Here is a 453,912-nt window from a genome sequence, read left to right as displayed (position 1 = left end):
TTCTGGTGACCATGAAATTGGCTCGTGAGCCTCGTGATTACTGAGGCGTTCTTCATATGCGAGCGGCTATGTTCTGGCTGATTTCCGTGACCTACTGCGGGCTGCTTGACAGCGAGCGTTTGAATCTTGGTCGTCAGTGCGGTGGTCTCGGCCCAGAACTGATTGATCGTACTGGCGGCGAAGGCCGAGGTCTCCGGCCTATGGTCCATCAGCGCCGCCGTGCAACGGCCCTGAAGCTTGCTGTCTAGTGATAGACTCCGGGATCAATCTCGCTGCTCAGAACACCAACAATGTCGTGTTGCCTCTCTATGCTGGGCGGTCCTTGTTGAGCGTAGAGCAGTCGGGAAGGAACGTTGCGTTCGATTCCGGCGAGTCTGTCTTAGTCGAGCAGAGCGTCTCCTCGATCATCCGGGTGGACGTTGGGCGATGCAGCCTCATAAAGGGCGGAAGTTTGGTGGCGTAGCCCGCCGGGTCATCATGGGAATGGAGAATCGCCGCTAGAGAAGCCTGCGCGCGGCCGCAACCAGCGCTCCGCGCGGCGGCTCGGGGCCGAAACGGTTGGTCCGAGGGACGCCACTTAGGACAAGCATTTCGATGCCGCCCTAGACGTAAAACAGGTTGGCGGCGAGGAGAAACAGACCGCGGATCTCGTATACGCCGAGCCGGTTGGAGACGAGGCTGACCACCGCCGGGAGCAGCAAGAACAGCGCCATCCACCAGCCACTCCTCTCGCGGTCATGCAACCGTTTGATGGAGGCGACAAAGTAGATCCACACAAGTATCGGCGTTCCCATGAGATAAACGATGATTGCTGCCAGCTCGCCGACCGGCGCCGAGCGATAGGTTGCGAGATCGCACAAGTAACCCATGACCCGGACCCAATCGGCGGGCGATGCGGCGTGATCAAGCGCGGCGTCGAGCAGCATGAAAATCTCCTCGACGCCGAAGTGGAATGTATCGGGTAATTCCGGGAAAAGGCCCGCGGCTGACAGCCGCCTAACCGCCAGAACCAATATCCAGGCGGTGAAAGCCAACCAGCCGAGGCACGCCAGCATCACGGTCGCATACTCGGCGCGATTGATGCGGCCGCGAAAGCTGAATAGACGCCTGGTGCAGCCCATGTGGGAGCTCTATGAGCCTACGACGATAGAGGCTGAGCTCGCCGGTATCGGGGATCCCGTTCCGATAAGTCTTAGCCGGACGCCTGGCAATCTACGTTTCGCGGTTGCGTCAGCCGAGCAGCGCAGGCTCTTCTCTCTTCTCAGCACCGTTTCCTTCATCGCTTGTGGCCGCGATACTCGATCGTGATCGAGGCGCGCCGCGGTGAATTCCGCCGCGCCGACATTTCGAGCTTTTCATCGTCCCCCGGAGCGCCCATGCGCCAGTTCGCCATCCGCCGATCGTTGTCAGGCGCCTTCTCAATTCGATCGCGAGCATTCAGTGACTTCTCGATGAGACTTGGCAGCGAATCTGCCGACACGCCGGTTGCCGTCACCGAGCAAGTCACGGTCAGGCCACCGGCGGGACCATCAAAGTAGGCGGTCAGGCTGGCGATTTTCTCGCCCCGCTTCTTCAGTTCGGCCATATAGAGGATATCAATCCGGGAGGCGGTCTCCATATCAGCGGAAATCGGGCTGCCATCGCTTACGAAACCCAATCCGGACGCGATCCGTTCCATTTCGCTCGGCAACAGCGGCCGCAGCGCGCAGGTTTTGACGAAGAGATCGACCAGCGCGGGGCCGTTGTCCTCTTCTGCAGGGGCCACCCGCGTGAGCACAAGCAGTGCAAGTACCGCGAACACCAAACGAACCACGTCAAGCTCCACCTGACTGGGGCATCGCGCCGTGCGCATCTTGCCCGCTTCGAAGTAATTACGGCCGTTTCTGTACCGACGTAGGTGACGGCACACTACCCAACCGCCAATACGGCCTGGCCGAGAAGAATTTCGACGCTTAAAAACGAACGACAACACTATCTTCGGGAGCATTTTTCGGCCGACCATTCTTATCATATGAGCAACGTGAACGCACCTTAGGGAATTCGTCGGGCTATCAGCCTGTTCGCGGCACTGGCCAGGAGAGAGCGCGGTCGGCCACCCACGCATCATTGCTGGAAAGTCGGATCAGGAACAGACCCATTCCAGCAGTGAGCGCGATGCCGAATATGGTGTTTGCCGAAGCACGCCTTCTATCGCTCGAGATATGCTGCCCTTCGCCAGTCAGATTATTGAGCGCGAGGCCTCGGAGTTCGATGCCAGCACCTTCAGAGACGAATACGAGGTAGCGCGTCGAGCCGTCGTGAGACGTAAGGCTGCCGGCAGAATCGTGGAACATGTCGCCGGGGCCTCTAAACAGAATGGTGCGGACTTGATGGAGGCTTTGAGCCGAAGCTCCATTTTCCACTTTCCTCAGCGAGGTGCGGAACCATCAGCCCGCGATCGCCTTGTTGTCCGCCCATCGCGCTCAGGAGGCCTAAATGGACCGGAATATCTGGAAGGCGGCTTCGCTCACAGCGGCCGTGACGATTGCTGTTCCAATGTCGGGCTATGCTCAAGGCATCGTCGGCGGAGTTGACGAGGGCGCGCGAGAGGGCGCCCGCTCGGCTGGGCCAGTCGGAGCTGTTGTGGGAGGCGCGATCGGCGGCGTGGTGGGTGGCGTGAATGGGGTGCTGGGAATCGACCAGAGGCCGCGCTTCCGCAGCTACGTTGTCGAGCGTCGTCTGCCGTCTTATGAGTACCATGGCGATTTGAAAGTAGGTGCCGACCTTTCTGGAGATGGCATTGTCTACTACGATGTGCCCGCGGAATATGGCGCTTCCAGCTATCGCTACACCGTTGTCAATGGACGAACTGTTCTGGTGGACCCGCGCTCCCATCGGATCGTCGAGATCATCGAGTGAAAACGGCGGCAAGCCGCCATCCGCGGCAGATGCCGGCAGCGCGTTGAGCCGCTCCCTATCTCCTTGCGGCGCCCAATAGACTTTTCTCGCGGATGGCGTTGCTCGTTGCGATTGATATGCGCGAACGCCAGCCATCGCATTGAGCATTGATACGATTCGAGGAGAATCCCGCCATGGCAAAGTCACCGAAAGCTCCAAAGCGCAAAACCGCCAGTGACGATCTGAAATTGAAGCGCGGCGAGGGCGGCGAACTTCATCAAGTTGCCAGCGGGAATGTGCCGGTGCTGACAACGGCGCAGGGTGGCCCAGTTTCGGACGATCAAAACTCGCTCAAGATCGGGCCGCGCGGGCCGACGCTTCTTGAGGACTTTCATTTCCGGGAAAAGATTTTTCATTTCGATCACGAGAGGATTCCCGAACGAGTGGTACATGCTCGCGGTTACGGCGCGCATGGATTTTTCGAGAACTATAAATCATTGTCGAAATACACACGGGCCGACTTGTTCCAGCGAGCAGGGGAGAGAACGCCGGCTTTCGTGCGGTTTTCGACCGTTGCCGGGAGCAAAGGCTCGCCTGATCTCGCGCGCGACGTACGCGGGTTTGCCGTCAAGCTGTACACGCGGGAGGGCAATTGGGACATCGTTGGCAACAATATTCCCGTCTTTTTCATTCAGGACGCGATCAAGTTTCCCGACCTCATTCACGCGGCCAAGGAAGAACCGGATAGCGCTTTTCCGCAGGCGCAGACCGCGCACGACAATTTCTGGGATTTCATCAGCCTGACTCCCGAAAGCATGCACATGGTCATGTGGATCATGTCCGATCGGGCAATCCCGAGGTCGTTAAGGTTCATGGAAGGGTTCGGCGTGCACACGTTTCGTCTCGTCAACGCCAAGAATGAATCCACTTTCGTCAAATTTCACTGGAAGCCGAAGCTTGGTTTGCAGTCGGTTTTGTGGAACGAGGCTGTGAAGATCAACGGTGCCGATCCGGATTTCCATCGCCGGGATCTCTGGACTGCGATCCAGGAAGGCCACTTCCCGGAATGGGAATTGCAACTGCAGCTGTTCGATCAGAAGTTCGCCGATCGCTTCGAGTTCGACATCCTCGACCCCACAAAGCTCATCCCGGAGGAGTTACTCCCGCCTGTCCCGGTCGGTCGCCTTGTTCTGGACCGGATGCCTGACAACTTCTTTGCCGAGACGGAACAGGTTGCGTTCATGACCCAAAATGTTCCGCCCGGCATCGACTTTTCCAACGATCCCTTGCTGCAGGGGCGTAACTTCTCCTATTTGGACACCCAGTTGAAGCGGCTCGGAAGTGCGAACTTTACGCATTTGCCAATCAACGCGCCGAAATGCCCGTTCCATCATTTCCAGCAGGACGGCCATATGGCGATGCGTAATCCGGTCGGCCGGGCCAACTATCAGCCGAATTCGTTCGGCGAAGGCCCCAGAGAATCGCCTCAGCGCGGTTTCACCTCGTTCGCCGCGGTTGAAGACGGTGCCAAGAAGCGAATCCGCAGCGAGAGTTTTGCCGATCACTATAGCCAGGCAAGGCAATTCTACATTAGCCAGACACCCGGCGAGCAGCACCACATCGCGGCTGCGCTAACGTTCGAGCTCAGCAAGGTGAAAACGCCTGCAATTCGGGAACGCATGGTGTCGCACTTGCGGAACGTGGATGAGGATTTGGCGAAGTCGGTAAGCGACGCCCTCGGTCTCGCGGCATTGCCGAAATCTGCTGAGGCCGCGGTCGTCACGCGTGAAGACCTCGATCCGTCGCCGTCGCTAAGCATCGTTCGGAAGGGCCCCAACAGCTTCGAGGGGCGGAAGGTTGGCATTCTCGTCACGGATGGAGTGAATGCTGCGATCCTCAACGCGCTGAAGAGGGCGCTGACGAAAGAGGGAGCCACATTTGAGGTCATCGCTCCTAAAGTCGGTGGCGTGAAAGCCAGCGACGGAAATGTTGTCCCGGCAGATCAGATGATCGACGGTGGCCCGTCGGTCTTGTACGATGCGGTCGCTTTGCTCCCCGCGGAGGAAGCGGTGGAAGATCTTCTGATGGAGGCGACTGCAAGGGACTTCGTTGCTGACGCGTTCGCGCACTGCAAGTTCATCGGATACGCAGATCCTGTCGTGCCGTTGTTCGCAAAGGCGGGAATTCCCGAGAGCCTCGACGAAGGCTGCATCGCGCTCTCTTCAGCAAAAGACGTTGCCGGTTTCGTGGGTGTTCTCGGCCAACTCCGGTTTTGGGCGCGCGAACCCAGCGTCAAAATGAAATAAGGAATTTCCATTTACCTCGTCATTTCGGTCATGCCTTGGTCGACCAGGAAAGCGTCCTCGCCGAGCGGCGCGAGGACCGTGATCCATTGGTGCAAGCAACAGTCGGAATCGGACTAAGTCTGCGCACTCTGGCGGGTCCGATCGTTAGAGAACGGTTGCGCTTCGTTCCATCTTATTGAGACTATTCGACGAATTTGGATTTGAAGTCAGCGCTGCCCGTGAATGAAATCCCAGATGGAACTCTTGGCTCGTTGGTGGGTTCCATTAAGGGAACGATCCGGGCGAGCGAAGGGGCGTTGAGTGAGCATCCAGGGTAATTCACGGCGACATTCGATTTTGAAATCCAAGCAAGCGCTTAAAATGGCCCGATCGGCCCACGCTTATGTCCGCGGAAGCACGGTAAAGTTCTATGAGTGGCTTCAAGAGCAAAAGCGTGGTGCTTTGCCCGAAGGGCCGGCAGTGTGGATCTGTGGCGATTGCCATGCCGGCAATCTGGGGCCGCTGGCGGATGCTGATGGGAAAGTTCGTGTTCAGATACGCGATCTCGATCAGGCGGTGATAGGCAATCCCTCGCACGACCTCATCCGTCTCGCACTGTCGCTGACGATGGCGTCGCGGGGATCAAATCTGCCGGGTATAACCGCGGCCAAAATGATGGAGTCCATGATCGAGGGCTACACAGAGGCGTTGCGCTGGGAAGAAGATTTGCGCGATATGCCGAATACGATCGGCCTGGTGATGCGTCAATCGACACGCCGGACCTGGAAGCAGCTGGCAAAAGAGCGCATCCGGGACACCAAACCAAAAATCCCGATTGGAAAAAAGTTTTTCGCCATATCGCAGGATGAAAGGAAGGCAATCGAAAGATTGTTCGGTCACGATGCGCTGCGCGGTCTGGCCTCTAAACTCAAGTCGCGCGATAACAACGGCGACATCGAGATAGCCGATGCTGCTTACTGGCTGAAGGGGTGCAGCTCGCTTGGCCTGTTGAGGTACGCGGTGTTGGTTAAGGTCGGTTCGGGCGGTTCGGCAACTTACGCTCTTATGGACATTAAAGAAGCCACAGCTGCATCGGCACCGCGGTACAAAAATGTTCGCATGCCACGATCGAACGGCGAGCGGGTCGTAGAAGGGGCGCAGCATCTTTCGCCAAATCTTGGCGAACGAATGGTCGCCGCTGAACTCGGCGGCAGGTCAATCTTCGTCAGAGAGTTGTTACCCCAGGATTTGAAATTCGACTTCGATTCGATGGCGAGGAATGAAGCCGGAGATGTTGCCAAGTATTTGGCGACGGTTGTCGGGATCGCTCACGGACGTCAAATGGACAAGGCCGAGCGAGCGGCCTGGTTGCGGACACTTGCCTCATCCAGAGCAAAGTCGCTGGACGCCCCAAGCTGGCTTTGGAACAGCGTTGTTTCGCTAGTCGCTTCTCATGAGGCCGCCTATCTTGAACACTGTCGTCGCTACGCGATGGCCGCGTAGCTGGCGCCCGATTCTTGATGACCGTCGCACTGGCATTCGTCGGCGGAACGATCGCCCTGCTATTCCAATCCTCGTTGATGCCACGCATAGTATCGCGCGTGCCCGCGATCGCGGGCCGGGCTCTCGTGAACCGGGCCGCTTCGCGTCTCGGCCTGGCGGCTTCGATCCCTCGCGCGCCTCAGGCTGTCGAAGCACACGTCGACGATGCGCGTGACCTGATTGTCTACTTTGAATCCTAGATACTCAAATGCAGCTGTGGTTCATCGTCCGGTTCGGTCTGCAGGGAGGACAGCGAAACACCCAGGAGGCGCACCGCCTTTGGGAAGGGCATGGCACTATCCAGGAGGCCGATCGTCAGTCGTGAAAGATCGTGGTCGTTCGTGACAGCCGACATCACAGATCGGCTTCGCGTGATCGTCTCAAAGTCGGAGAACTTTACTTTCAGCGTCACGGTGCGGCCCCGCGCGCCGGTGCTCTTGCAATGGCGCCAGACCTTCTCGATGAGTGGCGCCAGTTCCGCGATCATGGCTTCGCGTTCGCTCAGGTCAGACGAAAACGTGTTCTCGGCGCCGATCGATTTGCGGATGCGATTGGCGCGGACGGGGCGTTCGTCGACGCCGCGCGAGATCCAGTAATAGTAGGGGCCAGCCTTGCCAAAATTGGCGCTGAGAAACGCAAGGCTCTGGCCGCGCAGGTGGAGGCCGGTGAAGATGCCCAGCGCATTCATCTTTGCGGTCGTGGCCGGCCCGATGCCATGGAATTTGCCGATCGGCAGCGTTTCCACAAAGGCCGGACCCATCTCCGGCGAAATCACGTACTGTCCATTGGGCTTGCGGTGGTCCGAGGCCAGCTTTGCCAGGAACTTGTTGTAGCTGATCCCTGCCGAGGCATTGAGGCCGGTCTCGGCCTTGATCTTCTCGCGGATGCGGAGCGCGATGTCTCGTCCCAGCGGAATGCCCTGCAGGTTCTCGGTGACGTCGAGGTAGGCTTCGTCCAGCGACAGCGGCTCGATGACGGGCGTGTGCTCGGCGAAGATCTCGCGGATCTGGCGGCTGATCGCCTTGTAGATCTCGAAGCGCGGCCTCACGAAGATCAGGTCGGGACACAGCCGCTTCGCGGTGATCGATGGCATGGCCGATCGAACGCCGAATGCGCGGGCCTCATAGCTTGCGGCAGCGACGACGCCACGCTCAGCCGAGCCGCCGACCGCGACCGGCTTGCCGCGGAGCTCCGGATAATCGCGCTGCTCCACGGAGGCGTAGAATGCATCCATGTCGATATGGATGATCTTGCGATGGGGCGGCGGGACGGGGCTCGGTGGTTCGGATGGGAGCATGCGCGGATTATACAGGGCCTCGCGACAGGCGTCGCGGTGGGGGCGCCGCGCGCAGGGGATGTTTCACGCCGTTGTCATCCCGGCGGCTCCAGCCGTGGCCGAGCCGGCGGGCAGCTTTGCGGCGCCTCTGTCAGACCGGCGGTCTCGGGCGCACCATCGGCTACACCGCGGCGAACCTGCCGGCCAGCGTCACCCTCGGCGCGCGGACGGTCGCATTCAGCTACGATCCGGACGGCGATCGCTTCATGCAGACCGCGCCGGAGGGAACGACGCTGTATGTCGGCGCCTTCGGTGTGCAGGTCGAGCTCGTCGGTGCAAGTCAGTGGAATGAATACCTCGTCGTCGGCGGCACAATGGTCGGCGCGCGGTTCGTGACGCCGGCGAACGGAACGGTCTGGACACGCTATTTCCTGAAGGATCACCTCGGTTCGGTTTCGATCCTGACGGATGAGACAGGTGCGGTCGTCGAACGCGGGTCCTATGACGCCTGGGGCAAGCGGCGCGCGCCCGGCGGGTCCGACGATCCGTCCGGCAGCCTTGTGAGCCAGACCACGCGCGGATTCACGAGCCAGGAGCATCTCGCCGAAGTGGGCCTGATCCACTTCAACGCGCGGCTCTATGATCCGACGGTGGCGCGGTTCACCAGCGCCGACAGCCTGGTGCCGCATCCCGGGGACGCGCAGAGCTTCAATCGCTATTCCTATGTCCGCAACCTGCCGCTGTCGGCGGTGGATCCGAGCGGGCACTCGGATCTGCCGGCAATTGTCGTCCCTGAGCCCTCACGGCTTCCGCCTATCGTTGTTCCGGGATCTGGCTGGGGAAGTGGCGGGGTCTTCATTCCCGGAAGTGGCGGTTCCGGTGTCGACTTCGGCTCGATTACATTCCCTGGTATCAATCTTCCGAACATTCCGGGAATGCCTAGCTTCCCGGCGGGCACGTCTATTCAATATGTTCAGTTCGTCTATGCGATCCGGGGTAACCGTCCGGTTGAGCGGTGGGGGAGCTTTGCTCGCGGCAACGGAATGACTTGGTTTGCTCCGTCGGTTACTGCGCCAGCTCCAGCGAGCCAGCAGCCTGCTTCTCCCCCCGTAGCTGCAGGGTTTGCCCTAGGCTCACCGGCTTATGAATATTCGATGGGAGCGTTGCAAACTCTCGGAAGGTGGGCAGGTGAATGCCTTGAGATGTGTGGTGGCATCTCCTACTTCACCGGTTCAAACGGACTCCGTGCCGGCGTTGCCACGCTTTTGGATCTGTGCGGCAATTTTTGTCAAGCTGATGTCCACGTGGCGGTTGGGGATCCGGCAGGCGCGCTACCTCTCGGGGTAGTTGGTCTCTATGCCCGTTTTGGGCGGAGCGCGGCATTCGCTGGTAACGGGGCAAAACTTGAAAATCTGACGGCTGGCGAGATCATGCGAATACAGAATGCAGCTAATCGAACCCAGACAGAGATTACCGTAGTAGGAAGCCGTGCTAAAGGAACTGCACAGTCTCATTCCGATTGGGATTATGTGCTTCCACCCGGTACGAAGGGCAGAACACAACACAGTCTAAGCAGTTCTCTTCCAGAGGGACCGCGTGCTATAGGTGAGCCGCGTAATCAAGATTTTTTCCGAGGAGAGATCCGTCCAAATGAGTCCTTCATTACCTTTAGACCTGAACCGAGGTAGCTTCAAATGAGCCACGACGTGGAGTTGTTGAGTCGTCCCGTCAATTTTGCGGTCGTTAAGCTTGCGGCTCGCAGCTATCCGGGAGTTGTTTTTCAGGGAGATACTCTTAATGGGCTCGTTCAGCAGTTGATGCTCATGTCCGAGCTGTTGGTGAGGAGAGAACTCGAAGAGCTGTCGGATGAGATAAAGTATATGCATGAACAGTTATCCGAAGCGTTGGTGTACTATGAGGTGGTCTGCGCGCAACACAGTATCGGTCTTCCGTATGCAAAGTCGGGAGAATAAGCCGGTGCGACCGGCCTAGCGCTTCTACTGGCGGCAGCTACGACTGAGTTCGTATTCATGGAAGCGGTGGCAAGAGAGATGCTTGACGAGCCAGACTGAGGTCAAGAACGAGATCGCCACGCAGAACTTCGACGAGCTGGAACTTGTGGAATCGGCAAGCTCACGTCCTCGGAGATTACGGCTGGGCAGGGCGCCGGCTATGAACGTACCCTGACTTATGACGCCCAGACGCGGCCCGTGCGGGTTGCGGAAACCATTGCCGGAGCGGTACACTTTCTCGGAGGGCCACGACGCGACAGGCGGATGAACGCGGTGACGTATCCGTCGCGTGCACCGCGTTCGGCGACGTTAGCGAACTGACCAGAGCGAAGCAGTCTTACTAGGAGGTGACCGCGGCTGACGCCGAAATGCGGATCACCCAGCAGGTAGCCGGAAATCTACGCGGCAACGAGTTGGAAACCGGGCTGTTAGCGTCGGGAATCTTGTGGACTAGAGCTTTTATGGCTGCGCACAGGAGGCCCGGTCGCCCAGCAGCATTTTGAAGATTTTCGGAAGTCACCCGATCTAAGTGCTTTGCTGTTGCGATTACTTGCATTGGCATCAGATCGTCAATCGAAGTACTGCACCGTTGCGATAGACGAGAGTATCAATTTTATCGTCAGGTCGCCGCGTGACCTTTCCATCGATCGTCTCTTATTTTCGATAGTGATGTGCTCGATCCTCGAGCAAGCTGAGGGCATTCACGCCGTCCCTGGCGCTGCAGCTGAGGTTGCGACTCTAGAGGCGCCTCGTGATCGAGGCGAGGTCTCGCTGGTACGGCCTTCTCGGTACCGACGTCGGTGATGGCACACTGCTCAACTGCCAATGCCCAGAAGAATTTCGACACCTAAAACGAACGATAAAATTATCTTCGGGAGCATTTTCCGGCCGGCAGTTTTTATCATATGAGCAACGTGAACGCACCTTAGGGAATTCGTCGGGCTATCAGCCTGTTCGCGGCACTGGCCAGGAGAGCGCGCGGCCGGCCGCCCACGCACATTGCTGGAAAGTCGGATCAGGAACAGACCCATTTCAGCAGTGAGTGTGATGCCGCGGATATCGTCGCGAATGAACGGGGCGTCCATCCGTGCGCCAACGAAGCCGATCAGCAGCAGTGTATCGAGGATCCTATCGAAAACTCGCTCGGACGGTCTCGGATATTCGTGCGCGGGTATGGATGGCAGCAAGGCGCATGAAGGCGCCGAGGTGCAACATTCGTCTGGCGCTCATGGTCGCGCTTCCTTCATCAGGGAAAGGCGGCCGATGGCCGCCTGTTGCAGACGATATGTCGCCCCGCAGGAATACGGACTAGCTAAGCGATATAGTTATATTCTATGCTGGATCGGGATTGATGAAGCGGCACGTGCGCGAGTGACTGGCCCTCGCGGATCGATTGTCGGTAAGCTGTCGGAGCTTTCGGTTGGACGTCGCGCAACTCAAGATATTCTCCCGCGTGGCCCGACTGAGCAGCTTCTCGGGCGCCGCGCGCGAGCTTTCGATTTCGCAGTCCCAAGCGTCACGAGCCGTAGCTGAGCTCGAAGCAGAGCTTGGCGTCGCGCTGCTGGCGCGCACGACCCGGGCCGTGGTCGCCACCGAAGCGGGTGCGGAGTATCTCGCAAGGATCGAGCCCGTCCTGGACCAGCTCGACGAAGCCGAGCAGAGCGTGAGGCAGGGGGAATTGCGAGGGACATTGAGGGTTGGGATGCCGACCAGTGCGGGAGCGCGTGAGATCATCCCGCGCATTCCTGGCTTCGCGGAGCTGCACCCCAGGCTCGAGCTTCAGATCATCATGGGCGACCAACATCAGGACCTGGTGCGCGAAGCGGTAGACGTGGCCATCCGTATCGGGAGCTTGCCGGATTCAAGCGCGACGGCGCGACTGCTTACGGCATATCCCCGCGTCATCGTGGCTGCGCCATCCTATCTCGATCGGTTCGGCCGCCCCACCAGCCCCGCCGAGCTTCGCGACCATCGGATCGTCGCAGGTCCTTCAGGAGGCGTCAGCACGGCCTGGACCTTCCTGCGCGCAGGCCAATCCGAAGTGGCGGAAGTCGCGAAGGCGAGCGCGCTTTTCAGCGACAATGAGGGCACGGTCTCCGCCGCAACGGCGGGCATGGGCATCGCCTCGATCGGATACTGGTCCTGTCGCAGCGAACTGAGCGACGGACGTCTGGTCCGCCTGCTACCCGACTGGGACACCGTTCCGACCAAGGTTTATGCCTATTTCCCGCTCGGCAAAGCCACGCGCTTCGCTGCCCGGGCGTTCATAGACTTTCTGGCCGCCCAACTTGATGCGGAGCGTCATAGTTCCGCTTCGGCATAAGACGGATCCAGTTTACCGCCATACGGCTGCCGAGGGGCGCGATAACCTGCCGATTGGGTGGGCGGCGCTGAGCTCAGCTTGCGGTCCTCCCGCCATTGACGCGGATAATCTGGCCCGTGATGTAGCTCGCTTTGTCGGAGGCTACGAACAGAATGACTTCGGCGATCTCCTCAGGTCGGCCTCCACGCCGCATCGGAATGGTGGAATAGAACGGCGTCTTTCCCTCCGGGGTATCCGTCAGCCGGTCGAGCATGGCCGTTTCCGTCGGCCCCGGCGCGATCGCGTTGACGCGAACGCCGTAGGCCGCGGCCTCGATCGCCGCCGACTTCGTAATCCCCTCCACGGCATGCTTGCTGCCAACATAGAGCGCCATGTTTCCGGCTCCCCGCTCTCCCATCGTCGAGGATATGTTGATGATGCTCCCGGACTTCTGCTGCTGCATGACGCGCAGCTCGTGCTTCATGCTGATGAGAGTCCCGCGGACGTTGGTGTCGAAGACCGACGCGTAGCTTTCGAGCGTCTGTTCGGTCACCGGACCGGGCGTGCCCTCGGTGCCGGCATTGTTCACCGCGACGTCGAGGCGACCGAAGCGTTCGACGGTGCGTTCGACCGCCTGCCGGATCTCGTCTTCGTTCTGCACGTCGGCCTTCGCGAAATCCGCCTCTGCACCAAGTTGATAGAGTTCGTGCACCAAAGCTTCGCCGACAGCGGGCATTCGGCCAGAGACGACGAGATGCGCGCCTTCACGCGCGAACGCCAGGGCCGTGGCACGGCCGATGCCCGCCAGGGCGCCGGTGATCAGGACGACGGGTCTGTCCATTGTCATTCTCCTCATGACGTGGTCGCGGAACGGGCGGCGAAGAGCCGGTGCCCTGCCTGCCGCGCCCTCAACCCGCCGCTCGGAATGCTGAAGTAGTACGCTTCTCCCTTGAAGGGGCAATAGCTGCTGTGGTCGGTCCGCTTGAGCGCTTCGTCGGCCGCGGACCCATAGTGGACGAGAACCTGCGCGCCGGCCTCGGCGAGCGCGATGGCGGTCGCGCGACCAATGCCACGTGATCCGCCGGTGACGAGTGCGGTTTTGCCGTTGCTGGCGAACATGATCGATCTCCCTGGGAATAGCGCTCCCCGTCGCCGTGGCGACGGGGAGGCTGGCTGACGGACTTAGGCGTCGAGGAAGAGCGTCGCGTGGATCACGAACAGCTCGGGATACTGGTTATGCGGCCCGTGGCTGGAGTCCGGATAGACGATGAGCTGGGCGTTCGGCAGGTGCTGCTGGAGCGTGAAGCCGTTGATCGTGGGGATGATCAGGTCGTTGCTGCCATCAACCACGAGCGTCGGCTGCTGGATACCTGCAAGATAGTCCCAGACTCCGTCACTTTTCTCGTTCGAGCTGACGATCGCGGCATACTGCGCCGTCGCCGCGGCCTCGCTGACTTCCGGGACGCGATCCTGACGGCGGTGCTTGCGTTCGAGATACTTCAGGCCAGCTGCATGGCCCGTCGCGTTGGGCAGGAAATGAGCGGCGATCCACAGGTGCTCGGGCGGATCGTAGCTGGCCGAAAAGATCTCCCCGGACTTGCTGGCTGCGGTGTCGGCGCCGCGCGGCCCGGTGCCTACGAGGATCAGTTTGCGCACCAGATCCGGCGCCTGCACGGCGATCTCCTGCGCGACCTTACCGCCGATCGAGTATCCGAGCACGTCGGTCTTGCTAAACCCGAGCGCCTTGATGAAGGCGATAGCGTCCGTTGCCATGCCGGCGATCGTGTTCGGGGTCGTGCCCGAGCTGGCACCGATACCGGCATTGTCGAACAGGATCACTTCGCGGGTTTGGGCCAGACCGTCGGTCATGGCGGGATCCCAATGGTCCATGGTGCCGCGGAAATGGATGGTCATAACGATGGGGACGCCGCCCGTCTTGCCGAAGCGGCGGTAGGCGAAACGGATACCGTTGGCCTCGACATACTGGGTCGGGGCGGTGTCATGCGAGTAAGTCATGATATTCTCCTTCTGTTCGAGTGGTTTGCGATGTTGTCGTTCGGGTTCAGCGCAGCCCGCCGCCTGCGATGATCCGTTCGCCGGTGAGCCAGCGCGCGTCGTCCGATGCGACGAAGGCGACGACATCGGCGATGTCCTGCGGCTGGCCGAGCCGACCGAGCGGCGTCTGGGCGACGATGCCGGCCTCGAAGTCGGTCGCGAGCATGCCCGCGCTGTGCGTGCCGTCCGTCTCGGTAAGGCTCGGGTTCACCGAATTGACGCGGATTTTGCGGGGGCCAAGCTCTTTGGCCAACACGCCGGTAATGACGTCGACCGCGCCCTTGCTGGCCGTGTAGACCGAAGTCGCAGGCGGCGTGATCGCGGTCACACCAGAACCGATGTTGATGATGCTCGCGCCTTCACCCATGTGCTTGGCGGCAGCCTGGGTGACCAGCAGCAAGCCAAGGACGTTGATGTCGAACATCCGGTGGAAGTCAGCCTCGCTGACCGCTTCCAGCGGTGCGAACGAGTAGACGCCCGAATTGTTGACGAGAATGTCGAGCTTGCCATAGGCGTTGATGGCTGCATTGACGATGCCCTGCGCCTCTACCGCTTTCGAGACGTCCCCCTGAACGGCGACGGCCTTGCCGCCGGCTGCAATGATGGCTGCAACCACGGTGTCCGCGTCGGACTTACTCGACGCATAGTTGACGACGACTGACGCGCCCTGGGCCGCCAGTGCCTTGGCCGTGGCGGCGCCGATGCCCTTGGAGGCGCCGGTGACGATCGCGATCTTGCCTGCAAGCTTGGTCATGAGAGATGCTCCTTTGATTTCGATGGCCGTTCGAGGATGGCGCTCATCGCCGCTCCGGCTGCCTCGTTGACGGGGATATGCGCTGGTTCCGGCTCCGGAATTAGTCAGCCAAAACGGCTATCATCTATCCAGATCCGGGATGAATGAGCTGTCGGCGGGGCCGATGGGGACAGCCTTTACGAGGCGCCTCGCAAACCGAGATGTTCAGCCAGGAAGGCAATCGTACGGCCGTTCGCCAGCGCCGCCGCCTGAGCATCGTAGTGGAGCCCGGTGTGGCGGGCGAAGGCGTGGTTCTGACCGGGATAGCTGTAGATGGTCGCGCCGGGCACGTCGGCCAAGGCACCCTTGATCTGCCTCTGCGCCTCCTTGCCGATGAACTCGTCTTCCTCCGCCAAGTGCATCAGGATCGGTGTCGAGATGCCGATCGCCTTGTCGAGGTACTTCTCCGTGTCACCACCGTGATAGGCGACGGTAGCATCCGGGTCGTGATGGGCGGCGGAAAGAAAGGCCATCAGGCCGCCCAGGCAGAAGCCCATCACCCCGACCTTGCCGCTTCCGCCCTCCAGACGCCTCGCGGCGCGGATCGTAGCGACAATGTCCCGGATGCCGGCATCGCGGTCATAGGCCATATAGAGGGCAAGGCCCTTCTTCCATTCGGCTGCCGACCAGCTGTTGAGGTCGACGCCGCGCTCCTGCCGCCAGAACAGGTCGGGGGCGATCGCGACGAAGCCCACCTCCGCTAATTCCCGGCATGTCGTCCTGATGTCCTCGTTGACGCCGAACACCTCGTGCAGGATGATGACGACGGGCGCCGGGATCGCGGCGGGTCTCGCAACATAGGCAGAGAATTCGCCGCCTTCAGTTGCTATGGTGATTGTCTGCTCCATGCTGCGCTCCGTTGCTTCGTTGAGCGCAATTTGAAGCTTTTCTGCCATTCCCACGATGGAGGGATGTGACAAAGATGGGCGTCAAAACTGTCAAAGCAGCACTGCCGCGACTCGAGGTGGCGCTTGCGCACGACGCCGGCACCGCCAAGGGAGGCTTGTTCGGGCTCACCGACCTGTTCACGTACGCCAACGACTTCGCAGCCAAGCGTCAAGGAGCCGGAGAGGTGCCGCCGGTGCGGATCACGCATTGGCTGGGCAATGACCACGACGGGACCGTTTCTTGCAGCTTTGATAGCTGCCCGGGCTCGCCTCATGCTCCTGGCGTCGTCATCGTCGCGAACAATCACCGCAGCATTTTCGAGCCGGAACATGAAAGCCCGCTCCCGGACTGGCTTCGCGCCAGGCACGCCGACGGCGCTGTCCTCGCCGCGGTTTGCGGCGGGGTCTTTATGCTCGCGAGGACCGGCCTTCTGTCGGGACGCCAGGCCACCACCCATTGGTCATTCGCGGATGACTTCAAGGCCAGATTTCCTGATGTTCTGATGGAATCGGAACATATGGTCATCGACTATGGCGATGTCGTCACGGCCGGCGGCGCAATGGCGTGGGCGGATCTCGGGCTGCGCCTCACCGAGCGTTTCTTCGGCGCCGGCGTAATGCACGACACAGCGCATTTCATGAACGTCGATCCGCCCGGTCGGGAACAGCGCTTCTACAGCGGCTTCGAGCCTCGGACGAAGCATGGCGATGCGGCCATACTCAAGGCGCAGCAATGGCTCGCCGCCCATAGGGATCGGGCGGCGAGCGTCGCCGATCTCGCAGGGCATGCGGGACTCGAGCAGCGCACCTTTCTGCGGCGGTTTGTGAAGGCAACGAGCATGAAGCCGACCGAATATCAGCAGCGCCTGCGTATCAGCCGTGCGCGTGAGTTGCTCGAGTTCACGCGATCCCCGGTTGACGCTGTCGCCGAAAGCGTCGGCTATATGGACGTCAGAGGTTTTCGCCGCGTATTTCAGTCAATCATAGGCCTTACGCCCTCCGCATACCGCCAGCGTTTTTCGCCACCCGAACACCGAGCGCTGTAAGGAGCTGTCTCCGGCATCCTCCGGGGTCGACGACTGCTTTCGCCAGAACGGAACATTCCCAGGGATCATGTGAACGACCGGCTCTGGTCGAACCGTCCGAGCCGGTGACTGAAGATCGCCGGCAATGATTTTAGCACAGCCTTGGGGGCTCTCCGCAGAAGGGGCGACCGAGACGTAAAGCTCGGTCGCAGGGGACGGTTTTGCCGCCCACAGGTCTCCGTCGGCGCATGAAGACGAAAGATTCAAAGCGCGTGAGCTGCCTGCCATGGCATTTCCAGTGTCGCGCGACGCGAAACGCCCCTTTGGGGAGCGGCTGCAGGGGATCTGGTTCTGGCCGCTTCAAGTCCAGCCAGGCCATTCGCTCCTCCCGGCGCCAAGCCACTATGTTGATGAATGTGCAATGACTATCGCCTGGCGTGTTGCCGGCGATCTTGACGCTGCGGTCTGGATATCCGGTCCACCTGCGTAACAGCCGCTCGGCGACAATCCCGTTAGCAAAGCTGACAACCACGTCGCTTGCCCAGTGCGCAAACACGAACACGCGCATCATGGAGAGGCCGGCAGCGAGCTGCGGACAGCGCTCCGCGTGACCGGTGGCAGGGCTTGCGGCCGAGGTCAGCGCAGCCATGTGCATGGCATGGCCGGAAGAAAGGCGTCCTTGCGGCGGCCGGCCGGCGAAATCCCATGGAGGTGGCGACGACGGTGAGGCTTGTCTGGCCGAGTCTGGTCGAGGGTGCGCTTGAGGAGATAAGGCGCGAGGGGCGCTGCGGCGGCGCGCCGCGAGAACGTCATCAGCAGGATCCGGCGCGGATCGGCGCCTTTGACAATGAGATGGGCGACGCGGTGGGCGAGGGTGTTGGTCTTGCCCGATCCGGCGCCGGCGATGACCAGAAGAGGTGCTCCCACATGGCCGTCGGATGTGATGCCGTGCTCGACGGCGCGGCGCTGCTCCGGATTGAGCGCCTCGAGATACGATGCGGTCGTTGTCGCTAGCACGGTTGGCCCTCTGTTCAGTACCTTGCTCGACGATTCCCCAGGGAACAGCAATGAGATCTGGCCATGCGGGTGTCGGCTTCGCCGCCTCGGGGCAGCCGGGCCGGGGAGCGCTCTGGAATGCGCGAAATCTCGGCGAGCGCTTTCACACGTGTTATAGCCCCCGCGTTTCGAAAGACATGGCGCGAGCGCTCGGCCGATCAAGGAGTTCAGGTCCTACGCGCTGGCCCAGTCGGATCACCGGGGCTTCCCAGTCCGGGAAGACGGCCGGCATCGGCGGCAGGTTGCCGGCGCTGTCCTTCGTTACGCCGAACAGCCGGCGGATGGCTTCCTGGTTGGTGGTGATGCTGTAGAGGGTGCACATGTTCTGATCTGCCAGACTGATGATCCGATTAAATTCCCATCGATGCCGGCGAGTAGTTTCGCACGGTTACAACCGGTAAAATTCTTGAGCGATTTCAGTTCGCTATTCCTGCCGTTGACTCCAGCTTCGATTTGAATGTTCTATTTTTGTTCTTGTCGAATGACAGGTCATTGAGCCACGCCATGAGCGCCTTTCCATCCGCTTCCCGGACCGAGGCCAGCGCTCCAGGTCTCGCCGCTGCGAAGGACACCACCATCGAGGCCGAGGCCGCGCAGCTGCTGCCAGTCTGGCGCTATCACCCCGAGACCGGCAAGCCGGTCGAGACGCAGATGCGCTGGGGCCTCATCCCGTTTGATGCTGATCGTCGTCCGGACTTTCGGCCGATCCATGCCCGTGCGGAGAGCATCGCCGAGAAGCGCATCTTCGCCGGCGCGTACCGCCGGCGGCGCTGTGTCGTGCCGATGACCAGCTTTTACCTCAAGGACGCACGCGGCAAACGTCACACGATTTCGCTGCTGACCCGCGAGCCATTCGGCGTCGCCGGCATCTGGGACAACTGGAAAGATCCGGAGACTAGCCGGTGGGAGCGGACCTTTGCGATCGTCACGGTGCCGGCCAATGCGTTGCTGGCGACGATCCACGACCGGATGCCGGCGATCCTGAACCCGACCGAATTCCCGCGCTGGATGGGCGGCGAGCCTGATCCGCGTGATCTCCTCAAGCCGTTCACGTCCGAGGAGCTCGACGTGTCGCCGGGCCTCGGCAAGCCGCGGCGACGCTGAGGGGAGGCGTGCGATGGCTACGGCTGCATCCATCCCAACCGCGCTCGAGGCGCTGCGCGAGGACATCGCGCGCCTTGCCGCGCCCGCACGGCGGCGCAGGATCCTGCCGTTCGGGGTTGAGCCGCTCGATGCGGCGTTGCCTGGTGGGGGACTTGCACTCGGGGCTGTCCACGAGATCTGCGAAGGCGGCATTGACGCCTGGCGGGCGCCGCTCGCGGCGCTGTTTGCCGCCGGCATCCTGGCGCGCCTCAAGGGGCCGGTGCTGTGGTGCCTGCACAGCCGCGACCTGTTCGCGCCGGCGCTGGCGAGGGTGGGGCTGCACCCCGACCGGGTGATCTATTGCGAGACTTTTAAGGACGCCGAAGTCCTGCCGGCGATGGAAGAGGGGCTGCGCCACCGCGGCCTTGCCGGGGTTGTCGGCGAGCTCGGCCGGCTGCCGCTGACGCCCTCGCGGCGCCTGCAGCTCGCGGCTGAATCCTCCGGCGTCGTTGCCCTGGTGCTGCGCCGCTCCGGCGCCGAGCGCGACGAGAACAACGCAGCGTTCTCGCGCTGGCGGATCGCGCCGGTCGCCTCTGCCGATGAAGCTGATCCTGGTCTGGGGCGTGCGCGCTGGCAGGTCGAGCTGCTGCGCTGCCGCGGTGCGGAAGCCCGTTCTTTTGTTCTGGAGGCGTGTGATGCGAAGGGTTGTCTCGCTGTATCTGCCAGCGTGGGCGACCGATCGCGTCCGGCGGCAGGATCGCTCCGCGCCAGCGCGTGACGTGCCCCTGGTCACGGTGGCGCAGGAAGGCAATCGCCGCCTGATCGCCGCGGCCGATGAGGCCGCCCGCCGGCAGCGGCTCCATCCCGGCATGACGGTCGCCCATGCCCAATCGTTGGTCCCGGAGCTCGTCGTGATCGATGCGGCGCCGGAGGCGGACGCGGCGGCGCTGACGCGCCTTGCGCTGTGGTGCTCGCGGTACTCGCCGCTGGTGACGCCGGACCCGCCGGACGGGGTCTTCATCGATATCGCGGGCTCAGCCCACCTGTTCAAAGGAGAAGCCGCATTGATAGAGGATCTCGGACGGCGCCTCGATGCCGAGGCCATCGGCAACGGTATTGCGGTCGCCGACACGCCGGCCGGCGCCTGGGCCACGGCCCGCTACGGCCGCGAGCGCATCGTGGCGCCGGGGCGAATGTCCGAGGTGCTGGGCCTGCTGCCGGTGGCCGCGCTGCGGTTGCCGCCGGCGACCATCGAGAGCCTCGCAGATGTCGGGATCGAGCGGATCGCCCAGCTCGCCGGCAAACCGCGCTCCGCCCTACAGGCGCGGTTCGGGGGCGAGCTGCTGCTGCGCTTCGACCAGGCGCTCGGGCGTGCCCCTGAGCCGCTGAGCTCGCTGCAGCCGCCGGAGGTGCCATCCGCGACGCTGGTGTTCGCCGAGCCGATTGGGACACCGGAGGATCTGGAGCGGGTCATCGAGCGGCTCTGCGGGACTTTGATGCACGACCTCGAACGCAAGGGCATTGGCGCCCGCCGCCTCGACCTTGTGTTCCTGCGGGTCGACAACATCGCCCAGGCCATCCGCATTGGCACCGCGCGTCCGAACCGCGACCAGCGGCATCTTGCGCGTCTCCTCAAGGAACGCCTGGTGCTGGTCGACCCTGGCTTTGGCGTCGAGCGGGCCACGTTGACGGCCTCCTGGGTCGAGGCACTGAGCGAGCGCCAGACGGTCGGGCAGCATGTCGCGGATGATGAAGGCAGCGTCGATCTCGGACCGCTGGTCGACACCTTGCGCACACGGCTCGGCGCGAACCGGGTGTTCCGCGTGTCGCCGGTCGAGAGCGATCTGCCGGAGCGGGCGGTGCGCCGGATCTCGCCGGTGGCGCCGGTGGTGGGGTGCTCCTGGCCCGCGGACCTGCCGCGGCCGGCGCGGCTTCTCACCCCGCCGGAGCCGATCAGCGCCATTGCGCAGGTCCCGGATGCGCCGCCGCGGCTGTTCGTCTGGCACAGGCGGCGCTACCGCGTGGCGCGGGCCGATGGCCCTGAACGCATTCTCGGCGAGTGGTGGGTGTCGGACGAGGAGATCGGGCAGAGGCGCGACTACTACCGCGTCGAATGCACGGACGGACAGCGCTTCTGGCTGTTCCGTGATGCGCCGGCCGATGAAGGCGGGCGGTGGTGGCTGCATGGGCTGGGAGAGGCATGAGCTACGCCGAACTCGAAGTCACATCGCATTTCTCGTTCCTGCGTGGCGCCTCCAGCGCCGAGGAGCTGTTCGCGACCGCGGCGCTGCTCGGCATCCCGGCGCTTGGCATCACCGACCGCAACACGCTCGCCGGCATCGTGCGGGCGCATGAGGCGGCCAGGACCACGGGCGTGCGCCTCGTCGTCGGCTGCCGGCTTGATTTGGAGGATTTCCCGTCGCTGCTGGTCTATCCGGTCGACCGGGCCGGTTATGGCCGGCTGAGCAGGCTGCTGACGCTCGGCAAGGCTCGCGCGGGTAAGGGCAAGTGCTCGCTTTCGATCGCGGACGTCGAGGCGTGGTCCGAGGGATCGATCGCGGTGCTGGTCTCGGACCTGCCGGGGGAGGCGCTCGATAGCGAGCTGCGGCGCTTGCGGTCGACCTTCGGCGACCGGGCCTACTGCAGCCTGACGCGGCGCTTCCGGCCCAATGACGCGGCGCGGCTGCGGGGCATTGCCGAGGCTGCTGCACGGGCCGGGGTGCCGACGGTCGTGACCGGCGACGTGCTCTATCACGAGGCCGGCCGGCGCATGCTGCACGACGTGATGACTTGCATTCGCCTCAAGACCACCATCGACAGGGCGGGCTTCCTGAAGGAGCGGCATGCGGATCGTTTTCTGAAATTGCCCCAGGAGGTGGCGCGGCTGTTCCAGCCCTATCCCGAGGCGGTGGCGCGCAGCCTCGAGATCGCGGCGCGCTGCCGCTTCTCGCTCGATGAGCTCGCCTACACCTATCCCCGGGAAGGCCAGGACGGTCTGTCGGCGCAGGAGCTGCTGGAAAAGCTGACCTTCGAGGGCGCCGCCCAGCGCTATCCGGAAAGTGCTCCCGATGCGGTGGTGATGCAGCTGCGCCATGAGCTCAGCCTGATCGAGAAGATGGGCTATGCGCCGTATTTCCTGACGGTGGACTCGATCGTTCGCTTCGCTCGCTCCAGAGGCATCTTGTGCCAGGGGCGGGGATCGGCGGCGAACTCCGCTGTGTGCTTTGTGCTCGGCGTCACGTCGATCGACCCGGTGCGGCAAGGGCTGTTGTTCGAACGTTTTGTGTCCGAGGAGCGCCGCGAGCCGCCCGACATCGATGTCGATTTCGAACACGAGCGGCGCGAAGAGGTCATCCAGTGGATCTATCAGACCTACGGCCGGACGCGCTCGGCGCTGGCGGCGACGGTCGCACGCTACCGCTCGCGCGGCGCGGTGCGCGAGGTCGGCAAGGCGCTCGGCGTGCCCGAGGATATCACCGGCGCGCTGGCGCGCCTGGTGTGGGGCTGGAGCGAGGAGGGCGTCACGGAGGCGGAGCTCCGTGAACTCAATCTCAATCCGAGCGACCGGCGGTTGCGCCTGACCCTCGAGCTCGCTCGCCAGCTGATCGGAACGCCGCGGCACCTGTCGCAGCATCCCGGTGGGTTTGTGCTCACCCACGACAGATTGGATGAAATGGTGCCGATCGAGCCGGCGGCGATGGAGCTGCGCCAGGTCATCGAGTGGGACAAGGATGATCTTGAGGCCGTTGGCCTCATGAAAGTCGACGTGCTGGGACTTGGCATGCTCGGCTGCATGCGGCGGGCCTTTGATCTTCTGAAGGCCCACAAGGGCATCGAGCTCGATCTGGCGACCATTCCGGCCGAGGATCCCGACACCTACGCCATGATCCAGCGCGCCGACACGGTTGGCGTCTTCCAGATCGAGAGCCGGGCGCAGATGTCGATGCTGCCGCGGATGAAGCCCTCGCGGTTTTACGATCTCGTCATCGAGGTTGCGATCGTCCGTCCTGGACCGATCCAGGGCGATATGGTGCATCCCTATCTGCGGCGTCGCGAGGGCAAGGAGGCGGTGGTGTACCCAACGCCCGAGCTTGAAAAGGTCCTGGGCAAGACGCTCGGCGTGCCGCTGTTCCAGGAGCAGGCGATGCAGGTCGCGATGGTCGCGGCCGGGTTCTCGGCGAGCGAGGCCGACCAGCTGCGCCGCGCCATGGCGACCTTCAAGTTCACCGGCGGGGTCAACAAGTTCCGCCATAAGCTCGTGCAGGGGATGATCGACAATGGCTATACCCGCGACTTCGCGGACCGCACCTTCCGTCAGCTCGAAGGTTTCGGCTCCTATGGCTTCCCGGAAAGTCACGCGGCGAGCTTTGCGTTGATCGCGTATGCGTCGAGCTGGATGAAATGCCATCACCCGGACGTGTTCTGCGCCGCGCTGTTGAACGCCCAGCCGATGGGCTTCTACCATCCAGCACAGCTCGTCCGCGACGCCCGGCAGGATGCGGTCAATCATGGCGTGGCGGTGCGACCGATCGATATCAACGCCTCCGAGTGGGACTGCACGCTGGAGCCGCTCGACGGTGGCCGCCATGCCGTGCGGCTGGGCTTGCGCATGGCGCGGGGGCTTGCCGAGAAGGACGGCCGGCGGATGGTCGAGATGAGGGGCGGGGCATACCGCTCTATTCTCGATCTCGCTCGCCGCAGCAGTATCCCGGTCGCTGCCATGGTGCAGCTGGCGCGCGCCGACGCTTACAGCTCGCTTGGCCTCAGCCGGCGCGAGGCGTACTGGGCCATCAAGGCGCTGCGCAACGACAGCTTGCCGTTGTTCGCTGCGGCTGACCGGCGCGAGGGGCATTTTACGCCCGACCATGCGGAGCCAGAGGTTGCTCTCGATCCGATGTCAGGCGGAAGGGAGGTGGTCGAGGACTACCGCTCGGTAGGGCTGTCGCTGCGCGCCCACCCCGTGAGTTTCCTGCGGGAGGAACTCGGCCGGCGCGGAATCTTGCCCTGCAGTGCGCTACGCACTGCGAAGGATGGCTGCCGGATCACTGTCGCAGGGCTGGTGCTTGTCCGGCAGATGCCGGGTTCTGCGAAGGGTGTGATGTTCATCACCCTGGAGGATGAGACCGATATCGCCAACCTCATTGTGTGGCCGTCACTGTTCGACAAGCAGCGCCGGATCATTCTCGGCGCCCAGATGATGGCCTGCCGCGGCAAGGTGCAGAGCGTCAGCGGCGTGATCCATGTGGTCGGTGATTATCTCATCGATCAGTCGGAGTTGCTCAACAGCGTCGGTGGGCGGGATGGTAAGTTCACGCTGCCGGCGGGGCGCGGAGACGAGGCCCGGCACGGGGGAAGTGGAGTGGATAGCCGGGAGCCGAAGACGCCGCCGACGGTGCGGCCGCGAGACATTTATATTCCCGATCTGCACATCGATACGCTGAAAGTGAAGGCGCGGAATTTTCGGTGAGGGGAGCGAAGCGACCGCGGAGCGGTCGGGCCTGTACGACGGTCGCTGAGTTTTTGGAAGGAGCACTTTTTGTGCGCCCGCATTTGCGGGGCGGGCTCTCGTGAACCGGGTCGCTTCGCGTCCCGGCCTTGCGGCTTCGATCCCTCGCATGCCCGACGTCGTCGAAGCATACTCACCGTGACCACTGTGCCCCGGGGAAGCGCCAGCTGGGGCATGACCATGTTCCCTCGAGTTGGCTCGAGCCGATTGCAGGACCATTTCACAAACTGTTCCCAGCATTAGAGAGAGGTGTTTGGCTCGAGAAGTCTCTATTCATCCCTTCGCGAAGTGGTCTCCTCGACCCTTCCTCCGTGACTTGGTGCCCGGCTTCGTCTGGAAGCCGGGCATCTTTTTCGGGCGATGCGACGAAGCCCGGCATTGTCATCCAGCTTTCTCGCTGTGCTGACCGACTAGCAGGGTTGTATCCAAAGCCGGTATTCCTTTTTCAAATTTTCCCTGAAAGTCCTTCCACAAATTTCGGATGAGCCTGCGGCCCGCTGACATGCAACCTTCTTACAAACGCATAATCAGAATGAGGGGGAAATCCATGACAGCCATCACAACGCGTGTCGGCCGGACTAAATCTGGCCTCTCTTCAATTGCGCTAGCGATGTTTAGCCTGATGCTGGCGACGTATGCGATCAATGCCATGGACCGACTGGTCTTTCCGTTGCTCGCATCCGACATCCGCAAGGAATTCGGCTTTACCGTTGCTGACACCGGGCTAATCGGGACGATCTTCACAATCGGACTGGCAATAGCTGGCTGGCCGACCGCCTACTTGCTCTCGCGTCTTCCACGCAAGGCAGTGTTCCAGGTCGGCGCGGGCATATTTTCCGCAGCAACTATTCTTATTGCATTGGCTGCGGGGTTTTTCGACATGCTGACTTACCGCGCACTGACAGGCGTTGGTGAAGTCATGCAGCAGATAGCGTTGACAACGATCGCTACGTCTTACTTTGTTCGTTCGCGGGCATTCGCCATAGCTACCACTCAGATTGCGTTCTCGATAGGCAACTTCGCCGGTCCGCTATTGGCGAGTACCGCAGTCGCAATTTACGGAGAATGGCGTGGCGCATTCTGGGCCTTCGGGCTAGCAGGATTTGCGATGATGGCCTTTGTTGCCGTCTTTGTTCGTCGAGATTTCACAGAAATACAATCGGAGAGCTCGACCGTTAAGCTAGTCGGCGGGGCAGATAAGCTTCTAAATCGCAACACCGTAATTCTTGCGGTCATGACCTTGCTTACTGGTCCAGTTTTGTACGGGTATCTGGGTCTTTATTCAACGTTTCTGCGCGAGCAAATGCACTTTGCGCCACAGGACGTAGCGAAGGTCATGAGTTTTTTTGGTCTCGGAGGATTGTTCGCGCCGGTTGGTGGTTGGATTGGTGACCGCGCGTCGCAGCGAAGTTTGTTGATGGCGGGCTACGCTGCTTTAGCGCTTTTCGGCTACCTGCTTTTCTCCTACGCGCAGAGCGTATCCGCGCATTGCGTGCTCTCATTGTGCTGGGGGTTTGCGCACGCCGCAATAATTTACGTCAACCTTTGGAGTGCGCAAATAAAAACGGTCGACGCAAAACTTAACGCTAAGGCGTCTGGCGTCTTTTTTACGTGTCTTTATACGACATCAGCTTTCAGTGGATACTTGATGGGGTCCTTGGTGACCGCAGGCGGCTGGGCTAATGCGGCTATGATTCAAATTAGTTTGCTTTCCATCATCTGCGTCGTCCTGAGTGGCTTTATAAGCCCGGCCCTTTTTTCAAAGCCATCCACGTTACTCAGTGAGTCGACGTAAAAGACCTGCCGCTCAAAAACATGCGAAGTAAGGATGTTGGTTCGTGAGTGAACAACATGAAGTCAAGGGCTTCTGCTCAATTTGTGTATCGCGTTGCGGCACCATCAATACGGTGTCCAATGACGTTTTTCTGAGCGTGCGCGCAGATCCATCGCATCCCAACGGCAAGGCGGTGTGCATGAAGGGGAGAGCTGCCCCAGAACTCGCACACAATCCGAACCGCCTCGCATACCCGATGCGTCGTACGGCCGAAAAAGGTTCGCAAGATCCGCTTTGGGTGCGGATCAGTTGGGATGATGCTCTGGCAGAGATCGCCGAAAAACTGAATCTGTTCAAAAAGGAGAGTGGAGCAGAATCAATAGTCGTAGGCTCAACTACGCCAAGTGGTTCGTTGTGCGATAGCTTCGAGTGGTTAAAGCGATTTGCTCAGCTATTCGGAACCCCAAACTTTCTAGGCACAACCGAAATCTGCAATTGGCACAAAGACGACGCGAACGTCTTTACGTTTGGCTGCCCTACGCCACCAGGTGATCACCGCAATGCTGACGTCATCCTGCTTTGGGGGAACAACCCAGCCAACACGTGGCTTGCGCAAGCTGACGCGATTGGCCAGGGACGCGCAAAAGGCGCCAAGCTCGTCGTCGTAGACCCGCGCCCAACCGGCTTGGCCCGGCAAGCCGATCTTTGGCTTCGCGTGCGCCCTGGGACCGACGGCGCCTTGGCGCTTGGAATCGCCAACGCAATGGTCACTCACGGCGGAATCGATCATGAATTCGTTCGCAGATGGACGAACGCGCCGCTTCTGGTGCGGGTTGATACGGGGCAATTTCTCCGAGAGCAGCATATCGATCCGAACGCTAAGCAGAACCGTTTTTGTACTTGGAGCATCTCGCAAGGGCGCGTCGATTTTCCAAGCTCTCAAGCTGGTGCCGACCAGACCGATGTCGCTCTGGCCGGGATATACTCTGTTGAAATTCTGGGAAGCGACGGGATCGTCAAAACGGTCGAGTGCAAGCCAGCTTTCGTTTCCTATTGCGAGGCGATCGCTCCGTTCACTCCTGATAAAGTCGAGGAGATTTGCGATGTGCCCGCGGCTCAAGTTCTGCAAGCCGCGGAGTTTCTCAAACCTCGACAGCGCATATCGCATTATGCGTGGTCTGGCGTTGGCCAGCATACAAATGCCACTCAAACAGCGCGAGCAATAGCCACGCTCTATGCGTTAACGGGCTCATTCGACCAAAAAGGTTCGAACTGGGTGTTCGCTACTCACCCCGCAAACAAGATCGAAGACTACTACGCGTTTGTGTCGCCGGAACAGAGGGCAAAGGCTTTGGGATTGTCCGAGCGCCCGCTCGGTCCCGCTGCCAAGGGTACAATAAATATTCCAGATCTCTGCACGGCAATCCTCGAAGAAAAGCCTTACAAGGTACGAGGTTTGCTTACATTTGGATTGGCTCCGCACACTTCAAATGTGGATGCTGGCCGAATGGAAAAAGCCTTTCGAGCCCTGGAATTCCACGTTCATTGCGATCTATTCGAAACGCCGGCGGCGCGACATGCCGATATTCTTCTCCCTTCTTGCAGTTTTCCCGAGCGTGAAGCGCTTCGTACCGGATTCGAGATTAGCGAACAGGCCGTCGAGCATATTCAATTTCGTCCACGGCTGGTTACGCCTCGTGGGGAGAGTCGACCAGATTATCAGATTGCTTTCGACCTAGCGGTGCGTCTCGGCATGGAGGAGGCGTTCTTCGGCGGCAGCGTAGAATCGGGGTGGAATTACGTCCTCGCTCCTCTAGGCCTAGATGTTTCGACATTGCGCAATCACCCGGGTGGACTGAACAAGCCACTTAAACAGCTTGAACGCAAATTTGCGCTTCCGAATCGGGAGGGCGGGCTGCGTGGATTCAATACACCTACGGCTCGAGTTGAACTTTATTCAGAGGCGCTTTTGCGGGCTGGTTATTCCGCCGTGCCTACTTACGTTGCTCCGATAAATGATTTGTCTTTGAAGTCACTGGGAGCAGAGCGATTTCCATTTGTACTGTCATCAGCAAAAAATGGATACTACTGTCACAGTCAGCACCGCAATCTCGCTTCACTACGTAAGCGGGCTCCTTATCCGATCGCCGAGCTAAGTTCAAACGTGGGTAGCCGTAAGGGGATTTCTGAAGGCGATTGGGTGCGCATCACCACCGAAAATGGTTCGGCACGATTTCGTGCGAAATTCATCAATGAAATGGCCGATGATGTCGTCGTCGCAGAGTTCGGCTGGTGGCAGGCCTGCACGGATATTGGTTTGGATGCTTTACCGGTCGAGGGTGAGAGCAATTCCAATTTCAGTAATCTAGTGATCGGCGGCAACCGCGATCCGATCAGTGGATCATCGCCATTGCGTTCATCTCAATGCAATATTGAGCGGGACACTTCAGTAAAAAGCCAGCCTTGGCATGGTTTTCGTGATTTCAGGGTAACGCGAACTCACGAAGAGGCGGAGGGTGTCCGCACTGTGAGGATGGAAGCCGTCGATGGTGGGCCCGTGCCTGACTACCTGCCTGGTCAGCATATCACCGTGCGCATTCCTGAGCTGGGTGACGTGATGCGCTGTTACTCTCTCGTCGGATCCGCTCAAGAGATCGAGCGTCGCGGCTATACCATTTCAGTTCGGCATGTCCGAGCGCAGAAGCCAACCGGCGAAACCGTAGATGGATTAGTGTCGAGCTACATTCATTGCGCTCTTAAGGTTGGACAAGTCGTATCTCTAAAAGCACCCAGCGGTCAGTTTGTTATGCCACTTGCGTCGAAACAGCCGATCGTGCTTTTTGCGGGTGGGATTGGCATCACACCGTTCGTCGCTTATCTGGAGACATTGGCCGACCAAGTAAACGTTCCTGATGTGCTGCTGTTATATGCGAACAGGAGCAGCAGGTCGCACGCGTATGCCAAGCGGATTTTCGAGCTGCGGGAGGATATTCCCTCGCTGACAGTTGTGAATTGCTACGACGTTTCGGACGGAAGTCCAGATGAAGCGCATGTCGCTGTAATAGGGCGTATGAATGGCGACATGGTTGACGCGGATCTAATTCGCCGGCGCGCGAGGTTCTATTTCTGTGGGCCAGAGCCAATGATGAACAGCATTACTGAGCAGTTGGTTGCGCGTGGGGTGCCGCCGTTCGACATATTTCGAGAAGCTTTCAAATCTCCATCCATGCCAAACCTTAATCCGACGCAGAAATTTTCGGTTACATTTGCTCGTTCTGGAAAAATCATGGAATGGTCGCCGGACAAGGGTAGCCTTCTTGCGTTTGGTGAGAGCATGGGAATATCGATGGCCAGTGGATGCCGCGTCGGTCAATGCGAGAGCTGTGCGGTGCGTGTCGTCGCCGGTGTTGTCGAGCACATGAATGGCGGCGGTCCGGATGATCCAAAAATGTGTCTGGCGTGCCAAGCAATTCCCGCGAGTAACGTTACGATTGACGCTTAGGGGCAGCTCCGCTTGGGTTTGGAAGCGATCTGAACCTATCGCTTCGGCAAAATGAAGCGAATCCGCAGAATTTTGCTCAGGCGGTAGTCTTCGAACAGATCGACGATGGTCCCTGGTCAGTGTTACTGCAGTCTTGATGCTGCGGCCCCTCGTAGTCGCGTCAGCCAAGTGGCGGTCGAAAATGGCCCCCGGTTGTGGGAGTGACGTCGTCGAGTTCGTCCTGCGTCGGCCGCCGGTCCCGCCCCGCTCCTTGCTTTTCCCGACGAGCTTCAGGTGGGTGAGGGCGATACGCGCCAGCCGCGCTTCCTCAGGTGATGCCTCGACACCATGCACGGCAGCCGCATGGGACAGGACCGTGCGGATGAACGACAGGTCAATGGCGAGTGTTGCAGGTCCGGCGCCTTCCTTGGCGCGCTTGCGGCCAAACTCGATGAGACGACCGCGGTCGAGCGCCGGCAGTTTGACGCTGCCGAGTTCTATCTTGAGGGCGGCAAGAACGGCGGCCTTGGACCGGCGTGGGGGCCTGCCGATCTCCTTCATGTCCTCCTCATGCAGATCGATGAGGTCCCCGAATGTCCGCAGGTGCAGCCGAGCGCTCGAACGGGGGCCTCTGCCCCGGTCGATGTTGCGCTCGACCTCAAGTGCCCATTCCTCGCCGTCCTTGCGGCGACGGAAGGTCTCGGCCACGTAGCGTCCCTTGCGGCGGATCTGGACGCGCCAGTTTCCTGATGCCATCTGAGTGAACGTTGCCACGCGTGTGCACTCCGGATTTCGTGTGCGCTATGTGTGCACTGAGAGGTCAAAACAGGTACAAACGTGTGCAATTTCGCCCAGTTTGGTGTGCACACGTTCGTGTTTCATCCCGTTGAGAGCATAGGGTAAATCATTGGAATCGCAAGATTATCGCTTCTCTGTGGCACCCATGATGGACTGGACGGACCGGCACTGCCGGGCGTTCCACCGCCGGCTGTCGCGCCGGGCGCGGCTGTATACGGAGATGCTGACGACGGGGGCGATCATCCATGGCGATCGCCAGCGGCTGCTCGGCTTCGATCCGAGCGAGCATGCGGTGGCGCTGCAACTCGGCGGGTCGGATCCCGCAGCGCTCGCCGAGAGCGCGCGGATCGGCGCCGATTTCGGCTATGACGAGATCAATCTCAATGTCGGCTGCCCGTCCGACCGCGTGAAGGACGGCCGCTTCGGCGCTTGTCTGATGGCCGAGCCGGCGCTGGTGGCATCCTGTGTCGCGGCGATGAAGCGCGCGGTCGCGGTGCCGGTCACCGTGAAGTGTCGCATCGGCATCGACGACCAGGATCCTGAGGTCGCCCTCGACACGCTCGCACGCGCGGTGGTCGACGCCGGCGCCGATCTCCTGATCGTGCATGCCCGCAAGGCCTGGCTCAACGGCCTGTCGCCGAAGGAGAACCGCGACATCCCGCCGCTCGATTACGATCGCGTCTATCGCCTCAAGGCAGCGATGCCGCAGGTGCCGATCGTCATCAATGGCGGCGTCGGCAGCATTGCCGAGGCGCGCCGCCATCTCGCCCATGTCGATGGCGTGATGCTGGGCCGCGCCGCCTATCACGATCCCTGGCGGTTGCTCGCGGTGGATTCGGAGTTGTTCGGCGAAGCCGCGCCCCATGCCGACATGAAGGCCGCGCTCGCCGCCTTCGAGCCCTATATCGAGGCGCAGCTCGCGCGCGGGGTGCGGCTGCATGCCATCACCCGCCACATGGTCGGCGCGTTCCAGGCGGTGCCGGGGGCGCGTGCGTTCCGTCGTCATCTCGCTGAGCATGGCGTGCGGCCGGGTGCGGGAATTGATGTGCTGCGGGACGCGGCCGCGCTGGTGCGCGAGGCGCCGCTGGTCGCGGATGCGGCATAGCGACGGCGCGGGCGTCGCTCAGGGATAGCCGCGCAGCATCAGCTTGTCGGCGCGCACTTCCCAGCTTTCGAGGCGGTCGAGAAAGCTCATGCCGAGCAGGTTGCTCTTGAGCTGGCCGCGCGGCACCACCAGCGCCGGCACCGACCGCTCGACCAGCTTGCCGATCGACAGGCGATCCAGCGTCAGCCGCGCGGCGCGGGTGTGGCCGTTGGCGGTCTCGATCTCGACATTGTACTCCAGCAGCTCGAGCGGCAGGCCCGCCGCCTTGGCCGTCTCATAGGTCAGCACCACCGAGCTCGCGCCGGTGTCGACCACCATCGGCGTGACCACGCCATTGATCTTGGCGTGCAGCGAGAACTCGCCGCTGGTGCCGCGCGGCACTTCGGCGACGCGGCTGCTGGCGACCATCGGACGTGCGGCCTGCGCGCTGAACACATGGCTGACGACATGCCGCGCCTTGATCAATTCCGCGGGGTCGCCATAGGCGAGTACGGCGCCGAAGGTCGCGACCAGCAGCACGAGGAGGGCGAGCAGCCGGTTCATGCCGCGGCCCTCAGGACGAGGCGAAGTCTCCGTGCGGCGCGGGCAGCCCGGCGGCGGCGAGGCGGGCGGGCAGGGCGGCCATTACCGTTCGCCGCGCGTCCGGCGACAGGGCGCTCCAGGCGCCGATCTCCGCGAGCGTGCGTCCGCAACCGCGGCACAGTCCGCTGAGCGGATCGATGACGCAAACCTTGATGCAGGGCGTGTCCACACTCATGCGGCTGTTGAGCCACATCCGGCGCCGTGTCGCAATCGCTTTTGTCGGCGCGGATCACGGCAGACCCGTCCCCGCGTTCATGATCGAATGGGCCCGGCGCTGCGCCGCGTCGCCGGACAGGTAGCTGCGCTCGGCGGGCTGCAGCGGCGGCGCGGGCTCGCGCATCGGCGCCAGCGCCGACATCACCCGCTCCGGCGGGAAGGTGACGACCACTTCGGTGCCAATGCGCAGCTTCGACTTCAGCGTGAACGTGCCGCCGTGCATGTCGACGAGGCTCTTGGCGATCGGCAGGCCGAGACCCGCGCCCTGTTCAGCCGACTTGATCGAATTCGAGCCCTGGCCGAACGAGGCCAGCACGATCGGGATCTCGTCCTCGGGAATGCCCGAGCCGGTGTCCTTGACGCTGAGATACTGCCCGCCCGACGCCGTCCAGCCGACCTTGAGCCAGATCTCGCCGCCCTGGGGCGTGAACTTGATGGCGTTGGAGAGGAGGTTCAGCACGATCTGCCGCGCGGCCCGCTCGTCCGCCCACAGCCGCGGCATGTTTTGTTCGAACACCTCGTGGATGGTGATGCCGCGGTTGGAGGCGCGCAGCTTGAGCAGGTGATGGCAGTCCGCCACCACATGGGTCAGCGAGATCGCCTCCTCGTTGAGCTCGTAGCGCCCAGCCTCGATCCGCGACAGGTCGAGGATCTCGTTGATGAGGTTGAGCAGGTGCACGCCGGAATTGTGAATGTCGGCGGAGTAGTCCTTGTACACCGCGACGGCGTGCGGGCCAAAGATCTCGCTCTTCATCACCTCGGAGAAGCCGAGGATGGCATTCAGCGGCGTGCGCAGCTCGTGGCTCATCTGGGCGAGGAAGCGCGACTTGGCGACATTCGCAGCTTCTGCCCGGTAGCGCGCCTCGTCGGAGATCGACTTGGCCTGCTCGAGCTCGCCGATCAGCGCATCCTTTTCGGCGCGCGCCTCCAGCGTCGCCAGCGTGGTCGAGTGCAGGCGATGGGCGAGCAGCGCGAAGTAACCTTCCGCGGTCACCGCGAGAATGGCGAGGATGTAGTCGTCGAGCGTGCCGCGCATCACGAAGTTGAGCGCGATCGCCGAGGTCACCGGCACGGTGGCCGCGAGCGCCGCGATCGGCAGGCTGGCGGCGAGCATGCTGGACACCGCGACGACCAGCAGCATCACGAACAGCATCAGCATGTTCGAGACGACGTCGAGGCCCGACGGGTGCACCAGGATCACGGTCCAGGCAAGGCCATAGATCAGGTCGAGTGCGATGAACCGCAGACGCCATTTGCGCGTCGTGCCCGGCGAAGCGGTCTCGGCGAGGAACTTGCGGCAGTTGTGGATGATGACGCCGTGGATGGCGAGGATGCCGGAGGTCCAGGCGGCGGCGCCGAGCGGGCGCACCCAGAAGCCGGACAACAGTCCGGTGGCGACCACCAGCAGCATCACCACGAACGACGCCGACAGCCGGGTCTGGGCATACTGGCGCAGCAGTTCGTGGTCGAAGGCCGGGCGGGTGCCGCTGGTCGAGGTCAGGCGGTCGCGCGCTTCGCGCACGCGCTGTGCCGCCGCGCGGCGGTTGCGCGCCGGCGAGGCGGCCGGTTCGGCCGGCCCCGGACCGACTGAAGGAAACTCGCCGGACTCACTCATCGACAACCACAATTCCCGCGTGCACGCACGTCTGCATTCCTGCCAACCATCCATGACAAGAAATCGTTAAGACTGACCTTAGAGGGCACGACAATCAGGTTAATGGTGACTTAACGCAGCGCGTCCGAGGCCAGGGCGCCCGGACCTTCTGCCGCGGGAGCGGTGGTTGCGCCGCCATCTCAGCAGGTCACGGTAAAGGGCTTGAAAGAACTTCACAAAAGCAACGAGGCGGCGCTTGTGCGCCGCCTCGGGGTATCACGGGACCGGGCGTCGTCCGGCGACGTGTCAGCGCTGCAGGCGCGCCATCAGGCTGGAGGTGTCCCAGCGGCCGCCGCCCATCTTCTGCACCTCGGCATAGAAGTTGTCGACGAGGGCGGTCACCGGCAGGCTGGCGCCGTTGCGGCGGGCTTCGGCGAGGCAGATCGACAGGTCCTTGCGCATCCAGTCGACGGCAAAGCCGAACTCGTATTTGCCCTCGTCCATGGTCTTGTAGCGATTCTCCATCTGCCAGGACTGCGCCGCGCCCTTGGAGATGGTCTCGACAACGGCGTTGACGTCGAGGCCGGCCTTCTTGGCGAAGTGCAGTCCCTCGGACAGGCCCTGGACGAGGCCTGCGATGCAGATCTGGTTGACCATCTTGGTGAGCTGGCCGGCGCCGGCCGGCCCCAGCAGCTTGCACGCCCGCGCGTAGGCCGCGATCACCGGCTCGGCGCGCTTGTAGGCGGCCTCGTCGCCGCCGCACATCACCGTCAGCACGCCATTTTCGGCGCCGGCCTGGCCGCCGGACACCGGCGCGTCGATGAAGGTGAAGCCGCCGGCCCTGGCGGCGGCATCGAGCTCCCGCGCCACTTCGGCAGAGGCGGTGGTGTGGTCGACGAACACGCTGCCCGCCGTCATGCCGGCGAACGCGCCGTTGGCGCCGGTCGTCACTTCGCGCAGGTCGTTGTCATTGCCGACGCAGGCCATCACGAAATCCTGGCCGACTGCAGCTTCCTTCGGGGTCGCGGCGGTCTTGCCGCCGAACTTGTCGGCCCACGCCTTCGCCTTGGCGGCGGAGCGGTTGTAGACCGTGACCTCGTGCTGGCCCTTGGTGACGAGATGCCCGGCCATGGGGAACCCCATCACGCCGAGCCCGAGAAAAGCGACTTTCGCCATGTGATGAACCTTTGTTCCGGTTTTTTGAGCTCCGCAGGCATCGAGCCGGCGCGGCCGTCGCCGGGGAAGCGACGCGTGCCTGTCCCTGAGGAGCTGTGCGGGCCGGCATCACCTGGAGGTCTGTGCCGCCGCTGCCGGCAACCTGCCAACCACGGCCATCGATTGCAAGAACCCTCTGGAAGCCCCATGTGACCGCGGTGCGAGATCGCGATCCCGGGCGGGCGCCGGACCCGTATCCTGGGACGGCCGCGAAGGGGACCTCCGCCAAGCCGGCAGTTGACCCGCTGGATGGGGCGGGCCAAGACTTCGCCCCAACATGATTTCGCGCCAGCGAAATATTCGGCAGGAGATCTCCGTTTTGACCGTGAGCAAGCAACAGGTTGTCGAGGCGCTCGCCAAGGTGCCGACCCCGCGCGGCGTGCCGCTGCCGCAGGCCGGCGTGTTGTCCGAGATCGCCGTCACAGACGGCAAGGTGTTCTTCTCGATCAGTGTCGACGCCGCCGAGGCGCGCGCCTGGGAAGACGTGCGCGCGCGTGCGGAGGCGGCGGTGAAGGCCATTCCCGGCCTCGTTTCGGTGATGGTGGCGCTGACCGCCGAGCGCAAGCCCGGCGCCGCGCCGGCGCCGCGGCCTGCCGGCGGGGTGCAGCCGGTCTCGGCCCATCGGCCGCACAGCCAGAGCCACGGCCACGGCGCGCCCGCCCAGTCGCCGATGTCCAAGCAGGCGGATATTCCCGGCGTCGCCGCCATCATCGCCGTCGCGTCCGGCAAGGGCGGCGTCGGCAAGTCGACCACCGCACTCAACATCGCGCTCGGCCTGCGCGACCAGGGCCTGCGCGTCGGGCTGCTCGACGCCGACATCTACGGCCCGTCGATCCCGCGCCTGACCGGGCTGCGCGACAAGCCGCAGCTCGACGCCAGCAAGAAGATGATTCCGCTGTCGCGGTTCGGCCTCGCCATCATGTCGATCGGCTTCCTGGTCGAGGAGGAGACCGCGATGATCTGGCGTGGCCCGATGGTGATGTCGGCGATCACCCAGATGCTGCGCGACGTCGCCTGGGGCACGCTCGACGTGCTCGTCGTCGACATGCCGCCGGGCACCGGCGACGCCCAGCTGACGCTGGCGCAGGCCGTGCCGCTGAAGGGCGCGATCATCGTCTCGACGCCGCAGGACCTCGCGCTGATCGACGCGCGGCGGGGCATCGCCATGTTCCGCAAGGTCAATGTGCCGGTACTCGGCATCGTCGAGAACATGAGCTACTTCCAGTGTCCGGAATGCGGCACGCGTTCGGACATTTTCGGCCATGGCGGCGCCCGCCACGAGGCCGAGCGGGTCGGCGTGCCCTTCCTCGGCGAGGTGCCCCTGCACATGGCGATTCGCAGCACCTCCGATGCCGGCACCCCGGTGGTGGAAAGCGAGCCGCAGGGCGTCCATGCCGGCATCTACCGGGCGATCGGCGCCAAGGTCAGGGACGAGCTCAAGCCCTACATTTCGGCGGCCTGAGACCGCCGAATCGCCGTACTGCAGCGCGTCATCCGCGCGCTGCGCCTTGCGTTCGCGCGGCGGGAGGCGGTGGCTTCGACTTTGGTTGAAGCCTGCTTCATTTCGCTTTATGTCGCGTTTTCCGTACCAGCCCTGTGTGTTACAGAGCCTCATTCGTTTTCAAGAAACGTCCCATGGAGGAGATGCTTATGAAGCGTCGTGATTTCCTGAAGGTTTCGGCCGCCGGCGCTGCCGCGACCGCCGTGGCTTCGCCGGCGATTGCGCAGTCGATGCCCGAAGTGAAGTGGCGCCTGGCGTCCAGCTTCCCGAAATCGCTCGACACGATCTACGGCGGCGGCGAGTACCTCGCCAAGCAGGTCGCCGAAATGACCGACAACAAGTTTCAGATCCAGGTGTTCGCAGCGGGCGAACTCGTCCCCGGCCTGCAGGCGCTCGACGCCACCTCGAACGGCACGGTCGAGATGAGCCACACCGTGTCCTACTACTATGTCGGCAAGGATCCGACCTTCGCGGTGTTCGCCTCGGTGCCGTTCGGCCTCAACGCCCGCCAGCAGAACTCCTGGCTGTATCAGGGCGGCGGCAACGAGCTCGCCAACGAGTTTTTCAAGAAGTACAACGTCGTCGGCATTCCCTGCGGCAACACCGGCACCCAGATGGGCGGCTGGTTCCGCAAGGAGATCAAGACCGTCGCCGACCTCCAGGGCCTGAAATTCCGCATCGGCGGCATTGCCGGCCAGGTGCTTCAGAAGCTCGGCGTCGTGCCGCAGCAGCTCGCCGGCGGCGACATCTATCCGTCGCTCGAAAAGGGCACCATCGACGCTGCCGAGTGGGTCGGTCCGTATGACGACGAGAAGCTCGGCTTCCAGAAGGTCGCGCAGTACTACTACTATCCCGGCTTCTGGGAGGGCGGCCCGACCGTGCACGCCTTCGCCAACCAGGACAAGTACAACGCGCTGCCGAAGCACTACCAGTCGATCCTGCTGAACGCCGCCGCCAATACCAATTCCTGGATGGCCGCGCGTTACGACATGCAGAACCCGGCCGCGCTGAAGAAGCTGGTCGCCGGCGGCGTGCAGCTGCGTCCGTTCAGCAACGAAGTGCTCGAGGCCTGCCTCAAGGCCACCAACGAGCTGTGGGCGGAAATCTCGGCCAAGAACGCCGACTTCAAGAAGGCGATCGAGGCGATGCAGGCGTATCGCTCCGACGAATACCTGTGGTGGCAGGTCGCCGAATACACCTTCGACAGCTTCATGATCCGCTCGCGCACGCGCGGCTGATCGGACACCATCGCGACGAAAAGCCCGGCCGCAAGGCCGGGCTTCTTGCATTGCGGGGCATCAATTTTCGCTGCCGATCAGGTCCGGGCAGGGGCCTCAGCCGCCGGTCACGCTCATGTGGCGGCTGACGCTCGGCCGGTTGTGGCGGCGGTCGATGATGAAATCGTGGCCCTTCGGTTTCAGTCCGATGGCGCGGTCGATCGCGGCGTTCAGCAGCGCGTCGTCCGGTGATGCGCGCAGTGGCCGGCGCAGGTCCGAGGCATCCTCGTGGCCGAGACAGGTGTGCAGCGTGCCCGTGCAGGTGATGCGCACGCGGTTGCAGGCTTCGCAGAAATTGTGGGTCATCGGGGTGATGAAGCCAAGCTTGCCGCCGGTTTCCGCCACACGCACATAGCGCGCCGGACCACCGGAGCTCTCGTCGAGGTCCGTGAGGGTGAACTGTTCGGCGAGGCGGCTGCGCAGCACCGACAGCGGCGCGTACTGGTCGATGCGGCCGGCGCCGATGTCGCCCATCGGCATCACCTCGATCAGCGTCAGGTCCATGTCCTTGCCGTGCGCCCAGCGCATCAGGGACGGAATCTCGTCCTCGTTGAGTCCCTTCAGCGCCACCGCGTTGATCTTGACATGCAGGCCCGCCTCGCGCGCCGCTTCGATGCCGGCGAGCACCTTGTCGAGTTCGCCCCAGCGGGTGATGGCGCGGAATTTGTCGGCGTCGAGGGTGTCGAGCGAGACATTGATGCGGCGAACGCCGCACGCGGCGAGTTCGCCGGCATGGCGCGCCAGCTGCGAGCCGTTGGTGGTCAGCGTCAGCTCGTCGAGACCGCCGCTGCGCAGGTGGCGCGACAGCGAACGCACCAGCGACATCACGTTGCGGCGGACCAGCGGCTCGCCGCCGGTGAGGCGCAGCTTGCGCACGCCCTTGGCGACGAAGGCCGAGCAGAGGCGGTCGAGTTCTTCGAGCGTCAGGAGGTCGGCCTTCGGCAGGAAGGTCATGTCCTCGGACATGCAATAAAAGCAGCGCAGGTCACAGCGATCCGTCACCGACACGCGCAGGTAGCTGATCGTCCGGCCGAACGGATCGGTCATGGTTCCGGGAGGCAGGAAAGATCCGTTCATCCGGCAAGCCTGTGAGACTGTGACAACACCTAAAAGTCAGCCCCCGTCCGGGGGCTGACCGTCACAATGTAGGCACGGCCGGGTCGGCGCACAATCGGTTCGTGTGCGCCGGTCGGCAACTTAGCGGCTGGGCGGCGGGAAGGCGCCATCGGCCGGAGCGGCCGCGGGAGCCGCCGCGGCGGGCTTCGGCTTGGCGACACGCTTGCGGTGGTGCACCGGCTTGCGCGGCGGCGGGGCCGCGGGCTGCAGTTCGGCGAACACCGGGTTCGGATCCGTGATAGCGGTCGAGCCGCTGCCGAAGTCGCCCCCTTGCTGAATGACCGACACCGACACGCTCTGCGGCTGGTACTTGTCCAGCGTGTAGCTGACCGTGAACGGTTCCGTGCCCTGCACCGACACGGCGCACGGCGTCTTGCAGCCCGGACCGAGCGAGGTCTTGGCGTCGGCGCCGGGCGGCACCGATTCCAGCCGAACCGTCACGCTCGGCGGCGTCGGCTTGAGAAAGTCCATGGTTGGCATCGAAGTGCCACAGCCGGCAAGCCAAAGGCTTGCACCGGCGATAATAACTACGCGACGCATGATCCACCGTCTCTTGTTGCGGCAAGCCGCCACAGTCCCCGCGCGGACCATAAGAGGGTCAACTGGGGCTTGCAATGTGCGGTTCACCGGAGGTTGCGAAAAGGTTAATGATGGTATTTTAACACCGCCACGGATCTGGCAGTATTTCCGTTCGTTTCAGCCTGCCCGGAGGGCGCCGATCGTCGCGGGCAGGTCGCGGAAGTCCGAGATGACCCGGTCCGGCTTCAACTCGGCGATGGGCACGTCGGTGTAGCCGAAGGTCACGCCGATCACCGGAACCCCGGCGCGCCGCGCCACGCCGATGTCCGGCCCGGCATCGCCGACCATGATGGCGCCGGCCATGCTGCCGCCGGCGCGGGCCACGGTCTGCCGCAGGATCGCCGGGTCCGGCTTGCTGACGCCGAACGTATCGGCGCCGCAGATCGCGGCGAAGCGCGGGCTCAGTCCGAGGTGGTCGAGCAGGCGGCGCGACAGCCATTCCAGCTTGTTGGTGCAGACCGCGAAGCGAAAGCCGCGCACGGCGAGGTCGTCGAGCGCATCGTGAAGGCCTGCGAACGGCCGCGACTGTTCGGCGATGTGATCGGCGTAATAGGCGATGAAATCAGCGGTCAGGCGATCGAGGTCGCTCGTGGTCAGCGGCCGGTCCTCGGCCTCGAATCCGCGCTGGATCAGCTTGCGCGCGCCGGCGCCGATCATCGGGCGGGCGGAGGCCATCGGCAACGCCGGCAGGCCTTCGCGGTCGAGCACGAAGTTCAGCGCGCTGATGAGATCTGGCGCGGTGTCGACCAGCGTGCCGTCAAGGTCGAAAACGACGAGGGGAGAATCGGTCATGCCGGATCGCTAGCCTTCGGCGGGGCGCCACGCAAGCTGCGGCGCGGCATGGGCGGGTCGCGCTGTCGGGCCGCACGCCGGGCATGAGGCGAATTTGGAAGGAAAATCAGTGAGGCGGATCGTCGGCCTGGGTCGTGGAGATTGCTGCTGAGGCCTGTTCCTCGCGCCAAATCGAGGCTAGATATGCCCCCTCGGGACCGTCGGCCGACGTGGGTCCGGCAGGCCCTTTGAAGGATTTTCCATGAGCATGGACGCGTTGAAACGACAGGCGGCGGCCCGTGCGCTCGAGCATGTGCGCGATGGCATGCGGCTTGGCCTCGGCACCGGGTCCACTGCCAAGCATTTCGTCGAGCTGCTCGGCGAGCGGGTGCGCGACGGGCTGCGGGTGATCGGCGTGCCGACGTCGGAGGCAACACGCGCCGACGCGGAGCGTTGCGGCGTGCCGCTCGCAACCCTCGACGAGCTCGATCGCCTCGATCTCACCGTCGATGGCGCCGACGAGGTCGACCCGCAGCTCAACTTGATCAAGGGCGGCGGCGGCGCGCTGCTGCGCGAGAAGATCGTGGCGGCGGCGTCCGACCGCATGATCGTGATCGCTGACGATTCCAAGTGGGTTGAGCGGCTCGGTCGCTTCCCGCTGCCGATCGAGGTCGTTCCCTTCGGGCTTGCCGCGACGCGTCGGGCCATCTCCGATGTGTTCGCCGCCCGCGGCGTCGCCGGTGCGCTCGAGGTCCGCAAGGGCAGGGACGGTCATGCTTTTGTCACCGATGGCGGCCACTGGATTGTCGACGCTCATCTCGGCGCCATCCCGGATGCCGCGGCGCTGGCGACGTCGCTGGTCGCGATCCCCGGGGTGGTGGAGCATGGTCTGTTCATCGGCCTTGCGACCACGACGGTGCTGGCCGGTACGGCAGGAATTCGAACGGTTGAGCGGCCTTGAGCCGCAGCGAAGGAGAAACGGAATGACGAAGTTTGCGAAAACCCTGCTGGCCGTCGGCTTCGGCCTGGCTCTCAGCACCCTGAGCGCCACCGCTCAGGCGCCGAAGGCTGCGGCCAACAACCCGCCGCCGCCGCCCGCGAGCGCAATCGCCGCGGCGAGTGAGCTGCTGGCGCTCAAGAAGGCGAGCACGGTGTACCAGAACATCGTCCCGACGGTGATCCAGCGCACCAAGGACGCGATCCTGCAGAACAACCTGAACTACCAGAAGGATCTCGACGACGTCGCGCTCAAGCTCGCCGGCGAGCTCGCCAGCCGCAAGGACGACATCGGCAAGGCGATGGCGGAGATCTACGCCACCAACTTCACCGAGCAGGAGCTGCGCGACCTCATCGCGTTCTACAAGTCGCCGCTCGGCCAGAAATTCCTCGACCAGGAGCCGAAGTCGATCACCGGCAGTCTCGCCTACATGAACGACTGGGCTGCTGCGTTTTCGAACGAAGTCGCTGCCAAGTTCCGCGCCGAGATGCGCGCCCGCGGCAAAGAGATCTGATCGCGGAGCCGGCCGATGGCTGATTTCGATCTCGACCTGTTCGTCATCGGCGGCGGATCGGGCGGCGTGCGCGCTGCCCGCATCGCCGCCGGCTACGGTGCGAAGGTCATGGTCGCCGAGGAGTATCGCCTCGGCGGCACCTGCGTGATCCGCGGATGCGTGCCCAAGAAGCTCCTGGTGTACGCCTCCCATGTCCATCACGAGATCGAGGACGCAGCCGGTTACGGCTGGACGATCCCGTCGGCGACCTTCGACTGGCCGACGCTGATCGCCAACAAGGACAAGGAGATTGCGCGGCTCGAAGCGGCCTATACCAGCAATCTCGACAAGTCGGGCGCGCGCATCGCCAGGGCGCGCGCCGTGTTCGAGGACCCGCATACGCTGCGGCTGTCGACCGGCGAGACCGTGCGCGCCAGGCACATCCTGATCGCGACGGGCGCGGCGCCGAGCCACGGCGATCCGATCCCCGGCATCGAGCATGTGATCTCGTCCAACGAGGTGTTTCATCTGCCGACGCTGCCGCGCCGCATCCTGATCCAGGGCGGCGGCTATATCGCGCTGGAGTTCGCCTGCATCTTCGCCGGCCTCGGCAGCGAGGTCACGGTGGTCTATCGCGGCGACAACATTCTGCGCGGGTTCGACGACGACGTGCGCAAGCACGTGCGCACGGAAATGGAAAAGGCCGGCATTCGGATCCTGACCGGCTGCACGGTGAGCCGCGTCGATCGCGAGGGCGAAGCCCAAGGAACGTCCTATGCCTCGACGCTGTCGGACGGCACGCGCGTCGCGTCCGACCAGGTGATGTTCGCGATCGGCCGCCATCCCAACGTCGCGGGCCTCGGTCTCGAAGCGGCGGGCGTCGCGCTCAATCCGAAGAACGGCGGCATTGCCGTCGACGGCTATTCGCAGACGTCCATGCCGCACATCTATGCGGTCGGCGACGTCACCCACCGCGTCAACCTCACGCCGGTGGCGATCCGCGAGGGACACGCCTTCGCCGATACCGTGTTCGGCAAGCGTCCGGTCCGGGTCGATCATGCGGACATTCCGACCGCCGTATTCACCCAGCCCGAGGTCGGCACGGTCGGGCTCACCGAAGCCGAGGCGCGGGCGAAGCACTCCCATGTCGATATCTACAAGGCCGATTTCCGCCCGATGAAGGCGACGTTGTCGGGCCGCGATACCCGCGTGCTGATGAAGCTGGTGGTCGACGGGCTCAGCGACCGCGTGCTCGGCTGCCATATTGTCGGTCCCGATGCCGGCGAGATGATCCAGCTGGTCGGCGTCGCGGTGAAGCTGAAAGCGACCAAGGCCGATTTCGACGCGACCATCGCCGTGCATCCGACCGCGGCGGAAGAGCTCGTGACCATGCGCACGCCGTTCGCCCGCCACGTCCGGCAGGCGGCCGAATAGCGCGTCGTTCAGCTCGCCAGCAGCCAGTCGACGGCCGGCGTCCACAGCCTGTCGCGGTGTTCGTCGCGGAAGAAGCCGAAATGGCCGATCGCCTTGGCGCCGACGTCGGCCGGCGCGATCGCGACCACCTCGGGCCGCGTCGCGGTGAACCCGGCGCACAGCAGGTCGACTGCCGGACGCGGCGCCCAGGGATCGTCGCCGATGCACAGCGCCATCAGCGGGTGCCGATAGTTGGCATAGTTGGCGAGCGATGTGAGCGAGGGGTCGTCGAAGTAGTAGCGCTCGCTCATCAGCCACTTGCGCCATTGCAGGAACACGTCCCGCGGCATGTCCTCGCCGAGGCCGATGCGGCCGGGCACATAGCCCATCACGCGTGCGATCGGCCGGCCGGCGAAATTGATCAGCACGAACACCCGGTAGCTTTCCGGGGCTGGAAACAGCTTCCAGAACGGCGCCTGGGCCGAAACCAGCAGCGCCCGGGCGATCTGGTCGTTGTTGGGCAGCAGTCCCAGCGCCTGGCCGCCGAACGAATGGCCGATATAGCCCAGCGGCAGGGTGTTGTAGCGCCCGCGCATCCAGGCCACGGCGGCGGTGGCATCCTTCTCCGCCCAGTCCGCCATGGTGGCACTGAAGCCGGCCAGTGATTTCGGCCGCGAACCGCCGATGCCGCGATAGTCGTAGGTCATCACCACGCAGCCGCGCGCGGCGATGTAGCCGGCGAGGTTCCGGTAGAACCGGCGCGGCACCGCCGCCGCCGAATTGATCAGCACCGCGTGGTGCCGGGGCGCACGCGGCATATACAATGTCGCTGCCAGCGAAAACCCGTCCTGGGCCGGCAGCGTGATGTCGTCGATGAAGACGTTGTCAAGGACAGCCTCGGCCACCATCTCAACCCCCATCGTCCCCGCCGTCAGCTAAGGGCAAATTGCCGGCCCCTGCAAGGCATTGACATCCCAAGCCGAATTGCAACTGGCGGTTCGTGGCGACGCTGTGTATAACCGCCGCCACGCCATCCCCGGCGGGGCGGGCGGTTCTCAGGAGCAGATCGGAGCAGATCAATGTCCGAGCGGTGGACACCCGACAGCTGGCGCAACAAGCCGGTCGTGCAGGTTCCGGAATATCCGGATGCGAAAGCCTTGGCCGACGTCGAGGCGCAGCTGGCCACGTTTCCGCCGCTGGTCTTTGCGGGTGAGGCGCGCAACCTGAAGAAGGCGCTGGGACGTGTCGCGGCCGGAGAAGCCTTCCTGCTCCAGGGCGGCGATTGCGCCGAGAGTTTCGCCGAACACGGCGCCAACAACATCCGCGACTTCTTCCGCGTCTTCCTGCAGATGGCGGTGGTGCTGACCTACGCCGGCTCGCTGCCCGTGGTGAAGGTCGGCCGCATCGCCGGCCAGTTCGCGAAGCCGCGCTCGTCGCCGGTCGAGAAGGCGAACGGCATCGAACTGCCGAGCTATCGCGGCGACATCGTCAACGATATCGCCTTCACCGCCGAGGCGCGCACGCCGGATCCGCAGCGCCAGATGATGGCGTACCGCCAGTCGGCCGCGACGCTCAACCTGCTGCGCGCGTTCGCCAGCGGCGGCTTCGCCAATCTCGCCAGCGTCAACCAGTGGATGCTCGGATTCCTCAAGGATTCGCCGCAGTCGCGCCGCTACACCGAGCTCGCCGATCGCATCACCGACGCGTTGAACTTCATGCGCGCCTGCGGCCTGGAATTCGACAGCCATCCGGAGCTGCGTACCACGGACTTCTACACCAGCCATGAGGCACTGCTGCTCGGCTACGAGCAGGCGCTGACCCGCGTCGATTCCACGACCGGCGACTGGTACGCCACCTCCGGCCATATGATCTGGATCGGCGACCGTACGCGGCAGCTCGACCATGCCCATGTCGAGTACTTCCGCGGCATCAACAACCCGATCGGCCTCAAGTGCGGTCCGTCTCTCAAGCCGGACGAACTGATCAAGCTGATCGATGTCCTCAACCCGCAGGACGAGCCCGGTCGCCTGACGCTGATCGCCCGGTTCGGCTCCGACAAGGTCGGCGACCATCTGCCGGCGCTGATCCGCGCGGTACAGCGCGAGGGGCGCAAGGTGGTGTGGTCGTGCGATCCGATGCATGGCAACACCATCACCGCGACCAGCGGCTACAAGACCCGGCCGTTCGACCGCATCCTGTCCGAGGTGCGCTCGTTCTTTGCGATCCATGCGGCGGAAGGCACGCATGCCGGTGGTGTGCACCTGGAGATGACCGGCAAGGACGTCACCGAATGCATCGGCGGTGCCCGGGCGCTGACCGACGAGGATCTCAACGACCGCTACCACACGGTGTGCGATCCGCGTCTCAACGCCGAGCAGTCGATCGACATGGCCTTCCTGATCGCCGAGCTGCTGAAGCAGGAGCGGGCGGGCAAGATCAAGCCGCTGCCCGCCGCGTCGGGCATGTGAGGCCGGAGCTCTGACTTGCTGCGGTTCTGGCGTGCCAGCATCAACACGTGGAACGGGTTGACTTTCGCAACCCGTTCCGAACAGGCGATCCGGGAAGAACTGGTTGCGCTGGTCATCGCGCTGCCGCTCGCCTTCCTTGTCGGCACGACGGCGGTGCGCCGTGTCGAATTGATCGCCGTGGTACTTCTTCTTCTCACCGTCGAATTGCTGAACACGGCGATCGAGAAGCTCGCCGACCGCCTGACCACGGATCACGATCCGCAGATCGGGCGGGTCAAGGACATGGGCTCGGCCGCCGTCGGCGTTGCCCTGGTGATCGCCGGTCTCGTCTGGCTGGTGGCGATCGCCGAACGCCTCGGTGTGCTGTAACGCGCGTCGCGCATGTCCGGCACGTCAGGATCGGATGAGGCATGACCACCGTGAATTCGTTCGTCGTCGCGCTCGCCCAGCTCAACCCCGTCGTCGGCGACATTGCCGGCAATGCCGCGCGGGCGCGGCAGGCGCGGGCGCGCGCCGCGGCGGATGGCGCCGATCTCGTCGTGTTCTCCGAACTGTTCATCGCCGGCTATCCGCCGGAAGACCTCGTTCTCAAGCCGGCTTTCCAGGCCGCCTGCCGCGCGGCAATCGAGGCGCTGGCCCGCGAGACCGCCGACGGCGGTCCGGCGATGCTGATCGGCACGCCCTGGGTCGACGATGGCAAGCTCTACAACGCCTGTGCGCTGCTCGACGGCGGGCGTATCGCCGCCCTGCGCTTCAAGGCCAACCTGCCGAACTATGGCGTGTTCGACGAGAAGCGGGTGTTCGCCCGCGGTCCCGCCTCGGGTCCGGTGACGGTGCGCGGCGTGCGGATCGGGGTGCCGATCTGCGAAGACACCTGGATGGAGGAGAGCGCCGACTACGAGAACGTGGTCGAGTGTCTGGCCGAGACCGGCGCCGAGATCCTGATCGTGCCGAACGGCTCGCCCTATGCCCGCGGCAAGGCCGATATGCGCCTGTCGATGGCGGTGGCGCGGGTGACCGAGAGCGACCTGCCGCTGGTCTATCTCAACCAGGTCGGCGGTCAGGACGAACTGGTGTTCGACGGCGGCTCGTTCGTGCTGCATGCCGACCGCACGCTCGCGGCGCAGCTGCCGGCATTCGCCGAGAGTTTGGTCACGCTGCGCTGGACGCGTTCGGGCGATACGTGGCGCTGTGCCGGGCCGGTGGCGCCACCGCTCGGCGATGATGAGGCCGATTATGCCGCCTGCGTGCTCGGCTTGCGCGACTACGTCGACAAGAACGGCTTTCCCGGCATCCTGCTCGGCGTTTCCGGCGGCATCGACTCGGCGCTGTGCGCGGCAATCGCGGTCGACGCTCTTGGCGCGGATCGCGTGCGCGGCGTCATGCTGCCGTACCGCTTCACCGCTGCGGTCTCGCGTGACGATGCCGCGGCGCTCGCGGCTGCGCTCGGCTTTCACTGCGACGTGCTGCCGATCGCTGCGGCCGTGGAAGGGTTCGAGCAGGTGCTCGCCGTCCCGTTCGCGGGGCTGGCCCGCGACGTCACCGAGGAAAATCTGCAGGCGCGCACCCGCGGCGTGGTGCTGATGGCGCTGTCCAACAAGACCGGCGCGATGCTGGTGACCACCGGCAACAAGTCGGAGATGTCGGTGGGCTACGCAACGCTCTATGGCGACATGAACGGCGGTTTCAACCCGATCAAGGATCTCTACAAGACGCAGGTCTTTCGCCTGTCGCAGTTGCGCAATCGCTGGACGCCCGAGGGCGCGCGCGGACCCGCCGGGGTGGTGATCCCGGAGCGCATCATCACCCGGCCGCCGACGGCGGAGCTGCGCGAGGATCAGCGCGATCAGGACACGCTGCCGCCCTACGACGTGCTGGATGGCATCCTGGAGCGGCTGATTGAGCGTGAGGAGCCGCTGGCGGCAATCATCACCGCCGGCTTCGATCGCGACACGGTGGTGCGGGTGGAGCGGCTTTTGAATGTCGCCGAGTACAAGCGCCGTCAGGCGGCGCCGGGCGTGAAAGTCACTGCACGGAATTTTGGCCGCGGCCGCCGCTATCCGATTACCAACCGCTTCAGCGACACCGCTGCGCCCCTGCCGGCGCCGGACGACAGTCTCGTCACGCGCGCGAGCCGCGGCTCGGTCACCTACGACGAATAGCGGATAGCCGCCCGCGCCAGCAAGGTGTCAGCGCGCGGGGATGAAGGTCGGGCCGACCGACCGGATCGTCTTGTTGCCGTTGGCATCGGTGGTGGTCGCCGGCGCCGCCGGGCTGGCATTGGCGGGCGTCGGCGCCGTGGCGGCGGCGGCCGGAGCGGGGGCGCCCTTCTTCTGGCCTTGAGCCGACTTCGGCGCCAGCGGCTGCGACATCTTCTTGGCGCGGTCCTCGGTGACGATGATGTCGCCCTGCTGTTCGGCGGCCGCCTTGTCGTCGATGTTCTTCAGCGCATCCGCCCAGCTCTGGCCGGCGGCCTTGCAGCTGCACGTCGCGTCGAATTCCCGGCGGTAGCGGAACGCGTTCGGCGACGACGAATAGGGCTGGCCGTTGATCGACACCGCCTGGTTCATGTCCTCGCCGGGATTGCGGTAGGTGTAGAGGGTGGCGTCGGTCGCCGGGCACAGGCTCTTGCAGGTGCGCTCGTCGTCGGCGAAGCGGCCCGGTACGGTGGCGAACGAGATCGGGAAGTAGAAGCCGTCGCAGCTGCGCACGCAAACGGTGCGATAGGTGCCCGAGGGCGCGGCGGCGTCCGGCGAGGGGGGCGCGATGGTGCCGTCCGGATTATTGTTGTTGCCGCCGCCGAAGATGTTGTCGAAGAAGCCGCCGGGCTGAGCGGCGCGGGCGGCCGCGGCATATTGCGGGCCGCAGTTGTTCTGGGCCAGCGCCAGCAGCACGGAACGGCGCTGCATGTCGCGCTCGGAGCCGCCACCACCGCCACGCAGCTGCTGCAGGCTGCCGGTGATCTGGTCGAGGTTGGCGCGCATCTGCTGGATCTGGTTGTTCACCGGCCCGCACTGCGACGCCTGGCCATTGAACAGCGAGAAGAAGCCGGTGCTGTCGCAGCCCATGCGCTTGGCCTGGGTGGTGACGCGGTCGAGCTCGGCCTGCTGGCGGTTCTGGGCCTCTTCGTAGCGGCGAATCTGGTCGAGCTTGGCCGGATCGGCGCCGCCGCGGTCGATCATCGCGAGCTGGCCCTCGAGCCGCTGGCACATCGGGTTCGCGGCCGGCGGCGCGCCGGGCGGAGGATAGCCCTGGGCGAGCGCGCCCGGGCCGATGGCCGTGGCGCTCAGCAGCGCGGCGCAGACGAGAAGCCGGCGATACGTGGAAAGGATCGGCAAATCAGACAGTTCCGGTTGATGTGGCGATCAGGGCGTTTGCGAGCCACCGGCGACTCGTGCCGCTGCGGATCGTGCCGGCCGAGACCGCACCAGAAACATGGATTTTGAGTGACCTTCACGGCCCGGCCGCACGCCGCTGGCGGCCGCCGGATCTTGCATGAAACTGCTGCAGGGCACCCGCCGGCCGCACCGGCCGACCGGCATCCCATAGCCGCTTCTCGGGGCAACGTCACGTCGTTTCCGCGGCGCCGGTGTGGCGCGGGGCAGACCTGCCGGATCAGCGCTGGCAGGTGATGGCGACGTAGTCGCGGCAGCCGCCGTGGCCGCAGCTGCCGCCGGACGACACCGGCACCGCGCCGGTCACGTCGCTGGCGTCGATTCGGTGGTAGGTGGTCGCTTTGGCGAACTCGCGGGACTGGCAGTAGGACTGGGCAGCGTAGGAGCCGCAGGGCTCGCCATTGGCCAGGCACTGGTCGACGCCGTAGCCGTCGGCCTGGTTGGCGATGACGAACGTGCGCGTGTCGGCATGGGCGAGCGTCGCGGTCAGGAGCAGGAGGCAGGACAGCGCAGAACGGATCAGCATCACGGCACCGGAGCTGGAGAGAACGTGCAAGAGCTATAAACGGGCTGTGTTAAAAATGATTAACCAAGGCGAAACGGTGGCGCCCCGGGGGCATGACGGCGAGCGGGCGCGGTTCGCGGCCGACCGTGGCTTTGGGGCCGCAGCGAGGGGGCAAAAAAGCGGCTCCGGGTGGTTGTGTTCCCTTGACGCGAGCGCCCCCGCTGCCGCATGGTGCCGCTCCATGAACGGCCTTTTCTCCATTTTCGGCATTTGCCGCGAGATTACGAGCTAGCGATTCGCTGGCTGAGGCCGTCTTTTCTCACATGAGATCGACAAGACGCCCGGCCAGCCGGATCGATGACGGCTGCAAACGTGTGGGCGGGACCTATGGAGCTGAAGCTCTACGATACCCTGAGCAAGGACAAGCGCGTGTTCGCGCCGCTCGATCCGGACAATGTCCGGATGTATGTCTGCGGACCGACGGTCTATGACTTCGCCCACATCGGCAACGCGCGGCCGGTGATCGTGTTTGACGTGCTGTTCCGCCTGCTGCGCCACATCCACGGCGCTAATCACGTCACCTATGTGCGGAACATCACCGACGTCGACGACAAGATCAACGTCCGCGCCGCGCGCGACTATCCGGGATTGCCGCTGAACGAGGCGATCCGCAGGGTCACGGAGCAGACCGAGCGCCAGTTCCATGAGGACGTCGACTCACTCGGGTGCTTGCGTCCGACCGTCGAGCCGCGGGCGACCGAACACATCGCCGAGATGGCCGTGATCATCGAGAAGCTGATCGCGGGCGGCCACGCCTATGTCGCCGAGGATCATGTGCTGTTCGCCGTCGCGACCATGCCGAGCTATGGCGAGCTCGCCAAACGCACCCTCGACGAGATGATGGCCGGTGCGCGCGTCGATGTCGCGTCCTACAAGCGCGACGAGATGGATTTCGTGCTGTGGAAGCCGTCCAAGCCCGGCGAGCCGTCGTGGCCGTCGCCTGGCGGCATCGCGGCGCCGGGGCGGCCGGGCTGGCACATCGAGTGCTCGGCGATGGCCTGGAAGCATCTCGGCGAGCAGTTCGACATCCATGGCGGCGGCATCGACCTCGTGTTTCCGCATCACGAGAACGAGCGCGCGCAGTCGTGCTGCGCGTTCCACCACGACCGCATGGCCAATGTCTGGATGCACAATGGCTTCCTGCAGGTCGAAGGCGAGAAGATGTCGAAGTCACTCGGCAACTTCATCACCATCCATGAACTTTTGCGGACCGAAAAATTCGGCGGTGCCTCCTGGGCGGGAGATGTCCTGCGCCTTGCGATGCTGAGGACGCACTATCGATCGCCCATCGACTGGACGGTCAAGGCGCTGGATGAAAGCCATAAAGCTTTGTGGGACTGGAACAGCGACATTGGCGATATCCCGGCATCCGCGACCGTGCCGGCTCACATCGTCGAGGCGCTGTGCGATGATCTCAACGTATCGAAAGCGATCACGGCCATGCACGCGCTCAGAAAGGAAAAGAAGCTCGGCGATCTCCGCGCCGCGATGAATTTCCTTGGCTTTGGCGACGGCAGGGATGTGCTCGCCCGCCGGTCGGTCGGAACCCGAAGCGAATTTATCAACATGGACGTGCTGCCGTCGGTCGCGGGGGGACGGCGTCAGCATGAACGTCTCACCGACGCCGAAATCGGTGAATTGGTGGAAGCCCGAACCGCGGCGCGCGGCCGCAAGGATTTCAGGGAATCCGATCGTATTCGCGACGAGCTCGCGGCGGTGGGGGTGGTGCTGAAGGACGGCAAGGACGCCGACGGCAAGCCGGTGACGACCTGGGAGATCGCGCGATGACCAAGCCCGATACGCCTTTTCCGAAGCACTGGCGCTACTACATCGTCCTGAAATGGGCGGTGATCGCGGTCGCCGCCGTTCTCGCCCTCAAGCTGCTGGGAGCTTTCTGAGATGGGGCAGAGCGTGCCAGCGATCGGGCTGCGGCCCTATCTTCCGGCTGATGCCGCCATCGTCGCGGCGATCTTCGTCGAGAGTATCGAGGGGCTGACCGGCGACGACTATTCCGAGGAGCAGCAGCAGGCCTGGATGGCGGCGGCCGACGACGAGGCCGCTTTCGGCGCACGGCTCGGCCAGCAGCTCACGCTGGTGGCGACGCTGCAATCCTCGCCGGTGGGGTTCGCCTCGCTCAAGGGGGCCGACCACATCGACATGGTCTATGTCCATCCCGGCGCCGCCGGGCAGGGCGTCGCCTCGGCGCTGTGCGAGGCGCTCGAGAAGCTCGCCGCGGCGCGCGGCGCGACCAAGCTCACGGTCGACGCCAGCGACACTGCGCATGATTTCTTTCGCAAGCGTGGCTATGTCGATCAGCAGCGCAGCACCCTTTCGGTGGGCGACGAATGGCTCACCAACACCCGCATGCAGAAGACGCTGGCGGAAACGCCGCCAAGAGGCCCGACCCAATGACACGCGAGCGTCTTTATCTCTTCGATACCACGCTGCGTGACGGCGCCCAGACCAACGGCGTCGACTTCACGGTGCAGGACAAGCGCCAGATCGCCCGCATGCTCGACGATCTCGGCGTCGACTATGTCGAAGGCGGCTATCCCGGCGCGAACCCGACCGATACCGATTTCTTCAGCGCCGATCCCGGTCTTGGCCGCGCCACCTTCACTGCCTTCGGCATGACGCGGAGGCCAGGCCGTTCGGTGTCCAACGATCCGGGCATCGCCACGCTGCTCGACGCCCACGCCGGGGCGATCTGCTTTGTTGCCAAGGCGTCCGACTATCAGGTGCGCGTCGCGCTCGGTACCACCAACGAGGAGAACCTCGCCTCGATCCGCGACAGCGTCGCTGCGGCAAAGGCGAAGGGCCGCGAGGTGCTGGTCGACTGCGAGCATTTCTTCGATGGCTTCAAGTCCAGCTCCAGCTATGCCATCGCCTGTGCGAAAGCGGCCTTCGAGGCCGGCGCGCGCTGGGTGGTGCTGTGCGACACCAATGGCGGCACCATGCCTCACGAGGTCGCGGCCATCGTCGGCGAGGTGGTCAGGCATGTGCCCGGCGATCACATCGGCATCCATGCCCACAACGACACCGAGCAGGCGGTCGCCAACTCGCTGGCGGCGGTGCGCGCCGGCGCGCGCCAGATCCAGGGGACGCTCAATGGTCTCGGCGAGCGCTGCGGCAACGCCAATCTGTGCTCGCTGATCCCGACGCTGAAGCTCAAGAAGGAGTTCGCGGACGCCTTCGACATCAATGTGTCGATGGACAAGCTGGCGTCGCTGGTTCAGGTGTCGCGCACGCTCGACAACATCCTCAACCGTCCGTCCGACCGCCACGCGCCGTATGTCGGCGAGAGCGCCTTCGTCACCAAGGCGGGCATCCATGCTTCGGCGATCCTCAAGGAGCCGGAGACCTACGAGCATGTCGCCCCCGAGCTCGTCGGCAATCATCGCAAGGTGCTGGTGTCCGACCAGGCCGGGCGCTCCAACGTGCTCGCCGAACTCGATCGCTCTGGCATTGTGTTCGACCGCAACGATCCCAGGCTCGGCCGCCTCGTCGACGAGATGAAGGAGCGCGAGGCCGCGGGCTATTCCTATGAGACCGCCAATGCGTCGTTCGAGCTGCTGGCACGGCGCACGCTCGGCCGCGTGCCCGACTACTTCCGCGTCGAGCAGTTCGACGTCAACGTCGAGCAGCGCTACAACGCCAACGGCCAGCGGGTGACGGTCGCGCTCGCGGTGGTCAAGGTCAATGTCGCCGGCGAGATGCTGATCTCGGCGGCGGAGGGCAATGGCCCGGTCAACGCGCTCGACGTCGCGCTGCGCAAGGATCTCGGCAAGTACCAGAAGTATATCGAGGGGCTGAAGCTGATCGACTACCGCGTCCGTATCCTCAATGGCGGCACGGAGGCGGTGACGCGGGTGCTGATCGAGAGCGAGGACGAGAACGGCGAGCGCTGGACCACGGTCGGGGTCTCGCCCAACATCATCGACGCCTCGTTCGAGGCGCTGATGGATTCGGTGGTGCACAAGCTGGTGAAGTCGGGCGCGCCGGCCTGAGGCCGTGGCGCGCCGCGCTCACATCCGTTCGGTGACGCCGGTCTCGACCGCAGGCACGCCCTCGCGGGCCTGCTGAAGCTTCGGCAGGATGTCCTCGACCTTGCTGGCGGTCAGGAGGCGCACGGACAGGCCGGGGCGGATGAACTGCGTCGATCGCATGTGATCGATCAGGCCGAGCAGGGGATCCCAGAAGCCGTCGATGTTGGCCATCAGCACCGGCTTGTTGTGCTGGCCGAGCTGCGCCCAGGTCAGTTGTTCCACCAGTTCCTCGAGCGTGCCGATGCCGCCGGGGAACGCCACGAAGGCGTCCGAGCGATCGAACATCATCTGCTTGCGCTCGTGCATGTTGCGGGTGACGATCATCTCCTGGACGCGCTTGAGCGCGTTTTCCTTGGCCGTCAGGAACTCGGGGATGATGCCGGTGACATGGCCGCCATGGTCGAGCACCGCGCTGGCCACCTGGCCCATCAGGCCGACGGCACCGCCGCCATAGACCAGTCCGATGCCATTCTCAGCCAGCGTGCGTCCGAAGGCGGTCGCCGAAGCCATGAAGTTGGGGTTGGTGCCCGGGCCTGAGCCGCAATAGACGCAGACCGTTCGAATCCGAGAGGAAAGGGTGTCCATACAAGGCGATGTGGCACCCGATGGTGACATCGTCAAGACTGCGGCGGAGGGTGGGTCGGGAACCGAATTTGCCGTGGTCTGCGGGCGCGGCGGAAAAGATTTCCCCATCAAGGGTATGCGAGGCAGGTAAATGCCCTATATGAGGGGTCTATCGCCCCGAGTTCCCACGATGATGCGCGGCCGCGCCCGGCCGCCTGCCAGGCCCGCCTGATGACCGATTCCACCCGCTCGCACCCGCCGTCGGCTCCTGCCGCGACCTCCCATGTCGCCGTCGACCGCGGCTCGCTGTTTGGCACGCTGGTGCGGCTATGGCCCTACATCTGGCCCGGCGACCGCGCCGACCTGAAGATGCGCGCGGTCTGGGCCATGGTGCTGCTGCTGATCGCCAAGGTGGCGACGCTGGCGGTGCCGTTCACGTTCAAGTGGGCGATCGATGCGCTGAGCGGCGAGAATACCTCGCCGCTGCCGTCGGCCGACTGGATGACCTGGCTGATCGCCTCGCCATTGATCCTGACCGCGAGCTACGGGCTGATGCGGGTGGTGATGGCGGTGCTGACCCAGTGGCGCGACGGCATCTTCGCGCAGGTCGCGATGCACGCGGTGCGGCGGCTCGCCTACATGACCTTCGTGCACATGCACGAGCTGTCGCTGCGCTTCCATCTCGAGCGCAAGACCGGCGGCCTGACGCGCGTGCTGGAGCGCGGCCGCACCGGCATCGAGACCATCGTGCGCATGGTGATCCTGCAACTGGTGCCGACCATCATCGAGGTCGGGCTGCTGGTCGGCGTGCTGCTGTGGAAGTTCGACTGGCGCTACGTGATGGCGACGCTCGCGACCGTCGCGGTCTACATGTACTTCACCTACATCGCCACCGAATGGCGGATCGAGATCCGCCGGCGGATGAACGATTCCGACACCCAGGCCAACACCAAGGCGATCGACTCGCTGCTCAACTACGAGACGGTGAAGTATTTCGGCGCCGAACTCCGCGAGGCCGAGCGCTACGACCGCTCGATGCAGCGCTACGAGCGCGCCAGCGTCGACACCTATACGTCGCTCGCCTGGCTCAACACCGGGCAGGCCATCATCTTCACCTGCGGTCTCACCGCCACCATGGCGATGTGCGCGATCGGCGTTCGCCAGGGCCACAACACGGTCGGCGATTTCGTCATGATCAACGCCATGATGATCCAGCTGTACCAGCCGCTGAATTTCATGGGCATGGTCTATCGCGAGATCAAGCAGGCGGTGATCGACATCGAGAAGATGTTCGACGTGCTGGCGCGGCATCCGGAGGTCAAGGACGTCGCCGGGGCGAAGCCGCTCGCGATCACGCGCGGCACGGTGCGCTTCGAGGACGTGCAGTTCGCCTACGATCCGGCGCGGCCGATCCTCAAGGGGCTGTCCTTCGAGGTGCCGGCTGGCAAGACGGTGGCGATCGTCGGGCCGTCGGGCGCGGGCAAGTCGACGATCTCGCGCCTCCTGTTCCGCCTTTACGACGTCAGCGGCGGTCGCATTCTGATCGACGGCCAGGACATCCGCAACGTGACGCAGAGTTCACTGCGCGCCGCCATCGGCATGGTCCCGCAGGACACCGTGCTGTTCAACGACACCATCCGCTACAACATCCGCTATGGGCGCTGGGGCGCGTCCGACGGCGAGGTCGAGGAGGCGGCGGCGCTCGCCCAGATCGACGGTTTCATCCGGATGTCGCCGAAGGGCTACGAGACCGAGGTCGGCGAGCGCGGGCTGAAACTGTCCGGCGGCGAGAAGCAGCGTGTGGCAATCGCCCGTACCATCCTCAAGGCGCCGCCGATCCTGGTGCTGGACGAGGCGACCTCGGCGCTCGACAGCCACACCGAGAAAGAGATCCAGGATTCGCTCGATCGCGTGTCGCGCGACCGAACGTCGCTGGTGATCGCGCACCGCCTGTCCACCATTGTCGGCGCCGACGAGATCATCGTGCTGGAGCACGGCGAGATCGCCGAGCGCGGCCGCCACGCGCAACTTTTGGCCGCAAACGGGCTTTACGCCAGCATGTGGAACAGGCAACGTGAGGCGGAAGAGGCGCGGGAGAAGCTGGCGCAGACCGGCGAGATCGATTCGCCGGAGGACGCCGCTCCGCACCTCGGCGACACGCTGGCGACGCCTGACGCCGCCGAGTAGCCGCCGTTCACGTCATTTCCGCTCAGCCAGGTTGACCCGATGTCCATCGTCAATTCGATTCGCGCGCAAATTCCCCCGATCCACCCGGAGGGCTATCCCTTTATCGGCGGATTTGCGCTCGCCAGCCTGATCCTGTTCTGGATCTGGCCGCCGCTCGGCTGGATCGGCGTGGTGCTCACGGTATGGTGCGCGCTGTTCTTCCGCGACCCGGTGCGGGTCACGCCGGTGCGGGAGGGCATGGTGGTGTCGCCCGCCGACGGCCGGGTGTCGCTGATCGCCCAGGTGGTGCCACCGGCGGAGCTCGGCCTTGGCGACAAGCCGCTGCTGCGCGTCTCGGTGTTCATGAGCGTGTTCAACTGCCACGTGAACCGCAGCCCCGTGGCCGGCCGCATCGAGCGCATCGCCTATCGCCCGGGCAAGTTCATCAACGCCGAACTCGACAAGGCGAGCGAGGACAACGAGCGTAACTCGCTGGTGATCTCGACCCCGGACGGGCGCATCGGCGTGGTCCAGATCGCCGGCCTCGTGGCGCGGCGCATCGTCTCCTTCGTGCGTGAGGGCCAGACGCTCGGCGCCGGCGAGCGGTTCGGTCTGATCCGCTTCGGCTCCCGCCTCGACGTCTACCTGCCCGAAGGCGGCAAGGTGCTGGTCTCGGAGGGGCAGACCGCGATCGCCGGCGAGACCGTGCTCGCCGACTTCCGCGCCGGCGACGCCGGCCGCACCTACCGGGTGGATTAACCGTCAGGCGGCGCGGGCCTCATGTGGCCCGGGCCGGCAATGGCGGAGGCCCCGCGCCGTCGCTATATTGGGTCCATGTCGATGCCCTACGATCCGAAATCCCCCGACCCGAAGCGCCGCCGGTTCCGGCCGATTCCGCTGCGGATGCTGGTGCCGAACGTCATCACGCTGCTGGCGATCTGCGCCGGCCTGACGGCGATCCGCCTGTCGACTGAGGGACGGCTGGAGCTCGCGCTCGCCGCCATCGTGTTCGCGGCGCTGCTCGACGGCATCGACGGCCGCGTGGCGCGGGCGATCAAGGGGCAGTCGCGGTTCGGTGCCGAGCTCGACAGTCTCGCCGATTTCGTCAATTTCGGCGTCACGCCCGGCCTGATCCTGTATTTCTGGCAGCTTCACGAACTCAACAATGTCGGCTGGATCGCCGCGATGATCTTCGCGATCAGCGGTGGCCTGCGGCTGGCGCGCTTCAACGCCAACATCGACGCCCCCAACCAGCCGTCCTATGCGGCGGGCTTCTTCACCGGCGTGCCGGCGCCGGCTGGCGCGCTGCTCGGGTTGCTGCCGATCTACCTGTCGTTCCTCGATCTGCCCAAGCTGCCGACCACACTGGTCGCGCTCTATACCCTGCTGATCGCCTTCCTGATGGTGTCGCGGCTGCCGGTGTTCTCCGGCAAGACCATCAGCACCCGCGTGCCGCCCGAGATGGTGCTGCCGGTGTTCTTCTGCGTCATTCTCGTGATCGCGCTGCTCATCGGCTACCCCTGGCACATGCTGTCCGTAGGGGCGCTGGTCTATCTCGCGACCTTGCCGTTCGGCTGGCTGTCCTACCGCCGCCATGAACGCGCGGCGACGGCCGCGGCTGCCGCTGTGGCGAGAAGCGCCGGCGTCGCCGGCGCGCTCGATGAGCCGTCGTCGACCTTCGAGGCCGCCAAGCCCGAGACCGGCGACCGGCCCGCCCGCCTGAACTGACGCGGCTGCGGCCGGGCTGCCACTTCCCGAATGTTAACAAAATCTTGCGGTGGCGCGGCCGGCGCTGTCGGAAGGCGACATCCATTGGCGCGAAATGGCCGGCCGGAACGGCGCAAGTCGTTGGATCACAAGCCATCGGCGGTTCGTGGTCGCTTTGGTTTTACCCGTCCTTAATGGCGCAGACGCTAGGGTGACGACGCGTGGTCCAGAAGGGCCCGCCGCCCGTCCAGGACCGACGGTCGTGTGAGTGCGCGGACGCGTCGGAGCTTTCCCCATGGATTTCGCCACCAGTATCGGCCTCCTCGTAGGCACGGCCGTCATCGCAGTGATGATGCTCCTGGGTGGCGACCTCGAAATGTTCGTGTCCGAACATGCCGCCATCATCATCTTCGGCGGTTCGTTCGCCGCGACGCTGATCCGTTTTCCGCTGAGCTCGATGCTCCATGGCCTGCCGCTCGGCGCCAAGTTCGCGTTCACCATGCGCCGGACCACCGCGCGTGAGCTCGTCGATCAGCTTGCCAGCCTCGCCGAGATCGCCCGCAAGCAGGGCCCGGTCGGCCTCGAGAAGGTCGAGATCGACGATCCGTTCCTGGCCAAGGGCATCCGCTACGTCGCCGACGGCTACGACGTCGACTTCATCCGCGACAACCTCGAGCGCGATCGCGACAACTTCGTCGCCCATCTCGACGAGGGACAGAAGATCTATCGCGCCATCGGCGACTGCGCGCCGGCGTTCGGCATGGTCGGCACCATCATCGGCATGGTGCAGATGTTCGCCAACATGAGCGATCCCGCCAAGCTCGGCCCGTTCATGGCGACCGCGCTGCTCGCCACGCTCTACGGCGCCGTCGTCGCCAACATCTTCTGTCTGCCGATCGCCGACAAGCTGCAGCTCAAGCTGCACGACGAGGACACCAACCGCACCTTGATCATCGACGGCATCCTGATGATCCGCGACTCCAAGAGCTCGGCGCTGGTGCGCGAGATGCTGCTGGCCTACCTGCCGGAAAAACATCGTCACAGCGCCGACGAGCCCGTTCCGGCGTAACGGCAGCGAGCTGGACCGAGGCCGATGGCGAGGAAGAAAAAGCACGACGGGCATGCCGGCGGCCACGGTTGGTTCGTGACCTTCGCCGACCTGATGGGACTGCTGATGAGCTTCTTCGTGATGCTCTGCGCGTTCTCCACCCAGGATCAGCAGAAGCTCAAGATCGTCGCCGGCTCGATGCGCGAGGCATTCGGCGTGCAGAACGAGGCGCGCTATTCCGGCGTGATCGAGACCGACGGGCTGCCGACGCGCGCCAAGCTGAAGAACGTCGCGCATATCAATCCGGAAGAATCGTCCAACACCCCGACGCCGGACCAGGAGGAAAACAGCCGGGTCACCGGCGCGCGGATGAAGACCGACCGCGAATTCGCGCTGGCGTCGGCCTCGCTGCGCCAGGCGCTGCAGGACATGCCGGAGCTGACCGAGATCTCCAAGCACATCATGTTCGAGGAGACCAAGCAGGGCCTCAACCTCGAGATCATCGATCAGGACGGCCGCTCGATGTTCGCCGACGGCTCCAAGGAGCCCTATGAGCGCACCCGCGTGCTGCTGCAGAAGCTGGCGGCGCCGCTCAAGGCGACGCCGCTGCGAATCACGATCTCCGGCCACACCGCCGCCGGCTTCGTCTCGCCGCGCACCGGCTATGACGCCTTCGATCTGTCCGCGGACAGGGCCAATACGGTGCGTCAGATTCTGGAGCGCGAGGGGTTGCCGCCGGGACACATCTTTGGCGTGACCGGCAAGGCCGACACCCAGCCGCTGTTTCCCGATGATCCCTCGCTGGCGGCCAATCGCCGCGTGACCATCACGCTGATGCGTGAGGATCCGCCGCTGCCGCCTAACCTAAAGCCCTGATTCTACCGGCGTATTTCCCCCGATTGCGAGGGTGGGGCGTGTCGTGACATGATCATGGCATTCGCCGTGACATGCTCTTTTGCATGCCTGAGGCCTGAAAATGCGCTAACCTATGCACTATGCGCGGAACTATAAGCCGCCGCTTGCCATTGTGCGGTGAAGCAATCGAGGTGGGTCTTTCATGCAGTCCGAAGTCACAGTAACCGCCGCGGAATCCCCGGCGGCGAATGGCTATGGCGAGACCCACTCGACAGCCAGTTACAGGGCGCTGCTGCTCGGCAGCATCGGCGTCGTCTACGGCGACATCGGCACCAGCCCGCTGTACGCCTTCCGCGAGGCCGTGACGGCCGCGGCGTCGGCGGACGGGGTGACCCCCCATGCCGTGATCGGGGTGATCTCCCTGATCATCTGGGCGCTGATCGTGGTGGTCACCCTCAAATACGTCCTGATCCTGATGCGGGCGGACAACAACGGCGAGGGCGGCACGCTCGCCCTGATGGCCCTGGCCCAGCGGGCGCTGTCTGGCCGTAGCGGTACGATTGTACTTCTCGGCATTATCAGTGGTGCGTTGTTCTATGGCGACGCCGTTATCACGCCAGCGCTGTCGGTTCTGTCGGCGATCGAGGGCATCAAGATCGCGACCGAAGCTTTCGATCCCTATGTGGTGCCGCTGACCCTCGTGATCCTGCTGGCGCTGTTTGCTGTGCAGTCGCGCGGTACCGCGCGGGTCGCGGCGTTCTTCGGTCCGATCATGGCGGTGTGGTTCGCCATCATCGGGCTCGCGGCGCTGCCGCAGATCGCCAGGCACCCGGAAGTGCTGATGGCGTTCAATCCGTTCAACGCCGTCAGCTTCATGCTGCATCATGGCGTCATCGGTCTGGTGACGCTGGGCGCGGTGTTCCTGGCGGTGACCGGCGCGGAGGCGCTCTATGCCGACCTCGGCCATTTCGGCAAGCGGCCGATCCAGAGCGCCTGGCTGTGTATCGTGCTGCCGTCGCTGGCGCTGAACTACCTTGGGCAGGGCGCGCTGGTGATCGCCAATCCCAAGGCGATCGAGAACCCGTTCTACCTCATGTTCCCGGACTGGGCGCTGCTGCCGATGGTGGCGATGGCGACCGTCGCCACCGTGATCGCCAGCCAGGCGGTGATCACCGGCGCCTATTCGCTCACCCGCCAGGCGATCCAGCTCGGCCTGCTGCCGCGCTTCGAGATCCGCCACACGTCGGAATCCCACGCCGGCCAGATCTACATCCCGCGGGTCAATACGCTGCTGCTGGTCGCGGTGGTCCTGCTGGTCGTGCTGTTCCGCTCGTCGAGCGCGCTGGCCTCGGCGTACGGCATCTCGGTGACCGGCACGATGGTGGTGACCGCGCTGATGGGCTTTGTGGTGATCTGGAAGGTGTGGCGCTGGTCCGCGGTTGCCGCGGCGGCGCTGATCGCGCCATTCCTGCTGCTCGACCTCACGTTCCTCGGCGCCAACCTGCTCAAGGTGTTCGAGGGCGGCTGGGTGCCGCTGGCGCTTGGCGGCGTCGTGATGCTGCTGATGTACACTTGGCGGCGTGGCAGCCGGCTGTTGTTCGAGAAGTCGCGCAAGCTGGAACTGCCGCTCGCCGACCTCGTCGCCATGCTGGAGAAAAAGCCGCCGCAGCGCGTACCGGGAACGGCGGTGTTCCTGACCAGCGACCCGCTCAGTGCTCCGACCGCGCTGATGCATAGTCTGAAGCACTACAAAGTGCTTCACGAGAAGAACGTTATTCTCACCATCGAGACCGCGTCGACGCCGCGCATCGACGTCTCCGAGCGCGTTCGCCTCGAGCAGATCAGCCCGACCTTCTCGCGCGTGGCGCTGCGCTTCGGCTTTATGGAGACGCCGAACGTGCCGAAGGCACTCGCGGTTGCCCGCAAGCTCGGCTGGCAGTTCGACATCATGTCGACGTCGTTCTTCCTGTCCCGCCGGGCGCTGAAGCCGGCGGCCCATTCGGGCATGCCGCGCTGGCAGGACCATCTGTTCATTGCTCTCAGCCGTTCGGCCAACGACGCCACCGACTATTTCCAGATCCCGACCGGCCGTGTTGTCGAGGTCGGCACGCAGGTCAGCATCTAGGATTTCCATCCGGAGTTGCGGCCGCATCCGTGCCGGGCAGGGTTGACCGGCCCGAAGCCCGGCGGTGCTTGATTTTTCAGCCATAAAAAGGGACGTTGGCGCCCGCCCGGCGGCGTCTGTGCCGCTGCGGCTGCCGTTTCGGCGACTGATGGACCATCTGGATCAAGGAGCTCCGCGTGTCGGACCAACCCCATCGCGTGCATGATTTGAAAGCGGCCGACGTCGCGGCCGGAGTCGCCGACGGCCGCTACCTTCTGATCGACGTGCGTGAGCCCAACGAGGTCGAGGTCGAGGCCTACCCGGACGCGGTCGTGCTGCCGCTGTCGTCGTTCGATCCCGGCGACATTCCCGACCCGCAGGGCAAGACCGTCGTGTTCGCCTGCCGCTCGGGCCGTCGCTCCGTCACCGCTTCGCTCGCCGCGCAGGCCGACGGCCTGCCGTATGATTCCCATCTCGAGGGCGGCATCCTCGCCTGGAAGGCCGCGGGCCTGCCCGTGAAGACCGGCGGCTGACACGGCATCATGAATCCGGTCTTCGCCGACCTGCCGGTCACCATCTTCGAGGCGATGTCGCAGCTCGCGCGCGACCACGATGCCATCAATCTCGGCCAGGGCTTTCCTGACGACGCGGGGCCCGAGGACATCCGCCGCAAGGCAGCGGATGCGGTGCTCAACGGCTATAACCAGTACCCGTCGATGATGGGCCTGCCGGAGCTGCGCCAGGCGATCGCCGCGCATTACGGTCACTGGCATGGCGTGACGCTCGATCCGATGAGCGAGGTGCTGGTGACGTCGGGCGCGACCGAAGCGCTCGCAGGCGCGATCCTCGGCCTCGTGCGGCCCGGTGACGAGGTCATCGTGTTTCCGCCGGCGTATGATGCCTACAATCCGCTGATCCGCTGTGCCGGCGGCGTGCCGCGCTTCGTGCGCCTGGAGCCGCCGCACTGGCGCATTCCCGAGGAGGCGTTGCGCGCTGCGATCACGCCGAAGACCAGGTATCTCATCTTCAACAACCCGCTCAATCCGTCGGCGGTCGTCTATCCGCGCGAGGATCTCGAACTGCTGGCGCGCATCTGCAGAGAGTACAACCTGATCGCGATCTGCGACGAGGTGTGGGAGCATGTCATCTTCGACGGTCGCAGTCACATTCCGCTGATCGCCATGCCCGGCATGCGCGAGCGCACGGTGAAGATCGGCTCCGCCGGCAAGATCTTCTCGCTCACCGGCTGGAAGGTCGGCTTCGTCTGTGCGGCGCCGCCGCTGCTGCGGGTGCTGGCGAAGTCGCACCAGTTCCTCACCTTCACCACGCCGCCGAACCTGCAGGTCGCGGTCGCCTACGGCCTCGGCAAGCCCGATGATTATTTCCTCACGATGCGCGACGAACTGGCGCGCAGCAGGGATCGCCTGACGGAAGGTCTCAACAGCCTCGGCTTCCCCGTGCTGCAGTCGCAGGGCACATACTTCCTCAACGTCGATCTGTCGCCGCTCGGCCTCAACGAGACCGACGAGCAGTTCTGCCGCCGTCTTGTCGCCGAGTACAAGGTCGCAGCGATCCCGGTGTCGGCATTCTACGAGGACGACGCGGTGACGTCGGTGATCCGCTTCTGCTTCTCCAAGAAGGATGCGACCATCGACGCGGCGCTGGAGCGGCTGTCGCGCGCGCTGCGTGGCCGTTGAGGGGAGGGACGGATGCGCGCCACACCCCTGCTGTTTGCCGCCGCCACGCTGCTCGCCGCCGTTCAGGCGCGGGCCGACGAGCGCGTCGTCAACTTCTACAACTGGTCGAACTACGTCGCGCCGGGTGTGCTGGACGAGTTCACCAGGGAGACCGGCATCAAGGTCGTCTACGACACATTCGACGCCAACGAGACGCTCGAAACGCGCCTGCTCGCGGGCAAATCGGGCTACGATGTCGTGGTGCCGACGGCTTATTTCCTGCAGCGCCAGATCAAGGCCGGCGTCTTCCAGAAGCTCGACAAGGCGAAGTTGCCGAACCTTGCCAACGCCTGGCCGTTCGTCGCCGACCGTCTTGCGGTGTACGATCCCGGCAACGTCTATGCCGTGAATTACATGTGGGGCACTACCGGCATCGGCTACAACGTCAAGACCGTGCGCGCCATCCTCGGCCCGGATGCCAGGATCGAGTCCTGGGACATCGTCTTCAAGCCCGAGAATCTGGCGAAGTTCAGGGATTGCGGCGTCCACATGCTGGATTCGGCCGATGACATCCTGCCGGCCGCGCTGAACTATCTCGGCCTCGATCCCAATTCGAGCAAGCCCGAAGACCTCGAAAAGGCCGCTGATCTCGTCAGCAAGGTGCGGCCCTCTGTGCGCAAGTTTCATTCCTCGGAGTATCTCAACGGGCTCGCCACCGGCGAGATCTGTCTCGTGGTCGGCTGGTCCGGCGATATCAAGCAGGCCCAGAGCCGCGCGACGGAGGCCAACAACGGCGTCGAGATCGGCTATGCCATTCCGAGGGAAGGCGCGCAGATGTTCTTCGACAATCTCGCCATTCCGGCGGATGCCAAGAACGTTGCCGAGGCATACGCGCTCATCAATTTCCTCTATCGCCCGGAGATTGCGGCGAGGAATTCCGACTTCCTGTCCTATGCCAACGGCAACCTCGCGAGCCAGAAGCTCATCAGCCCCAAGGTGGCCGGCGACACCACGGTCTATCCGGACGAGGCGACGCTGAAGAAGCTGTTCGTCATCACCGCCCGCGAGCCTGCGGCGCAGCGGGTGATCAACCGGCTGTGGACGCGGGTGAAGACGGGGCGTTGAGGCACCACAATCTTTAGCTCGAATGAGCGGGCGACCTCCGGGAGGCGTGCGAGAAACGATCCCGGAGAATTGCTGCGTTCATTCGGACCGCACGCTGTTTGCTGGTCATGCGGTGCTCAGTGAGCGGGGGGTCTTCCCCTCATGGTGAGGAGCGCGGCGAAGCCGCGCGTTGCGAACCATGAGGCCAATGCGTCGCCGCCCGGGTCGAGTGCCACGATGATTGAATGCGCTGGGGCCTCATCCTTCGAGACGCAGGCTGCTCCTGCTCCTCAGGATGAGGTGAGAGGTAGATGCGCGTTAACGAGCTGGATCCGCAGAACGCCGCCATCACCGCCAGCGGCGGTGCAGCCACAGCCATTGCTCGGGATGCTCGCGCACCCAGCCTTCGATCACCGTCGTCACCGCCTGCATGGTGGCGGCGACGTCGATCTTGCCGGCGGCGTCGCGCGCCGGGACGACTTCCGGCGACAGTTCGGCGCGGAAGCGGTAGCCGGGCAGGCGGATGATGCGTACGCCATGGATCGGCACCTCGATTTGGCGCGCGAGGCGCGCCAGCAGCGGGTTGGCCTTGGCCTTGCGGCCGAAGAAGGTGACGTCGACGCCGCGGCCGAAATGCTGGTCGACCAGCATGCCGACATGGACGCCGTCCTCCAGCGCCCGCGCCAGCCGCAGCGGCGCATCCGGCGTCGTCGCGACCATGGTGCCCATGTTCACGGCGCGGATCTTCTGGATGGCACGGTCGGCGGCGGCGATGTTGGGCCGGCGGAACAGCACCGCGGAGTCCAGGCCATAGGCCGGCGCGGCGAGGGCGGGCAGCTCCCAGTTGGCGAGATGCGAGGCGAAGATTAGCGCGCCCTTGCCGTCGTCGTGGAGCTTGCCGAAGATCTCCGCCGTGCCCGGCGCGAGCTCGATGCGGCTGCGCTCGGGATGGGCGGGGTCGAGATCCCAGACATGGTCGAGATGGGCAACCTCAGCGCCGACGCGGCCGAGATTCTCCCACACACCGAGCAGGATGGTCTCGATCTCGGCGTCGCTCTTGTCGGGAAAGGCGGCCTTGAGGTTGGCGCGGCCGATCTTGTGCTCGGGCAGGTACGGCCCGACCGTGCGCGTGATCTTCGCGAACGCGCCTGCTGTGCGCTCGGCGTCGAAGTGCCGGGTCACGCGCAGCAGCACGACCACGAGGCCGCCGACCAGCGCCTCGACCAGGGGCTTGGTGGCGTCGCGCAGGATGGCGCGCGCGCGGAGGACGAGGCGCAGCATCAAAACTGGACGATGATCTTGCCGAACACCTGGCGGCTTTCCATGCGCGCCAGCGCCGAGGCGACGTCGTCGAGCGGCACCGCGGTGTCGATCACCGGTGTCATGCCCCCAGCCATCTTGTCGAGGCTCTCGGCGATGTTGCGCATCGAGGCGCCGAACGAGCCGATGATGCGGTACTGCTGCTGGAACAGCTGCATCAGGTTGAGGGTCGTGGTCGGGCCGGAGGTCGAACCGCAGGTGACGAGACGGCCGCCGCGCTTGAGCGTCAGCAGCGAGCCGTTGAAGGTGTCGGCGCCGACATGTTCGAACACGACGTCGACGCCCTTCTTCTTGGTGATCTTGCGCGTCTCGTGCTCGAAGCGGTCCTTGCGGTAGTTGATGACATGGTCGGCGCCGAGCGCTTTCACGCCCTCGATCTTGGAATCGTCGCCGACGGTCGTGATTACCGTGCAGCCGATCGCCTTGGCCATCTTGATGGCGACGGTGCCGATGCCGGAGCCGCCGGCCTGCACCAGCACGGTCTCGCCGGGCTCGAGTTTCGCATTGTCGAACAGCATGTGCTGCACGGTCGAGAACGCGATCGGCGCGCAGGCGGCATCGTGATGGCCGACGCCTTCGGGCACCGGGATCACCAGCCGCTCGGACAGGTTGAGCAACTCGCGGGCGAAGCCGTCGACATGGAAGCCCATGATGCCGGAGACGTTCTCGCAGAGGTTGTCACGGCCTTCACGGCAGGCCTTGCAGGTGCCGCAGGTCAGCGCGCCGTACATCACCACCGGCTGGCCGACCTTGAAGCGGGTGACGCCCGCACCGATCGCGGCGATCTCGCCGGACGCTTCGGCGCCCACCACCAGCGGCAGCTTGCGCTTGGCGAATGCCATGCCGCGGTAGCCCCAGACGTCGATGTGATTGAGCGCGACGGCCTTGACGCGAATCTGGACCTCGCCATCGCCCGGTGGGGGCGGGGCGGCCGTGTCCGCCACAATGAGCTGGCGGTCGGCAACGAGGGTCAGCGCGCGCATGCGATCGGTCCTGAAAACGGGGCAAAATAGCGATTAGCGGCCTCTGCGGCCGCCCTGCGTATCACCCGTCCGGGCCGGCGCGTCAACCGCCAAGGCCCGGCCTTCGGGCCGCCTGGGGACGCCGTGGCGGGGCTTCCCCAGCGCGGGGGGAGTGGCCAGAGCGACCGCGGCCGTCCCGACGGGCGGCCGGCGCGATTCAGAGGGCGTCTGTGTCAGGCCGGCTCGCCGGTCAGGATCAGCGAGGCGTTCTGGCCGCCGAAGCCGAACGAGTTCGACATCACCGCGGTGACGCGGGCGTCGCGGGCCTTGTTGGGCACGACGTCGAACTGGATCGCCGGATCCGGAACCTCGTAGTTGATGGTCGGCGGAATGCGCTGGTGCACCAGCGTCAGCAGCGAAAACACCGCTTCCACCGCGCCCGCGGCCGACAGCGTATGGCCGATCATCGACTTGTTGGACGACACCGGCACCGTGTGGGTGCGCTCGCCGAACACCGAGGAGATGCCGAGATACTCCATCTTGTCGTTCTCGGGCGTGCCGGTGCCGTGGGCGTTGATGTAATCAATCTGCTCCGGGGTCATGCCGGCGTCGGCGAGCGCGTTGCGCACGCAGCCGATGATCGGTTTGCCGTCCGGCGAGGAGCGGGTGCGGTGGAACGAGTCCGCGAGCTCGCCGCAGCCGGCGACGACGCCGAGAATTTTCGCGCCGCGGGCGGTGGCCGATTCGTAACTCTCCAGCACCAGCGCGCCGGCGCCTTCCGCCATGACGAAGCCGTCGCGATTCTTCGAGAACGGCCGCGCCGCGGCCTGCGGCGGATCGTTCTGGGTCGACAGCGCCGACAGCAGCGAGAAGCGGATCAGCGCTTCGGGATTGACCGAACCGTCGGTCGCGACGCACAGCGCCGCGTCGGCTTCGCCGCGGCGGATGGCCTCGACACCGAGCTGGATCGCGCTGGCGCCGGAAGCGCAGGCGGTCGATAGCGAGATCGGCGATCCCTTGGTGCCGAAACGTTCGGCGAGATGGTCGGCGACCGAGCCGAACAGGAAGCGGCGATGGAAGTCGGTGAAGCGGCCGCCGCCGCACACCTTGAGCATGGTGTCGTAGTTGATGTCGCTGGTGGCGCCGGTGGCGCGCGACAGGATCTGGCGCTGCGGCCACTCGACCTCGACCGGCGCGACCGCGAGAAACAGCGGGCCCGGGAAGTCGCCCTTGCTGCCGATGCCGGCCTCGGCGATTGCTTCCTCGGTGGCGAGATCGGCGAGGCGCTCGGACAGGTCGGTCGAAGAGAAGGGATCGACGGGGACGAAGTCGACGGCGCCGGCCATCGTGGTCTTCATGCCATCGATCGGAAAGCGGGTGATGGTGCGGATGCCGGACTGGCCAGCGACGAGCTTGGACCAGTTCTCCGTTTTGCCGGCGCCGAGCGAGGTCACCACGCCGGTACCGGTGACGACCACGATCGGGCGTCCGAACTTGTCACGCTTTGCCGTCATCGTTCCTCCAGTGGGGCCCGAACGGGCCCGCAGCGTCCGCGCGCGATCAGCGCACGGCCTCGACCAGCGCCATGCCTTCGCCGCGCCAATGGCCGGCGCCGACGACCACTATCTGGTTCGGCGCCTCGGACATTTCAATCTCGAACCCGCTGGGATCGTTGGCCGGGAACAACTTGCCGCGCGAAAGTGCCAGCGCCGCGAGCGCGAGGCCGAGCGGAAACTGCGCCTCGACCGTGTGGCCGAACATGGTGTTGGTGGCGCGCACGGGGAGCGGCTGATGCTTGGCCAGGAACGCACGCTCCTCGGCGGTGGCCGGCTCCGCACCGGTCGCGCCGGTGATCACCGCCACCCTGTCGCCGGCCGGCTTGAGCTGGTCCCACAGCTTGTCGAGCGTCGCGGTGACCTCGCCCGTGGCCTTGCGGCGGCTCTGGTCGGCGACGACGCGGCTGAGACGCGCGAGCGGCTTGGCGCCGCGCGCCTGTGCGTGGGCTTTCGATTCGACGACCAGGAAGACGCCGCCGGAGCCGAGCGCGAAACCCGGCTGGGCGGTGCGCGCCCACACCGATTGATGGCGATCCCTGAGATTGAAGTCGCCGAACTCGTAGAGCATCAGGAGGTCCTTGCGCTCGCCGTTGTGGGCGGCGCCGATCAGCGCGATATCGCTCTGGCCGGCATTGATGCGCGCAAGCGCGATGCGGGCCGCGTCGACGCCGGCCGCTTCCTCGCCCATGAAGGTGCGCGACGACCCGGTGACGCCGTGCACGATGGCGATGTTGCCGGCGAGCAGGTTCGACAGCTGCGCCAGGAACAGGGTGGGGCGCAGGTCGTTGAGCAGCCGTTCGTTGAGAAAGCCGGGCGCCGCGTTGCCCTGTGCCTCGGCATTGAGAATGCCGCTGTCGACGGCGAGATCGCGCTCGCCGCCGCCGGCGGCAACGATCATGTCCATACGCGACAGGATGTCCTGGTTGCCCTTCACGCCGGCCGAATCGAGCGCAAGGCCGGCGGCGTAGGTGCCGATGCGCTGCCAGGCCTCCATCTGGCGCTGGTCGCCCTTCTTCGGAATCTGGGCGTCGAACGACACCGGCACCATCGGGTGCACGACGTACGGCGCAAAGCCGCTCTCGTCGACATTGACGCGGCGCTCGGCGAGCGCGTCCCAATGGGCATCGAGACCGATGCCCAGCGACGACGCGATGCCGATGCCGGTGATCCAGGCTTCCCGGTCGTCGGGTTGGGGGGCGGCCAGCTTGTCAGCCATGAGCGATAACCTGTCTCGGGAAGCCGAGCTTGTCCGCCATCAGATCCATGTGGCGGCGCAGGTCGGGATGGGGAAAGGGAACGTGGCGGAAGGTCAGCGTCGCGTTGCAGCGCAGCTTGCCGTCCACAGAAACGCGAGCTTCGGTCACGGCGAAGCCGGAGCCTTCATGAGCGATGCTGGCGTCGATCGTCAGGCGCTCTCCGGGCGCGATGAAGGTGCGCATCTTGGCTTCCTTCACCGCGGCCAGGAACGGCATGCGTTCGAACTTCATCATCGCGATCAGCAGCCAGCCCGAGGTCTGCGCCATCGCTTCGATCAGCAGCACGCCCGGCATCAGCGGATAGCCGGGGAAGTGGCCTTCGAAAATGGTGCTGGTCTCGGGGACGTTGGCCTCGACCGTGATCGTCCGCGCGCCGACGTCGAGAGCGGCGATGCGGTCGATCAACTGAAAGTATGCAAGATTCATGGCGGCCCGGGCTTACGCGCCCTTGGCGGCGACCAGTTCGTCGATGCGCGCGCTGAGGTTCTTCAGGACGAAGTACTGCTCGGTGGTCGCCTTGCCGTCGTTGACCTCCTGGGTCCACTTTTCGAGCGGCAGCTTGATGCCGAACGCCTTGTCGATCGCAAATGCGATGTCCAGGAAGTCGAGGCTGTCGATACCGAGGTCGTCGATGGCGTGGCTCTCGGGGGTGATCGTGTCGCGAGGGATATCGCAGGTCTCGGCAATGATATTGGCGACCTGATCGAATGTGGCTGTCATTATTAAGCCTTTGATGTATTTGCGAGAATTGCCGTTTTTGGGCAGGTCGCAAGAGTGGTCGTGCCGGGAAGGGCCCATCCTCCGGCATGAAGTCGAATGCCCGTATATCGGAGCGCCGGCTTGAGTTCAATGCCAGCGCGGGCCGGGTGTGGAACCCGCCACCCGCCGTTGCGCACCGCGGCTGATCCGGCCCGCATGGTGGGTGCATGGCCTGGGCGGCGAGCGATTCGCAGCCGGCACGGCACACGGCAATCGTGGATTTCTGGTGGCCGGCGGTCGCACCGACGGATCATATCGGTGGGTGGCGACCGTCATTGTGCTTCAGCGACCGGTCGTGCGATTCGGCAGTCCGACGTCTGCCGCGCGGGTCAGATGGCTTCCGGGTGGGAGGGAGCCATCTCGAACAGCGGGGGCAGCTTGCCGCAATCGCGACGGCCGACCAGGACGCAATCCTGGGTGCGTCGCATGTCCGCGATGGTCGTCGCCAGCCATACGCCGGCCCCGGTGAGCAGCAGCGTGAACATCAGGGCCGCGAGATTGATCAGCATGCGGTGGCGATAGTCGTCCGGGGACGCCGTGGAGGAATCGGCATCCGGTATGCTTTTGACGACATGGAGACGGGCGACGCCGCCATTGTTTGTCGCGCGATGATCCGTTGCACGATTGTCCTGCAGCACCGCTCGCGGGTGCCCGGGCGGTCTGGCGAGGGTCCGCGGTCTGAACGGGATGACGCGATGATCGTCATCGGTCACGACCGGTTGCCGGCTCGACATGAAATTGAAGCCCGCTGATGAAATGTCGATGTGCGAGCCTAGCACGATCGCCGCGCACCGGAACGGGGTAAATGCATGGCGTCCGGGGATCGCAGGGTTTTGATCAGCGCATGGCAGCGGCTTGCGAAGCGGGAGCGCGGCGATCTAACCTTGCGAATCCCGGCGCTTCGCGCGCGCCTTGTCAGGGCGCGCGGAGACGGGCGGGATGGGCATGTCCGGGCAGGCGCTTCGGGGTGGGACTGGGATCACGGATGCCACGTCGCGCATCGCAGTCGCGGTGCATTTGACGCAATCGATTGAAAACGAGTCATTGAGGAGTTTTCTGAATGAGTAACAAGCGTGAACCGATCCTGCAGCCCGTTCCGATCCTGTCGCTGAAGCCGACCCAGCTCACGGTCGGCATGCGCGAGGTCAAGGAGAAGCGCAAGCGCTGGCGCGACCACAAGCCGAAGAAGCGCGCCCAGATGCTCGGCAGCCACATGATCCCGGTGGTGCTGGGCCCCGGACGCAAGCATTACGTGATCGATCACCACCATCTGTCGCGCGCGCTGCACGAGGAAGGCGTCAAGGATATCCTGGTGACGGTGGTCGCGGACCTCACCATGGTCGATCCCAAGCTGTTCTGGAACGTGATGGAAGCCCGCCGCTGGGTCTACCCCTACGATTCCAAGGGCACCCGCATGAGCTACAGCAAGCTGCCGAAGACGGTGTCCCAACTGAAGGACGATCCGTTCCGCAGCCTTGCCGGCGAGCTGCGCCGGATCGGCGGCTTCGCCAAGGATACGACGCCGTTCAGCGAGTTCGTGTGGGCGGATTTCCTGCGCAACCGGATGTCGCGCAAGTCTGTCGAGGCCGACTTCGACAAGGCGGTGGAGAAGGCGCTGACGCTCGCCAAGAGCCAGGACGCAATCTACCTGCCGGGCTGGTGCGGACCGGCTGCGGAAGACTGAAAGCAGCGCGGGGCGCGAGCGGCATCCGGCCGCTTCGCGTCCCGCAGTTTCTGGCGGCTCAGGCCTTCGGCAGCCGTCCCATCAGGTAGAACTCGTCGTTCGGCAGCGTGTTCGTGAAGTTGGCGATCCGGTTCGACATGCCGAAGAACGCCGCGATCGCGGCGATGTCCCAGATCTCCTCATCATTGAAGCCGTGCGCGGCCAGCGCGGCGTAGTCGCTCTCGCCGAGCGTATGCGAGGCGGTCGTTACCTTGACCGCGAAATCCAGCATGGCGCGCTGGCGTTCGGTGATGTCCGCCTTGCGGTAGTTGACCGCGATCTGGTCGGCGACGAGCGGCTTCCTGGCGCGAATGCGCAGCACCGCACCGTGGGCGATCACGCAATACAGGCACTGGTTGATGGCGCTGGTGGCGACCACGATCATCTCGCGTTCGGCCTTGGAGAGGCCGCCGTCCTTGTCCATCAGCGTGTCGTGATAGGCGAAGAAGGCGCGGAATTCGTCCGGTCGCCGCGCCAGCGTCATGAACACGTTGGGCACGAAGCCCGACTTTTCCTGCACGCCGAGGATGCGGGTGCGGATGTCCTCTGGCAGCTCGGCGAGCGAAGGCAGCGGAAAGCGTTGGGGCTGGGTCATGCGATGATCTCTGCGGACAGAACGCGACGGTGCGTGACGGCAGCATGCTGAAAGAACGGCCGAGCGTCCAGACCGCAGATCCGCCGGACTCCTCAGGAGCCGGCGTGGGCGCAGGCGCGAAAACCCCGCCGTTCGTTGTCAGCGCAACGGCTTCTTGAGGAGCTGGAAGCGGTCGGGATCGAGCCCCATCGACGGCTGCAGCAGCGGCGAGTCCAGCGTCCGCGGCGGCAGCTTGTCGATGAACGAGGGATCGTTGGGCACGTCGCGGGCGGTCGTGGCGCCGCGCCAGCGCTCCAGCACCGAGGCGACGAAATGCATGTCCTGGCCGCGGCCGGTGGTCGCCACGGTGGCGACGGTGGCCTCGCCGCGCGGCAATTGCTGCGGCGGAACTTCCTTGAAGCGCAGGCGCGTCGGCAGCGCCACGCCTTCGCCAAACGCCAGCACCTCGCGGGTGCCGAGCGAGGGGACGAACGACAACAGGTTCGCGGCGGCGTCGGATACGGCCGAGCGCAACAGCGCCTGGTCGCGGTCGTTGGCGAGGCGCATCGCGAACAGCGTGCTGCACTGGGAAATGATGGTGGGATCGAGCTCGGCGGGGCGCTGGGTGATCAGCGCGAGATAGACGCCGTACTTGCGGCCTTCCTTGGCGATGCGCGACACCGCCTTGCGAGTCGGGCCGAAGCCGATGCTGCGGTCGGCGGAGGCGTAGCGATGGGCTTCCTCGCACACGAACAGCATCGGTGAGGCGCCGTCGCTCCACAGCCCGAAGTCGAACGCCATGCGGCACAGCACCGACACCACAGCGTCGACCACCTCGGCCGGGAAGCCGGCGAGCTGCATGATGGTCATCGGCCTGCCGTTCGCCGGCATGCGGAACAGGTGGCTGATGACCTCCGCCATGGTGTCGCCGCCGACATTGGCGTTGTCGAACATGAAGGTGTAGCGCGGGTCGTTCTTGACCGTCTCGATGCGCGACAGCAACTTGTGGTAGACGATGCGCGAGGAGCGGTTTTCCAGCTTGCCCATGCGCTCGTCGATCAGCGACGTCAGGTCGACGAGGCGATAGGGCACCGGGGTGTCGGCGGTGAAGCCGGTGGTCCTCGGCTCGATCCGCTTGACGCCGAGCCGGTCCGAATTCTGGTACTGGGTGTACATCGCCTTGGCGAGCGGGATCGTCTCCGCCAGCACCTCGACCTCTTCGGGCACGCCGGGGCGGCCGCCGAAGAACACGTCGACGATTTCCTCGAAGTTGAACAGCCAGAACGGCAGCTTGAGGTTGCGCGGGTTGAGCACCAGCGCGCGGTTGCCGAAGCAGCGGCCGTACTCGTTGTGCACGTCGAGCAGGAAGATGCGCAGGTTCGGCCGCGCCTGCAGGATTTCGTTGAGCAGCAGCGACACGCCCGTCGACTTGCCGACGCCGGTCGAACCGAGCACAGCGAAATGCTTGTTCAGCATCTCCTCGACGTCGATGTAGGCCTGCACGCTCGAATCCTGCTGCAGCGTGCCGACATGGATGTGGTCGGCGCGCGCCGGCGTGTAGATGGTGCGCAGTTCCTGGTTGGTCGTGAGGTTGGCGATGTCGCCGATCGCCGGATAACCGGTGACGCCGCGCTGGAAGCGGGGTGCCGCATCCCCCTGGATCTCGCCGAGCAGGTCGACCGAGGCAACCGCGATGAACTCGCGCCCCGTCGGCAGGTGCTCGCAGGTCACTTCGGTGATGATGGCGATGATCGCGGCATTGCCGGAGCGGATGCTGACGAAGCGGCCGACGGTGGCGCGCGCCTCGGCCTGCCCGATCTGGCCCGAGCCGAGCACGCCCAGGCGGGCTTGCGACCCGCGGACCACGATGACGCGCCCAAACGGGGCGAGGGGGGCCGAACTCAACATGAACGGGACTGACGCGCCTGTAATCTGTGCTTATCCGGACACCGACTATGGAGGGGGTGTTTGGAGAAATTGTTAAGCTTTGCCAGTGGGCGGTCGTGATCGCGGTCATGCCTGTGCAAGGTTTCTCCGGTGGAACCGAAATCCCCTGCGGTAACATATTGGGCGGTAAAGAGGATTTCCGGTCGCGGAGCTTCAGGGCGGTGCCGGGTCCCGAATCCCGTTTACTGCCTGTTGACCATGATGGGCATCCGGGTCCATCCGGCAGGCAGCGAGGCTCCACGGCCAGCGCGATAATCACAAAAATCCGTCCCCCGGTCGCAAATTTGGCAGTGCGATGGGGTAGACCGCGGCAGCGGAGCACTCTATATCGAGCGCCAGACGCTTCGTCGTGCCGCTGCGGACTTCGTTCCGCCCGCTGCTTCAGCAGCTCGGCCGGCACCTGGTGGGGAATCGTCTAATGGTAGGACTGCAGACTCTGACTCTGCCTGTCTAGGTTCGAATCCTAGTTCCCCAGCCAACTCGCACGACGATTGTGCTCAAGCCCCAATCTGCTCTGTTACTGCGATGGATCCGCGATCCGGATTGATGTCACGCGTCCGGCGTTGACCTCGAACGAGAACGGCCACGGACGATAGGACCAGACCACGGTATCCTTGTCGCTGCTCGCGTTGGTCTGCCTGGCGGGGCCGAACTGCTGCGACAATGTCTCGGTGCTGTCGCCGAGGTTGATGTTGTTGAAGCTGTAGTCCTTGGCCGGTGTCGGGCCTGTGACCTGAAGTGCGACGATGGTCTCATTCAGCACGGTGACGACAAGGTAGGGGTGCCGCTCCGACTGCTCCAGAAAATAGATGAGCGAATTTGCATTCTTCGGCTGGGGCACGACGCGGTGTGGTGCGCCGAGCGCAGATGTGACCTTGCGTGCGTCGCTGCCGATCATGAACGGGCCGATGTGGAGACAGGCTTTCTCGAGCACGTCTGGCTTGAGTTCACTCGGTGAGAGTTTCTGCGGACTTGCCACCACGCATGCGAAGGCGGCGCCCGTGCGGCGCCATTCGCCGCGAATCCCGTCGCCGGCGGATGGCGGTTTGAATGCGTGCGGCGTGTCGTTTGGCGCGAAGGAGCCGGCCTTGAATTCGTTCACCACCATGCCGGGACCGTCGGCGCTCGCGAAGGTCTGCAGCACGAACAGGGTAATCGGGCCGCCGAGGGGTATTTCCTGAGGCAAGAAGCCCGCGACCACGTCCTGAATGGCGAGGGAGACGGTGTGCCCCTTGGCCGTTCGCAGCTTGATGCAGCGCGTGACCGGCACCGCGTCGATGCGGGCCTGCTCGATGCCTGCCGCCGCCATCGAGATCTTGATCTGTGAGGTGTCGCAGGGCTCGCCATAGGTGGCGAGAGTGCCGGCGATCTTCAGTCGCGCAGGCGGGCGGTTCTCGACGCCTGTCGGGCGTGGCCGGTCAAGCAACGCATCGATGTCGACGGCCTGGTATCCGGCGAAGTCGAAGGCCTGGGCCGAAGCGGTCGACCACGGCGCGAGCGCTATGGCCATGGATGCGATCCGGATGGCCGAAAAGGCGGCCTTGTAAATCATCATGTGTCCTGATCCTGCCCCGAAACGGGGAAAGCGTACGCGATCGAAAATCAAATGCGTGCAACGATGGAGCTCTGCGGCTCGAAGATGATGATGGTGTGACAGTCCGCGATGTGTGCCGTAACTCTGCGCTTGTCGATGTGCGGCTGCGTGGCTGACATGTATCTGTGATCTCGTTTGCCTATAAGCCCGCGGTTTGGCAGCAGCGCGGCAAGGGGGGCGGAGTGTCGGCGACGGCCGGGGAGACGCAGGGACGGCGTTCGGGATGGTACGTGCGATGGCTGGTGATCGTTGTCGCGTGGTTCGGTGCCCATGCCTACGCCCAGGAGGCCGCGAATACGTTCGACATTGCAGCGCAGCCGCTGGCGTCGGCGCTCGAGCAGTATAGCGCGCTGACAGGCAAGGATCTGCTCTACAACAGCAATCTGGCGTCGGGGCGGATGTCGAAGGGCGTGCGCGGGGCGATGTCGGCCGATGCCGCGCTCGCCGTTCTCCTGCACGACACGGGTCTCGCCGCCTTTCGCCATGCAAGCGGCTCCATCCTTCTGTCGCCGACTCCGGTCGCGCTGGAGACGTCGGCGTCGCCGCTCGTCGCCAGTTACTATGGGCGTATCCAGGCCGCCCTTCGCGCGGCGCTGTGCCGGGATAACCTCGCGCGTCCCGGCCGTTACCGGATCGCGATGCGGCTATCGATCGATGGCGGCGGCCATTTGACGCGGTACGAGCAGTTCGGCTCCGGCGGAAGCGCGGAGGTTGACGAAGCCATTCAGCGCGCCGTAAGTCAGCTCGGTTTCGGAGCTGCGCCGCCGGAGGGCCTGAGGCAACCGATCGTGATTGTCATCTTGCCACAGGCGCCCGGCGTCACGATGGGATGCGACGAGGCCACGACGGTCCCGGCACGGACCGTGCGATGAAGGACGCGTCACTGGCCCTCGTGCGACGACATCTGGTCGATCGCTACGACGATCTCAAGCGGCGCCTGACCAGGCGCCTCGGGTCGCCCGACCTTGCCCACGACGCGCTGCAGGACGCCTGGCTCCGGATCGAGCGGGTCGATGCCATCGGTGATGTCCGCAATCCGACCAACTACATTTTCGGGATCGCGATGAATGCCGCACGCGATCGGATGCGCGATGCGAATTCCCGGTATCTGAGTGCGGCGGAGGTCGATGGCCTGCTGGAGATCGCCGACGACGCTCCGGTGCCGTCCAACGTCGTCGAGATGCGCTCGGATCTCAAGCTGCTGGAAGCCATTCTTCTCGAGCTTCCCGCCCGGCAGCGCGATATTCTGCTTGCGGCCCGCCTCGACCGCATGCCTCGCGCCGACATTGCGAAGAAGTTCGGGATCTCGGTCAGCCTCGTCGAGAAGGAGTTGCAGCGGGCGCAGGAATATTGCCTCGCCCGTCGCGACAAATTTGGCGAATGACGATGCGGAAACGATCGCTGAAAGATGTCTCTTCATTGAGGGCGTTTGTCGGGCCCGGTGGCGGAGTTTTGTCGTGGAGAGGGCAGACGGGCAATCATGCTGCAGCGGGGATTGACCATGGCTGCCGGTGATCACGACGATCTGGAGCTCGATCCTCTCAGGAAAGAGGCGGTCGGCTGGGTCCGGCGGCTGACGTCCGGCGCAGCCACCATGGCCGATGCCGACGAGCTCAGGCAATGGCGGGACAAAAGCCCCGAACACGCCGCCGCTTTCGCCGCGGCGAGCCTGTTGTGGCGCGACCTCGGCAAGGCCGGCGAGACACTGCGCCGCCGCGATACGGGCAGCCGGCTGCAGGACAATGCGGCGCGCCGGATCGGCCCGATGAGCCGGCGTGCCTTCGTCGGCGGGGGATTGGTGGCCGCTTCGGTGGCCGCCGGCGTCTATGTCGCGGCCCGGCCACCGCTCGAGCTGTGGCCGTCCCTGACCGAGCTGTCGGCGGACTATCGGACCGGCGCCGGCGAGCAGCGCAATGTAGCCGTCTCCGACAATGTGTCGATCCGGCTGAACACGCGCACCAGCATCGCGCGTCAATCGTCTGACGAGGGGGGCGAGCGCCTCAAGCTGATTGCCGGCGAGGCATCGTTCGCGACGGCGCGGCAGGGGCGGACGCTGATCGTTGAGGCGGCCGACAGCGAGATGACCGCGACCGCGGCCCGCTTCGATGTCCGATACCTGCAGCATGACGACGGAGCGTCGGTCTGCGCCACCTGCCTGCGCGGCGAACTGCGTGTCGCGCGTGGCGGCGACAGGGCCACGGTCATGGCGGGGCAGCAACTGCGTTATGACGCCCAGGGCGAGATGCAGGTCAGGTCGGTCGACATCGACGTCATGTCGGCCTGGCACGACGGGGTGCTGATCTTCAGGGCGACGCCGCTGAGCGAAGTGGTGACCGAGGTCAACCGCTATCGCGCCGGGCGCATCATCGTGACCAGCGCCGCGCTGGGCCGTGCGCCGGTCAGTGGGCGCTTCCGCATCAGCCGGCTCGATGACATCCTCACCCAGATCGAACAGGCCTTTGGCGCCAGGATGCGTGCGCTGCCGGGCGGCATTGTTCTGCTGAGTTGACGAAGGCTGCGGCATCAGGGCGCCGCGCCACGCGGCGTCGCCTGACACGAAAGTTTCACAAAAAACCCGTGGGGGTTCGGGCCCGTACTCCCGTCACCCAGGTATGAACGCCTGGTTTCCGGATGGCCGTTTGCCGATGGGCGGATGGCTTCGGATGCCTGGGGCTGCTTCGTGGCTGGAGTGTCTTTCGTCTCCTGCATCGTGTGCCGAGCACCTCGGCACACGTCGCGCGAGCCGGATCCATGCGCGCGGGACCGCCAGGCCCGGTCGGCGAGCCGGCGTTCGATGATCCCGTCAGGCGGGACCCGCTGTGCGTCCTGCATGCGCCTGTTGCCGTAAGGAGCTCCCATGTTTCGTCCGACCACCGTCCGCACGCATCGTTCGGTGCGCTACGCGTTGCTGGCGGGCACGAGCCTTGTCGCGCTCCTGACGGCGGGGGGCGGCGCGCTGGCCGCGACGCTGGGCGGCGTGGGCGGCGGCGGTGGCGCCGGGCCTGTTCCAGCGGCGGCCTCGGAAGCGGCGGCGCAGGCCGCGCGGCAATCGACCGCGGCGGCGCAGCAGTCGATGGTGCGCGCGATCCGCGCCGTGCAGGAGATGTCGAATGCCCAGGCGGCGGCGCGCGCGGCCGCCGCTGCGGCGCAGGTATCGACCACGGCGCCCGTCGCGGTGCGCAACGGCCTCGGCGCCGGCGGCCTGTTGCCGAATGCACCGGCGGGCTGGACCGGCGCCGACGCGCCGACCCAGAGCGTCGACGCCGGCGGCCAGACCCAGGTCGGCATTCGCCAGACCGCGCAGCAGGCGATCCTCAACTGGAAGACCTTCAATGTCGGAGCGCAGACCACGCTGACGTTCGACCAGCGTGGCAACGGCAACTGGGTGGCGCTCAACCGCGTCGACGCGACGACCGGTCCGGGCCAGATCCTCGGCAACATCAAGGCCGACGGTCAGGTCTATGTCATCAACCAGAACGGCATCATCTTCGGCGGCAACAGCCAGATCAATGTTGGTTCGCTGATCGCATCCACCGCCGGCATCACCGACCGTCAGTTCCTCGACAATGGCATCTATTCGAAACTGACCGGCTCCACCTATACGCCGAGCTTCACCGCCGCGGGCGGCAAGGTGGTCGTCGAGGCGGGCGCCTCGATTTCCACCGCCGCGCCATCCTCGGTGACCGCGGGCGGCGGCTACGTGCTGATGATCGGCTCGCAGGTCGAGAATGCCGGCAGCATCTCCACCCTGAAGGGGCAGGCCATTCTCGCGGCGGGCGACGACTTCGTCCTGCGTCGCGGCTACGCCACCGACGTCAACCAGTTCTCGACCACCCGCGGCAGCGAGATCGCGCCGCTGATCGGCATCGGCAGCGCCAGCGGCCGCGTGACCAATACGGGCCTCGTCCTGTCGCAGCAGGGCGACATCACCCTGGCGGGGCGCGCGGTGACGCAGGACGGCATCCTGCTGTCGACGACATCGGTCAATCAGCGCGGCACCATCCATCTGCTGAACGCCCTGAGCGACGGCAACGGCAGCGTCACGCTGACCGGGCGCAGCGTCAGCGCGATCCTGCCCGAACTCGCGTCGAGGGATACGGCTCTCAACTCGCAACGCGACGCGCTGATCGCCGCCTCGGGGATGAATCCGGGCGCGCTCGGACAGTTCGACAATCTGGCCAAGCTTGCCGACCGCCTCGATCAGTCGCGCGTCGAGATCGTCACCGGCGGCGTGGCGAATTTCCAGAACGGCTCGCTCACGATGGCTCAGGGTGGCCAGATCGCGGTGAGCGCGGGCAAGCGCGTCTTCGTTGAAAACGGCGCATTCCTCGACGTATCGGGCGTGCAGGGCGTGGTCCTGCCGATGTCGGCCAACCAGGTGCGGGTCAACGTTCAGGGCAACGAGCTCAGGGATTCGCCGGTCAATCGTGACAGCGGCGTGCTGCTCAGCCGGAACGTCTGGATCGACGTGCGCGATCTCGTCTATGTGCCCGCCGGCACCGGCGGCTATGCCGGCGACCGCTACTACACCAGGGGGGGTCTGCTCGAAGTCGGCGGCTATCTCGCCAACGCGGCCCATACCATCGGCGAGTGGACGGCCGTGGGCGGCAGCATCACCCTGGCGGCGCCGGAAGTCGTCGCCCAGCGGGGCGCGACCTTCAACATTTCCGGTGGCTCGGTAAGTTATGACGGCGGCTGGATCTTTTCCACCTCGCTGCTCGGAGCCGATGGCCGCATCTACCGCGTCGAGGATGCACCGGCCGATATGAAGTTCATCGCGCCTGCCGGCGGCTTCGTGCGGACGCATATGGTCCAGGGCAAGGTCATCGACCGTCTTACCGAGATCTGGACCTCTCCACTCGATCGTTCGACCACGGGGCGCTATGAGGCCGGCTATACGGTCGGCCGCGACGCTGGCCGCCTCAACCTGTCGACGCCGACAGCGGTGTTCGAGGCGGAGATCCTCGCCGACGTCGTCACCGGCGAACGGCAGTCGAGTGCGCGCGCCGCCAATGTCGCCGACGGATTCAAGCAGGTGCAGAACGCCGCGCCGCAGGCGGGCACGCTCGGCCTCGGCCGTTTCGATGTGACGAAAACGACCGAGAGCGCATTCTACGCCTCGCAGGTTCGTTTCGGCGATGTCGCAGCGATCACCGCGGGCATGTCCGCGGCCGATGCGTTGCCGTTGGCGCGCACCGGGACGGCGTGGTTCGATGCCGGCCGCCTCAACGCGATGCGTCTCGGTGGACTTGCGGTCGGTTCGGCCGACACCATCACGATTGATCGCGCCCTGGCGCTCGCCGATGGCGGCAGCGTCACGCTCAACGCGCCGGTGGTCGACATCAAGGCGGATGTCACCGCGCGGGGCGGCTCGCTGACGGTCGACAACTATTTCAAGGGCAATATCGCCGGCGGTCGCGGTTTTGGTGAGGTGCTGCTCAAGAACGGCACGGCATCGTTCACGGTCCATGACGGTGCGACGCTCGACCTGCGCGGCATCTGGGTCAACGCGCAAGGGCGCTCGTCTGCCGATGCCGGGCAGGCGTTGATCAACGGCGGCTCGGTCACCCTGCGATCGACCCACGATATCACCGTGGAGAGGGGCAGCGCGATCGACGTGTCCTCGGGAGGTGCGGTGCTCTCCGATGGCAAGTTCAGGGGAGGCCGCGGCGGCGACGTTACGCTGATCGCCGGTCAGACCAATCCGCTCAATCCCCAGGCCGACGGCCTGCTGACGCTCGACGGCGACATCCGCGCCTATGGCGTCAGCGGCGGCGGCACGCTCAGGGTCGAATCCGGCTCGGCGATCGCCATCGGCGGCAGGATCCTGAAGACCGACGGTGTGCTCGGGGCGGGCGAGAAGGCGCCAGTCGATCTCGTGCTGCTTCGGGAGTATCAGGTCAAGGCCGGCGAGGTGCTGCCGGCGGACTACTCCTATCCGACCACCGTATTCCTGCCGGGCGATCGCATCACCGCGGCCGCGAATTTCACGAACGTCAGGCTGGCCGCGGACTGGACGCCGCCCTATCCGACCGCCGGCGCGAGCTACTTCGTCAAGACCGGCAGCGGGCAGCAATTCCAGTACTGGCCGCGCGCGACCAACTACCCGCGGCCGGTCATTCCGGCGGGCACGGTGATCACGATTCCCCAATACCAGGTGGCCGCGATCGCGGGCTATATCCTGCCGGGCGATGTCTTCCCGGACGGTCTGGGTTCCCTGACACCAGTCACCCGGACGATTCCGGTCGGCACGCTGGCGCCGACCGACGTGACGTTCGCGGCCGGAACGCGCATCGCGGCCGGGGCGGTGTTGCAGCGTGACGCCAGCATCAAGCCGATCCTGCAGATCGGCACGCCGCTGTTCCAGACGGGATTCTCGACTTACGACATCAATGGCCGTCGCGGTCTCGTGGTCGCGGACGGGGCGCGGATCGATGGCGCGATGCCGGTCTATCGGCTCAAGGACGGCGCTTTCGACGTCGCGACCGGCGCGGATCCCACGCGTGCGCTCGACGTCTGGACGCCGCCGGCGTGGATCGAGGACGCGCGTAATGCGCGCCTGACCCAGCGGGCAGGCGCGAGCGTCACGCTTCGTGCGGCAACCGGAGAAGGGGCAACTGAGCTCGCCAGCGGGCTGATCGATGTTCGCGCAGGCGCGGCGATCGTGGTCGACGCCGGCCAGTCGATAAATCTGCGGGGCGTCGATTTCACGGTCGATGGCATGCTGGTGGCGCCGAACGGCACCATCAGCCTCACCCAGCCGACTAGCTCCCTCGTTCCGGAAATTGGCGGCAAGGCGGGCCTGATCTGGATCGGCGAACATGCCGTTCTCGACGTGGCGGCGCGTGCGGTGACGGCCACCGACATGCGCGGCCGGACCTACGGCGTGGTCGCCGATGGCGGCTCGATCCAGATCGGTGGCGCGCTGGACTGGGACCAGAACGGCCAGACCCTCACGCCGACATCGTTCGTCGTCATTCGCCCCGGCGCGCTGCTGGACGCATCCGGCACCAGCGCAGTTCTTGGTACGCCTGTCGTGGGGTTCCAGGCCAGCGTGCCGCTCGCGGTCGCCAGCAACGGCGGCAGCATCGTCGTCAAGTCGGGCCACGGCCTCTATCTCGATGGAACGCTGCGGGCGACGGCTGGCGGTTCGAACGCCGCCGGCGGCACGCTGGCGCTCGCGCTCGAAACGCCCAACTATCCGTCGCAGACTCTCAGCGGCGATGTGCTGCGGCATCGCGAAATCGTCATCGCCAACATCCAGGGCGACAGCGCCATCGCCGGTGCGGCCTCGAAGGCTGATGCGAGGGCAAGCCTTGTCACCGGCACGGCGCGCGTCGGGGCCGACCGCATCAGGGCCGGCGGCTTCGACAACCTGTCGGTGCTGGTCGACGGTATCCTGTCGTTCGATGGCGACGTCGCGCTGGGGATGCGACAGAGCCTGCGTCTCTATGCCGGCGCGTACGCCGTGACGGATGCCGCCGACGCCGCCGCGCGCGTGTCGCTTTCGGCTCCCTATGTGAGGCTGGCGGGCGCGACCCGCGGCGGCCGCGAGCACTTCACCTTGCCCGCGGTGAGGTGGGAGAGCGGTTATGGCAAACCGACGGACACGCCGAGCAACGCCGTGTTCGGGGTGACCGCGGACCTGATCGACGTGCGCGATTTCGTCGCGTTCGGCGTCCGCCAGGTCATGGACATCGAGACACGGGAGTACACGGTCGACCGCCGCGGCTTCGCGCTGGTCGATCTGTTGAGCCGCGGCGATATCCGCATGCTCGGCGCGATCCGGACGGACATCAGTACCCGCCTGCAGTCTTCGGCCAACATCGCCCTGACCGCGCAGCAGATCTATCCGGCGACCGGCGCGTTCGGCATCATCACGGCCGGCTATATCGGTGAAGAGGGCAAGATCCGCGCTGGCAGCGTGCTGGATATCCGCCGCTATGGCGCGGTGACACCCGAGATGCCGAACTCCGTGTTCGGCTCACTGTCGCTCGCTGCGGGCACCATCAATCAGGGCGGCGTGGTGCGTGCGCCTCTGGGCACGCTCCAGTTCGCAACGAACAGCAACGACGCCCAGATCGATGTCATTCATTTTCTGCCGGGCAGCATCACGTCGGTCAGCAGCGCCGGGTTGACGATGCCCTATGGCGGCACCCGCGACGGCCTCACCTACACCTACAACGGCGCAGCAGCGAAGCTGTTCGGCGCTGGAAAAATGGGGACGATCAGCCTGCGCGTTCTGCATGTCGACGCGCCGGCCGGCGCCATCCTGGACCTCTCGGGCGGCGGCGAGCTGACCGGCGCGGGATTCGTCTCCGGTCGCGGCGGCTCCGTGGATGTTCTCACCACACCGTTCATCAATTCCAATCCCGCCTACAAGTACAGTGCCAGCGGCAACGAGGTCTATGCCATCGTGCCCGGCCGCGCCGGTCTCTATGCGCCGACGGGGCAGGAGGCGGGCTATGGCGAGCCCGGGATCGGCCGGCAGATCACCATTCCCGACGGCGTGCCGGGCCTTGCGGCCGGCACCTATACGCTGATGCCGTCGACTTATGCGCTCCTCCCGGGAGCCTATCGCGTCGAGATCGGCGGCCGCGTCCTCCCGGGCGGCAGCGTTGCGGCGACCGGCAACGGTTCGTATGTCGCGAGTGCCTCTCTCAGCATCGCCAACACGACGATCCGTTCGTCGTTGCCGAGCCTCGTCACCGTGACACCGGGCAATATCGTCAGGACCCATTCGTCGTACAATGAGATGGGCTACAATGCGTTCGTGCTCGCGGATGCGGTGCGTGTCGGCGTGCCGCGTGCGGCCATGACCATCGACGCACGCCTGCTGAATCTCGAATTGCAGAAGCCGCGCACGGCCGACAGCCGTGCGCAACTGATCTTCGACGGCGACCTGCGCATCCGTGCTGCGGTCGACAGCAATGGTTTTGACGGCATCGTGCAGCTCCTCGGCGTCAATGAAATACTGGCAACCGGCCAGAACGCGACGCCGGGCATGTCGGGGTCGTCCGTCAGCGCCGACGAGATCAACAAGCTCAATGCGCCGCGTCTGGTGCTGAACGGCGCCATCGGCGTGGACTATGGCCAGAACGGGCGCGTGGTGACCATCGAAACCAGCCCCATGGATACCATCGTGCGCAGCGGTGCGCGACTTGTGGCGGGCGAGATCTTTCTCGCGAGCCGTGGGCGGCCATGGCGCGAGGAGATCGGCCGGGTGACGATCGAGGAGGGCGCGTCGCTCAGCACCATCGGTCGCGGTCGCGGCAGCTTCAACTCGCGAGACGGCTATGTCTTCGTGGCCAATGGCGTGCTCATGCTGTCCAACGGCGCGATCAATCTGATGCAGGCCGAGACGAGGCCGAACTCCGGTGACGAGGTCGAAATCTCGATCGGCGCCTGTGTCACCGCCGGCTGCGGCGGGGTGACCACGCTGGTTTCGGAAGGCACGATCGCCGCGGCGACGATCGGCTCGTTCGCCATGGCGGGGAACGTCTCCTACGGTACCCGCAATCTCGTGCTGGGCCTGTCGGCGATCAATCTCGGCGACGATGCGGCTCTTTCGGCCGCCGCGGCGGCAGGCCGTCTGCCGGCTGGCCTCGCGCTCAACCAGAATGTCCTGTCACATCTGCTGGCGGGCAATACCGCGACGGGCGCACCGGCGCTCGAGACGCTGGCACTGAATGCACGCAATTCGGTGAATGTGTTCGGCAACGTCACGCTCGATGCGTCGCGGATCGGTCGCCTCGTCCTCGGGACCCCGGCGATCTACGGCTACGGCGGCAGCAGCGATGTTGCGACGATCCGCGCCGGAGAGTTCGTCTGGACGGGCCTGGCCGTGGCGCCGGGGGCGGCGATGCCAGACACGCTCGGCGACGGCCGGTTGAATATCGCGGCCAACCGGATCGTGTTCGGCTACGGCCCCAACACCCAGCCGGGCAACCAGGTTGTCGACAATCGCATCGCGCTCGGCTTCACCGATGTGACTTTCACGGCCAGCGAATACGTCACATCGACCAACAAGAGCACGCTCAGCGTCTATCACCGGCAGGGCGAATACGTCGCGGGTGCAGGCTATCAGTACAGCGGCGGCAATCTGACCGTCGCGACGCCGCTTCTGACCGGCGCGGCCGGGTCCGGCAACACCATCACCGCCGGCGGCGATATCCGCATCATCGGCTCGGGTGGCGCGGCCGTGCCGGCCACGGCCCTCGGTGCGCAGCTCAAGCTTGCTGGCGCCAATATCCTCATCGACAGCAGCGTGGTGCTGCCGTCGGGGCATTTCACCGTGAACGCCAGCGGCGACATCGTCCTCGGCGGCAACGCACGCCTCGATCTCGCCGGGCGCGCGGTGCCGATGTTCGACATCACCAAGTACAGCTGGGGCGGTGATCTCATCCTGAGCAGCAGCGCCGGCAATATCCGCCAGGAGGCGGGCTCCACCATTGACGTCTCCGCCGAGCGCAATCGCGCCGGCACCATCACCGTGACGGCCCTCGGCAACGGCGCGGGACGCGTCGAGCTCGCCGGCGCCTTGCGCGGGACCGCATCCGGGCGATACGACGCTGGCGGCACGCTGGTGCCGTATGACGCAGCCGACGTCACCGTGCAGGCCCAGGTGCTGCCCGACTTCGCCGGGCTTAATGCGCGACTCAACGACGGCGGCGTGTTCGGCGCGCGGCGCTTCCAGATCAAGCAGGGCGACGTCGTCGTCGGCAACGAGGTCAGGGCGCGCAATGTCGAGATCGTCGCCGACGGCGGCAGTCTCACGGTCAACGGTACGATCGATGCCAGCGGCGTCCAGGTCGGCAGCATTCGCCTCGTGGCGATGGGCGATCTGACGGTCAACGGCCTGCTGGACGCCCACGGCACCGGCATGCGGTTCGACAGCTATGGCAAGATCATCGATGCACCAAACCGCGCGAGCGTCGATCTGACGACGCGTCAGGGCACATTGACATTGACGAGCAATGCCGCCGTCGACTTGCGCGTCGGGACGGAGGTTGCTTCCGGCACGGGGCCGCGCCAGAACGATGGCGCCGCGCGCGGCACGCTGACGCTGAATGCGCCGCGTCTCGGCGGCAGCGGCGTGCCGGCGGGGACCCGCGGGGTCGACGGCGCCAATGACGTTGCCGTCAACGTCCAGGGGACGCCGCCGGTCCGCGGCGCCAGGACCGTCGCGGTCAACGCGTTCCGCGTCTATGACGACGCGCCGCTCGCCACCGCGCCCGAGGTGACCGGCAACCGGCCGCAGGAGATCACGCAGGGCTATCTCGACGCCATCGATACCGACAGCGCGGCCTTCATCGATGCGGCGCTGGCCAATGGGGCACTGAGCGCGCGGCTCGGCGGCCTCGGCAACTATCGTCTTCGTCCGGGCGTCGAGGTCGTCAGCAAGGTCAGCGCGGCGAACCCGAACGGCGATCTCACGGTCGCCGGCGATCTCGACCTGTCGGGCTATCGCTATGGCCCGAACGCAAACCGGCTCGATGCCGGCTTGCGCGGTTTCGGCGAGCCCGGTGCGATCGCCATCCGCGCCGTCGGCAATCTCAACATCCGCGGCTCGATCAACGACGGCTTCACGCCGCCGCCGGCGACCACCGGTGACAACGGCTGGGTGCTCGATCCGGGTATTCTGCCGTATGGCGGCGACCTGACGCTTCCCATCGCCGTCACGCTGGATGCCGGCACGGTGTTCAGGAAGGGCGTGACACTCAACTACGATCTGCCGGTCGGTGCCGCTAACGGCCTGCCGGCAGGCACGGTGCTGCCGGTCCGCGCCACCCTGACGAGCACGCTGCTGCTGTCCGCAGGGACTGTCGTCGATGCCACCATCTATGACGCGAGCGGCGCGGTGGCGTTCGCCAAGGGCACGGTGCTGACCGGTGTGGTGACGCTGTCGGCCGGCATGCAGCTCGATGCCGGTACAGTGTTGCGCGGCGCCGCGAGCTTCGGGGCGCTGACCTGGCCGAAGGGCGTTCCGCTGCCTGCGGATCTGACCGCCGCGGTGCCGCTGGCGCTGGCGGCGGGATCGCTGATCCCGTCCATGACCGATGTGAAGCTCGTGGGAAGCCAGCGGGTCGAGCTGCGTCCGCGGACGGGCGATCGCCAGTCACAGAACTGGGCCATCGCGCCGATGCTCGGCGCCGGCGCGACCTCTTGGGACATGCAGTTCACGGCGGGCGCCGATCTCGGCTCGGCGGACGTCCGTGCGCGCAATCCGCTGGGCAAGGGCGATATCATTCTTGCCGATACGCACTATGCCTCGCGGACGGCCTCCGGCGGCATCGTCATGAACCTCAACATGGCGGGCGCGCTCGCGATCCTCGCCAAATGGGGCGCCGACTATCCCAATCTTTCCGTCAACGATCTCGTCGGCAAATCGGAGAGCCAGCTGATCGCGCTGCTCGGGGCGTCGAGCTGGGACGATCTGGAACTACCCGGCTTCTGGGATCCCGCCGCCGGTCATTTCGATCTCGGCCTGACCATGCAGGGCGTCAACGCGGTCGTCGATCTCAACGGCCTGCCACCCGGCATCACCAGCAGGTCGGACCTGCTGTTCAAGACCCGGCTCGAACTCGCCACCCTGTACGGCGATCCCAAGTACACCTGGAATGATTTCGGCCTGCCGCCGGACTTCGGGGATTACGGGCAGGGCAACCTCTCCACCATCAATATGCCGCCCACGACCACATATGCTTCGCCGTCGTTCAGTGTGATCCGCACCGGCACCGGCAACCTGTCGCTGGCAGCGGCCGGCAATATCCGGATGGATTCGCTCTACGGCGTCTACACCGCCGGCACGGCGACGGCGGTCGATGCGGCCTACAACCGCGCCCGTGGCCTTCTCCCTGATGGCACGCTGCTGGGCGCTGCGAGCGCCGACTACGCCTCGGCGACTGCGATCTATCAGGCGTGGTACCCGGACCAGGGTGGCAACGTTCTGATCGCGGCCGGGGGCAATCTCACCGGCAACATCTACGGTCAGTCGTGGCGCCAGACGCCTTCCACTGTCGTCACCGGCAACTGGCTGTGGCGCCAGGGCACGGGTACGACCGCCGTGGATACCCCGATCCCGACCTCCTGGTGGATTAATTTCGGCACCTATGTGCCGAACACGGCGATCGCGGACGGAAATCAGGCGCGTCTGCCGGATGTCGCCGGCTTCACGGGCATCGGCGCGCTTGGCGGCGGCAACATCGCGATCCGGGTGGGCGGCGACGCCGGCGCGATCGATCTGCGCGGCGGCCAGGGTTCGCTACGGACCGGTCAGGAGCGCAGCCAGGGCCTGATGGTCGCGGTCGGCAGCACCGGCCGCGTCGGGGCGGACGGATCGTTGTCACTGACCGGAGGCGGCGACATCGACATCCGCATTGCCGGCGCCCTCAATCCGAACCTGACACTGTCCGATGTCGGCGAGAAACATGCGTTGGCGGGAGCGCTGGTCGACCTGCGCGGTGCGCTGCATGTCACCACGCAGTCGGTCGGCGGGATCAAGCTGGCCTACGGCGCCTATGTCGACAAGTTCGATCCGCGCGGGCTCGATCCGTTCACCGCGACGGCGTCGGACGCGCATTCGGGCTTCACACTGGTGCCCGGCGACGCGGTGATGACCATCGATACGCGGGGTGACCTCGTCCTCGGCGGCGCCGGCGATCCCGGCCGCACACTGTCGCCGAACAATGGAAGTTATGCCGCGGGCGGCGTCTCGTATGGCGGCGGCGGCGAAAGCTGGTTCTCGCTGTGGACCGAGCATACCGCGATCAACCTGATGTCGGCCGGCGGCAACCTGACACCGACGACATCCTTGATGGAGCGGGACAGCATTCGCGCCGCGAGCCTGAACACCGACCAGAACATGGTCGACGGCACCGTCGTCTATCCGGCGATCCTGCGGGCGGCGGCGCTGAATGGCAGCATCTTCTACGGCGCCAGTGCCGCGCCGTCCCTGCGCTATGACAACCAGCCCTATCCCTTCGTCACCCTCGCGCCTTCGCGGTATGGCACGCTGGAAATGCTGGCCGGCAACTCGATCTATGGTGGCCAGTACGGCTTCAGCCTGTCCGGCACCGGCGTGCCGATGCCGACCCCGTTCAATCCGGCTTTTGCCGGCCGCGACGTCGACGTCTTCGGCCGGTCGCTGGTGACCAACGCGTCGTTCACCGGCTCGATCGATCAGGTCGGCAATGTCATGCCGTTGTCGCTGTTCGTGTTCGGTCCGAACACCTCCGTGACCCCCATCGGCCGGGCGGCCGATGCCGATCCCGTGCGCTTCTACGCGAGGAGCGGCGACATTTCCGGCCTGTACACCGGCGAGGTCCTGTCGTTCTCCGGTGGACTGAGCATCTGGTACAGCGCGTCGGCGCCGCTCATGGTGCGCGCCGGCCGCGATATCGTCGGCGCCGGGCTGGCCCCCGGGGCGACGCGCGACAGCTATTACGGTGGCACGTCACGTGGCAATCTGATCGTGCACAGCAACCCCAATGATGTCTCGGTCATCTCCGCCGGACGGGACATCGTCAACGCCAACTTCGACATCGCCGGTCCCGGTGCGATCGAAATCTCCGCCGGCCGCAATCTCTATCAGGCCGACAAGGGCGCGATCACCAGCATCGGCCCGCTCGCCACCGGCGACACCCGTCGCGGCGCCAGTGTTGCCATGCTCGCCGGCGTCGGTGCGTCCGGGCCGAACTACGACGGCTTCGCGGCGCGCTATCTCGATCCCGCGAACCTGTCGAGCAGCGGCGTGCCGCTCGCCGACCAGCCGGGCAAGGTTGCCAAAACATATGAGCGTGAGCTCGCGGTCTGGCTCGGCGAGCGCTACGGCTTCGCCGGGACCGATGTGGAGGCACGCGCTTACTTCGCAGGCCTGCCCCCTGAGCAGCGGCAGATCTTCCTGCGGAGCGTCTATTTTGCCGAGCTCACCGCGGGCGGCCGCGAGCACAACGACGAGGGTGGTCAGCGCCATGGCAGCTATCTGCGCGGGCGACAGGCGATTGCCGTGCTGTTCCCGGAGATGGCGGCCTATGGCGGCGATCTCACGATGTTCGGTGGCTCGGGCATCCGGACGCTGTCGGGGGGCGACATCCAGATCCTAGCGCCGGGCGGCCGCGCCGTCATCGGCATCGAAGGGCTGGTGCCGCCGGCGTCGTCCGGCCTGATCACGCAGGGCGCGGGCAATATCCAGATCTACGGGCAGGACAGCATCCTGCTCGGCCTGTCGCGCATCATGACCACGTTCGGCGGCAATATCATCGCGTGGTCGGCGACCGGCGATATCAATGCGGGCCGCGGCTCGAAGACGACGACGGTCTATACGCCGCCGAAACGCGTCTACGACAAGTATGGCCGGGCGATGCTGTCGCCGCAGGTGCCGTCATCCGGCGCGGGCATCGCGACCCTCAACCCGATCCCGGAAGTGCCGCCCGGCGACATCGATCTCATCGCTCCGCTCGGCACCATCGATGCGGGCGAGGCGGGCATCCGTGTCTCCGGCAACGTGACCCTGGCAGCGCTGCAGATTCTCAATGCCGCGAATATCCAGGTGCAGGGCAACTCGTCGGGTATTCCGACCGTCCAGGCGCCTAATCTCAGCATGGCCCTGTCGGCCTCGAACGCGACGGCAGCGACCCAGCAGACGCAGGCGCCGAGCCAGAGCGGCGGCAACACGCAGGCTTCGATCATCATGGTCGAAGTGCTCGGCTATGGCGGCGGTGGCGATCAGACTGCGCCGGAGCAATCGGAGAAGGACAAGAAGCGCACGCTCGACCAGCGCCAGAGCTATGATCCGAACAGCATGTTCCAGATCGTCGGCGGCGGCACGCTGAGCGAGGAGCAGAAAAACAAGCTCACCGACAGCGAGCGGAGCATGATGTCGGTCGCGCGATGATGCGCGCAGAACGGTTGGTGCGGGCGGCCCTGGAGCGCTGTCGCGGAATGGAGTTGCCGGAGCCGCCGTCGGTGGTCCGGCGCGCTGCCGCTCAGGACTGCCCGCTCATCCGCACGTCGACCTCGTCCAGTCCCTGCACCTTGTAGATGATGTAGGACAGCGCCCAGGCGCCGATGAACAGGCCGATGATGACGAAGCCGAGGTTGTTGAAGTTTTCGTTGAGGGCGGCAACGAATTCCCAGAACGCGCCTTCGAGGCCGAGCCGGCCGCCGATCAGGCCGAGGGCCTCGATGCCGCCGATCAGCAGCGCGACGATCACCGACACCAGCGTGATCGACATGTTGTAGTAGAGCTTGCGCATCGGCTTGACGAACGCCCACTCATAGGCGCCGAGCATCATCACGCCATCGGTGGTATCGACCAGCGACATGCCTGCGGCGAACAGCACGGGATAGACCATGATGGCGGTGAACGGCACGCCCTTGGCGGCCTGCGCCGCGGAGACGCCGAACATCGCGACCTCTGTCGCAGTGTCGAAGCCGAGGCCGAACAGAAAACCGAGCGGGAACATGTGCCAGCTCTTGGTGACCAGCCGGAACACCGGGCGGAACAGGCGTGCGAGAAAGCCGCGATTGGCGAGCAGCAGGTCGAGATCCTCCTCGACATAGGGGCCGCCGGCCCGGACGCGGCGATAGCTGCGGTAGATCGAGACGAAGATCACGATGTTCATCGCGGCGATCGCCAGCAGGAACAGCGCCGAGACGCTGGTGCCGATGATGCCGGAGATATTCTGGAATGCGCCGAAGCTGCCGAGCAGCGTGGCGGCGACCGCGACCGCGCCGCTGGCGATGATCACCACGGTCGAATGGCCAATGGCGAAGAAGAAGCCGACCGCGACCGGGCGCTGGCGCATCTGCATCAGCTTGCGCGTGACATTGTCGATGGCCGCGATGTGATCGGCGTCGACTGCGTGGCGCAGCCCGAGGCCGTAGATCACAAGAGCGACGCCGAGCATGGTCGGGCTGTGGCGGAAGGCGATGAACGCCCAGACCCAGGCGCCGATGTTGAGGAGGCCGACGACCGCGTAGATCGCGATCAGGCGGGCCTTGAAATCGGGCGAACTCTCGTCGAACAGATGCTTCACGGCCCTGAACATCGGAACTCCTGCGGCATTGCCCTGGCCGGGACCCGGGAGCCGGTACCAAGCCGCGCCGAACGCCGGCGGGGAAAACGGTCGTGGGGAGACACCGCGCTGGCATGGCCCGCGCGGTGTTCCGATGCCGTCGCCTCAGCGGGCGGCGATGATCGCGATCTCGACGTTGTAGGACGGCGCGGCGAGCTTCGACTCGACGCAGGCCCGCGCCGGCTGGCCGCCGGGGGCGACCCAGGCGTCCCAAATCTCGTTCATCTCGGCGAAGCGGCTCATGTCGGTCAGCCAGATGGTCGCCGACAGGATCTTGGTCTTGTCCGAGCCGGTCTCCGCCAGCAGTTCGTCGATGCGGGCGAGAATGTCGCGGGTCTGCTCGGCCACCGAGCCGCCGCCGGCGCGCTGGGCGACCTGGCCGGCGAGATACACGGTGTCGCCGTGAACCACGGCCTGGCTCATGCGGGCGTTGGAATGCAGGCGGCGGATGTCGGCCATCTTGGTCTCCTTGAGGTGGGTGGTCGAAATTCAGACCGTCGCACTGCTATACAACCGCGGTGATGTCAATCGCGCGGTGCGCGTCCGCGCAGTTCCCGGGAAGCGGTTGACAGCGCCCCTGCCATCCGCGGGCGCGTCTTGCCGGCATCGGTGCGACACAGCTACGCTGCGCCCAACCGGCATGCGCTCGCGTGAGGCTGGACAAGATCGCGCCCGTCGAGGCTGCGACCACATATGGGGATGGACATGCACAAGAGCCTGACACGGGCCGTTCGTTCGTCGTTTTGCGTTGCGGGGATTACCGCTTCTCTCATCACGGTCTCGGGCCTGCCCGCCGTCGCCCGCGAGGCGAAGGAGACGCTGCCGCCGGCAGCGCGGGTCTCGTCCGCGACCGTCGCCGGCCTGCAGGCCCCGGCGCGGATCCTGGTCGATGTCTGGGGCATCCCGCACATCTATGCCGGCAATGAGCATGACGTCTTCTTCCTGCAGGGCTTCAACGCCGCGCGCGACCGGCTGTGGCAGATCGATCTCTGGCGCAAGCGCGGGCTCGGGCTGCTGGCGAAGGATTTCGGGCCGTCCTATGTCGAGCAGGATCGCGCGCTGCGCCTGTTTCTTTACCGTGGCGACATGACGGCGGAGTGGGCCGCCTACGGTCCCAAGGCGAAGACCTATGCCGAGGCGTTCGTCGCCGGCATCAACGCTTATGTCGCCGATGTGCGCGAGGGAGGGCGGCCGCTGCCGATGGAATTCCGCCTTGCCGGAACGCAGCCGGACCTGTGGTCGGCCGAGGACGTCGTGCGGGTCCGCAGCCATGGGCTGACACGCAATGTCGCCTCCGAGGTGCGCCGGGCCGAAGTCGCCTGCGCCGCGGGCCTGGAGGCCGATCGCCTGCGGGTCAAGCTCGAGCCGCCATGGACCACGAAAGTGCCGGATGGCCTCGATCCCTGCAGCGTGCCCAAGGGCGTGCTTGCGCTCTACGACCTCGCGACTCGTCCCGTGGCCTTCGCCGCGCCGGGGCAGAAGGCGGCGATGCTGCACGATCCCGACACCTTCCTCACCGAGGCGGCCGCGCAGCGTGACACCATCGGCTCCAACAACTGGGTGGTGGCGGCGTCACGCACCGCGACCGGCCGGCCGATCCTCGCCAATGACCCGCATCGCGAGCACAGCGTGCCGTCGCTGCGCTACATCGTCGGTCTCAATGCGCCCGGGCTGTCGGTGATCGGCGCCGGCGAACCGGCACTGCCCGGCATCTCGATCGGTCACAACGGCACCATCGCCTTCGGGCTCACCATCTTCAATGTCGACCAGGAGGACCTCTACGTCTACGAGCTCAATCCGGCCGATCCCAACCAGTACCGCTACAACGGCGGCTGGGAGAGCATGCGCGTGGTGCACGAGAAGGAGGACGTGAAGGGCGAGGGGGCGCGCGACCTCGAACTCAAGTTCACCCGCCATGGCCCGGTGCTGTTCGTCGACGAGGCCAGCCACCGCGCCTTCGCCATCCGTTCGGTCTGGTTCGAGCCGGGCACCTCGGCCTATTTTGGCTCGTCCGACTACATGACTGCCAGGGACTGGAACGGCTTCCTCACCGCCATGCGGCGCTGGGGCGCGCCGTCGGAGAACCAGGTCTATGCCGATGTGAAGGGCAACATCGGCTGGGTGCCCGGCGGCAAGACGCCCCGCCGCGTCAGCTATGACGGCCTGATGCCTGTGCCAGGCGATGGCCGCTATGAGTGGAAGGGTTTTCTGACCCTCGACGAGCTGCCGCGGGTCTATCGTCCGGAGCAGGGCTGGTTCGCCAGCGCCAACCAGATGAACCTGCCGCCGGATTATCCGGTGGCGGAGCGCAAGGTCGGCTTCGAGTGGTCGGACGCGGCGCGCTGGCAGCGGATCGCCGAGGTGCTCGGCGCCAACACCAAGATGACGCTGGCGGATGCGATGGATCTGCAGAACGACGACACCACCATGCTCGGCCGTCGTCTGGTGGCGCTGCTCAAGCCGTTGTCGTCGGACGATGCCAATGTGCGGCGGGGTCTCGATCTGCTCAAGGGCTGGGACGCCCGCGACACCGCCGACAGCGCGGCGGCGGCCGTGTTCGAGGTGTGGATCGCCAATCATCTGGGTGCGACGGTCGCGAAGGCCGTCGCGCCGAAGGCGGCTGATGTCATCGCGCTCGACCCCGCGAGCATTCCGGCCATCGTGCCGCTGCTGGAAAAGCCGGATGAGGGATTTGGCAGTGACCCGGCGGCCGCCCGCGACCGGCTGCTGCTGACGAGCCTTGGCGAGGCCGTCGCCGAGGTGACCGCAAAGCTCGGCGACGATCCGTCGCGCTGGGCCTGGGGCAAGCTGCACCGCGCGCTGTTCACCCACGCGCTGGCGCCGCTCGCCGACAAGGCCACGGCCGCGCAGCTGACGGTCGGGCCGCTCGCCTTCGCCGGCGCGGCCAACGTGCCGCGCGCGGCGACCTACCGGCGCACCGACTACCAGCTCACGGCCGGCGCCTCGTTCCGTATGGTGCTCGATGTCGGCAACTGGGATGCGAGCCGCGTCATCAACACGCCGGGACAGTCGGGCGATCCCTACAGCCCGCACTATCGCGATCTCGCGCCGCTGTGGGCTGCGGGCTCCTACGTGCCGCTGCTCTACAGCCGCGCGGCGGTCGAGGCGGCGACGGCGGAAGCGATCGTGCTGACACCGCGGTGAGAAGTCACCCTGCAGGCCGCGGTCGATCCGCGGGCCTGCAGGGTTTTGAGCGCATCGGCCGTTCGCTTCCCCCAAAGCGTCGGGCCGACACGCTGCAACGGATGGTTCAGACCAGCTCGACGCCGGCGGGGTAGTTTGCGCCCTGCAGCATTTCGATGAAGGCGCCCGCGGGCGCATTGCGCATCTGCGGCGGCACGCCGAGCAGGCCCCAGGCCTTGCCGGTGGTGCGCATCGCCTTCATGTCATAGACGAACACCACGGCGATATCGATCAGGATCTCGCGCCAGGTGACGACATAGAGGTCATCCCGCATCTTGTAATAGCTGACGGGATCGCAGCCGCAGTCGCCGCGCCGCGCGCCGTTGACGCACTGATAGGCGTACCATTTCGTGTTGATGTAGATGTGCTCGTAGGTCGTCTCGGGGCTGTAGTGATAGAGCGCGCGGTGGTTGACGAGATCGCGGGTCGGCGCCGCGGCCGTGCCGGTCACCGCGCCGCCGTCGATGGTTGCGGTGGTGAACTGCTGCGACAGGCGGGTGTCGCGCACGACCGGCGGGTTCATCCGGGTGCCGACGATCAGCGCGCGGTGTGTGGTGGTGTCGGCGATGACATTGACCGTCTCCGGTGCATCGGGCGACAGCAGCAGGTCGATGAAGTACACGCCCGGTGCCGCTTCGACCACATCGGTGGTGGCCTGGCCGGACGTGGCCGTGAAGCCGGGCAGGCCGCTCCACGTGCAGCCATGGTCGCGGTCGAAGGCGATGGTCGCCTGGCCGCCGTCTTCCAGTGTCAGCGCCAGCGTCGTGCCGGCGAGGGCGTCGCTGCTCGGCAGGCGATTGAAGCCGAGGGTGCCGGCGATGTTCTGGGCGAGCTGCGGCCGTTGTTGTGGCTCGTTCATGTCGAACTCCGTGGGATCAGGGGCGGGGAAAGGTTTCGCCGACGAGGCGCTCGGACAGAGTCCAGACCTTGTCGGCGAGGTCGTGGTCGCGCACCCAGGGGATGACGCCGTTGGGCAGCCGCGGATCCGGATTGACCTGCGAGAAGCCGCAGTCCTCGAGAAAATCCCCGCCATGTCCATCGAGGTCGGGATGCACCAGCCCCCACACCATGGTGGCGGCGCCGGCGGCGAGGCTCTTGCGCGGCAGGTCGACGACGCCCGGCTGGCGGGCGCGCAGCGGCACGAACATCTCCTCGGTCAGGTGATGATGCAGGTTGGTCTCGGTGATGATACCCGGCGCCACGGTGAAAGCGCGCACGTTCTGTCCGGCATGGCGGTCGTCATAGGCCAGCGCAAACAGCGCATTGGCTGATTTCGACTGGCCGTAGGCGTCCCAGCGGTCGTAGGGCTTGTTCCTGAAGTTGGGATCGTGGAGGTCGACGCTGTGCAGGCGGTGCGCGCCCGAGCTCATCATCACGATGCGTGACGGCGCGCCCTTCACCAGCAGTGGGGTCAGACGGTTCACCAGCAGGAAGTGGCCGAGATGGTTGGTGCCGAACTGCAGCTCGAAGCCGTCGCTGGTGCGTCCTTCGTCGGTCGCCATCACGCCGGCATTGCCGATCAGTCCGTGCAGCGCCGGATGGGCCAGCGCGATTTCATCGGTGAAGCGGTGAATGCTGGCGAGCGAGCCCATGTCGACGAGGCGGACTTCGAGCGAAGCGTCGGGATGGCGGGCACGGATCGCGTCGGCGGCCGCGTTGCCGCGGCCGGTGGAGCGCACCGCGAGGATGACATGCGCGCCTTGTGCGGCGAGCCCGCGCGCGGCTTCCTGGCCGAGGCCGGACGATGCGCCGGTCACCAGCATGGTCTTGCCATGCAGGTCGAGGCCGCGGAGGACCTCGTCGATGGTGGTGGTGCGGTCGAAGGACGTGGCCATGCTGTCGTTGCCTCCTTGTTGCTGGCTGGTCAGCGCCGCCGCCAGGCGAGCAGGCGCCGCTCGGCGAATTCGAGCAGGGTGTTGTTGAGGTAGCCGACGAGGCCGAGCAGGATGACGCCGGCATAGAGGTCGGTGCTGCGGAAGGTGCGTCCGGCCATCAGGATGGTGGTGCCGAGCCCGGTCTGGGCCGTCAGCATTTCGCCGACCACGGTGACGATCAGCGACGCGGTGAGCGACAGCCGCATGCCGGAGAGAATGTCGGGCAGGGCGTTGGGCAGGCCGAGCTTGATGATGAAGGCGGTGCGTGACAGCCGCAGCACCTGCGCCACCTCATGGAGGCGGCGGTCCATCGCGGTGAAGCCGTGCACTGTGGCAAGCAGCGTCGGCCAGATCGCGCCGAATGCCACCGTGATCAGCAGCATGCCGGGAGTCAGCCCGAACAGGGCGATGCCGACCGGCAGCAGGCTCGACGCCGGCAACGGGCGCAGGAACTCCAGTGTCGGCATCAGGAAGGCACGGCCGTGGCGCGACAGCCCGACCAGCGTGCCCAGCGCGACGCCGGCCACCGAGGCGAGAATCCAGCCGACGATCATGCGGCGGATGGTGGCGAGCGTCAGCGCCAGCAGATCGCCATGGACGAGCCCGTCGGTGAGCGCGGCGACCGTCGCGCCGGGGCTCGGCAGGAACACCCGCGGCACGGCGCCGGCCGCGACCACGGCGCCCCACAGCGCGACGAGGACGAGCACGATGCCGGCCGAGCCGGCGCGCGACAGGCCGGTCATCGGGCAGCCTCCGCGCGGCCGGCTGCGAACAGGCGGCGTTCGAGCAGCACGAGGCCGCCGTTGAGCGCCCAGCCGAGCAGGGCGAGCCAGCCGACATAGACATACATGATGTCCGGCCGCAGTTCCTGCTGCGCCGACACCAGTGCATAGCCGATGCCCGAGGGATTGGCCGCGATCTCGGTGGTGACCGCGACGATCAGCGCGATGCCGAGGGTGAGGCGGGCGGCGACGAACACCCGCGGCAGGCTCGCCGGCAGCACGATCTTCCAGATCCGCGCGGCGGCGGGCAGGCCGAGGACATCAGCGACGTCGAGCAGTTCGCGGTCGATCGCCCGTGTCGCGGCGCGGGTCAGCAGCAGCATCGGCCAGAAGCAGGTGAAGGCGACGATCAGCGCCTCCATGGTGAAGCCGAAGCCGAACACCAGCAGCGCCAGCGGGATCAGCGCCACCGGCGGGATCGGCCGCAGCAATTCGACGGTGAGCGCCGACAGATCGTCGGCGAGCGCCGACAGGCCGAGCCACAGTCCGAACAGCAGGCCGAGGCCGCCGCCGACCACCGCGCCGCCGAAGGCCGGCACCAGCGTGTCGCCGGTCGCCTGCAGCACGGTGCCGTCGCGCAGGCCGGCGACGGCGGCGATGGCGACATCGCTCGGCAGCGCGAGGCCGTCGCTGCGGATGCCGCTCGCGCGCATCGCGATCTCGGCGAGCAGCAGCGCGCCGACTGGCAGAACGAGGCCCTGCACGGTGGAGCGCGCGCGCATCAGTGGTGCCTGAAAAAGTCGTAGAGACCGTGGCGTAGCCGCAGGAAGTCCGGATGCTCCCGTGTCAGCAACTGGTCGCGCGGCCGCGCCAGCGGCACGTCGGTGATGTCAGCGAGACGGCCGGGATTGGCTTCCAGCGTCACGATGCGGTCGCCGAGATAGATCGCCTCCTCGAGGTCGTGGGTGACGAAGATCACGGTGGCGCCGGCGTCGCGAACGAGGCTCGCCAGTTCGTCCTGCAGGCCCTGGCGGGTCATGGCGTCGAGCGCGCCGAACGGCTCGTCCATCAGCAGGATGGTCGGCTGCTGGGCGAGGCAGCGCGCGATCTGCAGGCGCTGCTGCATGCCGCCGGAGAGCTGCGCCGGATACTTGTCGGCATGGGCGCCGAGGCCGACCTTGTGGAGCAGCGCCGCGATGCGGCTGGCACGCTCCGCCTTTGGCACGTGCGCGGCCTCCAGTGCGAGGCTGACATTGCCGGCGACGGTGCGCCAGGGCAGCAGGGCCCGGCCGTAGTCCTGGAAGACGATGGCGACGTCGGGCGAGGGGCCTTCGATCGGGCGGCCCTCGCGCAGCACGGTGCCGCCGGTCGGCTTCAGCAGGCCCGAGACCAGCCGCAGCAACGTCGTCTTGCCGCAGCCGGATGCACCGACGATGCAGACGAACTCACCGCGGGCGACATCGAACGACAGGCCGTCGATGATGCGGCGGCCGCCGAGATCGAGGACGATGGACGAAAAACGCAGGATCGGTGGCACGTCGTGCGGGGGAAGGCTCACGGCAGAAAATGCTCACGCTCGAAGAGGTCGCTCGGGGCGTTGTCGAAGGCCCTCTTGGGAAGAAGGATCACCTGGGAGCCAAGGCTCACTTGGGAAACAGCGAGGCCGCGTCGATCTGCGTCTTGAGCATTTTCTGCCGCTGCATCATTTCGATCCACAGCTGGATCTGGTCCGGACGGACGTCGGCGCTCATCTTGTTCCACTGCACGGTGGCGAGCGCGTCCGGCGGCAGCTTGACGTATTTGCCGTAGTCGGCGCGCGAGGCCTCGACATGGGTCTCGGCAATGGTGATGGCCTCGGCGATCGACTGCCTGAACGCCTTCACCACGGCCGGGTTGGCCTCGGCCCATTTGCGCGTCGCGACATAGACGAACGGCGGCAGGCCGTCGGGCAGCTCATGGGCGATGTGGAACACCTTGGCGCCGGCGCCGCTCGATACCGCGCGGCCGAGGAACGGCTGGGTGGTGACGATGGCGTCCACCGTGCCGGCCTTGAGAATGTCGCCAAGGGCGGGGAAATTGCCCTCGATGAAGGTGACGGTCGACGTGTCGACGCCCGACTTGGTCAGCCACTCGCGCGCCAGCACGTGGAAGAAGCCCTCGAGGCCGGGCAGCGCGATCTTCTTGCCGGCGAGGTCCTTCGGCGTCTCGATGCCGGAGCCGGCCTTGGCCACGATGCCGTAGTTCTCGTCGGTCTTCGACGCCACGGCGCCGCCCGCGACCACAACGAAGTCGAGGCCGCTGTCGTTGGCCTGCAGCAGGTTGGGCGTGCCGAACACGCCGATCTGGATGCCGCCGGAGGCGAGCGCGACGGGGATCGCCGCGCCGCCCTGGATCACCCGCACTTCGGCATCGAGGCCGTTCTTCTTGAACAGGCCCTGTTCCTTGGCGATGAACGCCGCCACCATCTCGGGAGCGGGCGCGACGGCGATGACGACCTTGGTCTGCGCCGTTGCCAGCGATGCCGTCGCCGTCAGGGTCAGAGCGGTGAACAGGGCGGTCAAACCCGCGCGCTTTCGAACACTCATGGGATTACCTTCCGGGATGGCTGCGGCGGCATGGTGCGCCGGTGACGACGATCATCGTGTGATGCGCGTGGCGGGGCGCTGCACGGTGTGCGAAGCAAGCTACTGCGCGCGCCGAAAGCCGTCTTGCTTGGTCGCGCAGGATTGATTGACCGATCGGGACGCCTGTCATGATGCGCTGCAAGGCGCGCAGGGATCCGCAGGCGTCGCTGCAGTGGCGCGAGCGGTGGAGCTCGCGTTCCCGGTTAGCCGACGCGATGCCATCGACATCGTCCGGTGCGGCCGGCATCCGCGCGTATCGGCGCGCAGATCGGACGTATGCTTACCTCTTGACTTGCCGGGGGACAGCGCGTTGATAACGCAAAAGTCCAGCACGTCATGCGCCTGCGGCGCATCATGCGAGAGGTCGGGATGGAACGGTCGGCGCGGGGAGACATGGTCATTCAGCAGTTGCGGGCCGCGCTCGGCCCCAACAGCGTGCTGGAGGGCGACGCGGTGCGCGAGCGGCCGGTGTCTCGTCTGATCCAGGAGGGCTGTGCGGCGATGGCGCTGGTGCGGCCGCGTTCGACCGAGGAGGTCGCCACCGTGCTGCGGATCTGTCATGCCGCCGGCCAGCCGGTGGTGCCGCGCGCGGGCATGACCGGCCTTGTCGGCGGCACCATGGTCGGCCCCGACGAGATCGCGCTGTCGCTGGAACTGATGAGCCGCATCGAGGAGCTCGATCCGGTGGCGCAGACCATCACCGTCGAGGCCGGCGTGCCGCTGGAGGCGGTCCAGACCTATGCCGCGGACCGCGGCTTCCTGTTCCCGCTGGACATCGGCGCGCGCGGCAGCGCCACCATCGGCGGCAACATTGCGACCAATGCCGGCGGCAACAAGGTGCTGCGCTACGGCATGACCCGCGACATGGTGCTGGGGCTGGAGGCGGTGCTGCCGGACGGCACCGTCGTGTCGTCGATGTTCAAGATCCTCAAGAATAACACCGGCCTCGATCTCAAGCAGCTGTTCATCGGCACGGAAGGCACGCTTGGCGTGGTGACGCGCGCGGTGCTGCGCCTGCGCAGCCAGCCATCGTCACAGCAGACCGTGCTGGCCGCGTTCCCGGATTTCGCCTCGGTGGCGCAGACGCTGGTCGAGATGCAGGAGAAGTCGGCGGGCACGCTGAGCTCCTACGAGATCATGTGGCAGGACTACTACCACCTGATCACCGAGCCCGGCCGGCGGCCGCCGCCGCTGTCGCGCGGCTATCCATTCTATGCGCTGATCGAGTGGGAGGGGGCCGACGCCGAGGGAGACCGCCAGCGCTTCGAGGCTGCGCTTGAACACAATCTCGAGCAGGGCCGGATCATTGATGCCGTGATCGCCCAGTCGGTGGCCGAGCGCCAGAACCTGTGGCGCATCCGTGACGACGTGCACTATCTCAAGACTCTCGATCCGCTGTTCGTGTTCGACGTCTCGCTGGCGATCCCGGCTATGGAAGGCTATGTCGAGAGCCTGCGCAACGAACTGACGCGGCGCTTCGGCACGGCGACGCTGATTGCCTATGGCCATCTCGGCGACGGCAACCTGCATATCGCCGCTTCGTGCGGCACGGTGGCGGACAAGGCCGTGGTCGAGCAACTGGTCTACGCACCGCTCGCCGCCATGCGCGGCTCGATCTCCGCCGAGCACGGCATCGGTCTCGACAAGCGCAAGCACCTGCCGATGACCCGCGCGCCGGAAGAGGTGGCACTGATGCGCACGATCAAGCGTGCGATCGACCCCGGCAATATCCTCAATCCCGGGAAGATCTATGGCTAGTGCGGCTGCCTCTCGTGCTTCGAGGCATGTTACACCCACCACGTCATGGCTCGACTGGATCCTCGACTGTTTGGTTGATTTGAGGCGTCAGCCACGCCCAAGACGTCATTGCCGGGCTTGACCCGGCAATCCAGCTTGTCCAGTGCTTGACGCTCATTTTAAAGCTGGATCACCGGGGCTCGGCGTGGAGCCTGTCATTAGGCCGCGCGTCGCGCGAACCTGTTGGGGTGGGCCCGGTGATAACGAGAGATGGGTTCACCGCGAGGCGACCTTCGCGTAGCTGCCATTGAGATACAGCAGCGGCGCGCCATCGCTCGCGGCGGCGCTGTCGATGACGTCGCCGACAAAGATGACGTGGGTTCCGACCGCGGTGGTTTCGCGCAGACGGCAGGTGATGCGGGCCTGGGCGCCTGTGAGCTGCGGCGGCGTGCGGCTGTCGCGTTGCCAGGCGCCGGTTTCGAAGCGGCTCTGACCGCTCGGCTTGCTGGCGAAGCGCTGCGCGACCACACTCTGGTCCTCGTCGAGGATATTGACACAGAACTGGCCGCTGGCGTGCAGTGGGCCGTGCAGCGACGTGTCCCTGTTGACGACGATGAGGAGGCTCGGCGGGTCCATCGACACCGAAGCGAATGCGGTCGCGGTCATGCCGTGGTCGACGCCGTCATGGGTCGTGGTGATCACGGCGACGCCGCTGGCGGCGCGGCGCATCGCCGCACGAAAGCCGTCGGCCTGCAACTCCGCGCGGGGCGGCGGGGCGCCGTCCTGCGCGGTTGCCGTCGCCCATCCGCCGTCGCCACCATCGAACGTCATGCCATGCTCTCCACGCGGCCGAGAGGGCCGGATGGCTAGATAGTACGTATGATTACTATCTGGCGCAAGATGGATCGCGCGGGAGGGGTGGGCGATTGTGTTTAACCACCGGGCTCGATATGGGTAGCGTATTGCAACAGAGGTCATCACCGTGCGGCGCCCTTCACATCTCGAAATTGCGGATCTGCTGGAAAAACCGGGCCATCTGATTCGTCGCGCCCACCAGGTCTCGGTCGCGCTGTTCGAGGCGCGCTCCGGCGCCTACAACATCACCGCGCCGCAGCATGTAGTGATGACCGCGCTGTTCAAGCATGCCCATGTCGATCAGGTCAGCCTCGCGGCGATGATCGGCCTCGACAAGGTCACCACCGGCAACATCGTGTCGCGGCTGCAGAAGCGCGGCCTCATCGTGCGTCGCCGTTCGCCGTCGGACGGCCGCGCGCACGAACTGATGCTGTCTGAAGCGGGGACGCGCATGCTGATGGAGATGCAGCATCTCGTGAAGGACTATCACGAAGAGATGCTCGGCAATCTCACCAAGGCGGAGCGCGCCAAGCTGGTGAAGTTGCTGCGGCGCATGATCGGCGTCGAACCGCCGCAGCGCGCGGCCGAGGCGAAGACGGGCACGAAGCGCAAAAAGTAAGCCTGGCGGATTGACAAACGATCGGCGTCTGCATCATCATAAAGTAAGAATACTAACTAATTGGGGAGCGGCGGCGGGAGGAGAGGCCCGCGGCCGACGACTTGCAGGCATGACCACGACATCATTGACCGCGCCGGAGCGCGAGTTTCGGACCCTCGAAGGATGCAGGATCGCGCTGCAGAGCGCCGGGCGCGGCCGACCGCTGCTGTACCTGCATGGCGCGGGCGGCGGCGGCTGGCATCCGTTCCTGTCGGTGCTGGCCGAGCGTTATCACGTGATCGCGCCGGAGCATCCTGGGTTCGGTCAGTCGCAGACGCCCGAATGGCTCGACAACATCCACGACGTTGCATTCTTCTATCGCCAGTTGCTGCGCGACCTCGATCTCGGCGCGGTGCATGTCGTCGGCAGTTCGCTCGGCGGCTGGATGGCGCTGGAGATCGCCGTCAAGGACACCCGGCATATTGCCTCGCTGTCGCTGGTGGCGCCGGCCGGCATTCACGCGAAAGGCGTGGCTCGGCCGGATACGTTCCTGTGGTCGCGCGAGCAGCAGCTGCGCCATCTCTACCACGACAAGGCGATCGGCGAGCGCATCCTGGCGCTGCCGCAGACCCCCGAGCAGGAAGAGGCCGACATGAAGAACCGCTTCATGACGGCGCGGCTCGCCTGGCAGCCGCGGTTCTACGATCCGCATCTCGCCAAGTGGCTGCACCAGATCGACCGTCCCATCCAGTTCCTGTGGGGAGCCGACGACGAACTGATCCCTGTCGCCTATGTCGAGGCCTTCCGCGGCCTGCTGCCGCAGGCCGAGTACACCGTCATTCCGAACTGCGGGCATCTGCCGCAGATCGAGCAGGCCGACACCTTTGTCCAGCATATCGACCGCTTCGTTGCGGGAGTGAAGTCATGAAGTTCGTTTTCTTCCACCTGATGCCCTATGCCGATCTCGACCTCGACTACGATCGCGATCACGGCTCCGCCTGGGTGACGCTGCCCAACAGCTACTATGATCCGGTCAAGGGCCATGAGCTCTACAACCGCTATCTCGACGAGCTCGAATATGCCGACCAGCTCGGCTTCGATGGCGTCTGCGTCAACGAGCATCACCAGACCGCCTATGGCCTGATGCCGGCGCCGAACGTGCTCGCGGGCGCGCTGGCGCGGCGCACCAGGAATGCCAAGATCTGCATTCTCGGCCGGGCGCTGCCGCTGGTCAGCAACCCGCTGACCATCGCCGAGGAATTCGCGCTGCTGGACAACCTCACGGGTGGCCGCATCGTCACCGGGTTCGTGCGCGGCATCGGCGCCGAATACCACACCATGGGCGTCAACCCGACCGAGAGCCACGACCGCTTCCACGAGGCGCATGACCTGATCGTGCGCGCCTGGACGGAAAAGGGGCCGTTCTCGTTCGAGGGCAAGTACTATCACTACAACTACGTCAACCTGTGGCCGCGGCCGTTCCAGAACCCGCATCCGCCGATCTGGATTCCGTCGCAGGGGTCGAGCGAGACCATTCGCTGGGCGTCGGCCAAGGAGCGGCGCTACACCTATCTGCAGACCCAGACGCCGCTGCCGATGCTTTACAAGTACATGAACATGTACCGCGAGGAGGCGCGCAAGGCGGGGTACGAGCCGTCGCCGGACCAGCTCGGCTGGTCGATCAAGATCTATGTCGGCGAGACCGACGAGATCGCGGTGCGCGAGGCGCAGCCCCACGTCGAGGCCTTCGTCAACAAGTTCCTGCGGATGCCGATGGAAATGCTGCTGCCGCCGGGCTATCTGTCGCTGGCGTCGATGAAGGGCGTGATGCAGGCCAAGAAGGGCATCACCTCCGGCGCGCGCACCATCCACGACCTGATGGAGCAGGGCACCTTCATCTGCGGCAGCCCGGCGACGGTGCGCGAGCGGCTGCTCGAAATCCAGAGCAAGGCCGGCTTCAACACCGTGTTGCCGGGCCTGCAGTTCGGCACCCTGCCGGAGCATCTGACGCGCAAGAATACCGAGCTTTTCGCCCGCGAGGTGATGCCTTATCTTCGCGACGCGGTGCCGGACTTCGCCAGGATGCCGACGCCGGCGTGAGGCCGGCAGGCAGCGGCAAGGACAAACAGATATAGCCCGTCAAGGGCATCAAGGCCGGCAAGCGGCCAGGGGAGGGGAACGATCGTGTCGGGGATTACAAAGCGTCAGTTTATGGCCGGCGCCGCAGCTGTGGGGTCCGCGGGCCTGGTCGGCGTGCGCGGCAGCGCGGCGGCGGATGCGCCGCAGGTGCTCAAGCCGCAGATCACCGCCCTCAACAGCATCGATCCGGCGCATGAAATCTCGGCCGGCGACGAGGGCCGGATCTCGATCCTCGTCAACAACGCGCTGCTGCGCTACGCGCCAGGGACGAAGTTCGATCTGATCCCCGACCTCGCGACGAGGTACGAGGTCAGCGAGGACGGCAAGGTCTACACGTTCTTCCTGCGCAAGGACGTGAAGTGGCACCGCAATTTCGGTCCGTTCACGGCGCGGGACGTCAAATGGTCGATCGAGCGCGTGCTCAATCCCGAGACCAAGTCGCGCAACGCCGGCCAGTTCCGCGATATCGCCAGCGTCGACGTGGTCGACGATCACACCGTCCGCTTCAACCTCAAGGCGCCGTCGGCGGTGTTTCCCCATGCGGTTGCGACCTTCCGCGCCGGCTTCCTGATGAGCGAGGCGGCGGCCAAGGCGCAGGGGGCGGAGTACGGCACCAAGATCGTCGGCACCGGACCCTTCTACATCGAGAAGGCCGATCTCGGCCGCGAGATCGTGCTGCGCCGGAACGACGAGTATTTCGGCGACAAGCCCAGGCTCGACACCATCTCCTTCCAGGTGATGCGCGAGGAGAGTACCTCGATGCTGGCATTCGATCGCGGCCAGATCGACGTCGTCGACATCAACGACAAGAACACCATCGATCGCTATCTCAGGAATCCCGATGTCCACTTTCTGGTGTCCGACGTCACCACCGGCTTCTATCTGCTGACGTTCAACACCCGCAAAGCGCCGTTCGATCGCAAGGAAGTCCGCCAGGCCTTCCAGTACGCCATCGACAAGAAGGCGATCGTCGATACCGTCTATGGCGTGCGCGGCCAGGTGCTGGACACCGTGGTGCCGCCGGGTGTCGAGGGCTACACCACCGATCTCAAGCGTTATGCCTATGATCCGGACAAGGCGGCGAAGATGCTCGCCGATGCCGGCGTACGCGATCTGAACGTGACGCTGACCGTCCCCGTCACCTACCAGCGCGAGGCTGTGCTGCTGCAGGCGCAGCTCAAGAAGGTCGGCGTCACGCTGAACATCAAGCAGATCGACCGGCCGACCTGGTTCCGCATGCTTGGCCAGACCGACCACGAAATCCTTTGGAACGCGGCGTTCCGCGCGCCGGCGGCCGACGCCTTCCTCTATCCGAGCTATCATTCCTCGAACATCGCGCCCAACGGCATCAACTGCGCGATGTATGGCGGCGTCGACGATCTCCTCGACAAGGCCCGCGTGACCTTCGACGCGCAGCAGCGCGCCGCTCTCTACACCGAAGCGCTGCGCCGTATCGCCGAGGACAGCCCGGCGATCCCGCTGACGCTGGAGAAGAACACTTACGTGGCGCAGAAGTGGATCAAGGGGCTCGACGCCTATCGCGTCCCCGAGAACACGCCGACGCTCGAGCGTGCCTTCATCCAGAAATGACGCGGGTGTGCGGGTGTCGTTGTCGCGGACCGGCCGGCCGGGGTGAGACGTGAGAAGCGTCGGCCGCCTCCTGCTGCAGGCCGTCCCCACGCTGCTCGGCGTGATGACGGTGCTTTTCCTGCTGATCCGCATGATCCCGGGCGATCCCGCCCAGGTCATGCTCGGCACCGACGCGACCGCGGCGGACCTCGCGCGGCTGCGCCACGACCTCGGCCTCGACCGCTCGCTGCTCACCCAGTACGTCATCTTCCTCAGGGATTTCGTCACCGGCAACTGGGGGCTGTCGCTCGCCACTCATGAACCCGTGGTCGGACGCATCCTCGAGGTTCTGCCGTCGACGCTGCTGCTGTGCGCGGCATCCATCGTGGTGATCATCGCCATCAGCATTCCGGCAGGGGTCATCAGCGCCGTGAAGCGCAACACCGCGCTCGACTACGGCGTTTCCGTCACCGTGTTCCTGCTGATGTCGATGCCGCAGTTCTGGCTCGGCCTGATCCTGCTGCTGGTGTTCTCCTACTGGCTGGGCTGGCTGCCGATCTATGGCAATGGCGAGCCCGGCGATATGCTCGACCAGGCCGTCCATCTGATCCTGCCGGCGGTGACACTGGCTGCCGGCTTTCTCGGGCTGACCACGCGCCTGACGCGCTCCAGCATGCTGGAGGTGCTGAGTCGCGACTATATCCGCACCGCGCGCGCCAAGGGCTTGAGCGAAAGTGTCGTGATCGTCCGCCACGCCCTGCGCAACGCGCTGCTTTCGGTCGTCACCGTGCTCGGCCTCACCGTGGGCCAGTTGCTCGGCGGCGCGGTGATCGTCGAGGTGGTGTTCGGCCGCACCGGTGCGGGCACCATGGTGTGGGACGCCATCCTGCAGCGCGACTATCCCCAGGTGCAGGCATCGGTGGCGGTGTTCGCCGGCCTGTTCATTCTCACGACCCTGCTGACCGACATGCTCTACACCGTTCTCAATCCGCGGATCCGTCTGTAATGCCCGCCCGTCTGCTCTCGAACGGCAAGGCCGTGACCGGCGGCTGCATCGTGCTGGCGATGGTGCTGGTGGCGCTGCTGGCGCCCTGGATCGCGCCCTATGATCCGCTGGCAATCGGGGCGGGCGGCGGCAGCGAGGCGCCGTCGCTCGCCAATTGGATGGGCACGGACTTCTTCGGCCGGGACGTGCTGTCGCGGGTGATCTGGGGCGCGCGGCCGTCGCTGCTGATTGCGCTCTCCAGCGTTGCGACCGGCTGCGTCATCGGCTCTGCCATCGGAGTGATGGCCGGCTATTTCCGCGGCTGGATCGATACGCTGCTGATGCGTCCGATGGACATTCTCCTGAGCTTTCCCATCGTGGTGCTGGCGCTCGCCATGGTCGCGGCGCTCGGCAGCAGCCTTGTCAACCTGGTGCTGACCATCAGCCTGCTGTTCATTCCGCGCTTTGCCCGGGTCGTGCGCGGCGAGACGCTGGGGCTGCGCGAACTCGACTACATCGAGGCGGCGCGGGCGTCCGGCCAGCGCGATGTCGCCATTATCTGGCGCCACATCCTGCCCAACGCGTCGGCGCAGATCATCGTCACCTGCACGGTGTTCACCGCCAACGCCATCCTGGTCGAGGCCGGGCTGTCGTTCCTCGGCGTCGGCGTCAATCCGCCGGATCCGTCGTGGGGTAACATGCTGGCGGAGGGCCGCACCAATATCATCGGCGCGCCGTGGCTGACGACCTTTCCCGGCTTGATGCTGACGCTGACCCTTGTCGGCTTCAACCTGCTCGGCGATGCGCTGCGGGACATCCTCGATCCGCGCCTGCGCGGCGTCGGCATGTGAGGTTGCGGCCATGAGCATTCTCACCGTCGAAAACCTTGTCACCGAGTTCAGGACCCCGGCCGGGCCGCGGCGCGCCGTGGACGACGTCAGCTTTTCCCTCGACCGCGGCGAGACCCTCGGCCTCGTCGGCGAATCCGGCTCGGGCAAGAGCGTGACCGCGCTGTCGCTGCTGCGTCTGATCGATCCGCAGGCGGGCAGGGTGACCTCGGGGCGGGTGCTGTTCGACGGCCAGGACCTCCTGACGCTGTCCGACCGGGCGATGCGCGGCCTGCGCGGCAGGCGCATGTCGATGATCTTCCAGGAGCCGCTGTCGGCGCTCAATCCCTGCTACACGGTGGCCGACCAGATCACCGAGGTGTTCGTCGCTCACGGGGACGGCCGTGGTGCCGCCTCGCGCCGGCGCTGCCTCGAACTGCTCAAGCTGGTTCATATTCCCGATCCCGAGGGGATCATGCGGCGCTTCCCGCACGAGATCAGCGGCGGCATGCGCCAGCGTGTCATGATCGCCATGGCGCTGGCCTATACGCCGGACGTGCTGATCGCCGACGAGCCGACGACGGCCCTCGACGTCACCATCCAGGCGCAGGTGCTGCATCTGCTCGACCGCCTGCGCCGCGAACTCAATCTGGCCGTCATCCTGATCACCCATGACATGGGCATCGTCGCCCAGCACGCTGACCGCCTTGCGGTGATGTATGGCGGGCGCATTGTCGAGACCGGACCGGTTGCCGAGGTGTTCGCGTCCCCCAGCCATCCCTATACCAAGGGGCTGCTCGCCTCGGTGCCCACGCTTGGCGACCGCTGGCGGCATGGCCATCAGCGTCTCAACGAAATTCCGGGATCGGTGCCGACCATCATGGAGGACGTGCCGGGCTGCCGCTTCGCGCCGCGCTGTGCGCAGCGTTTCGCTGTTTGCACCGAACGCCCGCCCTTGTTCGCGCGTGATGACGGTCGCACGGTCGCCTGCTGGCTGGAGAGGAACGCGTCATGACCTCCGCCGACAACGTTCTCGAGGTCCGCGATCTCGTGGTGCGCTACCCGGTACGCCGGCGCTCGCTGTTCGCGCCCCAGCACTGGGTGCATGCGGTCAACGGCATCTCCTTTTCGCTGGCGAAGGGCGAAACGCTGGGTATCGTCGGCGAGAGCGGCTGCGGCAAGACCACGCTGGCGCGCACCGTGATGCGGCTCGCCGAACCGCATGCCGGCAGCATCACGCTGAACGGCCGCGACATCACCCATCTGCACGGCGAGGCGCTGCGCCGCATCCGCAAGGACATTCAGATCGTCTTCCAGGATCCGTATGCCTCGCTCGATCCGCGCGAGCGCGTCCGCGACCTGGTGCGCGAGCCGCTCGACGCGTTGTCGCCGCTCGGCCGCAAGGAGGCGGAGGAGCGGGTCGACTGGCTGCTCGCCAAGGTCGGGCTGTCGGCGGCGCAGGGCGACAACTATCCGCACCAGTTCTCCGGCGGCCAGCGCCAGCGCATCGGCATCGCCCGGGCGCTCGCGCTCAATCCCAGCGTGGTGCTCGCCGACGAGCCGGTCAGCGCGCTCGACGTCTCGGTGCGGGCCCAGATCCTCAACCTGCTCGGCGACCTGCGTGATGAGATGGGCCTGAGCTATATCCTGATCTCGCACGATCTCGCGGTGATCGAGCATGTCTGCGATCGCGTCGCCGTGGTCTATCTCGGCCGCATCGTCGAGATCGGGCCGGTGGAGCGCATTTTCCGCGCGCCGTCCCATCCCTATACGCGGGCGTTGCTCGAGGCCATTCCGGTCGCCGACCCCACGGCGCCGCGCCGCGCCGACGATATCTATGGCGAATTGCCGAGCCCGGTGTCGCCGCCGCCCGGCTGCACCTTCCATCCACGCTGTCCGCTGGCCATCGACCTCTGCCGCCAGACACGTCCTGAGCCGACCGATCGCGGCGACGGCCACTTCGCCGCCTGTCACCGCGCACAGGAACTGGTTGCGCAGGCGGGGTAGCGGCGCCAACTTCGCGAGGTGGGCCTCATCCTTCGAGACGCGGCGGAGCCGCTCCTCAGGATGAGGAGAAAAGTCGTTCAGCGGAAAAGTCTGCCGAATAGGTGGGAGTCGACCGCTTCTCCTCATGGTGAGGAGCTCAGCGGAGCTGCGCGTCTCGAACCATGAGGCCGATGCGTTGCGGCTCGGGCTTACGTCGCCCCGCCATCGACCACGAGGCTCTGGCCGGTGATCAGGCGGCTGTCGTCGGCGGCGAGGAACAGCGCCATGCGCGCGACGTCCGGCGGATAGAGCTTTTCCGGAATGCACTGGTTCTGCATCAGCCGGGCTTCGCCCTCCGGGGTCAGCCACAGCCGCACCTGGCGCTCGGTCATGATCCAGCCGGGCAGGATGACATTGACGCGGATGCCGTCGGGGCCGAGTTCGCGGGCCATCGCCCGCGTCAGGCCGACGACCGCGGCTTTTGAGGCGACATAGACCGGCAGGCCCGGCGTGCCCTTGAGCCAGGTCACCGAGCTGAAATTGATGATCGAGCCGTGGCGGCGGCGGCGCATGCCCTCGCTCACGGCCTGGATGGCGAACAGCTGGTGGCGAACGTTGACATCGGTGATGCGTGTCCAGTCGTCCGGCGTCAGTTCGGCGAGCTTGTGGCGCTGGTCGTTGGCGGCGTTGTTGACGAGCACGTCGATGCCGCCATGGGCGGCTTCGGCCTGCACGATCGCGGCGCGCAGGGCATCGATGTCGGTGACGTCGCAGTTGATGAAGACCGGCGCCGGATGGCCGGCGCGGCCGATGGTCTCGACCAGGGCCTGCGACGCCTCCTCGGCGACGTCGATGAACGCGACGCGGGCGCCCTGGGCGCAGAATTGAGTGACCAGCTCGGCGCCGATGCCGCTGCCGCCGCCGCTGATGAACACGCTGCGCCCCTTGAGGCTCGGGTAGCTGGCAAAGTCGCTCATGAAAGGTGTCCTGTGGCGGCGGGCGGAAGGTCGATACGGTAGGCCCGGGCCGCCGTGCGCCAGAACAGCGCGTCGCGCGCTGCCGCGCTGAAGCCGGCGGTCAGGCTCCGATAAACCTCCATATACCGCGAATACGGCGCGTAAAGGCGATCGATCGGAAAGTTCGAGCCGAACATGCAGCGCTCGACGCCGAATGCCGCGATGACGGTCTCGACGATCGGCCGCAGGCTCTGTTCCGTCCACTGCGGGTCGGTCATGCCGAGGCCGGAGATCTTGGCGTCGACATTCGGGCAGGCGGCGAGGGCGGCGATGCCGTCGCGCCAGCGCGCGAGGCCCTCGGTGCTGCGGTCTATCGGGAGCCCGGCGTGGTTGAGAATGATCCGGGTGTCTGGATAGGCGCGGGCGAGTGCCGCGGCGTCCGCGAGCTGCCAGGCGTTGACCTGGAGGTCGAACGACAGGCCATGGCGGGCGAGGGCGTCGAAGCCGCGCCGCCACGACGGGTTGGCCATGAGGTCGCTGCGCTCGCACAGGCGGTACTGCTGGTCCTCGCCCCAGTTGAGCATGTGACGGACGCCGCGGAAGGCAGGAAAAGCCGAATGCCGCGCCAGGATATCGGCGGCGGCCGGGTCGGCGAGGTCGCAGAAGCCGACGATGGCGATCGGGAAGCCGGCCCGCTGCGCCTGGGCCGCCACCCATGCCGTCTCCGCCACCGGATCGCCCGGCTGGCGGCCGCACTGCAGGTGCACCGATCCGATCAGGTCGACGGCAGATGCTTCCTGCCGGAAGTCCGCGAGCAGATAGCGCCCGCACACCGGCGTGGTATCGCCCATGAACTTGCGGGCTCCGCTGCCCATCCACGGGTAGGGCGCGGTGTCCGGGTCCCAGAGATGATGATGCGCGTCGATGAAGCGGATGCGGGCCGCCGGCGACGCCGGCTCAATGGATCTGGCGGGCGTTGCCAACGGCATTCCTGAGCATCTCAACGTTGAAGCCGGGGGTCCTGGCGGCGGCGATGATCGCGGCCTCGCGTTTGGCGAGCAGCGCCGCGGTCTTCGGGATCTCGGCGGCGATCGCTTCGGGGATCACGACGGCGCCGTGGCGGTCGGCATGGATCAGGTCGCCATGCTCGGCATACATGCCGGCGACGTTCACCGGCTGGCCGAAATCGACGATGTGGTAGTGCGCGTGAGACGGCACCACCTTGCTGCACAGCATCTGGAAGCCCGGCGCGTTGCCGTCGACGTCGCGGACGCTGCCGTCGGTAACGACGCCGAGGCAGCCGAAGCCCTGATGAATGTGGGTGTTGACCTCGCCCCACAGCGCGCCGAAGCCGGCACGGAAGCCGTCGAGATCCTGGATGATGCACACCGACGGCGTCGGGCCGCCCTCCGCGATATAAGTGTAGTAGGCCATGTTGCGCGCGCTCTTCTCGGCCTGCGGCACGGCGAGCGGTTGCATCGAGCGAAAGGTCGCGGTGCGGGCATAGCCGACCATCGGCTTGAGGCTCGGGTAGAGGCACTGCAGCGCTTCGGTGGTGAAGCCGAGGCCCGTGCGGGCGGGATCGAGCAGCTCGATAGCATTGCAGACCGTGGGGGTGTCGAGCGTGGCGAGCTCGGCGAGCAGGTCGGCGGAGAAGACGGGCATGGAGTCCGGGGTCCTTATTCAGGGGCCGCGGCTCGCAGGGACGGCCGCCGAAACAGGTGCGTATACGTACTAAATTGACCCGCCTGTTCCACGCTGTCAACCATCCGTTCCCCGCAGCCGCCTCGCGGCGGCCACGGGGATGCGCTGGTTCAGTTCGTGCCGGAAGCGGCGTTGAAGCTGCGGTCGAGCGCCGGGCCGACGTCGACCTGCCGGCCGATCAGGCCATAGCGCGTGGCACGGTCGGCAGCCTGCTGGAATTCCCGCTGCACGGTGTCGTCGATGGCGATCGGACTGGTGCGCTGGGCGGCGTAGGCGCGGGCCAGCACGTCCTCCGGCAGCTTGGTCAGTTCGGCGGTGCTGCGGGCGTATTCGGCGTTGTGGTCGAGCGACCACAGGCGGGCCTTGTTGAGCCGCTGCAGGAAGTCGGCGACCGCGGCGCGCTTGGTGGCGATCGCGGCATCGGTTGCGACCACGAAGGTGATGGTCGGCGTCAGGCCTTCGCCGTCGGCGACGACGCGCGCGTTGTCCTTGAGTTCGGCATAGGAGATGTAGGGCTCCCAGACCGCCCAGGCGTCGACCGACCCGGCGAGCAGCGCGGTCTTGGCGTCGACCGGGCCGAGCGCCACGAAGGTGGCGTCGTCGAGCTTGTAGCCCGCCTTCTCCAGCGTCGCGGAGATCAGGAACTGGCCCCAGCCGCCGCGGGTGCCGGCCAGCTTCCTGCCCTTGAGGTCGGCAGCGGAGCGGATCGGCGAATCCTTGCGTACCACAATCGCCTGGGTGTGGGCGTCGGAACGCGTGCCGCCGATCGCCTTGATCGGAGCGCCGGCCGCGAACACCGTCAGGAAGGAGAGGTCGCCGGTATAGCCGACGTCGAGCGCGCCGGCGTTGAGGGCTTCCAGGATCGGTGCGGCGGCCGGAAACTCCGACCATTCGATCTTGTAGGGGAGGTCCTTCGCAAGGCCTGCAATCTCCAGCAGCGAGCGGTTGCCACCCTTCTGGTCGCCGACGCGCAGCGTGACCTGCGACTGCGCGAACGCTGATGTCGCGACGACGCAGGCTGTCGCCGCCACCGCGATCGATCGCAGGCGGCGCAAGGCCTTCAGCAGGGAAGCGGAGATCGTTTCGGTCGTCGTCATGCAGATGCAGCCTTTCGTGAATGCAGGATCGGGAACATATGCTCGGCGCAGCAAATGCCGCTCGTCAATAAAATGGCCGTGCGAAGAATGCAGCGCGCCGGGAAGGTTCGTCTCGAAAACGCGCCATGTATGGAACGTTGCGTGCGTCGTGAAATCGCAGCCGCTTCGATCCATGCGGAGAGGGAGAGAATGTCTCCGGGATCTGCGAACTTCAAAATTCCATTTCATTGACGCTCGTGCGCGTCCGGCACCATCATGCCTGCATGTTTCGACCGTCGCGCCGGCAGGCTGCGGCGGACACCTGAATCCATTTTGAAAGCCGATGTCGGATCGCTCCGACGCGCAGCGTGGGTGCGCTGCGCGGGCGGGATTCTGTGTCTTGCGGGGAGAGTAATTGATGACGATGGGTCACGGGCGGTTCAATCGCCGCACGCTGCTGCAAGGCGCGGGCGCAGCCGCTATCGCTGCGCCCCTTGGCGTGTTCGGCGCACAGGCGTTTCCAGCCCGATCTGGTGGAACGGCGTTCGACGCGCAGGACGGTATCTGCAGAACTGCATCCGACGCCGCGCCGCTCAGCGGTGCGCCGCGCAAGCTGAAACTGTCATGGAATGCCGGCGCCGTCTGTCTCGCGCCGCTTCCGGTGGCGATCGATCAGGGCTTCTTTCAGAAGCACAATCTCGACGTCGAACTCGTCAACTACAGCGGCTCCACCGATCAGTTGCTGGAAGCGATCGCAACCGGCAAGAGCGATGCGGGGCTCGGTATGGCGCTGCGCTGGCTGAAGCCGCTGGAGCAGGGCTTCGACGTCAAGATCGCCGCCGGCACCCATGGCGGCTGCATGCGCGTGCTGACGCGCGCCGATTCCGCGCTCAAGGGCCTCGCCGATCTGAAGGGGCGGCCCGTCGGCGTCGGCGATCTCGCCGGTCCCGACAAGAACTTCTTCTCGATCCAGCTGTCCAAGCTCGGCATCGACCCCAACACCGAGGTCGACTGGCGGCCGTATCCGTCCAATCTGCTGCAACTCGCGGTCGAGAAGGGCGAGGTGCAGGCCGTGCTGGTGGCCGATCCGGTGGCTTATCTCTGGCTCAAGGATGGCACCTACAAGGAAATCGCCTCCAATCTCGACGGCGACTACAAGGACAGGACCTGCTGCATCGTCGGCCTGCGCGGCAGCCTGGTGCGCGAGGAGCCGCAGGTTGCCCGCGCCGTCACCCAGGCGCTGCTCGATGCGGCCGCCTTCACGTCGCACCATCCGGAGCAGGCGGCGAAGTCGTTCCTGCCCTATGCGCCGAAGGCGGCAACCCTTGCCGATCTCGAGGGCATGGTGCGCTACCACACCCATCACCATCATCCGGTCGGCGCGGAGCTGAAGCAGGAGCTGAAGGCCTACGCCGACGATCTCAAGCGTGTCGCGGTGTTCAAGCCCTCGACTGACACGGCCAGGTTTGCGGAGAAGATCTATGTCGACGTTTTCGGCGTCTGACGACGTCCCTTACCACGCGCCGTCCGGCGCGGCCGCGACGGCCACCCGGGCGCATGGCTGGCGTCACGTGCCGGTGGCCGGCGCCGGCGTGGCCGCGGCGCTCGCCTGGGGCGCGTTCGGCTGGTCGTGCCTGTGGCGCGATGATGTCGGCGACTGGTCGCGCACGCATGATCTGGCGGTTGCGGCTTTCGTGATCGCGGCGCTGCTCGGCGTCGCCACGGTCGCCGCCGTGTGGTTCGAGCGGACCGACGGCCTGCGCCAGCGTGCGCCTTGGTTCATCGTGCTCGGCCTGTTTCTGACCCTCTGGGAAGTCGCCACCGCCAAGCTCGCCTGGCTGCCGCTGCCGTTCTTTCCGCCGCCGCAGGCGATCATCGAGGTCTATACCGACGATCTGCCGAAGCTCGCCGCCAGCGTCTGGGCCTCGGTCAAGCTGCAGCTCGGCGGCTATGTCATCGGCGCCGTGGCCGGTTTCGTCACGGGCGTGGCGATTGGCTGGTCGCGCAGCGTCGGCTACTGGGTCCATCCGATCCTGCGTTTCATCGGACCGCTTCCGGCAACCGCGTGGCTGCCGATCGCGTTCTTCAGCTTTCCCTCCAGCTGGAGCGCCAGCACCTTTCTGATCGCGCTCGCGACCGGCTTTCCGGTCACGGTGCTGACCTGGTCGGGGGTCGCGAGCGTCAGCACGGCCTATTATGACGTCGCGCGCACGCTGGGGGCGAAGCCCTCGTTCCTCGTCCTCAAGGTCGCGATCCCCGCGGCGCTGCCTTATGTCTTCGTCGGCCTGTTCATGGGGCTCGGCGCTTCGTTCGCGGTGCTGGTGGTCGCGGAGATGATGGGCGTCAAGGCGGGGCTTGGCTGGTACCTGCAATGGGCGCAGGGCTGGGCCGCCTACGCCAACATGTATGCGGCGCTGCTGGTGATGTCGCTGCTGTGCTCCGGTGCGATCACACTGCTGTTCAAGGCGCGCGATCGCCTGCTGGTCTGGCAGAAGGGAGTCGTCAAATGGTAGCGCTGGCCACGAAATCCCAACTCCCCGGTGCGGCACTCGACATCGACGGCGTCAGCCATCAGTTCGACATCGACGGCAAGGCGCTGCCGGTGCTCGACGACATCAGCTTCAGCGTGCGTCCGGGCGAGTTCGTGGCGCTGCTCGGGCCCTCGGGCTGCGGCAAGTCGACCCTGCTGCGTCTCGTCGCCGGCCTCGAGCCGCCGCGCGCGGGAACGCTCCACGAGGATGGCGAGCCGATCACCGGTCCGTGGCCGTCGCGGGTCGTCGTGTTCCAGGATCCGACGCTGTTTCCCTGGCGCACGGTGTGGAACAACGTCGCCCTCGGCCTCGAGGCCCAGGGCATCCTGCGCAGCGAGCGCCGGCGGGTCGATGCCGCGCTCGATCTCGTCGGGCTGTCGGCGTTCCGCAGCGCCTATCCGCACCAGCTGTCCGGCGGCATGGCGCAGCGCGTGGCGCTGGCGCGCGCGCTGGTCAACGATCCGCGCATCCTGGTGCTGGACGAGCCGCTCGGCAAACTGGATTCGCTGACCCGCATTACCATGCAGTCCGAACTGGTGTCGCTGTGGCAACGCTCCGGCTTCACGGCGTTGCTGGTCACCCACGATGTCGAGGAGGCGTTGTTCCTCGCCAATCGGGTGATCGTGTTCAGCGACCGTCCTGCGACAATCAAGGCAGATATCCCCGTCGATCTGTCGTATCCGCGCCATCGCGGCGATCCACGTCTCGCCGACCTGCGGCGGCAGATCCTTGGTCTGCTCGGCCTTGACGCCACCTGGTGATGGGGCGCTGACAATGGACGCCGCCACCACCATCTTCGACAAGGCGAGCCTGCTGGCTGCAGGCTTCGCCGGCCGCGCGGCCGGACACGATCGCGATCGCAGCTTTCCGTTCGAGAACTTTCGCGAGCTCGCCGACGCCGGCCTGCTGGCGCTGACCGTGCCGGCCGTGCGCGGCGGCCTCGGCGGCGGCGTGCAGGATGCCGCGCGGGTGCTCGGCATCATCGGCCGCGCCGATCCGTCGACGGCGCTGGTGCTGTCGATGCACTACATCCAGCACCTGACCATCGCGGTGAGCCCGGCATGGCCGTCCCATCTGGCGCATCGTCTGGCGCGGGAAACGCTCGACGGCGTCGCGCTTGTCAACGCGTTGCGCGTCGAGCCGGAGCTGGGATCGCCGGCGCGGGGCGGTCTGCCGGCGACGGTGGCGCGGCGTGCTGGTGACGGCTGGCGCATCACCGGCCACAAGATCTATTCGACGGGCGCGCCGATCCTGAAGTGGTATGTGGTGTGGGCGCGCACCGACGAAGCCGAGCCGCGTGTCGGCGCTTTCCTCGTGCCCGCGGGCGAGCCGGGGATCCGCATTGACGAGACCTGGGACCATCTCGGGCTGCGCGCCAGCGGCAGCCACGACGTGCTGTTCGACGATGTCGCGATTCCTGCCGATCATGCGGTCGATATCCGCACTCCCGCGCAATGGCGGGCGGTGGAGGGCGCTCAGGTGCCGCTGCATGCGGTGCTCATTCCCGCGATCTATGACGGCGTTGCCCGTGCGGCGCGCGACTGGCTGATCGGATTTCTCAAGACACGGACGCCGTCCGGCCTCGGCGCACCGCTGGCGACGCTGCCGCGGGCCCAGGATGTCGTCGGCGACATCGAGACGCGCCTTGCGGTCAACGCGCGCTTGATCCGCAGCTTCGCCGAGGATTGCGACAGCGGCCACGACATCGCGGTCGGCGAAGCCAACATCCTCAAGCTCACCGTGACCAACAACGCGATCGCGGTGGTCGAGGCGGCGCTGTCGCTCACCGGCAATCACGGCCTGACGCGCGCCAATCCGCTGGAGCGGCACTATCGCGACGTGCTGTGCGCGCGGGTGCACACGCCCCAGGACGACTCCACCCGCGCGGCAGCCGGGCGGCTCGCGCTCGGGATCTGATCAGGCGACCTCAGCGAGGAAACACCATGTCCGTGGAATTCATCGGCTACATCAGCAACAACAACGCCTCCGAAACCATCGTGCGCGCCGGCCCGGTGCTCGACCGCCATCACATCGAGACGGTGGCGAAGGCGCATGAGAACGCCGGCTTCGACCGCGTGCTCCTCGCCTTCCACTCGTCCATTCCGGACGGCCTTCAGGTTGGCCAGCATGTCCTCGGCGTCACCGAAAACCTCAACGTCCTGATCGCCCAGCGCCCGGGCTTTACGGCGCCAACGCTGCTGGCGCGTCAGCTCGCCACCGTCGACCAGCTCTGGCGTGGCCGTGTCGCTGTGCATATCATCACCGGCGGCAATGCGGCCGAGCTGCGCCAGGACGGCAACATCCTCGACGACAAGGACGAGCGCTACGCCCGCACCGACGAGTTCCTCGACGTCGTGCGCGCCGAGTGGCACAGCGCCAAGCCATTCGACTATCGCGGCAAGTACTATCAGGTCGAGCAGGGCTTCTCACTCGTCAAGCCCTATCGCGCCGAGGGCATTCCGATCTTTGTCGGCGGCGCGTCGGATGCGGCGATCGAGGTCGCCGGCAAGCATGCCGACACCTTCGCGCTGTGGGGGGAATCCTATGCCCAGGTGCGTGACGTCACCGCGCGGGTGCGGCTTGCCGCCGCCCGGCATGGACGCCCGGCCCCGCGCTTCAGCCTGTCGGTGCGGCCGATCATCGCCGAGACCGAGGAGAAGGCGTGGGCCAAGGCGGAGGCGATCCTGGAGCGTGCCACGGCGCTGCAGGATCAGACCGGCTATCGCCGTCCGGCCGATGGTCGTGCCAGCGCCGGTGCGAAGCGTCTGCTGGCGCTGGCGGAGCAGGGCACCCGCATCGACAAGCGGCTGTGGACGGAGATCGCCAAACTCACCGGCGCCAACAGCAACACCACGGCGCTGGTCGGCACGCCCCAGCAGGTCGCCGAGGTGTTCGGCGACTATTACGATCTCGGCATCAGCCATTTCCTGATCCGCGGCTTCGATCCGCTGATCGACGCCATTGACTATGGCCGCGAGCTGATCCCGCTGACGCGGGCGCTGATCGCCGAGCGGCAGGCCGGGCGGGGCGTGGCTGCAGAATGATCCGCGTCCTCGTCGCCGCCGGTGCATTGCTGCTCGCGCTCGCCGGCAGCGCTGCCGCGCAGGTCACGCTGCGGGTCGGCGACCAGAAGGGCAACGCCCAGGCGGTGATGGACGCCGCCGGCGTTCTCAGGGACGTGCCGTACCGGATCGAGTGGAAGGAGTTTCCCGCCGCGGCGCCGCTGCTGGAGGCGCTGGGCGCCGGTGCCATCGACGCGGGCCTCGTCGGCGATGCGCCGTTCACCTTTGCCGTTGCGGCGGGGACGCCGGTGCGCGCGGTCGCCGCCATCCGTCAGTCCCAGGAAGGACTGGCGATCCTGGTGCCGAAGGACTCGCCGATCCGCAGCTTCGCGGATCTCAAGGGCAAGACCATCGCCACCGGCCGCGGCTCGATCGGCCATCAGCTCATCCTCGCCGCGCTGGAGGCTCATGGCTTGGCGGTCGCCGACGTGCGGCTCGCCTTCCTCGCGCCATCCGACGCCAAGGTCGCCTATACCCGCGGCTCGGTCGATGCCTGGTCGACATGGGAGCCTTATGTCAGCCAGGAGGAGGTGCTGTTCGGCGCGCGTCGCATCCAGACGGCGGAGGGGCTGACGCCTGGCCTGAGCTTCATTATCGCGCGGCCGGACGCGATCCGCGACCAGCGTGCAGCACTCGACGATTTCGTGCGCCGGCAGACCGCGGCGCGCGCCTGGTCGCGATCCCATGTCGCCGACTACGCCGCGAGCTGGGGACGTCTGATGGGCATCCCGGCCGAGGTGGCGCAGCACTGGCTGCAGCGGGCGCGCATCGAGGTGACGCCGATCGACGACAGCGTCGTTGCCGGCGAGCAGCAGACCATCGATCTCTACCACCGCGCCGGGCTGATCGGGCGGCGGCTCGTGGCCGACGAGGTCCTCGACCGCTCGTTCGCCGATGCGATCACACGGGCGAGGGGCGACTGAAACGATCTAGCCCGGCAGGGCGCCGTCGGCATACTGGGCGGCGAATTCGGCGCTCGGCGGGATCGGCGTGATGACGTCGATCAGCACACCGTTGGGGTCGGACGTGATGAAATGGCGCTGGCCGAAGGCCTCGTCGCGCAACGCCTGCAGGATCGGCAGGCCTGCCGCCCGGGCTGTCGCATAGACGGCGTCGGCGTCCTCGACCTCGAAGTTCAGCAGCAGGCCGCTGGCGCGGCCACGGCCGCTCTGCGGAATTGTCTCGTGGGCGCCGTCGAGGACCGCGAGATTGACGTCGGCGTTGCCGGCGAACTGCAGGTGGACGTACCAGTCGCTGCTGAACATCTCCGTGAAGCCGAAGTACGTCTTGTAGAAGTCGGCGGTCGCTCCGACGTCGCCGGTCATGATGACCGGATAGAAACTCGTGATCTGCATGGCGATGCTCCTTGCGACAGGATGGTCAGTCCCGCGACTCTGACATACAGTCTGTATGTTTTTCGCAATTAACATACAGGCTGTATGTATGCAAGAGGCTGCCCGCACCAACCGTGACCGCACCGAGAGGACCCGCGCCGCGCTGCTGCAGGCGGCGCGCGCGCTGTTCGTCGCGAAGGGCTACGCCGACACCTCGACGCCGGAAATCGTTGCCGCTGCGGGCATTACCCGTGGCGCGCTCTACCACCACTTCGACGACAAGAAGGCGCTGTTCCGCGCGGTGGTGGCGGCCGAGGCGGAAGCGGTCGCCCATGACATCGAGCAGCGCGCCGCGCCGGTGAAGGCGTCGCCGGTCAATGCGCTGCTGGCCGGTGGCGTCGCCTATCTCGATGCGATGGCCGTGCCCGGCCGCACCCGGCTGCTGCTGATCGAAGGGCCGTCGGTGCTCGGCGTTGCCGAGATCAGGGCGCTCGACGACGACACGGCGGCGCGGACGCTGCGCGAGGGATTGCAGGCCGCCATCGGCTCGTCCGCACAACTGCCGGCGCTCGCCGACCTGCTGTCGGCGGCGTTCGACCGCGCGGCGCTCGCCATCGAGGCCGGCGCCGACGCCAAACCCTACCATGCGGCCATCGCGCTTGTGATCAAGCGCCTGGTCCAGTCGGCCTGAAGGAAACGACACGTGACATCGGACACCGCGCAAGCGCCGCAGCACTGGTCGTCGCGGCTGCCATTCTATTACGGCTGGCTGATCGTCGGCATCGCCTTCGTCACCATGGGCGTCGGCGTCACCGCGCGCACGGCATTCTCGCTGCTGCTGCCGCCGCTCATCGACGAGTTCAGGTGGGACCGCGGTGTCGCGGCGGGCGCGTTCTCGTTCGGCTTTCTGGTGTCGGCGATCGTCAGCCCGCTGGTCGGCCGGGTCGTCGATGCGCGTGGACCGCGGATCGTGATCCAGACGGGAACGGCGCTGATGGCGGCCGGCCTGCTGCTGGCACCGTGGGTGACGACGCCCTGGCAGCTCTACGCCACCCTCGGCGTCGCCGTCGGTGGCGGCGCCAACATGATGACCTACACGGTGCACTCCCAGTTCCTGCCATACTGGTTCGTGCGCCGGCGCGGCCTCGCCATCAGCATCGCGTTCGCCGGCGCCGGGGTCGGCGCCATCGTGCTGCTGCCCTGGTTGCAGCGGATCATTCTGGCCGATGGCTGGCGGGCTTCGTGCACCGCAATGGGCCTTGTCGTGCTGCTGGTCATCACGCCGCTCACCATCTTCATCCGCAAGCGGCCGGCCGATGTCGGTCAGCAGCCGGATGGCGGCGTGGCCGGCGGAACGACGGCGACGCGGCATGTTGCGACGGTCGTGGACCCGGCCTGGGCGGCGGTCGAATGGACGCTCTCCCGCGCCATGCGCACGGCGCGGTTCTGGTGGATCGCGTTCGGCTACAGTCTGGCGCTGGTCGCCTGGTACGCCATCCAGGTGCACCAGACCAAGTATCTGCTTGAGATTGGCTTTTCGCCGATCATGGCGGCGTGGGCGCTGGGTGCCGTCAGCATTGTCGCGATTCCCGGCCAGATCCTGCTCGGCGCACTGTCGGACCGTATCGGCCGCGAATGGGTGTGGACGGCGGGCTGCCTCGGCTTTGCGGCGTCCTATGCCGCGCTGCTCGCCCTCGGGCACGTGCAGTCGGTGATTCTGCTCTATGCCATGGTCTTTGCGCAGGGCTTCTTCGGTTATGCCCTGCCGTCGGTGATGGGGCCGATCGTCGCCGAGATTTTCGAGGGGCCGCACTACGGCACGATCTTCGGCACCCTCGGCATTGCGCTGATCGGCAGTGGCGCCATCGGCCCGTGGATGGCCGGGGCGATCCAGGACCGGACCGGCAGCTATGACCTTGCATTCCTGGTGATCATCGGCTGCTGTGTCGTCGCCGCGCTGGCGATCTGGATGGCCGCGCCGCGCCGGGTGCGCCGCGTGCCGGGGCAGGCGGCGCGGTCCTAGCCGTGGCCGGGCGGCGGACCGACTCAGTGGTGGTTGCGGCCGTCCGCTCGACGCCGGGCCAATGGACTGCGCACCATTCGGGGCGGCGGTGACGATCCCCCGCCGTCAGTCATATCGCTGTCATCTTCGTCCTCAAATGTCGCACCAGCCTCCCACCCCAGGACCCGTGGCGGACCCATGAACTTCTTCCAACGCTTCACTTTTCTTTTCTCGGCGCCGGTGTTCGACGCGGACGATCTCGAGGGGCTGCGGCTCCAGCAGATCATGGCCGCGATCGAGCACATGGGTTTCCAGGTGGTCAAGGCACGGCGCATCGAGGACGCCGAGATCGCGGTGCAGACCGACGCCGCCATCGGCTGCATGGTGGTCGACTGGGGCAAGAAGGGCCTGGAAGGCAAGGCGGCGTCCCTGATCGCCCTGATGCGTCGCCGGGGCCTCGAGATGCCGATCGTCCTGCTGGTACGCCGCAAGCGCTTCGAGGACATCCCGGTCGAGGTGCTGGACTTCATCGACGGTTACATCTTCCTGGCGGAGGAAACTCCGGAATTCATCGCCAAGAACCTGGTCAGCCGGCTCAAGCAGTATGCCGAGACCCTCAAGACGCCGTTCTTCGGCGCGCTGTCGGACTTCGCCGAGGAGGGCAACCAGCTCTGGACCTGTCCCGGCCACAACGGCGGCATCTTCTATAGCCGCAGCCCGATCGGGCGCATCTTCATGGAGCACCTCGGCGAAGCGGTGTTTCGCGACGACCTCGACAACTCGGTGCTGGAGCTCGGCGACCTCCTGACCCATGAAGGGCCGGCGCTGCAGGCGCAGAAGGAGGCCGCCACCATTTTCGGCGCCGAGAAGACGTACTTCGTCCTCAACGGCACCTCGGCGTCCAACAAGATCGTGCTGTCGGCGCTGGTCGCCGAGGGTGACCTCGTGCTGTTCGACCGCAACAACCACAAGGCGGCCCATCACGGCGCGCTGCTGCTCGGGGGCGGCACGCCGGTCTACCTGCCGACCGAGCGCAATTCCTACGGCCTGATCGGCCCGATTACGCCCGCTTCGCTCGACGAGGCCACCATTCGCGCGGCGATCGCGGCGAGCCCGCTGGTCAAGGATCCGGAGGCGGCGACCCGCCGCCGGCCGTTCCGTGTCGCGGTGATCGAGCAGTGCACCTATGACGGCACCATCTACAATGCCCAGAAGCTGCTGGAGAAGATCGGCCCGCTCTGCGACTATATCCTGTTCGACGAGGCCTGGGCCGGCTTCATGAAATTCCATCCGATCTATGCCGAGCGCTTCGCGATGGGGCTGCGCGAGCTCGGACCGGACGCGCCCGGCATCATCGCCACCCAGTCGACCCACAAGCAGCTCGCGAGCTTCTCGCAGGCGTCGCAGATCCATGTCAGGGATCGCCACATCAAGGGCCAGCGCCGCCGCGTCGAGCACCGCCGCTTCAACGAGAGCTTCCTGCAGCACGCCTCGACGTCGCCGTTCTATCCGCTGTTCGCCTCGCTCGACGTCGGCGCGCAGATGATGAAGGGCCGCTCCGGCGAAGTGCTGTGGGACGATACCATTCGTCTCGGCATCGAGCTACGCAAGAAGCTGCGCGCCGTCCGCCGTGAGTTCGACGAGAAGGAGAGCGATCCGGTCCGCCGCTGGTTTTTCGATCCGTTCGTGCCCGACCGGGTGTCGATCCCCGACGTCGCGCGCGAGGGCGGGACGCATGACGTGCCGTGGGAAAGCCTGTCCACCGATCAGCTCGCCAGCAAGGCGACCTATTGGGAGTTCAAGCCCGGAGCGGCCTGGCATGGCTTTGCGAACCTCGCGCCGGGGCTCGCCATCACCGATCCGAACAAGCTGACCCTGCTGACACCGGGGCTCGACCGCACCACCGGACAGTACGAGGCGCACGGCATTCCGGCGCCGGTGGTGGCGCAGTATCTTCGCGAGAACCGCGTCGTGCCGGAGAAGAACGACCTCAACTCGCTGCTGTTCCTGCTGACGCCGGGTGTGGAGTCCAGCAAGGCCGGCACGCTGGTCAGCGCGCTCGTCGCTTTCAAGCGCCTGCACGACGACAACGCGCTGCTCGACGATGTGATGCCGGAGTTCGTGGCGCGGCGGCCGGCACGCTATCGCGGCGTGCGCCTGCGCAACCTCTGCGGCGAGATGCACGCGTTCTACCGCTCCGCCAACATCAGCGAGCTGCAGAAGGCCCAGTTCCGCGCCGAGCATCTGCCGGAGCCGGCGATGACGCCATATCAGGCTTCGCGCTATCTCGTGCGCAACGATGTCGACTATCTGCCGATCGACGAGATCGACGGGCGCATCGCCACGACGCTGTTCGTGGTCTATCCGCCGGGCATCGCCACCATCGTGCCGGGCGAGCGCATCACCGAGCGTGCGAAGCCGATGATCGCCTACCTAAAGGCGTTCGAGCGGGCGGAAAACCTGTTTCCGGGCTTCGGCGCCGAAATCCAGGGGCTCTATCGCGAGGTCGATGCCAGCGGCGTCATCCGCTTCCACACCTATGTCGTGCGGGAGTGATCGCGATGGCTGAACCCGGTCTCGACGTGTCGGCCGTCGCGGGGCCGGCGCCGATCGTCACCATCCGCGCCTCGCGTGACGAGGATGTCGACGCGATGCTGGCGATCTACCGCTATCATGTGCGTCATGGCGTCGAGCCCGGCGCGGTGCAGGCGTCCGAGCCGCTCGATCCCGACGACCTCAAGCAGCGGCGCAAGAACATGCGCAGCCGTCGCCTGCCGCACATCGTCGCCGAGATCGACGGCGTCATCGTCGGCTACGCCTATGCCGTGCTGTTCCGCAAGCGGCCGGCCTATCGCTACACCGCCAAGCACTCGATCTATGTCCACCACGACCACCTGCGCGCCGGCGTCGGGCGGGTGCTGCTGCCGGCGCTGGTCGATGCCTGCGCGGCGGCCGGCTATCGCCAGCTCATCGGCTATATCGACGCCGCCAACGCGGCCTCGATCCGCCTGCACGAGAGCTGCGGTTTCCGCCAGGTCGGCTACCTGCCGGCGATCGGCTACAAGTTTGGCCACTGGGCGGCCACCGTGATGATGCAGCGCTCTCTCGGCGCCGGCGACACCACGCCGCCGGACTCGGTGCTGACCCATCCGGCGGCGGGTGGGCATGAGGGACACGGCTGACGCGCTGGACGCCGGATGCGGGGCGGCGCCTTCGGACGGGCCACGTCCGTCCGCACGTGCAGGACGCAGACCGGATGAACGCTTTACTCCTCATGGTGAGGAGCGCAGCGTAGCTGCACGTCTCGAACCATGAGGCCGCAGTGCCTGCGAAACGCGCCGTGGCCTCGTCCTTCGAGATGGCGCTACGCGCCTCCTCAGGATGAGGGGAGAGCGCGTCTGTGTTGCGAGAGAGAGTAGAGAATAGAGCGACGTAGAGCGGAGCAGTCGAACGCCGCCCCTCACACCGGCGGCGTGCCGTGGGTATGGAAGGATTCGATGGTCTTCAATCCCCACGCCTGGCCCTTCTTGCGTTCCTCCTCGGTCCACACGATCGGCTTCCAGTCCGGCGCCAGGATCAGCCGTGCGCCGGCGTTCGCCACTTCGACGCGGTTGCCGCCTGGTTCGTAGACATAGAGGAAGAACGTCTGCTGCACGGCGTGCTTGTGCGGGCCGGTCTCGATGTGGATGCCGTTCTCCAGGAAGATATCGGCGGCGCGTAAAATCTCCTCGCGGCTGTCGAGTGCGTAGGTGACATGGTGGAAGCGGCCCCTCGTGCCGGAGTGGTCGCGGGTGTAGGCGAAGTCGTAGGTCTTGTTGGACACCGTCAGCCACATGCCGGCCTCCGTGCCGTCGTTCAGCACGATCTGCTCGGTGAGGCGGCAGCCGAGATAGTTTTCAAAGAACAGGCGGTTGGCCTTGATGTCGACAGCGAGGCAGTTGAGATGGTCGAGGCGACGGACATTGACGCCGCGGGCAGGGAAGCGCTGCGCCTGGTTCTTCAGCGCCGGCTTCAACTCCGGCGGGGCCTGATACCACTCAGTCTCGTAATAGAGTTCGACCACGTGGCCGTCGGGATCATGGCAGCGGAACGCCGGCCCGTGGCCGAGATCGCCTTCGATCCAGCCGATGTCATGGCCTGATCCCTTCAACGCGGCGACGCGGCGCTCGAGCGCCTGCGGGCTGCGCGCTCGGAACGCCATGTGACCCATGCCCGAGGTTTTCGATGCCGTCAGCTTTAGCGTCGCGCGCTCGTAGTCGTCCCAGCCGCGCAGGTAGACGGAGTCGCCCTGCCGTCCGCTGATGGTCATGCCCATCACGTCGACGAAGAACTTCAGGCTCTCGTCCGGCTTGGGGGTGAGCATCTCCATGTGGCCGAGATGGGCAAGATCGAGGATCGGTTCCGGCGTCATGGCTGCTCCTGAGGGCGACGGACGTGTCTTATTGACAAGACCATATCTTTTGTACAGATGTACAAAAGAACGCGGGCGACGGCAACCGGGCCGTCCGCTGTTTCATGAACCTCTGGATGTGGAGCGAGGGCGAGGGGATGGCGCGGAACCCGAACATGCGGGAAGCGATCCTGAGCGCGGCGGAGCAGCTGTTCTCGACCCATGGCTACGATGCGGTCTCGATCCGCGACATCGCCCAGGCCGCGGGCGCCAATCCCGGCAGCGTCACCTATCACTTCAAGAGCAAGGACGGCCTGCTGCTCGAGATCTACCGCCGTCACTGCGGGCCGATGAACCAGCGCCGCATCGAGCTGCTGGTTGCGGCCAGGCGGATCAACGACCAGCAGCAGCGCCTCGAGGCGATCGTGCGCGCCTATGTGCTGCCGGCGTTCTCCTCCAGCAGCGATCTTGCCGGAGGCGGTGCGCGCTTCACGCGGCTGCGCGCGGTGATGTCGGCGGAGGGCAATGCGGTGGTCGGGCGGATCATCGCCGAGATTTTCGACGATACGACCCAGACCTTCATCGCGGCGATCCGCGAGAGCCTGCCGCACCTGCCGCTCACCACGGTGGTGTGGCGCTGCCAGTTCCTGCTCGGCGCCCTCTACTACACGCTGATCACGCCGGAGCGGGTGACGCGGCTGTCGCGGGGCGAGGCAGACGGGTCCGATGTCGCCCATGCGATCGAGGAACTGGTCGCCTCGACGGTGGCGTCACTGCAGGCGCCCGGCGTGGGCGATGTTCCGGTCGCGGCGAGTGCCGGCCGGCCGGCGGCGCGCGCGGCCAAGCGCGTGGCGACTGCCAAATAGGGCCGGCGAACAACAAGAATACGGGAGAAAACGGCATGCGCAGGCGTGATCTGCTGGCGGGAAGTGCAGGGCTCGGCGTTGCAGCTTGGGCCGGAGGTCTGCCGCCGGCGCCTGCCGCGGATGGCGAGGCGCGGGCGATTCCCACGATTCCCGCGATTCCTGGGCCCGATCCCGACACGCGGACGCCGAAGTTCAGGTTGCCCGCCGGCAGTGTCGACACCCACACCCACATCTTCGGTCCCGCCGCGACCTATCCGTTCTCGCCGAAGCGGCCGTATTCGCCGCCGGACGCGCCGCTTGCGATGTTTCGCAGCCTGCACGACAGGATCGGTGTCGAACGGGCGGTCATCGTCAACGCCACGGTTCACGGTTTCGACAACCGCGTGGTCACCGACGCAATTGCACAGAGTGAGGGCCGTTATCTCGGCATCGCCAACATCAATGACGCCATGTCCGACGCCGAGCTGCGCGCCCTCGACAAGGCCGGCATCCGCGGCTGCCGCTTCGCCTTCCTGAAGCGGCTCGGTGGTGTCGGCGACATGAAGGTGTTCCGTCGCCTCGTCGATCGCGTCGCGGCGATCGGCTGGCATGTCGACATCTACCTGGAGCAGGGCACCGTACGCGAATTTGCCCCGATCCTGCAGGCGCTGCCGGTGACTTATGTGATCGACCACATGGGCACCATTGATGCCGGCAAGGGCCTCGACGATCCGGAGTTCAAGGCGTTGCTGGCGCTGCAGCGCGCGGACGAGAAGTGCTGGATCAAGATCACCGGCCTGGAGCGTGCCTCCGCCACTGGCGCGCCGTTTCATGACGCGGTGCCGTTCGCCAGGGCCCTGATCGACAATGCGCCCGATCGCGTGATCTGGGGCACCGACTGGCCGCATCCCAACGTCAAGGTGATGCCCAACGATGGCGATCTCGTCGATCTCGTTCCGCTCTACGCGCCCGAGGCTGACACGCAGCGCAAGCTGCTGGTCGCCAATCCGAATCGGCTGTTCTGGCGCCGGCGCAAATGACCACGCGGCGCGCGGCTGTCCCGCGCGCCGGATGACAACGACCACACAGGGATCGCCATGCTCAAGCCGACCATTCCCGGACCCGACCCCGACACCCGCACGCCGGCATTCAAGCTGCCGCCGCTCGCCTGCGACGCCCACACCCACATCTTCGGGCCGCATGACACCTATCCCTATGCGCCGAACCGGCCCTACACGCCGCCGGACGCGCCGCTCGCCGACTTCCGCGCGCTGCACAAGAAGCTCGGCATCGGCCGTGCCGTGATCGTCAATGCCAGCGTGCATGGCACCGACAACCGCGTCGCGCTCGATGCCATCGCCGCCAGCGGCGGCACTTACCGCGCCGTTGCCAACATCGACGGCACCATTACCGAGCGGGGCTTGCGTGAGCTGCACGAGGGCGGCTTCCGCGGCTGCCGCTTCAACTTCGTGCGCCATCTCGGCGGCGTGCCGGATATGGCCGTGTTTCACCGCATCGTCGCGATGATCGCGCCGCTCGGCTGGCACGTCGACCTGCATTTCGATGCCATCGACCTGCCGGAATATGCCGATCTCCTGGCTAAGCTGCCGGTGCGTTACACCATCGACCACATGGGCCGGGTGAAAGCGTCCGACGGACTCGACCAGTTGCCGTTCCGCACCCTGATCGACCTGATGCAGCGCGACGACAAGTGCTGGGTCAAGGTCTGCGGCTGCGAGCGGGTATCGTCAAGCGGCCCGCCGTTCCATGACGCGGTGCCGTTTGCGCGCAAGATTGTCGAGACAGCGCCGGACCGGGTGATCTGGGGCACCGACTGGCCGCATCCCAATGTCAAGGTGATGCCGAACGACGGCGATCTCGTCGACCTGATCCCGCTGTTCCTGCCCGAGCCGGAGTGGCAGCAGCTGGTGCTGGTCGATAATCCGGCGCGGCTGTTCGAGTTCTGATCCGCGCCAACGCGCCAAAACAACAAAGACAGGGGAAACGATAGGTGAGCATCTCGATGACGCAGGCGACTGCCGCTCGACGACCGACGAAGGCATGGTGGAAGGAGTTGTGGGTCCAGGTCATGGTCGCCATGGCGCTCGGCATCGTGCTCGGCGTCTGGCGGCCGGATCTGGCGACCCAGATGCAGCCGTTCGGCGACGCCTTCATCAAGGCAATCCGCATGCTGATCGCGCCGATCATCTTCTGCACGGTGGTCAACGGCATCGCCCACATGGCCGACATGGCCAAGGTGGGGCGGGTGGCGATCAAGGCGATCGTCTACTTCGAGGTGGTCACGACGTTCGCGCTGATCATCGGCCTCGTCGCGGTCAACCTTTGGCAGCCCGGCGCTGGGATGAACGTCGACGTCTCCACGATCAATCCCAGCGTCATCGAACCCTACGTCAAGCAGACGTCGGCGGTCGGCTTCGTGCCGTTCCTGATGAACATCATTCCCAACACCTTCGTCGGCGCCTTTGCGGAGGGGCATATCCTGCAGGTGCTGTTCCTGTCGGTGATGTGCGGTTTCGCCCTGATCTGGCTCGGCGACAAGGCAAAGCCCATGACCGATGTGCTGGAGGTCGCCGCCAGGATGGTGTTCGGGCTCGTGCGCATCGTGATGTGGGCGGCGCCGCTCGGCGCGTTCGGCGCCATCGCGTTCACGGTCGGCAAGTTCGGCGTCGGCTCGCTGTCCTCGCTCGGCAAGCTGATCGGCGGCTTCTACGTCACCTGCATCATTTTCATCGCCATCGTGCTGGGACCGATCGCGGCGCTGTGCGGCGCCAATCTCCTCAAGCTGATCCGCTACATCTGGGAAGAGCTGTTAGTTTGCATCGCGACGACCTCGTCGGAGACAGTGCTGCCGCGCATGATCAGCAAGCTCGAGGCACTGGGGTGCGAAAAGAGCATTGTCGGTCTCGTGATTCCAACCGGCTATTCGTTCAACCTCGACGGCACCTGTCTCTATCTGGCAACCGCTGCCGTGTTCCTGGCGCAGGCCACCAACACTCACTTCGACGTCAGCCATCAGATCGGCCTGTTGCTGATCCTGCTGGTCACCTCGAAGGGCGCGGCGGGAATCGCCGGCGCGGCGTTTGTCGTGCTGGCGGCGACGCTGGCGGCGGGCGGCACCATTCCGGTGGCGAGCGTCGCGCTGGTGCTTGGCGTGCATCGCCTGATGTCGCAGGCGCTGACGCCGACCAACCTCGTCGGCAATGCGGTCGCGACCATCGTCATCGCCAGGTGGGAAAACGCGCTCGACATGACGCAGATGCGCAGGGTTCTCGACGGAGAGCCGGCGCCCACCGCCTGATCATCTTCCAACCTGTTCAATACGGAAAGGACACAACATGGCCACCACCAAGACCGGCCTCGTGGTCACCGCCCATCCCGGCGATTTCGTCTGGCGCGCCGGCGGGGCGATCGCGCTGCATGCTAAAAAGGGCTATCGCGTCAAGATCGTCTGCCTGTCCTATGGCGAACGCGGCGAAAGCCAGTTCGCCTGGAAGGAGGCGGGGGCGACGCTGGAGAAGGTCAAGGCCGGCCGGCGCGACGAGGCCGAGCGCGCCGCCGCGGTGCTCGGCGCCGAGATCGAGTTCTTCGACGTCGGCGACTATCCGCTGCGCCTCAAGGAGGAGCATTTCGACCGCATGGTCGACGTCTACCGCCAGCTCAACCCGTCCTTCGTGCTGACCCACGCGTTGGAGGACCCCTACAATTTCGACCATCCGACCGCCGCGCACTTTGCCCAGGAGACCCGCGTGGTCGCGCAGGCGATGGGCCACAAGCCCGGCGCCAAGTACACTTATGCGGCGCCACCGGTATTCCTGTTCGAGCCGCACCAGCCGGAGCAATGCAACTTCAAGCCCCAGGTGATCCTCAACATCGACGAGGTCTGGGAGCAGAAGCGCCGGGCGTTCGAGGTCCTCGCCGCGCAGAAGCATCTCTGGGAGTACTACACCCGCGTCGCGCTCAACCGCGGCGTCCAGGGCGGCCGCAACGCCGGCACGCCGATGACCTATGGCGAGGCGTATCAGCGGCTGTTCCCGGCCGTGGTGGGAGAGCTGGCATGAAGACCGTCGTCGTCAGGAATATTGCGCGGGCGGACGAAGCCTCCGTCAGGACGCTCGCCGGCCTCGGCGTCTCCACCGCCCACGAGGCCTACGGCCGCTTCGGCCTGATGCAGCCCTATATGCGTCCGATCTGGCCGGGCGCGGAAGTGGCCGGCACGGCCGTCACCGTGCTGGCGCAGCCTGGCGACAACTGGATGCTGCATGTCGCGGTCGAGCAGTGCCGCAAGGGTGACATCCTCGTGGTGGGCACGACCACCGAAAACCATGACGGCATGTTCGGCGAGTTGCTCGCGACCTCGCTGGTGGCGCGTGGCGTCGTCGGTCTGGTCATCGATGCCGGCTGCCGTGACATCAAGGCGCTCACCAGGATGGGCTTTCCAGTGTGGTCGCGCGCCATCTCCGCCAAGGGCACGGTCAAGGCGACGCTCGGCGCCGTCAACGTGCCTGTGGTGTGTGCCGGCGCGCTGGTGACGCCGGGCGACGTGGTGGTGGCCGATGACGATGGTGTCGTGGTGGTCCCGCGCGCGCAGGCCGCCGAGGTTGCCACAAAAGGCCTCAAGCGCCAGTCCGAGGAGGAGGGCAAGCGGGCGCGGCTGGCGTCCGGCGAACTCGGCCTCGACATGTACAGGATGCGCGAGACGCTGCAGAAGGCGGGGCTCGTCTATGTCGACCGGCCGGAAGACGTTTAGAGCCTGGGGATGGGCACCGCTGCCTTAGGCAGGCAAAGCTCCAGAGCATCCAATCCGTCCCCCTGAGGTGGCCGCGCAAGGCGCGGCCCTCGAAGGGCGACGGCCACTGATGCAGTAAACACGTATGGGAGTGCGGATCATGTCGTCTGAAGCGAAACGCCTGCGCATCCTGCTGGGCGATCATCCCGGAACAAAGGCGCTCAAGAGCGGGGAGGTGGCCTCCAGCCGCGTGGCGTTCGATTTCGCCGACTACACGCCCACCAACAAAGGCTTCAAGCCGATGGTGCGGCAGCAGGCGTTCGACGTCTCTGAAATGGCGCTGGTCACCTATCTGATGGCGCGCGACCACGGCAAGCCGATGGTGCTGTTGCCGGCGACCGTGATGGGGCGCTTTGCCCATGCGTCCGCGCTGTACAACGCCGAGCGGCGGCGGCTGACGGTTGCGGATCTCGCCGGCAAGCGTGTCGGCATCCGCTCCTTCACCACCACCTCCGGCGCCTGGCTGCGTGGCATTCTGGCCAATGACCATGGTGTCGATCTCGATGGCATCGAATGGATCACCTACGAGGATCCTCATGTCGCCGAGTACCGGGACACGACGACCCGGGCGCCGGCGGGCAAGACCATCCTGCAGATGCTGCTCGATGGCGAGATCGACGCGGCGCTCGGCGAGACCTCGGCCGATCCGCGCCTCAAGCCGCTGTTCGGCGATCCCGAGGCCGAGGCAAGGGCGTGGTACGCCAGACACGGCGTGATGCCGATCAACCATGTGGTGGTGGTCAGCCAGACGCTCAACGACGGCGATCCGGACACGGTGCGCGAGGTCTATCGCCTGCTGAAGGAAGCGAGGGCACGTGCCCCCGCGACGGTGCCGGACGGAACACCGTTCGGCCTTGCCGCCATGCGCCCGGCGTTGGAGCTGATCATCGCCTACGCCGCGCAGCAGAAGCTGATCTCGCGGCGTTTTACCGTGGAAGAGGTGTTCAGCGATCTGACACGCGGGTTGGCGTAAGCGGTGTTGCCGTAGCCCGGATGAGCGCAGCGACATCCGTGGGGCCTGCATTCGGAGCCCCGCATGTCGCAGCGCTCATGCGGGCTACAGTGCTGCGGTGCGTTCGCTGGCTTTTGATCATCAATCCGTCACCCTGAGCAGGCCATGCAACGCATGGCCCTAGAAGGGCGACGGCCCGGAAAGCAGCTCAGCGGCCGTTCATCCTTCGAGGCGCGCAAGAGCGCGCACCTCAGGATGACGGGTTACAGGCGGGGTGCGGTCGTCTTGCTCACTCCCCAAGCCCCGTGCCGCCATACAGCCACGCGAGGTGGTTGTAGTAATCCTCCGACGACTTCGCGCGCATGATTTCATTGCGCAGCACGGCATGGGCGCCGGCGGGGTGGTAGATGTGCTCGCCGATGGCGCGCGACTGTAATTGCACGCGGGCGGTGCGCACCATGCGCTGCTTGCGGTAGACCTCGAGCGCGGTGGCGTGATCGTCCGGATACTTGTCGAGCATGTGCGACAGGCAGACTGCATCTTCCAGCGCCATGCACGCGCCCTGCGCGAAGTATTGCATCATCGGATGGGCGGCGTCGCCGAGCAGGGCGACGCGGCCGTCGATCCAGGTCTCGACGGGCTCGCGGTCGCACAGCACCCACAGCTTCCAGTCCTTGCCGTGGCGGATGATGTTCTGCGCGCGCGGGTGGACGTGATGAAAACCCTTCATCACCTCTTCTTCCGACACCGGCTTGCCGGCGACCGGCTCGGGGGCGTCGTTGTGGTAGGTCACGACGAGGTTGAACACCTTCCAGCCGGACAGGGGATAGTGCACGATGTGGCACTTCGGGCCGGCCCACAGCGTCGCTGCATTCCAGCGCAGGTCTTCCGGCATCTGCTCGGTCGGGATCACCGAGCGGTAGGTGGTGTGGCCGGACACCCGCGGCGCGCCGTCGTTGACCACCTTCTTGCGGATGTTCGACCACAGGCCGTCGGCGCCGATCAGCAGCGAGCCGGTGACGGTGTCGCCGGAGGCGAGGCGCGCGGTGACCGACGAGCCGTCCTGGTCGTAGCCGACGACCTCGCTGCTGACGCGCAGCTCGATCCGCGGATCGGCCTGGCAGGTCTTCAGGAACACGCCATGAAGGTCGCCGCGGTGCACGACCGCATAAGGGTTCTTGAAGCGCGAGCGAAAGGCTTCGCGCAGGTCGATATGGGTGATTTCCTCGGCGGTGAGCGCATCCATCAGGCGGAGCTGGTCGACATACACCGCCATGCCACGCGCGGCCTCGCCGACGCCGAGATAATCGAAGGCATGGAAGGCGTTCGGCCCGAGCTGGATGCCGGCGCCGATCTCGCCGAGCGCCGGCGCCTTTTCCAGCACGATGCTGCGGATGCCCTTGCGCGCGAGGCCCACGGCGGCGGCGAGGCCGCCTATGCCGCCACCTGCGATCAATACGGGACGTGCGCCGGCGTTGGTGGTCAAGGATGCCTCCGTCAGGTTGTTTTCTTGAGATGTTCGACGGCGTCCTCCGCCCGCAGCGGGACGCGGGACACCTCGTTGTTGAGATCGACGAGCTGGATCAAAAGCCCCAGCAGGGTCTTGCGGTCGGCCGGCTTCAACGGCTCGAGCATGCGCGCCTGGGCGCGATCGACCGAGGCCATCACCTCGCGCAGCAGCGCAGCGCCGCTCGGGGTGAGATGCAGCAGCTTGACGCGCTTGTCGTCGGCGCCGGGCTTGCGCTGGACGTAGCCCTTGGTTTCCAGCCGTTCCAGCACGCTGCCGAGGGTCGAGCGGTCGAACGCGATCACGGCGGACAGCCGCGTCGCGTCGATGCCGGGATGACTGCGGATGGCCACCAGTGCGGCGTACTGCACCGGCGTCAGGTCGAACGTCTTGCACTCTTCCATGAAGATGGAGACGGCGATCTGCTGCATCCGCCGGAACAGGTAGCCCGGCTTGGTGTAGACGTCGTCCATCGACGGATGGTCGTCCTTATTCGGCATCGGGTTGACGATCGGGTGCGGCGTCCGCGAACGCCTTGAGGGAGCGGGCGGCGGCTTCCGCCGTCATCAGCCGCGGGAACTTGTCGACGGCGACGCCGAAGCGCCGGGCGTTGGCGAGCTGCGGCACGAGGCAGAGATCGGCGAGGGTGGGGGCGTTGCCGAAGCAGAACGGCCCGTCCTCCCCGGCGAGCAGCGCCTCGCAGGCCTCGAGGCCGTCCTGGTTGGCCCAGCCGGCCCAGGCGGTGACCTGCTCTTCGGGAAGGCCGAGCTGACGCAGCCGTGCCAGCACCTTGAGATTCTGCACCGGGTGAGTGTCGCAGGCGATCGCCATGGCGAACGCACGCACACGGGCGCGCGTGAGCGGGTCGCGCGGCAACAATGGCGGGATCGGATGGGTCTCGTCGAGCCATTCGATGATGGCGAGCGACTGTGTCAGCACGTCGCCCTGATCGTCGATCAGGGTGGGAACGAGGCCCTGCGGGTTGAGCTTGAGGTAATCCGGCGCGCGCTGCTCGCCCTTGCGCAGGTGATGGGGGAGATGCTCGACCGTCAGCCCCTTGAGATTGAGGGCGATCCGCACCCGGTACGACGCGCTGCTGCGGAAGTAGCCATGCAATTTCATCAAATCTCTCCCTGGGGCCTTCGGGCTTTTTGTCGCGCGCGCCGCTTGTTTGATGATTGACAGTACACATTCGATCAGTATGCTGTCAATCAATCACGATCAAGAAACCCGGGAGGCTGATCATGGATCACGCCATTCAGAAGACACCTGAGCGCGAAGCTTTTTACCGCAAGATCGACGGCGAAAACCTGTCGGCCCTGTGGAACGTGATGGGCGATCTCATTACGCCGCAGCCGAAGAGCCCGTGCCGTCCGCACCTCTGGAGCTTCGATGCGATCCGCGCCTACATGATCGAGGCAGGCGGTCTGATCACCGCCAAGGAAGCCGAACGGCGCGTGCTGATCCTCGAGAACCCGGGCCTGCGCGGCCAGTCCAAGATCACGACGTCGCTCTATGCCGGTGTGCAGCTGGTGATGCCGGGGGAAGTCGCGCCGGCGCATCGGCACACCCAGTCGGCGCTGCGGTTCATCCTCGAAGGCAAGGGGGCCTACACCGCGGTGGATGGCGAGCGCACCACGATGGAGCCCGGCGATTTCGTCATCACCCCGTCGATGACCTGGCATGATCACGGCAACCAGACCAGCGAGCCGATGTTCTGGCTCGACGGTCTCGATATTCCGGTGGTGCAGTTCTTCGATGCCTCGTTCGCCGAAGGCCTGGCCGAGGACGAGCAGCCGATCACCCGTCCCGCCGGCGACAGCTTCGCCCGCTACGGCCACAACCTGCTGCCGGTCGATCTCAAGCGGACGTCGAAGACGTCGCCGGTGTTCAACTATCCCTATGCCCACACCCGCGAGGCGCTGGAGACGGCCAGAAACAACAGCGAGTGGGATCCCTGTCACGGCCTCAAGCTGCGCTACACCAATCCGGTGACCGGCGAGTTCGCCATGCCGACCATCGGCACCTTCATCCAGCTGCTGCCCAAGGGCTTCTCCACGGCGCGCTATCGCTCCACCGATGCCACCGTGTTCGCGCCCATCGAGGGCCGCGGCCGCTCGCGCATCGGCGACCAGGTGTTCGAATGGGGGCCCCGCGACGTCTTCGTGGTGCCGAGCTGGCACTGGGTGACCCACGAGGCCGACGAGGACGCCGTGCTGTTCAGCTTCTCCGACCGACCCGTGCAGCAGAAGCTCGACCTGTTCCGCGAAGACCGCGGCAACGCCTGAGGACCACGAATGACTGACTACGTTTTCAATCCGCCCGTGCCGCCGACGGTCGCCGTCGCCGGCGAGACGGCGCGGTTTCCGGTGCGCCGCGTGTTCTGCGTCGGCCGCAACTACGCCGCGCACGCCCGCGAGATGGGCAAGGATCCGGATCGCGAGCCGCCGTTCTTCTTCACCAAGCCGGCGGACGCGGTGGTGGACAGTGGCGTCACCGTGCCGTACCCGCCGGAAACCAGCAACTTCCACTACGAGATCGAGCTGATCGTCGCGATCGGCCGCGAGGCGTTCGACATCAGCCGCGAGGCGGCGCTCGACCTCGTGTACGGCTATGGCGTCGGCATCGATCTCACACGCCGCGACCTGCAGTTCGAGGCGCGCGACAAGGGCCGCCCGTGGGACTGGGGCAAGGCGTTCGACCAGTCGGCGCCGATCGCGCCGCTGCATCGCGTTCGGGATGGCCAGCATCCGGCCAAGGGCCGCATCTGGCTCGCCGTCAACGGCGCCGTGAAGCAGGACGCGGACCTCACCGAGCTGATCTGGCCGGTGCCGGACATCATCTCGATCCTGTCGCGCTCCATGGTGCTCAAGCCCGGCGACCTGATCATGACCGGCACGCCCGCGGGCGTCGGCGCCATCGTCAGGGGTGACAAGGTCACCGGCGGTATCGACGGCCTCGGCGAGATCGCCATCACCATCGGCTGATGCGGCGGGCGGCGCATGGCGCCGCCCGTTCGTTCCGACCACGACACACCAAGCAACGAGGGCTCCGCGCCAAGGGGCCCCTCACTCACGGAGGAGGGTATAGTGATGAAGACGACCGTATTCGCCGCGGCTGCCGCCGCACTGCTGCTGGGCACCGCTGGCGCCATGGCGGCGGACCCGATCAAGATCGGGTTCATCTCGACGTTCTCGGGGCCGTCCGGCCAGCTCGGCCAGGAGCTGCTCGACGGCTTCAAGCTCGGCATCAAGAGCACCGGCAGCACGCTCGGCGGCCGTCCCGTCGAGGTCGTGCAGGGCGACGATCAGGCCAAGCCGGACGTCGGCCGCCAGCTTTCCGACAAGATGATCGAGAGCGATCGCGTCGAGATCATCACCGGCATCAACTTTTCCAACGTGATGCTGGCGGTGGCCAAGCCCGTGCTGGATTCCGGTGCGTTCGTGTTCAGCGTCAACGCCGGGCCTTCGCAGTATGCCGGCAAGCTGTGCAACCCGCACTATTTCAACGCCTCGTTCCAGAACGACACGCTGCCCGAAGCGATGGGCATCTATCTTCGTGAGAACAACGTCAAGCGCGTCTACCTGATGGCGCCGAACTATCCGGCGGGCAAGGACTTCCTCGCCGGCTTCAAGCGCACCTTCAAGGGCGAGATCGCCGGCGAGGTCTACACCGCGTTCGGCCAGCTCGACTACGCCGCCGAAATCGCGCAGCTGCGCGCGGCCAAGCCCGACGCCGTGTTCTTCTTCTATCCCGGCGGCATGGGCATCAACTTCGTCAAGCAGTACGCCCAGGCTGGCCTGAAGGACCAGATCAAGCTGTATGGCCCGTCGTTCTCGCTCGACCAGACCGTGCTGCCCGGCATGGGCGATGCCGCCATCGGCGCATTCGCGTCCACGTTCTGGACCGAGGACTTCGACAACGCTACCAGCAAGAAGTTCGTCGCCGACTTCGAGGCCGCCTACGGCCGCGTGCCGTCGCCAAACGCCGCCAACGCCTATGACGGCGCCCGCCTGCTCGACGCCGCGCTCAAGACGATCGGCGGCAAGATCGAGGACAAGGCCGCGTTCCAGAAGGCGCTGGAGACCGTCAAGTTCGACAGCGTGCGCGGCAACTTCAAGTTCAACACCAACCATCACCCGATCCAGGACTCCTACCTGGCCGAGATCGTCAAGGACGCCAAGGGCCGCCCCGGCATGAAGCGACTGGAGCTGATCAAGGCGGACCAGGCTGACTCCTATGTCGGCGAGTGCGCGATGAAGTAAGGTCCTGCGAGGCAGGATTAGCGTAATCCGTTACCCTGAGGTGGACAGCAACTCGGCTTGCCGAGTTGCGTTCCTGGTCAAGACGCAAGTCGGGTAAACCCAACTTTGCGTTGCGCAGCGGGACCCTCGAAGGGCGACGGCCCCTGCCGCAGCTCAGCGGCCGTTCATCCTTCGAGGCGCGCAAGAGCGCGCACCTCAGGATGACGGGGAGGGTGTCCTGTTCGCCCGGGAAAGCCTCGAAGAGATGCGACGCTGACAATGATCCGGGCAATCGCCCGGCTCAAGACATTAAAAAGACTGCGCGGCCGCAAATGGCCTTTTGGAGGTTATGATGGGTGCTGCGCTGTTCATCGAACAGTCGCTCAATGGACTGCAACTCGGGGTGCAGCTGTTCCTGATGGCGGCCGGCCTGACGCTGGTGTTCGGCATCATGAACATGATCAACCTGACCCACGGGTCGCTGTTCATGATCGGTGCGTTCCTCGCGGCCGCCGTGCTCGCGCGCACCGGCAGCTTCATGGTGGCGCTGGTGGTCGCCGTGCCGGCCACCGCGCTTGCCGGCGCGCTGCTGGAAGCCGCGGTGCTCAGGCGTTTCTACCACCGCGGCCATCTCGACCAGGTGCTGGTGACCTTCGGCCTGATCATGGTGCTCAACGAGGTCGTGCGCATGGTGTGGGGCGCGGTGCCGGTGCCGATGGCGCTGCCGTCGCTGCTGTCCGGCGCGGTCACGGTGGCGCCCGGCGTTGTCTATCCGAGCTTCCGCCTTGCCATTCTCGGCGTCGGCATCATCGTCGCGATCGCGCTCTATTTCATTGTCGTCCACACCCGCATCGGTATGTGGGTGAGGGCAGGGGCCAGCAACCGCGACATCGCCTCCGCCATGGGCGTCAATGTCGAACTGATCTTCCTGCTGGTGTTCGCCGCCGGCGCTGCGCTTGCGGGGCTCGCCGGCATCATGGCCGGTCCGATCAGCGCGGTGCAGGTTGGCATGGGCGAGCCGGTGCTGATCCTCGCCCTCGTCGTCACCGTGATCGGAGGTATCGGCTCGATCAAGGGCGCGTTCATCGCGGCCATCCTCATTGGCGTCGTCGATACCTTTGGCCGTGTGCTGCTGCCGCCGGCGCTCGGCAGTATGCTGATTTTCATGATGATGGCCGCGATCCTGGCGTGGCGGCCGCGCGGCTTGTTCCCGGTCCATAGCTGATGAGACATGGTTGAGCCGATGTCCGAACAGACCCTTGTCGCGGCGCTCCCTGCCGCTCCCCGCCGGCCGTTCGCCGATCTCGCCGCCATCGCGGTGCTGATCGTGCTCTTGGCCCTCGTGCCGCTGGCCGCGTCCTGGCTCGGCAACCCGTTCCTGATCAAGATCGGCACCCGGATCGTGGTGTTTTCGATCGCCGCTGTCGCGCTCAACCTGGTGCTCGGTTTCGGCGGTCTGGTCAGCCTGCTGCATGCCGGCCTGTTCGGCATCGGCGGCTATGTCGTCGGCATCATGGCGTTCCATGCCGATGCCGGCGATCTGTTCCTCGGCGTGTTGCCTGGCTCCGGCGAACTCGCGCTGGTGCTGCCGCTGGCGATGCTGGTGTCGGCGGGCGCGGCCGCGCTGATGGGGGTGATCTCGCTGCGCACCAGCGGCTCCTACTTCATCATGATTACGCTCGCCTTCAACCAGATGCTGTTCTACTTCTTCATCGCGCTGCAGCAGTACGGCGGCGAGGACGGCCTGCAGATCACCACGGACCTGACGCTGTTCGGCCGCGCGGCGACGGGCCGAGTGCCGTTCTACTATGGCTGTCTCGTGGTGCTTGCGATCGTGCTGGTCGTGCTGCAGCGCCTGATCGACAGCCGCTTTGGCATCGTGCTGCGCGCAGCCGCCCAGAACGAGCGACGGCTGACCGCGCTCGGCATTCCGCCGCTGCGTTACAAGCTCGCCGCCTTCGCGCTGTCCGGCGCCATCGCCGGGCTTGCCGGCGCGCTGCTCGCCTCCGGCCAGCAGTTCATCAGCCCCGCCGATATGTCGTGGGTGCGCTCCGGCGACCTCGTCGTGATGTGCGTGCTCGGCGGCATGGCGGTGGTCTGGGGACCCGTGATCGGCGCCGCTGCGTTCCTGGTTCTGGAGATCGTGCTGTCAGGCTGGTCGGTGCATTGGCAGCTCGCCTTCGGCTTGTTCATCATCGCGGTGGTGGTGACGCTGCGCGGCGGTCTCGTCGATCTGCTGCGGCTCGTGACCGGACAGAGGAGCGCACGATGACTGAGCCGCTGCTGCAGGTGAAGGGGCTCGTCAAGCGCTTTGGCGGGCTCGTTGCCACCAACAACCTTGATCTCGACGTTCAGCCGGGTGAAACCCTGGCGCTGATCGGACCGAACGGCGCCGGCAAGACCTCGCTGATCTCCCAGCTCCAGGGCGACCTGACGCCGGACGAAGGCACGATCCGTTTCGGCGGCCGCGACATCACCGCCGAGCCGGCGCATCGCCGCGCCCGTATCGGTCTCGCGCGCTCGTTCCAGATCACGTCGGTGTTCCCGGAGTTCTCTCTGCTCGGCAATGTCGCTGTGGCCATCCAGGCCCGCATCGGCCACAGCTTCCGCTTCTGGCGCAGCGTCCACCACGATCCGGCGCTGACCGCGCCTGCGCGCGCGGCGCTCGACGTCGTCGGTCTGTCGCAGCCCGAGCGCCGCGCCGCCGATGTCTCCCATGGCGAACGCCGCCAGCTCGAGCTCGCCATGGCGCTGGCGATGCAGCCGCGCCTGCTGCTGCTCGACGAGCCGATGGCAGGCATGGGCCGCGAGGATAGCGCGCGCATGACCCGCCTGCTGTCGAACCTCAAGCGCGACTACGCGATCCTCTTGGTCGAGCACGACATGAACGCGGTGTTTGCGCTTGCCGACCGTGTCACCGTGCTGGTCGCGGGACAGGCGATCGCCAGCGGCAGCGCCGACACCGTGCGGGCGGACCCGCGGGTGCGGGCCGCCTATCTCGGCAAGAAGTAGAGCGTCTTCGAGTGAAACGGGCACCGGTCCACGTCACGTGAAGACAACGCGTCAAGACAAGAAGGTAGAGCGCGCCAATGCTGCTTGAGGTTTCCAATCTCACCGCCGCCTACGGTTCGAGCCAGGTGCTGTTCGGCATGTCCTTTGCCATCGGTCCGGGCGAGGTCGTGACGCTGCTCGGCCGCAACGGCATGGGCAAGACCACGACCGTGCGCACGCTGTCCGGCCTGCTGCCGATCCGCTCCGGCGACATTCGTCTCGCCGGCGAGGCCATCGGCCGGCTGCCGCCGCATCGCATCGCGCGGCTTGGTCTTGGCCTTGTGCCCGAGGGGCGGCACATCTTCCCGAACCTCACGGTGCGCGAGAACCTGCTGATGGCGGCCGCCAACCCGCTGCGGGCCGCCGATCCCTGGACCATGGACAAGGTGATCGAGTTCTTCCCGCGGCTCGGCGCGCGGCTGACCAACGGCGGCAACCAGCTGTCGGGCGGCGAGCAGCAGATGCTGGCGATCGGCCGGGCGCTGATGACCAATCCGAACCTTCTGGTGCTCGACGAGGCGACCGAAGGGCTCGCGCCGGTGATCCGCGAGGAGATCTGGGCCCGCCTCAAGGCGCTCAAGGGACAGGGCCTTGCGATGCTGATCATCGACAAGGAGGTCGATGCCCTCGGCGAGTTCGCCGACCGCCACTACGCCATCGAGAAGGGCGAGGTGATCTGGAGCGGCGACAATGCCGCGCTGCTCGCCGACGACAGCATTCGCGCCAAGTTCTTGGGGATTTGACGAGGGCTCTGCGCCAGGCAGGTGATGCGCATCCTGACATTCTGCGTCATCACCGCCCTACGACAGCTCCCCGTAGCGCGTCGCTCGGATGAGCGAAGCGATATCCGGGATGTGCGGTGCTCGGTCGCCCGGGTGTCGCAGCGCTCACCCGGGTGACGTTCCAAGGATTGTTTCAGGTCTTGCAGTATCCCATCCCCTCATGGTGAGGAGGCGCGCTAGCGCCGTCTCGAACGATGAGGCCCGTGCGTTACGGGCCTCGGCCTCATCCTTCGAGACGCCCGCTACGCGGGCTCCTCAGGACGAGGAGAGAGGGAGGATCGCTGCGCGACGTTCGCGACGACTGGACGCCGGCATCTCCATCTGGCACATTCTCCCCATGACCTTCGTCGTTCACCACGCAGGGACCGCGCTCCGCGGTCGAATTAACCACCCGGCCTGATCCGTCGGGCCGGGTCCGTTCGCCCCTGTGTGTTCACGGCGCCGCGTGCGCCTCATAAGGTCTGTTCCATGTTTCCCCATGATACGGTGCTGCACCTGCTGTGCGGCAAGATCGCTGCCGGCAAATCGACGCTGGCTGTCGAACTCGGGGCTCAGCCCCATACGGTGACTGTCGCCGAAGACGACTGGCTGTCCGGCCTCTATCCCGGCGAGATTCGCACCGTTGCTGACTACGGCCGCTGTTCGGCGCGGCTGCGCGGCGTGATGGCGCCGCATCTCGCGGCGCTGCTGCGGGCGGGGCTGTCAGTGGTGCTCGACTTCCCGGCGAACACGCCGGCGAACCGCGCATGGATGCGCGGGATCGTCGAAGAGGCCGGTGTCGGGCATCGACTGCACTATCTCGATGTGCCGGACGAGGTCTGCCGGGCGCGGCTGCGCGAGCGGAATGCGAGAGGCGACCATGCTTACACCGTGACCGATGCGGAGTTCGATATCATCACCAGCCATTTCGTCGCGCCGTCGCATGATGAGGGCTTCACTATCATGATCCACCGCCCGTAGCGGTCCGTAGCCCGGATGCGCGCAGCGATATCCGCGATATGCAGTGCCCGGTCACCGGCGACAGGTCGACGAGGTGCCGACGACATCGTCTTCGCCGCGCCGTATCCCATCCCCTCATGGTGAGGAGGCGCGCCAGCGCCGTCTCGAACCATGAGGCCCGTGTGTTACAGGCCTCGGCCTCATCCTTCGAGATGCACGCTACGCGGGCTCCTCAGGATGAGGAGAAGGGTCTTGCTCGCGCTATAGCCCATCCACGAACGCCGCCATCTGCTTGCGTTGCGCCGTATCGGGCAGCGGCCCACGCATCGCGCCGGCGTTGTCGGTCATGTGGGCGGCGTCGCCGGTGCCGGGAATGACCGCGGTGACGCGCGGATCGCCGATGAGATATTTCAGGAAGAACTGTGCCCAGCTTGCCGCGAACGGTTTCGCCCAGTCGGGCAGTTCCTTGCCATGGACGGCGCGGAACAGGCGGCCGCGGCCGAACGGCAGCGCGGTAAGCACGCCTGCGCCAGTCTCGGCGGCGATCGGCAGCACCCGGCTTTCGGCCTCGCGATTGTCGATGGAGTAATCGACCTGCACGAACTCCGGCTTCTCGCGCCGGAGTACCGCCTCGATCGCCGGCAGGTCGCCGCGGAAGGTCGAGGTGATGCCGATATGACGGCACAATCCCTGGGCTTTCCATTCCCTGAACTGCGCCAGCGACTGCAGCGGGTCGTGGACATTGTGGAGCTGCAGCAGGTCGAGCTGGCTGACCTTCAGGCGGGTCAGCGAGCGTTTGAGCTCGTCGGCGTCCGGCGCTTCGACCTTGCTGGCGATGAACAGCTTGTTGCGGAGTCCGGCGGCCGCGATGATCTCGCCGAACACCGTCTCGGCAAGGCCGTAGGTCGAAGCCGTGTCGATCAGGCGGCCGCCGGCGGCGACCAGCGCCCGTGTCACAGCATCGGCTTTCTGCCGCGTTGCCTCGTCGTTGCTGTTGAAGAGGACGGCGGTGCCGAGGCCGACAGCGGGCAGCTGCCTGCTGTCGCCGGGGACGGCCCGGGTGATCAGGGGCGCGGCATCCTGCGCCCGCGCCGATGCGGCGATTGGCAGGGCGGCAGCGGCGGCGATGAAGTCGCGGCGAGTGAAGCCGGGCATGTCAGCCTCCTTCGGTGACGGCAACGGGGACATCGGCGCGCTTCTCCTGGGTGCGGCCGAGCGCCAGCGACAGCCACATCCAGATGGCGACCACCGGCAGCGCACACAACGCGATGGCGCCGAGCTTGAGCCCGAGGCCCTGCAGCACGTCGTAAACCCAGCCGTAGAGGGCGTCCGAGCCGCGGTAGACCACGACGTCGATCAGGTTCTTGGCCTTGTACTTCTCGGCGCGGCCGACGACGGTGAAGAACACCTGCCGCGCGGGATTGGCGACGGCGAAGTTCATCCAGCGCTGCACCACCTGCAGCGTGATCACGGCCGGCAGGCTCGGCGCCACGGCGATCACGGCGAAGCCGACGACATACACCGCCGGCAAGGCCGCGGCGGCGATGCCGGTGCCGAACCGTCTGAGCACAGCGCCGGTGGCGAACAGCTGCGTCGCGAGACTGAGCAGGCCGACCGCGAGATCGATGGTCGCGAACAACTGGGTCTGGGCGTTGCGGTCGTGGATCGTGGCGGCGACGATGTTGGCCTGGGCGAAGTAGGCGATGGTGGCGCCGAACGACAGCAGGCTGACCCAGGCGCCGACGCCGAGCAGGTAGGGCGAGCGGATCAGCTCTGGAAGTGCCGCAAAAGCGCTGCCGCCGATGCGTTCGGTGGCGACCGCGCTGGCGTCCAATGTTGCCGTCGCGGCCTGCTCCAGCCGGGTGACGCAGAACACTGCAATCTCCAGGAACAGCGCGGCGGCGAGCAGCAGGTTGACGGCGCCGAGCGGCCTGGCCAGCGCGATGGTAATCGCCGGGCCGAGCAGCGCGCCCGCGGTGCCGCCAGCGCCAATGAAGCCGAACAGCCGCTTGCCCTGTTCGGCGGTGAACAGGTCGGCCATGAACGACCAGAACACCGCCACTGCGAACAGGTTGAATACGCTGACCCAGACGAAGAACACCCGCGCCACGATCACTTCGGCGACGCCGAAGGCGAGCAGCGCCCAGAAGATCAGCAGGTTCGCGACGAAGACGTGGTAGACGATCGGGATGAAGCGACGGCGCGGCAGCCGCGCCACCAGCCAGCCATAGAGCGGCTGCGCCACCAGGAGGGTGACAAAGGTCGCGGTGAACAGCCATGGCAGGTTCCGCACGCCGCCGGCGATACCCATCTGGTCGCGCAATGGCCGCAGCACGTAATAGCCGGCGAGCAGCGCGAAGAAATAGGCGAACGACCACAGCGCCGCGGCGCGTTCCTGCGGCGTCGCGGGCATAGCGCGCCACAGCCGGTCCTGCACAGAACTCATGGAGCGAGCGACAGCTTCTGCCGCAGTTCGGCGGCGCTGACGCTCTGGCCGTATCCCGGGCCGCCACGCTGGAAGCGGCGGGCATCGGCAAGCTTGCCGACCACCACCGGGTCGAATCCGGCGTCGCGCACGAGGCCGGCCGTGGTTTCGACCGCCGCGGTGTCGTCGCCGGCGATCGGGATCGCAAGCCGTGGATCGGCGCGATGCGCCTCGCGCGCGAAGATCGTGTAGGACATGGTGTTGAAGGCACGCACCACCCGAACGCCCGGGAAATACTTCTGGGTCGTCGCACCGATGCCGTCGCGCTCGACTTCCTCGGCGATCGCGCCGTCGCGGCTCGCCACCGCATTGTCGGCGTCGATCAGCACCTTGCCGGCGAGCGCCTGGCTGGTGTCACGGCCGATCTGCGGCACGGCGCCGTAAGGCACCGCGATGAAGGCGACGTCGCCGAACGCCACCGCCTGATCGACGCTGCCGGCCTCAGCCAGCGCGCCAAGGCCGGCAACGAGATCCTTGAGCTCTTCGGGATGGCGCGATGAGAACATCACCGGGTGGCCGGCCTTGACCCACAACCCGCCGATGGTGCTGCCGATATGGCCTGAGCCGATCACGCCGATCTTGAGCGGCGCATTCTGCGCGACCGTGGCGAAGGGCCGCAGCGCGGACGCTGCGGTGAGACTGGCGCCGGCCGCGAGCAAGATGCGCCGGCTGAAGCGGGCTGGAGGCAACATGTCATTGGACATTGGCGTCGGCCTGGTGAGGGGATGGATGGGGTCGCCGCAACACGGATGACGCCAGACTGTCACACATTGGTGGCACAGACCCGCGGCTCGCACAGAGTTGATGGTCTGTGTCGGGATATGTCGCCATGACGGAAGGGCGTTGTTGCGATGCGATGGATGGCGTCCGGAATAAGCGCTCGCGTAACGTGAGCATCCGCACTGGCTGCCGGGATCGTTTTTTTTGCGGTGCAGCGAGAGTGGAACGGGTGGGGGACGCGGCCCGCAACCAACTTCCGGACCGGACGTTTCCGTTATAAGCTGATGGCGCGGCCGGTCGGCCGCCTCGTCCGGAAGACCTTCATCGCAAGCTCTGGAGACTGCAATGGCCTGGAAAAAACCAACAATCGTCGAAGTGCCCGTCGGCCTTGAGATCAACATGTACGCGTGTGCCGTGCGCAAGTAGGCGCTTCGCAGGCAATCGTTTCCCGTTCGCGGGATCTTCTGGAGAGGTGGACGCAGGTCCGCGCAGGCGTGGCCCGTCGATTCGGCGGCGACGCGGCGTGAGGCAGGCGACACCTCTTTCGGCTTTGTGGGTTTCCCGTTTTGTGGGCTGTGTCGTGATCCGCTAATTCCGTGAGGCGGGCGGCGTGGCTTGTTCTCTTGGCGAGTGCCAGATCGCACCATGCTTCGTGTCATTGTTCTCGGTGCGGCGGCGGGCGGCGGGGTGCCGCAGTGGAATTGCGGCTGTGCGGTTTGCCGCGCCGCGCGCGTTGACCGTTCGCTTCAGGCGACGCAGACGTCCATCGCCGTCAGCGTCGATGACCACAACTGGTTTCTGGTCAACGCGGCGCCGGACCTGCGCCAGCAAGTCACGTCGACGCCACGGCTGCATCCGCGGGCCGGCCAGCTGCGCCATAGCCCGATCGCCGGTGTCGTCCTGACCAACGGCGAGGTCGATGCCGTCGCGGGTCTGTTGTCGTTGCGCGAGGGGGCGCCGTTCACGCTCTACGCCCATGAGCGGGTGCTGGCGATCCTGCGTGCCAACAGCATCTTCAATGTGCTGAACGCCGAACGGGTGCCGCGCGTGCCGATGGTGCTCGACGTCCCGTTCGAGCCCGTCTTGCCGGACGGCACGCCGTCGGGGCTCGAGATTCTGCCCTTTGTCGTTGCCGGCAAGGAGGCCTGGTATCTCGAAGGGCAGGTGCATCCGGCCGGTGACGACGGCGACGGTGACACCATCGGCCTGCGCATCGCCGACCGTCGCGGTGGCGGTGCGCTGTTTCTGATCGCGGCCTGTGCCCGCATCACGCCGGAACTGACCCGGCGGCTTGCAGGAGCGGCGGTGGTGTTCTTTGATGGCACGCTGTGGCGTGACGACGAGATGATCACGCAGGGACTGAGCACCAAGACGGGAGCGGGCATGGGCCATGTCGCGATGTCGGGAGACGCCGGTGCGATCGCCGGACTTGCCGACGTCGCCATCGGCCGGCGTATCTTCCTGCATGTCAACAATTCGAACCCGGCGTTGCTGCCGGCATCGTCCGAACGTGCGGCGACGCTGAAGGCGGGCTGGGAGTTCGCCCATGATGGAATGGAGATCGTGCTGTGAGCATTGCCACCGCGTCCGCGCTCAGGAGCGGCGTTTCGCTGCGCTCGGCCGACGAGCTTGAACAGCGGCTGCGCGAGATCGGCGCGACGCGCTATCACAGCCTGCATCCGTTTCATGGCCTGCTGCACGGCGGCAAGCTCAACAAGGGTCAGGTACAGGCCTGGGCGCTGAACCGCTACTACTATCAGAGCAGCATACCCATCAAGGATGCGGTGGTGATCTCGCGCTTCCGCGACCGCGACATCCGCGTCGAATGGCGCCATCGCCTGCAGGATCACGACGGCGATGTCGGCAGCGAGGGCGGCATCGAGCGCTGGCTGAAGCTCACCGAGGGGCTTGGCCTCGACAGCGCGTATGTCGAGTCCGGGCAGGGCATTTTGCCGGCGACGCGCTTTGCGGTCGATGCCTATGTCCACTTCGTCCGCGACCGCAGCCCGCTCGAGGCGATCGCGTCGTCGCTGACCGAGCTGTTCGCGCCCAACCTGCATGAAGAGCGCATCTCCGGCATGCTGTCGCACTACGACTTCGTCAATCCCGAGATCATGAGCTACTTCCGCCGCCGGCTCGAACAGGCGCCGCGCGACGCCAATTTCGCGCTCGATTACGTCAAGACCCATGCCGCTACGGAGGCCGAGCGCGTGGCGGTGTGCAACGCGCTGATCTTCAAGACCAACGTGCTGTGGGCGCAGCTCGATGCGCTGTACCACGCCTATGTCAACGGCCACATTCCGCCGGGCGCGTTCGTGCCGGAGGTGCACTGATGGCGCCGCGGCAACGCATGACGGTGGCGGAGGATAGCCGGCCGGTGCTGCCGCGCCACACCCGCCTGAAGTTCGACGAGACCCGCCAGCGCTGGGTCATCCTGGCGCCGGAGCGGGTGCTCGCTCCCGACGATATCGCGGTCGAGATCCTGCAATTGTGCGACGGCGAGCGCACCGTGGCCGGGATGGTCGATCTGCTCGCCGCCAGGTACGCCGCCGATCGTGCCGAGATCGCGGCCGACGTCATCGCCATGCTGGCCGACCTCGCCGAGAAGGGCTTTCTGGTCGAGGCGCGGAGTGCGCCGCCATGACCGGGCCGGCCGACACCGCGGGACGTGCGCCGCTCGTTGATCCCGGCGATGCGCTCGCCATCATGGAGACGGGCGCGTCGCCGGCACAGGCATTCGGTATCCCGCTCGCGGTGCTGGCCGAACTGACCCATCGCTGCCCGCTGCAATGTCCGTACTGCTCCAATCCCGTGGCGCTCGACCGCGGCGGCAGCGAGCTGACCACTGCGGAGTGGATGAAGGTGTTCGACGAGCTCGCCGCCATCGGCGTGCTGCAGGTGCATCTCTCCGGCGGCGAGCCGACCGCGCGGAGGGACCTGGTCGAGCTGGTACAGCATGCGACCGCGGTCGGGCTCTACACCAACCTGATCACCTCGGCGGTGCTGCTGACCAGGGACAAGCTCGCGGCGCTGGCCGACGCCGGGCTGTGCCATGTCCAGATCAGCTTCCAGGGCAGCGAGCCCCACGCCGCCGATCGCGTCGCCGGGCTGAAGAACGCGCATGCCCGCAAGCTGGAGGTCGCCGCCTGGGCGCGCGACCTCGATCTGCCGCTGACCGTCAACGCGGTGATGCACCGCCAGAATCTCGCCGATCTCCCCGATATCATCGCCATGGCGGTTGAACTCGGCGCCGACCGGCTCGAGGTCGCCAATGTCCAGTACTATGGCTGGGCGCTGAAGAACCGGGCCGCGCTGATGCCGACGCTGGAGCAGATCGAGACCGCGACGGCAGTGGTCGAGGAGGCTCAGGCACGGCTCAAGGGCGTCCTCGCCATCGACTATGTCGTGCCGGATTACTATGCGCTGCGACCGAAGAAGTGCATGGGCGGCTGGGGGCGGCAGTTCTTCAATATCTCGCCGGCCGGCAAGGTGCTGCCGTGCCATGCAGCGGAATCCATTACCGGGCTCGACTTCCTGTCGGTGCGCAGCAACCATTCGATCGCCTGGATCTGGCAGAACTCCGAAGCGTTCAACCGCTTCCGCGGCACGGCCTGGATGCCGGAGCCGTGCAGGAGCTGTAATTATCGCGAGATCGATTTTGGTGGCTGCCGCTGCCAGGCCTTCGCGCTGACCGGGGATGCCGGCGCCACCGATCCGGCGTGCGCGCTGTCGCCGCGTCATGAGGAGATTTTCAAGCTTGCGACGACCGAATCCGCAGGCGGCACCGACCGCTTCATCTACCGCAATTTCGCCGGCGGCACGCCGGAGCCGGTGGACGAGGCGGGCGGGTGAGCAAGCGCGAAGACGCGTTGACGCCTGACCGGCGATAGCGGATCACGTCGTGTTGCGTTTGCTGCAGACGATGGCGCTACCCACTTTCTCCGTCATGGCCGGGCTTGTCCCGGCCATCCACGTATTCCTTGTCGTGATGCAGTAAAGACGTGGATGCCCGCGACAAGCGCGGGCATGACGCGTTCTATTGGCAGATGTCGCGGGCCGACGCTGTATGGAGCCGTTCACGCCGCCGTATCCCACACCGGCGCGAAGGCCGGCCGGACGAAGCGCTGGTCCTTGGGCAGGCGTGCGATCACCTGGCGATCATGGTCATCGAGGGTGAGCTTCAGCGCGTCGAGGTTGGCCTGCTGGCTCTGCGGGCGTTGGGCCTTGGGAATGGCGGCGACGCCGTTCTGGTCGAGCAGCCATTTCAGCGCCACCTGCGCCGGCGTCGCGCCGTGCTTGTCGGCGATGGCTTGCAACTCGGGATAGTCGGCCAGGCGCCCCTGTGCCAGCGGCGCATAGGCGACGAGAGGGATCGACTTGCTCTGCAGATACGCCAGCACCGGCCCCTGATCGAGCAGCACATGGTACTCGATCTGGTTGCAGGCGATCGGCGCGCCGATCTCCTCGACGCTCTGGCGCAGCAGCGTCAGGTTGAAGTTGCAGACGCCGATGGCGCGCACGCGGCCGTCGTCGCGCAGCCTCTGCAGCGTCTCGAAGATCGCCGGCAGGTTCATGTCCCGCGCCGGCCAGTGCACGAGGTAGAGGTCGACATGATCGAGCCGCAGCTTGTGCAGACTGGCATCGAGCGCACTGCGGATGGCATCGGGCGTGAGGTGGTCATGCCACACCTTGGTGGTGACATGGAGATCGTCGCGCGGCACGCCGGATGTGGCGATGGCGGCGCCGACGGCGTCCTCGTTGCCATACATTTCCGCGGTGTCGATGTGGCGATAGCCGAGGGCGAGGCCGCTTTCAACGGCGGCGCGGCAGGTGTCGCCCTGCATGCGGAAGGTGCCGAGGCCGAGCCGCGGCAGGCGGATGCCCTGGGTGAGCAGATGGGTCATTCGGGGAGGCTCCGTGATTGGTCTTTCGCCGGATGAGGGGCATCCGGGCGACAGCAGGCACGACAGCCTGCCGCCGGAGAACGTTGGTCTTATGGCACCGGATGAACTTTGACTAAAGTGAGCTTATGTCACATCATTGATGATCAAATCGCATGAATTGGGGTCGAGGAATTCCGCGATGGCGTTCGACGGACGGCTGCTGAGCGGCGTCAGCGTGCTGACGGCGGTGGTGGAGGGCGGCAGCTTCGTGCAGGCTGCGGAAATCCTCGGCCTGTCCGCATCGGGGGTGAGCCGCGCGGTGGCGCGGCTCGAGGCGCGCATGGGCGTGCGGCTGCTCGACCGTACCACCCGCTCGATGCAGCTCACCGACGAAGGGCGACGGTTCTACGAGCAGGTCGGGCCGATGCTGGCCAACATCGAGGAGGCGGCGACGCTGGCCTCGGGCGCGGCCAGCGCGGTGCGCGGCCGGCTGCGCGTCGACATCGATCCGTTCTTCGCGCAGTTGCTGCTGACCGAGCGGATGGCGTCGTTCCTGGCGCGCTATCCGGAGCTGTCGCTGGAGCTCGTCACCCGCGAGCATGTCGGCGACCTGATCGCCGACGGCATTGATGTCGCCATACGGTTCGGCGAGCCATGGCGGTCGTCGGCGATCGCGCGCAAGCTGCTGGCGACACGGGTGCTGACGGTGGCCTCGCCCGGCTATCTGCGCCGATACGGCCGTCCGAAGCATCCGTCCGAATTGTCGCGGCACACCTGCATCCTGTTCCGCGATCCCGCCACCGGCCGTCCCTTCGCCTGGGAGTTTCACAAGGGGCGGAAGATCCTTCCGGTGACGACGCCGGTGCGCCTCGTGCTCAGCGATGTCGGCAGCATGCTCAGCGCCTGCGTCGCCGGCGTCGGCGTGGCGCAGGTGCTGGCGCTGTCGGCCCAACCGCTGCTCGACCGGCGCCAACTGGTCGAGCTGTTTCCGGAGTGGCGTGACGAGACGTTTCCGCTCTACGCGCTCTATCCCTCGCGCCACCAGCCGGCGGCGAAGGTGCGGGCTTTCATCGATTTCGCGCTGGAGGCCGTGCGCTGAGCCGGCGCGGAAGGGGCCGCGCCGCGCCCGGGCGTGGCGGGTTCAGCGCAGCGTCGGCGGCAGGCGGTCGCCGTGCTGGCGGTCGAGCATCCACTGCGGATACTCGCGGGCGAGGGCGCTCGCCTGGTCGAGTGTGGCGAGTTCCTCGGCCGACAGGGTGATGTCGGTGGCGGCGAGGTTGTCCTCGAGCTGCGGGATGGTCTTGGCGCCGATGATCACGCTCATCACCGCCTTCTGGTGCAGCAGCCACGCCAGGGCGATACGCGCCACGGACACGCCATGGGCGTCGGCGATTGGCCGCATCACGTCGACGATGTCGAAAGCGCGCTCCTTGTTGACCGGCGGGAAATCGAAGGTCAGGCGGCGGGCGTCGTTCGGCGTCGCCGATTGCCGGCCGAACTTGCCGGACAGCAGGCCGCCCGCCAGCGGGCTCCAGACCATCAGGCCGAGTTGCTGGTCCTGCAGCATCGGGATGATCTCGCGTTCGAGGTCGCGGCCGGCGATGGTGTAGTAGGCCTGCACGGTTTCGAAGCGGGCGTAGTTGTACTGCCGCGACAGGCCCAGCGCCTTCATGATCTGCCAGGCGGCCATGTTGGAGCAGCCGATGTAACGTACGAGGCCGCGCGACACCAGGTTGTCGAGCGCGCGCATCGTCTCCTCGATCGGCGTCACGAGGTCGGCGCCGTGCACCTGGTAGAGGTCGATATAGTCGAGGCCGAGGCGCTTCAGGCTGGCTTCGACGCCGTCCATGATGTGGCCGCGCGACAGGCCGACGGCGTTGGCGCCCGGGCCGGTGCGGCCACGCACCTTGGTGGCGATGATGACGTCCTCGCGCTTGACCTTGAGGTCGCGCAGGGCCTGGCCGACGATGCGCTCGGAATGCCCTTCGGAGTAGACGTCGGCGGTGTCGATGAAGTTGACGCCGGCGGCGAGCGCGCGCTCCACCAGTGCGTTGGCGCTGCCCTGGTCGACCTCGCCCATGGCTTTCCACCAGCCCTGGCCGCCAAAGGTCATGGTGCCGAAACACAGTTCGGAGACGTAGAGGCCGGTACGGCCGAGCGGGCGGTGCTTCATCGTTCTCTCCCTGGACATGCCGGCCATGGCGGCGCGGCGGTTTTGAAAAGACGATCGTCCGGAAGGCGGCCGTGGATGGGAGCGGCCGTCACCACCGGTGGCGGAGCAGTTCGTCGACCATTTGGGCGGTCTTCTCGAAATGCTCCTGGAGGAGGGCGGTTGCGGTGTCGGCGTCGCGGTCGATCGTCGCCTCGAAGATCAGGCGATGCTCGCTGCGAACGTCGCGCGGCATGTCGGGAACGCTGATCGACAGGCGGCGGTAACGGTTGGCGCGTGCCGACAGCTGGCTGCAGAATCCCAGCAGCACCCTCGACTGGCAGGCGGCGATCAGCGCCTCGTGAAAGGCTTCGTGGCGGCGCTCCCATTCCTCGTCGACTGCGGTCGGCAGGTCGGCGCGCTCGCGGTCCATGCGTGTCAGCAGGTGATGGGCGCCGACCAACTGGGCTTCCCAGTGTTCGTCGCCATGGGTGATCGACAGCCGCAGTGCTTCGGCTTCCAGGCGCTGGCGGTTGCGCAGGATGTCCCAGAGGTCGGCCTGTGACACCGGCGCGACGCGATAGCCGCGATGGCCCTCGAGTTCGGTGAAGCCCTCGGCGGTGAGGCGCGCGAGCGCCTCGCGCACGGGCGTGACGCTGGTGTCGGTCAGCTCCTGGAGATCGCTGAAACGCAGCTTCTGCCCCGGCTTCAGCTGGCCATTGTGCATCGCCTCGCGAATGCGGGCGTAGGCCTCGTCGGCCAGGGTGCGAGATACATCTCCGATTGCGATCATGAGGTAAATCTCGCAATATTTTGCCTCGAAAGCAATAGTTTCGAAAATCCTTGACGGAAACTCCGTCCTGCGTCTACGTTTCGGCAAAAGAAAATCGGAGGAAACGGTGCTGGCTTTCCGCCCATTCGCCTCGCTCGCTGCCGTGCCGGCTGTTGCGGCCCCACGCTGCTTGCGTGCTGCCGGCTTGCGCAGGTGCTGACGTGATGTCCGCCGCCCGCCGACCCAAGGCCTTGATCGCCGGCGGTTCGGTGGGCGGACTTTTCATTGGCAACATGCTGGTCCGGCAGGGCTGGGACGTCGACATCGTCGAGCGGGCCGCCGCCGGGCTTGCGGCACGCGGCGCCGGCATTGCGGGGCACGCCGAACTGACCGCCGTCCTTGATGCGATCGGCATCGATACGGCGCGTCCCGTCGGCATCGAGGTCAGCGGCCGCGTCGCCTTCGATCGCCATGGCAACGAGCGCGCGCGGTTCGACTATCCGCAATACCTGACGTCCTGGAGCCTGATCTTCAATCTGTTGCGCGCCGCGTTCCCGCCGGAGCGCTACCGCGTTGGCGTCGAGGTCCTCGACGTGGTGCCCGACGGCGCGCGCGCGGTGGCGCGGCTGTCGACCGGCGAGACCGTGACGGCGGATCTGGTCGTTGCTGCGGACGGCATGCGCTCGCGCATCCGTGGCGCGCTCGCGCCGGCCATCCAGCCGGTCTATGCGGGCTATGTCGCGTGGCGCGGCGTCATCGACGAGATGAAGTTGTCGCCGCGCTTTCTGGCCGAGACGTTCGAGCGCTACAGCTTCTGCTTCCCGCCCGGCGGGCAGTTCATCGGCTATCCGCTCGCCGGCGCGGACGGTTCGGTCGCGCGCGGCCGTCGTCGCTACAATTTCCTGTGGTACCGCCATGTTCCGGAAGGTGCCGCGCTGGACCGCCTGCTGACCGACGACAGCGGCCACCGGCACGACCACGGCATTCCGCCGCCGCTGATCCGCAGCACCGAGATCGCGCAGTTGCGCCGGGATGCCGGGCGCGATCTGCCGCCGTCCTTCGTCGAGGTGGTGCTGCGCGCCGACCAGTCGCTGCTCCAGCCGATCTACGATCTGGAGTCGCGGCAGATGGCGTTCGGCACCGTCGCGCTGGTGGGCGATGCCGCTTTCGTGTGCCGCCCTCATGTCGGCATCGGCGTTCTCAAGGCGGCGCAGGATGCGGCAGCGCTGGCGGCGGCGCTGCGTGAGGCCGGCTCCGTGACCGATGCGCTCCGCCAGTATGACGCAGCGCGCCGGCCGCCATGTGTCGAGGCGGTGGCGTTCGGCCGCCATCTCGGCGACTTTATCACCCGTGGTCTGCCTGACCCGGGGGCGGTCGGCCTGTCCTACGACGACATCATCCGCGACAGTGCGCGGCTGCCACGGGCCGAAGCGCTCCGCCGCCGCGTCATGGAGGAGGGGATCGCATCATGACCATGTCGCCCGTCGTCGCCCGCGCGCCCATTCCCTTCGATACCGCCCGGCTCGATGCGCTGCTCGATGCGGCTGATATCGACGTGCTCATCGCGACGTCTAAGCACAACGTGCAGTATCTCCTCGGCGGCTACCGCTTTTTCTTCTTCGACTACATGGATGCCATCGGCCTGAGCCGCTACCTGCCGGTGCTGGTCTATCCAAAGGGGCGGCCGGACGCCGCTGCCTATGTCGGCTACGGCCTCGAAAAGTACGAGAAGGAGCTCGGCCGGTTCTGGACGCCGGTGGCCGAGACCACCAGCCGCACCAGTGCCGGCGCGATGCAGGCCGCCGTTGCGCATCTGCGCGAGACGGGCCTGCCGGCGGGAGCGATCGGGATCGAGGCGCCGTTCCTGCCGCTCGATGCCGCGGACGTGCTGCGCGGGGCCTTCGGCGGCAGCCGCCTCGTCGAGGCCACCGTGCCGCTCGAACGGCTGCGCGCCCGCAAGACGGCCGCCGAGCTGACGCTGCTGCGCGAGGCCTCCGAGCGCGTCGTCGCATCGATGCAGGCGACCTTCGCCGCGGTGCGGCCGGGCATGACCAAGCATGAGATCGTGCGGCGCCTGCGCGAGGAGGAGGTTGGCCGCGGCCTTGTGTTCGAGTACTGCCTGATCACGGCGGGGCGCAGCCTCAACCGGGCGCCGTCGGACGTCAGGCTTGCGGCCGGCGACATCCTGTCGCTCGACTCCGGCGGCAATTACGGCGGCTACATCGGTGATCTCTGCCGCATGGGCATTCTCGGCCGTCCCGACGCCGAGCTCAGGGATCTGCTCGGCGAGGTCGACGCCATCCAGCAGGCGGCGCGCCGGCCGATCCGGGCGGGCGGCCGCGGCGGCGATGTCTTCGCCGCGGCGCAGGCCGCGCTCGATCGCGCATCGCATTGTGGCCATATCGATTTTCTCGCCCATGGCATGGGCCTCGTGAGCCACGAGGCGCCGCGTCTCACCAGCACCGGGCCGGTGCCGTATCCCGGATACGACGTGGACCGGCCGCTGGAGACCGGCATGGTGATCTCGATCGAGACGACGCTGCAGCATCCCGTGCGCGGCTTCATCAAGCTGGAGGACACGGTCGCCGTGACCGCCGACGGGTGCGAGGGATTTGGCGACACCGCGCGAGGCTGGAACGTGATCGCAGACTGACGACGACCGCTATCCTGACGAAGAGCAGGCAGCACAACGGGAGGAATGGACCATGACGACATCGGATGTCCGTGGATCAGGGGGAGCGTCGCGCCGCGACGTGGTGCGTTGCATCGGCGCCGCGGGGCTCGGGCTCGCGACGGGCATGCCGCTGCCGCGGGCCTTTGCCCAGTCGAAGAAGCCGGTGAGCCTCAGCTTCTGGACCTTCGACAATCCGCAGCAGCGGCCGTGGGTTCACAAGCGGGTCAAGCTGTTCATGGAGCAGAACCCGCACGTCAAGATCGACTTCCAGTGGTTCTCCTTCGCCGATCTCGGCAAGAAAATCAGCGTCGGTTTTGCCACCGGCACCGCGCCCGACGGCTTCGTCAGCCAGGACTGGTTCATGCCGACCTGGCTCGACAAGGGCCTGCTGGCGCCGCTCGATATCGGCAAGCTCGGCTACGACACCTACGACCACTTCACCGGCGATTTCGCCAAGGCCTTCGTCGACGGCGCGACCAAAGAGGGCAAGGTCTACGGCTATCCGATGTGGTTCTACGGCTACTGCAACTACCTCAACACCAAACAGTTCAAGGAGGTCGGGCTCGACGCCGACAAGGACTGGCCGCAGAACTGGGAGCAACTCGGCGAGGTGGCGAAGCGCCTGACGGTCAAGGACGGCGACAAGTTCGTGCGCCAGGGCCTCAAGTTCGCGATGCACTCGTCGCAATGGACCATGATCCAGTTCAACCCGATCCTGATCGAGGCGGGCGGACAGTGGTTCGATGCCGCCGGCAAGTGCACGGTCAACAACGATGCCGGCGTCCGCGCCATGACCATCCGCGCCTCGATCGCCCGGAAATACGGTGCGGAGGATCCCGCCGATTCCATCGCGACCAATCCGATCCCGGGCATGGACTTCCTCAAGGAACGGTCGGCGATGTTCTTCTGCCATCCGCTGCCGCTCGATCTCGTCAAGGCGCAGAACCCGGAGATGGCCGACAAGGGCTACTTCCGGCCGGTGCAGTATCCGGGCGTGGAGACCGGCAAGGGCTTTTCGACCACCTATGGCTTCAACCTCGTGGTCAACGCCAGGACGTCGCCCGAGAAGCAGGAGGTTCTTCACGACCTCTACAAGTTCATGATGAGCGACCTCGTCGACGGCTGGAAGGACACCGCGCCGTTCACGCTCGCCAAGAAGACGGGATGGGCGGACAATCCCGAAGTCCAGAAGTTTCCGTATGTCAACGAGATCATCCGCGCCAAGGACCAGGGCGTGTTCTTGCCGCGGACGCTGGTGTTCAACGAGCTTGCCGACGCCATGCACCGCGGCGTGCAGAAGATCATGCTCAGCAAGGCCGACATCAAGACGACGCTGGACGAGGTCGCCGCCGAGGTCGACCGCGCCAACGCCGCCTACCGCAAGGCCTGAGAGAATAAGGTTTGGGACAACAAGGCTTGGGACAACAAGGCTGGGACGACAAGCCTGCGACAATCATACCGGCGCCGGTGACAGACCCCGCGTCGGCCTGTGATGCCGATCGGAGACGACATGACGTCTGGACCGCGCCGATGACCGAACTGACTTCGCTGAGCGCCTGCGGCACCGAGCCGCTGGCACGGCCGAAGGCCCGCCGCTTCTGGCAGCTGCGTTACCATCAGCGCACGCGGCTGTGGGGCTTTGCCTTCGTGCTGCCGACGCTGATTTTCTTCGCCGTCTTCAAGTACGGTCCGATGCTGTGGGCGATCGAGCTGAGTTTTCATGCCTACGACATGGTCTCGGCGCCGCAGTTCGTCGGCCTCGACAACTACCGCGCCATCGCCGCCGATCCGGTCTTCCGCGATACGCTTCTCAACACCTTCGTCTACATCGCTGGCTCGACCGTCCTGCTGACGGTCACCGGGCTGGCGCTGGCGCTCGCCATCAACACCGGCATCCCAGGTGCGCGCCACTGCATGACCGTGATGTTCCTGACCAACCTGATGCCGATCATCGCCGTCTGCCTGGTGTGGCGACTGCTGCTGCACCCCTATGGCCTTGTCAACCAGTTGCTGCAGCCCCTTGGCTTTGGCCGCATCGACTGGCTGACCAATTCCGCCACCGCGATGCCCGCGATCATCATGGTCACGGTGTGGCGGTTCGCGCCGTATTTCATGGTCGTATTCCTGGCGGCGCTGCTGGCGCTGCCCGACGATTACTATGAGGCGGCGCAGCTCGACGGCGCCGGCCCTATCCGTCGCTTCTTTCACATCACGCTGCCGCTGCTGATGCCGACCATCTTCTTCGTCGTCGTGGTTTCGGCGTTGCTGTCGGCGCGCATCTTCCTGATGCCGTTCCTGATCACCGGTGGCGGCCCGGGCAATGCGACGCGCGTGCTGTCGATGCTGATCTACGAAACCGGCTTCTCCTATCTCAAGATGGGGCAGGCGGCGGCGATCTCGGTGGTGCTGTTCGCCATCATGCTGGTGTTCACCACCGGTCAGATCCGCCTGTTCTCCCGCAGCGAACGGATTTATGGGCCATGACCATGCTGTCTTCGTCCCCGGCGCCGACCGCCGCCCGTCCGCTGGTGCGGCATCTGCCGGCGCTGCGCCGGACCCTCGGCCTCGTGCTGCTGGCCGCGCTCGCCTTCGCGTTCATCATCCCGATCCTGTGGATGGTCGTGATGTCGTTCCAGTCCGGCGACAAGATGTTCCAGCTGCGCACCGAGTGGATTCCGTCGGTGTGGCATCCGGAGAACTATCCCAACGCCTGGTCGCGCGCGCCGTTCGGCCAGTATTTCTTCAACAGCGGCGTGGTGTCGCTGGCGGTGATGGTGGGCAATGTCGTGTTCTGCACGCTCGCCGGCTATGGCCTTGCCAAATTCCACTTTCGCGGCGCCGGACTGGTGCTGCTGCTGATCCTCTCGACGCTGATGTTGCCGCTGGAGGTGACCCTGGTGCCGACCTTCCTGGTCGTCCACAAGTTCGAATGGGTCAACACCTACCAGGGCATCGTCGCGCCGCTGCTGATCGATGCGTTCGGCGTGTTCCTGATGCGTCAGTCGATCATCTCGATCCCGACCGACTACATCGAGGCGGCGCGCATCGACGGCGCCGGCGAGATCCGCATCCTCCTGCAGATCATCGTGCCGCAGTGCCTGCCGGCGCTGGCGGTGCTGGCGATCTTCTCGTTCCGCGACAGCTGGGACCAGTACCTGTGGCCGCTCACCGTGGTGTCGCTCGACAATCTTCGCACGTTTCCGCTCGGCCTCGTGCAGTTCGGCGAGGACTACGGCAATCCACCGACCGAGCAGATGGTGATCGCGGTGCTGGCGACGTTGCCGGTGTTCCTGTTGTTCGCCGTGCTGCAGCGGGCGATCAATCGCGGCTTCGGCCTCAGCGGACTGAAATAACAACCGACCGGCGCCGCGCGCCGGATCAACGGCCACACCATCAATGTCGACACCGGTGTTTCAACGCGACCTGACGAGGGGGATTTCACGTGGACAAGATCAAGATCGCGATGCCGCATCGCGGCGCCGGAGTGGCGCCGGTGTTCGCGGCGCTCGAAGGCGGCTACTACCGCGAGCAGGGGCTTGAACCGGAACTGGTGCCGTATCAGGGGCACAGCAATTCGCTCAAGGCGCTGATCACCGGCGAGGCGCATTTCACCAACGCGGTCGGCGCGGAGCTGCTGCTTGCCAACCAGCGGCTCCAGGGCGACGCCGTGGTGATCGCCTCGGCGATCGCCTGCAGCGCCCAGCAGGTGGCGGCGCGGCGCGGCATCACCAGCCGCGACGAGCTGCGCGGCAAGCGCTGGGGCGTGCTCGCCCGCAACGATGCCGATGAGTGCGCGATCATCATGGCGTTCGACCGCTGGGGCTGGAGCATCGGCAGGGACGCCGAGATTGTCGTCGTCGGCACCGACGGCGCGCGGCTCGACCTGCTGCTCGACGACAGCCGGGTCGATGCGGCGATCATGCATGCGCCGGAAACCTTCCAGGCGCCGAAGCGCGGCTATCATGTCGTCGCTGACTTCGGCCAGCTCGACGTCTCCTTCCAGAACAGCTGCGCCGCCAGCACCCGCGGCTTCCTCGCCGCCCATCCCGACATCGGCCTGCGCTATGTCCGTGCCTTCTGCAGCGCTGTGCATCGTTTCCGCAGCGATGCGGCGTTCGGCATCCATGTGCTGCGCAAGTACAGTGGCGAGACCGACATGGATGTGCTCAGGCCGACCTGGGTGATGTTCGCCCGCTACATGAGCGACATGATGTTCCCGAGCGTCGAGGGCGTCCGCAACGCGTCGGCGATCCTGCACCGCGTCGGCGCGCTGCCGCGCCTGGTGCCGCCGGAGGAGGCGGTCGATCTCGGTCCGGTCGCGGCGCTGGAGCGGGAGGGCTTCTTCGATCGGCTGATGGGCGCGGCAGACGCCGCCCGTCAGCTGGCCTGAGCGGCGGGAGCGCATCGAGATGGCGGAGGTCGCCCTGCGCAACGTGATCAAGCGCTACGGCAACTACGATGCCGTGCGCGGCATCAGTCTCGAAATTCCCGACAGCAAGTTCGTCGCGCTGGTCGGTCCGTCCGGTTGCGGCAAGACCACGACGCTGCGGATGATCGCCGGCCTCGAACATATCTCCGAGGGCGAGATCAGCATCGGCGGGCGGGTGGTCAACGATGTCGCGCCGAAGAACCGCGACATCGCCATGGTGTTCCAGAGCTATGCGCTCTATCCGCACATGACCGTGTTCCAGAACATGGCCTTCGGCCTGAAGCTGCGCGGGCTCGGCAGGGCCGAGGTGCGGCGCAGTGTCGAGGAGGCGGCGCGCATCCTCGACATCGCCGAGCTGCTCGACCGCCGGCCGCGCGCGCTCTCGGGCGGCCAGCGCCAGCGTGTCGCCATGGGGCGCGCCATCGTGCGCAATCCCAAGGTGTTCCTGTTCGACGAGCCGTTGAGCAACCTCGATGCCAAGCTGCGGGTGCAGATGCGCACCGAGATCAAGCGCGTGCACCAGCAGGTCCAGACCACGACCATCTATGTCACCCACGACCAGATCGAGGCGATGACGCTCGCCGACTATGTGGTGGTGATGAACCGCGGCCGGATCGAGCAGGTCGGCACGCCGCATGAGCTCTATCACACGCCGAAGACGCGCTTCGTCGCCGGCTTCATGGGATCGCCGGCGATGAACTTCATGCCGTGCACGCTGGTGCAGGACGGCGATGGCCTTGTCGTGCGTCTCGCCGACGGGATGACCTTCGCCGTCCCCGAGAGCCGGCGCGAGCGCTACCGGCCGGTGGTCGGCCGGTCGCTGCTGTTCGGGCTGCGTCCGGAACACATCACCGAGCCGCGTGGCGGCGAAGGGCCTGACAGGGCGGTTTTCGACGCGCGGCTCGACGTCGTCGAGCCGATGGGGACCGAGACCATGGTGTTTTTCAGGCTCGGTGGCGAGGCGGTGTCCGGGCGCATCGATGGCGGTGCGGCGGTGCCGAGGGCGAGTACGACGGTGCAGCTGTCGGCCCATCTCGCCCATATGCATCTGATCGATCCGGAAACGGATGCGGTGATCTGAAGCGGCCGCTTGCGGCCTGAAACGATAACGGGAGCGTTGCATGAAAGTCGGAGTTGCCGGGCTTGGCCGCATGGGAGCCGCCATCGCCGCGCGGTTGATGGAGGTCGGCCACGAGGTCACCGTGTGGAACAGAAGCGCCGACAAGACGACGCCGCTGGCGTCCGCCGGTGCGGCGGTGGCGGCGAGCCCGGCCGAGCTGGCGTCGACGGTCGAGGCGGTGCTCACCATCCTGACGGACGCGGACGCCATCGCCGCGGTGTATGACGGCCCGTCCGGGATTCTCGCAGGATCCGTTGCCGGCAAGCTGGTCGTCGACATGAGCACGGTGCAATCGGCGACCGCGGTCGCGCTCGCCGCGCGCGTCCGGGCACAGGACGCGGTCTTCGTCGAGTGTCCGGTCGGCGGCACGGTCGGGCCGGCGAAGACCGGCAAGCTGCTCGGGCTCGCCGGCGCCGCGCCGGACGACTTCGCCCGCGCGCAGCCGCTGCTCGCCCAGCTCTGCCGCCGGGTCGACCGGGTCGGTCCGGTCGGCGCGGGGGCGAGCATGAAGCTTGCCATCAACCTGCCGCTCGGCATTTTCTGGCAGGCGTTCGGGGAAGCCTATGCGCTGTGCCGGCATCTCGATCTCGATCCGGCGTGGCTGGTCGAATTGTTCGCCGATACCTCCGGCGGCCCGAACGTGCTGAAGGCGCGGGGCGGCGCTGTCGCCGAGGCCTTCAAGGCGCATGCCGCCGGCGCCGTGACGTTCGACTGCGATTCCATCCGCAAGGATTTTCGCACCATGGTTGCCGAGGCGCAGGCGCTGGGCTTTGATCTGCCGCTCGCCGAGAGGACGCTCGCGGTCTATGACCAGGCCAGCCGGGAAGGCTGGGGCGGCCGCGACTGCACCGAGCTGCCGGCGTTCTGGGCGAGCCGGCATGCGGATTGATGGCGCCATTGGAGTGTGGATGTGACTGATCAATTGAACCGGACCGTCGGCATCATTGGCCTCGGAATCATGGGCTCGGCCATGGGCCGCAACCTGGTCGAGGCCGGGTTCACGGTGATCGGCCACGATGTGCAGCCCGAAGCGGTCGCGCGGCTGGTCGCCAATGGCGGCCGCGCTGCGGCGTCGGCGAGAGATGTTGGCGCCGCGGCCGACATCCTGCTCACGTCGCTGCCGTCGGCGGCGGCGCTGTTCGATGTCGTCAGGGAACTGGCGACGCTGCCGCGCGCGGATCGCGTCGTCGCCGAGACCAGCACCTTCACCCTCGAGGACAAGGAGAGCGCGCGGGCGCAGCTCGCCGCCGCCGGCATGGTCATGCTCGACTGTCCGCTGTCGGGGTCCGGCAGCCAGGCGGAGGTGCGCGACGTGCTGATCTATGGCAGCGGTCCGCGCGAGGCCTATGACCGCTGTCTGCCGGCGTTCGAGGGATTCTCCCGTGCGCCGCACTATCTCGGTGCGTTCGGCAACGGCTCGAAGATGAAGTATGTCGCCAACCTGATGGTCGCGGTGCACACCGCCGTCGCGGGCGAGGCGTTCGCGCTGGCGCGCAAGGCCGGGCTCGATCCGGCGCAGGTGTTCGAGGTCGTCCGCGATGGCGCTGCCGGCTCGCGGGTGCTCGACGTGCGCGGACCGATGCTGGTCGCCGACACCTACCTGCCGATCCGCACCATGCCGCTCGAGCTGTGGCGCAAGGACATGCGGGTGATCGCCGACTTCGCCAACACGCTGGCCTGTCCGACCCCGATGTTCTCGGCGGCGGTGCCGCTGTTCAACGCCGCGGTGGCGTCCGGCTTCGGCGCGCAGGACACCGCGGCCGTGGCCACCGTGATCGAGACCATGGCCGGGCTTCCCGTGCCGAAGCCCTGACCGACTGATACGACAAGCAACAGGAAAGAACGACGTGCAGGCCATTCCCACCATCGACGCGCATCATCACATCTGGCGGCTGAAGGATCTGACATGGCTGTCCGGGCCGCAGGTGCCGCGCATCTTCGGTCCCTACGAGGCGATCCGCCGCGACTATCCGATCGACGAGTTTCGTGCCGATCTCGCAGGCTGCGACGTCGTCAAGTCGGTGTATGTGCAGACCAACTGGCCGCCCGGCGGCAGTTATGACGAGGCTGCCTGGGTGCAGTCGGTTCACGACGCCACGGGCTGGCCGCAGGCCTGCGTCGCCCATGCCGATCTGGCCGATCCCGATTGCGCGGCGCTGCTCGATCGCCTCGCGCAGTTGCCGACGGTGCGCGGCATCCGCCAGCAACTGCACTGGCACGCCAATCCGCAATACCGCTTTGCGCCGCATCCGGGGGTGATGAATGATCCGGCATGGCGGCGCGGGCTCGCCCATCTCGCGCGGCATGGCTTTCTGTTCGAGCTGCAGGTGTTCACCAGCCAGATGGCCGATGGTGCGGCGCTTGCCAGGGCGTTTCCCGACATCACCTTCGTGCTGCTGCATGCCGGCATGCGCGAGGACGTGTCGGCCGAGGGCGTGAGACGGTGGCGCGAAGGCATGGAAGCGCTGGCGGCGCAGCCCAACGTCTGCGTCAAGCTGTCCGGCCTTGGCACCTTCGTCCATGCCTGCCGCGCCGATGTGATGGAGCCGGTCATCCGCGACACCGTCGGGATATTTGGCGCCGACCGCTGCCTCTATGGCAGCAATTTTCCGATTGAGAAGCTGTGGACCGACTACCGCACGCTGTACCGCACCTTCCGTGCGGCGATCGCCGGCTTCAGCGAAGGCGAGCAGCGTGCCATCCTCCACGACACCGCGGCACGGCTCTACCGGCTGTGATGCCCGCGGCCGCGCTGCAATGGCGGCGCGGCCTCAACGACCATAACAGGGAGGCGCAACATGAAGCTCGTTCGACACGGCCAGCCGGGAGCCGAGAAGCCCGGCATCCTCGATCGCGACGGCCAGATCCGGGATCTGTCGTCGGTGGTGCCGGACATCGCCGGCGCCTCGCTCGGCCGTGCGACCATGGCGAGACTGCGCGGCGTCAAGGTGGAGACCTTGCCGGTCGTGGCCGCGGGAGTTCGTCTCGGCGCCTGCGTCGGCCATGTCCGCAACTTCGTCGCGGTCGGGCTCAACTACGCCGACCATGCCGCCGAGACCGGCGCCGCGATCCCGCCGGAGCCGATCCTGTTCAACAAGGCGCCGTCCTGCATCGTCGGGCCGAACGACGATGTGCAGATTCCCCGTGGCTCGACCAAGCTCGACTGGGAGGTCGAGCTCGCGGTCGTGATCGGCGACACCTGCTCCTATGTCGAGGAGAAGGATGCGCTGTCCTATGTCGCGGGGCTGTGCGTCTGCAACGACGTGTCCGAGCGCGCGTTCCAGATCGAGCGCGGCGGCACCTGGACCAAGGGCAAGGGCTGCCCGACCTTCGGCCCGCTCGGCCCGTGGCTGGTGACGCTGGACGAAATCCCGGACATCCAGAATCTCGACATGTGGCTCGACGTCAACGGCGCGCACATGCAGCGCGGTTCGACCCGGACCATGATCTTCGGCGTCGCGCACCTCGTGCACTACATCTCGCAGTTCATGATCCTGGAGCCGGGGGACGTCATCACCACCGGCACGCCGCCCGGCGTTGGCATGGGAATGCGGCCGCCGCAATATCTCAAGGCCGGCGACCGCATCAGTCTCGGCATCGCAGGCCTCGGCGACCAGCACCAGACGGTGGTGCCGGCGCCGAAGTAGGGCATCAGCGGCCCTGGAAGACGGGCTTGCGCTTTTCGAGGAAGGCCTTGCGGCCTTCCTCATAGTCGCGGCTGGCGAAGCAGGTGGCGACGGCCTTAGTGCACGCCTTCATGTCGCGCTGGCTCTCGTCCTTGAGCGCCTCGCCGACGATCAGCTTGATCGAGTCGACCGTCAGCGGCGCATTGGCCGAGATCGTCTCGGCATAGGTGCGCACATAGTCCTCGAGCTGGTCGGCGGCGACCACGCGGTTGACGAGACCCATCTCGCGGGCCTCAACGGCGTCGAACTGGCGCGCGGTGTAGAAGATCTCCTTGGTGAACGACGGTCCGACGATGTCCATCAGCCGCTTGACGCCGGGATAGGCATAGCCGAGGCCGAGCTTGGCCGCCGGCACGCCGAAGCGCGAATTGTCCGAGCAGATCCGCAGGTCGCAGCAGCTCGCCAGCCCCATGCCGCCGCCGATGCAATAGCCCCTGATCATGGCGATGGTCGGCTTGGGGAATTCATGGACCGAGGCGTAGCCGCGTTCCACGGTGTCGTTGTAGACCTTGACCGCGTCCTCGGAGGCGCGCTCGTCGCCGAACTTCGAGATGTCGGCGCCCGACACGAACGCCTTGCCGCCGGCGCCGGTCAGCACCACGACGCGCACCTCCGGATCGGTCGCGAAGGCGGCCATGAAGTCCGCGCACGCCCGCCACATCTCCAGCGACACCGCGTTGTGGCGCTCCGGATTGTTGAAGATGACGTAGCCGACGCCGTTCTCCTTGCGCGAGAGCATCTTGTCCGTTTGCGTCATACCAGGTTCCCAGGTTTCTCGAATGCGTCGGTCGGCGAGGCGCCGCCTGATGGTCGGGTCTCTCTATACGATCTTGGCGGCCCTGAGCTCTGCAATCTCGCCGGGGCTGAAGCCGAATTCGCCGAGCACCGCATCGGTATGCTCGCCGACCTCGGGCGGCCGGGCGGCGAGGCGGCTCGGCGTGCGGGACAGCGTCACCGGCTGACCGACCAGGCGGATCGGCCGTGCCTCCGGATTGGGCACATCCTGGGCGATGCCGAGATGGCGCACCTGGGCGTCGTCGAACATCTGGTCGACTGTGTAGATCGGCCCGCACGGCACGCTCGCGGCGTTGAGGACCTCGACCCAGTCGGTGCTCGGACGGCTCCGTGTCTTCTGCTCGATGGCGGCATTGAGGGCGTCGCGGTTGGCCGAGCGGCCGGCGCTGGTCTTGAAGCGATCGTCCTCCAGCAGTTCGGGCGCGCCGATGGCCTGCGCCAGGCGTTCCCACATGTTGTGGCCGGTGGCAGCGATGTTGATGTAGCCGTCCGACGTCCTGAACACCCCGGTCGGGATCGAGGTCGGGTGGTTGTTGCCGGCTTGCCGGGGCACGTCGCCATGCATCAGCCAGCGCGCCGCCTGGAAGTCGAGCATGAAGATCTGGGCCTGCAGCAGCGAGGTCTGGACCCACTGGCCCTGGCCGGATTGCTCGCGCTCCAGCAGCGCGGTCAGGATGCCCATGGCGCAGAACAGTCCGGCGGTGAGGTCGGCGATCGGGATGCCGACCCGCATCGGGCCTTCGCCCGGCGCGCCGGTGATCGACATCAGCCCGCCCATGCCCTGCGCGATCTGATCGAAGCCTGGCCGCTTGTGATAGGGGCCGTCCTGGCCGAAGCCGGAGATGCTGGCATAGACGATGCGCGGATTGATCGCGCGCAGCGCCTCGTAGTCGATGCCGAGCTTGGCCTTGACGTCCGGACGGTAGTTCTCGACCACGACGTCGGCCCTGGCTGCAAGGCGCAGGAAGGCGTCTCGCCCCCGCGGATCCTTCAGGTTCAGCGTCATCGCCCGCTTGTTGCGATGCAGGTTCTGGAAATCAGCGCCATGGCGCGGGCCGCCAGGCTGCTCGGCATCGGCGATGTCGGTCGGGGCCTCGATCTTGATGACGTCGGCGCCCCAGTCGGCGAGCTGCCGCACCGCCGTCGGGCCGGAGCGGATACGCGTGAGGTCGAGCACGGTGAAACGCGACAGGGCTTGTGAGGCGCGAGGAAGGCTCATGCGCGGCGCTCCGGCGGCACGGGGATGAGGCGAGGCCGGTGGTCAGCCGGTGACGGCGGTGAGCCCGGCGGCGGCGATGCCGGCCACCGCGCAGGCTTCATCGTTGTCCGAGGTGTCGCCGCTGATGCCGATAGCGCCGACGAGGGCGCCACTCGCGTCCTTGATCAGCACGCCGCCTGGGACCGGCACGATCGCGCCGCGCGCCAGCGTGTTCACGGCGTCGACAAAATAAGGCTGCTCGTTGGCGCGCTTGAAGATCGCGCGCGAGCCGATGCCGAGCGCCAGCGCGCCATAGGCCTTGCCGTGGGCGATGTCGTTGCGCAGCAGGCTGGTGCCGTCCTGGGCGACGGCGGCCTTGATGCAGCCGCGGGCGTCGAGCACCGCGACGGCCAGCGGGTTGAGCTTCTTGTCGGCAGCCGTCGACAGCGCGGTGTTGAGAATGATGAGTGCGGTATCGAGTTTGAGCTCGGACATGGGAAGCCTCGTTGACGTCGTGGAAGGGCGATCTTGCAGAACGGTGGACCGGGTTTCAATGGGGCGGGGACATGGTGCCCCTGTCGAGGCTGCGGGCCAGCACCCGGGCGACATGCAGCGCCTCGCGCCCGCTGCCGTCCTTGATCTGGTGGCGGCAGGACGTGCCGTCGGCGACGATCAGTGTGTCGGGTGCGGCCTTGCGCGCCGCGGGCAGCAGGGCGGCCTCCGCCATCTCGATCGAGGTGTCGTAGGTTTCGGCGCCATAGCCGAACGCGCCGGCCATGCCGCAGCAGCTCGATTCGATGGTCTCGACATCGAGCTGGGGGATCAGCCGCAGCACCTGCTCGACGGGCTTGAACGCATCGAATGCCTTCTGGTGGCAGTGGCCGTGCACCAGCGCCTTGTCCGCGATCGCGCCGAGCGACAATTGCAGGCGGCCGCCCCTGGCTTCGCGGGCGAGGTATTCCTCGAACGTCAGCGCGTGCTCGGCGATGCGCCGGGCGTCGTCGTCCCGCCGCAGCGACAGCAGTTCGTCGCGCAGTGTCAGCAGACAGCTCGGTTCGAGCCCGACCACCGGCACGCCGCGGGTGACGAACGGCATCAGCGTCGTGACGACGCGGTCGAGCTCAGCGCGGGCCTCGTCGACAAGACCGGCAGAGAGATAGGTGCGGCCGCAGCACAGCGGCCGGGCGCTGGTGTCCCGCGGCCGCGCCAGGTGGACGCGGCGGCCGGCGGCGACCAGCACCTGCAGCGCGGCGTCGAGGTTCTCGCGCTCGTAGATGCGGTTGAACGTATCGGCGAACAGCACCACCTCGGGGCCGTCAGTTGGGCCGAGCGCATCGGCCGGCGGCGCGAACACGTCGCGGCGCCAGCGCGGCAGGTCGCGTCGGGCGCTGAAACCGGTGATGGTCTCGCCGAGCCGGCGCAGCAGGGCGCTGTCGTTGCGCAGGTTGAGCAGCGGTGCGAGCCGCGCGGCCCATGGCGCGTAGCGCGGCAGATGGCCGACCAGCCGGTCGCGCAGCGACAGGCCGCGGCTTTTCGCCCGTGCCGCCAGCACCTCGATCTTCATCTTCGCCATGTCGACGCCGGTCGGGCACTCGCGCCGGCACGCCTTGCAGGAGACGCACAGCTTCATCGTCTCCGCCATGGCGTCGGACGCCAGCGCATCGGGCCCGAGCTGGCCGGAGATCGCGAGCCGCAGCGTGTTGGCGCGGCCACGGGTGACGTCGCGCTCGTTGCGTGTCGCCCGATAGGACGGGCACATCACGCCGCCCTCGAGCTTGCGGCAGGCGCCGTTGTTGTTGCACATCTCGACGGCGCCCTGGAAGCCGCCGGCGGCGCCGGGATAGGCCGACCAGTCGAGCGCCGTCCTGAAATCGTCGACATGGTAGCCCGGCGGGTAGCGGAACAGGCTGCGGTCGTCCATCCGCGGTGCGTCGACGATCTTGCCGGGGTTGAGGGTGTCGCCGGGATCGAAGCGGTGCTTGACCTCGCCGAACGCCGCGACCAGCCGCGCGCCGAACATCGCCTCATGGAATTCCGAACGCACGATGCCGTCGCCGTGCTCGCCGGAGTGCGAGCCCTTGAACTCCCGCACCATCGCGAACGCTTCCTCGGCGATCGCGCGCATCGCCTTGACATCGGTGTCGAGCTTGAGATTGAGCACCGGCCGGACATGCAGGCAGCCCTCGGACGCATGTGCGTACATCGTCGGACGGGTGCCGTGCCTGGCGAAGATGGTGTTGAGGCGGTCGGTGTACTCGGCGAGATGGGGCAGCGGCACCGCGCAGTCCTCGACGAAGGACACCGGCTTGCCTTCCTGCTTCATCGACATCATGACGTTGAGCCCGGCGGCGCGGAAATCGGCGATGCTGGCCTGCAGCGCCGGTTCGACCACCTCGACCACGCCGCCCCAGCGCCGCGGCGCCTCGTTCCAGCCGAAGCCGAGATCGGCCATCAGTTCGGACAGCTGCTTCAGGCGCCGCAGGTTCTCGTCCTGGTTTTCCTCCGCGAACTCGACCACCAGCAGCGCATCGGGATCGCCGCGCACCGCGGCTTCGATGGTCGGGCGGAACATGGCGATGTCGCGGCCGAGCCCGATCATGGTGCGGTCGACCAGCTCGACCGCGATCGGCTTGAGCTTGACGAGGTGCTGGGTGGCGTCCATCGCCTCATAGAAGCTGCCGAAATGGCAGACGCCGAGCACCTTGTTGCGGATCAGCGGCCACAGCCTGAGCTCGGCCTTGGTGGTGAAGGCGAGGGTGCCTTCGGAGCCGACCAGCAGGTGCGCCATGTTGTTGGGAGCGGCCGACGGCGTCAGCGCGTCGAGGTTGTAGCCGCCGACGCGGCGTTGCACGCCGGGAAACCGTGCCGCGATCTCGGGGGCCTCGCGCGCGCCGAGCGCCAGCATGTCGCGTGTCAGCGCCACGCCCGGTTCGTCGCTGTTGCGTGTGGCGGCATCGCGCGACACCGGCCCGAATGGCAGCACGGTGCCGTCGGCGAGGGCGGCCTCCAGCGACAGCGTGTTGTCGCGCATGGTGCCGTAACGCAGCGAGCGGCCGCCGCAGGAATTGTTGCCGGCCATGCCGCCGATGGTGGCCCGCGACGCCGTGGACACGTCGATCGGAAACCACAGGCCATGGCGCCTGAGCTGGCGGTTGAGGTCGTCGAGCACGATGCCGGGCTCGACCACGCAACGGCGGTTCTCGACGTCGAGCGACAGGATGCGGTTGAGGTGTCGGGAGACGTCGATGACGACGCCGGTGTTGACGGTCTGGCCGCATTGCGAGGTGCCGCCGCCGCGCGGGGTGACGCTGACGCCTTCGTCGCGGGCGATCGCCAGCGCCTGCAGCGCGTCGTCCGTGGTGCGCGGCACCACCACGGCGGCCGGCATCATCTGGTAGAACGAGGCGTCGGTGGCATAGCGGCCGCGGTCGAAGGCGCTGGTGTACACCTCACCGCTGATGTCGCGCTGGAGGCGGCGCATCAGGGGCGGGGCGCCGTGATCGTCCGCGCGTGGGGTGTCCTGCTGTTTGGCCATCCGGAACCTCGATCCGCCCTGATATCCGCATGCAGGTATGCTGCAGCGCGGAATTATTTTTGAATTCAAAATTAATCGACGGATGCCGGTTTATCTTCAATATTGAATTCGTCAAGGGCTGGATTGTCGGTGAGGCGTTCGCAGGCCGCGTCGCACTTGCGCCGCATGTGCTCGAACATCAGCAGGCTGAGTTCGTCGCCAGCGCGGCGGCGCAGGGCGTCGACGATGCCCTCGTGTTCGCGCATGGCGTCGCCGAGGCGGTCGCGGTGCACGAGATTGGCCGAATAGCGCAGCCGCCGCACGATGGCGTTGAGGTTGGCATAATTGGCGCTGAGAAGCGGGTTGCCGGCGGCGTCGACGATCGCCTGGTGGATCTGCTGGTTGAGGCGGAAATAGTCGGCGAGTTCGCGGCGCAGGTAGTGGCCGTACATTTCCATGTGCAGGCGCTCGATCTCGGCGATTCCGCTGTCGCTGATGCGCTCGCAGGCGAGGCGGCCGGCGACGAAGTCGAGGCCCGAGATCATCTCGAACAGGCTGCGGATGTCGCTTTCCGTGAACTGGCGGACCCGCGCGCCACGGTTCGGCAGCAGCTCGATCAGTCCCTCGGCGGCCAGCACCTTGAGCGCCTCGCGCAGCGGCGTGCGGGAGATGCTGAAGCGCTCGCACAGTTCGCGCTCGGGGATGCGCGCGCCCGGCGCGAGCTGGCCCTCGACAATGAAGTCGCGGAGCTGGCCGAGGATGTCCTCGTGCAGCGATGCGGGCGGGCTTTCGACCACTTTCAGGCTGGCGGCCGACAGGCGGTTGCTCACGTCTTTCTCCCTGGTGCGCAGCGCGCTCCCGGCATTTTCAGTGTGGGAGAGGGCGCTGTGAACAAATAAAACGCACCTTACCTGACATTCGGCTTGTCATGAAGCGAGAAGTGTATACGATTATTTCCAAGTTTCTGGCGTCGTAAAAATTCGTGAATTCAAAAAATACCAGGGAGCGACCGATGCCCACCAATGCCCCCGTCCACACCGGGCGCCACTTCCTGCAGATTCCCGGGCCAACCAACGTTCCGGACCGCGTCCTGCGGGCGATGGACATGCCGACCATCGATCATCGCGGACCCGAGTTCGCGCAGCTCGGCCGTGAGGTGCTGGAGGGCTGCAAGACGGTGTTTCGCACCGAAAAGCCCGTCATCATCTATCCGTCGTCCGGGACCGGGGCGTGGGAGGCGGCGATCGTCAACACGCTGTCGCCAGGCGACAAGGTGCTGATGGCGGAGACCGGCCACTTCGCCACGCTGTGGTGCACGCTCGCCCGCCGTTTCCGGATCGAGGTCGAATTCCTGCCCGGCGACTGGCGCCATGGCGCGAGCCCGGAGGCGATCGAGGCGCGCCTGCGCGAGGACCGTGACCATGTCATCAAGGCGGTGATGGTGGTGCACAACGAGACCTCGACCGGGGTCACCAGCCGCATTGCCAAGATCCGCAAGGCGATCGACCGTGCATCGCATCCGGCGCTGTTCATGGTCGACACCATCTCGTCGCTGGGCTCGATCGCCTATGAGCACGACGGCTGGGGCGTCGACGTCACCGTGTCATGCTCGCAGAAGGGCCTGATGCTGCCGCCCGGCCTCGGCTTCAACGCCGTTTCCGACAAGGCGCTGGCGGCGGCGAAGGCCAACGCCATGCCGCGCTCGTATTGGGACTGGAACGAGATCATCGCCAGCAATGTCAGCGGCGGCTGGCCCTACACGCCGGCGACCAACCTGCTGTACGGCCTGAAGGAGGCCGTCGCCATGCTGCAGGAGGAGGGGCTCGACAATGTCTTCGCCCGTCATCTGCGCCACGCCGCGGCCGCCCGCGCCGCGGTGCGCGCCTGGGGGCTCGAGATCCTCTGCCTCAACGAGGACGAGCATTCACCGATCCTCACGGCGGTCTTGATGCCCGAGGGGCATGACGCCGATCACTTCCGCCAGGTCACGCTCGATCATTTCGACATGTCGCTCGGCGCAGGCCTGTCGAAAGTGAAGGGCAGGGTATTCCGTATCGGCCATCTCGGCCATTTCAACGACCTGATGCTGATGGGCACGCTCGCCGGCGTCGAGATGGGGCTGGCGCGCGCCCGCGTGCCGCATCGTCCCGGCGGCGTTACCGCGGCTATGGCCTCGCTGCTCGACGGCGCGACCTGACGCGCCGTCCCGACCATTCCGATCGACCATGAAGGAGAGACGACGTCCCACGGGACGTTCTGCGACCTGACGTATCTTGCCGACCAAGACCGGATAACCGGCTGACAAGACAATGGGAGAGAAACGATGCAAGCTTTCGTGAAGGCGATCGCCGCGGGGGCGATTCTGCTGGCAGGCATGCCGGCGGCGCGGGCGTGGGAGCCGACCAAGCCCGTCGAGATCGTGGTGGCGGCGGGCGCCGGCGGCGCCTCCGACCAGATGGCGCGGATGATGCAGGCCGCGATCCAGAAGAACAACCTGATGAAGCAGCCGACGGTGGTGTCGCTCAAGGGCGGCGCCTCCGGCGCGGAAGCGCTCATCTACATGAAATCGAGCGAGGGCGATCCCAACAAGCTGCTGATCGCCTATTCGCTGATCTACATGTTGCCACTGTCGGCCAAGATCCCGTTCAACTGGCGCGAGCTGACGCCGGTGTCGATCATCGCCCTCGACCAGTTTGTGCTGTGGTCGAGTGCCTCAAAACCCTACAAGTCGGTCAAGGACTTCGTCGAGGCGGCGAAGGCGGCGCCCGCGCCGTTCAAGATGGGCGGCACCGGCTCCAAGCGCGAAGATCATGTGCTGACCGCCTTCATCGAGAAGCAGACCGGGGCGAAATTCGCCTATCTGCCCTACAAGTCCGGCGGCGAGGCGGCGACGCAGCTCGTCGGCAACCACACCGAGTCCAACGTCAACAACCCCTCCGAAAATCTCGAAGTGTGGCGCGCCGGGCAGGTGCGGGCTCTCTGCGTGTTCGACAAGGAGCGCATCTCCTACAAGGCCAGGGTCGCCGGTGATCAGTCCTGGAACGACGTGCCGACCTGCAAGGAGGAGGGCCTCGACGTCCAGTACCTGATGCTGCGCGCGATCTTCCTGCCGGGCAAGGTCACCCCGGATCAGAAGGACTTCTATGTCGAGCTGCTCGAGAAGGTGACGCAGACGCCGGAATACAAGGACTACATGGAGAAGCAGGCGTTCAAGCCGATCTTCCTCACCGGCAAGGACATGGTGCGCTTTCTCGAGGATGACGACGCCCTCAACAAGAAGCTGATGACCGAGGCAGGCTTCGTCGCCAACTGATGCCGGACGCCGAGCTCACGAAACGTCGTCATCGATTGAGCCAGGTCACTGCCAACCTTAACCCTCATCCTGAGAAGCCCGCATGGCGGGCGTCTCGAAGGATGAGGCCCGGACGTGGAAGCTCATTGGCCTCATGGTTCGAGACGCGCGGCGTTGCCGCGCTCCTCACCATGAGGAGATCGACCGCCGCCCGCGGGCCGGGTGGCTTTCCTGATCACGCGAGAGGAGGACAGCCGCCATGTCGCAGTCCGATATCGAAATCGTCGTCGAGGATCCCGATGCTCCATCGGAGGACTCGCCCGCGATTGCCAGCAAGCGCACCATCGAACTCGTCGCCATGGCGTGCATCATGGCGCTCGCGCTGGTGATGGCGTTCGACAACTGGCGGACCGGCATTGCCTGGGCCGCCGACGGGCCGCAGGCCGGTTACTTTCCGTTCTACCTGTCGTTGATCCTGTTTGGCGCCGGCGCCTTCGGTGTCGCCGCGGCGCTGCGCGACCGCGCCGCCGCCGGCGTCACCTTCGTCACCCGCGACCAGCTCCGCCGGGTGCTGCAGGTGTTCGTGCCGACATTCGCGTTCTGCCTGCTGACCCAGTGGCTCGGGCTCTATGTCGCGAGCTTCCTGCTGATCGCCGGCTTCATGCGCCTCATCGGCAGGATTGCGTGGTGGGTATCGATCGTCACCGGCCTTGCGTTCTCGCTGATCATGTTCGTCACCTTCCAGATCGCATTCGACGTGATCATGCCGAAGGGTCCGCTCGAAGCGCTGCTGGGGTATTAGCGTGATCAAGACGAGCAGCTGATTCAATACCGTCACCCTGAGGTGGCCACGCGTAGCGGGGCCCTCGAAGGGCGACGGGCACTGCGTGGGCCGTTCATCCTTCGAGGCTCGCTTTGCTCGCACCTCAGGATGACGGGTTTTAAGCCTTCAATTTGAATTTCGCTCTGGGAGCGCATCATGGAAGCTCTGTCGCTGCTGGTTCACGGCTTTGCCGTTCTCCTGACCTGGAAGATCCTCGCCTTGATGCTGCTCGGCCTCGTGCTCGGCATCTTCGTCGGCGTGCTGCCGGGGCTTGGCGGCCCCAACGGGGTCGCGATCCTGTTGCCGCTGACATTCTCGATGGATCCGACCTCGGCCATCGTGATGCTGTCGAGCATCTACTGGGGCGCGCTGTTCGGCGGCGCCATCACGTCGATACTGTTCAATATCCCGGGCGAGGCGTGGTCGGTCGCGACCACCTTCGACGGCTACCCGATGGCGCAGCAGGGCCGTGCGGCGGAGGCGCTGACGGCGGCGTTCACCTCGTCGTTCATCGGCTCGCTGGTGGCGGTGATGCTGATCACGTTTCTCGCCCCCAGCATCGCCTCGTTCGCGCTGCGGTTCGGTCCGCCGGAATTCTTCGCGGTCTACCTGCTGACGTTCTGTTCGTTCGTCGGCCTGGGACGCGAGGACAAGCACAAGACGGTCATCTCCATGGCGCTTGGCCTGCTGATCTCCGGCATCGGCATGGACACCGTGTCGGGTACGCTACGCATGACCTTCGGCTCCGGCGATCTGCTGCGCGGCATCAACTTCCTGGTCGCGGTGATCGGCCTGTTCGGCATCAGCGAGATCCTGCTGACCATGGAGGAGCGCCTGGCGCTGCGCGGCCATGCCGCCGCCATCAGCCTGCGCGTCGTGTTCCGGGTGTGGCGCGACCTGCCGAAATACTGGGCGACGCTGCTGCGCTCGTCCGCCATCGGCTGCTGGCTCGGCATCACCCCAGGCGGAGCGATCGCTGCGTCGTTCATGGGTTACAATCTCGCCAAGCGTTTCTCCAGGGACAAGGACAGCTTCGGCAAGGGCCGCATCGAGGGCGTGTTCGCGCCGGAGACCGCCGCGCATGCCTCGGGCACCGCGGCGCTGCTGCCGATGCTGGCGCTCGGCATTCCCGGCTCCGGCACCGCCGCGATCCTGCTCGGCGGCCTGATGGTGTGGGGCCTCAATCCCGGGCCGCTCTTGTTCGTCGAGCAGAAGGATTTCGTCTGGGGCCTGATCGCCTCGATGTATCTCGGCAATGTCGTCGGCCTCGTGCTGGTGCTGAGCACCGTGCCGGTCTTCGCCGCCATCCTGCGGGTGCCGTTCGCCGCGGTCGCGCCGATGATCGTGGTGTCCTGCGCCATCGGCGCCTACGCCATCCAGAACGCGATGTTCGATATCTGGCTGATGCTGGGCTTCGGCGTCGTCGGCTATGTCTTCAAGAAGATCGGCATCCCGCTGGCGCCGCTGACGCTCGCGCTGGTGCTCGGCAGCCGCGCCGAGGACGCCTTCCGCCTGTCGATGATCGGCTCGGGCGGAAGCGTCGGCGTATTCTGGTCGAATGGCCTCGTCGGCAGCATCACCACGCTGGCGATCGTCCTGCTGTTCTGGTCGCCGATCGAAAAGGCGGTGTCGCGCATCGGGGGGATGCTGCGGCGGCAGCAGCCGGAGCGGGCGTGAGGGGGGGGCAAGTCAGCATTGGCCCCGGGCCGACGCCAACGGGTCCGCGCGAAGCGCGGCCCGATGACAGGCTCCGCGTCAAGTCGGATGCCAAGTCGGATGTTTCCGACTTGGGTCATTGAAGAAACGCAACTCGGCGTAGCCGAGTTGCTATGGATCGAGCTTAACGGACTCTCTACGGTGAGGAAGCTGGATTGCCGGGTCAAGCCCGGCAACGACCCATTGGGTGTGGTTGGTGTCTTGCCTGACCACCTCACGCTCAGGCCCGCGGTGCATAGCGCATGGCCTCAGAGCTGGCGATGGTGCTGGCTACCTGGATCTGCCATAGGCCGCGTGCGCCTGAGCTTCAGCGACGAAACGCGGGTTCTGCTGGCAGCTCGCACCAAGTCCGGAACTGGTTGCCATGCACTGCTGGCGTGTCGCGTAGTCGCAGCGCAGATCGATGTCATCCGCCATGCACCATGGATTTTCCCCGGCGCGTGCCGCAGAACCAAGCGGGGCTACGCCCGACATGATGGCGACAACCAGCGGCAGTGCGATTTTGCGAAGGCTCTGGGACATCTTTCTCTCCATTCCGGCGCGCCGGAAAGGCGCGGCGCTGAAGGGAAAGACGGCTCGCGGTGATTTTTTATTCCGCCTGTCGCAGGGCGCGCGGGAGGAGCGCTGTCACGATGACGTGTGCGCGACCGGGGCTTTCAGTCATCCCATGATTGCGGCCTGGTCGCAGCAATGGTGCATTTGGCCTAGGCGCCATCCGCAAACCGGTACAGCAGCGTCGCCGAACCGCAATGTGTCTCGCGGGCATCGACGAGATCGATCTCGCTCCAGAAATACTGCGCCGAGTGATCGCGGATGCGGGCGCGGGCAAAGACGCTCGATGCCGGGCGATGGCCGGTGAAGTGCGCCGACAGCGACAGCGTAGCGCCGTGGGATTTCGGCCGGCGCACGGTATAGGGGATGGTCGAGCCGGCCGCGTCGATCAGGGCGAGCATCGCCGCCTCGTGCATCGCGCCATCGCTGTCGAGGTTGCGCGCGACCGGCTCGAACGCCATTTCCAAACGCCCGACGGCGACGCCGGGAACGCTGAGGCCGCGATCCCTGAGGAACGGCAGCGCGCAGCCGGCGGCGGCGTACTCGGCGCCGTCGCCGGGCGGCGTCGTCCAGGGATCGGCGCTGCGCAGGTCGGTGCGCCGGGCCGACAGCGCGGTATGGGCACTGGCGATGACCTGGTCGTCGGCGTCGCGGATGCTGAGATCGAAGAAGCCAAGCTCCTTCACCTGCCGCGCCGACGTCGTGTGGGCGTTGAACAGCGCGCCGCGGCCGGCGCGCAGGAAATTGATATGAAAGCTCGCGGCGGAGGGGATCGCGCTGGCGTCGTCGCAGCAGCCGCGCCGTGCGGCGAGCAAAGCGAAGGCGGCGATCGCGCCGCCATGCAGCGCGCCGACGCCCGTGAGTTGCGCTTCGGCATGAAGCTGCGTCGCATCGTTCGGGCCGCACACGGCAAAATCTTCCGCGAACAGCCGGACTGAGTCCTGCTCCTGCATGCATCGACACCGCCGGATGGTGCGCGGTGCTCCCAATCAAATGGCGAACGGACCGATGGCCGCGGTCGCTGAATATCGATGGATCGAAATAACGTGCCGTCTAATGGAGCGAGCGTCGCGTCATGATGGACTCGACGCCGCGCAGGGCGAAGTGTGGCCCGAGTGACGCGACGTGACAAGGCGGCATCGTTGCATTTGCCTCATGCCTGGATGTGCAAGCAGGTAGGCTGCAACCGTTGCAACGATTGTCGCAGGTCATGTTGATGGCAGCAGTGCAATGCGGCATGGGTTGGACGCTTGTCCAACCCGCATCGTGAGCCGTTTCGCAGTGTGTCAGTCCGTCACAGGTACGGTCGGTTGTCGCGCGGCAGATGCCGGCGCGATGCGATCACGCAGGTGGAACGTCACGCCGGTGAAGTCGTCATGACCGGCAGGGATCATGACCTGCGCTTCCGCATCGCTGATCGTGCGCGCGCCGTCCGAGATGCAGAACTCTTCCGCGTCGCTCATGGTTGCGAAACCCAGCAGGCTGACGACATCGAAGGGCGCGGTCGCCGCATGGAAGAACGGCTCGCCTTCGGCCTGCGGGCCGATGTTGTGCAGCTGGACGTAGCTGCGCAGCAGGCGGCGGGTATCGGGTTGGGCCAGCACGAGGTCGGCGTGGGCGCCGCGCCAGTGATCCTGGACGGCATGGCGGTCGACGCCGGCGCGGCGTGTGTGGGTCCGGATCATCGTGACTGCATCGCGGCCATCGGGGCCTGGCAGCACGACATGCTGGCGCGCAAGCAGCGGCGCGATCTCGCGGAACATGACGCGATCCTCGGGCATGATGGCGCGGCGCACGCGCGCGCTGCCGAGCACGGCGGCGACATCATCGCGTTCGGCGAACACCAGATACGCCGCGCCATCCCAGGCCGGGCGCCGATAGGGCGGCAACTGGCCGATCACGCTCGTGTGCAGCCGGCCATCGGCGTCAAGCGGCGGATGGTAGGGCGGCGGCGTGAGCCCTGACGGGGCGGCCGCGACGCGGTGGATCTGGTCGTAGCGCAGCAGCCTGTCGAGAATGGCGTCGTCGCCTTCGGCGTGGAGAAAGCGCACGCCATGCACCTTGCGCCAGTAGTCACCCCAGGTCTCGAAATTGAGATTGGGATCGCTGCCGAAGGCATGGCGCGCGGGATCGGCGGCCGGGTCGACGAGAATCGCGCCGTCGTGGTCGAGCAGATGGCCGGCCGAGCGGCGCCGTGCGGGAAATGGCGTGGCATCCGCGCGGGACAGGAACGACAGCACGGCGATCTGATGCGGGTGTGACGACATATTCGGCCTCATGTGCGGGAGCGGTCGGCGAGACTGCGGGCGAGGGCGCTGGCGCCGGCGAGCACGCCGACGGTGCACACGCCGCGCCATCCGAACTGTGCGAAGCTCCAGGTGCCAAGCGCCGTGCCGCAGGCGACGCCGACCATGGCGGCGGTGACGATGAGGCCGTTGAGGCGGCTGCGCGCGGCGGCGTCGAGGCCGTGGATCAGGGTCTGATGCGAGATCATGCTCGCCATCACCCCGAGGTCGAACAGCGCCGCGCCGCAGCCGATCGCGATCAGCGACGTCGGGGCCGCGAGCATCAGCGCGAACGCTGCGATCACCAGCGCGCACCCGGTGCGGATGGCGAGACGCGGTCCGCTGCGATCGGCGAACTGGCCGAACAGCGGCGCGGCCAGCGCACCCGCGGCGCCCGCGAGGCCGAACAGGCCGGCGGGACCGGCACCGAGGTCGAACGGCGGCGCGGCAAGCGCCAGGGCCAGCGTCGACCAGAACGCGCCGAGGGAGCTTGCCAGCAACGCCTGCGTCGTCATCGCGACGCGCAGCGTGTGATGCTGCCGCATCAGTTGTCCGAGGCCGCGCAGCAGCTCCGTGTAGCGACCGGTGACGGCGGGCGGCACGCGCGGCAGTCCGCGCCATGCCGCCAGCGAGGTCAGCGCCATCAGTGCTGCGGCGAGCGCGAACACCGCGCGCCAGCCCAGCCATTGCGCGACGAGGCCGCCGAGGGTGCGCGAGCACAGGATGCCGATGAGGAAGCCGGCCATCACCGTGCCGACGACGCGGCCGCGCCGCGCCTCGGGCGCGAGCTGCACCGCGAGCGGCACGAAGTCCTGGCCGACGCTGCCCAACAGGCCGACGACGATGCCGGCTGCGATCAGGGCCGGCAGGCCGGGCGCGAGCGCGGACGCGACAAGGGCCAGCGCCAGCAGCAGCGCCTTGGCCGCGATCAGGCGGCGGCGATCGATGATGTCGCCAAGCGGCGCCAGCAGCAGCAGGCCCGCGACATAGCCGAGCTGCGTGCCTGTCGGCAGCCAGCCCGCGATCTCCGGGCGGACATCGAAGGCCTGCTGCACCAGATGCAGCACGGGCTGGCTGTAATAGACATTGGCGACGCCGAGGCCGGCGCCGATGGCGAGCGGCAGTGCGGCGACGCTGCGGGCGCCGTCGCGGGCAGGCGGGGCGGACGAATGGGCGGCGCGGTCGATCGTCGACATCAGGACTCCGGCAGGCGTGGACGAACGTCTGGCCGACAGCGATATTGACGAATTCTGTCACGATAAATATGCGATAGTTCGGATCAGTGTTGACTAAAAGTCGCCAATAAGGGTTCCATGATTTCTCCGGACCAACTCAAGGGCATTACCGCCTTCGTCCAGGCCGTCGACGCCGGCAGCTTCACGCTGGCCGGCGAACGCATGGGGTTGACGCGCTCGGGCGTCGCCAAGAGCGTCGCGCGCCTCGAGGAGCGGCTTGGCGTGCGGTTGATCGCACGCACCACGCGGCACTTCGGTCTCACCGATGAAGGCCAGGCGTTCTACGACAGCTGCACGCGGGCGCTCGCCGAACTCGAGGGCGCGGAGGCCGCGGTGTCGTCACGGCGCGCCGCGCCGTCGGGGCGGCTGCGCATCGATCTGCCCCATGTCTTCGGCCGGCGCTGGGTGCTGCCGGCGCTGCTCGACATCGGCGCGGTCTATCCCGATCTGCGCATGGACGTGTCATTCTCCGATCGCCTGGTCGATCCGATCGAGGAGGGCATCGACCTCGTCATTCGCATCGGCGACCTCCGCGACAGCGCTGTGCTGGTGGCCCGCCGGCTCGGTGTGCAGGCCTCGGTGGTGTGCGCGAGCCCGGCCTACCTTGCCGCACACGGTGGGCCGGCATCGATCGCCGACCTCGATGGTCATGCCTGCATCGCGTTCGGCCGTGATGGCCGGGCCAATCCCTGGCTGTTCACGACGGCCGACGGCAAGGTGGTGTCTGCCGCCGTGCGCGGCCGCTACACGTTCAATCACAGCGACGCGATCCGCGCCGCGGCGTGCGCCGGGCAGGGCCTCGCGTTGCTCGCGACCTGGCTGTGCGCCGAGGATCTGCGCGCGGGCCGGCTGGTCGCGGTGATGGCGGACATCCCGACGCTCGGCTTTCCGATCCACGCGGTATGGCCGCGCACCCGCCATCTCGCGCCGAAGGTGCGTGTCGTGGTCGACGAACTGGTCAAGCGGTTCTCGCCACGGCCGCCGTGGGAGCCTGCGCAGGCGGCGCCTACTTCCTGAACATCTGCTTCGAGGCCGCTTCGAACCGCACGACCGGGCGATCCATCTGCCACAACTCGACGTCGTGGCTGTCGACGAGGCGGCTGGCGGACTCGATCGCCTTGTCGTCATCGTCGCAGTCCATCCGCACCATGCCGATGGAGCGGCTGTGCATCCCGACGATGTAGGCTTGATAGGCGGCCATGGTGATCTCCTGCTGGTCCGAAGGTTCGTGCGCGCATCGTGTGATGCGCCGGAGGCTCGCGTCGATCTCGCGGTGAGTCCGACGGCATGCTGCGAAGGTGAGCGGACAGGCATAGGAATGCGAGAGGGGGCGCCGCTGCATTTTCTAGGCGTGACATAAGTGCCGCTCTTCATGTGCTGCGCATAAGCAGCCGATCCCGCGCGGCGACGATTGCCGCGCCGGGAAATGGAGGCGGTCTCGGCAGACGACGGCCGGGCGCGTTGTCCGTTCCTTCGAGGAAATCATGGGGCGTCGGTCGGCCTTCTCCGGCAGAGAAGGAGCGGGCTGGACCTGCCAACCCGCGCTCTGTGTCAGGCCGCCTCGGCCGCATGGACGACCGGGAAGTCGATGTCGGTCTGTGCAACCACATTGAGCAGGTTGGTGAAGATATTCTCGGCGGTGACGGCGATGATCTCGACGATCTGACCATCCGAGAAACCGGCGTCGCGCACCGCCTTGATATCGCCGTCGCTGACATGGCCGCGGTCGCGAACGACCTTGGCGGCGAAGCGCACCGCAGCATCCGCCTTGGCGTCACCGGATTGGCCCCGGCGATTCAGGGTGATTTCGTCCGGCGTGATCTTCGCCAGGTTCAGGCCGAGATAGCTGTGTGCCGACAGACAGTAGTCGCAACGGTTGACCTGAGCGACGGCGAGCGCGATCCGCTCGCGCGTCTTGACGTCGAGTGCCCTGGCCAGCGCGCCATTGTTTCCGGTGAACCCCTGCAGCGCGGCCGGGCTGGCGGCGATCAGACGAAACATGTTGGGGACGACGCCAAGCTGTTTGTGCACAGCGTCCAGGATCGGTTTGGAGGCTTCCGGGACATCATCTCGGGCGGGGATGGTCAGGCGGGACATGGCTTTCTCCTCTGCGGGCGCGAAACCGGAGCGGTTCGTGCGCCGCCAGAACTAGTCGGTTCCGTCGAGAGAGATAATCCAGTAGATTTTGAAATCGTATTCTCAAAATATGGAACAATCGTGGACCGCTTCGAGGCTATGACCATCTTGCTGCGGGTGGTCGACACGGGCAGCTTTTCAGCCGCGAGCCGGAACCTGGGCGTGCCATTGGCAACCGTCAGCCGGAAGGTGGCTGAGCTGGAGGCCCATCTCGGCGCCAAGCTGCTGACCCGCACGACCCGCAGGCTTGCATTGACCGATGCAGGCTCCGCCTACGTGAACTCGGCCAGGCGTATCCTCGACGAGCTGGACGAGACGGAGCGCTTTGCTGCCGGGGAATTCCATGCGCCGCGCGGCGAGTTGGTCGTGACGGCGCCAGTCATGTTCGGCCGCCTGTACGTTCTCCCGGTCGTTACCGCGTTTCTGACTGCCTATCCGGACATCAACGTCCGGCTCGTGCTGGCTGATCGTAACCTTCACCTGCTCGACGATCACGTCGACATGGCGGTACGCATTGGCGACCTGCCGGACAGCAACATGGTGGCCACACGCGTCGGTTCGATGCGGACGGTTGTGTGTGCCAGTCCGAAACTGCTCGCCGCGCACGGCAATCCCAATGACCCCAAGGATCTGGCCGGTCTGCCGACCGTCAATTTCGATTTCCTGTCACCAGCCTCGACGTGGTCGTTCCGCCGAAAGGACGCGCAAGGAAGCGTCGACGTGCCAATTCGGCCGCGTCTCTCTGTCTCGACCGCAGAGGCCGCGGTGTGGGCTGCCGCGCAAGACGTTGGCCTGGTTCGGGTCCTTCACTACCAGTGCGCCGACGCCGTGCGCGACGGGGCGCTGCGCGTCGTTCTGGAAGATTTTGAGGTTGAGCGGCTCCCGATTCATCTGATGCACGCGGGCCGTGGTGCGCTCCCATTCAAGATGCGGGTCTTTCTCGACTTCACTGCCGGTCGGCTGAGGGAAAGGCTGACTTTGCTCTGACGCCCGGACCGCCGCCTGAAGCGGCTCGCCGATGCGGCCTGATCGCGTCGGCGCAAGCAGCGGCCGAGGAAAGCGGTGAACGTCATTCTCGTTTGGCGTGCAATTTTCTTGATCTTCGCATGAAATTGCTTCCACTCTCTAACAGACGGTCGCTTGACATTTTGCAATCGATTGCATAAATCGGTTCATCGAATGCAAACGATTGCAGATTGGTCGCCAACGGACGCTAGAACCGAACGCCAAGGGAGGTTGCCATGACGTCACCCCAGCCGAAACCGACGGACGTGCCGGAAGGGCGGATCATCGAGGGCGTCGACGATGTCACGCCCACCGTGATCGCGGCGATGTCGCGCGCCCCGGATGCGCGGCTGCGCCAGATCGCGGAAGCCTTCGTGCGCCACATGCACGCCTTCGCCCGCGAGGTGAAGCTGACCGAGGCCGAGTACGACATCGGCATTGATTTCCTCAACCGCATCGGCCAGGCGACCAACGATCATCACAACGAAGGCATCCTGTTCGCCGACGCCATCGGCTTCTCGACGCTGGTGTGTCTGCAGAACAACGGCGACAATGGCGCGACCGAGACGGCGGCGGCACTGCTCGGGCCGTTCTGGCGCATGCATTCGCCGCGGACGGAGAACGGCGCTTCGATCGTGCGCTCGGCGACGCCGGGGCCGGAGCTGTTCGTGTCGTGCGTGCTCAAGGACGCCAGTGGCATGCCGATCGCCGGGGCTGACGTCGATGTCTGGCACTCCTCGCCGGTCGGGCTCTACGAAAACCAGGACGATGCCCAGGCCGACATGAACCTGCGCGGCAAGTTCACCACCGATGCGCAGGGGCGCTTCTCGTTCCGCTCGGTCAAGCCCGCCGGCTATCCCGTGCCGACCGACGGTCCGGTCGGCGACATGCTGCGGGCGCAGCGCCGTCATCCGTACCGGCCGGCGCATATCCATTTCCTCGCCCACAAGGCTGGCTTCAAGACGCTGATCACCCAGGTGTTCGTCGACGACGACAAGTATCTGGCGACCGATGCGGTGTTCGGCGTCACGCGCCACCTCGTCGGCGACTATCGCCGCCATGACGGCGGCACGCCGCCGGCCGCGGGCATGACCGCGCCCTGGTACACGCTCGACTACACCTTCGTCATGGAAGCAGGCGAGTCCAAGCTTCCCGTTCCCCCGATCAAGTGAGGCTCTCGATGTCGTTTCCCGTTTCGGTCAAGGACAAGGTGGTGCTGGTCGTCGGCGGTGCCGGCGGCATCGGGGCGGCCACCGCGCGCCAGTTCGCCGGGCTCGGCGCCCGCGTCGTCGTCACCCATCGCCCCGGCGCCGACAAGGCGGCGGAGGCGGCGGTGCTGGTCACCTCGCTCGCGGGCGAGGGGCATGCCGCGTTGCCGGCGGACGTGGTCGATACCGCATCGCTGCTGGCGCTGCGCGAGGCCATCACGGCGCGCTACGGCCGGCTCGACGTGCTCGTCAATTCCGCGGGCTTCACCAAGGCGGTGCCCCATGCCGACCTCGATGCGCTCGACGACGACCTCATCGACCGCATGTTCCAGGTCAACTGGCGCGGCCAGTTCGCCGTGATCAGGACGTTTGCGCCGCTGCTGAAGGCGTCCGGCGACGGCCTGATCGTGTCGGTGTCGTCGATCGCCGGCATCACCGGCAACGGCTCCTCGATCGCCTACTGCGCCACCAAGGCCGGCATCGATGTCATGACCAAGTCGCTGGCGCGGGCGCTGGCGCCGCAGGTGCGGGTGCTCGGCGTCTCGCCGGGCGTCGTCGACACCGAATTCGTGCCGGGGCGCGGCGCCGACTTCAACGCCAAGGCGTCGGCGACCATTCCGCTGAAGCGCATCGCCACCGCTGACGACGTCGCCGCGGCGATCGTGTCCTGCGCCACCCATCTGACGTTCTCGACCGGCACGACCATCCTGGTCGATGGCGGCCGGGCCCTGTGACGGAGGAGAGACGATGCGCGCCCCCCGCGACAAGGTTTTCATCACCTGTGCCGTCACCGGCAACCTGACCACGCCCGAGCAGACGCCGCACCTGCCGATCACGCCGGAGCAGATCGCCGACGCCTGCCTCGGCGCGGCGGAAGCGGGGGCTGCGGTCGTCCACATCCATGTCCGCGATCCGTCGACCGGCAAGCCGTCGATGGAGCTCGGCTACTACCGCGACGTCGTCGAGCGCATCCGGGCGAACAACACCCAGCTCATCCTCAACATCACCACCGGCCCGGGCGGCCGCTTCGTGCCGTCGCCGGACGAGCCGCGCGTCGCGGCTCCCGGCACCACCCTGATGGTGCCGGAGAAGCGCGTCGAGCACATTGCCGTCCTCAAGCCGGAGATCTGCACCATCGACCTCAACACCATGAACTCGGGCAAGGAGGTGGTGATCAACACCCCCGGCAATGTCCGCCGCATGGCCAAGGTAATGCGCGAGGCCGGCGTCAAGCCGGAGGTCGAGCTGTTCGATTCCGGCGACATCGCCCTGATGCACGACCTTCTCAAGGACGGCTCGCTCGAGGGGCCGGTGCTGTGCTCGTTCGTGATGGGCGTGCGCTACGGCTTCCAGCCGTCGCCGGAGACCGTGGTCTATGCCCGCAACCTGCTGCCGCAGGATGCGCAGTTCACCGCCATCGGCATCGGCCGCTCCGCTTTCCATGCGGTGGCGCAATCCTATCTCGCCGGCGGCCATGTCCGCGTCGGCTTGGAGGATGCGGTGTACCTCGACCGCGGCGAACTCGCGCCGTCCAACGCCGCGATGGTCGAGAAGGCGCGCCGCATGGTCGAGGACCTTGGCGGCCAGATCGCCACGCCGCGCGAAGCCCGCGAGATCATCGGTCTGCCGACCCGTCTCGCCGACGCGCATCGCGCTTGAGATATGGCGCCCCGGATCGTGGCGCCTGAAAGGATCATGATGACGTCTCTCTCTGCAAAAGCTTCCACCGCGCCGCACTCTGTCACCGCGACCTGCGTGCGCCTCAACGCCAAGGCGGCGGACGCGTCCGTGATCGCGCCGGCGATCGAGCGCCACGATCTCGTGCCCGGTGCGGACGATGTGCTCGTCGAGATCCGCGCCGCGGCGGTCAATCCGTCGGACGTCAAGGCGGCCACCGGCCTGATGCCCTATGCCGTGTTCCCGAGGACGCCGGGCCGCGACTTCGCCGGCGTCGTCATCGACGGCCCGGCGGCGCTGGTCGGGCGCGAGGTGTTCGGCTCGTCGGGCGATCTCGGCATTCGCCGCGACGGCACCCACGCCAGTCATCTGGTGGTGGAGGCGAATGCGGTGGTCGAGAAGCCGGCGACCATGTCGATGGAGGAGGCCGCCGGCATCGGCGTTCCCTTCGTCACCGCCATCGAGGGTTTTCGCCGCACCGGCCAGCCCAAGCCCGGCGAGACCGTGCTGATCATGGGCGTCAACGGCAAGGTAGGGCAGGCGGCGGCGCAGCTCGCCAGTTGGCGCGGCGCGCGGGTGATCGGCGTGGCGCGGCGGGGCGAGCCCTATCAGGGCCATGCCAACGGCCCGGTCGAGATGATCGATGCCTCGCGCGAGGATGTCGCTGCACGGGTGCGGGAGATGACCGGCGGTAAGGGCGCCGACATCGTCTTCAACACCGTCGGCGATCCCTACTTTCAGGCGGCGCACAAGGCGCTGGCGCTCGCCGGCCGCCAGATCCTGATCGCCGCGGTCGACAAGATCGTGCAGTTCAACATTCTCGAGTTCTACCGCGGCCGGCACACCTATGTCGGCGTCGACACGCTGGCGTTCTCCTCGATCGTCAGCGGCGAGGTGCTGCGCGAGGCGGTCGCCGGCTTCGCCAGCGGCCATCTCAAGCCGTATCCGATCCGGCCCGAAGCGATCTACCCGCTCGCCGACGCCAGGGCGGCCTATCTCGCCGTCATCGGCTCGGCCCGCGACCGCATCGTGCTCAAGCCGTGAGGAGCACAACGACGATGTCACTGTGATCCGTCATCCTGAGGTGCGAGCGCAAGCGAGCCTCGAAGGATGAACGGCCGACGACTTTACGACATGGGCCGTCGCCCTTCGAGGGTCCCGCTTCGCGGGACCACCTCAGGGTGACGGATTGAGGACTGACGAGTTCCGAACCGCTCGATCTCTCAACGCTCCGACGAACAGGATCCTGCTGTGCATATCACCCGCTTCAATGAGGCACCGGCCTACCATCCGCCCGAGCACTACGACATGCGCTGCCTGCGGCTGCAGGGGCGTGAGGCGGGACCATCTGACACCTTGTGGCTCGGCATGTCCCAGATCCTGCCGGGCGGGCACACCTCGCTCGACGCGTCGCCGATCGAAAAGATCTACTTCGTGGTCGAGGGCGAGCTGACCATCGAGACGGCGGAGGGCGACACGGTGCTCAGGCCCTTCGATTCCTGCCGCATTGCGCCGGACGAAGCGCGGGCGCTGAAGAATACCACCAACCGGCCGGTCATCGTGCTGCTGGCGATGCCGCTCGCACCGGCCGGCAAATAACCAGACGACAAAACGACAACAACAATTTGGAGGGACACTGAATGCGGCGCTCGCTCGCGAAAAGACTGCTGGCCTTCGTTCTCGCGGCCACCGTCACCACGCCTGTCCTGGCCCAAACGCCAGTCAAGATCGGCATCGGGTTCGGCATCGGCTTCCTGCCGATGTTCATCATGCGCGATCTCAATCTCGTCGAGAAGCACGCCAGGGCCGCGGGCCTCGACGTCAAGACGGAGTATCAGCGCATCTCCGGCTCGGCGGCGATGCAGGACGCGGTGCTGTCCGGCTCGGTCGACATGGGCGCCTACGGCGTCGCCGCGATGCTGTTCGCCTGGGACAAGGCGAAGGGCACGCCGCAGCAGATCTTCGGCATCGCCGGCGTCAACTCCAGCCCGCTGGTGCTCGTCACCAACAAGCCCGACGTCAAGACGCTCGCCGAGCTGGCGACGACCGACAAGATCGCCATGCCGGCGCTGGTGTCGCCGCAGATGTATGCCCTGCAGATGCTGTCGGAGAAGACCTTCGGCGCCGGCCAGCAGGACAAGCTGAAGCCGCAGGTGGTGGCGCTGCCGCACCCGGAATCGCTCAACGCCATGCTGTCCGGCGGCACCGAGGTGAAGGCGTACTTCGCCTCGCCGCCGTTCACCCAGATCGCGATCGACAGCGGCAAGGCCCATGCCATCGCGTCCACGGAAGACGCGTTCGGCGGCCGCTCCTCGTTCCTGGTGCTGGGGGCGACCAGGCGCTACCTCGACGCCAATCCCAAGATGGCTGATGTCATGATCGGCGCGATCGCCGAGGCGAGCGACCTGATCCGCAACGATCCCGCCATGGCGGCGAGCATCTATCTCAAGAGCGAGCCGTCGAAACTGCTCGATGAGGCGCGGGTCGCCGCGATCCTCAAGGCCAATCCTGACGACTTCGGCGTCGCGGTGTACGGCGTCAAGCAGACCGCCGACTTCATGGTGCGGCTCAAGCTGATCAAGACGGTGCCGGCGAGCTTCAAGGATGTGTTCGCCGCGCCAATCCACCAGACCAAGAGCAACTGATCGGCCGCTGCCGGCCGGTCGGCGACGACACGGCCGGCGGCAAGGCCGGGACCGGCGCGGCGCGCGCCGTTTTGGAGGGAAACATGCAGATGGCCCAGCGACGGATCGATGACGTCTCCGAGACCATGGCGCAAGCGCCGGCGGCTGCGCCGGTGCTGGCGGTCGACGGCGTGACGCTGCAGTACAAGACGCCGGATCACCTGGTGACCGCGACCTATCGTGTCGGCTTCGACATTTACGCCGGCGATCGCCTCGTGCTGCTGGGGCCGTCCGGCTGCGGCAAGTCGACCCTGCTCAAATCCATCGCCGGCTTCCACAAGCCGGTCGCGGGGGCGATCCGTCTCAAGGGCAAGCCGGTCACGGGGCCCGGGCCGGACCGCATGATGGTGTTCCAGGAATTCGACCAGCTGTTTCCCTGGAAGACGGTGCTGGCCAACGTCGCGTTTCCGATGCTGGAGAACGGCGTGGCGCGCAAGGAAGCCGACGCGCGCGCGCGCGATGCCATCGCCAAGGTCAACCTCACCAAGTTCACCGACGTCTACCCGCACATGCTGTCGGGCGGCATGAAGCAGCGCGTCGCCATCGCCCGCGCCATGGCGATGCGTCCGGACGTGCTGCTGATGGACGAGCCCTATGCCGCGCTTGACGCGCTGACCCGCCGCAAGATGCAGGAAGAGCTGCTGCAGCTGTGGGACGACGTGCGCTTCACGCTGGTGTTCGTCACCCATTCCATCGAGGAGGCGGTCATCGTCGGCTCGCGCATCGTGGTGCTGTCGCCCCATCCGGGGCAGGTGCGGGCCGAGCTCAACTGCGATCATCTCGGCGTTGCCGAGCAGGACGGCGCCGAATTCCAGATGCTGACGCGGCGCATCGCCGCGATGCTGTTCGAAGACAAGAGCGTCGGACACTAGAACCGGATGGGTTCAGGTCAAGGCACACCCCGTCATCCTGAGGTGCGAGCAACGCGAGCCTCGAAGGATGAACGGCCGAGGTCTTGATGCTCGGGCCGTCGCTCTTCGAGGGGTCCCGCTCCGCGGGGCCACCTCAGGGTGACGGATCCCGGTGATCGAACTTCAAATCATTCCGCATGAGGAAGCAGCCATGAGCGAACTGATCCTGAAGCTGACGCCGCCGGTGCGGCCGGAGCGTGATTGCAAGGTCTCGGCCCCCGAGGGGCTCGGCGATGTCGAGAAGCCGTTGTCGGCGCTGGAGCGCCTCGCCAACAACACGATGGCGCGCCGGGGACTGATCCTCGTCCTGCTCGCGGCGGTGTGGGAGCTTTACGGCCGCTGGCTCGGCTCGCCGCTGACCTTTCCGACCTTCCTCGATACGCTCGAGGCATTGAAGAACGGCATCGTCTCCGGCGTCATTCCTGATCGTCTGTTCGTGACGCTGCAGACGCTGGTGCTGGGCTATGCCATCGGCCTGGTTATCGCCGCGTTGTTCACCAGCCTTGCCGTGACGACGCGGATCGGCACCGATCTGCTGTCGACCCTGACCGCGATGTTCAATCCGCTGCCGGCGATCGCGCTGCTGCCGCTGGCGCTGCTGTGGTTCGGGCTGGGACGGCCGTCGCTGGTGTTCGTCATCGTGCACTCGGTGCTGTGGGCCGTGGCGCTCAACATGCACAGCGGCTTTCTCTCGGTGTCGGAGACCCAGCGCATGGCCGGGCGTACCTTCGGCCTCGGCGGACTGCGCCTCGTGCTCAAGGTGCTGATCCCCGCAGCGTTTCCCGCGATCCTCGCCGGCCTCAAGATCGGCTGGGCGTTCGCCTGGCGCACACTCATTGCAGCCGAGCTGGTGTTCGGCGTGTCGTCCGGGCAGGGCGGTCTCGGCTGGTACATCTTCGAGAACCGCAACACGCTTGACACGGCCTCCGTGTTCGCAGGTCTCCTGACCGTGATGGCGGTTGGCCTGTTCGTCGAAGGCGTCATCTTCCGCGCCATCGAAGCCCGCACCGTCCGCCGCTGGGGCATGCAGCGCGGGTGAGGGGGCGCGTGGATTGCGGAGCCATAATCCGTCATCCTGAGAGTCTGACCGAAAATGCAGCCCGCATTTTCACGCCGTTATTGGGGCACGCAGATCGTCAGCTTTTCTCCGTCATGCCCGGGCTTGTCCCGGGCATCCACGTCTTTGCAGCGCTTCAACGAGGAAGACGTGGATGGCCGGGACAAGCCCGGCCATGACGAGTTAAACAATAAACGCCCTACACCGGCAGCGCGATCGAGTACTTCACCTGGCTCAGCGCAAAGCTCGACTCGATCGAGGCGATGCCGTCGAGGCGGGTCAGCTTGGTCTTGAGAAACGTCTCGTAGGACGCAAGATCGGCGGCGACGACGCGCAGGAGGTAGTCGCGGCTGCCGGTCATCAGGTAACACTCCAGCACCTCGTCCCAGCGGGAGATCGCTTTTGCGAAGCGCTCGAGGTCTTCTTCCTTCTGCCGCGCCAGCTTGATCGAGATGAACACGCTGACCGGCAGGCCCAGCGCCTTCTGGTTCACGGTGGCGATGTAGCCGGTGATGATGCCGCGCTCCTCCAGCAGCTTGACGCGGCGATGGCAGGGCGAAACCGACAGGCCGACCTTGTCGGCCAGCTCCTGCATGGTGACGCGGCTGTCGCCCTGGAGCACGGCGAGAATCTTGCGGTCGATGGCATCGAGGGCAGTCATTGGAATGAAATGCCGGATTTGTCGTCCATTCCGGCATGATATACCAATAATGGGCCTTCTGGCGACTGTCTTCGGGATCTAACGTGGCGGTGCCGCTGTTAGCCTTGCGTCATCGTCCCGCCGAGTGACCGCCATGCCGCAATCGCCGTCCCGCATCGAAATCCTGTCCGCCCTGACCCGCAAGGCGCTGTGGCTGTCGTCCTGGACGATCCACAACGCCAACCATCTCCGTCCCAATCTCGACGGCCTCAAGGTCGGCGGCCACCAGGCCTCGTCCGCTTCGCTCGCCGCGATCCTGTCGGCGCTGTACTTCGCGGTGCTCAAGCCGCAGGACCGCGTCGCGGTGAAGCCGCATGCCAGCCCGGTGTTTCATGCCATCCAGTATCTGCTCGGGCAGCAGACCCGCGACAAGCTGGAGAACTTCCGCGGCTTCAAGGGCGCGCAGTCCTATCCGTCGCGCACCAAGGACACCGACGACGTCGACTTCTCCACCGGCTCGGTCGGGCTCGGCGTGGCGCAGACGCTGTTCTCCTCGGTGGTGCAGTCCTACGTCACCGCCCATGGCTGGATGAAGGGCCGTCCCGAAGGGCGGATGATCGCGCTCGTCGGCGATGCCGAAATGGACGAGGGCAACATCTTCGAGGCGCTGGCCGAGGGCTGGAAGCAGGGCCTGCGCAACACCTGGTGGGTGGTCGACTACAACCGACAGAGCCTCGATGCCGTGGTGCGCGAGGGGCTGTGGGAAAAGTTCGAGGTCATGTTCCGCAATTTCGGCTGGGACGTGGTGATCATCAAATACGGCCGGCTGATGCGCGAGGCCTTTGCCGAGCCCGGCGGCGAGGCGCTGCGGCGCTGGATCGACGGCTGTCCGAACCAGATCTATGCGGCGCTGTCGTTCCAGGGCGGGGCGGCGTTCCGCAAGCGGCTGCTCGACGACATCGGCGACCAGGGCGACGTCACGCGGCTGATCGAGAAGCGTTCGGACGCCGAGCTGCTGGCGCTGATGTCCAACCTCGGCGGCCACGATGTCGAAACCCTGATCGAGGCGTTCGAGGCGATCGACCACGATCGTCCTGTCTGCTTCATCGCCTACACCATCAAGGGAATCGGCCTGCCGTTCCAGGGCCACAAGGACAATCATGCCGGCCTGATGACGGTGGCTCAGATGGAGGCCTGGCGCACGGCGCAGGGCATTCGTCCGGGCCACGAGTGGGATCGCTTCGAGGGCCTCGACCTCGCGCCGGAGGTGCTGGAGAGGTTTCTGGCTGATGTGCCGTTCGCACGCGACGGGCGTCGTCGTCTCTCGGCGCCGGTGATCGACGTGCCGGAGCGGCTGCCGTTCAAGCCCGCGCCGCGCATGTCGACCCAGCAGGGCTTCGGACTGATCCTCGCCGAACTCGGCAAAAGTGACGGCATGCTTGCGGAGCGGCTGGTCACGACGTCGCCGGACGTCACCGTGTCGACCAATCTCGGCGGCTGGGTCAACCGCCGCGGCCTGTTCGCCAGCGCCGAACAGGTCGACCAGTTCCGGAAAGAAAAGATCCCCTCGACCTTCACCTGGGATTTCTCGCCCAGGGGACAGCACATTGAACTCGGCATCGCCGAGATGAACCTGTTCATCCTGCTGTCGGCGCTCGGGTTGTCGCACAGCATCAACGGCGAGCGGCTGCTGCCGGTCGGTACGCTGTACGATCCTTTCATCTGCCGCGGCCTCGATGCGCTCAATTATGCCTGCTACCAGGATGCGCGCTTCATGGTCGCGGCGACGCCGTCGGGCATCACGCTGGCGCCTGAAGGTGGTGCGCACCAGTCGATCGGCACGCCGCTGATCGGTCTTTCGCAGGACGGCCTGTCGTCGTTCGAGCCGGCGTTCGTCGACGAACTCGCCGCGATCATGCGCTGGGGGTTCGTCCATATGCAGAAGGAGGCCGCGGCCGCCGCGCATCCCGGGCAGGAGGGCGGCGGCTCGGTGTATCTGCGGCTCTCCACGCGCACCATCGACCAGCCCCAGCGCGAGCTTTCCCCCGAACTCGAGGCGAACATCGCCGACGGCGCCTACTGGATGCGCAGGCCCGGACCGAACGCCGAGCTGGTGATCGCCTACACCGGCACTGTCGCGCCGGAGGCTATCGAGGCCACCGGACTGCTCGGCGACGGCCGCCGCGATATCGGCCTGTTGGCCGTGACGTCGGCCGACCGGCTGTACAGCGGCTGGACGGCGTCGCGCCGCCGTCAGCGCGAGGGCGCGATCGCCAGCACCAGCCATATCGAGCGGCTGCTGGCGCCGCTGCCGCGCCACTGTGGCCTCGTCACGGTCATCGACGGTCACCCCGCGACGCTCGCCTGGCTCGGGGGCGTCCATGGCCACCGCGTCGAGGCGCTCGGCGTCGATCATTTTGGCCAGACCGGCACCATCGACGACCTCTATGCCGAATACGGCATCGACACCAACGCCATCATCGAGGCCGCCGAGCGGCTGACGCTGGGCGGCCCGATCCGCCATCGCAAGGTCGCGGTTTAGGTCACTGCACGTCGTTTGAACGCGGCGTGCTCTCATTTTCTCGGCGTTGTCACAGGGGCGAAGCCGCCGGGTCTGCGTTGCGCAGCCCGCGATCGGCCAGGACGGGCTGGGCGGGCTCTCGCTCGGAACAGCTGTGACGGCTGCCTTTGCATGATGGCGTTTCGACGCGTTGCGATGAGGCCACCGGATGCCTAAAAGACCGACTCATGATGCGAATTCGAAACGCGACGTCGCAGGACGGCGCACGCGTCGTCGAGATCTGGCGCGATGCTGTCGACGCGACCCATGATTTCCTGAGCGCAGGTGATCGCGCGGCGATTGAAGCCGAGGTGCGCGCATTCTTACCTGCGGCGCCGCTGTGGCTCGCGGTCGACGGCCATGACCGCGCCGTGGGTTTCATGCTGCTCGACAACGGCCACATGGAGGCGTTGTTCATCGACCCGGCGCATCGCGGAACGGGCGTCGGCCGTCTGCTGGTCGCCCACGCCCTGCGTCTGCAGCCGGGTCTCACCACCGATGTCAACGAGCAGAACGGTCAGGCGATCGGCTTCTACGAGCGGATGGGTTTTGCGCGCATCGGACGATCGGCGTTGGACGGGCAGGGGCGCGCCTATCCGCTGATCCACCTGCGCCATGGTGGCGTCGAACGCCCGTGAGTGGCGGTGACAGGCGAGCGGCGCGGCCGCGACGCGGTCGCGAATGTCGAAGCCACCAGTGACAGTCTGAAGATCGCCCGGCGTGGGGCGTCAGAACGGATCGGGCTGCCAGGTCACGGTCACGCTGGCCTGCACGGTGTCGCCGGCCTGTCGGGTCGCGTTGGAGGCGGTGAGTGTGCAGCTGTTACCCGACAGCTCCAGGGTCTGGCCTTCGGTGGCCTCGTTCTGGTCGCCGGCGCCGCCGACCTTGCTGGTCACGACATTGACGACAGGCGCGCCGCCGATGTGCGGCGTCGCATCGCGGTCGACCCGGATGTAGTAGTTTTGCGGCAGTCCCGTGAACAGGGTGTTCGACTTGAAGTCCGGATCCGCATCGGAGAACGACGGCGTCCATGTCTTCTGGATGGTCATGGCGGTTTCAATATCCCTGTCGCAATCACAAACGAATGAAAATGGCTTGGTTATGCAGACGGATTGTCGTCACGGCCGATGGCGGCGTCAAGACGGCGTGCTGGCGCGTCGATCAAGGCATGGCGTGAAGCGCGGCACGACGGCAACCTGCCGGTGTATGTCGTGGCGATGACGGCGCGATGCTCGGCGCGCGCAAGGCCTGCGGAGGCTGTGCATGGCGGACCTTCGCCACGCGATCGCGCGGGGTCCGCGCCGTGCCTCAATAGTGCGGCGGCGGCGGCTCGGGCGCCGCCGAGGTGGCGGAGCGGTTCTCGGCTTCGCGGACGCGGTCGGTGAGGCGCGTGATTTCGCGCGTCAGCGCCTCGATCCGCATCCACTGTTCGGTGACGGCCTTGTTCAGGGTTTCAATGATCTCGTCCTGGTAGGCAATGCGGATTTCCAGGGAATCCAGCCGCTCGGTGGTCTCGGTCATGGGGTCGGCTCGCCGGCCTCGGCGTCGTTGCGCTGCTCGACGAGGCCGTGGCCGAGCGCGACACGTTCGTCGAACACGAAGCAGCCGCCTTGCCAGCGGCTCTCGTTCGCGGGGACGTCCTCGAGATATTGCAGGATGCCGCCCTTGAGGTGATAGACCTCGGCGAAGCCCTGGGCGAGCATGTAGGCCGAGGCCTTCTCGCAGCGGATGCCGCCGGTGCAGAACATCGCGATTTTCTTGTGCCGTCCCGGGTCGAGCTCGGTGCGGACATAGTCCCGAAAATCGCTGAAGCGCGCGATGCGCGGATCGCGGGCGCCGGCGAACGTCCCCATCGCCACCTCGAAGGCGTTGCGGGTATCGATCAGCACCACGTCGGGCTCTGCGATCAGCGCATTCCAGTCCGCGGCATGGACATAGGTGCCGACCTGCCGGGTCGGATCGGCACTGGCGTCACCGAAGGTCACGATCTCCTTCTTGAGCCGCACCTTGAGCCGTCCGAACGGCATCTGCGCCGCGGTCGAGAATTTCAGTTCGAGATTGTCGAGCCGGCCACCGAACAGTGGTCCCCGGGTCAGGGCCTCGATCAGGGCCTCGATGGCCTCCGGAGTGCCGCAAACCGTGCCGTTCAGGCCTTCCGCGGCCAGCAGCAGCGTGCCGCGGATCTGCAGGCTCTCACCCAGCGCAAGCAGCGGTTCCCGCAATGCACCAAAATCGGGCAGCGGCAGGAACTGATAGAGGGCGGCCACGCGGTAGCTCATGGGCGGGGATGTAGCACCGTCGTGCAGTTGCGGAAACATCTCTTTGCGGTTGCGGTATCTGCTTTGGCAGCCTTCACTTTTACGAGACGACGTTGCCCGCTGCGCGGCCCGTTGGTATGTTTTGTCGCAGCAGGGGATTCCCCCGGGGCAGCATCACCCCATCATCACCATCAAGACCCGCGGTTCGCGGATCGAGGAAGTTCAATCGATGATCGGCCTTGTCCGCATTGCGCTGACGCGCCCGTACACCTTTGTCGTGCTCGCGCTTCTGATCCTGATCGTCGGCCCGCTGGCGGCGCTGCGCACGCCGACCGACATCTTCCCCGAGATCCGCATCCCGGTGATCGGCGTGGTCTGGCAGTACACCGGGCTGCCGCCCGACCAGATGTCCGGCCGCATCACCACGCCGTTCCAGAAGGCGCTGACCACCACGGTCAACGACATCGAGCACATCGAGGCCAACTCCTATAACGGCTTCGGCATCATCAAGATCTTCTTCCAGCCCAACGTCGACATCCGCACCGCCAACGCCCAGGTTACGGCGATCTCGCAGACGCTGATCAAGCAGATGCCGCCGGGCGCAACACCGCCGCTGATCCTGAACTACAGCGCCGCCACCGTGCCGATCCTGCAGATCGCGCTCGCCGGCGAGGGCCTCAGCGAGCAGAACCTCGGCGATCTCGCCATCAACGTCGTGCGCACGCCGCTGGTCACCATTCCCGGCGCGGCGATTCCCTATCCGTTCGGCGGCAAGCAGCGCCAGGTCCAGATCGACCTCAATTCCGCGGCGATGCAGGCCCGTGGCCTGTCCGGCCAGGACGTCGCCAACACGCTGGCGGCGCAGAACCTGATCACCCCGGTCGGCACCCAGAAGATCGGCGCGTTCGAGTACACCATCCAGCTCAACAACGCGGCGACGCGGCTCGAGGACCTCGGCAGCCTGCCGATCAAGGCGGTCAACGGCGCCATGGTCTACCTGCGCGACGTCGCAGAGGTGCGCGACGGCAACCCGCCGCAGACCAACATCGTCCATGTCGACGGCAATCGCTCGGCGCTGCTCCAGGTGCTCAAGAACGGCTCGGCGTCGACGCTCGCCATCATCGCCGGCATCAAGCAGATGCTGGTGGAGATGCGCGGCACCCTGCCGGAGCAGCTCAAGGTGTCGCTGCTCGCCGACCAGTCGGTGTTCGTGCGCGGCGCCATCACCGGGGTCGCGACCGAAGGCGCCATCGCCGCGGCGCTGACCAGCCTGATGATCCTCCTGTTCCTCGGCAGCTGGCGCTCGACCGTCATCATCGCCACCTCGATCCCGCTCGCCATCCTCGGCTCGATCATCGCGCTGTCGGCGATCGGCGAGACGCTCAACATCATGACGCTGGGCGGCCTCGCGCTCGCCGTCGGCATCCTGGTCGACGACGCCACGGTGACCATCGAGAACATCAACTGGCATCTCGAGCACGGCAAGGACGTCGAGACCTCGATCATGGATGGCGCGGCGCAGATCGTGACGCCGGCCTTCGTCTCGCTGCTGTGCATCTGCATCGTGTTCGTGCCGATGTTCTTCCTCGAGGGTGTCGCGCGGTTCCTGTTCGTGCCGATGGCCGAAGCCGTCATCTTCGCCATGATCTGTTCGTTCATCCTGTCGCGCACCCTGGTGCCGACCATGGCGAACTACCTGCTGCGTGCCCATGACGTGCACGGTCATGGGGAAGGCGAGGGTGCGCCGCGCTCGCGCAATCCCCTGGTGCGCTTCCAGCGCGGCTTCGAAGCCGGCTTCGAGCGGCTGCGCGCGGGCTATCGCGACCTGCTCGATCTCGCGCTCCACCATCGCGGCGTGTTCGTCGGCGGCTTCCTGCTGGTCGTCGCGGCCTCGTTCCTGCTGACGCCGTTCCTCGGGCGCAACTTCTTCCCCGCGGTCGACACCGGCCAGATCCTGATGCATGTCCGCACCCAGGTCGGCACCCGCGTCGAGGAGACGGCCGGCCAGTTCGCCGACATCCAGAAGGCCGTGCGCCGCCTGATCCCGCCCGATCAGCTCGACACCATGGTCGACAACATCGGCATGCCGATCAGCGGCATCAACATGACCTACAACAACACCGGCGTGATCGGCACCCAGGATGGCGACATCCAGATCAAGCTCAAGGAAGATCATCGTCCGACCGCCGAATACGTCCAGCTGCTGCGCGAGGAGCTGCCGCGCGCCTTCCCGGGCGTGACCTTCGCCTTGCTGCCAGCCGACATCGTCAGCCAGATCCTCAACTTCGGCGCTCCGGCGCCCATTGACCTGCAGGTTCGCGGCGCCAACCTGCCAGCCAACTTCGCCTACGCCAACCTGCTGCTGGGCAGGATCCGGCATATCCCCGGCATCGCCGACGCCCGCATCCAGCAGTCGCAGAGCAATCCGACCTTCAATGTCGACGTCGACCGCACCCGCGCGCAGTATATCGGCCTGACCGAGCGCGACGTCACCAACAGCCTCGTGGTCAATCTCGCCGGCAGCTCCCAGGTCGCGCCGACCTACTGGCTCAACCCGGACAACGGCGTGTCGTATCCGATCGTGATGCAGACGCCGCAGTACCAGATCGACTCGTTGAGCGCGCTGCAGACCCTGCCGATCACCGCGGCCGGCATCGGCTCGCTGCCGATCCTCGGCGGCATCGCCAACATCAACCGCACCACCTCCAACGCCGTGGTGTCCCAGTACAACATCCAGTCGATGGTGCAGATCTACGCGACGCCGCAGGGCCGCGATCTCGGCGCGGTCGCCGCGGACGTGCAGAAGGTGATCGCCGAGACCGCCAGGGACGTGCCGAAAGGCAGCAACGTCGTGCTGCTCGGGCAGGTCAAGACCATGAACAGCGCCTTCGGCGGCCTGCTGTTCGGCCTGCTCGGCGCGGTGGTGCTGATCTATCTCCTGATCGTCGTCAACTTCCAGTCGTGGTCCGATCCGTTCGTCATCATCACCGCGCTGCCGGCGGCGCTCGCCGGCATCGTCTGGATGCTGTTCGCCACCCAGACCACGCTGTCGGTGCCGGCGCTGACCGGCGCCATCATGTGCATGGGCGTCGCCACCGCCAACAGCGTGCTGGTGATCAGCTTCGCCCGCGAGCGCCTCGATGCGCTGGGCGATGCGGTTGCCGCCGCCCGCGAGGCCGGCTTCGTCCGCTTCCGCCCGGTGCTGATGACGGCGCTCGCCATGATCATCGGCATGGCGCCGATGGCGCTCGGCCTCGGCGAGGGCGGCGAACAGAACGCTCCTCTCGGGCGCGCCGTGATCGGCGGGCTCATTTTCGCAACAATCGCAACTCTGATGTTCGTTCCCGTGGTATTCAGTCTGGTCCATGGACGACGGCACGCGCCAACGGAGACGCACCATGCCGCATGATACGACCCCACCTTCGATCAGCCGCCGCAAGCTCGGCGTGGCCGGCGTGCTCGCCGGCGTCGTGGTCATCGTGGTGGTGGTGACGGGGATCGTCGCCCGCGAGAAGGGCGATGCCCACTTGCGGGAATGGACAGAAGCCCAGGCCGTCCCGACCGTCGCCGTGGCGCTGCCCGACAGCAAGACCCTCAACCCGGTGCTCAATCTGCCGGGCCGCCTCGAGGCCTACTTCCGGGCGCCGATCTTCGCCCGCGTCAGCGGCTATGTGAAGGACTGGAAGGTCGACATCGGCGCCCGCGTCAAATCCGGCGACCTGCTCGCCGAGATCGAGGCGCCGGACCTCGACCAGCAATTGCTGCAGGCGCGGGCCGACCTGCTCAACGCCGAGGCCGCCGCCAAGCTGTCGGAGGCGACCCTCAAGCGTCGCCAGACCCTGCTGACGCAGAGCTTTGCGTCCCAGCAGGACGTCGACGAGCGCACCGCCGATCTCAACAGCAAGAACGCGCTGGTCAAGTCAGGGCAGGCCAATGTCGATCGCCTCGAGGCGCTCGCCGGCTACAAGCGCCTGGTCGCGCCGTTCGACGGCATCGTCACGGCGCGCGATACCGACGTCGGCGCCCTGATCAATGCCGGCAGCGGCGGGGCGGCGATGTTCGTGATCTCCAGCACCCAAAAGCTGCGGGTTTACGTCAACGTTCCCCAGACCTACGTGCCTCTGATCAAGGTCGGCACCAGGGCGATGGTGTCGGTGCCGGAATATCCCGACCGCGCCTTCCCGGCGGTGGTGGAATCGTCGGCCCAGTCGGTCGACGTTAGCTCGGGCACGACGCGCATGCAGCTCGGCGTCGCCAACGACAAGGGCGAACTGCTGCCGGGCAGCTACAGCAATGTCCGCCTCGACCTGTCGCGGGAGGTGCAGCCGCTGCACATTCCGGCCAGTGCGCTGATCTTCGACCAGAACGGCCTGCGGGTGGCGACGGTCGGTGCGAATGACCGCGTGGCCTTCAAGAAGGTGACGATCGCGCGCGATCTCGGCCGTGAAATCGAGATCGCGGCCGGCCTCTCGCCCGACGACCGCATCATCGTCACGCCGCCGGATGGTCTCGCCGAGAACGACCAGGTGCGGATCGCAGGCCCGGCCCAGCGCAAGACCGGGCCGACCGCATCGGCGAACCCTGACGGCAAGAGCTGACGGCCGGTCGGGCCGGTTGCATCAAATTTTATCGAAAATCCCGATAAGGCATTCAGAATACTCGTTAATCTCCGGGAACTCTTTTTCCTGTAAGTCCTCCACGACGCATGGGGCATCGTTGAGGTTTGAGTATGTCGTTAGTGGATGGTTCTCTCGGCCGGAGGTACTTGCTTCTGGCCTCCGATCGGGGCGATCGCAGCACCGAGCTGGCGCAGATCATGTCGGTCCTCGGCAATGTCGATGTGGTTTCGACCGCCGACATGCCGGAGAAGCCGCTCAAGAGCCTGTCGGGGATCGTCGTCGACATCGACCTGCGTTCGACCGAGAGCGTGCAGCGGGTGCGCCGCAAGCTGGTCGGCAAGGCCTATCAGGCGATGCCGCGCCTGTTCGTGCTGGCCGACACCCTGCATCACGGCACCACCCAGGCCTGGGCGCTCGGCGCCACCGACACCATCCAGCGGCCGTTCAGTGCCGACGCGGTGCTGCGCCGCCTGACGGCCTCGTTCGCCGAAACCAGCGACAAGGAAGAGACCAGCGCCAGCCGCGAAGCGCTGTCGCGCGGTGTCGCGGCGGCTCATGCGGTGCTGGTGCGGGTGTTCGAGAAGCTGCGCGCAGGTGTGCCGCTGACCCCCGATGACGTCATGCAGGAGGAGACCCGCATCCTCAAGGCGCTCAAGCGCTCGTCGCTTAAGGAATGGGTGCTTGCAGTCCGCCGTCACCACAACCGCAGCTACCGTCACAGTCTTCTGGTCACCGGTTTCGCGGTGGCGTTCGGCCAGCACCTCGGCATGCGCGAGGAGGATCAGCGCCGTCTCGCCCGCGCCGGCCTCATCCATGATGTCGGCAAGGCGTTCATTCCGCTGACCATCCTCAACAAGGCGGAGGCGCTGACGGACGAGGAGGAGACGGTGATGCGCGAGCACACCCGCCGCGGCTATGACGCGCTCTCCGCCCAGGCGAGCTTCCCGCGCGAGATGCTCGACGTCGTGCTGCACCATCACGAGCTGCTTGACGGCACCGGCTATCCTGACCAGCTGCGCGACGGCGAAATTTCCGACATCGTGCGCATCATCACCATCGTCGACATGTTCGCAGGTCTCGTCGAGCGCAGTGGCCAGGACGTCTCGCTTACCCGCGAAGCGGCGTTCGGCACCCTCGAGCACATGGGCGGCAAGCTCGACCAGCAGTTGGTGCAGGCGTTCCGTCCGGTCGCATTCGGGTCCTGATCGCCATCCTGCGCCGCGTGCGTCGACGTGGCGCGGCCCGTCGTGATGTCAATGCTGCTGGCGCGGCCTGATGTTCAAGTCCGTGTGAACTTACCGCCGTCATCGTATGTGATGCCGACGCTCGGCTTGCTTTGAGGTCAGGAACCCGACGACACGCGGCGCGTGTGGTTGCACCGTCAAAAATCCCCGCTATCATCGGCCTGTCAATTCGGGTCGAGCTCCTCCTTCGAACGTAACTCCGGCTCGCTCGCATCACGCTGTCGCCGTCCGATCCAGCCTCTGGAGCGAACTGGAATGCGCCGTGCCAAGAGCCGTACCGAGAGCCGTACCGAGAGCCTTGCCAACAGCCTTGCCAACAGCCTTGCCGAGACATGCCCTGCGGGATCGAGCGTCGCGGAGCGATGCGCAGGTTTGCTGATCGCAGGCCTGCGGATCACAGGCCTGTTGATCGCCATCGTTGTCTTGACCGGGTCCGGGCGGCCGGCGTCCGCGCAACCCGCTCCGCAGGGGCCGCCCGCAGTGGGCGTGATCGCGGCGATGCCGCGGCCGATCACCGAATCCAGCGAATTTCTCGGCCGCATCGAGGCGACGAACCGCGTCAATGTCGTCGCGCGCGTCACCGCGTTCATGGACAAGCGCCTCTACGAGGAAGGCGCCGAGGTCAGGACCGGCGACCGGCTGTACCTGCTCGAACGCGGCCCGTTCGAGGCGGATCTCGCGGCCAAGAAGGCCAACGTCGCGCAATTGCAGGCCAACCTCGATCTCGCCAAGCTGACCACCGAGCGCCAGAAGACGCTGCTCGCCGGTCCGGCTGGCCAGCAGTCGAGCTATGACGCGGCGGTCGCCAACCAGCGCGCGCTCGAGGCCCAGGTGCAGGCCGCCGAGGCACAGGTGCAGACCTCGCAGATCAATCTCGATTACACCGACATCCACGCGCCGATCGACGGCCGCATCGGCCGCACCGCGGTGACCATTGGCAACGTCGTCAGCCCCAGTTCGGGCGTGCTCACCACCATCGTCAGCCAGGATCCGATGTATGTGACGTTTCCGGTGGCGGTGCGTCAGGCGCTCGACCTGCGCGACCAGTATGCCGGGCAGGGCGGCTTCAATGCCGTCGTGATCCGTGTCCGGCTGCCGAACGGGCGGATGTATACGCAGACCGGCAAGCTCAATTTCGCCGAGAACACCATCGCCACCAGCACCGACACCATCCTGCTGCGCGGCACGATTCCCAATCCGCCGCTGCTCACCGCGCAGAACGGCGAGGCGGTGCGCGAGCTGATCGACGGCGAATTCGTCACCGTCGTGCTGGAGGGGGTGCAGCCGGTACAGGTGCTGGCGGTACCGCGTGCCGCGGTGCTGTCCGATCAGCAGGGCGACTATGTGTATGTGGTCGGCGCCGACAACAAGGCCGAGCAGCGCCGCATCAAGCTCGGGCAGTCGACCGCGACCATTGCCGCCGTGCTCAGCGGTCTGTCGGAGGGCGACAAGGTCGTCGTCGAAGGCTTGCAGCGGGTGCGGCCGGGACAGCCGGTGGCGCCGGGACCGCCAAGTCCGCAACTGCAGCAGACGCTGAACGCGGATCTGTCGAGCAAGACCGGCGCCGCGCCGTCCGACAAGGCGCCGTCAGCCGACAAGGCGCCGCCAGCCGACAAGACTGCGCCAGTTGACAAGGCTGCGCCGCCCGCCGGTGGTGGCGGCGCCCAGCCCGCGGGCGGCGGCAAATGATCTCCTCCGTCTTCGTCGATCGTCCGCGCCTCGCCATCGTGATCGCGCTGGTCATGACGATCGCCGGCGTGCTGGCGCTGACCCGCATTCCGGTCGCCCAGTTTCCGGACATCGTGCCGCCGCAGGTCACCGTGTCCGGCGTGTTCCCCGGCGCCTCCGCGGAGGTGGTCGAGGCCAGCGTCGCCCAGCCGCTCGAAGCGCAGGTCGTCGGCGTCGACAAGATGCTGTACATGAAGTCAACCAGCGGCAACGACGGCACCTACACCCTGACCGTGTCGTTCGCGCTCGGCACCGACCCCGACATCAACACCGTCAACGTCAACAACCGCGTGCAGACGGCGCTTTCGCAACTGCCGTCCGAGGTGCAGCTGCAGGGCCTGTCCGTCGCCAAGAAGTCGTCCGCGGTGCTGCAGTTCATCACGCTGTACAGCGAGAACGGCCAGCAGGATCCGCTGTTCATCACCAACTACACCATCATCAACGTGCTCGACGCCATCTCGCGCACGCCCGGCGTCGGCCAGGCCAGCCTGTTCGCCAAGATGAATTACTCGATGCGGATCTGGTTCGATACGCAGCGCCTCACCAGCCTCAGCCTCGCGCCGTCGGATGTCGTCAATGCCATCCGGGCGCAGAGCGTGCAGGCCCCGGTCGGCCGGATCGGCGCCCGGCCGATCAGCGACCAGCAGCAGTTCCAGTTCAACGTGCAGACGCAGGGGCGCCTCACCACCGCGACGCAGTTCGGCGACATCGTGCTGCGCGCCAACCCCGACGGTTCGGTGTTGCGGGTGAAGGACGTCGCGCGGGTGGAGATCGGCGCGCAGAATCTCGACAGCGAGTCGCGCATCGATGGCCGTCCGTCGGTGCCGATCGGCATCTATCTCGCGCCGGGCGCCAACGCGGTGAAGACCGCCGCCGCGGTGCAGGCGACGCTGCAGAAGCTGTCGGCCCGGTTTCCGACCGGGTTGAAGTACATGGTGATGTACGATTCCACCGACTTCGTGCGCGACACCATCCGCGAGGTCATGAAGACGCTGTTCGAGGCGTTCATCCTGGTGGTGATCGTCGTGTTCCTGTTCCTCGGCAACCTGCGCGCCACCATCATCCCGGCGGTCGCGGTGCCGGTCAGCCTGGTCGGCACCTTCGTGGTGCTGCTGGCGCTCGGCTATTCCGCCAACACCGTGTCATTGCTGGCCATGGTGCTGGCGATCGGCATTGTCGTCGACGACGCCATCGTCGTCGTCGAGAACGTCGAGCGGGTGATGGAGGAGGAGCCGGAGCTGTCGCCGGCGGACGCCACCAAGAAGGCGATGGCCCAGATCACCGCGCCGGTGATCGCCATCACGCTGGTGCTGCTGTCGGTGTTCGTGCCGATCGCGTTCATTCCCGGCATTTCGGGCGAACTGTTCCGCCAGTTCGCGGTGACGATCTCGGCGGCGATGGTGATCTCGGCGATCAACGCGCTGTCGCTGTCGCCGGCGCTGTGCGCCGTGTTCCTGCGCCACACCGGGCCGCGCCACGGCATCATGGGCCGCGTCAGCAACAGCATCGACTGGGTGCGCGACCGCTATGCCGGCGGCGTCCAGCGGCTGGTGCGCATGGCGATGCTGTCGCTGGTCGCGGTGCTGGTGTTCGCCGGCAGCATTTTCGGCATGTCGCTGATCACGCCGACCGGCTTCCTGCCGGAGGAAGACCAGGGCGCGTTCTTCGTCATGGTGCAGTTGCCGGATGGCCGCGTCGGTGGCGCGCTCCAGCGCCGTCACCGAACAGGTCGAGGCGCTGCTGAAGCCGCTGCCTGGTGTCGATCACGTCCTGTCGATCGTCGGCTTCTCGCTGCTCGACGGCGCCTCGGAGCCGAACGCCACCTTCATGGTGGTGCGCCTCAAGCCGTTCGCCGACCGCACCGCAACGACCGAAAGCGCACAGGCGCTGATCGGCCGCACGTTCGGCGCCGGCAGCCAGGTTCGCCAGGCCAGCGTCCTGCCGTTCAACTTGCCGCCGATCATCGGCCTGTCCACCAGCGGCGGCTTCGAGTATCAGCTCGAGGCGCTGGAAGGCCAGGATCCGGCGGCGATGGGCAGCGTCATGGGCGGGCTGATCGGCGCGGCCAACCGCGATGCGCGGCTGGCGCGGGTGTTCTCGACCTTCACCGCCACCAACCCCTCGCTCTATCTCGATATCGACCGCGCCAAGGCGCAGGCGCTCGGCCTGAACATGAGCGATGTGTTCAGCGCGCTGCAGGCGACGCTGGGCGGCATCTATGTCAACAACTTCAACCTCTATGGCCGCACCTGGCAGGTCAATGTCGAGGGCGAGGCGGCCGACCGCGGCGACATCCCGGCGATCTGGCAGATCTACGTCCGCAACAAGAACGGCGACATGGTGCCGATGCGCTCGATCGCCAGCCTGAAGGTGGTGCAGGGACCTCAGGTCATCAGCCGCTACAACAACTACCGCTCGATCACCGTCAACGGCGGCCCGGCGCCCGGCGTGTCGTCGGGGGCTGCGATCACCGCCATGGCCGAGGTGTCCGAGCGCACCCTGCCGGCGGGCTACACCTACGAGTGGACGGGCACCGCCTATCAGGAGCAGCAGGCGTCAGGCCAGACCGGCGCCATTCTCGCGCTCGCGGTGCTGTTCGCCTACCTGTTCCTGGTGGCGCTGTATGAGAGCTGGACCATTCCCGTGCCGGTGCTGCTGTCCGTCGTGGTCGGCGTGCTCGGCTCGTTCGTCGGAATCAAGCTCGCCGGGCTCAGCCTCGATCTCTATGGCCAGATCGGCCTTGTCGTGCTGATCGCGCTGGCCGCGAAGAACGGCATCCTGATTGTCGAGTTCGCCAAGGAGCGCCGCGAGGAGGGCGAGAGCATTCTGGATGCCGCCGTGCTCGGCGCCAAGACGCGCTTCCGAGCGGTGATGATGACCTCGATCGCCTTCATCCTCGGTCTCGTGCCGCTGGTGATCGCCACCGGCGCCGCCCAGATTAGCCGCCGCGGCGTCGGCACCGCGGTGTTCGGCGGCATGCTGGCGGCAAGCTCGATCGGCATCTTCCTGATCCCGATGCTCTATGTCGTCTTCCAGAACATGCGCGAGTGGACCAAGGCGCGCTTCGGCGGCAAGGCCAAGGCGACGCCCCACGCGCCGCCGGCGGGCGGGGCGGGCTGAGACCTTCCGTAATTGCCGGCGTATTGAGCGGTCTCAAAGGCGCACGTGCGGGGCGTACGATTGGCATTGCCCAAACCCGCAAGACGAATTTCAAAATAAATCGATTGATCGGCGCGAGGCGGTACGTAGATTCAACCTCCGGTCGTTGAGGCTGTGGCTTGGGGGCAAGCGTGAAGAAATGGGCGTTCAGATTGGCTGCGACGATGCTCGTGGTCGGTCTTTCGATTGAAGGGGCGCATGGCGAAACCGATGCGGTTACCAGTGCGCGGTTTGTCTACGCGGCCATGGCCCATCGCCACTGGTTGTTGGCCGAGTGCAGCAAGGTCGATCCAGCCCGCAAGGGCGCCTATGACGATGTACGTCGCAGCTATGACCGCGGTACCAAGGTGCTGGCCGAAAGGGTGCGGTTGGTCATCACGGCCGATCAGCGGCGAAGCCAACCCGGCATCAGCGATGCGGCGGCGCTGGCGGGTCTCGACCAATGGATCGAGACCGTGCAGAACAAGACCAATCATGCCATGCAGTCCGCGCAGCCCGGGCAGTTTCGCGAGCAATGCGATTTTATCGCCAATCCCGCCGGTCGCGCCCGGTACGGTGTGACGCGAAAGCGGGAGCTTGGCCTCATCGGTCTGCCGACCGACGAATACCCGGAGCACATCAAAGCCATTCAGCAATGGCGGGAATGAGGCCGATTGGCTTGCCTCAGTGTTTTGAGCAGCGCGTAATCGCGTGCGGAAAGGTGTTGCTGGTCGTTGTCAAAGCGGCCTCGACATGCGGACGATCGTCCATGACACTGCACACCGCGGGCCCAGGACAGCGCCCGCTCGCGCGTCACCTCGGCGAAGCGGGGCGTTTGAATCTGCCAGGACCGTCTTCGGCGCGACTTTTCCACACTGATCATATGATCTGCCGGATCGATCATTTCCGCGTGTCCGCGTGTGAGGAGACCGCGGCGCGGCGACAAGAACTTCTGGGCGAGAATGACGTTGGGTGAGATCAAGCGACCTTTCGCTGCATGCGTATGAACTGGCTCGCTGCAGCTGTGATCTTTACGTGCGTGTGCAATGTGCTGTCGGTCGCGGGGATCAACTATGAGCAGTATCTGTTTGCGACAAAAATTCTGCAACACGAGATCGTATCACGACGTGATTTCAGTAGCGCGACATCCGATGGAATTGGTCTTTGTCCGATCCTTGTGGTTCTTCTTGCCCGGCGGATTGCTCCCATTGTTTTGTCGTATGCGTCGGTGCTGTTCATCATTCTGATCGGACGCATCTACTATTTGCTGCCGTCATCATTGACGGGAGCTGACGGATTTTCCTTGAAATATGACTGGTCCGATCTGGGGCAGGCGTGTGTTGGTCTTTTGTCGGCGCTGCTTCTGCTTGTGTGGGCGCTCTTTCGCTTCCTGATGTGGGCCGATGAAGCGCTTCAATCTCTCCGGGAGCGAAGGTAGCCAGACGGCTGTTCGATTGCGGTGAAGGCAGTTTGTCGCGTCGTGACGTAATCCTCGCCGTCTGAACGTCTTATCTGCGTTTAAGGGTTGCAGCGCTTCGCTTCGGTCTCGCCGCCGCTGTCGATCCGTGCGGCACGAATTCCTTGAGCAGGCGCCTCGCATTGTCGGCGCAGTCGAGGCCGGCGGGCTTGTCCTCGATCTGACGGATCAGGGCCTGAAGCTGCTTCCTGCCCTGGCGCAGCCGCTTCTCCATGTCCTCGATGTCGGTCATCTTGCGGCGCAGGACGTCGAGCAGATCGCTTTGTGGCCAGTTGCCGGGAGATGCCGGCAGGATCTGGCGGATCTCGTCCAGGGTGAATCCGGTGCGCTGGGCGCTGGCGATGATGTCGAGGATGACCAGCGCATCGGCCGGATAGGCGCGGTAGCCGTTCGCGGTGCGGTCGACGGCCTTGAGCAGTCCCTCGGCCTCGTAGAAGCGGATGCGCGATGCCGACAGCCCGCTGCGCTGCGCCAGTTCGCCGATCCTCATCATCGCCGCTCTCCTGTTGACCTTCAACCTAGCTTGAACGTTAAGGTCGGGCCGATCAACAGCGGAATTTTCACGGAGCGGAGAGGCCGATGCGCGCCTATGTTCTCGAGCGGTATGGCGGCCCGGACGGGGCGCGGTTGACGGATATGCCGGCGCCCGTGCCGGGGCCACGGGATCTGCTCGTGGAGGTGCGCGCCGCCGGCCTCAATCCGGTCGACTTCAAGTTCCGGGAGGGCAAGCTGCGCGCCATTCTGCGGCCCAGGCTGCCGTTCGTGCTCGGCAACGAACTGGCGGGCGAGGTGATCGCGGTCGGCCGCGATGTCACCCGGTTCCGCGTCGGCGATCGCATCTTCGCCCGCGTCGCCAAGGATCGTGCCGGGGCGTTCGCGCAGCAGGCCTGCGTCGACGAGGCGCACGCCGCGGCGATGCCGGGCAACCTCGATTTCGCGACCGCCGCGGCGGTGCCGCTCGCCGCCCTGACGGCGTTGCAGGCCCTGCGCGACGAACTCGGCATCCGTGCCGGGCAGAGCGTGTTCATTTCGGGCGGCGCCGGCGGCGTCGGCACCTTTGCCATCCAGATCGCCAAATGGCTGGGCGCGCGCGTCACGACGACGGCGTCGAAGCGTGGCGAAATCCTGGTGCGCTCGCTCGGCTGCGACGAGGTCATCGACTATACCACGCAAGACATCACACGCCTTGGACGCTCGTTCGACGCCGGGTTCGATCTCGTCGGTGGCGCCACGCTGACGCAGATGTTCGACATCATGAAGCCAGGCGCGAAGATCGTCTCGGTGGCGGCAATGCCCGAGCCGCAGACGGCGATCAAGGATCTCGGCGGCCGCCGCGGGCTGGCCGCGCTGTTCTGGGCGATCAGCCTTGGCATCCGCGCGCGCGCGCGGCGCGCCGGGGTGACCTACCGCTATCTGTTCATGCATCCGAGCGGCCGCGATCTCGATCAGCTCTCCGGGCTGATCGCCGACGGCAAGCTGAAGGTCATTGTCGACAAGACCTACCCGTTCGAGGCCATCGCCGAGGCGATGGCGTATGTCGAAAGCGGCCGTGCGAAGGGTAAGGTCGTCGTCACGATGCAATGACGGCATTCGAAAGAGGGATCGGGTGGCCGCGTCACAGTGCTTCCCGATCCCGGTCGGCGCCGACCTGCGACCTGATCGCGCAAGATGTCATCGCTGCGCCGTCGCCGACTGGACAAACATCACAACTGTTGTGTAAATCGCTCCGCAGTCATGCGGAGGGATGTTGGACATGCGGGTGGTGGTGTTGGGCGGCGCGGGCGGCATGGGGCGGACCGCGGTGAAAATTGCCGCGGAGCTCGGCTTCGTGCGCGAGGTCGTGGTGGCCGATCGTCATCTGGCGGGCGCCGAACAGGTCGCGGCGCGGCATCGGGCGAGGGCGCGAGCGGCTCAGGTCGATGTGCGCGACGCGCAGGCGCTGGCCGGCCTGCTCGGCGGCGCCGACGTGGTGATGAACGCCGCGGGGCCGTTCTTCGAGCTGGGCGTGCCGGTGCTGCAGGCGGTGATCGCCGCAGGCGCCCACTATCTCGACATCTGCGACGACTGGGAGCCGACGCTGGAGATGCTGGCGCTCGATGGCGAGGCCAGGACGCGCGGCGTCACCGCGATCGTCGGCATGGGCGCGAGTCCCGGGCTGACCAATCTGCTCGCGGTGGTCGCGGCGCGCGCGATGGCGCATCCGCTGGAGATCCTGACCGGCTGGTCGATCGACGGCGCCGAGGCCGAGCAGGCAAAGCCGCGGTCCGACGAGCCGAGCGCCGCCGTCGTGCACTGGATGCAGCAATTGTCCGGCAAGATCCGCGTGCACAGCGGTGGCGCGTCAGTGCTGGTCAAGCCGCTGCAGCGCCGTGAAATCGACTTTCCCGGCCGTGGTCCGCTCGCGGTGTGGAGTGTCGGCCATCCCGAGGCGGTGACGCTGCCGCGCGTGTTTGGCGGTCTGCGGTCCTGCGCCAATGTCATGGTCAGCGCCGACGAGCGCACGTTCGCCGGCCTTCGCGTGCTGCAAACGCTGGTCGATCGCAAGGTCCTGTCCGTGAAGGAAGCGGCGCGCGAGATCGAGAAGCCCAACCGGGAAGCGGGGGCGAGGCGGGCGCACGCCGTCGAGATGCCGTCGCTGTTCGGTTGGGCGCGCGGCGAAACGGCGGGACGACCGGTGATTTCTGCGGCGTGGCTGCGTGGCCTGCCTGCAGGCGGCATGAGCGGGGCCACCGGCGTGCCACTCGGCCTCGCGCTGCATCTGTTCGCGCAAGCCAAGCGGCCGCCCGTTGGCGTCCTGACACCGGAGGAGGTGATCGACCCCGCCTGGTTCTTCGACCTGTTCGCGCCGTATTGCGGCTTCGCCTCCGGCGCCGATCTCCTCGCCATGGACGAACTTTCGCCAGGCGTCGGAGCCTAGCGCGACGGCTTGCGTCCGAGCGGGTCGTCCATCGCGTGGCGGCGACGGCCCGTCGCGGATGCGAAAGACATCCAACACATCATAAACACCCCATCGAGGTGCTCGCATGCACGATCTCCAGCCCGCTTCCAGTCGCCCGCGGCTCGCCTGGCAGAGCGACGGCAAGTCTTCCGATGTCCCGGTGCTGCTGATCCACGGCCTCGGTCAGACGCTGCATGATTGGCCTGTTGCATTCGTGGACGGGCTGACCGGCGCCGGCTGCCGGGTGATCCGGTTCGACAACCGCGACGTCGGCCGTTCGCCGCGCTTCGATCACCTCGGGGCGCCGCCGCTGCTGCGCCTGTGGCTCTGCAGCACCCTGCGGCTGCCGCAATGGGTGAGGCCGCCTTACAGCGTCGCGGAGATGGCGGCGGACGCGGTCGCCCTGCTGGATGCGCTCGATATTCCCGCCGCGCATCTCGTCGGCGCGTCGATGGGCGGCATGATCGCGCAGCACATCGCGCTCGCCCATCCCAGGCGCGTGCAGTCGCTGACGCTGATCATGTCGTCGTCGGGCGCGCCCGGATTGCCATCGCCGCGCAGCGATGTGCAGAAGGCGCTGAGCGGCGGCGAGCCGGCCAGCCTGCCGGCCGCGATCGCCGCCGCCACTGCATTCCGCCGTCTGATCGCCGGGCCGCTCGCGGCGGACGATCTTGCCGAACTGGAGCAGCGCGTTGCCCGGTCGACGGCCTATGGCTGGCCGGGCGGCGCCGGTGTCGCGCGTCAGTACGCAGCGATCCTGGCGGACCGCGCGCGCTGGCGGCAGCTCGCGCGCATCGCCGTGCGTTGTCTTGTCGTCCATGGCGAGCGCGATCCGCTGCTGCCCCTGGCGCATGGGCAGGACGCGGCGGGGCGAATCCCGGGCAGTCGTTTTTTGCCGCTCGCGGCCATGGGGCATGAGATCACCCCGTCGCACGCCAGCGCCATGGTGCCGGAGATCCTGCGCCTGCTGCGGGAGACGTGAATCGAAACGCCCATGCGCTTGCCGCGCATGGGCGTCGGTGCCGTTCAGGCCCGGCCGCGGGGCAGGGGATGTCGCATGTTCGAGAGGGTGATCAGCGGCAGCGCTGGCTGGGCTGCGATGTCTTCGGCCAGGTCTCGCCCTCGCTGCCGCCGAGCACGAGTCTTGAGGCATCGCCTGTCACGGCGAAGCCGCGCTCGGTCTTGCCGGTCGCCGGATCGTAGGCGGAGGCGTTGTCGCCGGAGCGGGCGAACGTCAGCACCGCCATGCCGCAGATCGGGCGCGAGCGCCGCGCGGGATTCGGATTGGCCTGGTCGGTCTCGCCATCCTTGAGGCCCTCGCCCCACACCAGCACGCCGCAGATGTTGCTGCCGCAGGGCTCGAGCTTGACGATCCCGGACTTGTCCTGGGTGATGAAGTAGCCGCTGTCGGGGAGCGCCGCCGCCGAGGCCGCGCTCCCGAAGGACAGGGTGGCGAGTGCCGCCAGCGCGAGATCAGTCCATCGCATGTCAGTTTCTCCTGGTTTGCCGTGAGAGATCGGCGGGCACGCTGCTGTCCGGTCGCCGATGGGGATGTCCGTATCCCGGTCGCAAATAAATTACAACAGTTGTTGTGTAGCAAATATCGATGTGGTAGTCCGATCCGACATAACAGTCGTTATGTAAAACGAATGCCGGCAACGGCATCGATCAGGGGAAATGCTCAGATGTGGGGTGGTGGTTCCTTGAGGACGCTTGTCCTCTGTTCCATGGCGGCCGTGGCGTGCAGCGCTGCGGATGTCGAGGCCGGCATGGTGCGGCCGTCGACGGGGGCGCAGGCGGTGACGGACGTCGAAGCGACGACAGATGCGGACCGGTCGGGGGCGGCGGCGGCCGGGCGCAAGCACGACAACGAAGCGAAAGAGAAGGGTGCCAACGGGCGTTCGCGGACGAAGTCGCGCGATGGTGCGAAGACGGCGTCCGAGGGCGCCCCGGCGCCGATGACGATGACCGCGGCCAGCGACGCGGCGGTCGATGCCGCAAGCCCGGCGACCGGGGTCTTGCCGGTGGACGAGCCGGCGGTCAAGGTCGAAGGCCATATCGGCGTCCGCCTCAGCAACCAGAGCGACTACGAAGGCGCGAAAACGCGCAAGACCTTTGCCGCGCCGAATGTCGAGATCACCTTCAACGACCGCTTCTTCTTCAGCATCACCGACAGCATGGGGCTGGACATCGGCGCCGACGCCAAGCCGCAGGTCGGCGTCTATCTCGTCAGCACGCAGGCGCTGAAGGTCGGCCTCGCGCTCACCTATGAGAGCGCGTTCGACAAGAAGGGCGAACAGTCGATCTACGCCGCCGACACGGCGGTCGCGCCGGACCTGCGGCTGTTCGCAACCTATACGTTCGGCAACAATCAGGTGGCCGCGCGCTATTCCCGCGTGCTGGGCGGCTCGCAGAGCGAGAAGCTGTCGGTCGGCGCCTTTCATCTGTTCGAGCTGCGGCCCGACCTGACGCTGACCATGGGCGGTTCGGTGACCTGGGCCAACCAGAAGGCGGTCAACGCGCTGTTCGATCCGATGACGACGGTGTCCGACGGCTTCGGGGGCACCATCACGGCACGCGCATCCGACCTGATCGAGCTGGATGGCGGCATCGCCAGGCGCCCGTCCGCCGGCATCAAGAGCGTCGATGCCGTCGTCGCTCTCGAATACTGGTTCTCCAGGTCGCTGTCGGTCGAGATGATCGGCGCCGTGGTCTACCTCACCGACAATGTGCGGGGGGCGCCGGCGGTCGACACGCCCTGGGTGTCCGGCGTGTCCACCATCATCAAGCATCACTTCTAGCGCGCCCGTGCGGAGAGAGACGACCATGAGCCAGGACAACAAGCTGCTGGTGCTCGGCGGCGCGGGCGCGATGGGGCGCGTTGCCGTCAAGACGATCTTGGGCACGACGACCTTCTCCTCGATCACCATCGCCGACCGGGCGTTCGAGGCGGCGAGGAAATTCGCCTATGAGCTCGGGGACCCCCGCGTCAAGGCGATCGGGCTGGACGTCAACGATGCCAATGATCTGCATGCGGCGCTCGGCGGCGCTGACGTGGTGATCTCCACCGTCGGCCCGTATTACCGATTCGGGACGACAGTGCTGCGCGCGGCGATTGACAGCCGCACGCACTACCTCGACATCTGCGACGACTGGCAGCCGACCATCGAGATGCTGGCGCTGGACGACGAAGCGAAGGCCGCGGGAATGTCCGCGATCATCGGCGGCGGCGCGAGCCCGGGAATTTCGAACCTGCTGGCCGTGAAGGCGGCCGCCGTGCTCGATCGTGTCGACACCCTGCACACGGTCTGGGGCACCGGCAAGCGCGCGGCCGACGACGATGTCGTCGAGAACAGTGCGGTGCTGCACCACTTTCTGGCGATGGTGATCGGCCAGATCCGGGTGCAGCGCGAGGGCGCGCAGGTCGACGTGCGTCCGTTGCAGCGCCTGGTGATCGATTTCCCGGGGATCGGGCGGGTGCCGGTCCACACCATCGGGCATCCCGAGCCGATCTCGCTGCCGCGGCGATTTCCATCGCTGCGCCACAGCGTCAACGCGATGGATATGCCACGCGGGATCATTTCGGTGCTGAAGTCGGTCGGCCGGCAGGTCGAAACCCGGCGCATCGGCTTCGACGATGCGGTCGGCTATGTCGGCAAGGTGTTCGCGCAGAGCGACACGCTGGGGCTGAGCGCTGCGCTGCGCGAGGCCGCCCGTTTCACCTGGGGCGCGGCGGTCGAGATCGCGACTCGCAAGAAATACCTGCCGATGCTGTCGGCCTATGCGGAAGGCCTGCGGCAAGGCCGGCCGGTGCGGGTCGGCGTGTCGATGCGCGGCGAGGTCCCCGGTGGCATGGCCGCGATGACCTGTGTGCCGACCGCGATCATGGCGGAGATGCTGATGGCCGGGGAGGTGGAGCGGCGCGGTGCCTTCGCCCCGGAAGCCGGTGTCGATCCCGACCGCTTCTTTGTCCGGCTCGCGCCGTTCACCACGACGCCGACGCCGGAAGGATCATTGCTGCGAACCGTCCAGGAGGAGGCTGCCTGACATGACCCTCGTGACCAGTGAACCGGTGAAGGCCATTCGCAAGCGCGGCGTCGGCCGATGGTGCCTGCGCCAGATCAACCAGCAGAACTACCCGGCGGCGATGTCGGCGCTGGTGGACGCCGTCATCGTCGTGCCGATCGTGTGCGTGCTTGCGCTGATCGACTACTGGGACGCTTCGACCGTTCTGCTCTACGTTCCGACGCCGGATTTGTCCGGCAAGTCGTTCGGTGAGATCGTCAGGATTCTGGTGATCTCGAACGAGGAGAACGTCTTCGACCAGGTCTATGGCGGCCTGATCGTGTCCTGGCTGTATTCGTTCTTTGCCTATGGCTGGATGATCCGGCAGCGCAAGGCCGGCCGGTTCGCGCCGGAGTTGCCGCAGAGCGCCACATGGGTCTGGCCGGGGTTCTGGCGGCTGACCGCCACGCTCGTGGTCTGGATCGCCGCGACGATCGTGGCGCAGGACCAGGTCGAGAGCTATTGCGAGGCCGCCGGGCTCGACACCGCCATCACCGTGGCACGGTCGATGGTGATCATTGCTGCAACCTCCAGCCTGATCCAGTATACGTTCAGCTATGTGCTCGTATCGACGGCCTTCAGGATCGGAAGGGCGTGATCGGGTGGGCGCGATGGGACGGGTTGAAATGAGGCAGTTGTCGGACAATCAGCGGGCGCGGCGGGCGGACGTGGTGGAGTGCGCCTGGCGCGTGATCATCCGGGACGGCGTCGACCGCGCCAGCATCCGCTCGATCGCCCAGGAGCTCGGCGGCACCACCGGCATCGTCACCCACTATTTTCGCGACAAGGACGAGCTGCTGCTGTTCGCGCTCGATCGCGTCATCAAGGCGATTCAGGCGGTCGAATTCCCGGAGAAGAAGTCCGAGCTGACCATCAAGGCGATCGTCGGCAGCTGGCTCAAGATCCTGCCGACGTCCGATGAGAGCAAGGATAACTGGCGGGTCTGGACGGCGTTCACCGGCTATGCCGTGGGGCGCGAGCACCTGATGGCCGAGTACCGCAAGAGCCACAACGAACAGGTCGCCGACGTCGCCAAGGGCTTCGCCTCGTTGCGCGCGGCGGGGCTGCTGCATGCCAGGGGCAGCGATCGCGACGACGCGATCGCCTGTCTTGCACTGATCGATGGTCTGGGCATTGCCTGGGTGATCAATCCCGACCGTTATCCCCCCAAGGTCTTTCGCACCGTCCTGAGCGATTTCTTCGACGCCCGCGCGCCCTAGGCGGCGGTCCGCCGGCGTTTCGTCGCCACGCCGGAAGATGTTGCAGCTGACGCCGTTGCCTTCGCGGCCGCGGCGCCGCGCGGCCGTTGCCGCGGTTCGATCACGGGCAGGGCCGTTGCGGCCTGCGCAAGGCGCGGATCACAGCGATCCATGCCCAAAATAAATAACAACAGTTGTTATAATGATGGAGAGTCAGATGCAGGTGGACGGAACCGCGATCGAGCGCGAGGTGATCATTGTCGGGACCGGATTTTCCGGGCTCGCGATGGCGATCGCGCTGCTGCGGACCGGGGTCAGGAATTTCCTGGTGCTGGAGCGCGCCCATGAGGTCGGCGGCACCTGGCGCGACAATCACTATCCGGGAGCTGCCTGCGACATTCCTTCGCATCTCTACTCCTACTCGTTCGAGGGCAAGCCGGACTGGTCGCGCAAATATCCGCGCCAGCCGGAAATCAAGGCCTACATGCAGCACACCGCGCGCAAGTACCGGGTGCTCGACCACATCCGTTTCGGCACCACGTTTCGCGGCGCGCGGTTCGATGCGGCGGCGGGCAAATGGCATGTCGACTGCGGCGAGCGCCAGTTTCGCTGCCGCTTCCTGGTGCTGGGCACTGGCGGCCTCAGCGAGCCGGCGATCCCGACACTGCCCGGCGCCGCGACGTTCGCTGGCCCGGCCTTTCACTCGGCAGCGTGGGACCATACGGTGGCGCTGGACGGCAAGCGGGTGGCGGTGATCGGCACCGGCGCGAGCGCAATCCAGTTCGTGCCGCAGATCGCGCCACGGGTGAAGCAGCTCGACGTCTATCAGCGCACGCCGCCCTGGATCGTGCCGCGCGACGATCGGCCGTTCACGGCGCTGGAAAAGTTCACCTTCGCGGCGCTGCCGTTCGTGCGCAAGCTCTACCGCGAGCTGATCTTCTGGCACAACGAGTATCAGGGCATCGGCATTTTCAAGCCGCATCTGATGAAGAGTGCGGAAGCGCTGGCGCGCCGCCATATCGAAAGCCAGATATCTGATCCGGCGCTGCGCGAGCAGGTCACGCCGCGTTATGCCATGGGCTGCAAGCGTATCCTGATTTCTAACGACTGGTATCCGGCGCTCGCCCGGCCGAACGTGTCGGTGGTCAGCAGCGCGATCGGCAGCGTCGGCGCCAATGCCATCACGACCGCCGACGGTGTCGCGCGGCCGGCCGATGTCATCATCTGTGGCACCGGCTTCCAGGCGACGGCGCTGCTGCAGAACGCCGACATCGTCGGCCCCGGCGGCGTCGCGCTCAAGGAGCGCTGGGCGGCCGGCGGCGAGGCGTATCTCGGCACCAGCATCAAGGGCTTTCCCAACCTCTTCACCATCACCGGGCCGAACACCGGGCTCGGCCACAACTCGATGATCTACATGATCGAGACCAATGTGAACCAGATCCTCGAGACCATTCTGGTGGCGCGCCGCCGCAACGCGCGGCGGGTCGAGGTCAAGCCCGAGGTCCACGACCGCTACAACAGCGAGCTGCAGCGCGATCTCACTGGCACGGTGTGGCAGTCCGGCTGCCGCAGCTGGTACCAGACCGACAGCGGCAAGATCACCACCATGTGGCCGGGCTACTGCTTCCAGTTTGGCCGCCGCGCCCGCCATTTCCGCAGCGGTGATTATATCGTGGAGTAGGGGGCTGGAGTGAAAGGCGTCCCCTATTTGCGCGACGCCTTCACCGCCATCGCCGCCGCCGCCGTGCGGTTTTCGACGCCGAGCTTGGCGTAGATCTGCTCGAGGTGCTTGTCGACGGTGCGGGGGCTTAAGCCCAAAATCTGGGCGATGTCCCGGTTGGCCTTGCCTTTGCTGAGCCAGGCCAGCACCTCGCCCTCGCGCGCCGTGAGGCCCAGCTCCTTGCTGAACTGCGCTGGCGTGTCGGGGCTGGAATCGCGGGCGATGCGCAGCAGGAATTCATCGGCGCCGAGCTTGCCCATGAACTGCAGCCGCAACTGCTCACCGGCAAGGAAGGGGATTTGTGCGGGTCTGGCGTCGGCGCGGCCGGCGTCGATTTCCGTCAGCCACGCCTGCAGCGGCGCGGCGAGGGCGGCCGGCTCGGCCGCCGCGGGAGCGAGCAGCTTCTGCGCCTGCGGCGTCGCCCACACCACGCGGCCGGCGCGGTCGGCGGCGAACAGGTAGCGGCCGGAGACGTCGAGCGCCATGCGCGCGCTCTGCGCGAGGCGGGCGTTGGCGAGGTGGACGCGGATGCGCGCCAGCATCACCTCGATGACGATCGGCTTGGTGACATAGTCGACTCCGCCGGCCTCCAGCCCCCTGACGATGTGTTCGGTCTCCGCCAGACCCGTCATGAAGATCACCGGCACATGGCTGAGGCTGGCGTCGTGCTTGAGCCGGCGGCAGGTTTCGAAGCCGTCGATCCCCGGCATCACCGCGTCCAGCAGGATGATATCGGGCGTGATCTGCTCGGTGATGCGCATCGCGGCGGCGCCGTCCAGCGCCACCATCACGGTCATGCCCGCGGCGTCCAGCGCGTCGGTCAGCAGGCGCAGGGTATCGGGCGAATCGTCGATGACGAGCGCGACGTCGCGCCGCCTGGGGGCGTGGTTCGGGTCATGGGCCATCGGGATGGTGGTCGGGAGCCTGAGCGTCATGGGAATGCAACATCTTGAGCACGGCGGCGTACTGATGGAAATCGAATTCGTCGACCAGGCCGCGCATGCGCGCGACGAATGCGGCATGTTCGGGGGTGTCGGCGGCGAGGCGCTCCAGCTTGCCGCGGATCGCGCTGACATGGCCGATCTCGCCGAGCTCGATCAGTTCCTCGACATCCTGCACGGATGGCAGCGGCCCCACGCCGGGCGTCCACACCGGCGCCGGCTTGTCGTGGCCGGCATGCTGCCACTCGATCTTCAGGAGCTGGCCGATCTGTTCGAGCACGCGCGCGACATCGATCGGCTTCATCAGGTAGCCGTCGTGGAAGGGCTGCGCGAGCGGCCGGCCGTGAGCCTCCAGCGCGCTCGCCGAGATCATCAGGATGCGGGCCTGATGGTGGCCGGCGGCGCGCAGGGCCTCGGCGACGCTCCAGCCGTCCATGCCGGGCATGGAAATGTCGAGCAGGAACAGGTCCGGCTGGCAGTGGGCGGCGAGCGCAAGGCAGGACGGGCCGTCCTGGGCGCTGAGGATAATGAAGCCGAGCGGCGCCAGCACCTGGCGCAGCAGTTCGCGGTGGGAGGGATCGTCGTCGGTGATCAGCACGGTCTTGCGCGGGCCAAGATAGCCGAACACGGGTTTGGCGATCGGCGCCTGCCGCGTCGGATTGGTGACCTCCGACAGCAACAGCTTGACGCGAAACGTGCTGCCGGCACCGACCGTGCTGGCGACGCGGATGTCGCCGCCCATGACGCCGGCGAGCAGGCGGCTGATGGTGAGACCAAGCCCTGTGCCGGTGTGCGGCTGGGCGCTGCCGAGCGCGCCGCGCTCGAACGGCGCGAAGATGCGTTCGAGATCGTCGGGCTGGATGCCGGGCCCGGTGTCGGTGATCTCGAACTCGGCCACCGGGCTGCGGTAGTGCATGACGAACTGCACGCTGCCGTCGGTCGTGAACTTGATGGCGTTGGACAGGAGGTTGATCAGGATCTGGCGCAGCCGCTTCTCGTCGGCGTAGACGACCGGCGGCAGATAGTCGGGCCGGCGGAAGACGAAGTCGATGCCCTTGGCGGCGGCCTGCAGGCGAAACATGCCGACCATCTGGTCGAGGAATTCGGACAGCCGGACCTCGTCGCGGGACAAATATAGCCGGCCGGCCTCGATCTTGGAGATGTCGAGGATGCCGTCGATCAGCCCGGAGAGATGGTCGGCACTGCGGCGGACGACGCGGACCTGCTCGCGCGGCTTGGCCTGCAGCGTGGCGTCCTGTTCCAGCAGCTGGGCATAGCCGCTGATGGCGTTGAGCGGCGAGCGCAGTTCGTGGCTCAGGCCCACCACATAGCGGCTCTTGGCGAGGTTGGCTGATTCAGCCACTTCCTTGGCGCGCTGCAGCTCGGCGTCGGTGCGCTTGTGGGCGTCGATCTCCTGGATCAGCAGCGCCGTCTGGCGGCGGGTTTCCTCCTCGGCGGCGCGGCGGCTCTGTTGCGCCAGCACGAACAGCCAGGCGATGACGCCGATGATGATGACCAGCGCGAAGAACACCTTCCACAGCACATCGGCGAGCGGCATCGCCTGACCCGGAATCTCCGCGGCCGACTGCAGGTAGATCAGCCCGAGCGTCAGGCCGACGAGGCTCGACGAGATCAGGAACACCCGCAGGTAGTGACCGAGCGGCGAGTTGAGCACCGTCTCGACGCCCTCGGGCAGGATATGTCCGAGCGTCCGAGCGATCTGCTGCTGCACCCGTCCGTGCGGCTTGCACAGGTCGTGGCAGCGCGCGTCGAGCGAGCAGCACAGCGAGCAGATCGGCCCGCTATAGGCCGGGCACGACGCCATGTCCTCGGGCTCGAAACTGTGCTCGCAGATGCAGCAGGTGATCGTCGACAGGTTCTGCCAGCTGCGCTTGGGCTTGCGGGCGAGATAGTACTTGCCGCCGGTCGCGAAGGCGATGGCGGGGGCGGCGACGAACGCGGTCAGCAGCGCGACGAACGGCGACAGCGCCTTGGCCATCGGTCCGAACAGGCCATAGAACGCGCTAATCGACACGATGGTGGCGATCGCCATGGCGCCGACGCCAACCGGATTGATGTCGTAGAGATGGGCGCGCTTGAAGTCCATCACCGGCGGCCGCAACCCCAGCGGCTTGTTGACCACGAGGTCGGCGACCAGCGCGCCGACCCAGGCGATGGCGACGTTGGAATAGAGCGCGAGCGTGTGCTCCAGCGCCTTGTAGACCCCGATCTCCATGAGCAGCACGGCGACGACGACATTGAACACCAGCCAGACCACGCGGCCGGGATGGCTGTGGGTCAGGCGGGAGAAGAAGTTCGACCAGGCGATCGAGCCGGCATAGGCGTTGGTAACGTTGATCTTGAGCTGCGACAGGATCACGAAGGTGCCGGTCAGCGCCAGCGCGAGGTCCGGCTGGTCGAGCACATAGCGGAACGCGGCGAGGTACATCTGGGTCGGCTCGGCGGCGTGCTCGCCGGCGATGCCATGGCTCAGCGCGAAGAAGGCGAGGAACGAGCCCGCCAGCAGCTTGATGGCGCCGATCACGATCCAGCCCGGGCCGGCGCTCAGCAGCGACAGCCACCACGCGGTGCGGGAGGTGCTACGGTCGCGCGGCAGGAAGCGCAGGAAGTCGACCTGCTCGCCGATCTGCGCGACCAGCGAGAACACCACCGAGGCGGCGGTGCCGAACAGCAGCAGGTCGAGATGCCCGGCGGCGTTGCCATGCTCGCCCGGAAACTGCGTCCAGGCGACGAAGGATTCACGGTTCTTGAACGCGATCGCGGCGAACGGCAGCACGTGCAGCACGACCCACAGCGGCTGGGTCCAGAGCTGGAAGCGGCTGATCAGCGTGATGCCGTGGGTCACCAGCGGAATGATCACCACGGCGCTGACGAGATAGCCGATCGGGCGGGGGATGCCGAAGCACAGCTCCAGGGCCATCGCCAGGATCACCGCCTCGATGGCGAAGAAGATGAAGGTGAAGGTGGCGTAGATCAGCGAGGTGATGGTCGAGCCGATATAGCCGAAGCCAGCGCCGCGGGTCAGCAGGTCGATGTCGACGCCGCAGCGCGCCGCATAGTAGGCGATCGGCAGGCCGCAGGCGAAGATGATGACGCTGACCACCACGATGGCGGCCACCGCATTGGTGGCGCCGTAGTTCAGCGTGATGGTGCCGCCGATCGCCTCCAGCGCCAGGAACGAGATCGCCCCCAGCGCGGTGTTGGCGACGCGGGCCGCGGACCAGCGCCGCGCGCTCTTGGCGGTGAAGCGCAGCGCGTAGTCTTCCAGCGTCTGGTTGGCGACCCACTGATTATACTGGCGCCTGACGCGGTCTATCCGCTGCCGCCCGTGCACTCCACCGCTCCCGTCACCCTCGATCCGTTACCCACATTCGTCGTGCGCTGAACTCAGCGCGACAGAACCAAAACCAGGTCTCCAGTCTTCCTCCGTCATCCTGAGGTGCGCGCTCTTGCGCGCCTCGAAGGATGAACGGCCGAGGCGTCTCACGCTTGGGCCGTCGCCCTTCGAGGGTCCCGCGACGCGGGACCACCTCAGGGTGACGGATCACGTCGATCCGTTGACAACCTCATCCGCAATCTACGTCGCAGTTTTGCGGTGCAGTATACGCGATCCTGCGTATCTGTGCAGCGCACAAATTCAGCAATCCTCGCCCCATCGCCGCGTTGTCACAACCAGAAGGGGTCGTCATGTCTGAGGAACGGGATAGAGGGTTGCAATCGGCATTCCGCCGAAAGCTGCTGATGGGAATGGCGGCGTTGCCGGCGCTGTCGCTGCTGCCAAAAACGGCATTGGCCGACGTTCCTGCCACTTCGGTGGTCAACACCACCGGGCTCGCGGTGACCGACACCGAGGTGACGGTCGGCATCCTGCACTCGGTCACCGGCACCATGGCGATCAGCGAGACCGGCTCGGTCGAGGCGGAAAAGCTCGCCATCGAGCAGATCAACGCCGCCGGCGGCGTGCTCGGCCGCAAGATCAAGTTCATCCAGGAAGACGGCGCCAGCGACTGGCCGACCTTCGCCGAGAAGGCCAAGAAGCTGCTGGTCAACGACAAGTGCGCGGCCGTGATGGGCTGCTGGACGTCGGCCTCGCGCAAGGCGGTGCTGCCGGTGTTCGAGCAGTACAACGGCATGCTGTACTACCCGACCTTCTATGAAGGCCTCGAGCAGTCCAAGAACGTCATCTATACCGGCCAGGAGGCGACGCAGCAGATCATCGCCGGCCTCGACTGGGTCAACAAGACCAAGGGAGCCAAGAGCTTCTACCTGCTGGGATCTGACTACATCTGGCCGCGCACCTCCAACAAGATCGCGCGCAAGCACATCGAGGGCCACCTGCAGGGCTGCAAGGTGGTGGGCGAAGAGTACTTCCCGCTCGGCCACACCCAGTTCAACTCGGTGATCAACAAGATCAAGCTGACCAAGCCGGACGTCATCTACGCCATCATCGTCGGCGGCTCGAACGTCGCGTTCTACAAGCAGCTGAAGGCGGCAGGCATCGATCTGTCGAAGCAGACGCTGCTGACCATCTCGGTCACCGAGGACGAGATCGACGGCATCGGTGGCGAGAACATCGCCGGCGCCTACGCCTGCATGAAGTACTTCCAGTCGCTCGACAATGCCAACAACAAGGCGTTCGTCGCCGCGTTCAAGAAGATGTGGGGCGAGAAGACGGTGATCGGAGACGTCACCCAGGCTGCCTATCTCGGCCCGTGGCTGTGGAAGTTGACGGTCGAGAAGGCCGGCAGCTTCGACATCGACAAGGTCGCGGCGGCGTCACCGGGCGTGGAGTTCAAGGGCGCGCCGGAAGGCTATGTCCGCATCCACGAGAACCATCACCTGTGGTCGAAGACCCGCGTCGGCCGCGCCCGCGCCGACGGCCAGTACGACCTGATCTACGAGACCGCCGATCTCGTCGAGCCCGATCCGTTCCCGAAGGGCTACCAGTGACGAGGGTGGCGTAGCGGAGACGGAGACGACGCAACACCGGCTTCTCTCCGTCATCCTGAGGTGCGCGCCCTTGCGCGCCTCGAAGGATGGAAGGCCAAGGCGGTGCACAGGCCGCCGCTGTGCGGTCCGGCCTTCACGATCTCCCTGGCGCGGACGGCGGTCCGCGTCACATCCCTCGCGCCGCGGGTCACATCCCGCGGCGCGAGCCTTTCCCTCGAAATGCGGCAGGAGCATGTGATGTTCGGCGACTATTCGCTCGGTGATCTCTCCTCGATCTTCGTGATGCAGGGTTTTGCCGGGCTGATCCTGTTCTCGGTGTTCCTGCTGATGGCGCTGGGGCTCGCCATCATCTTCGGCCAGATGGGCGTCATCAACATGGCCCATGGCGAGTTCATGATCCTCGGCGCCTACGTCACCTGGATGACGTCGGGCTTCTTCCAGGCGCATCTGCCGGCGCTGTTTCCCGGCTACTTCTTCGTCGCCATGGCGCTGGCGTTCTGTGCCTCGGGGGCGCTGGGCATGCTGGTGGAATGGGCGCTGATCCGCCATCTTTACAAGCGGCCGCTCGATACGCTGCTCGCCACCTGGGGGCTCAGCCTGATCCTGCAGCAGGCCTACCGCTCGATCTTCGGCGCGCGCGAGGTCGGCGTCGAGCTGCCGGAATGGATGATGGGCTCCAAGCAGGTCACGGATTCCATCGAGATCCCGATCAACGGCATGTTCGTGATGGCTCTCACCGTGCTGATCACGCTCGCCGTCGCCTACATCATGTTCCGCTCGCGCTGGGGCCGCCAGGTGCGCGCCGTGGTGCAGAACCGCGTCATGGCCGGCGCGGTCGGCATCAACACCGAAAAGGTCGACCGCTACACCTTCGGGCTCGGCTGCGGCATCGCCGGGATCGCCGGCAGCGCCTTCACCATGATCGGCTCGACCGGGCCGACCTCGGGCCAGCTCTACATCGTCGACACCTTCCTGGTCGTCGTGTTCGGCGGCGCCGCCAGTCTGCTCGGCACCATCGCGTCCGCCTTCACCATCTCCCAGGCGCGCTCGACGCTGGAGTTCTTCACCTCCGGCTCGATGGCCCAGGTGATCACGCTGCTGGCGATCGTCGGCATTCTGATGCTGCGGCCGCAGGGGCTGTTCGCCCTCAAGGTGCGCAAGTGACGCCGCAAGCGACAGGCCGGGAAGGGGGCTTCGCCATGATCGATACGCCACGTGTCTTCAATCGCTCCGAATGGATCGGGCTCGCCGTGCTGGCCGTGCTGCTGGTGGTGGTGTTCCCGCTTTGCCTCGACATCTTCCGTCTCAACCTGGTCGCCAAGTACCTGACCTACGCTTTCGTCGCCATCGGTCTCGTGCTGTGCTGGGGCTATGGCGGCATTCTCAGCCTGGGGCAGGGCGTGTTCTTTGGTCTCGGCGGCTACTGCATGGCGATGTTCCTCAAGCTCGAGGCGTCGAGCGTCGCCAACACCAAAATCCAGTCGACGCCGGGCATTCCCGACTTCATGGACTGGAACCAGCTCACCCAGTTGCCGTTCTTCTGGAAGCCCTTTCACAGCCTGACCTTCACCATCGTCGCGATCCTGGTGGTGCCGGCGGTGTTTGCCTTCATCGTCGGCGCGGCGATGTTCAAGCGGCGGGTCGGCGGCGTCTACTTCGCCATCATCACCCAGGCGATCGCCGCCATCCTGACCATCCTGATCGTCGGCCAGCAGGGCTACACCGGCGGCATCAACGGCATCACCGACCTGCGCACCCTCAACGGCTGGGACATCCGCACCGACCACGCCAAGTTCATCCTCTACTTCGTCGAGGTCGCCTGCCTGTTCGGCTGCATCGGCGTCGCCCAGTTCATCCGCCACTCCAAGCTCGGCCGTATCCTCGTCGCCATGCGCGACAAGGAGGACCGGGTGCGGTTCTCCGGCTACAGCGTCGCGAATTTCAAGATCTTTGCGTTCTGCGCCGCAGCCGTGTTCGCCGCGATCGGCGGCGCGCTGTTCACCCTCGAGGTCGGCTTCATGTCGCCGTCCTTCGTAGGCATCGTGCCGTCGATCGAAATGGTGATCTACACCGCGGTCGGCGGCCGGCTGTCGATCTTCGGCGCCATCTACGGCACGCTGCTGGTCAACTTCGCCAAGACCGGGCTGTCGGAATCCTTCCCGCAGCTGTGGCTGTTCGGTCTCGGTGCGCTGTTCATCGCCGTCGTGCTGGCATTCCCCGATGGCCTCGCCGGCATCTGGCGCGACCATGTCCAGCCGCGGATCGATGCGGTCTTCAAAATGCGCAAGGCCAAGAGCGACATCGGCAACGGTAGCGGCGGCTGGGGCAAGAGCTCCGTGGCCGATGGCGCGCCGGCGGAGTGAGGAGGGCGACATGCTGATCGGTCATCAACCCAAGGATTTCCTGCTCGCCGTCGAGGGGCTGACGGTGTCGTTCGACGGCTTCAAGGCGGTCAATGATCTCTCTTTCTATGTCGACGAGAACGAGATCCGGGTCATCATCGGCCCGAACGGCGCCGGCAAGACCACCGTCCTCGACCTGATCTGCGGCAAGACACGGGCGACCGCCGGATCGATCCAGTTCCGCGGCCAGGAATTGACACGGATGAAGGAGAACGAGATCGTCCAGGCCGGCGTTGGCCGCAAGTTCCAGACGCCGTCGATCTATGACGATCTGACGGTGTTCGAGAACCTTGAAATCTCCTACCCTCGCGGCCGCACCGTGTTCGGCGCCCTGGCGTTCAAGCGTGACGCCGCGGTCCGCGAGCGGGTGGAAGAGGTCGCCGAGATGATCTTCCTCAGGGACCGGCTCGAGATGCGCGCGGACCTGCTCAGCCACGGCCAGAAGCAGTGGCTGGAGATCGGCATGCTGCTGATCCAGGACCCGGAGCTGCTGATGCTCGACGAGCCGGTCGCCGGCATGAGCGTCAGCGAGCGCGTCAAGACCGCCGAACTGCTCAACCGCATCATCAAGGATCGCTCGGTGCTGGTGATCGAGCACGACATGAAGTTCGTCGAGGACATCGCCCACAAGGTCACGGTGCTGCACCAGGGCCAGATCCTGTCGGAAGGATCGATGGACAAGGTCAAGACCGATCCCAAGGTCATCGAAGTCTATCTCGGGCATTGAACATGGCTCGTTTCGGCACCGTTGCATTTCTCCGTCATCCTGAGGTGCACAGCAACTCGGCTTCGCCGAGTTGCCTACTTGCCTCAGACGCAAATCGGGTAAACCCGACTTGCGTTGCGCAGCGAGCCTCGGAGGATGCGCGGCCGAGGTGTCGAATGCACGGGCCGTCGCCCTTCGAGGGCCGCGCGTCGCGCGGCCACCTCAGGGTGACGGATCACGTAATCAACTGAGGAGCACGCGCATGCTTGCCATTTCCGATCTTCATGTCGCCTACGGCCAGAGCGAGGTGCTGCACGGCCTCAATGTGGCGGTCGCGCCCAACGAGATCGTCGCCATCATGGGCCGCAACGGCATGGGCAAGACCACGCTGATGAAGGCGCTGATGGGCATCGTGCCGACGAAGAGCGGCTCGGTCAGCATGAACGGCGTCGAAGTGTCACGCCTCAAGAGTTATGAGCGCGTCGCACAGGGCCTTGCCTATGTGCCGCAAGGGCGCATGATCTTCTCGACCATGACGGTGCAGGACAACATCGAGACCGGTCTTGTCGCGTCCGGTGAAAGCCGGGTGCCCGACGACATTTACGAGCTGTTTCCCGTGCTGCTGGAGATGAAGGGCCGCCGCGGCGGCAATCTGTCTGGCGGCCAGCAGCAGCAGCTCGCGATCGCCCGGGCGCTCGCCACCAGGCCCAAGGTGCTGCTGCTGGACGAGCCGACCGAAGGCATCCAGCCCTCGATCATCCGCGAGATGGCGCGCACCCTGAAGCGCATCCGCGACCAGCGCGGCCTGTCGATCGTCGTGTCCGAACAGGTTCTGAGCTTCGCCCTCGATATCGCCGACCGCGTGCTGGTGATCGAGAACGGCGAGATCGTCCGCGACGACCCGCGCGCTGCAGTCGACGAGGCGCAGGTCGCAAAATTTCTGTCCGTGTAACCAAGGTGAACTTGAAGGAAGGGGAGCATACATGCCCGAGACGCTGATCAAGGTCGATCTGACGCAGTCGGCTTACGAGAACGACAAGGTCCACAACCGCTGGCACCCGGACATTCCGATGGTGGAATGGGTCAATCCGGGCGACGACTTCATCATCGAGACCTACGACTGGACTGGCGGCTTCATCAAGAACAACGATTCCGCCGACGATGTCCGCGACATCGATCTGTCGATCGTGCACTTCCTGTCAGGCCCGATCGGCGTCAAGGGCGCCGAGCCCGGCGATCTCCTGGTGGTCGACCTGCTCGACGTCGGCCCGATGAAGGAGAGCCTGTGGGGTTTCAACGGCTTCTTCTCCAAGCAGAACGGCGGCGGCTTCCTCACCGATCACTTCCCGCAGGCGCAGAAGTCGATCTGGGATTTCAAGGGGATGTACACCTCGTCGCGCCACATCCCCGGGGTCAACTTCGCCGGTCTGATCCATCCCGGCCTGATCGGCTGTCTGCCGGATCCGAAGCTGCTGGCGACCTGGAACGAGCGCGAGACCGCGCTGATCGCCACCAACCCGACCCGCGTTCCCGGCCTCGCCAACCCGCCGTTCGGCCCGACCGCCCACATGGGCCGTCTCAAGGGCGACGCCAAACAGAAGGCGGCGGCGGAGGGCGCCCGCACGGTGCCGCCGCGCGAGCACGGCGGCAACTGCGACATCAAGGATTTGTCGCGCGGCTCAAAGATCTACTTCCCGGTCTATGTCCCGGGCGGCGGCCTCTCCATGGGCGACCTGCACTTCAGCCAGGGTGACGGCGAGATCACCTTCTGCGGCGCGATCGAGATGGCCGGCTGGCTGCACATCAAGGTCGACATCATCAAGGACGGCGTTGCCAAGTACGGCATCAAGAACCCGGTGTTCAAGCCGTCGCCGGTGACCCCGAACTACAAGGACTTCTTGATTTTCGAAGGCATCTCGGTCGACGAGGCCGGCAAGCAGCACTACCTCGACGTCCACATCGCCTACCGCCAGGCCTGCCTCAACGCCATCGAGTACCTCAAGAAGTTCGGCTACTCCGGCGCCCAGGCCTATTCGATCCTCGGCACGGCGCCGTGCCAGGGCCACATCTCCGGCGTCGTCGACGTCCCCAACGCCTGCGCCACGCTGTGGCTGCCGACGGAGATCTTCGACTTTGACATCATGCCGTCGTCGGCGGGGCCGATCAAACACATCAAGGGCGGCATCGACCTGCCGCTGTCGCCCGACAAGACATGATCGCCGGGCGTCATTGATCGATGCATGAGGCGGGGCGGGCGGTGAGCCGTTCGCCCCGCCATCAGCGCTTTTTCCGGATTCAGAGGTGATCCATGCCGGTGTACGAATATCTCTGCGACGATTGCGGTCCCTTCACCAACATGCGGCCGATGGCCGAGTGCGACGAGCCGGACGACTGTCCGGCGTGCGGGTCGCGGGCGCCGCGCGTGATTCTGACCGCGCCGCACTTTTCCTGCATGCCGGCGGCGGCGCGCAAGGCTCACGCCACCAACGAGCGCAGCGCCCACGCGCCGAAGACTGTTGGGGAGTACAAAGCCTCCCATGGCCCGGGCTGCGGCTGCTGCTCCGGCAAATCATCCCGCCTCATGACCAAAAGCCGCAGCGGCGCCAAGGGCTTTCCGTCCGCGCGGCCCTGGATGATCAGCCATTGATGGCTGCCGCGTTCTTGCGGCAGGCCAATGACATGGGGCGGCGACCTCGTGGTCGCCCTGCTGGGGGCTCGTCGACCTTCGGCAGGGAGCTGATATCGGTCCGACCGCCTTATGGGGGGGATTAGTAGTTCTAATTTGCCAACGGGGATCCTCACTCCTAGCGTTCGTCAAGTGCACGAAGCACTGCGACAACGACAGGACGGGAGGGGATACATGCGAGACTATGAAATCTTTGAGCTGGGGAATGTGGTTCTGCAGAGTGGTGCCACGCTCAGAGACGCCAAGCTCGCCTACAAGACCTTCGGTACGCTCAATTCAAAGCGCGACAACGCGATTGTCTATCCCACCTGGTATTCGGGCCAGCACTACGACAATGAATGGCTGGTTGGCGAAGGGATGGCGCTCGACCCGCGAAAATACTTCATTATCATTCCCAACATGCTCGGCAACGGGCTTTCATCGTCGCCCAGCAACACGCCATCGCCGTGGAATCAGGCGCGTTTCCCCCACGTCACGCCCTATGACAACGTCAGGGTTCAGCATCGCCTGGTGACCGAGAAATTCGGCATCGAAACCTTGCCGCTCGTGACCGGCTGGTCGATGGGCGCCGGCCAGACCTATCATTGGGGCTGCATGTATCCCGATATGGTCCAGCGCATCCTGCCTTTTCAGGGGGCGGCACGCTGTTCGCGGCACAACTTCGTTTTTCTGGAGGGCGTCAAGGCCGCGCTCACCGCCGACGATGCCTTCAAGGGGGGATGGTACGACACCCAGCCGACGAAGGGGCTTCGCGCCATGGCGCGCGTCTATGCGGGATGGGGGTTCAGCCAGTCATTCTATCGCGAGAAGCTCGATCTCAACGCGATGGGATATGCCTCGCTCGAAGACTTTCTGGTCGGCTTCTGGGAGGGCATATTCCTTCCGCGCGATGCCAACAATCTCCTCGCGATGCTGTGGTCGTGGCAGCACGGCGACATCAGCAAGAACGATACCTTCGCCGGCGATTTCGAGAAAGCCCTGGGGGCAATCAAGGCCAAGGCATTCGTCGTGCCCGCGTCCACTGATCTGTATTTCCCTCCTGAAGACAACATTTATGAAGTCCGGCACATGCCGAATGCCCAACTGCGTCAGATCGACACGGTCTGGGGGCATTTCGCCGGAGGACCAGGGACTAGCCCGGCCGACGTGAAGACTCTCGACAATCTGCTCAAAGAGCTTCTCGCGAGCTGATCGCGTCAACGGGAGCTTTTGGCATGCTCGTCGGATTGGTTCTGCTCTATGTCGGCATCGTTCTCTTTCAGAATGGCCTTTGGCTGCACGGCCGGATCAGCGACCGCGAGGTCGCTCTTCCGAATTTCTTCTCCGGCGGGGTTCTTGCGATCGTCAGCCTTGTGCTGATCGCTGTTCCCGGTGTGGCATTGGAGGCTGTGAAGGCTGCGGCGTTGATCCTGCTGTTCGGCCTTACGTTCCTCTGGGTCGCGCTGAATCAGTTCAATGGTAACGATGGTCGAGGATTGGGGTGGTACTGCGCTGTTGTTGCGGTCATCCTGCTGCCCGTCGCTGCGGAAAATCTCCACAGTGCCGTGACGCTCTGGAATTACTGGTTCGCGCTCTGCTGGATCTTGTGGGCGATCCTTTACGTGATGTTCTTCCTGCTGCTGGTTCGCGGCGCGAAGATCGGGCGGCAGACCGGATGGATGGCGCTCCTCAACAGCGTCGTGACAGGACTGGCGCCTGGATATCTACTCCTCGGAGGGCATATGGCGTAGAGTTCTCAGCTCCATGCTGAGAACGAGGCCTCATGCCGCCGACTTATCTCGATATCCGATCGCTGCGTGCGTTTCTTCTGACCGTCGATACCGGAAGCGTCACTGAAGCTTCCCGACGGATGGGACGCACGCAGTCTGCCATCACCCAGCAGATCCAGAAGCTGGAGGAAATCCTCGATGCGAAGCTGTTCGATGACACACGGAGGACGCTGGAGCTGACGGAGACGGGGACCATTCTTCTGTCGCACGCCCGGCAGATCCTGCGTCAGCACGACGCCTGTGTGGCGCAGTTGGTGACGCGCAAGGCAGATGAGACCGTGGTTCTCGGTGTTCCCGACCTGTATGCGGCCTTCATCCTGCCGCCGGTGCTCAGTGCATTCCGCCGGATTCATCCGGAGATCCGGATCGAATTGTACTGCGCACTGTCGAGGCCGCTTGTCGCTCGTGTCCGGGAAGGCAGCGTTGACATTGCGCTTGTCACGCGGATGGATGGCTTCACTGGAGGGCAGGTTGTGGGACATGAGCAACTGGTCTGGCTCACGGGAGCGACCTCGTCGGCTCACCTGGAGAGGCCTCTGCCGGTGGCGTTGCTGCCTCCCGGCAATGTCTATCGTGACTATGCGATCGACGCGCTCGACAGGGCTGGTCTCGATTGGCGCATCTCCTGTGTCAGTGACAGTGTGAGCGGCCTTCAAACGGCGGTGTTGTCCGGCCTCGCGACAACGGTGTTGATCGAAAGTGCATTGGTGCCGGGTCTGCGCTGTCCGCCGCCCAGTGCGGGACTGCCGCCCTTGCCGAGTGTTGATCTTCTCCTCTACCGGGCGGCTTCCGAACGTCGCTCATCGGCGGTCGATGAATTGTATGAATATCTGCTCAATTATCTGACGCTGTCGAGCAGGGGCGGCCGCCCCGCCGACCGTCACGGGTTGAGTGTCGTGCCATCAACCGAGGTCTCACTCTGAACGTCCAATGAAAACAAACTGGAGGAGAACGCCATGCCCGAGACGCTGATCAAGGTCGATCTGACGCAGTCGGCTTATGAGAACGACAAGGTCCACAACCGCTGGCACCCGGACATTCCGATGGTGGAATGGGTCAGTCCGGGTGACGACTTCATCATCGAGACCTACGACTGGACCGGCGGCTTCATCAAGAACAACGATTCCGCCGACGATGTCCGCGACATCGATCTGTCGATCGTGCACTTCCTGTCCGGCCCGATCGGCGTCAAGGGCGCCGAGCCCGGCGACCTCCTGGTGGTCGACCTGCTCGACGTTGGCCCGATGAAGGAGAGCCTGTGGGGTTTCAACGGCTTCTTCTCCAAGCAGAACGGCGGCGGCTTCCTCACCGATCACTTCCCGCAGGCGCAGAAGTCGATCTGGGACTTCAAGGGGATGTTCACCTCGTCGCGCCACATTCCGGGCGTGAATTTCGCCGGCCTGATCCATCCCGGCCTGATCGGCTGTCTGCCCGATCCGAAGCTGCTGTCGACCTGGAACGAGCGCGAGACCGCGCTGATCGCCACCAACCCGACCCGCGTTCCCGGCCTCGCCAACCCGCCGTTTGGCCCCACCGCCCACATGGGCCGTCTCAAGGGCGATGCCAAGCAGAAGGCCGCGGCGGAGGGCGCCCGCACAGTGCCGCCGCGCGAGCACGGCGGCAACTGCGACATCAAGGATTTGTCGCGCGGCTCAAAGATCTACTTCCCGGTCTATGTGCGGGGCGGCGGCCTGTCGATGGGCGACCTGCACTTCAGCCAGGGCGATGGCGAGATCACCTTCTGCGGCGCGATCGAGATGGCCGGCTGGCTGCACATCAAGGTCGACATCATCAAGGATGGCGTCGCCAAGTACGGCATCAAGAACCCGGTGTTCAAGCCGTCGCCGGTGACGCCGAACTACAAGGACTTCCTGATCTTCGAAGGCATCTCGGTCGACGAGGCCGGCAAGCAGCACTACCTCGACGTCCACATCGCCTACCGCCAGGCCTGCCTCAACGCCATCGAGTATCTCAAGAAGTTCGGCTACTCCGGCGCCCAGGCCTATTCAATCCTCGGCACCGCGCCGTGCCAGGGCCATATCTCCGGGGTCGTCGACGTCCCCAACGCCTGCGCGACGCTGTGGCTGCCGACCGAGATCTTCGACTTCGACATCATGCCGTCGTCGGCGGGGCCGATCAAACACATCAAGGGCGGCATCGACCTGCCGCTGTCGCCCGACAAGACGTGATCGCCGGGCGGGGCGGGCGGTTGTCCGCCCGTCCCGCAGTCCTCCGATCTCCCGACCATTCAGAGGTGATCCATGCCGGTGTACGAATATCTCTGCGACGATTGCGGACCCTTCACCAACATGCGGCCGATGGCCGAATGCGACGAGCCGGACGACTGTCCGGCGTGCGGGTCGCAGGCGCCGCGCGCCATCCTGACCGCGCCGCACTTTTCCAGCATGCCGGCGTCGGCACGCAAGGCCCACGCCACCAACGAGCGCAGCGCCCACGCGCCGAAGACCGTCGGTGAATACAAGGCCTCGCACGGTCCGGGCTGCGGCTGCTGCTCCGGCAAATCATCCCGCCTGATGACCAAGAGCCGCAGCGGCGCCAAGGGCTTTCCGTCCGCACGGCCCTGGATGATCAGTCATTAGACGGAGTGCTTTCCGAGCCCGCTAATCGCGGTATTTGCTCTGGTCGATGCCGTGGCGGTGCAGCTTGTCGTAGAAGGTCTTGCGCGGGATGCCGAGCGCCTCGACCGTGGCCTGGACATCGCCGTGGTTGAGCGCCAGCGCCTCGCGAATCTGCTCGGCCTCGAAGGCCTCGACCCGCTTCGGCAGCGGCGGCCGCTCCGGCGTCGCCGGGGCCGGCGCGGGATCGAGCGTCAATCCCAGCGCGACACGCTCGGCGAAGTGGGTGAGTTCGCGGACATTGCCGGGCCAGGAATGGCTCTGCAGATACTGCAGCTCGCGGTGGCCGACGGCAGGCTGGGCGCGGCCGAGCCGCTTGGCGGCGCGGGCGAGAAAGTGCCCGAACAGCAGCGGCACGTCGGCGCGGCGGTCGCGCAGCGGCGGCACCTTCACCGCGACGACATGCAGGCGGTAGTAGAGATCCTCGCGAAAGCTGCCGGCGCGCACCAGCGTCAGGAGGTCGGTCTTGGTGGCGGCGACGACGCGGACGTCGACGCCGCGCACCTCGTTGGTGCCGAGCGGGGCGATCTGGCGGCTCTCCAGCACGCGCAGCAGCTTGACCTGCAACGCCGGCGACATTGCCTCGATCTCGTCGAGGAACAGCGTGCCGCCATGGGCGTGCTCGATGCGGCCGACGCGCTTCTTGAGCGCGCCGGTGAAGGCGCCGGCCTCGTGGCCGAACAATTCGCTTTCGATCATGGTCTCGGGCAGGGCGCCGCAGTTGACGGCGACGAACGGGCGCGACGCCCGGCGGCTCCAGCGATGCAGCGCATTGGCGGCGACATCCTTGCCGCTGCCGGTCTCGCCCTCGATCAGCACGTCGATGTCGGCGTCGGCGATCTGGCGCAGGGTCTGGCGCAGCCGTTCGATCGCCGGATCCTCGCCGATCAGCGGCAGGTCGTCGCTGGCGGCTTCCGCGGCGCGGCGCAGCGCGCGGTTCTCCAGCACGAGACGCCGCTGGTCGAGCGCATGGCGGATGCTGCCGAGCAGCCGGTCGGAGCCGTAGGGCTTGGTGAGAAAGTCGTAGGCGCCTTCGCGCATGGCGTCGACGGCCATGGAGATGTCGCCATGGCCGGTGATCAGGATCACCGGGATCTCGGCGTCGATCCGGCGCAGCCGCCGGAACAGCTCGAGCCCGTCGACATGGGGCATGCGCACGTCGGTGACGACGACGCCGGGAAAGTCCGCGTCGATCGTCTCCAGCGCCTCGAGGGCGGAGGCGTAGGGCGCGGTGGTGAAGCCGGCGAGCAGCAGCGCCTGGACATTGGCGGCGCGCAGGCTGTCGTCGTCGTCGATGAAGGCTACGTCGGTCATGACAGTCTCGGAAGGGTGAGCGACAGCACGGCGCCGCCGTCTGTGCCGTTGTGGGCGGAGAAGCTGCCGCCGAACTCGGTGAGGATGTCCTTGGAGATCACCAGCCCGAGGCCGAGCCCGGTGGGCTTGGTCGAGGTGAACGGCACGAACAGCGACTGCAGCACGCGTTCGGGCAGTCCGGGGCCGTTGTCGGAGATCGTGACATGGACCTCGCCGTCGGTCGCGATCGCGGCGATGCGGATATGCGGAGCGGGGCGGCCGTCGAGCGCTTCGATCGCGTTCTGCAGCAGGTTGACGAACACCTGTTCGAGCCGCACCGGATCGGCGGCGACGGTGACGTGGGTGCTGCCGAGCGCGAGTTCGAGACGGATCGCCTGCTGGCGCAGGCGGTGACCGACCAGCAGCAGCGCGCCGTCGACGGCGCCGCGCAGCGACACCGGCCCGATCGCCGCCGGCGACTTGCGGGCGAAGGCGCGCAGCTCGCCGGTGATGGTGCCGATGCGGTCGGTGAGCGCGGCGATGATCGCAAGGTTGCCGCGGACCTGCGGCACGTCGTTGCGGTCGAGCAGGGCGGCGCCATTGTCGGCGAAGGTGCGGATCGCCGCCACCGGCTGGTTGATCTCATGGGCGACGCTGGCGGCGATCTGGCCGAGGATCGCGAGCTTGTTGGCCTGCACCAGGTCGTCCTGCAGCTCGTTGAGTTCTTCTTCGGCGCGGCGGCGCTCGTCCATCTCGGCCTGCAGGCGGCCGTTGGCCTGCTGCAGCTCGGTGGTGCGATCGTGCACCCGCTGCTCGAGATCGCGCCGCGTCGTTTCGGCCTGCGCGCGCTGGCGCTGCAGGTTGCGCCGGCGCGTCCACCAGATCGCGACGGTGCCGAAGCCGACCACGCCGGCCAGCACCGCGAGGGAGCGCGCCGCGGTGGTGGCGATGGTCAGTGTCGCGCGCGTCGGTGCGAGGAGATGCAGCGTCCATGGCGTGCCCGGCACCGGGGCCGCGGCGGCGATGTACTCGATCGGCGGGCGCCCGGGCACGGTGCGCATCACCCGTTGCGGATCGTCTTCCGGCGTCAGCGGCAGCGGGTCGAGCGGGGCTTCGCCGAACTGCAGGCTGGCGCGAATGTCGACCTGCTGTTGCGGTGACAGCGGCGCCGTGGCCTTGAAGCGCCAGGACGGCTCGCTCGTCACCAGCACAATGCCGCGGTCGTCGGTGACGAAGATCGGCTGGGCGAAGCGATGCCACTGGGTCTCGATGGCGTCGAACTCGACCTTGACCACGATCACGCCGATCGGCTGGCTGCCGCTCTCGATTCGCCGTGACAGGTAGAGGCCTTGGCGGTGGCTGATGGTGCCGTAGGCGAAGTGCTCGGCATGTCCCTGGTCCATCGCCACCCGGTAGTACGGGCGGAAAGCATAGTTGTTGCCGACAAAGGAGATGTCGGTGTCGTGGTTGCTGGCCGCGATGGTCAGGCCCTCGACATTGAGCAGATAGATCACCGCGGCGCGGGTGCCGGTGCTCAGCGAGGCGAGCTTCTGGTTCAGCGCGTCCAGCAGCTCCGGGGTCGGCGTGGTCAATGCATGCTGGACGTCGGGATCCTGGGCAAGGACGAAGGGCAGGGTGCGCTGCTTCTCGATCTCGCTCTGCAGCACCGCGACGCGCTGCGAGGCGGTCGCCTCCGCTTCGCTGCGGATGCCGCCGAGCGCGCGGTGCTCGGCCCACAGCCGTGCGGCCTGGTCGATGCCGAGCAGCAGCAGGACGGCTGCTGCGAGCGGCGCGATCTGGCGCAGCCAGGAGGGCGTCCTGTCCTGGGATGACGACGGCATCGGCGGCTCTGACCTCGGCGAGCGCTGGGCGGAAATACGCACAGGTCGCTTTCGGCTTGTGCGGAATTTCGCACAAAATGTCCAGCCCCGTCTCCCGGCTACGAAATTTTATCTAGCGAGATCAAACGGTTGTCATTTCGTCGCAGCTGGCACGCCTCCTGCTAAGGCGGCTTCAGCTCGCGGTGCAATTCGGCGCTGTGGGCATGAACCCTAAGAAGACGTCGCCGACCTCGAGGAGGACACCATGGTGCAGGCCATTGCGGCCGCAGAGGGGCATACCGCCCCGAAGCGCTTTCATCATCATCTTTATGTGCAGGTGCTCGGCGCCATTTTCGCCGGCATCCTGCTTGGTCATTTCTATCCCCAGCTCGGCACGGCGCTGCAGCCGCTCGGCGACGCCTTCATCAAGCTGGTGAAGATGATCATCGCCCCGGTGATCTTCCTGACCGTGACCACCGGCATCGCCGGCATGGGCGACCTCAAGAAGGTCGGCCGCGTCGCCGGCAAGGCGATGCTGTACTTCCTGGTGTTCTCGACGCTGGCGCTGATCGTCGGCCTGATCGTCGGCAACGTCATCCAGCCGGGCGCGGGACTGCACATCGATCCGGCGAGCCTCGATCCCAAGGCGACCGCGTCCTATGCGGCCAAGGCGCACGACTCCACCGTCGTCGGCTTCCTGATGAACATCATCCCGGCGACGCCGGTCGCGGCGCTCGCGTCCGGCGATATCCTGCAGGTGCTGTTCTTCGCCGTGCTGTTCGGCATCGCGCTGGTGCTGATCGGCGACAAGGCTCAGCCGGTGATGACCGTGCTGGGGTCGCTGTCGCAGGCCATGTTCCGCCTTGTCGCCATGCTCATGAAGCTGGCGCCGATCGGCGCCTTCGGCGCCATGGCTTTCACCATCGGCAAGTACGGCATCGGCTCGATCGCGAGCCTCGCGATGCTGGTCGCGACCTTCTACATCACCTCGGCGCTGTTCGTGTTCATCGTGCTCGGCGCGGTCGCCCGCTACAACGGCTTCTCGATCCTGGCGCTGCTGCGCTACATCAAGGAAGAGCTGCTGCTCGTGCTGGGCACCTCCAGCTCCGAGGCGGCGCTGCCGAGCCTGATGGCCAAGATGGAGCGCGCCGGCTGCAAACGCTCGGTGGTCGGTCTCGTCATTCCGACCGGCTACTCCTTCAACCTCGACGGCACCAACATCTACATGACGCTGGCGTCGCTGTTCATCGCCCAGGCGACCGGCATCCATCTCAGCCTCGCCGACCAGGTGCTGCTGCTGCTGGTCGCGATGCTCAGCTCGAAGGGCGCGGCGGGCATCACCGGCGCCGGCTTCATCACCCTGGCGGCGACGCTGTCGGTCGTGCCGTCGATCCCGGTGGCCGGCATGGCGCTGATCCTCGGCATCGATCGCTTCATGTCGGAGTGCCGCGCCATCACCAACTTCATCGGCAACGCGGTCGCCACCATCGTGATCGCGCGCTGGGAAGGCGAGCTCGACACCGCGACCCTGCATGCGACGCTGAGCGGTCAGGCCCTGCCGGCCGCGGCCGAGCCGACCGCGGAACTGTCGCCGGCGCAGTAATCGCCGGTCGCGTCAGGCTCCCGCCGCGCGACAGGCGTCGCCGGCGGGGGCTTTTTCGTATCCGGAGGGCGCCGACAAAGTCTGGTCGTGGCTTGCAGCGGCGGACAGGCATTCCCAAATCTGATGGCTGGCACGATCAGCCATCAGGTATCCTTCTGTCATGATGAATTTGATGCACTGGCGCATGCTGGTCGCTGTCGCGGACTGCGGCAGCATCACGGGCGCCGCCGAGCGCGTCGGGATGACCCAGTCCGGCGCGAGCCAGGCCATTGCGCAGCTCGAAGACACGCTCGGCGTGGCGCTGTTCACGCGCGAGCGGCGTCAGACCGTGCCGACCGCCGTCGGCCTGCGGGTCGTCGATCACGCCCGCACCATGTTGTCCTCGCTCGACGCGATCCGCTCGGTCGCGGATGCGTCGCGCGGCCTGTCGCGGGGATCGATCCGGCTCGGCAGCTTTCCCATGGTGCTGCAGTCGGTGCTGCCGCCGCTGCTGCGCCGGTTCAGGCAGCGGCATCCCGGCATCGATGTCGTGACGCTCGAGGCGAGCGACGAGGAGGTCGAGGCGCTGCTCGCCGCCGGCACCATCGACATCGGCACGGTGCTCAACCCGGCGCCGCAGCGTGACGCCCGTCTGCTGGGGTGTGATCCCTGGCTGGCGGTGGTGCCGGCCGGCCATCGTCTGGCGCGGCCGGGCCGCCATGGCGTCGTGCCGTTGCGGGAGCTCGTCGGCGAGCCGTTCATCCACGCCACCGGCGGCTGCACCGCGACGGCGCAGGGCGTCGTCGCCGACGCCGGCCTTGCGCTGGCCGATGTCCGTGCCAGCGTGCGCGACTGGACCAGCGCGTTCGCGCTGGTGCGCGAAGGTGTCGGCGTGACGCTGGTGCCGGAACTGGCGCTGCCGGCGGACCGCCGCGGACTGCAGGTGCTGCAGCTCGCCGATCCCGTCCATCGCGCGTTCGGCCTGGTCGCGTCCAGCGCCGGGGCGCGGTCGCGGGCCGTGCAGGCGCTGTTCGACATGCTCGGCGAGGCTGCCTGACATTAGTTCGGCTGATGGCAGCTTTCTGGCCGGCTTGTTTTACGGGATCGTACGGCCAGCCTATCTCTCGCATGCCGCGCAAACGCATGTGGCGTTGGCGCGGGCCGCGAGAGGATCGTCGATGAAGCTGTATTCCGCCCCCAACACCTGTTCGCTGTCGCCGCACATCGTGCTGCGCGAACTCGGCCTGCCGTTCGAGCTGGTGATGGTCAACAACCGCACCAAAGTCACCGCCGACGGCGCCGACTTCCTGGCCATCAATCCGAAAGGCTATGTCGCAGCGCTGCAGCTCGACAATGGCGAGGTGCTGACCGAGGGGCCCGCGATCGTGCAGTATCTCGCTGATCTCAGGCCCGAGGCTGCGCTTGCGCCGCCGCCGGGCAGCTGGCCGCGCGTACGCCTGCAGGAGATGCTCAACTACATCGGCACCGAGATCCATGCCGGAGCGAGCCCGCTGTTCAACGCGGCGATCCCCGATACGGTCAAGGTGATCTTCCGCGAGCGTCTGGTCCGACGTTTCGACAACATCGCCGGAACGCTGGCGACGCAGGACCATCTGCTCGACGACCGGTTCGGCGTCGCCGACGCCTATCTCTATGCCGTGTTGCTGTGGATGCCGGTGCTCGGCATCGCTCTCGATCGCTGGCCGGCGATCACCGCGTACATCGCACGCATCGCGGCGCGCCCCGCCGTGCAGGCGGCGCAGCACGCGGAGCAGGCCGCGGCGATCGGCTAGCGCTTCCTTGCGCGATCAGTCCGAGAACCCGAACGGCACGCTCTGGCGCCTGAAGTCGTCGGGCAGCAGTTCGCGGCCGATCGGCAGCGACGATCGCGCGGCGCATTTGGGGCGATGGCAGACGCGGCAGGCGACGCCGACCTGGGTCGGCGTTTCCGCGGCCGGGCCGGCGCCGTTCTGGGTGTAGATCAACTGGCCGGCATGTTCGGCGGCGCAGCCGATGGCGATGGCGCGCTCGACGCGCATGGCGCCGAAGGCGCCGCCGCCGGCCGTCACGGTGCGGGCGATCGAGAAGAAGCGCTGGCCGTCGGGCAGCTCCAGCCATTGCGTGACGATCTGGCGCGGCGTGCGGAAGACGCTGTGCACCGACCACAGCGGGCAGGCGCCGCCATGCTTGGCGAACGGAAAGCCGGCGCCGTCCAGCAGTTTCGAGATATTGCCGGCGGGATCGACGCGGATCAGGAAGAACGGCACCTTCTCCTGCCCCGGGCGCTGCAGCGTCGTGATGCGATGGGCGGTCTGCTCGAAGCTGGTGCCGAACTGGCGCGCCAGCGCTTCCAGGTCGTAGCGACGCGTTTCCGCGGCCTTGGCGAACGCGGAGTAGGGCATGATCAGCGCCGCCGCGGCATAGCCGCCGAGCGCGCGCCGCGCCAGTTGCTCGGCGTTCTTGGTGGTGAAGTGGCCCGCGGCGAGCGCGGCCGACATCTCGGCTTCCATCTCGAGATAGGCGAGCTGCTGGGCGAGTTGGAAGTGCAGGCTGGCGGTGTCGAGGGAATCCTCGAGCAGCAATTGCCGGCGATGAAGGTCGAGCCGCCGCACCGAGCCAAGCATGACGTCCGGCGGCAGGTGGCGAACCCTGAGGTTGTGGCGCGCCTTGAGGCGCTCGACGAACCCGCCCGGGCCATCGGTGGTCTGGGCAAGGCGTTCGGCGGCGTCGTCGAGGTCGACGAAATTGTTGCGGCGGGCGGCGAGAAAGCGCCGGACCTCGGCCACCGGGTCGCTGGCATCGAAACCGTCGGCGTCCGAGTGAGAGGCGGTGCCGGCAAGGGTGGGCGCCTTGCGGTCGGCGAGCGCCAGCTGTTCCTCGCGGTAGGCAGTGTAGAGGCGCAGGAACGCCTCCGTCATGCCGGGGAAGCTGGTCGCGATGTCGCTGATTTCGAGCGGCGGGATGTCGATGTCCGAAAACATCGGCTCCTTGAGGATGGACTGCATCCGCGCGGTGTGATCGGCGCCGCCGTCGCCGGCGAGGTCGGTCAGGTCGATCTTGTAGGTGCGGGCGAGGCGCAGCAGCATGTCCGCCGTCACCGGGCGCTGGTTGCGCTCCAGCAGGGCGACATAGGGCGCCGAAATCTCGAGATCGGCCGCCATGTCGGCCTGGGTCAGCCCGAGGTCGCGCCGCAGGCGGCGCAGGCGCGGCCCCATGAAAACGGAACGGGCGGTCGAGGTCGACATATCAGGTTCCCGCGGTCGTGTAAGATAATTACAGCATTACACGAGAAGTTTGTAAAGTATGACAAGTTATCCGCGGAGCGGCTGGTCTCCGGCACCGCAGGGCTTAAAAACGAGGGCAGGAGCTTTGCCAGCCCCAGGACAATCGAGGGAACACAGTCATGAATTATCAGCCACGCGGAATGAGCGACCTGGCCATTCAGGGTCCGGCTTCCTACCAGAGCGAGATCGACGCGGCCCGCGCGCTGCTCGAGACCAAGCCCACCTGGAGCGGCGTCAGCGCCGAGGCGGTTGCCCGCATGCGGCTGCAGAACCGTTTCAAGACCGGCCTCGACATCGCCCGTTACACCGCCGCGCTGATGCGCCGCGACATGGCGGCGTATGATGCGGATCCGACCAAGTACACCCAGTCGCTGGGATGCTGGCACGGCTTCATCGCCCAGCAGAAGCTGATCTCCATCAAGAAGCACTTCGGCGCGACCGATCGCCGTTACCTGTATCTCTCCGGCTGGATGATCGCGGCGCTGCGCTCCGAGTTCGGCCCGCTGCCCGACCAGTCGATGCACGAGAAGACCTCGGTGCCGGCACTGATCGAAGAACTCTACACCTTCCTGCGCCAGGCCGATTCCCGCGAGCTCAACGACATCTTCCGCGAGCTCGACAAGGCGCGCGCGGCTGGCGACAAGGCGAAGGAAAAGGCGCTGATCGAGAAGATCGACACCTTCCAGACGCACGTCGTGCCGATCATCGCCGACATCGATGCCGGCTTCGGCAATGCGGAAGCGACCTACCTGCTGGCGAAGAAGATGATCGAGGCGGGCGCCTGCGCGCTGCAGATCGAGAACCAGGTGTCCGACGAGAAGCAGTGCGGTCACCAGGACGGCAAGGTGACGGTGCCGCACGAGGTGTTCCTGGCCAAGATCCGCGCCTGCCGCCATGCCTTCCTCGAACTCGGCGTGGAAGATGGCGTGGTCGTGACCCGCACCGACTCGCTCGGCGCCGGCCTCACCCAGCAGATCGCCGTGAGCCACAAGCCGGGCGACCTTGGCGACCAGTACAACAGTTTCCTCGACTGCGAGGAAGTGACGGCGGCGACCGTGAAGAACGGCGATGTCATCATCACCCAGAACGGCAAGCTGATGCGTCCGAAGCGTCTGCCGAGCAACCTCTACCAGTTCCGACCCGGCACCGGCGCGGACCGTTGCGTGCTCGACTGCATCACTTCGCTGCAGAACGGCGCGGACCTGCTGTGGATCGAGACCGAGAAGCCGCATATCGAGCAGATCGGCCAGATGGTCGACCGCATCCGTGAAGTCGTGCCGAACGCCAAGCTCGCCTACAACAACTCGCCGTCGTTCAACTGGACGCTGAACTTCCGCTGGCAGGTGTATGATGCCATGAAGGAAGCCGGCAAGGACGTCAGCCAGTACAATCGCGCCGAACTGATGAAGGCGGAATACGACAACACTCCGCTGGCGATCGAGGCCGACGAGCGCATCCGCACCTTCCAGGCGGACTCGGCGAAGCGCGCCGGCATCTTCCACCACCTGATCACGCTGCCGACCTACCACACGGCCGCGCTGTCGACCGACAACCTCGCCCGCGAGTACTTCGGCGAGCAGGGCATGCTCGGCTATGTGAAGAACGTGCAGCGCCAGGAGATCCGTCAGGGCATCGCCTGCGTCAAGCACCAGAACATGGCCGGCTCCGACATCGGCGACGACCACAAGGAATACTTTGCCGGCGAGGCGGCCCTCAAGGCCGGTGGCGCCCACAACACGATGAACCAGTTCGGCTGATCGTCGAACGGCCAAGTCGGAAAGTTGCAAGTCGGGAGCCCGCTCGGGCTCCCGATTTCGTTTTTGCGGTCTATCCATAACTCTTGCGCGTAGACTTCATCCCTCGCGACGCGGACCTCGCTCGCTCTTCAGAGGCTGTCTGGAGAGCAACCAGGGGCCACGACAGAGAAAAACGGACAGCTCGATCTTCGCGGCGTCATCGGATGAGAGAAAAGTCGGCGCGCCGCCGATTCGTCTTCCTCATGGTGAGGAGGCGCAGTTGCGCCGTCTCGAACCATGAGGCCGGGGCGCTTCCGCGCAGGCCTCATCCTTCGAGACGCCCGCTGCGCGGGCTCCTCAGGATGAGGCGATAGTCGGTCGAACGTCACATCATCGCGCCGCTAATACAGCGCCGCGCGGTTCAGTGCCTCGTCGAAATGACGGGTCATCATCTTGCGCGCCTTGACGGCGTCGCGGTCGCGGATCGCCTCGACGATGCCTTCGTGGGTCTTGAGGATCTGCTTCCACTCTGCCAGTGACGTGATCGAGCACAGGCCATCATAGATCATGCCCTTGATGGTCATGGTCAGCGCTTCGGTGGTGATGGCGTAGAGTGGATTGCCCGAGGCCTGTGCGATCACCGCATGCAATTCGAAATCGGTGGCGAGGAAACGCTTGGGGTCCTGCAGGCTCTGGCGCAGGTCCTTGATCGCGGCGTCGAGCCGGACGAGATGCTCGTCGGTGCGCTCTTGCGCAGCGAGCACCGCGGCCTCGCATTCGACGGTGCGGCGAAAGGTGCCGATGTTGCGGAACGAGACCTGGCGTGTCGCGAGGCCATGATCGAACGCCTGCGCCATCGCGTTGGGCTCGAGGCGATGCACCATCGGCCGCCGGCCGTTGGCGATGTCGATGATGCCGACGGCCTCCAGTTGTGTCAGCGCCTCGCGTACGACGCCGCGGCTGACACCGAAGATCGTGCCGAGTTCCTGCGCGCTCGGCAGGAAGTCACCTGCGCCGAGGCCTTGCTCCACTATGTGGGTTCGCACGCGCTCCACGACCTGATCGACGAGGCTCACGGCCTTGATCGGTTCCACCGGGCGTTTCCCCTGAATTTTTCCTTGGGCTCTTTGTCTCGACAATCATACTATCCACCTGTATGACAGGCGGCAAGCAACAACGGCGGCAAGCCGGCACCCACAAGGGATCGGGAGGAACGGTCGTGACGACAGCGACAGCCATAGCTCCAGCCATTTGGCGCCAACCGCGCCTGCGCTCTTGAAGCGGCGCGCGAGCGCGCGCACGATCACGGCAACCAACAGCAATAACCTTGGAGAGGAGACGAGGATGGGGAGGCAAGCGATGAAGGCCATGCTGGCGGCGACAGCCGCGGCGCTGATGATGTCGGCGGTCGCGCCGGCGTCGGCCGAGACGCTCACGGTGTGGTGGGTGAAGGGCTTCTACAAGGCCGAGGACGAGGCGCTGCTCAAGGCCATCAAGGCGTTCGAGACCAAGACCGGCAACAAGGTCGAGCTGTCGCAGTATCCCGTGCAGGACATGATTCCGAAGACGGTGGCCGCGCTCGATTCCAACACGCCGCCGGACGTCGCCTATGCCGACGTCTATGATTTCCAGGTCACCGGCAAGTGGGCCTTCGACGGCAAGCTCGAAGACATCTCCGACGTCATGACGCCGCTGAAGGACAAGTTCGCCCCCAATACGCTGGAGACGACCCATCTCCTGAACGGCAAGACCAACGCGCGCGCCTACTACGCGTTTCCGCTCAAGCAGCAGACCATGCACATCAACTACTGGCGCGACATGCTGGAGAAGGCGGGCATCAAGGAAAGCGAGATCCCGACCGGCTGGGACGATTACTGGAATTTCTGGTGCGACAAGGTGCAGCCCGCCGTGCGCAAGGCCACTGGCCAGCGCGTCTACGGCGTCGGCGCGCCGATGGGCGTCGATTCCAGCGACAGTTTCTACTCGTTCCTGACCTTCATGGATGCCTATAACGTCAAGCTGGTCGATGACAACGGCAAGCTCCTGGTCGACGATCCGAAGGTGCGCGAAGGCCTGATCAAGGCGATGACCAGCTATGTGATGCCGGCACAGAAGAGCTGCGCGCCGCCGTCGGCGACGAGCTGGAAGGACCCGGACAACAATGTCGCCTTCCACAACCGCTCGATCGTGCTGACCCACAACGCCACCATCTCGCTTCCGGCCAAGTGGCTCGACGACAGCAACAACGAGTCGCTGACACCGGAGCAGCGGGCCCAGGCCAAGAAGAACTATGAGGAACTGATCGCGACCTCCGGCTTCCCCAACAAGCCGGATGGCTCGAAGATGGTCTACCGCGCGGCGGTGAAGACCGGCGTGGTGTTCTCTGGCGCCAGGAACAAGGCACTGGCCAAGCAGTTCGTGAGCTTCCTGCTGCAGGACGAGAACCTCACGCCGTATGTGGAAGGCTCGCTCGGCCGCTGGTTTCCGGTGACCAGGAGCGGGCAGGAGCAGCCGTTCTGGCAGGCCGATCCGCATCGCCGTTCGGTCTATAACCAGTTCAAGGCCGGCACCGTGACGTTCGAGTTCACGAAGAACTACAAGTTCACGGTGGTCAACAACGAGAACGTCTGGGCGGTGGCCATGAACCGCATCGTCAACGAGAAGGTGCCGGTCGACAAGGCCGTCGATGAAATGATCGCCCGCATCAAGACGATCGCCAACTGAACGCGTGGGGGCGGGGCGGCGTTGTCGCCGCTCCGCCCTGATGTCGTGGTGCACGGCACGGCGCCCGCTCGCTCTGCTGCAGCACAGGCGAAGGCATTCGAAAGGTCTGTTCCATGACCGTACTGGCATCGACCGTTCAATCCGACGCGCCCGGCGCTGGCTTTCGCCTGTCGCGCATGACACCGGCGGAGCGGCTCGGGCTCCTGATGCTCGTGCCCTATGTCATCCTGTTCCTGGTGTTCGTGCTCTATCCGGTCGGCTACGGCCTGTGGCTGGCGCGCAATCCGGACAGCTACGTCAAGCTCGCGGCCGATCCGATCTTCTTTCGCACCGTCATCAACACGCTGATCTTCCTCGGCGTCGGCATCACGCTGAAGATGATCATCGCGCTGTTCCTGTCCGACTTCTTCGTGCAGGACCGCTGGTGGATCAGAATTCTGGCGCTGATCTTCATCCTGCCGTGGGCGGTGCCGTCGATCACCACCATCCTGTCGGTGCGCTTCATGCTCAATCCGGAGTGGGGCATCATCAATCATGCGATCTTTGCGCTGACCGGTGACGACGGCCCCAACTGGCTCAACAATCCGACGCTGGCGCTGTCGCTCGCGATGGCCGTGCACATCTGGAAATCGCTGCCGTTCTGGACGCTGATCCTGGTCGCCGGCCGGCTCGCGATCCCCTCGGACCTCTATGAGGCCGCCTCCGTCGACGGCGCCACCACTTTCCAGAAATTCCGCTTCGTCACCTGGCCTTCGCTGCGCACGCTGTGGCTGACCTGCCTGATCCTGTCGACGCTGTGGTCGCTCGGCGATTTCAACAGCGTCTACCTGCTCACCGGCGGCGGACCGGCCGATCTCACCCATGTGCTGGCGACGCTCGGCCTGCGCTACCTGCGCCTCGACCAGGTCGACATGTCGGTCGCCGCTGTGGTCTGCGCGATGCCGCTGGTCGTTCCGCTGATCTACTTCATGATGAAACGGCTTGCCAAATGAGCACGATCGCACAACAGGCGTGGTGGCAGAAGGTCTCGACCGAGGCCAAGCTCCTGCTGGTCGGCATTCCGGTGCTGCTGTGGACCATGGCGCCGATCTACCACATGATGCTGTTCGCGTTCTCGGCGAAGGACAGCGCCATGTCGGGGGCGCTGTGGCCGGCGCAGCCGACGCTCAATAACTTCGCCATCGTGTTCGGGCAGAAGCATTTCTACCTGCATCACTTCTGGCAGCAGTTCGGCAACTCGCTGATCATCGCGGTGGCGACTGGCGCGCTGACGCTGTTCATCGCGACCTGCGCCGCGTTCGCCATCAGCCGGCTCAAGGTGCGGGGCGGGGGGCTCGTCATGAACCTCGCGCTGTTCACCTACTTCATTCCGGCGGCGTTTCTCGCCGTGCCGATGTACCGCACCATGGGCAACTACGGCCTGCTCAACACTCATGCGGCGATGATCTTCGCCATGGTGACCCTGGCCTCGCCCTATGCCATCTGGGTGCTCAAGCAGGCGTCGGACAAATTGCCTTACGAGCTGGACGAAGCCGCGGTGATGGACGGCGCCTCGCCCTGGCAGCTGTTTCGCCTGGTCTACCTGCCGCTGATGGTGCCCTCGCTGGTCGCGGTCGGCACCTATGCGCTGCTGCTGGCGTGGAACGAGTATCTCTACGCCTTCCTGCTGCTGTCGCGCGACACCGACGTCACGCTCGGCGTCGCGCTCGGCAACTTCCTGGCGGCGGACGATTCGCCGTGGGAGCTGCTGATGGCGACCGGGCTCATCTACTCGCTGCCGCCGGTCGTGATCTACTACGTCTTCAAGCGCTACATGGTCTCGGGCCTCACCGCTGGCGCGGTCAAGAGCTGATGGGATAGTCAGCAAGCCGTGAATTTGTGCATTGCGCTGGTCCTGCAAGGCTTGCGGGAAGCGCATGCAGGGCCGCGTGTTGACCTGACGTCTTGCCCATCTACTGTCCGACTCTGATCTTGCGGAGACGGATGGCAATGACGCTGGCGATGAGTTGGGACGAGTGGGCGCGGCACGATGGCACGGCGCTCGCCACGCGGGTGCGGAAGGGGGAGGTGACCCCGGCCGAACTCGCCGCCCAGGCCGCCGCGGGCGCTACCAGGGTCGACCCGCAGATCTCCGCCGTGGTCGAGCTGTTCGACGATGTCATCGCCGATCCGGCAAAGGACGGTGCCAACCTCGATGGCCCCTTCGCCGGTCTGCCGTTCCTGATGAAGGACCTCGGCCCGACACTCAAGGGCCGGCTGCAGGAGATGGGCTCGCTGCTGATGCGCGGCAACCGCGCCGAGGCCGACACCTTTCTCACCACGCAGATGCGCAAGGCCGGCCTCAACCTCATCGGCCGCACCACCACGCCGGAATTCGGTGTCTGCAGCTCGGCCGAAAACCCCGCCGTCTACGTCACCCGCAATCCCTGGAACACCGATTACACCACCTGCGGCTCGTCCGCCGGCAGCGCCGCAGCGGTGGCGGCGGGCGTGGTGCCGCTGGCCCATGCCACCGACGGCGGCGGCTCGATCCGTATCCCGGCCGGGGTCAACGGCAACATCGGCCTGAAGGTGTCGCGCGGCGTGTTCTCGATCGCGCCGCATCTGTCGGATCTGTCGGGCCTCGTGTCGATCCAGGGCTGCCAGTCGCGCAGTGTGCGCGACACCGCGGCCTTCGTCGATGCCTGCCGCGGCGGCGCGCCCGGCGAGTTCATGCCGTACTGGACGGCGCCCGAGCCCTACACGAAGACGATCACGCGCGATCCGCCGCGGCTCAGGATCGCGCTGTCGCATCAGTGGGGCGACTACCGCGCCACGCCGCACATCGCGGCGGAACTCGCGCGGGTCGGGCGCTTCCTTGAAAGCCTCGGCCACCATGTCGAGGAGGCGCTGCCTGCGGTCGACCTGCGCGCGGCGTTCGCGGCGCAGACCACCTGCTACATCTCCAACTTCGCGGTGGTGATCGGCAACATGCTCGCCGCGCGCGGCCTCGAGCGGCCGCCGGAAGATCTCGTCGAACCCGTCAACATCCGCATCTGGGAGCACGGCCGCGACATCAGCTTTGCCGAGCGTGCGCGCATGCAGGCGGTGTTCAATACGACGTCGCGCGGTTTCGGCGCGTTCTTCGAGGATTTTGACATCATCCTGACGCCGGTCACCGCGCTGCCGACCCCCAAGGTCGGCACCACCGAATATCTGACCATCAGCGACAATCCCTCGGTGCTCGACTGGTTCGAGAACCTGTGGCGCAATTTCGCCTTCACGCCGCTGGCCAATCTCTGCGGCATCCCCGCGATCTCGCTGCCGCTCGCCACCAACGAACTGGGCTTGCCGCTCGGCATCCAGGCCCAGGCGAAGCAGGCCAATGACGGCCTTCTGCTGCAACTGGCCGCACAGATCGAACGCGCGATCGATGGAAAGTGGAACGATGGCCGCCGGCCGGGCGTGCATGTGACGGCGGGGTGAGGAGCGAGCCCATCAACAATTCCAGCGCATAACACCCGATGAGCGGAGCGATATCCGGAGCTGATCTTCACACATCCCGGGTGCAGCCTCTCTCACTCCTTTCAATGCGCTGCTCCGGAAAATGCATGGCCGCCCAGGCTTTGCCGGTTGCAGGGGAATGGCCGTGAGCCATGCCGCGCGCCGCACTCTATCGCGCGCGATGACCGGCGCTTCAGGGGGCGGATATCACCAGCTAGCTCGCTGCGCTGCGCGCCAACCGTTGCAGCATCGCTGTGATCTGCTGGTTGTCCTGCGCGGTTTGATCCGGATCATCACCTGCAGTCTCACGGGGGGAGACCGGCATCTCGACGCGGCGCGGCGGCGCCTGTGACAGACGCAGCGGACTGTTGTGGCTGACGGGCGTGGGGAGCGCCGGTTCGGTGTGGATCGAATCCCAGGGCGCACGCCGCTCGTTGTTGACCTGGTAAGTCGGCGCGCGTGTGCGAGGCAGCCGCAAGACCACCGCGCTGACGAGGCCGGCCAGGGCCAGGGCGCTGACCATCGCGATCAGCAGCATCTGGGTCGAGGGCGAAGATTGCTCGGCGGACGCCTCGGTTACGGCGGCAGGTGCTGGCGCCTCCGCTTGCGGCGGCGTTGCATTGGCCGGCGCGGCCGCGGTCAGCTGGTTTGCAGCGTGCCGGGTCCCGTTGGTTCCGGCCATGCTCGATGCATCGAGCCATCTGGCGTTCACGTCAGAAGACAGGGCGTTCGCGCGGTCGGGTGCGGTTGGTGGCGACGGATCGCTGGCCTGACCGGCGCCCGCGCTCAAGACTGGCAATGTTGATGCCGGCGACGGAGGCCACTCGGCATGCGCGTCGGCCGCTGATTGGCGCATCGCCGGCGCGGGGGCCGGCGGGGTCTGGGGCGGCGTCGCATCGGTCGCCGCTGTGTCGGCCGCGGCCGCTGCGGGCCGTTGCTGCGTGGTCGCCGTCCTGGCAGTCTTGGTCGTGGTCTTGGTCTTGGCCTCGCCGAGATACCAGCACTGCTTCTTTGTGCCGCGCTCGACGTGGTAGAACCAGTGGCTTCCCGCAGGCGCGGTTCCCTTCGGGGCGGACAGGCAGGTGTCCGCCGGCTGGCTGCTCGCCCCTGTGGCGGCGCTCTGTGCCATGGCGGTGAAGTTGGCCCCGGCCAGGATGCTGGCGGCAAGCGCCGCAGCACATCTCGCTGAATGATGTGACATACGTCCCCGGTATCTTGTCGTTAGCGCAAACGCTGGTGATCCCAATGTCGGCAAGGAGTCGGGTCGCAATACGCCGCAAATCTGGAATGGGCAGGGCTGAATTGGGCTCGCAGCGGGGCGGTAATTGCGGCGTGCCCGTGGCCGAAACATGGACTGAACGAATGTTTCTTTCGCCCGTCAGCTTCGACGGCGTCCTGCTGCCGGTGGCCGCGCAGATCGCGTGCGTGGTGAGACAGATCCCCAGCGCCAATCGTAGCCGGTCTCATCGATAGAAATTTGCCCCGCAGCATCGATTGTACGCCCTCCTGAGGCGACAACCACCTTCGAGAATGCCGCGCTGTGCAGAAGCCCCTCCGGGTGCGGATGTTCTCGTATACTCATGTCGCGTGCTCCGTCAGACGCGTGGCCGGAATGAACGAAGCGATATCGGGGAGCTGATCATCGCATGTTCTTCGCCCAGCCCCGATGCATGTCGCTGTGTGTCGGGCCCAGCAGATCCTCTGCGTGTTGCGTCAGCATGTCGAGCAGGGCGCGCGTTTTCAGCGGCACGTGCGGGCTTGCCGGATGGAGCGCGTGCACGTCGAGCGGCACGAAGCGATAGTCCGCCAGCACCGGTACCAGCCGCCCGTCGGCGATCTCCGCCGCGCACACGGTGCGATGCAGCGCGCCGATCCCGGCACCGGCGAGCAGGGCGTCGCGCAGCGGCCGCCAGTGATTGGCTTGCCACGCGGTGCGGATCGGAGTCTCGATCACCGCGCCGTTGGGGGCGGTCAGCCGCAGGCGGTTGTGCGGGGCAAGACCTGAGATACGGATGAATGGATGGGCAATCAAATCCTCTGGCGTCTGCGGCGCCGCGTAGCGCGTCAGATAAGCGGGGGCCGCCAGCATCACCCGCTCGATCGCGCCGAGCCGGCGCGCGACGAAATGGCCGTCGCTGACGGTCCCGATCCGCAGCGACAGGTCGACGCCTTCCACCACCGGCTCGACGAAGCGGTCGTTCAGCGTGAGATCAATGGCCAGCTGCGGATGCTGTGCCTGGAAGCGGATCAGCAGCGGCGGCAGCGTCACTTCGCCAAGGCCGTGGGGCGCGGCGACGCGCAGCGTCCCGCTTAGCGAACCCTCGCGCGCACTCGCGGCGGCGAGTGCGTCATCGGCGGCTTCGACGGCGCCTTTCGCCCGCTCGTAGAAGCGCTCGCCGGCCTCGGTGGTCGTCACCGCGCGGGTGGTGCGCTCCAGCAGCCGCACGCCGAGCTGCCGTTCCAGCCGCTCGATCCGTTCGCTGACGGTGGGCTGGCCGAGATGCAGGTCTCGGGCGGCGGCCGACAGGCTGCCGCGCTCGACGACCCGGACGAAGATGCGCATGGCGGACAGGAGATCCATCCTTCCGATATATCGCTAAAGACGATGAATGGCATCGCATTTCGCTATCTACCTCGCAGCGAAGCGATCAAATAAGCCTCCGGCCGACCTGATTTGCAGCAAGGAGGCCATCATGCCGTCGGACATTCACACCCCTTCATCGCTCGAAGGGCAGACCATCGCCCTAATCGGCGGCTCCTCGGGGCTGGGCCTCGCTATCGCCGCCGAGGCGCGCCGGTCGGGGGCCGATCTTGTGCTGGTGGCTCGCGATGCGACACGGCTGCGCCATGCCGCGACGGCACTGGGCGGCGCCACGACGATCACCGCCGACATCGCCGATGCGGAGGCGATGTCGGCGCTGTTCGGCGACATTCCCCATCTCGATCATCTCGTCATCACCGCCGGCACCGCGCGGCTGCTGCCGCTCGCCGCGCACAGCGCGCACGATCTCACCGCCGTGCTGGCCGAGCGGCTGGTCGGCCCGCTGCTGGCCATCAAGGCGGCGGTGCCGCGGTTGCGCGAGGGTGGTTCGATCACGCTGACCTCGGCGCAGTTGAGTGCGCGTCCGATTGCCGCCGGCGCGGTGTTCGCTGCGGCCGTCGCCGGCGTCGAGGCGATGGCCCGCGCGCTCGCCCTCGAACTCGCCCCGGTCCGCGTGAACGCGCTGGCGCCCGGGCTGATCGACACGCCGCTGCTCGATCGCATTTTGGGCGACGCCAAGCCTCAGGTGCTGGAGGCCTCGGCCGCAAGTGTCCCCGTCCGCCGTGTCGGCCGTCCGCAGGACGTCGCGCAGGCCGCGCTGCTGTTGATGACCAACAGCTTCATCACCGGCGAGGTGCTGCATGTCGACGGTGGTGGCCGGTGGGTGTGAGAGCGCAGGCGGAGTGCTGCCGCGCGTCGTTGCGCATCCTGATCGGCGGCCGCTGCGCCACCCGCATCGGCGCAGCGAATCCGGGGCGCGGATCATCGTGGGCTCGCCGCCCGATGTTGACCATTTGCCGGCCCGGAGGGTGAGTGCAGCAACACGTGGTGATGCGGCCAACTGGACAAAGCTCCGGGCATTCCGTACGGTCAGGCGGTATTTCAGACTTGTTTCGCCATTTGATCTGGCCGGCCCGCGTCGTCAGTCGTCCGTGACTCGACATCATATCGTTGCCTTTGCCGTCGTCGGTCGACGAGGGTGAAAATCCCTGTCGTGCGGCCTGGATGTCGCATCGGGAGGCGGGCCGTGGCGCGCGATGGCTGGTTGCCAAACCCTGTGCTGAGTTTCGTGCCGGCGATGTCGAGGGAGAGCAGCGATGCGAAGGATCCTGGCTTTGATCGTCCTGATCGCGTGGTTTGGTGGCCCGGCGCGCGCCGACGACATCCAGACATGCGGCAATCAGGGCACGGACAACCGGCCGAACTGGTGCGCGCGGCCCAACGGTGCGGGAGGGCTCGTGCAGGGCAAATCGCAGTGTCGGAAGATCAGCGATACGCAATACGAATACACGCACTGCTCCGGATCGACGACGGTCTACACGGGCAACTCCCAATGCTGCACGCAGAGCACGGAGTGTCCGGGCGCGTTTTACGTGGCGGATTGCGTTCGCTAGCCGGGTTGCGGGTGTCGCGCGATATCAGGCGTCCATTCTCCACGCCAGCAGTCCATCCTCAGCCGTCGTGATCGTCCCGGTCAGTCCGATCGGTGAGCGGTCGAGATCGGTCAGCCGCGCGATCGTTGAGGTGTTGCTGGCCGGCACGCGCGCCAGCGTGCGGGCGCCGTCCTTCGTGCGCAGGATGACGACGCCGTGCTCCGGCGCACCGGTGCGGTCGTAGATCACCGTGAAGGTCTCCACCGTGCCCGTGCCTGTCGCCTCCGTGACGACGGCGGGCACCGGCCCGCGGCGGCGGTCGGCTTCGGCCTGCACGCTCGTGTCCTGCTGAAGCGGCGCGGGCGCGGGACGTGACGACAGCACCAGCGCATGGTGCTTGGTGACGTATTCGCCCTGGCCGTAGAGAAGCCCCGTGCCGCCGCGGCGCAGCCGCCGCACCATCGCGCAGGCGGCGTGGGTCATGTAGTCGTTGAGCGGCGCACCGAAGAACGTCAGGCCGCCGGTGACCGTTGGCTCGACATCCGCCCCGAGCCTGAGCGTGCGCCGCGCCATCTTCGGCACGCAGGGAAAGCAACTGTAGAGTTCGAGCGCGTCGAAGGCACGGCCATCGCCGCCGGCGAGTGCCATTGCCGCCTCCAGCACCGCGTCCTGGCAGTCGCTGCGGTGGTACTGGTCGCGGTTGAGGAAATCGCGCGGCTCGATCGCGAAGGCGCCGCCCCACACATGCACCATGCGATTGTCGGCGATGCCGGCGGCGCGCGCCGCGGCAAGGCTGGTGACGATGAGGGCCGCGCCCTGGTTCACCGTGGGGTTGGCGACCATCAGCTTGGTGTAGGGCCAGGCGATCGGCCGGTTGTCGGCCGAGGGCGTCGCGATCTCCGCAGGCCCGACCTTGCGGCGCAGCCAGGCGCTGGGATTGTCGGCGGCGACGTCGGCATAGCGCGCCCACAATTCGGCGGACTCGGCGATCGCTTCGCGCGGCGTCTGGCCCCAGTGGGCGGCGGAGGCGTTGTCGTAGAACGGATAGGCGGTCATCGGCCTGGCGACGCCGAGCTTCACCGACATCGGGTGCTGGTAGCTCGCCCCGCGCACCGGCGCCGGTGCGTCGTGGGCATAGGGCGTCCACGGCAGCTCGATGCCGGCCTTTTCGGCACGGGCGACGCTGCTGGCGGCTTCCGCGCCGCAGATCGCCGCCACCGTGCTGTCGCCACGGGCGATGCGCAGCGCCGCCTCGTGCAGGTAGCGCACCGGGCTCTCGCCGCCGACCGGGCCATAGACGGCGCGCGCCGGCGCGATACCGAGCCGCTTGCACAGCACCTGCTCGGGCGCGTGGTAGCGCCAGCTGATGAAGTTGACGACGTCGAGGCTGTCGATGCTGGATAGCAGATGGGCGCCGGCGTCGTATTCGGCGCGCTTCAGTGCCACCGCCATCAGTGCGAGCGGTTCGAGGCCTTGCGTGGGCTCGGTCGGGCGATCGACCACTTCGCCGATACCGACGATGACGGGAATGCGGCTGTCCGGAATTACACTGCTCATGCGGGCACGTCACCTGTAAGAAGGGAAGGTCGTGGCGGCGGGCGCGGTGCGGCCCGTCGGTCGGCGCCGGGCGGTGGCTCAGGTCGCGGCTCTCTTGCGCTGCAGCGCCTCGCGGATCAGCGGCAGGCGGTCGTTGCCGAAATACATGTCGGTGCCGCCGAGATAGATGGTCGGCGAGCCGAACGCGCCGCGGGCGATGGCGTCGTCGGTGTTCTCCTTCAGTGCGGCCTTGACCGCCGGCGTCGCGATGCCGGCGAAGAACGCCTCGCTGTCGACGCCGATCTTGTCGCAGATCTCCGCCAGCACGGCATCCTGCGAGATGTCCTTGTCATCGCCCCAGTAGGCCTCGAACGCGGCGGTCGCAAACGGCACCAGCTTGCCTTCGGCGGACAGATAGATGCAGCCACGCATCGCCTTGACGCTGTTCACGGGAAACACCGTCGGCGGCATCTTGATGCGCAGGCCCGCGGAGCGCGCCCAGTCGGCGAGGTCCTTTTGCATATAGCGCTGCTTGGCCGGCACGGGCGTTTCGCGCGAGGCGTAGACGCTGGGATTGACGCTATTGAAGATGCCGCCGACCAGGATCGGCCGCCACACGATCGGCTCGTTGAATTCCGCCGCCAGCGGCTGGATGTTGTGGAAGGCGAGATAGGTCCACGGGCTCGAGCAATCGAAGAAGACTTCCATCGGCGTATCCTCTGAGGTCGCTTGTCGTTGGGCCGTTTGCGGCCATCGTTGTCCTAGATCGTTGTCTTCGGATCGTCGTCGTCAGGTCGCGGCGATCAGCTCGTTGTGATCAGGTCGTTGGCGCGCCCTGAGGTGGTGCGCCGCCCTGGCCGAACAGCACGCGCCTGGCCTCGTCGTCCATCTTGGGCGCACGCCATTCCTTGCCGACGGCGAGCCCGCGCTGCAGCGCCTCGCGCTCGCGCAACTGCGCGTACCAGCGCTTGATGTGGGGATAGTCGTCGAGGCTGATGCCCTGCGCCTTATGGGTCATGATCCAGGGAAACGTCGCCATGTCGGCGATGGAGTAGGCGCCGGCGATGCCGTCGCCGGTGCGGCCGAGTTCGCCGTCGAGCACCGCATAGAGCCGCCGCGCCTCGCGGCCATAGCGCTCGATGGCGTAGGGGATCTTTTCCGACGCATAGAGCGCAAAGTGGCCGTTCTGGCCCAGCATCGGCCCGAGCCCGCCCATCTGCCACATCAGCCATTGGGTCACGCGGTAGCGTCCGCCGACATCCGCCGGCATGAACCGTCCGCTCTTCTCGGCGAGATACAGCAGGATGGCGCCGCTTTCGAAGATCGACAGCGGCTGACCGCCGCCGAGCGGCGCGTGGTCGACGATGGCCGGCATCCGGCCGTTGGGGCTCAGCGCCTGAAACGCCGGCGTGAATTGCTCGCTGCGGCCGATGTTCACGGGCACCACGCGGTAGGGCAGGCCGCACTCCTCCAGCATGATGGTGATTTTCCATCCATTGGGAGTCGGCCAGTAGTGCAGATCGATCATGGAAGCGCCCGGTCGCAGGAACAGTCTGTCGTTGATGCTATTGCGCCACGATTGCCGGGTCGAGAGCAATGGGCAATCGCCGGATTCAGCATGTCACCGTTGCTGTTTCCGGCGCGCGGAATGCGGGTGCGCATCACGCGTGTTGCATTGCCGCCCGTCGCCGCTCAACATCGCGGCATCAACGATATGACTCCGGACCGATCCGGAGCAGGAGGAAAGCCGATGCTGTTCACTGCCGAGCACGACGAGGCGCGCCGGATTCTCAACCGCCTGATCGAGACTGAGATCAATCCGCATGTCGACGCCTGGGAGGAGGCGGGGATCTATCCCGCCCACGAGGTGTTCAAGAAGCTCGGCGATCTCGGCTTCCTCGGCCTCACCAAGCCGGTGGAATACGGCGGGCAGGGCCTCGACATCAGCTGGGGCGTGATGATGGCCGAGGAGCTCGGGACCATCCGCGCAGGCGGCATCCCGATGTCGATCGGCGTGCAGACCGACATGGCGACGCCGGCGCTGGCGCGGTTCGGCTCGGATGCGCTGCGCCGCGAGTTTCTCGCCCCCGCGATCGCCGGCGACATGGTCGCGTGCATCGGCGTGTCGGAAGCCGGCGCCGGCTCGGACGTCGCCTCCATCAAGACCACCGCGCGCTCCGACGGCGACGACTATGTCATCAACGGCGGCAAGATGTGGATCACCAACGGTACCCAGGCCGACTGGATCTGCCTCCTGACCAACACCAGTGACGGCCAGCCCCACCGCAACAAGTCGCTGATCGTCGTGCCGATGAAGAGCAAGGGCGTCACCATCGCCCGCAAGCTCGACAAGCTCGGCATGCACGCCTCCGACACCGCCCAGATCCATTTCGACGACGTCCGCGTGCCCAAGCGCAACCGCATCGGCGAGGAGGGCCGTGGCTTCACCTACCAGATGCTCCAGTTCCAGGAGGAGCGGCTGTGGGCCGCCGCGGCGTGCCTCAAGGCGCACGAGCGCACCATCAACGAGACCATTGACTATACCCGCGGCCGCAAGGCGTTCGGCCAGAGCATCCTCGACAACCAGACCGTTCACTTCAAGCTCGCCGAGATGCAGACCGAGATCGAGCTGTTGCGCTCGCTGGTCTACCGCGCCGCCGAAGCGCTGATCGCCGGCGAGGATGTCACGCGCCTTGCGTCGATGGCCAAGCTCAAGGCCGGGCGCATCGGCCGTCTCGTGCCCGACGCCTGCCTGCAGTACTGGGGCGGCATGGGTTTCATGAACGAAACCCCGGTCAGCCGCGCCTACCGCGACCGCCGCCTGACCTCGATCGGCGGCGGCGCCGACGAGGTGATGCTGACCATCATCAGCAAGCTGATGGGCATCCTGCCGGGCATGGCACAGAAGTAGGCGCGAGCTGCCGGCCGGTGCGCCGATGCCGGACCCGGCCCGGACAGGCCGTCAGCCGACCGGTCGCCGGAAAGCCGGAATAAAGCCGTCGGGATTCTGAGTCTTCCTGTCATCATGCCCGGGCATGCAGCCGGGCAGGACCGCCGGGCCGGCGCGGCCGGCGGACGGCGCAGCCGGACCGGTCGGCTGCCGCGGGAGGGCTTGCCTGTGATCACGGCGGCGTTCCGCAAGATGTGTGGCGGGCGGGGGATGGGACGGGGTATAATACCGCCTGCCGTCGGCAGGGGAGCGGGCTCGCGCGGCGAGCCGGCATCGCTGCCGGCGGATTGCTTTCTCGCGTTCCAACATCGGGTTGGCCACCATGGACTCCGCCCATCATGCCATAGGCCTGTTCACGTCGATCTTCGTCGTGGCGACCTACACCATGCGCACGATGATCCCGCTGCGCATCTTCGGCATCCTCACCAATGTGCTGCTGATCGCATACTCGCTGCCGACCCACGCCTACGCCACCGCGCTGCTGCACGGCATCCTGCTGCCGCTCAACGTCTACCGGCTGCACCAGATGCTGCAGCTGGTGCGCGACGTGAAGAAGTCGGTTAACACCAGCGACCTGTCGATGAGCTGGCTGAAGCCGTTCATGACCGAGCGGCCGTGCAAGGCCGGCGAGGTGCTGTTCTACAAGGACGAGAAGGCCGAGGAGATGTACTACATCGTCAGCGGCCGTTTCCGCCTCGTGGAGATGGGCGTCGACCTGCCGACCGGCATCATCACGGGCGAAATGGGTATGCTGTCGCCGTCCAACACCCGCACCCAGACGCTGGAATGCCTGGAAAGCGGGGTGGTGCTCAGCGTCAGTTACCGCCAGGTCGAAGAGCTTTATGTGCAGAACCCGGCGTTCGGTTTCTATTTCCTTCGCCTTGTCAGCGCGCGCCTGTTCGAAAACCTCGACCGGATGGAAGCGCAGCTCGCCGAACAGCGGGCGATCGCGCCTCCGGTCGCCGCGGCGCAGGCCTGACGACGGGTCCCCGCGCGATGAAATGGCCGCGTTTCCTTCGCCTGCTGGCAGCCTGGTGTCTCGGCGACGACGACCGCCGCGTCCCACCGGTGCCGGCCGACCTGCCGGCAGAAGTCAAGCCGCTGGTGGCATCGGCGTTGCGGCTGCTGACCACCTACCAGGATGCCGAATACGCGCGGCTCTATCTCAGCCGTCTCGGCCGGTTTTCCAGCCGCCGCGCCGTCGATGGCCGCATGCTGCTGGAGATCGCGCGGCTGCTCGCCATGCGCATGGCCTACCAGGATCTCGTCTGGCACGCCCAACTCGCGCTGGCCGGCGGGCCTGATGCGGAATGGGTCGATTTCGGCATGGTGCTGGCCGCCGAGGCGCTGCCCGATCCGGTGCGGCCGACGGTGCGCGAGATCATGGCGCTGTTTCCGGTGGCGCTGGCGCGCCTCGTCGTCGACCTGCATGTGCGGCTCGGCGGGGCGGACGCGGCCATGACGCTGTCGCTGACCGGGCGGACCTGGCGCGGCCGGCTCGCTGCCAGCTGCGTCGCGTCGCTGCGGCGGCTGCGGCCGCAGTCGGTGCGCTATCTCCACGAGCGGCCGCTGGTCGAACGCTGGCTGCACATGATCGACCGGGCGCTGACCAAGCAGCCGGCCGCCGCCCTCGAGGTGGTGGAGACGGCGATGCTGCTGCACGGGCTCGGCCGGCCATACCGGCGGGCGCTGGTGAACTGGTCGCTGATCATCGACACGCTGGCCAAGCCGACCTTCGATGGTAGCCTGCCGTGCGAGGATCTCGCCGGCTGCCTTGCGCGGCTGCGGGCGATCGCGGCCGCCGACCCGTCCGGCGAGGACGTGCACCGGGAAATCATGCGAATCAAGGCGGGGCTCGCCCATGCGGCCTAGGATATGGCAGATAGGGGCGGCAGAAGTCGGCGTGCCGGACGCCGGCGGGGGGACGCGGTCCGCGCTCTCCGCTCCGGCGCGCCCTGGGGCAACAGCCATGCGGACGGAGACACGATGACGCTCCCTCAATGGTCGACCACGGTGGCCGTCGGCCCGCTGGTCGTTTGGATGCTGCTGCTGACCGTCAAGCATGTCATCGGCGACTTCCTGCTGCAGACCACCTGGATGGCCAAGGGCAAGGACAGCGCCGGCGCCTGGCTGGTGCCGCTGACGGCGCACTGTCTCATCCATGGCGCGCTGGCGACGCTGCTGTTCGCGGTGCTGGCGCCGAAGCTGTGGTTTCTCGGCATCGCCGATTTCGTCGTCCACCTCATCATCGACCGCACCAAGGGATACCTGGTCGCGAAATTCCAGATCGCTCCAGGCCACCAGTGGTTCTGGTGGCTGATCGGCATCGACCAGGCGCTGCACCATGTCACCGACTTCGCCTGGTCGCTGCTGGTGGTGACCAACGGCTACGGGTAGGGCGACGCCACGGATCATCTTTGGTGCGTGAGCTTGCCCGTATGACCTGCGTGTCATGATCTGTTTGGCTTGTCGTCGCCGGGCTTGTCCCGGCGACCCCGATCAGGAGGGCACTGTGTCTGTCACACGCGAAATCACGCGCCCGATGATGTTGGAATTCTGCCTGGACCGACCCTGGACTTGCCTCCAGCTAGGCTGATTGGTCATGATTCATGGCGATGGCCTACTATGTTTACATCCTCGCCAGCCGTCCGGGAGGTGCGCTCTACGTCGGCGTCACCAATGATCTCGTCCGCCGTGTGTACGAGCACCGTGAAGGAAGCGTCGCGGGGCACACCCGGACCTATAACATCAAGACGCTGGTTTATTTCGAGACGTTCTCGGCGATCCACGACGCGATCCAGCGCGAGAAGAATATCAAGCATTGGCCGCGCGCATACAAGGCGCGCCTGATCACCCAAGCCAATGCGACGTGGCGCGACCTCTATGATGAGATCACGCAATAAAGCCACTGATGGGCCTTTCGCGCCTGCTGCGTGGCATCGCCTGTCAACAGGGGCAGGATAGGCATTCCGTCCCTGAGCGAGGTGGCCGGGACGAGCCCGGCCACGACAACGTTGGGGTGTAGGCGGGTATGGTTCTCCCCGGTTGCCGGACGGGCGCCTAAAACCCGCGGAACACGACGCTGGCGTTGACGCCGCCGAAGCCGAAGCCGTTCGACAGCACATGTTCGATGTGCATCTTGCGCGCTTCGCCGCGCACGAGGTCGATGCCGGCGGCGGCTTCGTCGGGGTTGTCGAGATTGAGCGTCGCCGGCGCGATCTGGTCGCGCAGCGCCAGCACGGAGAACACCGCCTCGAGTCCGCCGGCCGCGCCGAGCAGATGTCCGGTCGCCGACTTGGTGGAGGCCACCGCCACCTTGCCGTCGGTGCCGAATAGCGCCTTGATCGCGGCGATCTCGCCGAGGTCGCCGACCGGGGTCGAGGTGGCGTGGGCGTTGAGATGCTGGACGTCGATCGGCGAGATCGCCGCCTGGCGCAGCGCGATCTCCATCGCGCGCCGCGCGCCCGAGCCGTCCTCCGGGCCCGCGGTCATGTGATAGGCGTCGGCGGTGGTGCCATAGCCGACCAGCTCGGCGATCGGCGTGGCGTTGCGTGCCAGCGCATGGTCGAGGGTCTCGATCACCAGCACGCCGGCGCCTTCGCCCATCACGAAGCCGTCGCGATCGCGGTCGAACGGCCGCGACGCGCGCGCCGGCGTGTCGTTGAAGCCCGTCGACAGTGCCCGTGCGGCCGCGAAGCCGCCGAGGCTGACACGGTCGATGCAGGCTTCCGCGCCGCCGCAGACGGCGACGTCGGCTTCGCCGGCGAGGATCATCCGCGCGCCGTCGCCGATCGCCTGCACGCCGGCGGCGCAAGCCGTCACCGGCGCGCCGAGCGGGCCCTGGAAGCGATGCCTGATCGAAACCTGGCCGGCGGCGAGATTGACCAGGAAGGCGGGCACGGTGAACGGGGAGAGGCGGCGCACGCCGCGGGTGTCCGCGGTGCGCACCGCATCGACGATCGCGGGAAAGCCGCCGACGCCGGATGCGATGATGGTGGCGGTGCGCTCGCGGCCGCGCACGTCGTCCGGCGCCCACTTCGCCTGGGCGATCGCTTCGTCCGCCGCCAGCATCGCGAACTGGATGAAGCGGTCCATCTTGCGCTGGTCCTTGCGCGGCACGGCGCGGTCGGGATCGAAACCGGCCTCCGGATCGTCGGCGAGATCGGGTACGCTGCCGACCACCTTGGCGTTGAGGTCGGCGGCGAGCTCCTCGGATGCTGCCCGCAGGCCCGAGCGGCCGGCGAGGAGGCGCGTCCACGACGCCTCCACGCCGCAGCCGAGCGGGGACACCGCTCCCAGGCCGGTGACGACAATGCGCCGGAGATTGGAACTTCGCTGCATGCAAGCCTCGTTGGTTCGGGCCGTGGGCCCGTCGTTCAAATGATGGCTATCATATGATCGGTTGCCGCGGTGTTTGCAATGCACCATGCGGGCGGGAGCAAAATGGTGTGAATGGCAGGGCCGCGCAGGGCAGGGCCATACCGGGATGGGCGGTCATGTCGCCGTCCGCTTGCGATCGATGAACGCCTGCATGTGCTGCTGCGGTTCGCCGGTCAGGAAGGCGCGGCCGAAGATCGCGACGCTGTTCTGGATGCTCTCGTGCAGGGGCAGTTCGTCCCATTGCCGGCACAGCTCCTTTTGCGCCCGCAGCGCCTGCTGGCCGCAGCCCAGCAGTTCGTCGGCGAGGTCGGCGATCGCCCCGTCGAGGCCGTCGGGCGTGGTCACGACGTCGAGAAAACCCCAGTCCCTCGCCATCGTCGCGTCGATGGTCGCCCCGGTCATCACCAGCCAGCGCGCCCGGCCGCTGCCGATCAAACGCGGCAGCAATGCGGCATGGATCACCGAGGGGATGCCGACCTTGACCTCCGGCATCGCGAATCTCGCAGTGGCGGTTGCGACGCGGAAGTCGCAGGCCGCCGCCACCTCGAGGCCGCCGCCCAGGCACCAGCCGGGAATCCGGGCGATCACCGGCGCGGGAAATTGTCGCACCGTCTCGCAGAGCTGGCCGAGGCCGGTGATGAATGTTTCGGCAGAGGCCTGATCGAGGCGCGCCATTTCCTTGATGTCGGCGCCGCCGATAAAGGCCCGTTCGCTTTCGGTGCGGAACACCAGCACGCGAATTGCATCGTTTTTTGCAAGGGTTTCGAGCCCCATGCGCAGGCCGGTGATCGCCGGGGTATCGAGGATGTTGAGGCGCCCGGCGTTGCGCATGGTCAGGGTGGTGACGCCCCGGCCATCGATCTCGACGCCGCAAAATTCATTTATGATGTCCATTGTGGTATTCCAATCCAGCCTTTCCTGCCGCCCGCCTGTTGGTATCGCCCCCCGATCGTATTATATGATTACGATCATCCTCAGGATCGCCCATGCGCTACTCCAAGGACCACAAAGCCGAAACCCACGAGCGGATCGTTCGCCATGCGTCCGCCCAGCTGCGGGAGAAGGGAACCCGCGGCGTCGGCGTGGCCGACCTCATGAAGGAGGCTGGCCTGACCCATGGCGGATTTTACGCTCATTTCGATTCCCGGGAAGATCTGGTGATCGAGGCGATCGCCCATGCGATGGACCAGACCACCGAACGCTGGGGCAAGCAGGTCAAGGACAAGGCGGTCGCGGACCGGCTGGCCCTGCTGGTCGACAGCTATCTGACGCCGCAGCACCGTGATCATCCCGAAAAGGGCTGCGCGATCCCGGCGCTCGCCGGGGACGTGGTGCGCGAGTCGCCGAAAACGCGGCGCATGTTCCTCAACAAGCTGGAGCAGATGATCTCGGTCTTCACCGGGCAGGTGTCGGACGCCGACAGCGCCGAGGCGCGCCAGCAGGCGATCGGCACCATCGCGACGCTGATGGGAACGGTGGTCCTGGCGCGTGTCGCCGGCGGCAGCGCTTTCTCCCAGGAGGTGCTCGACGCCGGCCGCGCCATGGCGCTAGGCAGGTCGGCGCTAGGCAGGTCGGCGCCAGGTAAGTCGACACCGGGCAAATCGGAGCCGGGCGTTTCGGCCAAGGCGAAGCCGCGCAAGAAGGAGGCGCCTCGCACACGTGCCGCCAAGGCTCACGCCTGAACCGCAAGCGTTTGCGATCCTGATCAACGCGCTGCGATCTCCCCCTCACGCCGGATTGAACAGCCCGCGCTCGCGTTCCACCGTGGCATGAATGTAATCGGCCGCGGCGCGGATGCGGGCGAGGTCCTTGCTGTCGGCATGCATCAGCAGCCAGAAGCTGCGCACGATCGAAACGCTGTCGGGCAGGATCGGCCGCAGCCGCGGCTCGTTCCGCGCCATGAAGTGCGGCAGCACGGCGATGCCGAAGCCGGCGACCGTGGCATTGAACTGGGCGATCAGGTTGGCGCTGCGGAAGCGGGCTGAGATTTTCGGCGACACCTGCGGCAGGTAGTCGAGTTCGGTGGTGTACAGCAACTCCTCGATGTAGCCGACGAAGCGGTGGCCGGGCAGGTCGTCGCGGTCACGGATCTGCGGCTGGCAGTCGAGATAGGCGGGGGCCGCGTAGAGCCCGAGGCCGTAGTCCACCAGCTTGCGGCCGACGATGTGGCCTTCCTTGGGCAGCGACAGGCTGATGGCGATGTCGGCCTCGCGCTTCGAGAGGCTGAACAGCCGTGCGGTGGCGACCAGTTGCAGGTCGAGGTCGGGGTAGCGTTCACTGAACTGCACGAGGCGCGGCGCCAGAAAATGCGTGCCGAAGCCGTCAGGGGCGCCGATCCGCACCGTGCCGGTGAGATGCGCCTTCGAGCCGCCGATCTCGTCCTGGTTGGCGGCGATGGTCGATTCCATCACCTCGGCGCTGCTGGCGACGCGATGGCCGGCCTCGGTGAGCTGGTAGCCGGTCTTGCGGCGGTCGAACAGCTTGGCCGAGAGCTGCCGCTCCAGGCGGTCGACGCGCCGGATCACGGTGGTATGGTCGACGCCGAGCTGCTTGGCGGCAGCCGAGACCGTCCCGCCACGGGTGATGGCCAGCACGAAGCGGAAGTCGTCCCAGTCGATCTCGGTGGCCTGATCTGGCATTTTCGCACATCTATCCTGCAATATAACGCAGTTGAATGTTATAAAATGCAGGTCAAAAAGTCTCCTAAAGACTTTTATTCCTCAGGAGGACACGCATGCGCGCGATCGGTCATTTTGTCGGCGGCAAGGAGATCAAGGGGCAGTCGGGCAAGTTCGCCGACGTGTTCGAGCCCATGACCGGTGAGGTCCAGGCGCAGGTGGCCTTGGCCTCGAAGGCTGAGGTGCGTGAAGCGGTGCTGAACGCCAAGGCGGCGCAGCCGGCCTGGGCGGCCACCAACCCGCAGCGCCGCGCCCGCGTGCTGATGAAATTCCTCGAACTGGTGCAGCGCGACTACGACAAGCTCGCCGACCGCCTCGCCCGCGAGCATGGCAAGACCGTTCCCGACGCCAAGGGCGACATCCAGCGCGGCCTCGAAGTCGTCGAATTCGCCTGCGGCATTCCACACCTGATGAAGGGCGAGTACACCGAGGGCGCCGGCCCCGGCATCGACATCTATTCGATGCGCCAGGCGCTCGGCGTCGTCGCCGGCATCACCCCGTTCAACTTCCCGGCGATGATCCCGATGTGGAAGTTCGCTCCGGCGATCGCCTGCGGCAACGCCTTCATCCTCAAGCCCTCCGAGCGCGATCCCGGCGTGCCGATGATGCTCGCCGAGCTGATGCTGGAAGCGGGCCTGCCGCCGGGCATCCTCAATGTCGTCAACGGCGACAAGGAAGCTGTCGACGCCATTCTCGACGATCCGGACATCCGCGCCGTCGGCTTTGTCGGCTCATCGCCGATCGCCCAGTACATCTATGAGCGCGCCGCGGCCACCGGCAAGCGCGCGCAGTGCTTCGGCGGCGCCAAGAACCACGCCATCATCATGCCGGACGCCGACATGGACCAGACGGTCGACGCGCTGATCGGCGCCGGCTACGGCTCCGCCGGCGAGCGCTGCATGGCGATCTCGGTCGCGGTGCCGGTCGGGCAGGCGACCGCCGACAAGCTAATGGAAAAGCTGATCCCGCGCGTCGAGAAGCTCAAGATCGGCCCCTCGACCGATCCGACCGCCGACTACGGTCCGCTGGTGACCCGCGCCGCGCTGGAGCGCGTCAAGGGCTATGTCGAGACCGGCATCCAGGAAGGCGCCAAGCTCGTCGTCGACGGCCGCGGCTTCAAGATGCAGGGCTATGAGAACGGCTTCTATCTCGGCGGCTGCCTGTTCGATCACGTGACCGCGGACATGCGGATCTACAAGGAGGAGATCTTCGGCCCGGTGCTGTCGGTGGTGCGCGCCAAGGACTATGCCGAGGCGCTGCGGCTGCCGACCGAGCACGAGTATGGCAACGGCGTCGCCATCTTCACCCGTGACGGCGACGCGGCGCGCGACTTCGCCGCCAAGGTTGATGTCGGCATGGTCGGCGTCAACGTGCCGATCCCGGTGCCGATCGCTTATTACACCTTCGGCGGCTGGAAGCGCTCGGGCTTCGGCGACCTCAACCAGCACGGCCCGGACTCGATCCGCTTCTACACCAAGACCAAGACCGTCACCTCGCGCTGGCCCTCCGGCGTCAAGGACGGCGCCGAGTTCGTCATTCCGACGATGAACTGATCGCAGATGTCATTCCGGGGCGCGCGCAAAGCGCGCGAACCCGGAATCGCTGCGTCGCGGCGATGGCCGGGATTCCGGATCGGCCCGCGGCGCGGGCTTCTCGGATGAGGCCCATGAGATGTCATCCGTCACCCTGAGGTGGCCGCGCAGCGCGCGGCCCTCGAAGGGCGACGGCCCGGGTGGCGGCTCAGCGGCCGTTCATCCTTCGAGGCTCGCGGAGCCTGTCATCGGGCCGCGGTTCGCGCGGACCCGTTGGCTCGCACCTCAGGATGACGGTTGGGCTGACGTTGTCGTTCATTGGCCTCATGGCTCGAGACGTGCAGTCTTGCTGCACTGCTCGCCATGAGGAGATAGGGAGGCGGGATGCAGTTCGCTCTGACGGAGGACCAGCTCGCGGTCCGCGACATGGCCAGCAGTTTTGCGGCGGAGAAGATCGCGCCGCATGCGCTGGAGTGGGACGAGCGCAAGCATTTTCCGCTCGACGTGATGCGCGAGGCCGCGGCGCTCGGCATCGGCGGCATCTATATCCGTGACGATGTCGGCGGCTCGGCGCTGACGCGCTTCGACGCCGCGCTGATCTTCGAGGCGCTCTCCACCGCCTGCCCGACAACGGCGGCGTTCATCTCCATCCACAACATGGCGTCGTGGATGATCGACGCCTATGGCTCGGATGAGCAGCGCCGCAAGTGGCTGCCAAAACTCTGCACCATGGAGCTCGCCGCAAGCTACTGCCTGACCGAGCCCGGCTCGGGCTCCGACGCCGCCGCGCTCCGCACCCGCGCCGTGCGCGATGGCGACCATTACATCCTCAACGGCCAGAAGCAGTTCATCTCCGGCGCCGGCGCCAGCGGGCTCTATGTGGTGATGGTGCGCACCGGCGGCGACGGCCCGTCCGGCATCTCGACGCTGGTGGTCGAGGCGGACACGCCGGGCCTGTCGTTCGGCGCCAATGAGCGCAAGATGGGCTGGAATGCGCAGCCGACCCGCACCGTGATCTTCGAGAACGCTCGCGTGCCCGTCGCCAACCGGCTCGGCGAGGAGGGCATCGGCTTCAAGATCGCCATGGCAGGCCTCGATGGCGGCCGTCTCAACATCGCGGCCTGTTCGCTTGGCGGCGCGCAAGCCGCGCTCGACAAGACGCTCGCCTACATGAAGGAGCGCAAGGCGTTCGGCAAACGGCTCGACGAATTCCAGGCGCTCCAGTTCCGCCTTGCCGACATGGCGACGGAGCTGGAGGCGGCGCGCACCTTCCTGTGGCGTGCGGCGGCGGCGCTCGATCGCAAGGATCCGGATGCCACCATGCTCTGCGCCATGGCCAAGCGCTTCGGCACCGATGTCGGTTTCGACGTCGCCAACGAGGCGTTGCAACTGCACGGCGGTTACGGCTACCTGTCGGAGTACGGCATCGAAAAGATCGTGCGCGACCTGCGTGTGCACCAGATCCTGGAAGGGACCAACGAGATCATGCGCCTGATCGTGGCCCGCAAGCTGGTCGAGGGCGGCCGATGAACGACGCAGCTCCTGTCGCCGAGGGCGAACTCATCGTTCGCCGCGAAGGCACCGCCGGCGTGCTCAGGCTGAACCGGCCGAAGGCGCTCAACGCCATCACTCTCGACATGGTGCGCGGCATCGATGCCGCGCTCGACAGCTTCGAGCTCGATCCGGCGATCGGTCTCGTGCTGCTCGAAGGCGCTGGTGAGCGCGGCCTGTGCGCCGGCGGCGACATCCGCGGCCTCTATGACAGCGCCAGGGTCGGCGGCGACCTCGGCAAGGTGTTCTGGAGCGAGGAGTACATCGTCAACGCCCGCATCGAGGCCTATCCCAAACCCTATGTCGCCTACATGGACGGCATCGTGATGGGCGGCGGCGTCGGGCTCGCCTGCCATTCCAGCCATCGCGTGGTGACGGAAAAGACCCGTATCGGCATGCCGGAAGTCAGCCTCGGCTTCTTTCCGGATGTCGGCGGCACCTGGCTCTTGTCCCATGCGCCGGGCGAAGTCGGCACGTATCTTGCGCTCACTGGCCAGACCGCCGGGGGCGCCGACGCGGTGGCTGCCGGGCTTGCCGACGCCTTCGTGACGACGGCGCAGTGGCCGGCGTTGCGCGCCGCGCTCACCGCGGCGCCAGCCGGGGCGAGCCATGCCGACATCCATGCCATCATCGCCCGCTTCGCCACGCCGACGACCGGCGGGCCGGTGGCTGAGAACCGCGCAGAGATTGACCGCCTGTTCGCCCATGACACCGTGGAGGCGATCGTCGCGGCGCTGGAGGTGGACGGTTCCGAATTCGCGCTCGCCACGCTCAAGACCATGCGCGAGAAATCGCCGCGCGGCCTGAAGGTGACACTGCGGCTGCTGCGCGAGGCGCGCACGCTGAAGTCGCTGAAGGAAGCGCTGGTGCATGAATTCCGCGCGTCGCTCGAGGTGTTCGCCAGCGCCGATTTCGTCGAGGGCGTGCGTGCCGTCATCGTCGACAAGGACCGAAACCCCAGCTGGAATCCATCGCGCCTCGAAGACGTCACGCCGCAGATCGTGGACGCCTATTTCACGCCGCGCCGCGACGAGTTGGTGTTCCCGGATTAGGGCAAGTGGGGATGGGTTCCTATCGCCTATGTTTGGCAGCGCTAAACTGAAGGGCAGCGCTTTGATTTTCCTTCTGTCGTGGCCGGGCTCGTCCAGGCCACCCCGATCAGGGACGCAGTGCCTTCCTTATCGGGATCGCCGGGACAAGCCCGGCGACGACAAAACAGATTGAGCCAGCTCTTCGGATGATCCTGATTTGGCATCATCTTGAGTTTGGAGATGAGGGTAAGCTCGTTCGATTCCGCTTCCGTACGAACGATTGAAACACACGCAGAGGAAACGTCATGGCCACCATCGCATTCATCGGTCTCGGCAACATGGGCGGCCCGATGGCCGGTAACCTGGTCAAGGCCGGGCACAAGGTCACCGGCTTCGATCTCGTGCCGGCATCGCGCGACGCCGCGAAGGCGGGGGGCGTCGCCATTGCCGCCTCCGCGGCCGACAGCGTCAAGGGCGCCGATGTCGTCATCACGATGCTGCCGGCGGGCAAGCATGTCGTCGCCGTGTGGGGCGAGGTGCTGCCGCATGTCGCTGCGGGGACGTTGATGATCGACTGTTCGACCGTCGACGTCGACAGCGCCCGTCAGGCTCATGCGCTGGCCGCAAAGTCTTCGCTGCCGTCCGTCGATGCGCCGGTGTCCGGCGGCGTCGGTGGTGCCAAGGCGGCGACGTTGACCTTCATGGCTGGCGGCGACGCCAAGGCATTCGCGGCGGCGAAGCCGATCCTCGAGGCGATGGGCAAGAAGATCGTCCACTGCGGCGACGCCGGCGCCGGGCAGGCGGCCAAGATCTGCAACAACATGATCCTCGGCATCTCCATGATCGGCGTGTCCGAGGCGTTCGCGCTCGCCGAGAAGCTGGGGCTGTCGCACCAGGCGCTGTTCGATGTCGCCTCGACCTCGTCGGGACAGTGCTGGTCGCTGACCAGCTATTGCCCGGTGCCGGGGCCGGTGCCGGCATCGCCCGCCAACAATGATTACAAGCCGGGTTTCGCCGCAGCGCTGATGCTCAAGGACCTGCGGCTGTCGCAGGACGCGGCGACGGCGAGCGGAGCGGCGACGCCGCTCGGCGCCCATGCGGCGGAGCTCTATGAAGCGTTCGACAAGGCCGGTCACGGCGGCGTCGATTTCTCCGGCATCATCCGCTATCTTCGGGCGCTCGCACACTGAGAGACAAAACAGGGAGGCTCGCCATGACCTCATTCCGCGACGCGCGCGCCTTTCTCCTCCAGCACCGCACCGACTACGCCACCGCGGTCGCCGGCTTCAAATGGCCTGATGCGGTGGATTTCAACTGGGCGCTCGACTGGTTCGACGCGGGTCTGGCGTCGGATCCCGCCAGCCGTGACCGGCCCGCGCTGTGGATCGTCGATGCGGCGACCGGCGCCGAGAGCCGGCACAGCTTTTCAGAGTTGTCGCGCCGCTCCAACCAGGTCGCCAACTTCCTGCGTGCGCGCGGGCTGAAGCGCGGCGATCACCTGCTGCTGCTGCTCGGCAATGTCGTGCCGCTGTGGGAGACCATGCTGGCGGCGATGAAGCTCGGCCTCGTCATCATCCCGGCGACGACGCTGCTGACGCCGGAGGAATTGCAGGACCGCCTCGACCGCGGTCGCGCCAGGGCAGTGGTCGCTTCCCTCGATCAGGTCGCCAAGTTCGACGGCCTGTCCAGCGCGGGGCTGACGCGGATCGTGGTCGGCGCGCCGCAGGGGCAGGGCGCGTGGGAGGCTTACGAGACCGCGGCGGGCTTCCCGGACAGCTTCACGCCCGACGGCGTCACCCGCGCCGACGATCCGATGCTGCTCTATTTCACCTCCGGCACCACGGCGAAGCCCAAGCTCGTGCTGCACACCCAGCGCAGCTATCCGGTGGGCGCGCTGTCCACCATGTATTGGATCGGGCTGCAGCCGGGGGACGTTCATCTCAACATCTCCTCGCCGGGCTGGGCGAAGCACGCCTGGAGCTGCTTCTTCGCGCCATGGAACGCCGGCGCCACGGTGTTCGTGGTCAACCAGCCGCGGTTCGATGCCAAGGCGCTGCTCGCGGTGGTGGCACGCTGTCGCGTCACCACGCTGTGCGCGCCGCCCACGGTGTGGCGCATGCTGATCCAGGAGCCGCTGGCGTCCTACAAGGTGGCGTTGCGCGAAGTCTGCGGCGCCGGCGAGCCGCTCAATCCCGAGATCATCGACCAGGTCAAGGCGGCCTGGGGCCTGACCATCCGTGACGGCTATGGCCAGACCGAGACCACCGCGCTCGCCGGCAATTCGCCGGGCCAGGTCGTCAAGGTCGGCTCGATGGGACGGCCGCTGCCGGGCTACCGGGTGCGCGTCACCGACATCGACGGCCAGCCCGCGACCGAGGGCGAGGCGAGCCTCGTGCTCGGCGCCGATCGTCCCGCGGGGCTGATGACCGGCTATCTGGCGGAAGATGGCACGCCGCGCGGCGCCGATGGCGAGGTCTACCGCACCGGCGATGTCGTCTTCCTCGACGACGATGGCTATCTCACCTTCGTCGGCCGTTCCGACGACGTCTTCAAGTCGTCGGACTACCGCATCAGCCCGTTCGAGCTGGAGAGCGTCCTGCTGGAACACGAGGCCGTGGCCGAGGCTGCCGTGGTGCCGTCGCCGGACCCGGTGCGCCTTGCGGTGCCCAAGGCTTATGTGCTGCTGGTCGGACAGGCAGAGCCGTCGCGGGAGACCGCGCTGTCGATCTTCAAATACCTGCAGTCGCGCCTTGCGCCGTTCAAGCGGGTCCGTCGCCTCGAAATCGTCAGCGAGCTGCCCAAGACCATCTCGGGCAAGATCCGCCGGGTGCAGCTGCGCCGCCTCGAGCACGACGACAACCGCAGCGACCGGCTGCGCGGCCACGAGTTCCGCGAAGAGGATTTTCCCGAGCTGCAGGCGGGCCGGCCCACCGGCGGGGCGGGGGCCTGACCGCCTCCGTCGCGGCTGCGGCGAAACCCCACAGCCATGGCGACGCCACCTTGCGGCGCCGCCCAAAAAGGCTTCCTATCGGGCGCAATTGTCCCGATAAAGCTCTCCATGATCGACAAGCTCGAATTCCTGCTGGCGCTTGCCCGCGAACAGCATTTCGGCCGGGCGGCCGAGTTCTGCGGCGTCAGCCAGCCGACCCTGTCGGCGGGCATCAAGCAGCTCGAGGAATCGCTCGGCCTGCTGCTGGTGAACCGCGGCTCCCGGTTCCAGGGCTTCACGCCCGAGGGCGACCGCGTGCTCGACTGGGCGCGGCGCATCGTCGGCGATGCCCGCGCCATGCGCCAGGACATCGACGCGATGAAGCATGGCCTCGTCGGCCATATCAGGATCGCGGCCATTCCGACCGCGCTCGCCATGACCGCGACGCTGACCACGCCGTTCCGCGCCAAGCATCCCGGGGTGAAGTTCACCATCCTGTCGTCGACGTCGATCGAGGCCCTGCGCCTTCTTGAAAATCTCGAGGTCGACGCCGGGCTGACCTATCTCGACAACGAGCCGCTCGGCAACGTCAACACCGTGCCGCTCTATCTCGAACAGTATCGCCTGCTGACCGCGCCCGATGGCGACTTCGGCGATCGCGAGACCGTGACCTGGGCCGAGGTCGGTACCATTCCGCTCTGCCTGCTGACGCCCAACATGCAGAACCGCAGGATCATCGACCAGTTGCTGCAGCGGGCCGGCGCGACTGCGTCGCCGACGCTGGAATCCAACTCGATGATCGTGCTCTATGCCCATGTCCGCACCGGGCGCTGGGCGAGCGTGATGCCGGCGCGCCTCGCCGAGACGCTCGGGCTCACCGACAAGGTGCGCTCGATTCCGATCGTCGAGCCGAGCAGCGTCCATTCCATCGGTCTCGTGGTGCCTCACCGCGAGCCGATGACGCCGCTGGTGGCAGCCCTGACCGAAGAGGCGCGGTTGCTGGCCCGGACCATGACGATTGCCGTCTGACGGGATTTTCCGGTGTGGGCCACGCTTCCATCTTTCCCTGTCGTGGCCGGGCAGCGCGATCCGTCTTTAACGGATCGCCAGGACCAAGGTCTCCCGGCCACCTCGCTTGGGGACGCAGTGCCCTCCTTGCCGGGGTCGCCGGGACAAGCCCGGCGACGACAAACACAAGGGTCGGAGGCTTTTCCAGTGATGAGTTTTGACGCCCATGATTGTGCATGGACAGCGCCCGCCAATCTGTGGAAGCTGCCGCCGCAACTTTGGAAGGAACGAACAGCTTCATGACCAGGACAATCAGCCGCGACGCCTACATGGCGCTTGTCGGCACCGAGATCGGCACGTCGCCATGGCACCTCGTCGACCAGGCGCGCATCGATGCGTTTGCCGAGGTGACAGAGGACCATCAGTTCATCCATGTCGATCCCGCGCGCGCGGCGCGCGAGACGCCGTTCGGCGGCACGATCGCGCATGGCTTTCTCAGCCTGTCGCTGATGAGCGTGTTCGCCTACGAAGTGCTGCCGGCGATCGAGGGCACGCGCATGAGCGTGAACTACGGCTTCGACAAGCTGCGTTTCGTCTCGCCGGTGCGCGCCGGCGCGCGCGTGCGCGGCCGCTTCACGCTGGCGGAAGCGACGCTGCGCGGGCCGAACGAGTTGCTGTCGCGCACCCAGGTCACCGTCGAGATCGAGGGTGGCGACAAGCCGGCGCTGGTCGCCGACTGGCTTGGTCTCCTGTTCTTTGCTTGAGGAAAGACATCCATGACAATCAGGTTTGATGGCAAGGTCGCGATCGTCACCGGCGCGGGCAACGGTCTCGGCAAGGCGCATGCGCTTGGCCTTGCCGCGCGCGGCGCCCGCGTGGTGGTGAATGACTTCGGCGGTGCGCGCGACGGCAGCGGTGGCTCGCTCGGACCGGCGGACGCCGTGGTCGAGGAGATCCGCAAGGCCGGCGGCGAGGCCATGGCTGACGGTGCTGACGTCTCCAACCGCGAGCAGGTCGAGGCCATGGTCGCGAAGGCGACAGAAAAGTGGGGGCAGGTCGACCTGCTGGTCGCCAATGCCGGCATCCTGCGCGACAAGTCGTTCGGCAAGATGGAAGAGGACGATTTCCGGAAAGTGCTCGACGTGCATCTCGTCGGCACCTTCAACTGCTGCAAGGCGGTGTGGAACGGGATGCGCGAGCGCAATTACGGACGCATCGTGCTGACGACGTCGAGCTCGGGCCTGTTCGGCAATTTCGGCCAGGCCAACTACGGCGCGGCGAAGGCGGCGATGGCCGGCCTGATGAACGTGCTGGCGGAGGAGGGGCGCAAGACCGATATCCGCGTCAATACCATCTCGCCGACGGCGGCGACGCGCATGACCGAAGAGCTGCTGCCGCCGCAGGCGCTCGAATTGCTCAAGCCGGAATCGATCACGCCCGCGGTGCTGTATCTTCTCGGCGCGGACGCGCCGACCCGTACCATCATGGGCGCCGGCGCGGGATCGTTCGCGGTCATCAGGATCGTCGAAACCGAAGGCGTCAATCTGCCGCCGGAGGAATGGACGCCGGACGCGATTGCGGCGCATTTTGCCGAGATCAGCGACATGTCGAGGGCGCGCGATCTCGGCGGCGCGTTCCACCAGACCCAGAAGTACGTCACTCAGGCGGCGACGCGGCTCGGCCTCAAGCTCTGAGGCCGCGGCGCCACGGCCGGCCGTGGCATCTCGCTCGATATCACCGGGGCGATGCGCAGCATCGTGACCCGGTGATGTCGTGTGAGCGGCGGGCCGCTCAGCGCGATGTCCCGCTTGTCGGTCGCAGGCCGGGATCATCCGCCGTCACGGGTTCGCCGAACCATCGCAAGGCGGCGCGGGCTGCGCCGTCCTCGTCGGCGGTCGTCTCGCTGGCCCAGGCGACCATCCCGTCGGGGCGTACCAGCATGGCGCTCATGCGCACCGCGTTCGTCGCGCGTTCGCTCGAATTCGACCCCGATGCGGGGCCGGACATCACGCCGGAGAGCGGGTTCGATTGCCAAGTCGACAGCTTCACCGCTCTTGCCGACGAAGGGGAAGCCGTTTGAGCCGGTCCGTTCTCGTGCAGGGCGTGCAAGCTCGCTGACGGGGCGAGGTGTGAGTGCTGCGGGACCGGAGTGCCGCGGCGCGTCTGTTACGCCGCGGCGTTGCCATGTGCTGCCCGATCCGGGGGCTGAACAGCGCCGACGCCCGTGAGGGGATCCAGTCCCTCATCGCGCGCCGGTCCACTGTCTTCCAGGGGCGGGGAGTGCCTTTCCCTCACTTGTCGAGCGCCGCGCCGGAGCGCATTGCGATCTGCTGCTGGGAGCGTCGGGCTTTCCACGCGCCGAGGCGACGCTCGATGGCTTCCAGTGATTGCCCTTTCGTCTCGATGCCGAGCCCAGCCCAGATCAGGCCGCCGAGCAGATAGAATGCCGCGAAGTAGATGAAGCTCGGCATCAGGGCCGCCAGCGACACCTCCGGCTTGATGACATTCGACGAACCGACGACGAGCGCCAGTCCGCCCGGTCCCAGGATCTTGCCGAGGCCACCGAACCCGTAAGCGGACCCCATGCCGGTTGCGCGCAGGCGCGAGGGCCAGATTTCGGCCACATACGGACCTGCCACGGCGAGCGCGCCGTCGCCGATGAACGACCAGACCAGAAGCATGAGGTAGAAGACCGAGAGGCCGCCGAGGGTGGCATCGTGAAAATAGGCTGCTGCGACCAGCGCCATCGATGCGCCGCAGCCCCAGACGATCCCGCACAGCCTGCGCCCCCATCGGTCCGCGAGCCATGAGAACAGGAACCGCGACAGGACGCCGACAACCCCGACGCCGATCCACAGCGCGGCTGCGTGTTGCGGCGTCACATGCATGACCAGAATGAGCAGCGTGGGGGCCCACAGCGTCACGCCGTAAATGGCCGTCTGCGAGCACAGCGACAGTCCCCAGGTCACGGCGACGCTGCGGGGGTAGCCGAAGATCTCACGGAAGCGCGGCGCGTTGTCCGGCGTCGCGGTGGCCGGATTGAGACTCTCGATGGGCACCTCGAGGACAGATGCGACTGCGCGGCGGGCGTCCTGAGGCCGTCCTTGCGACAGCAGCCAGCGCGGGGATTCAGGGACCCACGACCGCAGCAGGAAAGAACCCAACGCGGGGACCAGGCCGAGCGCGAACAGGCCGCGCCACCCGATCATGGGTGTCAACGTGCTGGCCGCGAGCGCCCCCAGCAGGACGCCGCCGCCGACCGCGGTCGTGACAATGCCTGTGACCAGCGCGCGCCTGGAGGAAGGGATGAATTCGAGGACGAACGGGATGTCGACCGAGTACAGGCCACCCGCACCGAACCCGACGATGAACCGAAACACGATCAGGTAGATCCAGCCGTGATCGGGCGTCAGCGCGAGTGCGCCGGTCGCCAGTGAAAACGTCAGGATGGTGCCGAGAAATACCGGGCGTCGTCCGATCCGGTCGGCGGCAAATCCCCAGAAGAAACCTCCCAGCATCGCGCCGGCGCCGGACGACAGCAGCACCAGGCTGGACTGGCCAAAGGTCAGCCCCCACGGGCCGATGATGAACGCGAGCACGAAGCCGATGATGAAGTAGTCGAAGAAGTCCATCAGATTGCCGAGCATCGCGGCCGCGATGATCTTGCGCTGGCTGATGGTCAGCCGGGTCTGACGGTCGAGCGCTTCAAGCATGTCCATTTCCTCCAGTCGCCGTGTCGGTGACGGCGTTTTGTGTGTGGTTCGGGCCCCGTGTCGGGACCAGCCGTCGCCGGCCCGATAGCGCCGGCTCGTTTTTCTGATTGATTACTCAGTTGAGTCATGACTTAATTGCGCGATCTGCCGCCGCCGTCAAGGGCGCAGCCTGTTGGCGGCAGCATCAGGGGAGGAGATGCGAGTGAGTGATATCTACGTCGTTGGCGTGGGCATGACGCCGTTCGGCCGTTTCGCGGACGAAACCGTCAAGAGCCTGACAAGGCAGGCTGTTGCTGCCGCGCTGCTGGATGCCGACGTGTCGCGCGACGATGTCGACGCAGCCTTCTTCGCCAACACGTCGCAGGCGCCGCTGGAAGGGCAATTCATGATTGCCGGCCAGATCGCGCTGCGCGATGCCGGGTTTTCGGAAATCCCCATCACCAACGTCGAGAACGCCTGCGCCAGTGCCAGCACGGCCTTTCATCTCGCCTGTGCCCACCTGAAGGCAGGGCTCGGTGAGGTCGCGATCGCGGTCGGCGCCGAGAAGATGAACGGCCCGGATAAGACGAGGAATCTCGCGATCTTCGATGGCGCCTGGGATGTTCATGCGGTCGAGGCCTCCGCGGCGCGACTGCTTCGGCTGGGGGAGGGCATGGCGCCGCCGCGGGGGCGCGCGGGCGATCCCGGCATGCGCAGCGTTTTCATGGATGTCTATGCGGCGATGGCGAAATTTCACATGAAGACGTTCGGCACGACGGAACGGCAGCTGGCCGCGGTCGCGGCCAAGAACCATCGCCATTCAACGCTCAATCCGCTGGCGCACTACCGCGCTGACATGTCGATCGACGAGGTGCTCGCCGCGCGCATGATTTCCTGGCCGCTGACCCTGCCGATGTGTGCGCCGATCACCGACGGCGCCGCGGCAGCGATCCTCGTTCGCGAGGAGGCGCTGGATCGCTTCGATCGCACGCGCGCGATCAAGGTGCATGCCAGCGTGCTCGGTTCCGGCAGCGATCGCGAGCCGGAAGAGGTCGACAGGCATATTTGTCGGCGCCTCGCGCTGAAAGCCTATGAACAGGCGGGCATCGGACCTGAAGATATCTCCGTCGCGGAAGTCCATGACGCCTCGGCGTTCGGCGAGATCGTCCAGGTCGAAAATCTCGGATTCTGCGCGTTCGGCGAGGGCGGCAGGCTGGCCGAGCGCGGTGACACCGTGCTGGGGGGCCGCATTCCCGTCAATCCATCCGGGGGCCTGGAGTCGCGTGGGCATCCCATTGGCGCCACGGGGCTTGCTCAAATCCATGAACTCGTCCTGCAGCTGAGAGGCGAAGCTGGCGGCCGCCAGGTGAGCGGCGCGCGCTTTGCGATCGCCGAGAACGGCGGTGGCTTCCACGGTTGTGAAGAAGCCGTCGCGTGTCTGACCATTCTGGGACGATGAGGTTCATCTCATGAATGTCGGCTATTTTCTCGCGTCCGCTGCGCGTTCTTTCCCCGAGTGCCCGGCGATTTCCGTCGGAACCGAATGCCGCGCGTCATACGCGCAGTTCATGCTCCGCGTCTCGCGACTCGCGGCCGCCTTGCGCGGGCGGTTGAACCTGCAGCCCGGCGACCGTGTCGGTCTCGCGATGAAGAACTGCCCGCAATATCTCGAGGCGCTGTATGCGATCTGGCATGCCGGGCTCTGCGCCGTGCCGATGAATGCCAGGCTGCACGCGCGGGAGTTCGGCCATATCCTGCAGGATACCGCGGCACGCGTATGCTTCGTGACCGCGGATCTGGCGCAGCCACTGGCGTCGCTTGTCGGCGAACTGCCTGATCTGCGGCAGGTCGTCTGTGTCGAGGATCGCGACTACGAACGGCTGTTCGACACCCATGCGCTGGACCTCCAGAACGTCGCGGACGAAAGCCCGGCGTGGCTGTTCTACACCAGCGGCACCACCGGCAGGCCCAAGGGGGCGATGCTGTCGCATCGCGCCCTGCGCGGCATGGCGCTGCGCTATTACGCGGATGTCGATCAGGTCAGCGAAGCCGACTGCATGCTGCATGTCGCGCCGCTGTCGCACGCCGGCGGCCTGTTCGCGTTGCCCCATATGGCGCGGGCGTCCCATCAGGTCATCCCGGCGAGCCATGGCTTCGATCCGGCCGAGATTTCGGAGCTGACGCGCCGCCATGACAACATGGCGTTCTTCGCCGCGCCGACCATGTTGATGCGCCTCGTCGATCATCCATCGATCGGGCGCGCGCGGCTCGATGCCATCCGCACCATCGTCTATGGCGGGGCGCCGATGTATGTCGAGGACATCAAGCGCGCACTGCAGACCATCGGGCCGAGGCTGCTTGGTGGTTACGGGCAGGGCGAAATGCCCAACACCATCACGGCGCTGCCGAAGCGCATGCACGCCGATGTCGGCCATCCCCACTACGAGCAGCGGCTGGCGTCGGTGGGCATGGCGCGAACCGGCGTCGAGGTTCGGGTCGTGGATGACAGCGGTCGCGATCTTGCGCCCGGTGAAGTCGGGGAGGTGATCGCCCGGAGCGACGTCTGCATGACCGGCTACTGGCGCAACCCCGAGGCGACGGCTCAGGCGTTGCGCGACGGCTGGCTCTACACCGGAGACCTCGGATGTCTGTCGACCGACGGATTTCTGACGCTGAAAGATCGCTCCAAGGATCTCATCATTTCCGGCGGCAGCAACATCTACCCGCGCGAGGTCGAGGAGGTGCTGCTGCTGCACCCGGACGTGCTGGAGGTGTCGGTGGTTGGACGTCAGCATGCGGATTGGGGCGAGGAAGTCGTCGCCTTCGTGGTCCCGCGTGCGGGCAAGGTCGTCACCGCCGAGGCGCTCGACAGCGTCTGCCTTGCCCATATTGCCCGCTTCAAGCGCCCGAAACCCTATCGGTTTCTCGCGGCGCTGCCCAAGAGCAACTACGGCAAGGTTCTCAAGACCGAGCTGCGCTCACGCCTGTCCCTGCCGGACGAACAGGCCTGACGCCGGACGTTATCCATCGAACATCAACGACTCTGAATTGAGGGAAGGCCTGCATGCGACTGTACACGATCGTTCGAACGTCGGGGGAACACGCGGTTTGCGCGGAGTTCGGCGAAGGGCTGCTGCTGGATCTCAGCCGCGCCGATGAGATCAGCACCGGCGCCGCGCGGCCCCAATTGCGCACCATGCAGGCCCTGATCGAAGCCGGGGACGCGGGGCTCGATGCCGCAAGGGCGCTTCTCCAGGACGTCGCTGAGGAAGCCGTCGTCAGGCTCGACGGCGCCCGGCTGCTCGCGCCTCTGCCGGTACCGGCGCGGCTGCGCGATTCCGGCATGTTCATCGAGCATCTCGAGCCGGCGCGCCGGGCGATGATGCGGCTCGCGTTTCGTCGTCATCCGGATCCCGACGCGGCCGTGGCTGCAGCACTCCACAACGATCCTGGCCTGCCCGAAATCATTTCCCGGCGCGTGCTCTACTACAACGGCAACCATCATGCGGTGATTGGTCCGGACGCCGTCGTCGGCTGGCCGGCAGATTCCGAGGTGCTCGATTATGAGCTTGAAATGGCTGTTGTCGTTGGCCGCGCCGCGTCGAATATCGATCTGCAGCAGGCGAAGGCCTGCGTGTTCGGCTACACGCTCATGAACGACTGGTCGGCTCGCGATATCCAGGTGGATACCTCGCGGGGCGGCGTCGGCCCCTGCATGGGCAAGGACTTTGCGACCAGTCTCGGTCCATGCATCGTGACCGCTGACGAGATCGGCGATCCGCACGACATCGCGCTGAGCGCCTGGATCGATGGCGAGCGCTGGTCGAGTGGCTCGACACGCAACATGCAGCACAGCTTTCCCGAAGCGTTGAGTCAGCTCAGCCGGGTCTCGCCGCTGGTGCCGGGTGAGGTGATCGGCACCGGCACGTGTCTTGGCGGGTCTGCCGTCGAGCAGCATCGCCAACTGGCGCGCGGACAAACCGTCGAACTGCGGGCGGACGGCATCGGAACGCTTCGCAACCGGATTCAGGACTGAAGCAGGGATCCGGCCTCTAAGACATTCGATCCCGACCAATTCCCTCAGACGATATCAGGAGACGCATTGTGCGCCTTGTCGATTTGACCGCCACCCTCGATCCGGCCAACCGCGAGAGGCTGCCATCGTTCTTTCCCCCCGATATCAAGGGCGTCATCGCGCCGTCGATCGAGTATCTCCATCCGGCAGAGCTCGGAGGAAAGAACCAGTTCTGCGCCGGCCTTGGGTGTCGGCACGAGGATCTGCCCGACGGCGAGGGGTGGGGCGCGGAGCGGCTCACCGACATGTCGTCCCATTGCGGCACGCATGTCGATGCGCCGTTGCACAGCGGATCGCGAAGCGGCGGTGCGCCGGCGCGAACGATTACCGATATCGATCTCGGCGAGTTGTTTCGGCCGGGCATGGTGCTTGATGTGCGGGCCTTCGCCAAAGGCGGAGAACCGATCACGATCGAGATGCTCGATCGAGCGATCGCGGCGGTCGGTCGGCCCATCGCTCCGGGCGATGCGGTCCTGATCCGGACAGGGCAGGAGCGCTACGGCATCACGGATCCCGAATATTTCAATCAGCCGGGCATGTCGCGGGAAAGCACGCTGCATCTGACGTCGCTCGGTGCGACCATCCTGGGGACCGATGCGGTCGGCTGGGATCTGCCTTTCCCGGTCATGGCGTCGCGCTTCCGGGCCACGGGGGTGAAGGAGGATCTCTGGGATGGCCACAAGGCGATCACGCAGCGGGAGGCCTTCATCGTTCAGCAGCTTACCAACCTGAAGGCGCTGCCGCCGACCGGATTCGACGTCGGCTTCTTTCCGATCAAGCTGGCGAACTGCAGCGCCGCGCCGGCGCGTGTCGTCGCGTTCGTTCCGGACGGTGTTGGATAGCGCTGTGGAAGACGAGGTGTGATCACCGGGGTGTGGCGGCCGTGCGGGCCGCCGCACCCTTTGGCGCGCGCTGGCGCAGATCGTCGATGATGAGCTGCGCGTTCTTGAGGAGCATCGCGCTGTAGTCGGTGCGGCTGAACAGCTCGGACTCGATGGTGTAGGACCCGTGCACGCCCATCAGCATGCACAGGATCGACCCGGCGGCCTGCAACGCGTCCTTGGCAGAGGCCGCGGTTTCACGCACGATTTCGTCGCGGATCATGTTGCGGATATGGGCGTGATAGGAGGCGTAAATCGGCCGGAATGTGCTGCTCGTGCGGTTCTCGATCATCAGCTTCGAGAAGAAGGCGGCGATCACCGGATCCTCGAAACGGTCGTCCAGTCGCTTGACGAGATCGAGCACGCCGAGGTGGGCGGTGTCGGGCAGGGAGCCCCAGGCCCTGGTGCGGGCTTCCTCGAGGCACGCCTTGAGAAGGCCTGCCTTGGTCTTGAAGTGAAAGAAGATGGTGGCCTGGCTATAGCCGGCGCGCTCAGCGATCTGCTCGGTCGACGCGGAGCTGTAGCCGTGCTTGCCGAACGCCTTGAGGGCCGAGTCGATGATCTTCTGGCGCGCCTGCTCGGGGTTCTTCGAGACGCCTTTGACCCTGGCCATGGCCGGACACCTTCACATGATTCCCGTACGTCATGTCATCGCAGCTTGGTGGTGAAACTGCAAATTCTGATTGAGTAATCAATTGATTGGGCTCGCAGGTCGGCTTTGAGCCCCTGGCGACGTTGGCGTCATGGTATGGGGGCGAGCGTGCGAGCGCGCCTGGCGGGCAGGGACGACAGGGGCATGGCGCAGGCACCGATCCACGAACACATCCCGCGCTTTGCAGAACTGCTTGCGATCGAAGCCGATGCTGGGACCGACATGTCGGCGCACCTGCGCGCCGCTGGGAGCATGGCGCGGCCGTTGGGAGACGACGGGTTTCCGTCATACATCAAGCTTGCGGAAGAGCAGATCTTCGGGAGTTTGAAGGAGCATCAGGCTCCCGTTCGCTCAGCAAAATCCGCGCAGGATACGGTCGATATAGGTCTGGCTGCTTGCCCAGCGATATTCCGGCATCCCGACGAGCAGGTGGGTGACGCCGATGAGCGCGCAGAACAGGGCTTCACCGTCCGCGGCGGGGTCCGCGGCCGTGTCGTCTTGGAGCGCGGCCAACAGGCGGGAAAACCGTCGGAGTTCGGGCACGACGTCGGTTTCTTCGATGAACCAGCGGTCTTCCTCTGACTCCCGGCGGTCCTCGATCAGGAAGACGACCTTGTAGCGGGCGGGAAATCTCAGCCAGTAGTCGACGAAGGTCTGGGCGACCCTGCGCAGGCGCGCCCTTGGCTCCGTCTCTGCGGCCTCCGCTGCGTCCAGCTCGACAAACAAAGGTGCGAAGGCCTCCGACCAGAGGGCGCGAACAATCGCCGTCTTGTGGGGAAAATAGCGGTAGAGGGTCATGGCCGGCATGCCGGCGCGCTTGGCGATCAGCCGGATGCTGAGTCCGGCCACGCCATCGGTTTCAAAAAGCTGCCGCGCCGCCTCCAGGATCCGGGCTTGCCCCTCCTTTCGACGGCGTTCCCTCAGGCCCACCCCGTGATCTGGTCCGCTCATCGAATCCTCCGGACGCGCACAACCTCCTGGGAGGCCACTTGACGATGCGTACGCGTACGCATATCGATTTGCGTACAAGTACCCGTTTGTAGTGATTAGCGGCTCGAATCTCTCGGGTCCAGTCGAAGCGAGGCAGACAGATGAGCGATCCAACAGGCCGCGAGGCAGCACAGATGTCCCGCAGGAGCGCAATAGGTATTGGGGTGGGGGCTGTGGGGTTGAGTGCCATGCGGGGGGCTGCGCATGCGGAAGCGCCGGGCGGTGATTCTGCTTCCGTCGCCTCGGTGGACGTCGTGGTCGTCGGGGCGGGGTTTGCGGGCCTGACCGCGGCGCGGGCGCTTCGTGCCGCCGGCCACAGCGTCGTGGTGCTGGAGGCGGATGACCGCGTGGGCGGGCGCACCAAGCCCGGAAGCATCGCCGGCGAAACCGTCGACCTCGGCGGCCAGTGGGTCGGCCCGGCGCAGGACAGGCTGCTGGCGCTCGCCAGGGAATACGGGGTCGCCGTCTATCCTCAATTCACCTCGGGAAATAATATCGTCGACCTCGCCGGACATCGCGCGACCTACGAGGGCGAGACGCCAGCCCTCGGCCCGATGGCCCTGGCCGAGTTCGCCCTGGTGATCGGCAAGTTCGAGGCGCTTGCCCGCCAGGTTCCGGTCCTGCGTCCCTGGGAGGCGCCCGGCGTCGAAGCGATCGACGCGCAGACCATGGAGACCTGGATTCTCGCCAATGCGCGGTCGTCCGCCGTGCGGTCGGCGATGCGGCTCCTCATCCGCACCCTGGCCTGCGCCGAAGCAGGCGAGGTCTCGCTTCTTGCTATGCTGGCCATGGCGTCTTCCGCGGGTGGATTCAACGAGATGGTTTCCACGCGGGGCGGCGCGCAGGATGCAATGCTGGAGGGCGGGGTCTGGCAGCTCGCGGCCAGGATGGCGAGGGAGCTCGATCCTGCGGTGGTTCTGGAGGCGCCCGTGACCGCGATCGCCCAGGACGAGACCGGTGTCTCTGTCTGGGCAGGCCGGCGCAAATGGCGCGGAAAATATGTCATCGTCACCGCGCCGCCTTCGCTCGCGGCGCGGATCGCGTATCGGCCGGCCTTGCCGGCGTTGCGGGACGGACTCATGCAGCGCATGCCAATGGGCTGCGTGATCAAGGCGCACATCGCTTATGCCCGGCCGTTCTGGCGCACGCAGGGCCTGACAGGCATGGTGCTCTCCGACAGCACGGAGTTCGGGCCATGGTTCGATCACTCACCCGTGCGAGGCGCGACGGGCGGTCTGGTCGGTCTTTTTACAGGGAAGAGCGCCCGGCGCTGGGCGGAACGGTCGCCGCAGGCCCGACGTGATCAGGTCCTCAAGGATGTCGCCGCCTATCTTGGCGACGAGGCCTTGAAGCCCATCGACTACATCGAGGAAGTCTGGGCCGCGACGACATGGCAGCGCGGGGGCTATAGCTCGGCGCCGGGGCCTGGGGTGCTCAGCGCATTCGGTCCGGCGCTGCGGGAGCCGGTCGGCCGCCTCCACTGGGCGGGGACGGAGACCGCCGAGGCTTTCTCTGGCTATATCGAGGGGGCCATCCGGTCCGGCGAGAATAGCGCCCAGGAGGTTGCTCGACGTCTGTGAGCGATCGTCACGTGGAATGGCTCGCATCTGCGAGGCCGGAGCCTGCAGGCCTCGTCGCGCAAGGGAGGCCAAAGCGGTCGAGAGCCCACGTTGATCGGAGATGGGGCTCCGATACCCGGGATCTGCCGAAGGCCTCAAATGGGGGCCATTGCGACAGTCAATCTGCCGGCTCAATCATCGGATATGCTCGCCTTCGTTTCGCCGACAGCCATGCCGCTCGAGGCTTTTCGCAGAGCGGCGACATTGTCCGCGCCGTTCAACTGCTGGAATTGTCGTTGGGCCTCATGCCAAAGAGGGGCCGCGTCGGCGTGTAGACGGCGGCCTGCTTCGGCGAGTTCGATAAGGCGGCTACGGCCATCGGTGGGGGAGGGCCGGATTCTGACCAGGCCGTCCCGTTCCAGAAAGCCGACCATCTTGCCCATCGCCGTCCGTTCGATGTCGAGCCGTTCGGCAAGGGGATTGATGGCGGCGCTCCTCACCTCGTTGAGAGCCGCCAGGGTGAGGAATTGCGTGATACGCAGCCCCACCGGCTCAAGATGCGCGTCGTAGAAGCGAGAGATCTGCCGGTTCGCCTTCCTCATGGCGAAGCAGTTGCATTGATCAATTTCGAGAGTCTGATTCACCGGCAACATCGCGAAGCCACGGATGTCACGTGCGGCGTCGGCGGCCCCGCGTTCGCCGTCAGGAACGACTTCGTGGTCGAAATGCACGAGCTTCTCGATCAGCCAGATATCCTGCAGGAGCGCCGGGCCGCGCCGGCCTGCGGAGAGAATGTTCAGATTGTCACCGACGGGCGCACCGGTCGCGTGCGTCAGGTAGCTTGGTTCGCTTTCTTTCGACATGACCTACCTCAGCAGAGACAAAAAATGCAGCGCTGGCGGCAGGGAAGGGCGTTTGAGGTGCCATTGGAGGATACCCCGACCCCCGTTGCGGGTGCGGATGCTTTCGTTTGTCAGAGTTAGCTCGTGACGCCATGGGATCTGGTAGGAGGGCGCACAGGTTGGTATCATCGAGCCGACATCGTCTACGGTGTGGTGAAGTCTTGCATTTTGGCTGCATGGCGTGACCAGAATAGGCGAGCGGTCCGGAAGGAGATTTTACCCTCAGGAGATGCGCATGCTGGCTGAACGGGTTTCCGCCGCATTAGCCAAGGGATACAGGATACCGCCGCCTCCAACGATCGCCGCACGCATTGGCGGCACGGCGGAAATGTCATTTTCGCATTTCAAGAGCCGGGAGCCAAAGTCGGGCCTGTCCATACCCTCTCCTCGCGAGGAGGCCTTCGTCTTCAACATCCCCTTCATACCCGCGCGCTATCCGATTGTGTCCATCGATGGCAGGCAGCAATCCGTCGTCCAAGAGCCGGGCAAGGCTTATCTGTTCGACTTGACATCCAGAAACGAAGTCAGTCTTGGCACAGTCCATGACAGCATTCGTATTCATCTGCCGCAGACCACGATCGACTTCATGGCATATGAAAAAGGTCTGCCTCGGATCGGTGGTCTTCAAGCTGCCTGTCTCGGGTAGGACGACATCGTGCTTTATCACCTCGCTCTCACAATAGGTCCGGCTATTCTCAACGAGGTTCAGGTCACCACAGCATTTATGGAGTACATTGCTTTAGCTGTGCATGATCACGTCATCTATACGTACGGCAACTTCCAAAGAGGGGCCCGCGCAACGGGTGGACTGGCGCCGTGGCAAGCCCGTCGTGCCTGCGATTTCATCGAGGCAAAGCTAGCCGACGATCCTTCGATTTCCGAGCTCAGCCGGGAGTGTGGTATCTCGGCGAGCTATTTTGCGCGGGCGTTTCGCGCGACTCTCGGTATGACGCCTCACCAATGGATTACGAGAAGGCGGATCGAGCGGGCAAAATCATTGATGGCCCAGTCCGTGGAAAGCCTTGCAGAGATTGCCGTCATGTGCGGTTTCGTCGACCAGAGTCATCTCGGGCGGCATTTTCTCAGGCTGGAGGGCGTCAGTCCGGCTCAATGGCGCCGGCGGCGCGCTGAGTAGCGTTTCAACCCTGAACAAACCTGAACATCCGGGCCGCACAAGCCCGGTCAAAATCCCCCCCGTCCATATCGGCGAGCCGGTGCAGGTCTTGCGCGGACGACGCGATGAACACTGTCGGATCGTCCCAAAGTGGATGGTCCAATACCAGAGCGGAATCCCTGGTGTGAGTAGGTTGCAAAAAACCCGGGGTGAGCTTCGGGATTCACGCGCCGGACACGCACCGAGGGACATGTGACCTCAGAAGCGACCATAAAGTCTCCGAGGCCTGGTCACATGACCGGAGGGTGCATGTCTGGCGCCGTCCGCTACACGATCAAGTCGGGGCCCGTTGGTACCGGCCTGTGCCACTGCGACCGGCGTCGTCCCCGGTCGGGAAGCGCGTTCTCGACGGCGATGTATGTGCCTCGTCCGTCGATTGAGGTGGAAGGCGAGACCGCCCATTTTGCCGATATTGTACCAACGGTCTCGCAGTGAGGCGCATCTACTGCCCACAATGCGGCTCGCCGATCACCTCGGAGCAGGTCTCGGCGGCGACCATGATGCAGCGCGGCGTCGTCAACAGGGGTGTGGCCGACGACCAGGTGGATCAGGGCGCACGCGACTTCGCAGAACGCGCCACGACCGGTCCTGGGCTTTGAGGGCCGCTGAGCCCTGCCAATTCGCGTCGAGGGTGGATGGCCGTGAGTACTATCGACGACTCTCTGCACTGATCCAGGTTTTGCCGGCGCGTTCGCATTCGTTCAGGCCATCCCTGCCGTCTATTGGAAAGGAAAGACCAATGATGACCCTCGATCAAATGAAGACAGCCCTCCTCGGGCAATGGGTGAGTATCGCGCCGGAGGTGCGTCCATCTGCCTCGAAGAACCCCGACGGATCGTTGAAGCCCTTCTATCTGACGCGCGATTTCGTTGCTTTGCCGGACGACCGTTTTGAACTTACAATTGTGAACACGGTCGATCCCTATGGCAAAGTGCCCTTGGCAGAAATCTATATCCGGGGACACATGTTCTGGCGCGGCGATCACCCCGTCGCCGTTGGGGCGCACAAGGTCGATTTCGTGGCTGATGAAGCCTACGATGTCACGCCACTTTTGCCTCCGTTCGCAGATCTCCTGAACAAGATCGCCGCGCAGGGCCGTGCGAAATGGGTCGTCGGTCAGGCCCAAAGCGTGTTTGAGAAGAGCTTCGCGCCGTTCGGCCTGACGGAAGGGACTCACTTTATGGAATACGACCTGGTTTATTTAAACTATGGCATGCTGTTTTGGGGCGCCAGAAATGTTGATGGTCGTGGTTTCGACACTGATGAAAACCGGCCGACCAATCTTCAAATCCCGCTGGTCCGCAAGCAATAGGGCTCTATTGCAGAAATTGTGAAGTGGTCCAAACGGGTGTCGTCTTGCCCGTACGATGCCTTATGGCGGTTGCCTTGGGTGGGCAGGCCGATGCCGCAGGGCGTGTGCCCCGCCGGGACACCGCCCGCGACGCGTTTACTGAGCGTGTCGTGTCGCTGCGTTCGGTATCGGCGCCGCCGGGGCTCCCTCTGATGGGGCGCCACGGCAGATGAAGATAGGCACTGCTGCTTCGCCGAGCGCGATGACTGAGCGGCCGACAACGGGGCGGCCATCTCCGGGTCTGCGGCGCCGAGCCGACACCGTCGCTAACGACGCTCATGCCCGCAGAGATCCAGGCCGCTCTTAGTCTCTCTTGGCTCGCTCCTGCGCCTTCGCATGTACTGGCGACGATTGTCGCGCGCCAGGTCCCGGATGCACATGGACGGCCTTCGCCGTCAGCGGCTCGCCGCATTCCGAGCAAACCATGACGGGATCGAACATCTTCTTGCAGGTCTTGTGTTCATGCAGCATCGGCCGTCCGCGCGAGTCGACCATGTGGACGTTGCCCCACTGCACGATCGACATGACGATCGGATACAAATCGAGGCCCCTTTGCGTCAGGATGTATTCGTCGCGCCTCGGCGCCTCCTGATACGGAATCTTGCGCAGCACACCGAAGCGCACCAGCTTCTTCAGCCGGTCCGCCAGCACGTGGCGCGTGATCCCGAGTGAAGCCTCGAAATCATCGAACCTGCGGACGCGAAGGAAGCACTCGCGCAGGACCAGCAGGGTCCAGCGGTCGCCGATCACGGCGACGGTGCGGGCCAGCGAGCACGGCTCGTCCTCGAGCGAATCCCATTTCATTGCCGTCTCCAGGCGATCCAATTCGACAGAATTCTAAATCAGAACTGAAATCTTATCAATAAGATGCCGTGCAGGGTAGCATTGGATGATAAATATCATATTGACAGTTCCAAATTAGAACTTATGGTCGCGGCAACAATCAACGCGACGGCCGCCGGCCGCCGATCATCAAAACGGGAAGGGCGTTCCATGGCTGCTCCGCTCAAGGTCGAATTCCACTTCGATTTCGGGAGCCCCAACGCCTATCTCGCCGAGCTCGCGCTGCCGCAGATCGAGCAGCGCACCGGCGTCCGCTTCGAGTACGTTCCCGTGCTGCTCGGCGGCATCTACAAGGCGACCGGCAACATGTCGCCGGGCGACTCGCTGCGCGGGGTCAAGAACAAGCCCGAATACAATGCGCTGGAAACCGAGCGCTTCATGCAGCGGCACGGCATCACCGCCTTCACGCCGAACCCTTTCTTCCCGGTGAACACGCTGGCGCTGATGCGCGGCGCCGTGGCGGCGCAGTTCGAAGGCCTGTTCGAGCCGTATTTCCGCGCCGCCTATCACCACATGTGGGTCGCGCCGAAGAAGATGGACGACCCGCAGGTCTTCCGCGCGGCGTTCCTGTCCTCCGGCCTCGACATCGACCGCATCTCCGCGCGCGCCCAGCAGGACGACGTCAAGAAGAAGCTGATCGAGAACACCAGCGACGCGGTGGCGCGCGGCTCGTTCGGATCGCCGACCTTCTACGTCGGCGACGAGATCTTCTTCGGCAAGGACAAGTTGCGCGAGGTCGAGGAAGAGATCGTCGCGCAGCTCGGCAGGGGGCGGCGCAAGACCGCCTGACGGAGCGAACGAACAGGCCCCAGGGGCTAACACAGGGAGGTTTGGGTGCTGGAAGCCACGCAGGTCATGGAAGGAAGCCTCGAGGGGTTGCCGAACCGGATCCACGAGGTGATCGACCCGCATGTTGCGGCGACGCCGGATCATCTCGCGCTGATGGACGATCGCGTCACGCTGACCTACCGCGAGCTCGACCAGGCCGTGAGCGGCGCGGCCGATGCGCTGCGCGCGCTCGGTATTCGCCCCGGCGACCGCATGATGATCGTCAGCGAGAATTCGGTTCCGCTCGCCTGCCTGCTGCTGGCGGCGAGCCGGCTCGACGCCTGGGCGATCGTGGTCAATCCCCGCCTTTCGGCGCGCGAACTCGACCAGATCAGGGATCACAGCGGCGCCCGCCGCGTGTTTCTCACCGCCGATGTCTCGCCGGAGGCCGCCGCACATGCCGCACGCTATGAGGCGGCGGCGCAGGATCTCGGCCCGCTCGCCGGCATCGCAGTCACCGCTCTGAATGCCTCGACCGTGGCCGAGCCTGTCGAGGCCGACGGCGCGGACCAGGTGGCGGTTCTCATCTACACCTCCGGCACCACGGGCACGCCGAAGGGCGTGATGCTGACCCATCGCAACCTTCTGTTCAGCGCCCGCGGCACCGCAGGCTTCCGCAGGATGGACGCCGACGACGTGCAGTATTGCGTACTGCCGATCTCGCACATTGTCGGCATCTCGCTGCTGACCATGACACTGATGGTCGGCGCCGCCGTGCGCCTGGTCCCCAAGTATGATCCGGCCGCGCTGGTCAAGGCGATGGCTGAAGAAGGCATCACGATCCTGAACGGCGTGCCCGCGACCTATCAGCGTCTGCTCGAATACCGGCGCAATGCCGGCCTGCCGAAGCTCGCGCGCGGGCGGCTGCGGCTGATCTCGGTCGCCGGCGCGCCTCTCGACCTCGATCTGAAGTCCCGCGTCGAGACGGAGCTCGGCCTGCCGCTGCTCAACGGCTACGGCATCACGGAGTGCTCGCCGGGCATTTCCGGCGTGCGGCCCGACAGCCCGCGCGCGGACCATGCCGTCGGCACCGTGATGCCTGGGATCGAAGCCAGGCTGGTCGGTCGTGACCTCAAGCCGGTTGCGGCAGGCGAGGTCGGCGAGCTTCACGTCCGGGGCCCGAACGTCATGCGCGGCTATTACCGCGCGCCCGATCAGACGGCGAAGGCGATCGATGCCGACGGCTGGTTCAATACCGGCGATCTGGCGCGCTTCGAGAACGATGCGCTCTACATCGTCGGACGGACCAAGGAGATGATCATCCGCTCCGGGTTCAACGTCTATCCGGCGGAGATCGAGGCAGTGCTGAGCACGCATGACGCCGTCGTGCAGTGCGCGGTGGTCGGCCGGCCGGTCGAGGGCAATGAGGAAATCGTCGCCTTCGTGCAGCTGATCAGGGGCTCGGCCGCCACCGCCGAAGACCTGATGGCCCATATTGCTCCGCAACTCACCTCCTATAAGCGGCCGTCGGAGATCATCCTGATGGACGCCCTGCCGGCGACATCGACGGGCAAGCTGCTCAAGCACAAGCTGGCGGAATTCTTGCGCGGTCGCAGCTGACACCCGTCGCACGACAGTTCACTCGACAGAACCGGAGACCACGATGCAGAAGAGAAACAAGACGGTTGCCGTCATTGGTGCCGGTGATTTCATCGGCGGCGAGATCGCCAAGAGGTTCGCCGCCGAAGGCTTCACGATCTTCGCTGGCCGCCGCAATGGCGACAAGCTCGCCCCGCTGGTCAGGGAGATCGAGGCCGCTGGCGGCGAAATCCACGCGCGCTCGCTCGATGCGCGCAAGGAGGACGAGATCGTTTCCTTCCTCAATGATGCCGACAGGCATGCGCCGCTGGACGTCTGCATCTTCAACATCGGGGCCAACGTCAATTATCCGATCCTGGAAACCACCGAGCGGGTGTTTCGCAAGGTGTGGGAGATGGCGTGCTATTCCGGCTTCCTCGCCGGCCGCGAGGCGGCGCGGCTGATGCTGCCGCGCGGACAGGGCAACATCTTCTTCACCGGCGCCACGGCCTCGCTGCGCGGCGGCAGCGGCTATGCCGCCTTCGCCAGCGCCAAGTTTGGCCTGCGCGCGGTGGCCCAGGCGATGGCCCGCGAGCTCGGGCCGAATAACATCCATGTCGCGCATCTCATCATCGATTCCGGCGTCGACACCGAATGGGTGCGCCAGCGCCGCCTCGAGGCGCTCGGCCCCAATGCGCTCGACAATCCCGACCTCCTGATGCCGCCGGCCTCCGTCGCGGGCGCGTACTGGCAGCTCTACCAGCAGCCCAGGAGCGCCTGGACGTTCGAGCTGGAAATCCGGCCCTTCGGCGAGAAGTGGTAGGAGGCTCCGCAGATGGAACTCGCGCTCTCACCCGACGACGCGGCCTTTCGCGACGAGGTTCGCGCCTTCATCAAGGACAACTATCCGGCGGAGATGCGCGTCCCCAACCCGGAAACCGATCTTTCCAAGGAACAGATGCTGCTGTGGCACCGCATCCTGCACAACAAGGGCTGGGTTGCGCCGCTGTGGCCGAAGGAATATGGCGGACCCGGCTGGTCGATCACCCGCCGCTTCATCTTCGAGCAGGAGACGACGCGCGCCGGGACGCTGCCGCCGTTGGCGTTCAGCGTCACCATGGTCGGCCCGGTCATCTACACCTTCGGCAACGCGGCGCAGAAGGAGCGCTTCCTGCCGCGTATTCTGTCCGGCGAGGACTGGTGGTGCCAGGGCTATTCGGAGCCCGGCTCGGGCTCCGACCTCGCCACCGTTCGCACCAAGGCGGTGCGCGACGGTGACCACTACATCGTCAACGGCCACAAGACATGGACCACGCTGGCGCAGCATGCCGACTGGATCTTCTGCCTGGTGCGCACCGATCCCGCCGCCAAGCCGCAGTCCGGCATCTCCTTCCTCCTGATCGACATGAAATCGCCCGGCGTCACGGTGCGGCCGATCATCACCATTGATGGCTCGCACGAGGTCAACGACGTCTTCCTGGAGGACGTCCGTGTGCCCGTCGAGAACCTGATCGGCGAGGAGAACAAGGGCTGGACCTACGCCAAATTCCTGCTCGGCAACGAGCGCACCAGCATGGCCGGCATCGGCCGCGCGACGCGCTATATCGAGCGGTTGAAGAAAATCGTGAAGGCCGAGATTCCCGAGGATGACCCGGCGTATCTGGAATTCATCCGCGATATCGCCCGCGTCGAGCTTGACGTGCTCGCGCTGGAGGCGACCGAGCTGCGTGTCGTCGCCCAGATGGCCCGCGGCATCGATCCGGGACCTGCGGCGTCGCTGTTCAAGATCCGCGGCACCGAGATCTTCCAGGCGATCACGGAGCTGACCCATCGCGCGATCGGCAATGACGGCCTTGCGATCCGCGAGCAGCCCGCCAGCGCTAATCGCTTCATGCCCGGGCCGGAATACGGCCACACGGCCTCCGAGAAATATCTCAACGCGCGCAAGCTCTCGATCTACGGCGGATCGAACGAGATCCAGCGCAACATCATCGCCAAGGCCGTGCTCGGTCTCTAGCTCCAGCGCCATGAGAGGATCGAATGGATATTCAGTTCACCGAAGAGCAGGCCTTGTTGCGATCCAGCGTCCAGCGGCTGCTGCGTGAGCAGTACGATTTCGACGCCAGGCGCAAAATCCTCGCCAGCGAGGACGGCTTCAGCCGCGCCGGGTGGGCAGCCTTCGCCGAGCTTGGCCTGCTGGCCGCGCCGTTCTCCGAGGAGGCCGGCGGCCTCGGCGGCGGGCCGCTGTCAACCATGATCATCATGCAGGAGTTCGGACGGCATCTCGTGGTCGAGCCGTTCGTCGAGACGATCGTGGTGGCGGGCGGCCTGATCGAGCAGGTCGGCTCCGGCGACCAGAAGCAGGAGCTGCTGCCGGACATCATCGCGGGACACAAGATCTGGACGCTGGCATCGACCGAAAGAGGCTCTCGCTTCGATCTCGCCACCGTCACCACCACCGCGCGGCGGGATGGTGACGGCTACCTTCTCACCGGCGAGAAGACGGCGGTGATCGCAGCGCCGTGGGCGGACCATCTCATCGTCTCCGCGCGCACCGTGGGCCATCGCCATGACCGCAGCGGCGTCAGCCTGTTCGTGGTCGATCGCCGCGCCGCCAACCTCGATCTCAGGAGCTTCAGGACCATCGACGGTCGCCGCGCCGCGGAGATCAGCCTGCGCGGGGTGCGCGGGCAACTGCTCGGGACTGAGGGCGACGGCGTCGCCGCGCTCGAAGCCTGCCGCGACCGTGCGATCGCCGCCTTGTGCGCTGAACTCGTCGGGGCGATCGGCGAGCTGAACGCCGCGACGCTCGACTATTCGAAGACGCGCAAGCAGTTCGGCGCCACGATCGGCTCCTTCCAGGTGCTGCAGCACCGCATGGTGGACATGTTCATCGCGCATCAGGAGGCGCTGTCGCTGATGCAGCACCTCAACCTCGGTCTCGACGCGGATGACGCCGGCCTGTCGCGGCTGGCCTCGGGCGCGAAATCGAAGATCGGCTATGCCGGCAGGTTCGTCGCCGACCAGGCGGTGCAGCTGCATGGCGGCATGGGCATGACCGACGAACTCAATGTCGGCCACTACTTCAAGCGCATCTCGTCCATCAACATCCAGTTCGGCGATCCCGCCTATCACGTGCTGCGTTACGCGCAGCTCGACCCGGCCGCCTAGGAGGCACCCATGTCGTCACCCCAAGCCGTCATCGTTTCCACCGCGCGCACGGGGGTCGGCAAGGCCTATCGCGGCGCCCTCAACAACACCGACGGCCCGACCATGGCCGGCCACGTGATCGCGGAGGCGGTGAAGCGCGCCGGTCTCGCGCCCGGCGAGATCGAGGACGTGGTGATGGGTTGCGCGATGCAGCAGGGCACGATGGTGATGAACGTCGCGCGCAAGGGCGCGATCCGTGCCGGCCTGCCGGTGACGGTGGCCGGCACCACGATCGATCGCCAATGCGCCTCCGGCCTGCAGGCGATCGCGGTCGCCGCGCGCTCGGTGATGCTCGACGGCGTTCAGATCGCGATCGGCGGCGGCATCGAATCGATCAGCCTGGTGCAGAACGAGCACATGAACCGCTTTCACGCCGTCGACGAGGACCTGATGGCGATGAAGCCGGAGATGTACATGTCGATGCTGGAGACGGCTGAGGTCGTCGCCGAGCGCTACGGCATCGGCCGCGACAAGCAGGACGAGTACAGCCTCGAGTGCCAGCGCCGCGTCGGCGCCGCACTGCAGGCGGGCCGCTTCAATGACGAGATCGTGCCGCTCACCACCACGATGGCGGTCGTCGACAAGGACACCAGGGACGTCTCCTACCGCCAGGTGACGCTGTCGAACGACGAGGGGCCGCGCCCCGACACCACCGCGGAAGGGCTCGCCAGGATCAGGCCGGTGTTCGAAGGCAAGACCATCAGCGCCGGCAATGCCAGCCAGCTCTCGGACGGCGCAGCGGCCTGCGTGATCATGAGCGACAGGATCGCCGCCCAAAAAGGCCTCAAGCCGCTCGGCATTTTCCGCGGCTTCGTCGCCGCCGGCGTCGAGCCGGACGAGATGGGCGTCGGCCCGGTCGTCGCGATCCCGCGATTGCTGCAGCGGCACGACCTGAAGATCGACGACATCGACCTTTGGGAGCTCAACGAAGCCTATGCGGTGCAGGTGATCTACTGCCGCGACAAGCTCGGCATCGATCCCGAAAAGCTCAATGTCAACGGCGGATCGATCGCCATCGGCCATCCCTACGGCATGACCGGCGCGCGGCTCACCGGCCACCTCCTGATCGAGGGCCGGCGGCGCAAGGCGAAATACGGCGTCGTGACCATGTGCATCGGCGGCGGCATGGGCGCGGCGGGCCTGTTCGAAATCATCCACTGACCCGGGAAACGCGAGGAGATCTTCGTGAAGACAGCAATCACCGAACTGTTCGGCATCCAGCATCCGATCATCCAGGGCGGCATGCACTATGTCGGCTTCGCCGAGATGGCGGCCGCGGTGTCCAACGCCGGGGGCCTCGGCATCATCACCGGCCTGACGCAACGGACGCCGGAGCTTCTCGCCAGGGAGATCGCGCGCTGCCGCGACATGACCGACAAACCGTTCGGCGTGAACCTCACCTTCCTGCCGAGCTTCACGGCGCCGCCCTATCCGGAATACATCGCCGCGATCAGGGAAGGCGGCGTGAAGGCGGTGGAGACCGCCGGGCGCAGCCCGGAGCAGTACATGCCGGCGCTCAAGGCCGCTGGCATCAAGGTGATCCACAAATGCACGTCGGTGCGGCATTCGCTGAAGGCCGAGAAGATCGGTTGCGACGCGGTCAGCGTCGACGGCTTCGAGTGCGGTGGCCATCCCGGCGAGGACGATATTCCGAATATGATCCTGCTGCCGCGCGCGGCGGAGGAGCTGACGATCCCGTTCGTCGCCTCGGGCGGCATGGCGGACGCGCGCAGCCTCGTCGCCGCGCTGGCGATGGGCGCGGCGGGCATGAACATGGGTACGCGCTTCGTCGCCACGGTGGAAGCGCCGGTTCATCCCAACGTCAAGAAGGCCCTGGTCGAGGCCAATGAGCTCGATACGCGCCTCGTCATGCGCGCGCTGCGCAACACCGAGCGCGTCCTGAAGAACAAGGGCGTCGACGAACTGCTGGAGATCGAACGCGACAGGGGCGCTGCGCTGAAGATCGAGGATATCCACGACAAGGTCGCGGGCGTCTATCCCAAGGTGATGATCGACGGCGACATGGACGCCGGCGCCTGGAGCTGCGGCATGGTGGTCGGCCTGATCCACGACATCCCCACGGTCAAGGAGCTGATCGACCGCATCATGGCCGAGGCCGAGCAGATCATCCGCCAGCGGTTGACCGGCTTCCTCGACGGCACGCTCGAGACGCGACCGGCCCGCGCGGTCGCCTGACGGAGACACCGACGTCTCCAAGCCGCCGGCGTGACGGCCGAATTGTTCACGAATGGATCGAGGGAGCGAAAAGCATGGGCGTCATCGGCAGCCATCAATACCCCACCATGGAATCCGTGATCTACGGCCGGCCGGCGGCCGAAGCCTTGTGCGAGGAGGCCGAACGACTCGGCGCAACGCGCGTCTACCTGATTGCCAGCCGCACGCTGAACACGACGACCGACGAGATCGAAAAGATCCGCAAGGCGCTCGGCGATCGCCATGCCGCGACGTTCGACGGCGTTCCGCAACACACGACTCGCGACGTGGTGGTGCAAATCGCGCGACAGGCCAGCGAGGCGAAGACCGATCTCGTGGTCGCCATTGGCGGCGGCTCGGTGGTCGACGCGGCGAAGATCGTGCTGATGTGCATGGAGCACGAGATCTTCGCCCCGGAAGGGCTCGACGGCTTCGAAACCACGCCGGAACGACGCTTCGGCGCCTTCCGCAACCCGAAGGTGCGGATGATCGCTATTCCCAGCACGCTGTCGGGCGGCGAATACAACTCGGGTGCGCTGGTCACCGACACCAGGCGCAAATTGAAGCAGATCTTCAATCACCCGCTGATGATGCCGCGCAGCATCATCCTCGATCCCGCGATCACGCGCCATACACCGGAGAAGCTCTGGCTCGGCTCCGGAACGCGGGCGATGGATCACGGCATCGAGGCGATCTGCTCGAGCCGCCCCAACGTGCTGGTCGACGCCGTGTGTCAGCAGGGACTGCGCTATCTCCACGACGGCCTGCTGCGCACGCGTACGAATCCGGACGACGAGGACGCGCGGCTGAGCTGCCAGCTGGGCTCGTGGCTGTCGGCATTCGGTCTGCAGTCGCGCGTCCCGATGGGGGCAAGCCACGCCATCGGCCATGTTCTCGGCGGCACCTGCGACGTCCCGCACTATTTCTGCACGGCGGTGATGATGCCGAGCGTCCTGCATTACAACCGCCCCGCGACACCGGCGGCTCAGACCGCGATCGCCGCGGCGCTCGGCGCGCCGGGGCAAGATGCCGGCGACGCGTTCGCGGCGTTCGTCGCGGAGCTCGGTCTGCCCGGGAGTCTCGCCGACGTCGGCGTGACCGAGGACCGCTTCGAGCTGATCAGCCGCAACGCCATGTTGTCGATCTTCACGCGGGCCAACCCGCAGCCGATCCGCGAGCCCGGCGACATCGTCAAGATCCTGGAAATGGCGCGCTGACGCGCCGGGGATTCCGCCTGACATCGAGGCCGGACTCGCGCCCGACTTCGCACAAGAAACAACGGAGGAACAGATGGATTTTCGGCGCATGGGATTGGCCGGCGCACTGCTGGCTGCGATGTCAGGGCCCTGCTGGGCGGGCGATATGCCCGGCGTCACGGCGACGAGCGTCAAGATCGGTGGCATTTTCCCCCTGAGTGGACCGGCCTCCGCGATCGGCCAGGTCGGGCAGGGCGTGCGTGCCTACGTGCAGTCGATCAACGATCACGGCGGCATCAACGGCCGCAAGATCGATTATGTCATGCTGGACGACGGGTATAACCCGACCAAGAGCTTCGAGCATGCGCGCAAGCTGGTGGAGAGCGACGAGGTCGCCTTCCTGTTCAGCCAGCTCGGCACCGCGGGAAACTCGGCCGTGGCGAAATATCTCGCGGCGAAACGTGTGCCGACGATCGCGGTCGTGACCGGTGCGAGCAAGTTCACCAACGTCAGGGATTATCCCCTCACGACCACGGGACTTGTCAGTTACGACACGGAGGGAAGGATCTACGCCAAATACCTGATGCGGGCGCTGCCGGCGGCGAAATACGCCATTCTGTTCCAGAACGACGATCTCGGCCGCGACTACGTCAACGCGTTCAAGGCGGTGCTGGGCGCCGACTTCGACAAGCGCGTGGTCACCGCGAGTTACGAGGTGACGGAACCGACCGTCGATTCGCAGGTGCTCACGCTGAAGAGCTCAGGCGCGCAGGCGCTGTTCATCGCGGGTACGCCGAAGTTCGCCGCGCAGGCGATCCGGCGCGCGGCCGAGAGTGGGTGGAAGCCGACGGTCCTGATCAACTTCCCCTCGTCGACGATCGCCGGCACGCTGAGCCCCGCGGGCCTGGAAAACTCTGTCGGCGTGATCGTCGGCACCTCGAACAAGGATCCGATCGACCAGAAATGGCTGGGCGACGAGGGAATAAGGGCCTATCGCGCCTTCTTCGACAAGTATTTGGCCGGCTCCGATATCACCAATACGAGCTATCTCACCGGATACCAGCAGGGCATGGTGCTGGAGCAGATCCTCAAGCAATGCGGCGATGACCTCTCGCGCGATAACATTATCAAGCAGGCGAAATCGCTGAAGAGCCTTGCGCTCCCGACGGCGCTGCCCGGTGTCCGGATCAACACCAGCCCGACCAACAACATGATCTGGACCCAGCTGCAGCTTCAGCGCTGGACGGGTACGGGCTGGGAGCAGTTCGGTGAAATCCTCGACGCGAGCTCGGAATAGTGCAGCCGCAATTGCGGCGACAGTGCATCAATTGACGTTGCCTGCCATGGAGCGCGATGGGTCCATGTCCATCGGCGCTGGCCTCCCACCGCGGAAGGGGTGCCTTACCGCAGTTCGTTAACGCAAAAAGCCTCTCAATCCGCGCAGATTGATCGGGTTTTGCTATCGCAGCATAAGACCCGCGCCCTTGATCGATTCCAGGTTTTTATTCAGCGTCCGTCCCAACTTGATCAAGCCGGGTGGATGCGCGGATGGGACTTCAGCAGTCGTTTGGCGGCAGGGCGGAACCTTTAAGCGAGCCTTGGAACGAGCCCTGGAGCGAGGAGCGCGCGCGTGAGATCATCGCCGGGCACCGGCATCTCGACGGGCCGACCCTGCCCATCCTCCATGCCCTGCAGGAGGCGTTCGGTCACGTGCCCGAGGCGGCTATCCCGCTGGTCGCGGAGGCGCTCAACCTGTCCCGCGCCGAGGTCCATGGCGTCGCCACCTTTTACCATGATTTCCGCCGCGCTCCGGCCGGCCGCCATGTCGTCAAACTGTGCGGCGCGGAGGCCTGTCAGGCCATGGGCGCCGATCATCTCGCCGCCTGCGCCGAGAAGAAGCTCGGCGTGAAGATGGGCGAAACCACGGGCGACCGCCGCGTGACGCTGGAGCATATCTACTGCCTCGGCCTGTGCGCGGTGGCGCCGTCGGCGATGATCGACGGCCGCCTCATTGGCCGGCTGGACGAAGCGCGCCTCGATGCGCTGCTGGCGGAGACGCGGTCATGAGCCTCAGGATTTTCCTGTCCCGCGATGCGGCCTCCGTGGCCGTCGGCGCCGACGGCGTCGCGGACGCCCTTGTCCGTGCGGCTGAAAGTCGCGGCCTTGCCCTCGATCTCGTCCGCACCGGCTCGCGCGGCCTGTGCTGGCTGGAGCCGCTGGTCGAGGTGGCGACGCCGGCCGGGCGGGTCGCCTACGGGCCGGTGATCGCCGCCGATGTGCCGGCGTTGGTCGACGCGCTCGCCGCCGATGGCGCCCATCCGCTGCGCCAGGGGCTGACCGACGACATTCCCTGGCTCAAGCGCCAGACCCGCCTGACCTTCGCGCGCTGCGGCGTCGTCGATCCGCGCTCGCTCGACGATTATCGTGCCCATGGTGGTTACAAGGGGCTCACGAAAGCCCTGGCGCTCGATGGCGCCGGCATCGTCGCCGAGGTCTTGGCGTCCGGCCTGCGCGGCCGCGGCGGCGCAGGCTTCCCCACCGGGATCAAGTGGCGGACCGTGGCGGAAGCGGCCGGGCCGCAGAAGTACGTCGTCTGCAATGCCGACGAGGGCGACTCCGGCACGTTCGCCGACCGCATGATCATGGAAGGCGATCCCTTCCTGCTCATTGAAGGCATGACCATCGCCGGCATCGCTGTCGGCGCCACCAAGGGCTTCATCTACATCCGCTCCGAATACCCGCACGCGATCGCGGCGATGGAGGCGGCGATCGTCGCCGCGCGCCAGGGCGGCATGCTCGGCGATTCCGTCGCCGGCTCGGCCCATGCTTTCGACATCGAGGTGCGCACGGGCGCTGGCGCCTATGTCTGCGGCGAGGAGACCTCGCTGCTGGAGAGCCTCGAGGGCAAGCGCGGCCTCGTGCGCGCCAAGCCGCCGCTGCCGGCCCACAAGGGCCTGTTCGGCAAGCCGACGGTGATCAACAACGTGCTGTCGTTCACAGCGGTGCCGTTCGTTCTGGCCGAAGGCGCCAAGGCCTATGCCGACTACGGCATGGGCCGCTCGCGCGGCACCATGCCGATCCAGCTCGCCGGCAACATCCGCCATGGCGGCCTGTTCGAGACCGCGTTCGGCGTCACGCTCGGCGAGTTGATCGACGACATCGGCGGCGGCACCGCCACGGGACGGCCGGTGCGTGCGGTCCAGGTCGGTGGCCCGCTTGGCGCTTACTTTCCGCGCGCGCTGTTCGATACGCCGTTCGACTACGAGGCGTTCGCCGCCCGCGACGGCCTCATCGGTCATGGCGGTATCGTGGTGTTCGATGACAGCGTCGACATGGCGAAGCAGGCGCGCTTTGCCATGGAATTCTGCGCCATCGAGTCCTGCGGCAAGTGCACGCCCTGCCGCATCGGCTCGACCAGGGGCGTCGAGACCGTCGACAAGATCCGCGCCGGTCACAACGTCGCCGCCAACCTGACGGTGCTGACCGACCTCTGCAACACCATGAAATTCGGCTCGCTGTGCGCGCTCGGCGGCTTCACGCCGTATCCGGTGATGAGCGCGCTCAAGCATTTCCCCGAGGACTTTGGCCCCGCGGTTCAGCCGCTGCAGGCCGCGGAATGAGGAAGGCACGTCATGTCGCTGGTGCATGAGATCGATTACGGCACGCCGCGGTCCAAAGCCGAGAAGACCTTGACCCTGACCATCGATGGCCGCCAGGTCACGGTGCCCGAGGGCACCTCGATCATGCGGGCGGCGATGGAGTCGGGCACGCAGATTCCCAAGCTCTGCGCCACCGACATGGTCGATGCCTTCGGTTCCTGCCGCCTGTGCCTGGTGGAGATCGAGGGCCGCGCCGGCACGCCGGCGTCCTGCACCACGCCGGCCACCGAGGGCCTCGTGGTCAAGACCCAGACCGAGCGGCTCAAGCAGCTGCGCAAGGGGGTGATGGAGCTCTACATCTCCGACCATCCGCTCGACTGCCTGACCTGCGCCGCCAACGGCGATTGCGAACTGCAGGACATGGCGGGCGCGGTCGGCCTGCGCGATGTGCGCTATGGCTATGACGGCGAGAACCACGTGTCCGCCACTTGTCATGGCGAGGACAACGCCAACTGGTTGCCCAAGGACGAGTCCAACCCGTACTTCACCTACGATCCGTCGAAGTGCATCGTGTGCTCGCGCTGCGTGCGGGCCTGTGAAGAAGTGCAGGGCACCTTCGCGCTGACCATCGCCGGCCGCGGCTTCGACAGCCGCGTGTCGCCGGGCATGAGCGAGAGCTTCCTCGGCTCCGAGTGCGTGTCGTGCGGCGCCTGCGTCCAGGCATGCCCGACCGCGACGCTGACCGAGAAGTCGGTGATCGAGATCGGCCAGCCCGAGCATTCCGAAGTCACCACCTGCGCCTATTGCGGCGTCGGCTGTACCTTCAAGGCCGAGATGCGCGGCGAGGAAGTGGTGCGCATGGTGCCCTACAAGGACGGCAAGGCCAACCGTGGCCACTCCTGCGTCAAGGGGCGCTTCGCCTGGGGCTATGCCACGCATCGCGAGCGCATCCTGAAACCCATGATCCGCAAGGCCATCAGCGATCCCTGGCAGGAGGTGAGCTGGGAGGAGGCGTTCAGCTACGCCGCGTCCGAGTTCGCCCGCATCCAGAAGACCTACGGCCGGGACTCGGTCGGCGGCATCACCTCGTCGCGCTGCACCAACGAAGAGACCTATCTGGTGCAGAAGCTGATCCGCGCCGGCTTCGGCAACAACAATGTCGACACCTGTGCCCGCGTCTGCCATTCGCCCACCGGCTATGGCCTGTCGCAGGCGTTCGGCACCTCGGCCGGCACCCAGGACTTCGACTCCGTCGAGCAGACCGACGTGGTCATCGTGATCGGCGCCAACCCGACCGACGGCCATCCGGTGTTCGGCTCACGGCTCAAGAAGCGGCTGCGCCAGGGCGCGAAACTGATCGTGATCGATCCGCGCCGCACCGATCTCGTGCGCTCGCCCCATATCGAAGCGGCTTATCATTTGCCGCTGATGCCCGGCACCAACGTTGCCGTGCTCACCGCGCTGGCCCATGTCATCGTCACCGAGGGCCTCGTCGACGAGCCTTTCGTGCGCGAGCGCTGCGACTGGAGTGAGTTCGAGGACTGGGCGGCATTCGTGTCGCTGCCGCAGAACAGCCCGGAGGCCACCGCGCTCGCGACCGGCGTCGATCCCATCGCGCTGCGCGGCGCCGCGCGGCTGTTCGCCACCGGCGGCAACGGCGCGATCTACTATGGTCTCGGCGTCACCGAGCACAGCCAGGGCTCGACCACGGTGATGGCGATCGCCAATCTGGCGATGGCGACCGGCAACATTGGCCGTCCGGGCGTCGGCGTCAATCCGCTGCGCGGCCAGAACAATGTGCAGGGCTCCTGCGACATGGGTTCGTTCCCGCACGAACTGCCGGGCTACCGCCACATCTCCACGGATGCCGTGCGTGAGACCTTTGAATCGCTGTGGGGCGTCAAGCTCAATAACGAGCCGGGCCTGCGCATCCCGAACATGCTGGATGCCGCCGTCGACGGCAGCTTCAAGGCGCTCTACGTGCAGGGCGAGGACATCCTGCAGTCCGATCCCAACACCAAACATGTCGCCGCCGGCCTTGCCGCCATGGAGTGCGTCATCGTTCACGACCTCTTCCTGAACGAGACGGCGAATTACGCACACGTGTTCCTGCCGGGCTCGACCTTCCTGGAAAAGAACGGTACCTTTACCAATGCGGAACGCCGGATCCAGCGGGTGCGAAAGGTGATGTCGCCACGCAACGGCATGGAGGACTGGGAAGTCACGATCGCTCTGGCCAAGGCGATGGGTTACGAGATGCACTATGAGCATCCTTCGCAGATCATGGACGAGATCGCGGCGCTGACGCCGACCTTCACCGGCGTGTCCTATGCCAAGCTCGACGAGCTGGGATCGGTGCAGTGGCCCTGCAACGAGAAAGCCCCCGAAGGCACGCCCGTGATGCACATCGGCGGTTTCGTGCGCGGCAAGGGCAAGTTCGTCATCACCGAATATATTCCCACCGACGAGCGGACGGGGCCGCGCTTCCCGCTGCTGCTGACCACTGGCCGCATTCTCAGCCAGTACAATGTCGGGGCCCAGACCCGCCGCACCGCCAACGTGGTCTGGCATGAGGAGGATCGTCTCGAGATCCATCCCCACGACGCCGAGCAGCGCGGCGTTCGCGATGGCGACTGGGTGACGCTGACCAGCCGCGCCGGCGAGACGACGCTGCGTGCGCTGATCACCGAGCGGGTCGCGCCGGGCGTCGTCTACACCACGTTCCACCACCCGGACACGCAGGCCAACGTCGTCACCACCGAGTTCTCGGACTGGGCAACCAACTGTCCGGAATACAAGGTCACCGCGGTGCAAATCAGGCCGTCCAACGGCCCCAGCGACTGGCAGAAGACCTATGACGAGCAGGCGCGGCAGTCGCGCCGCATCGCCCCGATGGAAGCAGCGGAGTAGAGCTTGCCGGATCCTGTTCATATCGCACATCGACGGATTTGGCGGGACAATGGCGGCTTCAGCGCGGGCGATCGCGCGATCCCGGAGGAGACCGCGATCGCGCTGTCCTATGATGGCGGCACCTATGCCGTCATGATGGGGACCCCGACCGACCTCGAAGACTTCGCGGTCGGCTTCAGTCTCTCCGAAGGGATCATCGACGCCAGGGACGACATCACCTCGCTGGAGGTCGTCGAACTCGACGACGGCATTGATGTCCGGATGTGGCTGGAGACCTCACGGGCGACGCGGCTCGGCGAGCGGCGGCGGCATATCGCCGGGCCCACCGGCTGCGGGTTGTGCGGCATCGACTCGATTGCCGAGGCGGTGCGCCCTGCGGCCGTCGTCGGTCATGGCATTCGGGTCTCGCCGCCACAGATCATGGCCGCGATGCAGGCCCTGGCGCCGCTGCAGAAGCTCAACATGGAAACGCGCGCCGTGCATGCGGCGGCGTTCTGGCATCCCGATCGTGGCATTGTTGCGCTGCGGGAGGATGTCGGTCGGCACAATGCCCTGGACAAGCTCGCCGGAACGATCGCGCGCCAGTCACTCGCCGCGATCGAGGGGATCGTGCTGCTGACCAGTCGCGTCTCGGTCGAGATGGTGCAGAAGTCAGCGGCGCTGGGAACCTCGATGATCGTCTCGGTGTCGGCGCCGACCGCGCTGGCGGTGCGGATGGCGGAGGCGGCGAATATAACCCTTTGTGCAATTGCCCGGGCCGACGGCTTCGAGGTATTCACCCATTCGCATCGCGTATCGACAGGAGTCTCGATCGATGTCGCCTGACAGATTGGTCCACATGGCCAACCAGATCGGCAGCTTTTTCAGGAGTCAGGGCGAGGCCAGGGCTGTGCCGGGCATCGCCGAGCACATCAACAAATTCTGGGATCCCCGCATGCGCTCCGCGATCCTGGCGCATTGGGAGGCTGGCGGCGAGGGGCTCGATCCCCTCGTGCGCAGTGCGATGGTGGGGCTGAGGAGGCCAGGGTCGTAGTCAAGCGTCGGGACGACAGACCGCCTCGCCAATGAAGGCGGCTGCCACGGGGAGAAAACAACATGGCTACTCTGGACAATGCGGGGACGATGTCCGGCAGCACTGCCGGCATCCTTGATCGCGAACGCATTATTGCCGCTGCCGGATTCAATCGCTGGCTGGTGCCGCCGGCGGCGCTCTGCATCCATCTCTGCATCGGCATGGCCTATGGCTTCAGCGTGTTCTGGCTGCCGCTGTCGCGCGCCGTCGGCCTCACCGCGCCGAAGGTCTGCCAGGACATGTCGATCGTGCAGGAGTTGTTCACCACCACCTGCGACTGGCGCGTCGCCAGCCTCGGCTGGATGTACACGCTGTTCTTCGTCGTGCTCGGCGTGTCGGCTGCGTTGTGGGGCGGCTGGCTGGAACGGGCAGGGCCGCGCAAGGCTGGCGTGGTCGCCGCGTTCTGCTGGGCGGGCGGCCTTCTGCTCGGCGCCATCGGCGTCTACACCCACCAGCTCTGGATCCTGTGGCTCGGCTCCGGCGTGATCGGCGGTGTCGGTCTCGGCCTCGGCTATATCTCTCCGGTGTCGACGCTGGTGAAATGGTTCCCCGACCGCCGCGGCATGGCCACCGGCATGGCGATCATGGGCTTCGGCGGTGGTGCCATGATCGGCGCACCGCTCGCCGACCTGTTGATGAACACTTTCAAGACGCCGACGTCGGTCGGGGTGTGGGAAACGTTCCTCGCCATGGGCGTCATCTACTTCGTGTTCATGATGATCGGGGCGTTCCGCTACCGCCTGCCGCCGTCCGGCTGGCGTCCGGACGGCTGGGCGCCGCCGGCCGAGAACAAGTCGATGATCACCCAGCACCATGTCCATCTCGACAACGCGCACAAGACGCCGCAGTTCTGGCTGATCTGGTGGGTGCTGTGTTTGAACGTGTCGGCCGGTATCGGCGTCATCGGCATGGCCTCGCCGATGCTGCAGGAGATCTTCGCCGGTTCGTTGATCGGTCTGCCGGACCTCAAGTTCAACGCGCTCAGCGCCGAGCAGAAGGTGGCGATCGCCGCCATCGCGGCGGGATTCACCGGCCTGCTGTCGCTGTTCAACATCGGCGGCCGGTTCTTCTGGGCGTCGCTGTCCGACCACATCGGCCGCAAGAGCACCTACTACACGTTCTTCCTGCTCGGCATCGTGCTCTACGCTTCTGCGCCATGGTTCGCGGCGATCGGCAGCAAGGCACTGTTCGTGCTGGCGTTCGGCATCATCCTGTCGATGTATGGCGGCGGCTTCGCCACGGTGCCGGCGTACCTCGCCGACATGTTCGGCACGCAGTTCGTCGGCGCCATCCATGGCCGGCTGCTGACGGCGTGGTCGACGGCGGGGATCATCGGCCCGGTGGTCGTGAACTACATCCGCGAGGCGCAGCTCGCCGCCGGCGTGCCGCGTGACCAGCTCTACAACACCACCATGTACATTCTCTGCGCGATGCTGATCGCGGGCCTGATCTGCAACTACCTGATCAAGCCGGTCGATCCCAAGTGGTACATGAGCCAGGAAGAGGTCTCCAAGCTGCAGGCCGCGACCAAGGGCGCGGCGTCGGGGCCGAGCGGTTCGTTCGGCATCGGCAAGGGCGGTCTCGACGGTCCGGCGCTGCTGTTCTGGGCCTTCGTCGGCATTCCGCTGGCGTGGGGCGTGTGGATCACGCTCAAGAACGCGGTCAAGATCTTCTGATCGCCTGAGAGGGATGGGAACGGGGCGGCAGGGACACTTGCCGCCCCGTACCCATGTTCGGGATCTGCGTGTGTTTGGGGGCCATGGCACGCCGGGAGGTGCTTTCGGACTTGGCTTCGGGGCCGGCGCGGCCGATAAGGCGGCGATCATGTCCTGTGACCTCCGCCCGTGACCGTGTCTCCATCTCCTGATATTTCCGGTCGAACCATCGCTGTGATCGGCGCGGGGCCGGCCGGCCTGATCGCCGCGGAGACCATTGCCGCGGGCGGGGCGCGCGTCACCGTCTATGACCGCATGCCGTCGGCCGGCCGCAAGTTCCTGATGGCCGGCCGCGGCGGCCTCAACATTACCCACAGCGAGCCGCTTGCCGCCTTCATGGCGCGCTACGGCGCCGCCGAACCGGCGCTGCGCGACGCGGTCGAAAAATTCTCGTCCGCTGACCTGCAGGCGTGGTGCGCTGCGCTCGGGCAGCCGACCTTTGTCGGCAGCAGCGGCCGGGTGTTTCCGCAGGCGCTCAAGGCGTCGCCGCTGCTGCGCGCCTGGTTGCGCCGCCTCGAAGGGCAGGGCGTGACGCTGGCGCTGCGTCACCAGTGGACGGGGTGGGCGGATGATGGCCGCCTGCGGTTCGAAGCGCCCCATGGCCTGGTGCAGACCGCGGCGGATATCACCGTGCTTGCGCTCGGCGGCGCGAGCTGGCCGCGGCTCGGCTCCGATGGCGGCTGGCAGTCCATCCTCGCCGCGCGCGGCATTGCGATTGCGCCATTGCGGCCGGCGAACAGCGGCTTTCGCGTGGCATGGTCGGCACTGTTCCGCGACCGCTTCGAAGGCACGCCGCTGAAGGGAATTGCACTGTCGGCCGGTGCGGCGACGAGCCGGGCCGAACTGGTGGTCACGCGCGACGGCCTCGAAGGTGGCGGCGTCTACGCGCTGTCATCGGTGCTGCGCGAGGCGATCGCCCGGGACGGTTTTGCCGACTTGACGGTTGCGCTGCGCCCGGACGCCTCCGCGACCGATCTGGCGACTCGGCTCGCGGTGCCACGCCGCAAGCAGTCGCTGTCGACTTTTCTTCGGAAGGCGATCGGCCTGTCGCCGGTGGCGATGGCGCTGCTGCAGGAGAGCGCGATCGCGCGCGGTGTGAACCTCGGTGCGCTTTCGTCCGATGCCCTGGCGGAGGCGGTCAACGCGGTCACGGTGCGGCTGAGCGGTACGGCGTCGATCGATCGCGCGATCTCGACGGCGGGCGGCATCGCCTTCGACGAGGTCGACGCCTCCTTCATGCTGCGCCGGCTGCCGGGGGTGTTCGTTGCCGGCGAGATGCTGGACTGGGAAGCGCCGACCGGCGGCTATCTGCTGCAGGCGACGTTCGCGACCGGCGCGGCAGCCGGACGCGGCGTGCTCGCCCGGCTGCGCGCGGAAGGTACGCTATGACGAGGCGCGGTCATGCCGTTCCGGTGCGGGTGGCGAGATCGGTGATCAGCGCCAGCAGCCCGAACAGCGCGGTGACCGCGCACACTGCCGTCCAGCCGCCGAGCGGCCAGGCGAAGGCGACGGCCGCGGAGCCGATCGCGCCACCGATGAAGAACAGCCCGACGAACAGCCCGTTGAGGCGGCCGCGCGCTTCCGGGCGCAGCAGGTTGACCGCGCGGCGGCCGAGTGTCTGGTCGCTGGTGATGCCGATGTCGAGGAGCACGGCGGCGGCGGCGAGCAGCCCCAGCGACCACGCCGGGTCGGTCAGCGTCGCGGCGTACGCCGCTGCCAGTGATGACAGCACGATCATCAGATGCGAGGCGATCAGCAGCACGCGCACATGGCCGCCGTCGCCGATCCGGCCCGCGATCGGCGCGGCCGTCGCGCCGGCAGCGCCGACCAGCGCGAACACGGCGATGCCGCGGGCGTCGAGGTGGAACGGCGCCGTGGTCAGGCGCAGTGCCACGGCGGCCCAGAACGCGCTGAAAGCCGCCATCACCAGCGCCGCCGTCCACGAGCGGACGCGCAGCACCGGCTCCTCCCGCAGCAGCGTCCAGAACGAGCCGAGCAGGCGCGGGTAGCTGACATGGGCGAGCGGGCGCAGGGTCGGCAGGCGCACGCCGAGCGCGACGGCAAGAACGGCGACGGCAGTTGCCGACAGCACATAGTAGCCGCGCCAGTCCCAGAGGTCTGCGACGAAGCTCGCCAGCGGCCGCGACAGCAGGATGCCGACCATCAGTCCGCTCATGACCTCGCCGATGACCCGGCCGCGGTCGGCCGGCGGCGCCATCGCCGCGATCAGCGGCACCAGCATCTGGATCGCGGCACAGGAGCCGCCGAGCACGAACACGGCAAGGAGCAGCAGCCCCGGCGTCGGCGCCAGCGCGGTGCACAGCGCGGCAGCCACCGTGCCGCACAGCGTCGTCAGGATGAGCCGTTTGTTTTCCAGGCGGTCGGCGAGCGGCACCAGCAGGAACAGGCCGAGCGCATAGCCGAGCAGGGTGAGGGTGCTGATCAGGCCCGCCTGCGTGGCGCTCATGTGCAGCGCCGGCCCCATCTCGCCGACCAGGATCTGCGGCGCGAACAGGTTGGTGACGATCGTGCCGGTGGCGATGGCGCCAAGCCAGATGAAGGACCGGGTAATCGTCGCGGTGCCCGGCACGGGAGTGGAAGAGGTGGTGTCGCTGGCGCTCATGGAGCCCTCAAGTCGTTGCGGAAGGGCCTTTAAGCAGTTGCGAGATTATGCGACAATTGAAATGAACTGATATTCAATATGCGAGTTCCGCATGAATACAAATGACCTCATGGCCTTCGTCGCGGTGGTCGAAACCGGCTCGATCGTGGCTGCATCGGCGCGGCTCAATCTGACCCAGCCCGGCGTGACGCGGCGGGTGCAGAGCCTGGAAGACCTGCTCGGTGCCGAGCTGCTTGACCGGCAGTCCAAGCCCCTGCGCCCGACCCAGGCCGGCCGCGAGGCCTATGAGCATGGCCGGCGGGTGCTGCGCTCGCTGGAGGATCTCAAATCCGGCGTCGCACAGGATGGTGCGGTGCGCGGCGAGTTCCGGCTCGGTATCACGCCCTATCTGTCGGAGAGCGGCCTGACCGGGCCGCTCGATGCGCTGCGCAGCGCTTTCCCGACGCTGGCCGTGCGGGTGATCTCGGGCTGGTCGCCGGAGCACCTCGCGCGCGTGGTGCGCAACGAACTCGACGCGGCGGCGGTCTGCCTGCCAGACGGTATGGCGCCGCCGACGGAACTCGCCGCCGACGATCTCGGCGCCCAGCCGGTGCTGTTCGTGGTCGCGCGCGACATGAAGATCGGCAAGACGGCCGACCTCGCGACGTTGTCGGCCCTGACCTGGGTGATCAACCAGGATGGCTGCGGCTTTCGCCATACTCTCAAGCGCCACTTCGATGCCGCGCATCTGCCGTTCACCGTCGCCGTCGAGGCGCTGGATTCGGAACTGCGGCTGTCGCTGGTGGCGCGCGGGCTGGGCGTCGGCATCGCAACCCCGGTGGCGCTGCGGCGCAGCGCCTACCGCAAAAAGCTGAAGATGGTCACCGTGCCGGGATTCACGCCGGCGGTGCGGGCTTGGGTGGTGCATCGGCCGCCGGCCGGGCGGCTGGAGCGCCCGATCGCGGTGTTTCGCGAAGCGCTCGATCGTGAATTCCAGGCGCTCGCCGGCCGTTGAACGGAGGCTGCGACGTGAGCTGGCTCGTTCGCTGTTGTCGCAGTGGCGGGGCATCCTTACCCTGTCGCCATGCCCGACCGCCGCAAGATCCTGAAAACAACCGCTGCATGGGGCCTGTTGCTGATGACCACTGATGCGTCGTCCGCCGCGCCGCCCGGCAACAGCCAGAGCGACGGCTCCGCGCGCAGCCTCGGCTTCCGCATGCCGCTGGAATCCGAGCCGCATGCGCGCACGTTCATGCAATGGCCCGCGCGTGCGGCGATCCATGGCGGGAGCGCGGAACTGGAGGCCGTCCGCGGCCGCATCGTATCGATCGCGCAGGCGATCGTGCGCTTCGAGCCGATGGTCATGCTGGCCCGACCCACGCAGGTCGCGGCGGTCCAGCAACGGCTCGGCGCGCAGATCGAAGTCTGGCCGATCGCCACGGACGACCTCTGGTGTCGCGACGCCGGGCCGACCTTCGTGCGTTCCGCCAATGGCGCATTGGCGATCTCGGAGCTGAATTTCAACGGCTGGGGCAACAAGCAGCCTCACGCTGCCGATGGACAGATCGCCGGGCGGGTCGCTCAGAGGCTCGGGCTTCGCGTGTTCAACAATGGCCTGGTCGGCGAAGGCGGCGGCGTCGAAACCGATGGCGCGGGGACGCTGCTCGCCCATGAGAGCTCCTGGATCAATCCCAACCGCAATCGGGGCACGAAGGCCGAGATCGAGCGGCTGCTGCTGGATGCCTTGGGCGCCGAGCGCATGATCTGGGCGCCGGGCGTGAAGGGCGCCGATATCACCGACTATCACATCGATGCGCTGGCGCGGTTCGTGAAGCCGGGGCAGGTCGTGATCCAGCTGCCGGCGAAGAAGGACAGCGGTGATCCCTGGAGCGTGGCGGCGTTCGAGACCTACGAAATTCTCAAGCAGGCCACAGACGCAGCCGGCCGCCGCCTCGATATCGTGGTGATGTCAGAACCCGATCCCGAACGGATCCGGTCTGTGTCGGACGACTTCGTTTCGAGCTACGTCAACTATTACCTCTGCAATGGCGCGGTCATCGGAGCGGAGTTCGGCGACGACAAGGCCGATGCTGCCGCCAGCGACTTGCTGCGCCAGCTCTATCCGGGCCGTGAAGTCGTCAATCTCGATATCGACCCGATTGGCGAAGCGGGAGGCGGCATTCATTGCGCCACCCAGCAGCAGCCAGTCGGATCGATCTAGCGGGAGACGAGCGCGCGTTCTCCGGGCAAGCCGCGTTCAGCCCTGCTCGATTTCCTCGCGCAGGATCTCGAGTTCCAGCCACTTCTCCTCGGCCTCCTGCAGCTTGGCGTGGGCTGCGGCGAGTGCGGCCGAGCTGTCGTCGAACGCCTTGCGGTCGCGCGCGTACAGTGCCGGATCGTCGAGCTTTTTCTGGTGCACGGCGATGTCCGCCTGCAGCTTGGCCATGGTCTTGGGCAGCGTCTCCAGGGCGTGCTTCTCGTTGAAGCTGAGGCGGCGCTTGGCGGCGGCCGGGCTCGCCTTCGGTTCTGTCGGCTCTTTCGCCGCCCTGGTTGCGGCCGTCTTCGGCGCATCGCGCCGCAAATCCTCACCGCGCTGCGTGAGCATGTCGCTGTAGCCGCCGGCGTATTCGAGCCAGCGGCCCTGGCCGTCAGGCGCGATCACCGATGTCACGACGCGGTCGAGGAAGTCACGGTCGTGGCTGATCAGGATCACCGTGCCTTCGTAGTCGCCGAGCAGGTCCTCCAGCACGTCGAGGGTCTCGAGATCGAGGTCGTTGGTCGGCTCGTCGAGCACCAGAAGGTTCGAGGGCTTGGCGAGGGCACGGGCCAGCATCAGGCGGCCACGCTCACCGCCCGACAGCACCTCCAGCGGCGTGCGCGCCTGCTCCTGGGCGAACAGGAAGTCCTTCATGTAGCTGATAACGTGCTTGGGCTTGTCGCCGACCATGACATGGTCGCCGCGGCCGCCGGTCAGTGCCTCCGACAGCGTCGTTTTGGGATCGAGGCTTTCGCGATGCTGGTCGAGCGTCGCCATCTCGATGTTGGCGCCGAGGCGGATACTGCCGCTGTCAGGGGCGAGAGCGCCGGTCAGGATGTTGATGAGCGTGGTCTTGCCGGCGCCGTTCGGCCCGACGATGCCGAGGCGGTCGCCGCGCTGCATGCGGATCGAGAAGTCGTTGACCACGATGCGCTCGCCCCAGGCCTTGGTGACGTTCCTGGCCTCGATCACCAGGGTGCCGGAGGTCTCTCCGGTGGCGGCGGTCAGCGCCGCCTTGCCGGCGGCGCCACGATAATCACGGCGCTGGTCGCGCAGCGAATGCAGGTTGGCGAGGCGCTTGACGTTGCGCTTGCGTCGGCCGGACACGCCGTAGCGCAGCCAGTGTTCCTCGGCGACGATCTTGCGGTCGAGCTTGTGCTGGTCGCGCTCTTCCTCGGCGAGCACTTCGTCGCGCCATTCCTCGAAGGCACCGAAGCCGCGCTCGATGCGCCGGGTCTGGCCGCGGTCGAGCCACACCGTGCTGCGCGACAGGTTGGTGAGGAAGCGACGGTCGTGGCTGATCAGCACCAGCGCGCAGCGCCGGCTCGACAGCTCGCCCTCCAGCCATTCGATGGTCGGCAGGTCGAGATGGTTGGTCGGCTCGTCGAGCAGCAGGATGTCGGGCGAGGGCGCGAGCACACGCGCGAGCGCCGCGCGGCGGGCTTCGCCGCCGGACAGGTTGGCCGGATCTTCCTCCCCGGTGAGGCCGAGCTGCTCCAGCAGGTAATGGGCCGGATGGACGTCGTCGCCCGGGCCGAGGCCGGCCTCGACATAGGCGAGCGTCGAGGCGACGCCGGAGAAATCCGGCTCCTGCGGCAGGTAGCGGATGGTGGCGCCGGGCTGCACGAAGCGCTCGCCGCGGTCGGGCTCGACAAGCCCGGCGGCGATTTTGAGCAGCGTCGACTTGCCCGAGCCGTTGCGGCCGATCAGGCAGACGCGCTCGCCCGCCGAGACGCTGAGCTCGGCGGTGCGCAGCAGCGGCGTGCCGCCGAACGTCAGTGCGATATCCTTCATCTGGATCAGGGGAGGAGCCATGGTGGTCGATCTTCAGCTCTGTTGGGCGCGTTGCAGGCGCCGGATGGTCTGGTCGAGCGCGGACAGGAACGTCGAGCGGTCGCGCGGCGAAAACGCGCGCGGGCCGCCGGTGACGTCACCCGCCGAGCGCAGGTCGGTCATCAGGTTGCGCACGGCGAGGGCCATGCCGATCGAATCCTGGGTGAAGGCCTTGCCGCTCGGCGCCAGCACCGCGGCGCCGGTCTTCACACAGCGGCTGGCGAGCGGGATATCGGCGGTGACGACGATGTCGCCCGGACCGGTCCGCTCGGCGATCCAGTCGTCGGCGGCGTCCATGCCGTCGCCCGCCGCCACCCGCTCGATCAGCGGATGCTGGGGCACCCGCAGGAAGCCGCCGGCGACCATCGTCACCGGCAGGCCGTGGCGCTCCGCGACCCGGTAGATCTCGTCCTTCACCGGGCAGGCATCGGCATCGACATAGATGCGGCCGGTTGGTCGGGGCGTGGTCATGGGATGGCTTGCGGAATGCCCTTGGGGTCGGTCGCGACGGGGTAGCTTAGCTGTGACCGGATTGCGAGCAAAAACCGCGCCTTAGACGGGGTTGCGGATGAGGTCTGTTGGCGTACCATCGCGCCTGTCAACGAACAGCGGGCCTGCACCCGCGGGAGGAACCATGGAACTGACGCCGTACCGGGTCGTGGCCTGCAATCTCGCCAAAAGCTCCGAAAACAAGATGCACGACGACACGGTGGCGCGACAGTTCGGGTTCGTCGGCGGCCTGGTGCCCGGCGTCGATGTGTTCGCGTACATGAGCCGCGTGCCGGCGACGGCGTGGGGACGGGCTTTTCTCGAACGTGGCTGGATGGAGGGGAGGTTCCTCAAGCCGGTGTACGATGGCGAGACGGTCGAGGTCTCCGCGCGCGAGGCGGAAGGTGGTCTTGCGATCGAACTGCGCAGCCGTGGCGAGCTCTGCGGCACGGCCATCGCGACGCTGCCGGATGCGGCACCGCCGCTGCGGCTCGACGATTTCGTGGCCACGGGCCCCGTGGTCCGGCGCCCGCCGGTGGGCGAAGACACCTACCGGACGGGGTCGTGGCTTGGCATTGCGGCGTATCGCCAGGATGCGGTCGAACGGCGCGACTATCTCCGCAACATCCACGAGGCGGCGCCGGTCTACGCCACCGAGGCGATTCTTCACCCGGGCACGCTGCTGCGTACGCTGAATTCGGCGCTGAAGGAGAATGTCGTCCTCGGCCCCTGGATCCATGTCAGCAGCGCGCTGCAGCACCTTGCGCCGGCCTTCGCCGGCGACGAACTGACGGTGCGGGCTCAGGTCGCCGACAACTATGAGCGCAAAGGGCACCGGTTCGTCGAGCTTGACGGCGTCGTCGTCGCCAATGGCGGCCGCGCGGTTGCCCGCTGCCGCCATGTCGCGATCTACCAGCCCCGTGAGGCCGCCGTCGCCTGACTGGCTGACTTTAAAGGGTAATCACCTGTTTCCCTATTTGTCGTCGCCGGGCTTGTCCCGGCGACCCCGGCGAGGAAGGCACTGCGGCCCTAGCGGGTTGGCCGGGACAAGCTCGGCCACGACAGAGAAAGACCGACAGCTCCGTCGATCGGCTGCCGATCTCCGGTTAGACTCCGAGCGATGCGAGCCTCTAGGGGCTGTTAGATCTTGCCGAGCAGGTCGAGTGCGGTGACCGGGAGCCGTGAGGTCCGGCGCGCGGTCCGCACGATGGCGTCGGCGATGCGCGGCTCGACCGCGGCCGGCAGGTCATGGCCCATGCCGTCGATCACCATGAACTCCGCTCCGGAGATCGCGGCGGCGGTATCCGCACCGCAGGCCGGGGGAATGAGTGGATCGTCGGCGCCGTGGATCACCAGCGTCGGTGCGGTGATCGTCGACAGCGCGGTGCGACGGTCCCCGGTGACGGCGATGGCTGCGATCTGGCGAGCGAAGCCGGCCGGATCATAAGCGCGCCGCACTTCCTCACGGACGAGCGCGCGGTATGCCGCGACATCAATGGGATAGTCCGGTCCGGTGATGCGTTGCGCGAACGTCTGCGCGCGGTCGAGATAGCCCTCGATGTCCGCGGACGGATCGGGCATCGGCCGCGTCAGCATCGCCATCACGTCCGGCGCCGCCTGCGGCAACTGCGGATTGCCGGTGCTCGACATGATCGAGGTCAGCGACAGCACGCGGTCGGGATGGGCGCTCGCCACGACCTGGGCGATCATGCCGCCCATCGAGCGGCCGACGAGATGGGCGCGCGGGAGCGCCAGCGCATCCATCAGGCCGACGGTATCGCCTGCCATGTCATGCAGTGAGTAGGGCACGTCCGGTCGGCCGCCGGCCATCAGCGTGGCGGCGAGAGTGCCGAAGTCGGGCGGCGGGTGAGTGCTGAAATGCGTCGAGCCGCCGGCGTCGCGGTTGTCGAACCGGATCACGCGATAGCCGCGCGCGGCGAGGGCGTCGCAGAACGGCGACGTCCAGCGGATCATCTGGGTGCCGAGACCGGCGATCAGCAGGATGGCGTCGGCCGTCGCGTCGCCGAAGTCGTCATAGGCGAGGTTGATGCCGTTGGCGGTCAGCGTCTTCATGGTGGCGTCCGACGGTTGTTGACTGGCTCGCGCGATGCCGGCCTGTCGGACGATTTTATACCCGGGGGATATTGATGGGTCAATATCACCCGGATAATATTAAGCCAAGGCGAGCCGGACGTCTCAGGCGGCCGCGGTTGCTGCTTTCGCTGCCTTGGCGTCCTGGATGGCCCGCCACACCCGTTCAGGGGTCAGCGGCATGTCGATATGGCTGACGCCGTACTCCGACAGCGCGTCCACCACCGCGTTGACGATGGTGGCGAGGCTGCCGGCGCAGCCGGCTTCGCCACAGCCCTTGGTGCCGAGCGGATTGGAGGTCGCCGGTGCGGGGTGGTCGCCAAGGGTAATCGGCGGAATGTCGCCGGCGCGCGGCAGGGCGTAGTCCATGAACGAGCCGGTCACCGGCTGGCCGTTGTCGTCGTAGCGCACACACTCCATCAGCGCCTGGCCGATTCCCTGAGCGACGCCGCCATGGACCTGGCCGGCGACGATCATCGGGTTGACCACGGTGCCGAAATCGTTGACGCCGCTGTAGCCGACAATCTCGACCACGCCGGTGTCCGGGTCGACCTCGACCTCGGCGACATGGCAGCCATTGGGGAAGGTCGACGGCACTTCGGAGGACGTGTGATCGACGTCGAGCGAGGTCGGCGCACCCTCGGGCAGGCCGCCTGCGCGCAGCCGCTGCGCAAGGTCCATGATGCTGATGCTGCGGTCGGTGCCGGTGATGGTGAAGCGTCCAGCGCTGAACTCGATATCGCCGGGCGCGGCTTCCAGCACATAGGACGCCGCCGACTTGCCCTTCTCGATGACCAGATCGGCGGCCTCGACGATCGCCTGGCCGCTCGCCGTGATCGAGCGCGAGCCGCCGGTGCCGTTGCCGGTGTGGACGATGTCGCTGTCGCCCTGCAGCAGGGTGACGGCGTCGAACGGCACGCCGAGCCGGTCGCACAGCACCTGGGCATAAGGCGTGGCATGGCCCTGGCCGTAGTCGAGAGTGCCGGTGGCGAGTTGCACGCTGCCGTCAGGCTTGAACGCGATCTTGCCGAGTTCGACGCTCGGCGGCGCGGTGATCTCGAGATAGGAGCCCACCGCGATGCCGCGCAGCTTGCCGCGCTTGCGGCTGTCACGCTTGCGCTTGGCGAAGCCGGCATGGTCGGCGAGCTTCAGCGCGTCGTTGAACACGCCCTGGAAGTCACCGCTGTCGTAGGTCATGCCGTTGGCGGCGGCGTAGGGGATCTGCGCCGGCTTGACGAAGTTGCGCCGGCGCAGCGCCAGGCGGTCGATGCCCATCTGGTCGGCGGCGAGATCGATCAGCCGCTCCAGGAAGTAGTTGGCCTCGGGCCGGCCGGCGCCGCGATAGGCGCCCATCAGCGTGGTGTTGGTGACGACGCATTTGATCGCCACCTCGATCAGCGGCGTGCGATAGACGCTGGCGATGTTCTTGGCGATGTTGATCGACAGCGGCACCGGTGCGACGCCGGTGATGTAGGCGCCGAGGTTGCCGTAGCCCGACACGCGCACCGCGAGGAAGGCGCCATCGGCGGCGAGCGCCAGCTCGGCGACGATGTCCTGGGCGCGGCCATGGCTGTCGGACAGGAAGCTGGTCGAGCGCTCGTCGGTCCACTTCACGGGCCGGTCGAGCTCACGCGCCGCATGCAGGATGCACATGTACTCGGGGTAGTTGATGTTCTTCATGCCGAACGAGCCGCCGACATTGTGGGTCAGCAGGCGGACCTTGTCCTTCGGCACGTTGAGGTTCTTCGCCAGCATGGTGCGGTTGCCGGCGACGCCCTGGGTCGGCGCATGAATGGTGAAGTGGCCGTTGGCCTTGTCGTAGACGGCAAGGCCCGAGCGCGGCTCCATCGGCACCACCGCGAGGCGGGTGTTGGCGATGCCGAGCCTCGCGACATGCGCCGCGGCGGCGAATGCCTTGTCCACCGCGGCGGTGTCGCCGGAGTGGAAGTCGAGCGCGACGTTGTGGGGAATATGGTCATAGAGTTGCGGCGCGCCCGGCATCGTCGCGGCCTCGGCATCGGTGACGGCGGGCAGGACGTCGATGTCGACGCCGACGGCTTCCGCGGCGTCGCGCGCCTGCGCCAGCGTTTCTGCCACCACGAAGGCGACGGGGTCGCCGACGAAGCGCACGCGGTCGAGCGCCAGCGCCGGACGGTTGGTCTGGTGGATCGGCGAGCCGTCGCGGTTCTTGAGCGGCACACCGGTGCCGAACGTGCCGTAGCCGGCGGCGGCGAGGTCCGCCCCGGTCCAAGCCCCGAGCACACCCGGCATGGCGCGGGCGGCGGCGAGGTCGATGCCGCGGATGACGCCGTGGGCGTGGGAACTGCGGACGATCCAGGCATAGGCCTGGCCCGGCACGCGCAGGTCGTCGGTATAGGTTCCGCGGCCGCGCACCAGGGTGTCGTCCTCCTTGCGGCGGACCGGCTGCCCGACTCCGAATTTTTGCGTTGCAATAGCGTTATCGAAGGTGCTGCCGAGAGGGCGGTCCTGCATGGAAATATCCGGTCTTTGGGGGCGGTTCGAAGACATGTCGAGAGCGGCGTCCAGGCGCGCGAACCGCGTTTGACAGGGCCGCTGCATCAAAAATAGTGCAGCTTTCGCGCCTGCACAACGCCGCCTGGAACATGCCGTATCTGCACGATGGTTGCACCAGATTGTCTGGCTGATACACTTCGGGCGAGCAGAAATTTGACCCGTCGCTGCTGGCCGGCGGCGGAGAACGGACTTGTATGATGGAAGAGACACGGCTTCGTGACAGCCGTGAGCTGCGCGGAGAGCCGGGGATCTCGGACGTCGCCATCGGCGGGGCGGCACCCCCCCACGACGTCGGCACCAACGGCGTGCCGGCGGCCGTCTACGCGGCGCTTGACCTCGGCACCAACAACTGCCGCCTGCTGATCGCGCGGCCGGCGGGCGAGAGCTTTCGCGTCGTCGATTCCTTTTCGCGGATCATCCGGCTCGGCGAGGGCGTCTCCACCACCGGCCAGATCAGCGAGGCCGCGATCGAGCGCGCCATGGCGGCGCTCGCGGTGTGCCGCGACAAGATCGTCGCCCGCAATGCGCGGCGGCTCCGCCTGATCGCGACCGAGGCCTGCCGCGCCGCGGCCAATGGCGACGCTTTTCGCAACCGTGTCGCCGACGAGCTCGGCATCCGTCTCGAGGTGATCGACCGCGAGACCGAAGCGGGACTGGCGGTGACCGGCTGTTTGCCGCTGGTCGACGCCGCAGCCTCCGGTGCGATCCTGTTCGATATCGGCGGTGGCTCGACCGAACTGGTGCGGCTGGAGCGGCGCGGCGACCCGCGCCAGGGCGTGCCCGAAATGGCGGGCTGGGCGTCGATCCCGCTCGGCGTGGTGACGCTGGCGGAACGGTTCGGCGGCAAGTCGGTGACGCGGCAATCCTACGACGCCATGGTCGCGGAGGTCGCGCGCCATCTCGCCGCGTTTGCCGCCGCCCATGGCGGCCGGCTCGACGGTATGCATCTGCTCGGCACGTCCGGCACGGTTACCACCATCGCCGGCGTCTATCAGAACCTGACGCGCTACGACCGCCGCCGCATCGACGGCATCTGGATGAACGACGTCGACGTCACCCATGTCATCGACAGTCTGCTGGCGACGAGCTACAGCGACCGCGCCGGCAACGCCTGCATCGGGCCGGACCGCGCCGATCTCGTGCTCGCCGGCTGCGCGATCCTCGACGCCATCCGCAACGCCTTCCCGATGCCGCGGCTGCGGGTGGCCGACCGCGGCCTGCGCGAGGGCATGCTGATCGAGATGATGCGCGAGGACCACGCCATCGCCGCGGCGTGAGCTTGACAGTTACCTGTTCGGGGTGAGCCGCAATCCGTCATCCCAAGGTGCGAGCCAACGGGTCCGCGCGAGCGCGGCCCGATGACAGGCTCCGCGAGCCTCGAGGGATGAGCGGCCCCTGAGCCGCTGCCCGGGCCGCCGCCCTTCGAGGGCCACGCTGCGCATGGCCACCTCAGGGTGACGGATGACGTCGATTGAATTTGAAGTCACGGTGCCCCGGTTCTGGCGCTCGTACCGCTGATGCGACCGGTGGATGCACGACGCCGGCCCGCCGCTCTGGCCACCGGGGCGCGGCTCTGTTAGAGGCATCCCATGGCCAAGGATGACACCGGACGGCTGCACGTCACCGTCAAGACCGGCGGCAAGCGCAAGCTGTCCTCCAAGCTCTGGCTCGAACGCCAGCTCAACGATCCGTACGTCGCGCAAGCCAAGCGCGACGGCTATCGGTCGCGCGCGGCGTACAAGCTCAAGGAGATGGACGACAAGTACAAGCTGCTGAAGAGCGGCCAGTCCGTCATCGATCTCGGCGCTGCGCCCGGCGGCTGGAGCCAGATTGCCGCGCGCAAGGTCGGCTCGGTCGAGGGCCGCGGCAAGGTGGTGGCGATCGACCTGCTGGAGATGCCGGAGATCCCCGGCGTCGACTTCGCGCAGCTCGACTTCATGGCGGATGAAGCGCCGGCGCGGCTGCGCGAGATGCTCGGCGGCGGTGCTGACGTCGTGATGTCGGACATGGCGCCCAACACCACCGGACACCGCAAGACCGACCAGTTGCGCATTCTCGGCATCGTCGAAAGCGCCGCGGCGTTTGCGCTCGAGGTGCTCAATCCCGGCGGCACGTTCGTGGCGAAGGTGTTCCAGAGCGGCGCGGACGCGGCGCTGCTGGCGGAACTCAAACGCGATTTCGCTGTGATCCGCCACGTCAAGCCGGCGGCGAGCCGGCAGGATTCCTCCGAGCGCTACCTGCTGGCGACGGGCTTTCGCGGGCGAGGGTAGGATCGTATCGCGCTCGAGGGGAGCTACAACCCGTCATCCTGAGGTGCGAGCCAACGGGTCCGCGCGAAGCGCGGCCCGATGACAGGCTCCGCGAGCCTCGAAGGATCAACGGCCTCGGCGGCACGGCTCGGGCCGTCGCCCTTCGAGGGCCACGCGTTGGGTGGCCACCTCAGGGTGACGGATCACGTCTGGCCGCCTCACAGCTTGTGATCGCGCGCGTCCGCCGTGCCTTCGCTTGCTTTCTTCTCGACGCCCTTGGTCGCGCCCTTGCGGCTGGAGATCTCGGCGGCCTTGCGGCCGGAGATCTCGTGGCCAGCGTCGGGGGGCAGGCGGTAGAAGATGAGCGACGACAGCGCGGTGATGGCGGCGACCACAAGGAACGCCGGCCAGAAGTCTTCCGCCGACAGCGATGTGGCATGGCGCAGCATCATGGTGGTCTCGACCGAGAACGCGCCGATGGCGACGCCGGCGGAAATCGCGAGCTGCTGGTTGACGCTGACGATGGTGGTGGCGCGGCTGAGCTGGGCCTGTTCGATCTCGGCGTAGGCGATGGTGTTGATGGCTGTGAACTGCAGCGAGCGGAAGAAGCCGCCGACGATCAGGATGATCAGGATCAGCAGCAGCGGCGTCGCCGGCGTGAAGATGGCGCAGGCGGCGAGGAAGGCGGCGCTGACCACCGCGTTCACGGTCATGATGTTGCGGAAGCCGAAGGTGCGGATGATCCGCGCCGCCAGCGTCTTCATGCCCATGGCGCCGACCGCCGAGCCGAACGTCACCATGCCCGACTTGAACGGCGACAGGCCGAATCCGATCTGCATCAGGAGCGGCAGCAGGAACGGCAGGGCGCCGATGCCGACGCGGAACATGAAGCCGCCGACGAGGCTTGCGCGCATGGTCGCCAGCCGCAGCAGCGAGAAGTCGAGCACCGGCGAGGATGTCTCGCGCGCGTGCCGCACATAGAGCGTCATCGAGATCGCGCCGCACACGATCAGCAGCACGACGACTTGCCACGGCAGCAGGTTGAGGCCGGCGACCGACAGGCCGAAAGCGAGGCCGGCGAGGCCGATGCCGGCGAGCACGAGGCCCTTGAGGTCGAAGCGCTCGGGATTGTCGCTGCGGATCGGGTCGATGTAGCGCTGCGCCATGAAGATGCCGAGCAGCCCGATCGGGATGTTGATCAGGAAGATCCAGTGCCACGAGAAGTAGGTGGTGATGAAGCCGCCGAGCGGCGGCCCGATCACCGGGCCGATCAGCGCCGGCGTCGTCAGCCATGCCATGGCGTTGACGAGGGCACTCTTGTCGATCGAGCGCACCAGCACGAGGCGGCCGACCGGGGTCATCATCGCGCCGCCGATGCCCTGCAGGATGCGCGCGAACACGAACTGGGTGACGGAGGAGGCGAGCGCGCAGCCGATCGAGCCGACCATGAAGACCGCGATCGCCGTGCTGAACACGGTGCGGGCACCGAAGCGGTCGGCGGTCCAGCCGCTCGCCGGGATGAACACCGCCAGCGACAAAAGGTAGGAGGTGATCGCGAGCTTGAGTGTCAGCGGGCTGGTGCCGATGTCGGCGGCGATCGCCGGCAGCGAGGTGGCGATCACCGTGGAGTCCATGTTCTCCATGAACAGCGCAGTGGCCACGATGAGCGGGATGAGACGTTCCTTCTGCATGCGTCGCTCGAAACCCGTGTTGGCTGCTGGGAAGGGGCCTGAAACGGCAAGAACTCTGACGTCCGTCTGATAGGCCACCCCCGGGATTGGTCAATGAAATCCTTGGACGGAAATCCCTGGGCAGGCGGCGGGCGGCGCCCCGCGGGGCGCGGACCTCTGGCCGCCCGGGCCCCGCCGCCGCAGTCAGCCGACCGGCGAAGTCCTTGGAATCAGGGCGGTTTACCGAGGCCGGGGACGGGGCGCAGGCCGCCGGGTGCGGCGCAGACGAGGCATGCCCAAAAAGCGCCTGTGAACTGTGGAACGGGCTCTTTGAATCGTCATCCTCCCATGCTATCGACCAGCGCCAACCCCAAAGAAGGGCGACGATTCGAGCGCGGTGCCAGGTGCCGGCGAGCGATCCGCCTTTCCCGAAGGATTTTTGCGGCGTACGCCGCCAGAGGAGTTGGCCATGGCTGTCATTCAAAGACCGGGTTTCCAGGAAGCATTCACGTTCGACGACGTGCTGCTCAAGCCCGGCCTGTCGGAAATCCTGCCGTCCGAGGCCGACGTCCGCACCTTCCTGACCAAGGCCGTTCCCCTCAACATCCCGGTGATGGCATCCGCCATGGACACGGTGACCGAGGCCCGCATGGCCATCGCCATGGCCCAGGCCGGCGGCATCGGCGTCATCCACCGCAACTTCGACATCGATGGTCAGGCCGCGCAGGTCCGTCAGGTCAAGAAGTTCGAGTCCGGCATGGTGGTCAACCCGCTGACTATCGGCCCTGACGAGACGCTCGCCGACGCCCTGACGCTGATGAAGGACAACGGCATCTCCGGCATTCCGGTGGTCATCGGCGGCGGCCCGGGCCGTCCCGGCAAGCTGGTCGGCATTCTCACCAACCGCGATGTGCGCTTTGCCACCGACCCGCGCCAGAAGGTGTCGGAACTGATGACCCATCAGAACCTCGTCACCGTGCGCGAGGGCGTCGGCCAGGCGGAAGCCAAGAAGATGCTGCACCAGCATCGCATAGAGAAGCTGCTGGTGGTCGACGAGCAGTACCGCTGCGTCGGCCTGATCACGGTGAAGGACATCGAGAAGGCGGTGGCCTATCCGCTGGCGTCCAAGGACGAGCAGGGCCGCCTGCGCGTCGCCGCCGCCACCACCGTCGGCGAGAGCGGCTTCGAGCGCACCGAGAAGCTGATCGAGGCCGGCGTCGACGTCGTCGTCGTCGACACCGCCCATGGCCATTCAGCCCATGTGCTCGCCGCGGTCAGCCGCATCAAGAAGCTGTCCAACGCCGTGCAGGTCGTCGCCGGCAATGTCGCGACCACGGAAGCGGCGCAGGCGCTGATCGATTCCGGCGCGGACTCGATCAAGGTCGGCATCGGCCCGGGGTCGATCTGCACCACCCGCATCGTCGCCGGCGTCGGCGTGCCGCAGCTCACCGCGATCATGGATGCGGTCGAGGCTGCCCACAAGGCCGGTATCCCGGTGATCGCCGACGGCGGCATCAAGTTTTCCGGCGACATGGCCAAGGCGCTCGCCGCCGGCGCCAGCGTCGTCATGATCGGCTCGCTGCTCGCCGGCACCGACGAGACTCCCGGCGAAGTGTTCCTGTGGCAGGGCCGGTCGTACAAGGCCTATCGCGGCATGGGCTCGGTGGGCGCCATGGCCCGCGGCTCCGCCGACCGCTACTTCCAGCAGGACATCAAGGACACGCTCAAGCTGGTGCCGGAAGGCATCGAGGGCCAGGTGCCGTACAAGGGCCCGGCCGGCAATGTCGTCCACCAGCTCGTCGGCGGCCTGCGCGCCGCGATGGGCTATGTCGGCGCCAAGACCATTCCGGACTTCCACGGCAAGGCCCAGTTCGTCCGCATCACCGGCGCCGGCCTGCGCGAGAGCCACGTCCACGACGTCACCATCACCCGCGAGGCGCCGAACTATCCGGGTGGTGCGTAAGGGCGGCGGGTGGCGGTTCGCCGCCGCCATCGACCGATCGAACGCAGCGACCGAACGAAGACATTGCTGTTTTCTCCGTCATGCCCGGACTTGCTCCGGGCATGCTCGTTTTCAGGCGACCTCGGGCTCGACCCGCGCATCCAGCTTGCCGCGCGTTGCCTTTCTCCTCACCCTGAGGAGCCCGCATTCGCTGGCGTTTCGAAGGGCGAGGCCACGGCGTCTCAACGTGTAACGGACCAGCGTGGCCTGGGCTGAGGCGATGGCCTCTTGGTTCGAGACGCACGGCGTTGCCGTGCTCCTCACCATGAGGGATGGTGTGGCGTTGCCGCAAGACCTGGCTGGTCGGGAGACCCTCGTCCTGGCGATCCGTCGAAGACGGATCGCGCTGCCCGGCCATGACGAGCGATGGTGACAAAAGCGGCTCGACAATTTGATGCGTCATGCGCGGGCTTGACCCGCGCATCCAGCTTCGGGCGCGTTCCTCCCGGATGGCTTTCAAGGTGGATCACCGGGTCACGGCGCTGCGCGCCGGCCCGGTGATGACGCTGAAAATTTGGCGAGAGCAAAGCATCCCCGCTCGTGATGCCGGAACATCGCGAACAGGTCCGTGCAAGGCGCGGCTCTATGACAGGCGCCGCGGGCGTCTCGAAGGGCAAGGCCACCGCGCTTCAACGCGCGACGATCAGCATGGCCAGGGCTGTGGCTTCATGGTTCGCGACACGGCGTTGCCGTGCTCCTCACCGTAAGGCGGAAGATGTCGGTGGTGAACGCTTCTGTCGTGTTCGTCGTCGCGCATCCGCTCTATTCCCATCGCAGCCTTACCCCGTCATCCTGAGGTGCGAGCGAAGCGAGCCTCGAAGGATGGACGGCTCAAGCGCTCGGGCCGTCGCCCTTCGAGGGCCATGCTGCGCATGGCCACCTCAGGGTGACGGATGATACGTGCATGCGGAGGGCTATCGTTGCGTCTGCCTCACTCCGTCCCCTGATCCTTCGGCTTGTACCGCAGCCCGGCGGCCGGCGTGCAGCCGCAGTCGTCGCCGCAGGTGAAATGGCGGCCCTCGCGCGGCAGGTCGGCGGCGGACATCACGCGCCAAGTGGATTGTCGAGGGGATTGGCGCTTGGGCTCCTGCTGCGCTTGCGGCGTGTAGTCGGGCGCGCGCAACAAGGCGGCGAGAAGTTCGCCGAGCAGATTGTTGGTCATGCGTCCCCCATCATGCGTCCTCGATTGCCGCAGCGTATGCTGACGATAGCACAGTGAGCGGATGAAAGCGGCGAATGCGCGGCGCCGGCGCCCCGATGCGATCGTGGCCCGGTGCCCGCCAGTTCATCCGGCATTCGCAGCCATGTGATCATGGCAGCTCCAACAGGTTGTCAGGGACGGCCAAGCGGCGGGCCGCATGACCGGTGCGCGACGTCTGTGCAGGTGTGTCGAGGTGAGTGGAGGTCCCACGATCACGCCGCGCTGGCGCCGCGACGCCAGCCGGGGAAGGGGTCGCGCAGGCCCGTCCAGCGCCTGGGGCCGAGCGCCATCTCGGCGCCGGTGAGGAGGCAGGCGTCGAGGGCGGCGATGGTCTCGTCCTTCTCCATCTGCGGCGTGCCGATGAACACCAGCTCCTGGCGGCGGTCGCCGTAGGGTTCGGTCCAGTTGGCGAGCACGCCGGCCCGCCAGTCGGGGTCCGTGGGCCAGCGCTCGCGCGGTGTCGCCGACCACCACACGCCGGCGGGCTCGTGGCGCACGATCTGGCCGGCGCGCGACATCGAGCCGGCGAAGTCCATGCGCGAGGCCAGCCAGAAGAAGCCCTTGGCGCGGATCACGCCCTGCCACTGCGCGGTGAGGAAGCGGTGGAAGCGCTCGGGGTGGAACGGGCGGCGGCTGCGGTAGACAAAACTCCAGAAGCCGTAGTCCTCGGTCTCCGGCGTGTGGCCTTGTCCCTGCAACTCCTTGAGCCAGCCGGCGGACTGGCTTGCCTTGTCATAGGAGAAGCGGTGGGTGTTGAGGATGCGGTCGAGCGGCGCCTTGCCGAACTCCGTGAACACCAGCTCGGCCTCTGGATTGAGCCGCGTCAGCACGTTGACCAGGAACTCGCGCTCGACCGAGGTGACGAGATCGGTCTTGTTGACCACGATGACGTCGGCGAACTCGACCTGCTCGGCGAGCAGCTCGGCCACGGCGCGGGTGTCGCTGTCGCCGGCGACCTCGTTGCGGTCGGCGAGCATGTCGGCCGAGATGTAGTCGCGGGTGAAGTTGAGGGCGTCGACCACAGTCACCATGGTATCGAGGCGGGCGAGGGTGGACAGCATCTTGCCGCTTTCGTCCTCGAACGCAAAGGTCGCTGCCACCGGCATCGGCTCGGAGATTCCCGTGGACTCGATCAGCAGGTAGTCGAAGCGGTCCTCGCGCGCGAGACGCTCGACCTCGACCAGGAGATCGTCGCGCAGGGTGCAGCAGATGCAGCCGTTCGACATCTCGACCAGCCGCTCCTCCTGGTGCCTGAGCTCGGCGCCGCCGTCGCGCACCAGCGCAGCGTCGATGTTGACCTCGCTCATGTCGTTGACGATGACGGCGACGCGCAGGCCCTCGCGGTTGAGCAGGACATGGTTGAGCAGGCTGGTCTTGCCGGCGCCGAGAAAGCCGGAGAGCACCGTGACGGGCAGACGCTTCATGAGATGGCCTCAATATGTTATGTTATAACATAACAATATCCGATTGGGGCCGCAACATGGCCGGGCCGCAAAATGGTTCGGGATGTCCCCGCACATTCCGGCGTGCGGCAGGCCGGGCGTCGCCACGGCATCGGAACGGCCCGCATGGGTCGCATGACCTGTTTGGCCTCTTGCCCCACCGCTGGGCGCGCCCCTAATCAGGGAACGAGCCGGCATCCCCGCCGCAGGCGCCCAACGCGCGCACACCCAGGAGGAAGACGTCCGATGTCCAGCGAAGCCCAGCGCATCGTCCTAGCCGCCCGTCCCGTCGGAGAACCGAAGGTCACGGACTTCCGCCTCGAAACCGCGCCGGTGCCGACCCCGGGCGAGGGGCAAGTGCTGCTGCGCACGATCTGGCTGTCGCTCGATCCCTACATGCGCGGGCGCATGAGCGAGGGGCCCTCCTATGCCGCGCCGGTCGAGATCGGCGGCGTGATGGAGGGCGGTACGGTGGCGGAGGTCATCGCCTCCAACAGCGACAAGTTCAGCAAGGGCGACATCGTGCTGGCGCACAGCGGCTGGCAGACCCACGCCGCCGTCGATGCCAAGGGGCTGCGCAAGATCGATCCGGCGCTGGCGCCGATCTCGACCGCCGTCGGCGTGCTCGGCATGCCCGGCATGACCGCCTACACGGGCCTGCACGAGATCGGCAAGCCGCAGCCCGGCGAGACCGTCGTGGTGGCCGCGGCGTCCGGCGCCGTCGGCTCGGCGGTCGGCCAGATCGCGCGCATCAAGGGCGCGCGGGCGATCGGCATCGCCGGCGGCGCCGACAAGTGCCGCTATGTCACCGAGGAGCTCGGATTCGATGCCTGCCTCGATCACCGAGATCCCGATCTTGCGGCGAAGCTCAAGGAAGCCTGTCCGAAGGGCATCGACGTCTATTTCGAGAACGTCGGCGGCAAGGTGTGGGACGCGGTGCTGCCGCGCCTCAATCCGTTCGCGCGCGTGCCGGTGTGCGGCCTGATCGCCGACTACAACGCATTGACGGGCGACGCGCCGGGGCCGAACCGTGCACCGGCCTTGATGCGCGCCGTGCTGGTGAAGCGGTTGACGCTGCGCGGCTTCATCGTCCGCGACTTCGCAGCGCTCCATGGCGATTTCCTGCGCGACATGTCGCAGTGGGTGCGCGAGGGCAAGATCAAGTATCGCGAGTTCGTCACCGAAGGCCTCGCCAGCGCGCCGGACGCCTTCATCGGCCTGCTCAAGGGCGCCAACTTCGGCAAGCAACTGGTGCGCGTCGGGCCGGACAAGGCGTGACGATTACGACGCAAAAGCGGGGCGAGTTCAGGTTGAACTATCATCCGTTATCTTTGAGCGTCTGACTCGAAAAGCAACGACAGACCTCAGTGGTTGTCGTCACCGGGCAACGCGATCCGTCTTTGACGGATCGCTAGGACCAAGGTCTCCCGGCGACCCCGATAAGGAGGGCAGTGCGTCCCTGAGCGGGGTGGCCGGGACAAGCCCGGCCACGACAGAGAAAGCCGTGATGGATGACATAACTCTCAATCATCATGCGCTGGCTTGCGTAGCGGAGAGGTCGACTGTGGCCAGATCAATATCGACCTGGCCCGCCGCGCGCAGGTGCCGCACTTCGACGTCGTCGGGCGTGAAGGCGTATTCGACGAGGCCGACTTCCTTGACGCCGATCGGCTCCTGCCTGTCATCGGAGCGGATGATGAAGGCGGCCGATGGCGCCCAGATGTGGCGCGCGCCTGCGCGCATGACGTCGCGGCGCTGGTGGACATGGCCGCAGGCGACAAGCCGCAGGTCGATATCGGCCAGCATGGCGACGAGATCGGCGCGCGCCGGCATCGGCACATAGCGGAACGAGGTTGCCGCCAGTTCCGGATCGTCCGGAGTATCGCGAAACAGCGGCTTGTGCAGGAACAGCGCCAGCGGCCGGCCGCGCACGCCGGCCAGTTCGCGCATCAGCCAGTCGCGCTGCGCGGCCTCGCTGGCAAGCCCCGTGTTCATGATCAGCGTGTTCAGGCCGATGAAGCTCCAGCCGGCGGCGTCGAAGCGCCAGTGATCCGCGCCGCAGGTTGCGACGAAGCGCTGTCGCGCGTCCTCCGACGCCGGCTGCAGCAGCGGCGCACCGACGGCGGTGGGATTATCGCCGATGTCATGATTGCCCGGCAGCACGCGCACCTCGACCGGCAGCGCGTCATGGCGGGCGCGGGCGAACGCGAGATCGTCGGGATGGCCGGGACCGTCGAAGGCCAGGTCGCCGGTGTTGATGACGAGGTCCGGGCGTGTGGCGTCGATATGCCCTGCGACCCGGTCGAAGTTGTCGGTGAACGCCGGAAAGCGCGGGCTGAGATGCGTGTCGGTGATCTGCGTCAGGCGGAAGACGGACATGGTGGGCTCCCGTTGGAGACGATGCCAGCGAGAACTGCTGGTGTTCAGGCCGGCGCGGAGTGCTCGCGGGATGACGTGCCTCCGTCATCCGGAGGAGCGAGCCAACGGGTTCGCGCGAAACGCGGCCCGATGACAGGCTCCGACAAGTCGGGCTTGCCCGGCTTATGAATTTTGAGGAACGCCCCGGCGAAAGCCGGGGCTATGACCACCTAGGGTGACGGATTGCGCTCTGTGAGGCAGATATCTAGCGCCGCCGCATGTCAGTGCGATGGCGCGCGTCTGGACGAACGGCCGCTTGAAACAGGCTTCAGTTCGCCGTCGGCGTGGCGCATGCAACGCTTGTCCGCGTCTGCCGAGACGGTAGCCGCGTCGCTGTGCCGGTCAGGGGAGCGCTGCGTGTCAGAACCAGCCTTCGGGATCGTCGATCGGGCGGTTGTCGAGGGCGCGGATCACACCGCGAATGGTGCGGAAGAGTTGCCACAGCGCGGCGGCGCCGAGGATGAAGACGCCGATGCCGATCAGCAGCAGGACCACACCGATGACACTCGCGATGAGGCTGATCCAGAAGGTGCGGATCGCCGACGTCATGTGCGAGGCGAACGGCGTGCCGACGAGGTCGCCGCGCTTTACATAGGCGATGATGACGGCGACGATCAGCGTCGCCGCGAAGGTGAAGTAGGACGCGATGAACAGGCCCCAGACGATGAGGGCCCAGGTGCGTGGCGATGTGGCGTTGTCAGTGGTCTGCAGCGACATGTGTGGTCCCCCTTGCGCGTCCATGCGCGCCGTCCCTGAAGGCAAGGCTATCCGGCAGGGCCCGGAGCTGTCCAGCGCGCCGCCGGTCATCGGGGCGGGCCGTCGCCCTTCGAGGGCCGCGCCTTGCGCCTCAAGTCGGGCTTGCCCGACTTGAGGAATTTAAAGAATGCCCCGGCGGAAGCCGGGGCTATGCACCTCAGGTGACGGACGGGGGCAGGGCGTTCGGTTCGAGGTTGCGTTCGCCGTTGTGAGGGGATCGCCTCGCGACGCCGATGTACGTTCTGCCTTGTGTCTTCTTTCGGCCGGCTGTCTGTTGTCCTGGCCTTGAGCTCTCCTCCGTCATGCTGAGGCGCGAGCGTCAGCGAGACTCGCAGGATGCACGGCCGAGGCTTCGCCCGGGCCGTCCGCCCTCGCGCCCGATGGAACCGATGTCCGGGCCGGGTATTGCTTCCTGCGAGAACCGGGCGGCGGGCCGATCGTGGCTGCGCCGACCGACGCAAGGGGCTGACATTCCGATGATGATTCAGGGCATCCTGCTGCCGGTGTTCGTGCTGGTGGCGATCACGCTGGCGCAATTCTTCCTGCTCAACACCCGCTCGCGCGTCTCCGCCGGCGGGGCAGTGACGGCGGTCGACGAGCCGCTGGTGCTGTCGCTGCTGTTCTATGCGGTGGTCGCGGTGGCGCTGCCGCTGCGCCAGGCCGACCTCGTGATGGTGCTGCTCGCCTGGGTGTTCGTCGTCACGCGGCTGCTGCGCGCCGGCCTCCTGCTGTCGGGGCCGGAGGGCCGCGGCGGCCTGCTGGACGTCGCCAGCGCCCTTGTGCTGCTGGCCATGTGGGTCTATTTCGCCCTCAGGATTCTCACGGTGCTCTAGTGCGGAGGGTCTGACGTTCGCCGCGACAGGCGCGGCGTCAGAACCTCGACACCGGGCTGCCAGACAAGGTTTTCACCCCGCCATGACGCCTGCCGCCCGGCTGTCCGCCGCCATCGAGGTCTTGAGCGCGATCGACGCGCAACGCATCCCCGCCGCCAGCGCGCTCAAGGACTGGGGCACGGCGCACCGCTTCGCCGGCTCCGGCGACCGCGCGGCGATCGCGGGCCTCGTCTTCGACGTGCTGCGCCGCCGCGCCTCCAGCGCCTACCTGCTCGACGCCGACACGCCGCGCGGTCGCGCGCTCGGCATGCTGCGGCTCGAGCGCGGTCTCGACGATGCCGCCATCGCGGCGTTGTGCGACGGCTCGCGCTTCGCGCCCGAGCCGCTGACCGACGCCGAGCGCACGGCGCTGGCGACGCGCACGCTCGACGGTGCGCCGGCGCATATTGCCGGCGACTATCCGGAATGGCTGGAGGCGTCTCTGACGCGCGTGTTCGGAGATGCGCGGGCCGAGGAGGCCGCCGCGATGGCACGGCGTGCGCCGCTGGACCTGCGCGTCAACACGCTGAAGTCGACGCCGGACAAGGCGCTCGCGGCACTGAAGCATCTCGGCGCGACGCCGACGTCCTGGTCGTCGCTCGGCCTGCGCATCGCGCTCGGGGCGGATGCGCGCAATCCCGGCGTGCAGGCCGAGGAAATCTTCATCAAGGGCGGCGTCGAGGTTCAGGACGAGGGCTCGCAGATCGCGGCGCTGCTGACGGCGGCGAAGCCCGGCGAGCAGGTCATCGATCTGTGCGCCGGCGCCGGCGGCAAGACGCTGGCGCTGGCGGCGATGATGCAGGGGCGGGGACGGCTGATTGCCACGGACCATGACAAGCGTCAGCTCGCGCCGATCCACGAGCGGCTGTCGCGCGCCGGCGTACATAATGCCGAAGTGCGCGCGCCCAAGGGCGCCGCCGATCCGCTCGCCGACATCCGCGCGTCGGCCGATCTCGTGGTGATCGATGCGCCCTGCACCGGCACCGGCACCTGGCGCCGCAACCCCGACGCCAAGTGGCGGATGCGGCCGGGCGCCCTTGAAGTGCGGCTCAAGGGCCAGGCCGAAGTGCTGGACCGCGCCGCCGACCTGGTGCGGCCCGGCGGCCGGATCGTCTACATCACCTGTTCGGTGCTGGCGGAAGAGAACGGCGACCAGGTGCGCGCCTTCCTCGCGCGCCAGCCGTCGTTCACCGTGATTTCGCCGACACAGGTCGCGGCCGCGCTTGGCGACCGCGCTGATGCTTTCCTGGCCGCGACGCAGGTCTCCGCCGAAGGCCTGCTGATGACCCCGCGCGGCACGGGGACCGACGGGTTTTTCGTGTCGGTGCTGCGCGCGGCGTAAGGGGCGGCATCATTGTCTAGCTGTGTAAGGATGCTGAGCGTCTATCTCGTCGTCGCCGGGCAGAGCGATCCGTCTTTAACGGATCGCCAAGACTAAGGTCTCCCGGCGACCCCGACAAGGAAGGCACTGCGCCCCTAAGCGAGGTGGCCGGGACAAGCCCGGCCACGACAGAGTTAGACCTCCCGCCTTTCCCTGCGTCATGCGCGGGCAGCGCGATCCGTCTTCGACGGATCGCCAGCACTGAGGTCACTCGCGCATCCAGCTTGCTCGCCATACGACGTGCGTTTGTGAAGCTGGGTCACGGCGCTGCGCGCCGGCCCGGTGATGACGCAGAGGTGGGGGAGACGCTTTTCTTTCCTGCGCTGCCAGCGACTGGCCGTTTCCTCAGCCCTCATGGTGAGGAGGCGCGCAGCGCCGTCTCTAACCATGAGGCCCGGGGGCGCTGGTCTCGCGCTCGTCTTTGTAAAGTCGCAGGTGGAAGCGCCCGGGCCCCGTCCTTCGAGACGCTCGCTTCGCGAGCTCCTCAGGACGAGGGGAGAGACTGCGCCGATGCTACGCTCCCTCAATGCCCCAGATGGTTCGCCGAGCCCTGCACGATTAAGCCGGCCGCATTGAGCCGCAGGTATTCGCAGATCTTGTGGCCGCGCTCGTTGCTATAGAACACGACGAGGCTGTCCGGGCTGACGAAGATGTCGATGAGCGTGAAATGCAGCCCGGTGATCAGGGACAGCGCATGGGCCCAGTAGCGCCGCAGCGCGTCCTTGCCGCGGACGATGCCGTCAGGGGAGGCGCCGAGGCGCAGCGCGACGGCGGAGCTCATCTCGCAGTCGTCGGCGTAGAGGGCCAGCACGCGCTCGAGATCGCCGGCGTTCCAGGCGGCGACCCAGTCGCGGCCGAGGGCTTCGAGGTCGGCGGCGGGGAAGGGCAATGGCATGGGGTTTTTCCCGAAAGTTTCTAATTAGGTCAGTATTGCTTACCTATATGCTTCTGTCCATCGCGCTTCCGCAAGTATCCACGTCCAGGCTCCCAGTGCCGTCCGCATCGTTCTAGCGGTCTGCATCCGCAAGTCTCTGCCGAAACAGGAAAATTATCCATTTTCTCGGTCATGCCCGGCTTTATGCCGGGCATCCACGTCTTAAAGCCGCTCGGCCAAGAAGACGTGGATGGCCGGGCCAAGCCCGGCCATGACGGGGTCAACAACATAGGCTCCACGTCATCGTCTTCCTGTCGAGCCGGCTGCTCAGCGGGCGGGCGGAGTCCCGGTACGCCCGGCCCGACATGAATGGGCGTCGAGGCCCCCAAAGAGTGTGGGGCACCGCATTTGCCCGGTTGCCGGATCGCCGCGGGTCGCGTATTTGCTGGCCATGACAGCCCACACCGAGACCTCCCGCCCGGCCGCGTTCACGGCGCCGGAGCATGACAAGATTCTGATTGTCGATTTCGGCAGCCAGGTGACGCAGCTCATCGCGCGGCGTGTCCGCGAGGAGGGCGTGTATTCGGAGATCGTGCCGTTCCAGAAGGCGGAAGCCGCCTTCCAGGAGATGAAGCCCAAGGCCGTGATCCTGTCCGGCGGGCCTGAATCCGTGCACGAGACCGGTTCCCCCCGGGCCCCCCAGGTCATTTTCGATTCCGGCGTGCCGGTGCTCGGCATCTGCTATGGCCAGATGACCCTCGCGGCGCAGCTTGGCGGCACGGTGGAAGGCGGTCATCACCGCGAGTTCGGCCGCGCAGACGTCGAGGTCAAGACCAAGAGCGCACTGTTCGACGACACCTGGGCGGTTGGCGAGCGCCACCCGGTGTGGATGAGCCATGGCGACCGTATCACGGAGCTGCCGCCCGGCTTTGAAGTGGCCGGCGTGTCGCCCAATGCGCCGTGCGCGATCATTCAGGATGAGAGCCGCAAATACTATGGCCTGATGTTCCACCCGGAAGTGGTGCACACGCCGGATGGCGCCAAGCTGCTGCGCAACTTCGTGCGCAAGGTCGCTGGCCTGACCGGCGACTGGACCATGCGCGCCTTCCGCGAGGAAGCGATCGAGAAGATCCGTGCGCAGGTCGGCAAGGGCCGGGTGATCTGCGGCCTGTCCGGCGGCGTCGATTCCGCGGTGGCGGCGGTGCTGATCCACGAGGCGATCGGCGACCAGCTCACCTGCGTGTTTGTCGACCATGGCCTGCTGCGCCTTGCGGAAGCCGAGACAGTGGTGGACATGTTCCGCGACCACTACAACATCCCGCTGGTGCATGTGGATGCGTCGAAGCAGTTCCTTGGCGAGCTTGAAGGCGTCACCGATCCCGAGGTGAAGCGCAAGACCATCGGCAAGCTGTTCATCGACGTGTTCGAGGCGGAAGCCAAGAAGATCGGCGGCGCCGACTTCCTGGCGCAGGGCACCCTCTATCCCGACGTCATCGAGAGCGTGTCGTTCACCGGCGGCCCGTCGGTGACCATCAAGTCGCACCACAATGTCGGCGGCCTGCCGGCGCGCATGAACATGAAGCTGGTGGAGCCGCTGCGCGAGCTGTTCAAGGACGAGGTGCGCGCGCTGGGCCGCGAGCTCGGCCTGCCGGACGTGTTCGTCGGCCGCCACCCGTTCCCGGGCCCGGGCCTCGCCATCCGCTGCCCCGGCGAGATCACCCGCGACAAGCTCGACATTCTGCGCAAGGCGGATGCGATCTACATCGAGGAGATCCGCCGCGCCGGGCTCTACGACACCATCTGGCAGGCCTTCGCGGTGCTGCTGCCGGTCAAGACCGTGGGCGTGATGGGCGACGGCCGCACCTATGACTACGTGGTCGGCCTGCGCGCCGTGACCTCGACCGACGGCATGACCGCCGATTTCTATCCCTTCGACATGCGCTTCCTCGGCGCCACCGCGACGCGCATCATCAACGAGGTGAAGGGCGTCAACCGTGTGGTCTACGACGTGACGAGCAAGCCGCCGGGGACGATTGAGTGGGAGTGATTTTCGCCGCCCCGGACTGAGCGGCCTCGGCATGATCGGAGGATGAATCCGTTGCGGCTTGAACTAAAGATCGAACAACGCGGCATCAACCCCTACGTGTTCGTCGGAGCCGAGTACGCATCACAGCTCAAGCCGGGATGGCGACAGCCGATGCCGGTGCGCGTGCAAGTCAACGGCAAACCCGATGAACCCTGGCGGGTCAACATGATGCCTAAAGGGGACGGGGGATATTTCCTTTATCTTGCTGGCCCCGTTCGTCGTTCCTCCCGAACGCAGGTCGGCGATACAGCGGTTTTCAGCATTGAATTCGACGACGAATACCAGCCTGGCCCCATACATTCGATGCCTGCCTGGTTCAGCGTCGGGCTTAACGAAACGCCTCTTGCCAAGGCGGGCTGGGACCGCCTGCCACCCAGCCGCAAGAAGGAACTTCTGCGTTACTTCTCGAGATTGAAGTCTGACGAGGCGATCGCACGGAATCTGCAACAATCGCTCGCTGTTCTTTCTGGCAAGCCGGGGCGCTTCATGGCCAGAGACTGGAACAATGGCTTTCAGGGAGCTGTAGAGGAAACGTGAACGAAAAAGTCCCATCAGGGACGTTGCCATGGTGGGGCGGTCCACTCGATGCGTCGGGTGAGCTCTTTCTTCAAGCCCGTAACCATTGCGTAGAACCGCTAACCCAGGCAGTGCAGTCGGTGAGGCGGGCCGTGCGCGGGTTGGTGTCGGGGTCGGAATGAGGGGCGGTGGTCGCCGCTGTTCGGCTTATCTCAGCGAAGCGTCCAATTCGCGAATGAGTTCTCCGACTCGCCCACCGCCAGGCGGGGCGGTTGGGTCGCGTCTCAGCACGTCCACCACGACCGGATGCGCAAGCCTCCGCAACCCGGCAATGCAGTCGCTGCCAACATCCGCCTTGTCGCTGGCAGAGAGTTCAAGCGCGCGTGCCGCATGGCCGGCCGATCCAAGAATGTGTTTGACCTGTGTTGATTGCGCGAGCGGATGAAGGAATGCCGCACCGGCTGCCGCAAGCCACTGCGTAAGCGGCGACGGCCCGCAGTTCGGCTGGTGTCAGTTCGATCCTGGCGGCGTCATTCGTCATGCAGTTCGTCTTACTCCGGCGCAGGATGGTGCGCAGCATCGTACCATCGCGGGGCACAGTGCATTCCGGGTTGGTCACTCCTGCGCGCTATGGCTGACGCGATGTCTCGGATTCAACGCGGCCAAGCCCGTGACCCTCACGTAGAACCGCCAACCCAGGCAGTCAGCTAGGGAGGTGGACCATGTGCGGGTCGGGACCGGGATGTGAAGCGAGAGGGCGGTGGAACCAGCCGCTGTTCGACGTGTCGTCGTTGCCACGCCAGCGACCAGAGCGCGGCGATGACCGCTTGCATCGAATGCTCCCGTCTGGTTGTGGCCCTCACGGACCGACAGGATGATCAAGCCAAAGTCGCAGGCCAACTGACGCGTGAGAAGGATGCTGACCTTTCGTGTCTCTCACCGGTCGATGAGATGGGCGCCATGGCAGTGGCGAAGGCGGCAATCTGGCAGCGAGATCCCGGCGATCGCATAGAGATGGCTTCACAGGAAACGATCAGGGGAGCGCAAGGACCGCGTCCTCTGGCGTCGCTCGTGAGGGCTCCAGCGCGGCGATTGAACGCTGCCGTTCAACCATGCCTCTGTATCCGAAAGCGCCCTCAGGGCAGATGCCACCCGACGCAACTCGTTCCGCTCCGCGCCAATTGGGTGGGCGCGTGCGCGACAGGCGCATCGCGCAGCTTGAGCCCGCAGCTCGATCGCGCGCGAAAAATATACCTGATTGATTTCGTTCGACATCGCTACCTCCCTTTTCTGCTGAGCCAACTGTAGGCCTGGGTGGTTCGCGAGAACACCTCAAAGGGCCCTAGGAACGGGCTGGCACTCATGGACACCGCGTGCTGCCGGCAGCTTTGTGATGGTGGTTACGCTTTAAATTCAGCTCCTTGGGTTGGGAACGGTGACGATCTGATGCCGAGCGCGCAGGTCTGACCTGCAGGAGGCGGGAGGCCTTTCGCAAGGCGCGAGTGGTTCGGCGGGCGTGAAAAACAGCGGAAATCGGGAACGAGGCGCGCTGCGGCGGTTTGAGCAAAGACTTCGTTTTTTAGCCAGGAGACGCCCACAGCCGATCAGCGAACCAGCGTAAAGCGTGCGAGATGCATGTGAGATGCTTCGCACATATCGTTATGCGACCGCGAGCAGTTGTCTCGTCGTGATGGCGCGAGTTGTGACAGGTTCGTTGTCGAGCCGCCTGAATGGGAGGCCGAGATGAATCCGAGAAAACAGAATGGAGCCCAGCAGCAAGACCAAGGGATTGTCCGTGATGACATGGGACAAGAACAGCCCAAGGACAAGGAACGCGCACGTAATGTGAGCCGCCAGGCTTCAAAAGATGATCCGCCCGGGCATAAACCGGCTGGCGAGCGGCGTGATCCCTAACGGGGCGTACTGACGATGCGGAAGCCGCTACTTCGCACCATCGGGCGGCAGGCCGCCCGATGGTAAGCAGGCAAAGTGTTCGGAGGCGTCAGGTCAGGCGGCTGCCTTGTTGATCGCCGAACCGGCGAGCTTGGTCAGCAGTGCATCGGTTTCCTTTTCTTCTTTCAGCGTCTGGTCGAGCAGTTTGACGGCCTCTTGCAGTCCGAGTTCGCCCGCCCATGACTTCAACGTCCCATAGCGGGAGATCTCGTAGTGTTCGACAGCCTGGGCGCCGGACAGCAGGCCGGCATCAAGCGCGTTCGAATCCCCGAACTCGTCCATCACTTCCTTGCCTTCTTCGATGATGCCGAGGATGGCGTCGCACGTCTTGCCTCGTGCGGGTCTCTCGATGAGCTCGAAGATGGTCTCGAGCCGCTCGACGTGCCCTTCCGTCTGTTCGCGGTGCGTTTCGAACGCTTCCTTGAGTTCGCTTGTGTTCGCCGCCTTCGCCATCTTGGGCAAGGCCTTCAGGATCTGCTTCTCGGCAAAATAGATATCCTTGAGGGTTTCGTAGAAGAGGTCGTCGAGGGTCTTTTGCTTGGTTTGTCGCGTTGCCATGGGCCGCTCCTGATGGTTGTCAGCGAGCGGTGAACGGATGGCATGACCACGATGTTCCAGACGTGGCCGACTTTTTACGGAACGAACGCCAATGCATCTGAGAAGTTGTATGCATGGAGGCGGCGATCGCGCGGGAACGAATCCCGCGCGTTCCGGTTCGTCTGGCGCGCGCTGGTTGGAGAACAGGGGCGGGTTTATTTCTGCCTCTGAAGCGATGCGGACGAGATGCGGACGAGATGAATGGATGAGGGGGCTTGGCGCCCATGACTGATGCTGCCATGGGGCTGATGGCCAAACGATGGAAAGCAATCCGCCTGAGGCGGATCCTGCGCTGGCTTGGGCCAGGCCTGATCACCGGCGCGTCCGACGACGATCCTTCGGGTATCGGTACTTACAGCCAGGCAGGAGCGCAACTCGGATTCGGTATCGGCTGGAGCATGATCCTGACCTATCCGTTGATGACGGCAATCCAGGAGATTTCCGCGCGGATCGGCCGCGTGACCGGTCACGGCATCGCCGGCAATGTATCCCGGCATCTGCCATTGGCACTCATTTGGCCGTTGCTGGGGCTGATCTTCGTTGCCAACACCATCAACATCGCCGCCGACCTCGGCGCCATGGCTGATGCTTTGGCGACGCTGGTTCATGGTCCGCGCATTCTTTATGTGGTCGTTTTCGGGATGGTATCCGTCGCTGCTCAGATTCTGTTCGACTACAAGTTTTACGTTTCCATGCTGAAGTGGCTGACTCTGACGCTGTTCGCGTACGTCATTGCGCTGGCGACGGTGCATGTCCCATGGACCAAGGCGCTTTCGGGTCTCTTTATCCCGCGGATCGAATGGTCTGCCAGTTTCCTGACGACGCTGGTGGCGATCCTCGGCACGACGATCTCACCGTATCTGTTCATTTGGCAGTCGTCGCAGGAGGCCGAGGAGCAGCGTATCGACAGGCGCAAGGAGCCGTTGGCGCATGATGATGAGGAAGCGCGCCGCGAGTTCCGCCGCATCCGGGTCGATACCCTGGCTGGCATGGCATTTTCGAATGTCATCGGTCTTTCGATTATCCTGACGACCGCCGCGACACTGCATGCGCACGGCATCACAGCGATCGAGACGTCGGCGCAGGCGGCGGAAGCGCTGCGACCGATCGCCGGTGACTTTGCAGGGATCGTGTTCGCGCTGGGCATCATCGGCACGGGAATGCTGGCGATCCCGGCGCTGGCCGGGGCGACGGCCTATGCCGTGGGAGAAGGGCGCAGATGGCCGGTAGGACTTTCGCGCAAGCCTCGCGAGGCGGCTGCCTTCTATGGCGTGCTGGCTGTTTCGGCATGTTTAGGGATTGCGCTCAACTTCACGGCGATCGATCCCATCAAGGCGCTCTACTGGAGCGCTGTGGCCAACGGCGTCGCCGCGGCGCCCGTGATGGCGATTCTCATGGTTCTGGTACGGCAGCCATTGGTCATGGGCCCGCTGGTGGTCCGCGGTCCACTCTATTGGCTGGGTTGGGTGTCGACCGCAGCCATGGGCCTGTGCACGCTCGGCATGGTGGCAAGCCTCTTCTCGACCTACTGAACGAAGAGGCGAGGAGCGAGGTTGAGGGCATTGCGAAGGGCGGATGCCAGTGTCATGACACGATTGGCAACCCAACAGGCGCGATGTGGGTTGCTGCGATGAATTAAGGAGACGAGATGGAAAAAAAGCAAAAAAAGCAATCTGGGCTCGTCGATGGCGAGATGAAATTTCGTCTTCTGGTTCAGGGCGTTACAGACTACGCCATTTATATGCTTGATCCCGAAGGGCGTGTCAGCAACTGGAATCTCGGCGGCCAGCGCATCAAGGGGTACCTGCCTGACGAGATCGTCGGCGAGCATTTCTCGCGTTTTTACACCCCTGCCGATCGGGAAGCAGGAAAGCCGGCCCGGGCCCTGCAGATCGCGCGCGAGAAGGGGCGCTACGAGGAAGAGGGGCTGAGAGTTCGCAAGGACGGGTCGTTCTTCTGGGCGAGCGTGATTATCGATCCGATCAGGGACGACACGGGAGAGCTGATCGGCTTCGCAAAGATCACACGGGACATTACCGAGCGACGTGAAGCGCAGCAGAAGCTGGAGAGGGTTCAGAAGCAGCTCGCCGAATCCCAGAAAATGGATGCCCTCGGTCAGCTCACCGGGGGCGTGGCCCACGACTTCAATAATCTTTTGATGGCCGTGACTGGCGGCACGCGCATGATTAAACGCTTCGCGTCGGATCCTCGCATTCTGGAAGCAGCACAGGCCATCGAGGCTACCGTACAGCGGGGGGCCGCTCTGACGCGCCAGCTTTTGACATTCGCACGCCGCCAGCAGATCAATCCGGTGAAGATCGATGTGGTGGAGGCGATCGCTTCGATCGAAGAAGTGTTGCGGGCGGGCGTTGGTCGCTCCATCGATCTCATAGTGAACGCGGTGGAAGATGTTTGGCCTGTGGTTGCCGACGCCAGCGAACTCGAAACGGCGCTGATGAACCTGGTCTTTAACGCTCGTGATGCGATGCCGCAGGGCGGCAGGATTACGATCGACGTGAAGAACGTGCACGACGGCGAACGCTCCGGAGATCACGTATGCATCGCCGTCATCGATACGGGGCAGGGCATTCCGGATGATGTCCTGACAAAGGTGTTCGATCCGTTCTTCACGACCAAGCCTGTGGGCAAGGGGACCGGCCTGGGTCTATCCCAGGTGCACGGCTTCGCCAACCAGGCGGGGGGCTCGGTTCAGATCTCAACACAACTCGGCAAGGGGACCGAGGTATCGTTGCTTCTCCCGCGACACCGTGTCGCGGAAATGAACAATGCGTCCTTGTCGCGCGAGGTCCGGACAGTGCTGGTCGTCGAGGACAATCCCGACGTCGCGACCGCTCATGCTGGTTTGCTGGAGGAACTCGGCTATCGAGTGAAATGGGTGCGTGACGCGCCGAGCGCGCTTCAATCGCTTGACCGCGACGACATTGACCTCGTGTTCAGCGACGTCGTCATGCCCGGCGAGATGGATGGGCTTGGTCTGGCGCGCTATCTCCGGGACCACCAACCCGATATGCCGGTCATTCTGGCGACGGGCTACAGCGAAGCGGCGCGAAAGTCCGGCATCGAGTTTCCGATTCTGCGAAAGCCTTACGAGCTTCACGAGCTCAGCCGCGCGCTGGAGGCTGCTATTGATCTCCGGACAAGAGATGCTTCGACTGTCTCTGCAGCTCGGTCTCCCCGGGCCGGCACGTCGTGCTCTGGATGAAGCTGTCGCGAGGCTGACCTGCAGCGCGATCCTTCAGGATGTTGCGCGGAGGTGTGGCCACCACCCTCGTGGCCCGTGTCCTGGCGTCATCTGCCGATATACGCGGCGAGTTCGTCCGGGGCGCCGGTCGGGAACGCCTGCCTGAGATAGTCGAGAAAGGCCGAGACGCGGGCGCTGAGCAGCCGCCGCGACGGATAGAGCGCCCACAGCGCGATCTCCGGTCCATCGATATCGCCCCAGTGGACCAGCGTGCCGTCGGCGAGATCGTGGCTCACGAGCGAGATCGGCAGGCGGCCGGCGCCGACACCGGCGCGCACCGCGTCCCTCACCATGACAAGCGACGACAGCGCCAGCACCGGCTCGATCGCGATGGTCACGACGCCCGCCGCCGTCCGCACCTGCCAGTCCCGCCGATCACCCGCCGAGCGCACGACGGCCGGAGTCCTGTGCCCATCGGCCGGCAGGGCGAGGGCAGGACTTGCCACCGCCGCCAGGCGGTCACGCAGGAACGCGCGTCCCACCAGGCTGTCATCCGGATCAGGGTTGACGCGGATCACGAGATCAAAACCCTCCTCGATCATGTCGACGGGGCGGTCCTCCGTCGTGACCTCGAGCCTCACCTGAGGATATTTCAGGGCGAAGCCGGCGGCGATCTTGCCCATCGCGGTCTGTGAGAACAGCAGGGGCGCGCTGATCCGCAACGTGCCGCGCGGCCGTTCGCCCCCCGAGGCGATCGCCGCGGCCGTCTCCTCGAGTTCAGTCAGCAGCAGGCCCGCGCGCTCGAACAGCGCGCGGCCTTCCTCCGTGAGCTTGAGAATGCGCGCGCCGCGTTCGAACAGGCGCAGGCCCAGCGCGGCCTCGAGCTCTGCGACCCGGCGGGACAGCGTGGCCTTGGGCCGTCCGGAAGCCCGCGCGGCCCGCCCGAAACCGCCGTGGCGGGCGACCAGAGTGAAGTCGGCGAGGGCCAGCAGGTCCATTTGTTCCACCAGTGAGACGGTACGTCCAATTGTAGCGACTATCGGCTCGAATGTGGATCACTAATCTCCAGGATGTCTTTTGACCCCAAACCCAGGAGAAACCCCCATGACCATCCTCGTGACCAGTGCCACCGGCCGTGTCGGCCGCCATGTCGTCGATCAGCTCGTCCAGCGCGGCGCCGACGTGCGCGTCTTCGTCCGCGATCCCGCCAAGGCCAGCTTGCCCGCCAGCGTAAGTGTTGCGCAGGGCGACCTGCTGGATCTCGACGCGCTGCGAGCCGCGTTCCGCGGTGTCCGCACGCTGTTTCTGCTCAACGCGGTGGCGGGAGACGAATTCACCCAGGCGCTGATCGCGCTGAACGTCGCCCGTGAGGCCGGCGTCGAGCGGGTCGTCTACCTCTCGGTGATCCACGCCGATCGCTTCGTGAATGTGCCGCACTTCGCGGTGAAGTCCGGCGCCGAGCGGATGATCGAACAGATGGGCTTCAGCGCCACGATCCTGCGCCCGTCCTACTTCATCGACAACGAACTCATGATCAAGGACATCATCGTTAATCACGGCGTCTATCCGATGCCGATCGGCAGCAAGGGCGTTGCGATGGTCGATGCCCGCGACATCGCCGAGGTCGCCGCGATCGAGCTGATCCGCCGCGACGAGGCGCCGGGCAAGCTGCCGCTCGCCACCATCAATCTCGTCGGCCCCGACACGCTGACCGGGCCGGACGCGGCGGCGATCTGGTCGGACGTTCTTGGCCGCCCGGTCGTCTATGGCGGCGATGATCCCACCGCCTTCGAGCAGAATCTTGCGACCTTCATGCCGAAGTGGATGGCTTATGAGATGCGCCTGATGGCCGAGCGCTATGTCAGCGATGGCATGATCCCGCAGGCTGGCGATGTCGAGCGCCTCACCACGATCCTCGGCCGCCCGCTGCACTCCTACCGCAGCTTCGCGACGAAGCTGGCGACGTCGAGCTGACGAGCATCGCGCCCACCGCGAGGAGCCACCTGCCGCAGGGCCAGCCGGCTCCCGCTCTCTCTACTCTACATATGGTTGCCATCCCCCTTGCTTCAATCCCGTGACCCTCGCGTAGAACCGCGGCCCAGGCAGTCTGCGAGGGAGGTCGGCGATGCGCGGGGCGGGATCGGGGTGTGAAGCGAGGGCGGCGGAACCCGCGGTGGTGATTGCCGGCGGGGGCCCGACGGGGCTGATGCTGGCGGGCGAGCTGGCGCTGGCGGGCGTCGATGTCGCCGTGGTCGAGCGGCGCGCGAGCCAGGAGCTTGTGGGCTCGCGGGCCGGCGGGCTGCATGCGCGGACCCTCGAGGTGTTCGACCAGCGCGGCATCGTCGCGCGCTTCCTGGCCGAGGGACAGAAGGCGCAGACAGCTTATTTCGGCGGGGTGTCGCTCGATCTCGGCGATTGTCCGACACGGCATCCCTACGGGCTCGGGCTGTGGCAAAACCACATCGAGCGCATCCTCGCCGGCTGGGTCGGCGAATTGCCGGTGACGATGCTGTGCGGCCGCGAGGTCACAGGCTTCGTCCAGGATGCGGATGGCGTCGATGTCGCGCTGTCCGACGGTGGCGCCTTGCGGACGCAATACCTTGTCGGCTGCGATGGCGGGCGCAGCCTCGTCCGCAAGGTCGCCGGCATCGATTTCCCTGGCTGGGACCCGACGACCAGCGCGCTGCTCGCGGAGGCCGAACTGGCGCAGCCGCGGGAGCTGGGCGTCCATCGCAACGCCCACGGTGTCCATGCCTTCGGCCGCGAAAAGTACGAGATCCGCGACGGCAAGGTCGTGTTCGCCGCCGACGGGCCGATCCGCATCATGGTGACGGAGGCCGAGGTCGGCGCCAAGACCGGCGCCAAGATCGGAGCCAGGACGGAGCCGACGCTCGCCGATCTCAGCGCCGCGCTGGTCGCCGCCTGCGGCACCGACTATGGCGTCCACAGTCCGGCGTGGATCTCGCGCTTCACCGATACCACGCGGCAGGCGGCCGCCTATCGCGACCGGCGGGTGCTGCTCGCCGGCGATGCCGCCCATGTGCATGCGCCCGACGGCGGCCAGGGCCTCAACACCGGCGTGCAGGATGCGGTGAACCTCGGCTGGAAGCTCGCGCAGGTGGTGAAGGGCATCTCGTCCGACAGCCTGCTCGACAGCTACCACACCGAGCGCCATGGCGTCGGCGCGCGGGTGCTGCGCACCACCATGGCGCTGGTCGCGCTGCGCCGGTCCGATCCGCGCACCGACGCGCTGCGCGACATCGTCGCCGACCTCGCTGGCATGGACGGGCCGCGCCGGCGTCTCGCGGCGCAGATGTCCGGCCTCGACATCCGCTACGATCTCGGCGAGGGGCATCCGTTGCTGGGGCGCCGCATGCCCGATCTCGATCTGATGACGGAATATGGCCCGCTGCGGCTGTTCAGCCTGTTGCACGCCGCGCGGCCGCTGCTGCTCGGGTTCGGGGCGGGCTGTGACGTCGATATCACGCCGTGGGCGGATCGGGTGAGGTCGGTGGTGGCCCGTTATGACGGCGCGTGGGAGCTCCCGGTCATCGGCACAGTGCCGGCGCCTGCAGCCGTGCTGATCCGGCCCGATGGTTACGTCGCCTGGGTGGGCGAGGGCACGGACGCGGGCCTGACAGATGCGCTGACGAAGTGGTTCGGGCCGGCCGTGAGGTGACGCCCCCTCGCGCCATGCACAACGGGATCACGCTGGACCCGTGCGATCCACCGGCTCATGCGATGGCGCTGCGACCGGCCGGTTGCGCACCCGGCCAAAATGGCGCGACAGATGGATGCCGAGCGCAAGGGCACCGGCGCCGATGGCGAGGCAGTCGAGATTGGCGCCGAGGGGCACCGGATGGACGCTGAGGATGGTGACGGCGGCTGCGAGATTGAACGCGCCCCACAGGACGTTGACCAGCGGCGACGATGGCCCGATCCCTCTCGGCTTGGCGAACGGCGTTGGAAAGGGCTCCCCCTGCAGCCCCGCCGTGAGGTGTGGAACGCAGTTGCACAGCAGGGCACCGGCGAAAACGAGAAGCGGGTAGATCATCGGTGGTCCTTGTCCGGTTGTGATCCCGGCGCCATGGTGTCGAGCGCGGCGAGAAAGGCGTCGATCAGCCAGGTGAAACTCTCGTCCCGGCTGACAGGATTCTTCAGCGCGCCGGTCGCTTCGAGCGACGCAAATCCATGGGCGAGGCTGCGCAGGCCACGCAGCGCATGGACGACGTCCTGTCCGCCGAAGCCATAGCCCTGGAGCGCCGCCCTGCAGGTTTGGTTGATGCGGTCGGCCGCCGCCCGCCACTCCTTGTCGCCGCGCGGCGGCGTCGGGATGGTCGCGGCATATACCCCGGGGTTCTTTGCGGCGAATGCGCGATAGCCGATCAGCAGCGCGCGGACCGCGTCCCGGCCTGACTTGCCGATGGTGACGCGGGTCGCGGTGCGATCGAGGTCTTCCAATCCCTGAATGGCCAGAAGGCGCTTCACCTCGCCGATTCCCGAGACATGCGCGTACAGCGAGGGCGTGCGGATGCTCAGCGCCTCCGCGAGCGCGTTCATCGACAGGCCGTCGATGCCGAAGCGATTGGCGAGACCGGAGGCTTCCTGGCGGATCCTGGCAAGGTCGACTCTTGCAGATGCTGATTGTCGCACGCCGGCAGCTCCCGCGGGCCGTCGCGGCCCGCCGATGTCGAATAATGAGATTATGATTTTGCCTAATTGAATTAGGAAATCAAGCGTTCGTGACCGGCCGTCTCCAGGGCCCGCCGTGACGGCGGCGGCGTGCCGCGGCAGGTCTGCGTCGCCGCCCGTCAGGACATCCGCTCGACCCATTGCGCGCGCGAGGCGCCCGGCGCGAACGGATCGCCGAAATACTGGGTCTCGCGGGCGACCTTGCCGCCGACGAACTCCATGATGCTCACGGTGAAGGACGGCCGCCCGTCATAGGTCAGGACGTATTCGGTGATCCAGATGTCGCCTGCGCCGACGATCCGCCGCACCTCGAAGCGCTTGCTGTTCGGCTGCGCGGTGCGCGACAGCTGGATGTGCGCCCGCCCGCGGATGCGCTCGCCGGACTGGGGATATTCGAGCACCGCATCCTCATGGTAGATCGCGTGTTCGGCGTCGAAGTCGTTGGCGTCGGAGGCGGCCCAGTGCTGATCCAGAGCCGCGCGGATCGTACGATCGTCCATCTCGGGCCTCCTCGAGGCGTGGCGGTGTTTCTGCGAGGTCGGGCAGGCTGCTTCTCAAGGCGTTGCCGCGACAGCGTGAATCTTGCGCGGCGAAGTCAGTTTGTTACATTCGATCGGGTCATCCGCGGCTGGAGTCGGCAGGCTGTCGGGCCGATGACGAAGGGGCGGGCCGATCTCGCTTTGGGCGAGAGCTGGCCGAGAACAAGCAAGCTTGGCGGAAAGGCCGCGTCGGAAAGCCATGGGGTTTGGCGTCTTCATTCATCGCTCGGACTCGATCTACGAGGACAGCCCTGCCGAACAGTATCAGTTTCCGGCGCAGTACCTGCGCCGTGTCGAAGCCTGTGTTGGCGACTGGATCATCTACTATGAGCCGCGCAAGATTGTGGAGACGCGCGGCTATTTTGCGATCGCGCGGGTCGGGCAGGTCATTCCCGATCCCGGTGCCGAGGGGATGTACCTGGCGTTGATCGAGCCGGGGAGCTATCTCGACTTTGCCAATCCCGTTCCGTTCAACGGGCCGACGGGGCCGGTCGAGACCGGGGTCCTGAACGATCAGGGGCGGATTTCGGGGCGGGCGCAGTCGGCGGTGCGGCCGATCTCTCCTGCCGATTTCCGGCGGATCATCGAACTGGGTTTCGAGGACAAGGCCCCGCTGCTGCCACGCCTCGACCACGACGCGTCATTGCCGGGCTTCGACGAACAGCAAGCTCCGTTCCTGTTTGATCAGGAGCGTGATCGCGTCAGTGTCACCATGTCGAGGATCCAGCGCGATCGTGTCTTCCGACGTGTGGTGCTGCGGGCCTATGACGAGCGCTGCGTGATCACCGGGCTCAAGCTCATCAATGGCGGCGGCCGAGCGGAGGTTGCCGCGGCTCACATTCGGCCGGTGGAGGCCAATGGTCCGGATATCGTGAGCAACGGCATCGCGCTTTCCGGCACAGCGCACTGGATGTTCGATCGCGGGCTGATCAGCCTCTCGGACGATCTCGAGATTCTGGTGTCGCGGCAAACCAACAATCCCGACGAGATCCGGTCGATCATCAACAAGTCCGGTCAGGCGCTGCCGCCGCGACGCGGGTCAGATCGGCCGCATCCGCATTTCCTTCGCTGGCATCGCGAGCATTGCTTCAAGCAATGATGGGGACGGTCGAGGGAGCCGCTGCCGGGCAGGGCTCCCTCGAGCAGCGTGAAACGCGCGGGTTACGCCAGCGTCGTCGTCACCTCGACGTTGCCGTGCACCGCCTTGGAGTAGGGGCAGATGCCGTGCGCCGCATCGACCAGGGCCTGGGCCGTGTCGCGGTCGACGCCCGGAAGGCTGACGTTGAGCCGCGCCGTCAGAAAGAACGCGCCGCCGGCCTGGTTGAGATCGATCTCGGCGTTGACCGCGGGAACGGCCGGCAGCGTCACCTTGCGCTGGGCGGCGGCGAGCTGGATCGCGCCGAGATAGCAGGCGGACCAGGCGGCGCCGAACAGCTGCTCGGCGGCAGGATGGGGCTGCGGCAGCTTGACGTCGAGGAAGCCGTCGCTGCTGCGGGCGGCGCCATCGGCGCCGGCGGTGATGTGGGTCTTGCCGGTGAAGAGAACCTTGGCGGTGGCGGTCATGGGAAGCGTCCTTCTGCTGGGGTGAATTCAATCGCATGCGATTGATTGGTGTGTCTGATTTAGGCTGGCTCCCTTGTCTCGTCAAGCGTATTCGATTTAATCGTATGCGATATTAATAGGAAAGTGAACGCGGCAGCGGATGTCCGCAAATTCAGGAGGTTAGGTCAGGGCGAGGGGTGGCATCCGCCGCCGCGGATGCGGTTTTCGGCTCCGGCGGACCAACACGATGCCGTGATCGGTCCGCGCCGCGACGCTGGGCCGCCGCCGGCGATGGCAGCGGCGGAGACGGCGCGATCGCCTGTCGCGATGCGCCGGTTCAGCGCGTCGGTACAGCCGTCGGCGTGCGCATGACGCTGACGAGGCCGGAGGCGAGCGCCAGCACGGCGGCAACGCCGAGGCCGATGCGCGGCGCAAGGTCGAGGCCTATCACGCTGAACAGCAGCGTCATGATCACCGCGCCGGCGGTCTGGCCGGTCAGCCGCGCCGTGCCCTGCATGCCGCCGGCCGCGCCGCTGCGCTCATGCGGGGCGGACAGGTACATGTTGTGGTTGTTGGGCACGTTGAACAGCCCGAAGCCGGCGCCGCACAGCACGGCGCACAGCGCGATCGGCCAGGCCTCGTCATGCAGCGGCAGGATCGCCGCGACGAACAGCCCGGCGGCCAGCAGCGTGCCGCCGATGACGCACAGCCACGCGCCGGGCACGCGGCCGACGAGACGGCCGGCGAGGGGGCCGGCGAACGCCACCGTCAGCGGCCACGGCGTCAGGTAGAGGCCGGTGGTCAGCGTGTCCTTGCCGAGGGTGTGCTGCAGGTAGAACGGCAGCGCGACGAACGCGCAGACCTGGGCGGAGAAGCTCAGCACCGAGGCGATCACCGAGACGCGGAACGAGGGCGCGCGCAGCAGGTCGAGCGGAAACAGCGGCGCGGCCTTCGGCGCCTCGCGGCGCACCAGCATCACCATCGCCAGCGCGCCGCCGCCGAGCAGCGCGACGGCCGCGATCGGCTCGCGCGGCAGGATCTCGGTGCCGATCACGACCAGTGCGAAGGCGGCGACGTTCAGCACCACGCTGAGGCCATCGAGGCGGCGGCCGGTGCCGACATGCCGCGGCAGCGCGCGGGCGGCGGCGAGCGCCGCGATGCCGAGCGGCAGGTTGACGGCGAACAGCCACGGCCAGTGCGCGACCGACAGGATCGCGGCGCCGAGGCTGGGGCCCGTCGCGGACGTCAGCGCGACCACCAGCGCGTTCCAGCCGATGGCGGCGGGCAGCCGGCGCGGCGGCACGACAAGGCGCAGCATCGCGATGCCGAGCGCCATGATGCCGGCGCCGCCGAGCCCCTGCAGCGCGCGGGCGGCGACGAGCCATGGCAGCGACGGCGCCGCGGCGCACAGCGCGGAGGCCGCGGTGAACAGCGCGACGCCGCCAAGATAGACGCGGCGGAAGCCATAGCTCTCGCCGAGCGCGGCGCAGGGCAGCAGCGCCATCACCAGGGCGGTCTGATAGGCGGTGATCACCAGCACGGATTCCGCCGGCGTCACGTCCAGCGCGTGGGCGATGGTCGGCAGCGCGACATTGGCGATGGCGGAATCGAGCACCACCAGCGCCAGCGTGGTGAGGAGGGCGGCGATGGCGAGCCGCGGCTGCGCCACGCCATGATCGCCGCCGGCCATGCCCGCCGCGGGCGGCGGCGGAACGGGCTGCGCGGGCGCGCCGTGGTCGGCGGGGCGGACGTGACGCGTCATGCATGTGCTCCGGCGGTCCAGGCGCCGTCGCGGGCGACACAGCGGGTCATGCGATGGCCGTCGCGATCGTCCGGCGTTTTGTCCGTCATGTCGGTCTCCTGCGGTCGGCGCGAGCCGTTCGGCCCGGATGCTGGCCGAACTCTAGCGCAGCCGGTGGCATGGCGGAACGCGCAGCATTTGCACTCTACTCGTGCGTTTGACGCCACATGTCGCCGCGCGACGTGCTATAGGGTGCGCCATGGCGATCCCCGATCTCAACCTTCTCGTGACCCTCGACGTGCTGCTGGCGGAAGGCAGCGTCGCGCGTGCGGCGCGCCGGCTGCGGCTCAGCCCCTCGGCGATGAGCCGCTCGCTCGCCCGGCTGCGCGACACCATGGGCGATCCGCTGCTGGTGCGCGCCGGGCGTGGCCTCGTGCCGACGCCGCGCGCGCTCGAACTGCGCCAGCGCATCGGCCCGCTGGTGCAGGAGGCGGCGGGCGTGCTGCGGCCGGGCGAGGCGCTCGACCCGGCGCGGTTGGCGCGGACCTTCACGCTGCGCACCAGCGACGGCTTTGTCGAGAGTTTCGGCCCCGACCTCATGGTGCGGGTCGGCGCGGAGGCGCCGGGGGTGCGGCTGCGCTTCCTCGCCAAGGCCAACAAGGACAGCACCCTGCTGCGCGACGGCACGGTCGATCTCGAGACCGGCGTCGTCGACGACCGCATCGGGCCCGAGATCCGCACGCTGGCGCTGTTCGACGATCGCTATGTCGGCGTCGTGCGCGCCGGCCATCCGCTGAGCCGTGGCAAGATCACGCCGGCGCGCTATGCCGCGCCGCGTCACGTGGTGTTCTCGCATTCCGGCGACGCGCGCGGCCTCGTCGACGAACGGCTGGCCGCGCTCGGCCTGCAGCGCGAGATCGCAGCGATTGTCGGCGGCTTCACCACGGCGCTGGCGCTCGCGCGCCGGTCCGATCTCGTCGCCACAGTGCCGTCGCGGCACACCGAGACGCTGCGCGAGGACATGTTCAGCTTCGCGTTGCCATTCCAGCCGCCGGAGATCACGGTGTCGATGCTGTGGCATCCGCGGATGGACGCCGATGCCGGCCATCGCTGGCTGCGCGGCTGCGTGCGCGATGTCTGTGCCGACAAGGGCAGGGCGGCGGCAAGGCGATCGCGCAGCGGCGTTTGATCGCCGCGCGCGGGCTGGAACCTGTGTGTCAGGACGCGTCGGCGCTAGCCCGCGGCGGGGTGGTCTCGGCGACGTCGTAGCGCGCGCAGAACGCCTCGATATCGTCGGCCTGGAAATCATTGAGGCGGGCGAAGATCACATCGTCCGGCCAGGTCCACCAGGCGATGCGCTGCAGCCGCTCGGCGACATGCTCCGGAAAGCGCCGGCGCAGCGGGCGGGCGGGCACGCCGCCGACAATGGTGTAGGCCGGCACGTTGCGGCTGACGACCGCGCCGGCCGCGATCACTGCGCCGTCACCGACGATGACGCCGGGCAGGATGATGGCGGCATGGCCGATCCAGCAGTCGTTGCCGATCTCGACCCGCGCATCGCGGCGGTCGGCGAAGAAATGATGGTCCCGTGTCGCAGACGCCTCGTAATATTCGGGGCAGTAGGTGAAGCGGTGCTGCGAGGCGCGTTCCATCGGATGGTTGGGCGCGCCGATGCGCACGGAGTTGGCGATCGCGGTGAATTTGCCGATGACCGCATCCGCCACCTCGCAATTCTCGCCAAGGTAAGAGTAGTCGCCGAGCGAAGCGTACTCGATGCGGGTGTTGCGCAGGATCTCGCAGCGCCGTCCGATCGTGGCCTCGCGCATCCGCACGGTGTCGTGGATGACGGTGTCGGCGATCTTCGGGCGGGTGACGGCGTCCATCGGCATGCTCCGGCAGGGGATTCACGCTCGATAGACGAGCCCTGTGACACTTCGGTGAAGGTGCGCGACGTCGCCTGTGATCGCGCCCGCGCGAATCGCATCGGCGGTTTCGTGCGAAGATCGCAAATTTGAATCGCAAGTCGCTCCGGCACGGGAAGGTGGCTGTCACACATGTGACAAAGTGCGTCAGTGATCGCCGCCGCTTCGCTGTTTGCCGCCAGCCGGCCCGATCATAAGCAGAAGGTGGAATGAGTCCGGGGATTCGGTGGGGATCGGCGCCTCGGAAAGCTGGGGCGCATTGTGAATCGACGTGACGTGGGTGGCCGCATGCGCGGCATCGGGCAGCTGTTGGGTTCGACAGCTGTGGGGGCAGGACTTTTCATCATCGGCGGGGCGCTCGCGGGGCCCGCCCATTCCGGCGAACTGTCGCTGGTGTCGGGCGCAGGTTCGTCACCGGGCACGCCAGTGCCGATGGCCTACGCGCCGCCCAACATGCCGGCGGCGGCGAGCCAGACGTGGCATCTCGACATGATCGGCGCGACCATCGCCTATGGCCGTGGCTACACCGGCGCGGGTGTGACGGTCGCCGTCGCCGACAGCGGCTTCGACATCACCCATCCGGCGCTGGCCGGAAAGCTCGACCTCGCGCGCGCCTACTCGACGCTCTACGTCGCCGGCGAGACCTACGATCCGAAGTGGGTCGACATCCAACTGGCGGGCGATGTCCATGGCACCCATGTTTCCGGGATCATCGCCGGCAGGAAGGACCCCTCGCTGTGGGATTCGCACGGCGTCGCCTACGACGCCACGATCGTGCCGATCCGAACGATCTTCGACAACGACGTGCTGGACAAGGATCTCGGGACCTATGTGACCAGCGGTCCGCCGGATGCGATCGATTACTTCACATCGCTCGCGAACGTGAAGGTGATGAACGCCAGCTTCGGACCCGGCGTCGATCGTGATAGCCCGCCGCTTCTGCAGTGGAATGTGTCGCCGGGAACGATGGACGAGGCGATGGCGGTGTGGCGCGCTCTGGCGGCCGACAAGATCATCGTCGCGGCGACAGGCAACGACCGCAAGAAAAATCCGGTCGCCGGACACAATCCGTCCGGGATCGCGCTCTATCCCTTCATCCGTCCCGAGCATGCCGGCCTCGGCGTCTACAACGACTATGGGACGAACCTGAACTATTCCGGACTGCTGTATCAGCCGGGACAGGTGATCGGCGTGATGTCGGTCGGACCGAACAAGCAGGCGGCCTACTATTCGAACCTGTGCGGCGTCACCGCGAGCTGGTGCGTCGCTGCGCCCGGCGGCGATCAGACCGCCGGGGCGAGCGATGGCGTGTTCTCCACGGTGCCGCGCGGCGAGTACAACTATCTGCAGGGCACCTCGATGGCGACGCCGGTCGTGACCGGCGCGCTCGCGGTGCTGATCAGCGCCTATCCCGACTATTCGGCGCGCGACCTCGCGCAGGTGCTGTTCTCGACCACCGAGAACATCGGCAAGCCGGGCATCAATGCGATGTACGGCCAGGGACTGATCCGGCTCGATCGCGCCACCGACGGGCCCACGACGCTGCAGGCGAACGAGACGGTCGCCCTTGCGGGCGGCACGACCTACTGGAGCCAGCCGTTGACCACGTCGGGCGCCTTCACCAAGACCGGCGACGGCATCCTGACCATCGCGGGCCGCACCACGGTGCCGGGCGAGGTGCGGGTGTCCGGCGGCACGCTCGCGGTGGACGGCACGCTGAGCGTCGTCGGCGACGGCCACGCGCTGATCGTCGACCAGACCGGCACGCTCGCCGGCATGGGCGTGATCAACGCCAACACCACGATCGCCGGCCTGCTGTCGCCGGGCAAGATGGCGAACGTCCAGGACCTGCTGAACTTCGGCAGCATCACCAGCGCCGCCGAGGTCGTCGGCAACTCCGCCGGCCAGCTCAATTTCACCGGCAACGTCACGCTCGCCGCGACGGCCACGACGCGCATCGACATCGACGGCGGCAATCTCGTGCCCGGCGGTCCCGGCACCCATGACCGGATTTTCGTCGGCGGTGCCGGCAACATCTTCACTGTCGGCGGTGCGCTGACGCCGGTGCTGCGCGGCAGCGTCGGCACCCCCAGCAACTACACGCCCTCTATCGGCGAGCAGTTCCGGTTCGTCGAAGCTTATGGCGGCGCGCATATCGCAGGATCGTTCTCGTCGATGGTCCAGCCCACGAGCGGGCTGCCGGCGCAGGGACGGTTCGACCTGATCTATGGTCCGACGTCGCTCATGCTCTCGGTCACGCCACAGACCTTCGCCGGACTCAATGGCGGCGGCCTGACGACCAGCCAGCGCGACATCGCCGGCATTCTCGACAGCCGCCGGCCCGACGCCGGCGTCCTGCCGGATCCGACGGTCAAGGCGCTGTACGATGCGCTGTACGCCATGACCTCGCCAGCGTCGTACGGCACGGCGATGACCCAGCTCAGCGCGCCGGGGCAGCCGGCGGCGACCAGCGCCGGCATGACTGCCTTTACCGGCTTCATGGGCTCCATCGCCGACCGTCAGAATGCGCTGCAGAGCGGTGCGGCGGTCGTCCAGAGCGCGACGGCGCAGTCGTTCGCGTTCGCTTCCATCGGTCGCTCGATCAGCAGCGAGGCGCGCCAGGCGACCGACGCGTTCGCCAGCCTCGATCGCGAGCCCGTGGTCGCCGATGGCCGCAGCGTGTGGGGGCAGGCGTTCGGACGCTGGAGCTCGGTCGGAGAAGCCGGCGGCCTTGCGGGATCGTCGACCCGCAGCGGCGGCTTCGCACTGGGCGTCGATCAATGGCTCGCCGACGACCTGACCGGCGGCGTCGCGGTCGGCTTCGCCCGCACCACCACGGGCAGCGGCGATCTGACGGCGACGTCGGACACCTACACCGGCGCAATCTATGGCAGCTGGACGCCGGGCCGCGCCGTCATCGACCTGCGCGCATCCGCCGGGCCCAGCCAGACGCAGACGACGCGCATGACCATGCTGTCGCCGGCGACCATCGACGGCCGCGCCAACGGGGTCGGCGGCAGTGTCGGCATCGAGGCGGGGTACATCATTCCCTTCGGTCCGTTCGCGGCCAAACCGTTCGCCGGCGTGACCTGGCAGGGTTTCCACCGCAACGGCTACGCGGAGACGCAGCAGCCGATCGGCCTCGTCTATCCGGCGCAGTCGTTCGACAAGCTGACGACCACGTTCGGGGTCGCGCTGAGCGGCCAGTTTCGCTCGACGGCCGGCCTGACGTTCGCGCCTGAGCTCAAGCTCGGCTGGGGCCACGACTGGCGCGACACCACGCTGGTGAGCCAGGCGGCGCTGCTCGACAGCGCGTTCACGGTGACGGCCGCAAGTCCCGGCCGCGAGGCGGCGCTGGTCGGCGTCAAGCTCGCCGGCTGGCAGCGCGAGAACCTGCGGCTGTTCGCGGCCTACAACGGCGAATTCCGCAGCAACGCCGTCAGCCACCAGTTCACCGGCGGCGTGCGCGTCGCCTGGTGAGCGAGGGCGGCGCGATAGCGCCGTTCGCTTCATCGCGTCAGTACATCATCGATGGCGATACAGGCGTCCGGGCTGTCGCGGGTCTTGTCACGGTCTTGGGCCTGGCGCGCGGCACGGTCCGGATCGGGCCGACAGCCGGCATGGGAGCGCCGGCGGGATCGCGGGGCGCCGGTGGGGCGTTGGCCGGGCATCGGAAAATCACGTCACACTTGTCACTCCCGTGATCCGACGCTCCGGCGCCAAGGTGGTGCATGGCCAATGACGGGCGGTCGGGGATGATCTTCAGCCGGACACTCCCGCGCTCGTCCAACCCGGAGGTTGAGATCATCATGAGCCCATCTCGCGAAGTCATTTCTGTCGACAGCCAGCCCGTCATGCAGACGCCGCCCGTCGTCTCGCCGCAGGCCTGGGAGGCGGCGCGCAAGGAGATGCTGGTGAAGGAGAAGCTGCACACGCGCGCCCGCGACGCGCTCGCGGCTGAACGCCGCCGCATGCCGTGGATGGCGGTCGAGACGACCTACGCCTTCGACGGGCCGAACGGCAGGCTCAGCCTGCTCGACATGTTCGAGGGGCGGCGGCAACTGATCGTCTACCGCGCGTTCTTCGAGCCCGGCGTGTTCGGCTGGCCCGAGCATGCCTGCCGCGGCTGCTCGCTCGGCGCCGATCAGGTCGGCCATCTCGCGCATCTCAACGCCCGCGACACCACGCTCGCCTATGTGTCGCGCGCGCCGCAGGCCGATATCGCGCGGCTCAAGGCACGGATGGGCTGGACGATGCCGTGGTACACCATCACTGACCACTTCGATGCCGACTTCGGCGTCGACGAGTGGCATGGCCACAACGTGTTCTTCCGCGATGGCTCGCGCATCTTTCGCACCTACTTCATCAACAACCGCGGCGACGAGGCGATGGGCACGGTGTGGAGCTATCTCGATCTGTCGCCGCTCGGCCGCCAGGAGGTCTGGGAGAAGTCGCCGGAAGGCTATCCCCAGGGGCCGACCTACAAGTGGTGGAACTGGCACGACAGCTACGAAGCCGAGGCCAGGCCTGATCAGCGCTGGATCGAGATCTCCGATGCGGGCGAGGCCGCGTTCCGCAAGGCGAGCGCGGACGACAAGGCCGGGTAGTCGGCGGCAGGTCGATGACAATGGCTGCACTCGCCCGCGCACGGGCGAGTGCACCCAGGTACGCCATCCAGGTACGCCATCCAGGTCCGCGATCCAGGTACGCCATCAGGGCCGCCATGTCGACCGCAGCGCCGGCGGCGTCGTGATCCGGACATCGGCCGCGCGTGTGACGCCAGTAGGCTGGCGGCGCTTGGCCACCTGCGGCAGCAGGTCGTTGAGTTGCGGCGCATCGCGCCGAGTCCGGGCGAGATGCGCCGCGGAAGACTGTTCCAGCAGTTGGCGGCGTTGTCGGTCAACGTCACGAACACGCGGCGGCGATCGGTGTCGTCGCGCGCGGCGCGGCTTTCGCATCCGCGGCTACTTGCGCCGCGTCGGACGGCGCACCGCGCGGATCTTGGCGCTGCGGCCGCCGCCGCAGAAGAAGCGGTCGCCGCCGTCGGATTCGAGGCCGGAGATGCCGGTGCCCTGAGGCATGTCGAGAACTTCGAGCACTTCGCCGGATACAGGATCGATCCGCCGCAGGTCGCTGTCGTCGTCCCAGGTCGCATGCCACAGTTCGCCGTCGACCCAGGTGACGCCGGTGACGAAGCGGTTGGACACGATGGTGCGCAGCACCGCGCCGCTCTCCGGATCGATCTGGTGGATCTTGCAGGCGCGATACTCCCCGACCCACAGAGAGCCTTCGGCCCAGGCGAGGCCGGAATCGCCGCCGCCGCCGGGGGCCGGGATCGTCGACAGCACCTGTCCGGTGTTCGGGTCGATCTTCTGGATGCGCGCCTCGGCGATCTGAAACAGGTGACGCCCGTCGAACGCGGTGCCGGCATGAGCGGGGGCGGCGATGCTGCGGCCGGTCTCGCCGCTGTCGGGATCGAGCGTGGCAATGTGATCGCCCGCCGCGAACCAGACGTTGTGCCCGTCGAAGCTGACGCCGCCGATCTGCTCGACGCCGGGGAAGGGGCCGTATTCGCGGATGATCTCGGCGGGCGTTTTCTTCATAACGATATCCTCATGAATGACGCGGTGATGCTAGTTCGCCGGCAGCGGTGCCGGGAGTAACAAGGTTGACGTGAAACCGGGGCCCGGCGGCGTCATCCAGCGGCGGGCGCGGCCGCGGCCGATCGCCTGCACCTTGCCGGCGGCGGCGAGGGCATCGAGCGCGCGCTGCACCGTGCGCTGGCCGGCCCCGAGCGCCAGCGCCAGCGCCGAGCTCGACCAGGCTTCGCCGTCGGCGAGCAGTGCCAGCACCGCCGCATGCGCCTCGTCGATGGGACGCGCCAGCACCACCACCTCGCGGGCGCGCCGTGGTGCGAGCGCAAAGCCGTCTCTGGTGGCGTGCAGATCGGCGCGGCCTTTCAACAGCGCACGCAGGCGGCCGATCTCGACCCGCAACCGGGCGCGGTGGGATTCGTCGGCGCGTTTGCCACGGAAGGCACGGGCGACGAGGACGTCGCGCGGCACATCGCCGGGCCATGCCTCGCCGAGCGCGCGGGCCAGCGCGAACAGCACGGGGCGGCGCGCCAGTTGCACGGCTCCACGGGGATCGCGCACGACATGGCGGCTGGCGTCGATGACCAGAGCGCTGGAGGCCAGCAGCGCCTCGACCTCGTCGAGCCGCAGCACGCGCTCGCGCCCCTGTTGCAGGAGGCGGGCAGCGGGGGCGGCCAGCGCCTCCGCGACACTTTCGACCTCGGCGCGCAGGGCCGCAATGCCGGCCCGCGCGCCGGCCTCGCGCGCCCGCTTGAGCGCGGCGCGCGCGTCGGCGGTGCGGATGTGGCGGATCGCAAGTCCCGCGACCACCATCTCATGGACGGCCCGCAGCGCCGGCGGCAGCGGCGCGGGATCAAGCGTCGCCAGCAGTCGCTCGGCCTCGTCGATGCGTCCGATCAGCAGGAGATGGCGAACCGCCAGACCGTGGGCATGGGCGGCATTGATCCGGTCGCCATGGGCTGCGAGCGTGGCACGTGCGGCGTCGAGCGCTTGTCCCGGCCAGGCGAGGTCACGGGAGACCAGCGCGACCTCGGCCTCGGCGACGATGCAGCGCGCATGCGCCACCGCTTCGCGTGGGCCGAACGCACGCGCTGCGCGGCGCAGCAACGCCTTGGCCCGCACGAGGTCGCCGAGCCGCGCCATGGCGATGCCGCGCAGGGCCAGCGCCGCGGCGTCGTCGCGCAGCGCGACCCGGTTGAGCGCGCCGAGCGGGTCGCCCGCCGCCAGCGCCCGCGCTGCTGCCGTGATCAGCGAGTCCATGCAAATCCCGCCACACTTGTCACTCCCGTCCGTCCGGAACGCGGTCCTAGTCTATCGCGCATCGATCCACCAGTCGCCGTGGCATGTCGGCGACGTCGCACCCCGGTCGACCGGTCGGCGGAGGGAGGGAACCAGGATGTCCGAACGCGTCGCCCGGCGCACTTTTCTCGGCCTGTCGGCCGGGCTGTTCGCCGCGAGCCTGGCGGTGAGCGTCGTGTGGTGCCGCGCCATGGCCGCCACCAGCGAGCCGCCATGCGGCTGGACTGCGATGATGGGTTGGGCGCCGATGCCCGGCCAGTCCGTCCAGGCGCTGGCCGCGTCGTTTCTCGGCATGTGGACGGTGATGATGGTGGCGATGATGCTGCCGTCGCTGCTGCCGGTGTTATGGCGCTATCGCCTGCGGATCAGCCGGTCCGGAACGGGGCAGGCGGGGTTGCTGGCGGCGCTGGTCGGCCTCGGCTATTTCCTGGCGTGGAGCACGCTCGGCCTGATCGTGCTGCCGCTGACGCTCGCCCTCGGCGCGGTCGCGACTCGCCTGCCGATGCCGGGGCGCGACATTCCGGTCGTGCTCGGCGCGGTGGTCGTCGCCGCCGGTGCTCTGCAGTTCACGCCATGGAAAGTTCGCCATCTGTCGCACTGCCGTGCAGTCTCCGCACGTGACTGCGTGCCGTCCGCACACACGGTCGATGCGCTTGGTGCAGGGCTGCATCTTGGCCGTCACTGCATTGCGAGCTGTGCAGGCGCTGCCGCCATCGTCGTGGCGACGGGCGCGATGGATCTTGCGGTGATGGCTGTGGTGACGTCGGCGATCACGCTCGAGCGGTGGGTGCCAAATGGCGCGCGCACCGTGCAGTGTCTCGGAGCGTTCGCGATCGCCACGGGCGGATGGCTGATGGCGTCGGGGATGTGACGTCGGCGCGGGGCTGCCGCGCCGACATCGGGTCTAGTTGTTGGCGAGCCGTCCAGTGTCAGGACGATCGAGATCGAGGTGGCGGGTTTCGGGAATGGCGATGGCGGTAATCAGCGTGATCGCGGCGACGGCCATCAGGTAGTACAGAAACCAGCGATGATATCCCTGCTGCGCCAATGCGGTGTTCACGTAGGGCGCCGTGCCGCCGAAGATCGCAGTGGCGAGTGACAACGGTCCACTGACGCCGGTGGCACGAACGCTGGTAGGGAACACCTCGGCCCAAACCGCGGTGTTGACGCCGAACAGACAGGCCAGCAGCATCAGGGCGATGGTCATCGATGTCAGGAGACCGGCAAAGGTGTTGTCGATCAGGCCATCGAGATGGAGCGTCAGCGCTAGGAAACCGATGCCGAAGAATACAATGAAGATGCGACGGCCATAGCGGTCGGCGAGCCAGCCGACGGCCGGGATCGCGATCAGGAAAATACATTGTGCGATCAGGCTGGCGGAGAACGCTGATTTGGCATCGAGGCCGCGGCTGACCTGGGCGAATGTCGGGCTGAAGATCAGCCAGGTGTAGAAGATAATCGATCCGCCGGCCGACAGGCCGAACACCACCGCGACGCCACGCCAGTTATGCAGCAACGAGGCGATGGCCGAGCGTTCGTTCGGATGGCGGCGGCTGTTTTCGAACGAGGCGGTCTCGGTCAGCTTCCGCCGCAGGTAGAGGCCATAGAAGCCGAGAAGAGCGCCGAGGGCGAATGGGATGCGCCAGCCCCAGCTCTCAAGCTGGGCCCGGTCGAGTACGCTGCTGAGCAGCAGGCCGACGAGAGTTGCGATGATGGTTCCGAGGACGACGCTGACCCACGATGTGCTGCCATAGAGAGCGCGGCGATGGCGCGGTGCGCGCTCGACCAGATAGGTGATGGACGTTCCCATTTCACCACCATGGGCGATGCCTTGCGCGAGGCGAGCGACCAGCAGGATGACGGAAGCGAGGATGCCTACCGATGCGAATGTCGGGGCGCACGCGATGGCGAGGCTGCCGCCGGCGGTAACGAAGATCGCCAGCGTCAGACTGGTCTTGCGACCCACGCGATCCGCGTAGACGCCGAAGATGAAGCCGCCCAGCGGACGCGTCAGGAATCCCGCGGCAAAAATGGCGAGTGCGGAGAGCAGGGCTGCGGTTTTGTCCGCGGATGGAAAGAATTGCAGGGCAAAGTACGGCGCGAAGATCGTGTAGATTGTCCAGTCGAACCATTCCAGCGTATTGCCGAAATTGACGGCCACGAGATCGCCGAGCTTGCGCGAGGACGAGATGGTTGTCCCGTCTGCGGATTGGACGCTGCGCATCGCGGCTTCTGATACGGTCATGACGTTTCCCCTGTTTGTTTTGAATATTGTCGTAGCTCTGCTGTTGTCGTGCCGCAGGCTCAGTCGACGTCCGGACGACCTTCGAGACCTGCCTGGGCGCCAGCATCCGAATTCGGCACGCGCATCTCGAAGGTTCGATCGATGACCGCGTAGTCGAAATAGCCCATACGCGCGATCGGCCGGATCGACGCGATATCGAGGCGACCATCGGCAGTGATGACGTGATCTGCGATGTGGATCTTCTCGACCTGGGCGAACACGATGTCGATGGTGCCGACCGCGGAGCGCCCCTTCAGGCGGTGGGTCGACAGATAACGGCATTCGAATTTGCAGGGGCTCTCCCGCACCATCGGGACTGGCGCGTTGTCGGCGTATTCGCGTGTAACCTTGATGCGGTCAAACTCACTCTCGTTCGATGGAAGCGCCATCGCGCTGAGATTGACTGCATCGCGCAGATCGTAGGTCGCCATGTTCCAGACGAACCAGCCAGTCTGTTCGGCGTTGATCACTGTGTCCTTGCGACGACCGTCGGGATACTGGTTCGCCGAAAACATGACCATCGGCGGATCGAAGGTCAGGTTCTGCCATTGGCTGTAGGGCGCGATGTTCTCGACGCCATCGACGCTGACGCTGGACAGCCAGCCGATCGGACGCGGCACCGTGCAGCTCTTGAAAGGGGAAAACGGCAGCGGACACGGCTGCAGGTGGGGGGCGTACTTCATTGGTCCTCGATCGCTGAATGTAATCTATTGGAAATATGTAACCGATATATCGATGGCATGGCAATGGACTTTCGCGCTATGCACAGCGCGGTTGTCACGTGTCGGGCAGGAGAGGCCTCACCCTGGAATGAATAAGTCGGAACAGGCGCTTAGCGTATTGCAGGGGGTCATCGAGCGCGGCGAACTGACGCCCGGAGCGATGGTGTCCGAAAGCCAGTTGATGGAGATGACCGGGCTCGGCCGGACACCGGTGCGCGAGGCCATCCAGCGGCTGGCGCTGAGCTACATGGTGCGCATCCACCCCAACAAGGGTATCGAGATTCCGGCCATCTCCGTCGAGGACCAGCTCAGCGGCCTGGAGGTGCGCCGCGCTGTGGAAGTGCTGGCCGTCGGGCTCGCCTGCGAGCGGGGGGCCGCGGCTGAACTGGACGCGATGCGGAAGCTGGCGGGGCAATTGACCGGCGACTTCACGTTGCGGCGCTATACCGAGACCGTGCGGGAGACGCACCGGCTGATTATCGAGGCTGCGCACAATCCATATCTGGGGGTGCTCATGACGCCGCTGCAGGCGTTGTCCAGGCGCTTCTGGATCATGCATGTCCGCGACGAGCAGCGCGAGATCCGGCATGGCGGCCGCCTTCACGCCGACATGCTGAATGCGATCGCCGATCGCAAGGTCGAGCGCGCCAGCGCGGCCTCGCTGGCGCTGAACGACTACCTCGTGCAGTTCACGCTGGCGGTCGTGGCGAAGATGGCGAGTCGGCCGCATTCGCCGAAGTCCAAATGACGGCCGCAGGATGCGGCGCTGCGCGATGCAGACGTCGGGACGCGCGCATCCCTCATGATACTCAGCTGCCGGCACGGGCCGTGTGCACCCGGCGGTAGGCCGAGGGCGTGACGCCGACGCGGCGCTGGAACGCGCGGCGGAAGGTGTCGATGTCGGTGAAACCGCAACATCCGGTGACGAGCATGGGCGCGGCAACGTCTTCCAGAACGCGGCGCGCCGCCGAGATCCGGCTGGCGTCCACCCGCGCCGCATTTCAAGGACAACATCATCCAGGTGGTCGACGATGGCATCCGGCATAAGCCCGACACGACCTTCGGCAACGTCTAGGCCGACGTCATCGCCGACAAGGAGCGCCATTTTCACCGCGGCAACTTCTGTGTGGTGATCAGCCAGTCGCCGTGGCGGTGACGGCATCCGGGCCGGGACGCGGTCCTCGCCTACGACGCTCGCGCCGCGCGGGCGTAGCGCTTCAGCAGCCGGTCGCGTTTGAGGCGCGACAGGCGCTGGATCCAGAAGATGCCGTCGAGCTGGTCGATCTCGTGCTGATGGCAGACCGCGCGGAAGCCATCGGCTTCCTCGGTGTGTTCGGCGCCGTCGAGATCGCGGTAGCTGATCCGGACACGGGCATGACGCTCGACATCCTCGACGACGCCGGGCATGGACACGCTGCCCTCGGTGTGGCGCAGCCGCTCGTCCGAGGCCCAGACGATCATGGGATTGATGTAGACCCGCGGCGTCTCGGTCGGGGCGAGCTGCAGCAGCACCACGCGCTGCAGCACGCCGACATGGGGCGCAGTGATGCCGATCGCCGGCGCCTCCCGCATGGTGTCGGCGAGATCGGCCGCAAGGGCCCGCAAGGCGGCATCGAAGGCAGCGACCGGAGCGGCGACCGTACCGAGACGGGGATCAGGATAACGGACGATCGGCCGGGCCGGCATGAAGGAGCGCTCTGCGTTGCTGGACTCTGTATGACAGTGTCCTAGCAGACCGGTGCAGCCGCAGCCAACCGGGCCGCGCCGCGTCTACGCCTCGAAGATCAGGCAGGTCGTGGTGCCGTGGGCGAGCAGGCGGCCGTCGGCATCGGTGATCCGCCCTTCGGCGGTGCCGACCCGGCGGCCGCGATTGAGCACGCTGCCTTCCGCACGGACGAGGCCGGTCCCGGTCGTGATCGGCCGCAGCAGCGAAATCTTGAACTCGAGCGTGGTCTGGCCGAAGCCGGCGTCGAGCGTCGACCAGACCGCGAGGCCCATGCAGCTGTCGAGCAGCGTCGCGGCGACACCGCCATGCACGGTGCCAGCCGGGTTGAGGTGGCGCTCGTCTGGCATCAGGGTGACGACGACCTGGCCGCGCGAGGCTTCGGTCACATCATAGCCGAGGGTGCGCGCCAGCGTGTTGAGCGGCTGTGTGCCAGCGACAAGGCCGTCCACGAACGCCTGTCCCGTGAGGGAGCTGCGGGCATGGGCGGCAACAGTGCCATAGGTCCTGGCCGGTGAGTGTGTCATCGCGGGCTCCCGCCGAATGCAGATGGCGTGCAGCTTAACGATCGGCGGGCGCGGCGCTGGCCGGTTTCGGACGCCATCACCCTGGGTGTGGGTGGCGGCGCACTGCCACCGCCGCGACGCGTGTGGCGGATCGCGGTTGCGCGCTCATCGCATCCTAGACGATGGCGCGCAGCAGCGGCGTGCGGCGCAGCAGGAGCGCGATCGCGAAGCTTGCGATGGCGGTCAAGAGCGTCAGCAGTGCGGCCTTCAGCAGAGCCGGTGCCGCAACGGCGCGCAACGCGAGGGTGAGCGCGATCACCACGGGCGGGTGAATCCAGTAGATGCCGAAGGCGGTGTTCGACAGCGCGCGCGCCAGCGGACCACGGGTGTTGAAGCTGTTTCGGTAGATGGCCAGCAGCGCGAGGCTCATCCCGACACACACCAGCGCCTCCCACAGACACTTGCCGGCGCTGACGGGATTCAAGCCGCCGGAATAGTCGGCGGTGTGTCCCTGCAGCGCGCCGCCGAGCGCGATCAGCACCGCGTATAGCGGGATCGCGGGAATGAGCGTCCAGGCGGCCCAGCGCCGGCAGAAGCTGTCCGGCAGCATCTCGATCCAGCGCCGCCGCGCGGCGAGCAGACCGACGGCGAACATCAGGATGTAGGACGGGAAGTCGCCGAGCTGCATGTTGAGGATGGCGCGGCCTTCGGGCAGCGGGATGCGCACCAGGAATGTCGCAACTGCCATGGCTGCGATGAAGACGAGGACGGCGCCGTCACCGGGTGGCGGTGCGTCGTGATATGGTGTTGTCGCAGCGGCAGGTTGGACCAGACGGAACACGGCATAGGCCACGGAGAACGCCAGCAGTGCGGCGCAGAACCACATCGGGCCGGTCTCGGACAGCCATTCACCGCTGCGCAGGTGACGCAGCCACTGGTGGCCGAAGCCGCCGCGGCCCCAACTGCCGGCAAGAAAATACTGTGTCAGCGGGCCGATCAGCAGCATGTAGAGCAGCGTCGGCACGCCGAGCCGGAGCGCACGGTCGCGCAGGAAGGCGCAGCATCTCTTGCGATCATGGCTCGGCACCGTGAAGCAGCCGGCGACGAAGAATAGCAACGCCATAAAGAACGCCTGCAGCGTGCTCTGGTAGGTCGCGAAGGTCAGCGCCGTACCAAAGCCAACCGGCCGCGCCTCGCGGTAGTACCAGCTGCCGAACGGCCCATAGGTGTCGCAGGCGTGCATGCTGAGCACCAGCAGCACCATGGTCCAGCGGATGTTGTCGATGAAGGCGAGGCGCTCGCCGCGGTCGGCGCCCATGGTGGCCGCCGGCGGCGACGCGACGTCGGGGGGAGCCGAGATGGACCGCGACATCCACGCCTCCGTGTGCGGCGAGCCGTGATCGGGCCTTCATGGCCGCGACGGCGCCTGTTTATCGGCGGTTGACCCGCGCCTTGGCAAGGGACATCGCATCGGGGTGCAGGCTCACGTCTCCAGCCATTTCAGCCCGATCACGCCGGCGAGGATCAGCGCCAGCAATGCGAGCCGTGCCGGCGCGACGCTCTCGCCGAACACGACGATGCCGGCGATCGCGACGCCGAGCGCGCCGATGCCGACCCACACCGCATAGGCGGTGCCGACGGGAAGGGTCTTGAGCGCCAGCGACAGCATCACGAAGCTGACCACCGCCGCGGTGATGCCGATCACGCTCGGCAACAGGCGGGTAAAGCCGCCGGTCTGCTTGAGCGCGATCGCCCAGATCACTTCGAGCAGCCCGGCGCCGAACAGCAGCAGCCATGCCATGGTCGTCTCTCCTCAGTTGTCAGGGGAAGGCAGCGCACGCGCCGCCTGCTTGTCGCGCTCAGAAGCCGCGGATCAGCACCACGCCGCCGAGCAGCAGCACGACGCCGGCATAGCGCAGCGCGGACAGCTCGCGCTGCGGCAGGCGGAACCAGCCGAAGCGGTCGACGAACAGTGAGGCGATCTGCTGGCCGGCGACGGTGAGGCCAACCGCGGCGGCGGTGCCGATCACCGGGATGGCGGTGAACACGGTGGTGACGTAGGTCGCGCCGCATGCCGCACCGATCCAGCCCCACCACGGCATCGTCGCAAGGCCGTTGAACTGTGGCTTCGGCGTGTCGGTGAACACCAGCGTGGCCGCGAGCACCAGCAGCATCGACAGGGTCGCGACGGCGAAGCTGATGGCGCCGACGACGAACGGCGCACCGAGGTCATGCCGCAGCAGGCCGTTGATCGCGCCCTGGACCGGCAGCACCGCGCCGGCGATCAGGGCGAGCCCGATCCAGCCGATTCTGGAGAGGGCAAGGCTGGCGGTTGCGCCAGTCTGGCCGAAGATGATCGCAAGGACTCCGGCGAGCACGGCGGCAAGACCGGCAAGTGTCGTCGCACGGGGCGGCTGCTGCGGCACGCCGAGCACGCCCAGGGTGTCGAGGCCGAACGAAGCCAGCATCTGGCCGGTGATGAACAGTCCGACGGTCACCACGGCACCGAGTCGCGGAAACAGCAGGATGGTGGAGGCGACATAGATCGCGGTCGCGATACCCCCGGTCGCATGCCACCAGGTGACGTTGCCGAGACCGCCAAGCGCCGTCACGGTGCCCGTGGCGGTGGCGATGATCAGCAGCAGCAGGCCGGCGATCAGCACCTGGATGACGGTTGCGGCGAACGGGCTGCCGGTGGCTTTCGAGAGCTGGGTGTTGGCGCCGGCCTGCACGGCGAGCAGGCCGCCGGCGACCAGCGAGATCGGAATGAACAGGATGTCCATGGGGATACGCCCTTGCAATGGCTCCGCATGGCGCGAAGCGTCGGGCGACAGATAGCGGCCGTGGCTGCTGCCGCCGACTGGGCAGCGGTGCAGTCGGCGACTGCGCCAACGCACAGGGGGATCAGACCGCGCGGCCCTCGAGCAGGTCGCGGTGGCGGCCGAGCGCCGTGGCCGCGAATTCGGTGAAGGCACGGATGCGGGCGGTGTTGCGCAGGTCCTCGTGGGTCAGCACCCACAGTGCGGTTTCCATTGCCGGGATCGGCGGCCGCACCCGGATGAGGCCGGGCGACGTGTCGCCGAGATAGCAGGGCAGCGCCGCGAGGCCGAGGCCGGCCTCGGCGCTCTGGCGCAGCGCCAGCAGGGAATCGGCGCGCAGCACGACGTCGCTTTCGGGCAGCTCGGAGCGCATCCACTGCGCCGCGGTGGTGCCGGTGAGATTGTCATCGGGCGCCACCCAGCGATGGCCGGCGAGATCGCCGGCCGCGGCATGCCCCGAGAGATAGGCGGGGCTGCCGTAGATCGCGAAGGCGATCGCAGCGACGCGGCGGCCGACCAGGGTCTCGGGGGGATTGGGCGACGGGCGGATGGCGACGTCGGCATCGCGCCGGCTGAGATTGGCGATGGCATTGGCCACCGCCAGCTCGAGGACGATGCCCGGCTGTTCGGCGCGGAAGTCCGCGAGCACGCCGGGCAGGAGGGTGGCCATCAGGGTGTCGGTGGTGGTGACACGCAGGGTGCCCGACAGTCGCAGGTCCTGGCCGAGCAGCCGGCGTTCGAGGCTGGTCACGGTGTCGCGGACCCCCCGGGCCGCGGTGGCCAGTTCCTCGCCGCCGGCGGTCAGCACGTAGCCGGTCGGCAGGCGCTCGAACAGACGCAGACCGATCGTGGCCTCGAAGGCGGTGATCCGGCGCAGCACGGTGGTGTGGTTGACCCCGAGCGCGCGCGCCGCGCCGGCGAGCGAGCCGGCCTCCGCGACCGCGAGGACATAGCGAAGATCGTCCCATTCCATCGAACTGTCTCCCAGCTGCCGTCGCAGCTGCGCCGGCACTTGAAGTGATTTGTTAATCTATGAAATCAAAAGGCATCTCAGATGCTTACGAGATGGAGCTGCCATTCTGTGAGACCGCTTGATGACGCTCCGTTCTCGCATTGAAAACCTGCTCCAGCCAATTGGACCATCGAAAAAATTGCGGCTGGCCTCGATGGCATGTCACACGGGCGAATGCCGTCTCGTCAGGACATCGAACGCCCTGTCCCGACGATGGAGATGGTCATGAGCGACGTGCCGACCCCAGAGCCGAGAACTACGCCGTGCTGCCGGCGCGCGGCAGCCGGTGCGTGCTGAGATGACTGGTCAGGACGCCGTCGCGACCTTCGCCCCGCTGCGGCCGCGGCTGGTGCGGATCGCCTACCGCATGCTGGGGTCCGTCGCGGATGCCGAGGACGTGGTGCAGGAAGCGTTCCTGCGCTGGCTCGATGTCGACCGCGCTGCCGTCAAGGAGCCCGGCGCCTTCCTCCGGCAGGTGGTGACCCGGCTCTGTCTCGACCATCTGAAGTCGGCCCGGGTCCGGCGCGAGACCTATGTCGGGCCATGGCTGCCGGAACCGGTGGTCGAGAGCACCGAGGATGCGGTCGAGGACGTCACCCTGCCGCTGATGCTGGCGCTGGAACGGCTGTCGCCGCTCGAGCGCGCCGCGTTCCTGCTCCACGACGTGTTCGGGGTGCCTTTCGAAGAGATCGCCGAGACGGTCGGGCGGGAGCCGGCCGCGTGCCGCCAGCTCGCCAGCCGCGCCCGTAGCCATGTCCGGGCGGCGCGGCCGCGCTACGACGTTTCGAAGGAGCAGGGGCTGGCGATCGCCTCGGCGTTCTTCGCGGCGTCCCGCAGCGGCGACATGGTCGCGCTGCGGCAGCTGCTCGCGGACGATGTTGCCGTCTACGCCGATGGTGGCGGCAAGACCACGGCGCCGCGCCACCCGGTGATCGGGATCGCGGAGGCGCTGCGGCTGCATGCGTCGCTCACCACGATCTACGCGGCGACGATGTCGCACCTGCTGCGCTATGGTTTCGTCAACGGCCTGCCGGGCTTCGTCAGCATAGAGCAGGGCGACACGCTGCAGACCACCGCGCTCGCCATCGCCGACGGCCGCATCACGGCCGTCTATGTGACCCGCAATCCCGACAAGCTGCGCCATCTCGGCGGTCACGCACTCCACTGATCACGGCCGGCGCGATGCGCCGGTCCACATCACACGATCAGCCGCGGCGTCTGCATGCCGCGGGCCGACCTGCCACGTCATCACGCCCGTCCCACCCCTGGCGCGGTCACGACCCGCCGCGTCCCTCACCGCAAGGAGAACTGCCATGAGCACGATCATGAATCCCACCATGACCGACATTCGCGTCGCCGTCGTCTATCACAGTGCCTATGGCCACACCGCGCGCCAGGCCGAAGCGGTCCGTGCCGGCGCGGGCGAGGTCGATGGCGTCGAGGCGTTCGCGCTGACCGTGGAGGACGCGCCGGCGCGCTGGGACGATCTCGCCGCCGCCGACGCCATCATCTTCGGCACGCCGACCCTGATGGCCAACGTCTCGGCCGCCTTCAAGGCGTTCCAGGATTCGACCTCGAATGCCGTGATGGCGAAGGGATTTCGGTGGAAGGACAAGATCGCCGCCGGGTTTACCAATTCGGGCGCCCATGCCGGCGACAAGCTGGCGACGCTGATCCAGCTCGCGCTGTTCGCCGCCCAGCACGGCATGCACTGGATCAATCTCGACCTGCCGCCCGGCAACAACGCCAGCACCGGATCGGATGTCGCGCTCAACCGCCTCGGCTTCTGGCTCGGCGCCGGCGCCCAGTCGAATGTCGACCAGGCGCCGGACATCGTGCCGCCGCCATCGGATCTCGCGACCGCCCGCCATCTCGGCCGGCGCGTGGCGGAGGCGACGCGGCAGTTCGTGCTTGGCCGCATGGTTATTGCAGACGGGCAGGGTGCGGCGCGGCGGCGCGCCGCCGTGCCGGTCTGACGGCGCCGTCAGCTCTCGGCGAGGCGTGACAGCGCGGCGCGAAACGCCCGCGCCGCGGGGCCGATCGGTGCGTCGAGCCGGTGGGCGAGATAGGCTTCCGTCACGACCGTCGCGTTGCGGCCGAGCGCGCGGGTGTCGACGCGGACAAGACGCCCCTCGGCCAGGTCGCGCACGATAAGCCATGCGGGCAGCCGGCCCCAGCCGAGGCCGGCGAGGATCATGGCGTGCTTGGTGTCCTGGCTGCCCACGCGGCAGGTCTGCGGCGACAGCACGCCGAAATCACGCCCCTCCGACAGCGGCGTCGGATCGGACTGCACGATCTGCAGGTGGTCGGCGAGGTCGGGGATGCTGGTGTCCTCGCCGTTGCGCCGGGTCGCCAGCGGATGGCGCGCGGCGACCACTGCGACCATGGCAATGGCGCCGAGCGCGTCGAGGACGATGCGCGGATCGCGGAAGTTCTCGCCGGCGGTGATCGCCAGCGTGCTGCGCTTGTCGAGCAGCGCCGCGATCGGGCCGCCAAGCGGCTCAACCGTGAGGCGGATCGCCACCGACGGGTAGCTGCTTCGCATCTCCGTCAATGCCGCGCCGACCGTGGCGATCGGGAACAGGGTATCGACCGTCAGCGACAGCTCGAGCTCGACGCCTTCGCCGAGGCCGTGGGCGCGCGCCCGCATCGCGTCGATGCGCAGCAGGATGTCGCGGGCATTGGCGAGCAGGGCGTGCCCCTGCGGCGTCAGCTTTGGGCGATGGCCCGCGCGGTCGAACAGCATGACCCCGAGCTCGGCCTCGAGGTTGGCGATGGCATGGCTGACCGCGGACTGGACCCGCGACAGCCGAATGGCGGCGGCGCGAAAACTGCCGCTGTCGGCGACGGTCACGAAGGTGCGGATCTGGTCGAGGGTGAGAGCGTCCAGCATGATCTATTCGATAGATCGTTCTGATGCCAATTATGCCACTTCCATCGATTGATTGAAACTGGCATCTGGACCCGGAGACAACGCGAGGGCGAGCCGACAGCCATGACGACCAGATGCCAGAACCTCAGCAAGGCTGCCCGCCGTCGCGAGGTCATGTGATGCTGCAGATGAACGAGGCCTTGCGTACCGAAGGTGCGATGCGCTGGACGGCAGTGGCGGCGGTCGTCGGCTCCGGCATCGTCTCGTCGCTGCAGATCGGCAAGGCGATGATCGCGGTGCCGATGCTGCAGGCCGACCTGGGCCTCGATTTCGGCCAGCTCGGCTGGGTGACCGGCATCTTCGCGCTGCTCGGACTGTTCGGCGGCATCCCGGCCGGCGCGGTCGTCGCCGCCGTCGGCGATCGCCGCATGCTGCTGCTGGGCCTTGCCGCGCTTGCCGTCGGCGCCGCGGCCGGAGCCTGCGCCACGACATTCGCCGTGCTGCTCGGCGCCCGCCTGATCGAGGGATTCGGCTTCCTGCTGATCACGGTGGCGGGACCATCGATCCTGCAGCGCATCGCCGATCCGGCACGGCGCGACATCGTGTTCGCGTTGTGGAGCTGCTTCATGGCCACGGGGATGTCCATCGCCATGGTGGCGGGACCGATGCTTGGCGGCTGGCGCGTGATCTGGGCCAGCGGCGCGGTTCTCGCCGTCCTGGCGATGGTCGCGGCCGCCATGGTCATTCCCGTCGCAATGCGGACCGTGGCGCCGTCCTGGCGGCGCCTGCCGGGCGATGTGTTGACGATCCTGCGCACGCCGGGACCGGTGCTGCTGGCCGTGTGCTTTGCCCTCTATGCGCTGATGTTCTTCGCTTTGTTCAGCTTCCTGCCAGTGCTGCTGATGCAGCGGATGCAGGTCGGCTATGGCACCGCCGGCCTGCTCAGCGCGCTCGCCACCGCCGTGAACATCGTCGGCAACCTCACGGCCGGCGTTCTGCTGTCCCGCGGCGTTCCGCGCGCGGCGCTCATCGTCACCGCATGCGGCATCATGGGCGTGAGCGCGCTCGGCATCTTCCTGCCGGTGCTGCCGGACACCGCCGCGTTCCTGCTGTGCGTGCTGTTCTCGATGATCGGCGGCGCGATCCCGGCGACGTTGCTGTCGACGGCGCCGCTGCTCGCGCCGGCGGCGGCGCTGGTGCCGGTCTCGGTCGGGCTGCTGATGCAGGGCAGCAATCTCGGCCAGGCCGCTGGTCCCGTGGCGGTCGGCGGGCTGATCGGCAGCCATGGCTGGCCAGCCGCAGCACTGCTCGTAGCGACAGCGGCCGTGCTGGCGGTGATCACCGCGCTCTGGCTCGGCGGTCTCTTCAGGCGGCGGGGCGTCGCTGGACGGGCGATGTGAGCGGACTCACCGCGCGGTTTGCCGCTCCCATGCGCATGGCGACGTCCAGACGCGCATGAACATGTGAACGGCCGGGGTTTTCCTGCCCCGCGATCCCTTCGATACTCGCGGCCAACGCGCGGCGGGCGTGCGGAGGTGTTCCGATGAGACGGCACTATGGATGGGTCATCGTCGCAGCCGGCGCGCTGATCAGCTGTGTCGGCATCGGCGCGCTGTTCTCGCTGGCCGTCTTCCTGCAGCCGATCGCCGAGACGACGGGCTGGTCGCGCGCCGGGATCTCCGCCGCGATGACCCTCGATTTTCTCACCATGGGGGTGGCCGCGTTCGGCTGGGGCGTGGTCAGTGACCGCTACGGCACCCGTATCGTGGTGCTCTGCGGTTCGGTGCTGCTCGGGCTCGGCCTCGTGATGGCGAGCCGCGCCACCACGTTGATCGAATTCCAGCTCGCCTATGGCGTGCTGCTCGGCATTGCCGCGGGCAGCCTGTTCGCACCGATGATCGCGCTGACGACGGCCTGGTTCGAAACCCATCGCAGCCTTGCGGTGTCGCTGGTGTCGGCGGGGATGGGCGTCGCGCCGATGACCGTCTCGCCGTTCGCGAGCTGGCTGGTGTCGGCGACCGACTGGCGTACGGCGCTACTGATCATCGGCGTCGCGGCCTGGGGGCTGCTGGTGCCGGCGACGCTGCTGGTGCGCCAGCCGCCGGCCGCCGCGCCGGCCTCCGATGCAGCCGCGGCGGCGGCGTCCACCGGGCCGCGCGCGCTCGCCGCGCTGCGCTCGCCGCAATTCATCGTGCTGGCGGCGACTTTCTTCGCCTGCTGCGCCACCCATTCGGGGCCGATCTTCCACACCGTCAGCTACGCCATGACGTGCGGCCTGCCGCCGCTGGCAGCGGTCACGATCTACAGCGTCGAGGGTCTCGCGGGGCTCGGCGGGCGGCTGGTGTTCGGCCTGCTCGGCGACCGCTTCGGCGCCAAGCCCGTGCTGGTCGGTGGCCTGCTGGTGCAGGCGTTCGCGGCCGGGGCCTACCTGTTCGCCGGCCATCTCGCCGATTTCTATGCGGTGGCGATCGTGTTCGGCATGGCCTATGGCGGCGTCATGCCGCTCTATGCGGTGCTGGCGCGCGACGCCTTCAGCCCGGCGATCATGGGCACCGTGTTCGGTGCGGCCGCGATGGTGTCCAGTCTCGGAATGGCACTGGGGCCGGCGGTCGGCGGCTGGATCTTCGACCATTACGGCAGCTACAACTGGCTCTACATCGGCTCGTTCGCGGTCGGGCTCGGGGCGGTGGCGATCGCGCTGATGTTCCCGACCGGGCCGGTGCGCCGGCCGGAGCGGCTGCAGCCGGCCTGAGGCGCTCGCGCCTCAACTGCCGAGATAGGTGCGGCGGACGGAATCGTCCTGGCGCAGCGTCTCGGCGGCGCCCTCGAGCACGATCTCGCCGTTCTCCAGGATGTAGGCGTATTGCGAGGCGGCAAGCGCCACGGCCGCGTTCTGCTCCACCAGCAGGATGCTGAGGCCGTCGGCGTGCAGCCGCGCGACGATGTCGAAGATCTTCTGCACGAGCACCGGCGACAAGCCCAGTGACGGCTCGTCGAGCAGCAAGAGGCGCGGCCGCGCCATCAGGGCGCGGGCGATCAGCAGCATCTGCTGCTCGCCGCCGGACAGCGTGCCGGCCTTCTGCTTCAGCCGCTGCTTCAGCACCGGGAAATAGTCGAAGGCACGGTCGAGATCGGCGCGCACGCCGGCCGCATCGCCGCGGCCATAGGCGCCCATGTCGAGGTTTTCGCGAACGCTCATGTCGCGAAACACCTCGCGGCCCTCGGGCACCTGGGAGATGCCGGCCTTGACCACCTGATGCGAGGCGAGGTGGTCGATCGGCTGGCCCTCGAAGCGGATGGCGCCGGCGGTCAGCGGCACGAGGCGCGAGATGGTGTTGAGCGTCGTGGTCTTGCCGGCGCCATTGCCGCCGAGCAGGGCGACGATCGACCCCGGTGCCATCTTGAGGCTGACATGGGACAGCGCCTGGATGCGGCCATAGGCGGCGGAGACGCCGTCGAGTTCGAGCAGGAGGTCAGGCATGAGCGGCCTCCTTGCCGAGATAGGCCTCGATCACGGCCGGATCGTTGCGGATCTGGTCGGGCGTGCCGTCGGCAATCCTGGTGCCGAAGTTCAGTACGGTGACGCGGTCGGAGATCGACATCACCAGTTGCATGACATGCTCGACGATCAGGATGGTCAGGCCATCGTTCCTGACGAGGTCGGTGAGCAGGCGGTCGAGGGTCGAGATCTCGCGGTTGCGCAGGCCCGCAGCCGGCTCGTCGAGCAGCAGCAGGCGCGGCCGGATCGCCAGCGCCCGCGCCAGTTCCAGCAGCTTCTGGTGGCCGAAGTCGAGGTTGCGCGCCTTGTGGCCGCGATACGGGGCGAGCCCGGTGCGCTCGATGATGGCGTCGATGTCGGCCATCACCGCCTTCGGCCTCGCCTGCAGCCAGCCGCGCAGCGATCCGCCACTGTGGACGCCATCACCATGGACATGGGCGCCGATCAGGATGTTCTCCTCGACGGTCAGTTCGTTGAACAGTTCGAGGTTCTGGAACGAGCGGGCGATGCCGCGCCGCGCCATGGTCGAGGCCGCCGCGCGCGTAATGTCCTCGCCGTCGAACACGATGCGCCCGGAGGTCGGCTGGTAGAACCGCGAGATGCAGTTGAAGGTGGTCGACTTGCCGGCGCCGTTCGGGCCGATCAGCGCATGGATGGTGCCGGGGGCGACCGACAGGCTGAAGTCGTTGACGGCGACGAGGCCGCCGAAGCGGACGGTGACGTTCTCGACCCGGAGCAGGGGATCAGGCACGGGCGAACCTCTTGAAGCTATCGCCGACAAACGCGAACAGCCCGCGCGGCGCGAACATCATGAACACGATCAGGATCAGCCCGTAGATGATCTCCTGGTAGGACGGCGCCTGGCGCAGCAGCTCCGACATCAGGCCGAACACGATGGCGCCGCCGACCGCGCCACCGAGCGAGCCGAGCCCGCCGACCACCACCATGGTCAGCACCAGGATCGTGGTCTGGAAGCCGAGGCTGTCGGGGTGGATGTAGGTCGAATAGAGGGCGAACATCGCTCCCGCGACGCCGGCGAAGAACGCCGACAGCGCGAACGCCGCAAGCTTCATCGCTTTCACCGGCACGCCCATGGCGAGGGCTGCGATCTCCGACTCGCGCACCGCGCGGAAGGCGCGTCCGAGCCGCGAGCGCGAGATTACGATCGTTACGCCGATCATCAGCACGGCGATGGCGAGCACGACCGGATAAGCCTGCTTGTCGGAGACGATCTCGAAGCCGAACAGCGTGGCGGGGGGAATGCGCAAGCCGTTGGGGCCGCCGGTCACCGGCGTCCATGACAGGAACACCCACTGCATGGCCTCGCCGAACGCGAAGGTGGCGAGCGCCAGATAAATGTCGCGCATGCGCAGTGCGATGGTGCCGATGCACAACCCGACGAGGCCGGCGACGAGGCCGGAGGCGAGGATCGACAGCGGGAACGGCCAGCCGAAAATCTGTCCGGCGAGGCCGCTGGTGTAGATGCCGATGCCGTAGAATGCGGCTTGGGCCAGCGAGAACTGGCCGGCCTCGCCGATCACGATGTGCATGCCAAGGCACAGCACGGTGAAGGTCAGCAGCAGGTTGGCGAGATAGATGACATAGCCGGTGGCGACGAACGGCAGGACGACGAGGGCGATCGCAGCGGCGATCAGGCCGAGGACGCGCATGTCAGACCTTCTTGATGGTGACGCGGCCGCCGAACAGGCCCTGCGGGCGCAGGATCAGCACCAGCATGATGGCCACGAACGGCGCGACCACGATGGCGCGCGAGGAGATGAAGAGACCGACGAGATTTTCGGCGATGCCGATCAGGAAGCCGCCGACCACGGCGCCGGGCAGGCTGGCGAAGCCGCCGACGATGGCCGCCGCGAAGCCGAGGGTGACGATCGAGCCCATGTCGGCGGTCATCAGCAGCTTGGGGGCGATCAGCAGGGCGGCGATCGCCGAGATCGCGCCTGACAGGCCCCAGACGATGACATGGATGCGGTTGAGGTTGACGCCGACGAGTTGCGCCGCCTTCGGGTTCATGCCGACCGCGCGCATGGCGCGGCCGAGTTTGGTGTAGCCGAACATCCAGAAGAACGCCGCCATCACCACGATGGCGGTGCCGAGGATGGCAAGGTCGAGGCGGGTGACGCTGGCCTGGCCGATCATCAGCGAGTCCGTCGACACCAGTGCGGGGAACGAGCGCGGCGTGTCGCCGAAGCCGGTCTGCCGGACGAGGCCCTTGAGCACATAGGACAGGCCGAGGGTCGCGATCACCAGGTTGATCGGGCTGCCGCTGGCGCCGGCGACCTTCGTCAGCACGACGCGGCGGAACAGCGCCGCGCCGACGAACGCCAGCACGATGGTCATGGGAATGGCGACAACAGCCGGCAGCGCGCGGAACACGAACAGGTAGAGCGCCACGTAGCCGGCGGCCATCAGCATCTCGCCCTGCGCGAAGTTCGGCACTTCCGAGGTCTTGAAGATGATGACGATGGCCAGCGCCAGCAGCGCATAGACGCTGCCGACGACGAGGCCGGACGCCACGCCCTGTTGCAGGAAGAGAAGGACGAGGTCGACATCCATGGCTGGTGCTTTCGACGACGGACAGAAAAAGCCGCGGGGCGAGGGCGCCCCGCGGCGGGCGGTGTCAGCCCTTGTACTGCCAGCGTGTGGTGAAGACGCCGGGCTGCAGCACCTGGCTGGTGCCGTCGAACTTGATGAAGATGGTCGACTTGTTGGCGGCGCGCTCGTTGGGACCGAAGGCGATCGGACCGGCCATGACCCCGGTGTCGAGGTGCTGGCTCTTGAGCGCTGCGAGCACCTTTTCGCGGGTCGGCTGCGGGCCTGCGTCCTGCAGCGCCTTGACGATGCTCATCGCAGGCGGGATGCCGTAGGGCATGTAGGCCTGCGGATGGTCGGGCTTGGCGGCGAGGTCGGGATAGGCCGCCTTGTACATGTCGTAGACCCACTTGATCTTCGGGCCGCCGGGCAGGTCGGCGAGCACGTCCTGGACGTAGAGGTTCTTCAGCGCGTCCTTGCCGCCGACGTTTTCGGCGAGCTGGGTGAGGTTCGCAGTGCCGTTGACAGAGAGGATGATCGGCTTGTTGAAGCCGAGCTCGTAGGCCTTCTTGATCAGCAGCGCCGCCGGGCGGGCGTAGGCGACGATGGCGAGCACGTCCGGATTGCTGGCCCGCAGCTTGATGAACGGCGCGGTCACGTCAGTGATCGTCGGGCTGATCGATTCCACCGCAAGATCAACCTTGCTGGCGGTGGCGTCGACCTTCGAGCCTTCCAGGTTCCAGGCGCCATAGGCGTCGTCGTGGTTGATGTAGGCGATCTTCTTCGCGCCGAACGTCTTGGCCGCGAAGTCGACGATCGAACCGCCGACCGCATATTGCGAGATCGAGTAGGCGCCGAAGATGTAGTCGGTCGGCGGATAGAGGGCGCCGTCGCCGGAGGCGTTGAGCATCACCAGCGGCACCTTGGCGCGCACCACATAGTCCTTGGCGGCGACGACCGCGGCGGAGCACGAGCCGCCGTTGAGCAGGAACACCTGGTCCTGCTCGACCAGCTTCTTGACCGCGGCGACGAGGTCGTTGGCGTTGCAGCGATCGTCCTCCAGCACCACCTCGATCTTGCGGCCGTGGATGCCACCTTCCTTGTTGATCTTGTCGTAGTACATGCGCGCGGCGTTGGCGACGTCGAAGCCATAGGCCATGTTCGAGCCCGACAGCGGCGCGAACATGCCGATCCTGATGGTGGTGTCGGTGAGGCCGACCTCCTGGGCGTGGCCGATCGCCGGCCAGCCGAGCAGGGCGAGAACTCCTGCGGCGGCCCATCCCCTGAGTCCGTCGCGCCTTGCGCTTGTCATGATCAATCCTCCCGTTTGTGTCGTTGTTGTTGTCGTTATTGTTGTTTTGCGGTGTCGCTATTGCATCCGATAGCCGCCGTTGACGTCAATGGTGGCGCCGGTGATGTAGGACGCGTCCGCCGACACCAGGAAACGCACGGCGGCGGCCACGTCGTCGGGCGTGCCGAGCCGGCCGAGCGGAATCTGCGCGGCAGCGTTGGCGTCATCGGCGGGATCGAGCGACAGCCGCAGCATCGGCGCATCGATCAATCCCGGCGCGACTGCGTTCACGGTCACCGCACGCGGCGCCAGCTCGCGCGCCAGCACCTTGGTGAAGCCGAGCACGGCGGACTTGCTGGCGATGTAGGCCGCGCTCGAGCGGTAGCCACCGAGCTGCGCGGCGACCGACGACAGCGTGACGATGCGGCCGCCGTCGAGCCGCTGCGGCAGGCGGCTTGCGAATTCGCGGCAGCACAGGAAGGTGCCGGTGGCGTTGACGTCCTGCGTGGTCTGCCACTCGGAGGTCGGCGTGTCGGCGACGAGATGGCGCGAGCCGTCGGGCTGCAGCATCAGCACGCCGGCCGCGGTGACCAGCACGGCGATCTCGCCGAGCGCGGCCTGCGCCTGGTCGAAGGCGTCGCGGACGTCCTGTTCGCGGGAGATGTCGGCGGCGAGGGCGAGATGACCGCGGCCGGGCAACTGGCTGACCAGCGATTCGACCGGTGCGTGGTGACGGTCGAGCACCGCGAGGCGCAGTCCGGCGGCCGCCAGCGCCCTGCAGATTGCAGCCCCAATGCCTCCGCTGCCGCCCGTCACCACGGCGGCGCGCCGTTCCGTCCCGTCCACGTTTCTGCTCCCGAATTCCAGAATTGGATAAAATCAAACGGTCAAAGCGACGGGAAGTCAATATTATTGCATTGTCGCACCCAATATTTTATCCAATCTATGGGAATTGGCAGGGAGTGCAGGGACACGTGACCAGCGCGTCGGACGTTGCCGAACTGTTGCGCGAGCGCATCCTGTCCGGGGAGGTGCCATCGGGGGTGCGCCTGCAGCAGACACCGCTGTCGGAATCGCTCGGCGTGTCGCGCACGCCGTTGCGCGAGGCGCTGGCGCAGCTCGCCAAGGAAGGGCTGCTGGTCTACGAGCCCAACCGTGGCTACGCGGTGCGCGGCTTCTCCGCCGACGAGATCGGCGCCGCGTTCAAGGTGCGGGCGCGGCTGGAGGCGCTGGCCTGCGGCCTTGTCGCGACGATGGGGCCGCCGGCGGACGTCGTGGTGCGGCTGCGCGACTGCGTCGCGGAGGGCGACCGCATCCTGTCGAAGCGGACGCTCGATCCCGACGATCTCGCGCCATACCGGCGCATGAACGTCGACTTTCACGAAACCATCATCGCCACCTGCGGCAACCGCTTCGTCGGCGATTTCGTGCGCCAGTGCCACAACGTGCCGATGGCCTCCGATCGCGTCTTCATCTGGGAGGACTATCAGGTGATCGCGCGGTCCCACGACGATCACCACCGCATTCTCGACGCCATCGTCCGCCGCGACGCCCAGCGCGCCGAGGACCTGATGCAGGAGCACATCTATTTCGCCTGGCTGGTGCTGCTGAAAAAGCTGGAAGCGGCGCCGGGCGCCGCGATCGAGCCGGCGCAACTGATGTCGCGCGTCTAGCGGGGAACGCCGCCGTCCCGTGATCGCGGCTCCTTCGGGAACCCGGCTCCTTGAGGAATCCGGCGTTCATGGCGTACGGGAGCGGACGGCGCGAACTTGCGCAGCGGGACACGCCCTCGGCTTGTCTCGCCATGGGGGCCGCGCTAGCCTTCCCGCGGGTGGACGACATGGAGATCGTCCATGGGACGAGACCGCGACATCACCATCGGCCTCAACAATCTGAGGCTGAAGCTGCGCGCCGCCGGCCTTGCGCTCGAAGGGCTGCGGTGGCGGATCATCGAGCCATTCTGGAATCCGGAAGGATTCGATTTCCAGTGCGACGACCATGACAAGCTGCTGAACATGGCGATGCGCAATCGCCGGTTCGCACCGAACGATGTCGGCTTGCCCAACTATGATCCCTGGCGGGAGGCCGGTGTCAAAAGCGTCGGCTTCAGCGAGCGCGGTGTCTACAACTACCTGCATCTCGATATCGCCACCGATCCCGCCGAGCGGCGGGGCCTCTGCCGTGTCTATGTCGCGCCCGAAGACTGGGGCAAATGGCGCAGCGCCATCGACGGGCCGCCGAGCTACCTGCACAACGAGGTCTATATCGTGATCGCCAGGCGGCTCGCGGCGCTGGGCATCAATATCGCCGATCACATCGAGACCATGTTCGATGTCGGCGGAACGACACTCGATGGCATCACCTTCAGCCCGCGCGCCTATCGCCGGCTGGCCGACGCCGTGGCGGAGGCGCGGCGCGCCAACGGCAAGACCTTCATCGAGGGCAAGAGCACCTCGTCGCCCGATGCCATCGACCTGTCGTTCCTCGCGACCAGCGGCCGCGGTTTCCGCGAGATCGCCTGGCGCGATGGCGCGTCGGCGCGCCTCGATTTCAACGCGCTGCATCTGGCGCTCTCGCCACTGCGCTGCAACGTGCACATCGACGAGTTCGGCGTCGTGATTGGCGGTCCCGACGGCCAGATGTCGCTGTCGCCCAATGCGCTGCATCACATTGCCAACGAACTGCTGCTGAAGACCATCGTCAAGGAATTCCTCAGCGACAAGTTCGGCATCTCGCCGTGGTACATCGACCATCTGTTCGTCGAGCTGCCGAACGCGTCGAACGGCTTTCTGCGCTACGGCTTCGGCATCGAGGCGCAGCCGTGGCGCTCGGTGAAGATCACCGCGTCCTACACCTGCGGCATCGGCGACGAGCATGATTGCCGCAAGATGTTTTCGCTGGTCAAACACTTCTGATGCCGCTGCCGCGCGATCCGCGAGCGCCTGCGCCGGGCGGGGCGGTTCATCGAACTGTCATGCGATCATCGTATACGGCGCGCCGCGTTGCGTGAACGGGGCTGCCGCTGCGGACGATGGATGGGGCGTGGGATCAGCAGGTCAGCCGACGTCGGCCGGAGCGCGGGGTTCGTGCGCGGCTCCACCGACTGCTGTGTCCGCTGCTGGCAAGCCAGCTGCTGATCGCTGCGGCCGGGGCGTCTGCGGTCGCGCAGGACCGCAGGCCCGCGCTGGCGGAACGCGCGGAGTTCGATATCCCCTCGCAGCCGCTCGTCGCCGCCCTCGAAACCTACAGCGTCGTCACCGGCCGGCAGGTGGTCTACAGCGGCAGCCTCGCGGAAGGCCGCCGCTCGATGGCGGTCCGCGGCCGGCTGACGTCCGGGCAGGCGCTGGAAGGCCTGCTTCAAGGCACGGGGTTGTCGCCGCGCTATGTCGCCGCCGATGCTTTCATGCTCGATCCCAGCCCGCTCGGCGAGGGAACGAGCATCAACACCGCGCCGCCGTCGACGGTGGAGCAGTATTACGGCCGGCTGCAGGCGGGCCTCAAGCGCGCGTTCTGCGCCGACCGGCTGCTGCAGCCCGGCGGCTACCGGGTTGCGGTCAGCTTCTGGATCGGCGCTGCGGGCGGCATCAGCCGCGTGGACCTGCTGGGATCGACCGGTGATGCGGCGCGCGACGATGCGATCGGGCAGGCGATCTATGGCCTGTCCGCCGGCGCGCCGCCGCCGGCCGGCTTTGCCCAGCCGGTCGTCCTGGTGATCGAGCGTCAGGCGATCGAGCGCGACTGCATCGGCAGCCGGCCAGGAGCCGTGGCGCGATGACGGAATCGCCACTCGCCGCCCTGCAGCGCCAGTTGCTGCTGCGCTACGACGATCTCAAGGCCCGGCTGACCCGCCGGCTGGGATCGGCGGATGCCGCCGGCGATGCCCTGCAGGACACCTGGCTGCGGCTGCAGCGCGGCGACAGCCTGGCGTCCGTGCGCAACCAGGATGCCTTCCTGTTCCGCGTTGCCATCAACATCGCGCGCGACCATCTGCGCGCCGACCGGCGGCGTCTGACGACCTCCGAGATCGACGTGCTGCTGAACATCGCCGACGACACGCCCGATGCGGCGCGCGCGCTCGAAGCCCGCTCCGACATCGCCGTGCTCCGGGACATCATGGCGGCCTTGCCGCCGCGGCAGCGCGAGATTTTGCTGGCGGCGCGTCTCGACGGCCTGTCACGGATCGAGATCGCCGCGCGTTTCGCCATTTCGGTCCGGCTGGTGCAGCGGGAATTGCAGGCGGCGCAGGACTATTGCGCCGCGCGGTTGCGGCACGCCAGGATCGGGTTCACGTCGGGCCGGCGGGAATCGTCTGGAGAAGGGGATGGGTCTGCTGCCACGACGACACCCGCGGCGCGGCCGGATGACGAGACATGACCAACGACGCGAGCATCGATAGCGAACGGCTGGAGCGCGAGGCCCATCGCTGGGTGACCCAGCTCGTCTCGGGCGAGGCGACGGCCGCCGATGCGCAGGCATTGCGGCGCTGGATTGCCCAGAGCCCGCGGCATGCCGATGCCTATGCTGCGGCGACCGCGCGCTGGAACGCATTCGGCGCTGCCGGCAAGGCTCTGCGTGTCGAACAGGCGAGGGATGTGCGTCGGCCGGTGCGGCCGATGAGCCGGCGTCTCGTCCTCGGCGGCGGCGGCGCCATGGCCGCGACGCTGGCCGTGGCCTATGCCGGCGTGCGGCCGCCGCTCGCGCTATGGCCCTCGATCGATGAACTGACGGCGGACTATCGCACGGCGACAGGCGAACAGCGGCACATCGCGCTTGCGGGCCTCGCATCGGTACAGATGAACACCCGCACCAGCCTGTCGCTGGTCGCGGCGACGGCGGATGCCGACAGCCAGGTGCGGCTGCTCGCCGGCGAGGCATCGTTCACGACCGCGCCGCAGGCGGCGCGCTCGCTGGTGGTGCTGGCAGGGGAGGGGCGCACCATCGCCAGCCGCGCCCGCTTCGATGTGCGCAGCGCCGACAATGCGGTCTGCGTCAGCTGTCTGGACGGCGACGTTCGGGTCGAGCATGGCGCGCAGGCGGCAACCGTCCGGGCCGGACAGCAGATCCGCTATGACGCCGGCGGTCTCGGCGGCGCGATGGCGATCGATCCGGCGGACGCATCCGCCTGGCAGAGCGGCGTGCTGATCTTCCGCTTCACGCCGCTGGCTGATGTCGTCGCCGAGATTAATCGCTATCGCCAGGGCCGGGTCATCCTGCTCAACGCGGCGCTCGCGGCCAAGCCGGTCAACGGCCGCTTCCAGATCAGCCGTATCGACGAGGCGCTGGGCTGGATCGGGCAAGCGGTTGGCGCGCGGTCGCGCACTTTGCCCGGCGGGGTGGTGCTGCTGAGCTGACCCGCGCGGCCGGGTGACGCAGAACTTTCACAAAAATCTTGTTCAGATTGCCGCCGTGGCGGTCGTCTGGGGATGAGCGCTGCGTGTCCATGCCGGATGCGGTCGGCGCTCAGGCGCGTTCCGATACCGAGATCCCCATGCCGTCCCAGATGATTTTCCGTCTGCCTCGCTCCGCCGATTTCGTCTCCCGCGCCGCGCTGCTCGCCGGCGTCAGCGCGATGGCGCTGCTGGTGGCGCGGCCGGCCTCGGCCGCGCAGCTCGGCGGCGCGCCGCCCATCGCGGCGCCGGCCTATGCGGCCGATGCCACGGTGGCGGCATCCCGGCAGGCGGCGACGACGGCTGCCCAGGGGGCGAGCGCGCTCGCTCGCGCGGCGCAGGCGATCCAGGCCACCCAGGCCGCCGCGCGCAGCGCGGCGCAGACCAGCGGTGCGTCGCGGACGCTGCCACAACTTCAGGTGCCCAACGGCCTCGCGCCGGGCGGGCTGCAGGTGGCGCCCGGCGCCACGCCGGGATCGGGCCTGTGGAGCGGCGCCGACCTGCCGACCCAGGCGGTCGTCAATGGACGCACCAGCGTCGGCATCAACCAGACGGCGCCGCAGGCGATCCTCAACTGGAAGTCATTCAACGTCGGCGCGCAGACCGACGTCGTGTTCAATCAGCAGGGCAACGGCAACTGGGTTGCACTCAATCGGGTGATCGGCGATGCCAACCCGAGCCAGATCCTCGGCCGCATCAAGGCCGACGGACAGGTGCTGCTGATCAACCAGAACGGCATCATTTTCGGCGGCGCGAGCCAGATCAGTGTCGGCTCGCTGATCGCGTCGACGCTCAACGTCACCGACCAGCAATTCAAGAACGGCCTTCTCAACCGGGCCGCGATCGACAACACCGGCAATCTGTTTGCGCCGGTGTTCACCAATGGCGGCCGGGCCGGCGGCGACGTCGTGGTCGAAGCCGGCGCGGTGATCGTCACCACGCCGCCGGCGTCCGTCACCCAGGGCGGCGGCAACGCCGTGCTGGTCGGTGCCAATGTCCTGAACAACGGCAGCATCGTCACGCCCGGCGGGCAGGCAGTGCTCGCGGCCGGTTCGGCGCTCTATGTCACGACCAGCGGCAACACCAGTCAGCAGGGGTTGCTGTTCAACGTTCTCGACGGCGGGACGGTCAGCAACACCGGACTTGTTGCGGCACCGACGGGCAGCATTACGCTGGTCGGCATGAACCTGCAGCAGTCCGGCGTGGTGGTGGCGACGACCTCGGTCAACCAGGCGGGATCGATCCTGCTGTCGGCGCGGCAGGGCCTGCAGGCCGTGCGCGGCTCGGACTACGCATTCTATGCGGTGCCCAGCCAGACCGGTTCGGTGAGCCTGACAGGAGGCAGCATCACCGCCGTGCTTCCCGAGGAGAACGGCCTGACCGCGATGGACACCCAGCCGCAGGTGCAGTCGCGGATCACGCTCGAGGGCGCCTTCGTCAACGTGCAGTCGCAGGCGGCGATCGTCGCACCTAGCGGGCGCGTGGCGTTGCAGGCGTCGGCCCGCGGCGATCAGATCTATCGCTGGGATACGCCCGGCACGACGCTGACCGCGAACGGCAACAGCGACAGCTCGCGCGTGCTCGTCGATAGCGGCGCCGTCATCGATGTCTCCGGGCTTCGCGACATTCCGGTCGCGGCGGCGAACGATGTCGTACAGGTCAACGTCCGCGCCAACGAACTGCGGGATTCGCCGCTGCAGCGCGGCGGCGTGCTGACGAGCAAGAATGTCTGGGTCAACATTCACGATCTCGTCACGGTCGCGCCCGACCGGATCTACACGACCGGCGGTCTTCTGGAGGTGTCAGGGTGGCTCGGCCAGGTACCGCGAACGATCGATCAACGCCTGACGACAGGCGGCAGCGTCAACATCTATGCGTCGGGCGACGCTGTCCTGCGCCCGGGGGCTTCGATCAACATTTCCGGCGGCTCGCTGGCGCATCAGGCCGGCTACGTGCCGACGACCTGGCTGACGGGATCGGACGGCCGCATCTATAACATCAACGAGGCGCCGGCAGATCTCGTCTACGCATCGATCGGGGTCGGATTCACCGTCAATCATCCCCGGTGGAACGTCAGCGAGTTCTACGCCAGTCCGCTGTTTTCGGGGGCGCGCTACCAGCAGGCCTATACCGAGGGGCGCGCGGCGGGCAGCCTCGTCGTCGCGGCGAATGCCGCCGAGATCGACGCCTCCGTCGAGGCGGCCACGATCAACGGCATCTATCAGCGCACGGCCGGCACGCTGCCGGCCGGCGGTTCGCTCGTCATCGGTTCGTCCGACGTCGGCTTCGCGCCGCGCAGCGTCGTGATCGCGCCGACCGTCACGCCGCCGGATCTTGCGGGCGCGACATCGCCGTTGCCGGCGCCCTGGCTGCAGACGCTCTATCTGTCGTCCGACCTTCTGAACAGGGCGGGCTACGGCACGATCACCATCAACGCCGGCGGCGGTCTGGTCGATCCCGTCACCGGGGCTGGATCTGCCGGCGTCAGCGTCGTCGGCGGCGCGCGGGTCGAAGTCGCGGCCGGCGGTTCAATCACGTTGAATTCCTATGCGCCGGTTTCCGGCGGCGGCATCTCGATCGATGGCCAGCTCGTCGCCCGGGCCGGCTCCGTCACCGTCAATGCCGCGCAGGGCGGCAACGCATCCTTCAGCGGCGACATCGATCTGCGCGCCGGCGGCGTCATCGATACGCGCGGCCTCTGGGTCAACGACCTCGTCAGCGCCAACACCAACACGCCGACACTCACGGACGGCGGCAATATCTCTCTGTCGGCCTATGGCAATGTGCGCATTGCGCGCGGCGCGGTGATCGACGCCTCCAGCGGCGGCTGGATTCGGGGCAATGGCCAGTACAAGACCAGCAACGGTCTGCCCGTCGGCAGCGGCGGCGACATCGCGCTGATCAGCAACGGCTTTGGCGGCACGCTGCGCAACTCGGCGACCATCGCCCAGTCCTATCCCGGGCGGGTGACCCTCGACGGCACGGTTCGATCCTACGGCCTGACGCGCGGCGGCGCGCTCAGCATCGCGACGCCGGTGATCCAGGTCGGCGGCGATGCTCTCGTTCCGGTCCGCCAGATCGCCAGCCTCAATGCCGACGGCAGCAGCAATGTCACGGATGTCGCGCCGTCGAGCATCATGTGGCTGCAGCCGGACTTCTTTGCCACAGGCGGGTTCAGCCAGTACGGCCTCTACAGCTATCAGCAACTGACCGTCGCCGGCGGTACGACGGTCGCGCTGCATCCGACCAATCTGGTGCCGACGGCCCAGGCCACCCAGGCGGCAACCGGGACCGACATCGCCGCGATCACCACGCCGCGGATGCTGCCGTCCTATCTGAGACCGGCGCCGGTCAACCTCGTGCTCAGTGCGCTGGATGCCTTCAACGGCAATCTTCTCGTCCAGCGCGGTGCCGTCATCGCGGCGGATCCGCAGGCCTCGATTTCGCTGCACGCCCATCACCAGCTCACGATCGACGGCACGATCAGCGCCCCGGCCGGGACGATCAATCTCGATCTGACCGGAACGGTCGGGCCCTGGGTTCCGGTCGGAGTGCCGGCCGGCACTCCGCCGTACAACGGACCCTATCCGACCGCAGCGCAGACCTTGTGGATCGGCGCCGATGCGCGGTTGCTGGCGCGGGGCGTGGTCAGCAGCGAGCTGGACAGCATGGGGCGTCCGGTAAACACGGTGCTCGGCGGCGGCCAGATCAACATCAACCAGCTGATACAGCCGTCGCTGTATTATCCCTACCAGGGCGTGCAGCCTTATGGCGAGCAGCCGATCGGCATCGTGGCGACCAGGGCGGGAGCCGTGCTCGACGTGTCCGGCGCGCGCGGCACGATCCTGCAAGCGATCGACCGGTCCGGCCTGACGCCGACGACCATCGCGAGCGCCGGCGGCGGCATTGCGATCCGCGCGTCGCTCGGCGCGCTGCTCGACGGCACGATGATGGCGCAGGCGGGAGGACCCGGTGTCGCCGGCGGCAGCCTGTCGATCGATCAGATGATCGGTGGCTATGTCATCGACACCAGCGGCAGCTGGAGCTTCGTGCCGCCAATCTTCCGCACCGTCGTCAGCCAGGCCGCGCCGATGACGGCGGCCGGCCTGTCGCGCGGGCAGGCGGTGCCGGACAAGCTGCTCGGCGGCATCTATATCGGGGCCGACCAGATCACGGCCGGCGGTTTCGCATCGGTGTCGCTCGGCGCCGTCGATGCGCTGATGTTCAGCGGTGACGTCAGTCTCGCGACATCGCGCAGCCTGACGCTCAACGCGACCAATATCAGTGCGACGCCGGGGGCACGTGTCAGTCTCAGTTCGGCCTATGTCGATATCGGCGGCGGCCAGCGCAACGCAAACGAATACGTCAGCTATGTTCAGCTCGGCAGCCGCAGCGCGAAGCCGGCGTCCGGCACCGCGAACCTCAGCGTGACCGCAGACCTCATCGATATCGAGGGAGCGCTGCTCAGCGGAGCCAGCTACAACTACACCGTCCGTTATCAGAACTTTATGCCCGTCATGCAGGCGGTTTCGCTGCCCGGCTTTGCCGCCATGTCGTTCGCAAGCCGCGGCGATATTCGTCTTGCGCCGGTGTCGCCGGTGTCGCCGTTCTACGGCCGCGGGAGTCAGTTGGCGACAGCGGGCGATGTCCGCTTCACGGGGACGGAAATCTACCCCATCAGCACCGGGCCGATCACCACGGGCTCGACCAGCGTCTCCAGCGGCCTGTTCGTCATCCGCGCAAGCAGCAGCACCGGCACGGTCACGTTCGCGAGCAACGGGCAGGCGCCGTACACGCCGCTGTCCGCAGGCGGCGCGGTCCAGATTATCGCGCCGACCATCAATCAGGGTGGCGTGCTGCTGGCGCCGCTCGGACAGATCACCTTCGGCGATTCCTCCAATGTTGTCGGCACTCGGGCGGTGAACCTGCTGCCTGGCAGCATCACGTCGGTCTCGGCCAGCGGGATGCTGATTCCCTATGGCGCGCCGCTCGGCAACACCGACTGGATCTATGGCTACGCCGGAACCACGCCGAACACCATGACCGCGCCGCCGGCCAAGGCGATTGCGTTCTACAGCCAGTCGCTGACGGTCGCGAGCGCGGCGGGCGGAGCGGCAACGGCCCGCATCGACGAGTCCGGTGGCGGCGATATCTATGGCGCGCAGTTCGTCAGCGGCGCTGGCGGTTCGGTCGACGTCCTCAATGGCACCCAGACCTTCGCGATCCTGCCGAGTCTCGGCAGCCGCTACGCGCCACGCGATCCACAGATGCAGCTCAGCAACGCGGTGCAGCCGTCGTCGGCGCCGGTGGTGCTGCAGGTCGGGCAGCAGGTCCATCTCAGCGGCATCCCGGGCCTCCCGGCGGGCGACTATACGTTGTTGCCGGGCCACTATGCGCTGCTGCCGGGAGGCTACAAGCTGACGGTCGCCGCCAACCAGACCACCGCGACAGGGCTGACCGGCGTCGCCCAGCGCGACGGTTCATATCGCGTCGTCGGCTATGGTGAGGTCGCCAACACCGGCATTCGCGATCCGTTGCCGTCGGTCTACGTCGTGACGCCCGGCGCCGTGGTCCGGCAACAGTCGCAGTACGCCGAGACGACGGCGACGCGGTTCTATGCGGCGAAGGCTGCGGCCGCCAACCTCGCTGCGCCGTACCTGCCCATCGACGCCGGCCGGCTCGTCATCAATGTGACGCGCGACCTGTCGTTTCCCGCCGGCGGCGGCTTTGGCGATTTCTCGACACCGGCCGGCGGCCGCGGCGGGCAGGTCGACCTGGTCGCGGCAAATCTCGAAATCCTCGCGCCGGGCGGTACCGCATCGGCGGGCTCGACAGGCGTTGCGGCGAGCGCCATCAATGCGATCGGCGCGCAGAGCATCCTGATTGGGGGACTGCGAAGCCTCAATGGCAACGTGCTGAGCATCGCACCGGTGTCCCAGACAGTGGTCGTGGATCGCGGTGCGGTTCTCAGCGCGCCGGAGATCATGCTGACCGCGGGCAACGCCATCAACATCGCGGACGGCGCGCGGATCGATACCACGCCGTTCGGCCTGATCGCAGCCCAGTTCCCGACCGATCCGAACACCGGCAAGACGCTGGGATCGATCGCGCTGAAAGGCGTCGGCGCCAGTGGTCCGGGAGCATTCGTGATGGCATCGAATGCGGCGGCGCTGCCGGTGACCTTGCCGCCCGGCACAACGGGCAGCAGTTCACTGACCATCGGCGCAGACGCGGCAATCTTCGCCAGCCAGATGCTGGCGCTCAGCGCCGCGAACCGCATCAATGTCGATGTGCGGACGCACTTCGCCGCGCCGACTGTCGTCGTCAGTGTTCCGACGATCAATGTCGGCGCGGCCGTCGCCTCGGCATTCAATCTGACCGGCAGCCTGCTGGTTCAGCTGTCCCAGGGCGATCCGTCGCAGGGCTTGCCAGCGACGACCGATCTCGTGCTGTCCGCATCGCGGGCGATCAATGTCTATGGTTCGGTCGATCTCGGCGACCACGATCCCGCGACGGGACACGCCGTGCTCGCAGGGCTGACGCTGACTGCGCCGGTCATCAATGGTTATGGCGGGGCGGCCGACAGCGTACGCCTGAGCGCCGACCACATTACGCTCGGCGGCGGCGCGACGGTGGCTGCGCCGTTCGGCAGCGGGCAGGGAACATTCACGCTCGACGCGCGGCAACTGACGCTGGCCGGCGGCGGCAGTCTTGCTTTCGGTGGCTTTGGCACCGTACGGCTGGAGGCGGCCGAGAAGCTGGTCGGCGGCGTCACCTACGGACGGGCCGCCTATTGGGCGAGTGCGCTGCAGACGGTGGGCGGCGTAACCTACGCGCCGGGGCAGGTGGTGCCGGGCATGTTCAGCGTCGACGGCAATCTGCAGATCGCGACACCGCTGGTCACGGCCGAGGCCGGTGCGGTGACCCAGATCACGGCTAAGGCTGGCACGGTCTCCTTCATCGCGCTGCCGGGCGCACCGGCCGCGCCGGGACGCTCGGGCGGGGCGACGCTGTCGGTGACGGCGCAGGCCATCGTCCAGGGGACGACAATTAACCTTCCGTCGGGCGCGGTGACGTTCTCGGCGCAGAACGGCGTCACGCTGCAAGGCGGCTCGGTCACCAGTGTCGCGGGCGCCGTGACACCGTTCTTCGACGTGGTGCGGATCGCGCCAGCCGGCAGCCTGACCCTGCAGACGGCCAATGGTGACGTCGCGATCGCGGCCGGCGCCGTGGTCGACCTGCGCGGCGGCCGGCTCGGCGCCGCGACCGTGCCGGGGCTCAACACGGTGGACTCCGATCAGGGCGGCAATGCCGGAACGCTGATGGTGGTCGCACCCCATGGCACCGCACGTCTCGACGGCGGCCTGCTCGCGGACGCCGACGGGCGCTACACCGGAGGCCGGGCGATCCTGAATCTCGGCTCCGGTGACGCCGCGACACTGCTCGCCAGCATCGCCGGCTTCTCGGACAAGCAATCGCTGACGCTGGCGACCGGCGATATCCAGGCCGGCAATATCACGGCGCGCGAGATCGAGTTGGCGGCGACCAGCGGCAGCGTCGTGGTCACGGGCCTGCTCGATGCGAGCGGTGGCAGCAGCGCCAGCATCCGCCTCGTCGCTGGCAACAATCTCGAACTGGGCGCTCATGCGGTGCTTAACGCCACGACCACCGGCGCCCGCGGCGGTTCGGTCTTCCTCGGCCTGTCCGGCACCAGCGCAGGTATGCTGACATTCGACAGCGACGGCAGCCGCGCGCCCGTGATCAACGTCGCCGGCACCGACCCGGATATTGCCTCCAATGGCGGTCGGCTCTGGCTGCGCGCGCCGCGCATGACCAACGGCGACGGCAGCACCGGCGTGCGGATCAGCAATGGCGGCGTGCGTGTCGCCGGTGCCCGCGAGATCGACGTCGAGGCGGTGAAGGTCTACGACATTTCCGGCGCGCCCTATGTCGATGCAGCCTTACCGGCCGCCGATGCCGATGCGAAGGCCTATATGGCCGCGGCGAGCATCCGGGCGGGGATCGGAACCCTGACCAGCACTGCCGCCACGGCCTTCCACCTGATGCCTGGGATCGAACTGATCAGCACCGGCGACATGCAGTTGCTGCAGAGCCCGTCAACGACGAATTCCGGTGTCGACCTGCACACCGACCGCTACAACGGCGAGCCGATGGTGCTGACGCTGCGCGCGGCGGGCAATCTCGTCGTCAACGGCAGTCTCAGCGACGGCTTCGCGACACCGGTCAATTCGCCGGACGGCAGCATCTTCGCGATTGCGGCCCCGCTGCCACAGGGAACGCGGTCCGCGACGCTGCGTCTCGTCGCCGGCGCCGACCTCGCGGGCGCGGATCCGCTGGCGATCGTTCCGACTGTCCTGCGGCCAACCGCCACCGCAGCCAATCCGGAGCCGGGATCGATCATCTTCTCGGCGCCTTACATGATCGATGCGAACGTGCTGGACAGCGGAATCGTGGTGCAGATCCCGGGTGTGGTGCGCACCGGCACCGGCGATCTCGCGCTCGCTGCGGCCGGCAATATCGACATTAAGACGGCGTTCGGTATCTACACCGCGGGCGAGCCGGCGTCGCCGAACTTCACGGTACCGTCGCGCACGCTGATCCTGTCTGCCATGAGCTACGCCATCGATACCTATCTTGGAAATACATACGACGAATTCTTCAATCCGGTTCCATTCGATCTGACCTATCCGGCGCAGGCGTTCCATCCGGGCTACCAGACGAACGGCGGCAATCTCGTCGTCAAGGTTCAGGGGAGCCTGATTGGCGCCGGCACCAGCAACAATGGCAACACGAGCTATGCCGCGACGGCGCTCGACACCTATTGGTTGTGGACCGAGCCGGCCGCGTCCAGCCCGACCTGGTTCATCAATTTCGGCACTTACTATCAGTCGTATCTCGACTACGGTTACGACTCCGCTCCATCCGTGGCCGCATTCAGGGGTCTTGGCGTACTGGGTGGCGGGACCGCGAAGGTGGACGTCGGCGGCGACCTCCGCAATGTCGATATCAGCCTGCCGACCAGCGGCGGCCTGTCATCGTCAGGCAGTCTTTCCGTGTATGGCGGCGGCAATCTCGTCCTCACCGTCGGGGGTGGCATCAGCAACGCCAACCTGCTGGTGGCGCGGGGCACGGCAGCGATCCAGGCCGGCGAGATCGGCATGGCGCTGATGCCTCCGGCGTATAACGGTGCTCCAATCGTGTCGGCGCGGGTCGATCTGCTGATCGGGGACGCCCAGTTCGATGTCGTATCGCGTCGCGGCATCAATGCCATTATCGGCGATCCGACACGGGCGGCGCTGCAGCCAGATCCCCTCGTGTACCACGTCAACGTCCCGCCGGGTCTGGAAGGCTGGGTGCCGATGACAACGAATTTCCAGGAATTGTCGCCGCCGTTCGGTTTCTTCACCAGCATGACGGCCAACAGCGCGATGAGCCAGATGGCGCTCGGTGGCGACATCACGCTGCATGGTGACTACGTTCCGCCGATCATGGATATTGCTGCCGCCGACGGGTCGATCAGGGGCGGCAAGGGCAAGGGATCGTTCGGCTTCGTCACCTTCACGGCATTGCCCGCTGCGACCGCCCGGGTCGACCTTCTCGCCGGGCAGAGCATTGCGAGTTTCGGCATCAGCATGACGGCGATCGATGTCCAGAGTCAGATCAACGGCGCTGCGGCGCCGTTGGGCAGCCGCTTTGCCCCGACTCTCACCAGCCCGGCGGAAGCCTACGGCCCTCTGATCTTGCCATCCAATCTCGTGCAGTCCGACGATCCCCACACCGTTCACATGTATGCGGTCGAAGGCAGCCTTTCGATGGTGACGCTCGCGACATCCGAACGGGCGCAGGTGCGCGCGGGCCTCGACATCGCCAAGGCGATCCTCGACATCCAGAACGCAGGGCCGGGCGATGTCTCGCTGGTGCAGGCCGGCCGTGATATCGTGAGCTGTCAGCCGTGCAGCTACAATGACGTCGACTTCCTCAACATCCGCGTCAGTGGTCCCGGCCATCTTGCCGTGCTCGCCGGCCGCGATATCCTCGCCCAGGCCGGCGCGTTCGGTTCGCTGGGGCAGGGCATTGCGTCGGTCGGCAACGCGGACAATCCGCTGCTGCCTGCGACCGGGGCCTCGGTCAGCGTCGCGGTCGGCGTCGGCGCCCGCGGTCCCAATACTGCGGCGTTTGTCGGTGCCTATCTCGATCCCAGCAACGCCGACGCGACGACCCAAGGCTACCTCGCGCAACTGACCGACTATGTGAGCCGCATCGAGGGCACGCCGCTCGATCGCGACCGCGCGCTCGCCGACTTCCGCGCGCTCACGCCGGTCGCGCAACTGCCGTTCGTCGAGCAGGTCTATTTCGCTGAACTCAGGGCGGGCGGCCAGGCCGCAGCCAACGGCAATGGCGCCGGCGGCAAGGGGTATGACCGCGCCTACCGCGCGATCCAGACCTTGTTCCCTGGCAGTGTGATCGGCAGTCCGACCACCGCCTATGCTGGCAATCTGTCGCTGTACCAGTTGGCGCGCATTCGGACCGAGCATGGTGGCGACATCAACATTCTCGCGCCGGGCGGCGGCGTGGCGCTCGGGATCGAGAACCAGACGCCCGACCTGACCGGGCAGGTCGACACCGCTCGACCCGGCTTGCTGACTCTCGAGGGCGGCGACGTCAACATCTATACCGACCGGAGCGTCGTCGTGGCGCAGTCGCGTGTCTTCACCGAGCTCGGCGGCAACATCCTGATGTTCTCCAACAACGGCGACCTCAACGCCGGCAAGGGCAAGCAGACGTCGATCGTGACTTCGCCGCCGCAGGTCATCTATGATCGTTATGGCCACGCGACCAAGACGCCGAACACGCCGCAGACCGGTGCGGGCATCGCGACCCTGATCGGCGTGCCCGGCGTGCCGCCGGGCAACGTCGACCTGTTCGCGCCACATGGCACGATCGACGCGGGCGAGGCGGGCATCCGCGTCTCGGGCAACCTCACCATCGCCGCCCTGCAGGTGCTCAACATCGCCAACATCCAGGTGCAGGGCGCGTCGGTCGGCGTGCCGGTGGTACAGGGGCCGCCGGTCGGCGCGTTGACCACCGCCAGCAACACCGCCGGCGCGGCCCAGCAGGCGACCGCCGCGCCGCCGCCGTCCAACACGGATCGGCCGTCGATCATCATGGTCGAGGTGATGGGATATGGCGGCGGCGACGGCGCATCGCAGCCGGATGTGGACACTCCGCGCCGCCGCAACGGGAGTGAGCAGCAGAGCTACGATCCCGGCAGTGCATTCCAGCTGATCGGCAATGGCCGTCTCAGCGAGGCACAACAGGGCCGGCTCACCGACGAGGAGCGTGCGCGCCTGCAGGCGCAGACCGAGCGACGCGGCGCGCTTTAGCCGCTCCTTGATTGCACAGGCATGATCGCGGATCGCTGCGAGCCGGCGATCCGCGGCATGATGAAGCGCCGCGCGCTGCAGCGACGTTGACGTCGTCTTGTTCGAAGCGTTTTACCGTCGGCTCGACTTCGTTCCGACGGCGGCCACTCCGACGACGAGGTCGAAGCCGTGCTTCAGTTCGCGAGGTGATTGCCCGGCGTCACCGATGCTGTGCTTCGGGCGCGGCCGTTCGGAGGCGATGCGCCGCCAGCAAGCGCTGCCACCATTCGCCGAGCCGGCGCATGAGGACGGCGTCCGGCATGGTGTGGCGGGCGACATGGCCCGCCGGCACGCCGTCCCAACCGCGGTGCTCGACGGTGACACGGGTCTGGTCGCCGGCCAGTTCGAAGCGCACCTCGACCTCGGTCGTCTGGTCGCGTGCGAATGTCGCCTGACGCCAGCCGAATACGAGGCGGCTGCCGGGCTCCCACACCGAGATGCGGCCAATCTCGAAGACCTTGCCGTCGGGCAAGGTCTCGGTGAAGCGTCCACCGACGCGCGGCTCGAAGGCGAGCGTGCCGGGGGAGCGCGGGGTCAACTGAAACAACGGGCTCGGTTGCCACCACAGCGCAATGTCGTTCGTGAACACCGCGAACGCACGTTCTGGCGTGGCGGCGACGCGCAGCGAGACGATGACGCGCGACGCCATCGCGCCGCTGGCCGTCGCGCCCGGCGTCATGGCGAGCGCTCGAGATGGGCCTTGAAGGCACCGAGCTGTGCGGTCCACAGTTGCTCGGTTTCTTCCAGCCAGTGCTTCAACTCGGTCATCGGTTGGGGGCGCAGGCTGTAGATGCGCACGCGTGCATCGAAGGCCGGGTGACTTTCCTCGATCAGGCCGGTGGCCTTCAGTGTGCGAAGATGGCGGCTGAGGGCCGGTGGATTGAGGCCGACTGCGTCCGCGATTTCGCCGGCACGATGTGGCCGCTCCCTGAGCAGGTCAATCACCCGCCGCCGTGCCGGGTCGGCGAGGGCAGCGAGCGTGCGGTCGACAGCGGCAGCGCTCAATGCCAGCCCTCGATCTTCAGGCCGCTCGCTGCCTCGGCATCTTCGCGGGATACGGTTCGGACGGGCGCCGCGAAGATCCAGACATGGCCTTCGGGGTCCCGTGCGCGGTAGGTCCGGTCGCCGTAAAACTGTTCGGCCGGCTCCTGCAGGATGGTGGCGCCGGCCGCCTGCGCCCGCGCGCAATGGGCGTCGACACTGTCGAGGTCGGAAACCATCACATGAAGGGTCTGCGAATTGCGCCCGCCAAGGTTGGCCGGACTTGCGACGAATTCGGCCCATTCGGAACCGACATAGATGAGGCCGTCGCCATAGCGCATCTCGGCGTGGGCGAGGCTACCGTCGGCGGCCGTAATGATCATGCTGCGCTCGAAGCCGAAGGCCGCTTCCAGCCACGCGAGCGCGGCCGTCGCATCCTTGTAGATGACCGCAGGAACAAGTGTCGGACGCCGAAACGGATCGGACATGATCATTTCCTTGTCGTTATCTGAAATATTTAACGCTCAAGAGAAATAATTGTCAAGGTGCCGGGAAACAAGCGGTTGCGCGCCGTAACACCTTCCAGGGCTCGTTCCAGGGCTCGCGCCGCCTTCGGTTCGGCCGGACAGCCGTGTCCTGACGGCACCGCTGCCGCCGGACGTTGCCGCGGATGCGTTCCGGCGGGCGCATCTGACCGTTCTCGATGACCGGCGGCTGCTTGCGCCGCGGGCGGTCATGCCGGTGTGCTGGGTGGTGCGGCATGTCGTTCTCGTCCAGCGTCTCGTTCTCGTCCAGCGTCTCGTGGGGATGGGCTGCCACAAGCATCTCGACCGCTGCCGGCTGCGCGGCTAGAGCAGTTTGCGCACATTCGCATCCACCCGACGAGGCCGGCCTTGGCGATCACGATCTATGGCATCAAGAACTGCGACACCATGAAGAAGGCCCGCACCTGGCTCGACAGCCATGGTGTTGCCTATGACTTCCATGACTACAAGGCGTCCGGCATCGACCGCCAGCGGCTCGCGAGCTGGAGCAAGGAGGTGGGCTGGGAAACCCTGCTCAACCGCGCCGGCACCACGTTCCGTGCGCTGCCGGATGCCGACAAGGCGGACCTGACCGAGAAGAAGGCGATCGCGCTGATGCTTGCCCAGCCGTCAATGATCAAGCGGCCGGTGCTCGATCTCGGCAAGCGCCTGGTCGTCGGCTTCAAGCCGGACGTCTACGCCGAGGCGGTGCCGGCCAGGCGCTGAGGCGCGCGCTCAAGGCTCACGACAACGGCGGGGCGACGTAGGTCTGAAAGCCGCTGCGAGGCGTCAGCCTGTCATACCAGCGCTGCAGATGCGGCAGCGTCGGCTTGTGGGTGCCTTCGACGCCGAACCAGCGCCGGACGTAGGCCCCGATGGTGATGTCGGCGAGGGTGAACTGTTCGCCCTCGAGATAGGTCCGGTCAGCGAGGTGGGCATCGACGATGCGCCAGAGCTGGGCGACTGCATCGGTCGCGGCCTGCAGCGCCACCATGTCGCGCTTGTCCGGCGCGGTGCGCACGAGGCCCCAGAAGACCGGCCGTTCCGCCGGCTGCAGCGTCGACAGCGACCAGTCGAGCCAGCGCTCGAGGCCGCCGCGCACCCGCGGCTCCGCGGGATAGAGCGGCGAGGCTGGCGCGAACTGCAGCACCAGATAGCGCATGATGGAATTGGATTCCCACAGCACGAAGTCGCCATGGACCAGCGTCGGCACCCGCGCGTTGGGGTTCATGGCGAGATAGCCGTCTTCCTGGGTACGGCCATACTGCATGCCGGCGTCGATGCGCTCGACGCTCAGGCCAAGCTCCTGGCAGCACCACATCACTTTCTGGACGTTGACGGAGTTGGCGCGGCCCCAGATCCGGGGTGTTTCGCTCGCGGGGGTGGTCATGTCGCAGGCCTGTCGCTGTGGAGGGAAATGCCGACGATCTGCTTACGGAAGATTCGCTGCTTCGTCATGGCGACGGAGGCATGGCTGACGCGCTTGTGCGTCGTGCGCGGGGGGGCGCCTGTTCTGCCAGCCGGTACGTTGCGTCCGGCGGAAAAAATGAAGTTGTGGAACACGTTTGGCGGCGCGCAAGTGCCGGGGGGCGGCGTGCTCACGGGAAATAATGACAAACGCGGCCGGGATCATGCGTGCCCGGGGTGGAGGAGGCTGAGGTTCTGCGGCAGACCCAGTATTTAGTCGAATATCGCCGCGGCGAGACGTGGCGATGGTGCCTCGCTTTACGGCTTGCAGAAGGCAAGGACTTGGCGGCATAGTCGCGCCCAAGCCGGCACCGGGGCGGGCGGACCAAGCCCCCGCCATGGACGAACGGCATGACACGAAAACCCGGTCACGGCGACGACACATCGCATGAAGGCTGGAGGGGGAGAGTTAGTTGGCCGATGACTTCATTCTCGAAACAAAAGGTCTGACCAAGGAGTTTGCAGGGTTTGTCGCCGTCAACGACGTCAACCTGCAGATCAAGCGGGGAAGCATCCACGCCCTGATCGGGCCCAACGGGGCCGGCAAGACCACCTGTTTCAACCTGCTGACCAAGTTTCTGACGCCGTCGCGCGGGCAGATTCTCTACAAGGGCCAGGACATCACGGCGACCAAGCCGGCCGATGTCGCGCGCCTCGGGCTGGTGCGCTCGTTCCAGATCTCGGCGGTGTTTCCCCACCTCACGTCGCTGGAGAACGTGCGGGTCGCGCTGCAGCGGCAGCACGGCGACTCCTTCGATTTCTGGCGGTCCAAGACGGTGCTCAACCGTTTCAACGATCGGGCCCGCGAACTGCTCGACGACGTCGGCCTCAGCGCGTTCGCCGATACGCAGGCGGTTGAGATGCCTTACGGCCGCAAGCGCGCGCTGGAGATCGCCACGACGCTGGCGCTCGATCCGGAAATGATGCTGCTGGACGAGCCGATGGCCGGCATGGGCCACGAGGACATCGACAAGATCGCCGCACTGATCAAGCGCATCTCGGCCAAATACACCATCGTCATGGTCGAACATAACCTGTCGGTGGTCGCCAATCTCTCCGACAAGATCACCGTGCTGACCCGCGGCCGCGTCCTCGCCGAGGGCAATTACTCGGACCTGACCAAGGACGAGCGGGTGAAGGAAGCCTATCTGGGAGCGGGTCATGCTTGATGTTTCGTCATCCGTTCCTCGCGAGCCTGCGACCGGCAGCGCGGCCGATGTCGTGCTGTCGGTGGACAACCTCGAGGCGTGGTACGGCGAGTCCCACGTCCTGCACGGCATCAATTTCAATGTCCGCGAAGGCGAGGTGGTGACGCTGCTCGGCCGTAACGGCGCCGGCAAGACCACGACGCTGAAGTCTGTGATGGGCATCATCGGCAAGCGCGCCGGCTCGGTGCGCTTCCAGGGCAAGGAGATCATCCGCGCCTCGTCCGACAAGATCGCGCGCCAGGGCATTGCGATCTGTCCGGAGGAGCGCGGCATCTTCTCCAGCCTCGACGTCCGCGAGAACCTGCTGCTGCCGCCGACGGTGCGGCCGGGCGGGCTGCCGCTCGACCAGATCTTCACGCTGTTCCCGAACCTCAAGGAGCGCCTCAACAGCCAGGGCACCAAGCTGTCGGGTGGCGAGCAGCAGATGCTGGCCATCGCCCGGATCCTGCGCACGGGCGCGCGTTTCCTGATGCTGGACGAGCCGACCGAGGGCCTCGCGCCGGTTATCATCCAGCAGATCGGCAACACGATCGCCCGGCTCAAGTCGCAGGGCTTCACCATCCTGCTCGTCGAGCAGAACTTCCGCTGGGCCTCGACCGTCGCGGACCGCTTCTACATCGTCGAGCACGGCAAGGTCATCGACGGCTTCGCCAGTGCCGAGCTGTCGGCCAACATGGACAAGCTGCACACCTATCTCGGTGTCTGAGATATCTCGGCGTCTAAACACGAAGCATTCCCCAGAAGGGGTTCAGGAGGAAACATGAAAAGGTCTCTTTCGGCCTTGCTGCTCGGCTCCGCGATGATTCTGGTCGCCGGAGCGGCGCAGGCGCAGGACAAGACGGTCAAGATCGGCGCGCTCAGCGATCAGTCGGGGCTCTATGCCGATCTCGGCGGTCCGGGCTCGACGCTCGCCGCGCAGATGGCGATCGAGGATTCCGGGCTGCTGAACAAGGGCTGGAAGATCGACGTGATCTCCGGCGATCACCAGAACAAGCCCGACATCGGCAGCAACATCGCCCGCCAGTGGTTCGACGTCGAGAAGGTCGACGCCATCGTCGACGTGCCGAACTCGGGTGTCGCGCTCGCAGTCAATAACGTCGTCAAGGAAAAGAACGGCGTCTACATCAACTCCGGCGCGGCGACCTCGGACCTCACCAACGCGCAGTGCTCTCCCAACACCGTGCACTGGACCTACGACACCTACATGCTCGCGCACAGCACCGGCGGCGCGCTGGTGAAGGCCGGCGGCGACAGCTGGTTCTTCCTGACGGCGGACTATGCCTTCGGCGCCGCGCTCGAGCGTGACACGACCGCGGTGATCAACGGCGCGGGCGGCAAGGTGGTCGGCGGCGTCAAGCATCCGCTCAACACCTCGGACTTCTCCTCGTTCCTGCTGCAGGCGCAGGCCTCCAAGGCCAAGATCGTCGGCCTTGCCAACGCCGGCGGCGACACCACCAATGCCATCAAGCAGGCGGCCGAATTCGGCATCGTCAGCGGGGGCCAGAAGCTCGCCGCGCTGCTGCTGTTCCTCACCGACGTGCACTCGCTCGGCCTGCCGGTGGCCCAGGGCCTGAACTTCACCGAGACGTTCTACTGGGACCTGAACGACCAGACCCGGGCGTTCTCCAAGCGCTTCCAGGAGCGCATGAAGAACAAGCAGATGCCGACCATGGTGCATGCCGGCGTCTATGCCGGCACGCTGCACTATCTCAAGGTGCTCGCGGCGATGGGTGGCAATCCGCACGACGGCGCCAAGGTCGTGGCCCAGATGAAGGCGACCCCGACCGACGATCCGCTGTTCGGTAAGGGCACCATCCGCGAAGACGGCCGCAAGATGCACCCGGGGTACCTTTTCGAGGTCAAGAAGCCGTCCGAATCCAAGGGGCCGTGGGACTACTACAAGCTGGTCGCCACCGTTCCGGCGGACCAGGCCTTCACGCCGCTGTCCGAGAGCAAGTGCCCGCTCGTCAAGAAATGAGATACCGCCCGGCGGCGCCCAGCCGCGCCGCCGGGCTCTCCATCCTGCGATCCGTGAGAGCCTGACCACGAAAGTTCGATCGATATGCAAGCCCTTTACGCCCAACTTCTGGTTGGTCTGATCAACGGCTCGTTCTACGCGCTGCTCAGCCTCGGCCTTGCCGTCATCTTCGGCATGCTGAACATCATCAATTTCGCCCACGGCGCGCTCTACATGATGGGTGCGTTCGTGGCGTACTTCCTGCTCGAATACGCCGGCATCGGCTACTGGTGGGCGCTGATCCTGGCGCCGCTGGCCGTCGCCGCGTTCGGTGTCGTGCTCGAGCGCACCATGCTGCAGTGGCTCGCCGGCCTCGATCACCTCTATGGCCTGCTGCTGACGTTCGGCATGGCGCTGATCATCCAGGGCGTTTTCCAGAACTATTTCGGATCCTCCGGCCTGCCATATGCGATCCCCGACGCGCTGAAGGGCGGCGTCAATCTCGGCTTCATGTTCCTGCCGATCTATCGCGGCTGGGTGGTGATCTTCTCGCTGATCGTCTGCATCCTGACCTGGTACCTGATCGAGCGGACCCGGCTCGGCGCCTACCTGCGCGCGGCGACGGAGAACCCCACCCTGGTGCGGGCCTTCGGCATCAATGTGCCGCGCATGATCACGCTGACCTATGCTCTCGGCGTCGGTCTCGCCGCGCTCGCCGGCGTGCTGTCGGCGCCGATCAACCAGGTGCGGCCGCTGATGGGCGCCGACCTCATCATCGTGGTGTTCGCGGTGGTGGTGATCGGCGGCATGGGCTCGATCATGGGCTCGATCATCACGGGGTTTGCCCTCGGCATCGTCGAGGGCCTGACCAAGTATTTCTATCCGGAAGCCTCCAACACCGTGGTGTTCGTGCTGATGGTGCTGGTGCTGCTTGTGAAACCGACGGGTCTGACGGGACGGGCCAACTGACATGACATCGATCACCGACAACGCCGCGCCCGCGCACCGTTCGAGCCGCGACGAGATCGTCGCCTTCGTCATCATGGCGGTGGCGCTCGCGATCGTGCCGTTCACCGGCATCTATCCGTATTTCGTCATGCAGGCACTGTGCTTCGCGCTGTTCGCCTGCGCCTTCAACCTGCTGATCGGCTATGGCGGCCTGCTGTCGTTCGGCCACGCGATGTTCCTCGGCACCGCCGGCTATGTGACCGCCCATGCGCTGAAGGTGTGGTCGTTCGAGCCCGAATTCGGCATTCTGCTCGGCGTCGCCGCGTCGGCGGTGCTGGCCATCATCACCGGTCTCATCGCCATCCGCCGCCAGGGCATCTACTTCTCGATGATCACCCTGGCGCTGTCGCAACTGCTGTACTTCGTCTACCTGCAGACGCCGTTCACCCATGGCGAGGACGGCATCCAGGGCGTGCCGCAGGGCAAGCTGTTCTGGCTGCTCAACCTGGCCCAGCCGATGACGCTGTACTACACGATCCTCGTCATTTTCCTGCTCGCGTTCCTGCTGATCTTCCGCATCGTCAACTCGCCGTTCGGCGAGGTGTTGAAGGCGATCCGCGAGAACGAGCCGCGGGCGGTCTCGCTGGGCTACAAGACTGACCAGTACAAGCTGATGGCCTACATCCTGTCCGGAAGCCTTGCGGGCCTCGCCGGGTCGCTCAAGATCTTCGTGGCGCAGAACGCCTCGCTGACCGACGTACACTGGTCGATGTCGGGCGAGGTGGTGCTGATGACCCTGGTCGGCGGCCTCGGCACCATCTTCGGACCGGTGGTCGGCGCTTTCGTGATCATCGCCATGCAGCAGTACCTGGCGCAGTTCGGGCAGTGGGTCACGGTGATCCAGGGCGTGATCTTCGTGGTCTGCGTGCTGACCTTCCGCCGCGGCGTCATCGGCGAGATCGCGCACCTGTTCAAGCGCTCGCTCTGATCTCACCCCGTCGGGATCGATCCGAACGCGCCCCGGCGGCTTCGCCGGGGCGCGTTCACGTTTCACGAATCGGGCTTATCCACAGGTTGTGGATGGCAGGCGGGGCTGCGGATTGAGCCGTTCCCCGCCGGGATGTTTTGTGACAATCACGTGACGCTGTGTCGCTGGCGAGTCCCCGCGGGGAGGCGCCGCGTCGGGATTCCGGCACAGCTGAGGTGAGCAGGGGGATCGGCCCATGCGCCGCGAGCCCGCGGCCGGCCGATCCAGGCAGGGGAATACGATGCTGAGCTGGTTCAAGGCCTTGCTGCCGCATGAGGCGCGCTTCTTCGTCCTGTTCGCGCAGCATTCCCAGACCATCGTCAGCGGCGCCGAGGCGCTGCAGGGCGTGCTGCGTGGCGGTGACGAGGTCCCGGCCTACTGCCAGAAGGTCAGCCAGTTCGAGCAGCAGGCCGACGAGGTCACCCGCCAGGTGCTGACCGCCGTGCGGCGGACCTTCATCACCCCGTTCGACCGTGTCGACATCAAGGACCTGATCACCTCGATGGACGATGCCATCGACCAGATGCACCAGACCGCCAAGGCGGTCACGCTGTTCGAGGTCCGGCAGTTCGAGCCGCCGATGCGCGAGATCGGCGCCATCATCGTCGAGTGCTCCAAGCTGGTCGTGCGGGCGCTGCCGCTGCTGCAGGCGATCGGCGATAACGTCACGACGCTGACGGCGATCACCGAGGAACTGACCAAGCTGGAGGGGCGGGTCGACGACCTCCACGACATCGGCATCAAGGAACTCTATCTCAAGCACCGCAACGCCAACACGATGGACTACATCGTCGGTGCCAAGATCTACGAGCATCTCGAGAAGGTCGCCGATCGTTTTGACGACGTCGCCAACGAGATCAACAGCATCGTCATCGAACAGGTCTGAGCCAAGGGCACGCCGTGGACGCCAGCCTCAGCCTTCCGCTCCTCGTCGGCCTGATCGCCGTCGCGCTGCTGTTCGACTTCCTCAACGGACTGCACGACGCCGCCAACTCGATCGCCACCATCGTCTCGACGCGGGTGCTGCGGCCGCAATACGCCGTGTTCTGGGCGGCGTTCTTCAACTTCATCGCCTTCCTGTTCTTCGGCCTGCATGTCGCCCAGACGCTCGGCACCGGCATCATCGATCCCGGCATTGTCGATCCCTGCGTGATCTTCGCCGCGCTGGTCGGCGCCATCGTCTGGAACCTGGTCACCTGGGGGCTCGGCATCCCGTCGTCGAGTTCGCATGCGCTGATCGGCGGCCTTGTCGGCGCCGGTTTTGCCAAGGCCGGGTTGGCGGCGATGGAATGGAGCGGGTTGACCAAGACCATTCTCGCCATCGTGGCGTCGCCGCTGCTCGGCTTCTTCCTGGCGCTGGTGCTGGTGGCGGTCGTGTCCTGGCTGTCGGTGCGCTCGACGCCGTTCGCGGTCGACCGCGCCTTCCGCACCCTGCAGTTCGCGTCCGCCTCGCTGTATTCGCTGGGGCATGGCGGCAACGACGCGCAGAAGACCATGGGCATCATTGCCGTACTCCTGTACTCGCAAGGCTATCTCGGCGGCGACTTCCACGTGCCGCTCTGGGTGGTGCTGTCCTGCCAGACCGCCATGGCGGTCGGCACCCTGATGGGCGGCTGGCGCATCGTGCGCACCATGGGCAACCGCATTACCCGTCTGACGCCGATGCAGGGGTTCTGTGCCGAGACCGGCGGCGCGGCAACGCTGTTCCTCGCCACGTGGTTCGGGGTGCCGGTCTCGACCACCCACACCATCACCGGCGCCATTGTCGGTGTCGGCGCCGCGCGGCGGACCTCGGCCGTGCGCTGGAATGTGGCGAGCTCAATCGTGGTCGCCTGGGTGATCACGATCCCGGCGTCGGCAATCGTGGCCGCCGCCAGCTACTGGATCGTGCAGGCGCTGCGCTGAGCCGCCGGTCCGGACCCGCAACCCGGATTGTTGAAGCGATATCCGGGGCAGGCCGCGGGCCGATCGCCCGGGTGCCGCTACGCTCACCCGGGCTGCCGCTGGGTAGCCGCCGTCAGGTCGCGAGCTTCAATCCGAAAATGCCGGCGACGATCAGGCCGATGCAGGCGAGGCGCATGGCGGTCGCCGGCTCGCCGAACAGGGCGATGCCGAGGAGGGCGGTCCCGACCGTGCCGATGCCGGTCCAGACCGCGTAACCGGTGCCGACCGGCAGCGATTTGAGCGCCCAGCCCAGCAGCAGCACGCTCGCCACCATGCAGGCGAGGGTCAGTACCGACGGCACCAGGCGGGTGAAGCCCTCGGTGTATTTGAGGCCGATCGCCCAGCCGATCTCCATCAAGCCGGCGATGAACAGAATGATCCAGGCCATGACAGCCACGTCCTTTCATGGGGCGCCCGCCGGGCGGGAACCGAAGGGTCCGCCGGGGGGCCGTTCCGATGACAGGGCCGTCCCTGCCGGGTGTCGGGGAAGCGGGAGGCCGTCCTCGCCGCTTTCGGTGATATGGGAGCGACCATGCGGGCCGTCAAAGAAAGATGCAATTGCATCCAATGTCGCACTTGACAGGGCTGCCTTTGGTCGCGCCCGGCCGCTTCTCCCTTGATCCCGCCGCGTTTCTTTGTCACACGCTCGGCCCATGTCCGACATCGCTCTTTCCGCCGACGCGCCGTCCTCGCCGCTCGCCACCGAAGTGGCGCGCCGGCGCACCTTCGCCATCATTTCCCATCCTGACGCCGGCAAGACTACGCTGACCGAGAAGCTGCTGCTGTTCGGCGGCGCCATCAATCTCGCCGGCCAGGTCAAGGCCAAGGGCGAGCGGCGCAACACCCGTTCGGACTGGATGAAGATCGAGCGCGACCGCGGCATCTCGGTCGTCACCTCGGTGATGACCTTCGAGTTCGATGGCCTCGTCTTCAACCTGCTGGACACCCCGGGCCACGAGGACTTCTCGGAGGACACCTACCGCACGCTGACCGCGGTCGACTCGGCGGTGATGGTGATCGACGCCGCCAAGGGCATCGAGGCGCGCACCCGCAAGCTGTTCGAGGTCTGCCGCCTGCGCGACATTCCGATCATCACCTTCATCAACAAGATGGACCGCGAGACCCGCGATCCGTTCGAGCTGCTTGACGAGATCGAGAAGACGCTGGCGCTCGACACCACGCCGATCACCTGGCCGGTGGGACGCGGCCGCGACTTCATCGGCACCTACGACATTCTCACCGGCGGCGTGCGCCTGCTCGAGGGCGGCGGCGCCAAGACCGGCTCGGCCGAGCAGATCGCCATCAGCGAGCTTGCCGCGCGTAATTCCAACCTCGACGCCGCTGCGATCGAGGAAGAACTGGCGCTGGTCACCGAGGCCTGCAAGCCGTTCGATCTCGCCGCGTTCCGCGAGGGCCATCTGACGCCGGTGTTCTTCGGCAGCGCGCTGCGCAACTTCGGCGTCGGCGACCTGCTGGAAGGGCTTGGGCGCTACGCACCGCCGCCGCGCGCCCAGGAGAGCAACCTGCGCAAGGTCGAGGCCGATGAGCCGCGGATGTCGGCGTTCGTGTTCAAGATCCAGGCCAACATGGATCCCAACCACCGCGACCGCATCGCCTTCGCGCGGTTGTGCTCGGGCAAGCTGCAGCGGGGCATGAAGGCCAAGTTGACCCGCACCGGCAAGCCGATGAGCCTGTCGTCGCCGCAGTTCTTCTTCGCCCAGGACCGCGCGCTCGCCGACGAGGCGTTCGCCGGCGACGTCGTCGGCATTCCCAACCACGGCACGCTGCGCATCGGCGATACCCTGACCGAGGGCGAGGACATCACCTTCGTCGGCGTTCCCAGCTTCGCGCCGGAAATCCTGCGCCGCGTGCGCCTGACCGACGCCATGAAGGCCAAGAAGCTCAAGGAAGCGCTGCAGCAGATGTCGGAGGAGGGCGTCGTGCAGGTGTTCCGGCCGCGCGACGGCTCGCCGGCGCTGGTCGGCGTCGTCGGCCAGCTCCAGCTCGACGTGCTGAAAGCCCGGCTCGACGCCGAATACGGCCTGCCGGTGGATTTCGAAATCAGCGAGTTCTCGCTGGCGCGCTGGTTCTCGGCGGACGACCGCAAGGTGTACGACGCCTTCGTCAACGCCAACGGATCGGGCATCGCCGAGGACGTCGACGGCGACCTGGTTTTTTTAGCCAAGAACCAGTTCTACCTCGACTACACCCGCGAGCGCTCCGAGGGCATCCGCTTCGCCAACGTCAAGGACGTCAAGAAAGCGTCCTGAGCGCGAAGATGTGAAGCGCGGCCGGCCACTGTCGGTCGCGATCAGCGCTATGCTGGCCGGATCGGTTCCGGGAGCAGGCCATGCGCGCCGTGATCGTTCTTCTGATCGTGATGGCGGGGGTGGCCATGGGCCGGTCCGCCGTGGCGCAGGAGCGTCGCCCGGCCGATCCGTCGCCCTTTGCCCATGTCCCCTGCAGCGTGTTCGACAACCGGCCGTGCACGCCGTCGGTGTGCAGCGCGCTCGAAAGCGGCCCATGCTTTCCGGACATCGACTATCCGATCGGCGAGAACCTGCAGGTGACCGTCGAGAGCAATCCGCCGGACAAGGATGCGGCACGCTACCGCATTCCCGATCACGACCTCGATACCATCGGTGATCTGTTCCAGGCGCTGCGCGCGTGCTGGACGCCGCCGCAGCAGGAGGTGGCGCGCGAAGGGATGCAGATGGCGGTGAAGTTCAGCTTCAGGCGCGACGGGGCGCTGATCGCGCCGCCGCAACTGACCTATGCCACGCCCGGCGCGACATCGCAGACACGCGACGCCTACCGCCAGGCGATCGTCGTGTCGCTGTCGCATTGCGTGCCGCTGGCGTTCAGCAAGGGCCTCGGCGGCGCCATCGCCGGCCGGCCGATCCTGGTGCGTTATGTCGACAACCGCATGTTCGAACGGCCATCGCCGTGACGATCGAAGGTCGGCCATGAGAAAAGACAGCGCCCAAGACGTCCCCCCCGGGAGCTTCGATGTCGTGGCAAGTGGCCAACTTATCATGCTAGATTTTGGGCGGATAACTGGTAGACGAGTGGCTATGACAGTCGTTTATGATCTTTGGTTCGAACGCGAGTATCCGGATCGTGAGGATACAGAGCTGCACATCGGCATCTATGCGACTGAAGCCGATGCCGCGAAAGCGATCGGCCGTTTGCGCGATCAGCCAGGATTTCGAGACTTCCCTGAAGGCTTTAATACTTACCCTGTTACGCTTGGAGTGACTGGGTGGCAGGAAGGTTTTGTAACTGAGTTCGTGCCGGCAAAAGAGATCGATGCGACCGATCGGCCCGCCTAAACGCCCGAGCTGGTAACTGGCGGCTTTCGCTGATCGCATCTGCGAACTGATCTAGAACCAGGGTGCCACGCCCAGCATCTGGCTCAAAAGCAACCGGCGCTGGCAACCGTGTTTCAGCAAGCGCCTTTATCGCGAGCGCAACCTCATCGAGCGGTTCTTCTTCAAGTTGAAGCGCTTCCGTTGCGTCGCCACACATTACGACAAGCTCGCCGCCAACTTCCGCGTTGTGGTCCAGCTCGCCTCAATGCGGCTGTGCCTCCGAACTTATGAGTCTACGGACTCGTATTTTCTTTCTCTTGCTTTCGCCGGCTGGCAAGATGCTCCCGGAGTCATTCCGGGAGCGTTTCTTAGTCGGAGCCTGTTTACTTCGCCTTGAGCAGATCGGCGACGTCGAGCAGCACCATCTCGTTGTCGTCGGCCTTGTTGGGATCGCGGCTCGACGAGAACGGCAGGTTGTTGTCATTGCCGACGATGATGTGGGTGGCATCCACGAGGTCGACGTTCTCGATGGTGAAGAACGGGAAGGTCAGCACGCCGTCGTTGAGCGGCTTGCGGGCCTTCTTGTCCGGGTCCTGGATCTTCATCAGGTCGATGTGGCCGATCTTGCGCACCGGCTTGCCGACATTGGCGTCGCTCAGCTCGATCTTGTAGACGCGCTTGAATTTGGCCAAATCAGGGAAGCAGTCGGTGCCGCGGACGCCGACGGCACAGGCCTTGTCGGCGGTGCCTTCGCCGTTGTCGCGCTCGATGACGAGGCCGGTCGCGCCGTCGATCATGTTGAAATCGCCGATGGCATTGCCGGTGTTCTCGAAGCGGTAGTACCAGAACCGCCCGGTGAATTTCTCCGCCGCGACATCGAACTCGAGAATGCGCGAGGCCTCGTTGCCGTCGACCTTCTCCCAGTCCTTCTTGTCGGCATCCCACAGCGGGCCTTCGAGCAGGCCGTAGAGGAACTTGCCATCCTTGCTGGCGGCGAAGCCCTCAAAACCCTTGGAGCGGCGCAGGTTGACGTTGGTGTAGGTCGCGCCCGGCGCGCCAGGCGAGACGGCGGCGTAGTGGTCGGGCGAGCGCACCGGCTTGCCGTCGGCGATCGTCTCGATCACGCCGAGCACCTTGCCGGTCATGTCGGCCTTGATGATGTAGGGGCCGAACTCGTCGCCGATCCACAGCGTGTCGCCGACGATCTGGAAGCCCTCGGTGTCGAAGTCCGCGCCGGTCAGGTAGCGCTTCTCGGTGCCCTCGTGGACGATGCGGAACGGCACCTTCTTGTCAGGATCGTGCAGGAAGATGGTCTGCAGGTTCTTCCACTCGCCCTTGGCCCAGTCGATGGACCAGCGGTTGAGGTAGAGCATGGAGTCCGGCGAGTTGGCTTTCGCGCCCATGCCGTTGTCGGTCAGGATCCAGAAACTTCCGTCCGGCATCACCTTGATGCCCGAGTGGCCCTGGATCGGCTGGCCCTTGAACGGCAGCTTGACGCCGGTGTCGCGCTCGTAGGACTTGCCCATCACCGAGCCGACCTGCTCGACGCGCTTGCCGGTGGTGTACTTGCCGGAGGTCTGGAGATCGACCGGCGCATCCGCCGGCGCGGCAATGAACGTCTCGGCCGGCAGCACGGCATGGCCGGCGAGCCTGGCGGGAAATTCCTGCTGCGCGAGCGCAGGCGCGGCGGCGGCGGCGAGACACAGTGCGGCGCTCGCCAGAAGGGTGGTGCGGATCATGTTGGCCCCGTTGGTCGTTAAACAGGGCCAGTTCTGCGCAGCGATCGTGATGGCCGGATTACAGGCGCATTGCGGCGGGATGACAGGGGTGGATGGCGCGGTGAAACGCGTTCGCGCGCGACCTCATGCCACAGACGCCGGTCGCGCTACTTGTCGCTGACGAACGGATCGAGCCCGGCCTTCTTCAGCGCCGGCGCCGCCGCAGGCGAGGCGAGGAAGGCGATCAGTGCCTTGCCGCCGTCAGGCTCCTTCGCGCCGGTGGCAATGCCGGCGGAGAAGATCGTGATCTTCTGCACCGCGCCCGGCAGCGGACCGACGAGGTCGGCGCCGGGGACCGGCAGCAGTTCGCTGATCTGCTGGAAGCCAAGCTCCGATTCGCCGCGGGCGACGCCGGCCGCGACCGGCTCCGCCGGGATCATCTTCGCCTTGCCCTTCATCTGCTCGGCGATGCCGAGCTTCTCGAACAGTTCGCCGCCGACATAGACGCCGCTGGCGCTGTCGGAGTAGGCAACCGACTTGGCGTTCAGCAGGGCCTGCTTCAGCGCGTCGGGGGTGCTGATGTCGGGCTTGGGACTGCCGGCGCACACCACCATGCCGATCGGCGAGCGCACGAGATCGACCCGCGTGCCTTCCATCGCCTTGCCTTCATCGATCATCTTGCCGAGCGCATCGCCGACCATGATCAGCACGTCGGCGGGCTCGCCGCGCGCAAGCCGCACGGGGATGGCGTTCTCCGTGGTGCCCATCGACGGGCCGTAGGATGTCACGACGGTGTGGCCGCTCGCCTTCTCGAACTGCGGCACCAGTTCCTTATAGGCGGCGGTGAGGCCACCCGAGATCATCACTTTGATTTCCGCGGCATGGGCAGCGCCGTGCAGAAGGAGCGCGGCGAACGCGCCGGCGACAAGGCGGGGCAGGGTTGCGTGAGCGTGCACCAGATGTCCTCCCGTTTTCGTTGTCCGGCACCGGCGATGCCGGCCGGGGAGCCATGCGTGTCGCCTGATCGACGCGACGATGCGCGGCGGAGCGGCGGCATTGCGCGCCGCCCCGGAAAGATGATACGCGGGGCTCGTCGCCGCGGCTAGAGCAAGACCGCCACGACACGAAATTGCACCGCGCGATTTCACGCCGGCCTCGTCGTCGGCGATCACGGAGGGACGGCTCATGGGTCTCGTGCTGCTCGTTCTCGGGCTGGTTCTGTTTCTCGGCGTTCATGTGCTGACCACGCGGCGCGACGCGCGCGCGGCGATCATCGCCCAGACCGGCGAGGGGATCTACAAGCTCGGCTACTCGCTGGCCTCGCTGGCCGGCCTCGCGCTGATCGTCTGGGGATTCTCGCTGTACCGCGCCAGCGGCTGGATCAACGTCTGGCATCCGCCGGTGGCGATGAAGCACATCACCATCGCGCTGATGCTGCCCGCCGCGATCCTGGTGGCGGCGTCGTACCTGCGGGGCCGGATCTACACCAAGCTCAAGCATCCGATGCTCGCAGGCGTGAAGCTGTGGGCGTTCGCCCATCTGCTTGCCAATGGCGACCTCGGCGGCATCATCCTGTTCGGCTCGTTTCTGGCGTGGGCGGTTTATGATCGCATCTCGCTGAAGCGGCGCAGCGATGCCGGCGCCCCGCCGATCCCGGTCGGTGGCGTGCTCAACGACGTCCTCGCGGTGGGGGTCGGCATCATCGTCTATCTCGCGCTCGCATTTGCCTTCCATCCCGTCGTTATCGGCGTTCCCGTCTTTGGAGCCTGACCATGTCCGTTCAAACCGCCGTCAAGCGCAAGACCGCGCCGCAGATCCGTGCCCGCAAGGGTGGTGATCCCATCGTGATGCTGACGTCGTACCACGCGCATACCGCGGCGCTGGTCGATCGCTTCTGCGATGTCATTCTGGTCGGCGACTCCCTCGGCAATGTCATGCACGGTTTCGAGACCACCTTGCCGGTGACGCTGGAGATGATGATCCTGCAGGGGCGGGCGGTGATGCGCGGCTCGCAGCAGTCGCTGGTCGTCGTCGACATGCCGTTCGGCTCCTATGAGGCGTCGAAGGAGGAGGCGTTCCGCTCCGCCGCGCGCATCCTCAAGGAGACCCACTGCGGCGCGGTCAAGCTCGAGGGCGGCGCGCGCATGGCCGAGACCATCGCTTTCCTGACCGAGCGCGGCATTCCGGTGATGGCCCATGTCGGGCTGACGCCGCAGTCCATCAACACCCTGGGTTCGTTCCGCGCCCAGGGGCGTGACGAGGCCGATGGCGCGCGCATCGAGAACGATGCCCGCGCGGTCGCCGAGGCCGGCGCGTTCTCCGTGGTGATCGAGGCGGTGGCCGAACCGGTCGCCCGCCGCATCACCGAGACCATCGCGATCCCGACCATCGGCATCGGCGCCAGCGCCGCCTGCGACGGCCAGGTGCTGGTGCTCGAGGACATGCTGGGTCTGTCGGCGCGGGTGCCGAAATTCGTGAAGCGTTACGGCAATCTCGGCCCGGCGATCGCCGAGGCGATCGAGGCCTATGCGGCCGACGTCCGCAGCCGCGCCTTCCCGGGGCCCGAGCATACCTACGCGCTGACGCCGCCGAAGGGCTGAGCGCGCGTTCCGATTCCTTCCATCCGCTGATCTGACGTGGCCGCCGTTTCGGCGGCCGCGTCGTCATGGCTGCGGATGCGAGGAAAGTTTTCTTGCAATTCCAGAGATTTAACGCGGCCCGCAGCGATCCGGGGGACGACTGACTTCGCCGCTTGCAAAATCAGGCCAGTCCTATTTATGATTATAATATGGATAATATGCAGAATGACGATCTGGTCGATCCGTCCCAGAAGGCGGCCATCAAGCGCAAGCGGTCCGACGCGGTCGCCGACCGGATCCGTCGGCATATCTTCCAGGCAGGCCTGAAGCCGAGCGACCGGCTGCCCCAGGAGCCGCAACTCATCGACATGTTCGGGTGCAGCCGCTCGACCATTCGCGAGGCGCTAAAATCGCTGGAAGTGCAGGGGCTGGTGCAGAACTCGACCGGCCCCGCAGGCGGGGCGCGGGTCGCATCGGTGTCGCCGGCGCGCACCATCGGGCTGCTCAGCAACTACTTCTACTTCCACCCGATCAATATCGTGCAGATCTACCAGATCCGGCGGCTGACCGAGCCGGAGCTCGCGGCGAGCGTCGTCGGCCATCTCCGCGACAGCCACTTTGCCGCGCTCGAGCGCACCATCGAGGAGCAGCACGAGCATCCGACCGATGCCGCCGGCTGGGCACATCACCGCAAGGTCGAGGTCGAATTCCACGAGATCCTGATCGAGGCCTGCCCCAATCCGCTGCTCGGGCTGATGTGCCGGTTTGTCAACGAAGCCATCAACTGGACGATCGGCACCGTCGGCGACAACGAGCTGTCGTGGGCCTTCTCCTGCGCCAACATCGACTATCACCGCCGCCTGATCGACGCGTTCCGCTCGGGCGACGCGGAGCGGGCGCGCGAGGTGATGCACGAGCACGTGCTCAGCGCCGAGAGCTTCCTGCTGCGTCCGAACGAGCCGCAGCAACCGGTCTTTGCCGAACCGCTGCAGCTCGATTGAGCTGCGGCGGTGCGACCACAACCAACAATCATAAAACACACCAGGGGAGACAATCATGATTACACGACGCACCTTCACGTCTGCACTTGCGGGGGCTGCCCTTGCACCGGCCGTGCTGCGGCATGCAATGGCGGCCGAGCAGGTCAGGCTGTGCACCGCGCTGTCGCTGTCCGGGCCGTTCGCGATGGCCGGCCAGCCGGCGGAGACCGGCGCGCGGCTCGCGGTCAGCGCGCTTGCCGCAGACTACGGCCTCGACGCGGCGCTGCAGGTGATCGACGACGAGGGCAATCCCGGCCGCGCCATGCCCAAGATCATCGCGGCTTTGCAGCAGGGCGTGCGCTTCTTTTCCGGTGCGGTGCTGTCGAATGTCGGCCTGCCGATGTCGGCGGAGATCGCCAACGGCGGCGGCGTCTACATGTCCGCCGTCGGCGCTGACGAGATCACCGGCGCCGACTGCCGCCGCAGCACCTTCCGCTGGCCGGTGTCGAGCTACGGCGCCGTGCACCAGACCATCGGCGCGCTGATCGACGCCGATCCCAAGGCAAAGCGCTGGTACACGATTACGCCGAAATACGTGTTCGGCGAGGCGATGCTGCGCGAGGCACAGGCGATCTTCAAGCAGAAGAACGTCGAGCATGTCGGCAACAGCTTCCACGCCATGGCCGATACCGAATTCTCCGGCTATCTCGCGAGCGTCGCGGCGGCAAAACCCGACGTGCTGGCGATCCTAAATTTCGGGCCGCAGAGCACCAACACCCTGCGTCAGGCTGCGGATTTCGGCCTCAAGCAGAACATGAAGATCGTTCTGGTTTGGGGCGCGGGGGCTGAGCAGTACGCCGAGATCGGCAGCGACGTGCTCGAGGACGTCTATGTCGGCGCGCAGTACGACGACCAGATCGACAGCGCCGGCAACCGCCGGCTGGTCGAACTGTTCGAGAAGCGCCTCAAGGTTCGGCCGAGCTATGCCATGGTCAACGGCTTCGTCACCACGGAACTGCTGATGCGCGGCATCAAGGCCGCGGGCAGCGCCGAGCCGGCACGGGTGATTAAGGCGCTGGAGGGGCTGACCTACGAAGGGCCGACGGGCGAGGAACAGATCCGCGCGTTCGATCATCAGGTCATCAAGAACTACTACCTGCTGCGCGGCAAGGCGCCGGCGAAGAAGAAGGGCAAGGACGACTATGTCGAGATCGTCAGCTTCGGCAAGTCGTTCGTCGAGCCCGCGCGCTCCGACTGCAAGATGACCTGAGCGCCGCTCTGGAGAGGGCAACCGTCATGAGCCTCAACCTGCTCCTCACCCAGGTCGTCAACGGCCTGGGTGTCGGGATGATCTACTTCATGATCGCGATCGGTCTGTCGATCATCTTCGGCATCATGCACTTCATCAACATCGCCCACGGCGCGTTCTATCTCGTGGGCGCCTATCTCTGCTACGTCCTGGTGGGCGCGACGGGCAACTTCTGGCTCGCGCTGGCGCTGGCGCCGCTGATGGTCGGCGCCATGGCGTGGCTCGCGGAGCCCGGCGTGCGGCGGCTGTACGACCTGCCGGCGAGCTTCCAGATCCTGGCGACGCTCGGCCTCGCGCTGATCATCCAGGAGGTCGTGATCCTGATCTTCGATCCGGTCGGCAAGAACGTCGCGGCGCCGGCGCTGCTGCGCGGCGCGGTGATGTTCGGCGATTTCATCTATCCCAAGTACCGCCTGTTCGTGATCGCGCTGACGGCGGCGATCACCGCGGTGCTGTGGTTCGTGCTCGAACGCACCAACTATGGGGCGGTGCTGCGCGCCGGCACCGAGTCGATGCCGACCGTGGAACTGCTCGGCATCGATATCAGCCGGACGTTCTCGCTGACCTTCGCGATCGGCGCCGCGCTCACGGCGCTGGCCGGCGTGCTGATCGCGCCGATCCGCGGCGTCGAGCCGTTCATGGGCGTCGAGGCGCTGTCGATCGCGTTCGTGGTGATCGTCATCGGCGGGATCGGCAGCTTCACCGGCGCACTGGTCGGCGGGCTTCTGATCGGCGTCGTGCAGAGCGTGATGACGGTGTTCTGGGCCGCCGGCGCCAGCATCATGATCTATGTCGCCATGGCGCTGATCATCCTGCTGCGTCCACGCGGCCTGCTGGGGCGGGCCTGAGCGATGCGCAACCCTTTCTCATCGATGCCGACCCCCGTGGGGCTTGCGCTCGCGGTCGCCGCCGTGGCCGTGGTGCTGCCGCTGGCGTTGCCGTCCGCGGCCTTGGCCACCGAATGCCTGATCTTCGCCATGGCCGCGCTCGGCTGCAACCTGCTGCTGGGGCGGGTGGGGCTGCTGTCGTTCGGCCAGGCCATCTTCTTCGGCGCGGGCTCTTATTGCGCCGGCATCCTGCTGATCCGCTACGATGTCGGCCTGATTGCTGCGCTCGCCGCGGCGGTGGTGTTGGCCGGCCTGCTGGGCGCGGCGATCGACGTCATCGCAACCCAGCGTCACGGCATCTACTTCATCATGTTGACGCTGGCTCTGACGCAGATGGCGTTCTTCCTGTGCTATGCGGCCTCCGATCTCACCGGTGGCGACAACGGCCTGTTGAACGTGCCGCGGCCGGACCTGTCCGTGCTCGGCCATCCCCTGGTGTCCTTCGCCCAGCCGCTGCAGTTCTACGCTTTCGTCGCGGTCGTCTGCGTCGGCGTGTTCTTCCTGTTCGCACGCCTGGTCGACTCGCCGTTCGGCGCGACGCTGGTGGCGATCCGCGACAACGAGGATCGTGCGATCGCCATCGGCTACGACGTGCGTCGCTACAAGATCCTCAGCCTCGTGCTGTCCGCCGCGGTCACAGGGCTGGCGGGCGCGCTGTATGCCATGGCGCTCAAGTTCGTGCCGCTCGCCAATGTCGATCTCGCCATGAGCGAGCGCATCATCGTGATGACCATTCTCGGCGGCACCGGCACGCTGTTTGGCCCCATGCTCGGCAGCGTCGCGGTCGTGGTGCTCTCCTACGTGCTGTCGGACATCTGGGCACGCTGGCAGATCGTGCTCGGCGCTCTGCTGGTGCTGGTCGCGTTCGGGCTGCGCGGCGGCCTGTCGTCGCTGCTCGATCCGCTCTTCCGCAAACGCAGCGGCGAGGGCGAGGCACAGCCGGCGGCACTGGCCGGCTCGCGGGGAGGGGCACAGCAATGACAGGTTCTCAGGCAGTGGCGCCCGCGCTCGCGGTCGCCGGGATCGAGAAACGCTTCGACGGGTTTCGGGCGCTGGGGCCGGTGTCGTTCACCGTGGCCGATGCCGGCGTGCACGCCTTCATCGGGCCGAACGGCGCCGGCAAGACGACGCTGTTCAATTGCCTGACCGGGCGGCTGCGGCCGACCGCCGGCGCGGTGCGTCTCGGCGGGCGCGACATCACCGCCATGGCGCCGCACCGCCGCGTGCATCATGGCCTTGCGCGTTCGTTCCAGATCACCAACCTGTTTCCGAACCTGACCGTGCACGAGAACGCGCGCCTCGCCGCGCAGGCACTGTCGCCGCGGGCCTTCGATCTGTGGCGCGACCGTGCGCGGCTGGCGCAGGTGACGGCCCGGGCGGACGAGCTGCTGGAGCGGCTCGCGCTGACCGCGAGGGCGCAGACGGTCGCCGGATTGCTGTCCCACGGCGAGCAGCGGCGGCTGGAGATCGCGATGGCGCTCGCCGGGCAGCCGCAGGTGCTGCTGCTCGACGAGCCGACGTCCGGCATGGGCATCGACGATATCGACACCATGACCCGGCTGATCGAGGCGCTCGGCCGCACCATGGCGGTGGTGCTGATCGAGCACAACATCCGTCTGGTGATGCGCATCAGCCGCTCGATCACGGTTCTGTATCGCGGCGCCATCCTGCGCCAGGGCCTGCCGGCGGAGATCGCCGCAGATCCGCAGGTCAAGGCGGCCTATCTGGGGACGGCGGCATGATGCTCAGCGTGACCGATCTCAATGCCTGGTATGGCAAGAGCCATGTGCTGCAGGACGTCAGCCTCGACGTCGACGCGGGCGAAGTGGTCTGCCTGCTGGGGCGCAACGGCGCCGGCAAGACGACCACGCTCAAGAGCCTCGTCGGCGCGGTGCCGGCGCGGCGCGGCGACGTGCGTTTCCGTGGCGAGGCCATCGTCGCGCTGCGCACCTACCAGATCGCGCGCTGCGGTGTCGCGCTCGTGCCCGAGCATCGCGGTATCTTCGGCCTGCTGTCGGTCGAGGAGAACCTCGCGATCGCGGCCCGCAAGGGAACGCCCTGGCCGCTCGACGCGATCTATCGGCTGTTTCCGCGGCTGCAGGAGCGCCGGCGCAACCGTGGCACGGCGCTGTCGGGCGGCGAGCAGCAGATGCTGGCGATCGCCCGCGCGCTGATCGGCGGACCGCGCCTGCTGCTGCTCGACGAGCCGACGGAAGGCCTCGCGCCGGTCATCGTCGACGAACTCGCGGATATCGTGCGCGCCGTGCGCGAGGCCGGCGTCGGCGTGCTGCTGGTCGAGCAGAACCTCGCGTTCTGCGAGGCGCTGGCCGATCGCCACTACATTCTCGATCAGGGGCGGATCGTGTTCGCCGCCGATCGGACGACGTTCGCGGGCGCGGCCCGCGAGCGCGAACGCTATCTCGCCGTCACGGCGGATTGAACCAAAACCATCAGGGGAGACGACATGCAGAACGAGCTTTGGCGATGGACCGCGACGGATCTGGGGCGCGCGATCGGGGAGCGGCGGATATCGAGCCGCGAGGCGGTGCAGTCGGTGCTGGGCCGCATCGCCGCGGTCAATCCGGCGGTCAACGCGGTGGTGGATGTGCTGGCCGACGAGGCGCTGGCGGCCGCCGATCAGGCCGACGCGGTGGTCCGTTCCGGCGTGGCGCTGAGCCCGCTGCATGGGGTGCCGGTGACGATCAAGGTCAATGTCGACCAGCGCGGCTGCGCCACCACCAACGGCGTCGTTGCCTTCCGCGACATCATCGCCACGGAGGATTGTCCGACGGTCGCGAACCTGCGCAAGGCCGGCGCGGTGATCGTCGGCCGCACCAACACGCCGGCGTTCTCGCACCGCTGGTTCACCGGCAACGCGCTGCATGGCGACACGCGTAATCCCTGGGGCACGCAGTGGACGCCGGGCGGGTCGAGCGGCGGCGCTGGTGCGGCGGTCGCCGCGGGCATGGGCCCGATCGGCCATGGCAACGACTTCGGAGGCTCGATCCGCTATCCGGCCTACGCTTGCGGTGTCGCCGGCCTGCGTCCGACGCCGGGGCGTATCGCTCATTTCAATCCGTCGGCGAGCACGGAGCGTCCGATCACCGCGCAGATGATGTCGGTGCAGGGGCCGCTGGCGCGCTCGGTCGCCGACCTGCGCGCGGCGCTGGCGGCGATGGCCGCGCCCGATCCGCGCGATGCCGGCTGGGTGCCGGCGCCGCTGGAAGGACCGCGCGTCGCCCGCCGGGTGGCGCTTGCGGTGGATCCGGCCGGCGACGTCGCGCCGGAGATCGCGGCGGCGATCCGCACCGCCGGCCGCTGGCTCGCCGATGCCGGCTACGAGGTCGAGGAGGTCGCGCCGCCGCGGCTCGTCGAGGCCGCCGACCTCTGGCATGCCCTTGTCGTCAACGAGGAGCGGCGCTTCCTCGAGCCGCTGATCCGCAAGCATGGCGACGCCAAGAGCCTGCGCAACATCGATGGCCATGTCGCCTACGCGCCGCATCTGACCGGCGACGAGATCCTCGCCGGCTTCGAGCGGCGGCTGTCGATCCAGCGCGACTGGCAGCTGTTCCTGGCGCGCTATCCGGTGCTGGTGACGCCGGTGTCGCACCAGTTGCCCTTCGAGGACGATCTCGACCAGCGCGACGACGACACAGTACGGCGGATGATGGATGCGCAGCGCTCGCTGCTTGCCGTTCCCGTGCTCGGTTTCCCGGCGCTGTCGGTGCCGACGGGTCTCGTTGGCGGCCGGCCGGTCGGGGTGCAGATTGTCGCACCGCGCTATCGCGAGGACGTGGCTTTTGCCGCGGCCGAGGTCATCGAGCGCCATGCGGCGATGCCGACGCCGATCGATCCGCGGCCCTGAGCGGCCTCTCCGGCGACCGCTCGAGGACCCAATCCTTCGCGGTCGGCCGCGCCTGTCCACACCCGCCGCGTCATCGCGGCGGGTAACTCTTTGAACAGGCTTGCTTTGCCTTGCCTCCGCCATATCGATAGGGTATCGCCGCCATCGCATTGGGGCTGGCACTGGCTGGGCCGGAACGCGCCGCGGCCGTGGGTGGGATATCTTAAGTGTCTGAATTATTTGATGAAGTCGACGAAGAACTGCGTCGCGAACAGCTCAAGAAGCTGTGGGACCGCTATTCCATTTTCATTATCGGCGTCGCCGTCCTGATCGTCGCGGCTGTCGCCGGCTGGCGCGGCTACACGTACTGGGAAGGCAAGCGGTCGGCGGAAGCCGGCGCAGCCTTCGAGGCCGCGGTCGCGCTGGCCGATCAGAACAAGCATGCCGAAGCCGAAGCGGCGTTCACCAAGCTGGCCGCCGAGGCGCCGCGCGGATATCGCACGCTGGCACGCCTGCGCGCGGCCGCTGAAGCCGCCACGCATGATCCGCAGTCCGCGGTGAAGCTGTTCGACGCCATCGGCAGCGATGCCAGCGTGAGCCAGAGCGAGCAGGATCTTGCCAAGACACGGGCGGCGGCGCTTGTGGTCGATACCGCGCCCTATGACGAGATTCGCCAGCGGCTCGAGCCGATCACCGGCACCGGCCGCGCCTTCCGCCACACCGCGCGCGATCTCCTGGCGGTATCCGCCTGGCGTTCGAACGATCTCGCCGCGACACGGCAGTGGGTCGACCTGATCATGAACGACGCGGAGACGCCGTCCAGCATCCGCACCCGGACCGAAGCGTTGCAGGCGTTGCTGCCGCCAGCCGCCAAGAGCTGACGGCGACCGAAATCATCGATGGACCGTGGCGCGTCGTGACCGCGCCGCAGCGTGAACCCGAAGCCGAGTGAAGACCTGATGCGCCGTTCCCAACGATTGATTGCCTCCGGTGTCCTTTTGGCGCTCTGCAGCGTGCTGGCCGGCTGCGGCGGCGGCGGGCTGAGCAGTTTCGACCCGATGGACATGCTCGACTTCCTCGACACCAAAAAGAAGCTGCCGGGCAACCGCCAGCCGGTGTTCCCGGAGGGCGTGCCCGGGCTCGAGCAGGGCGTGCCGAAGGACCTCTACAAGGGCTCGCCGGAAATGCAGAGCCAGGAGCAGCAGTTCAAGGACGCCGGGTCGCAGCAGACCGCCGCGGCCGCCGCCGCTGCGACCGAGGCGCCGAAGCCCGAGGCCGCTGCCGAGCAGCCGAAGGCCAAGCCCCGGAAGCCGCGCCATCGCTCTACCACCGCCCCCCAGGCCGCCGCGCCTGCGGACGGCGCCGCCGCCGAGGAGGCACCGCCCAAGCCCGCCCGCCGGGCCCCGCGGGCAGCCCCGGCCGCCGCGTCCCAGGATTCGCAGCCGGCACAGCAGCCTGCCCAGGCCCCGGCGCAGTCCTCGTTCCCCGCGCCGCTGCCGAGCGGCAGTTTCTCCCGGTAACAGCCGTCCCGCGGGGACGGCCTCGATGGCATCGCCGTCGTTCCCGCTGTTGACATGAGGTCCGGGACGGGCGAACGGATCGGACATGTCATTCACTTTCGCCATCATCGGCCGTCCCAACGTCGGCAAGTCGACCCTGTTCAACCGCCTGGTCGGGCAGAAGCTCGCGCTCGTCGACGACCAGCCCGGCGTGACGCGCGACCGCCGCGAGGGCGAGGGCCGTCTCGGCGACCTCCGCTTCACCATCATCGATACCGCCGGTCTCGACCACGGTCCGCGCGGCTCGCTCGCTGCCCGCATGCAGGAGCAGACCGAGGCGGCGATCGCCGGCGCCGATGCCCTGCTGTTCGTTATCGACGCGCGGGTCGGGCTGACGCCAGCCGACCGCGGCTTCGCCGATCTCGTCCGCAAGGCCGGCAAGCCCGTGGTGCTGCTCGCCAACAAGAGCGAAGGCAAGCATGGCGAGGTCGGCGCCATGGAATCCTATGCGCTCGGCCTTGGTGATCCCGTGCCGATCTCGGCAGAGCATGGCGAGGGTCTCAGCGACCTCTACGACGCGCTGCGCGAGGTGATGCCCGAGGACGAGATCGACGACGACGAGGAAGAGGACGACACCGAGGACGAGGCCGCCGGCACCGAAAACCGTCGCCCCATCCGCGTCGCCATCGTCGGCCGGCCGAACGCCGGCAAGTCGACGCTGATCAACCATCTGCTCGGCGAAGAGCGTCTGCTGACCAGCGACGAGGCCGGCACCACGCGCGACTCCATCGCGGTCGACGTCGACTGGCAGGGGCGTGCGTTCCGCGTGTTCGATACGGCCGGCCTGCGCCGCCGCTCGCGCATCGAGGAAAAGCTGGAGAAGCTTTCGGTCGCCGACTCGCTGCGCGCCGTCCGCTTCGCCGAGGTGGTGGTGCTGATGATGGATGCCCAGCATCGCTTCGAGGAACAGGACCTGCGCATCGCTGATCTCGTCGAACGCGAAGGCCGGGCGCTGGTCATCGCGGTCAGCAAGTCCGACCTGATCGGCCGCCAGGCCAACCTGATGTCGTCGCTGCGTCAGGATGCCGATCACTGGCTGCCGCAGATCAGGGGCGTGCCGGTGGTTGCTGTGTCCGGCGTGACGGGCGAGGGGGTCGACCACCTGATGACCGCGATCGAGGACGCCTACGCGGTCTGGAATAAGCGGACGTCGACCAGCATGTTGAACCGGTGGTTCGAGCAGGCGATCGCCGCCAACCCGCCGCCGGCGGTGTCCGGCCGCCGTCTCAAGCTAAACTACGTGACCCAGCCCAAGGCGCGGCCGCCGAGCTTCGTTGTGTTCTGCTCGCGCGCCGACGCGGTGCCGGATTCCTATCTGCGCTATCTCACCAACAGCATGCGCACGGCATTCGATATGCCGGGCACGCCGATCCGCATCACCTTGCGAGAGAAATCCAACCCCTTCGCCCACAAGGCCAAGCGCAAGTCGTGATCCCGTGCACCCGGGTGGCCCGTGGAGCGGGCCTCTCCCGTGTCGATAAAGCCGTTGCTGGCTAGAGAAAGGCGACGCCGATCTGCGTGCCCCGTCGCCAGGTGACACGGCAGCGGCGGCCCGGATCGGTGCGGGACAGGCGCAGCTCGAACTGCGTGCGCGTGAAGCGGGGATCGTCGATCTGCAGTTTGGCACCGCTGTCGGAGATGTCGATCACGATGCAGCGGCGGGCGGCGAAATCGCCGGGCATCGTGATCCAGCCCTCGCGGTCGATACGGCGGCGCGGCGCGCGCTGCTTTCTTCCGAACAAGCGCATGATGCGGATCTCCTCGCCGGCAACGCCGCCGTCCGCCGTTGGTTTCTGCTTCCAGCGATTCGAGACGAGTTTGAGTCGATCTCGAATGATCGAAGGTCAGTTGACCCGCGTCCAGGTGGTGGATTTGCAGATCATGCCCCCCATGACGCAGCCGGAGGTGGTCAGGATATTCCCTGACAGCGACATCTTGCCGGTATAGGTCTTGCCGTCGTCCGGGTTGAACGCGCTGCCGCTCCAGCTGTCGGGGCCGCTCGGCTTCATGTCGAAGAACACCTTCTGGCCGACCTTGGCGGGCGTTTCGGTGCCGGGCTTGATCCAGGAGATGTGGCCGCACACGGCCCCGCCGCCACAGGGGGCGAACTTGACCTGGGAGGCGCCGGTGTCACGCAGCCAGGTCCCGCCGATTTCGGCGGCCATGGCGGGCAGGGCCCACGATGCCGCGGTCACGGCGATGGCAATGCCCGCGATGCGGCTCGTGAACAGCTTCGACAGCGTCTGCGACATCTTTCCGAATCTCCCTGATAGGCCCGTTCTGGCGCCGGACTGCGGCCAGTCAAGCAAGCGCGCCCGGAACAAGTCAACACGATCACCCCTGCACAAAAGCGCGCAGGCGGCAGCTGGTGTTGACGGCGGGATACGGCGAGGTCAGGGCGTCGGCGCGGCAAAATCCAGAACGGCGCGGCTGCGGTAGTCGAACATCTTGCCCGTGTCCGTCCACGACGGCGCACACAGCGGCACGATGAATTCGGCGACCTGCTCCGGCGTGTCGAGCGTTTCCGGGTCCTCGCCCGGCATCAGCGTCGCGCGCATCCGGGTGCGGATCGGGCCGGGGTTGAACAGGTTGACGCGCACCGCCGTGCTCGCGGTCTCGTTGGCCCAGACCCGCGCCAGCGTCTCCACCGCGGCCTTCGAGGCGGCGTAGGGGCCGACATAGGCGGTGGCCTTGCGCGCCGCGCCGGAGGTGACGAACACCGCGCGGCCGGCGTCGGAGGCCCGGAGTAGCGGCTCCATGCAGCGCACCAGCTGGAAGTTGGCGGTGACGTTGACGGCGAACACGTCCGTCCAGCCCTTGAGATCGATGTGGCCGAGCGGCGAGGACGGGCCGAGCACGCCGGCGTTACCGACCATGATGTCGAGTTTGCCATGCCGCTCATTGAGCGCCGCGCCGAGCCGCGCGATGCCGTCGCTGTCGGTCAGGTTGAGCGGCACGAGCGTGGCGCTGCCACCGTCCTTGCGGATCTCGTCGTCGAGCTCCTCGAGGCCGCCGACAGTCCGCGCCACGGCGATGATGTGGGCGCCGGCGCGCGCCAGCGCCCGCGCAGTGGCGTAACCGATGCCGCGCGAGGCGCCGGTCACCAGGGCGATTCGGGAGGAGAGATCGACAGCCATGGGAGGATCCTGCAGTCCAAGTCTTGAGGGCCGGTGAGCTCCGGCGGTGGCGGCCCGTTGCCGGGCGGTCATAAGGTACCGGCACTCGCAAGCCGATGCCGGCGGGGTTTATCGCGATTTGCGGCGGATCGAAAGGCCTGCGGCCGATGCACGGCCGGCCGCGCCGGTTGGCTTTTCATGGTAGAGCGGGCGCATGTCGAGCTTATTCGAAGGGTTGGCGTCGCAGTGGCGCCCGATGACGGCCGCCGACCTGCCGGCCGTGGCGGCGGTCGCCGCCCGCGTGCACCCGGACTATCCGGAGGACGATGCGGTGTTCGCCGAGCGGCTGCGCCTCTATCCCGCGGGCTGCCTCGTTGTGGCCGGCGCGCAGGAACTCCTGGCCTACGCCGTCAGCCATCCCTGGCACCGCCTGCGGCCGCCGGCGCTCAACAGCCTGCTTGGCGCGCTGCCAGCGGCGCCATCGACCTACTACATCCACGACGTCGCGCTGCTGGCACAGGTGCGCGGCGGCGGCACGGGCGCGGCGCTGGTCGCGCGGCTGGTGGCGCAGGCCCGCTCGGCGGGACTGGCCGAGCTGTCATTGGTCGCGGTCAACGGTTCGGATGGGTTCTGGCGGCGCCAGGGCTTCGCCGACGTCGACGAGCCTGCGCTTGCGGACAAGCTGGCAAGCTATGACGCCGCGGCGCGCCTGATGGCGCGCCGGCTCGGCTGAAGCCCGCAGCCGGGCGAGGCGGACGTGCTCAGCTCGCCTCGGCCAGCAGCGAAAGCTGGCGCGGGGTCGGCTCGGCCTGGTTCTGGTCGGTCAACGGCGTCGGATAGTCGCCGGTAAAATAGTGGTCAGTGAACTTCGGATGCGCCGGATCGCGGCCCGGCTCGCCCATTGCGCGGTACAGGCCGTCGACGGTGAGGAACGCGAGGCTGTCGCAGCCGATCAGCTCGCGCATCTCTTCGAGGTTGTGCGTTGCCGCCAGCAGATGCGCGCGGTCCGGCATGTCGATGCCGTAGTAGTCGGGATGGGTGATCGGCGGCGAGGCGATGCGGAAATGCACCTCGCGGGCGCCGGCGTCCCGCATCATCTTCACGATCTTCTTCGACGTAGTGCCGCGCACCAGCGAGTCGTCGATCAGGATGATGCGCTTGCCTTCGATCGCGGTGCGGTTCGCCGAGTGCTTCATGCGCACGCCGAGCTCGCGGATGCTCTGGGTCGGCTGGATGAAGGTGCGCCCGACATAGTGATTGCGGATGATGCCGAGCTCGAACGGAATGCCCGAATACTGGCTGTAGCCGATCGCTGCGGGCACGCCGGAGTCCGGCACCGGCACCACCACGTCGGAGGGCACATGGCTCTCCTTGGCGAGTTCGGCGCCGATCGCCTTGCGCACGTCGTAGACCGAGCGGCCGCCGAGCACCGAATCCGGGCGGGCGAAATAGATATACTCGAACATGCAGGGCCGCGCCGCCTGCGGCGGGAACGGCTTGTGGCTCTGCGTTCCGTTCTCGTCGAACACGATGACTTCGCCGTTCTCGATGTCACGGATGTACTTGGCGCCGATGATGTCGAGCGCGCAGGTTTCCGAGGCGAGGATCGGGCAGCCGTCGAGTTCGCCCAGCACCAGCGGGCGGATGCCGAGCGGATCGCGCGCGCCAACCAGCTTCTTGTTGGTCAGCGACACCAGCGAGTAGGCGCCCTCGATGGCGCGCAGCGCTTCGATGAAACGGTCGATGAAATGGTTGCGCTTGGACTGCGCCACGAGATGCAGGATCACCTCGGTGTCGGTGGTCGACTGCATCATGGCGCCGCTGCGCACCAGCTCGCGGCGCAGCGTCAGGCCGTTGGTCAGGTTGCCGTTGTGGCCGACCGCGAAGCCGCCGGCGTTGAGTTCGGCGAACAGCGGCTGGACGTTGCGCAGGATGGTCTCGCCGGTGGTCGAATAGCGGACATGGCCGACGGCCGACGAGCCGGGCAGACGCTCGATCACCTCGCGGCGGGAGAAGGTGTCGCCGACAAGACCGAGGCGACGTTCGGAGTGGAAGCGGTTGCCGTCGAAGGAGACGATACCGGCCGCCTCCTGGCCCCGGTGCTGCAGGGCATGCAGGCCGAGCGCAGTGATCGCCGCCGCGTCCGGATGCCCAAAAATGCCGAACACGCCGCACTCTTCGCGCAGCGTGTCACCGTCGAGATCCTTGTCGATGACGATGCCGTCCGAGGCGGCAGAGGTGGCGAAAGCGGGGGCGTCTGCGCCCTTCGCACCGGAGTCGCGGGAAGGGCCTTGCATCTCGTCCATTGCGCCTCTCTTCACCGGAGTGTCGTCCGGCAATCCTTAACGTCCTGCGGCCTTGCCGTCGATCAGCTGCTTGAGCCCGTCCCGGGTCGATTTCGCATAGCCGCCATCCGTCGGGCCGGCGGCCGGGGTCGGCGCTGCCGGGGCGGCGTCGGTCTGTTCCTCGTCCGCCTTCGGCTTCTTCAACTTCTTCAAGATGGTGTTTTCAGGGTCATCCGGCAAGAGCGACATCAGCCAGTCGCCGGTGCCCTGCAGCACCACCCGTGACTTGGCGGAACGGACCCAGTCCGGCTGCTGCTTCTCGGGAACCAGCCAGACGAAGAACAGGAAGGCGACCACGATGATCAGCAGGCCGCGGGCGAGGCCAAACAGGAAGCCCAGGGTGCGGTCCAGCGCGCCGATCCGGGAATCCAGGATCATGTCCGAAATTCGCACCGTGATGATCGACACCACGATCAGCGTGCCCAGGAACACGCCGGCGATGACTGCGATGGTCGCCACCGTATCGTTGTTGAAATAGGTCTTGGCGGTCGGCAGCAGCTTGTTGAATGCGTAAAGCGTGGTCAGCGCTGCGATGCCCCATGCGGCGATCGACAGGATCTCGCGCATGAAGCCGCGGATCATCGCCAGCAGGCCGGAGATCAGCATCACGCCAAGGACAATGATATCGAGGAGGGTAATCGGCATCGGCTGGTCAGGTCCGCTCTTGCATTCGACTCCTGCGAATCGGCTCCGCTGCGCCTCGTCAGGAGACGGCGATATGACATGTTCGGCAAGACGGGGAAACCTTACGGCCCCGTCCATCCCAACATTTCAATCACACCTTTTCGATCACTTTATTCAGATCACCTGGATTTGGATCATCTGGTGTTCATCGATGGTGCGGGCGGCATCCGGTCGCGCGCGGGTTGTATAGCGGTGGCGAACGCCAGCGTCATCCGTGGTTTAGCCCTCGGAGCGGCGGATTTTGGCTGGTGTGGCATTTTTTCCCGCTGCATCCGATGTGGTGCCTTTGCGGCCGACGCCGCGGGCGGCGATATCGGCCACGAGACTGGTGAGGGAGCCGACCTGGTTCAGGGAGAGGCCGGCGTCACCGGAGGCGTCGCCGCGGGCGGTCTCCGGAACCACGGCCTTGCCGAATCCGAGCTTGGCGGCCTCCTTGAGGCGGGCGGAGGCCTGCGCCACCGGGCGGACCGCCCCGGACAGTGAGATTTCGCCAAAATAGACCGCGTCGGTCGGCAGCGGCGCATGGGCCAGCGAGGAGACGAGGGCGGCAGCGGCGGCGAGGTCGGCAGCCGGCTCGTGGATACGCAGCCCACCCGCGACATTGAGGTACACGTCATGGCCGCCGAGCTTGACGCCGCAATGGGCCTCCAGCACCGCCAGCACCATGGACAGGCGGCTTTGGTCCCAGCCCACCACAGCGCGGCGCGGCGTGCCGAGGGACGTCGGCGCAACCAGAGCCTGCAGTTCCACCAGCACCGGCCGTGTGCCCTCGATGCCGGCGAACACCGCGGTACCGGGGCTGCCGAGGTCGCGCTCGGACAGAAACAGCTCCGAAGGGTTGGTGACCTCGCGCAGGCCAAGACCGGTCATTTCGAACACGCCGATCTCGTCGGTCGGGCCGAAACGGTTCTTGACCGCGCGCAGCACGCGGAATTGCTGCGATCCCTCTCCCTCGAACGACAGCACGGCATCGACCATGTGCTCGACGACACGGGGGCCGGCGATCTGTCCGTCCTTGGTGACATGGCCGACCAGGATCAGCGCGGTGCCGGTCTTCTTGGCAAAGCGGATCAGCGCCTGCGCCGAGGCGCGCACCTGGGTGACGGTGCCCGGCGCCGACTCCACGGTGTCGGTCCACATCGTCTGGATGGAATCGATCACCACGAGGCGCGGCGTCGTGCCTTCCGAGAGCGTCGCGATGATGTCCTCGACGGAGGTCTCGGCGGCGAGTTGCACCGGCGCGTCGGCGAGGCCGAGGCGCGCGGCGCGCAGCCGCACCTGAGCGATCGCCTCTTCGCCGGAGATGTAGACCGAGCGATGGCCGGCACGCGCCATCAGGCTCGAGGCCTGGGTCAGCAGGGTCGACTTGCCGATGCCGGGATCACCACCGACCAGCAGCACCGAGCCGCGCACGAAACCGCCGCCGGTCACGCGGTCGAGCTCGGCCATGCCGGACGGCAGGCGCGGCGCGTCGCGGCTCTCGCCGGCGAGGCTCTCGAGCGTGAAGGTGCGTCCCTTGCGCTTGGGACGAATGCTCGCTGGCATGGTGGTGACGCCGCCGACATCCTCCTCGGTCAGCGTGTTCCACTCGCCGCAGGATTCACATTTGCCCTGCCAGCGCCCATAAGCGGCGCCGCAGTTCTGGCAGACGAAGGAGAGAGCGTTCTTGGCCATGGATATTTGGATTCGGTCAGGAGGCGTGGGCGGCATTCCATAACATGGATATGCCAGAGACGATCATCAAACCGTCCATGATCAACCGGAACGCCCCCGGGTCCATGCGCAGCACGAAGCGCTTGGCGATGAAGGCGCCGGCCATGAGCGAGGAGCCGGCGATCAGGCCCTTGAGCAGGGTATCGACCGGCAATGCGCCGGAGCGCTGGAAGGTGAGCGTCTTGCTGACGTAGATGGCGAGCGAGCTGGCGGCCTCGGTCGCGAGAAATGGCCCCTTGGTCAGGCCGTAGGCGATGAACAGCGGCACGCTCAGCGGTCCGGTGGAGACCACGATGCCGGTGAGATAGCCGATGATCGCGCCGCCGATGGCGAGCTGGCCGAGCGAGGCCTTGTGCGCATGGCGCGCCATCCAGTGGCGGACCGGGACCATCGCGATCAGGAACAAGCCGATGCCGAGATCGACGAGGCGCGAGGGCAGTACCAGCAGCGTGCGCGCGCCGAGCACGGCGGCGGGGATCGCCGGCAGCGCATAGGCAGCGCAGGCGCGCCAGTCGACCTCGCGCCACCAGGCGAGGATGCGCGACAGGTTGGCCATAATGGCTGCGACCGCCATGATCGGGACCGCTTCCTTCGGGCCAAATTCATAGACGAGCACCGGCACCAGCATGATCGAGGAGCCGGTGCCGACAATGCCGCTGATGGTGCCGGCGACGAGGCCGACCGCGAGCACGAAAGCGAAGGCGAGGATCATGGGCTGATGATCATGGAGCGAGGATCATGGGGCGAGGTCATGAGCGATGTCCGAGGAACGCCGGCCGGCCCGGCCAATCTCCGGCGCCGGCGATTCTCAAGCCGGGAGGATTGCGGCGGCCGGATGGCCGCCGCAATCGGACGTCATGCCCCGAGCTTTGCCGCGCCGCGCGTGGCGACCCGCCGTTGTTCGACAGCGGCGGCGAGGCGCTCCAGCACCGGCACGGTCTCGTCCCAGCCGATGCAGCCATCGGTGATGCTCTGGCCGTAGGTGAGCGGCTTGCCGGGCTCGAGATCCTGTCGCCCGGCGACCAGATTGCTTTCGACCATGACGCCCATGATGCGGCTGTCGCCTGCGGCGACCTGACTGGCGATGTCGTCGATTACGAGAGGCTGGCGTTCCGGCTTCTTGGAGCTGTTGGCGTGGCTGGCATCGATCATCACCATCGGGGCGAGGCCGGATTTCGCGATCTCGCCGCACGCCGCCTCGACGCTCTGCGCGTCATAGTTCGGGCTCTTGCCGCCGCGCAGAATGACGTGGCAATCGTCGTTGCCAGTCGTGGTGGCGATGGCCGAGCGGCCGTCCTTCATGACCGCCATGAAGTGATGCGGCTGCGAGGCCGACTTCACCGCGTCGACGGCGATGCGCACATTGCCGTCGGTGCCGTTCTTGAAACCGACCGGACAGCTCAGGCCCGAGGCGAGCTCGCGATGGATCTGGCTCTCGGTGGTGCGCGCGCCGATGGCGCCCCAGGCGACGAGGTCGGCGATGTACTGGGGCGTGGTCATGTCGAGGAATTCGCAGGCCGCAGGCAGACCGAGATCGTTGATGTCGAGCAGCAGCTGGCGCGCGAGGCGCAGGCCCTTGTCGATGTGAAAGCTGCCGTCGAGGTCGGGGTCGTTGATCAGGCCCTTCCAGCCAACCGTCGTACGCGGCTTCTCGAAATAGACGCGCATGATGATGTCCAGGGATGATTTCAGCCGCTCGCGCAGCGCGACGAGGCGCCTCGCGTAGTCCCGCGCAGCAACCGGATCGTGGATCGAGCAGGGGCCGACAACGACGGCCAGGCGATCGTCACGGCCGTGCAGGATGGCCTGGAAGGTCTCGCGGGCGCTGGCGACGATACGTGTCGTCTCCAGTGTACGCGGATGTTCGTGCATGACCTCCGCGGACGGGGTCAACGGCTTGATCTCGCGAATACGGAGATCGTCGGTGGTGCTCAACATGCCTGGGGTTCCTTTGACTGTCTGGATCTCCCGGCTGGCGGCACAAAAAAACCGCCAGACGGCTGGCGGTTGTTCGGGACTTGATTTGCTGCAATCCTCAGATCGAGCGCACCCCTACCTCCGCCGGCGGCCTGCGAAAGCCAAAATACCAATAAAAGCTCGGGGCGGATGCAAAGGTCATGAGCGACATATAATTGTCGGCGGTCGCTTTGTCACGGGTCTTTTCGGCGCCGGCTGCGATGGCTTAGGCTCGGCCCGCCGGGTCCGGTGTTCCGGAGGCGCGACATCGGGGGATCGGTGACGCTCGTCAACGGCCGTGCAGCACAGCCCGGCCGGTCTGGCGCGCTCCAGGGAGAGATGCCGATGAGATGGGTGATGATGCTGTCCGGCCTGTTGCTGGCGACCGCGGTTCATGCCGCCGACGTGCCGGCATTCAAGGTCGATCCGTTCTGGCCGAAGCCTCTGCCCAACAACTGGATCATGGGACAGGCGGCCGGCGTCGCGGTCGACGCTCGGGACCACATCTGGGTGGTGCAGCGGCCACGCACGCTGACTGACGACGAGCGCGCAGCTAGCCTGTCGCCGCCGGCGACGAAGTGCTGCGTGCCGGCGCCGCCGGTGATGGAGTTCGACGCCGACGGCAATCTGCTGCGCGCCTGGGGCGGCAAGGGCGAGGGGTACGACTGGCCCGAGAACGAGCATGGCATCTACGTCGACCCCAAGGGGTTCGTCTGGCTCGCCGGCAACGGTGCCCATGACGGCCAGATCCTCAAATTCACCCAGGACGGCAAGTTTGTGATGCAGATCGGCAAGTCCGGCGAGCAGACCGACAGCCGCGACACCACGCGTCTCGGCAAGCCCGCCAACATGACGCTTGATGCCGCCGCCAACGAGCTGTTTGTCGCCGACGGTTACTACAATCACCGCATCATCGTGTTCGATGCGGACAGCGGAGCCTTCAAGCGGATGTGGGGCGCCTACGGCAAGCCACCGACCGACGACAAGGTGCCGCCCTACGATCCCGCGGCCGCGCCGTCGCAACAGTTCGCCAATCCCGTGCACTGCGTACGGATCGCCAGAGACGGTCTCGTCTATGTCTGCGACCGCACCAACGATCGCATCCAGGTGTTCCGCAAGGATGGCAGCTTCGTGAAGGAGATGTTCGTCGAGAAGGCGACGCGCGCAAACGGTTCGGTGTGGGATCTCGAGATCTGGAACGACGCCGATCAATCGTTCCTGATCAATGCGGACGGCGCCAACAACGAGGTGCGCACGCTCAAGCGTGACAGTGGCGAGATCGTCGGGCGCTTCGGTCGCAACGGCCGCATGGCCGGCGACTTCCACTGGGTGCACAACCTCGCGATCGACTCCCACGGCAATATCTTCACCACCGAGGTCGATACCGGCAAGCGGGCGCAGAAGTTCGTCTTCCAGCGTTAGCGTGTTTTCGAGCGAAGGGGTCACCGGTTCGCGGGAAGCAGACGCGTCGAAAGAGAAAGCCGGAGCGCGTTCGTGATTTCACCGAAAGCGAACGCGCTCCAGCGCGCGCGGCGCGGTGGCGTCAGGAGGCGCCCCCGCGATAGACGCGGGCGAAACGGCGGCCGAGGCTGGTGAGCACCTCGTAACCGATCGTGCCGAAGTGGTGGCCAAGGGCGTCGACCGTAACGCCTTCGCCGATCAGGGTAACGAGGTGGCCGCGACGCACCGCGTTCGGCGGCAGATCGGTGATGTCGGCCGCGAGCAGGTCCATCGAAATCCGGCCGGCGACCGGACAGCGGCGCCCGGCGACCACGACCTCGGCGCTGCGCACGCCGTCGACGCCGCCGGCGGCTCTGAAATAGCCATCAGCATAGCCGGCCGCGATGACCGCGAGGCGGGTGGGGCGACGCGCGGTCCAGGTGGCGCCATAACCGACCGTATCGCCGCGTTCGACATTGCGGACCTGGACGATGCGGCCCTTGAGGTCGACGACCTCGGCCATGGGGTTATCGGCTTCCGGTGTCGGATTGACGCCGTACAGCGCCGCACCAGGGCGTACCATGTCGAACTGGTACTGCGGGCCGAGAAAGATGCCCGAAGAGGCTGCAAGCGAGGCCGGAATGCCGGAGAACGCCTGCGCGATCTCGCGGAACGCAGCGAGCTGGCGGCCGTTCAGCGGATGTCCCAGCGTTTCCGCACAGGCGAGGTGGCTCATCACCAGCGTGAAGCCGTGGCTGCCGCTCCTGACGCGTGGCAGCAGCCCCTGAGCCTCGGTCATGGTCAGGCCGAGCCGGTTCATGCCGGTGTCGACATGCAGTGCCGCACCGCCGGACCAGCCGCTGCGCCGGCAGAACGCATCCCATTCGGCGAGTTCAGCGAGATCACCGATCACCGGACGGGCGTTGATTTCGGCAAACACCTCGGCGGTGCCGACGAGGCAGCCGTCGAGCACATAGATTGTTGCCGATTTGGCGGCGGCGCGGGCCGCGCGCGCTTCGTTCAGCGTGGCAACGAAGAAGGTCTTGCAGCCGGCCGCGGCGAGGGCGGCGGCGACCGCCGGCAGACCGCAGCCATACGCGTCCGCCTTCACCACGGCGGCGCATTCGGCCGGTACCGAACGGCTCTCGAGCTTGCGCCAGTTTGCGACGAGCGCAGCGAGATCGATGGTCAGCAGGCCGGTCTGTGCCGACAGCGACAGGCTGTCGACGCTCTCGAGTGCGATCGCCGCGTGGGGACTGCCGGAGTGATGGTCGGGCGCGGTCATTGTCGAAGCAGGGATCCGGAAAGCATGTTGCGGTCAGCGCAACGCGTGATGACGCGCAGCATACGCGGCGGCCCGGCGTGGTTCAACCGCGACACCGCGCGTTGCGACGTCTGGCCCGCAGCGCTGCGGCGTGGCCGCGGTTACTCGCTGGTCGGGATATAGCCGTCGTGGGCGAGGTCGCCGAACTTGGTGATGTTGGCGTCGAAGTGCAATTCGACGGAGCCGGTCGGACCGTGACGCTGCTTGCCGATGATGACTTCGGCCTTGCCGTGCACCAGCTGCATGTCGGTCTGCCACTTCTCGTGCTCGGGCGTGCCCGGCCGGGGCTCCTTGTTCTGCAGGTAGTATTCCTCGCGATACACGAAGATGACGACGTCGGCGTCCTGTTCGATCGAGCCGGACTCGCGAAGGTCGGACAATTGCGGGCGCTTGTCTTCGCGGTTCTCGACCTGACGCGACAGCTGCGACAGCGCGATGATCGGGACGCTGAGTTCCTTCGCCAGCGCCTTGAGGCCGGTGGTGATCTCGGTGACTTCCTGCACGCGGTTGTCGGACTTCTTGCCCGAGCCCTGCAGCAGCTGGATATAGTCGATGATCAGCAGGTCGAGGCCCTTCTGCCGCTTGAGGCGGCGGGCGCGGGCGACGAGTTGCGAAATCGAGATGCCGCCGGTTTCGTCGACGTAGAACGGCAGGTTTTGCAGTTCGATCGCATGGTCGCGGATGACATCGAAGTCGGCTTCGGAGATGCCGCCGCGACGGATGTTGCTCGACGGGATGCCGGTGACTTCGGCGATGATACGGGTCGCGAGCTGGTCGGCCGACATTTCGCACGAGAAGAAGCCGACGACGCCGCCATTGACGGTCTTGTGAGTGCCGTCGGGCGCGACTTCGTAGGTGTAGGCGCGGGCGACGTTGTAGGCGATGTTGGTGGCGAGCGAGGTCTTGCCCATGCCCGGGCGGCCGGCGAGCACGATGAGGTCGGAGCGCTGCAGGCCACCCATGCGGGTGTCGAGGTCGCGCAGGCCCGTGGAAATGCCCGACAGCTTGCCGTCGCGGTTGTAGGCCGCGGCGGCCATGTCGACGGCGATGGTCAGCGCCTGCGAGAACTTCTGGAAGCCACCGTCGTAGCGGCCCTGTTCGGCCAGCGAGAACAGCTTGCGCTCGGCATCCTCGATCTGGGCGCGCGGCGCGAAGTCGACGGGGGCGTCATAGGCGACATTGACCATGTCCTCGCCGATCTGGATGAGATCGCGGCGGAGCGACAGCTCATAGACAGTGCGGCCATAGTCCTGGGCATTGATGATGGTCGTCGCCTCGGCGGCGAGGCGCGCGAGGTACTGGCCGACCGTCATGCCGCCGATGTCGGTGTCGGCGGGAACGAAGGTCTTGAGCGTCACGGGGGTCGCGACCTTGCCGGCCCGGATGAGGTGGCCGGAGGTCTCGTAGATCAGCTGATGGATCGGCTCGAAGAAGTGCTTGGTCTCGAGAAAGTCCGAGACGCGGTAGAAGGCGTCGTTGTTGACCAGGATCGCGCCCAGAAGGCTCTGTTCCGCCTCGATATTATGTGGCGCCGAGCGATAGGCCGGCGACGCCGCGTCGGGCGCGAGCTTGAGGACATTGGAGTCTGTTGGCGGCATGAACGGGCGCGTGCGTTGGAATTTTCGGGTGAAATGTGGGGCGCTATGAAGCACCCGGGACGTTCGCTCCGAAAGAGCGATGATGCGTCTTATGCCCGATTCTCACAACGTCGCGACGGCAATCCCGACAGGCGGTTGCCGCAGGGCTCGGTATTCAAGATGTGGTGAGCCCTGCGGTTCCCGAGCTGTGGCGGGATCCGGCTATTCGCCGGCGAGCTGCAATTTCGGTCCCCGATTGCCCTCGACGGCCCGCAGGCGCGCTTCCTCACGCAAGATGTAGTCACGTGTGATGGGGACGACGCCCTGCCGCTTGGTGAGCTGGATCTGGAACACCATGTTGTTCTGCTTGCGGAACGACATCTCGGACGCGGCCAGATAGAATTCCCACATTCTGACGAAGCGGGCGTCGTAGAGCTGCTCGGCCTCCTCACGGCGAGCAAGGAAGCGTTCGCGCCAGGCCTTGAGGGTTTCGGCATAGTGCAGGCGCAGGATCTCGATGTCGGTGACCAGCAGGCCCGCACGCTCGATCGCCGGAAGCACCTCGGACAGCGCCGGGATGTAGCCGCCCGGGAAGATGTATTTGGCGATCCACGGGTTGGTGATGCCCGGTCCTTCGGAGCGGCCGATCGAATGCAGCAGCATCACGCCGTCGTCGCTCAGCAGCTCGGCGCAACGCTTGAAGAAGCGATCATAGTAGTCGAGGCCGACATGTTCGAACATCCCGACCGAGACGATGCGATCGAATGGGCCGGGGATGTCGCGATAGTCCTGCAGCAGGAAGCGGGCCTGTTGCGCCAGCTTCTTCTCGGTGGCGCGGGCGTTGGAGATGGCGAGCTGCTCTTCCGACAGCGTCACGCCGGTGACGTCGGCGCCGGCCATCTCCGCGAGATAGAGGCCAAGACCGCCCCAGCCGGAGCCGATGTCGAGCACGCGCTGGCCGCGCGCCAGCACCAGCTTGGCGGCGATGTGGCGCTTCTTGGCAAGCTGGGCATCGTCGAGCGTCGCGTCGGGGCTCTCGAAGTAGGCGCAACTGTACTGCTTGTCGGCATCCAGAAACAGCGAGTAGAGGCGGCCGTCGAGGTCGTAGTGGTGAGCGATGTTGCGTCTGGAGCGGCTGCGCGGATTGAATTGCTGCACATGGCGCAGAATGTAGCGTGTCAGCCACTGCAGTTTCGCCCAGCGCGGCACCATGTCGGGCTGGTCGAGCGCGATCGCGAGGACGTCGGCGATCGAGCCGTGCTCGACCGTCAGTTGGCCGTCCATGTAGATTTCGCCGAAGGCGAGTTCGGGGTCCAGGATCAGACGGCGTTCGGCTTCCCTGGTCACGAAGCGGATGGCGGCCGGGAAGCCGGTGCCGTCACCGCATGTGAAGCGGCTTCCGTCCGCCGAGATCACGGTCAAGGAACCGCGCCGGATGAATTTGTTGAGAACGAGTTTCAGCAAGCTGCTCATCGTCGCCACCCAATGATGAGCGCAGGCGGATTCCAGCTCCGCGGCTGCGCGGAATTTCAATCCTCTCCAAGGTCCCCCGTGGATTGACCTGTAGGTATTTAAGCATGGGGATCGGCAATCACCAATGCGCGGGGAACAAGGCCGTTAGAACCTGACGGCGTCGTCGGAGTGTCGATGGAAGTGCTTCCATTCGCCGGATAATCGGCTAAACCTGTCTCCCGAAGCGAACCATTTCCGCATCGGAGGATTGAATGTTGGGCCGAGCGCTCAGTTTGGCGGCGGCCGGTCTGGTCGGCTGCCTTGTTGCAACCCCCGGATGGGCGCAGAACCTCGATGCCGGCAAGTCGCCGGCGCAGCTCTTCAGCGGCAGCTGTGCGGCGTGTCACAAGAGTGCGCGAGGCTTGTTGCGGACCGTCCCGCCGTCGTCGCTGCCCGGCTTCCTCCGCCAGCACTACACCACCGGCACGGACATGGCCCAGGCGCTCGCCGGCTATCTGGTCGCCAACGGCGCGACCGCGGCGGAGCCACGCAGCGGCGGCAAGCGCGGTCGTCAGGATGCCGGCAATCTTCGCCCGGATGCACCGATCGGCAGTGCGCCGGCCGAGGAGCGGGCGAGGGAGCAGACCGAGCGGGCCGAGCGCAAGCCGCCGCGTGCGGCCAATCCCGCCGTGGCGCAGCCAGACGTGGCGCAGCCAGAGGAGGCTGCCCAGTCCGGTGGCCGTAAACAACGCCATCGCAAGCCCGAGGTTGCCCCGGCCGAGGCCGCCGCTCCCGATGTCGCGGGCAGCGAGACGCCGGCCGCCGGCAGAAGCAAACAGAAGCTGTCGCGCAAGAAGAAGGGCGAGCCGGTCAAGGACGAGGCCAGGACCGAGCCGAAAGCGGAGCCCAAGGCAGACACCGCGGCGGAGCCGGCAGGAGCGTCGGCCAAGATCGAGGCCAAGCCTTATGTGAAGCCGGCAGCTCCTCCGGTGGCGAACGAGAAGGCGATTGACGCCGCCGTGCCGATGCCGGAGCCCGCCAACGTTCCGCCACCGACCGCTGCCGACGTCAAGCCGGAAGCGCCGAAGGCGACATCGGACAAGCCTGCGGCGCCGGAGAAGGCGGCGAGCGAGGCGCCAGCGCCGGAGAAGGACAAGCCCGCGAGCGCTGCGGCTGACGCGCCGGCTGCCGACACCGTGGCCAAGCCTGCTGACACCAGGCCTGCTGATACCAAGCCTGCTGACACCAAACCTTCCGACACCAAACCTTCCGAAACCAAGCCGGCCGATGCCGAGCCCAAGCCGGCGGCCCCGCAGCAGTAACAATCAAGTGCAGGTGATAAACGCGGCGGAGCAGGGAAAGCCTCTCCGCCGCGTTTTTTTGTTGCGCGGACATTTGCTGGTTTGGTCTGGCCTCGCGGCACGGCAGAGGACGATGTCATGACATCCGGATCCCTGCTGAACGGCACGCCGCCGCGCGGTCTTCGCTCCGGATAAAGAAAAGGCCCCGGTCTGCGGACAGACCGGGGCCATATTCAGCGTTGGGCCGGGCCTCACGCCCGATGCGCTTACTGCGCGTCGGAAGCCGGCTCGTCGTCGTGCTGGGCGTCCGGATCGAAGAATTCGCCGGCCGCGGCCAGGGCCTCGGCAGCCGCATCCTGGTCTTCCTGGCGGGAGTTGACGTCCTCGCCACGGTTGATGCGCTGGGCTTCGTCGGCGCTACGCGCGACGGTCACGGTGATGCCGGCCTCGACCTCGGGATGCACGGCGATGCTCACCGGGTGCTGGCCGATGACCTTGATGGGCATGTCGAGCAGAACCTGCGAGCGGCTGACGTTGACACCGTCATTGGCCAGCGCCGCCATGATATCGCGCACCGACACCGAACCGAACAGCTGGCCGGTCTCCGAGGCCTGGCGCAGCACGATGACGTTCTTGCCGTCGATCTTCTCGGCGACCTTGGTGGCTTCACCCTTGGCCTGCAGGTTGCGGGCCTCGAGATCGGCCTTCATGCCGTCGTACTTCTCGCGGTTGTCCTTGGTGGCGCGCAGCGCCTTGCCGCGCGGCAGCAGGAAGTTACGGGCGAACCCGTCCTTGACCTTCACCACGTCGCCCATCTGGCCGAGCTTGGCGACACGCTCCAAAAGAATGACTTCCATCTGTGATCTCCTTCGTGTGGGTATTTTCAGGACAATTTGTCAGGATGACAAAGGCGGTGGTTTCAGCGCCTTGCGGCGGCGGAATCCGATGAGCTCGTCGGCGATGCCGAGGAGGGCGACGACGATCAGCGGCCAGCCGAACATCACCACCGCGGCATAGGTGCTGCCGAGCCAGAGCCCGCGCATCGCGGTCGACTGGGTGAGGGTGTGCAGGACGGCGAAGCCGACGAAGGCGTAGGCCATCACCAGCGCGGCGGTGACGATCTGGGCGATCATGGCGACGAGGCCGCCGAGGAAGCACAGAGCCAGCGTCGCGGCGAGCGCGACCAGTGTCAGTGGCGGCAGCTCGATGGTCTGCAGTCGGGGCCACGGCCGCGGCAGGCGCCCGGAGGTGCGGGTGATCTTGCCGGCGAGCCACAGGTTGAGCACCAGAGTCACCATCGCGACCATGGTGGCTGCGACCGGAGCGATGGCTGCGAACAACGTCACCACCTTGTCGATGTCGGCATCCGGGCCGGTGCCATCGCGCGTGCCGAGCAGGCGCGTGAGGCCGCCCTTGAGGCTATCGGTGATGGTCACGGCGTCGAAGCCGAGTGACAGCAGCGCGGTGATGGTGGTGAGCGAGGCGAACACGGCCATCCAGACCAGCAAGCGGCCTGGTGGGTACCAGTCCAGCGCAGACTGGCCGTTCGGCGTTGCCGTCTCGGCGGGGCGGGCGAGCAGGGCAAGGTGGCCGAGCCACCACGCGGGAAGAGCGATGGTGACCGCGAACGCCACCATATAGGGCGGGCCGAGGACGACGCCGATCAGGAGGCTGGCGGCGAGGCCGCCGACGAGCGCGGACGCTGCGCCCCATCCGAGCGCGGCGACCATCAGCGGCAGAGGGGCGAGGTAGAACAGGACGAGCGAGATCAGCGCGCCCGAAACGATGGACACGAACATCAGCGCCGACGCACAGCCGGCTGCAATGGCAATGAGGATCTGCGTCATCATCAGCTGTCCCGCTCTCCTTCGAGCGGTTAGAGGTCGTCTCGACCCCAACCATCGGCCGCAGGATCAGTCCGGCAGCCTTATGAAATATGTAGCAAACGAATGAAGAGGACCCGCGGACGCACCGCCGGTCCTCATTCCGCCTTAGCGGATCACGTAGGGAAGCAGACCGAGGAAGCGCGAGCGCTTGATGGCGCGGGCGAGCTCGCGCTGCTTCTTGGCGGAGACCGCAGTGATGCGGCTCGGCACGATCTTGCCGCGCTCCGACACGTAACGCATCAGGAGCTTGGAATCCTTGTAGTCGATCTTTGGCGCGTTCTCGCCCGTGAACGGGCAGGACTTGCGACGGCGGAAGAACGGACGGCGTGCACCTGCATCAGCCATGATGATTACTCCTGGGTCTCAGCAGCGGGGGCTTCGTCGCGCGGGCGGCGCGGGCCGCGGTCGCCACGGAAGCCACCTTCACGGTCGCCACGGAAGCCACCGCCTTCGCGGTCGCCACGGAAGCCGCCGCCACGATCGTCGCGATCGCGGTCACGCTCGGCCTTGCGCATCATCGCCGAGGGACCTTCCTCGAGCTCGTCGACGCGCACGGTCAGGTAGCGGATGATGTCTTCGTTGATCCGCTCCTGGCGCTCGATCTCGCTCACCACCGCGGCCGGGCCGTCGATGTTGAACATCACGAAGTGAGCCTTGCGGTTCTTGTTCATGCGGTAGGTGAGGGAGCGAATGCCCCACGACTCGGTCTTGGTGACCTTGCCGCCGAGGCCCTCGATCACGCCGGTGAGCTGCGTGGTGAGCTCTTCGACCTGCTGGGCGCTCGCATCCTGGCGCGCGAGAAATACATGCTCGTAAAGAGGCATGGACGTCCTTTCCTGGTTGGTGTGGCGCTTTCGGCGGCAAGCCCTTCGAGCCCTTCGGGAAAGGCTCGACTGCTCAGAAGGCGGGAACACGGGACGTCGGGCGAAATGCCCTGCCGCATCAATCCAACAAGAATGATTGGTGAGGTCGTCCGTTCAGCTCCCGGCCGGAAGCCCACGAATGGCGCGCTTATAAGGGATATTCGCCGAAAGGCAAGGTGGAACCGCCCGGTCCGGGCACCCCGAGATCGGGCCGCACGGGCCCAATTCGGGCTCCGCGCGCCGTCGGAGGTCCGCCTTGACCCATTTGTTTGTCTGTCATACAAATAAATCCGGAGGACGCGATGCCCTCAGAGCCTGTCCACGACCTGACCGATGCCCCCAAGCATGCGGCCCGGGCCACCCGTTCGGCCGGCCAGCGCACGCGCTCGCGTCTGCTGGATGCAGCGGCCGGCCTGTTCAAGGCGAGCGGGCTGAGCGGTGTCTCCATTGCGGACATCGCGGCCTCGGCGGACGCCTTTCCCAGCCAGATCACCTATTACTTCCGCACCAAGGAGGCGCTGTTCGTCGAGGCAGCCTGCCGGGACGTGCTGCATGCCGCCCGCATGGCCGAAGACGCGGCCCACGGCGCCACCACGCCGGAGAGCTACACCCGGGCGTTGGTGGAGGCGGTGATGGGGACTGATGCGCTCGGCTTCTTCGTCGAGGCGATGACGTTGACCCGGCGCCGCCCCGACCTGTCGCCGCTGATCGGGCGCACGATCGAGCGCCTGCACCACGAGGGGCAGCGGGCCTATGCCGGCGAGATGCAGGCGCGGGGCTGGCGGTCGCGGCGCGACCCGGCAACCAGCGCCGAGAAATTCTGGACCATCGCAGTCGGCGTGACCCTCGAAGGTCAGGCCATGGGACGCGCTGCGGACCAGCTTGTCGCCGCCATGCTGCGTCTGCTGGAGACCCAGGCAGATGCGGTGGCGCCGGGCGGGTCGTCGCGATCGGTTGCGCCGCTGCGTCTGGTCGAGCGCGATGGCGCAATCGATCAAGACAATCCTGCCGAACAATCAGAACAGAATGGGGAGGGCCATCGATGACCGCGCTTCGTATTCGCGCCCGCGACCTGATGACCGACGCCGAACTGGTCGAGGTGCGCACGCGCTCGTCCTGGAAGGGGATCGCGCTGATCGTTCACGCCTGGGCGCTGATCGCAGGCGCCATTGCGCTGGTGGCATGGTGGCCCAATCCGCTGACCTATGTGCTCGCGGTCGCGATCATCGGTTCGCGCCAGCTCGGACTTGCCATTCTGATGCATGACGGCGCGCACGGCAGCCTGGCGGATGGTGACAGGCTCAACATGGTGCTGAGCCAATGGTTTTGCGCCTATCCGATCTTCGCCGAGACGCGGGCCTATCGCCGCTATCATCTGCAGCATCACGCCCATACCCAGCAGGACGACGATCCGGATCTCGTGCTGTCGGCGCCGTTCCCGATCACCGAGGCGAGCTACCGGCGCAAGTTCATCCGCGATATCACCGGGCAGACCGGCTACCAGCAGCGCAAGGCGCAGTTGCTCAACGCGCTCGGCGATCCGTCATGGCCGCTGCATCAGCGGTTCGCGCATTTCCGTGACAAGCTCGGACCGCAGGTCGCGGTCAACGCGGCGATGTTCGCCGTGATGGCGCTTTTCGGCGTGTGGTGGGCCTATCCGCTGCTGTGGCTGGTGCCGCTGCTGACCTGGATGATGGTGATCACGCGCGTTCGCAACATCGCCGAGCACGCGGTGGTGCCGGACAGCAACGATCCGCTGCGCAACACCCGCACCACCCGTGCCGGGTTTCTCGAGCGGCTGTTCGTGGCGCCGTACTATGTGAACTATCACCTTGAGCACCACCTGCTGTTCTATGTGCCGTGCTACAACCTGCCGCGCGTGCATGCGATCCTGTCACGCGGGCCGCATGCCGGCCGCATGGAGGTCCAGCCGGGCTATCTCGCCGTGCTTCGCCTCGCCACGGCGAAGGCCGCCAACGAGGACCGGCCCGGCGAGATCGTCAGCAATGCGCGGCGCGCCCAGGCGGGCACCCGCATGAGCGGCGACCAGGCGGCGTCGGGATTCTGACGCCGCCATGGCGGGTCAGCGGCCGGTGTAAACCGGCGGGCGACGCGCGATCCAGGCGGCGAGGCCCTCGCCGAGGTCGTGCGTCGGCACCATCGTCGCGAACTGCTCGCTCTCGACCAGCAGGCCTTCCCCGATGCTTTGATTGAGGCCGCGCGTCACCGCGGTGATGATGCTGCGCACCGCGAGCGGCGAGTGGCGCAAGATGCGGCCGGCGAGGCCGCGCGCCGCGCCCAGCAGTTCGTCATGGGGAACGACGGCGTTGACGAGGCCGAGTTCGAGTGCATGCGGCGCGGTGAAGGGATCGCCGGTGAGCAGCAATTCCAGCGCGCGCTTGCGGCCGGCGAGACGCGGCAGCCGCTGCGTGCCACCGAAGGTCGGCGGCATGCCGATGTTGATTTCGGGTTTGGCGAACATCGCGCGCTCGCTGGCGATGGCGAGATGGGCGGCTTCGGTGATCTCGCAGCCGCCGCCATAGGCGAGGCCGTTGACCGCGACGATCACCGGCTTGGGAAACGCCTCGATCCGCGCGGTCAGGCCCTGTCCGCGCCGTACGAAGTCGCGCACCGCGGCGTCGGTGCCTTGCCGGACGCTCTGCGAGAACTGGTGGATGTCCGCACCGGCTGAAAAAGCGCGCTCACCCGCGCCGGTCAGGATCACGGCGCGGATGACGGGATCGACTTCGATGTCGTCGAGGATGGCCATCAGGGCGTCGACGAGCTCGTAGCTGAGGGCGTTGAGCTTGTGGGGCCGGTTGAGCGTCACCAGTGCGATGGACGCATCGACGGCGACGAGGACGGGAGCGAACATGCGGAGCCTCCGTGGCAAGCATAGGACGGGACGTCAGGTGCCGCCGACGCTAGCCGCGCTGCATCATTGTGTATACTCACTGGTCAGTATACATTGGCGCCATGCCCAGATCCTCCGACGCCACCCGCCACCGCATCGTCGCCGCCGCGGCGAAGCTGTTCTATGACGACGGCATCCGCGGCGTCAGCGTCGACGCGGTCGCGGACAAGGCCGGCGTCACCAAGCGTACGCTGTACTATCATTTCCAGAGCAAGGACGATCTCGTCGCGGCCTATCTGGCGGCGCGCGACCAGCCCAACCTCGAGCTGTTCAAGCGCTGGTTCGCCGAGACCGAGGGCGACGTCGCCGCAAAGGTACGCGGCATCTTCCGCCATCTCGCGCGCTCCGCCCGCCATCCGAAATGGCGGGGCTGCGGTTTCCTGCGCACCTCCGCCGAGCTCGCCAACATGCCGGGGCATCCGGCGATGCGGATCGGTGCGGCCCACAAGAAGAAGTTCGAGGCCTGGCTCGGCGAGGTGTTTGCCGCCGAAGGATTTTCAGGTGGCGGGGAACTCGCCCGACAGATCGTGCTTCTGCTCGACGGCTCGTTCGCCGTGGTCCTGTTGCACCGCGATGCCACATATATGGAGACCGCGGGCGAGGCCGCCTTTGCCCTGGTGTCCGGTGCGCCCGGAGCCTCCTTGGCGCGGCCCTCCGGCCGGCGCGCATCCACAGGGCGGGTGCGGGGCCATTGACAGAATGGTCCGGATTGGTGTGGAGGTTCGGTTTTTCCAAGGGACATCAGGATGACGGCAGCGTTCACGTTCCCCGGACAGGGGTCTCAGGCGGTGGGAATGGGCAAGGCGCTGGCGGAGGCGTTTCCCGTCGCGCGAGCGGTGTTCGACGAGGTCGACGCCGCGCTCGGCGAAAAGCTGACTGCGACCATCTGGGACGGCCCGGCCGAGACGCTGCAACTGACCGAGAATGCCCAGCCGGCGCTGATGGCGGTGTCGCTGGCGGCGCTGCGGGTGCTGGAGAACGAGGCGGGTGTCACGGTGCGCGGCAACGCGGCGTTCGTCGCCGGCCATTCGCTCGGCGAATATTCCGCGCTGGCGGCGGCCGGCGCGTTGTCGATCACGGATACCGCACGGCTGCTGCGCATCCGCGGCCGCGCCATGCAGAAGGCAGTCCCGGTCGGCGTCGGCGCCATGGCGGCGCTGCTCGGCCTTGACTACGAAGCTGCGGTGGCGGTCGCCGCCGAAGCGGCGCAGGGCCAGGTCTGCGACGCCGCCAATGACAATGGCGGTGGCCAGGTCGTGGTGTCCGGCCACAAGGAGGCCGTCGACCGTGCGGTCGAGATTGCCAAGGGCAAGGGTGCCAAGCGCGCCATGCTGCTGCCGGTGTCCGCGCCCTTCCACTGCAAGCTGATGCAGCCCGCCGCCGACGCCATGGCCGAGGCGCTGAGCAGCGTTAGCATCCAGACGCCGGTGGTGCCGCTCGTCGCCAACGTGCTGGCGTCGGCGATTGCCGATCCCGAAGAGATCCGCCGTCGTCTGGTCGAGCAGGTCACCGGCACGGTGCGCTGGCGCGAGTCCGTCACCTTCATGGCGGGGCAGGGCGTCAAGCTGTTCGTGGAGATCGGTGCCGGCAAGGTGCTGTCGGGTCTCGTCAAGCGGATCGCCGACGGTGCGGTCGGCATGGCTGTCGGCGCACCCGGCGACGTCGCGGCCGCCAAGGATGCCATCACCGCGCAGGGCTGATCATCCCGTCCGCAAGCGGCTTCACGACGCCGGCGAACCTGATGGGTCCGCCGGCGGCAGGGCATCGCGCGCAGCGCGTTCCGCGCCCGGCAGCGCCGTGTCGCTTTCGTCCTTGAGGCCGACGCCTGTCAGCCCGCGCTGCAATGCCGCGCCGGCCAACCAGGCAAGCCTGACGGCGGCCGCCGCATAATCAAGTCCTTCCGGCCGGATGTTGGAAATGCAGTTGCGCTCCGCGTCGCTGCGCCCCGTGAATGGCGCGTGGGTGAGGTAGACGCCGAGACTGTCCGGCGAACTGAGGCCGGGTCGTTCGCCGATCAGCATGACCGCAAGGCGGGCGCCCATCAGGTCCGCGATCTCGTCGGCGAGCGCGACGCGGGCCTGTGTCGCGATCACAACGGCCGGCGCAAAGCGCACTCCCGGGAGCCGGGGACGCAGCGCCGCGAGCAGCGGTACGGCGTGGCGCGCGACCGCGAGCGCTGACAGGCCGTCCCCGATCACAAGACAGATGTCGCAGGGGGCGCCCGCGCGCGCCCGCAGGGTTTCGGCGTCACGTGCAGCAAGCCGCCGGCCGAGGTCGGGGCGCCGCAGATAGGTGGCGCGGTCCGGCGCGCGGCTCGTCACGGTGACCGCCGGCCATGACTGGAGGATGAGATCCGCGGCCAGCGCGCCGACATCGAGCGCGGCGTGCACGGCGTCGCGCGCCATCGCATGCGCCCAGCCGAAGCGCAGCACCTCGTCGGTCGGCAGTCCCGTGCCCGCGCGACCGAGCGCCAGACGGGCCGGTGTGACGCGTCGCCATTCGTTCCAGGAGCTTGGTGT

At 66.4% G+C, this 453,912-nt stretch carries 399 protein-coding genes, 1 tRNA gene and 4 pseudogenes (1 of these 404 only partly in view); 250 read left to right on the top strand and 154 right to left on the bottom strand.

The window, feature by feature from the left end; translation table 11 throughout:
• Nucleotides 1-602: 602 nt before the first annotated feature.
• The 3 genes from JQ639_RS03960 to JQ639_RS03950 all read right to left on the bottom strand — a co-directional run bounded on the left by JQ639_RS03960 (nucleotide 603) and on the right by JQ639_RS03950 (nucleotide 2,333).
• The gene (locus JQ639_RS03960; protein ID WP_211969304.1) at nucleotides 603-1,121 is read right to left on the bottom strand and encodes a DUF805 domain-containing protein; all 519 of its coding nucleotides are present in this window, start codon (nucleotides 1,119-1,121) and stop codon (nucleotides 603-605) included.
• Nucleotides 1,122-1,276: 155 nt separating this feature from the next.
• Nucleotides 1,277-1,813 carry a hypothetical protein gene (locus tag JQ639_RS03955; RefSeq protein WP_211969305.1) on the bottom strand — a complete coding sequence of 179 codons (537 nt, stop codon included), beginning with the start codon at nucleotides 1,811-1,813 and terminating at the stop codon, nucleotides 1,277-1,279.
• 238 nt (nucleotides 1,814-2,051) lie between these two features.
• Nucleotides 2,052-2,333, bottom strand: coding sequence for a hypothetical protein (locus JQ639_RS03950; RefSeq protein ID WP_211969306.1), 282 nt, complete (start codon nucleotides 2,331-2,333; stop codon nucleotides 2,052-2,054).
• A gap of 202 nt (nucleotides 2,334-2,535) precedes the next feature.
• Here JQ639_RS03950 and JQ639_RS03945 point away from each other — a divergent pair, with 202 nt between their 5' ends.
• From JQ639_RS03945 to JQ639_RS03930, 4 genes are all read left to right on the top strand, one after another.
• Nucleotides 2,536-2,898, top strand: a complete 363-nt coding sequence (locus JQ639_RS03945; protein WP_249123548.1) for a DUF1236 domain-containing protein — start codon at nucleotides 2,536-2,538, stop codon at nucleotides 2,896-2,898.
• A 173-nt stretch (nucleotides 2,899-3,071) separates the two neighbouring features.
• Nucleotides 3,072-5,183 (top strand): catalase, encoded by a 2,112-nt coding sequence (gene katE, locus JQ639_RS03940; RefSeq protein WP_211969308.1) that lies wholly within the window; start codon nucleotides 3,072-3,074, stop codon nucleotides 5,181-5,183.
• A 300-nt stretch (nucleotides 5,184-5,483) separates the two neighbouring features.
• The gene (locus tag JQ639_RS03935; protein WP_349644738.1) at nucleotides 5,484-6,665 is read left to right on the top strand and encodes a DUF2252 family protein; all 1,182 of its coding nucleotides are present in this window, start codon (nucleotides 5,484-5,486) and stop codon (nucleotides 6,663-6,665) included.
• A 17-nt stretch (nucleotides 6,666-6,682) separates the two neighbouring features.
• On the top strand, nucleotides 6,683-6,904 hold the full coding sequence (locus tag JQ639_RS03930) for a hypothetical protein (RefSeq protein ID WP_211969309.1): 222 nt from the start codon (nucleotides 6,683-6,685) through the stop codon (nucleotides 6,902-6,904).
• Here the strand turns inward: JQ639_RS03930 and dinB are convergent.
• Entirely contained in the window at nucleotides 6,901-8,001 is a 1,101-nt protein-coding gene (gene dinB / locus JQ639_RS03925) for a DNA polymerase IV (RefSeq protein ID WP_211969310.1), read from the bottom strand. The two genes, JQ639_RS03930 and dinB, sit on opposite strands and share 4 nt — an antisense overlap.
• A gap of 116 nt (nucleotides 8,002-8,117) precedes the next feature.
• On the opposite strand from dinB, the gene JQ639_RS03920 reads away from it, so the two are divergent.
• The 3 genes from JQ639_RS03920 to JQ639_RS03910 all read left to right on the top strand — a co-directional run bounded on the left by JQ639_RS03920 (nucleotide 8,118) and on the right by JQ639_RS03910 (nucleotide 12,315).
• Nucleotides 8,118-9,668, top strand: coding sequence for an RHS repeat domain-containing protein (locus JQ639_RS03920; RefSeq protein WP_211969311.1), 1,551 nt, complete (start codon nucleotides 8,118-8,120; stop codon nucleotides 9,666-9,668).
• 6 nt (nucleotides 9,669-9,674) lie between these two features.
• Complete coding sequence (locus JQ639_RS03915) at nucleotides 9,675-9,953, top strand: DUF6959 family protein (protein WP_211969312.1); 279 nt, start codon at nucleotides 9,675-9,677, stop codon at nucleotides 9,951-9,953.
• Nucleotides 9,954-11,412: 1,459 nt separating this feature from the next.
• A complete protein-coding gene (locus JQ639_RS03910; RefSeq protein WP_211969313.1) occupies nucleotides 11,413-12,315 on the top strand; it encodes a LysR family transcriptional regulator in 903 nt (300 codons plus the stop codon).
• Between the two features lie 73 nt (nucleotides 12,316-12,388).
• On the opposite strand, the gene JQ639_RS03905 is transcribed toward JQ639_RS03910, so the two are convergent.
• From JQ639_RS03905 to JQ639_RS03885, 5 genes are all read right to left on the bottom strand, one after another.
• The gene (locus JQ639_RS03905) at nucleotides 12,389-13,135 is read right to left on the bottom strand and encodes an SDR family NAD(P)-dependent oxidoreductase (protein ID WP_211969314.1); all 747 of its coding nucleotides are present in this window, start codon (nucleotides 13,133-13,135) and stop codon (nucleotides 12,389-12,391) included.
• An 11-nt stretch (nucleotides 13,136-13,146) separates the two neighbouring features.
• Nucleotides 13,147-13,413, bottom strand: a complete 267-nt coding sequence (locus JQ639_RS35490; RefSeq protein WP_256443080.1) for an SDR family NAD(P)-dependent oxidoreductase — start codon at nucleotides 13,411-13,413, stop codon at nucleotides 13,147-13,149.
• 63 nt (nucleotides 13,414-13,476) lie between these two features.
• Nucleotides 13,477-14,310 carry an alpha/beta fold hydrolase gene (locus JQ639_RS03895; RefSeq protein ID WP_211969315.1) on the bottom strand — a complete coding sequence of 278 codons (834 nt, stop codon included), beginning with the start codon at nucleotides 14,308-14,310 and terminating at the stop codon, nucleotides 13,477-13,479.
• Between the two features lie 46 nt (nucleotides 14,311-14,356).
• Complete coding sequence (locus JQ639_RS03890; protein WP_211969316.1) at nucleotides 14,357-15,103, bottom strand: glucose 1-dehydrogenase; 747 nt, start codon at nucleotides 15,101-15,103, stop codon at nucleotides 14,357-14,359.
• Nucleotides 15,104-15,279: 176 nt separating this feature from the next.
• Nucleotides 15,280-15,990, bottom strand: coding sequence for a dienelactone hydrolase family protein (locus JQ639_RS03885; protein ID WP_211969317.1), 711 nt, complete (start codon nucleotides 15,988-15,990; stop codon nucleotides 15,280-15,282).
• Nucleotides 15,991-16,064: 74 nt separating this feature from the next.
• On the opposite strand from JQ639_RS03885, the gene JQ639_RS03880 reads away from it, so the two are divergent.
• Complete coding sequence (locus JQ639_RS03880; protein WP_211969318.1) at nucleotides 16,065-17,075, top strand: GlxA family transcriptional regulator; 1,011 nt, start codon at nucleotides 16,065-16,067, stop codon at nucleotides 17,073-17,075.
• A gap of 765 nt (nucleotides 17,076-17,840) precedes the next feature.
• Here JQ639_RS03880 and JQ639_RS03875 read toward each other — a convergent pair.
• Together JQ639_RS03875 and JQ639_RS35600 are read right to left on the bottom strand one after the other, a co-directional pair.
• Nucleotides 17,841-18,071 (bottom strand): annotated as a pseudogene (locus JQ639_RS03875) (UvrD-helicase domain-containing protein); the annotation flags it as partial.
• A 151-nt stretch (nucleotides 18,072-18,222) separates the two neighbouring features.
• Nucleotides 18,223-18,432, bottom strand: a complete 210-nt coding sequence (locus tag JQ639_RS35600; RefSeq protein ID WP_211969319.1) for an SOS response-associated peptidase family protein — start codon at nucleotides 18,430-18,432, stop codon at nucleotides 18,223-18,225.
• Between the two features lie 182 nt (nucleotides 18,433-18,614).
• Between JQ639_RS35600 and JQ639_RS03865 the strand changes: the two genes are divergently transcribed.
• The 8 genes from JQ639_RS03865 to dusA all read left to right on the top strand — a co-directional run bounded on the left by JQ639_RS03865 (nucleotide 18,615) and on the right by dusA (nucleotide 31,857).
• Nucleotides 18,615-19,214, top strand: a complete 600-nt coding sequence (locus tag JQ639_RS03865) for an SOS response-associated peptidase (RefSeq protein WP_211969320.1) — start codon at nucleotides 18,615-18,617, stop codon at nucleotides 19,212-19,214.
• A gap of 13 nt (nucleotides 19,215-19,227) precedes the next feature.
• Nucleotides 19,228-19,971 carry an ImuA family protein gene (locus JQ639_RS03860; RefSeq protein WP_211969321.1) on the top strand — a complete coding sequence of 248 codons (744 nt, stop codon included), beginning with the start codon at nucleotides 19,228-19,230 and terminating at the stop codon, nucleotides 19,969-19,971.
• A 16-nt stretch (nucleotides 19,972-19,987) separates the two neighbouring features.
• A complete protein-coding gene (locus JQ639_RS03855) occupies nucleotides 19,988-21,397 on the top strand; it encodes a DUF6504 family protein (protein ID WP_349644739.1) in 1,410 nt (469 codons plus the stop codon).
• A complete protein-coding gene (locus tag JQ639_RS03850) occupies nucleotides 21,394-24,660 on the top strand; it encodes an error-prone DNA polymerase (RefSeq protein ID WP_211969322.1) in 3,267 nt (1,088 codons plus the stop codon). Before JQ639_RS03855 ends, JQ639_RS03850 begins: the two co-directional genes overlap by 4 nt.
• 586 nt (nucleotides 24,661-25,246) lie before the next feature.
• Entirely contained in the window at nucleotides 25,247-26,494 is a 1,248-nt protein-coding gene (locus JQ639_RS03845; RefSeq protein WP_211969323.1) for an MFS transporter, read from the top strand.
• Between the two features lie 43 nt (nucleotides 26,495-26,537).
• A complete protein-coding gene (locus tag JQ639_RS03840) occupies nucleotides 26,538-29,975 on the top strand; it encodes a molybdopterin-dependent oxidoreductase (protein ID WP_211969324.1) in 3,438 nt (1,145 codons plus the stop codon).
• A gap of 342 nt (nucleotides 29,976-30,317) precedes the next feature.
• Nucleotides 30,318-30,704, top strand: coding sequence for a hypothetical protein (locus JQ639_RS03835; RefSeq protein ID WP_211969325.1), 387 nt, complete (start codon nucleotides 30,318-30,320; stop codon nucleotides 30,702-30,704).
• A 157-nt stretch (nucleotides 30,705-30,861) separates the two neighbouring features.
• Nucleotides 30,862-31,857, top strand: a complete 996-nt coding sequence (dusA, locus tag JQ639_RS03830) for a tRNA dihydrouridine(20/20a) synthase DusA (protein WP_211969326.1) — start codon at nucleotides 30,862-30,864, stop codon at nucleotides 31,855-31,857.
• An 18-nt stretch (nucleotides 31,858-31,875) separates the two neighbouring features.
• Here dusA and JQ639_RS03825 read toward each other — a convergent pair whose 3' ends face one another.
• The 4 genes from JQ639_RS03825 to JQ639_RS03810 form a co-directional block, all read right to left on the bottom strand.
• Nucleotides 31,876-32,400, bottom strand: a complete 525-nt coding sequence (locus JQ639_RS03825) for a TIGR02281 family clan AA aspartic protease (protein WP_211969327.1) — start codon at nucleotides 32,398-32,400, stop codon at nucleotides 31,876-31,878.
• 10 nt (nucleotides 32,401-32,410) lie between these two features.
• A complete protein-coding gene (locus JQ639_RS03820) occupies nucleotides 32,411-32,632 on the bottom strand; it encodes a DUF1289 domain-containing protein (RefSeq protein ID WP_249123521.1) in 222 nt (73 codons plus the stop codon).
• A 36-nt stretch (nucleotides 32,633-32,668) separates the two neighbouring features.
• The gene (locus JQ639_RS03815) at nucleotides 32,669-34,270 is read right to left on the bottom strand and encodes a sensor histidine kinase (protein ID WP_211969328.1); all 1,602 of its coding nucleotides are present in this window, start codon (nucleotides 34,268-34,270) and stop codon (nucleotides 32,669-32,671) included.
• A gap of 285 nt (nucleotides 34,271-34,555) precedes the next feature.
• Nucleotides 34,556-35,425 carry an NAD(P)-dependent oxidoreductase gene (locus JQ639_RS03810; RefSeq protein ID WP_211969329.1) on the bottom strand — a complete coding sequence of 290 codons (870 nt, stop codon included), beginning with the start codon at nucleotides 35,423-35,425 and terminating at the stop codon, nucleotides 34,556-34,558.
• Between the two features lie 358 nt (nucleotides 35,426-35,783).
• Between JQ639_RS03810 and JQ639_RS03805 the strand changes: the two genes are divergently transcribed.
• Nucleotides 35,784-36,926 carry an Mrp/NBP35 family ATP-binding protein gene (locus JQ639_RS03805; RefSeq protein WP_211969330.1) on the top strand — a complete coding sequence of 381 codons (1,143 nt, stop codon included), beginning with the start codon at nucleotides 35,784-35,786 and terminating at the stop codon, nucleotides 36,924-36,926.
• Nucleotides 36,927-37,114: 188 nt separating this feature from the next.
• The gene (locus JQ639_RS03800) at nucleotides 37,115-38,203 is read left to right on the top strand and encodes a TRAP transporter substrate-binding protein (RefSeq protein WP_211969331.1); all 1,089 of its coding nucleotides are present in this window, start codon (nucleotides 37,115-37,117) and stop codon (nucleotides 38,201-38,203) included.
• Nucleotides 38,204-38,299: 96 nt separating this feature from the next.
• Here the strand turns inward: JQ639_RS03800 and moaA are convergent, their stop codons facing one another.
• The 3 genes from moaA to JQ639_RS03785 all read right to left on the bottom strand — a co-directional run bounded on the left by moaA (nucleotide 38,300) and on the right by JQ639_RS03785 (nucleotide 40,729).
• Nucleotides 38,300-39,319, bottom strand: a complete 1,020-nt coding sequence (gene moaA / locus JQ639_RS03795; RefSeq protein ID WP_249123522.1) for a GTP 3',8-cyclase MoaA — start codon at nucleotides 39,317-39,319, stop codon at nucleotides 38,300-38,302.
• A gap of 120 nt (nucleotides 39,320-39,439) precedes the next feature.
• Nucleotides 39,440-39,829 carry a hypothetical protein gene (locus JQ639_RS03790; RefSeq protein ID WP_349644740.1) on the bottom strand — a complete coding sequence of 130 codons (390 nt, stop codon included), beginning with the start codon at nucleotides 39,827-39,829 and terminating at the stop codon, nucleotides 39,440-39,442.
• Nucleotides 39,830-40,054: 225 nt separating this feature from the next.
• Nucleotides 40,055-40,729: an HAD-IA family hydrolase gene (locus JQ639_RS03785; RefSeq protein ID WP_211969333.1), complete on the bottom strand. Its 675-nt coding sequence runs from the start codon at nucleotides 40,727-40,729 to the stop codon at nucleotides 40,055-40,057.
• A gap of 241 nt (nucleotides 40,730-40,970) precedes the next feature.
• On the opposite strand from JQ639_RS03785, the gene rpiA reads away from it, so the two are divergent.
• From rpiA to gor, 3 genes are read left to right on the top strand one after another with little or no spacing between them, the layout of a single operon-like run.
• Nucleotides 40,971-41,669, top strand: a complete 699-nt coding sequence (gene rpiA, locus JQ639_RS03780) for a ribose-5-phosphate isomerase RpiA (RefSeq protein ID WP_211969334.1) — start codon at nucleotides 40,971-40,973, stop codon at nucleotides 41,667-41,669.
• Between the two features lie 22 nt (nucleotides 41,670-41,691).
• On the top strand, nucleotides 41,692-42,219 hold the full coding sequence (locus tag JQ639_RS03775) for a DUF2059 domain-containing protein (protein WP_211969335.1): 528 nt from the start codon (nucleotides 41,692-41,694) through the stop codon (nucleotides 42,217-42,219).
• A 15-nt stretch (nucleotides 42,220-42,234) separates the two neighbouring features.
• Nucleotides 42,235-43,632 carry a glutathione-disulfide reductase gene (gene gor / locus JQ639_RS03770; RefSeq protein ID WP_211969336.1) on the top strand — a complete coding sequence of 466 codons (1,398 nt, stop codon included), beginning with the start codon at nucleotides 42,235-42,237 and terminating at the stop codon, nucleotides 43,630-43,632.
• An 8-nt stretch (nucleotides 43,633-43,640) separates the two neighbouring features.
• Here the strand turns inward: gor and JQ639_RS03765 are convergent, their stop codons facing one another.
• The gene (locus JQ639_RS03765; protein ID WP_371745174.1) at nucleotides 43,641-44,516 is read right to left on the bottom strand and encodes an alpha/beta hydrolase family protein; all 876 of its coding nucleotides are present in this window, start codon (nucleotides 44,514-44,516) and stop codon (nucleotides 43,641-43,643) included.
• A 174-nt stretch (nucleotides 44,517-44,690) separates the two neighbouring features.
• On the opposite strand from JQ639_RS03765, the gene JQ639_RS03760 reads away from it, so the two are divergent.
• Genes JQ639_RS03760 through JQ639_RS03750 form a run of 3 tightly spaced genes read left to right on the top strand, consistent with a single transcriptional unit; the run spans nucleotide 44,691 to nucleotide 48,241 of the window.
• Nucleotides 44,691-46,079 (top strand): class II 3-deoxy-7-phosphoheptulonate synthase, encoded by a 1,389-nt coding sequence (locus JQ639_RS03760; protein WP_211969338.1) that lies wholly within the window; start codon nucleotides 44,691-44,693, stop codon nucleotides 46,077-46,079.
• Nucleotides 46,080-46,094: 15 nt separating this feature from the next.
• Nucleotides 46,095-46,448, top strand: a complete 354-nt coding sequence (locus tag JQ639_RS03755; RefSeq protein ID WP_211969339.1) for a diacylglycerol kinase — start codon at nucleotides 46,095-46,097, stop codon at nucleotides 46,446-46,448.
• Between the two features lie 41 nt (nucleotides 46,449-46,489).
• Nucleotides 46,490-48,241, top strand: coding sequence for an NAD+ synthase (locus tag JQ639_RS03750; protein ID WP_211969340.1), 1,752 nt, complete (start codon nucleotides 46,490-46,492; stop codon nucleotides 48,239-48,241).
• A 27-nt stretch (nucleotides 48,242-48,268) separates the two neighbouring features.
• On the opposite strand, the gene JQ639_RS03745 is transcribed toward JQ639_RS03750, so the two are convergent.
• Together JQ639_RS03745 and JQ639_RS03740 are read right to left on the bottom strand one after the other, a co-directional pair.
• Nucleotides 48,269-49,426, bottom strand: coding sequence for a DUF2865 domain-containing protein (locus tag JQ639_RS03745; protein ID WP_211969527.1), 1,158 nt, complete (start codon nucleotides 49,424-49,426; stop codon nucleotides 48,269-48,271).
• Nucleotides 49,427-49,694: 268 nt separating this feature from the next.
• Nucleotides 49,695-50,000, bottom strand: coding sequence for a hypothetical protein (locus tag JQ639_RS03740; RefSeq protein WP_211969341.1), 306 nt, complete (start codon nucleotides 49,998-50,000; stop codon nucleotides 49,695-49,697).
• 366 nt (nucleotides 50,001-50,366) lie between these two features.
• Here JQ639_RS03740 and cysS point away from each other — a divergent pair, with 366 nt between their 5' ends.
• The 3 genes from cysS to cimA all read left to right on the top strand — a co-directional run bounded on the left by cysS (nucleotide 50,367) and on the right by cimA (nucleotide 54,046).
• Complete coding sequence (cysS, locus tag JQ639_RS03735) at nucleotides 50,367-51,827, top strand: cysteine--tRNA ligase (protein ID WP_211969528.1); 1,461 nt, start codon at nucleotides 50,367-50,369, stop codon at nucleotides 51,825-51,827.
• Between the two features lie 111 nt (nucleotides 51,828-51,938).
• Nucleotides 51,939-52,451 (top strand): GNAT family N-acetyltransferase, encoded by a 513-nt coding sequence (locus tag JQ639_RS03730; protein ID WP_211969342.1) that lies wholly within the window; start codon nucleotides 51,939-51,941, stop codon nucleotides 52,449-52,451.
• A complete protein-coding gene (gene cimA, locus JQ639_RS03725; RefSeq protein WP_211969343.1) occupies nucleotides 52,448-54,046 on the top strand; it encodes a citramalate synthase in 1,599 nt (532 codons plus the stop codon). The genes JQ639_RS03730 and cimA overlap by 4 nt, the downstream gene beginning before the upstream one ends.
• Nucleotides 54,047-54,064: 18 nt before the next feature.
• Here the strand turns inward: cimA and JQ639_RS03720 are convergent, their stop codons facing one another.
• Nucleotides 54,065-54,670 carry an LOG family protein gene (locus JQ639_RS03720; protein WP_211969344.1) on the bottom strand — a complete coding sequence of 202 codons (606 nt, stop codon included), beginning with the start codon at nucleotides 54,668-54,670 and terminating at the stop codon, nucleotides 54,065-54,067.
• A 210-nt stretch (nucleotides 54,671-54,880) separates the two neighbouring features.
• Between JQ639_RS03720 and JQ639_RS03715 the strand changes: the two genes are divergently transcribed.
• The 9 genes from JQ639_RS03715 to JQ639_RS03675 all read left to right on the top strand — a co-directional run bounded on the left by JQ639_RS03715 (nucleotide 54,881) and on the right by JQ639_RS03675 (nucleotide 65,330).
• Nucleotides 54,881-56,836: an ABCB family ABC transporter ATP-binding protein/permease gene (locus JQ639_RS03715; RefSeq protein ID WP_211969345.1), complete on the top strand. Its 1,956-nt coding sequence runs from the start codon at nucleotides 54,881-54,883 to the stop codon at nucleotides 56,834-56,836.
• A gap of 39 nt (nucleotides 56,837-56,875) precedes the next feature.
• Nucleotides 56,876-57,574 (top strand): phosphatidylserine decarboxylase, encoded by a 699-nt coding sequence (locus JQ639_RS03710; RefSeq protein WP_211969346.1) that lies wholly within the window; start codon nucleotides 56,876-56,878, stop codon nucleotides 57,572-57,574.
• Nucleotides 57,575-57,655: 81 nt separating this feature from the next.
• Nucleotides 57,656-58,543: a CDP-alcohol phosphatidyltransferase family protein gene (locus JQ639_RS03705; RefSeq protein ID WP_211969529.1), complete on the top strand. Its 888-nt coding sequence runs from the start codon at nucleotides 57,656-57,658 to the stop codon at nucleotides 58,541-58,543.
• Nucleotides 58,544-58,817: 274 nt separating this feature from the next.
• Nucleotides 58,818-59,591: a motility protein A gene (locus tag JQ639_RS03700; protein ID WP_211969347.1), complete on the top strand. Its 774-nt coding sequence runs from the start codon at nucleotides 58,818-58,820 to the stop codon at nucleotides 59,589-59,591.
• Nucleotides 59,592-59,615: 24 nt separating this feature from the next.
• Nucleotides 59,616-60,446 (top strand): OmpA/MotB family protein, encoded by an 831-nt coding sequence (locus JQ639_RS03695; RefSeq protein ID WP_211969348.1) that lies wholly within the window; start codon nucleotides 59,616-59,618, stop codon nucleotides 60,444-60,446.
• A gap of 181 nt (nucleotides 60,447-60,627) precedes the next feature.
• Nucleotides 60,628-62,550, top strand: a complete 1,923-nt coding sequence (locus tag JQ639_RS03690; protein ID WP_211969349.1) for a potassium transporter Kup — start codon at nucleotides 60,628-60,630, stop codon at nucleotides 62,548-62,550.
• Between the two features lie 176 nt (nucleotides 62,551-62,726).
• A complete protein-coding gene (locus JQ639_RS03685; RefSeq protein ID WP_211969350.1) occupies nucleotides 62,727-63,062 on the top strand; it encodes a rhodanese-like domain-containing protein in 336 nt (111 codons plus the stop codon).
• A gap of 9 nt (nucleotides 63,063-63,071) precedes the next feature.
• On the top strand, nucleotides 63,072-64,226 hold the full coding sequence (locus tag JQ639_RS03680; RefSeq protein ID WP_211969351.1) for an aminotransferase: 1,155 nt from the start codon (nucleotides 63,072-63,074) through the stop codon (nucleotides 64,224-64,226).
• 12 nt (nucleotides 64,227-64,238) lie between these two features.
• Nucleotides 64,239-65,330 (top strand): polyamine ABC transporter substrate-binding protein, encoded by a 1,092-nt coding sequence (locus JQ639_RS03675; protein WP_211969352.1) that lies wholly within the window; start codon nucleotides 64,239-64,241, stop codon nucleotides 65,328-65,330.
• 327 nt (nucleotides 65,331-65,657) lie between these two features.
• Here JQ639_RS03675 and JQ639_RS03670 read toward each other — a convergent pair whose 3' ends face one another.
• The 7 genes from JQ639_RS03670 to JQ639_RS03640 form a co-directional block, all read right to left on the bottom strand.
• Entirely contained in the window at nucleotides 65,658-66,590 is a 933-nt protein-coding gene (locus tag JQ639_RS03670) for a lipid A biosynthesis lauroyl acyltransferase (RefSeq protein WP_211969353.1), read from the bottom strand.
• On the bottom strand, nucleotides 66,590-67,612 hold the full coding sequence (locus tag JQ639_RS03665) for a zinc-binding dehydrogenase (RefSeq protein WP_211969354.1): 1,023 nt from the start codon (nucleotides 67,610-67,612) through the stop codon (nucleotides 66,590-66,592). Before JQ639_RS03665 ends, JQ639_RS03670 begins: the two co-directional genes overlap by 1 nt.
• Nucleotides 67,613-67,824: 212 nt before the next feature.
• Complete coding sequence (locus tag JQ639_RS03660) at nucleotides 67,825-69,105, bottom strand: beta-ketoacyl-ACP synthase (protein WP_211969355.1); 1,281 nt, start codon at nucleotides 69,103-69,105, stop codon at nucleotides 67,825-67,827.
• A gap of 46 nt (nucleotides 69,106-69,151) precedes the next feature.
• Nucleotides 69,152-70,363: a beta-ketoacyl-ACP synthase gene (locus tag JQ639_RS03655; RefSeq protein WP_211969356.1), complete on the bottom strand. Its 1,212-nt coding sequence runs from the start codon at nucleotides 70,361-70,363 to the stop codon at nucleotides 69,152-69,154.
• Complete coding sequence (locus JQ639_RS03650; protein WP_211969357.1) at nucleotides 70,356-70,829, bottom strand: 3-hydroxyacyl-ACP dehydratase FabZ family protein; 474 nt, start codon at nucleotides 70,827-70,829, stop codon at nucleotides 70,356-70,358. Before JQ639_RS03650 ends, JQ639_RS03655 begins: the two co-directional genes overlap by 8 nt.
• Before the next feature lie 12 nt (nucleotides 70,830-70,841).
• Nucleotides 70,842-71,123: an acyl carrier protein gene (locus tag JQ639_RS03645; RefSeq protein ID WP_211969358.1), complete on the bottom strand. Its 282-nt coding sequence runs from the start codon at nucleotides 71,121-71,123 to the stop codon at nucleotides 70,842-70,844.
• Nucleotides 71,124-71,491: 368 nt separating this feature from the next.
• Nucleotides 71,492-71,800, bottom strand: a complete 309-nt coding sequence (locus JQ639_RS03640; protein ID WP_349644741.1) for a hypothetical protein — start codon at nucleotides 71,798-71,800, stop codon at nucleotides 71,492-71,494.
• Between the two features lie 422 nt (nucleotides 71,801-72,222).
• Here JQ639_RS03640 and JQ639_RS03635 point away from each other — a divergent pair, with 422 nt between their 5' ends.
• Nucleotides 72,223-72,846 carry a ParB-like protein gene (locus JQ639_RS03635; protein ID WP_211969360.1) on the top strand — a complete coding sequence of 208 codons (624 nt, stop codon included), beginning with the start codon at nucleotides 72,223-72,225 and terminating at the stop codon, nucleotides 72,844-72,846.
• A 58-nt stretch (nucleotides 72,847-72,904) separates the two neighbouring features.
• On the opposite strand, the gene JQ639_RS03630 is transcribed toward JQ639_RS03635, so the two are convergent.
• Entirely contained in the window at nucleotides 72,905-73,480 is a 576-nt protein-coding gene (locus JQ639_RS03630; protein WP_211969361.1) for a peroxidase-related enzyme, read from the bottom strand.
• A 138-nt stretch (nucleotides 73,481-73,618) separates the two neighbouring features.
• Entirely contained in the window at nucleotides 73,619-75,367 is a 1,749-nt protein-coding gene (locus JQ639_RS03625) for an ATP-binding protein (protein ID WP_211969362.1), read from the bottom strand.
• Between the two features lie 443 nt (nucleotides 75,368-75,810).
• Here JQ639_RS03625 and JQ639_RS03620 point away from each other — a divergent pair.
• Nucleotides 75,811-75,884: transfer RNA gene (locus JQ639_RS03620), tRNA-Gln, on the top strand.
• Between the two features lie 39 nt (nucleotides 75,885-75,923).
• On the opposite strand, the gene JQ639_RS03615 is transcribed toward JQ639_RS03620, so the two are convergent.
• Nucleotides 75,924-77,012 carry a hypothetical protein gene (locus JQ639_RS03615; protein WP_211969363.1) on the bottom strand — a complete coding sequence of 363 codons (1,089 nt, stop codon included), beginning with the start codon at nucleotides 77,010-77,012 and terminating at the stop codon, nucleotides 75,924-75,926.
• Nucleotides 77,013-77,230: 218 nt separating this feature from the next.
• Between JQ639_RS03615 and JQ639_RS03610 the strand changes: the two genes are divergently transcribed.
• The 4 genes from JQ639_RS03610 to JQ639_RS03595 all read left to right on the top strand — a co-directional run bounded on the left by JQ639_RS03610 (nucleotide 77,231) and on the right by JQ639_RS03595 (nucleotide 92,895).
• Entirely contained in the window at nucleotides 77,231-77,872 is a 642-nt protein-coding gene (locus tag JQ639_RS03610; RefSeq protein ID WP_211969364.1) for a secretin and TonB N-terminal domain-containing protein, read from the top strand.
• Entirely contained in the window at nucleotides 77,869-78,384 is a 516-nt protein-coding gene (locus JQ639_RS03605) for an RNA polymerase sigma factor (protein ID WP_211969365.1), read from the top strand. Before JQ639_RS03610 ends, JQ639_RS03605 begins: the two co-directional genes overlap by 4 nt.
• Nucleotides 78,385-78,501: 117 nt before the next feature.
• Complete coding sequence (locus JQ639_RS03600; RefSeq protein WP_211969366.1) at nucleotides 78,502-79,509, top strand: FecR family protein; 1,008 nt, start codon at nucleotides 78,502-78,504, stop codon at nucleotides 79,507-79,509.
• A 348-nt stretch (nucleotides 79,510-79,857) separates the two neighbouring features.
• A complete protein-coding gene (locus JQ639_RS03595; protein ID WP_211969367.1) occupies nucleotides 79,858-92,895 on the top strand; it encodes a filamentous hemagglutinin family protein in 13,038 nt (4,345 codons plus the stop codon).
• A gap of 91 nt (nucleotides 92,896-92,986) precedes the next feature.
• Here JQ639_RS03595 and JQ639_RS03590 read toward each other — a convergent pair whose 3' ends face one another.
• The gene (locus JQ639_RS03590) at nucleotides 92,987-94,051 is read right to left on the bottom strand and encodes a HoxN/HupN/NixA family nickel/cobalt transporter (RefSeq protein ID WP_211969368.1); all 1,065 of its coding nucleotides are present in this window, start codon (nucleotides 94,049-94,051) and stop codon (nucleotides 92,987-92,989) included.
• 132 nt (nucleotides 94,052-94,183) lie between these two features.
• The gene (locus tag JQ639_RS03585) at nucleotides 94,184-94,537 is read right to left on the bottom strand and encodes a RidA family protein (RefSeq protein WP_211969369.1); all 354 of its coding nucleotides are present in this window, start codon (nucleotides 94,535-94,537) and stop codon (nucleotides 94,184-94,186) included.
• A 246-nt stretch (nucleotides 94,538-94,783) separates the two neighbouring features.
• Between JQ639_RS03585 and JQ639_RS03580 the strand changes: the two genes are divergently transcribed.
• A complete protein-coding gene (locus JQ639_RS03580) occupies nucleotides 94,784-97,243 on the top strand; it encodes a penicillin acylase family protein (RefSeq protein WP_211969370.1) in 2,460 nt (819 codons plus the stop codon).
• Between the two features lie 106 nt (nucleotides 97,244-97,349).
• Here JQ639_RS03580 and JQ639_RS03575 read toward each other — a convergent pair whose 3' ends face one another.
• From JQ639_RS03575 to JQ639_RS03550, 6 genes are all read right to left on the bottom strand, one after another.
• On the bottom strand, nucleotides 97,350-98,141 hold the full coding sequence (locus tag JQ639_RS03575; protein WP_211969371.1) for a MoaF C-terminal domain-containing protein: 792 nt from the start codon (nucleotides 98,139-98,141) through the stop codon (nucleotides 97,350-97,352).
• A 16-nt stretch (nucleotides 98,142-98,157) separates the two neighbouring features.
• Complete coding sequence (locus JQ639_RS03570) at nucleotides 98,158-99,117, bottom strand: SDR family NAD(P)-dependent oxidoreductase (RefSeq protein ID WP_211969372.1); 960 nt, start codon at nucleotides 99,115-99,117, stop codon at nucleotides 98,158-98,160.
• 29 nt (nucleotides 99,118-99,146) lie between these two features.
• Complete coding sequence (locus tag JQ639_RS03565) at nucleotides 99,147-99,899, bottom strand: ABC transporter permease (RefSeq protein WP_211969373.1); 753 nt, start codon at nucleotides 99,897-99,899, stop codon at nucleotides 99,147-99,149.
• The gene (locus JQ639_RS03560; protein ID WP_211969374.1) at nucleotides 99,896-100,660 is read right to left on the bottom strand and encodes an ABC transporter permease; all 765 of its coding nucleotides are present in this window, start codon (nucleotides 100,658-100,660) and stop codon (nucleotides 99,896-99,898) included. Before JQ639_RS03560 ends, JQ639_RS03565 begins: the two co-directional genes overlap by 4 nt.
• Nucleotides 100,660-101,436 (bottom strand): ABC transporter ATP-binding protein, encoded by a 777-nt coding sequence (locus tag JQ639_RS03555; RefSeq protein WP_211969375.1) that lies wholly within the window; start codon nucleotides 101,434-101,436, stop codon nucleotides 100,660-100,662. The genes JQ639_RS03560 and JQ639_RS03555 overlap by 1 nt, the downstream gene beginning before the upstream one ends.
• 85 nt (nucleotides 101,437-101,521) lie before the next feature.
• Complete coding sequence (locus JQ639_RS03550; protein ID WP_211969376.1) at nucleotides 101,522-102,463, bottom strand: ABC transporter substrate-binding protein; 942 nt, start codon at nucleotides 102,461-102,463, stop codon at nucleotides 101,522-101,524.
• 408 nt (nucleotides 102,464-102,871) lie between these two features.
• Between JQ639_RS03550 and JQ639_RS03545 the strand changes: the two genes are divergently transcribed.
• The gene (locus JQ639_RS03545) at nucleotides 102,872-104,260 is read left to right on the top strand and encodes an FAD-binding oxidoreductase (RefSeq protein ID WP_249123523.1); all 1,389 of its coding nucleotides are present in this window, start codon (nucleotides 102,872-102,874) and stop codon (nucleotides 104,258-104,260) included.
• Nucleotides 104,261-104,515: 255 nt separating this feature from the next.
• Here JQ639_RS03545 and JQ639_RS03540 read toward each other — a convergent pair whose 3' ends face one another.
• Nucleotides 104,516-105,070: a flavin reductase family protein gene (locus JQ639_RS03540; RefSeq protein ID WP_211969377.1), complete on the bottom strand. Its 555-nt coding sequence runs from the start codon at nucleotides 105,068-105,070 to the stop codon at nucleotides 104,516-104,518.
• Nucleotides 105,071-105,221: 151 nt separating this feature from the next.
• On the opposite strand from JQ639_RS03540, the gene JQ639_RS03535 reads away from it, so the two are divergent.
• From JQ639_RS03535 to JQ639_RS03500, 8 genes are all read left to right on the top strand, one after another.
• On the top strand, nucleotides 105,222-105,713 hold the full coding sequence (locus tag JQ639_RS03535; protein WP_211969378.1) for a MarR family winged helix-turn-helix transcriptional regulator: 492 nt from the start codon (nucleotides 105,222-105,224) through the stop codon (nucleotides 105,711-105,713).
• Between the two features lie 109 nt (nucleotides 105,714-105,822).
• Nucleotides 105,823-106,620: an alpha/beta fold hydrolase gene (locus JQ639_RS03530; protein ID WP_211969379.1), complete on the top strand. Its 798-nt coding sequence runs from the start codon at nucleotides 105,823-105,825 to the stop codon at nucleotides 106,618-106,620.
• Nucleotides 106,617-107,792: an LLM class flavin-dependent oxidoreductase gene (locus JQ639_RS03525; protein ID WP_211969380.1), complete on the top strand. Its 1,176-nt coding sequence runs from the start codon at nucleotides 106,617-106,619 to the stop codon at nucleotides 107,790-107,792. Before JQ639_RS03530 ends, JQ639_RS03525 begins: the two co-directional genes overlap by 4 nt.
• Nucleotides 107,793-107,876: 84 nt before the next feature.
• Nucleotides 107,877-109,421, top strand: a complete 1,545-nt coding sequence (locus tag JQ639_RS03520) for an ABC transporter substrate-binding protein (protein ID WP_211969381.1) — start codon at nucleotides 107,877-107,879, stop codon at nucleotides 109,419-109,421.
• 49 nt (nucleotides 109,422-109,470) lie between these two features.
• Nucleotides 109,471-110,406, top strand: a complete 936-nt coding sequence (locus JQ639_RS03515; RefSeq protein WP_211969382.1) for an ABC transporter permease — start codon at nucleotides 109,471-109,473, stop codon at nucleotides 110,404-110,406.
• Nucleotides 110,406-111,236 carry an ABC transporter permease gene (locus JQ639_RS03510; protein ID WP_211969383.1) on the top strand — a complete coding sequence of 277 codons (831 nt, stop codon included), beginning with the start codon at nucleotides 110,406-110,408 and terminating at the stop codon, nucleotides 111,234-111,236. The genes JQ639_RS03515 and JQ639_RS03510 overlap by 1 nt, the downstream gene beginning before the upstream one ends.
• Nucleotides 111,237-111,246: 10 nt before the next feature.
• The gene (locus JQ639_RS03505) at nucleotides 111,247-112,227 is read left to right on the top strand and encodes an ABC transporter ATP-binding protein (protein ID WP_211969384.1); all 981 of its coding nucleotides are present in this window, start codon (nucleotides 111,247-111,249) and stop codon (nucleotides 112,225-112,227) included.
• A complete protein-coding gene (locus JQ639_RS03500; protein WP_211969385.1) occupies nucleotides 112,224-113,219 on the top strand; it encodes an ABC transporter ATP-binding protein in 996 nt (331 codons plus the stop codon). The genes JQ639_RS03505 and JQ639_RS03500 overlap by 4 nt, the downstream gene beginning before the upstream one ends.
• Nucleotides 113,220-113,407: 188 nt before the next feature.
• On the opposite strand, the gene JQ639_RS03495 is transcribed toward JQ639_RS03500, so the two are convergent.
• The 4 genes from JQ639_RS03495 to JQ639_RS03480 all read right to left on the bottom strand — a co-directional run bounded on the left by JQ639_RS03495 (nucleotide 113,408) and on the right by JQ639_RS03480 (nucleotide 116,955).
• Complete coding sequence (locus tag JQ639_RS03495) at nucleotides 113,408-114,175, bottom strand: SDR family NAD(P)-dependent oxidoreductase (RefSeq protein ID WP_211969386.1); 768 nt, start codon at nucleotides 114,173-114,175, stop codon at nucleotides 113,408-113,410.
• A complete protein-coding gene (locus JQ639_RS03490) occupies nucleotides 114,172-115,143 on the bottom strand; it encodes an amidohydrolase family protein (RefSeq protein ID WP_211969387.1) in 972 nt (323 codons plus the stop codon). Before JQ639_RS03490 ends, JQ639_RS03495 begins: the two co-directional genes overlap by 4 nt.
• Complete coding sequence (locus JQ639_RS03485) at nucleotides 115,112-115,819, bottom strand: RraA family protein (protein WP_211969388.1); 708 nt, start codon at nucleotides 115,817-115,819, stop codon at nucleotides 115,112-115,114. The genes JQ639_RS03490 and JQ639_RS03485 overlap by 32 nt, the downstream gene beginning before the upstream one ends.
• Nucleotides 115,820-115,968: 149 nt before the next feature.
• Nucleotides 115,969-116,955: an ABC transporter substrate-binding protein gene (locus JQ639_RS03480; RefSeq protein WP_211969389.1), complete on the bottom strand. Its 987-nt coding sequence runs from the start codon at nucleotides 116,953-116,955 to the stop codon at nucleotides 115,969-115,971.
• A 397-nt stretch (nucleotides 116,956-117,352) separates the two neighbouring features.
• Here JQ639_RS03480 and JQ639_RS03475 point away from each other — a divergent pair, with 397 nt between their 5' ends.
• Genes JQ639_RS03475 through JQ639_RS03450 form a run of 6 tightly spaced genes read left to right on the top strand, consistent with a single transcriptional unit; the run spans nucleotide 117,353 to nucleotide 123,450 of the window.
• Entirely contained in the window at nucleotides 117,353-118,438 is a 1,086-nt protein-coding gene (locus tag JQ639_RS03475) for an ABC transporter substrate-binding protein (protein ID WP_211969390.1), read from the top strand.
• The gene (locus JQ639_RS03470; RefSeq protein ID WP_211969391.1) at nucleotides 118,416-119,447 is read left to right on the top strand and encodes an ABC transporter permease; all 1,032 of its coding nucleotides are present in this window, start codon (nucleotides 118,416-118,418) and stop codon (nucleotides 119,445-119,447) included. The genes JQ639_RS03475 and JQ639_RS03470 overlap by 23 nt, the downstream gene beginning before the upstream one ends.
• Nucleotides 119,441-120,226, top strand: coding sequence for an ABC transporter ATP-binding protein (locus JQ639_RS03465; RefSeq protein ID WP_211969392.1), 786 nt, complete (start codon nucleotides 119,441-119,443; stop codon nucleotides 120,224-120,226). The genes JQ639_RS03470 and JQ639_RS03465 overlap by 7 nt, the downstream gene beginning before the upstream one ends.
• A 13-nt stretch (nucleotides 120,227-120,239) precedes the next feature.
• A complete protein-coding gene (locus tag JQ639_RS03460) occupies nucleotides 120,240-121,382 on the top strand; it encodes an acyl-CoA dehydrogenase family protein (protein WP_211969393.1) in 1,143 nt (380 codons plus the stop codon).
• A gap of 26 nt (nucleotides 121,383-121,408) precedes the next feature.
• The gene (locus JQ639_RS03455; protein ID WP_211969394.1) at nucleotides 121,409-122,509 is read left to right on the top strand and encodes an LLM class flavin-dependent oxidoreductase; all 1,101 of its coding nucleotides are present in this window, start codon (nucleotides 121,409-121,411) and stop codon (nucleotides 122,507-122,509) included.
• The gene (locus JQ639_RS03450) at nucleotides 122,506-123,450 is read left to right on the top strand and encodes an ABC transporter substrate-binding protein (protein WP_211969395.1); all 945 of its coding nucleotides are present in this window, start codon (nucleotides 122,506-122,508) and stop codon (nucleotides 123,448-123,450) included. The genes JQ639_RS03455 and JQ639_RS03450 overlap by 4 nt, the downstream gene beginning before the upstream one ends.
• A 6-nt stretch (nucleotides 123,451-123,456) precedes the next feature.
• Here the strand turns inward: JQ639_RS03450 and JQ639_RS03445 are convergent, their stop codons facing one another.
• The gene (locus JQ639_RS03445; protein ID WP_211969396.1) at nucleotides 123,457-123,882 is read right to left on the bottom strand and encodes a VOC family protein; all 426 of its coding nucleotides are present in this window, start codon (nucleotides 123,880-123,882) and stop codon (nucleotides 123,457-123,459) included.
• An 88-nt stretch (nucleotides 123,883-123,970) separates the two neighbouring features.
• On the opposite strand from JQ639_RS03445, the gene JQ639_RS03440 reads away from it, so the two are divergent.
• The 4 genes from JQ639_RS03440 (at nucleotide 123,971) to JQ639_RS03425 (ending at nucleotide 129,045) form a co-directional block, all read left to right on the top strand.
• Nucleotides 123,971-124,552, top strand: a complete 582-nt coding sequence (locus JQ639_RS03440; protein WP_211969397.1) for a TetR/AcrR family transcriptional regulator — start codon at nucleotides 123,971-123,973, stop codon at nucleotides 124,550-124,552.
• 105 nt (nucleotides 124,553-124,657) lie between these two features.
• Nucleotides 124,658-125,884, top strand: coding sequence for an MFS transporter (locus JQ639_RS03435; protein WP_211969531.1), 1,227 nt, complete (start codon nucleotides 124,658-124,660; stop codon nucleotides 125,882-125,884).
• A 177-nt stretch (nucleotides 125,885-126,061) separates the two neighbouring features.
• Complete coding sequence (locus JQ639_RS03430; protein ID WP_211969398.1) at nucleotides 126,062-128,419, top strand: Orn/Lys/Arg family decarboxylase; 2,358 nt, start codon at nucleotides 126,062-126,064, stop codon at nucleotides 128,417-128,419.
• Nucleotides 128,420-128,424: 5 nt separating this feature from the next.
• Nucleotides 128,425-129,045, top strand: a complete 621-nt coding sequence (locus JQ639_RS03425; protein WP_211969399.1) for a GNAT family N-acetyltransferase — start codon at nucleotides 128,425-128,427, stop codon at nucleotides 129,043-129,045.
• Between the two features lie 278 nt (nucleotides 129,046-129,323).
• Here the strand turns inward: JQ639_RS03425 and JQ639_RS03420 are convergent, their stop codons facing one another.
• Nucleotides 129,324-130,274, bottom strand: a complete 951-nt coding sequence (locus JQ639_RS03420; RefSeq protein ID WP_211969400.1) for a catechol 2,3-dioxygenase — start codon at nucleotides 130,272-130,274, stop codon at nucleotides 129,324-129,326.
• Nucleotides 130,275-130,429: 155 nt separating this feature from the next.
• Between JQ639_RS03420 and JQ639_RS03415 the strand changes: the two genes are divergently transcribed.
• The 7 genes from JQ639_RS03415 to JQ639_RS03385 all read left to right on the top strand — a co-directional run bounded on the left by JQ639_RS03415 (nucleotide 130,430) and on the right by JQ639_RS03385 (nucleotide 136,878).
• Entirely contained in the window at nucleotides 130,430-131,119 is a 690-nt protein-coding gene (locus JQ639_RS03415; protein ID WP_249123524.1) for a TetR/AcrR family transcriptional regulator, read from the top strand.
• A gap of 35 nt (nucleotides 131,120-131,154) precedes the next feature.
• Complete coding sequence (locus JQ639_RS03410) at nucleotides 131,155-132,138, top strand: amidohydrolase family protein (protein WP_211969401.1); 984 nt, start codon at nucleotides 131,155-131,157, stop codon at nucleotides 132,136-132,138.
• Between the two features lie 57 nt (nucleotides 132,139-132,195).
• Nucleotides 132,196-133,065 (top strand): amidohydrolase family protein, encoded by an 870-nt coding sequence (locus JQ639_RS03405; protein ID WP_211969402.1) that lies wholly within the window; start codon nucleotides 132,196-132,198, stop codon nucleotides 133,063-133,065.
• Between the two features lie 56 nt (nucleotides 133,066-133,121).
• Complete coding sequence (gene dctA / locus JQ639_RS03400) at nucleotides 133,122-134,417, top strand: C4-dicarboxylate transporter DctA (RefSeq protein WP_211969403.1); 1,296 nt, start codon at nucleotides 133,122-133,124, stop codon at nucleotides 134,415-134,417.
• A gap of 37 nt (nucleotides 134,418-134,454) precedes the next feature.
• A complete protein-coding gene (locus tag JQ639_RS03395) occupies nucleotides 134,455-135,177 on the top strand; it encodes a PIG-L deacetylase family protein (protein ID WP_211969404.1) in 723 nt (240 codons plus the stop codon).
• Nucleotides 135,174-135,866 (top strand): 4-carboxy-4-hydroxy-2-oxoadipate aldolase/oxaloacetate decarboxylase, encoded by a 693-nt coding sequence (locus JQ639_RS03390; protein WP_211969405.1) that lies wholly within the window; start codon nucleotides 135,174-135,176, stop codon nucleotides 135,864-135,866. Before JQ639_RS03395 ends, JQ639_RS03390 begins: the two co-directional genes overlap by 4 nt.
• 139 nt (nucleotides 135,867-136,005) lie before the next feature.
• Nucleotides 136,006-136,878 carry a substrate-binding domain-containing protein gene (locus JQ639_RS03385; RefSeq protein ID WP_211969406.1) on the top strand — a complete coding sequence of 291 codons (873 nt, stop codon included), beginning with the start codon at nucleotides 136,006-136,008 and terminating at the stop codon, nucleotides 136,876-136,878.
• A 268-nt stretch (nucleotides 136,879-137,146) separates the two neighbouring features.
• Here the strand turns inward: JQ639_RS03385 and JQ639_RS03380 are convergent, their stop codons facing one another.
• The 3 genes from JQ639_RS03380 to maiA are packed head-to-tail and all read right to left on the bottom strand — an operon-like array spanning nucleotide 137,147 to nucleotide 139,486.
• Nucleotides 137,147-138,343 carry a 3-hydroxybenzoate 6-monooxygenase gene (locus JQ639_RS03380; protein WP_211969407.1) on the bottom strand — a complete coding sequence of 399 codons (1,197 nt, stop codon included), beginning with the start codon at nucleotides 138,341-138,343 and terminating at the stop codon, nucleotides 137,147-137,149.
• 11 nt (nucleotides 138,344-138,354) lie between these two features.
• Nucleotides 138,355-138,864, bottom strand: coding sequence for a MarR family winged helix-turn-helix transcriptional regulator (locus tag JQ639_RS03375; protein ID WP_211969408.1), 510 nt, complete (start codon nucleotides 138,862-138,864; stop codon nucleotides 138,355-138,357).
• Nucleotides 138,854-139,486: a maleylacetoacetate isomerase gene (maiA, locus tag JQ639_RS03370; RefSeq protein ID WP_211969409.1), complete on the bottom strand. Its 633-nt coding sequence runs from the start codon at nucleotides 139,484-139,486 to the stop codon at nucleotides 138,854-138,856. Before maiA ends, JQ639_RS03375 begins: the two co-directional genes overlap by 11 nt.
• A gap of 122 nt (nucleotides 139,487-139,608) precedes the next feature.
• Between maiA and gtdA the strand changes: the two genes are divergently transcribed.
• From gtdA to JQ639_RS03330, 8 genes are all read left to right on the top strand, one after another.
• Complete coding sequence (gene gtdA / locus JQ639_RS03365; protein WP_211969410.1) at nucleotides 139,609-140,652, top strand: gentisate 1,2-dioxygenase; 1,044 nt, start codon at nucleotides 139,609-139,611, stop codon at nucleotides 140,650-140,652.
• Nucleotides 140,653-140,661: 9 nt separating this feature from the next.
• Complete coding sequence (locus JQ639_RS03360) at nucleotides 140,662-141,351, top strand: fumarylacetoacetate hydrolase family protein (RefSeq protein ID WP_211969411.1); 690 nt, start codon at nucleotides 140,662-140,664, stop codon at nucleotides 141,349-141,351.
• A 105-nt stretch (nucleotides 141,352-141,456) separates the two neighbouring features.
• Complete coding sequence (locus JQ639_RS03355) at nucleotides 141,457-142,629, top strand: ABC transporter substrate-binding protein (protein ID WP_211969412.1); 1,173 nt, start codon at nucleotides 141,457-141,459, stop codon at nucleotides 142,627-142,629.
• Between the two features lie 331 nt (nucleotides 142,630-142,960).
• The gene (locus JQ639_RS03350; RefSeq protein ID WP_211969413.1) at nucleotides 142,961-143,833 is read left to right on the top strand and encodes a branched-chain amino acid ABC transporter permease; all 873 of its coding nucleotides are present in this window, start codon (nucleotides 142,961-142,963) and stop codon (nucleotides 143,831-143,833) included.
• 18 nt (nucleotides 143,834-143,851) lie between these two features.
• Nucleotides 143,852-144,880: a branched-chain amino acid ABC transporter permease gene (locus tag JQ639_RS03345; protein ID WP_211969414.1), complete on the top strand. Its 1,029-nt coding sequence runs from the start codon at nucleotides 143,852-143,854 to the stop codon at nucleotides 144,878-144,880.
• Nucleotides 144,877-145,620: an ABC transporter ATP-binding protein gene (locus JQ639_RS03340; RefSeq protein ID WP_211969415.1), complete on the top strand. Its 744-nt coding sequence runs from the start codon at nucleotides 144,877-144,879 to the stop codon at nucleotides 145,618-145,620. Before JQ639_RS03345 ends, JQ639_RS03340 begins: the two co-directional genes overlap by 4 nt.
• A gap of 77 nt (nucleotides 145,621-145,697) precedes the next feature.
• The gene (locus JQ639_RS03335) at nucleotides 145,698-146,402 is read left to right on the top strand and encodes an ABC transporter ATP-binding protein (RefSeq protein WP_211969416.1); all 705 of its coding nucleotides are present in this window, start codon (nucleotides 145,698-145,700) and stop codon (nucleotides 146,400-146,402) included.
• Between the two features lie 507 nt (nucleotides 146,403-146,909).
• Nucleotides 146,910-147,401 carry a P-loop nucleotide/nucleoside kinase family protein gene (locus tag JQ639_RS03330; RefSeq protein WP_211969417.1) on the top strand — a complete coding sequence of 164 codons (492 nt, stop codon included), beginning with the start codon at nucleotides 146,910-146,912 and terminating at the stop codon, nucleotides 147,399-147,401.
• A 240-nt stretch (nucleotides 147,402-147,641) separates the two neighbouring features.
• Here JQ639_RS03330 and JQ639_RS03325 read toward each other — a convergent pair whose 3' ends face one another.
• The 3 genes from JQ639_RS03325 to JQ639_RS03315 are packed head-to-tail and all read right to left on the bottom strand — an operon-like array spanning nucleotide 147,642 to nucleotide 150,557.
• Nucleotides 147,642-148,535, bottom strand: a complete 894-nt coding sequence (locus tag JQ639_RS03325; RefSeq protein WP_211969418.1) for an aldo/keto reductase — start codon at nucleotides 148,533-148,535, stop codon at nucleotides 147,642-147,644.
• A 1-nt stretch (nucleotide 148,536) separates the two neighbouring features.
• Nucleotides 148,537-149,826 (bottom strand): NTP/NDP exchange transporter, encoded by a 1,290-nt coding sequence (locus JQ639_RS03320; protein ID WP_211969419.1) that lies wholly within the window; start codon nucleotides 149,824-149,826, stop codon nucleotides 148,537-148,539.
• Nucleotides 149,823-150,557, bottom strand: a complete 735-nt coding sequence (locus tag JQ639_RS03315; RefSeq protein ID WP_211969420.1) for an NADPH-dependent F420 reductase — start codon at nucleotides 150,555-150,557, stop codon at nucleotides 149,823-149,825. Before JQ639_RS03315 ends, JQ639_RS03320 begins: the two co-directional genes overlap by 4 nt.
• Nucleotides 150,558-150,930: 373 nt before the next feature.
• Between JQ639_RS03315 and pqqA the strand changes: the two genes are divergently transcribed.
• The 5 genes from pqqA to pqqE all read left to right on the top strand — a co-directional run bounded on the left by pqqA (nucleotide 150,931) and on the right by pqqE (nucleotide 154,437).
• Nucleotides 150,931-151,011 (top strand): pyrroloquinoline quinone precursor peptide PqqA, encoded by an 81-nt coding sequence (gene pqqA, locus JQ639_RS03310; protein ID WP_211969533.1) that lies wholly within the window; start codon nucleotides 150,931-150,933, stop codon nucleotides 151,009-151,011.
• A 219-nt stretch (nucleotides 151,012-151,230) separates the two neighbouring features.
• A complete protein-coding gene (gene pqqB, locus JQ639_RS03305) occupies nucleotides 151,231-152,157 on the top strand; it encodes a pyrroloquinoline quinone biosynthesis protein PqqB (protein WP_211969421.1) in 927 nt (308 codons plus the stop codon).
• Nucleotides 152,154-152,918, top strand: a complete 765-nt coding sequence (gene pqqC, locus JQ639_RS03300; protein WP_211969422.1) for a pyrroloquinoline-quinone synthase PqqC — start codon at nucleotides 152,154-152,156, stop codon at nucleotides 152,916-152,918. Before pqqB ends, pqqC begins: the two co-directional genes overlap by 4 nt.
• Nucleotides 152,918-153,229: a pyrroloquinoline quinone biosynthesis peptide chaperone PqqD gene (gene pqqD, locus JQ639_RS03295; RefSeq protein ID WP_211969423.1), complete on the top strand. Its 312-nt coding sequence runs from the start codon at nucleotides 152,918-152,920 to the stop codon at nucleotides 153,227-153,229. The genes pqqC and pqqD overlap by 1 nt, the downstream gene beginning before the upstream one ends.
• The gene (gene pqqE, locus JQ639_RS03290) at nucleotides 153,226-154,437 is read left to right on the top strand and encodes a pyrroloquinoline quinone biosynthesis protein PqqE (RefSeq protein ID WP_211969424.1); all 1,212 of its coding nucleotides are present in this window, start codon (nucleotides 153,226-153,228) and stop codon (nucleotides 154,435-154,437) included. Before pqqD ends, pqqE begins: the two co-directional genes overlap by 4 nt.
• Nucleotides 154,438-154,661: 224 nt before the next feature.
• On the opposite strand, the gene JQ639_RS03285 is transcribed toward pqqE, so the two are convergent.
• Complete coding sequence (locus tag JQ639_RS03285; RefSeq protein ID WP_211969425.1) at nucleotides 154,662-155,489, bottom strand: aldo/keto reductase; 828 nt, start codon at nucleotides 155,487-155,489, stop codon at nucleotides 154,662-154,664.
• 178 nt (nucleotides 155,490-155,667) lie between these two features.
• Here JQ639_RS03285 and JQ639_RS03280 point away from each other — a divergent pair, with 178 nt between their 5' ends.
• Nucleotides 155,668-156,567, top strand: a complete 900-nt coding sequence (locus tag JQ639_RS03280; protein ID WP_211969426.1) for a LysR family transcriptional regulator — start codon at nucleotides 155,668-155,670, stop codon at nucleotides 156,565-156,567.
• 42 nt (nucleotides 156,568-156,609) lie between these two features.
• Here JQ639_RS03280 and JQ639_RS03275 read toward each other — a convergent pair whose 3' ends face one another.
• Together JQ639_RS03275 and JQ639_RS03270 are read right to left on the bottom strand one after the other, a co-directional pair.
• Nucleotides 156,610-157,641 (bottom strand): aldo/keto reductase, encoded by a 1,032-nt coding sequence (locus tag JQ639_RS03275; protein ID WP_211969427.1) that lies wholly within the window; start codon nucleotides 157,639-157,641, stop codon nucleotides 156,610-156,612.
• An 88-nt stretch (nucleotides 157,642-157,729) separates the two neighbouring features.
• Nucleotides 157,730-158,410 carry a GntR family transcriptional regulator gene (locus JQ639_RS03270; protein WP_211969428.1) on the bottom strand — a complete coding sequence of 227 codons (681 nt, stop codon included), beginning with the start codon at nucleotides 158,408-158,410 and terminating at the stop codon, nucleotides 157,730-157,732.
• Nucleotides 158,411-158,613: 203 nt separating this feature from the next.
• On the opposite strand from JQ639_RS03270, the gene JQ639_RS03265 reads away from it, so the two are divergent.
• From JQ639_RS03265 to JQ639_RS03215, 11 genes are all read left to right on the top strand, one after another.
• Complete coding sequence (locus tag JQ639_RS03265) at nucleotides 158,614-159,861, top strand: FAD binding domain-containing protein (protein ID WP_211969429.1); 1,248 nt, start codon at nucleotides 158,614-158,616, stop codon at nucleotides 159,859-159,861.
• Nucleotides 159,858-161,042 carry a M24 family metallopeptidase gene (locus JQ639_RS03260; RefSeq protein ID WP_211969430.1) on the top strand — a complete coding sequence of 395 codons (1,185 nt, stop codon included), beginning with the start codon at nucleotides 159,858-159,860 and terminating at the stop codon, nucleotides 161,040-161,042. Before JQ639_RS03265 ends, JQ639_RS03260 begins: the two co-directional genes overlap by 4 nt.
• 52 nt (nucleotides 161,043-161,094) lie before the next feature.
• The gene (locus tag JQ639_RS03255) at nucleotides 161,095-162,453 is read left to right on the top strand and encodes an ABC transporter substrate-binding protein (protein WP_211969431.1); all 1,359 of its coding nucleotides are present in this window, start codon (nucleotides 161,095-161,097) and stop codon (nucleotides 162,451-162,453) included.
• A gap of 140 nt (nucleotides 162,454-162,593) precedes the next feature.
• Nucleotides 162,594-163,547, top strand: a complete 954-nt coding sequence (locus tag JQ639_RS03250; RefSeq protein ID WP_211969432.1) for a carbohydrate ABC transporter permease — start codon at nucleotides 162,594-162,596, stop codon at nucleotides 163,545-163,547.
• On the top strand, nucleotides 163,544-164,416 hold the full coding sequence (locus tag JQ639_RS03245; protein WP_211969433.1) for a carbohydrate ABC transporter permease: 873 nt from the start codon (nucleotides 163,544-163,546) through the stop codon (nucleotides 164,414-164,416). Before JQ639_RS03250 ends, JQ639_RS03245 begins: the two co-directional genes overlap by 4 nt.
• An 89-nt stretch (nucleotides 164,417-164,505) precedes the next feature.
• Complete coding sequence (locus JQ639_RS03240) at nucleotides 164,506-165,453, top strand: ABC transporter substrate-binding protein (protein WP_211969434.1); 948 nt, start codon at nucleotides 164,506-164,508, stop codon at nucleotides 165,451-165,453.
• A 19-nt stretch (nucleotides 165,454-165,472) separates the two neighbouring features.
• Nucleotides 165,473-166,573: an ABC transporter ATP-binding protein gene (locus JQ639_RS03235; RefSeq protein ID WP_211969435.1), complete on the top strand. Its 1,101-nt coding sequence runs from the start codon at nucleotides 165,473-165,475 to the stop codon at nucleotides 166,571-166,573.
• A gap of 40 nt (nucleotides 166,574-166,613) precedes the next feature.
• Nucleotides 166,614-167,501, top strand: a complete 888-nt coding sequence (locus JQ639_RS03230; protein ID WP_211969436.1) for an NAD(P)-dependent oxidoreductase — start codon at nucleotides 166,614-166,616, stop codon at nucleotides 167,499-167,501.
• Nucleotides 167,502-167,522: 21 nt separating this feature from the next.
• Complete coding sequence (locus JQ639_RS03225; protein ID WP_211969437.1) at nucleotides 167,523-168,425, top strand: NAD(P)-dependent oxidoreductase; 903 nt, start codon at nucleotides 167,523-167,525, stop codon at nucleotides 168,423-168,425.
• Nucleotides 168,426-168,459: 34 nt separating this feature from the next.
• Nucleotides 168,460-169,350, top strand: a complete 891-nt coding sequence (locus JQ639_RS03220) for an amidohydrolase family protein (protein WP_349644742.1) — start codon at nucleotides 168,460-168,462, stop codon at nucleotides 169,348-169,350.
• A 60-nt stretch (nucleotides 169,351-169,410) separates the two neighbouring features.
• Complete coding sequence (locus JQ639_RS03215) at nucleotides 169,411-170,259, top strand: fumarylacetoacetate hydrolase family protein (RefSeq protein WP_211969438.1); 849 nt, start codon at nucleotides 169,411-169,413, stop codon at nucleotides 170,257-170,259.
• Nucleotides 170,260-170,263: 4 nt separating this feature from the next.
• On the opposite strand, the gene JQ639_RS03210 is transcribed toward JQ639_RS03215, so the two are convergent.
• From JQ639_RS03210 to JQ639_RS03190, 5 genes are all read right to left on the bottom strand, one after another.
• Nucleotides 170,264-171,055, bottom strand: coding sequence for an enoyl-CoA hydratase (locus JQ639_RS03210; protein ID WP_211969439.1), 792 nt, complete (start codon nucleotides 171,053-171,055; stop codon nucleotides 170,264-170,266).
• A 63-nt stretch (nucleotides 171,056-171,118) separates the two neighbouring features.
• Nucleotides 171,119-172,312: a CaiB/BaiF CoA transferase family protein gene (locus JQ639_RS03205; RefSeq protein WP_211969440.1), complete on the bottom strand. Its 1,194-nt coding sequence runs from the start codon at nucleotides 172,310-172,312 to the stop codon at nucleotides 171,119-171,121.
• Between the two features lie 42 nt (nucleotides 172,313-172,354).
• The gene (locus JQ639_RS03200) at nucleotides 172,355-172,786 is read right to left on the bottom strand and encodes a GlcG/HbpS family heme-binding protein (RefSeq protein ID WP_211969441.1); all 432 of its coding nucleotides are present in this window, start codon (nucleotides 172,784-172,786) and stop codon (nucleotides 172,355-172,357) included.
• Between the two features lie 55 nt (nucleotides 172,787-172,841).
• On the bottom strand, nucleotides 172,842-175,826 hold the full coding sequence (locus JQ639_RS03195) for an FAD-binding and (Fe-S)-binding domain-containing protein (RefSeq protein ID WP_211969442.1): 2,985 nt from the start codon (nucleotides 175,824-175,826) through the stop codon (nucleotides 172,842-172,844).
• A 71-nt stretch (nucleotides 175,827-175,897) separates the two neighbouring features.
• Nucleotides 175,898-176,635, bottom strand: a complete 738-nt coding sequence (locus JQ639_RS03190) for a GntR family transcriptional regulator (protein WP_211969443.1) — start codon at nucleotides 176,633-176,635, stop codon at nucleotides 175,898-175,900.
• 182 nt (nucleotides 176,636-176,817) lie between these two features.
• Between JQ639_RS03190 and JQ639_RS03185 the strand changes: the two genes are divergently transcribed.
• From JQ639_RS03185 to JQ639_RS03170, 4 genes are all read left to right on the top strand, one after another.
• Entirely contained in the window at nucleotides 176,818-178,002 is a 1,185-nt protein-coding gene (locus JQ639_RS03185; RefSeq protein WP_211969444.1) for a pyridoxal-phosphate-dependent aminotransferase family protein, read from the top strand.
• A 126-nt stretch (nucleotides 178,003-178,128) separates the two neighbouring features.
• Complete coding sequence (locus tag JQ639_RS03180) at nucleotides 178,129-179,118, top strand: Bug family tripartite tricarboxylate transporter substrate binding protein (protein WP_211969445.1); 990 nt, start codon at nucleotides 178,129-178,131, stop codon at nucleotides 179,116-179,118.
• 238 nt (nucleotides 179,119-179,356) lie between these two features.
• Nucleotides 179,357-179,899 (top strand): tripartite tricarboxylate transporter TctB family protein, encoded by a 543-nt coding sequence (locus tag JQ639_RS03175; protein ID WP_211969446.1) that lies wholly within the window; start codon nucleotides 179,357-179,359, stop codon nucleotides 179,897-179,899.
• Nucleotides 179,900-180,076: 177 nt separating this feature from the next.
• Nucleotides 180,077-181,597 (top strand): tripartite tricarboxylate transporter permease, encoded by a 1,521-nt coding sequence (locus JQ639_RS03170; protein WP_211969447.1) that lies wholly within the window; start codon nucleotides 180,077-180,079, stop codon nucleotides 181,595-181,597.
• A 309-nt stretch (nucleotides 181,598-181,906) separates the two neighbouring features.
• Here JQ639_RS03170 and JQ639_RS03165 read toward each other — a convergent pair whose 3' ends face one another.
• The 4 genes from JQ639_RS03165 to JQ639_RS03150 form a co-directional block, all read right to left on the bottom strand.
• Nucleotides 181,907-182,158: a DUF3551 domain-containing protein gene (locus JQ639_RS03165; protein WP_249123525.1), complete on the bottom strand. Its 252-nt coding sequence runs from the start codon at nucleotides 182,156-182,158 to the stop codon at nucleotides 181,907-181,909.
• A gap of 182 nt (nucleotides 182,159-182,340) precedes the next feature.
• A complete protein-coding gene (locus JQ639_RS03160) occupies nucleotides 182,341-183,141 on the bottom strand; it encodes a PaaI family thioesterase (protein ID WP_211969448.1) in 801 nt (266 codons plus the stop codon).
• Nucleotides 183,142-183,474: 333 nt separating this feature from the next.
• Nucleotides 183,475-184,455 carry an EthD domain-containing protein gene (locus JQ639_RS03155; RefSeq protein ID WP_211969449.1) on the bottom strand — a complete coding sequence of 327 codons (981 nt, stop codon included), beginning with the start codon at nucleotides 184,453-184,455 and terminating at the stop codon, nucleotides 183,475-183,477.
• Between the two features lie 8 nt (nucleotides 184,456-184,463).
• Nucleotides 184,464-185,669 (bottom strand): MFS transporter, encoded by a 1,206-nt coding sequence (locus JQ639_RS03150; RefSeq protein WP_211969450.1) that lies wholly within the window; start codon nucleotides 185,667-185,669, stop codon nucleotides 184,464-184,466.
• A gap of 117 nt (nucleotides 185,670-185,786) precedes the next feature.
• Here JQ639_RS03150 and JQ639_RS03145 point away from each other — a divergent pair, with 117 nt between their 5' ends.
• Nucleotides 185,787-186,725 carry a LysR family transcriptional regulator gene (locus tag JQ639_RS03145; RefSeq protein WP_249123526.1) on the top strand — a complete coding sequence of 313 codons (939 nt, stop codon included), beginning with the start codon at nucleotides 185,787-185,789 and terminating at the stop codon, nucleotides 186,723-186,725.
• Here the strand turns inward: JQ639_RS03145 and JQ639_RS03140 are convergent.
• On the bottom strand, nucleotides 186,715-186,909 hold the full coding sequence (locus JQ639_RS03140; RefSeq protein WP_211969451.1) for a hypothetical protein: 195 nt from the start codon (nucleotides 186,907-186,909) through the stop codon (nucleotides 186,715-186,717). The genes JQ639_RS03145 and JQ639_RS03140 overlap by 11 nt on opposite strands.
• A gap of 350 nt (nucleotides 186,910-187,259) precedes the next feature.
• On the bottom strand, nucleotides 187,260-187,805 hold the full coding sequence (locus JQ639_RS03135; RefSeq protein ID WP_211969452.1) for a carboxymuconolactone decarboxylase family protein: 546 nt from the start codon (nucleotides 187,803-187,805) through the stop codon (nucleotides 187,260-187,262).
• Between the two features lie 120 nt (nucleotides 187,806-187,925).
• On the opposite strand from JQ639_RS03135, the gene JQ639_RS03130 reads away from it, so the two are divergent.
• From JQ639_RS03130 to JQ639_RS03090, 9 genes are all read left to right on the top strand, one after another.
• Nucleotides 187,926-188,831 (top strand): LysR family transcriptional regulator, encoded by a 906-nt coding sequence (locus JQ639_RS03130; RefSeq protein WP_211969453.1) that lies wholly within the window; start codon nucleotides 187,926-187,928, stop codon nucleotides 188,829-188,831.
• Nucleotides 188,832-189,175: 344 nt separating this feature from the next.
• Entirely contained in the window at nucleotides 189,176-190,021 is an 846-nt protein-coding gene (locus JQ639_RS03125; protein WP_249123563.1) for a dioxygenase family protein, read from the top strand.
• Nucleotides 190,022-190,029: 8 nt separating this feature from the next.
• A complete protein-coding gene (locus JQ639_RS03120) occupies nucleotides 190,030-190,791 on the top strand; it encodes an SDR family NAD(P)-dependent oxidoreductase (protein WP_211969455.1) in 762 nt (253 codons plus the stop codon).
• 13 nt (nucleotides 190,792-190,804) lie between these two features.
• Nucleotides 190,805-191,716, top strand: a complete 912-nt coding sequence (locus JQ639_RS03115) for a beta-keto acid cleavage family enzyme (protein WP_211969456.1) — start codon at nucleotides 190,805-190,807, stop codon at nucleotides 191,714-191,716.
• 39 nt (nucleotides 191,717-191,755) lie between these two features.
• On the top strand, nucleotides 191,756-192,778 hold the full coding sequence (locus JQ639_RS03110; protein ID WP_211969457.1) for a quinone oxidoreductase family protein: 1,023 nt from the start codon (nucleotides 191,756-191,758) through the stop codon (nucleotides 192,776-192,778).
• Nucleotides 192,779-192,985: 207 nt separating this feature from the next.
• Nucleotides 192,986-193,333, top strand: coding sequence for a cupin domain-containing protein (locus tag JQ639_RS03105; RefSeq protein ID WP_211969458.1), 348 nt, complete (start codon nucleotides 192,986-192,988; stop codon nucleotides 193,331-193,333).
• 41 nt (nucleotides 193,334-193,374) lie between these two features.
• Complete coding sequence (locus tag JQ639_RS03100; RefSeq protein ID WP_211969459.1) at nucleotides 193,375-194,379, top strand: ABC transporter substrate-binding protein; 1,005 nt, start codon at nucleotides 193,375-193,377, stop codon at nucleotides 194,377-194,379.
• A gap of 89 nt (nucleotides 194,380-194,468) precedes the next feature.
• Nucleotides 194,469-195,290, top strand: coding sequence for an ABC transporter ATP-binding protein (locus tag JQ639_RS03095; RefSeq protein WP_249123565.1), 822 nt, complete (start codon nucleotides 194,469-194,471; stop codon nucleotides 195,288-195,290).
• A 190-nt stretch (nucleotides 195,291-195,480) separates the two neighbouring features.
• Nucleotides 195,481-196,368, top strand: a complete 888-nt coding sequence (locus JQ639_RS03090; protein WP_211969461.1) for an ABC transporter permease — start codon at nucleotides 195,481-195,483, stop codon at nucleotides 196,366-196,368.
• A 217-nt stretch (nucleotides 196,369-196,585) separates the two neighbouring features.
• Here the strand turns inward: JQ639_RS03090 and JQ639_RS03085 are convergent, their stop codons facing one another.
• A complete protein-coding gene (locus JQ639_RS03085; protein ID WP_211969462.1) occupies nucleotides 196,586-197,047 on the bottom strand; it encodes an Lrp/AsnC family transcriptional regulator in 462 nt (153 codons plus the stop codon).
• Nucleotides 197,048-197,180: 133 nt separating this feature from the next.
• Here JQ639_RS03085 and JQ639_RS03080 point away from each other — a divergent pair, with 133 nt between their 5' ends.
• Together JQ639_RS03080 and JQ639_RS03075 are read left to right on the top strand one after the other, a co-directional pair.
• Complete coding sequence (locus tag JQ639_RS03080; RefSeq protein WP_211969463.1) at nucleotides 197,181-199,568, top strand: thiamine pyrophosphate-binding protein; 2,388 nt, start codon at nucleotides 197,181-197,183, stop codon at nucleotides 199,566-199,568.
• 206 nt (nucleotides 199,569-199,774) lie between these two features.
• Nucleotides 199,775-200,224, top strand: coding sequence for an acetyltransferase (locus JQ639_RS03075; RefSeq protein ID WP_211969537.1), 450 nt, complete (start codon nucleotides 199,775-199,777; stop codon nucleotides 200,222-200,224).
• Between the two features lie 90 nt (nucleotides 200,225-200,314).
• On the opposite strand, the gene JQ639_RS03070 is transcribed toward JQ639_RS03075, so the two are convergent.
• The 3 genes from JQ639_RS03070 to trhO all read right to left on the bottom strand — a co-directional run bounded on the left by JQ639_RS03070 (nucleotide 200,315) and on the right by trhO (nucleotide 201,865).
• The gene (locus JQ639_RS03070) at nucleotides 200,315-200,635 is read right to left on the bottom strand and encodes a hypothetical protein (RefSeq protein WP_211969464.1); all 321 of its coding nucleotides are present in this window, start codon (nucleotides 200,633-200,635) and stop codon (nucleotides 200,315-200,317) included.
• A 259-nt stretch (nucleotides 200,636-200,894) separates the two neighbouring features.
• Nucleotides 200,895-201,107, bottom strand: a complete 213-nt coding sequence (locus JQ639_RS03065) for a SlyX family protein (protein WP_211969465.1) — start codon at nucleotides 201,105-201,107, stop codon at nucleotides 200,895-200,897.
• A complete protein-coding gene (gene trhO / locus JQ639_RS03060) occupies nucleotides 201,104-201,865 on the bottom strand; it encodes an oxygen-dependent tRNA uridine(34) hydroxylase TrhO (RefSeq protein ID WP_211969466.1) in 762 nt (253 codons plus the stop codon). The genes JQ639_RS03065 and trhO overlap by 4 nt, the downstream gene beginning before the upstream one ends.
• Nucleotides 201,866-202,073: 208 nt before the next feature.
• Between trhO and JQ639_RS03055 the strand changes: the two genes are divergently transcribed.
• From JQ639_RS03055 to JQ639_RS03025, 7 genes and pseudogenes are all read left to right on the top strand, one after another.
• Nucleotides 202,074-205,253, top strand: coding sequence for an efflux RND transporter permease subunit (locus JQ639_RS03055; RefSeq protein ID WP_211969467.1), 3,180 nt, complete (start codon nucleotides 202,074-202,076; stop codon nucleotides 205,251-205,253).
• Nucleotides 205,243-206,442, top strand: coding sequence for an efflux RND transporter periplasmic adaptor subunit (locus JQ639_RS03050; RefSeq protein ID WP_211969468.1), 1,200 nt, complete (start codon nucleotides 205,243-205,245; stop codon nucleotides 206,440-206,442). Before JQ639_RS03055 ends, JQ639_RS03050 begins: the two co-directional genes overlap by 11 nt.
• 131 nt (nucleotides 206,443-206,573) lie before the next feature.
• Nucleotides 206,574-207,668: an HD-GYP domain-containing protein gene (locus JQ639_RS03045; protein ID WP_211969469.1), complete on the top strand. Its 1,095-nt coding sequence runs from the start codon at nucleotides 206,574-206,576 to the stop codon at nucleotides 207,666-207,668.
• Between the two features lie 519 nt (nucleotides 207,669-208,187).
• On the top strand, nucleotides 208,188-209,396 hold the full coding sequence (locus JQ639_RS03040) for an efflux RND transporter periplasmic adaptor subunit (RefSeq protein ID WP_371745175.1): 1,209 nt from the start codon (nucleotides 208,188-208,190) through the stop codon (nucleotides 209,394-209,396).
• Nucleotides 209,393-212,555: pseudogene (locus JQ639_RS03035) on the top strand (efflux RND transporter permease subunit). Before JQ639_RS03040 ends, JQ639_RS03035 begins: the two are co-directional and overlap by 4 nt.
• Before the next feature lie 170 nt (nucleotides 212,556-212,725).
• Nucleotides 212,726-213,241: a hypothetical protein gene (locus JQ639_RS03030; protein ID WP_211969471.1), complete on the top strand. Its 516-nt coding sequence runs from the start codon at nucleotides 212,726-212,728 to the stop codon at nucleotides 213,239-213,241.
• 329 nt (nucleotides 213,242-213,570) lie between these two features.
• Nucleotides 213,571-214,011 carry a hypothetical protein gene (locus tag JQ639_RS03025; RefSeq protein WP_211969472.1) on the top strand — a complete coding sequence of 147 codons (441 nt, stop codon included), beginning with the start codon at nucleotides 213,571-213,573 and terminating at the stop codon, nucleotides 214,009-214,011.
• Between the two features lie 70 nt (nucleotides 214,012-214,081).
• Here the strand turns inward: JQ639_RS03025 and JQ639_RS03020 are convergent, their stop codons facing one another.
• Nucleotides 214,082-214,543: a MerR family transcriptional regulator gene (locus JQ639_RS03020; protein ID WP_211969473.1), complete on the bottom strand. Its 462-nt coding sequence runs from the start codon at nucleotides 214,541-214,543 to the stop codon at nucleotides 214,082-214,084.
• 86 nt (nucleotides 214,544-214,629) lie between these two features.
• Between JQ639_RS03020 and JQ639_RS03015 the strand changes: the two genes are divergently transcribed.
• The 3 genes from JQ639_RS03015 (at nucleotide 214,630) to JQ639_RS03005 (ending at nucleotide 217,970) form a co-directional block, all read left to right on the top strand.
• Nucleotides 214,630-215,634 (top strand): NADP-dependent oxidoreductase, encoded by a 1,005-nt coding sequence (locus tag JQ639_RS03015; RefSeq protein ID WP_211969474.1) that lies wholly within the window; start codon nucleotides 214,630-214,632, stop codon nucleotides 215,632-215,634.
• 169 nt (nucleotides 215,635-215,803) lie between these two features.
• Nucleotides 215,804-216,967, top strand: a complete 1,164-nt coding sequence (locus tag JQ639_RS03010) for a saccharopine dehydrogenase family protein (RefSeq protein ID WP_211969475.1) — start codon at nucleotides 215,804-215,806, stop codon at nucleotides 216,965-216,967.
• 106 nt (nucleotides 216,968-217,073) lie between these two features.
• Nucleotides 217,074-217,970: an alpha/beta fold hydrolase gene (locus tag JQ639_RS03005; RefSeq protein WP_211969476.1), complete on the top strand. Its 897-nt coding sequence runs from the start codon at nucleotides 217,074-217,076 to the stop codon at nucleotides 217,968-217,970.
• A gap of 91 nt (nucleotides 217,971-218,061) precedes the next feature.
• Here the strand turns inward: JQ639_RS03005 and JQ639_RS03000 are convergent, their stop codons facing one another.
• Nucleotides 218,062-218,475, bottom strand: a complete 414-nt coding sequence (locus tag JQ639_RS03000) for a DUF2147 domain-containing protein (protein WP_211969477.1) — start codon at nucleotides 218,473-218,475, stop codon at nucleotides 218,062-218,064.
• A 216-nt stretch (nucleotides 218,476-218,691) separates the two neighbouring features.
• On the opposite strand from JQ639_RS03000, the gene JQ639_RS02995 reads away from it, so the two are divergent.
• The 5 genes from JQ639_RS02995 (at nucleotide 218,692) to JQ639_RS02975 (ending at nucleotide 223,933) form a co-directional block, all read left to right on the top strand.
• Nucleotides 218,692-219,789, top strand: coding sequence for a MipA/OmpV family protein (locus tag JQ639_RS02995; RefSeq protein WP_211969478.1), 1,098 nt, complete (start codon nucleotides 218,692-218,694; stop codon nucleotides 219,787-219,789).
• Between the two features lie 25 nt (nucleotides 219,790-219,814).
• Nucleotides 219,815-221,035, top strand: a complete 1,221-nt coding sequence (locus JQ639_RS02990; RefSeq protein ID WP_211969479.1) for a saccharopine dehydrogenase family protein — start codon at nucleotides 219,815-219,817, stop codon at nucleotides 221,033-221,035.
• Between the two features lies 1 nt (nucleotide 221,036).
• The gene (locus JQ639_RS02985) at nucleotides 221,037-221,651 is read left to right on the top strand and encodes a hypothetical protein (RefSeq protein ID WP_211969480.1); all 615 of its coding nucleotides are present in this window, start codon (nucleotides 221,037-221,039) and stop codon (nucleotides 221,649-221,651) included.
• Between the two features lie 28 nt (nucleotides 221,652-221,679).
• The gene (locus JQ639_RS02980) at nucleotides 221,680-222,273 is read left to right on the top strand and encodes a TetR/AcrR family transcriptional regulator (protein ID WP_211969481.1); all 594 of its coding nucleotides are present in this window, start codon (nucleotides 221,680-221,682) and stop codon (nucleotides 222,271-222,273) included.
• Between the two features lie 196 nt (nucleotides 222,274-222,469).
• On the top strand, nucleotides 222,470-223,933 hold the full coding sequence (locus JQ639_RS02975) for a flavin-containing monooxygenase (RefSeq protein ID WP_211969482.1): 1,464 nt from the start codon (nucleotides 222,470-222,472) through the stop codon (nucleotides 223,931-223,933).
• A 23-nt stretch (nucleotides 223,934-223,956) separates the two neighbouring features.
• Here the strand turns inward: JQ639_RS02975 and JQ639_RS02970 are convergent, their stop codons facing one another.
• A complete protein-coding gene (locus JQ639_RS02970; protein ID WP_211969538.1) occupies nucleotides 223,957-224,877 on the bottom strand; it encodes a response regulator transcription factor in 921 nt (306 codons plus the stop codon).
• Complete coding sequence (locus JQ639_RS02965) at nucleotides 224,867-228,268, bottom strand: hybrid sensor histidine kinase/response regulator (RefSeq protein WP_211969483.1); 3,402 nt, start codon at nucleotides 228,266-228,268, stop codon at nucleotides 224,867-224,869. Before JQ639_RS02965 ends, JQ639_RS02970 begins: the two co-directional genes overlap by 11 nt.
• A 353-nt stretch (nucleotides 228,269-228,621) precedes the next feature.
• Here JQ639_RS02965 and urtA point away from each other — a divergent pair, with 353 nt between their 5' ends.
• The 12 genes from urtA (at nucleotide 228,622) to JQ639_RS02905 (ending at nucleotide 240,047) form a co-directional block, all read left to right on the top strand.
• Nucleotides 228,622-229,884 (top strand): urea ABC transporter substrate-binding protein, encoded by a 1,263-nt coding sequence (gene urtA / locus JQ639_RS02960; protein WP_211969484.1) that lies wholly within the window; start codon nucleotides 228,622-228,624, stop codon nucleotides 229,882-229,884.
• A 237-nt stretch (nucleotides 229,885-230,121) separates the two neighbouring features.
• Nucleotides 230,122-231,048, top strand: coding sequence for an urea ABC transporter permease subunit UrtB (gene urtB, locus JQ639_RS02955; RefSeq protein WP_211969485.1), 927 nt, complete (start codon nucleotides 230,122-230,124; stop codon nucleotides 231,046-231,048).
• Nucleotides 231,049-231,083: 35 nt separating this feature from the next.
• Nucleotides 231,084-232,247 (top strand): urea ABC transporter permease subunit UrtC, encoded by a 1,164-nt coding sequence (gene urtC, locus JQ639_RS02950; RefSeq protein ID WP_211969486.1) that lies wholly within the window; start codon nucleotides 231,084-231,086, stop codon nucleotides 232,245-232,247.
• A 10-nt stretch (nucleotides 232,248-232,257) separates the two neighbouring features.
• Nucleotides 232,258-233,013, top strand: coding sequence for an urea ABC transporter ATP-binding protein UrtD (gene urtD, locus JQ639_RS02945; RefSeq protein WP_211969487.1), 756 nt, complete (start codon nucleotides 232,258-232,260; stop codon nucleotides 233,011-233,013).
• Nucleotides 233,014-233,254: 241 nt separating this feature from the next.
• Nucleotides 233,255-233,944 (top strand): urea ABC transporter ATP-binding subunit UrtE, encoded by a 690-nt coding sequence (urtE, locus tag JQ639_RS02940; RefSeq protein WP_211969488.1) that lies wholly within the window; start codon nucleotides 233,255-233,257, stop codon nucleotides 233,942-233,944.
• 31 nt (nucleotides 233,945-233,975) lie between these two features.
• Nucleotides 233,976-235,208 carry a formamidase gene (fmdA, locus tag JQ639_RS02935; protein ID WP_211990898.1) on the top strand — a complete coding sequence of 411 codons (1,233 nt, stop codon included), beginning with the start codon at nucleotides 233,976-233,978 and terminating at the stop codon, nucleotides 235,206-235,208.
• 92 nt (nucleotides 235,209-235,300) lie between these two features.
• Nucleotides 235,301-235,639: an FmdB family zinc ribbon protein gene (locus JQ639_RS02930; protein ID WP_211971106.1), complete on the top strand. Its 339-nt coding sequence runs from the start codon at nucleotides 235,301-235,303 to the stop codon at nucleotides 235,637-235,639.
• A gap of 213 nt (nucleotides 235,640-235,852) precedes the next feature.
• On the top strand, nucleotides 235,853-236,869 hold the full coding sequence (locus JQ639_RS02925; RefSeq protein ID WP_211971108.1) for an alpha/beta fold hydrolase: 1,017 nt from the start codon (nucleotides 235,853-235,855) through the stop codon (nucleotides 236,867-236,869).
• 23 nt (nucleotides 236,870-236,892) lie between these two features.
• Nucleotides 236,893-237,408 (top strand): AmiS/UreI family transporter, encoded by a 516-nt coding sequence (locus JQ639_RS02920; protein ID WP_211971110.1) that lies wholly within the window; start codon nucleotides 236,893-236,895, stop codon nucleotides 237,406-237,408.
• 32 nt (nucleotides 237,409-237,440) lie between these two features.
• Nucleotides 237,441-238,370: a LysR family transcriptional regulator gene (locus JQ639_RS02915; RefSeq protein WP_211971112.1), complete on the top strand. Its 930-nt coding sequence runs from the start codon at nucleotides 237,441-237,443 to the stop codon at nucleotides 238,368-238,370.
• A 33-nt stretch (nucleotides 238,371-238,403) separates the two neighbouring features.
• The gene (gene fmdA / locus JQ639_RS02910; RefSeq protein ID WP_211975057.1) at nucleotides 238,404-239,636 is read left to right on the top strand and encodes a formamidase; all 1,233 of its coding nucleotides are present in this window, start codon (nucleotides 238,404-238,406) and stop codon (nucleotides 239,634-239,636) included.
• A 72-nt stretch (nucleotides 239,637-239,708) separates the two neighbouring features.
• Nucleotides 239,709-240,047, top strand: a complete 339-nt coding sequence (locus JQ639_RS02905) for an FmdB family zinc ribbon protein (protein WP_211969541.1) — start codon at nucleotides 239,709-239,711, stop codon at nucleotides 240,045-240,047.
• A 21-nt stretch (nucleotides 240,048-240,068) separates the two neighbouring features.
• Here JQ639_RS02905 and JQ639_RS02900 read toward each other — a convergent pair whose 3' ends face one another.
• Complete coding sequence (locus tag JQ639_RS02900) at nucleotides 240,069-241,397, bottom strand: sigma-54-dependent transcriptional regulator (RefSeq protein WP_211969542.1); 1,329 nt, start codon at nucleotides 241,395-241,397, stop codon at nucleotides 240,069-240,071.
• Nucleotides 241,394-243,217, bottom strand: coding sequence for a sensor histidine kinase (locus JQ639_RS02895; protein ID WP_211969543.1), 1,824 nt, complete (start codon nucleotides 243,215-243,217; stop codon nucleotides 241,394-241,396). Before JQ639_RS02895 ends, JQ639_RS02900 begins: the two co-directional genes overlap by 4 nt.
• A 244-nt stretch (nucleotides 243,218-243,461) precedes the next feature.
• Between JQ639_RS02895 and JQ639_RS02890 the strand changes: the two genes are divergently transcribed.
• The 3 genes from JQ639_RS02890 (at nucleotide 243,462) to gstA (ending at nucleotide 246,571) form a co-directional block, all read left to right on the top strand.
• Complete coding sequence (locus JQ639_RS02890; protein ID WP_211969544.1) at nucleotides 243,462-244,799, top strand: dicarboxylate/amino acid:cation symporter; 1,338 nt, start codon at nucleotides 243,462-243,464, stop codon at nucleotides 244,797-244,799.
• Between the two features lie 172 nt (nucleotides 244,800-244,971).
• On the top strand, nucleotides 244,972-245,835 hold the full coding sequence (locus tag JQ639_RS02885) for a LysR family transcriptional regulator (RefSeq protein WP_211969545.1): 864 nt from the start codon (nucleotides 244,972-244,974) through the stop codon (nucleotides 245,833-245,835).
• Between the two features lie 121 nt (nucleotides 245,836-245,956).
• Nucleotides 245,957-246,571: a glutathione transferase GstA gene (gstA, locus tag JQ639_RS02880; protein WP_211969546.1), complete on the top strand. Its 615-nt coding sequence runs from the start codon at nucleotides 245,957-245,959 to the stop codon at nucleotides 246,569-246,571.
• A gap of 15 nt (nucleotides 246,572-246,586) precedes the next feature.
• Here the strand turns inward: gstA and JQ639_RS02875 are convergent, their stop codons facing one another.
• Nucleotides 246,587-248,023 (bottom strand): helix-turn-helix domain-containing protein, encoded by a 1,437-nt coding sequence (locus JQ639_RS02875; protein ID WP_211969547.1) that lies wholly within the window; start codon nucleotides 248,021-248,023, stop codon nucleotides 246,587-246,589.
• Nucleotides 248,024-248,181: 158 nt separating this feature from the next.
• Between JQ639_RS02875 and JQ639_RS02870 the strand changes: the two genes are divergently transcribed.
• Nucleotides 248,182-249,819: an isocitrate lyase gene (locus JQ639_RS02870; protein WP_211969548.1), complete on the top strand. Its 1,638-nt coding sequence runs from the start codon at nucleotides 248,182-248,184 to the stop codon at nucleotides 249,817-249,819.
• Between the two features lie 380 nt (nucleotides 249,820-250,199).
• Here the strand turns inward: JQ639_RS02870 and JQ639_RS02865 are convergent, their stop codons facing one another.
• Entirely contained in the window at nucleotides 250,200-250,892 is a 693-nt protein-coding gene (locus tag JQ639_RS02865; RefSeq protein ID WP_211969549.1) for a FadR/GntR family transcriptional regulator, read from the bottom strand.
• A 250-nt stretch (nucleotides 250,893-251,142) separates the two neighbouring features.
• Here JQ639_RS02865 and JQ639_RS02860 point away from each other — a divergent pair, with 250 nt between their 5' ends.
• The 4 genes from JQ639_RS02860 to JQ639_RS02845 all read left to right on the top strand — a co-directional run bounded on the left by JQ639_RS02860 (nucleotide 251,143) and on the right by JQ639_RS02845 (nucleotide 255,987).
• Nucleotides 251,143-252,522, top strand: a complete 1,380-nt coding sequence (locus JQ639_RS02860) for an ABC transporter substrate-binding protein (RefSeq protein ID WP_211969550.1) — start codon at nucleotides 251,143-251,145, stop codon at nucleotides 252,520-252,522.
• A gap of 122 nt (nucleotides 252,523-252,644) precedes the next feature.
• Nucleotides 252,645-253,514 carry a carbohydrate ABC transporter permease gene (locus JQ639_RS02855; RefSeq protein WP_371745178.1) on the top strand — a complete coding sequence of 290 codons (870 nt, stop codon included), beginning with the start codon at nucleotides 252,645-252,647 and terminating at the stop codon, nucleotides 253,512-253,514.
• Entirely contained in the window at nucleotides 253,511-254,374 is an 864-nt protein-coding gene (locus JQ639_RS02850; RefSeq protein WP_211969552.1) for a carbohydrate ABC transporter permease, read from the top strand. Before JQ639_RS02855 ends, JQ639_RS02850 begins: the two co-directional genes overlap by 4 nt.
• A gap of 137 nt (nucleotides 254,375-254,511) precedes the next feature.
• On the top strand, nucleotides 254,512-255,987 hold the full coding sequence (locus JQ639_RS02845) for an amidase (protein WP_211969553.1): 1,476 nt from the start codon (nucleotides 254,512-254,514) through the stop codon (nucleotides 255,985-255,987).
• A 232-nt stretch (nucleotides 255,988-256,219) separates the two neighbouring features.
• On the opposite strand, the gene JQ639_RS02840 is transcribed toward JQ639_RS02845, so the two are convergent.
• Nucleotides 256,220-257,206 (bottom strand): hypothetical protein, encoded by a 987-nt coding sequence (locus tag JQ639_RS02840; RefSeq protein WP_211969554.1) that lies wholly within the window; start codon nucleotides 257,204-257,206, stop codon nucleotides 256,220-256,222.
• Nucleotides 257,207-257,644: 438 nt separating this feature from the next.
• Nucleotides 257,645-258,568, bottom strand: coding sequence for a LysR family transcriptional regulator (locus JQ639_RS02835; protein WP_249123569.1), 924 nt, complete (start codon nucleotides 258,566-258,568; stop codon nucleotides 257,645-257,647).
• A gap of 130 nt (nucleotides 258,569-258,698) precedes the next feature.
• Here JQ639_RS02835 and JQ639_RS02830 point away from each other — a divergent pair, with 130 nt between their 5' ends.
• Together JQ639_RS02830 and JQ639_RS02825 are read left to right on the top strand one after the other, a co-directional pair.
• Nucleotides 258,699-259,436, top strand: coding sequence for an SDR family oxidoreductase (locus JQ639_RS02830; protein WP_211969556.1), 738 nt, complete (start codon nucleotides 258,699-258,701; stop codon nucleotides 259,434-259,436).
• Between the two features lie 427 nt (nucleotides 259,437-259,863).
• Nucleotides 259,864-260,160: a hypothetical protein gene (locus JQ639_RS02825; protein WP_211969557.1), complete on the top strand. Its 297-nt coding sequence runs from the start codon at nucleotides 259,864-259,866 to the stop codon at nucleotides 260,158-260,160.
• A gap of 24 nt (nucleotides 260,161-260,184) precedes the next feature.
• On the opposite strand, the gene JQ639_RS02820 is transcribed toward JQ639_RS02825, so the two are convergent.
• The 3 genes from JQ639_RS02820 to JQ639_RS02810 all read right to left on the bottom strand — a co-directional run bounded on the left by JQ639_RS02820 (nucleotide 260,185) and on the right by JQ639_RS02810 (nucleotide 263,203).
• The gene (locus JQ639_RS02820; RefSeq protein WP_211969558.1) at nucleotides 260,185-261,696 is read right to left on the bottom strand and encodes an acetyl-CoA acetyltransferase; all 1,512 of its coding nucleotides are present in this window, start codon (nucleotides 261,694-261,696) and stop codon (nucleotides 260,185-260,187) included.
• A 78-nt stretch (nucleotides 261,697-261,774) separates the two neighbouring features.
• Nucleotides 261,775-262,383: a 2-hydroxychromene-2-carboxylate isomerase gene (locus JQ639_RS02815; protein ID WP_211969559.1), complete on the bottom strand. Its 609-nt coding sequence runs from the start codon at nucleotides 262,381-262,383 to the stop codon at nucleotides 261,775-261,777.
• A 109-nt stretch (nucleotides 262,384-262,492) separates the two neighbouring features.
• Entirely contained in the window at nucleotides 262,493-263,203 is a 711-nt protein-coding gene (locus JQ639_RS02810) for a glutathione S-transferase N-terminal domain-containing protein (protein ID WP_211969560.1), read from the bottom strand.
• A 222-nt stretch (nucleotides 263,204-263,425) separates the two neighbouring features.
• On the opposite strand from JQ639_RS02810, the gene JQ639_RS02805 reads away from it, so the two are divergent.
• The 5 genes from JQ639_RS02805 (at nucleotide 263,426) to JQ639_RS02785 (ending at nucleotide 267,528) form a co-directional block, all read left to right on the top strand.
• Entirely contained in the window at nucleotides 263,426-264,586 is a 1,161-nt protein-coding gene (locus JQ639_RS02805) for an acyl-CoA dehydrogenase family protein (RefSeq protein ID WP_211969561.1), read from the top strand.
• Nucleotides 264,587-264,947: 361 nt separating this feature from the next.
• Nucleotides 264,948-265,604, top strand: a complete 657-nt coding sequence (locus JQ639_RS02800) for a Crp/Fnr family transcriptional regulator (RefSeq protein WP_211969562.1) — start codon at nucleotides 264,948-264,950, stop codon at nucleotides 265,602-265,604.
• A 17-nt stretch (nucleotides 265,605-265,621) separates the two neighbouring features.
• Nucleotides 265,622-266,497, top strand: a complete 876-nt coding sequence (locus JQ639_RS02795; protein WP_211969563.1) for a DUF6537 domain-containing protein — start codon at nucleotides 265,622-265,624, stop codon at nucleotides 266,495-266,497.
• Nucleotides 266,498-266,611: 114 nt separating this feature from the next.
• Nucleotides 266,612-267,022: a DUF3307 domain-containing protein gene (locus JQ639_RS02790; protein WP_211969564.1), complete on the top strand. Its 411-nt coding sequence runs from the start codon at nucleotides 266,612-266,614 to the stop codon at nucleotides 267,020-267,022.
• 218 nt (nucleotides 267,023-267,240) lie between these two features.
• Nucleotides 267,241-267,528, top strand: a complete 288-nt coding sequence (locus tag JQ639_RS02785; protein WP_211969860.1) for a GIY-YIG nuclease family protein — start codon at nucleotides 267,241-267,243, stop codon at nucleotides 267,526-267,528.
• 157 nt (nucleotides 267,529-267,685) lie between these two features.
• Here the strand turns inward: JQ639_RS02785 and fabF are convergent, their stop codons facing one another.
• A complete protein-coding gene (fabF, locus tag JQ639_RS02780) occupies nucleotides 267,686-268,966 on the bottom strand; it encodes a beta-ketoacyl-ACP synthase II (protein ID WP_211969565.1) in 1,281 nt (426 codons plus the stop codon).
• Between the two features lie 153 nt (nucleotides 268,967-269,119).
• Complete coding sequence (locus JQ639_RS02775) at nucleotides 269,120-269,899, bottom strand: enoyl-CoA hydratase (protein WP_211969566.1); 780 nt, start codon at nucleotides 269,897-269,899, stop codon at nucleotides 269,120-269,122.
• 92 nt (nucleotides 269,900-269,991) lie between these two features.
• Here JQ639_RS02775 and JQ639_RS02770 point away from each other — a divergent pair, with 92 nt between their 5' ends.
• The gene (locus tag JQ639_RS02770) at nucleotides 269,992-270,687 is read left to right on the top strand and encodes a TetR/AcrR family transcriptional regulator (RefSeq protein ID WP_211969567.1); all 696 of its coding nucleotides are present in this window, start codon (nucleotides 269,992-269,994) and stop codon (nucleotides 270,685-270,687) included.
• Nucleotides 270,688-270,732: 45 nt separating this feature from the next.
• On the opposite strand, the gene JQ639_RS02765 is transcribed toward JQ639_RS02770, so the two are convergent.
• A complete protein-coding gene (locus JQ639_RS02765; protein ID WP_211969568.1) occupies nucleotides 270,733-271,644 on the bottom strand; it encodes a LysR family transcriptional regulator in 912 nt (303 codons plus the stop codon).
• Nucleotides 271,645-271,739: 95 nt separating this feature from the next.
• Here JQ639_RS02765 and JQ639_RS02760 point away from each other — a divergent pair, with 95 nt between their 5' ends.
• The 8 genes from JQ639_RS02760 (at nucleotide 271,740) to JQ639_RS02725 (ending at nucleotide 281,428) form a co-directional block, all read left to right on the top strand.
• Nucleotides 271,740-273,236 (top strand): CoA-acylating methylmalonate-semialdehyde dehydrogenase, encoded by a 1,497-nt coding sequence (locus tag JQ639_RS02760; RefSeq protein ID WP_211969569.1) that lies wholly within the window; start codon nucleotides 271,740-271,742, stop codon nucleotides 273,234-273,236.
• A gap of 363 nt (nucleotides 273,237-273,599) precedes the next feature.
• Nucleotides 273,600-274,745, top strand: a complete 1,146-nt coding sequence (locus JQ639_RS02755; RefSeq protein WP_211969570.1) for an isobutyryl-CoA dehydrogenase — start codon at nucleotides 273,600-273,602, stop codon at nucleotides 274,743-274,745.
• Nucleotides 274,742-275,818 (top strand): enoyl-CoA hydratase/isomerase family protein, encoded by a 1,077-nt coding sequence (locus JQ639_RS02750; RefSeq protein WP_211969571.1) that lies wholly within the window; start codon nucleotides 274,742-274,744, stop codon nucleotides 275,816-275,818. The genes JQ639_RS02755 and JQ639_RS02750 overlap by 4 nt, the downstream gene beginning before the upstream one ends.
• Nucleotides 275,819-276,102: 284 nt before the next feature.
• On the top strand, nucleotides 276,103-276,987 hold the full coding sequence (gene mmsB / locus JQ639_RS02745) for a 3-hydroxyisobutyrate dehydrogenase (RefSeq protein WP_211969572.1): 885 nt from the start codon (nucleotides 276,103-276,105) through the stop codon (nucleotides 276,985-276,987).
• Nucleotides 276,988-277,010: 23 nt separating this feature from the next.
• Nucleotides 277,011-278,747, top strand: a complete 1,737-nt coding sequence (locus tag JQ639_RS02740; RefSeq protein ID WP_211969573.1) for an AMP-binding protein — start codon at nucleotides 277,011-277,013, stop codon at nucleotides 278,745-278,747.
• A gap of 108 nt (nucleotides 278,748-278,855) precedes the next feature.
• Nucleotides 278,856-279,755, top strand: coding sequence for a LysR family transcriptional regulator (locus tag JQ639_RS02735; RefSeq protein ID WP_211969574.1), 900 nt, complete (start codon nucleotides 278,856-278,858; stop codon nucleotides 279,753-279,755).
• 278 nt (nucleotides 279,756-280,033) lie between these two features.
• The gene (locus tag JQ639_RS02730) at nucleotides 280,034-280,498 is read left to right on the top strand and encodes a MaoC family dehydratase (RefSeq protein ID WP_211969575.1); all 465 of its coding nucleotides are present in this window, start codon (nucleotides 280,034-280,036) and stop codon (nucleotides 280,496-280,498) included.
• A 12-nt stretch (nucleotides 280,499-280,510) separates the two neighbouring features.
• The gene (locus JQ639_RS02725) at nucleotides 280,511-281,428 is read left to right on the top strand and encodes an SDR family NAD(P)-dependent oxidoreductase (protein WP_211969576.1); all 918 of its coding nucleotides are present in this window, start codon (nucleotides 280,511-280,513) and stop codon (nucleotides 281,426-281,428) included.
• Between the two features lie 97 nt (nucleotides 281,429-281,525).
• Here JQ639_RS02725 and JQ639_RS02720 read toward each other — a convergent pair whose 3' ends face one another.
• Entirely contained in the window at nucleotides 281,526-281,741 is a 216-nt protein-coding gene (locus JQ639_RS02720) for an aromatic-ring hydroxylase C-terminal domain-containing protein (RefSeq protein WP_349644693.1), read from the bottom strand.
• Here JQ639_RS02720 and JQ639_RS35480 point away from each other — a divergent pair.
• Nucleotides 281,683-281,814: a hypothetical protein gene (locus JQ639_RS35480; RefSeq protein WP_256443090.1), complete on the top strand. Its 132-nt coding sequence runs from the start codon at nucleotides 281,683-281,685 to the stop codon at nucleotides 281,812-281,814. The genes JQ639_RS02720 and JQ639_RS35480 overlap by 59 nt on opposite strands.
• A gap of 211 nt (nucleotides 281,815-282,025) precedes the next feature.
• On the opposite strand, the gene JQ639_RS02715 is transcribed toward JQ639_RS35480, so the two are convergent.
• The gene (locus tag JQ639_RS02715; RefSeq protein ID WP_211969578.1) at nucleotides 282,026-283,447 is read right to left on the bottom strand and encodes an MFS transporter; all 1,422 of its coding nucleotides are present in this window, start codon (nucleotides 283,445-283,447) and stop codon (nucleotides 282,026-282,028) included.
• A 196-nt stretch (nucleotides 283,448-283,643) separates the two neighbouring features.
• Here JQ639_RS02715 and JQ639_RS02710 point away from each other — a divergent pair, with 196 nt between their 5' ends.
• The 4 genes from JQ639_RS02710 (at nucleotide 283,644) to JQ639_RS02695 (ending at nucleotide 288,343) form a co-directional block, all read left to right on the top strand.
• Entirely contained in the window at nucleotides 283,644-284,885 is a 1,242-nt protein-coding gene (locus JQ639_RS02710) for a thiolase family protein (protein WP_349644793.1), read from the top strand.
• A 10-nt stretch (nucleotides 284,886-284,895) separates the two neighbouring features.
• Nucleotides 284,896-286,437, top strand: a complete 1,542-nt coding sequence (locus JQ639_RS02705) for an AMP-binding protein (RefSeq protein ID WP_211969580.1) — start codon at nucleotides 284,896-284,898, stop codon at nucleotides 286,435-286,437.
• A 185-nt stretch (nucleotides 286,438-286,622) separates the two neighbouring features.
• Complete coding sequence (locus JQ639_RS02700) at nucleotides 286,623-287,462, top strand: fumarylacetoacetate hydrolase family protein (protein WP_211969581.1); 840 nt, start codon at nucleotides 286,623-286,625, stop codon at nucleotides 287,460-287,462.
• Between the two features lie 68 nt (nucleotides 287,463-287,530).
• Entirely contained in the window at nucleotides 287,531-288,343 is an 813-nt protein-coding gene (locus tag JQ639_RS02695; protein ID WP_211969582.1) for a cyclase family protein, read from the top strand.
• A gap of 22 nt (nucleotides 288,344-288,365) precedes the next feature.
• Here the strand turns inward: JQ639_RS02695 and JQ639_RS02690 are convergent, their stop codons facing one another.
• Both JQ639_RS02690 and JQ639_RS02685 read right to left on the bottom strand, forming a co-directional pair.
• A complete protein-coding gene (locus JQ639_RS02690; protein WP_211969583.1) occupies nucleotides 288,366-288,995 on the bottom strand; it encodes a TetR/AcrR family transcriptional regulator in 630 nt (209 codons plus the stop codon).
• Nucleotides 288,996-289,385: 390 nt separating this feature from the next.
• A complete protein-coding gene (locus JQ639_RS02685) occupies nucleotides 289,386-289,985 on the bottom strand; it encodes a TetR/AcrR family transcriptional regulator (RefSeq protein ID WP_211969584.1) in 600 nt (199 codons plus the stop codon).
• 140 nt (nucleotides 289,986-290,125) lie between these two features.
• Here JQ639_RS02685 and JQ639_RS02680 point away from each other — a divergent pair, with 140 nt between their 5' ends.
• Nucleotides 290,126-291,604, top strand: a complete 1,479-nt coding sequence (locus tag JQ639_RS02680; RefSeq protein WP_211969585.1) for a flavin monoamine oxidase family protein — start codon at nucleotides 290,126-290,128, stop codon at nucleotides 291,602-291,604.
• A gap of 170 nt (nucleotides 291,605-291,774) precedes the next feature.
• Here the strand turns inward: JQ639_RS02680 and JQ639_RS35475 are convergent, their stop codons facing one another.
• A complete protein-coding gene (locus tag JQ639_RS35475) occupies nucleotides 291,775-292,446 on the bottom strand; it encodes a MarR family winged helix-turn-helix transcriptional regulator (protein ID WP_283811638.1) in 672 nt (223 codons plus the stop codon).
• A 274-nt stretch (nucleotides 292,447-292,720) separates the two neighbouring features.
• Between JQ639_RS35475 and JQ639_RS02665 the strand changes: the two genes are divergently transcribed.
• From JQ639_RS02665 to JQ639_RS02655, 4 genes are all read left to right on the top strand, one after another.
• Nucleotides 292,721-293,131 carry a hypothetical protein gene (locus tag JQ639_RS02665; protein ID WP_211969586.1) on the top strand — a complete coding sequence of 137 codons (411 nt, stop codon included), beginning with the start codon at nucleotides 292,721-292,723 and terminating at the stop codon, nucleotides 293,129-293,131.
• Nucleotides 293,132-293,140: 9 nt separating this feature from the next.
• Nucleotides 293,141-293,620 (top strand): helix-turn-helix domain-containing protein, encoded by a 480-nt coding sequence (locus tag JQ639_RS02660; protein ID WP_211969587.1) that lies wholly within the window; start codon nucleotides 293,141-293,143, stop codon nucleotides 293,618-293,620.
• 273 nt (nucleotides 293,621-293,893) lie between these two features.
• Nucleotides 293,894-294,094, top strand: coding sequence for a GFA family protein (locus JQ639_RS35765; protein WP_502748154.1), 201 nt, complete (start codon nucleotides 293,894-293,896; stop codon nucleotides 294,092-294,094).
• Nucleotides 294,095-294,398: 304 nt separating this feature from the next.
• Entirely contained in the window at nucleotides 294,399-294,971 is a 573-nt protein-coding gene (locus JQ639_RS02655; RefSeq protein WP_249123570.1) for a hypothetical protein, read from the top strand.
• Nucleotides 294,972-295,313: 342 nt separating this feature from the next.
• Here the strand turns inward: JQ639_RS02655 and JQ639_RS02650 are convergent, their stop codons facing one another.
• Nucleotides 295,314-295,814 carry a winged helix-turn-helix transcriptional regulator gene (locus tag JQ639_RS02650; RefSeq protein WP_211969588.1) on the bottom strand — a complete coding sequence of 167 codons (501 nt, stop codon included), beginning with the start codon at nucleotides 295,812-295,814 and terminating at the stop codon, nucleotides 295,314-295,316.
• A 189-nt stretch (nucleotides 295,815-296,003) separates the two neighbouring features.
• Here JQ639_RS02650 and JQ639_RS02645 point away from each other — a divergent pair, with 189 nt between their 5' ends.
• From JQ639_RS02645 to JQ639_RS02570, 16 genes are all read left to right on the top strand, one after another.
• Nucleotides 296,004-296,642 (top strand): 2-hydroxychromene-2-carboxylate isomerase, encoded by a 639-nt coding sequence (locus JQ639_RS02645; protein ID WP_211969589.1) that lies wholly within the window; start codon nucleotides 296,004-296,006, stop codon nucleotides 296,640-296,642.
• 45 nt (nucleotides 296,643-296,687) lie between these two features.
• Nucleotides 296,688-298,241, top strand: coding sequence for a class I adenylate-forming enzyme family protein (locus tag JQ639_RS02640; protein ID WP_349644678.1), 1,554 nt, complete (start codon nucleotides 296,688-296,690; stop codon nucleotides 298,239-298,241).
• Nucleotides 298,242-298,284: 43 nt separating this feature from the next.
• Nucleotides 298,285-299,022, top strand: a complete 738-nt coding sequence (locus JQ639_RS02635; protein ID WP_211969590.1) for an SDR family oxidoreductase — start codon at nucleotides 298,285-298,287, stop codon at nucleotides 299,020-299,022.
• A gap of 12 nt (nucleotides 299,023-299,034) precedes the next feature.
• Complete coding sequence (locus JQ639_RS02630; protein WP_211969591.1) at nucleotides 299,035-300,216, top strand: acyl-CoA dehydrogenase family protein; 1,182 nt, start codon at nucleotides 299,035-299,037, stop codon at nucleotides 300,214-300,216.
• 23 nt (nucleotides 300,217-300,239) lie between these two features.
• The gene (locus JQ639_RS02625) at nucleotides 300,240-301,370 is read left to right on the top strand and encodes an acyl-CoA dehydrogenase family protein (protein WP_211969592.1); all 1,131 of its coding nucleotides are present in this window, start codon (nucleotides 300,240-300,242) and stop codon (nucleotides 301,368-301,370) included.
• A gap of 9 nt (nucleotides 301,371-301,379) precedes the next feature.
• Nucleotides 301,380-302,570: an acetyl-CoA C-acyltransferase gene (locus JQ639_RS02620; RefSeq protein ID WP_211969593.1), complete on the top strand. Its 1,191-nt coding sequence runs from the start codon at nucleotides 301,380-301,382 to the stop codon at nucleotides 302,568-302,570.
• 24 nt (nucleotides 302,571-302,594) lie between these two features.
• Complete coding sequence (locus JQ639_RS02615; RefSeq protein WP_211969594.1) at nucleotides 302,595-303,605, top strand: NAD(P)H-dependent flavin oxidoreductase; 1,011 nt, start codon at nucleotides 302,595-302,597, stop codon at nucleotides 303,603-303,605.
• Between the two features lie 74 nt (nucleotides 303,606-303,679).
• Complete coding sequence (locus JQ639_RS02610) at nucleotides 303,680-304,840, top strand: iron-containing alcohol dehydrogenase (protein ID WP_211969595.1); 1,161 nt, start codon at nucleotides 303,680-303,682, stop codon at nucleotides 304,838-304,840.
• A 73-nt stretch (nucleotides 304,841-304,913) separates the two neighbouring features.
• Nucleotides 304,914-306,116: an ABC transporter substrate-binding protein gene (locus JQ639_RS02605; RefSeq protein ID WP_249123571.1), complete on the top strand. Its 1,203-nt coding sequence runs from the start codon at nucleotides 304,914-304,916 to the stop codon at nucleotides 306,114-306,116.
• 251 nt (nucleotides 306,117-306,367) lie between these two features.
• Complete coding sequence (locus JQ639_RS02600; RefSeq protein ID WP_211969596.1) at nucleotides 306,368-306,886, top strand: formate dehydrogenase subunit gamma; 519 nt, start codon at nucleotides 306,368-306,370, stop codon at nucleotides 306,884-306,886.
• Nucleotides 306,883-308,439, top strand: coding sequence for a formate dehydrogenase beta subunit (locus JQ639_RS02595; RefSeq protein WP_211969597.1), 1,557 nt, complete (start codon nucleotides 306,883-306,885; stop codon nucleotides 308,437-308,439). The genes JQ639_RS02600 and JQ639_RS02595 overlap by 4 nt, the downstream gene beginning before the upstream one ends.
• A gap of 12 nt (nucleotides 308,440-308,451) precedes the next feature.
• Nucleotides 308,452-311,328, top strand: coding sequence for a formate dehydrogenase subunit alpha (fdhF, locus tag JQ639_RS02590; protein WP_211969598.1), 2,877 nt, complete (start codon nucleotides 308,452-308,454; stop codon nucleotides 311,326-311,328).
• A gap of 3 nt (nucleotides 311,329-311,331) precedes the next feature.
• Nucleotides 311,332-312,153, top strand: a complete 822-nt coding sequence (fdhD, locus tag JQ639_RS02585; protein ID WP_211969599.1) for a formate dehydrogenase accessory sulfurtransferase FdhD — start codon at nucleotides 311,332-311,334, stop codon at nucleotides 312,151-312,153.
• Nucleotides 312,143-312,361 carry a formate dehydrogenase subunit delta gene (locus JQ639_RS02580; protein WP_211969600.1) on the top strand — a complete coding sequence of 73 codons (219 nt, stop codon included), beginning with the start codon at nucleotides 312,143-312,145 and terminating at the stop codon, nucleotides 312,359-312,361. The genes fdhD and JQ639_RS02580 overlap by 11 nt, the downstream gene beginning before the upstream one ends.
• Before the next feature lie 62 nt (nucleotides 312,362-312,423).
• Nucleotides 312,424-314,076 carry an OFA family MFS transporter gene (locus JQ639_RS02575; RefSeq protein WP_211969601.1) on the top strand — a complete coding sequence of 551 codons (1,653 nt, stop codon included), beginning with the start codon at nucleotides 312,424-312,426 and terminating at the stop codon, nucleotides 314,074-314,076.
• A gap of 168 nt (nucleotides 314,077-314,244) precedes the next feature.
• The gene (locus tag JQ639_RS02570) at nucleotides 314,245-315,504 is read left to right on the top strand and encodes a BaiN/RdsA family NAD(P)/FAD-dependent oxidoreductase (protein ID WP_349644679.1); all 1,260 of its coding nucleotides are present in this window, start codon (nucleotides 314,245-314,247) and stop codon (nucleotides 315,502-315,504) included.
• A 10-nt stretch (nucleotides 315,505-315,514) separates the two neighbouring features.
• On the opposite strand, the gene JQ639_RS02565 is transcribed toward JQ639_RS02570, so the two are convergent.
• Complete coding sequence (locus JQ639_RS02565) at nucleotides 315,515-316,738, bottom strand: MFS transporter (RefSeq protein ID WP_211969602.1); 1,224 nt, start codon at nucleotides 316,736-316,738, stop codon at nucleotides 315,515-315,517.
• Between the two features lie 91 nt (nucleotides 316,739-316,829).
• Between JQ639_RS02565 and JQ639_RS02560 the strand changes: the two genes are divergently transcribed.
• Nucleotides 316,830-317,732 (top strand): LysR family transcriptional regulator, encoded by a 903-nt coding sequence (locus JQ639_RS02560; RefSeq protein ID WP_211969603.1) that lies wholly within the window; start codon nucleotides 316,830-316,832, stop codon nucleotides 317,730-317,732.
• Between the two features lie 123 nt (nucleotides 317,733-317,855).
• On the top strand, nucleotides 317,856-318,938 hold the full coding sequence (locus JQ639_RS02555) for an agmatine deiminase family protein (protein ID WP_211969604.1): 1,083 nt from the start codon (nucleotides 317,856-317,858) through the stop codon (nucleotides 318,936-318,938).
• A 36-nt stretch (nucleotides 318,939-318,974) separates the two neighbouring features.
• Here the strand turns inward: JQ639_RS02555 and JQ639_RS02550 are convergent, their stop codons facing one another.
• Entirely contained in the window at nucleotides 318,975-320,789 is a 1,815-nt protein-coding gene (locus JQ639_RS02550; RefSeq protein ID WP_211969605.1) for an ABC-F family ATP-binding cassette domain-containing protein, read from the bottom strand.
• 12 nt (nucleotides 320,790-320,801) lie between these two features.
• Nucleotides 320,802-321,278, bottom strand: a complete 477-nt coding sequence (locus JQ639_RS02545) for a YaiI/YqxD family protein (protein WP_211969606.1) — start codon at nucleotides 321,276-321,278, stop codon at nucleotides 320,802-320,804.
• Between the two features lie 163 nt (nucleotides 321,279-321,441).
• Between JQ639_RS02545 and JQ639_RS02540 the strand changes: the two genes are divergently transcribed.
• Nucleotides 321,442-322,236: a hypothetical protein gene (locus JQ639_RS02540; RefSeq protein ID WP_211969607.1), complete on the top strand. Its 795-nt coding sequence runs from the start codon at nucleotides 321,442-321,444 to the stop codon at nucleotides 322,234-322,236.
• 200 nt (nucleotides 322,237-322,436) lie between these two features.
• On the opposite strand, the gene JQ639_RS02535 is transcribed toward JQ639_RS02540, so the two are convergent.
• Nucleotides 322,437-323,369, bottom strand: a complete 933-nt coding sequence (locus JQ639_RS02535; protein ID WP_211969608.1) for an alpha/beta fold hydrolase — start codon at nucleotides 323,367-323,369, stop codon at nucleotides 322,437-322,439.
• A gap of 123 nt (nucleotides 323,370-323,492) precedes the next feature.
• Nucleotides 323,493-325,880, bottom strand: coding sequence for a xanthine dehydrogenase family protein molybdopterin-binding subunit (locus tag JQ639_RS02530; RefSeq protein ID WP_211969609.1), 2,388 nt, complete (start codon nucleotides 325,878-325,880; stop codon nucleotides 323,493-323,495).
• Nucleotides 325,881-326,116: 236 nt separating this feature from the next.
• Here JQ639_RS02530 and JQ639_RS02525 point away from each other — a divergent pair, with 236 nt between their 5' ends.
• Nucleotides 326,117-327,199 (top strand): Ppx/GppA phosphatase family protein, encoded by a 1,083-nt coding sequence (locus JQ639_RS02525; protein WP_211969610.1) that lies wholly within the window; start codon nucleotides 326,117-326,119, stop codon nucleotides 327,197-327,199.
• A gap of 312 nt (nucleotides 327,200-327,511) precedes the next feature.
• Nucleotides 327,512-328,192 carry an RlmE family RNA methyltransferase gene (locus JQ639_RS02520; protein ID WP_211969611.1) on the top strand — a complete coding sequence of 227 codons (681 nt, stop codon included), beginning with the start codon at nucleotides 327,512-327,514 and terminating at the stop codon, nucleotides 328,190-328,192.
• A gap of 197 nt (nucleotides 328,193-328,389) precedes the next feature.
• Here the strand turns inward: JQ639_RS02520 and JQ639_RS02515 are convergent, their stop codons facing one another.
• Nucleotides 328,390-329,862 carry an MFS transporter gene (locus JQ639_RS02515; protein WP_211969612.1) on the bottom strand — a complete coding sequence of 491 codons (1,473 nt, stop codon included), beginning with the start codon at nucleotides 329,860-329,862 and terminating at the stop codon, nucleotides 328,390-328,392.
• Nucleotides 329,863-330,310: 448 nt separating this feature from the next.
• Here JQ639_RS02515 and guaB point away from each other — a divergent pair, with 448 nt between their 5' ends.
• The gene (gene guaB / locus JQ639_RS02510) at nucleotides 330,311-331,804 is read left to right on the top strand and encodes an IMP dehydrogenase (RefSeq protein ID WP_211969613.1); all 1,494 of its coding nucleotides are present in this window, start codon (nucleotides 330,311-330,313) and stop codon (nucleotides 331,802-331,804) included.
• Nucleotides 331,805-332,774: 970 nt separating this feature from the next.
• On the opposite strand, the gene JQ639_RS02505 is transcribed toward guaB, so the two are convergent.
• Both JQ639_RS02505 and zigA read right to left on the bottom strand, forming a co-directional pair.
• Entirely contained in the window at nucleotides 332,775-333,005 is a 231-nt protein-coding gene (locus JQ639_RS02505) for a hypothetical protein (RefSeq protein ID WP_211969614.1), read from the bottom strand.
• Nucleotides 333,006-333,256: 251 nt separating this feature from the next.
• The gene (zigA, locus tag JQ639_RS02500; protein WP_211969615.1) at nucleotides 333,257-334,468 is read right to left on the bottom strand and encodes a zinc metallochaperone GTPase ZigA; all 1,212 of its coding nucleotides are present in this window, start codon (nucleotides 334,466-334,468) and stop codon (nucleotides 333,257-333,259) included.
• Nucleotides 334,469-334,732: 264 nt separating this feature from the next.
• Between zigA and curA the strand changes: the two genes are divergently transcribed.
• Nucleotides 334,733-335,764, top strand: coding sequence for an NADPH-dependent curcumin/dihydrocurcumin reductase (gene curA / locus JQ639_RS02495; protein ID WP_211969616.1), 1,032 nt, complete (start codon nucleotides 334,733-334,735; stop codon nucleotides 335,762-335,764).
• A gap of 252 nt (nucleotides 335,765-336,016) precedes the next feature.
• Here curA and JQ639_RS02490 read toward each other — a convergent pair whose 3' ends face one another.
• Nucleotides 336,017-336,865 (bottom strand): metallophosphoesterase family protein, encoded by an 849-nt coding sequence (locus JQ639_RS02490; protein WP_211969617.1) that lies wholly within the window; start codon nucleotides 336,863-336,865, stop codon nucleotides 336,017-336,019.
• A 399-nt stretch (nucleotides 336,866-337,264) separates the two neighbouring features.
• The gene (locus JQ639_RS02485; RefSeq protein WP_211969618.1) at nucleotides 337,265-337,621 is read right to left on the bottom strand and encodes a DUF4870 family protein; all 357 of its coding nucleotides are present in this window, start codon (nucleotides 337,619-337,621) and stop codon (nucleotides 337,265-337,267) included.
• Between the two features lie 515 nt (nucleotides 337,622-338,136).
• Between JQ639_RS02485 and JQ639_RS02480 the strand changes: the two genes are divergently transcribed.
• Nucleotides 338,137-338,493, top strand: a complete 357-nt coding sequence (locus JQ639_RS02480; protein WP_211969619.1) for a hypothetical protein — start codon at nucleotides 338,137-338,139, stop codon at nucleotides 338,491-338,493.
• A gap of 82 nt (nucleotides 338,494-338,575) precedes the next feature.
• A complete protein-coding gene (locus JQ639_RS02475; protein WP_211969620.1) occupies nucleotides 338,576-339,874 on the top strand; it encodes an RsmB/NOP family class I SAM-dependent RNA methyltransferase in 1,299 nt (432 codons plus the stop codon).
• A gap of 562 nt (nucleotides 339,875-340,436) precedes the next feature.
• Here the strand turns inward: JQ639_RS02475 and JQ639_RS02470 are convergent.
• Nucleotides 340,437-340,808, bottom strand: a complete 372-nt coding sequence (locus JQ639_RS02470) for a nuclear transport factor 2 family protein (RefSeq protein WP_211969621.1) — start codon at nucleotides 340,806-340,808, stop codon at nucleotides 340,437-340,439.
• A 430-nt stretch (nucleotides 340,809-341,238) separates the two neighbouring features.
• On the opposite strand from JQ639_RS02470, the gene guaA reads away from it, so the two are divergent.
• The gene (gene guaA / locus JQ639_RS02465; RefSeq protein ID WP_211969622.1) at nucleotides 341,239-342,834 is read left to right on the top strand and encodes a glutamine-hydrolyzing GMP synthase; all 1,596 of its coding nucleotides are present in this window, start codon (nucleotides 341,239-341,241) and stop codon (nucleotides 342,832-342,834) included.
• Between the two features lie 42 nt (nucleotides 342,835-342,876).
• Entirely contained in the window at nucleotides 342,877-343,410 is a 534-nt protein-coding gene (locus tag JQ639_RS02460) for a YdeI/OmpD-associated family protein (protein WP_211969623.1), read from the top strand.
• Nucleotides 343,411-345,396: 1,986 nt separating this feature from the next.
• Here the strand turns inward: JQ639_RS02460 and JQ639_RS02455 are convergent.
• A complete protein-coding gene (locus JQ639_RS02455; RefSeq protein WP_211969624.1) occupies nucleotides 345,397-345,900 on the bottom strand; it encodes a YciE/YciF ferroxidase family protein in 504 nt (167 codons plus the stop codon).
• A gap of 263 nt (nucleotides 345,901-346,163) precedes the next feature.
• Here JQ639_RS02455 and JQ639_RS02450 point away from each other — a divergent pair, with 263 nt between their 5' ends.
• Both JQ639_RS02450 and JQ639_RS02445 read left to right on the top strand, forming a co-directional pair.
• Nucleotides 346,164-347,471, top strand: a complete 1,308-nt coding sequence (locus tag JQ639_RS02450) for an NRAMP family divalent metal transporter (RefSeq protein WP_211969625.1) — start codon at nucleotides 346,164-346,166, stop codon at nucleotides 347,469-347,471.
• A 116-nt stretch (nucleotides 347,472-347,587) separates the two neighbouring features.
• A complete protein-coding gene (locus tag JQ639_RS02445; protein ID WP_211969626.1) occupies nucleotides 347,588-349,162 on the top strand; it encodes a PAS domain-containing hybrid sensor histidine kinase/response regulator family protein in 1,575 nt (524 codons plus the stop codon).
• An 86-nt stretch (nucleotides 349,163-349,248) separates the two neighbouring features.
• Here JQ639_RS02445 and JQ639_RS02440 read toward each other — a convergent pair whose 3' ends face one another.
• Nucleotides 349,249-350,139, bottom strand: coding sequence for a LysR family transcriptional regulator (locus tag JQ639_RS02440; RefSeq protein ID WP_211969627.1), 891 nt, complete (start codon nucleotides 350,137-350,139; stop codon nucleotides 349,249-349,251).
• Nucleotides 350,140-350,245: 106 nt separating this feature from the next.
• On the opposite strand from JQ639_RS02440, the gene JQ639_RS02435 reads away from it, so the two are divergent.
• Both JQ639_RS02435 and JQ639_RS02430 read left to right on the top strand, forming a co-directional pair.
• On the top strand, nucleotides 350,246-351,115 hold the full coding sequence (locus JQ639_RS02435; protein ID WP_211969628.1) for an SDR family oxidoreductase: 870 nt from the start codon (nucleotides 350,246-350,248) through the stop codon (nucleotides 351,113-351,115).
• 151 nt (nucleotides 351,116-351,266) lie between these two features.
• The gene (locus tag JQ639_RS02430; RefSeq protein WP_211969629.1) at nucleotides 351,267-352,820 is read left to right on the top strand and encodes an FAD-dependent monooxygenase; all 1,554 of its coding nucleotides are present in this window, start codon (nucleotides 351,267-351,269) and stop codon (nucleotides 352,818-352,820) included.
• A gap of 27 nt (nucleotides 352,821-352,847) precedes the next feature.
• Here JQ639_RS02430 and JQ639_RS02425 read toward each other — a convergent pair whose 3' ends face one another.
• Genes JQ639_RS02425 through JQ639_RS02415 form a run of 3 tightly spaced genes read right to left on the bottom strand, consistent with a single transcriptional unit; the run spans nucleotide 352,848 to nucleotide 354,333 of the window.
• Entirely contained in the window at nucleotides 352,848-353,195 is a 348-nt protein-coding gene (locus JQ639_RS02425) for a hypothetical protein (RefSeq protein ID WP_211969630.1), read from the bottom strand.
• Nucleotides 353,192-353,974 (bottom strand): TetR/AcrR family transcriptional regulator, encoded by a 783-nt coding sequence (locus JQ639_RS02420; protein WP_211969631.1) that lies wholly within the window; start codon nucleotides 353,972-353,974, stop codon nucleotides 353,192-353,194. The genes JQ639_RS02425 and JQ639_RS02420 overlap by 4 nt, the downstream gene beginning before the upstream one ends.
• Complete coding sequence (locus tag JQ639_RS02415) at nucleotides 353,953-354,333, bottom strand: nuclear transport factor 2 family protein (protein WP_211969632.1); 381 nt, start codon at nucleotides 354,331-354,333, stop codon at nucleotides 353,953-353,955. The genes JQ639_RS02420 and JQ639_RS02415 overlap by 22 nt, the downstream gene beginning before the upstream one ends.
• A 238-nt stretch (nucleotides 354,334-354,571) precedes the next feature.
• Here JQ639_RS02415 and JQ639_RS02410 point away from each other — a divergent pair, with 238 nt between their 5' ends.
• A complete protein-coding gene (locus JQ639_RS02410; RefSeq protein ID WP_211969633.1) occupies nucleotides 354,572-355,471 on the top strand; it encodes an HNH endonuclease in 900 nt (299 codons plus the stop codon).
• Between the two features lie 62 nt (nucleotides 355,472-355,533).
• Here the strand turns inward: JQ639_RS02410 and JQ639_RS02405 are convergent, their stop codons facing one another.
• Both JQ639_RS02405 and JQ639_RS02400 read right to left on the bottom strand, forming a co-directional pair.
• Complete coding sequence (locus JQ639_RS02405; protein WP_211969634.1) at nucleotides 355,534-355,935, bottom strand: Ohr family peroxiredoxin; 402 nt, start codon at nucleotides 355,933-355,935, stop codon at nucleotides 355,534-355,536.
• Nucleotides 355,936-356,251: 316 nt separating this feature from the next.
• Nucleotides 356,252-357,676 (bottom strand): MFS transporter, encoded by a 1,425-nt coding sequence (locus tag JQ639_RS02400; protein ID WP_211969635.1) that lies wholly within the window; start codon nucleotides 357,674-357,676, stop codon nucleotides 356,252-356,254.
• Nucleotides 357,677-357,914: 238 nt separating this feature from the next.
• Here JQ639_RS02400 and JQ639_RS02395 point away from each other — a divergent pair, with 238 nt between their 5' ends.
• Nucleotides 357,915-358,844, top strand: coding sequence for a LysR family transcriptional regulator (locus JQ639_RS02395; RefSeq protein ID WP_211969636.1), 930 nt, complete (start codon nucleotides 357,915-357,917; stop codon nucleotides 358,842-358,844).
• Between the two features lie 28 nt (nucleotides 358,845-358,872).
• On the opposite strand, the gene JQ639_RS02390 is transcribed toward JQ639_RS02395, so the two are convergent.
• Nucleotides 358,873-359,538, bottom strand: a complete 666-nt coding sequence (locus JQ639_RS02390; protein WP_211969637.1) for a DapH/DapD/GlmU-related protein — start codon at nucleotides 359,536-359,538, stop codon at nucleotides 358,873-358,875.
• A 327-nt stretch (nucleotides 359,539-359,865) separates the two neighbouring features.
• Here JQ639_RS02390 and JQ639_RS02385 point away from each other — a divergent pair, with 327 nt between their 5' ends.
• Both JQ639_RS02385 and JQ639_RS02380 read left to right on the top strand, forming a co-directional pair.
• Nucleotides 359,866-363,057, top strand: a complete 3,192-nt coding sequence (locus JQ639_RS02385) for a S8 family serine peptidase (protein ID WP_211969638.1) — start codon at nucleotides 359,866-359,868, stop codon at nucleotides 363,055-363,057.
• 329 nt (nucleotides 363,058-363,386) lie between these two features.
• Nucleotides 363,387-364,184 (top strand): DUF899 domain-containing protein, encoded by a 798-nt coding sequence (locus JQ639_RS02380; protein ID WP_249123572.1) that lies wholly within the window; start codon nucleotides 363,387-363,389, stop codon nucleotides 364,182-364,184.
• Nucleotides 364,185-364,541: 357 nt separating this feature from the next.
• Here the strand turns inward: JQ639_RS02380 and JQ639_RS02375 are convergent, their stop codons facing one another.
• The gene (locus tag JQ639_RS02375; protein ID WP_211969639.1) at nucleotides 364,542-365,180 is read right to left on the bottom strand and encodes a Vgb family protein; all 639 of its coding nucleotides are present in this window, start codon (nucleotides 365,178-365,180) and stop codon (nucleotides 364,542-364,544) included.
• A 30-nt stretch (nucleotides 365,181-365,210) separates the two neighbouring features.
• On the bottom strand, nucleotides 365,211-366,431 hold the full coding sequence (locus tag JQ639_RS02370; protein ID WP_211969640.1) for a helix-turn-helix domain-containing protein: 1,221 nt from the start codon (nucleotides 366,429-366,431) through the stop codon (nucleotides 365,211-365,213).
• Between the two features lie 136 nt (nucleotides 366,432-366,567).
• Between JQ639_RS02370 and JQ639_RS02365 the strand changes: the two genes are divergently transcribed.
• Complete coding sequence (locus JQ639_RS02365; protein ID WP_211969641.1) at nucleotides 366,568-367,341, top strand: DUF2182 domain-containing protein; 774 nt, start codon at nucleotides 366,568-366,570, stop codon at nucleotides 367,339-367,341.
• Nucleotides 367,342-367,374: 33 nt separating this feature from the next.
• On the opposite strand, the gene JQ639_RS02360 is transcribed toward JQ639_RS02365, so the two are convergent.
• Both JQ639_RS02360 and JQ639_RS02355 read right to left on the bottom strand, forming a co-directional pair.
• The gene (locus JQ639_RS02360; protein WP_211969642.1) at nucleotides 367,375-368,715 is read right to left on the bottom strand and encodes an MFS transporter; all 1,341 of its coding nucleotides are present in this window, start codon (nucleotides 368,713-368,715) and stop codon (nucleotides 367,375-367,377) included.
• Nucleotides 368,716-368,774: 59 nt separating this feature from the next.
• A complete protein-coding gene (locus JQ639_RS02355; protein ID WP_211969643.1) occupies nucleotides 368,775-369,437 on the bottom strand; it encodes a flavin reductase family protein in 663 nt (220 codons plus the stop codon).
• Nucleotides 369,438-369,489: 52 nt separating this feature from the next.
• Between JQ639_RS02355 and JQ639_RS02350 the strand changes: the two genes are divergently transcribed.
• Entirely contained in the window at nucleotides 369,490-370,224 is a 735-nt protein-coding gene (locus tag JQ639_RS02350) for a GntR family transcriptional regulator (protein ID WP_211969644.1), read from the top strand.
• Nucleotides 370,225-370,285: 61 nt separating this feature from the next.
• Here JQ639_RS02350 and JQ639_RS02345 read toward each other — a convergent pair whose 3' ends face one another.
• Nucleotides 370,286-370,408 carry an AraC family transcriptional regulator gene (locus JQ639_RS02345; RefSeq protein WP_249123599.1) on the bottom strand — a complete coding sequence of 41 codons (123 nt, stop codon included), beginning with the start codon at nucleotides 370,406-370,408 and terminating at the stop codon, nucleotides 370,286-370,288.
• Nucleotides 370,409-370,461: 53 nt separating this feature from the next.
• Between JQ639_RS02345 and JQ639_RS35170 the strand changes: the two are divergent.
• Nucleotides 370,462-370,632 (top strand): annotated as a pseudogene (locus JQ639_RS35170) (phosphohydrolase); the annotation flags it as partial.
• A gap of 29 nt (nucleotides 370,633-370,661) precedes the next feature.
• Here JQ639_RS35170 and JQ639_RS02340 read toward each other — a convergent pair.
• From JQ639_RS02340 to JQ639_RS02315, 6 genes are all read right to left on the bottom strand, one after another.
• On the bottom strand, nucleotides 370,662-371,162 hold the full coding sequence (locus tag JQ639_RS02340; protein WP_211969646.1) for a peptide deformylase: 501 nt from the start codon (nucleotides 371,160-371,162) through the stop codon (nucleotides 370,662-370,664).
• A gap of 84 nt (nucleotides 371,163-371,246) precedes the next feature.
• Nucleotides 371,247-371,726, bottom strand: coding sequence for a PaaI family thioesterase (locus JQ639_RS02335; RefSeq protein WP_211969647.1), 480 nt, complete (start codon nucleotides 371,724-371,726; stop codon nucleotides 371,247-371,249).
• Nucleotides 371,727-371,880: 154 nt separating this feature from the next.
• A complete protein-coding gene (locus JQ639_RS02330) occupies nucleotides 371,881-373,077 on the bottom strand; it encodes an acyltransferase family protein (protein ID WP_211969648.1) in 1,197 nt (398 codons plus the stop codon).
• A 111-nt stretch (nucleotides 373,078-373,188) separates the two neighbouring features.
• Nucleotides 373,189-373,506, bottom strand: coding sequence for a quaternary ammonium compound efflux SMR transporter SugE (sugE, locus tag JQ639_RS02325; protein ID WP_211969649.1), 318 nt, complete (start codon nucleotides 373,504-373,506; stop codon nucleotides 373,189-373,191).
• A gap of 58 nt (nucleotides 373,507-373,564) precedes the next feature.
• The gene (locus JQ639_RS02320) at nucleotides 373,565-374,488 is read right to left on the bottom strand and encodes a DMT family transporter (RefSeq protein WP_211969650.1); all 924 of its coding nucleotides are present in this window, start codon (nucleotides 374,486-374,488) and stop codon (nucleotides 373,565-373,567) included.
• Nucleotides 374,489-374,609: 121 nt separating this feature from the next.
• The gene (locus tag JQ639_RS02315) at nucleotides 374,610-375,497 is read right to left on the bottom strand and encodes a LysR family transcriptional regulator (protein ID WP_211969651.1); all 888 of its coding nucleotides are present in this window, start codon (nucleotides 375,495-375,497) and stop codon (nucleotides 374,610-374,612) included.
• A 337-nt stretch (nucleotides 375,498-375,834) separates the two neighbouring features.
• On the opposite strand from JQ639_RS02315, the gene JQ639_RS02310 reads away from it, so the two are divergent.
• Together JQ639_RS02310 and JQ639_RS02305 are read left to right on the top strand one after the other, a co-directional pair.
• Nucleotides 375,835-376,704, top strand: a complete 870-nt coding sequence (locus tag JQ639_RS02310) for a sigma-70 family RNA polymerase sigma factor (RefSeq protein WP_211969652.1) — start codon at nucleotides 375,835-375,837, stop codon at nucleotides 376,702-376,704.
• Nucleotides 376,705-376,849: 145 nt separating this feature from the next.
• Complete coding sequence (locus tag JQ639_RS02305; RefSeq protein WP_249123573.1) at nucleotides 376,850-377,512, top strand: flavodoxin family protein; 663 nt, start codon at nucleotides 376,850-376,852, stop codon at nucleotides 377,510-377,512.
• An 8-nt stretch (nucleotides 377,513-377,520) separates the two neighbouring features.
• Here JQ639_RS02305 and JQ639_RS02300 read toward each other — a convergent pair whose 3' ends face one another.
• Nucleotides 377,521-378,429 carry a LysR family transcriptional regulator gene (locus JQ639_RS02300; protein WP_211969653.1) on the bottom strand — a complete coding sequence of 303 codons (909 nt, stop codon included), beginning with the start codon at nucleotides 378,427-378,429 and terminating at the stop codon, nucleotides 377,521-377,523.
• A 158-nt stretch (nucleotides 378,430-378,587) separates the two neighbouring features.
• On the opposite strand from JQ639_RS02300, the gene JQ639_RS02295 reads away from it, so the two are divergent.
• A complete protein-coding gene (locus tag JQ639_RS02295) occupies nucleotides 378,588-379,808 on the top strand; it encodes an MFS transporter (protein WP_249123574.1) in 1,221 nt (406 codons plus the stop codon).
• 143 nt (nucleotides 379,809-379,951) lie between these two features.
• Nucleotides 379,952-381,160 carry an MFS transporter gene (locus JQ639_RS02290; RefSeq protein WP_211969654.1) on the top strand — a complete coding sequence of 403 codons (1,209 nt, stop codon included), beginning with the start codon at nucleotides 379,952-379,954 and terminating at the stop codon, nucleotides 381,158-381,160.
• 12 nt (nucleotides 381,161-381,172) lie between these two features.
• On the opposite strand, the gene JQ639_RS02285 is transcribed toward JQ639_RS02290, so the two are convergent.
• The 6 genes from JQ639_RS02285 to JQ639_RS02260 all read right to left on the bottom strand — a co-directional run bounded on the left by JQ639_RS02285 (nucleotide 381,173) and on the right by JQ639_RS02260 (nucleotide 386,594).
• Entirely contained in the window at nucleotides 381,173-381,889 is a 717-nt protein-coding gene (locus tag JQ639_RS02285) for an ABC transporter ATP-binding protein (RefSeq protein WP_249123575.1), read from the bottom strand.
• The gene (locus tag JQ639_RS02280) at nucleotides 381,882-382,658 is read right to left on the bottom strand and encodes an ABC transporter ATP-binding protein (protein ID WP_211969655.1); all 777 of its coding nucleotides are present in this window, start codon (nucleotides 382,656-382,658) and stop codon (nucleotides 381,882-381,884) included. The genes JQ639_RS02285 and JQ639_RS02280 overlap by 8 nt, the downstream gene beginning before the upstream one ends.
• On the bottom strand, nucleotides 382,651-383,577 hold the full coding sequence (locus JQ639_RS02275) for a branched-chain amino acid ABC transporter permease (protein ID WP_211969656.1): 927 nt from the start codon (nucleotides 383,575-383,577) through the stop codon (nucleotides 382,651-382,653). The genes JQ639_RS02280 and JQ639_RS02275 overlap by 8 nt, the downstream gene beginning before the upstream one ends.
• Before the next feature lies 1 nt (nucleotide 383,578).
• Complete coding sequence (locus JQ639_RS02270; protein ID WP_211969657.1) at nucleotides 383,579-384,481, bottom strand: branched-chain amino acid ABC transporter permease; 903 nt, start codon at nucleotides 384,479-384,481, stop codon at nucleotides 383,579-383,581.
• Nucleotides 384,482-384,545: 64 nt separating this feature from the next.
• Nucleotides 384,546-385,769 carry an ABC transporter substrate-binding protein gene (locus JQ639_RS02265; protein ID WP_211969658.1) on the bottom strand — a complete coding sequence of 408 codons (1,224 nt, stop codon included), beginning with the start codon at nucleotides 385,767-385,769 and terminating at the stop codon, nucleotides 384,546-384,548.
• Between the two features lie 57 nt (nucleotides 385,770-385,826).
• Nucleotides 385,827-386,594, bottom strand: coding sequence for an SDR family NAD(P)-dependent oxidoreductase (locus tag JQ639_RS02260; RefSeq protein ID WP_211969659.1), 768 nt, complete (start codon nucleotides 386,592-386,594; stop codon nucleotides 385,827-385,829).
• Nucleotides 386,595-386,722: 128 nt separating this feature from the next.
• Here JQ639_RS02260 and JQ639_RS02255 point away from each other — a divergent pair, with 128 nt between their 5' ends.
• From JQ639_RS02255 to JQ639_RS02230, 6 genes are all read left to right on the top strand, one after another.
• Complete coding sequence (locus tag JQ639_RS02255) at nucleotides 386,723-387,421, top strand: GntR family transcriptional regulator (protein WP_211969660.1); 699 nt, start codon at nucleotides 386,723-386,725, stop codon at nucleotides 387,419-387,421.
• A gap of 180 nt (nucleotides 387,422-387,601) precedes the next feature.
• Nucleotides 387,602-388,663: a hypothetical protein gene (locus JQ639_RS02250; protein WP_211969661.1), complete on the top strand. Its 1,062-nt coding sequence runs from the start codon at nucleotides 387,602-387,604 to the stop codon at nucleotides 388,661-388,663.
• 116 nt (nucleotides 388,664-388,779) lie between these two features.
• Nucleotides 388,780-389,523 (top strand): secretin and TonB N-terminal domain-containing protein, encoded by a 744-nt coding sequence (locus tag JQ639_RS02245; RefSeq protein WP_211969662.1) that lies wholly within the window; start codon nucleotides 388,780-388,782, stop codon nucleotides 389,521-389,523.
• The gene (locus JQ639_RS02240) at nucleotides 389,520-390,122 is read left to right on the top strand and encodes an RNA polymerase sigma factor (RefSeq protein ID WP_211969663.1); all 603 of its coding nucleotides are present in this window, start codon (nucleotides 389,520-389,522) and stop codon (nucleotides 390,120-390,122) included. Before JQ639_RS02245 ends, JQ639_RS02240 begins: the two co-directional genes overlap by 4 nt.
• A complete protein-coding gene (locus tag JQ639_RS02235) occupies nucleotides 390,119-391,099 on the top strand; it encodes a FecR family protein (protein ID WP_211969664.1) in 981 nt (326 codons plus the stop codon). Before JQ639_RS02240 ends, JQ639_RS02235 begins: the two co-directional genes overlap by 4 nt.
• A gap of 137 nt (nucleotides 391,100-391,236) precedes the next feature.
• Complete coding sequence (locus JQ639_RS02230) at nucleotides 391,237-402,540, top strand: filamentous hemagglutinin family protein (protein ID WP_211990895.1); 11,304 nt, start codon at nucleotides 391,237-391,239, stop codon at nucleotides 402,538-402,540.
• A 199-nt stretch (nucleotides 402,541-402,739) separates the two neighbouring features.
• Here the strand turns inward: JQ639_RS02230 and JQ639_RS02225 are convergent, their stop codons facing one another.
• Genes JQ639_RS02225 through JQ639_RS02215 form a run of 3 tightly spaced genes read right to left on the bottom strand, consistent with a single transcriptional unit; the run spans nucleotide 402,740 to nucleotide 404,048 of the window.
• Nucleotides 402,740-403,258 (bottom strand): SRPBCC family protein, encoded by a 519-nt coding sequence (locus JQ639_RS02225; RefSeq protein WP_249123576.1) that lies wholly within the window; start codon nucleotides 403,256-403,258, stop codon nucleotides 402,740-402,742.
• Nucleotides 403,255-403,584: an ArsR/SmtB family transcription factor gene (locus JQ639_RS02220; protein ID WP_211969666.1), complete on the bottom strand. Its 330-nt coding sequence runs from the start codon at nucleotides 403,582-403,584 to the stop codon at nucleotides 403,255-403,257. Before JQ639_RS02220 ends, JQ639_RS02225 begins: the two co-directional genes overlap by 4 nt.
• Entirely contained in the window at nucleotides 403,581-404,048 is a 468-nt protein-coding gene (locus JQ639_RS02215) for a VOC family protein (RefSeq protein ID WP_349644680.1), read from the bottom strand. Before JQ639_RS02215 ends, JQ639_RS02220 begins: the two co-directional genes overlap by 4 nt.
• A gap of 405 nt (nucleotides 404,049-404,453) precedes the next feature.
• Between JQ639_RS02215 and JQ639_RS02210 the strand changes: the two genes are divergently transcribed.
• Nucleotides 404,454-404,810 carry an ArsC family reductase gene (locus tag JQ639_RS02210; RefSeq protein WP_211969668.1) on the top strand — a complete coding sequence of 119 codons (357 nt, stop codon included), beginning with the start codon at nucleotides 404,454-404,456 and terminating at the stop codon, nucleotides 404,808-404,810.
• A 16-nt stretch (nucleotides 404,811-404,826) separates the two neighbouring features.
• Here the strand turns inward: JQ639_RS02210 and JQ639_RS02205 are convergent, their stop codons facing one another.
• Nucleotides 404,827-405,474, bottom strand: a complete 648-nt coding sequence (locus tag JQ639_RS02205) for a glutathione S-transferase family protein (protein ID WP_211969669.1) — start codon at nucleotides 405,472-405,474, stop codon at nucleotides 404,827-404,829.
• A gap of 490 nt (nucleotides 405,475-405,964) precedes the next feature.
• Here JQ639_RS02205 and JQ639_RS02200 point away from each other — a divergent pair, with 490 nt between their 5' ends.
• The 7 genes from JQ639_RS02200 (at nucleotide 405,965) to JQ639_RS02170 (ending at nucleotide 412,596) form a co-directional block, all read left to right on the top strand.
• Nucleotides 405,965-406,720 carry an ABC transporter ATP-binding protein gene (locus tag JQ639_RS02200; RefSeq protein ID WP_211969670.1) on the top strand — a complete coding sequence of 252 codons (756 nt, stop codon included), beginning with the start codon at nucleotides 405,965-405,967 and terminating at the stop codon, nucleotides 406,718-406,720.
• Entirely contained in the window at nucleotides 406,713-407,465 is a 753-nt protein-coding gene (locus JQ639_RS02195) for an ABC transporter ATP-binding protein (protein WP_211969671.1), read from the top strand. Before JQ639_RS02200 ends, JQ639_RS02195 begins: the two co-directional genes overlap by 8 nt.
• Before the next feature lie 54 nt (nucleotides 407,466-407,519).
• Complete coding sequence (locus JQ639_RS02190; protein ID WP_211969672.1) at nucleotides 407,520-408,737, top strand: ABC transporter substrate-binding protein; 1,218 nt, start codon at nucleotides 407,520-407,522, stop codon at nucleotides 408,735-408,737.
• 84 nt (nucleotides 408,738-408,821) lie between these two features.
• A complete protein-coding gene (locus JQ639_RS02185; protein WP_211969673.1) occupies nucleotides 408,822-409,685 on the top strand; it encodes a branched-chain amino acid ABC transporter permease in 864 nt (287 codons plus the stop codon).
• Nucleotide 409,686: 1 nt separating this feature from the next.
• Nucleotides 409,687-410,652, top strand: a complete 966-nt coding sequence (locus tag JQ639_RS02180; protein ID WP_211969674.1) for a branched-chain amino acid ABC transporter permease — start codon at nucleotides 409,687-409,689, stop codon at nucleotides 410,650-410,652.
• A gap of 280 nt (nucleotides 410,653-410,932) precedes the next feature.
• The gene (locus JQ639_RS02175; protein WP_211969675.1) at nucleotides 410,933-411,577 is read left to right on the top strand and encodes a DUF47 domain-containing protein; all 645 of its coding nucleotides are present in this window, start codon (nucleotides 410,933-410,935) and stop codon (nucleotides 411,575-411,577) included.
• 14 nt (nucleotides 411,578-411,591) lie between these two features.
• Nucleotides 411,592-412,596, top strand: a complete 1,005-nt coding sequence (locus JQ639_RS02170) for an inorganic phosphate transporter (protein ID WP_211969676.1) — start codon at nucleotides 411,592-411,594, stop codon at nucleotides 412,594-412,596.
• A 112-nt stretch (nucleotides 412,597-412,708) separates the two neighbouring features.
• On the opposite strand, the gene sugE (JQ639_RS02165) is transcribed toward JQ639_RS02170, so the two are convergent.
• Nucleotides 412,709-413,023, bottom strand: a complete 315-nt coding sequence (gene sugE, locus JQ639_RS02165) for a quaternary ammonium compound efflux SMR transporter SugE (RefSeq protein WP_211969677.1) — start codon at nucleotides 413,021-413,023, stop codon at nucleotides 412,709-412,711.
• Nucleotides 413,024-413,288: 265 nt separating this feature from the next.
• Between sugE (JQ639_RS02165) and JQ639_RS02160 the strand changes: the two genes are divergently transcribed.
• The 4 genes and pseudogenes from JQ639_RS02160 to JQ639_RS35760 form a co-directional block, all read left to right on the top strand.
• Nucleotides 413,289-414,905, top strand: a complete 1,617-nt coding sequence (locus JQ639_RS02160; protein ID WP_211969678.1) for a peptide chain release factor 3 — start codon at nucleotides 413,289-413,291, stop codon at nucleotides 414,903-414,905.
• An 80-nt stretch (nucleotides 414,906-414,985) separates the two neighbouring features.
• Complete coding sequence (locus JQ639_RS02155) at nucleotides 414,986-415,585, top strand: UCP034077 family protein (protein ID WP_211969679.1); 600 nt, start codon at nucleotides 414,986-414,988, stop codon at nucleotides 415,583-415,585.
• 124 nt (nucleotides 415,586-415,709) lie between these two features.
• Nucleotides 415,710-415,967, top strand: coding sequence for a hypothetical protein (locus JQ639_RS02150; protein WP_211969680.1), 258 nt, complete (start codon nucleotides 415,710-415,712; stop codon nucleotides 415,965-415,967).
• 28 nt (nucleotides 415,968-415,995) lie between these two features.
• Nucleotides 415,996-416,244 (top strand): annotated as a pseudogene (locus JQ639_RS35760) (IS5/IS1182 family transposase); the annotation flags it as partial.
• Nucleotides 416,245-416,329: 85 nt separating this feature from the next.
• Here JQ639_RS35760 and JQ639_RS02140 read toward each other — a convergent pair.
• Both JQ639_RS02140 and JQ639_RS02135 read right to left on the bottom strand, forming a co-directional pair.
• Nucleotides 416,330-417,682 (bottom strand): esterase-like activity of phytase family protein, encoded by a 1,353-nt coding sequence (locus JQ639_RS02140; RefSeq protein WP_211969871.1) that lies wholly within the window; start codon nucleotides 417,680-417,682, stop codon nucleotides 416,330-416,332.
• 149 nt (nucleotides 417,683-417,831) lie between these two features.
• Nucleotides 417,832-418,623 carry a substrate-binding domain-containing protein gene (locus JQ639_RS02135; RefSeq protein ID WP_371745179.1) on the bottom strand — a complete coding sequence of 264 codons (792 nt, stop codon included), beginning with the start codon at nucleotides 418,621-418,623 and terminating at the stop codon, nucleotides 417,832-417,834.
• A gap of 226 nt (nucleotides 418,624-418,849) precedes the next feature.
• On the opposite strand from JQ639_RS02135, the gene JQ639_RS02130 reads away from it, so the two are divergent.
• The 12 genes from JQ639_RS02130 to der all read left to right on the top strand — a co-directional run bounded on the left by JQ639_RS02130 (nucleotide 418,850) and on the right by der (nucleotide 430,254).
• The gene (locus tag JQ639_RS02130; RefSeq protein WP_211969681.1) at nucleotides 418,850-419,434 is read left to right on the top strand and encodes an NnrU family protein; all 585 of its coding nucleotides are present in this window, start codon (nucleotides 418,850-418,852) and stop codon (nucleotides 419,432-419,434) included.
• A 2-nt stretch (nucleotides 419,435-419,436) separates the two neighbouring features.
• Nucleotides 419,437-420,264 carry a 3-methyl-2-oxobutanoate hydroxymethyltransferase gene (panB, locus tag JQ639_RS02125; RefSeq protein ID WP_211969682.1) on the top strand — a complete coding sequence of 276 codons (828 nt, stop codon included), beginning with the start codon at nucleotides 419,437-419,439 and terminating at the stop codon, nucleotides 420,262-420,264.
• A 188-nt stretch (nucleotides 420,265-420,452) separates the two neighbouring features.
• The gene (locus JQ639_RS02120; RefSeq protein ID WP_211969683.1) at nucleotides 420,453-421,244 is read left to right on the top strand and encodes a FadR/GntR family transcriptional regulator; all 792 of its coding nucleotides are present in this window, start codon (nucleotides 420,453-420,455) and stop codon (nucleotides 421,242-421,244) included.
• Between the two features lie 55 nt (nucleotides 421,245-421,299).
• Entirely contained in the window at nucleotides 421,300-422,493 is a 1,194-nt protein-coding gene (locus JQ639_RS02115; RefSeq protein ID WP_211969684.1) for an ABC transporter substrate-binding protein, read from the top strand.
• 26 nt (nucleotides 422,494-422,519) lie between these two features.
• Complete coding sequence (locus JQ639_RS02110) at nucleotides 422,520-423,380, top strand: branched-chain amino acid ABC transporter permease (RefSeq protein ID WP_211969685.1); 861 nt, start codon at nucleotides 422,520-422,522, stop codon at nucleotides 423,378-423,380.
• 24 nt (nucleotides 423,381-423,404) lie between these two features.
• On the top strand, nucleotides 423,405-424,400 hold the full coding sequence (locus tag JQ639_RS02105; protein WP_211969686.1) for a branched-chain amino acid ABC transporter permease: 996 nt from the start codon (nucleotides 423,405-423,407) through the stop codon (nucleotides 424,398-424,400).
• Nucleotides 424,397-425,161, top strand: coding sequence for an ABC transporter ATP-binding protein (locus tag JQ639_RS02100; RefSeq protein ID WP_211969687.1), 765 nt, complete (start codon nucleotides 424,397-424,399; stop codon nucleotides 425,159-425,161). Before JQ639_RS02105 ends, JQ639_RS02100 begins: the two co-directional genes overlap by 4 nt.
• Nucleotides 425,161-425,859 (top strand): ABC transporter ATP-binding protein, encoded by a 699-nt coding sequence (locus JQ639_RS02095; protein ID WP_211969873.1) that lies wholly within the window; start codon nucleotides 425,161-425,163, stop codon nucleotides 425,857-425,859. The genes JQ639_RS02100 and JQ639_RS02095 overlap by 1 nt, the downstream gene beginning before the upstream one ends.
• A gap of 24 nt (nucleotides 425,860-425,883) precedes the next feature.
• The gene (locus tag JQ639_RS02090) at nucleotides 425,884-427,284 is read left to right on the top strand and encodes an amidase (RefSeq protein ID WP_211969688.1); all 1,401 of its coding nucleotides are present in this window, start codon (nucleotides 425,884-425,886) and stop codon (nucleotides 427,282-427,284) included.
• Nucleotides 427,285-427,490: 206 nt separating this feature from the next.
• Nucleotides 427,491-428,144 carry a tetratricopeptide repeat protein gene (locus tag JQ639_RS02085; RefSeq protein ID WP_211969689.1) on the top strand — a complete coding sequence of 218 codons (654 nt, stop codon included), beginning with the start codon at nucleotides 427,491-427,493 and terminating at the stop codon, nucleotides 428,142-428,144.
• A 78-nt stretch (nucleotides 428,145-428,222) separates the two neighbouring features.
• Nucleotides 428,223-428,783, top strand: a complete 561-nt coding sequence (locus tag JQ639_RS02080) for a hypothetical protein (RefSeq protein WP_211969690.1) — start codon at nucleotides 428,223-428,225, stop codon at nucleotides 428,781-428,783.
• An 85-nt stretch (nucleotides 428,784-428,868) separates the two neighbouring features.
• Complete coding sequence (gene der, locus JQ639_RS02075; RefSeq protein ID WP_211969691.1) at nucleotides 428,869-430,254, top strand: ribosome biogenesis GTPase Der; 1,386 nt, start codon at nucleotides 428,869-428,871, stop codon at nucleotides 430,252-430,254.
• 61 nt (nucleotides 430,255-430,315) lie between these two features.
• Here der and JQ639_RS02070 read toward each other — a convergent pair whose 3' ends face one another.
• From JQ639_RS02070 to JQ639_RS02060, 3 genes are all read right to left on the bottom strand, one after another.
• Entirely contained in the window at nucleotides 430,316-430,570 is a 255-nt protein-coding gene (locus tag JQ639_RS02070; protein ID WP_249123579.1) for a PilZ domain-containing protein, read from the bottom strand.
• 96 nt (nucleotides 430,571-430,666) lie between these two features.
• On the bottom strand, nucleotides 430,667-430,987 hold the full coding sequence (locus JQ639_RS02065; RefSeq protein ID WP_371745180.1) for a DUF2147 domain-containing protein: 321 nt from the start codon (nucleotides 430,985-430,987) through the stop codon (nucleotides 430,667-430,669).
• A 228-nt stretch (nucleotides 430,988-431,215) separates the two neighbouring features.
• Entirely contained in the window at nucleotides 431,216-431,959 is a 744-nt protein-coding gene (locus JQ639_RS02060) for an SDR family NAD(P)-dependent oxidoreductase (RefSeq protein WP_211969693.1), read from the bottom strand.
• A 193-nt stretch (nucleotides 431,960-432,152) separates the two neighbouring features.
• Between JQ639_RS02060 and JQ639_RS02055 the strand changes: the two genes are divergently transcribed.
• Nucleotides 432,153-432,671 (top strand): GNAT family N-acetyltransferase, encoded by a 519-nt coding sequence (locus tag JQ639_RS02055; RefSeq protein WP_211969694.1) that lies wholly within the window; start codon nucleotides 432,153-432,155, stop codon nucleotides 432,669-432,671.
• Between the two features lie 28 nt (nucleotides 432,672-432,699).
• On the opposite strand, the gene purF is transcribed toward JQ639_RS02055, so the two are convergent.
• The 5 genes from purF to JQ639_RS02030 all read right to left on the bottom strand — a co-directional run bounded on the left by purF (nucleotide 432,700) and on the right by JQ639_RS02030 (nucleotide 438,618).
• Nucleotides 432,700-434,244, bottom strand: coding sequence for an amidophosphoribosyltransferase (purF, locus tag JQ639_RS02050; RefSeq protein ID WP_211969695.1), 1,545 nt, complete (start codon nucleotides 434,242-434,244; stop codon nucleotides 432,700-432,702).
• Between the two features lie 36 nt (nucleotides 434,245-434,280).
• Nucleotides 434,281-434,928 (bottom strand): CvpA family protein, encoded by a 648-nt coding sequence (locus JQ639_RS02045; protein ID WP_211969696.1) that lies wholly within the window; start codon nucleotides 434,926-434,928, stop codon nucleotides 434,281-434,283.
• A 258-nt stretch (nucleotides 434,929-435,186) separates the two neighbouring features.
• Nucleotides 435,187-436,641, bottom strand: coding sequence for a DNA repair protein RadA (gene radA, locus JQ639_RS02040; protein ID WP_211969697.1), 1,455 nt, complete (start codon nucleotides 436,639-436,641; stop codon nucleotides 435,187-435,189).
• A 16-nt stretch (nucleotides 436,642-436,657) separates the two neighbouring features.
• Nucleotides 436,658-437,392 (bottom strand): sulfite exporter TauE/SafE family protein, encoded by a 735-nt coding sequence (locus tag JQ639_RS02035; protein WP_211969698.1) that lies wholly within the window; start codon nucleotides 437,390-437,392, stop codon nucleotides 436,658-436,660.
• 143 nt (nucleotides 437,393-437,535) lie between these two features.
• The gene (locus JQ639_RS02030; protein ID WP_211969699.1) at nucleotides 437,536-438,618 is read right to left on the bottom strand and encodes a 3-deoxy-7-phosphoheptulonate synthase; all 1,083 of its coding nucleotides are present in this window, start codon (nucleotides 438,616-438,618) and stop codon (nucleotides 437,536-437,538) included.
• 363 nt (nucleotides 438,619-438,981) lie between these two features.
• On the opposite strand from JQ639_RS02030, the gene JQ639_RS02025 reads away from it, so the two are divergent.
• Nucleotides 438,982-440,058, top strand: coding sequence for an NHL repeat-containing protein (locus JQ639_RS02025; RefSeq protein ID WP_211969700.1), 1,077 nt, complete (start codon nucleotides 438,982-438,984; stop codon nucleotides 440,056-440,058).
• Nucleotides 440,059-440,179: 121 nt separating this feature from the next.
• Here JQ639_RS02025 and alr read toward each other — a convergent pair whose 3' ends face one another.
• From alr to JQ639_RS02010, 3 genes are all read right to left on the bottom strand, one after another.
• Nucleotides 440,180-441,361: an alanine racemase gene (alr, locus tag JQ639_RS02020; RefSeq protein ID WP_211969701.1), complete on the bottom strand. Its 1,182-nt coding sequence runs from the start codon at nucleotides 441,359-441,361 to the stop codon at nucleotides 440,180-440,182.
• 140 nt (nucleotides 441,362-441,501) lie between these two features.
• Nucleotides 441,502-442,998: a replicative DNA helicase gene (locus JQ639_RS02015; protein ID WP_211969702.1), complete on the bottom strand. Its 1,497-nt coding sequence runs from the start codon at nucleotides 442,996-442,998 to the stop codon at nucleotides 441,502-441,504.
• Between the two features lie 201 nt (nucleotides 442,999-443,199).
• Nucleotides 443,200-444,450 (bottom strand): cyclopropane fatty acid synthase, encoded by a 1,251-nt coding sequence (locus tag JQ639_RS02010; RefSeq protein ID WP_211969703.1) that lies wholly within the window; start codon nucleotides 444,448-444,450, stop codon nucleotides 443,200-443,202.
• A gap of 401 nt (nucleotides 444,451-444,851) precedes the next feature.
• Between JQ639_RS02010 and JQ639_RS35165 the strand changes: the two genes are divergently transcribed.
• Nucleotides 444,852-445,751 carry a hypothetical protein gene (locus JQ639_RS35165; RefSeq protein ID WP_249123580.1) on the top strand — a complete coding sequence of 300 codons (900 nt, stop codon included), beginning with the start codon at nucleotides 444,852-444,854 and terminating at the stop codon, nucleotides 445,749-445,751.
• A gap of 245 nt (nucleotides 445,752-445,996) precedes the next feature.
• Here JQ639_RS35165 and rplI read toward each other — a convergent pair whose 3' ends face one another.
• The 4 genes from rplI to rpsF all read right to left on the bottom strand — a co-directional run bounded on the left by rplI (nucleotide 445,997) and on the right by rpsF (nucleotide 448,440).
• Nucleotides 445,997-446,587, bottom strand: a complete 591-nt coding sequence (gene rplI, locus JQ639_RS01995; RefSeq protein ID WP_211969706.1) for a 50S ribosomal protein L9 — start codon at nucleotides 446,585-446,587, stop codon at nucleotides 445,997-445,999.
• A 39-nt stretch (nucleotides 446,588-446,626) separates the two neighbouring features.
• Nucleotides 446,627-447,580 (bottom strand): DUF2232 domain-containing protein, encoded by a 954-nt coding sequence (locus JQ639_RS01990; protein ID WP_211969707.1) that lies wholly within the window; start codon nucleotides 447,578-447,580, stop codon nucleotides 446,627-446,629.
• 141 nt (nucleotides 447,581-447,721) lie between these two features.
• Nucleotides 447,722-447,961, bottom strand: a complete 240-nt coding sequence (rpsR, locus tag JQ639_RS01985; RefSeq protein WP_211969708.1) for a 30S ribosomal protein S18 — start codon at nucleotides 447,959-447,961, stop codon at nucleotides 447,722-447,724.
• A 5-nt stretch (nucleotides 447,962-447,966) separates the two neighbouring features.
• Complete coding sequence (rpsF, locus tag JQ639_RS01980; protein ID WP_211969709.1) at nucleotides 447,967-448,440, bottom strand: 30S ribosomal protein S6; 474 nt, start codon at nucleotides 448,438-448,440, stop codon at nucleotides 447,967-447,969.
• Between the two features lie 341 nt (nucleotides 448,441-448,781).
• Here rpsF and JQ639_RS01975 point away from each other — a divergent pair, with 341 nt between their 5' ends.
• Together JQ639_RS01975 and JQ639_RS01970 are read left to right on the top strand one after the other, a co-directional pair.
• A complete protein-coding gene (locus tag JQ639_RS01975; protein ID WP_211969710.1) occupies nucleotides 448,782-449,525 on the top strand; it encodes a TetR/AcrR family transcriptional regulator C-terminal domain-containing protein in 744 nt (247 codons plus the stop codon).
• The gene (locus JQ639_RS01970) at nucleotides 449,522-450,547 is read left to right on the top strand and encodes a fatty acid desaturase family protein (protein ID WP_211969711.1); all 1,026 of its coding nucleotides are present in this window, start codon (nucleotides 449,522-449,524) and stop codon (nucleotides 450,545-450,547) included. The genes JQ639_RS01975 and JQ639_RS01970 overlap by 4 nt, the downstream gene beginning before the upstream one ends.
• 15 nt (nucleotides 450,548-450,562) lie before the next feature.
• Here the strand turns inward: JQ639_RS01970 and JQ639_RS01965 are convergent, their stop codons facing one another.
• Nucleotides 450,563-451,354 carry a crotonase/enoyl-CoA hydratase family protein gene (locus JQ639_RS01965; protein ID WP_211969712.1) on the bottom strand — a complete coding sequence of 264 codons (792 nt, stop codon included), beginning with the start codon at nucleotides 451,352-451,354 and terminating at the stop codon, nucleotides 450,563-450,565.
• Between the two features lie 101 nt (nucleotides 451,355-451,455).
• Here JQ639_RS01965 and JQ639_RS01960 point away from each other — a divergent pair, with 101 nt between their 5' ends.
• Both JQ639_RS01960 and fabD read left to right on the top strand, forming a co-directional pair.
• Nucleotides 451,456-452,088: a TetR/AcrR family transcriptional regulator gene (locus tag JQ639_RS01960; RefSeq protein WP_211969713.1), complete on the top strand. Its 633-nt coding sequence runs from the start codon at nucleotides 451,456-451,458 to the stop codon at nucleotides 452,086-452,088.
• Between the two features lie 51 nt (nucleotides 452,089-452,139).
• The gene (gene fabD / locus JQ639_RS01955) at nucleotides 452,140-453,093 is read left to right on the top strand and encodes an ACP S-malonyltransferase (protein ID WP_211969714.1); all 954 of its coding nucleotides are present in this window, start codon (nucleotides 452,140-452,142) and stop codon (nucleotides 453,091-453,093) included.
• Nucleotides 453,094-453,114: 21 nt separating this feature from the next.
• On the opposite strand, the gene eutC is transcribed toward fabD, so the two are convergent.
• Nucleotides 453,115-453,912 carry the 3' portion of an ethanolamine ammonia-lyase subunit EutC gene (eutC, locus tag JQ639_RS01950; protein WP_211969715.1) on the bottom strand. It continues 33 nt past the right edge of the window, so only the last 798 of its 831 coding nucleotides appear in the window; its start codon lies off the right edge, out of view; it ends in the stop codon at nucleotides 453,115-453,117.

Source organism: Bradyrhizobium sp. U87765 SZCCT0048 (assembly GCF_018131225.1).
Lineage (GTDB): Bacteria > Pseudomonadota > Alphaproteobacteria > Rhizobiales > Xanthobacteraceae > Bradyrhizobium_A.
Note: the sequence above shows the minus strand (reverse complement) of the source record. Positions and strands in the feature narration are given on the sequence as shown.

What these genes read in the sequence shown, in the direction of transcription:
- JQ639_RS03960 (WP_211969304.1), bottom strand. Translation starts at nt 1,121, where the DNA reads ATGGGCTGCACCAGGCGTCTATTCAGCTTTCGCGGCCGCATCAATCGC.
- JQ639_RS03950 (WP_211969306.1), bottom strand. Translation starts at nt 2,333, where the DNA reads ATGTTCCACGATTCTGCCGGCAGCCTTACGTCTCACGACGGCTCGACG.
- JQ639_RS03945 (WP_249123548.1), top strand. Translation starts at nt 2,536, where the DNA reads ATGTCGGGCTATGCTCAAGGCATCGTCGGCGGAGTTGACGAGGGCGCG.
- katE (WP_211969308.1), top strand. Translation starts at nt 3,072, where the DNA reads ATGGCAAAGTCACCGAAAGCTCCAAAGCGCAAAACCGCCAGTGACGAT.
- JQ639_RS03930 (WP_211969309.1), top strand. Translation starts at nt 6,683, where the DNA reads ATGACCGTCGCACTGGCATTCGTCGGCGGAACGATCGCCCTGCTATTC.
- dinB (WP_211969310.1), bottom strand. Translation starts at nt 8,001, where the DNA reads ATGCTCCCATCCGAACCACCGAGCCCCGTCCCGCCGCCCCATCGCAAG.
- JQ639_RS03915 (WP_211969312.1), top strand. Translation starts at nt 9,675, where the DNA reads ATGAGCCACGACGTGGAGTTGTTGAGTCGTCCCGTCAATTTTGCGGTC.
- JQ639_RS03905 (WP_211969314.1), bottom strand. Translation starts at nt 13,135, where the DNA reads ATGGACAGACCCGTCGTCCTGATCACCGGCGCCCTGGCGGGCATCGGC.
- JQ639_RS35490 (WP_256443080.1), bottom strand. Translation starts at nt 13,413, where the DNA reads ATGTTCGCCAGCAACGGCAAAACCGCACTCGTCACCGGCGGATCACGT.
- JQ639_RS03895 (WP_211969315.1), bottom strand. Translation starts at nt 14,310, where the DNA reads ATGACTTACTCGCATGACACCGCCCCGACCCAGTATGTCGAGGCCAAC.
- JQ639_RS03890 (WP_211969316.1), bottom strand. Translation starts at nt 15,103, where the DNA reads ATGACCAAGCTTGCAGGCAAGATCGCGATCGTCACCGGCGCCTCCAAG.
- JQ639_RS03885 (WP_211969317.1), bottom strand. Translation starts at nt 15,990, where the DNA reads ATGGAGCAGACAATCACCATAGCAACTGAAGGCGGCGAATTCTCTGCC.
- JQ639_RS03880 (WP_211969318.1), top strand. Translation starts at nt 16,065, where the DNA reads ATGGGCGTCAAAACTGTCAAAGCAGCACTGCCGCGACTCGAGGTGGCG.
- JQ639_RS35600 (WP_211969319.1), bottom strand. Translation starts at nt 18,432, where the DNA reads ATGTGCACCCTCTACAGCATCACCACCAACCAGGAAGCCATCCGCCGG.
- JQ639_RS03865 (WP_211969320.1), top strand. Translation starts at nt 18,615, where the DNA reads ATGAGCGCCTTTCCATCCGCTTCCCGGACCGAGGCCAGCGCTCCAGGT.
- JQ639_RS03860 (WP_211969321.1), top strand. Translation starts at nt 19,228, where the DNA reads ATGGCTACGGCTGCATCCATCCCAACCGCGCTCGAGGCGCTGCGCGAG.
- JQ639_RS03850 (WP_211969322.1), top strand. Translation starts at nt 21,394, where the DNA reads ATGAGCTACGCCGAACTCGAAGTCACATCGCATTTCTCGTTCCTGCGT.
- JQ639_RS03845 (WP_211969323.1), top strand. Translation starts at nt 25,247, where the DNA reads ATGACAGCCATCACAACGCGTGTCGGCCGGACTAAATCTGGCCTCTCT.
- JQ639_RS03835 (WP_211969325.1), top strand. Translation starts at nt 30,318, where the DNA reads ATGGGACAGGACCGTGCGGATGAACGACAGGTCAATGGCGAGTGTTGC.
- JQ639_RS03825 (WP_211969327.1), bottom strand. Translation starts at nt 32,400, where the DNA reads ATGAACCGGCTGCTCGCCCTCCTCGTGCTGCTGGTCGCGACCTTCGGC.
- JQ639_RS03820 (WP_249123521.1), bottom strand. Translation starts at nt 32,632, where the DNA reads ATGTGGCTCAACAGCCGCATGAGTGTGGACACGCCCTGCATCAAGGTT.
- JQ639_RS03815 (WP_211969328.1), bottom strand. Translation starts at nt 34,270, where the DNA reads ATGAGTGAGTCCGGCGAGTTTCCTTCAGTCGGTCCGGGGCCGGCCGAA.
- JQ639_RS03810 (WP_211969329.1), bottom strand. Translation starts at nt 35,425, where the DNA reads ATGGCGAAAGTCGCTTTTCTCGGGCTCGGCGTGATGGGGTTCCCCATG.
- JQ639_RS03800 (WP_211969331.1), top strand. Translation starts at nt 37,115, where the DNA reads ATGAAGCGTCGTGATTTCCTGAAGGTTTCGGCCGCCGGCGCTGCCGCG.
- moaA (WP_249123522.1), bottom strand. Translation starts at nt 39,319, where the DNA reads ATGAACGGATCTTTCCTGCCTCCCGGAACCATGACCGATCCGTTCGGC.
- JQ639_RS03790 (WP_349644740.1), bottom strand. Translation starts at nt 39,829, where the DNA reads ATGGACTTTCTCAAGCCGACGCCGCCGAGCGTGACGGTTCGGCTGGAA.
- JQ639_RS03785 (WP_211969333.1), bottom strand. Translation starts at nt 40,729, where the DNA reads ATGACCGATTCTCCCCTCGTCGTTTTCGACCTTGACGGCACGCTGGTC.
- rpiA (WP_211969334.1), top strand. Translation starts at nt 40,971, where the DNA reads ATGAGCATGGACGCGTTGAAACGACAGGCGGCGGCCCGTGCGCTCGAG.
- JQ639_RS03775 (WP_211969335.1), top strand. Translation starts at nt 41,692, where the DNA reads ATGACGAAGTTTGCGAAAACCCTGCTGGCCGTCGGCTTCGGCCTGGCT.
- gor (WP_211969336.1), top strand. Translation starts at nt 42,235, where the DNA reads ATGGCTGATTTCGATCTCGACCTGTTCGTCATCGGCGGCGGATCGGGC.
- JQ639_RS03760 (WP_211969338.1), top strand. Translation starts at nt 44,691, where the DNA reads ATGTCCGAGCGGTGGACACCCGACAGCTGGCGCAACAAGCCGGTCGTG.
- JQ639_RS03750 (WP_211969340.1), top strand. Translation starts at nt 46,490, where the DNA reads ATGACCACCGTGAATTCGTTCGTCGTCGCGCTCGCCCAGCTCAACCCC.
- JQ639_RS03740 (WP_211969341.1), bottom strand. Translation starts at nt 50,000, where the DNA reads ATGCTGATCCGTTCTGCGCTGTCCTGCCTCCTGCTCCTGACCGCGACG.
- cysS (WP_211969528.1), top strand. Translation starts at nt 50,367, where the DNA reads ATGGAGCTGAAGCTCTACGATACCCTGAGCAAGGACAAGCGCGTGTTC.
- JQ639_RS03730 (WP_211969342.1), top strand. Translation starts at nt 51,939, where the DNA reads ATGGGGCAGAGCGTGCCAGCGATCGGGCTGCGGCCCTATCTTCCGGCT.
- cimA (WP_211969343.1), top strand. Translation starts at nt 52,448, where the DNA reads ATGACACGCGAGCGTCTTTATCTCTTCGATACCACGCTGCGTGACGGC.
- JQ639_RS03720 (WP_211969344.1), bottom strand. Translation starts at nt 54,670, where the DNA reads ATGGACACCCTTTCCTCTCGGATTCGAACGGTCTGCGTCTATTGCGGC.
- JQ639_RS03715 (WP_211969345.1), top strand. Translation starts at nt 54,881, where the DNA reads ATGACCGATTCCACCCGCTCGCACCCGCCGTCGGCTCCTGCCGCGACC.
- JQ639_RS03710 (WP_211969346.1), top strand. Translation starts at nt 56,876, where the DNA reads ATGTCCATCGTCAATTCGATTCGCGCGCAAATTCCCCCGATCCACCCG.
- JQ639_RS03705 (WP_211969529.1), top strand. Translation starts at nt 57,656, where the DNA reads ATGCCCTACGATCCGAAATCCCCCGACCCGAAGCGCCGCCGGTTCCGG.
- JQ639_RS03700 (WP_211969347.1), top strand. Translation starts at nt 58,818, where the DNA reads ATGGATTTCGCCACCAGTATCGGCCTCCTCGTAGGCACGGCCGTCATC.
- JQ639_RS03695 (WP_211969348.1), top strand. Translation starts at nt 59,616, where the DNA reads ATGGCGAGGAAGAAAAAGCACGACGGGCATGCCGGCGGCCACGGTTGG.
- JQ639_RS03690 (WP_211969349.1), top strand. Translation starts at nt 60,628, where the DNA reads ATGCAGTCCGAAGTCACAGTAACCGCCGCGGAATCCCCGGCGGCGAAT.
- JQ639_RS03680 (WP_211969351.1), top strand. Translation starts at nt 63,072, where the DNA reads ATGAATCCGGTCTTCGCCGACCTGCCGGTCACCATCTTCGAGGCGATG.
- JQ639_RS03675 (WP_211969352.1), top strand. Translation starts at nt 64,239, where the DNA reads ATGCGCGCCACACCCCTGCTGTTTGCCGCCGCCACGCTGCTCGCCGCC.
- JQ639_RS03670 (WP_211969353.1), bottom strand. Translation starts at nt 66,590, where the DNA reads ATGCTGCGCCTCGTCCTCCGCGCGCGCGCCATCCTGCGCGACGCCACC.
- JQ639_RS03665 (WP_211969354.1), bottom strand. Translation starts at nt 67,612, where the DNA reads ATGCGCGCGCTGACCCTCGTTGCCGACCGCCAGCTCATTGTGGCGGAC.
- JQ639_RS03660 (WP_211969355.1), bottom strand. Translation starts at nt 69,105, where the DNA reads ATGACGGCAAAGCGTGACAAGTTCGGACGCCCGATCGTGGTCGTCACC.
- JQ639_RS03655 (WP_211969356.1), bottom strand. Translation starts at nt 70,363, where the DNA reads ATGGCTGACAAGCTGGCCGCCCCCCAACCCGACGACCGGGAAGCCTGG.
- JQ639_RS03650 (WP_211969357.1), bottom strand. Translation starts at nt 70,829, where the DNA reads ATGAATCTTGCATACTTTCAGTTGATCGACCGCATCGCCGCTCTCGAC.
- JQ639_RS03645 (WP_211969358.1), bottom strand. Translation starts at nt 71,123, where the DNA reads ATGACAGCCACATTCGATCAGGTCGCCAATATCATTGCCGAGACCTGC.
- JQ639_RS03635 (WP_211969360.1), top strand. Translation starts at nt 72,223, where the DNA reads ATGAGTAACAAGCGTGAACCGATCCTGCAGCCCGTTCCGATCCTGTCG.
- JQ639_RS03630 (WP_211969361.1), bottom strand. Translation starts at nt 73,480, where the DNA reads ATGACCCAGCCCCAACGCTTTCCGCTGCCTTCGCTCGCCGAGCTGCCA.
- JQ639_RS03625 (WP_211969362.1), bottom strand. Translation starts at nt 75,367, where the DNA reads ATGTTGAGTTCGGCCCCCCTCGCCCCGTTTGGGCGCGTCATCGTGGTC.
- JQ639_RS03605 (WP_211969365.1), top strand. Translation starts at nt 77,869, where the DNA reads ATGAAGGACGCGTCACTGGCCCTCGTGCGACGACATCTGGTCGATCGC.
- JQ639_RS03600 (WP_211969366.1), top strand. Translation starts at nt 78,502, where the DNA reads ATGGCTGCCGGTGATCACGACGATCTGGAGCTCGATCCTCTCAGGAAA.
- JQ639_RS03595 (WP_211969367.1), top strand. Translation starts at nt 79,858, where the DNA reads ATGTTTCGTCCGACCACCGTCCGCACGCATCGTTCGGTGCGCTACGCG.
- JQ639_RS03590 (WP_211969368.1), bottom strand. Translation starts at nt 94,051, where the DNA reads ATGTTCAGGGCCGTGAAGCATCTGTTCGACGAGAGTTCGCCCGATTTC.
- JQ639_RS03585 (WP_211969369.1), bottom strand. Translation starts at nt 94,537, where the DNA reads ATGGCCGACATCCGCCGCCTGCATTCCAACGCCCGCATGAGCCAGGCC.
- JQ639_RS03580 (WP_211969370.1), top strand. Translation starts at nt 94,784, where the DNA reads ATGCACAAGAGCCTGACACGGGCCGTTCGTTCGTCGTTTTGCGTTGCG.
- JQ639_RS03575 (WP_211969371.1), bottom strand. Translation starts at nt 98,141, where the DNA reads ATGAACGAGCCACAACAACGGCCGCAGCTCGCCCAGAACATCGCCGGC.
- JQ639_RS03570 (WP_211969372.1), bottom strand. Translation starts at nt 99,117, where the DNA reads ATGGCCACGTCCTTCGACCGCACCACCACCATCGACGAGGTCCTCCGC.
- JQ639_RS03565 (WP_211969373.1), bottom strand. Translation starts at nt 99,899, where the DNA reads ATGACCGGCCTGTCGCGCGCCGGCTCGGCCGGCATCGTGCTCGTCCTC.
- JQ639_RS03560 (WP_211969374.1), bottom strand. Translation starts at nt 100,660, where the DNA reads ATGCGCGCGCGCTCCACCGTGCAGGGCCTCGTTCTGCCAGTCGGCGCG.
- JQ639_RS03550 (WP_211969376.1), bottom strand. Translation starts at nt 102,463, where the DNA reads ATGAGTGTTCGAAAGCGCGCGGGTTTGACCGCCCTGTTCACCGCTCTG.
- JQ639_RS03545 (WP_249123523.1), top strand. Translation starts at nt 102,872, where the DNA reads ATGGAACGGTCGGCGCGGGGAGACATGGTCATTCAGCAGTTGCGGGCC.
- JQ639_RS03540 (WP_211969377.1), bottom strand. Translation starts at nt 105,070, where the DNA reads ATGACGTTCGATGGTGGCGACGGCGGATGGGCGACGGCAACCGCGCAG.
- JQ639_RS03530 (WP_211969379.1), top strand. Translation starts at nt 105,823, where the DNA reads ATGACCACGACATCATTGACCGCGCCGGAGCGCGAGTTTCGGACCCTC.
- JQ639_RS03525 (WP_211969380.1), top strand. Translation starts at nt 106,617, where the DNA reads ATGAAGTTCGTTTTCTTCCACCTGATGCCCTATGCCGATCTCGACCTC.
- JQ639_RS03510 (WP_211969383.1), top strand. Translation starts at nt 110,406, where the DNA reads ATGCCCGCCCGTCTGCTCTCGAACGGCAAGGCCGTGACCGGCGGCTGC.
- JQ639_RS03505 (WP_211969384.1), top strand. Translation starts at nt 111,247, where the DNA reads ATGAGCATTCTCACCGTCGAAAACCTTGTCACCGAGTTCAGGACCCCG.
- JQ639_RS03500 (WP_211969385.1), top strand. Translation starts at nt 112,224, where the DNA reads ATGACCTCCGCCGACAACGTTCTCGAGGTCCGCGATCTCGTGGTGCGC.
- JQ639_RS03495 (WP_211969386.1), bottom strand. Translation starts at nt 114,175, where the DNA reads ATGAGCGACTTTGCCAGCTACCCGAGCCTCAAGGGGCGCAGCGTGTTC.
- JQ639_RS03490 (WP_211969387.1), bottom strand. Translation starts at nt 115,143, where the DNA reads ATGCCGTTGGCAACGCCCGCCAGATCCATTGAGCCGGCGTCGCCGGCG.
- JQ639_RS03485 (WP_211969388.1), bottom strand. Translation starts at nt 115,819, where the DNA reads ATGCCCGTCTTCTCCGCCGACCTGCTCGCCGAGCTCGCCACGCTCGAC.
- JQ639_RS03480 (WP_211969389.1), bottom strand. Translation starts at nt 116,955, where the DNA reads ATGACGACGACCGAAACGATCTCCGCTTCCCTGCTGAAGGCCTTGCGC.
- JQ639_RS03475 (WP_211969390.1), top strand. Translation starts at nt 117,353, where the DNA reads ATGACGATGGGTCACGGGCGGTTCAATCGCCGCACGCTGCTGCAAGGC.
- JQ639_RS03470 (WP_211969391.1), top strand. Translation starts at nt 118,416, where the DNA reads ATGTCGACGTTTTCGGCGTCTGACGACGTCCCTTACCACGCGCCGTCC.
- JQ639_RS03465 (WP_211969392.1), top strand. Translation starts at nt 119,441, where the DNA reads ATGGTAGCGCTGGCCACGAAATCCCAACTCCCCGGTGCGGCACTCGAC.
- JQ639_RS03460 (WP_211969393.1), top strand. Translation starts at nt 120,240, where the DNA reads ATGGACGCCGCCACCACCATCTTCGACAAGGCGAGCCTGCTGGCTGCA.
- JQ639_RS03455 (WP_211969394.1), top strand. Translation starts at nt 121,409, where the DNA reads ATGTCCGTGGAATTCATCGGCTACATCAGCAACAACAACGCCTCCGAA.
- JQ639_RS03450 (WP_211969395.1), top strand. Translation starts at nt 122,506, where the DNA reads ATGATCCGCGTCCTCGTCGCCGCCGGTGCATTGCTGCTCGCGCTCGCC.
- JQ639_RS03445 (WP_211969396.1), bottom strand. Translation starts at nt 123,882, where the DNA reads ATGCAGATCACGAGTTTCTATCCGGTCATCATGACCGGCGACGTCGGA.
- JQ639_RS03440 (WP_211969397.1), top strand. Translation starts at nt 123,971, where the DNA reads ATGCAAGAGGCTGCCCGCACCAACCGTGACCGCACCGAGAGGACCCGC.
- JQ639_RS03435 (WP_211969531.1), top strand. Translation starts at nt 124,658, where the DNA reads ATGGGCGTCGGCGTCACCGCGCGCACGGCATTCTCGCTGCTGCTGCCG.
- JQ639_RS03430 (WP_211969398.1), top strand. Translation starts at nt 126,062, where the DNA reads ATGAACTTCTTCCAACGCTTCACTTTTCTTTTCTCGGCGCCGGTGTTC.
- JQ639_RS03425 (WP_211969399.1), top strand. Translation starts at nt 128,425, where the DNA reads ATGGCTGAACCCGGTCTCGACGTGTCGGCCGTCGCGGGGCCGGCGCCG.
- JQ639_RS03420 (WP_211969400.1), bottom strand. Translation starts at nt 130,274, where the DNA reads ATGACGCCGGAACCGATCCTCGATCTTGCCCATCTCGGCCACATGGAG.
- JQ639_RS03415 (WP_249123524.1), top strand. Translation starts at nt 130,430, where the DNA reads ATGCGGGAAGCGATCCTGAGCGCGGCGGAGCAGCTGTTCTCGACCCAT.
- JQ639_RS03410 (WP_211969401.1), top strand. Translation starts at nt 131,155, where the DNA reads ATGCGCAGGCGTGATCTGCTGGCGGGAAGTGCAGGGCTCGGCGTTGCA.
- JQ639_RS03405 (WP_211969402.1), top strand. Translation starts at nt 132,196, where the DNA reads ATGCTCAAGCCGACCATTCCCGGACCCGACCCCGACACCCGCACGCCG.
- dctA (WP_211969403.1), top strand. Translation starts at nt 133,122, where the DNA reads ATGACGCAGGCGACTGCCGCTCGACGACCGACGAAGGCATGGTGGAAG.
- JQ639_RS03395 (WP_211969404.1), top strand. Translation starts at nt 134,455, where the DNA reads ATGGCCACCACCAAGACCGGCCTCGTGGTCACCGCCCATCCCGGCGAT.
- JQ639_RS03390 (WP_211969405.1), top strand. Translation starts at nt 135,174, where the DNA reads ATGAAGACCGTCGTCGTCAGGAATATTGCGCGGGCGGACGAAGCCTCC.
- JQ639_RS03385 (WP_211969406.1), top strand. Translation starts at nt 136,006, where the DNA reads ATGTCGTCTGAAGCGAAACGCCTGCGCATCCTGCTGGGCGATCATCCC.
- JQ639_RS03375 (WP_211969408.1), bottom strand. Translation starts at nt 138,864, where the DNA reads ATGCCGAATAAGGACGACCATCCGTCGATGGACGACGTCTACACCAAG.
- maiA (WP_211969409.1), bottom strand. Translation starts at nt 139,486, where the DNA reads ATGAAATTGCATGGCTACTTCCGCAGCAGCGCGTCGTACCGGGTGCGG.
- gtdA (WP_211969410.1), top strand. Translation starts at nt 139,609, where the DNA reads ATGGATCACGCCATTCAGAAGACACCTGAGCGCGAAGCTTTTTACCGC.
- JQ639_RS03360 (WP_211969411.1), top strand. Translation starts at nt 140,662, where the DNA reads ATGACTGACTACGTTTTCAATCCGCCCGTGCCGCCGACGGTCGCCGTC.
- JQ639_RS03355 (WP_211969412.1), top strand. Translation starts at nt 141,457, where the DNA reads ATGAAGACGACCGTATTCGCCGCGGCTGCCGCCGCACTGCTGCTGGGC.
- JQ639_RS03350 (WP_211969413.1), top strand. Translation starts at nt 142,961, where the DNA reads ATGGGTGCTGCGCTGTTCATCGAACAGTCGCTCAATGGACTGCAACTC.
- JQ639_RS03345 (WP_211969414.1), top strand. Translation starts at nt 143,852, where the DNA reads ATGTCCGAACAGACCCTTGTCGCGGCGCTCCCTGCCGCTCCCCGCCGG.
- JQ639_RS03340 (WP_211969415.1), top strand. Translation starts at nt 144,877, where the DNA reads ATGACTGAGCCGCTGCTGCAGGTGAAGGGGCTCGTCAAGCGCTTTGGC.
- JQ639_RS03335 (WP_211969416.1), top strand. Translation starts at nt 145,698, where the DNA reads ATGCTGCTTGAGGTTTCCAATCTCACCGCCGCCTACGGTTCGAGCCAG.
- JQ639_RS03330 (WP_211969417.1), top strand. Translation starts at nt 146,910, where the DNA reads ATGTTTCCCCATGATACGGTGCTGCACCTGCTGTGCGGCAAGATCGCT.
- JQ639_RS03325 (WP_211969418.1), bottom strand. Translation starts at nt 148,535, where the DNA reads ATGCCCGGCTTCACTCGCCGCGACTTCATCGCCGCCGCTGCCGCCCTG.
- JQ639_RS03320 (WP_211969419.1), bottom strand. Translation starts at nt 149,826, where the DNA reads ATGAGTTCTGTGCAGGACCGGCTGTGGCGCGCTATGCCCGCGACGCCG.
- JQ639_RS03315 (WP_211969420.1), bottom strand. Translation starts at nt 150,557, where the DNA reads ATGTTGCCTCCAGCCCGCTTCAGCCGGCGCATCTTGCTCGCGGCCGGC.
- pqqA (WP_211969533.1), top strand. Translation starts at nt 150,931, where the DNA reads ATGGCCTGGAAAAAACCAACAATCGTCGAAGTGCCCGTCGGCCTTGAG.
- pqqB (WP_211969421.1), top strand. Translation starts at nt 151,231, where the DNA reads ATGCTTCGTGTCATTGTTCTCGGTGCGGCGGCGGGCGGCGGGGTGCCG.
- pqqD (WP_211969423.1), top strand. Translation starts at nt 152,918, where the DNA reads ATGGCGCCGCGGCAACGCATGACGGTGGCGGAGGATAGCCGGCCGGTG.
- pqqE (WP_211969424.1), top strand. Translation starts at nt 153,226, where the DNA reads ATGACCGGGCCGGCCGACACCGCGGGACGTGCGCCGCTCGTTGATCCC.
- JQ639_RS03285 (WP_211969425.1), bottom strand. Translation starts at nt 155,489, where the DNA reads ATGACCCATCTGCTCACCCAGGGCATCCGCCTGCCGCGGCTCGGCCTC.
- JQ639_RS03280 (WP_211969426.1), top strand. Translation starts at nt 155,668, where the DNA reads ATGGCGTTCGACGGACGGCTGCTGAGCGGCGTCAGCGTGCTGACGGCG.
- JQ639_RS03275 (WP_211969427.1), bottom strand. Translation starts at nt 157,641, where the DNA reads ATGAAGCACCGCCCGCTCGGCCGTACCGGCCTCTACGTCTCCGAACTG.
- JQ639_RS03270 (WP_211969428.1), bottom strand. Translation starts at nt 158,410, where the DNA reads ATGATCGCAATCGGAGATGTATCTCGCACCCTGGCCGACGAGGCCTAC.
- JQ639_RS03265 (WP_211969429.1), top strand. Translation starts at nt 158,614, where the DNA reads ATGTCCGCCGCCCGCCGACCCAAGGCCTTGATCGCCGGCGGTTCGGTG.
- JQ639_RS03260 (WP_211969430.1), top strand. Translation starts at nt 159,858, where the DNA reads ATGACCATGTCGCCCGTCGTCGCCCGCGCGCCCATTCCCTTCGATACC.
- JQ639_RS03255 (WP_211969431.1), top strand. Translation starts at nt 161,095, where the DNA reads ATGACGACATCGGATGTCCGTGGATCAGGGGGAGCGTCGCGCCGCGAC.
- JQ639_RS03250 (WP_211969432.1), top strand. Translation starts at nt 162,594, where the DNA reads ATGACCGAACTGACTTCGCTGAGCGCCTGCGGCACCGAGCCGCTGGCA.
- JQ639_RS03245 (WP_211969433.1), top strand. Translation starts at nt 163,544, where the DNA reads ATGACCATGCTGTCTTCGTCCCCGGCGCCGACCGCCGCCCGTCCGCTG.
- JQ639_RS03235 (WP_211969435.1), top strand. Translation starts at nt 165,473, where the DNA reads ATGGCGGAGGTCGCCCTGCGCAACGTGATCAAGCGCTACGGCAACTAC.
- JQ639_RS03230 (WP_211969436.1), top strand. Translation starts at nt 166,614, where the DNA reads ATGAAAGTCGGAGTTGCCGGGCTTGGCCGCATGGGAGCCGCCATCGCC.
- JQ639_RS03215 (WP_211969438.1), top strand. Translation starts at nt 169,411, where the DNA reads ATGAAGCTCGTTCGACACGGCCAGCCGGGAGCCGAGAAGCCCGGCATC.
- JQ639_RS03210 (WP_211969439.1), bottom strand. Translation starts at nt 171,055, where the DNA reads ATGACGCAAACGGACAAGATGCTCTCGCGCAAGGAGAACGGCGTCGGC.
- JQ639_RS03205 (WP_211969440.1), bottom strand. Translation starts at nt 172,312, where the DNA reads ATGAGCCTTCCTCGCGCCTCACAAGCCCTGTCGCGTTTCACCGTGCTC.
- JQ639_RS03200 (WP_211969441.1), bottom strand. Translation starts at nt 172,786, where the DNA reads ATGTCCGAGCTCAAACTCGATACCGCACTCATCATTCTCAACACCGCG.
- JQ639_RS03195 (WP_211969442.1), bottom strand. Translation starts at nt 175,826, where the DNA reads ATGGCCAAACAGCAGGACACCCCACGCGCGGACGATCACGGCGCCCCG.
- JQ639_RS03185 (WP_211969444.1), top strand. Translation starts at nt 176,818, where the DNA reads ATGCCCACCAATGCCCCCGTCCACACCGGGCGCCACTTCCTGCAGATT.
- JQ639_RS03180 (WP_211969445.1), top strand. Translation starts at nt 178,129, where the DNA reads ATGCAAGCTTTCGTGAAGGCGATCGCCGCGGGGGCGATTCTGCTGGCA.
- JQ639_RS03175 (WP_211969446.1), top strand. Translation starts at nt 179,357, where the DNA reads ATGTCGCAGTCCGATATCGAAATCGTCGTCGAGGATCCCGATGCTCCA.
- JQ639_RS03170 (WP_211969447.1), top strand. Translation starts at nt 180,077, where the DNA reads ATGGAAGCTCTGTCGCTGCTGGTTCACGGCTTTGCCGTTCTCCTGACC.
- JQ639_RS03165 (WP_249123525.1), bottom strand. Translation starts at nt 182,158, where the DNA reads ATGTCCCAGAGCCTTCGCAAAATCGCACTGCCGCTGGTTGTCGCCATC.
- JQ639_RS03160 (WP_211969448.1), bottom strand. Translation starts at nt 183,141, where the DNA reads ATGCAGGAGCAGGACTCAGTCCGGCTGTTCGCGGAAGATTTTGCCGTG.
- JQ639_RS03155 (WP_211969449.1), bottom strand. Translation starts at nt 184,455, where the DNA reads ATGTCGTCACACCCGCATCAGATCGCCGTGCTGTCGTTCCTGTCCCGC.
- JQ639_RS03150 (WP_211969450.1), bottom strand. Translation starts at nt 185,669, where the DNA reads ATGTCGACGATCGACCGCGCCGCCCATTCGTCCGCCCCGCCTGCCCGC.
- JQ639_RS03145 (WP_249123526.1), top strand. Translation starts at nt 185,787, where the DNA reads ATGATTTCTCCGGACCAACTCAAGGGCATTACCGCCTTCGTCCAGGCC.
- JQ639_RS03140 (WP_211969451.1), bottom strand. Translation starts at nt 186,909, where the DNA reads ATGGCCGCCTATCAAGCCTACATCGTCGGGATGCACAGCCGCTCCATC.
- JQ639_RS03135 (WP_211969452.1), bottom strand. Translation starts at nt 187,805, where the DNA reads ATGTCCCGCCTGACCATCCCCGCCCGAGATGATGTCCCGGAAGCCTCC.
- JQ639_RS03125 (WP_249123563.1), top strand. Translation starts at nt 189,176, where the DNA reads ATGTCGCGCGCCCCGGATGCGCGGCTGCGCCAGATCGCGGAAGCCTTC.
- JQ639_RS03120 (WP_211969455.1), top strand. Translation starts at nt 190,030, where the DNA reads ATGTCGTTTCCCGTTTCGGTCAAGGACAAGGTGGTGCTGGTCGTCGGC.
- JQ639_RS03115 (WP_211969456.1), top strand. Translation starts at nt 190,805, where the DNA reads ATGCGCGCCCCCCGCGACAAGGTTTTCATCACCTGTGCCGTCACCGGC.
- JQ639_RS03110 (WP_211969457.1), top strand. Translation starts at nt 191,756, where the DNA reads ATGACGTCTCTCTCTGCAAAAGCTTCCACCGCGCCGCACTCTGTCACC.
- JQ639_RS03100 (WP_211969459.1), top strand. Translation starts at nt 193,375, where the DNA reads ATGCGGCGCTCGCTCGCGAAAAGACTGCTGGCCTTCGTTCTCGCGGCC.
- JQ639_RS03095 (WP_249123565.1), top strand. Translation starts at nt 194,469, where the DNA reads ATGGCCCAGCGACGGATCGATGACGTCTCCGAGACCATGGCGCAAGCG.
- JQ639_RS03090 (WP_211969461.1), top strand. Translation starts at nt 195,481, where the DNA reads ATGAGCGAACTGATCCTGAAGCTGACGCCGCCGGTGCGGCCGGAGCGT.
- JQ639_RS03085 (WP_211969462.1), bottom strand. Translation starts at nt 197,047, where the DNA reads ATGACTGCCCTCGATGCCATCGACCGCAAGATTCTCGCCGTGCTCCAG.
- JQ639_RS03080 (WP_211969463.1), top strand. Translation starts at nt 197,181, where the DNA reads ATGCCGCAATCGCCGTCCCGCATCGAAATCCTGTCCGCCCTGACCCGC.
- JQ639_RS03075 (WP_211969537.1), top strand. Translation starts at nt 199,775, where the DNA reads ATGATGCGAATTCGAAACGCGACGTCGCAGGACGGCGCACGCGTCGTC.
- JQ639_RS03070 (WP_211969464.1), bottom strand. Translation starts at nt 200,635, where the DNA reads ATGACCATCCAGAAGACATGGACGCCGTCGTTCTCCGATGCGGATCCG.
- JQ639_RS03065 (WP_211969465.1), bottom strand. Translation starts at nt 201,107, where the DNA reads ATGACCGAGACCACCGAGCGGCTGGATTCCCTGGAAATCCGCATTGCC.
- trhO (WP_211969466.1), bottom strand. Translation starts at nt 201,865, where the DNA reads ATGAGCTACCGCGTGGCCGCCCTCTATCAGTTCCTGCCGCTGCCCGAT.
- JQ639_RS03055 (WP_211969467.1), top strand. Translation starts at nt 202,074, where the DNA reads ATGATCGGCCTTGTCCGCATTGCGCTGACGCGCCCGTACACCTTTGTC.
- JQ639_RS03050 (WP_211969468.1), top strand. Translation starts at nt 205,243, where the DNA reads ATGCCGCATGATACGACCCCACCTTCGATCAGCCGCCGCAAGCTCGGC.
- JQ639_RS03045 (WP_211969469.1), top strand. Translation starts at nt 206,574, where the DNA reads ATGTCGTTAGTGGATGGTTCTCTCGGCCGGAGGTACTTGCTTCTGGCC.
- JQ639_RS03025 (WP_211969472.1), top strand. Translation starts at nt 213,571, where the DNA reads ATGCGTATGAACTGGCTCGCTGCAGCTGTGATCTTTACGTGCGTGTGC.
- JQ639_RS03020 (WP_211969473.1), bottom strand. Translation starts at nt 214,543, where the DNA reads ATGATGAGGATCGGCGAACTGGCGCAGCGCAGCGGGCTGTCGGCATCG.
- JQ639_RS03015 (WP_211969474.1), top strand. Translation starts at nt 214,630, where the DNA reads ATGCGCGCCTATGTTCTCGAGCGGTATGGCGGCCCGGACGGGGCGCGG.
- JQ639_RS03010 (WP_211969475.1), top strand. Translation starts at nt 215,804, where the DNA reads ATGCGGGTGGTGGTGTTGGGCGGCGCGGGCGGCATGGGGCGGACCGCG.
- JQ639_RS03005 (WP_211969476.1), top strand. Translation starts at nt 217,074, where the DNA reads ATGCACGATCTCCAGCCCGCTTCCAGTCGCCCGCGGCTCGCCTGGCAG.
- JQ639_RS03000 (WP_211969477.1), bottom strand. Translation starts at nt 218,475, where the DNA reads ATGCGATGGACTGATCTCGCGCTGGCGGCACTCGCCACCCTGTCCTTC.
- JQ639_RS02990 (WP_211969479.1), top strand. Translation starts at nt 219,815, where the DNA reads ATGAGCCAGGACAACAAGCTGCTGGTGCTCGGCGGCGCGGGCGCGATG.
- JQ639_RS02985 (WP_211969480.1), top strand. Translation starts at nt 221,037, where the DNA reads ATGACCCTCGTGACCAGTGAACCGGTGAAGGCCATTCGCAAGCGCGGC.
- JQ639_RS02980 (WP_211969481.1), top strand. Translation starts at nt 221,680, where the DNA reads ATGAGGCAGTTGTCGGACAATCAGCGGGCGCGGCGGGCGGACGTGGTG.
- JQ639_RS02975 (WP_211969482.1), top strand. Translation starts at nt 222,470, where the DNA reads ATGCAGGTGGACGGAACCGCGATCGAGCGCGAGGTGATCATTGTCGGG.
- JQ639_RS02970 (WP_211969538.1), bottom strand. Translation starts at nt 224,877, where the DNA reads ATGGCCCATGACCCGAACCACGCCCCCAGGCGGCGCGACGTCGCGCTC.
- urtA (WP_211969484.1), top strand. Translation starts at nt 228,622, where the DNA reads ATGTCTGAGGAACGGGATAGAGGGTTGCAATCGGCATTCCGCCGAAAG.
- urtB (WP_211969485.1), top strand. Translation starts at nt 230,122, where the DNA reads ATGTTCGGCGACTATTCGCTCGGTGATCTCTCCTCGATCTTCGTGATG.
- urtC (WP_211969486.1), top strand. Translation starts at nt 231,084, where the DNA reads ATGATCGATACGCCACGTGTCTTCAATCGCTCCGAATGGATCGGGCTC.
- urtD (WP_211969487.1), top strand. Translation starts at nt 232,258, where the DNA reads ATGCTGATCGGTCATCAACCCAAGGATTTCCTGCTCGCCGTCGAGGGG.
- urtE (WP_211969488.1), top strand. Translation starts at nt 233,255, where the DNA reads ATGCTTGCCATTTCCGATCTTCATGTCGCCTACGGCCAGAGCGAGGTG.
- fmdA (WP_211990898.1), top strand. Translation starts at nt 233,976, where the DNA reads ATGCCCGAGACGCTGATCAAGGTCGATCTGACGCAGTCGGCTTACGAG.
- JQ639_RS02930 (WP_211971106.1), top strand. Translation starts at nt 235,301, where the DNA reads ATGCCGGTGTACGAATATCTCTGCGACGATTGCGGTCCCTTCACCAAC.
- JQ639_RS02925 (WP_211971108.1), top strand. Translation starts at nt 235,853, where the DNA reads ATGCGAGACTATGAAATCTTTGAGCTGGGGAATGTGGTTCTGCAGAGT.
- JQ639_RS02920 (WP_211971110.1), top strand. Translation starts at nt 236,893, where the DNA reads ATGCTCGTCGGATTGGTTCTGCTCTATGTCGGCATCGTTCTCTTTCAG.
- JQ639_RS02915 (WP_211971112.1), top strand. Translation starts at nt 237,441, where the DNA reads ATGCCGCCGACTTATCTCGATATCCGATCGCTGCGTGCGTTTCTTCTG.
- fmdA (WP_211975057.1), top strand. Translation starts at nt 238,404, where the DNA reads ATGCCCGAGACGCTGATCAAGGTCGATCTGACGCAGTCGGCTTATGAG.
- JQ639_RS02905 (WP_211969541.1), top strand. Translation starts at nt 239,709, where the DNA reads ATGCCGGTGTACGAATATCTCTGCGACGATTGCGGACCCTTCACCAAC.
- JQ639_RS02900 (WP_211969542.1), bottom strand. Translation starts at nt 241,397, where the DNA reads ATGACCGACGTAGCCTTCATCGACGACGACGACAGCCTGCGCGCCGCC.
- JQ639_RS02895 (WP_211969543.1), bottom strand. Translation starts at nt 243,217, where the DNA reads ATGCCGTCGTCATCCCAGGACAGGACGCCCTCCTGGCTGCGCCAGATC.
- JQ639_RS02890 (WP_211969544.1), top strand. Translation starts at nt 243,462, where the DNA reads ATGGTGCAGGCCATTGCGGCCGCAGAGGGGCATACCGCCCCGAAGCGC.
- JQ639_RS02885 (WP_211969545.1), top strand. Translation starts at nt 244,972, where the DNA reads ATGCACTGGCGCATGCTGGTCGCTGTCGCGGACTGCGGCAGCATCACG.
- gstA (WP_211969546.1), top strand. Translation starts at nt 245,957, where the DNA reads ATGAAGCTGTATTCCGCCCCCAACACCTGTTCGCTGTCGCCGCACATC.
- JQ639_RS02875 (WP_211969547.1), bottom strand. Translation starts at nt 248,023, where the DNA reads ATGTCGACCTCGACCGCCCGTTCCGTTTTCATGGGGCCGCGCCTGCGC.
- JQ639_RS02870 (WP_211969548.1), top strand. Translation starts at nt 248,182, where the DNA reads ATGAATTATCAGCCACGCGGAATGAGCGACCTGGCCATTCAGGGTCCG.
- JQ639_RS02860 (WP_211969550.1), top strand. Translation starts at nt 251,143, where the DNA reads ATGGGGAGGCAAGCGATGAAGGCCATGCTGGCGGCGACAGCCGCGGCG.
- JQ639_RS02850 (WP_211969552.1), top strand. Translation starts at nt 253,511, where the DNA reads ATGAGCACGATCGCACAACAGGCGTGGTGGCAGAAGGTCTCGACCGAG.
- JQ639_RS02845 (WP_211969553.1), top strand. Translation starts at nt 254,512, where the DNA reads ATGACGCTGGCGATGAGTTGGGACGAGTGGGCGCGGCACGATGGCACG.
- JQ639_RS02840 (WP_211969554.1), bottom strand. Translation starts at nt 257,206, where the DNA reads ATGTCACATCATTCAGCGAGATGTGCTGCGGCGCTTGCCGCCAGCATC.
- JQ639_RS02835 (WP_249123569.1), bottom strand. Translation starts at nt 258,568, where the DNA reads ATGCGCATCTTCGTCCGGGTCGTCGAGCGCGGCAGCCTGTCGGCCGCC.
- JQ639_RS02830 (WP_211969556.1), top strand. Translation starts at nt 258,699, where the DNA reads ATGCCGTCGGACATTCACACCCCTTCATCGCTCGAAGGGCAGACCATC.
- JQ639_RS02825 (WP_211969557.1), top strand. Translation starts at nt 259,864, where the DNA reads ATGCGAAGGATCCTGGCTTTGATCGTCCTGATCGCGTGGTTTGGTGGC.
- JQ639_RS02820 (WP_211969558.1), bottom strand. Translation starts at nt 261,696, where the DNA reads ATGAGCAGTGTAATTCCGGACAGCCGCATTCCCGTCATCGTCGGTATC.
- JQ639_RS02815 (WP_211969559.1), bottom strand. Translation starts at nt 262,383, where the DNA reads ATGGAAGTCTTCTTCGATTGCTCGAGCCCGTGGACCTATCTCGCCTTC.
- JQ639_RS02810 (WP_211969560.1), bottom strand. Translation starts at nt 263,203, where the DNA reads ATGATCGATCTGCACTACTGGCCGACTCCCAATGGATGGAAAATCACC.
- JQ639_RS02805 (WP_211969561.1), top strand. Translation starts at nt 263,426, where the DNA reads ATGCTGTTCACTGCCGAGCACGACGAGGCGCGCCGGATTCTCAACCGC.
- JQ639_RS02800 (WP_211969562.1), top strand. Translation starts at nt 264,948, where the DNA reads ATGGACTCCGCCCATCATGCCATAGGCCTGTTCACGTCGATCTTCGTC.
- JQ639_RS02795 (WP_211969563.1), top strand. Translation starts at nt 265,622, where the DNA reads ATGAAATGGCCGCGTTTCCTTCGCCTGCTGGCAGCCTGGTGTCTCGGC.
- JQ639_RS02790 (WP_211969564.1), top strand. Translation starts at nt 266,612, where the DNA reads ATGACGCTCCCTCAATGGTCGACCACGGTGGCCGTCGGCCCGCTGGTC.
- JQ639_RS02785 (WP_211969860.1), top strand. Translation starts at nt 267,241, where the DNA reads ATGGCCTACTATGTTTACATCCTCGCCAGCCGTCCGGGAGGTGCGCTC.
- fabF (WP_211969565.1), bottom strand. Translation starts at nt 268,966, where the DNA reads ATGCAGCGAAGTTCCAATCTCCGGCGCATTGTCGTCACCGGCCTGGGA.
- JQ639_RS02775 (WP_211969566.1), bottom strand. Translation starts at nt 269,899, where the DNA reads ATGGACATCATAAATGAATTTTGCGGCGTCGAGATCGATGGCCGGGGC.
- JQ639_RS02770 (WP_211969567.1), top strand. Translation starts at nt 269,992, where the DNA reads ATGCGCTACTCCAAGGACCACAAAGCCGAAACCCACGAGCGGATCGTT.
- JQ639_RS02765 (WP_211969568.1), bottom strand. Translation starts at nt 271,644, where the DNA reads ATGCCAGATCAGGCCACCGAGATCGACTGGGACGACTTCCGCTTCGTG.
- JQ639_RS02760 (WP_211969569.1), top strand. Translation starts at nt 271,740, where the DNA reads ATGCGCGCGATCGGTCATTTTGTCGGCGGCAAGGAGATCAAGGGGCAG.
- JQ639_RS02755 (WP_211969570.1), top strand. Translation starts at nt 273,600, where the DNA reads ATGCAGTTCGCTCTGACGGAGGACCAGCTCGCGGTCCGCGACATGGCC.
- JQ639_RS02750 (WP_211969571.1), top strand. Translation starts at nt 274,742, where the DNA reads ATGAACGACGCAGCTCCTGTCGCCGAGGGCGAACTCATCGTTCGCCGC.
- mmsB (WP_211969572.1), top strand. Translation starts at nt 276,103, where the DNA reads ATGGCCACCATCGCATTCATCGGTCTCGGCAACATGGGCGGCCCGATG.
- JQ639_RS02740 (WP_211969573.1), top strand. Translation starts at nt 277,011, where the DNA reads ATGACCTCATTCCGCGACGCGCGCGCCTTTCTCCTCCAGCACCGCACC.
- JQ639_RS02735 (WP_211969574.1), top strand. Translation starts at nt 278,856, where the DNA reads ATGATCGACAAGCTCGAATTCCTGCTGGCGCTTGCCCGCGAACAGCAT.
- JQ639_RS02730 (WP_211969575.1), top strand. Translation starts at nt 280,034, where the DNA reads ATGACCAGGACAATCAGCCGCGACGCCTACATGGCGCTTGTCGGCACC.
- JQ639_RS02725 (WP_211969576.1), top strand. Translation starts at nt 280,511, where the DNA reads ATGACAATCAGGTTTGATGGCAAGGTCGCGATCGTCACCGGCGCGGGC.
- JQ639_RS35480 (WP_256443090.1), top strand. Translation starts at nt 281,683, where the DNA reads ATGCGCACCGCGTTCGTCGCGCGTTCGCTCGAATTCGACCCCGATGCG.
- JQ639_RS02720 (WP_349644693.1), bottom strand. Translation starts at nt 281,741, where the DNA reads ATGTCCGGCCCCGCATCGGGGTCGAATTCGAGCGAACGCGCGACGAAC.
- JQ639_RS02715 (WP_211969578.1), bottom strand. Translation starts at nt 283,447, where the DNA reads ATGCTTGAAGCGCTCGACCGTCAGACCCGGCTGACCATCAGCCAGCGC.
- JQ639_RS02710 (WP_349644793.1), top strand. Translation starts at nt 283,644, where the DNA reads ATGCGAGTGAGTGATATCTACGTCGTTGGCGTGGGCATGACGCCGTTC.
- JQ639_RS02705 (WP_211969580.1), top strand. Translation starts at nt 284,896, where the DNA reads ATGAATGTCGGCTATTTTCTCGCGTCCGCTGCGCGTTCTTTCCCCGAG.
- JQ639_RS02700 (WP_211969581.1), top strand. Translation starts at nt 286,623, where the DNA reads ATGCAGGCCCTGATCGAAGCCGGGGACGCGGGGCTCGATGCCGCAAGG.
- JQ639_RS02690 (WP_211969583.1), bottom strand. Translation starts at nt 288,995, where the DNA reads ATGGCCAGGGTCAAAGGCGTCTCGAAGAACCCCGAGCAGGCGCGCCAG.
- JQ639_RS02685 (WP_211969584.1), bottom strand. Translation starts at nt 289,985, where the DNA reads ATGAGCGGACCAGATCACGGGGTGGGCCTGAGGGAACGCCGTCGAAAG.
- JQ639_RS02680 (WP_211969585.1), top strand. Translation starts at nt 290,126, where the DNA reads ATGAGCGATCCAACAGGCCGCGAGGCAGCACAGATGTCCCGCAGGAGC.
- JQ639_RS35475 (WP_283811638.1), bottom strand. Translation starts at nt 292,446, where the DNA reads ATGTCGAAAGAAAGCGAACCAAGCTACCTGACGCACGCGACCGGTGCG.
- JQ639_RS02665 (WP_211969586.1), top strand. Translation starts at nt 292,721, where the DNA reads ATGCTGGCTGAACGGGTTTCCGCCGCATTAGCCAAGGGATACAGGATA.
- JQ639_RS35765 (WP_502748154.1), top strand. Translation starts at nt 293,894, where the DNA reads ATGACCGGAGGGTGCATGTCTGGCGCCGTCCGCTACACGATCAAGTCG.
- JQ639_RS02655 (WP_249123570.1), top strand. Translation starts at nt 294,399, where the DNA reads ATGATGACCCTCGATCAAATGAAGACAGCCCTCCTCGGGCAATGGGTG.
- JQ639_RS02650 (WP_211969588.1), bottom strand. Translation starts at nt 295,814, where the DNA reads ATGAAATGGGATTCGCTCGAGGACGAGCCGTGCTCGCTGGCCCGCACC.
- JQ639_RS02645 (WP_211969589.1), top strand. Translation starts at nt 296,004, where the DNA reads ATGGCTGCTCCGCTCAAGGTCGAATTCCACTTCGATTTCGGGAGCCCC.
- JQ639_RS02635 (WP_211969590.1), top strand. Translation starts at nt 298,285, where the DNA reads ATGCAGAAGAGAAACAAGACGGTTGCCGTCATTGGTGCCGGTGATTTC.
- JQ639_RS02630 (WP_211969591.1), top strand. Translation starts at nt 299,035, where the DNA reads ATGGAACTCGCGCTCTCACCCGACGACGCGGCCTTTCGCGACGAGGTT.
- JQ639_RS02625 (WP_211969592.1), top strand. Translation starts at nt 300,240, where the DNA reads ATGGATATTCAGTTCACCGAAGAGCAGGCCTTGTTGCGATCCAGCGTC.
- JQ639_RS02620 (WP_211969593.1), top strand. Translation starts at nt 301,380, where the DNA reads ATGTCGTCACCCCAAGCCGTCATCGTTTCCACCGCGCGCACGGGGGTC.
- JQ639_RS02610 (WP_211969595.1), top strand. Translation starts at nt 303,680, where the DNA reads ATGGGCGTCATCGGCAGCCATCAATACCCCACCATGGAATCCGTGATC.
- JQ639_RS02605 (WP_249123571.1), top strand. Translation starts at nt 304,914, where the DNA reads ATGGATTTTCGGCGCATGGGATTGGCCGGCGCACTGCTGGCTGCGATG.
- JQ639_RS02600 (WP_211969596.1), top strand. Translation starts at nt 306,368, where the DNA reads ATGGGACTTCAGCAGTCGTTTGGCGGCAGGGCGGAACCTTTAAGCGAG.
- JQ639_RS02595 (WP_211969597.1), top strand. Translation starts at nt 306,883, where the DNA reads ATGAGCCTCAGGATTTTCCTGTCCCGCGATGCGGCCTCCGTGGCCGTC.
- fdhF (WP_211969598.1), top strand. Translation starts at nt 308,452, where the DNA reads ATGTCGCTGGTGCATGAGATCGATTACGGCACGCCGCGGTCCAAAGCC.
- JQ639_RS02580 (WP_211969600.1), top strand. Translation starts at nt 312,143, where the DNA reads ATGTCGCCTGACAGATTGGTCCACATGGCCAACCAGATCGGCAGCTTT.
- JQ639_RS02575 (WP_211969601.1), top strand. Translation starts at nt 312,424, where the DNA reads ATGGCTACTCTGGACAATGCGGGGACGATGTCCGGCAGCACTGCCGGC.
- JQ639_RS02565 (WP_211969602.1), bottom strand. Translation starts at nt 316,738, where the DNA reads ATGAGCGCCAGCGACACCACCTCTTCCACTCCCGTGCCGGGCACCGCG.
- JQ639_RS02560 (WP_211969603.1), top strand. Translation starts at nt 316,830, where the DNA reads ATGAATACAAATGACCTCATGGCCTTCGTCGCGGTGGTCGAAACCGGC.
- JQ639_RS02555 (WP_211969604.1), top strand. Translation starts at nt 317,856, where the DNA reads ATGACCACTGATGCGTCGTCCGCCGCGCCGCCCGGCAACAGCCAGAGC.
- JQ639_RS02550 (WP_211969605.1), bottom strand. Translation starts at nt 320,789, where the DNA reads ATGGCTCCTCCCCTGATCCAGATGAAGGATATCGCACTGACGTTCGGC.
- JQ639_RS02545 (WP_211969606.1), bottom strand. Translation starts at nt 321,278, where the DNA reads ATGACCACGCCCCGACCAACCGGCCGCATCTATGTCGATGCCGATGCC.
- JQ639_RS02540 (WP_211969607.1), top strand. Translation starts at nt 321,442, where the DNA reads ATGGAACTGACGCCGTACCGGGTCGTGGCCTGCAATCTCGCCAAAAGC.
- JQ639_RS02535 (WP_211969608.1), bottom strand. Translation starts at nt 323,369, where the DNA reads ATGAAGACGCTGACCGCCAACGGCATCAACCTCGCCTATGACGACTTC.
- JQ639_RS02530 (WP_211969609.1), bottom strand. Translation starts at nt 325,880, where the DNA reads ATGCAGGACCGCCCTCTCGGCAGCACCTTCGATAACGCTATTGCAACG.
- JQ639_RS02525 (WP_211969610.1), top strand. Translation starts at nt 326,117, where the DNA reads ATGATGGAAGAGACACGGCTTCGTGACAGCCGTGAGCTGCGCGGAGAG.
- JQ639_RS02520 (WP_211969611.1), top strand. Translation starts at nt 327,512, where the DNA reads ATGGCCAAGGATGACACCGGACGGCTGCACGTCACCGTCAAGACCGGC.
- JQ639_RS02515 (WP_211969612.1), bottom strand. Translation starts at nt 329,862, where the DNA reads ATGCAGAAGGAACGTCTCATCCCGCTCATCGTGGCCACTGCGCTGTTC.
- guaB (WP_211969613.1), top strand. Translation starts at nt 330,311, where the DNA reads ATGGCTGTCATTCAAAGACCGGGTTTCCAGGAAGCATTCACGTTCGAC.
- JQ639_RS02505 (WP_211969614.1), bottom strand. Translation starts at nt 333,005, where the DNA reads ATGACCAACAATCTGCTCGGCGAACTTCTCGCCGCCTTGTTGCGCGCG.
- zigA (WP_211969615.1), bottom strand. Translation starts at nt 334,468, where the DNA reads ATGAAGCGTCTGCCCGTCACGGTGCTCTCCGGCTTTCTCGGCGCCGGC.
- curA (WP_211969616.1), top strand. Translation starts at nt 334,733, where the DNA reads ATGTCCAGCGAAGCCCAGCGCATCGTCCTAGCCGCCCGTCCCGTCGGA.
- JQ639_RS02490 (WP_211969617.1), bottom strand. Translation starts at nt 336,865, where the DNA reads ATGTCCGTCTTCCGCCTGACGCAGATCACCGACACGCATCTCAGCCCG.
- JQ639_RS02485 (WP_211969618.1), bottom strand. Translation starts at nt 337,621, where the DNA reads ATGTCGCTGCAGACCACTGACAACGCCACATCGCCACGCACCTGGGCC.
- JQ639_RS02480 (WP_211969619.1), top strand. Translation starts at nt 338,137, where the DNA reads ATGATGATTCAGGGCATCCTGCTGCCGGTGTTCGTGCTGGTGGCGATC.
- JQ639_RS02475 (WP_211969620.1), top strand. Translation starts at nt 338,576, where the DNA reads ATGACGCCTGCCGCCCGGCTGTCCGCCGCCATCGAGGTCTTGAGCGCG.
- JQ639_RS02470 (WP_211969621.1), bottom strand. Translation starts at nt 340,808, where the DNA reads ATGCCATTGCCCTTCCCCGCCGCCGACCTCGAAGCCCTCGGCCGCGAC.
- guaA (WP_211969622.1), top strand. Translation starts at nt 341,239, where the DNA reads ATGACAGCCCACACCGAGACCTCCCGCCCGGCCGCGTTCACGGCGCCG.
- JQ639_RS02460 (WP_211969623.1), top strand. Translation starts at nt 342,877, where the DNA reads ATGAATCCGTTGCGGCTTGAACTAAAGATCGAACAACGCGGCATCAAC.
- JQ639_RS02455 (WP_211969624.1), bottom strand. Translation starts at nt 345,900, where the DNA reads ATGGCAACGCGACAAACCAAGCAAAAGACCCTCGACGACCTCTTCTAC.
- JQ639_RS02450 (WP_211969625.1), top strand. Translation starts at nt 346,164, where the DNA reads ATGACTGATGCTGCCATGGGGCTGATGGCCAAACGATGGAAAGCAATC.
- JQ639_RS02445 (WP_211969626.1), top strand. Translation starts at nt 347,588, where the DNA reads ATGGAAAAAAAGCAAAAAAAGCAATCTGGGCTCGTCGATGGCGAGATG.
- JQ639_RS02440 (WP_211969627.1), bottom strand. Translation starts at nt 350,139, where the DNA reads ATGGACCTGCTGGCCCTCGCCGACTTCACTCTGGTCGCCCGCCACGGC.
- JQ639_RS02435 (WP_211969628.1), top strand. Translation starts at nt 350,246, where the DNA reads ATGACCATCCTCGTGACCAGTGCCACCGGCCGTGTCGGCCGCCATGTC.
- JQ639_RS02430 (WP_211969629.1), top strand. Translation starts at nt 351,267, where the DNA reads ATGCGCGGGGCGGGATCGGGGTGTGAAGCGAGGGCGGCGGAACCCGCG.
- JQ639_RS02425 (WP_211969630.1), bottom strand. Translation starts at nt 353,195, where the DNA reads ATGATCTACCCGCTTCTCGTTTTCGCCGGTGCCCTGCTGTGCAACTGC.
- JQ639_RS02420 (WP_211969631.1), bottom strand. Translation starts at nt 353,974, where the DNA reads ATGGGTCGAGCGGATGTCCTGACGGGCGGCGACGCAGACCTGCCGCGG.
- JQ639_RS02415 (WP_211969632.1), bottom strand. Translation starts at nt 354,333, where the DNA reads ATGGACGATCGTACGATCCGCGCGGCTCTGGATCAGCACTGGGCCGCC.
- JQ639_RS02410 (WP_211969633.1), top strand. Translation starts at nt 354,572, where the DNA reads ATGGGGTTTGGCGTCTTCATTCATCGCTCGGACTCGATCTACGAGGAC.
- JQ639_RS02405 (WP_211969634.1), bottom strand. Translation starts at nt 355,935, where the DNA reads ATGACCGCCACCGCCAAGGTTCTCTTCACCGGCAAGACCCACATCACC.
- JQ639_RS02400 (WP_211969635.1), bottom strand. Translation starts at nt 357,676, where the DNA reads ATGACGCGTCACGTCCGCCCCGCCGACCACGGCGCGCCCGCGCAGCCC.
- JQ639_RS02395 (WP_211969636.1), top strand. Translation starts at nt 357,915, where the DNA reads ATGGCGATCCCCGATCTCAACCTTCTCGTGACCCTCGACGTGCTGCTG.
- JQ639_RS02390 (WP_211969637.1), bottom strand. Translation starts at nt 359,538, where the DNA reads ATGGACGCCGTCACCCGCCCGAAGATCGCCGACACCGTCATCCACGAC.
- JQ639_RS02385 (WP_211969638.1), top strand. Translation starts at nt 359,866, where the DNA reads ATGCGCGGCATCGGGCAGCTGTTGGGTTCGACAGCTGTGGGGGCAGGA.
- JQ639_RS02380 (WP_249123572.1), top strand. Translation starts at nt 363,387, where the DNA reads ATGAGCCCATCTCGCGAAGTCATTTCTGTCGACAGCCAGCCCGTCATG.
- JQ639_RS02375 (WP_211969639.1), bottom strand. Translation starts at nt 365,180, where the DNA reads ATGAAGAAAACGCCCGCCGAGATCATCCGCGAATACGGCCCCTTCCCC.
- JQ639_RS02370 (WP_211969640.1), bottom strand. Translation starts at nt 366,431, where the DNA reads ATGGACTCGCTGATCACGGCAGCAGCGCGGGCGCTGGCGGCGGGCGAC.
- JQ639_RS02365 (WP_211969641.1), top strand. Translation starts at nt 366,568, where the DNA reads ATGTCCGAACGCGTCGCCCGGCGCACTTTTCTCGGCCTGTCGGCCGGG.
- JQ639_RS02360 (WP_211969642.1), bottom strand. Translation starts at nt 368,715, where the DNA reads ATGACCGTATCAGAAGCCGCGATGCGCAGCGTCCAATCCGCAGACGGG.
- JQ639_RS02355 (WP_211969643.1), bottom strand. Translation starts at nt 369,437, where the DNA reads ATGAAGTACGCCCCCCACCTGCAGCCGTGTCCGCTGCCGTTTTCCCCT.
- JQ639_RS02350 (WP_211969644.1), top strand. Translation starts at nt 369,490, where the DNA reads ATGGCATGGCAATGGACTTTCGCGCTATGCACAGCGCGGTTGTCACGT.
- JQ639_RS02345 (WP_249123599.1), bottom strand. Translation starts at nt 370,408, where the DNA reads ATGCTCGTCACCGGATGTTGCGGTTTCACCGACATCGACACCTTCCGC.
- JQ639_RS02340 (WP_211969646.1), bottom strand. Translation starts at nt 371,162, where the DNA reads ATGCCGGCCCGGCCGATCGTCCGTTATCCTGATCCCCGTCTCGGTACG.
- JQ639_RS02335 (WP_211969647.1), bottom strand. Translation starts at nt 371,726, where the DNA reads ATGACACACTCACCGGCCAGGACCTATGGCACTGTTGCCGCCCATGCC.
- JQ639_RS02330 (WP_211969648.1), bottom strand. Translation starts at nt 373,077, where the DNA reads ATGTCGCGGTCCATCTCGGCTCCCCCCGACGTCGCGTCGCCGCCGGCG.
- sugE (WP_211969649.1), bottom strand. Translation starts at nt 373,506, where the DNA reads ATGGCATGGCTGCTGCTGTTCGGCGCCGGGCTGCTCGAAGTGATCTGG.
- JQ639_RS02320 (WP_211969650.1), bottom strand. Translation starts at nt 374,488, where the DNA reads ATGGACATCCTGTTCATTCCGATCTCGCTGGTCGCCGGCGGCCTGCTC.
- JQ639_RS02315 (WP_211969651.1), bottom strand. Translation starts at nt 375,497, where the DNA reads ATGGAATGGGACGATCTTCGCTATGTCCTCGCGGTCGCGGAGGCCGGC.
- JQ639_RS02310 (WP_211969652.1), top strand. Translation starts at nt 375,835, where the DNA reads ATGACTGGTCAGGACGCCGTCGCGACCTTCGCCCCGCTGCGGCCGCGG.
- JQ639_RS02305 (WP_249123573.1), top strand. Translation starts at nt 376,850, where the DNA reads ATGAGCACGATCATGAATCCCACCATGACCGACATTCGCGTCGCCGTC.
- JQ639_RS02300 (WP_211969653.1), bottom strand. Translation starts at nt 378,429, where the DNA reads ATGCTGGACGCTCTCACCCTCGACCAGATCCGCACCTTCGTGACCGTC.
- JQ639_RS02295 (WP_249123574.1), top strand. Translation starts at nt 378,588, where the DNA reads ATGCTGCAGATGAACGAGGCCTTGCGTACCGAAGGTGCGATGCGCTGG.
- JQ639_RS02290 (WP_211969654.1), top strand. Translation starts at nt 379,952, where the DNA reads ATGAGACGGCACTATGGATGGGTCATCGTCGCAGCCGGCGCGCTGATC.
- JQ639_RS02285 (WP_249123575.1), bottom strand. Translation starts at nt 381,889, where the DNA reads ATGCCTGACCTCCTGCTCGAACTCGACGGCGTCTCCGCCGCCTATGGC.
- JQ639_RS02275 (WP_211969656.1), bottom strand. Translation starts at nt 383,577, where the DNA reads ATGCGCGTCCTCGGCCTGATCGCCGCTGCGATCGCCCTCGTCGTCCTG.
- JQ639_RS02270 (WP_211969657.1), bottom strand. Translation starts at nt 384,481, where the DNA reads ATGGATGTCGACCTCGTCCTTCTCTTCCTGCAACAGGGCGTGGCGTCC.
- JQ639_RS02265 (WP_211969658.1), bottom strand. Translation starts at nt 385,769, where the DNA reads ATGACAAGCGCAAGGCGCGACGGACTCAGGGGATGGGCCGCCGCAGGA.
- JQ639_RS02250 (WP_211969661.1), top strand. Translation starts at nt 387,602, where the DNA reads ATGGGACGAGACCGCGACATCACCATCGGCCTCAACAATCTGAGGCTG.
- JQ639_RS02245 (WP_211969662.1), top strand. Translation starts at nt 388,780, where the DNA reads ATGGATGGGGCGTGGGATCAGCAGGTCAGCCGACGTCGGCCGGAGCGC.
- JQ639_RS02240 (WP_211969663.1), top strand. Translation starts at nt 389,520, where the DNA reads ATGACGGAATCGCCACTCGCCGCCCTGCAGCGCCAGTTGCTGCTGCGC.
- JQ639_RS02235 (WP_211969664.1), top strand. Translation starts at nt 390,119, where the DNA reads ATGACCAACGACGCGAGCATCGATAGCGAACGGCTGGAGCGCGAGGCC.
- JQ639_RS02230 (WP_211990895.1), top strand. Translation starts at nt 391,237, where the DNA reads ATGCCGTCCCAGATGATTTTCCGTCTGCCTCGCTCCGCCGATTTCGTC.
- JQ639_RS02225 (WP_249123576.1), bottom strand. Translation starts at nt 403,258, where the DNA reads ATGACGCCGGGCGCGACGGCCAGCGGCGCGATGGCGTCGCGCGTCATC.
- JQ639_RS02215 (WP_349644680.1), bottom strand. Translation starts at nt 404,048, where the DNA reads ATGTCCGATCCGTTTCGGCGTCCGACACTTGTTCCTGCGGTCATCTAC.
- JQ639_RS02205 (WP_211969669.1), bottom strand. Translation starts at nt 405,474, where the DNA reads ATGACCACCCCCGCGAGCGAAACACCCCGGATCTGGGGCCGCGCCAAC.
- JQ639_RS02195 (WP_211969671.1), top strand. Translation starts at nt 406,713, where the DNA reads ATGCTTGATGTTTCGTCATCCGTTCCTCGCGAGCCTGCGACCGGCAGC.
- JQ639_RS02190 (WP_211969672.1), top strand. Translation starts at nt 407,520, where the DNA reads ATGAAAAGGTCTCTTTCGGCCTTGCTGCTCGGCTCCGCGATGATTCTG.
- JQ639_RS02185 (WP_211969673.1), top strand. Translation starts at nt 408,822, where the DNA reads ATGCAAGCCCTTTACGCCCAACTTCTGGTTGGTCTGATCAACGGCTCG.
- JQ639_RS02180 (WP_211969674.1), top strand. Translation starts at nt 409,687, where the DNA reads ATGACATCGATCACCGACAACGCCGCGCCCGCGCACCGTTCGAGCCGC.
- JQ639_RS02175 (WP_211969675.1), top strand. Translation starts at nt 410,933, where the DNA reads ATGCTGAGCTGGTTCAAGGCCTTGCTGCCGCATGAGGCGCGCTTCTTC.
- sugE (WP_211969677.1), bottom strand. Translation starts at nt 413,023, where the DNA reads ATGGCCTGGATCATTCTGTTCATCGCCGGCTTGATGGAGATCGGCTGG.
- JQ639_RS02160 (WP_211969678.1), top strand. Translation starts at nt 413,289, where the DNA reads ATGTCCGACATCGCTCTTTCCGCCGACGCGCCGTCCTCGCCGCTCGCC.
- JQ639_RS02155 (WP_211969679.1), top strand. Translation starts at nt 414,986, where the DNA reads ATGCGCGCCGTGATCGTTCTTCTGATCGTGATGGCGGGGGTGGCCATG.
- JQ639_RS02150 (WP_211969680.1), top strand. Translation starts at nt 415,710, where the DNA reads ATGACAGTCGTTTATGATCTTTGGTTCGAACGCGAGTATCCGGATCGT.
- JQ639_RS02130 (WP_211969681.1), top strand. Translation starts at nt 418,850, where the DNA reads ATGGGTCTCGTGCTGCTCGTTCTCGGGCTGGTTCTGTTTCTCGGCGTT.
- panB (WP_211969682.1), top strand. Translation starts at nt 419,437, where the DNA reads ATGTCCGTTCAAACCGCCGTCAAGCGCAAGACCGCGCCGCAGATCCGT.
- JQ639_RS02120 (WP_211969683.1), top strand. Translation starts at nt 420,453, where the DNA reads ATGGATAATATGCAGAATGACGATCTGGTCGATCCGTCCCAGAAGGCG.
- JQ639_RS02115 (WP_211969684.1), top strand. Translation starts at nt 421,300, where the DNA reads ATGATTACACGACGCACCTTCACGTCTGCACTTGCGGGGGCTGCCCTT.
- JQ639_RS02110 (WP_211969685.1), top strand. Translation starts at nt 422,520, where the DNA reads ATGAGCCTCAACCTGCTCCTCACCCAGGTCGTCAACGGCCTGGGTGTC.
- JQ639_RS02105 (WP_211969686.1), top strand. Translation starts at nt 423,405, where the DNA reads ATGCCGACCCCCGTGGGGCTTGCGCTCGCGGTCGCCGCCGTGGCCGTG.
- JQ639_RS02100 (WP_211969687.1), top strand. Translation starts at nt 424,397, where the DNA reads ATGACAGGTTCTCAGGCAGTGGCGCCCGCGCTCGCGGTCGCCGGGATC.
- JQ639_RS02095 (WP_211969873.1), top strand. Translation starts at nt 425,161, where the DNA reads ATGCTCAGCGTGACCGATCTCAATGCCTGGTATGGCAAGAGCCATGTG.
- JQ639_RS02090 (WP_211969688.1), top strand. Translation starts at nt 425,884, where the DNA reads ATGCAGAACGAGCTTTGGCGATGGACCGCGACGGATCTGGGGCGCGCG.
- JQ639_RS02080 (WP_211969690.1), top strand. Translation starts at nt 428,223, where the DNA reads ATGCGCCGTTCCCAACGATTGATTGCCTCCGGTGTCCTTTTGGCGCTC.
- der (WP_211969691.1), top strand. Translation starts at nt 428,869, where the DNA reads ATGTCATTCACTTTCGCCATCATCGGCCGTCCCAACGTCGGCAAGTCG.
- JQ639_RS02070 (WP_249123579.1), bottom strand. Translation starts at nt 430,570, where the DNA reads ATGCGCTTGTTCGGAAGAAAGCAGCGCGCGCCGCGCCGCCGTATCGAC.
- JQ639_RS02065 (WP_371745180.1), bottom strand. Translation starts at nt 430,987, where the DNA reads ATGGCCGCCGAAATCGGCGGGACCTGGCTGCGTGACACCGGCGCCTCC.
- JQ639_RS02060 (WP_211969693.1), bottom strand. Translation starts at nt 431,959, where the DNA reads ATGGCTGTCGATCTCTCCTCCCGAATCGCCCTGGTGACCGGCGCCTCG.
- JQ639_RS02055 (WP_211969694.1), top strand. Translation starts at nt 432,153, where the DNA reads ATGTCGAGCTTATTCGAAGGGTTGGCGTCGCAGTGGCGCCCGATGACG.
- purF (WP_211969695.1), bottom strand. Translation starts at nt 434,244, where the DNA reads ATGGACGAGATGCAAGGCCCTTCCCGCGACTCCGGTGCGAAGGGCGCA.
- JQ639_RS02045 (WP_211969696.1), bottom strand. Translation starts at nt 434,928, where the DNA reads ATGCCGATTACCCTCCTCGATATCATTGTCCTTGGCGTGATGCTGATC.
- radA (WP_211969697.1), bottom strand. Translation starts at nt 436,641, where the DNA reads ATGGCCAAGAACGCTCTCTCCTTCGTCTGCCAGAACTGCGGCGCCGCT.
- JQ639_RS02035 (WP_211969698.1), bottom strand. Translation starts at nt 437,392, where the DNA reads ATGATCCTCGCCTTCGCTTTCGTGCTCGCGGTCGGCCTCGTCGCCGGC.
- JQ639_RS02030 (WP_211969699.1), bottom strand. Translation starts at nt 438,618, where the DNA reads ATGTTGAGCACCACCGACGATCTCCGTATTCGCGAGATCAAGCCGTTG.
- JQ639_RS02025 (WP_211969700.1), top strand. Translation starts at nt 438,982, where the DNA reads ATGAGATGGGTGATGATGCTGTCCGGCCTGTTGCTGGCGACCGCGGTT.
- alr (WP_211969701.1), bottom strand. Translation starts at nt 441,361, where the DNA reads ATGACCGCGCCCGACCATCACTCCGGCAGTCCCCACGCGGCGATCGCA.
- JQ639_RS02015 (WP_211969702.1), bottom strand. Translation starts at nt 442,998, where the DNA reads ATGCCGCCAACAGACTCCAATGTCCTCAAGCTCGCGCCCGACGCGGCG.
- JQ639_RS02010 (WP_211969703.1), bottom strand. Translation starts at nt 444,450, where the DNA reads ATGAGCAGCTTGCTGAAACTCGTTCTCAACAAATTCATCCGGCGCGGT.
- rplI (WP_211969706.1), bottom strand. Translation starts at nt 446,587, where the DNA reads ATGGAAGTCATTCTTTTGGAGCGTGTCGCCAAGCTCGGCCAGATGGGC.
- JQ639_RS01990 (WP_211969707.1), bottom strand. Translation starts at nt 447,580, where the DNA reads ATGATGACGCAGATCCTCATTGCCATTGCAGCCGGCTGTGCGTCGGCG.
- rpsR (WP_211969708.1), bottom strand. Translation starts at nt 447,961, where the DNA reads ATGGCTGATGCAGGTGCACGCCGTCCGTTCTTCCGCCGTCGCAAGTCC.
- rpsF (WP_211969709.1), bottom strand. Translation starts at nt 448,440, where the DNA reads ATGCCTCTTTACGAGCATGTATTTCTCGCGCGCCAGGATGCGAGCGCC.
- JQ639_RS01975 (WP_211969710.1), top strand. Translation starts at nt 448,782, where the DNA reads ATGCCCTCAGAGCCTGTCCACGACCTGACCGATGCCCCCAAGCATGCG.
- JQ639_RS01970 (WP_211969711.1), top strand. Translation starts at nt 449,522, where the DNA reads ATGACCGCGCTTCGTATTCGCGCCCGCGACCTGATGACCGACGCCGAA.
- JQ639_RS01965 (WP_211969712.1), bottom strand. Translation starts at nt 451,354, where the DNA reads ATGTTCGCTCCCGTCCTCGTCGCCGTCGATGCGTCCATCGCACTGGTG.
- JQ639_RS01960 (WP_211969713.1), top strand. Translation starts at nt 451,456, where the DNA reads ATGCCCAGATCCTCCGACGCCACCCGCCACCGCATCGTCGCCGCCGCG.
- fabD (WP_211969714.1), top strand. Translation starts at nt 452,140, where the DNA reads ATGACGGCAGCGTTCACGTTCCCCGGACAGGGGTCTCAGGCGGTGGGA.